Origin of the sequence: Moritella yayanosii, from assembly GCF_900465055.1 — a bacterium.
GTDB classification, from domain to species: Bacteria; Pseudomonadota; Gammaproteobacteria; order Enterobacterales; family Moritellaceae; genus Moritella; species Moritella yayanosii.
This window is the reverse complement of record NZ_LS483250.1, coordinates 2,249,188-2,710,560: the sequence shown is the minus strand read 5'-3', so window position 1 is coordinate 2,710,560 and position 461,373 is coordinate 2,249,188. Positions and strand designations below refer to the sequence as shown.

The following is a 461,373-nucleotide window of genomic DNA, read 5'->3' as shown; positions in this document are numbered from 1 at the left end:
CTTAAATATGCATCTGCAAATGAGATGGTACGTATTATTGATAGCCTGACCAAAGGCAATGGCAAGTCGAAGATACCGAGCATTTTACAGCCTAAAATTGTGGCAGATGACCGTACTAATGCGGTGGTGATCAGTGGCGACCCCAAAGCCCGTCAACGGGTTGCAAGCTTGATCCAAAAATTAGATAGTGAATTAGAAACTACTGGTAATACTCGGGTTATTTACTTGAAATATGCTAATGCCAAAGAAGTCGCTGATGTATTAAAAGGGGTGAGTAACGCGATCACATCGACCAAATCAGGCTCGTCTAAAAGTAAGTCTAAGTCCGCTCTGGGTATTGAGGCGCATGAAGATACCAATGCCTTGGTGATCACCGCGCAACCGGATGTTATGCGCACTCTGCAACAAGTGATTAATCAACTTGATATCCGCCGCGCGCAAGTCTTAGTTGAAGCCATTATTGTTGAGATATCGGAAGGTGACGGCATTAACTTTGGTATTCAGTGGATCTCTAAAGCGGGGGGTACCCAATACAATAATGGTACGCAAGTGCCGATGACCACGATTGGCGCGGGTATTTATGATGCGCAAGATAAGACAACGACCACAACAGGTGTAGATTCTAATGGAAAACCATATACTACGACGTCTAAAACCTCAGGTGATATTTCCACCTTAGCCGCAGCGTTAAGCGGGGTGAACGGTTTAGCGCTGGGGGTGATGAACAGTGCAAGCAGCTTCGGGGCCATTATTCAGGCCGCTGCAACGGATTCAAATTCTAATATTTTGGCGACGCCGAGTATTATGACGCTAGATAACCAAGAAGCGTCATTTATCGTCGGTGAAGAAGTGCCGGTTATTACCGGTTCTTCAGCCAGTTCCGGTAACGATAACCCGTTCCAGACGATAGAGCGTCGGGAAGTGGGCATTAAATTAAAAGTGACGCCGCAGATCAATGAAGGTGATGCGGTTCAGCTCACGATTGAACAAGAAGTTTCTCACGTATTAGGTTCTACTTCGGTAGATATTATCTTTGCCACACGCCAGGTAAAGACCACCATTTTAGCCGAAAGTGGCCAGATTGTGGTGATCGGTGGTTTACTGGACGAACAAGTGATAGAAAGTGTGTCTAAGGTGCCTTGGTTAGGGGATATCCCTTGGATTGGTAACTTGTTTAAATCGACCTCGTCATCGACCAAAAAACGGAATTTGATGATCTTCATCAAGGCCACTATTATTCGCGATAATGCGTCGATTCGTGGTTTGAGTAACCGTAAATATAGCTTAATGCGTGCACATCAATTGCTGCAACAAGAAGATGGAGTGGCGTTAATGCCGTATACCGATGTGCCCGTATTACCTAAGTTTAATCAAGAGCGGGTTATTTCGCCAGAACTGCGTAAGTACTTGGAACAGCAAGATAACAAGACGGTACAGTTTGATGCTAGACCCGAGTCAGAAGTGACAGATACCCAATCACAACAACATGAGGCTGAGTAGATGAGTACTCAGGACTATGCCGAGGTAAGTGAAAGCGAACGCTTACCTTTTTCGTTCGCCAAAAAATTTGGTGTAGTGCTAAGCGAAGTAGAGCAGGGCTGGGTGTTATATCATAAAGCCGATGTCGCCCCATCGACGGTACTTGAAGTACGCCGTAACCTTGGTCAAGTATTTCAATTGGTGTTGTTAGATGATGAGGCATTTGAATTAAAACTGACCGACGTGTTTCAACGTGACTCATCCGAAGCTCGGCAATTAATGCAGGATATTGGTAATGAAGTGGATTTCTTTACGTTAGCCGAGGAGTTGCCAACCGAAGAAGATTTGTTGGAGTCCGATGATGATGCGCCGATCATTAAACTGATCAATGCCATGCTTAGTGAGGCGATTAAAGAAGGTGCTTCAGATATTCATGTTGAAACATTCGAACGTTCACTGGTGATCCGCTTCCGCATCGACGGAGTATTAAGAGAGATTTTGAAACCGAATCGAAAATTAGCATCTTTGTTAATATCACGGATCAAAGTCATGTCAAAAATGGATATCGCGGAAAAGCGTGTTCCCCAAGATGGTCGTATTTCGCTACGCATTGGTGGACGCGGTGTTGACGTGCGTGTATCAACCCTTCCATCGAGTTTTGGTGAGCGCGTAGTAATGCGTTTACTCGATAAGAATAACGCTAAATTAGAATTAGAGCATTTGGGCATGACGTTAGATAACCGCAATAAGATGTCGGAACTGATTCATAAACCGCACGGTATTATTTTAGTAACTGGACCTACAGGTTCGGGTAAAAGTACCACCTTATATGCCGCGCTATCGGAAATTAACAGTAGAGACCGTAACATCTTAACAATAGAAGATCCGGTGGAATATCAACTTGATGGCATTGGTCAAACACAGGTTAACCCGAAAGTAGATATGACATTTTCACGAGGTTTACGGGCTATTTTACGTCAAGATCCCGATGTGGTGATGATTGGTGAGATCCGTGACTTAGAAACTGCGCAGATTGCGGTACAAGCCAGCTTAACCGGTCACCTAGTATTATCCACCTTACACACCAATACCGCTGTCGGTGCTGTCACGCGTTTACGTGATATGGGATTAGAGCCCTTCTTATTGTCGTCAAGTATATTGGGTGTACTAGCACAACGCTTAGTGCGCACGCTGTGTGCCGATTGTCGAGTGGGCGCGCCGCCAACAGAGCGCGAACTTGAGCAACTTGCTTCTAATCGTGTGGCTGACGCGACGATAATTTATCATCCTAAAGGTTGTGAAAACTGTAATCAAACAGGTTACCGCGGTCGAACGGGTATTCATGAATTATTAATTGTCGATGAAGATGTACGAGACATGATCCACAGTGGTGCCGGTGAACAGATTGTCGAGCGGCATATTCGCCCATTCACCCCCAGTATCCGTCAAGATGGCCTAGCTAAAGTACTCGAAGGTGTCACCACCTTAGAAGAAGTACTCCGCGTGACAAGAGAGGGATAAGTATGCCTGCATTTTCTTATTTAGCGATTGATCAAAAAGGTAAAAAGAAAAAAGGGGTAGTGGAAGCCGACGGGCCCAAGCAAGCGCGTAGTTTATTGCGCGAGAAAGGCTTAACTCCCCTAGAAGTGGAAATGTCTGCCGTGGCTGAAAATAAAAAAGCGGCAGGGTTGTTTTCATTTAAACGCGGTATTAGTACGGCTGATATGGCGCTATTAACCCGTCAGTTGTCCACCTTAATTGCTGCTTCGCTACCGTTAGAAGAATCATTAAAAGCGGTGGCAGAACAAAGTGAACTACCGCGTATTCAGAATATGATCTTAGCCGTGCGTAGCCGCGTTGTTGAAGGGCATACACTAGCGGAAAGTTTTGCTGAGTTTCCGCATGCCTTTGACGATCTGTATTGTTCGATGGTGGCCTCCGGCGAAAAGTCGGGTCATTTAGATAAAGTACTTAATCGCTTGGCTGATTATACCGAACAGCGCCAAAAAATGGCCAGTCAACTCACACAAGCGATGATTTATCCGGTGATGTTAACGCTGGTGGCTATTGGTGTGGTGTCATTACTGTTAACCAGTGTTGTGCCTAAAGTGGTTGGTCAATTCCAACATATGGGACAAGAGTTACCACAAATCACGCAAATACTGATCGCGTTATCTGATTTTGTCAGTGATTATGGCTTGGCTGTCGTCGTCATTATTGTACTGGCCATTATCGGTGTGAAGCGGCTGTTATTGAAACCGCAGTATCGTTTGGCATTTGATGAACGATTATTAAAAGTACCTGTCATTGGTAAGATAAGTCGTGGCGTTAATACGGCGCGTTTTGCGCGTACGTTAAGTATTTTGAATGCCAGTGCAGTACCCCTACTGGAAAGTATGTCGATTGCAGGGCAGGTATTAACTAATATGCATGCGCGTAAATTAGTGGAAGCCGCGACGAGTCGTGTGCGAGAAGGGACCAGTTTAAGAGCGGCATTAACGGAAACAAAATTATTTCCGCCAATGATGCTGCACATGATCGCCAGTGGTGAACAAAGTGGTGAATTAGGTCCGATGTTAGAGCGTGCTGCAGATAACCAAGATTCGCAGTTTGAAGCGCAAGTTGCGATGGCCTTAGGCATTTTTCAACCCTTGCTGGTGGTGAGTATGTCGTTTGTTGTATTATTTATCGTGATGGCAATTCTTCAACCAATTTTGTCTTTAAACCAGATGGTTGCAGGTTAGATTTTTATTTTAAATAGAGGATGTTATGAATAATAAAAAACGGAATATGTCAGGTTTTACCCTGTTAGAGATCATGGTCGTTATTGTGATCTTAGGGGTACTTGCATCAATGGTTATCCCTAATTTATTAGGTAATAAAGAAAAAGCGGATCGTCAAAAAGTAGTATCAGATATCGTCGCGTTAGAAAATGCGATGGATATGTATAAGTTAGACAACAGCCGTTATCCAACAACAGAACAAGGTTTGGATGCATTAGTTACAGAGCCTGATGTCGATCCTGAACCAAGAGATTACCGGACTGGTGGTTATATCAAACGTCTACCGCAAGACCCTTGGGGTAATGAGTATCTGTTAGTGAGCCCAGGTGAAAATGGTCAAGTTGATATATATTCTATTGGTTTAGACGGTGAAGAAGGTTCTGATGACGACATTGGTAACTGGAACATGCATGAGAAATAATTAATCGTTTTATTCAGGCATAGGCTATGTACTGTGCCTTTCTTTATCTATCTGAACACCGCCGATGTTAACGCCTATTTTATTGGTATGCATATCAACAACGAACGAAGGTATAAAATGCAAGATCGTACTCATCAAGAATCTGGTTTTACACTATTAGAGATAATGTTAGTGATATTCTTAATGGGTATGATGGTCACGGGTGTAGTCATGACGATGAACACTGCTGGTCCCGATCGACAGCTCAAGCAAGAAGCCGCTCGTTTTATTGGCGTATTAGAACTTGCCGAAGAAGAAGCGTTACTCAGTAGTATCGAGATGGGGATCGTTATTGAAGAGCAGCACTATCAATTTGTGTATTTGGATGACAATGATAAATGGTCAGCATTCGATGACTCTAAGTTTTTTGCTAGGAAAGAATTGAAAGAGGACATGCTGCTTTCTCTGGAACTTGCTGGATTAACCGCGCAAGGGAGCTTGTTCGGTGATCATAAGCTGTTTGCTGATGATAGTTTGTTTGAGGATAACGCTGGGTTATTTGAACGGGATGATAAACAAGCACGCATCGAACCCGATATTTTTATTTATTCAAGCGGTGAAATTACTGATTTTACGTTGACGTTTACCTATATGGATGCCGATCTTGGCGATAGTAGTATCAAAGTTCAGTTTGATGAATACGGTGACTTAATGATTAATTCGACGATGGATGGATTTTGATGAAATCACGTTCGGGCCACTCGATGCTTTTTAAACAAGCGGGTATGACGTTACTCGAAGTCATGGTTGCGATGGCGGTATTTGCCACTGCTGGTCTGGCCGTGATGAAAGTCGCGACCGAAAATCTCAGCAGCTTGGCCTATTTGGAAGAAAAAACATTTGCCAATTGGGTGGCTGCCAATACGTTAACAGAATTAAAACTAGCCAACACGATACCGGGAAAATCATGGCGACAAGGTGAATCTGAATTAGCCGGACGCATCTGGTATTGGCGTTATAAAGCAGAAGCGACAGACAGCAGTGACTTTGTTGAGGTCACTGTCGAAGTCGCGACAGATAAGAAATATGAATCAACCGTTAGTCACTTACTTACCTATGTGGTGCGTTAAGATGACTCGACAACCTACCATCAAGCAACGTGGCTTTACGCTGATCGAGATGATGATTGCCATCGCCATCTTTGCACTGCTCAGTCTTGGGGCTTACCAAGTATTGCAAGGTGTGTTGCGCAGCGATGAGATCTCGAGAGATCGCGGTGATGCACTAAAGCAACTGCAACGGGCTATGGTTATTGTAGAGCGTGATTTTCAACAAATGAATGCCCGTCATAATCGCAGTGATGACGAACTGACGGCAATGCCATTACAAGCTGGAAAATTTATGTTCGACAGTGATGACGACGGTATTGCTTTTACACGCAGTGGTTGGCGTAATCCCTTATCACAGCTACCACGCTCTTCATTACAACGGGTAATATACCGAGTTAAAGATGCGCACTTAGAGCGGTTAAGTTATGTCTATTTAGACCCCTCGATCGGTGAAGAGCCGAAGAGAAAGTTAATTTTAGCCAATGTCGAAGCCATGACATTTGAGTTTTACCACGAGAATAAATGGGCTGAGACCTGGACCAATAAAACGGCATTACCTGATGGCGTAAAAGTAACGTTCACATTAAAGCGGTTTGGTAAAATTGAACGTATATTTTTATTACCTAAAGCCACAGTGGATAGTGATAGTAGTAATGACGAGGACGAAAAATAATGAAGAATGCCTCTAAACAGCGCGGAATTGCACTGCTGACAGTGTTACTCATTCTTGCTGTTATGGTGATCATTGCCAGTAATATGTCGTCGCGATTACAGTTGGAATTACGTCGTACCAGTAACATTATTATGCATCAACAAGCCTTGTGGTATGCCTATGGTGCTGAAGCCTTGGTTGAGAAAGGCTTAAAGCAAGCATTAAAAGACGATGATACCATCAATTTAGATCAATATTGGGCCATCGAAGGTATGGTGTACCCGGTTGAGAATGGTCAGATTGGTGGTCAGGTCTTTGATATGCAAGCCTGCTTTAATGTCAATGCGGTAACTGGTGAAGACAAAGAAGGTCAGGCCCCATTAGCTGTACGTCAGTTTCGAAACCTGCTTGAACAGCTAGAGTTAGATGCCTATGAAGCAGAGCAATTGAGTGACGCATTACGCGATTGGATTGATGCGGATACTAACATCGTGTCGAGTTACGGTGTTGAAGATGCTTATTATGAGTCGCTTGATTATCCCTATCAAGCAGGTAACCAACGATTGTTAAACATCAGTGAATTACGGGCGATAAAAGGGTTCAACCAAGTTATTTACCGCAAGCTTCGGCCTTATCTTTGTGCGTTACCAACGGCGAGCTTAAAGATTAACGTGAATACCATTGCCGTAGATAAGCCGGAAGTATTAGCGGGATTATTTACCGGGAAACTCTCATTAGATGTCGCTAAAACAATATTGGCACAACGACCGAATAGTGGCTGGGAAACAACAGCAGATTTTTGGGCATTAGCCACATTGACAGGACTTGAAATGAGTGCGACAGAAAAAAGTGTCGTTGATGTAAAAAGTAGCTATTTTATTGCACTATTACAGGCCGAATTTGCTGGTGCCACCATTAAGGTTGAATCGGTATTTAAAGCGGAAAGCAAAGATGCAGTTTATGTCATTCGTCGGCAATTCGGAGGAGCTCAATGAGCGAGCAGTTAGTAGTTAGGCTTGGCAGTGAAAGTCGACAAGCAATACATTGGTTAGTATGGTCAACAGTCGAACGCGAGATTATTGCGTCCGGTATTTTGACCAGTGCAGAAGATCTTATTGAACTTAAATCACGAGCTGGTGGCCGGCCGATCATCGCATTAGTGCCTAGTTGTGATATCACGTTTAAAAAGGTGGAGCTACCAGGGCGTAGTAATAAACAGTTACTCAATGCACTGCCCTATATGTTAGAACCAGAATTGAGCAGTGATATTGATAAATTACATTTTGCTGTTTTAGAAAAAGTAGCTAATACAGTTTCGGTTGCCGTTATTGCACACGCCAAGATGCAACAGTGGCAAACTTGGTTAGCAGATGCTGAATTAGTCTGTGAGCAATACATTCCTGATGTTTTAACATTACCCTACAGTAAAGCACATTGGAGTGCGATCGAACTCGATGGACAATGGTTAATTAGGCAGACGCCAACGCAAGGGTTATGTATTGAAAGTGAGTTGTTAGCGTTCGTATTAGCTGCCACTGAGGATCCAGAGGATGAAGGTGTCAGTAACAAACCAACAGTGATGAGTTACTCCCCTCTTGATGCTCTTGATGCTCTTGCGTTAGATAACTGGCAGCAAGGTCAGATTGAACTGCCAATGAAGTTGTGTGCCGAGGGGGCGATTGCCTGTCGCTATAATTTATTACAAGGTCAGTATAAAGTTGTACATGAAGATAATGTGGCATTTAAATTATGGCGCGGTACGGCTATCGCTGCAAGCTTGGCAATGGTGATGATATTGGTGAATCAATTTGTCACCTTAAATAAATTAGAGCAACAACAATCGGCGTTAGATAACGAGATTAGGCAAGTGTATAAAACGGTGTTTAAGCCGAAAAAAATGCGCTTGAATACGCGTTTAGTTAAAAAACAAATGCAGAGTCGATTAAATGATTTACGGGGTGGTGGCGATAACGCGGGCTTCTTAGTGATGCTGAGTCAGTTAACTCCGGCCTTTAAACAGTTACCGGGTATTCAGCCTATTTCTGTTCGCTATGATACCAAGCAAGCGACATTACGATTACAAGCAAGTGCGGCAGATTTTCAAGTGTTTGATAAACTTAAATCATCATTATCAATACAATTTGATGTTGTCCAAGGGACGTTAAGTCAGCGAAATGGTCGAGTTCAGGGGACGCTTGATATTAAGGGTAAAAAATGAAGGCATATTGGCAACAATTAGAGCAAAAAGAAAAACAGCTCATCAGTATATTAATCGTCACTTTGGTGCTTGCCGCTGGTTATTGGTTACTTTGGCAACCGTTACAAAATGACATTATTAATACCCAGCGAAAAGTGAATGTACAAAAGCAAACGCTGGCTGATGTGAAGACTATTGGGCAAAAGATCATAGACCTACAGGGCAGCCAAGGTAAGCGTGTTGAAGCTGGTGATCTAAACCAATTAGTGAGTCGTAGCGCTGCACGTAATCAGATCGTGATCACGCGTATCCAAGCAAAAACAGATACCCTGCAGGTATGGATTGATGATGTTAACTTTAACCAATTCACCGCTTGGTTAGAACAATTAAACAAACAATATGGTATTGAGATCCAAAATATCGATTTGAGTGTTTCGGACGCTAAAGGTATGGTTAAAGTACGTAGATTACAGTTAGGAACGAGACCATGAGAAATAAACTAATAGGACTATGTTTTGTTATCGTTACTTATGGTTTTTTTCTTGTCGGCACATTACCGGCCACATTGGCATTATCCTATGTATCATTACCCGCTAATGTAATGATAACTCAAGTCGACGGTACAGTGTGGCAAGGCGAAGCTAAGCGGATATCATTCAATAATATTGACGTTGAAGATATCCGCTGGGACACATCTGTGCTCGCGTTGTTAACGGGGTCGGCACAAGTCTATGTGGAATTCGGACGTGGCAAAAATAGTTTACGTGGGCGTGGTGAATTAGGTTATTCAAGTGCTGGTGTTTATGTACAAGATTTTACCGCGACAGCAAGTTCTGAATGGCTCGTCAGGGCAAGTAATGTGCCATTACCGGTGACGACGATGGGAAACGTTAAGTTAACGATTGCAGAGATGCGGCAAGGACAACCTTGGTGTGCACAACTTGATGGTCAGTTAAATTGGTCTAATGCGGCTATTGAGTCATTATTGGGTAACGTTGAAATTGATTCTGCGGTAGCAATTTTAACCTGCGATAATGGTGCCATTGTTGCTAATATCAAACAGAGTTCTACTCAGCTTAAAATATCCGGTATCGCTAAGTTAGAAAATAACGGCAAATACAGTCTATCTGCAGTACTGGTACCAAGTAATGAATTACCGCAATCAATACGCAGCAATCTACGTTATGTGGGCAAAGAAAATGCCAAGGGCGAGTATAAGGTCCATTACGCTGGGCGAATATAATATTGCTATATAACGTATAAGCGTTACGACAAGGATGCAAACTAAAATGACACATCAAAAACCTGAAATATTACGCACTAGTATTGTTGCTGAAAGTCGATTATTTAAAATCGAGTCTGTCGCATTGCGTTTTTCGAATGGCGTTGAACGTACTTACGAAAGAATGAAGGGTGGTGGTTACGGCGCGGTGATGATGGTACCTATCGATGCTGACGATAATCTTATTTTGATCCGTGAATATGCAGTGGGTACTGAAAACTATGAACTGGGTTTCCCCAAAGGGGCGATCGATAAAGATGAAACGGCACTGACCGCCGCGAATCGAGAATTGATGGAAGAGGTTGGCGTTGGGGCCAAAAAATTAACCTTACTGAAAGAAGTTAATTTGGCGCCGAGCTATTTCTCTGCGCGAATGCAGATTTATCTCGCACAAGATCTGTATCCTGAATCATGTGAAGGTGATGAGCCTGAGCCGCTCGAAATTATAAAGTGGCCACTAGCGAGGGCAAATGAGCTTCTTGATAATGATGAGATCACAGAATCTCGTGCTATTTGTGCATTATTACTTGCTCTAAAACAATTAGATAAGTAATACTAAATCATTAACGATGGCGAGAATAAAGTAGGAAATGCGATATGCAAATAATGACCTTAATTCCAGAGTTAAAAAAAATTGCCCGCGCCACAGGTGCAGTTATTTATGATATTTATCAGTCGGGCGAGTTTGAACAAGAAATTAAACTCGATCATACCCCAGTCACCAGTGCTGATATAGCGGCTCATAAATACTTATTAAAACAACTCGCGCTGCTGACTCCGGATATTCCGATCTTGTCTGAAGAAGACTGTGATATAGCAACCGCTGAGCGTCAATCTTGGGATACTTATTGGTTATTAGACCCGCTAGATGGCACCCAAGAGTTTATCTCTCGAAGTGGTGATTTTGCAACGATTATAGCTTTAGTACATAAGAACAAACCTGTATTAGGGATGATTTATGCGCCTAAAGATGATTTTTTATATTGGGCTGTGGATGGTGAGGGCGCATACAAAGAAACATCAGAAGGTGAAGTTCAGATATTCAGTCATACCTGCCCACAACCTTTAACGAATTTAAATGTCGTTGTGAGCCGTGTTCAGAACCCTGCTAATATCCGTAAACTGGTCGCGGATGATATTGACTTAGCATTACAGTCTCTGGGTTCTGCGAGTTTAAAAGGCTGCTTGGTTGCAGAAGGTAAAGCGGATTGTTATATACGCTTCGGTATTACTGGTGAGTGGGATACTGCGGGTACACAATGTATCGTCGCAGAAGCCGGCGGTGCTATTCTTGATTTGAATTTAAACCCACTGTCTTATAATCAGCGTGATACTTTAAAGAATCCAGACTTTATTGTACTCGGAGACCGTAATTTGACATGGTCTGAGATCTTAACGGGCTAAATAAATTAATTTTATAGCAAATATAGAAAAGGTCAGCATATTGCTGACCCTTTTATTATTCATTGAACGGTTTGCTAATCTATTGGAATGATGTGAATACCAGGATGAGTACTAATACTGGGCAAACAAACTTCACGTACACAGGCCAGATCTTCCAGAAGAGAGAGTGCTCTGTGACACCTTCTTGCTCTCTGATTTCTGCCATTAGGCCTTTACGACTCCAAACCCAACCTGCGAAGACCGCTACACCTAAACTAATAAGTGGTTGTGCGTATTGTGTTGTTAGCGTAATAACAAAACCAAACAGTGTTGAGAAGTTAAAGACAATCACTAAGCTTAGGCTTGTGACGATAGTACCGACGATACAGGCTGCTTTCTTGCGCGTCATTGACGTACGCTCTGTAAGGTAGCTAGTGGGTGACTCCATCATACCAATTGCCGACGTTAATGCTGCCACAAATAACAACGCAAAGAATAGGACGGATACTGGGTATTGTGCTGCGCCCATCGTTGCAAATAATGCCGGTAATACCGTAAATACGAGGGTATCTGAACTCAGTAGGCTGCCGTCAGCTGCGAAGATCTCAACCCCATTATGCGCAGCGACATACATTGCCGGAAGGACCACCATACCGGCAACAAATGCGACAGCGGTATCCATCAAGGTTACTTGCGCGGCTAATTTAGCAATATTTTCTTTTTTGTTTAAGTAAGAGCCGTATACCATCATGCAACCACTGCCTAATGATAGTGAGAAAAATGTTTGACCGAGTGCCGCAATCAGTACGTCACGATCCATAATGCGGCTAAAATCTGGGATAAGTAATGCCCGTAGTCCTAATTCTGCGCCAGGTTGAGTGACAATATAAAGCATTGCTGCAATCAGCATTAAAAACAGAAGTGGCATTAAACGTTTCGACCATTTTTCGATACCGTCTTGCACACCTTGTTGGATCACTAAGATCGTGAGAATGGCGAATATCACAGTAAATACTACGTTACGTGATAGTGACATATCAACTAACCAGCTTGCTGTTGTTGTCGCCCCCATCATTTCAGCAATCGGTGCCAGTGTGTTACTGATAAACCAACCCGATAAAATACCATAGAAAGAGAAAATAAGTGCAGAGGTAACAATCGCTGCAAGACCAATTGTAATACCAATTAGCTTCACACTTTTGGTCTTGGCAAGTTTACTTAAGGCATTCGCTGGATTTGTTTGTCCGTGACGACCGATCATTAACTCTGCAATTAGCATTGGATAACCAAGCATAAAGATCAGTACAAGATACACCAGTAAAAAAGCACCGCCGCCGTTACTGGCTGCTTGAGTTGGGAATCCCCAAATATTACCTACACCAACAGCTGACCCAGCTGCTGCCATGATGAAACCAAATTTCGAACTAAACTGACCGCGCTTAGGTGACTCTATTGTTGTGCTGATGGTCGACATAACGCTCCGTGTAAACATTTGTTTACGATAAGTTAAATTTGTAACGAAATATTTACGGTTAATATGCTGTTTTAACGCGATCAAGTCAAATTGTACAGCTTACTATTTAGTTCTATGCGGGGTTTACGCTGTATAACTAGGTTTTTGTGCACTTATGATACTAAATATGGTGAGTGTAACCATTTATGTACACTTGTTTTTGTTGTGTTTGGTTATTGTTTATTTTTGATGTGTTAGGTGGGCGAAGTAATAAGTTAGTTACTGACACTGTCGAAAGTAGTATTATAATATCAGTGTTAACAACTTCTTAATAAATGACTTTTAAATTATGACCGGAATTAGAGCCCAGCAAAAAGAAAGAACCCGCCGTTCGCTGATCAATGCGTCATTTCGATTAGTGACAGCAGAACGCAGTTATTCAAATTTGAGCTTACGTGAAGTCGCACGTGAGGCCGGGATCGCGCCTACGTCTTTTTATCGTCATTTTTGCGATATGGAAGAATTAGGGTTAACCATGGTTGATGAAGGCGGTCTGACATTAAGACAGCTGATGCGTCAAGCGCGACAACGTATCGAAACCGGTGGCAGCGTGATCAAAACATCGGTAGAAACATTTATGGAGTTTGTTGAACAGAATCCAAATATTTTCCGAGTATTATTACGTGAACGTTCTGGTACTTCCGCTGCCTTTCGAGCCGCAGTATCGAGAGAATTACGTCATTTTAGTCACGAACTGACTGATTATGTTGAGCGCTCAACAAAATTAAGCCGAGATGAAGCGACGATCCAATCTGAGGCAATGGTCACAATTGTTTTTAATGCGGGTGCAGAAGCGCTCGATTTATCGAACGAAGAACGTCAGGCATTGTCCGAGCGTACTATAATGCAGTTGAGAATGATTGCAAAAGGCGCAGCGGTATTAAAAATGACAAGAGGTATTACGCTGTAAACTCTAACATCGAGGTAGCTAAATGACGACAAATAATCAAGCAGGTTATAAACCATTATATTTTTCTTTTTTAGCTGGTTTATGCGGTAACGCAACGTTTGCAACGTTGACGACAAGTGAGGTTGCCTTCAGTATTTTTCCTCTTATTGCATTAGTGCTGGTGGCTTATAATTGGTATCAAGTTTACATGACGAGCGCAATTGAGAGTCATATAAGTAAATCATCGTTAGGTTTGTTGGTGATAGGCGTGCTTACATATACCACGTTTGTACGTATGGAGTATCCAGAACTGGGCAGTAACTTTTTACCTTTAATGTTGGTACTTGGTTTGTCTGTTTGGGTTGCCAAGACGGTTGGTGTATTTGATCGTAAAGCACAAGCGTAATTTCAAAGTTATAAAAACCCCGTTATCAACACTGTTTATTCTTAGATAAAGCATCGTTGTTAACGGGGTTTTTCCTATTCGGACTAAATTAATACTTTTAGCTAACGTGCTTAAGTATCTACTTTTTTACTAAGTAAACACCTGATTCAACATGGTGGGTATACGGGAATTGATCAAACAATGCAAAACGTTCAATGTTATGCGTTTGGCTCAATGCCTCTAGATTGTCACTTAATGTCTCTGGGCTACAAGAGATATAAACGATATTGTCGTATCCCTGCACCATTTTAACTGTGTCAGCATCCAGACCTGCACGTGGTGGATCGACAAAGATAGTGTTGCAATTGAACGTTGTTAAATCAACGTTTGCAGCTTTAAGGCGATTGAACTCACGCTCACCATTAATTGCAATAGTAAACTCTTCAGCTGATAAGCGTAAAATAGTTAAATTATCTAAGCCATTTGCAGCAATATTGTATTGTGCTGATTGCACCGATGATTTAGATATTTCGGTGGCTAATACTTTATCGAAGTTTGGCGCAAGTGCGATTGAGAAGTTACCATTACCACAATACAGCTCCAGTAAATCACCGTTACAATTTTTAGTCACGTCTAACGACCACTCCAACATTTTTTGATTCACGATACCATTTGGTTGTGTGAAGCTATTTTCAACTTGTTTGTATTTTAACTTTTTACCCGCTACGTTAAGTTCTTCCACCACGAACTCACGATCCAGAACGACTTTTTGTTTTCTAGCTCGGCCAATAATGTCGATGTTGAAGTGTTCGCTTAGTTTTTCTTTTAATGCTTTTGCTTCAGTGATCCATTCATCACTTAATTGTCGATGGTAGAGTAAGCTGACTAACAGTTCACCGCTTAGTGTGGATAAAAAATCGACTTGGAAAAGTTTTAAACGCAATAACTTCGATTTCTTTAGCTCTACGAGCAGTACCGGCATTATCTCGTTAATCAATTTACTACCAGGCAAGAAATAGTCGATTTTAATTTTTTGCTTAGTTTCTTTATCAAACATAATGTAATAAAGATCGTCGCCATTATGCCAAACACGAAATTCCGCACGTAAACGATAGTTTTCAGCTGGGGAATCAAAAACTTCGAGTTCCGGTGGTGAGAATTTCTTAAATATTTCACGCTGACGAGCTGCTTTGTCGTCAAGCTGTGATTGATAGTTATCGGGATGCATTTCGATCATGTGGGCTCACCGTAGTTAGATACTAAACAAAAGAGTAGGGATTGTAAGACCCAAATATTGTTTGTCCAGTACATTTTACTGACTAATCCGGGTCGCCCTTTTAGAGCAAGTTGAAAGAAGGAATCTTCGACGTTATGAAACCTTGATTAAGAATAACAGCATTATCAATATACATTTATTTAGCATAACTCTATAATTCCGCTGCTTATCAAGTCTAGAGCTTTATCTCTTCGCTGGAAACATGATTTATTGGAGGAATTCAGTGAGAATCTGAACCTGTCGCGCAACGGTAATAGTGCTTAGCACTTAAGGCCGGTCTCCAATATAGAACCTGAGTAATTAATAAAATAATAAATACTCAATTTAGCTGAATGATTCAGCTTATTTTTCTACGCGTAAATAGGAAAAATTTACAATGTCTAAAAAACTCTTAGTAGCTGCGCTTATACCGTTCGCTGCTCTTGCCCAAGATCCATCTATTATAAATAATGAAAAAGTCACCGTTGTGACTGCAAACCGTGTTGAACAAGCCATTTCTGATGTGCTTGCACCTATTACTGTTATTACCCGTGATGATATTGAATTAAGTATGGCAAAGTCAGTTCCTGAGATCCTAAGAATGGTTCCAGGTATCGATATTGGCCAAAATGGTGGTCGCGGAAGTAAAGCCTCTGTTTTCATGCGCGGATCTGAGTCAGACCATGTTTTAGTATTGATTGATGGTGTTCGTTTACCGTCTAGTATCACCTCTGGCGTTGATTTCAGTAAAATTCCAGTTAGTCAGATTGAAACAATTGAAATTATTCGTGGACCTCGAGGCGCTATTTATGGTTCAGAGGCGATTGGTGGTGTAATTAATATTATCACTCGTGGTCAACAGGGTGCCAGTATTAAACAAATTTCCGCGGGAATCGGCTCTGATAAATACTATGAAGTCGATTTGTTCTTATCAACAGACTTGACTGACAAGCTACACGTGAATTTTGGGCTCGGTTATGATGATGCAGAGGGTTATAACTCTAAGCCTATTACTGGCCTAAATGATGGTGATAAGCATGGGTCTGAAAATAGAAATGTTTTATTAGGCGCTGACTATCAATTATCGTCACAACTAAATGCTTTTATTCATACTCGATATTCACAGAGCACTAGTGAATACGATTCGTCTTATACGACTAGGTTCCAAAAAGAGCAGTGGTTAGAAACAACATCTGTTATGACTGGTGTTAAGTATCGTCGTGATAACTATTTTGGTTCGTTAACTTATTCATTTGGTGAAAATAAATCATATCAATATGAAGCTGGTGATGATTATAAAGATGCCAATAGTACACTGTTCACTAAACAGCATAATGTAAGCTTTATCAATTCGTTTGCGCTATCGGATTCATTATTATTAAACGCAGGTTTAGATTGGCGTGATGATCAAGTTGAAGATGATGGCGCGAAAGTTGAGGGTGTAGCTTCTCGCTATAATACTGGCTTCTTTACAACGGCAGTATATGAACTATCGTCTGTCACTATGGATGGCTCGATTCGTTACGATGATAATGAAGCATTTGGTGGAAATACAACTTGGGGCTTAGCTACTGGTTGGGCGTTTGTTGAGAATTACAGCGTGATAGCTTCAGTTGGTACGTCATTTAAAGCACCTTCTATGTACGACTTATATGCAGAGAATGGCTCAACTGTCGGTAATTTAGACCTGAAACCTGAAACGGGTGAATCTGTAGAAATTGGGGTAAAAGGGTTCACTGCTGCGATTGATTGGAAGATAATCGCTTATCGCAATAAAGTCGAAAACCTAATCGATTCTATTTGTCTTGTACAAGGAACCCCTTATTGCCAAACATATCAATCGGTGAATACTGATGGTGAAAGCACCTTACAAGGTATTGAACTAGAAATGAATACCACAACAGGTATTGTTGAGCACCAAGCTGTGTTGGAATACTTAGATCCTAAAGATGCCAAAGGTGAGACTTTATTACGTCGTGCTAAATATAAGGTTAAATGGCAAGGTATTGTTCAACTAGGCGATGTTGATTTGTCTCTACGTTACTTATATCAAGGTGAAAGAGATGATTATGTAGATAATTTTGTAAAAACAGTGGCTGGTTACAGCCTTTGGGATATTTCAGCGGCCTACTTAGTTACTGAAGCATTTAAAGTAAGTGCTCGGATTGATAATTTATTCGATAAAGAATATGCGACTGCGCAGGGTTACCCAGCTCCAGAACGTGGTTACTACATTAACGCCACTTATGAGTTTTAAGTTGTAATTAAACGTTAAAGTGATAATCGAGAAGCCAGCTATATGCTGGCTTCTTTATATCTATCTATTCCAATTTATCCCGCGCTTGACTATCATATGGCTTTTATAATGATCCAATGGTTTGTACATGAGTAAGATATTGATTTTTGATTCTGGTGTAGGTGGCATATCTATATATAAAGCAATCAAAGAACAATTGCCAAACGCGGACTACCTTTATCTGTTTGATAACAAATATTTCCCTTACGGTGAACTTGAACCAGCATTTCTTATAGAACGTGTTTGTCAGCTAATCGGTTACATGTACGAAACTCATCGCCCTGATCTCGTGGTTATCGCCTGTAACTCTGCGAGTACATTAGTATTACCTGCATTACGTAAGCGTTTCTCTATTCCTTTTGTTGGGGTTGTTCCTGCAATTAAGCCCGCTGCATTACAAAGTAAAAAGAAAAAAATAGGGTTGCTTGCCACCCCTGGCACCGTATCACGCGAATATACCCAATGGCTGGTTAATGAGCATGCTCAAGATTGTGAGATAGACATGATCGGGACGACAAGCCTTGTGTTGCAAGCTGAGAATAAACTATATGGTTATCCGGTCGACTTAGACGCAATCAATAATGTGGTATCAAAATGGACTGACCCACAGACTAGTCCTGACGTGGTCGTACTCGGTTGTACACATTTTCCTTTGCTCGTTACCGAATTAGAAGCAAGCCTTGGTGAACACATTCAATTTATCGATTCTGGTATGGCGATAGCACTGCGTGTGAAGGATATATTAGGCGAGAAAAATACGATTCTGGATACATGTAATATAGGCCAATCTTTTTGTACCAAAATACAGGCACAAAAAAAACTGACTCTCCTATTTAATGGCATAGGGTTAAGTCAGCCTTTATATATAAACGTATAATCTAATGAAGTAAATTACTCTGTCGGATGAAGAGTGCGCTCATTTGCTTCACGTACTTTTAATGTCCGTTGTTGATATTCAACATCATTAAGCGATTGAATTGCTTCTTTCGCGTCAGCCTCTGGCATTTCGACAAAACCAAAACCACGACGTTTACCGGTATGCTTGTCTTTCATTAAGCGAACGGATAATACCTGGCCATGTTCTGCAAACAATGTACGTACTGATGTTTCATTTGCTCGGTAAGGTAAGTTCCCTACATATAATGTCGTTGTTTCTACAGCTGCGCTGCTTGAAGATGAAGGTGTTGTTAATTTAATTGTAATACCAGTAATAATTGCACCAATAGCAAACGCAATCGGTGCTGCTATTGCATTTCCTATAAAGGAAAGCGCTGCAAAACCAATTACAGCAATAGCTACTGAAATAACGGATGCTCGAGTAGCATTGGATAAAGTTGAAAAGCTCATCGTTTTAAAGAACCCCTGAAAACACGTAAGTGATTAATATGAAAGAATAAAGTATCAATTGTTACTCTTGTCCCTAATAGTAACTAATATATAGAAGAGCGACAATCAGTCTCAATGTATCAATAAAAAGCTACAAAAAATCATAGCTGTGTCTTATTTTGTCAAAAAATGTATGAAATACAAACAAAAATATTAACATCATTGAAATATAAATGCTTAGTCTGTGTATAACCTGGTGGTAAGTTGTGATTAATAATGTCTTTTGTTTTTTATATAAAAAAGACTTGTCATCATCAGTCATCTCTCTATAATGCGACCTCACTGACACGGCAACAGCCGCTAAGTAGGGTGTTCATTAGTATCGAAAGTTACTTTTTAACCTCCTAGAATAAAGTGCAAATATGTGCTTGACTTCGAAATTGGTTTGCGTATAATACGCAGCCTGACTGAGACGCAAAGCGTTGATGTCAATGCTCTTTAACAATTTATTCAAGCAATCTGTGTGAGCACTTGCAGAGATATAATGACCAAATATTATATCAATGTAATTGTGAACATAAACTTAAATCGAAAGATGGTAGTTTTATAAACAATAGAATTTCGGTTTTATTGTTGAAGTACAGAATTCATTGAGCCGACTTAATTGCTTAGGCAATTAGTCAAAAACTTTTAATTGAAGAGTTTGATCATGGCTCAGATTGAACGCTGGCGGTAGGCTTAACACATGCAAGTCGAGCGGAAACGAAGAATAGCTTGCTATTCTGGCGTCGAGCGGCGGACGGGTGAGTAATGCTTGGGAATCTGCCTAGTCGAGGGGGACAACAGTTGGAAACGACTGCTAATACCGCATACGACCTACGGGTGAAAGGGGGCCTCTTCTTGAAAGCTCTCGCGACTAGATGAGCCCAAGTGGGATTAGCTTGTTGGTGAGGTAAGAGCTCACCAAGGCGACGATCCCTAGCTGGTCTGAGAGGATGATCAGCCACACTGGAACTGAGACACGGTCCAGACTCCTACGGGAGGCAGCAGTGGGGAATATTGCACAATGGAGGAAACTCTGATGCAGCCATACCGCGTGTATGAAGAAGGCCTTAGGGTTGTAAAGTACTTTCAGCGAGGAGGAAAGGTGGTGACTTAATACGTTATCACTGTGACGTTACTCGCAGAAGAAGCACCGGCTAACTCCGTGCCAGCAGCCGCGGTAATACGGAGGGTGCGAGCGTTAATCGGAATTACTGGGCGTAAAGCGCATGCAGGCGGTTTGTTAAGCGAGATGTGAAAGCCCCGGGCTCAACCTGGGAACTGCATTTCGAACTGGCAAACTAGAGTTCTTGAGAGGGTGGTAGAATTTCAGGTGTAGCGGTGAAATGCGTAGAGATCTGAAGGAATACCAGTGGCGAAGGCGGCCACCTGGCAAGTAACTGACGCTCAGATGCGAAAGCGTGGGTAGCAAACGGGATTAGATACCCCGGTAGTCCACGCCGTAAACGATGTCTACTCGGAGTTTGGTTCCTTGAGAACTGGGCTCTTAAGCTAACGCATTAAGTAGACCGCCTGGGGAGTACGGCCGCAAGGTTAAAACTCAAATGAATTGACGGGGGCCCGCACAAGCGGTGGAGCATGTGGTTTAATTCGATGCAACGCGAAGAACCTTACCTACTCTTGACATCCATAGAACTTTCCAGAGATGGATTGGTGCCTTCGGGAACTATGAGACAGGTGCTGCATGGCTGTCGTCAGCTCGTGTTGTGAAATGTTGGGTTAAGTCCCGCAACGAGCGCAACCCTTATCCTTATTTGCCAGCACGTAATGGTGGGAACTCTAAGGAGACTGCCGGTGATAAACCGGAGGAAGGTGGGGACGACGTCAAGTCATCATGGCCCTTACGAGTAGGGCTACACACGTGCTACAATGGCGCATACAAAGGGCTGCAAACCAGCAATGGTAAGCGAATCCCACAAAGTGCGTCGTAGTCCGGATTGGGGTCTGCAACTCGACCCCATGAAGTCGGAATCGCTAGTAATCGTGAATCAGAATGTCACGGTGAATACGTTCCCGGGCCTTGTACACACCGCCCGTCACACCATGGGAGTGGGCTGCACCAGAAGTCATTAGCTTAACCTTCGGGAGGGCGATGACCACGGTGTGGTTCATGACTGGGGTGAAGTCGTAACAAGGTAGCCCTAGGGGAACCTGGGGCTGGATCACCTCCTTACGTAAAGTTGTTAATTTTTGTAAGTGCCCACACAAATTGCTTGAATAGAAAGTTGAAAAGCATGTAAGAAATGCGATAGGACTGTAGCTCAGTTGGTTAGAGCGCGCCCCTGATAAGGGTGAGGTCGGTAGTTCAAATCTACTCAGTCCTACCAATCTTCTTACGAACTCTATGATGTGGGGCTATAGCTCAGCTGGGAGAGCGCCTGCCTTGCACGCAGGAGGTCTGCGGTTCGATCCCGCATAGCTCCACCACATCATGTTCTCAGGAAGAGACCAAAGTTAAATCTGCTTATGAATAGCAAACGAATTAACTTTGGTTTTTTTAACTCTAAAATTCAGAGTTAGAGACGAAAACTTTGCTTTTTAGCAAATTGCTCTTTAAAAATTTGGAAAGCTGAATAAATAAAGAAGTTCTTAAAACACGTTATTGCTTTGGCAATAACAATAGAGTGTTCTTGAGTATTCTTGAGGCGAAAAAAACTAGATAATACCTAGTTATTTCAATTGTACGGTCGACTTTAGATTGTATGGTTAAGTGACTAAGCGTATACGGTGGATGCCTAGGCAGTCAGAGGCGATGAAGGACGTGTTAATCTGCGTTAAGCTGTGGGGAGTTGATAAAAAGCATTGATCCACAGATGTCCGAATGGGGGAACCCACCTTACTTTGTAAGGTATCGTAACGTGAATACATAGCGTTACGAAGCGAACCGGGAGAACTGAAACATCTAAGTACCCCGAGGAAAAGAAATCAATAGAGATACCCTTAGTAGCGGCGAGCGAACGGGGTCTAGCCCTTAAGCAGTTTGGAAGTTAATGGAAGGCTCTGGAAAGTGCCACGATACAGGGTGATAGTCCCGTACATGAAAACGACCTTATTGTGAAATCGAGTAGGACGGCACACGTGATATGCTGTTTGAATATGGGAGGACCATCTTCCAAGGCTAAATACTACTGACTGACCGATAGTGAACCAGTACCGTGAGGGAAAGGCGAAAAGAACCCCTGTGAGGGGAGTGAAATAGAACCTGAAACCGTATACGTACAAGCAGTGGGAGCCTACTTTGTTGGGTGACTGCGTACCTTTTGTATAATGGGTCAACGACTTAATTTCAGTAGCAAGGTTAAGCGAATAGCGGAGCCGTAGGGAAACCGAGTGTTAACTGCGCGAATAGTTGCTGGGATTAGACCCGAAACCCGGTGATCTAGCCATGGGCAGGTTGAAGGTTGAGTAACATCAACTGGAGGACCGAACCGACTAATGTTGAAAAATTAGCGGATGACTTGTGGCTGGGGGTGAAAGGCCAATCAAACCGGGAGATAGCTGGTTCTCCTCGAAAGCTATTTAGGTAGCGCCTCGCGTCTAACTATTGGGGGTAGAGCACTGTTAAGGCTAGGGGGTCATCCCGACTTACCAACCCTTTGCAAACTCCGAATACCAATAAGTTCAATCGCGGGAGACACACGGCGGGTGCTAACGTCCGTCGTGGAAAGGGAAACAACCCAGACCGTCAGCTAAGGTCCCAAAGTGTATGTTAAGTGGGAAACGATGTGGAAAGGCTCAGACAGCCAGGAAGTTGGCTTAGAAGCAGCCATCTTTTAAAGAAAGCGTAATAGCTCACTGGTCGAGTCGGTCTGCGCGGAAGATTTAACGGGGCTAAACATACCACCGAAGCTACGGATGCAAAGACGTGTTCTTTGCATGGTAGAGGAGCGTTCTGTAAGCCGTCGAAGGTGAGTTGAGAAGCTTGCTGGAGGTATCAGAAGTGCGAATGTTGACATGAGTAACGATAATGGGGGTGAAAAACCTCCACGCCGAAAGACCAAGGGTTCCTGTCCAACGTTAATCGGGGCAGGGTGAGTCGACTCCTAAGGCGAGGCCGAAAGGCGTAGTCGATGGAAAACAGGTTAATATTCCTGTACTCACTTATATTGCGATGGGGTGACGGAGAAGGTTAGACTAGCATGGCGATGGTTGTCCATGTTTAAGGTTGTAGGCTGTGTGCTTAGGTAAATCCGGGCGCACTTAAGGCTGAGGACTGATGACGAGTCTCTACGGAGATGAAGTAGTTGATACCCGGCTTCCAGGAAAAACCTCTAAGCTTCAGATATAAGAGAATCGTACCCCAAACCGACACAGGTGGTTAGGTAGAGAATACTAAGGCGCTTGAGAGAACTCGGGTGAAGGAACTAGGCAAAATGGTACCGTAACTTCGGGAGAAGGTACGCCAATGATGGTGAAGGACTTGCTCCGTAAGCTATTGTTGGTCGCAGAGAAATGGTGGCTGCAACTGTTTATTAAAAACACAGCACTGTGCAAAATCGCAAGATGACGTATACGGTGTGACGCCTGCCCGGTGCCGGAAGGTTAATTGATTGGGTTAGACTTAGGTCGAAGCTCATGATCGAAGCCCCGGTAAACGGCGGCCGTAACTATAACGGTCCTAAGGTAGCGAAATTCCTTGTCGGGTAAGTTCCGACCTGCACGAATGGCGTAATGATGGCCACGCTGTCTCCACCCGAGACTCAGTGAAATTGAAATCGCTGTTAAGATGCAGTGTACCCGCGGCTAGACGGAAAGACCCCGTGAACCTTTACTATAGCTTGGCACTGAACATTGAACCTACATGTGTAGGATAGGTGGGAGACTATGAAGCATTGTCGCTAGATGATGTGGAGTCAACCTTGAAATACCACCCTTGTACGTTTGATGTTCTAACGTAGGCCCCTTATCGGGGTTGCGGACAGTGTCTGGTGGGTAGTTTGACTGGGGCGGTCTCCTCCCAAAGAGTAACGGAGGAGCACGAAGGTTGGCTAAACATGGTTGGACATCATGTGGTTAGTGCAAAGGCATAAGCCAGCTTAACTGCGAGACAGACACGTCGAGCAGGTACGAAAGTAGGTCTTAGTGATCCGGTGGTTCTGAATGGAAGGGCCATCGCTCAACGGATAAAAGGTACTCCGGGGATAACAGGCTGATACCGCCCAAGAGTTCATATCGACGGCGGTGTTTGGCACCTCGATGTCGGCTCATCACATCCTGGGGCTGAAGTTGGTCCCAAGGGTATGGCTGTTCGCCATTTAAAGTGGTACGCGAGCTGGGTTTAGAACGTCGTGAGACAGTTCGGTCCCTATCTGCCGTGGGCGTTTGAGAATTGAGAGGAGCTGCTCCTAGTACGAGAGGACCGGAGTGGACGAACCACTGGTGTTCGGGTTGTCATGCCAATGGCATTGCCCGGTAGCTAAGTTCGGAACTGATAACCGCTGAAAGCATCTAAGCGGGAAGCAGGCCTCGAGATGAGTTCTCACTGGAGCTTTAAGCTCCCTGAAGGGCCGTTGGAGACTACAACGTTGATAGGCAAGGTGTGTAAGTGCTGTGAGGCATTGAGCTAACTTGTACTAATTACCCGTGAGGCTTAACCATACAAATTAAAGTATGATTAATTGAAATTTTGACTTAAGAATAGATTGAACGCACTATTTATCGCAAGATAGGTTTTAAAGACTTCTTTATTTATAGCTTTTCAGATTAACAATAGAAATTAATTTTCTTATAGAAAGCAAACCAGATTTGCTTGGTGACCATAGTGTTGCGGCCCCACCTGATCCCATCCCGAACTCAGAAGTGAAACGTAATAACGCCGATGGTAGTGTGGGGTCTCCCCATGTGAGAGTAGGGCATTGCCAAGCGCCAAATTAGAGAAAGCCGACATCATTACTGATGTCGGCTTTTTTGTGTCTGTAATTTATGGCTACAGGATTATACCAATTCCTTTTTTCGTAACCAACACCATACTTGCTCAATTGGATTTAATTCTGGTGAGTACGGGGGAATATGGATAATAGTTAGATTTTCAAATTCATTATCTAAATGTTGTTGATGCCAACTTGTTTGATCCATTATGACCACTGCGTGTTTACCTGGCTGCGTTGATGGTGAAATTAATTTGAGATGCTCATGCATATATTCCATATTACTGAATGGGGTTATCATGGCTTCTATTTTTCCGTTATTCACGCAGACAGCACCAAAAAGGTAGGCATATCCAAAATTTTGGTGCTGGACAACACGAGGTCTTGCGCCTTTTTCAGCCAATATTCGAAAGGTTGTATTATACTGGCCAAATCGTGCTTCATCCTGAAACCAGATTTCAACGTTTTTTAAAGCCACATGCCCGGGGATCTTAAGGATCGTTTCCATTGGGGATTTTTTTAAAAGTATCTTGAGCTTCCAATGGCTGTCGGGGATGCTTTGAACGTGTCGTGATCCAACTTAAGTTCAGTTCATGCAGCAAGTGATAGGTATTGATTTTTTGGTAAAGCACATCAAATTCACTTATTGACACTGGTGCGACTGACTTTTAAGCAATTTTATATTTCAGTTCTGCTTTTACCATCAACAAAATGTGAGACCACAAGTAAGCGAATTCGCATTTTGGTATTCGATGTTGAAGCAATGATTTTAGAAAAATTATGTACCTTCTTTTGAGACGCATATTAGATCATAAAATTAAAGGGATGGGTATTATTGCTCGTGCTAAATTACAAGCACCGCTCTGGTGTGATGAAACCTGGCGATAGACAATAGAACCCCGCTGTAGGCTAATGCCGTTCACTTAAGGTGAACGGCATTTCTTTTTTTCACGGGATACCTATCCTTTGAGCATTTCAACAACCTTGGATATTTCCTCTCTCGCCGATTTGGTAAAATAAATTGCTTGGCAGCCTGAGTAATATTCATTGTGTACTTAGGTATATTCCCTGGAGTACAAAATGATAATTGAGTTAGCTCATGAATGATGTGCATCGAAGCACCATGAAAACTTAATTGATTTGGGTGGATGTCATCGAGTGATGTTGCCATTAGCACCATCTGATAGCGTATTAAATTATACGCAAGTAATATGCCCCATAACTCTTGCCTAATGAGTTCTGGCTGATTACTTCGTAAAGTAAATCGGTTGTCTAATAACGATTGTTTCATTTCTCTGAATCCAAGTTCAATTTCCCAACGATGTGCATATAAATCGATTATATCAGCTGGCGGAAAACGCATTGGGTCTGTCATCGATGTCAGGATCTGGACATCTTTCCCTTTGATTTTTCTTGTTAATAGACGAGCTTCCATTGTCTTTGGTAGTTCAGGGAACTTTTTGCGTGATTGAGGTGTAGTTGTTAGTTTGATGAGTTTATCTTGTCGTCCAAAACTTCTAATCACTTCATATTGAGTGTTCTTTTTAAGCGGAATTAACCAGTGACGCATCTCACCCGTTGTTTGCCAACGATGCAACAAACCTAATGAATAAAAGCCTCTGTCGAATAATGTCAGGCTGTGATCAGGGGTATTATCAATTAATCCTAAGGCAAGATTCATCTCGTTAACTTCAACGCTATCAAAAACACTGTTTGTTAATAAATGGCTCGTTAGTTCCATCTGACATACCATGCGAACTTGAGGGTAACTTGCTTTACCATGTTGAGAGCCCGTTCTAGCGAACCCTTTACTGTTTTCATCAGTATCTGGCGTTCGCCATACAACACCGTCGACACCTAATAAATTTAATCCACACCAGTTTCCGTGGTTAGCAGATTGATTCCATTGTTTTTGGGTTTGCTGAAAGACAGATTCAATGACTTTACTTCCTAGTTTTTTTCGTGCTTGCGTGACGGCACTAGAAGCTACATACGGCATACCACTAGGTAAAATAATATCTAATTGGTTAAGTAGCTGGCGCATAGGGAATTTTCGAAATAGCGCCATGCCAATAACTGCCCATACCATATTTTCCATTGGTAGTTTACGCTTTCGAATAGTAGCAACACCGTTTTCTTTTAGTCCAGCATCAATTATTTCGGGAGAGAGAATGTCGGTTAAATTCTGAAACTCAGTGACATTATTTGAGTTAACTAAAGAAAGAGCTGTGGAAAGTTGCATAAAAAATCCGGTGAGTTCTGATCACCGGATTTTGATCTCATTTACTAAAAAAGCAAGATATTTAAGCTTAACTGATCGGCATTACGCTGTAGGCAGTTTTTATGTATTTAAGGCCATATTTATTATTTCGTATTAGCTGCATCAATCATGAGAATGAATATTCATTATTTTTAGTCCAACATATACATTAACGATGGCATTTATTTCTAATTGGAATGACGAGTTTTTACAATTAACCGTCATTTTTATTTATTTTGCGTATTTGTGGCGTTATTGATAGGTCGCGACTAGACTAAATAACCTTGGTCGTTACTTTTGTTATTGAGGTCAGCACGCAGTGGTTGTGTCGGTGTATCGAATACGCTGGAATTATCATCGTTCGTATGAATCGTGATCATTAATGTGCGTGTTATTGCTGGTTTTTTCTGCGTTAAATATTAAATCAATATAAGTGCATAAAATGGATTGCCAATGTGATCTAAATCCCTATAATGCATCTCACTGACACGGCGAACGTCGTTCAGTAAGGTGTTAAAAAGCAACTTCGGTTACTTTTTAAACGTCCTGAATAAAGCATGAATATGTGCTTGACTTCGAATTTGGTTTGCGTATAATACGCAGCCTGACTACGACGCAAGGCGTCAAGGTCAACGCTCTTTAACAATTTATTCAAGCAATCTGTGTGAGCACTTGCAGAGATATAATGACCAAATATTATATCAATGTAATTGTGAACATAAACTTAAATCGAAAGATGGTAGTTTTATAAACAATAGAACTTCGGTTTTATTGTTGAAGTACAGAATTCATTGAGCCGACTTAATTGCTTAGGCAATTAGTCAAAAACTTTTAATTGAAGAGTTTGATCATGGCTCAGATTGAACGCTGGCGGTAGGCTTAACACATGCAAGTCGAGCGGAAACGAAGAATAGCTTGCTATTCTGGCGTCGAGCGGCGGACGGGTGAGTAATGCTTGGGAATCTGCCTAGTCGAGGGGGACAACAGTTGGAAACGACTGCTAATACCGCATACGACCTACGGGTGAAAGGGGGCCTCTTCTTGAAAGCTCTCGCGACTAGATGAGCCCAAGTGGGATTAGCTTGTTGGTGAGGTAAGAGCTCACCAAGGCGACGATCCCTAGCTGGTCTGAGAGGATGATCAGCCACACTGGAACTGAGACACGGTCCAGACTCCTACGGGAGGCAGCAGTGGGGAATATTGCACAATGGAGGAAACTCTGATGCAGCCATACCGCGTGTATGAAGAAGGCCTTAGGGTTGTAAAGTACTTTCAGCGAGGAGGAAAGGTGGTGACTTAATACGTTATCACTGTGACGTTACTCGCAGAAGAAGCACCGGCTAACTCCGTGCCAGCAGCCGCGGTAATACGGAGGGTGCGAGCGTTAATCGGAATTACTGGGCGTAAAGCGCATGCAGGCGGTTTGTTAAGCGAGATGTGAAAGCCCCGGGCTCAACCTGGGAACTGCATTTCGAACTGGCAAACTAGAGTTCTTGAGAGGGTGGTAGAATTTCAGGTGTAGCGGTGAAATGCGTAGAGATCTGAAGGAATACCAGTGGCGAAGGCGGCCACCTGGCAAGTAACTGACGCTCAGATGCGAAAGCGTGGGTAGCAAACGGGATTAGATACCCCGGTAGTCCACGCCGTAAACGATGTCTACTCGGAGTTTGGTTCCTTGAGAACTGGGCTCTTAAGCTAACGCATTAAGTAGACCGCCTGGGGAGTACGGCCGCAAGGTTAAAACTCAAATGAATTGACGGGGGCCCGCACAAGCGGTGGAGCATGTGGTTTAATTCGATGCAACGCGAAGAACCTTACCTACTCTTGACATCCATAGAACTTTCCAGAGATGGATTGGTGCCTTCGGGAACTATGAGACAGGTGCTGCATGGCTGTCGTCAGCTCGTGTTGTGAAATGTTGGGTTAAGTCCCGCAACGAGCGCAACCCTTATCCTTATTTGCCAGCACGTAATGGTGGGAACTCTAAGGAGACTGCCGGTGATAAACCGGAGGAAGGTGGGGACGACGTCAAGTCATCATGGCCCTTACGAGTAGGGCTACACACGTGCTACAATGGCGCATACAAAGGGCTGCAAACCAGCAATGGTAAGCGAATCCCACAAAGTGCGTCGTAGTCCGGATTGGGGTCTGCAACTCGACCCCATGAAGTCGGAATCGCTAGTAATCGTGAATCAGAATGTCACGGTGAATACGTTCCCGGGCCTTGTACACACCGCCCGTCACACCATGGGAGTGGGCTGCACCAGAAGTCATTAGCTTAACCTTCGGGAGGGCGATGACCACGGTGTGGTTCATGACTGGGGTGAAGTCGTAACAAGGTAGCCCTAGGGGAACCTGGGGCTGGATCACCTCCTTACGTAAAGTTGTTAATTTTTGTAAGTGCCCACACAAATTGCTTGAATAGAAAGTTGAAAAGTATGTCTTACTCATCGTAAGACGCGAGAAAGCAAAGATAAACAATACAATGTTTATCTTTGCTTTTTAGCAAATTGCTCTTTAAAAATTTGGAAAGCTGAATAAATAAAGAAGTTCTTAAAACACGTTATTGCTTTGGCAATAACAATAGAGTGTTCTTGAGTATTCTTGAGGCGAAAAAAACTAGATAATACCTAGTTATTTCAATTGTACGGTCGACTTTAGATTGTATGGTTAAGTGACTAAGCGTATACGGTGGATGCCTAGGCAGTCAGAGGCGATGAAGGACGTGTTAATCTGCGTTAAGCTGTGGGGAGTTGATAAAAAGCATTGATCCACAGATGTCCGAATGGGGGAACCCACCTTACTTTGTAAGGTATCGTAACGTGAATACATAGCGTTACGAAGCGAACCGGGAGAACTGAAACATCTAAGTACCCCGAGGAAAAGAAATCAATAGAGATACCCTTAGTAGCGGCGAGCGAACGGGGTCTAGCCCTTAAGCAGTTTGGAAGTTAATGGAAGGCTCTGGAAAGTGCCACGATACAGGGTGATAGTCCCGTACATGAAAACGACCTTATTGTGAAATCGAGTAGGACGGCACACGTGATATGCTGTTTGAATATGGGAGGACCATCTTCCAAGGCTAAATACTACTGACTGACCGATAGTGAACCAGTACCGTGAGGGAAAGGCGAAAAGAACCCCTGTGAGGGGAGTGAAATAGAACCTGAAACCGTATACGTACAAGCAGTGGGAGCCTACTTTGTTGGGTGACTGCGTACCTTTTGTATAATGGGTCAACGACTTAATTTCAGTAGCAAGGTTAAGCGAATAGCGGAGCCGTAGGGAAACCGAGTGTTAACTGCGCGAATAGTTGCTGGGATTAGACCCGAAACCCGGTGATCTAGCCATGGGCAGGTTGAAGGTTGAGTAACATCAACTGGAGGACCGAACCGACTAATGTTGAAAAATTAGCGGATGACTTGTGGCTGGGGGTGAAAGGCCAATCAAACCGGGAGATAGCTGGTTCTCCTCGAAAGCTATTTAGGTAGCGCCTCGCGTCTAACTATTGGGGGTAGAGCACTGTTAAGGCTAGGGGGTCATCCCGACTTACCAACCCTTTGCAAACTCCGAATACCAATAAGTTCAATCGCGGGAGACACACGGCGGGTGCTAACGTCCGTCGTGGAAAGGGAAACAACCCAGACCGTCAGCTAAGGTCCCAAAGTGTATGTTAAGTGGGAAACGATGTGGAAAGGCTCAGACAGCCAGGAAGTTGGCTTAGAAGCAGCCATCTTTTAAAGAAAGCGTAATAGCTCACTGGTCGAGTCGGTCTGCGCGGAAGATTTAACGGGGCTAAACATACCACCGAAGCTACGGATGCAAAGACGTGTTCTTTGCATGGTAGAGGAGCGTTCTGTAAGCCGTCGAAGGTGAGTTGAGAAGCTTGCTGGAGGTATCAGAAGTGCGAATGTTGACATGAGTAACGATAATGGGGGTGAAAAACCTCCACGCCGAAAGACCAAGGGTTCCTGTCCAACGTTAATCGGGGCAGGGTGAGTCGACTCCTAAGGCGAGGCCGAAAGGCGTAGTCGATGGAAAACAGGTTAATATTCCTGTACTCACTTATATTGCGATGGGGTGACGGAGAAGGTTAGGCTAGCATGGCGATGGTTGTCCATGTTTAAGGTTGTAGGCTGTGTGCTTAGGTAAATCCGGGCGCACTTAAGGCTGAGGACTGATGACGAGTCTCTACGGAGATGAAGTAGTTGATACCCGGCTTCCAGGAAAAACCTCTAAGCTTCAGATATAAGAGAATCGTACCCCAAACCGACACAGGTGGTTAGGTAGAGAATACTAAGGCGCTTGAGAGAACTCGGGTGAAGGAACTAGGCAAAATGGTACCGTAACTTCGGGAGAAGGTACGCCAATGATGGTGAAGGACTTGCTCCGTAAGCTATTGTTGGTCGCAGAGAAATGGTGGCTGCAACTGTTTATTAAAAACACAGCACTGTGCAAAATCGCAAGATGACGTATACGGTGTGACGCCTGCCCGGTGCCGGAAGGTTAATTGATTGGGTTAGACTTAGGTCGAAGCTCATGATCGAAGCCCCGGTAAACGGCGGCCGTAACTATAACGGTCCTAAGGTAGCGAAATTCCTTGTCGGGTAAGTTCCGACCTGCACGAATGGCGTAATGATGGCCACGCTGTCTCCACCCGAGACTCAGTGAAATTGAAATCGCTGTTAAGATGCAGTGTACCCGCGGCTAGACGGAAAGACCCCGTGAACCTTTACTATAGCTTGGCACTGAACATTGAACCTACATGTGTAGGATAGGTGGGAGACTTTGAAGCATTGTCGCTAGATGATGTGGAGTCAACCTTGAAATACCACCCTTGTACGTTTGATGTTCTAACGTAGGCCCCTTATCGGGGTTGCGGACAGTGTCTGGTGGGTAGTTTGACTGGGGCGGTCTCCTCCCAAAGAGTAACGGAGGAGCACGAAGGTTGGCTAAACATGGTTGGACATCATGTGGTTAGTGCAAAGGCATAAGCCAGCTTAACTGCGAGACAGACACGTCGAGCAGGTACGAAAGTAGGTCTTAGTGATCCGGTGGTTCTGAATGGAAGGGCCATCGCTCAACGGATAAAAGGTACTCCGGGGATAACAGGCTGATACCGCCCAAGAGTTCATATCGACGGCGGTGTTTGGCACCTCGATGTCGGCTCATCACATCCTGGGGCTGAAGTTGGTCCCAAGGGTATGGCTGTTCGCCATTTAAAGTGGTACGCGAGCTGGGTTTAGAACGTCGTGAGACAGTTCGGTCCCTATCTGCCGTGGGCGTTTGAGAATTGAGAGGAGCTGCTCCTAGTACGAGAGGACCGGAGTGGACGAACCACTGGTGTTCGGGTTGTCATGCCAATGGCATTGCCCGGTAGCTAAGTTCGGAACTGATAACCGCTGAAAGCATCTAAGCGGGAAGCAGGCCTCGAGATGAGTTCTCACTGGAGCTTTAAGCTCCCTGAAGGGCCGTTGGAGACTACAACGTTGATAGGCAAGGTGTGTAAGTGCTGTGAGGCATTGAGCTAACTTGTACTAATTACCCGTGAGGCTTAACCATACAAATTAAAGTATGATTAATTGAAATATGACTTAAGAATAGATTGAACACTTTATGTTTTAAAGACTTCTTTATTTATAGCTTTTCAGATTAACAATAGAAATTAATTTTCTTATAGAAAGCAAACCAGATTTGCTTGGTGACCATAGTGTTGCGGCCCCACCTGATCCCATCCCGAACTCAGAAGTGAAACGTAATAACGCCGATGGTAGTGTGGGGTCTCCCCATGTGAGAGTAGGGCATTGCCAAGCGCCATTTTTATTCAAGACGAAGTCTTGGGTAAACAAGAATAGACTGATGGAAACATTAGCACAGATTGTGCGGAGTGGTAGTTCAGTTGGTTAGAATACCGGCCTGTCACGCCGGGGGTCGCGGGTTCGAGTCCCGTCCACTCCGCCAACAACAACGAAAGCCTGAATCGAAAGATGCAGGTTTTTTTTGTGCCTGAAATTCAGTGGTAAAGTACCGAACAGATTGTGCGGAGCGGTAATTCAGTTGGTTCGACTTGTTATAAAAAGACAAGCGGCCTGTCACACCGGGTGTCGCGGGTTGTGGTTTATAGATAGCCGTCCGCTCTTTCTCTTTGCCAATAACAACGAAAGCCTGAATCGAAAGATGCAGGTTTTTTTTGTGCCTGAAATTCAATGTTAAAGTACCGAACAGATTGCGCGGAGCGGTAATTCAGTTGGTTCGACTTGTTATAAAAAGACAAGCGGCCTGTCACACCGGGTGTCGCGGGTTGTGGTTTATAGATAGCCGTCCGCTCTTTCTCTTTGCCAATAACAACGAAAGCCTGAATCGAAAGATGCAGGTTTTTTTTGTGCCTGAAATTCAGTGGTAAAGTACCGAACAGATTGCGCGGAGCGGTAATTCAGTTGGTTCGACTTGTTATAAAAAGACAAGCGGCCTGTCACTCCGGGTGTCGCGGGTTGTGGTTTATAGATAGCCGTCCGCTCTTTCTCTTTGCCAACAACAACGAAAGCCTGAATCGAAAGATGCAGGCTTTTTTATTGCTAGGAATTTAGTGCATTACAAATATATTTTAAAGTCATACATCTATCTGATTACCAGCGAACCTCAGCTAGCTTAAATAAGCGTTGAGGCATCGGTGCTGTTCGAATACTTGATACTATTAACTGCTCAAGCATATTTTTTAAATTCAACCGTCGATTAAACTTAAAACAGAACTCTGCCAGATATCGAGGTAAATGCTTTTGCTTTAACCGCCACAAGTACATTGCATAATATGCCTTTAAATATCTATTTTAATAAAAATTAAAAATTAAAAATTTATGATCCTGGTTTTGAATCAATTCAGCGTTATAACTCGTTCGATTTGGCACATTCATTATTACCTTGTTGTCTTATTTCATAAGTAAAATTGGTAGGGAATATTCGTGACATTTGGTCTTTATATTGTGCTATTTGAATATTACACCAAGCATTAGCGCTACTGACTGTTGTAAGTGAAACATTATAACTATCTTCCGCGGGGAATATTTTTGTTATCTTTATACCGTTTTCGCTGCTACCATCATGTGGGGAATACCAATTATAGCTAGTAATATTACTGCTAATACTGCTACTGGCATTAAAATTGGCTACTCGATTAGCTGTAGTATAGGTGAAATCAGCAACGGGTTCAGTCGGCTCCGCTGAAACTTCACTACCATCGACGGACTTTACTTTGAGTGATACTGAATATCGCCCTGATCGGTTAAACGTATGGGCTTGCACAGGTGTGGAATAACTCGTCCCCTCCATTATCCACTCGAATTCACTGATATTGCCTTCACTATAAGTTGAACTTTGTGCATCAAATTCAACATGCAAACCATTTATGCTCACGATATTTATGATTGCAGTCGGTTTTAATATTGTTGCTTTTATTCTATAAGTATTAGCTTCTAAAAATTGATATTGAAGGTCTTCTTCAGGGTGTAAGGTTGCTACTTGTCCTACACCATCTAAAGATATTGCCCAGTGCCATGCTATATCGTCTTGCGTATATACTTGACCATCTTCAGAACCGCAAGCTGTTAGCGTTGATAATAGTGTTACCACTAGTAATTTATTTTAACTAGATTATTAAGAAACCTAGTTATTAAGACTGATGGATACCCAGTAAGAATTAACAATTAAAATTAGTTAATGTCTTACGTAATTTTAAGATATAAGAAGTTATTAAAATTGGGATTACGATCTCAAATTAATAGTGAGTTAATATTTAATTAACAACTGCACTGAATTGGGGGGAATTATCGAATGGTCGCACTGTTTTGGTGCTTGTGGTGTCAGGATAAAGTAAGGTGTTTAGTTAAGTTATTGAATTTAGAGTGTTTAAATTGTTGGCACGGAGGTTGAATTAAGTTTAATTATATAGATATTCCATATACTCATGCAAGGAGCTCTTTATGAAGCTAATAAGCGCAATCATTAAACCATTTAAACTCGATGATGTTCGTGACGCGGTAGCAGATATCGGTGTTGAAGGACTAACTGTGACTGAAGTGAAAGGCTTTGGCCGTCAAAAAGGGCACACCGAATTATACCGTGGGGCTGAATATCAAGTTGATTTCTTACCAAAAGTTAAGTTAGAAATCGCCACTCAGAGTGAAAATGTTGATCGCCTAATTGATGCTATTAGCAATGCTGCTTACACAGGGAAGATCGGTGACGGCAAAATTTTTGTTTACGATTTAACACAAGTGGTGCGTATCCGTACGGGCGAAATGGACTCAGAAGCAATTTAAAGGAAATAAATTATGCAAGAGCTAACAACTACAGTTACTGAGCTGCGTTTTGCACTCGATACTTTCTACTTTTTAATGTCTGGCGTACTGGTGATGTGGATGGCGGCAGGTTTTGCCATGCTAGAAGCAGGCCTCGTTAGATCTAAGAATACCACTGAAATTTTGACAAAGAACATCGTGCTTTATTCTATCGCCTGTATCATGTTTTTATTAGTCGGTTATAACATCATGTATATTGGTAATGCTGAAGGCGGAATTATTCCATCATTTGGTTCTTTAATTGGTACACAATCTGAGGGTGCTGATCACTCGTTAGAATCAGACTTCTTCTTCCAAGTTGTATTCGTTGCAACAGCAATGTCGATTGTATCTGGTGCGGTTGCCGAACGTATGAAATTATGGGCCTTCCTTGCCTTTACTGTCGTTTTAACTGGCGTGATCTATCCAATTGAAGGTTATTGGACTTGGGGCGGTGGTTTCTTGTCTGAAGCTGGTTTCTCTGATTTCGCGGGTTCTGGTATCGTACATATGGCTGGTGCCGCTGCTGCATTCGCTGCTGTGTTATTACTTGGTGCCCGTAAAGGTAAGTATGGTAAAAATGGCGAAGTGCACCCAATCCCTGGTTCAAATATGCCATTAGCAACATTAGGTGCATTTATCTTGTGGATGGGTTGGTTTGGTTTTAACGGTGGTTCACAGCTAATGCTTTCAGATGTTGAAAACGCAACAGCCGTTGGTAAAATCTTCCTGAATACGAATGCGGCTGCGGCTGCGGGTGCTGTAGCTGCATTGCTGGTTACTAAAGCCTTGTGGGGCAAAGCAGACTTAACGATGATTCTTAATGGCGCATTAGCTGGTTTGGTCACGATTACTGCTGACCCACTCAGTCCAGCTCCAGCATTTGCGACATTATTAGGTGCATTAGGTGGTGTGTTAGTTGTATTTAGTATCGTTGCATTGGATAAAGTGAAGATTGATGATCCAGTTGGTGCTATCTCGGTACATGGTGTGTGTGGTCTATTTGGCTTAATGGTTGTACCATTTAGCAATACAGATGCAACATTTGGTGCTCAGCTATATGGCGCCGCTATTATCTTCGCTTGGGTATTCGGAGCAAGTATCTTAGTATGGGCTATTCTGAAAGCAACAATGGGCATTCGTGTTACTGAAGAAGAAGAGATCACGGGTATGGATATGGCTGACTGTGGTATCGATGCTTACCCAGAGTTTGTATCGGTTAAATAACTCGATTTAACATTCGGTAAAGATTATAAAGCTCAGCATTTGCTGAGCTTTTTCGTTTACTGCTTTAAACATTATGGATACTGAACTGGTATGCTTCTATTACTGAGAGTCATTATTAGAAACCAATTTCTAGCTATGATATTATTCATCCAGTTTCCTCACTAGAATTTTAATCTTCCATGTTACTTATTATCGATAATTACGATAGTTTTACGTTTAATTTATTCCAATATTTCTCTGAACTCGGACAAGATGTTGTCGTTAAACGTAATGATGAAATTTCACTGGCGCAAATAGCGTCGTTATCTCCTGATTATCTGGTTATTTCTCCTGGTCCATGTACACCAAATGATGCCGGTATTTCATTATCCGTGATTCAACAGTTTGCAGGTGAAATCCCCATTTTAGGCGTGTGTCTGGGTCATCAGTCAATCGCCCAAGTATTCGGTGCCAATGTCATTAAAGCCAAAAAAGTGATGCATGGTAAAACGTCGAAAATTCAGCATACAGGTAAAGGGGTTTTTACGGGATTAAAGAATCCGTTAACAGTCACCCGCTATCACTCTTTAATTGTTGAAACGTCGACACTTAATGATGAATTTGAGATCACGGCTTGGACTGAAGATAATGATGGCGAGTTTGATGAGATCATGGCGTTTAAACATAAAGAACTCGCGCTCGAAGGTGTACAATTTCACCCTGAAAGTATCCTGACTGAGCAAGGCAAAGAGCTATTAAATAATTTTCTTATCAATAATTCATAGATTTCGGTAATAGAACGCTATATTGAACTTGACCTGTGATTAAATATCTATAATTATTGAATATATATTCGCCGTTAGCTGGCGTTTGACTATTTAAACATTGATGTTTGCTGAGAGGGAAGGACTATGACCAATAACGTAATGGCTGTGACTCGGAAAGATTTTGATAACGTAATGGTGCCAAATTATGCGCCGGCAGCAATGATCCCTGTGCGAGGCCAAGGCTCACGTGTTTGGGATCAAGCTGATAATGAATACATTGATTTTACTGCTGGTATTGCCGTCAGTTGTTTAGGCCATTGTTACCCTCCTTTAGTTGCAACGTTGCAACAACAAAGCCAGAAATTATGGCACGTGAGTAATTTACTCACGAATGAACCGGCATTAAGGTTAGCCAGAAAACTGACTAAGGCGACGTTTGCAGATAAAGTTTTCTTTGCTAATTCTGGTGCCGAAGCCAACGAAGCGGCGTTAAAGTTAGCGCGTCGTTATGCACTCGATAAATTTGGTGACGGCAAAGATCAGATCATCGCATTTAATAAGGGTTTCCACGGCAGAACTTTCTTTACAGTGACCGTTGGTGGTCAATCGTCTTATTCTGATGGTTTTGGTCCTAAACCGGGTGCTATTGACCATGTAGACTTTAATGATTTGGCAGCCGTTGAAGCATTAATGAGTGATAAAACCTGTGCAGTCATGATGGAACCGTTGCAAGGTGAAGGTGGTATTAATGCGGCTAATCAGCAATTTCTGATAGGCGTTCGGGCGCTGTGTGATAAATACAATGCGCTGCTGATATTTGATGAAGTGCAAACGGGCGTTGGCCGTACGGGAACGTTTTATGCTTATCAACATACTGATATAAAACCTGATATTTTAACCTCGGCAAAAGGTCTTGGGGCTGGTTTTCCTATTGCTGCGATGTTAACGACAGGTAATATTGCCAAGAGTCTGAGTGTGGGAACCCATGGTAGTACTTATGGCGGTAATCCACTGGCTTGTAGTGTTGCGGAGGTTGTCGTTGATACGATCAATAATGATGATTTTTTAGCGCAAGTGAAGGTAAAATCAGCCATTTTTAAAGAAGCTTTAACGCAGATAAATAACCAATATGCCATTTTCTCTGACATTCGTGGTGACGGTTTATTATTAGGTGCTGAGTTAAACGAACAATATCAAGGTCAAGCCATCGCGATCATGAATCAAGCAGCTCAAGACGGGCTATTAATATTAGTGGCTGGCGCTAATGTATTACGTTTTACGCCGGCACTTAATATCCCAGAAGATGATATTCATGCAGGAATGAAAAAACTGAGCCAAGCTATCGAAAAGTGGTTAGCTGCGTAACCGTTAATTGAATAGAAAGTGACATGGCATAAAGATGATTAAAATTAAAATAGCATTTATTGGTTTAGCCGTCACTTGGGTCGAAAAATATAGTGGTGAACGTATCTATACGCCACATCTCGCTGCACTTAATGCGGATTTAGTGCTTATGTGTGGGTAATGATGATGACGTGCGTAGCGTTGTTTACGGCTGAAATGGCGTATTGTCGGCAATGAAAGCCAATGCAATATTGATCGTTCATACAACCACATCCGCATTATTAGCCGAAGAAAACGTATACGAGTGCGTTTTACCTGTGTTGGATATAATGGCGAAGAAAGTGACTTTAGTCGGCGAGTAGCGTAGTGATACGTCAGTGTTAATTAAACTATTGCATAAATCACAACATTAGCTAACGCATAAACAGCAGTTAATAAAAACGGCGTCTGACTTGTGAGTAACATGTCAGACGCCGTGTTATTAGCTTAATAAAATGATTGAATTAGCGTGTGCCAAATACAACAATCGTTTTACCATGAGCTGAGATCAGCTCTTGTTCTTCAAGCATCTTTAAGATACGACCAACAGTCTCACGTGAACAACCAACGATCTGGCCAATTTCTTGACGAGTAATTTTAATTTGCATGCCGTCTGGATGAGTCATTGCGTCAGGCTGTTTGGCTAAGCTTAATAGCGTTTGTGCAATACGGCCAGTTACGTCTAGGAATGCTAGATCACCAACTTTTTGACTGGTTATCTGTAGACGTTCAGCCATTTGACCTGATAAACGCATTAAAATTTCAGGGTTAACTTGGATTAATTGACGGAATTTCTTATATGAAATCTCTGCTACTTCACAGGGTGATTTAGCACGGATCCATGCGCTACGTATAGGCTCTTCAGTATCTTCAAATAGGCCTAGTTCACCCATGAAGTCACCTTGATTCAGATAAGAAAGGATCATTTCTTTGCCTTCTTCATCCTTAATTAGAACTGCCACAGAGCCTTTAACGATAAAATATAAAGTGTCCGCTTTTTCTCCTGCATGGATCAGCGTACTTTTTGAAGGGTACTTGTGAATATGACAGTGAGATAAAAACCATTCTAAAGTAGGGTCGGATTGTGGCTTGCCGATAACAACCATGGGTATTCCTCTGTAAGTTATTATAATCGCAAATTATGTCCGTATTGCGATATTTTAATTTTATTATTATTACTGACTTGATAGCATAAGAGACAATAACACTAATAAGCAAGAACTGAGTTGATTTCTGTTCAATATCAACGTGAATATATCATTTTTTGAATATTGACTTGCTATTTATTTGTAATTTTTAACTATATTTGGGATATGGGACGGTATTTTATTGCCTTTGTGATATTAAATATTGTTCAATACCTTGAATTAGACATTAACGAGGTATTTTATGAAAGCAAATGTGAAGTGGATCGACAAAATGCAACTGATGGGCACGTCAGAAACGGGTCACGGTATCCTTATGGATGGAGACCGTAATGGTATTGCGGCGAGTCCAATGGAAGTTGTGCTGATGGGGATGGGGGCATGTAGCACTATTGATGTTGTCGATATTTTAAAAACAGGCCGTCAAAATATCCTCGGTTGTGAGGTTGATTTAACGAGTGAACGAGCGCCTGAACCACCTCGTGTGTTCACTAAAATTAACGCACATTTTATCGTATCGGGCACTGACCTTAATGAGAAAAAAGTAAAACGTGCAGTTGAGCTATCAATGGAAAAATATTGCTCTGTGGCGAAAATGCTAGAAAAGGCAGCTGAAATCACGTCGAGCTATGAAATTGTAGTCAAATAAGCAGCTTTGCTAGTGAATGATTAACGGTAGGTTGTTGCTGTAGACTTATCGTTAATTGCCCTCCTCGAATGATGCCATTCTGGTGATCTAATCATGCTGCAAATATATACAATAGGGTTGTAGATAATATAATATGTGTTAAATTACCTGATGATACTATTTTTATCATTGTTTACAGTGGTTTATGTTTTCACTGTGTTAGCATGCGGATAGATTGTTTCGTTATGTTGTAGAGGCTGTAATGTGCCGTCGTTGTTCAATTATCTGTAAAATTATCTTGTGTGTTGTGTTAAGCCTTATCGCGTTGGTGTTTACCGCATTCGGTTATTTATCAATATTACGTGGAGAAATGCTAGCAGAAAGAAAGTCACGTTTAGTGAATATCATTGATAAAACAGAAGCTATTTTTCAGCGTTATGATCTGTATTACCAGTCCGGGGTTTTGTCACTTGAACAGGCACAAAAACAAGCCTTACAACGCCTCTCGCTATTAGATGGTAATTATATTTTTGTGTTTGATGATGATTACACCTTGCTGGCTTCTCTCGGCGGTGTTGATGACTCTAATCCTAATGTTAAAATGCTGCAAGACACTGACGGTGATTTTACTTATCAGACGATACATGAACAGGCAAAACAATTAACGGAAGGCACTTTCGTCAGCTATTGTTTCCCATTGTTTATTGGTGGTAAAACGGTTCGTAAGATCTCTTACAGTAAACGTTTTCCTACATGGGGCTGGACTTATGGTGCCGGGGTTTACATTGATGATATTGATGCATCGATCAGTCATACATTAATCTCGTTCGATGAACTTGTCGTATAGTCAAAACGATAGTTTAATATATCCATGAAACATTATTTGGATGTACTTGCCGGTTTGCACCTTGACTGCTTATCTTCTTCGTTATTTTAATGATTAAATCTACTTATCAAGACAAAGCCAAAATGGAAAAAGCATTAAATGTTGCGGTGTAAATGGACTAAATAATATCGATGGTTTTATCCATTAGCGTATCAATATCCAGTGTTTTGGTCACTATGTTGTGTTCAATACCGGTCACTGGATCGGTAAATTCAAGCTGTTGCGCTAATAACTGCAATGGCTGCTTAAAGTTATCATCACAGCGGTCTAATAATATTGGGTATAAGCGGTCGTTTACCAATGGCATGCCTAAACTATTCATGTGCAAGCGCAGTTGGTGTGTTTTCCCGGTAATGGGTGACAGTCTAAACAATCCGAATTCACCTTTAGCGGCAATCAATTCAATTTCAGAATGACTATTCGCCTCACCGTCTGCAATTTTCATCGTGAAACTGGGTTCGCCTTTGACAATGTTATTTTTTACAGTCCAATGTAATGGTAGCACAAGTTCAGCTTGTTGCTGTTGTTGGTATAACTCGGGTGTTAATCGGGCAATGGCTTGGTAATGTTTGGTGATATTGGCATACTTAAACAAATCATGGTAAAGGTGGCGCTGCTCTGGGTGCTTAGATAGCAGCATTAAGCCTGCTGTCGCACGGTCAAGGCGATGTGCTGTTACCAATGTATCGATACCGGTTTTTATTCTTAGGCGGTTAACTAAACACTCATTAATGAATTGACCGCTAGGACTCACGGCTAAAAAATGTGGCTTGTAGGCAATAATAATGTGGTCATCTTCGTACATGATTTTTTCAGGAAAAGGGATCTTTTTTTCTACCGCAACCTCACGGTAATAATAGACTCGCTCTCGTGGTATAAACGCACAATCTAGGGTAATTAAGCTACCATCACGCCAATGCACTTTGCCATCGATGATCCGTTGTTGCCATACTGTCGCATCAATCTGTTTGAAATGACCGATAAGAAAACTGCATACCGTGGGTTTATCGGTTACGTTTTCTGGCAGTACGATATGCGAAGCATAGGTGGCGCGAACAGTAGCCATAAGATTAGAAACTCGTTGAGGTAGTCATACATTGATACTGGGCAGTGTACCTGAATTGTGCACATTGCACAGCATCTATCAATCGAGACGATTCGCGAATCGTTATTGACTAAATAACGTGTCTAATTGTTGATTAGTCAATGTTTGAGAAATAACTTTTTCACCGTTAATGACTATGGTGGGGATTGTTCTGATACCCAACTTATTCGCTTGACGTATATCTTTTTCTACGGCTTGTTTCACTTTATCACTAAATAACGTATTGCTAAACTCGATTGGATCTAACCCTATTATTTTGGCTGTTGCTATGATCACCTCGGTATCAGCAATATTCATATTCAGCTTTAAATGTTGGCGCTGTATTTCATCGAAATAATCCCAATGTGTATTACTGTCACCCATTAGCTCGGCTGTTTTCGCCCCTAATGCTGCCAGATAACCGCTAGGATAAGAAAATGACGTAGCTCGCATACCTTCTATATTGATGCTACTGGGATCATCGGCTTGAGCTTTGCATGATTCCCAATGGGTTAAGATCTCGAATTTAGCAGATGTTAAAGACCCAAAGCGTTGCACCATTTCTTCATCGTTACGTTGCAATACAAAGCAACGTTGTTGAATTTCTATGTTTTTATTTTTTAGTAAGTTCCTAAGGCGCGGGCTTAATAGGTAACACCACCCACATACTGCGTCATGATAAAATTCGATTTTAATTTTAGGCATATTATTTCTCATCCGTATGGTTGAATAGTTTTTTAGTATAAATTTAACAACTGAATTTGAATATTGCATATAATCACTAATCATTAGTGATTATATTAACAACACCATTCATTTTGAGTTACTAAAATAGCGCGGTATTTTAAATTCATTATTAATTAATATTAATGCGATGAACGTAAACATGATGCCCAGGAATACAGATGGAGGCGCAGAATTACCATAGATGAAAATATCGATTAGCAATACCATACTTGGTATTAAGTAACTGTAAGACATGACAATAGTCGCGTCGAGTATCTGTGTACAATATTGTATTTGCCAAAAAGTAATAATAGTTGTAAAGATTGAAAGGTATAATAGAGTTAAGTAATCTTTATAGTTAAGTATACCCCATTGTAGTTCGCCTTTCTGTTCAATTAGCGCTATCGCTATCAATGCAATACTACCAATCAGCATTATCCAAAATGTGATCACAGCAGAAGATGCCGTTAACATGCCTTTTTTCTTGGCAAAATTAACAAAGGGTCCATAAAATGCGAAGGTGATACAACCAAATATAAAAGTCTGATCGCCAGAATTAAAAGAAAAGGCAGACAGTAACTTGATATCCCCTTTTAAAACGGCCCATATCGCACCAACAGCACCAAGAAGCAGAGCGGTTTTAATATGTTTGGATATTTTAACTTTAAAAATCTGATTGGATATTAACGCCGTAAATAATGGCACCGAGGTAAACAATATTCCGGTATGTAATGGTGTGGTTGTTTCTAATGCTTTAAATAGAGACCAAAAATAAAAAACTAAACAAGCTGATAATGTCGAGTAGCATATGAAATCTTTTATTTTTGGTAATTTAATTTTGAATTTAAAAAATATAGATATAAATATAAAAAACAAACAACTACTAATGATAAACCTTAAAGCGGTTATGCTTGTAGTATCAATTTTACCGACAATCAGCGACGCAGCAGGAAATGAACTTGCAATGAGTATTGACCATGTCACCATTAATAGGTGAGCTTTTTTGTTACTGTCAAAAGAGAACATGAGTTAGTTTTCCTCAAGGATATTTACAACATTATTAATGTTTGTTTTTTATAAAATTAATCTTTTTATGCACTTAACTTACATGCTAGCTTGGCGACATGCTGGCCTTGAAAGAAGGCTAATGCCATTTCTTTGTCGGACGGTTGTCTAGAACCATCAGGCCCAGCAATACATGCGGCGCCTAACGGCGATCCCCCTTTGACTTCAGATATATCACCTAAATCCGGTGCTGAATATGGCAGACCGACGACAACCATGCCGTGATGGAATAAAGTGGTATGAAAAGATTGAATAGTAGTTTCATTACCACCGCCAGTACCCGTGGAGGTAAATACACTGCCAATTTTCCCGATCAGTTTACCTTCGGACCATAGCCCGCCAGTTTGATCCAGGAAGTTTCTCATTTGAGCCGCCATATTGCCGAATCGTGTGGGTGTGCCAAAAATGATCGCATCATAGTTTGCCAAGTCTTCAGGTTTTGCATAAGGAGCCTGTTGCTCTAGTTTGATTCCGGCTTGTTTTGCTACATCATCAGGCATTAATTCGGCTACACGCTTTATGTCTACCTCCACCCCCGAAATAGAGATAGCTCCTTCCGCTATCGAATTTGCCATCAGCTCTATATGACCATAACTTGAGTAATAAATAACGAGTACTTTTGTCATAACATTCCCTTATGTTTTTTAGGTAATTAATTCAAAAAAATATGTGGTGAAATAAATATTAATGGGTTTATTGACATATATATATTGAAAAAAACAGGTAGTAACTAGTCATAACGTGAAAAGTCTAGGTCTGAACAGACCGGTAGGGAAATATTATCGCTGACCGTTTTGGATGAAATGTATTTTATATACAACATCTTAAATTTATAAGGATGAATTTATTTCTATTATTTAGTGAATTCTTTCAATATTAAATTGTAGCGTTTAAATTTAATGTTGATCAAACACTACCCACAAATTAATAGGAGATTGAGAGATGGAAAATACTACCGTAGTCGGAATACATAAATTAGAGTTATATATACCTGATTCGTACCTCACTTTAAATTCATTAGCTGAACATCATGATATAGCGCCGGAAAAATATATATTGGGTATTGGTCAGTCTAAAATGGCGGTTCCATCTCCAGATGAAGATGTGATTACATTAGCGGCTAATGCCGCACAATCAGTACTTGATTCGTTAACGAGCCAAGAAGCGCAATCTATATCAACATTGATTTTTGCTACCGAGTCTAGTGTTGACCAATCTAAATCTGGCGCCGCCTATTTAATGGGACTTATTGATATACAGTCTAACTGTCGAGCATTTGAAATAAAACAGGCCTGTTACGCAGGAACCGCAGGTTTGCAAATGGCTTGTGATCTTGCGAAGACGCGTCCAGAAGAGTCGATATTATTGGTTGCCAGTGATATCGCGCGTTATAAACAAAATTCGCCGGGTGAGTGTACTCAAGGGGCGGGCGCTATCGCGATGTTGATATCAGCAAACCCAGACATAGTGGAAATTGATCCTGAACGCGGCTTTTATAGTACTGACATTATGGATTTTTGGCGTCCAAATTATTTTAAGCATGCATTGGTTGATGGTGAATTATCAAAAGATGCCTACTTAAATATAATGAATAAAAGTTATCTTAATTACATCCACAAAGGCGGAAAAAGTTTAGCCGAATTTGATTGGTTATGCTTCCATCAGCCCTTTACAAAAATGGCGAATAAAGCTTATCGACATCTAAAAGAGAGCTTTGTCGATGAAATGAAAGATAAAACAGAAGCGTCATATGCAATTACACAAACTTACGGAAGAGAGATCGGCAATACCTATACAGCCAGCTTGTATATCGGATTATTATCTCTTTTAGACAATGCCGAACAAGATGTTTCAGGCCAAAAAATTGGATTTTTTAGTTATGGCTCTGGCGCTGTTGGTGAGTTTTTCTCAGGTACTATCAATCAGAATTATCGTCTCGGAATCAGTACTAAGCATAATAAGCTACGCCTCAGTGAACGTCATGAAATTAATTACGATACTTATATTGATTATATGTATCAAACCCGAGATGTCGGACAACTTGAACATATTAAAAGCCAGTCAAAATTTAGATTTATCGGGATAACGGATCATAAAAGGGTCTATCAAAGATGCCCAATGCTAAAACGCAAGGCAGCCTAATAAATAAATTTCAGTATATGTGAACAATAAAAATATGGACATAATTTCACTATTTGTTAACCGGTAAATAGTTATATTTTAAATTTAAAGGAATAGATCATGTGTGGTTTTTTAACAGTATATAGTTCAAATACAGCCGAGCAGGTGAGTGCCGAGCAAGTTAAACGCGGTATCAATGAGATAAAGCACCGTGGCCCTGATGAGAACTGCGTATGGGAATCTGAAGATAGTCGGATGATTATGGGGCATGCAAGGTTAAGTATTATTGGTTTAGATAATGGACTTCAGCCGATACACAACATCGATAATTCTATTCATATTGTCGTGAATGGCGAATTTTACGATTTTGAACGTATTCGTGACGAGCTTAAATTGCAAGGTTGTCAATTTAAAACCGCATCAGACAGTGAGATTGCGTTACATCTATATAGCTTATATGGCACCAAAGGACTGCACCAATTACGTGGTGAATTCTCATTAGTTATTTTTGATCAGTGTCAAAATACGGTAATTGCAATGCGTGATAGAGCGGGTGTTAAACCACTCTTTTTTAGTGAATATCAAGGTCGATATTATTTTGCTTCAGAAATAAAAGCCATCATAGGTGCTGGTGTTGAAGCCGTTTGGGATGAATCTTCTTATAACTCTCGTGCTTTTTATTTAAGTAATCATACATTGTTTAAAGATATCAAGTCAGTAGCCGCGGGTCATATGATGACTGTCACGCCATCAGGCGCGACAGACGCTTGTTATTGGGATATTGATTATAAAGATGCAGAGACTTTGAATGCGTCAAACGTGTCAGATGAAGATTACATAAAACAGGTGCATGACTCGATTGAAACCGCGGTAAAATTACGCCTTAGATCGGATGTTCCCGTTGGTATATACCTCAGTGGTGGTGTTGATTCGTCGGCGATATTAGGCATGGCAACACAGTTATCCGGACGGCCATTAGATGCGTTTAACTTATCGTTTGGAGAGATGGAAGATTACGATGAAAACCGCTTTGCTCGGTTAGCCGCAGAAACACATGGTGCAAAATTTCATACGATTAACGTGACCCAAAAGGATCTCGCAGATAATTTCGAAAAAGCCGTCTGGCATAACGAAACGCCTTTCTTTAACGCGCACGGTGTAGCTAAATATATTTTAAGTGGCATCGTTGAAAAGTCTGGACATAAAGTCGTGTTAACGGGCGAAGGTGCCGATGAAGTATTTGGTGGTTACCCTCATTTCAAACGTGATATGGCATTATTTAATTCACAAAATCAAGATCCTGAAGTCATTGAAAGCATGTTAGAGAAGATCAAAAAGAATAACACTGGCTATACGCATCAGGGTCTTCCTAAAGATATTGAGTGGCTGACGGAACAACTCGGTCACGGGGTATCTTGGCTTGATAATCAAGCGGGCTGGTTTAAAGAACTGCAAGGCGTTTATTCAGATTCACAAATTGAGAAATTTGGACAGGTTGAACCGTACCGATTATTCTTCAATCAATTGGACCATCGCAAACTAGAGTCTATTGATCCCGTTCATCGCTCAATGTATTTATGGGCCAAATCATTCCTGCCTAATTTTGTCTTAACGACTCTGGGAGACCGGATGGAAATGGCCCACAGCATTGAAGGCCGTATCCCCTTGTTGGACCATCATGTGATGGAGCTAGCTGCGCAGTTACCTGTGCACCTGAAAATCCGTGGTAATACTGAGAAATATGTTTTCCGAGAAGCCATGAAAAAATATTTACCGCATGAATTATACACGCGCAAAAAACATTATTTCCGAGCACCACCTTCAACATTGCTGCAAAAAGGCCCTCTTTTTGAGCTTGTTAACGATACATTGAATTCATCAGACCTTGATCGCATCCCGTTCTTTAATGCGGCTAAAGTCAGAGCCTTGCTTGCCGAATTACCGACTATGTCGCCGCAAAGGCAAGCATTGCTTGATCCTATGCTGATGGAGTTGACTAGTTTGTGTATGTTACAGCGCAAGTTCAATATGAAAACAGAATCGATAAAATACAAGGTAGCAGCATAAATGAAAATTGGCATTATAGGGGCGGGACTGAATGGGCTGGTCAGTGCGTTATTACTCAAAAAATTCGGTCATGATGTTGAAGTATTTGAGCGTTCTATTGAACCTCGAGATTCTGGTACCGGTATTTATGTTTGGCCCCAAGGTGTACAAATACTGAAGTTCATTATGAACAGCGGACATTTCATGACACAGGGACAGGCGATAAAGTATTTAGTAACCAATAATCAACGCGGCCAGGAAGTGCATCGGCAGTCGGTCAATATGCCCGGTCTAGACTTCCCCGCGCCTGCGATTATGTTCGAGCGTCAGCAGTTATTCCAATTATTAAGAGAGGCGTTGGGGGATGACGCGATCCATTACGGTGCGGCTTGCACCCATGTGATTAATCGCGATGATAAAGCGGTGATTGAAATCAATCACAGTGAATTAAAAGAATTTGATCTGGTCATTGGTGCCGATGGTATATCGTCGAAAGTAAGAGAGTTTGTGACCCATCAGCAACCCTATTATACCGGCGTCATGGCGTCACGTGGTGTACTGCAGTTTCACAGTGCCAATTTAGAAGCGGATGCCTGCCAAATTTATGCGCATAAGAATGCGAGATTGGTGACATACCCACTCAATAATGACACCAACTATCGCTATTGGTTTATTGCTTATAAGCATGACTTAAATGATAAGGCATTGAATAAAGAAGAGTTAGTGACGAGATTAGCCGGGTTGCCGACTGAATTGCTTGAGATGGTATCGCGTACCCAAGAAAAAGACATGCTGACTAACCCACTTAAAGCAATGAACCCAGAGAAACCCTGGTACAAAGGACGTTGCGTATTACTGGGGGACAGTATCCACGGTATGTTACCTACTTTAGGCTATGGCCTAACGCTGGGATTAGAAAACTGTTTTATGCTGGCGCAAGCGATCAATGGTAATTGTTTTGATGATATAGCACCGGCGTTAAAGCGTTATGAATCACGTGTTTCAGTGCGTTCTCAGAAGATGTTAAAGGTGATGGAAGAATTGACCGATCTATTTTATTTTCAAGATGATGCCGTGGAAAATGCTGACCAGTTAAAAAAGGTGATGGCAGAATTTTACAGTCTTGCTGAAACGGCCGCTTTTTAGGGGGAATGATGAAAAAATCGCTATTTGAGCATGCTTTGACGATGTTCGCTCGGGATCATATTGAGTTATTCATTGGACAATGGGAAGCGCAAAAATCTTATCCCCGTAGTCTACATCAACGTGCCGCACAGAACCGTATTTTAAACTTAGGGCACGATGATTTAGACACGATGTTTAACGATGTCGAACGTGCTGCGCTACTGGTGGCAACCGTGACCAAATACGGCAGTCAAGGGCTCGCAATGGGGTTAGGGTCGCATCTTGTTAGCCTGAGTGCATTACATCAACATAATAAGGGACGGTTTAATGAGGTGATCAAAGACGTGTTAGCGGGGGATAAATTTATTTCCCTGGCGATTACCGAACCTCAGGCTGGTTCTGACGTGGGAGCCATCGAGACAGTGGCACAATTACAGGGAGAGACGGAACAATTCTTGATTTCAGGTCATAAACGCTACATCTGTGGAGGCATGCGGGCAGATTACTTTATAACGTTAGCGAAATATAAAACGCACTCTGACCATGAATATTCATTCGGTCTGTTTCTGGTTGAGGCTGTGATTGGCCAGGTGGAACGGCAGATAATACCCTGTTTAGGCTGGCACTGTCTTGATGTCTCATCCGTTACCTTTAACCAGGTGCCGGCCACATTAATCGCAGATAAACATGCCAGCCTAGACACCCTGCGGGGGATGTTGAAACGCGAACGTATAAACCTTGCCGTAATGGCGAATGCGGAATCCGCAGAGCTTATTCAGCACAGCGTTAAATACAGCAAGTCCCGTCAAATTCATGGCCAGCCATTATATAAAAAGCAGTCCATTTTGCACCGTTTGGCAGAAATGAAAACCCGAGATACGGTATCACGATCTTATACCAAACAGTGCATCCAAGCGCTACGGCAAGAGACGTTAAGTGATGCTGAAACCTGCATCGCAAAAAATGTGGCGGTATCTTCGTTAGCATATATTTCAACTCAGGCGGTACAGATTTTGGGTGCCAGAGGGTGTGAAATAGGTTCCGTGGCAGAACGTTCATTTCGTGATAGCAAAATTCTGGCCCTCGGTGGCGGAACGACAGAAGTAATGAATAACATCATTGGCAAAGCAGTATTGCAGAATGACTAAAAGGATATTTTTAATATGGTTCAATTAGCAACAGATTTACCTGGCAGGCACTTATCGGACTATGCCTTGCAGCTCACCGATGAGTTGTTACAGCATGCATATCAACAATTTTGTGGTATTGAAATTATCGAACAAATACCTGGGTATTGTAAAACACGTCTAAAAGTAACTGATAATGTGGATAATCTTAGCAACACCTTACACGGTGGGGTGATTTATTCGATGCTAGATGTGACCAGTATGTTTGCCACTATCGCGGTGTTACAAGATGGCGAATATGCCATTACGAACAGCTTTTCATGCAATGTATTATCGGCGACCAATCGTGGCGCGTGGGTTGAGTTTGAAGCATCGATAATTCGGAATGGCCGCAATATGTTATTCAGTGACTGCAAAGCATTTAAAATCGGAAGTGATGGTGAAAAAAAATTAATTGCTACTGCACAGCTGAGTAAATTTAAAAGGCTACAGGATCTTAACGCGGTATAAAATTCAATACTAAATACCATTAACAAGGACGTGTTTTCAATGAGTGTTATTTATAAATTAGATGAAAAGCAGTGTGCGCACATTATCTTAGACAGGGTAGAAGTACACAATGCATTTGATAGTACTGTCATCAACCAGTTACTCCAAAGTATTCGTCGAGCCAGTGACGAACATGCCAAGGCCATTATTTTATCCAGTAAAGGCAAACATTTTTCAGCGGGGGCGGATTTAAACTGGATGAAGTCGATGGTAAACAATACTGTTGAAGAAAACATTCGCGATTCAGAAACACTCGCTGCGCTTATGTATAGTCTTAATTTTGCACCTATGCCGACTTTGATCGTATTGCAAGGTGCTTCATTTGGCGGCGCTTTAGGCCTAATTTGTTGTTGTGATATTGCGGTGGCCTCTGAGGATGCTAAGTTTTGCTTAAGTGAAGTAAAGCTAGGATTGATCCCATCCGTTATTAGCCCGTATGTGATTAATGCGATAGGTCAGAGGCAGGCTCGTCGCTATTTTATAACGGCCGAAACATTTGATGCTACGGAGGCTAAAGCGATCGGGCTTATTCATAGCATTGCCGACGATCCACTCGCCTTTGTCGATGGCTTGGTATTAAAATTACTTAACAATGGTCCAGAAGCGATTAAAGAGGCGAAACAATTGATATTTGACGTATCTGGCAAAGCGATAGAGCCTGAATTGCTCCGTGACACTGCAGAGCGAATTGCCTATAAACGTGTTTCCAAAGAAGGACAAGATGGGCTAAATGCTTTTTTATCAAAAAGTCCGCCCTCTTGGATCCATGAATAGCAGTCTCGACTGTCGCGGAGATATCGGCACTGAGTGCCATTATTATTTGAAATCGACATCCTTAAGCGCACTGAAGAGTTCAAATAAGGTATTTACTTCAGCGGAGCGGGCCAAGTCAGCATGGATGCCCATCTGTAATCTGACGATGCGGCTAGCGCCTTTCGTGAGGTCAACCGTCACTAGGGTACCTTGGTCTAGATGAGGTCGGGCTAAATGTTCGGGTAACCAACCAAAACCGAGGTTTTTTAAGATACAGTTTTCGGCCATAAGGGTACTGCTGGTGGTTAAACGGTTATGCGAACCTAGCCAACCACTGTCAAAATCTTGATTACCTGAATCACGAATTATTAAGTGTCGGTACGCTTTTAAATCATCCTGTTCGACGTCAGTCTGTGTCGCTAACGGTGATTCTGATGAGCATACGCATAGCATGTCTATTTCCATTAACGATTCTAAAATTATATTTTTGGGTAAATTACTCGCGATAGCTAAAGATACGGAGCCGGTTGAAAGTAGCGCGCTAGCACCGGACAATGACGTTTCATAGATCCGCAGGGATACATTGGGAAAGACTAAATTAAAACGGTCGATAACTTCACAAATAAAAGAGTGTGGCAGTAACACATCCACCGCAATATTTAATTCATTGATAAGATGCCCCTGATATTTGCTCGCGAGCATTTCTATTTGTAAGGCATTATTTTGCAGTCTTTGTGCTTTAGGTAATAAGCTACAACCAAGTTCCGTTAATACCGAACGTCGACCTTCAATCGTAAATAAAGCGTTACCTAAGATAGACTCCATTTTTTTGATACTATGACAAATGGCCGATTGACTTTTATTCAACGTTTGAGCAGCTTTGACACTACTACCTTTCTCTGCTACCGATATAAATGCACGCCACATTTCAAGCGTTATACGTGTAGACATCATCTTCTTTCCTTGAATATTATTTGGATAGATTACGTCACGCTGGCCGCTTTAAGCATTAATATCAATGCCTGTTCGTTTCGCTATTTCAGTTTCAAAACCATCAATACTTTGTTGATTTTTTTTAATCCAATATTTTTCAATACCGGCCTTGCCTTGACGTGTGGACCATTTGGCTAAATCATCACGATCATCATTGTAATTGAAGTTGCTTGCCAATGAACTCAATATGTTGCTCTGTTAACGCTGAAAACTGCTTTCCCATGAGACTCTCCATTGTGGTTAATATTTATAATTAATAATATTTATTGTGTATGCTTATGATTTAGCTTTATATAGTTGTAACATGCTAAACCGTAACAAATATCAATCGTAAATAGATTAATGACGATATAATCATAAATGTCGTATTAGCAGCGAGTTCAGCCATATAGTCTGAACATGAAAATAAAACAGCTGAAATACCAATGCGACCTCTGGCTACAAAGACACGGGTAAGCAATGACAAAATAGGGTGAGTGCATTGTCATTACCTTACCAATTGTTCACCGACAGCATTTATCTATAACATGGAAATAAAGCAAAAATTAATACCAACAATCTAAATCTGGATATATGAATAGGGATATTATGAAAAAATCAGTAATAACAGCTTTAATTGCTGTGCTTATGACAAGTAGCGCTTATGCACAATACGATACCGCGAAAGAAACAGCCTCTGGCACCGTTGGTAATATAAAGTTAAAGTCTAATTTAGACCGTCCTAGCGATGGTTTTTGCATTGATGTAATTGGCTTTAGTCCGTACGAAAGACTGGATTTACCGCTTATCGCTCATAATTGCAAGTCTGGATTATACAAAGATCAGGCTATGTCGGTTTTAAATAACGGACAAATATATTTACCTGCATATGATAAATGCGTTACAGCGATCGCACCTCATACACGTGCTTTGCCTGGTTCGTCTCTAATGGCAAGAGACTGCGGAGAGCATTCCAATTTTTTGCAAGCCGCGCCATTACAACTATTTAACTGGCTTAACGGCCGTATTACACTAAGAAATTCTGATCTATGCATTACCGCGGGTGAACGCTCTGATCAAACGTCATCATCGCTCCACCGATGGCGTGCGCTGACGTTACAAATATGTAATAACACCCCTTCAGAACGTATAGAGTGGCAATTTGTAGCTGGTATTATAGACAAGTAGCAATCTGTTTATCTTAATAAGAACAGCGGCAGAACCGCAATTAAAAATTTAGTTGCGGTGTACATCGTTTTTATGTTGAGAGTATGCTATCCCATTTAGGTGTTGGTGAGATTTTAAGAACTCTGAGAATCTAACTCATTAGATAGGTTTGCTAACTGCTCACTTTATTTCATATAATTAAAAGGATAAAAAATCCTGTCTAATAAAAAACACCTATGACACCAAAAGCCGCCGCTAGAATTCAAGGTCAAACAGCTAAACAGAATGGCGGAAAAGTATCGAGCGATTCATTTTCAGCTCGCGCTCAACGCGCTGCTGCCAATAATCAAAAACAAGGTAAATAAGAGCACCGTTTGAGCTCTTAATTTTAATGAGAGCGTGGTAGTTAGCATTTATAATGCAGCTATCACGCAGCGCCCATAGTCAGTGACTTCTAACGCACTTATTTACCGTGTATCCACCTAAAGCACCGAATACTAGAGCTATGCTTACCTTTGTGCTGTATATAATTTACCCCTTAACTAATTCAACCAGAAACCCTACCGGATCTTTAACCACGCCAGCAATAGGATTAATAATGCCCTTACCTGAGTTAATCAAGATGAAAGCAAACGAATGGCGTAAATCATGAATACGTAATCCATCTAAACCACCTGCCACCTTCTTAATACGGGCGAATGATTTCTTGGGGTGACTAATGGTTTTACCCTCTGCATCACCAGAAATATATAGGCATTACCCTTGATACGTTGGTGCTTCTGTTCATCCAATACAGACCAGGTTGATTTAGCTTCTTGTTCATCGTGAAATGGGGATTGTAAGTGTTGGAAGATCGTTCCAGTTTGTGATTTTAAGCATGATTAACTCCAAGATTAATATTATCAAAGAGTGAATATATGTTTGAAATGGTTTTCGTTACGATTTTCAACTGTAATTATGGGGTGGGTTTTTCGATAAACAACAATATGCTAAACGTAAGTGAGACCTACGCAAGCTTTTGATTAATATGTTAATTAATCCTTCATAATTACATCGCATAATCTAGTTTGAGGATAACGGATATGGTAGTCTTATTAGAACGATACTGTTTTAATAGGAGGTAAATCTTGAATGACTTAAATCTAACAAGTATGGCTGCTAGCCACTTATTAACTAATCTCAAAGACGGTGTGCTCATCATTACTATGAATCGCCCCGAAAAGTTAAACGGTTGGACTCTGGATATGATGGAAGCATTAAGTGAAGTGTTTTCAAAAGCGAATACTAACGATACGGTGAAAGCTGTTGTATTTACTGGAACTGGCAAATATTATTCCGCGGGAGTAAATTTGGGTGGTTCACTCAAATTAATGCCGCCTAAAAAGCTCCGTAAATTAATCGTTGAAAACAATCACACGCTATTCGATATGTTCTTAAACTGTACCCGCCCTCTATTAATAGCGGTAAATGGCCCGGCATTAGGAGCCAGCGTTACATCCGCCACATTAGCTAATAGTATAATAGCATCAGAAAACGCGACCTTCTCAACACCTTTTTCAGCCTTAGCCATCACACCAGAAGGATGCTCTAGCTTTCATTTTCCTCGCTTAATGGGTGAAAATAATGCTCAGCGTATGTTAGGAAGTGAAGGCTGGAAGCCGAATGCTAAAGAAGCGTTAGGTGTTGGGTTAATTCAAAGAGTGGTGCCACATGCCCAATTAATGGCAGAAGCAGAGCGTATTGCTCAAGATTGGGTTGTCAACGGGGAGCAACGTAAGTTTCTAGCTGGTAGCCAATTAGAAGATCTAAAAGCAGCGAATGTTAGAGAATCAGAACAACTCGCAGATTCATTTTTAGGTGCAGACTTTTTAAAAGAACAATCGTGGTTTTTATGGAGCAAAAAGAAATATGCACCTTCTGCCATGTTTTTTTCGCTGTGGGTTTTAAGGCCACTTTGGTCACGCTTAATTTAAGTAGTCCAGAAATGGATTTGTGTAATTATGGTTAAGTAATTCAGAAACACGATATGATGTGGAAAGTGCATTCATGGTACCTCAACAACCACCGAAGAAACCTAAATCCTAAGTCGCTGGGTCTGTCACATTAGTCAGGCCCTAAATTATCTCACCATACCTTACACTCACTGATCTCTAGAACTAATCATTTCACCCAATTCGTTGATGGTGTCGACGGTATGTAGTGCTGATAATTAGATGTGATTATCGCCGACGCCGTCACTAGATTGCCCCCTAAAACCCTGTAACGGCAGAACGAACGATGTGAGCATGAATTCCGTCTGTTAATTAATAGCGGGTTCTGGCTGGTTGAGTTAAGTCGTGATCAGATTAAGGTAGTGGAAACTTGATTAGGATTTTTAATTGAGTAGGTTACTGACCGGAAATAGACAGACATAACTTTCTTACAGGCATAAAAAAACACCCGATATTGCTATCGAGTGTTCTAAAATTTGGTGGGCCCTCCGTGACTTGAACACGGGACCTGCCGATTATGAGTCGGATGCTCTAACCAACTGAGCTAAGGGCCCTAATCTTTCAAACGTTCTTACGACGCTTTAAGATGCAGAAAGTATATAAGCATAGTTTCTGCGTGTCTAGGCCATATTCAATAACTTAGACAAGTAACCCGCTAACTGCTCAATTATTCATCTAAGAAGCTACGTAGCTGTTCGCTGCGGCTAGGATGACGTAATTTACGTAATGCCTTTGCTTCAATTTGACGGATACGCTCACGCGTTACATCGAACTGTTTACCCACTTCTTCAAGTGTGTGGTCAGTATTCATATCGATACCAAAACGCATACGCAGCACTTTCGCTTCACGGGCGGTTAGGCCAGCTAGTACGTCGTCTGTCGCGCCTTTAAGGCTATCTTTGGTAGCAGCGTCAACGGGTAAAGAAAGCGTGGTATCTTCAATGAAATCGCCTAAGTGAGAATCTTCATCATCACCGATTGGCGTTTCCATTGAGATTGGCTCTTTAGCAATCTTCAATACTTTACGAATACGATCTTCTGGCATCATCATGCGCTCAGCCAATTCTTCTGGCGTTGCTTCACGGCCCATCTCTTGCAGCATTTGACGCGAAATACGATTCAGTTTATTGATTGTTTCAATCATATGCACTGGAATACGGATTGTACGTGCTTGGTCAGCAATAGAACGGGTGATGGCCTGACGGATCCACCATGTAGCGTAAGTCGAAAATTTGTAACCACGACGGTATTCAAACTTATCGACGGCTTTCATCAGACCGATGTTACCTTCCTGGATTAAATCAAGGAACTGTAGACCACGGTTGGTGTATTTTTTGGCAATCGAAATGACCAGACGTAAATTCGCTTCAACCATTTCTTTTTTCGCACGGCGGGCTTTCGCTTCACCAATACTCATACGACGGTTGATGTTTTTGATCTGTGAGATAGTCAGACCAGTGGTATTTTCGACTAACTTTAATTTGTTGATACAACGGCGTACGTCAAAGTCGATACTTTGTAATGCTTGCGCATAAGGTACAGCTGATTGTTGCGCTTTTTCGAACCAAGTAAAGTCAGTTTCGTTGCCAGCAAATGCTTCGACGAAAGCGGCTTTTGGCATTTTGCATTGTTCAACACACATCTTGATTACAAGACGTTCTTGCACACGTACGTGATCCATCATGTCACGCATGCTCTTAACGATGCGATCAAACTGTTTTGGGACCAGACGGAAAGTACGGAATACTTCACTTAACATTTCAACGTGCAGGCGTGTTTTCGGGTGTTCTAAGCCGTGGTCTTTAATGCCTTTGAGTAATGCCGCGTGATGTTTGCGTAATTCGGCAAATTTTTCAGCGGCTTCTTCAGGATCAGGGCCTTTGTTGCCTTCTTCCTCTTCTTCGTCATCATCAGTATTATCAGATTCATTTTGTTTCTTGGTAACTTCTGAACCGACATGTGTTGCTGTTGGTGCTACATCGTCTGCATTTGGATCGATGAAACCCGTGATGATGTCACTTAAGCGTGATTCTTCAGCAAGGAACTTGTCATATTCAGCTAATAACGAGTTAATTGCTTCTGGGTATTCTGCAACGGCAGTTTGTACCGCATAGATACCTTCTTCAATACGTTTGGCAATTACGATCTCGCCTTCACGAGTCAATAGCTCAACGGTACCCATCTCACGCATGTACATGCGTACTGGGTCGGTAGTTCGGCCGATTTCAGATTCGACAGAAGCAAGCGCGGCGGCGGCAGCTTCCGCGGCATCATCATCAGGTGCTGATGTATTTTCTGCCATCAACAGGTCATCTGCATCAGGTGCTGTTTCTAGCACTTGAATACCCATGTCATTGATCATTTGAATAATATCTTCAACCTGATCTGAATCCACGATATCTTGTGGTAAATGATCATTTACTTCTGCATAAGTTAGGTAACCTTGTTCTTTACCTTTAGCGACAAGAAGTTTTAATTGTGATTGAGGGGATTCCATAGAATACTTCCACTCCGGTGACGTGGTTCAAAGATACAGACGCAAAAGCACTGCGCAAACAAAGCAGTATAGTGTTAAACGGTGCTTTTTTCTACTTATTGGTATAATTTTTATGGTTAAAATGCGCGTTAATACAACGGTGATCACGTTATATTAGGCGAAAGCTTTCAACTCAGTGTTCTGAGACGATTTAGTTCGGCTCTTTTTGTTAGTACTGTAAATGGGGTTTAATGGATCACATTTCAAGCCATTATGATGATTTTAATTCATCTAAAATATTTTTATACTCCAAAAGCTCAGGTTTAGTTAAACCACCTTGGGCTGATTTTAATTGTAGTTCACCGAAACGTTGTTCGATGACTTGGGTTGAAAGAACAAATAAAGTATCGAAAAACTCAGCTTCAACGGCGTCATCTGCGCCATGATCCCAAACAGCCAGCTTTATCAGTGCTTTCTGCTCTGGTGTATCGCGCCAATATTCTAATAATTGTGCGGTACTTATTTGATCGCTACTATTTGTTTGTGCTAACAATTTTAATAAGATATTAATGCCGGGCAATTTTAATTGCGGCAAATCATCGAATATAGGTAAGTTAAAACCTATGTGCGGATTTTGCAATAATAATCCAATAGCACGACGTATTGGTGTTATTTGGATCGCTTTTTTGGTTGGTTTCGCCGTTGCAATGCTGGTAAACAGTTTATTTAACTTAGCTTCATCCCAGCCTAAAAAACGTGCCAGCTTCTTTAATACGATACCACGATAAAAACCGTCCGGCATTTTTTCAATCAGTGGTTTGACTTGGCTGGCCAATTTACTGCGTCCAGCGTCGGTCAGGGTGTCGATATTTTGGCTTAAGCGACTAAATAAAAAGTCCGGTAAGGTCTGGGCCTCTTTAAACAGTTGCTCAAGTGCATCTTTACCTTGGTGGCGGACTAATGAATCTGGGTCTTCACCGTCAGGTAAAAATACAAAGTTGAGTTCTTTACCATCACGTAACTGCGGCAGGGCGTTTTCGAGTGCGCGCCAGGCGGCATCACGACCGGCTTTATCACCGTCGTAACAGCAGATCACTTGACTGGTATTGCGGAACAAGGTTTGCATCTGATCGCCAGATGTTGAAGTACCCAATGACGCCACAGCATAATCAATGCCAAACTGCGCTAAGGCCACCACGTCCATATACCCTTCGACCACCACAATTTGTGGGATCTCTTTATACGCTTGGCGTACTTCGTATAAACCATAAAGCTCTTTGCCTTTATGGAAGATCGGCGTTTCGGGAGAGTTCAGGTATTTGGGTTTTTCATCACCCAATACCCGACCACCATAACCAATTACGCGGCCACGTTTATCGCGGATCGGGAACATCACGCGTTCACGAAAACGATCGTAACGACGTGATTTACTTTCATTCTCAATTAATACGCCAGTGGTGAGCAATTGATCTTCGGTGTGTTTATCACGGCCAAAACGTTTTAATACGTTATCCCAACCGGGGGCAGCATAACCAATGGCGTATTTTTTAATGACTTCGGCAGACAATCCGCGCTGCTTTAAATAGTCATTCACGACGCGTTTATTTGGGTGTTCTTTTAGCTGGTACTGATAGAAGCGGGTGACACTTTCTAATAGCTGGTAATAATCTTTACGCTCGGGTGCAGTTGGCCCCTGTGTACCGCCTTCTTCTCTGGGTACTTCCATGCCGTAAAAACTGGCCAGATCTTCAATGGCTTCGACAAACTCAAGGTTGTCGTATTCCATTAAGAAACCGATGGCGTTACCGTGCGCACCACAGCCAAAGCAGTGGTAGAATTGTTTATCTTGACTGACCGTAAAAGAAGGGCTTTTCTCATTATGGAACGGGCAACAAGCCTGGTAGTTTTTCCCTGCTTTTTTCAGCTTGACGCGTTTTTCGACGATATCCACGATATCAGCTCGACCTATCAAGCCATCGATAAAGTCGCGAGGTATTCTACCGGCCATATGTACCTAACTAATGAGTGTGAAGATGATTGGGAATAGCAATTACAGTAACAATTATAATTACAGTAACAATTACAGTAAATAGATGACTTATTTTGAGCAAATCAGTTATGTACTGGCATCGTTATCAAACTAGGGTAATAAATTTTATGAGTCTTGAAAAGCAAACAAGCCGTGACTCTAGGAGTTCACGGCTTGTTAATAGGCGTTATCTTAAGCAGGTTAAGTCAAAGACTTGCTCTGTGGGATAAGCCTAAATGCATACAGTAGTTATACTAATAGAGATTAGTATAAACGTACGCGACGTGCATTTTCACGAGACAGTTTCTTAGCTAGACGCTTAGTTGCTGCTGCTTTAGCACGTTTACGAACTGTAGTAGGTTTTTCGTAATGCTCACGACGACGTACTTCAGACAAGATACCTGCTTTTTCGCAAGAGCGTTTGAAACGACGTAGTGCAACGTCAAACGGTTCGTTTTCACGTACTTTAATTACTGGCATGTTTGCTTCCAACTTATTAAGTTTGATGGTTCCAAGTTATCTGGAACCTAAAATATTTTTATAGAAATTCTACAAAAATGGTGCCGAATTGTACTCTAGAACACGATTAAATGTAAAGCGTAATAATTTGGCGCTGGAGAAATAAGTATAGCGCAGGTACTATTGGGCTGTCATACATAAGGTGAATGAATAAAATGCGCGTAATAGGAATAGAAACATCATGTGATGAGACCGGCATTGCAATTTATTGTGATGAACAAGGGCTAATGGCTCATCAACTTTATAGCCAAGTAAAACTGCATGCCGATTATGGCGGTGTGGTACCGGAATTAGCGTCACGTGACCATGTGCGTAAAATTATTCCACTGATTAAAGCGGCACTGGTAGAAGCGGGCTGTACGAAAGATGATATCGACGGCATTGCCTATACCACCGGACCAGGATTGGTTGGTGCACTCATGGTGGGTGCGACGGTTGGCCGTAGTCTCGCTTATGCGTGGGATATTCCGGCATTAGGTATTAACCATATGGAAGGTCATATGTTAGCGCCAATGCTGGAAGAACATACCCCTGATTTCCCTTTTTTAGCGATGCTAGTGTCGGGTGGTCATACGCAAATTGTCCGGGTTGGCGGTATTGGTCAGTATGAATTGCTGGGCGAGTCGGTCGATGATGCAGCGGGTGAAGCATTTGATAAGACCGCTAAATTACTGGGTTTAGATTATCCAGGTGGACCTCGCTTATCGGCATTGGCTGAGAAAGGGGTCGCAGGACGGTATCGGTTCCCGCGTCCAATGACTGACCGCCCCGGTTTAGATTTTAGTTTCTCAGGGCTAAAAACATTCGCGGCGAATACCATTGCCAAAGAAAAGAAACTAGCAGAAGAAGCGGGTGCCGATGGCGTTGATGAGCAAACGCGTGCAGATATTGCATTTGCATTCCAAGATGCTGTCGTTGATACCATTTCAATTAAGCTAAGACGGGCAATTAAAGCAACCGGCATTAAACGTCTGGTGGTTGCTGGTGGTGTCAGTGCCAATAAATACTTACGCATTAAATTAGCCGAGATGATGGATAAGCAAAACGGCGAAGTGTTCTATCCGCGTATTGAGTTCTGTACTGACAATGGCGCGATGATCGCGTATGCCGGTTTACAACGCCTACGTCATGGTGGTGATGACAGCTTAGAAATCATTGTACGTCCGCGTTGGCCATTAGATCAAATGGATGCGATATAAGTCATAACTCTTTGATGTTTTAGTTGTCATAGCGACTTAAATGGGTAAATGTGAACACCATAAACCAGATTATCGGTAGCGAGTCTGGTTTTTTTATAACGGCGAATGGATGGCGCGAGTTGATTTGGTTTTATACTATTTTAAATTATAATATCTAAACACTTTTTAGGGATCAGTTAATCATGAAAATAGCAGCGTTAAAAATGACCGTGGCCGCCGGATTAATGGCTTTATTATCAGCGTGTTCCAGTCAAACTAACATTGAAAGTGACCTCGGTATTAGTGGCGCACCAAATTGGGTTAATATCGGTACGCAAACGGTTGATGATGATTCTGGGCGTTTATTACACGGTGTTGGCATGTCAAATGGCATTGCTGACCAATCCTTACAAAAATCTGTTGCCGATAATCGTGCACGTGCCGAAATTGCGCGTATCCTCGCAATATCAGTTGATGCAATGCAGGCGGATTATACCGCAGCGGCAAATGGTGAGATCAGCGCCAATGTGGAACGTGAAATTAAAGCGAAAACGAAATTAGCACTCAATGGCGTAAAAATCATTGGTCGTTGGAAAAATCCAGAGAATGGCGATATTTATGCCTTTGCTGAATTAGACCTGTCTGATCTGGACGCGGCAATCAAGCGTGCTACCGCATTAATGCCGCAGCAGTAAGCGTATTTAGTTAAATTTAGAAAGGAAATTTTCAATGAATAAGTTGTTTAAATTAGTATTGGGTTCGATCTTAGTGTCGACGTTATTAACCGGTTGTAGTACCTCTGTGGAGCGTATTGACGCGGGCCAAACGGTCGATTTAAGTGGTGCGTGGAACGACACTGATTCACAAATGGTGGCGCAGGAAATGATCAGTGATGTGCTAGCACGTCCTTGGTATAACAATTTTACCGCCAAAACCGGTAAAGTACCGGCCGTTATTATCGGTACTGTACGTAACTTAAGTCATGAGCACATTAATACCAAAACCTTCGTTAACGAAATGGAACGCGAACTGATTAATAGCGGTCGTGTCGAGTTTGTGGCATCAAGAGATGAACGTAACGAGATCCGTGAAGAACGTATTGATCAAGACTTAAATTCAACGGAATCAACGCGTAATGCCGCTGGTCAAGAGCAAGGCGCGGACTTTATTTTGAAAGGTCAGATCAATACCATTATTGATACAGCGGGGAGCGAGCAAGTGCGTTATTACCAAGTTGATTTAAGCCTCATCAGCCTAGCGGATAACCGCAAGGTTTGGGTTGGCCAGAAGAAACTGAAGAAACTCGTGTCTAACGGTAAACTACGTTTTTAATAGGTTGTGATGAAAGCTGTATTAACATTGTTACGTTCGCGTCGTTATCTCGCTGTTATTGGGTTTAGTTTATTGCAAGGTTGTTCATTGCAGCAGCATCAGCTCAATGATTTGGCTCAAACATTAGATAATGGTAATGCCAGTCAAGTATTGACCGAAGTCGCGCAACGAGACTACCCAGAGCGCGATCTGGCACAATACAAACTGACACTCGGGCTATTACGTGCTGTGAATGGTGATTTTGCTGGTGGCATTAATGAATTGCAGGCGGCGAAAACGGAAATTAACCAACTGCAAGCGTTAAGTATTAGTGAAAATATTGGTGCGATAACGATCAATGAAACGTTACGCAGTTATACCAGCACGGCCAGTGAGCGGATGTTATTACAGCAATTATTGATCTTATCTTACTTGATGGAAGATGATCTTGATGGGGCGCGGGTTGAAGTATTGCAAATGCAAGAATTAGCCAAAAGCTTACCGGATAGCGGACTGTCAGGGTTAGTTGCAAGTAGTTATTATCTGGGAGGCTTGGTGTATGAATTCGGCGATGAAACAGATAATGCCATGATCAGTTATCGCCAAGCTTACCAAGTAATGCAAACCACTAAAGTGTCGATACCCCGGGTATTGCAAGACAGCTTATTGCTCGCGTCGAGACAGTTAGGGCTAAAATCTGAACACGATAAATACGTGAAAGAATTTGGTCATGACGTAACGGCGTTAGATCGCAATAAAAGCCAATTGGTTTTAGTCTATTGGGGCGGGGTGGTGTCAGCGAAGCAACAGCGTTACCTCAGTATTTATGAACCAAGTTTGGGTTATAACATTTCCTTAGCCTTACCCTATTATGCGAAAGACTATGTTAAACCAACGCCTTGGCGTTTTACCGTGTTAGGTAAAACCGCTGAAACTGAAATTTTTGACGATGTGAATGTATTGGCGCGTGCCGATCTCGATGCCGAATCAGCGGCGATTTATGCCGCTGCACTTGCACGCGTTATTATCAAGCAAACCGCATTGCACGAAGTGCAAAAAAAGGATGAGGGCGGATTAGCGACCTTGTTACTGAATATTACTACTATGATCAGCGAAATGGCGGACGTGCGCAGTTGGAATATGTTACCGGCTAGTATTCAAGTGCAACGTTTCACACTTGACGCGGGTACTTATTATTTACTGCAGCCGAGTCTGACCCGAGGTTTATCGGTGACGGATATCGCGCCTATAACGCCGGTATTAGCCGCACCAGAGTCAGTCTCACCAGCATTAGTGAATGCCACAGTAAGCATCACTGATGAGATCGCGGATAATGCGACGGAGTCTGATAACGGCTTGAGTTTACCGCTATCAAATGTCGCATTGGCGAATGAACAATTAGCCGCCGAGGCCGATACGCTGGGCACAGCGTCAGTCGCGATGACCAATATCGGTAATGTGCCCACGCCGGTCGCTGTGGATACTAAACCCTTGTTATTAAAACCCGGGAAAACCGTTTTACTGTTTTATTCCAGTGCGGCGGAAAAAGCCTACAGCCCCTTATCACCTTAGTTTTTCATGAGCGGCTGGCCCAATGATTTAATCTGGGCGAGTGCTTAAGTCACGGTTTTTTACAGGACACGACAACATGATCAAAAAATTATTTTCCACTAGTTTAATCTCTGTCGCTGTAATCTTGCTGAGCGCATGTAGCAGTACCGCTGAGCGGCCAACTTGGTTAGATGGCGCGGATGTACACTATCCTGAAAACGTTTATTTAACTGCGTCTGGTCAAGCGAAAGCCAGCAGTGTTGCCGATAATCGCGCATTGGCTAATTTAGCTAAAATTTTTGAAGTCTCGATTGCAGATGAGAGCATTGATTTTAGCGAAGCCAGTATCAGCCAAAGTAATGCCAGTGGCAGTACCATTCGTCAGGTTGAGAACAAACAAACGTTATCACGCTTTGTAAATACCCAAGCGCAGCAAGTACTGCAAGGCACCCGTATTGTCGAACGTTGGCAGGATCCGGTTTCTGGCCAGCAGTCGAGTCTGGCGGTGATGAAGAAAGCGCCAGCCGCGGCATTATTCATGCAATCAATACGCGCGGCAGATGAACAAACCAGCGCTGCAGTGAAGTATGCCGAGCAACAAGCGCCAAACCCACTGATTGCCCTTAGTGCATTAGAAAGTGCCCGTGAGCGTCAAATTACACGCTTAAATGATAATAATAACCTGCGTGTGGTGACGGGTAATGATATCAATGTGGAATATTCGGTAGAAACCTTAACCCAGATGATCAAAAGTCGCTTAGCGGCATTATCATTTGCCACGTCGGCAAGCGATGAACAAGCGTTATTAGCGTTGCAAAGCGGAGCCGCAGGAGTGGGTGTACAGCTTAAAAATGATAGCCAATACAAATTAGTATTAACCTTGGATAAAGGTGCTGTAGAGCAACGTCAGGCGTGGTATTGGTTACGTGGTAACGTTGTGTTAACTGTGATGGATGGTCACAGTAGTATTGCCAATAAACGCTGGCCATTTAAGATCTCGGCGCAAAGCGAGCAATTATTAGAGCAGCGACTTGCGGTTAAGCTGAGCGCGGCACTGCCGGACTATGTCTACCAAGTATTAACCCCAGAAATGTAATACAGTGCTTAGTGCTGAATCGTTTTTGCGGTAGATATCCAAGTTACTTCAAGATGCTGCATCTTGAAGTAACTTGGGTATAAAAAAGCCAGTCCTGAAAATTCGGGACTGGCTTTTTATTACATTAGGTTAAGGCAATTACGCTTAGTTCATGCCGTAACGCTTTAGTTTCTTCCGAAGAGTACCACGGTTGATGCCCATCATCACAGCTGCACGGGTTTGGTTACCGCGGGTATACTGCATAATGATATCTAGCATTGGCGCTTCAACTTCTGCTAATACCAAGTCATAAAGATTTTCTACATCTTGGCCATTTAATTGTGCAAGATAATTTCGTAGTGCTTGTTGGACAGAATCACGTAATGGTTTCTGTACAATTTGCTCAGTTTGTTGCACGGTTGCAGAAGTTGTTAAGGCACTAGGAGCCAGATTTTGTTCAAACATATATTGCTCTTCTCGTTAGCTTAAATCATCAAAATATTTCATTAATGCAAAGAGTTGTTCCGCAGAACTGTCCAATGCATTAAAGCTTTTACGAAACTCAACACCATTAGTCTGGTGTTGTATGTACCAACCGACGTGTTTGCGCGCAAATCGAACACCTTTAAACTCACCGTAAAACTGGTGTAGGTTTTCGACATGTTGCAAAATGACTCGGCGAACTTCATCAGCAGTTGGCACGGGTAATTTTTCACCTGTTTTAAGATAGTGATTTATTTCCCGAAAAATCCAAGGATTGCCTTGAGCTGGGCGTCCGATCATCAGACCGTCTACACCTGTGTACTCAAGTACCTGTTTAGCTTTTTCTGGGCTATCGATATCACCATTTGCGATCACAGGAATGCTAATGCTAGCTTTAATCGCTTTTATAGTGTCGTATTCTGCAGTGCCCTTGTACAGGCAAGCGCGAGTACGACCATGAACCGCGAGGGCTTGAATACCAGCTTGCTCGGCGATTTCAGCTATCTGTATACCGTTGCGATTGTCAAGATCCCAACCGGTACGTATCTTTAGTGTTACTGGTACATCGACAGCGCTTATCACCGCATCTAAGATCAGCTTCACTTGAGCCGGATGTTGCATCAATGCAGAACCCGCCATCTTTTTATTTACTTTTTTCGCCGGACAACCCATGTTGATATCAATGATCTGCGCACCATTTTTTACATTGTGTTGCGCGGCTGCTGCCATCAACGCTGGATCTGCGCCTGCTATCTGCACAGAACGGATCCCGGTTTCGCCAGCATGGTCCATGCGCTGTTGCGATTTTTCTGAAGACCAAACTCGAGGGTTACTCGATAACATCTCTGACACGGCCATACCCACACCCAAATCACGACAAAGTTGACGGAAAGGACGGTCGGTAACCCCAGCCATAGGAGCCAAGAATAATTGGTTATCCAGAAGATAAGGACCTATTTTCATCTGTGGTGGCTCATTTGCTCTAAGGCGGCGTATGTTACGCAGTTTTCACCCGAGTTAAAAGGTTAATAATTAGACTATTGAATATTTTTTTAGTTGAAATCATTAAATAGTAAAAAAAACACCTCTAAATCAAATTATAACAACAGATCATCCAGCTAAATTGCTTATTATTCAATTTTCACTCAGGTTGAATTAAAATTTAAGATAGCTTGCATTTTAGCCTGATTAATTACTGATCGCACGTTTTTTACGTAATTACTGGTTATTTTTTCTACACAAGCCTGATTTTACATTTGTTTATGTAGATTATCCAATATGGCAAAGATTATTTAATTTGGCCGTTTAAGCGTGCCCACTCGTCACTCAGTGTTGGTTCATCCATGATGCAGTGTTGACGATAGATGTCGTTCAATTCTGCTGCCTGGTGATCCAAAATACCGGATAATGCCAGTTTACCACCTGGTTTTAAGAAGCTGACGATAAGACCTGATAACTCACGTAGCGGAGCAGCAAGAATATTGGCAACCACGATATCGGCTTTGATACCGTCGGGTTGATCAGCGGGTAAATAAAGTTCGATCTGGTCAGCAACACCATTACGCTCGGCGTTATCACGACTGGCTAAGATAGCTTGTGGGTCGATATCCACACCGATCACCCGCTTTGCACCTAATTTAAGTGCTGCGATGGCGAGGATGCCAGAACCACAACCAAAATCGACTACTGTTTTGCCGGTTAGGTCTTGGCCATCTAACCATTCTAGGCATAACGCGGTCGTCGGGTGGGTTCCCGTACCAAATGCTAAACCGGGATCAAGCATCACGTTAATCGCATTTTCATCCGGTACTGGACGCCAGCTTGGGCAGATCCATAAACGTTTGCCAAATTGCATTGGGTGGAAGTTTTCCATCCATTCGCGTTCCCAGTCTTTATCTTCGAGTATTTCTAATTTGTAGCGAAAGTCTGAACCTAGTACCTTGGTTTTGGCTAAGAAAGCTAAGATCGGCTGCATGTCTTTATCTGCATCAAACAGACCGGTTACATCAGTATCACCCCATAGCAGCGTTTGACCAGGCAGTGGTTCAAAGATAGGCGAATCTTGTGAGTCCATGAATGTGACCGCACTTGCTCCTGCGCCAGATAGCATGTTACCTATCTTCTCAGCTGTTTCTTCGTTAGCATTAATTTTTAATTGGATCCAAGGCATCGATGTTCTCTCTGTTATTTCGTGGGCATAATTGTACGCAGCTAAGCCATAAGACACCATCGCTATATGGTAATTAAATGCAAATATCCGTGTTTAATTGTGCAGAGCAGGGCCGCGGCCCCGCATTATTCGGGGGGTTATTGCTTAAGCTGACTAAAATTAGGCCTATGCTGGCGTAGTACTCGACAAATTTATGCGTTAGTATGCTTTTTTGGTTAACATGGTTGTCTTTTGTACGTTATTTATAGAGTATATGCTCTATTTTTGACGGTTATAGTATCCACGTTGACAGTAATTAAAAATATGCCCTTCGGTGTTTGATTATTTGATAGTAATAGTTTAGTGACTGAATTGATGTTAATCGGTTATGCCACCACAGCGTGATTTTAGGAACAAATATGAAAACAGTCTTTTATGGCATTATTACCGCCATTACATTGAGTTGTAATGTGCAAGCTGCGGCTATCGGTTTTTCTGAAGCTTGGTATCAAGTGGCACAGAAAAATGATGCGCTACAGGCAAAGAAAGAACAAGTAAAATATGCACAAGCATTGCAGAATGCGGCGAAGTCGCTGTATTTACCCAATGTCGATATTACTGGGTCGTATACCCATTTTGATAAGCCTATAGAGATAGATACGTCTGCAATTAGTGCAGCATTACCTTTTCCAAACGGAATCCCGCTAACTAATCAAAACTTTGTCCATTCGTCATTAAATGTGCTACTACCGGTTTATACTGGCGGTCGTATTACTGCGGCGCAAGACATTCGCCAAGCACAAGTGGATGAAGCTCAAAGCAATTATAATTTAGCCATCAGGGCTACCTTTACCCGGCTGGTACAGTACTATTTTGGCGTGGTGCTATCTGAGCAAGTTTATCAAGTTCGCCTTGACGTTGTGGATGCATTAGCGGTGCATCTTAATCATGCCGTGAAGTTCGAGCAACAAGGCCAGATAGCTAAAGTCGAACGTTTAATGGCGCAAGTGTCGTTAGATAAAGCCCAAATTGAAGCGCAAAAAGCCCTACGCGATGATGAAATTGCCAAACTCGCGTTAACCAAGATGCTCAAACAGCAAGAATTTGTATTACCGACCACGCCCTTGTTTGTGAATAACAGTGCGATCTCTGTGACCCCTTATTTAACTAAAACTCTAACCGATCATCCCGGTATTGCGATCTTAAATGCTAAGCGTGAACAAGCCAAAGGTATGGTGAAAATGGCCGCAGCGAAGCATTTACCAGAAGTGATGGTGTACGGTAACTATAATTTATATGCCGATGATTCGGCCTCGGGGGAACTGTTACCAGAATGGATGGTTGGCGTCGGGTTCCGTATCCCTATTATGGATCGCTCGGGTACGTCGCAAGAAGTAGTTGCCGCCAAAAGCTCAGTACGTCAGGTGAATTTATTGCAAATGCAAATGCAGCAAGATTTATCTATTCTGGTCGAAAAAACCTATGCGGAAATGACTCAAGCATTAGAAGAATATAACTCTTTGGCATCGAGCCAGGCGTTATCAGAAGAAACTGTGGTACTGCGCCAAAAAGCATTTAGCCAAGGTTTATCAACATCACTGGAAGTGGCTGATGCATTATTATATGTAACCAGTATTCGTGTTCAGCGTCTGTCTGCGAGCTATAACTATGTTAAATCACTAGCAAAATTATTATCTGTGAGTGGCGATATCGAGCGCTTTATGGACTATCTACACATCAATGGTATCGAGGTTAAGTAAATGAGTAACGTTAAAAAAGGCATCATTGCAGTAGTCGTGCTAGTTGTTATCAGCTGGCTGGCAGTTGAATTCCATCGTGCTTATGAGCCGAAGAGTATATTGTTACAAGGTCAGATTGAAGCCGAGCAATACAATATATCGTCTAAGATCCCAGGACGTATTGCCTCGGTAGACGTGAAAAAAGGCGAACAGGTGAGTAAAGGTCAATTAATTTTTTCACTGGCTAGCCCTGAATTAGAAGCTAAATTAGCGCAAGCCAAGGCGGGTAGTGCAGTAGCTAGTGCGATGCGTAAACAAGCCGAAATCGGGGCGCGTAAACAGCAAATTATCGTGGCAAACGATCAGTGGAAAAAAGCCCAAGCCGCGGCATTGTTGATGGAAAAAACCTATCAGCGCGTTGATAATCTTTATCGGGATGGGGTATTGCCAGAGCAGAGACGCGATGAAGTGTATACCAAGTGGCAAGCCGCTAAATATACGCAGAATTCGGCATACCAAGTTTATCAAATGGCGAAAGAAGGGGCGCGTAAAGAAACTAAACAAGCCGCTATCGAGAAAGAACGTATGGCGGAAGGTGTGGTGGCTGAAATGGAATCTTACACCAAAGATACCAAGCAATATGCACTGCGTGATGGTGAAGTGGTACAGATCTTATTAAAAGAAGGTGAACTTGCACCGACTGGTTTTCCGGTGGTAAGTATCGTTGATATTAATGAGAGCTGGGCAGTATTTAATATTCGCGAAGACTTATTACCGCGTTTGAAAAAGGGCACGTTATTAACGGCGCGCATTCCGGCGTTAGGTGACGCGACATATCAATATCAAGTGTTCCATATTGCGGTGATGGGTGACTATGCGACTTGGCGTTCGACAGACAATGCTAAAGGTTTTGATTTACGTACCTTTGAGGTTGAAGCAAGACCAGTTAAGCCAATTGCCGATCTACGTGTGGGTATGAGTGTGTTGGTTGAGCTGGCGCCGTCAGCGACTGCGCAGTAAGTTGGCTTGATGATGCGTTTATTCATTACTCAGATCAAGGCGGTTTGGCAGCGGGAAAACCAGCTAATATTGGCATCGAAATGGCAATTGTCACTGGTGACTTGGTTGCCACTTGCTTGCATGTTGTTGGTGTACGCTATTTTTTCACAGGGTATCCCACGTGATCTTGCGGTCGCGGTTGTTGATCAAGACCACAGCCGATTGTCACGCAGTTTGGTGCGCTATATTGATGCCAATCCTGCGCTTGCGGTGACAGTTCAATTGACCAGCCTGGCCGAAGGTAAAGCGTTAATGCAACGTGGTGAAGTGTATGCGATCGTGCATATTCCACGAGCATTTGAAAAGCAGATCTACTTAGCAATGACGCCCGAAGTCACTACCTTTTACAATGCCCAGTATGTGTTGATTGGTAAACTGGTATCGTCGAACATGGTAAAAACTTTTGCCACGTTTACGGCGCAAATAGATGCGGTTAAAACCTTGGCCAGTGGGGGTAATTTGGCGCTTATTAAAGGTGCTGTTGCGCCAATTTCAACCCAGATTAACCCGTTATACAATGTTTCGACTAATTACATACCATTTTTAGTGACCGCCGCTGTCGCGGCGTTATGGCAAATTTTTATCCTCGTATCGGTGTTGTTAGCATTTGGGTCGGAATACAAAAATAATACCCAAAATAGCTGGTTTCAACGCGCAGATGGTGCTGTTGTCAGTGCTGTAATGGGTAAATTGCTGCCGTATACCTTGCTTTCTGTGGTGCATGGTTTGCTATTCTTGAGTTTCTTTTACGGTTACTTAAGTATGCCGATGCATGGTAACTGGGGTTATTTATTGTTAATTTTGGTGACGGCAGTATTAGCGGGGCAGGCCATCGCCTTGTTTATCTTTAGCTTGACGATGAATTTTACTCAGGCAATTAGCATGGGTGCGGCTTATTCAGCGCCGGCGTTTGCCTTTATCGGGGTGACATTTCCCGCCGAAAGTATGCCGCAATTAGCGCTAATATGGCGTTCGTTATTACCGATTACACATTATATGCAGTTGCAAATTGGCCAAGTTAATTATGGGCAAGATTTTATGACCTTGTTACCGCAATTAACGTCACTAGGGTTATTTACATTGATGTTTGTGGTGGCGATATATCGAATTAAAAGCCATCGCGATAACGCGCTTGTGACTGACAATAACACGATATCAACGGGGCATGACGATGAATAAATTCTTGGCGCTAGTCGTACTCGAAATTAAAAGTATTTTTGCTGACCGTAGTATTTTATTGACCATGTTTGGTGGCATTATTATGTACTCGATCTTGTATCCGCTGCCGTATTCTCAACAGGTAGCCAGAAACGTTGAAATTGTGGTGATCGATTATGATCGCAGTTCGATGAGCCGTGAGTTAATACGCATGGTCAATGCTACTCCTGATACCCATATTACTGGCCAAGTTAATTCGGTGAAGGAGGCTGAAGCGTTAATTGAGACGGGGGCGATTAAGGGTTTTTTGATTATTCCTGAACATTTCCGTCGTGATCTGTATATGGAGAAGGCGGTAACCTTATCGCTGGGCGGTGATGCCAGTTATTTTATGACTTATTCGACCATTGCATCGGGGATCCTTAAAGCGGGTGGCACTTTATCTGCGAAAATTAAAGTGGCAAGATTAACGGTTGATAAAGAGAATATGTTGTTAGCCAAGCAACAGTGGCAACCGGCATCGTTAAACCTACAACCTGTGTTTAATCAACTGAACGGTTATTTGGATTATGTGGTCCCCGCGGTGTTTATTTTGATCTTGCAGCAAACGTTATTAATTGTCAGCGGCATTTTATCTGGTGGCCAAAACGAACGTTCACGGGCGAAAGAGCAAGGTTATTGGTTAACAGCATCGCCGACATTGCTGCTACTGGCGCGTTGCGTTGTGTTCCTCAGTTTGTATCTGGTGTTTAGTTTGTATTACTTTGGCTTTGCATTGGATATGTACGGGGTTAATCGACTCGCGGCGGCGTGGGATATTCTCAAACTATTAGTGCCGTTCTTACTGGCGGTTGTCTGCCTTGGCGTGGCGTTGGGGCAATTGTATAACCAAGCTGAAACCGCAACTCAGGTGATTTTATTTAGCTCAATGCCGGTATTGTTTAGCAGTGGTTTTATTTGGCCGATAAGTGAGATACCCGCTTGGCTGGTGATGGTATCGCAATTATTCCCAAGCACGGCCGCGATCCAAGGCTTGTTGCAATTAAACCAGATGGGCGCGGACTTTGAGATGGTCAGACATTTTCAAACGCAGTTATTAATCCAATGTTTTGCTTATGCGCTATTGGCAATTATGTTGTTGGCTTACAAACAGCGTAAATATAGCCTCAACGCACGCTAGTTGCTGCCTAAATAATTACCGGATTAACTCGCATTGTGGCTATTTAGCTCCCATACTTTGCTTGTAGAGAACAGTATTTTATGGAGGCAGAAATGACTATGGCAACCAAAGTTGGCCAGTTCTTAGCTAGTCACAACATCGATTTTAGTTTGGTTAAACATCGCCACACGGCAAGTTCGTTTAATTCTGCATTATCTGCACACGTGCCCAGTTCACAAGTCGCCAAAGCGGTGATTTTACGTGACATTGGCGGCGATTATTTAATGGCGGTGGTGCCATCAAATAAGCATGTATTGATTGGTGAAATTAATCGGCAAACGGGTAAGCAATATTACTTACTGGCAGAGCACGAATTATCAACCTTGTTTCAGGATTGTGAACCTGGGGCGATACCATCATTAGGGCAGATTTATGGTATGGATATGCTGGTAGATGATCTGTTATTCGAGCAGGAACAATTGTATATTGAATCGGGTGATCACATGAATCTAATCAATTTAGATAAACGCCAGTTTGGTAAAGCGGTGGGTAGTTTACCGCACAGTCATATTAGCGGGTATAGTTTTAAAGAAGGGCCATTATTTGAACATCGTGATCTTTGAGTGCTGTTGGATGTAAAAAAGGGAGCTGTAACAAAGATGGGACGTAAAGTGAGACGGCAGCAAAGATGCACAGGAATAACAATGGGAGCCCGTCGGCCCCCATTTAGTGTTGAAATACCGTAACTTTATCTTGGCATACCGTATTATATTTGTCGGATGTTATTATCGCGGATTATATACCCGATTAATAAATGTGATTATGGATGATATCAACTTATAGTTGACGTATCGCCCGTGCTTCAATAATCACTGCATCATGACGCCAATATTCCAGATCACAATCCAATAACTGACCATGTTGATCATAGTTAACTCGCTCTATATACATAGCTGCGCAGCCTGAAGTCGCGCGTAAAGCGGCTGCAGTATCGGCAACTAATGACGAAGAGCGGATACGATAATGGGTCTGTTGATACAGGATGTCGTAATGTTGTTGATAGATATCGGTTAAGGATGCCGACAGATCATGACTGAGTAAATGAGGGAGTCGGTCAGGCAATACATAATGAGTCACGAGTACGACCGGGCGTTCATCTAAATAACGCACGCGATGAATACGGATCACTTCAGTCTGAGGTGCTATTTGTAATAGCTGGGCGATATGTTTATCGGCGGGCACCATACCGGCATTGATTAATTCTGTTTTTGGTATACGTTGCTGACTTAGCGCTAGGTTATGAAAGTTAGTGGTATTGGTCGGGTCATAACGTAATGGTGCTGGGGAAATAAACCAACCGCGACGATTTTCACGATACACTTTGCCTTCAGACTCCAGTAACGACAAGGCTTCACGCAGCGTCACGCGAGTGGTATTGAAACTTTCTGCCAGTTTACGTTCTGACATTAATTTCTGTCCTGACGTTAGCTTTTGTCCTGAGGTAAATAGTGAACCAGCTTCGATCTGCAGTAAAATTTCATCTTTAATTTTTAGGTATTGCACAAAAGCCTCTGATGCTAGGGGTTAACCTGCTACTGGGTGGTTCCTGTTCTACAGTAGCAGAGTTATGCTTAATTTGGTCTATTACGCGGCTATTTTTGACGCCAAGCTTGGGTTCTTTTATTGATAAATGAGGCGATAATTAAATGGATTATTTTAGCCAATGCTGCGGTTACTAAGATCATCACTGCCATCGCTGCCGCTGAACCTGTTTGCCCGGCATCATCCATAATCCAACGTTGTTTCATTCGTGTCACTCCAAAAATTATTAACGGTTGATTCTGGTCTGTACCAGATTTGTTGAGAACGATAATAGAGTGCTTTTATGACAAAAATATGACCAATTGATGTCAGTTAAGTTAATTAAACTATGTTAGTTATTTTTATGGTTTGGTGTTTTTATTGCGGTTGACGATGAATATGAAGCTTTTATGAATTCTGCTGTTGGGCTATTTACCAAGTCAACGATCCACTGCTAGAGTGCTAACCAAACTGGTATAGTCCAAATGGAAGCAGAGATGAAAAACGAATATTTATTACTTACACCGGGTCCACTTTCTACCACCGCGAGTGTACGAGAAGCCATGCTAAAAGATTGGTGTACTTGGGATGATGAATATAATAAAGACATTGTTGACGTTATCCGCGCTAAGTTAGTGCAACTAGCGACCCCGCAAACGGGTTATACCAGTGTATTGATGCAAGGCAGTGGTACAGCATCGGTAGAAGCAACAATTGGTAGTGTTATTCCTGCGGATGGCAAGCTACTGGTGATTGATAACGGTGCTTATGGTGCCCGTATTGCGCAAATTGCAGATTATTTAAATATTGCCTGCGAGGTGATAACAACGGGTGAAACAACACCACCAAGTTTGGCCGAAGTTGAAGCCAAATTAGCGGGCGATGACAGCATTACCCATGTCGCCATCGTGCATTGCGAAACAACCACCGGCATGTTGAATCCGATTGAAGGGGTGATTAAATTAGCCAAACAACACGGTAAGATCGTGATCTTAGATGCGATGTCGAGCTTTGGTGGCATTCCAATGGATGTGGCTGAATTAGGCGTTGATTTTCTGATCAGTTCTGCCAACAAATGTATTCAAGGCGTACCCGGTTTTGGCTTCGTGATCGCACGCCAAACTGAACTGGAAAAATGCCAAGGGCGAGCACGTTCGTTGTCATTAGATCTGTATGAGCAATGGCATTGTATGGAAACCAATGGTGGCAAGTGGCGCTTTACCTCACCAACCCACACCGTGCGCGCGTTTTACCAAGCGTTATTAGAGCTTGAAGAAGAAGGCGGTATTGCGGCACGTCATCAACGTTACCAACAAAACCAAACAACCTTAGTTGCAGGGATGGCGAAATTGGGTTTTGATACCTTGCTTGATGCGTCATTACATTCGCCAATTATTACCTCGTTTTATTCACCGGTGCACCGTGATTATCAATTCAAAGAATTTTATAACCGCCTTAAACAACAAGGTTTTGTTATCTACCCAGGTAAGGTATCCAACGCTGATTGTTTCCGTATTGGTAACATAGGTGATGTCCATCCCAGTGATATCCAGCGTTTATTAGTGGCGATGGAAACCGCCAAATATTGGGAATGAAGTACATGTTTGAAGTGATTACTAACTTAGTGGTTACTACGCAGTGAGTAGCCGTTAGTATCGCTATACTGTTGTGCTTACCTGCATTGTTGCAGTTAAATTGTCATCAAATAGATTTGAATTAAATCATCAACACGATTATTAACAAAAGCTTACTTTGGAAAATATTATTATGTCTCACATCGTACAAGATCAGTCAGTAAAACTTAATCATGTGCAAGCCGTTATCTTTGATTGGGCGGGCACTATCGTTGATTTCGGTTCATTTGCACCGACCACTATTTTTATTGCCGCATTTAAAGCGCAGTATGATTTTGCTATTAGTTTAGCGGAAGCACGTGTGCCTATGGGCCTAGGTAAATGGGATCACATTAAAGCGGTATCGGCATTACCAGAGGTTGCCGCACGTTGGCAAGCCCAATTCGGCACCGTTATTAGTAAGATGGATATTGATGCTATTTACCAAACATTTATGCCGTTACAGATCGCTAAAGTAGGCGAGTATGCAGATCCAATCCCACATGCACTCGATGTCGTTAATGGCTTAAAACAGCAAGGGATTAAAATTGGTTCATGCTCTGGTTATCCCCGTGTGGTCATGGATAAGCTCATTCCTATCGCAGCAGCAAAAGGCTATGTGCCAGATTGCGTTGTGGCAACCGATGACTTAGCGGCAGGCGGTCGTCCAGCACCTTACATGGTGCTTAAAAACGTGATTGATATGGCGGTGACCGATGTTGGCGCCTGCATTAAAGTGGATGATTCAGTACCGGGCATTGAAGAAGGCCACAATGCTGGCATGTGGACGGTGGGTTTATTGTTATCGGGTAACGAAGCGGGTCTGACACTCGAAGAATACCTTGCCGCAGACGCCGCCACATTACACCAGGCGCGTGAGCAAGCCCGTGATCGTTTCACGCCATTTAACGCCCATTACCTGATTGATACCATTGCTGACCTACCACCAGTGGTTGCCGATATTGACGCACGTTTAGCCGCTGGTGAACGTCCGTAATGACTAAACAGCCTGAGTTTCAACCTTTTTGGTTCCAACAAACGATGGATCTTGAAGAGGACTACCGTAATGGTGGTTGCATGTTAACGTGGTCGACGAAATATTTACCGCCACGAATAGCGCGCAAACCGGTGGGCTAGAGGCGACATTAGCGGCGTTATATAAACATCAATTAAACAGTTGGCAGGTGTGGGAAGCGAAGAAAGTACAACAGCATGCCGGCTCTGAATTACATCAAGCAGGACATTTCTCTCCGGTAGCCGCCAGTGTGCAACCCGGGAAATTAGCCCGTGGTTTAAAACGCGTGGCAGAGCAACTTGGGGTGCGTATTTATGAAAACACCCCGATGTTAGCCATTAATGATAATGCGGTTAAACCAACCAACAGTAATAAAGATGCTCAACATAAAGTGGTGATTAATACCCGCAAGGGACTGTTTATGCGGCGAAAGCGGTGATGGCATTGAATGCTTGGATGTTAGAACAATTCCCACAGTTTAAAAATAAAATTGTGGTGGTATCGTCAGATATGGCGATCACCAAACAGATACCCGAAAAGTTAAAAAAAATGGGGATAACGGACGGTAAAACCGTGCTCGATTCTCGTACCTTTGTACATTATTACCGGACAACACCTGATGGTCGGTTAATGTTAGGTAAGGGCGGTAATCACTTCTCTTATGGTAATGCGATCAGGCCCTTATTCGATCGCTCGGCGACTGACTTGCCGGCAAAATATTAGCCTCTATGCTGGTGCGTAATGCTATTCGCCGTAAAGAGCGTTGCGAAGATAATGACACCACGCCTTTCTGGTTCGATAAACAGTTGGCTAAGTTTGCTAATGCGGCCGGTAAAGCGGATAAGTGATCTCGCTAAATATATAATATAAATTGTAATTTAAGCCTTAACTAGTACTTATCTTTTTGTAGTATATCTTGAAAGATGTTTAAGTTGGTAATCACTTATACGGACGTTATAAATACAGCGTGTTGATTATTATTTATAGTCTTAGCATGATGAACTCAAATACTAATAAGGAAATAGGCTATGGATAAGCTAGTAGAGCTAAAGAGGGGAGATGATGATGCAAGTAAAACGTGGGGGGGCAATACAGAGAAAGACATTCTCGCTTATATAGTGAAAGACCTTCAGAAAGATCTGAAAAGTATAGGGACATTTACCGGAACAGAAAATGGAATATTTGGGCCAAAAACGGAGAAGGCTCTTAAGATATTCCAATGGACTTGTGCCAATATTGATAAATGTATAAAAAATAAAATGACGGTGACTAGAATAAAGAAAGCTACGATTATAGCAAGTGGTGTACTAAACAAAGCGACGAACGATGAATTAAAAATGTGGATTAAAAATAGCCAGGTTGTTACAGGTGATCTCATTCGAATCTCATTTTCTGATTTAACAAACATTGAAGCTGGGCCAAATTTCAAAAAACTCAGTGCTAAAAAAGTTTTTAAAGATGAAATCGTTATTTCTAAAGGAGCAAAAAAGCTTCTTGAAGACCTTAATGAGAAAGCAAAAAAAAAATCAGTCACAATTAAGCTTAATCAGGCTTTTCGAGAGCATGGCGTAAGAGTCAGCGGTGCTGTGGTTACGCCTGCAAATAAGTCTCAACACCTTATCGGCCATGCATTAGATTGTAATATTGTAGATGGTACGAGCTGGAATAACAGCTCGGACTTTAAAAACAAGAAACACACACAGAATGCTAAAGATATTGTAAAGGATCTTAAAATTGCTGGATATCGCTGGGGGGGAGATTTTATACCAGTTGATACACCTCATTTTGACTCTAAAATTGAGTCATTAACTTTTGCTTATGATGCTAAGTTCTTTCTCAATCAGAGAATGATTTCAGAAGGGCATAATATCCCCAAGGATAATTTATGAGATATTTAAAGCTATTTTCTATCTTTTATTTGTGCGTTTTTATGGGGCTTGTCGCTTGTACTCACGTTGATAATCAATCTCACCCGATTGCGCTTTCGGATGATTTTGAGAAGATCTATGATTCGGGCCAACCTTTAATTTTATACTCCTACCGGGATGAAGTCGTACTATCTGAAGCTTATGCTGATTGGGAAGCATATTTAAATGATTTTAAACAAGGGACTGGTCAAAATTACTTTTATTCAAAGGTCGAAAGTGATGAATTTAAATCAATAGTTTCTGGTTCTACGGAATTTACCCTGTTTTTGAAGAAAGGTTATCCTGTGTTTTTATATGATGGATTTATCGTCGAGCCTCAGGTTTATACTGCGATACGTAAGATGCTTTCTAAAGAGCCATTGACCAATGTTGACAGGGCTTTTATGCCTGAAAAAATACAGTAGTAAAAAATATAATTGCTTTATTACATTTGATTAAGCGAATACGTAAATGCGTGAAACGACAATATAGAGCATTGTTCTATAAATCTGGCAAGACTGTATGTTAGATGGGAAGAGCGTTTCTGTGGTCAATAAAAAACCCAAGACGAGTAAATCGCTTGGGTTTTTTTGATCTGCAATGAGCTTAACGCTTATTTAGAACTGATTTAGTTCTTATTTCGTGTCTAGCGCTTTTTGAGCTAATTTCTTCTCTAAATAATGGATATTAGTACCACCATTCTGGAAGTTTTCATCACTTAAAATATCTAAATGCAGTGGGATGTTGGTCTTAATACCATCAATTACCATTTCACTTAAGGCATTACGCATTTTGGCTATTGCCACGTCACGGTTTTCACCGTAAGTGATTAATTTGCCGATCATGGAATCATAATGCGGTGGTACTTTATAACCCGCATAAATATGTGATTCCCAACGTACACCATAACCGCCTGCTGCATGGAAGCGTTTGATCAGACCTGGACTTGGTGCAAATGTCACCGGATCTTCGGCATTGATACGACATTCAAGAGAATGACCGGTCAGACGCACTTCATCCTGAGATACCGACAGTGGCATGCCCGCGGCGATACGTAATTGCGCTTTGATCAGATCAATCCCAGTGACCATTTCGGTGACAGTATGTTCAACTTGAATTCGGGTATTCATTTCGATGAAATAGAACTCACCGTTTTCATACAAGAATTCAAAGGTACCAGCGCCACGGTAGTTGATATCAACACAGGCACGACTACAGCGTTCACCGATATGACGACGAATGTCAGCAGTGATACCGGGTGCTGGCGCTTCTTCAACTACTTTTTGATGACGACGTTGTAGTGAACAATCACGTTCACCAAGGTAGATAGCATTACCTTGGCCATCAGCCAGTATTTGGACCTCAATATGGCGAGGATTCTCTAAGAATTTCTCCATGTACACCATATCGTTACCAAAGAATGTACCGGCTTCGTTACGGGTTAATGCGATTGAGTCAAGTAATTTATCTTCTTCATATACTACCCGCATACCACGACCGCCACCGCCCCCGGCAGCTTTAATAATGATCGGGTAACCAATCCGTTTAGCAATATTTTTATTACGTTGCGCGTCTGTATCGAGCGGGCCATCAGAACCTGGTACGCAAGGTACACCGGCTTTTTTCATTGCCGCAATCGCAGATACTTTATCGCCCATGAGACGGATTGTTTCAGCTTTTGGACCAATAAAAATAAAACCTGACTGCTCTACCTGTTCAGCAAAGTCCGCGTTTTCAGCTAAAAAGCCATAACCCGGGTGAATAGCAACTGCGCCGGTGATCTCCGCTGCGCTTAAGATCGCAGGTACATTTAAGTAACTGTCTGCGGCGGCAGGTTTACCGATACAAACTGTTTCATCAGCCAGTAATACATGCTTTAGTTCACGATCGGCTGTTGAGTGTACGGCTACCGTTTTAATACCCATTTCTTTACAAGCGCGAAGAATACGTAGTGCAATTTCGCCGCGATTGGCGATAACAACTTTATCCAACATTGGAAACCTCGTAGTTATTCAATGATGAAAAGTGGTTCATCAAACTCAATAGCTTGACCGTCTGTCGCTAGGATAGCTTTAACTACGCCGGCTTTATCTGATTCGATTTGATTCATCATCTTCATCGCTTCTAAGATACATAGCGTATCGCCAACATTGACAGTTTGGCCAATCGTTACAAAAGGTGCTGCGCCGGGCGATGCGGCATTATAGAAAGTGCCAACCATAGGAGAGAGAACCTGATGGCCTGCTACTTCTGCTGGTACCGCTTCAACAGCTGCCGCTGGTGCGATAGGTGCCGCTGCTACTGGTGCCGCAATCGGTGCGGGTGCATATTGTACTTGTGGTGCGACGCTGCTAAAGCGATTGATGCGTACTGACTCTTCGCCTTCAGAAATTTCTAATTCTGCAATGCCAGACTCTTCAACAAGTTCAATCAGTTTTTTAATTTTACGGATATCCATCATAATCTCTTTATTATTTGTTGTTAGTTTGCTTTAGCTGTTTGGCAGCAGAAAGCAACGCAAATTCATAACCATCAGCACCTAATCCACAAATAACACCTTTGGCGATATCGGACAGATAAGAATGATGACGAAATTGTTCTCGTGCGTGGACATTAGAGAGGTGTACTTCGATAAATGGGATTGCAGCCCCTAATAATGCATCTCTAATGGCGACACTGGTATGCGTGTATGCCGCAGGGTTGATAATGATAAAATCAGTATTGCCCATCGCCGCATGAATATGATCGATAAGCTCGTGCTCTGCGTTAGATTGTTCGTGGCGCAGATCAATATCGTGCTCAGTTGCAACATCGGTCAAATGTTCTACAATGTCACTAAGTGTTTGATAGCCGTAAGTCTCAGGTTCTCTTTTACCTAAAAGATTTAGATTCGGTCCGTTGAGTAACAATATTCTGGGGTTGTTCGACATATTGCTTCCATTGTCTGGTAAAATGACGCTAACGTCGCTAAAAACGTTGGTTTTTATAGATGCGCTGAAAACTTCAATCATAAAGTAATATAAAGTACGATTGTCGCTAGTTCCCTACACATTATATGATTTTCGTAGAATATAACAGCATTTAACTGGTCTTATCTGATATTTTATTAAAGTTTACACTCTAAATTAAATCGCGCGAACAGCGCTTATTTAGGGGGTAGGGGCGATTATTGATATGATTGTCAATAAAAATAGATGTAACCAAGGTAATGGTTACACCGATAAGTGATTACGCCATTGCGCTAGCGTTTATAGTTGTTATGCGTTTTGTTTTTCGGCTATGAGAGTATCAACCACGCTAGGGTCTGCTAGCGTGGATGTATCCCCTAACGAATCCGTGTCATTGGTTGCTATTTTACGCAGGATACGACGCATGATCTTACCTGAGCGGGTTTTTGGTAGTGCCTGGGTCCAATGTAACGTATCCGGTGTGGCAATCGCTCCAATTTCATTGCGAACCCATTGCTTGACTTCGGCCTCTAATGCGTCATCGGCTTTTTCTCCGGCATTCAATGTCACGTACGCATAAATACCCTGACCTTTAATGTCGTGTGGTACACCGACGACAGCGGCTTCGGCAATTTTGCTGTGTGATACTAATGCACTTTCAATTTCTGCGGTACCCATACGGTGACCCGATACATTAAGCACATCATCGACACGCCCGGTGATCCAGTAATAACCATCAGCATCACGTTTAGCCCCATCGCCGGTGCAGTACATATTCGGGAATGTGGAGAAATAAGCTTCTTCAAAGCGGCTTTCATCGCCATAAATACCACGCATTTGTCCAGGCCAAGAATCTAAAATAACTAAGTTACCTTCATTCTCGCCTTCTAATAAGTTACCTTCATTATCGACCAAGGCAGGGCTAATACCAAAGAATGGACGGGTTGCAGAGCCCGGTTTCAGTGCCGTTGCGCCTGGCAGAGGGGTAATTAAAATACCCCCCGTTTCGGTTTGCCACCAAGTATCAACAATCGGTGTTGATGAATTGCCGATAGTGTTGTAATACCATCGCCATGCTTCAGGGTTGATTGGTTCGCCTACCGAGCCCATTAAGCGCAGTGAAGTACGTTTGGTGCCGGCGATAGCATCATCGCCTTTAGCCATTAATGCACGGATGGCAGTTGGTGCCGTATAAAGGGTGGTGACCTGGTGTTTATCAATCACTTGGCTCATACGAGCAGTATCAGGGTAGTTGGGCACCCCTTCAAATAATACCGTGGTGGCGGCGTTCGCCAATGGTCCGTAGACTAAATAGCTGTGGCCGGTGATCCAACCGACATCGGCAGTGCACCAGAATACGTCGCTGTCTTGATGATCAAAGACATATTTAAAGGTCATCGTGGCATACACGAGATAACCACCTGTGGTGTGTAATACGCCTTTGGGTTTACCGGTTGAGCCGGAAGTATAAAGAATGAATAATGGATCTTCGGCATTCATTGCTTCTGGTTCGCATTCACTTGGCTGGTCTTTGACGACATCATGCCACCACAGGTCACGGCCTTCATGCCATGCGATGTCGGCTTTAGTGCGGGCAAATACAATGACATTGTTAACACTGGTCACTTGGGGTTTAGCGAGTGCTTTATCAACACAATCCTTGAGGCGAATAATACGGCCAGCACGCACACCTTCATCGGCAGTAATGACTAATTTCGCGCCGCAGTTGTTAATACGTTCGGCCAGTGCTCCTGCGGAGAAACCAGCGAATACAATGGTATGCACGGCACCAATACGAGTACAAGCCAGCATCGCGATAGCGGCTTCTGGGATCATTGGCATATACAGACAAACGACGTCGCCTTTTTTAATGCCTTGGGCTTTTAACGCATTTGAAAATTGACAAACTTTTTCGTAAACGTCTTGATAAGTGAGTTTTTCAGAATCTGCTGGATTATCACCTTCCCAAATAATGGCGGTTTTATTGGCATTATCTTTTAAGTGACGATCAAGACAGTTGGCTGATACATTAAGTTTACCGTCTTGGAACCATTTAATGTCGATACTGCCAGGTTGGAAACTGGTGTTTTTAACTTGGCTATAAGGCTTGATCCAGTCAACTATTTGCCCTTGTTCACGCCAAAAGGCTTCCGGATCGTTAATTGAATGCTTGTACATGGCTTGATAAGCACTATCATTTAATAAACTGTTTTGCGCAAATTCTGCAGGTACCGGATATAGTTTAGTGTCGCTCATTGTGCTTCCTTAATAGTATTTAATTCCTTGTCCACATCTGGATGTAAGCATGTTTTATTGTGGTTTTGTTTACATCGGCTGTGAATGAAAATGCCATGGCCGCTAATATCTAGCAATACGACTTTAGTATTAATGATAGTTTTTTGTGATGACTTTGCTTTAATCATTAATTTATATAGATGAAATAGTGCCTAGATCACCATAATATTTTATGGGAAATAGCGCATCTCTATTACTAAGGGCGTAGAATGTCGAAAATTATTGGACTGATATGTCATTATTTAGGGATTCAACATGCGCTTTGCACTGCCATCATCAATATGGATGGGATTTTATTACGCTTTTTTCTTCGGTGTATTTGGCATTCTGCTGCCATTCTGGGCGTTATGGTTAAAAGGCGAAGGTATCTCCACGGAAATGATCGGTAGCATGCTGGCATTTGCACTGGTTGCCCGTTCTGCAGGGGCGTTATTATTGACCCGCAACTTGGTCACGACTACCTCACTATTGACCCGCGTTCAGCGATTGACGCTGACTGCAATGGTCGCGTTCTCTGGTTTTTATCTGATTGAAAATGTTTATGCGATCTTTTTATTAGTCATTTTAACTAACTTTATATTTTCGCCGTTGATGGCCTTGGGCGAGACGATAGGTGCGAAGTTAGTGCGTTACAATAATATGGATTATGGCCGAGTGCGGTTGTGGGGCTCGATTGGTTTTATGTTGTCGAGTGCGTTAACCGGTTTTTTGGTCGAAGAGTTTGATCATAGAATCATTTTATTGTCGATTATTATTGGACTCGGGATCTTATTTCTACTCACTATCACACCTGCGAAAAATATGCCGGAAGGTGGAACGGCAACCAGCAAACCGAGTTCGGGTATTTTGACGATATTAAAGCGTCCAGCATTTTGGCCATTTTTAGCCATCACCTCATTATTACAAGGTGCTCATGCGGCTTATTATGGTTTTGGCGCTGTGTACTGGCAAGATATTGGTATTAGTGAAATTTATATCGGTTATTTCTGGAGTGTGGGGGTTGCCGGTGAGATCTTATTTTTAGCGTTTGGTAAACGCATCTTTGGCAATGTCAGTATTGCCATGATGTTTGTCATTGCTGCGGCGGGTAGTGTGTTACGTTGGACCACATTAGGCTATGCCATGGATGTTACGCCAATCATGTTGTCACAGTTATTACATGGAGTGACGTTTGGTGTCGCGCACCTGGCATCAATGCGTTATATGGCAGAACGTGTCAGTGAAGAAGATGCGGTAGCGACACAAGCTATTTATGCCGCGCTGCCGTTTAGTTTAGCCATCGCGCTGCTGACGTTTGTATCTGGGCTATTTTATCCGCTCGTCAAAGCCGATATCTTTATTTATATGGCATTCGCTGTGTTGCCAGTATTTTTAATTGCCCGCAGCAAGCATATTGCTGTCATTAAATAAAATAGATAACGACGACGCCAGCAATAAAACCACCAGTGCGGTCTTGTGGTTGTTATTGTGGGTGATATTATTATTGGCTAATAAATGTTTTTGTCATGGGTGGATAACACAAGCCTGCCACTGCGCAACCTTGATAATGGATGGTGATCTCACTCGCTGCTGCTACATTTGCCACAGGGACTGACAGCATCAATTCGTACTGAAATATTTCGACATCGCCAAAATATTCATCATGATAGTCTTTACCTGTAGGCAAGCCGTCGATAGTGTAGTCATTACCATTAATGGTGACTCGCAGCTTATTTTTATATAAATAATAACCCTCGGTAATTTGCCAGAACACATTGAGATTGTCGCCTTGCTGCAGTTGCGAAAACACAAAGGCGTCTTCGACAGGCAAGAATGCTGGCGCGTTTTGTTGTTTATTTGCAAATAGGTTAAAATTAGTATTGGCTAATACGGGTATGCTACTCTGCAGAGCGAGGCTGCTGGCTAATAATAGGATCGATTTTAGGTTCATTTTTTCCAACTTTATGCTGTATTAGTTGTCTTAGTTAGGATGTCGGTCACTGAGTATTATGGACTATCTACTCGCTGATAACTTGAAAATGCGGCTAATGCCCTTATGTTACTTTATATCATAATCGTTTTGTGCGAATTTTTAGGTACTATTTTTAGGTACTATTTTTAGGTACTATTTTAACATATTTTTGCTAGATACTATGTTTAGATAAGCGAGAGATAAGGGTATTCCTTGTTAGGCTGTCTACTATAACTAAATTTTGAGAGGTTAATGTGTTAGGTCGTTTATTTTTTCTGTTTACTGCGATGACATTAATTGAAGTGTATGTACTAATGTCGATAGGTTCGTTATTAGGTGCTGAGCTGACTATTGGTATTATTATTTTAACTGCGTTTGCCGGTTCATACTTGGTTCGTAATCAAGGTGTACAAACGGTGAAAAAGTTACAAGCGCGTTTAGCGGCGGGTGAAGCGCCGGGACAAGAAATTGTTGAAGCTATTATGCTGCTGGTATGTGGTGTGTTACTGGTTACACCAGGTTTTGTGACTGATGCGTTAGGTTTGTTAGTATTAACCCCGCAAATTCGTGGCCGCTTAGCTAAAGCGATTATCGCCCAGTACAAAGATCGTATTATTCCACAAGCGATGTTTACTGGTAATGCACAGGGTTTCCAGTACTCGTCTACACAGTCATCAAGCCAGTCGTCACCATTTCAACAACAGCCAGGGTCAGATAACAAGGCTAAAAATGATGATGTTATCGAAGGCGATTTTGTCGAAGTAAACCGAGATGACAATAAGCTTAATTAATCATTGATGCTCAAATAAGTAGCCAAAGGTGTGGTCGAAAGATCGCGCCTTTTTTGATCGTGCTGCGCTTGGTATAACTTATACTACTCTGCTACTGGTAAGCCTAGTACAGCTTGGGTATATTAGGAAGATAAAGACATACAGTGATGATTAAGTTACTGTGAATCGTAGTGAGTCACGAGAACGCTAACGCAGTAGCTAAGGATATAGAATGACAGAACAAGGGTTACCAATAACAGAAGGTGAACAACATACTGTTCGCAATGCAGGGACGGTTATTTTGGTCGGTTCTGGCCCAGGTGATCCGGATCTATTAACGGTAAAAGCGTTACGTTTACTGCAACATGCTGAAGTGGTTGTGCATGACCGTTTAGTATCAGCAGAGATCATCGCTTTGATCAACCCACAAGCTGAATGCTTTTTTGTGGGCAAGCAAGCGGGATATCACTGTGTACCACAAAGCGGTATAAACCAACTGCTGGTGGAGCTGTCATTGCAAGGCAAGCAAGTGATCCGCCTTAAAGGTGGTGATCCGTTTATCTTTGGCCGTGGTGGTGAAGAACTCGAAGCCTTATTACCGTTTAACATACCGTTTGAAGTGGTACCGGGTATTACCGCAGCATCAGGCTGTGCGGCATACGCTGGGATCCCACTGACACACCGAGATTATACCCAAGGTGTGCAATTTATTACCGGACATTTAAAAAATGATGCGCATCAGCTAGATTGGCCGTTACTTGGTAAAGCCACGCATACCTTGGTGTTTTACATGGGTTTGACCCAGAGTAGTGGCATTGCGAGTAACCTTATCGAACACGGTATGGATGCCGCTATGCCGGTGGCGATTATAGAAAAAGGCACTAGCAAACAGCAGCGTACATTACAAGGATCGTTAAAAGATCTGGGTGCTCTGGCTGCGCAAGCTGAAAGTCCGTCACTGATTATTATTGGTAAAGTGACGCAGTTAGCCAGCAAACTGGATTGGTTTAGCGCGACGCTTGATACTGCCGAATAGCGAGGTTGCAAAGTAATAAACAGGGTTATGCTTATCGATATCTATCGGCAATATCAGTATAACCCTGATGGCTTAACTTAAACGCTGATATCCTCGTACAAATAGACGCACAGAACTTTGTAAGTAGTGCTTAATCTCCAGCTCTGATACCGACTCTTCAATATTAAATTCTAACCGGGTCCACTGCTCACCTTTAATGATCGCCAGTAATTGTATGGCCGCGTGGCGACAATCTTCAATATCGAGTTCGCCACGGCGATGATACTCAGCTAAACAATTGGTTAATTTGTCGATCACAAACAGCGGTCCAGCTTCAAAAAATAACCGTGATAAATGCGGATGGGCAAGGCTCTCTGCAGCACAAGTTCGGTGTACCGCCATGGAATCAGCTGAAGTGATCATGGCGAAAAAGTCTTGTGCAAATAACGTTAACGTCGGTTCAACCGGACCTAGATTCTCGGGTAATAATTCTCTTACGCCCAATAATTCGCATTTGTAGCTGATAGCAGTAATAAATAATTCGTCTTTGTTGCCAAAATGACTATACACAGTTTGTTTTGATACCCCGGCTAATTTAGCGATGAGAGCCATGCTGGTGGCTGCATAGCCATGCTGGGTAAATTGCACTGTTGCTGCATCAAGTATTTTATTTCGCTTTAATTCACTCTTTGTTCTAGGTTTATTCATCTATTCATACCGCTAATAATTTGAATGTGCATGCCATTATAAATGTTACAGATGTTGCAAATGCGTTAATAATTATAAAAATGGACTGTACGGTCTAGTTTGGTTTTGCTATCTTTGTGACTGGACTTGTCAGTCTAGTTTAGAAAAGACTGAAACAAAAGTGTGGCGTTGCATAGAGCGTAAAAAAAGGATATTGATTATGTTTAGAAAGAGTTATCTGTCTTTGCTGAATACAAAAACAGCACCATGGATAAGTATATTGCTAATACCGTTCACACTGCAAGCGTGTAGTGAGTTTGTTGCTGATGAAACGCAGGTTGTATCACAGTATTTACAAGCCAGTAGTGAGTATTTGACTCAGCAAGACAGTTACCAAGTCGACAATAAATTTGTCGGTAAGGTAATTGCTAAGCAAGATGCAAATTTAGGTTTTGAATTTGCAGGTATCATTAAAACTCTGCATGCGATTGAAGGGCAGCAAGTGGTGAAAGGTCAATTGCTGGCAGAGCTCAATACGCAACTGTTATTAATCGAACGTAACCAGCTAGAAGCACAACTGCAGCAAGCGGAAGCGGAATTTGATTTGATCGAAGCCAATCTATCGCGATTAAACTCGCTGAGTAAGCGAGGCTTTACCTCAGAACAGAATATTGATGAGCTGTCGTCGCAAAAACGTGTTATTACAGCCAATATCCGTAGTATCTTATCCGCACTCGAAGCAAGTCAGTATCGAATTGATAAGTCGAAATTATTAGCCCCTTTTGATGGCATTGTCAGTCGTCGACAGATAGCCCAAGGTGAAGTAATTGCTGCCGGCTCTACGGCATTTAGGTTGTTACAAACCGGTGCATCGGAAGTGATAATTGGTGTACCGGCGAGTTTCATCACCCAACTGCAAGGCAAGGATCATCAACTCGAGATCGCCGGTATTAACTACGCTGCAAGTCTATTAAGTGTCGGCAATGAAGTTGATACGGTAACCCGAACAATTAGTCTGCGTTTTGCATTAGCCGATAACAGTCCGGTTTATAATGGCCAATTGGCTTACCTTGCTTTGTCTCAAGTATATCAGCAACCGGGTTATTGGGTGCCATTAAGCGCCATTACGGATGGTGTGCGTGGTATGTGGAATATTTATACCTTAGAGCAGGATGTCAGGCTGCAAGATCGTGATGATCATTCTGCGGCGACACCGACACTATTTCAGTTGAAAAGCACCACAGTAACGGTATTACATGTCACTGAAACGGCAGCGTATGTGCAAGGTGATCTGAAAGATAACCAAGCTTATGTTAATGTCGGGATCCACCGTTTTGTACCAGGACAGCGGGTTACGGTTCGCCATCAGCAAGCTTTTGCGCAGCAAACGTTGGCTGAAAAAACCTCGGAGCACAAGATATGATCAAGGCGTTTACTGAAAATAATCGCCTGATGGCACTGCTGATTATTTTACTCATTGTGGCAGGGCTGGGTTCGTTATCAACGCTACCGCGCACCGAAGATCCTCGGATCACCAATCGAATTGCCAGTGTGCTGACTTTACTTCCGGGAGCCAGTGCTGAACGTGTCGAAGCCTTAGTGACAGAGAAAATAGAGCAAAAATTACGAAAACTGGCGGATATTAATCGTATTACCTCGACCTCTCGACCTGGCATATCCATTGTGCAGTTGAAATTACACGATACCATTACGGATCCTGTGCCGATTTGGTCGCGGGTGCGAGATCTGCTTAATGACGTTGCCAGTGAGTTACCGCCAGCGGCTGTCGCGCCACGATTAGAAGATGATCGTGGTTATGCCTACACGCAATTGATCGCCGTTAAATGGCAGGGTGACAGTGCGGTTGATTTAACTACATTAGGCCGTTACGGTAAAGAATTACAAAATCAGTTAAAGGTGGTTTCAGGTACTGACATCGTCAGTTTGTTTGGCCGCGGTAAAGAACAAATATTGGTGGAAATAGATAAACATTTAGCGGCGAATTTGTCGTTATCGACACAAGCTATTTCCAACATTATTTTAGCGGCTGATGCGAAAGTCTCTGCCGGTAATATCATTAATGATTATAACCAAATGCAGATTGAAGTCGCGGGATCGTTTGATTCTGTTGCACGGATCCGCCAGATCCCGTTACTTAATGACAGTAAAGGTGGTGTGGTTCGGTTAGGTGATATTGCTCAGATCAGTAAAAATTTACAATGGCCTGCACAAGAGATCGCGATTGTGGATGGTCAATATGCGGTGGTGGTATCAACCCGTATGTTGCCTAATTTACGTATTGATAAATGGAGTGCCGAGGTTGATGCCAAGGTTGCCGCGTTTAATTTGCAATTACCGTCCTCATTAACCACAGAAGTGTTGTTTGATCAATCCCAATACACCGAAGACAGGTTGCAAGGTTTGGTGGAAAACATCCTGATTGGTTTTTCGATAATCGCCCTGGTGCTGCTTGTGACGTTAGGCTGGCGCGCAGCATTAATCGTCACCTTATCCTTGCCGTTAACGGTATTGTTTACCTTGACTGTGATGAATTATTATGGCTTGCCTATCCATCAAATGTCGGTAACGGGTTTGGTTGTGGCGCTGGGTATTATGGTGGATAACGCGATTGTGATGGCAGATACCATTCAGAAACGTTTCCAACAGGGCTTCAACGCCAGTGCTGCCGTGCAAGGTGCGATTAAGCATTTATGGTTACCGTTATTAGGCTCAACGTTAACCACGATATTGGCGTTTATGCCGATTGTGATGATGCCTGGACCATCGGGTGAATTTGTCAGTGGCATTGCGTTAAGTGTTATCTTTGCTTTAATCGGGTCGTATTTAGTGTCACATACTATCGTTGCCGGTTTATCGGGGCGTTTTCTGGTTGGTCGTTCGTCAGACGGCTCGGCACGGACAACGACGTGGTATAATAACGGTATTGAATTAGTTAGCTTAGCGGCCGCTTTCCGTCAATCTCTGGTATGGGTATTAGCCAGACCTAAACTCAGCATAGGGTTAGTGTTTATCTTACCTTTGAGTGGCTTTATCTTGGCTAAACATCTGGATGAACAGTTCTTTCCGGCGTCGGATCGTGACATGTTTCATATCGAATTATTTATGCCAGTGCAAACCAGTATTATTGCCACTGAAGCCATGACCAAAACCATCAGTGACTTGTTAGCCCAGCAACAAGGGATCCGCAAGGTACGCTGGTTTATTGGTAATAATGCCCCGTCTTTCTATTATAATTTAATGCCTGATAAAGACGGTGCCCAGTATTATGCCCAAGCGATGGTCACCGGTGACAGCTTCCAGCGGGTGAATGAATTAGTACCGTCATTACAAATATTGCTGGATGATGCGATCCCTGCAGCGCAGATACTGGTGCGAAAGCTTGAGCAAGGTCCTCCGTTTCGAGCGCCAATCGAATTACGCCTGTTTGGGCCTAATTTAGATACTTTAAAAACCTTGGGAGATGAAGCCAGACGGATCTTAATCAGTACCAAGAACGTGATCCATACCCGCGCGACTATCCAACCTGGGTTACCGAAAATATGGTTGAAAATTAATGAAGATGTCAGTCAATTAGCTGGGTTAACCCTGACCGATGTAGCGACACAGTTACAATCAACATTACATGGTACCGTTAACGGCTCGATTATCGAAGCCACTGAATCTATACCAGTACGGGTACAGATTGCCAATGAGCAACGTCGTAGCTTATCTGACTTAGCCAATATGAGTCTGAGCTCGCCACTATCGCAACGCAGTATTCCGCTGATGGCATTAACGACATTAGCATTAACGCCGAGTCGTGGTGCGATCCCACATTGGAATGGTGTACGGGTTAATACTGTGGAAGGTTACTTAGTCGCTGGGGTATTACCCTCAACGGTGCTGAATGAGTTTTCGGCGCGATTAGCCAGTGACAACTTTGTATTGCCGCCGGGTTACCGGATGGAGTTTGGTGGCGAGTCAGCCAAACGTAATGATGCGGTCGGTAATTTGTTAGCCAGTGTTGGTGTGATCATGATGTTGCTGATTATTATTGTGGTGCTGTCATTTAACTCGTTCCGTTTAGGTGGGGTGATTGTATTATCCGCTATCCAATCGGTGGGGTTGGGGCTACTCAGTATTTACGTGTTTAATTACCCGTTTGGTTTTACTGTGATCATTGGTCTACTTGGCTTAATGGGGTTAGCAATTAATGCCGCGATTGTTATTTTGGCGGAATTAAAATCAGATCCGAAAGCCGTCGCCGGTGATAGCGAGGCGATTATTAGGGCCATCACCAGTTGTACCCGCCATATTACCTCTACGACGATCACCACCGTGGGTGGTTTCTTGCCGCTTATCTTAGCGGGTGGTGGTTTCTGGCCACCGTTTGCGATTGCGATCGCCGGTGGCACGGTATTAACCACCATGTTATCGTTTTACTTTGTACCCGCCATCTTCGTATTAATGAGTCGTAAAAGAGCCTTTGAAGTGACGGCTGTAGCAGTGTTGTGATAAACAGCAGTAGTACGTTGTTTAAGGCATAAAAAATCCCCGTTACTGTTACTGTCGTTGGCAGTAATAGTAACGGGGATTTTATAGTTAAACGGTTTATTTAGGTCGTTAACTTAGCTCACTTTAATTAAACCGCTTTAGCGAAACGTTGCGCGGTGTATTTTGGATTCATCAAGTTTTCGATAGAGAATATGTCATCTAATTCAGTTTCGGACAATAACCCACGCTCTAGTACTACTTCACGTACGCTCTTACCTGTTTTAGCACATATTTTACCGATAATATCGCCTTCATGATGACCAATAAGTGGGTTTAAGTAAGTGATGATACCGATTGAATTTAAGACGTAATCTTGGCATACCTTACGGTTAGCTGTAATGCCTTTAATGCACTTATTTTGCAGTGCGAAACAGGCATTTTCTAATAAGGTTAATGATTCAAACAGACACTGAGCAATCACCGGTTCCATGACGTTTAACTGTAATTGACCGGCTTCAGCCGCCATGGTGATGGTTAAGTCGTTACCGCATACTTTAAACGCCACTTGGTTAACTACTTCTGGAATGACCGGGTTTACTTTTGCTGGCATGATTGATGAACCGGCCTGCATTTCGGGTAGGTTTATTTCATTTAAACCGGTGCGGGGACCAGAAGACAGTAAACGTAGATCGTTACAGATCTTCGATAACTTCACCGCGAAACGTTTTAATGCACTTGATAGCATGACGTATGCGCCACAGTCAGATGTCGCTTCCACTAAGTCTTCTGCAGGTACAAAGGGATGACCAGTGATCTCAGCTAATTTTGCAATCGCCAGTTCTGAATAACCTACCGGGGTATTTAAACCAGTACCAATGGCAGTCGCGCCTAAGTTGATTTCAAGCAGTAATTCTTGGCAACGTTTGATGCTTTTTATTTCTTCTTTAAGGGTAATGCCAAAAGCACGAAATTCTTGACCTAATGTCATCGGTACCGCGTCTTGTAACTGGGTACGGCCCATTTTTAATACGTCATTAAATTCTTCGGCTTTGGTTAAGAAGGTTTGGCTTAATGCGGTTAGCGCCACTAATACTGCGTTAGAGCGTTCGAACAAAGCAACGCGGAAACCCGTCGGGTAGGCATCATTGGTGCTTTGACTTTTATTGACGTGATCATTGGGATTGATGTGGTTGTAAGCGCCCTTGGCATGGCCCATTTGCTCGAGTGCGATATTGGCTAATACTTCATTGGTATTCATGTTTACCGATGTACCCGCACCACCTTGAAACGCATCAACCGGGAATTGTGCGTAAAACTTATCAGTTGCCAATAAAATGTCACAGGCATTCACGATCGCGTCGCTAATTTGTGGTGAGATAGTGCCTAAAATACCATTGGCGAGTGCGGCCGCTTTCTTGGTTTTGACCATGCCGCGTACAAATTCAGGACAGTCACCGATCTTCTCACGACTGATATGAAAGTTTTCCATCGCTCTTAATGTGTGAATACCATAATAAGCGTGTGCTGGTATTTTTTTAACCCCTAACAAGTCAGTTTCTAGACGGGTTTCTTGAGTAAAATCGGTTGCTAATACAGTCATTAGTACACTCTGCTATGTGATCAAAACGTAGGAAGAAGAACGAAATTTATGTGCCGATAATACGTTGTATTTTTGTTAATAAAACGGGCTTAGATCACCTTTTGTAACAAAAGTTGAACAGTGCTAAATATATTTTTATTGAGCCTAAGAAACAGCAAATTTGATGGCGTATTAGTGCATATTCGAGCGGTAAATTTGTGTTTTACTCGTGGATCCATCAACACAGGGGAATGGATGTAAATGTATGCTGTTTAGCCGGATTTTCATTGCCTCATGCCAAGGTTCACTTTAGCTGTAATTCATTCTCTAATTGATCGCCTAATTTATTACGCAGCTCGTTCTGTAATTGCTGGGCGTAATAGAGGGCCAATAAACCGACTAAAACATTGGCACTGGCAATACCAAAGAAGATACCTTTTTCACCATAATAATAACCGCCAACACTAGATAGACTAATGATTAGCAGAGAGCGCAGTACGCTAAGGCTTAATGCTGACATTGGTCGATTAAAGCCATTTAAGCTAGACGCGACCGCCATCATAATGCCCTGCATAGCAAAAGAGGCAGGGATAATATAAAGGTATAAGGATAAGTGACCGATCACCACGGCATCATCACTGAACAAAGTGGCGATATAAGGCGCCGTGATGGCAATAACCAGATAAATAGCCAGCTGTGATATTAATGAATAACGGATCGCCAGTTTGATGGCGGTTAAACAACGCTGGGGATTATTGGCGGCTGAATTCTGGGCAATAAAAGGCGCTAGCATCGAGCTAACCGCGATCATACCGACCAATAAAATCGCTTCCAACCGTGTACCCGCACCATAAGCGGCAACCGCTGTGGTGCTAAACGCGGCCAGTTGCCACATCACAAACGCATTGTTGACGGGGCTAAGCATATTGGTTAAAGACGCGGGCAACCCGATCGCCGCAATCTTACGCCAATTTTTAAGCATATTAGCCAGGTTTGGTTTCGTTAATAACAATAACTGTTGACGATAACGTAATAAATATAGCGCCACTGCAAAGGTAATTAACCAGGATAACCCTGACGCAATCGCCGCGCCTTTGACCCCTAACTCAGGGAAAGGACCGATGCCAAAAATTAATAACGGGTCGAGTAGGCCATTCATAAAGCCGGCAATGATCATTACTCTGCTTGGGGTTTTGGTATCACCGGTGGCGCGGATAGCCGCGTTGCCGACCATAGGGATGACTAAAAAGGGGATCGCAATATACCAATAGAACATATAATCTTCGATGTAGACCATCAAGGTATCCGTCGCACCCAATAGTCTAAATAGTGGCTGTATGTTATTAATGCCGATAATCGCAACGACTAACACCGTAGTCAGTGCTAACAATAATCCGTCAGACGTTAACCGCGCCGCATCTTGATGCTGGCCTTGCCCCAATAAACGCGCTAAACAAGCTGATAAACCGGTACCTAAGCCCATGGCCAATGCCGTGACAAAAAAGGTCACCGGAAAAGTAAAACTGATCGCGGCTAGTGCCTGCGTACCCAGTAAGCTGACAAAGTAAGTATCGACTAAGCTAAAGCCGAGCACGGCTAATAAACCGTAGCCCATTGGCACTGCCATTGTTGTCATTACCTGAGAGACGGGAGCGGAGAGCAGGCCGTGTTTATCTTTCAATACGATTACCTAAAATTGCGTGTTGTGCTTTAAATTTTATTGGGCTATTTTACCCTTTTCTGCGTCAACCAACAGCCTTGAACTGTACTTTTACCCGACATTTACACTTCTATGTAATAGATACAAGTTGAATACTGGATCGAAACATCTGTAAAACTGCTCACTAGACGTAAATTTATTAACTATTTTTCACTTGCCCCTTGAGTTGGAATGAGTTGCCCCGATATATTACTTCGTAGTCATGGTATCGGTAAATAATCGACCCCTGATATTCACAACATGTATTCTTTAGGAGATTTTAAAATGACAATTCGTCCACTACACGATCGCGTGATCGTTCGTCGCCACGAGCAAGAAACTAAATCTGCAGGCGGTATCGTACTTACTGGTGCATCAGCTGAACTATCTACCCGCGGTGAAGTTATTGCTGTTGGTAACGGTCGTTTATTAGATAGCGGTGAAATACGCCCACTGGCTGTTAACGTTGGCGATACGGTTATTTTTAGTGAAGGTTATAGCGTTAAAACTGAAAAGCTAGAAGGCAAAGAAGTTTTAATCATGAGTGAAGCTGATATTTTAGCTATTGTTGAATAAATTCAACAGGTTATTATTTATATCGCTAAATCAACAAATCAACAAATTAACAGATTTTAAAAGGATTATTTAAGATGGCTAGAGATGTAAAATTCGGCTTAGACGCACGTGACAAGATGCTTAACGGCGTAAATATTCTTGCGAATGCAGTTAAAGTAACATTGGGCCCTAAAGGTCGTAACGTTGTTATCGACAAAAGCTTCGGCGCACCACTTATTACTAAAGATGGTGTAACGGTAGCAAAAGAAATCCAATTAGCAGACAAATTCGAAAACATGGGCGCGCAAATGCTCAAAGAAGTTGCTTCACAAGCAAATGATGCAGCTGGTGACGGTACTACTACGGCAACCGTACTTGCACAATCAATTGTGAACGAAGGTCTAAAAGCGGTTGCTGCGGGCATGAACCCAATGGATCTAAAACGCGGTATTGACCAAGCAGTGAAAGCAGCAGTTTTAGCACTAAAAGAATTATCTATACCTTGTTCAGATACTAAAGCGATTGAGCAAGTAGGTACTATTTCTGCAAATACTGATCCAAGCGTTGGTAAGATCATTGCAGAAGCAATGGAACGTGTTGGTAAAGAAGGTGTGATTACGGTTGAAGACGGCCAAGCACTAGACGACGAACTAGACGTTGTTGAAGGTATGCAGTTCGACCGTGGTTACCTATCTCCTTACTTCATCACCAACCAAGAAACGGGTAGTGTTGAATTAGAATCACCATATATCTTATTAGTAGATAAAAAAATATCTAACATCCGTGAACTACTGCCGGTACTTGAAGGTGTAGCAAAAGCATCTAAACCACTACTGATCATTGCTGAAGACCTTGAAGGCGAAGCACTGGCGACATTAGTAGTGAATAACATGCGTGGTATCGTTAAAGTTGCTGCTGTTAAGGCACCTGGTTTCGGTGACCGTCGTAAAGCGATGTTACAAGATATCGCAGTACTTACCGCTGGTACAGTTATCTCTGAAGAGATTGGTATGGAGCTAGAAAAAGCCACAGTTGCTGAACTAGGCCAAGCTAAACGTATCATCATCACCAAAGATGAAACAACGATTATTGACGGTATCGGTGACGAAATGACGATCAAAGGTCGTGTCACACAGATCCGTAAGCAAATCGAAGATACATCTTCTGATTACGATAAAGAAAAACTACAAGAACGTGTGGCTAAACTTTCTGGTGGTGTTGCGGTAATTAAAGTTGGCGCAGCAACTGAAATGGAAATGAAAGAGAAAAAAGCGCGCGTTGAAGATGCACTGCACGCTACACGTGCTGCTGTTGAAGAAGGCGTTGTTGCTGGTGGTGGTGTTGCACTTGTTCGTGCTGCTGCTGCAATTCAAGATCTTGAAGGCGCAAACCAAGATCAAACTGTGGGTATTAAAGTTGCGTTAAAAGCAATGGAAGCACCACTACGTCAAATCGTTGAAAACTCAGGTGACGAAGCATCTGTTGTTGCAAACAACGTGCGTGCCGGTGAAGGTAGCTACGGTTACAACGCAGCGACAGGCGAATATGGCGACATGATTGCGATGGGTATCCTAGATCCAACGAAAGTAACACGTTCAGCACTACAGTTTGCTGCATCTGTTGCGGGTCTTATGATCACCACTGAAGCGATGATCACTGATGCACCTACAGAAGGCGGCTCATCAGCTATGCCTGATATGGGCGGTATGGGTGGCATGGGCGGCATGATGTAATTCGCAAATTTGCGATTATATCTCTGTCTTTAGTGGTTAACCGCTAAGCCTCAGAAATGAAAAAGCCTTAATCTGATATGTATATCGTGATTAAGGCTTTTTTTATAAATGCAGATCATGCGGTGAACGGATTATTTGTTCATATTCACCAGTACACGACCGCGTACTTTTCCCGCCATCAGATCATGTGCAGCTGCTACGGCTTCATCTAAGCTGATCTCAGTGCCGATAGAGGTAAAGTCATCATCTGTTAGGATTTCAGCTAAACGTGCCCAGGCTTCTTCTCTGTCTGCCAGAGGACGCATTACACTGTCGATACCCGCTAAGGTAATGCCACGTAAAATAAATGGCGCTACGCTAGCTGGAAAATCCATGCCTTGTGCGAGGCCACAGGCAGTGACTACACCACCGTATTTTAGACCCGCGCATACATTGGTTAGTGTGTGACTACCAACAGAGTCTATCGCCGCTGCCCAACGCTCTTTCACCATTGGACGACCCGGTTCAGACAATGTATTACGATCGATGATCTCTGCTGCGCCTAATGCTGTTAAGTAATCCGCTTCTTCTGGACGACCTGTAGATGCAATCACGCGATAGCCTAGTTTGGCTAATAACGTAATGGCAAAACTACCCACACCACCGTTAGCTCCGGTTACCAGTACATCGCCTTTGTTTGGGGTGATACCATGACGCTCTAAGGCAATCACCGATAACATCGCCGTATAACCCGCAGTACCGATTGCCATTGCTTGTTTTGCTGACAAGCCAGCTGGCAGTTTGATTAACCAATCGCTATTGAGACGGGCTTTTTCGGCAAGGCCGCCCCAATGCTTTTCACCGACACCAAAACCATTTAATAATACTTGATCGCCAGCTTGAAATTTGTCGCTATCACTTTGAGTCACAGTACCCACTAAGTCGATACCCGGTACCATAGGGAAGCTGCGCACGACAGGGCCTTTACCTGTGATCGCTAAGCCGTCTTTAAAGTTTAGTGTGCTGTAAGCAACATCAATGCTTACATCACCTGCTGGTAGTTTTGATTCATCAATTGATTGTACTGACGCTGTGTATTGGTCGTCATTTTTTTCGATTAAAATGCCTTTAAACGTGGCTTGTGACATAGGTTATCTCCGAATATAGACTGGTCGTCTATTAAAGTGTAAAAAATTTTTAATAAGAAATAGGTAATAGCTATTTATAATGAATGTTAGTCATAACTGTTTGTTATAACCGTCCGTTATAAATAGCCTAATTATGACTAATATATGCCGTATTTAGCTGGTGGCGATACTGGCAATAAAGGTCGCGATATATAAATCTAACGGTTGCACTGACTGTACAAGTCGCGCCCGCATCACTGCGCCTTCCCAACCGATCCAAAAGTATTCTGCTTGCTGTGCACAGTTGATATTTTTCTTGATATCACCTTGTTGCTGGGCAGTCTCTAAACACGCTTGCATCTTGGTCTGCCACACTGCAAAGATGTTTTGCAGAATGAGGCGATAACTGTCGGGTAAAATAGCCACTTCTTGGCCTAAATTACCGACCAGACAGCCGCGTTTAAACTCAAATTTAACGATGCCTCGTTTGGCGCCATCGGCGAACTTAACAATACGTTGCAATGGCGCGATAGACTCATCAAGCAAGTATTTATCTAGCTTGGCAGCAAAGTAACTGGCGTAGTGAGCAATAACCGCCTGACCGAAATCTTCTTTACTTTTAAAGTAATGGTAAAAAGATCCTTTCGGTACCCCGACTTTTTTTAAGATGCCATCGATACCAGCAGCCGCAAAGCCACTTTCCGTTAATACTTCCACGCCACTGCGAATGAGCAGGGCACGGGTATCCGTGTTTTCACGGGCTACTTTTGGTGGCCGACCTCGGCGAGGTTTAGGCTGATTATTTGTCATATTTTCCATAATGCAGATTATAGACCGACCGTCTAATTAATTGCAATGGCTAGATGTGAGAAAGATCCTTAAACAGGATCTTTATTGATTTTGATCAGAAAACAAAAAAGACAGCCGAAGCTGTCTTTTAGTATGCAGAGATGAATTAAGCTTGGATTAGAAGCTGTAGTTCATTTGTGCTGAGTAGATGTACGCATCGCCACTTGAAGTTAATGTTGCTGATGCACCACCGGCAGCAGGTAGCGATTCTTCAAATGTAATTTCTTTACCAGCAACTAAAGCTGCTGCAAAATCAAATGATAGTGCTGGAGTTGCTTTATAAGTTAGACCTGCAGTATACCATTGACGATCGGTATCTGGGATACTCATTGTGGCTTTACCGCCTTGTTCATCAAATGCATAACCAGCACGTAGTGTGACAGCTTCAGAAAGGTAGTATTCACCACCAACAGAATAACGGCTTGAGTTACTGTAATCTTCTTTTTTCTCTAAACAAACACCAGGAATGCCCCCGATAGCTGTTGAATCACAGCTTGCACTTTCTGCAACGATATCACCAAAATCAGACCAGGTGGTGTACTGCCAGCTGTATGATACTGCAAATTTATCGGTAAGTTTATGGTAACCAGATACTTCTAGAATTGAAGGTAGATTTAAGTCCAAAGTACCATCCACCGTAGCACCAGGTGTAGTCGTTGTAGACCCCGTGAAATCACCTTCTAGCTCAGTTTTAACTTCTGATTTGTAGCTAATGCCGAAACGGTTATTTTTATTGATTTCATATAATGCGCCAACATTCCAACCGAAACCGTAACCGTCACCTTCCATTTTTGCAATCTGCATTGCTGGGGCACCTATACCGGCATTACGTTCTAATTCAGCTGTTGCATAGACAAAGCTAACACCCGCTCCTAGGCTCAGTTGTTCATTGATACGGTAAGAGACATTCGGGTTGAAATTGACACTCATGATATGTGTGGTACCAGCTGCAGAGCCACCTGCATAATCATCTTTATATTCAGTACCGGTACCGTAATTTGAATAGATAGCTAAACCAACCGCTACTGTCTTGTTAAGCGGTTGAATGTAGTACATAGCAGGAACTACTTGTGCTGGAGCCACGTCGTTAGCGTCTAAATCGGATGCCGAAATACCATAAGTAGGCACGCCGGTAACACCTTTAATACTAATATCTGGATCTACATAAGAACCCACAACAGAAAGTTGGGCTTTATCAAAAGTTGCCATTAACGCAGGGTTACGTGCCAGTGATGCTGCGTTGTCGCCGATTGCTGCTTCACCAGCGAATGCGCGGCCTAGACCTGACGCTGAATGTTCACTCACCTGGAAACCAGCGGCGTGAACTTGGCTTGCGGCAAGTAATGCTGTAACTGCTAGAGCAACTTTATTAATTCTCATGTAAACCACCATATAAAATTAGAAATTATGAATGTGATATGTCAGTTCAAATAAAATGAACTTTTTAAATACCTTTTAAACTCGCAGTGAAATCTAATTCTTTCGTGTTAAATCGTAAAGATATTTTTATATTATTTTTGACTTGTCACTGGTTTATCTAATACTTTAGGCTGTTAACATTGATGGCGTAATGCATATTGTTGATTTATGGTTAATTTGTAACACGTTGTTATATAACGTTAATTATTACGTTAACATATGCTTTTAAATCATTTGTTAAAACTCATCTTACCTGTTTGCAAATATGTAAAATTTTACTATGTAACGGTCGTGTTTATAGAGCTAAGACTCTATAAAATAGCGCTTTTTTACGTCGCTATAACCATTAGTTATACATTTAGGATTATCTATATGATTTATTATGATTTATTTAGGTTTTTTATTTTATTGGATGTATTTTTATTTGAAGGGGAAACTAGTTTTGTTTAGATAGGACAATAAATGAATATGCCATCCAATAAGATGAATGGCATTCGAATATAGTTTTAATCTGGAAGATTAGAAGCTGTAGTTTAACTGTGCTGAATATAACCAAGCGTCACCCTCAGAGGTGAAGGTTTTGTCTTTACCTGACTCAGGTGGAACTTCGTCGGTAAATGTCACTTCCTTGCCTGCAACGAAAGCAGCTGCTAAATTAAAAGAGAGAGATTTTGTTGCTTTATATGTCATACCTGCGGTATACCATTGGCGAGCAGAATCTGGAATACTTAATGTTGAGTCAGCAGCTTGCTCGTCATATGCGTAACCAGCGCGCAGTGTTAGGCTTTCAGTTGCATAATATTCAGTGCCGACTGAATAACGATTCGAATTATTGAAATTTTCATTTTTTCTTAGTACTTCCCTCCCTTCTGAATCGTGAGCAACGATATCGTCAAAGTCAGACCAAGTTGTATATTGCCAGCTATACGAGATTGCAAATTGATTGGTTAATTTGTGATAGCCTGAAAGCTCTAAAATTGCTGGTAGGGTATTATCCATGGTGCCATCAATATTATCAGTAACACTGGCTCCAGTTGTTGCATGCTTACCTGAGAAAGTACCTTCTAATTCCATCTTGGAGCTGTGTTTATAGCTAATACCAAAACGATGATTGTCGTTTACTTCATATAAAGCACCCACATTCCAGCTAAAGTTAATACCATCACCGTCCATATCCGTTACATTTATGTGGGGAGCATTTGGAGAATTTGGATCAGGCATGCTTCTTTTTAATTCTGCAGAGCTATAAATAGCACTAACACCTACACCGATACTAAATTGCTCATTGATACGATAAGAAAGATTCGGATTGAATGTTGCCGTGGCAATATTTGTGGTACCTGCCGCAGTATTGTTAATATAATCATCAGCGTATTCAGTACCAGTACCAAAGTTAGAGTACATAGCTAAACCAAACGCCCATTGGTTATTGATTGGTTGGATGTAATACATTGCAGGCACAACGGCTGCAGGTGCTACATTATGCGCGCTATTTTTAGCGGCTGTTGTACTGTAAACTCCAGGAGCAACATCATCATAGCCAGTAATATTCACATCCGGTGCGACATATGTACCAACAACGGACAATTGCGCACGATCGAAAGTCGCCATTAATGCAGGGTTACGTGCTAATGATGTGGCGTCATCACCAATTGCTGCTTCACCAGCAAATGCACGGCCTAATCCTGAGGCGGAATGCTCATTAACTTGAAAACCTGCAGCATTAACTTGGCTTACTGTAAGTAACGTTAGAACAACAAAAGCGACGTTATTTATTCTCATGGGTCCCACCTATTCAAAGAAAATTAAAATTCTGAATATAATTGTTAATTGACTACAACGACCTGTATGTAAGGTGTTGAAATTCTGAAGAATAATCTAACCATTTAGAGGTAGTTAGTAAATGTGTTTTTATAATGTTGATAATGTTAATTAATAGTTTTGTGTTTGAAATTATTAATTAAAGTAGTTAAAAGGCTTGTAATTGTCATGTTTAAATATGTAAGCCATTGTTATTAAGTCATTTTAATATGTTTTTTATGTTTTGGTTGTGTTTGTTAATATTGCGATAAGTTATGTTTATGTGTTTTTAATAAAATATAAAAACGGGGTTTTATTTAGAGTATTTACTCTAAATTTAGGTGTGAAAGGTAGTTGATTAGACTGTTTTTGTAAAATAAACAGTATATATGTCAAGCAGTATTATTTTGGGAGAAGGGTAAGTCTTATTTTACTGTAGTTTCTAAGGTAGAAAAAGCGACTAATGTCGCTTTTCATTTAATCGGTGTGATTAATAGTAACGAATGCTAAAAATAGGCATTTATTCACCAATATTACTCGGTGTATTCTTTTTTTCTTTTAATTGTTCAGAGAACTGACTAAGTACATTATGCATTTGTTGTAATTTACCTAGGAATGCAGCGATGGCTACGTCAAATCCTTCTTCATTTGTTTTTGGTAATGTTTGCTGATCATCAACTAATTCTTCCATATAAGGTAGGAACCGGTTTGAGTTTGCTTTAAAGCCACTGTCAGCTGCAAAGATCGCGCTAAACTTACCCAGTTTACGTTTGCTGATTAACGTTAAAAACTCATCCGCTTCGATAGCTGGATGGTAAAAGCCTTTAAGCTGTGCAGTTAGCTGTTCATGAAGTTGTTGATTTGTCATTGCGCCGGTATTCTTATCGATAAAAGGGTCGGTATTATACACCCAAGTCACTTCAAGATGCTATATCGGCGACTAGAAGAGCTATCAGCCCATGGCTAAATATGACGATAATGGTGATCACATTTTCAGCTATATTAAATGGCAATACATTCGATCATGGATATGCTGAATGTGATCTAGCTCAATTTTTCTAGATTTAGACCTGAAAATCATGCTTTAATACTTGGTCAACGGAATGATTTAGCAAGACTCACCTCTGCTTAGTTGTATCAGTTAAAAGCTGTCGTCACAGTTGTTAACTGATATATCTATGAGGACGTACTAAGATGAAAAAAATTCTTGTGATCGGAGGTGGTGCGGGTGGCCTTGAGCTTGCTACGCAACTGGGTCGTAAATTGGGTAAAAAAGGCACCGCGAGCATTACGCTGGTGGATCGTAATAAAACCCATTTATGGAAACCGTTATTACATGAAGTGGCGACTGGCTCACTTGATACCGGTATCGATGCGCTAAGTTATGCTGCCCATGCAAAGAATCACGGTTTTGATTTTCAGCTAGGTCGTTTTTCTGGTTTAGATCGAGATACTAAAACCGTCACCCTTGCCCCTTTATATAATGATTGTAATGAATTACTGATTGCCGAACGTACCTTACAATATGATTATTTGGTATTAGCGATAGGCAGTATGTGTAATGACTTTAATACCAAAGGCGTTAAAGAAAACTGTATTTTCTTAGACAGTCCAGATCAAGCACATCGTTTCCACAAAGAGCTATTAAATGCATTCTTGTTGCATGGTGCGAATAAAGATAAAAATGCCAAAGTAAATATTGCCATTGTTGGTGCCGGTGCGACGGGTGTTGAACTTTCTGCTGAATTACATAATACTGCAGCGCAATTATCGGCTTATGGTTTTACTAATGTAAACCAAGAATCATTAAACGTGACGTTAGTTGAAGCGGGTAAGAGTATTTTACCGGCATTACCGGCACGTATTTCTGCTGCTGCACACCGTGAGTTAACTAAAATTGGTGTTGATGTGCGTACCGAAACCATGGTCACGGAAGCGAATCGTGAAGGTCTGGTGACCAAAGATGGCGTCACGATTCCGGCGTCGTTAATGGTGTGGGCTGCGGGTATTAAAGCGCCTGATTTTATGAAAGATATTGCGGGTTTAGAAACTAACCGTATTAATCAGGTCGTGGTGAAAGCGAGCTTACAAGCCAGCCGTGATGACCGTATTTTTGTGATTGGTGATTTGGCATCTTGCACGCAAGCGGATGGTTCATTGGTTCCACCTCGCGCACAAGCAGCGCACCAAATGGCGACAGTCGCATTTAAAAATATCATGACGCTGATGCAGGGTGGCTCGACGCTAAAACCATTTGTGTATCATGATCACGGTTCACTGATATCATTAAGCAGCTTTAGTACTGTGGGTAGCCTGATGGGTAACCTGACTAAAGGCAGCATGATGGTTGAAGGCCGGATTGCCAGAATAGTATATATCTCGTTGTACCGTATGCATCAAATTGCACTGCACGGTTATGTAAAAACCGGACTGATGATGCTGGTTGGTAGTTTAAATCGGGTATTACGTCCAACGCTTAAACTGCATTAATCGCCACTAGACTAAGGTTTAGCGAGTTAAAGGAATGACCGGTGGTCATTCCTTTTTTATTGCCTGCTTTAATTAAATAGCAATTGGCGTTTTGCTTTTCTCGCCACCGATCTCACGGACTAACTTGGGTACTAAAAATCCCGGTAAACGTAATAACAGTTCATTCATTATTTTCACCGCTTTTGCTTCTGGCACATCAAAATGACTCGCGCCTTCGACCTTATCGAGCAGATGTAAATAGTAGGGCTGAATACGGTTATCAAACAGGCGCTCGTGTAATTCCACCAAATCATCAGCATTGTCATTAATGTCTGCTAATAATACCGCTTGGTTATATAAACTGATCCCCGCTGCGGTGAATTTCGCTAATGCTGTAGGTAATTCAGCGGCTAATTCATTGGGGTGGTTAATGTGTAATACCACACTGCAACGCAAGCTTGATTGTTTTAGCAGTGTTACTAATTCATCGGTAACGCGGCTTGGCATCACCACGGGTAACCGGGTATGTATGCGCAGACGTTTAAGATGTGGGATCTGTTCTAATTGTGCAACCAACCAGCCAAGTTGTTCATCATTGGCCATGAGTGGATCACCGCCACTAAAAATAACTTCGATGATCTCGGGTTTAGCGCGGATATAGTCTATCGCTTGTTGCCATTCGTGTTTGTTATTACTATTGTCTTGATAAGGAAAATGACGGCGGAAACAATAACGACAGTTGATCGCGCAACCGCCACGAACAATGAATAATACTCGATTGGTGTATTTATGCAGTAATCCTGGTACCACAGATTCATGCTCATCAAGCGGATCTTTAATGAAGCCGGCCTGTTGAATAAACTCCTGCTGTTTGGGCATTACTTGCAGAAATAGCGGGTCTTTCGGGTTGCCTTTTTCCATGCGGTCTACAAACGATTGCGGTACGCGCATCGGAAATAACTGCCTTGCCGCAAAGTCTGCTTGGAAAGCTGCCTCGGGAAGTTCTAGTATGAAAAGTAGCTTTCTAGGATCTGAAATGGCATTGGCTAAGTCTTTTTTCCAATTTCCCTGCATATTTGGCTCATTTCGGGTTATCATTTGCGGCATTATTGAACTCTATTTTTTCATGAGGATAACATGGCATCATACAAAACCAGTGACTTTAAAGGTGGTTTAAAATTCATGCTTGATGATGAGCCTTGCTCAATTATCGAAAATGAATACGTTAAACCAGGTAAAGGCCAAGCTTTTAACCGTGTAAAACTTCGTCGTTTACTTTCTGGTAAAGTAATCGAAAAAACATTTAAGTCTGGTGAATCAGTTGAAGCAGCAGATGTAATGGATTTTGAACTAGCTTATCTTTATAACGATGGCGAATTCTACCATTTTATGGATAATGAGACCTTTGAGCAAGTTGCTGCTGACAAAAAAGCGGTTGGCGACACCGCTAAATGGTTAGTTGAGCAAGATATCTGCACAATTACGACGTGGAACGACAACCCAATTTCGGTTGCTGCGCCTAATTTTGTTGAGATTGCAGTTACTGACACAGATCCTGGCCTAAAAGGTGATACACAGGGTACTGGTGGTAAACCTGCAACATTAACTACAGGTGCGGTTGTGCGTGTACCTCTATTCATCCAAATCGGTGAAGTAGTTAAAGTTGATACACGTACTGGCGAATACGTTAGCCGTGTAAAATAAGTTGATGTTACGCTAACTTAATTAGCGTTAATGAACGATAAAATGCCAGTCTTTGACTGGCATTTTAGTTTTTGGAAAACAGGTAAACGTTTTAGGTAATGATAACCGGAGTAGATATGAGTGAATTAAATTGGCAACCCAGTGCAGGTTTTACTGCCCTGCGCGCGCGAGCTAAGGTATTAAATGTCATCCGTGAGTTTTTTGCGACACGTGAGGTATTAGAAGTTGATACCCCTGCGATGAGCCAAGCGGCCGTTACTGATGTGCATTTACATGTCTTTAGCACGGTATTTGTTGGTCCAGGTTATAGCCAAGGTCAGGCCTTATATCTGCAAACGTCACCCGAATTTCACATGAAACGATTGTTAGCCGCAGGTAGTGGCTGCATTTATCAAATGAGTAAATCGTTCCGTAATGAAGAAGCAGGGCGTCATCATAATCCCGAATTCACTATGCTGGAATGGTATCGACTTGGTTTTGATCATTTTCAATTGATGGATGAAATGTCTGAATTACTGACGTTGGTATTAGGGTCGGGTAAAGAGCAGCGTTTTACCTATCAACATGCGTTTAAACAATGCCTGCAACTTGACCCTTTAACCGCGTCGCTGGATGAATTACGCAACGCTGGCAAAGCGTATAATGTCTATGATGTTATCGAGCATGAACCCGACCGCGATACCATCTTGCAGTTATTATTTTATGTGGGTGTCGAGAGCCAAATCGGCCAAGATGTGCCGTGTTTTATTTATGATTTCCCGGCATCTCAGGCTGCATTAGCCCGCATTAGTCCGCAAGACTCCCGTGTCGCAGAGCGCTTTGAAGTGTATTTTAAAGGCATTGAGCTAGCGAATGGTTTCCATGAATTAGCGGATGCGAAAGAGCAATTAAGGCGCTTTAAAGCCGATAATAGCAAACGTAAGACGATGGCTTTACCAGAGCAGCCTATTGACCATCATTTTATTGATGCACTAACTGCTGGCTTTCCTGATTGTGCTGGCGTCGCGTTAGGTATTGATAGATTGGTGATGTTAGCAACAGATGCCAATAGCCTTGATGAGGTGATTGCCTTTCCAACCCCTCGGGCATAACCGCTGGCAGCTTATCTTAAGCTGCCTTTTTTCATACTCATGATATGACTGCTATCACTGACTTTAAAACCATCTTTTACACGTAGATCGAGTTGTGGTAATGCAATGCGAATATGGTGTTCTCTAAAGACATGGGTGATGCGGGTATTGAGTGCGTGAGTCATGGTTAAGCGATGGCCCATTTCCGCGACATAACAACGTACTTCAAAGCGTAATGCATGCTGGCCAAACTCAATAAAGAATACTTCTGGCCCCGGGTTTTCCAGGCTTAAGTTATTCTCTTCGGCACTTTCTAATAGCAGTTTTGTCACTAGCTCGATATCAGAATCAAATTCAACACCAATATTGATGATCACCCGGGTAATGGAGTCGGACAGTGACCAGTTAATAAATTGTTCCGTGATAAAGGCTTTATTCGGCACTATAATTTCTTTTCTATCCCAATCTACAATCGTGGTGGCACGGGTTTGAATTTTACTGATAGTGCCGGTTAAATCACGGATGGTAACGGTATCACCAATCCGGATCGGTTTTTCAAACAAGATAATTAAACCGGATACGAAGTTAGCAAAAATCTCTTGTAAACCAAACCCTAACCCAACGGTTAATGCGGCCACTAGCCATTGGGTTTTCGCCCAGTCGACGCCTAAGAAGTTAAAACCAACGACAAAACCAATCGAAATAGTCATGTATTTGGCCAATGTGGTGATCGCAAAACCCGTACCCGGAGAAAGGTCAAGATGCTGCAAGATCAAGAGTTCGAGAGCACCCGATAAATTCCGTACTAATACCAAGGTCAGTACAAAAATAATGATGGCTAACAAACAGCTTTTTAAGGTAATAGGATCGGTATATTCAACCCCATTTAAGATATTGGAAGCATCCCATAAGGTGATAGTATCTAAGAAGATAAAGGCATTTTGAATTTCGGACCAGAAGAGTGCGTTTAATGCCACAAATAATAGCGTTAACAAGGTGCGTAGCAGCCCAAGCGATTGCGCACTGATTTGATCTAAATCGATTTCCGGTTCTTCGATATCAAAATGACTTTCTTGGCTGCTATGTTGCTCGCCTTTTTCAACTTCTTTCGCCCGCTGAGCAATAATATCGATACGTTTGGCTTTGGCTCGTTCAAAGGCGAGACGGCGTTTTTGCAGATGCATGCCGCGCCGGATCAAATAATAACTTAATAAAAATAACAGCCCCATTAACAGCGATGACTCCATCTGTTTTAATAAGACTTGGGCGGTAGAAAGGTAACCCATGATCGCCATGATCGCAGACACTATCGGCGCGATAATAAACGCTGTCCAGATAGTATGGTGGACAATATGTGGTTTATCATTATTTTTTTTCTGGTAGGTTAGGGGCAGTTTTTCACGATACAAACGGTAATAGAATTGCACCAATGCACCACAAGTGATGATAAAGGCAAGGCGACCGAGTGAACCGTCATACGCTTGTTCTGGATATTGGTCACACAGCACTTGGATGATATAAGCAGGCCAAGAGATAAAAAACAGGACTTGGTAGTAGCCCCAAATCTTGGCGATGCGCTCTTTACTTATTTTTAAGTGGATCTGTAATAGGCCCTTATGACGAGTCAGATTACGTATGAACAGATAGATGACTAATAAAAATAGTGAGTCTTGTAAAGCATGGCCAGTATTAACGGCAAACGGATATTGCCATGCATTTATCAGTAATTCGGTAATGATCAATAGCGAGATAGGTAAGAGCAGCGCATCTGCCAATGAATAAGCCAGGTTTCGTAGGGTATAAGCGAACTTATCTTGTGTCACTTTACCAACTTTTGGTGATGTAGCTGCAATATGTTTGGTAAAAAAATTATTCAGTGGTGTGCGTAAATAAGTAAAACCTAAAATAAGCAATGCGGCCAAGCTTAGTGTGCCTAATGGCGACGAAAATATGGCTTGTGGGATAGTAATGCTGTTCTCGATTGACGTGAGCCAAAGCATGCTGGTAAAGAGCTCGGTAATACTTTGCGTACCCAGTAATGGAATGCTTGGTACCCAGAATAAGTGTTCATCCGCTTGCTGTTTAATTTGCACGAGTGTGCTATTCATTTTACTATAGCTGACTTTTAACTTAGCTTGCTCGTAGATGTGGTTATCTAAACTGCGAATTAGCTGATCGAGTAATAATCTACGTAACTCTATAAAACGTAACAAGCTCGCATGTTCTTCAGTCGTTAGCGTCTTGGTGGTTAATGGCAAATTGTCTAATTGCGTGCGCATTTTTTGGTAGCGAAAACGGGCTAAACGGCTATCGACAATCTCATCTTCTAATTTGTCTAGCGGTGGTTCAGTCGGTAAGCTACTAACCTGCGCGCGTAAATTTTCGCCAAACGCGGAACTTATTTTTAACCATTCGACTTGTTCATTAAAATTAATGAGTATGGTGGTGAGCGCATCAACTTGTTGGGTGACGGCTTGCTGCTTATCTGGAATGGTTTCGTTTCTTGCCGATACAATTTCCAGTGCACTAGACAGTTCTTGGTTGATTTCTAATTGCAGCTGTAAAAAGGGTGAACTAATCAGTGATGAATCATTGATCTGTTTACTCCGCGCAATCGCGTCGGCGGTTTCTTTACGTAATATGTTGTTGCGTAACTCAGTCAATGTCGCTAAGTAGTTACTGACGTCTTTTTGTTCTAACAAGTTTAAACGACGATTGAGTTGGGCTAATTCACTGCGGTTACTGGCGCTGAGTTGTTCAAGCTCCAGCATCTGGATCTGGGTTGATAGTGATGATTGTTCGATTTGCAGGGCAATGCGTAAGGCTTCTTGCTCCTCGTTTAAGCTAATGTCACCGTGACCAACTAATTTATCATGGTCTTTTTGAGTTGTGGTTAATTTACCGCGTAAACGTTCGATATCCGTTTGAAATGAACTGATCCGAATGCCAATGGTGGTGAGTTCGCTGTTGCGCGCTTGCTGTTGTTTTTTTAACGCGGTCTGACTCGAATTTTGTCTGGCTATCTCTTGCTCAATTTTATTGACTGGCCAGTGACTGGCATCGGCAAAATTGGCCGATTTGTAGTTGCTGATCTGGGCTTTTAATGTTGGCGATGTGACTGGATAGTCATCAATGATCTTTTGATAATTTGAGGCTGTTTGACGCGCATGACTGTCTTCGCCTAAAGCTTTTAATGCCTGTTGGTAATACTTGAGTTGTAGCTTAATTGAAGGCGTTGGTGCGTGTTCTTTCAGCTGAGATATGGTGTCGTTAAGCTGGATCTCACTATAACTAAGCTGGGCCTGAACGGGCGTAATAAATAATGAAAATAGAATAAGTAAAATTACATAATTTTTAGTCATCATAATATTTCATAAGGTCGAGTTATCATGCCAGTGACGTTCGGGTTATCCGTTTTCAAACTGCGTTAATCGACCTGTTTTTTTCCTGCATTCCATGTTTCAAAGAGGGCGGCTGAGACCACGAATACGCCACCGTGATGGTTGCAGCATTGGGGATCTCACCTAAAAAATGGATCGCTAGCAAACTACCATAAAGCGGTTGTAAACAGGTGGTAAGACCCACTGTTTTGGCTTTTAGGTAACGTAATGCTGTGACTAGCAGTGTGTGCGGCATTGCGGTAAAGCAGATCCCTAACACTACTAATAACGTCCAATTGTCATTATTTATTTCCGCTAAGTCTACACTCAAAAATGGCGAAAGCATACACGCGGTTAATAATGTTTGATAAAACATGGTATGGGGTCCGCTGTAATGCGAGAGCTTACGTTTGTAGAGAATGTTTCTTAAAGTAAACAGAAATGCAGAGTTAATACCGCTGATAATACCGAGGCGATATCTTGACCTTGGATTTTGTCTCGATTAAATAAAGGTTCTAAAAACACCGCACCCAGTGTGCGCCCACTAGCGCGGCTAATATTATCCTAGCGGTTATGCTGAGATAATTTTATTTGTTTTTAATACGGGCAAATGCTTCACCCATGACTGTTGCTGCTGCTGGTTGTAATTCGTCAACAAATTCAATGGCATCCTTGGCAAACACCGCAACAATCGTTGAGCCAAGTTTAAAGCGACCCATTTCTGCGCCTTTTTCGATCACGATTGGCGCTTGGTTTTCATACGTCCAACGTACGATCTCTTTATTCTTTGATGGTGCAACAGTGCCGTGCCAAATTGTTTCAATTGAGGCAACGATCGTTGCGCCAACTAATACCAGGGCAAACGGACCAACTTCGGTATCAAAGATCGCGATAGCACGCTCGTTACGGGCAAATAGATTGGGTACATTTTGCGCCGTCAGTGGATTTACTGAAAACAGATCACCCGGTGCAAAAATCATTTCTTTTAAGGTACCGGTAATGGGCATATGAATACGGTGGTAATCACGTGGCGACAAGTAAACCGTTGCAAAGTCACCATCTTCAAATTTGTTCGCTAATTGACGATCACCGCCAAGTAATTCACACACACTGTAGTCATGACCTTTAGCTTGTACGATGCGACCTTGAGAAATTGGACCTGCTTGGCTTACTGCGCCATCTACTGGTTGGCATAACAAGTTGTCGTCAGCATTGATTGGGCGTACGTCTGCTTTTAATTCACGGGTAAAGAAGTCGTTAAATGTTTGAAAATGTGCAGGATCTGAAAATTTAGCTTCATCCATGTTTACATTGTAACGCTTGATAAACCACTTGATCACATAGGTTGTTACTTTACCGTGAGCACCATTGGCAAATAAACCAGTAAGACGAGATAAACCGTGTTGAGGAAAGCAGTATTGGGCAATAACTTTAAGCTTGTCTAGCACCTGAGAGCCTCTTAAATAGTTGAATAATTGATAGTTAAATAGAATTAACGCTATTGTGACAAGTTTGTATATTGTTTGTCAGAATTTGCGTGATGAGTTTGGCAAGACAACATTGATATCATTATTATCTTGCGGCATTGAATGTGCGTTATTTACGCACTGGGATATGACGATCAGGACGATTATCGAGCATGGTTTCTAAAATACGAACATAGTTATTAAAGCGCACTTTTTTGATTTTTCCTTTTGCGACTGCATCTTGTAGTGCACAACCGGGATCATTTTTGTGTTTACAATCGCGGAAGCGACATTCACCTAAAAAATCTCTAAATTCGATAAAACCATTGGCGATCTCTTCGGGCTTCATGTGCCATAACGAGAATTCACGTACACCTGGTGAGTCAATAAGATCACCACCTGATGGGAAATGATATAAACGCGCTGTGGTGGTGGTGTGGGTACCTAGCCCCGATTTTACCGATACATCACCCACCTGAATATGTAATTCGGGCATTAAGGCATTCACCAATGATGATTTACCTACGCCTGATTGACCAACAAAGATAGTGGTATTATCTTTCAATAGACTTTGTAATCCATCTAAACCTTTACCTTCAGTTGATGATACTTGCCATACTTCGTAGCCGATATCGCGGTAAGTTTGGAGCTGCTGGTTAATGGTGAATAATTCATTGGGGCTTAATAAATCGATCTTGTTTAATAAGATCACTGGGCGAATTTTTACATCTTCGGCAGCAACAATATAACGGTCGATAATATTGGTTGAGAATTCTGGCACCACGGAAGATACAATCACGATCTGATCGATATTCGCCGCAATCGGTTTAATACCATCGTAGAAATCGGGACGGGTCAATACGCTTCTGCGTTCGTGTACCGCTTCGATAATACCAGAAATGCCTTGCAGCTGTTCATTACCTAAGCGCCAAACCACACGATCACCAGTGACTAAGCTCGCAATAGAACGACGTAGATTACAGCGGTGAATGATACCATTCTCATCTTCTACATCAGCATGTTGACCAAAACGGCTAATGATCACACCTTCTTGCTTTTTGCCGAGAAGCGCATCATCCCATTCTCGTGTATCTGGCTTGGTTAGACGTTTAGTTTGGTTGCTACGTACGCGACGTATTTGACCTTGGGTTAGATGTTTCTTTTTAGCCACGGGTAAATTCATTCCTGAGTTGTAACAACGCGTATTATAGTACAGCGGTTGCTGAACATCGCATTTCGAGGTCGATTGGGTATAATAACCTTAAACATACGATTAAACGACAACTATTAGGATCTCCTCTATGCCACTTGCCGACAATGCAACGAAATTTAATGAAAATAATTTAGTTTGGATCGATTTAGAAATGACCGGTCTTGATCCCGAAAAATGTCTGATCATCGAAATTGCTACTATCGTCACGGATAGTGAATTGAACATTCTTGCAGAAGGACCTGTACTCGCTATTCATCAAGATAAAGCGGAACTTGATAAGATGGATGCGTGGTGCACAACGCATCATACTAATTCTGGTCTAGTTAAACGCGTATTGGCGAGTGATGTCACTGAAAAAGAGGCTGTTGAGCAAACATTAGCATTCTTACACCAGTGGGTTCCTGCGGGTAAATCACCATTATGTGGTAACAGTATTGGCCAAGATCGTCGTTTCTTAGTGAAATATATGACGGAATTAAATGATTACTTTCACTACCGTAATGTCGATGTGAGCACGATTAAAGAATTAGGTCGCCGTTGGTGCCCTGAGGTGGTATCGAGTTTTCACAAACAAGGTTTGCATTTAGCATTGGATGATATTCGTGAATCAATTGGTGAATTACAGCATTATCGCCAACATATGTTTAAAATTTAAGCATTGACACGACTGGTTAGATAATTTTACGACCTTATAGTAGAAACATTCGGCAATATTCGATTTTTTTATAATAAAGCGTCGGTCTAGGCTTGCAAAAACCAGTTGGTTCTATATAATTCGGCACCTAAGATGAGATGCGGTACTAGCTCAGTTGGTAGAGCGCAACCTTGCCAAGGTTGAGGTCAAGAGTTCGAGCCTCTTGTACCGCTCCAATCTTATCTTAGAATACCAAAGCGGTACTAGCTCAGTTGGTAGAGCGCAACCTTGCCAAGGTTGAGGTCAAGAGTTCGAGCCTCTTGTACCGCTCCAAATTCAGATTTTTTTGAATGTTCATTCACTCGAATAAATCGAATAGTTGCTGAAACTTTAAATCAGATGATGCGGTACTAGCTCAGTTGGTAGAGCGCAACCTTGCCAAGGTTGAGGTCAAGAGTTCGAGCCTCTTGTACCGCTCCAAATTCAGATTTTTTTGAATGTTCATTCACTCGAATAAATCGAATAGTTGCTGAAACTTTAAATCAGATGATGCGGTACTAGCTCAGTTGGTAGAGCGCAACCTTGCCAAGGTTGAGGTCAAGAGTTCGAGCCTCTTGTACCGCTCCAAATTCAGATTTTTTTGAATGTTCATTCACTCGAATAAATCGAATAGTTGCTGAAACTTTAAATCAGATGATGCGGTACTAGCTCAGTTGGTAGAGCGCAACCTTGCCAAGGTTGAGGTCAAGAGTTCGAGCCTCTTGTACCGCTCCAAATTCAGATTTTTTTGAATGTTCATTCACTCGAATAAATCGAATAGTTGCTGAAACTTTAAATCAGATGATGCGGTACTAGCTCAGTTGGTAGAGCGCAACCTTGCCAAGGTTGAGGTCAAGAGTTCGAGCCTCTTGTACCGCTCCAAATTTATTGGTATTTAAAAATAAAAAGCTTCCTTTATAATCCTCCGTTACTATTTCTCTTTATTTACTACTCCTATTATGTACAAATCTATCACTGCTAATTTTACTGCTAATTTCACGCTCATGTCATTTAGACCAATGATACTTATTTAATCAATGTTATAGTACTTAGTTGCTTACTACCTACATTAAGATAAGCTAAGTATTTGTTTTGGAAACTAATATAACTTCAAGGATTGATATGAAAGCCGAAAATAAACTCAGTAAAATCGTTAAGAAAGTAACACTACTTCCAAAAGGCTGGCATGCCTCTGCATTGTCGTTGGTATTTGGCAACGTTATTAAATTTGCTGGCACGTCAAAAATACGTGTCGAAAAATTAGATTTTGCTGGCTCTAAACTTAGTTTAAAAAACCATAAACGGGTGCAAAATCATATTGGTGGTATCCATGCCGCTGCAATGGCGTTACTTGGCGAGTCTGCGACGGGTTTTTTAATTGGTATGCATGTACCCGACAACCGTATTCCATTATTAAAAAATATGAATATTGATTATGTTCGCCGTGCTGCGGGTGATTTAACTGCGGTTGCCACATTAAGTGACGAGCAGATCAAGCATATTCGTGATACTGAAAAAGGGGATATATCGGTACCTGTCGTGATCACGGACAGTGAAGGCAATGAACCAATTAATGCTGAATTTATCTGGGCCTGGGTACCTAAAAAACGTGGTAGCTAGCGTTAACTATATAATTATAGGTACTAATTTAGACTTGAAATTTTATTCTTATTGGTTGCTCACCATATTGCTGAAAGAACTTGATTTTTAACCTTAACAAGAACATTGTGTAGCTCGTTAAAATAATCTTCAGTTAATCTAATCTAATCTACTTCAATTAGAGGTGTGGCATGTCGGTATACAGTACCTTATGTTTTCTCGCTGCAATTGCCATTTTTATTGCATTTATTAATAGCAAAATTGGTAAAATGCAAACTACAGTTGCGATAACAGCGGGATCAATAATACTGTCTTTAGGTATTGTGATCGCCGGTCAAAGTGGCTGGTTTCATTTAGAGACAATTGCTACAGAGCAATTAAATAATATCAATTTCGAAAGCTTTTTATTAAAAGGCATCCTTGGTTTTCTCTTGTTTGCCGGTGGCTTAGGCATTAAATTGGCCCACATGAAAGACCAAAAGTGGGAGATCACGGTCTTGGCGTTGGTTGCTACCTTATTCTCAACTGCCTTTATTGGTGGGGTGTTATGGGGTTTTTGTCAGCTAGTCGGTATTCCATTAGATTTCATTTACTGTCTACTCTTTGGTTCGCTTATTTCGCCCACCGATCCGATTGCTGTACTGGCGATTGTTAAGAACCTGGACGCCCCGCAGCGTATCGCTACACAAATCGAAGGTGAATCATTATTTAATGATGGTTTTGGTTTAGTGATCTTTATGACCCTATTTTCGGTGGCATTTGGTAGTGAAGCGCCAACCGTGAGCGGTGTGGCCCAGCTATTCGTGCATGAAGCGATTGGTGGCATCATCTATGGGCTTGTACTTGGTTTAGTATTCCATTATTTAATCAGTTCGACCAATGACCACTCCATGGAATTATTACTGACTATTGCTATCCCAACCGCGGGTTATGTATTTGCTGACGTGATCCATGTATCAGGCCCGTTAGCCATGGTGGTGGCCGGCATTATGATTGGTAACTGGACGCGTCAAAAAGGCTTCTCGCCAGAAAGTGAGTACCACTTGGATCACTTCTGGGAATTAGTCGATGAATTCTTAAATGGTATTTTATTCTTGCTGATTGGTATGGCTATGTTGTTGTTTAGCTTCCACAAAGAAGATTGGATCTTGATGGTATTTGCTATTCCATTAGTATTGGTGGCGCGTTATTTAAGTGTGAAATTCTGTTATTTATTTTTTAACCGTTTCCGCCGTTACAACCCGTTGTCTGTGACGATCCTGACTTGGGGTGGCTTACGTGGCGGTTTAGCGTTAGCGATGGCGCTGGCCATTCCGGCAGGGATATTTATTATTCCGGAAAAGAACATTGATGTGCGAGAAATTATTCTGGTGATGACTTACTCAGTGGTGGTGTTCTCGATTTTGGTACAAGGCTCAAGTATTACTGGCTTGATCCATAAAGCAAAAAAATGGGAAACTGAACAGCTGGAAAAGAAAACGGCTGCTGACGTTGTTACAGCCAAAACGGATCTCGATAAATAATTGTTAATTCATAGCTATGTTAACGCGCGCAGGGACTTGTCCTTTGCGCGCTTTTTGTTATTTACTACCGTCTATTAGAGATTAAATACAATTGGTATAACCGCGGGGTTAGGCATCACGTGGCAGTGCTTTTTCAATCATGCGGATTAACTTATCTTTGGTCTTATCGATTTGTAATACTGGGATGATGTTGTCTGCTTTTGCCTGTTGCTGTTGTAGCGCCCAGGTAATATGCTCTTGCACCATTTCAGTTGTTTCAACAAATTTAGTTTCTAACGCCTCGACAATTTCTGCTGAATAAGCGGCATTACCTAGTGCCACGGAAATATTCCGTAACCAACGTTCATGACCAATGCGACGGATCGGCGAGCCTTCTGTCTGTTTTAAGAAATAAGTTTCTTCCCATGCGTACAGTGCTAATAGATCGGGCGAATGCAAATTTGAGCGCGGGTGAAAGTCTTGTTCATCGGTAAGCGCTGCAAAACGGTTCCATGGGCAGATCAACTGGCAATCATCACAACCGTAGATGCGATTACCGATTAAAGGTCGAAACTCTTCTGGAATAGCGCCAAATAGCTCAATAGTCAGATAAGAAATACAGCGATTAGCATCCACGCTGTAAGGTGCGACAATGGCTTGTGTTGGACAAATCTGTAAACACGCTGTACATTTACCACATTGATTTTCAATAGGTTTATCCACGGGTAGTGGTAGGTTTATTAATATTTCACCAAGAAAAAACCATGAGCCCGCTTCTTTGTTTAAAATGAGTGAGTGTTTACCTATCCAGCCTAATCCGGCTTTTTCGGCTAACGGGCGCTCGAGTAAAGGGCCGGTATCCACAAACGGCCGGGCATCGAGCGTTTCACAATGCGCACTGATTTTTTCGCCTAAGTGTTTAAGGCGTTTGCGGATGATTTTATGGTAATCACGCCCTAGGGCATAACGGCTGATGTAACCTTTGTTTTTCTGTTTTAAGGTGGTCGCCATTAATGCATCGGGTGGTAGATAATCCATGCGTACTGAAATAACGCGGATCGTGCCTGGATAAAGTTCTTCTGGGTGAGTACGCATGGTGCCGTAACGCGACATATAATCCATGTCAGCATGATAACCATTATCTAGCCAGGTTTGGAAATGTGGTTCGTAGGTCGATAAATCAGTATCGGTAATACCGACTTGTTGGAAACCAAGTTCTGCGCCCCAGACTTTAATTTTCTGTGTAAGTTGTTGATAGTCTATTGGAGGCATGGTTTATTATCTGTCTATGAGTAAATTGAGGTAAAGTTTATCATATTGTGGTTTTCTTTGGGCTCGACAATTTGTAGAATCTACATACCTGTCCAATTTCATAAGTCGATGTCTCCACTCTGAGATATTTTCTGGTTCGGGGATGAGTCTGTGACGAGCACAACTCAATATAGCGTTTTATTTTAATGTTTAAGGTAGTTAAATTAGATGACAAATACAGTAAAAGTTTTCTTAGCAGATGAATCAGAAACCGTTGCTTTTGGTGCAAGCCTTTCGCGTTTATGCGATAGTGCGACGACCATTTTTTTATACGGTGATTTGGGCGCGGGTAAAACGACACTCACCCGTGGTTTTGTACAAGCACTGGGTCATCAAGGGAATGTGAAAAGCCCAACTTATACATTAGTTGAACCGTATGAATTAACCGATTGGAATGTCTATCATTTTGACCTTTACCGTTTGGCTGATCCAGAAGAATTAGAATTTATGGGTATTCGTGATTATTTTGCCGATAATTGCCTGTGTTTAGTTGAGTGGCCACAGCGTGGTGAAGGTTTTTTACCTGTTGAAGATTTACAAGTTACCCTTACTTATGTCGGTGAACAACGTGAAGTTGTGGTGAAAGGTATTAGTGAATTAGGGATAATAATGGTCAATAAATTAGCTCAGATAAATGTAGGATAAGAATGTTTAAACGGATTTTACTATTCAGCATAATGTACTTGTGCTTTATGCCATTAAGTTATGCTGCCAATACGGTGAATGCGATACGCATTGTTGAGCATGCGGATAAAACAAGGATTGTTTTTGATCTGGCGAAAAAACCGTTATTCAACCTTTACGACCGTAACAAAAAGACCCAGATCGTGGTGGATTTTGCAGGTACGCGTAATAAGGCTTATGTGAGTAAGCTAGCAAAGTTAAGCAGTAACATTACCCGTGTTGAACAAGCTAAATCCACTAAATCTAGCGATTTACGGATTATTTTTCATCTTGCTCAACCAATTAACTATCGATTTTTTGAATTAGCGGGTAGTAAAATCGCAAAATACAGGTTAGTCATTGATTTACCGGTCAAACCGATAAAGTCTTTAAAAACAGTTATAAAGAAAAAGAGGCCTGTAGCAGTTAAAAAAACCACGAAGAAGGCGCAGATTAAGCATCCTCAACGGGATGTTGTGATCGCCATTGATGCCGGGCATGGTGGTAAAGATCCGGGTTCTATCGGTTTTAAAAAGTTTATTGAAAAAGACATTAACTTAGCGATTGCTAAAAAAACGGTCGCTATTTTAAATCAGAAAAAAGGCATTAAAGCGGTCTTGATCCGTACAGATGACCGCTATATCTCGCTCAATGAACGCTCTGAGATCGCGCGTAAGTATAAAGCTGAATTGTTAGTATCTGTGCATGCCGACGGTTTTAGCTCATCACAACCATCGGGAGCCTCAACGTTGATCTTGTCACAAGGTCGGGCGAACTATGAATTTAACAAAAAGTTACGTGACGATAATGTGAATGGATTGCTCGGTGGTGTGGGTGATGCGATTAAAAACAGTGATGGTGCTGATGATTTACAATACATGTTCCTCGATCTTGGTCGGCAATATTCACAAGGCGCAGGTTATAACATCGCGTCATTGATCCATAATGAATTAGCCAAAGTCACACATATGCATAAATCTAAGCCATATGAGCAAAGCCTAGCGGTATTAAAGTCGCTTGATATTCCGTCACTATTGGTGGAAGCGGGCTTTGTGACCAATTATAGAGAAGGTAAAAAGTTAACCATGCGTAGTCACCAGCGTAAGATTGCTAACGCCATTGCCCAAGGTAGCTATTTGTATTTCCGTAACGCACCGCCAAAAGATACCTATTTGGCGTATATGCGTAATAGTATTCACGTGGTTAAAAAAGGTGACTCATTGTCTGTCATTGCTAACAGTTATGGTACCTCGGTTACACGTATCAAACAGTTAAATAATTTAACGAAGAATACCGTGTATATTGGCCAAAAATTGAAAATACCAACGAGTTAGGTGTGTCATGACAATTAAAATATTACCACCTCGATTAGCGAACCAAATTGCGGCTGGTGAGGTGGTAGAACGCCCTTCATCGGTAGTTAAAGAACTGATTGAAAACAGTATCGATGCGGGCGCAACGCGTATTGACATTGATATTGAGAAGGGTGGCGCCAAGCTGATCCGTATTCGTGATAACGGTAGCGGTGTGGAGAAAGACCAACTGGGTCTGGCATTAAGCCGTCATGCCACCAGTAAGCTTGCTACCTTGGATGATCTGGAAGCGATTGATAGCCTAGGTTTTCGTGGTGAAGCATTAGCGAGTATCAGTTCGGTGTCTCGGCTTACATTTACCTCTCGCACTAAAGCACAAACCGAAGCATGGCAAGCCTATGCCGAAGGGCGAGATATGCAGGTGAAGATAAAACCTGCTGCGCATCCGATTGGTACCACAGTTGAAGTCGTTGATTTATTTTTTAATACGCCCGCCCGACGTAAATTTTTACGTACCGATAAAACCGAATTTAATCATATTGATGAATTGGTGAAACGTATTGCGTTAAGTCGCTTTGATTTACAGGTCACGCTAAAGCATAACGGTAAAGTGATCCGCAGTTATCGACCCGCGAGCACAGTCGAGCAGCAAGAGCGCCGTGTCGCCAGTATTACCAGCACCAATTTTATGGCCAATTGCATGGCGTTGGACTGTGAACACAGTGATATTAAACTGTGGGGCTGGATTGGTTTACCGCATGACAATGCGCCGATGGATGTGCAATATAGCTACGTTAATGGCCGTATGATGCGCGATAAGCTGATCAATCATGCCTTACGTCAAGCTTATGAAGAAGCGACGGGTATCGCTGCCCAACCGGCTTATGTGCTATTTATTGAAGTGTCGGTACGAGAAGTTGATGTGAATGTACATCCGGCTAAACATGAAGTGCGTTTTCATCAAGCGCGTCTGGTGCATGACTTTATTTTTCAAGGTGTGTTTAAAGCTATTACTGAAGGCATTAGCCCATTAATGCCTGCTGCAGAGTTGCCTGTTCAGGAAGCGATTAATTATCCTGGGCAAACGCCTATCATCAGTAATGACAATGCCAGCGTCAACGAGCAGACTACTGAGCATGGTATGGCGCCTGCGGGGATTGCTGAAAGCACGGACTACAATATAAGTACAAGCATAAGTACAGCTGCATATGGTGATGTGATGCCGATGCAAAATAAGCATGGTTATGGCGTTACAGATAAGCGCCAGGGGAGTACAAGTGCCACGTCGTCTAGCTATACTCAACAGCGTCAATATATGCCTGATAAGCCTTCAGCAGGTGCTATCAAGCAATACAATCACTTGTTACAGCCCAGCAAGGCTGAAATAACTGAATTGCAGCAAGCAGCGCGGCACACGACGGCGACCAGTGTTAATCAAGGGCGTCAAGTGGGGTCGAATACTCAGTCGAACGAGCCACATACTGCGCGCGTTAAATTACTCAGTTTAGTCAGCGATAATTACTTATTAGTGCAAGATGATGATGCCCTGTTGCTCGCTGATGTACTAGCAATGTGGCAAGTAAACTGCAAAATGCAATTGCTGGCCACCTGGGAACAAGGGGTTATATCGCAGCCACTGTTATTGCCAATATCGATTAAATTAGACAAAAACTTTGTCGAAACAGCTAAAAAACAGCAAAATTTGCTTAATCGGTTGGGTTTAGAGTTGAATTATAGCAATGCCGCCACCATTATCGTTAGAAAGGTGCCAGCACAATTACGCCAAGCGAATTTATCTGTTGTGTTACCAGCGTTATTGCAACAGATAGTCCATCTATCCGAGCAGGCGACAGCCTCAGATGTTGCTCCCTTGTGTCATTGGCTGGCAATACAAGGTAGTCACGGATTGACCAAATTTACTTGGGAACAAGCGACTCAAATATACAGCCAATTTAGCGAACAGGATAGCTGTGTACAACAGCAATATCGTTCTAAACTATTTGAGAAACTTGACTATATGTCTGTAATAGAGAGATTTAACCGTGACTCAACAGCAAACTAAACCATTACCAAAAGCTATCTTTTTAATGGGGCCAACGGCGTCAGGTAAAACGGATCTTGCTATTGAGTTAACAAAAAAGCTGCCATGTGAAATTATCAGCGTGGATTCTGCGTTGATTTATAAAAGCATGGATATTGGCACTGCGAAGCCAACAGCGGCAGAACTTGCCCAAGCACCGCATCGCTTAATTGATATTATTGATCCGGCAATGACTTATTCAGCGGCTGATTTTCGTGAAGATGCATTAAAACATATGCAAGCGATCACAGATGCAGGAAAAATACCGCTACTTGTTGGTGGCACTATGCTTTATTTTAAAGTATTACTGGAAGGTTTATCGCCGGTGCCAACATCTGTGCCTGAAATTAGACAGGCTATTGAAGCGGAAGCTAAATTGCGTGGTTGGGAATCATTACATCACGAATTATCCTTGTATGATCCGGAATCAGCGGCGCGTTTACATAAAAATGATGCACAACGTGTTTGCCGTGCAGTTGAAGTTTATCGACTAACGGGTAAGTCATTGACTGAATTAACCCAACAAAAAGGCGAGTCACTGCCTTATGACGTCAGCCAGTTTGCTATTGCACCAACCGATAAAGCGGTGTTGCATGAGCGTATCGAACGGCGTTTTAAGTTGATGATAGAGGCGGGTTTTGAAACCGAAGTGCAAGCGTTACATCAACGTGACGATCTGCACCTTGATTTACCATCAATGCGTTGTGTGGGTTACCGCCAAATGTGGGAATACCTTGAAGGCAAGATGGATCATGATGAGATGGTGTTCCGCGGCGTGGTAGCAACAAGACAACTGGCAAAGCGTCAAATGACGTGGTTAAAAAATTGGAACGATCTAACTTGGTTAGACTCCAAAGCAGATGACAATTTAGAAAAAGTTTTATTATCAGTTGGCTAGAGTCTATTTTAAAGTTGTATACTGATAATTATTGGTTATTTTGTTCATAATAATAAAAATCTAATTTTTAAAAGGAAACTATTGATGGCTAAGGGACAATCACTGCAGGACCCGTTTTTGAATGCATTACGTCGCGAACGTATTCCTGTCGCAATTTATTTAGTTAATGGTATTAAGCTACAAGGCCAAATTGAGTCATTTGACCAATTTGTTATCTTGCTAAAAAATACCGTCAGCCAAATGGTATATAAACATGCCATTTCAACTGTGGTACCGGCACGTCCGTTACAACATGGCCTTCAACCTGACGGTGAAAGTGATAAATAATTTTTTGAAATTTAAACTAAAAAATCTTGTGAGTCATATACTCATAAGGAGTCGTGAAGTTGTTTGATCGCCATGAAGCAGGTGAACGTGCCATATTAGTGCACGTTAATTTTAGTGATGAAGGCAATCGAGAAGATCTGCATGAATTAGAAATGCTGGTTTCCTCTGCCGGTGTTAATGCGTTATCTGTGGTAACAGGCACGCGTTCAAGACCACATCCTAAATATTTTGTTGGTACAGGTAAAGCAGAAGAAATTGCTGAAGCAGTAAAGCTTTATCAAGCAGATATTGTTATCTTTAACCATGCCTTAGCGCCACGCCAAGAACGTAACTTAGAAGCGTTACTGGAATGTCGTGTTGTTGACCGGACAGGCCTAATTTTAGATATATTTTCGCAACGTGCTCGTACCCATGAAGGTAAGTTACAAGTTGAGTTAGCGCAGCTGCGCCACATGTCGACCCGATTAATTCGCGGTTGGACGCATTTGGAACGCCAAAAAGGCGGTATCGGTATGCGTGGTCCAGGTGAAACTCAGCTGGAAACAGATCGCCGTTTATTACGCGCGCGTATGGACAGTATTTTACGTCGTTTAGACAAAGTGGTGACCAAACGTGACCAAGGTCGTCGCTCACGTAAACGTCGTGAAATACCGACAATTTCGTTAGTCGGTTATACCAATGCGGGAAAATCAACCCTGTTTAATCGTCTCACTGGTGCTAAAGTGTATGCTGCGGATCAATTGTTTGCGACGTTAGATCCTACATTACGTCGTCTTGCGGTTGCCGATGTTGGTGAAGTGGTGTTAGCGGATACTGTTGGTTTTATTCGTCACTTACCGCATGATTTAGTTGCTGCTTTTAAAGCCACATTGACGGAAACGCGAGAAGCGGATCTACTTTTACATGTAATTGATTGTGCAGATGAAAACATGCGCGGTAATATCATCGAAGTAAATGCGGTATTAACAGAAATTGATGCCGGTGAAGTACCTGTTTTAATGGTATACAACAAAGTGGATAAGCTTGATAATGGCCGTTGTCGTATTGATTATGATGACGAAGGTAAGCCTGTTAATGTATGGCTATCGGCAATGTCAGGCGAAGGTACAGAGTTTTTATATCAAGCATTAACGGAGTTACTGGCAAGTACCATGCAAGTGGTCAAGTTACAACTACCGGCAATGCAGGGTCATGTGGTGAGTCATCTGTATAATCTCGATTGTATTGAGCATGAAGCATTTGCTGAAAATGGTGACTGGCTACTCGACATTAGAATGACTATGATTGACTGGCAACGTTTGAAAAAACACAAATGTAATAACATTGAAGATTTTATCCTTCAGCATTAGGCTGATATCATTAATATTTTCCCGAAACTATCTGGTAATGGAGATGCAAATGGCTTGGAATGAGCCCGGAAATGGCGGTAATAAAGATCGCGACCCTTGGGGACAAAAAGGTAAAGAGCAGGGACCCCCTGATCTTGACGAAATATTTAAGAAGCTAACCAGCAAGTTCGGTGGCGGTAAAGGCGGTAAGTTCACTGGTGGTGCTAACTTTAATAAAGTTGGTGTCTCTCTGGTGCTTGGTGTACTAGCCGTGATCTGGGTGGTCAGTGGTTTCTATACGATCAAAGAAGCTGAACGTGGCGTGGTATTACGTTTTGGTCAGTATTCACAAACAGTTGCACCGGGTTTATCTTGGTTGCCGACGTTTGTTGACCGTGTGATCTCTGTTGACGTTAGGAGCATTCGCTCTATGCCGGCTTCAGGTTCGATGTTAACTAAAGATGAAAACGTAGTTGACGTAAAAATGGATATTCAATATCGCGTTATTAATCCGCGTGAATATCTATTTAACGTAACGAATCCGGATGATAGCTTACATCAAGCGATTGACAGTGCATTACGTTTCGTTATCGGTCATACGACAATGGATGATGTGATCACAACCGGTCGTGAAGTTGTACGTCAAAATACCCGTGACAACATTGAATCTATCATTAATGAGTATCACATGGGTATTGAACTTGTTGATGTCAACTTCTTGTCTGCACGCCCACCGGAAGCAGTTAAAGATGCATTCGATGATGCGATTGCGGCACAAGAAGATGAACAACGTTATATCCGTGAAGCCGAAGCTTATGCACGTTCAATTGAACCGACAGCTCGTGGTAGAGTGAAGCGTATTGAACAAGAAGCACAAGCTTATCAACAGCAAATTGTGTTAAAAGCACAAGGTGAAGTAGCACGTTTTAATAGCTTACTGCCACAATACCAACTTGCACCGGAAGTAACGCGTCAACGTTTATACCTAGAAACAATGGAAACGGTTTATTCAAATACAACGAAAATTGTGGTTGATACTAAAGGTACTGGCAACATGCTATATCTACCATTAGATAAGATCATGAGCGCTAATGTGGAGAGTAAACCGACTCGTTCGGCAAACACAGTACCAGCACCGCAACAACCAGCGCAATCAAATAACCGTTATCAGTATCCAGATACGAATAGTAGTAATGTTCGTCCTGATCGTTTTAACACAGGGAGAAACTAAGCTATGAATCAATTAAAAGCAGTTATTTTAGTACTTGTGCTATTACTTGGTTTTTCGTCTTTCTTTGTGATAAACGAAGGTGAACGTGCGCTAGTAGTGCGGTTTGGTAAAGTACTTAAAACAGGTGAGGAAGCGAAAATTTATCTTCCGGGTCTGAACTTTAAAGTACCGTTTATCGATTCAATTCGCGTGTTAAGCTCGCGCTTACAAACGCTGGATGGTAACGCTGATCGTTTTGTTACTTCTGAAAAGAAAGATTTAATTATCGATTCTTACGTGAAATGGCGTATCGTAGACTTTGAGAAATTTTACCTTGCCACCAATGGCGGTAACTTCTTACAAGCACAGTCTTTATTACAACGTAAAATTACCAATGGACTACGTAATGAAATTGGTAACCGTACGATTAAAGATATCGTTTCTGGCCAACGTGGCGAAGTAATGGAAACGGCATTGAAACGTATGGCACGTTCATCTGAGCTAGGTATCCTGGTTGAAGACGTTCGAATTAAACAGATCAATCTACCGCAGGAAGTCAGTAACTCTATTTTCCAACGTATGAGTGCAGAGCGTCATGCTGTAGCGAAAGAACATCGTTCGCAAGGTTATGAACAAGCTGAGATCTTAAAAGCAGAAGTGGATGCGAAAGTAACCGTAATGCTTGCTGAAGCCAACCGTCAAGCACGTCAAAAACGTGGTGAAGGTGATGCAGACGCGGCGAAGATTTATGCTGATACGTATAATAAAGATGTCGAGTTTTATGGTTTCTTACGTAGTCTAGAAGCTTATTCTAAGAGCTTTAGTAATAAGTCTGATGTATTAGTTATCTCTCCAGATAGTGATTTCTTCAATTACATGAAGGGCCCAGCTATAAGATAACCATTGCTGGTCAATGAATAACAACAAGGCCGTTACTATCTTAGATAGCAGCGGCCTTTTTTTATGGTATTAACTTGTCGTCATTATACATAAGTCATTATGTATAATGTGCTGCAATTTCTTCGAGTACTTGTAAGGTCCAAGTGGCAATACGTTCATCAGTCTGATCGTATTGGCTGTCGTCATCGAGTGCGAGACCGAAAAACTGGTTTTCATCTGCAGTTAACGCTTTTGAAGCCACGAATTCATAACCTTGGTTTGGCCATTGGCCGATAAAGTGAATGCCTTTATCTTGTAACTCGTCAAATAGCATGCCCATCGCATCCAAGTACCATTCGCTGTAGTTAACTTGATCACCAAGACCAAATAGCGCGACGGTTTTCCCTGCCAGGTTAATGCCTGCAATATCAGACCACAGATCGCCCCAGTCTTCCTGAAGTTCGCCATAATCCCAAGTCGAAATACCGAATATAACGACGTCATAGGTTTCTATATCCGTAAAACCAGAGTCTTTTATGTCATGTAAGTCGACCAGTTCTGCGCCAATTTCAGCTTGGATCTTTTCTGCAGCTATGGTGGTATAAAAAGTAGTGGAGCCGTAATATAAACCGATTTTCATTATCTACATCCAAAGACAGTGTTGCTAATCATACTATGTGCTAATAAATACGATGTGTTAATCATGCTCTGAGCGATCAGTTGCTCATCGTTACGCATAGTAGCACGAGATAATTGTACTATAATTCATGTTTATTTATACAGTGTTGTTATACTGTTCGCATAGTAATGGAAATAAAAGCATAGGGCATTGGCTTGGAAAAAATTGAAATAATAGAACAGTTTTTAGATGTTATGTGGCACGAGCGCGGGTTGTCAGACAATACTCTGAGCTCTTATCGTAATGATTTAAACCAATATCATCACTGGTTAGTGCAACACAAGCAGCAATTATTAACCGTTGATCGGCTTGAAATCCAAGCATTTATGGCAAGCCGTTTTGATTTAGGCTACAAAGCCAGTAGTACCGCGCGTCAGCTGAGTGCGATCCGTCGCTTCTATCAATATCTCTATCGTGAGGAGATGCGCGATGATGATCCGACCGCCTTACTCATTAGCCCGAAACTACCGCAGCGTTTGCCTGACGATTTATCTGAAGCGGAAGTGAATGCATTATTAGCTGCACCAAAATTAGACGATCCGATCCAATTACGTGATAAGGCCATGATGGAGGTGTTATATGCCACAGGATTACGGGTATCAGAATTAGTTGGCTTGAGTATGGAATCTGTGAGCTTACGCCAAGGGTTAGTGCGTGTGACCGGCAAGGGCGGTAAGGAACGCTTAGTACCTATGGGAGAAGAAGCTGTGTATTGGACTGAGCGCTTTATTGCCGAAGGTCGCGCGACGTTATTAAAAGGGTTAACGTCTGATGTGGTGTTTCCTTCCCGACGTGGCAACTTTATGACTCGGCAAACTTTTTGGCATCGTCTTAAGCATTATTCACAAGTCGCAGGGATCACAACGCATTTGTCTCCACACACTTTGCGTCATGCGTTTGCCACCCATTTATTGAACTATGGCGCCGATCTTCGTGTCGTACAAATGTTACTTGGTCACAGTGATTTATCCACCACACAAATTTATACCCATGTGGCCACCGCACGATTAGAGCAGTTGCATAGTGAACACCATCCTCGTGCGTAATTGGGAATGTTGACACGGCATTCGCAAGGATTAGGGCTAGTGATAAATAATGAATTCTGTTAATTTATCGGGCATAGATATCCATTAAGGATAAGAGCGGAGAACATATGTTAAAGAAATTAATGATTACAGCAATCGCTGCAGGTTTGGTGGGGAGTTTTGTATTTGGGGTCAATAGTGCACCGCAACAAGCAACACCGGCTGTGCCGACTACAACACATACTATGCCTGCGACAGACGTTGCACTATCTGCCCAGCAGCTCGATATCTCACGCTTATTAGCTGAAAAACTTAATTTTAAAGTATCGAGTGTCAGTGACAGTGTTATCCCTGGTTTGTTTGAAGTTGCGACCGACCAAGGTATCTTTTATGTCAACGCGGATGTTTCTAATCTTATCCAAGGTTCACTTTATCAAGTTGATGATAATGGCGTCACAGATCTAACCGAACAAGCCATGGGTAAAGTACGCCAGCAAGCAATACAAGCATTCGCTAATGATACCATTAACTACCCAGCTGAACATGAACAGTACAGCATCACGGTATTTACCGATATTAACTGCGGTTACTGTCGTAAGTTACATAACGAAGTCGCGCAACTTAATCAGCTTGGTATTAGCGTAAAATATTTAGCCTTTCCACGCGGTGGTCTCAACTCTAAGACTTACCAAGATATGGCGTCAATTTGGTGTGCTGAAGACCGGGCTCAAGCGATGAATAATGCCAAACGTGGTGGCAAGGTCGTTCCTGAAAGTTGCACCAATACCGTGGCTCAACAATATGAACTTGGTCGTCGTTTAGGCGTGACTGGTACGCCTGCTATTGTGTTTGAAAATGGACAAATGCAACCGGGTTATGTGCCTGCTGCGCAGCTTCTTAGTATTCTAACCAGCGTGGATAAATCTTGAAAAAACAAATTAAACGTCGCGATAACGTCGATTGTGACGGTATATCAGCAGCTGTACCTGCATTATTACGTCAAATCTATGCCAATCGTGGTGTGACGTCGGATCAAGAATTAGAGAACGGGGTTAAACATTTATTACGTCCCAATCAGTTAAAAGGCATGACAGCCGCGTGTGAGTTATTAGTCAGCGCGTTAATGCAAAATCAGCGTATCATCATTATTGGTGATTTTGATGCAGATGGCGCCACGAGTACTGCATTGTCGATGCTGGCTTTGAAAATGCTTGGTTATCGTAATATTGATTTTTTAGTCCCTAATCGCTTTGAGTTTGGCTATGGTTTAAGCCCTGAAATTGTGGATCTGGCTGCCGAAAATGGCGCGCAACTGATCATGACGGTGGATAACGGTATTTCCAGTATTGCGGGTGTTGCTGCCGCGAAAGCGTTAGGCATTAAAGTGCTTGTGACCGATCACCATTTGCCGGGCAACGAAATACCGGATGCAGATGCGATTGTTAATCCCAACCAACACGGCTGTACATTTCCAAGTAAAAATCTTGCTGGCGTTGGTGTGGCCTTCTACGTCATGTTGGCATTGCGCAGCGCACTGCGTGAACAAGATTGGTTTGCCAAGCAAGGTTTAACCGAGCCAAACTTAGCTTGTCTACTGGATATTGTGGCACTGGGTACGGTTGCTGATGTGGTGCCGTTAGATGCGAATAACCGTATTTTAGTCCATCAAGGTCTACAGCGTATCCGCGCCGATAAATGTCGCCCCGGCATTAAAGCCTTGATCGAAATTGCCAATCGTAATCAAGCTCAGCTTTGCGCCAGCGATCTCGGTTTTGCATTAGGACCAAGATTGAACGCGGCAGGACGTCTCGATGACATGTCAGTTGGCGTTGCCACGCTGTTGTGTGAAGATCTCAATAACGCGCGTCGTTTTGCCGGTGAACTGGATAGCCTGAATGAAGAACGTAAAGAAATTGAAAGTTCGATGCAGCAAGAAGCTTTGGCTATTCTAAAAAGTGTCGATTTTGATGCCGGACAAGTACCTTACGGTATTTGTCTATTCCAAGATGATTGGCACCAAGGTGTGGTGGGATTAGTCGCATCACGCATTAAAGAGCGCTTCCACCGCCCTGTTATCGCTTTTGCTGATGCTGGCGAAGGGGAAATCAAAGGCTCAGCCCGTTCAATACCAGGCTTGCACTTACGTGATGTCTTGGAGTTACTCGATACCCGTAATCCGGGCATGATCTTGAAATTTGGAGGTCATGCGATGGCGGCTGGTTTGTCTTTACGGCTTGATTGTTATGATGAGTTTGCCAAACAGTTTAACGACTTAGTGCAGGAACTATTAACAGAAGAGCAGCTAACTGGCGTGGTATTAAGTGATGGCGAATTACCGAATGAGCAGCTGTCATTACCAACAGCGGAACTAATCAAAGAAGCTGCGCCCTGGGGACAGATGTTCCCTGAGCCGATCTTTGATGGCATCTTTAAATTACGTGAACAACGTCTTGTGGGTAAAAAACATTTAAAAATGATGTTAGAGCCAGAGCAGGGTGGACCGTTAGTGGATGCGATTGCCTTTAATGTTGATTTAGAAGTATGGCCTGATGCCTCCGTGCAGAAGATTGAGTTAGCCTACAAACTTGATGTGAACGAGTTCCGTGGTAAGCGCAGCTTGCAGTTTATGGTTGAGTATTTGCAGCCATTACGCTAATAACTATTTATTAGCTCAGGTTGATAGTTTTTGACGATTGAAGTATTAGTTTTAATCGTCTTTAGCTATCTGTTTTTTGCCGTTATAGTTATTACCTCTTCGACAGCAATCCTGCTTATGATAAGGATATAGACCATGACTATGCAACGCGTAATGAATAAAATGAAAATTAATGTTCCGAGTATTCCATGTGGTACGTCACTGGTCGCCGTGGTTGATTTGTTTGTTAAACACCAGATTAATGCGGTGCCGGTGGTGGATTTGACAAATGAAGTGATTGGCTTCGTCTCTGAATCAGATTGCCTACAAGCACTTATTAGTGGCAGTTATCACTGTGATAAACCCGCGATTGTGAACGATGTGATGAGTAAAAATGTTGTTAGCGTATCGCCACAAGACAGTATTATTGATATTGCTATTCGCATGACAAAAGACAATCTGAGTGTGTATCCCGTTGTAGAAGGTCGCCAGTTGGTTGGTATCATTCGTCGTGGTGATATACTGCAAGTATTGGCAGAAAATAATAATCAATGTAGTCAAGTCAGCTAACCTCGTTGGTTGCATTATTTTCAAGCCATGCTCCAGTAGCGTGGCTTTTTGCTATGTTACTGCGCTATATGTTCCTCTGTTTTTATGTATGCCTATTTATTTTCTTATATTATCGATTAATTTGCTGTTTTTTTAATCTTCCTCTGTATATCCGCGAGCGAATTCGGTAAAATTTGTTGTTGTATAAAATCCCATAGTTAGCACTATACACTTAGCTGAATGCTGATGAACATATCGATATTCGCATGCATAATGTTGAGTACCACTAAAGTAGAGCAGAATCATGTTTGAAGTAAATCCAGTACTGAATAAATTAAAGGAGCTAGGCGAACGCGCTGAGCTGCTTCGGGGGTACCTTTGACTACGATGCAAGTAAAGAGCGTCTAGAAGAGGTAACTGCGGAATTAGAGTCATCGGAAGTATGGAATAATCCTAAATACGCCCAAGAATTAGGTAAAGAACGCGCGTCGTTAGAATTGATCGTCAAAACGATTGATGATCTCGGCACGGGTTGTGATGACGTTGAAGGCTTGGTTGAACTGGCAGTTGAAGCTGAAGACGAAGAAACATTTGCTGAAGCACAACATGAAATTATCGATTTAGAAGCACAACTGGCTAAACTTGAGTTTCGTCGTATGTTTTCTGGTAAACATGATGCAAATGATTGCTATCTTGATATCCAATCTGGCTCTGGTGGTACCGAAGCACAAGATTGGGCAAACATGCTATTACGTATGTTCTTACGATGGGGTGAGGCACACAAATTTAAAGTTGAGCTGATCGAAGTATCATCTGGCGATGTAGCCGGGATCAAAGGCGCGACTATCCGTTTGGGTGGTGAATATGCTTATGGTTGGTTACGTACCGAAACCGGTGTGCACCGTTTAGTGCGTAAATCACCGTTTGATTCAAGTGGCCGTCGTCATACTTCGTTTGCATCGATATTTGTATATCCAGAAATTGATGACAGCATCGAGATTGATTTGAATCCATCTGATTTACGTATTGACGTTTACCGTGCTTCGGGCGCGGGTGGTCAGCACGTAAATACCACGGAATCTGCCGTACGTATTACTCACTTACCCACGAATCTTGTTGTACAATGCCAAAGTGATCGCTCGCAACATAAGAATAAAGATGCGGCGATGAAACAAATGCGGGCAAAATTGTTTGATCATGAAATGCAAAAGCAAAACGCGGAAAAACAAATCGCCGAAGATGCGAAATCAGATATCGGTTGGGGCAGTCAGATCCGTTCATACGTACTGGATGACTCACGCATAAAAGATTTACGTACTGGTGTTGAAACACGCAATACACAAGCCGTTTTAGACGGTGATTTAGACAAATTTATTGAAGCCAGCCTGAAATCAGGCCTGTAAAAAATAGGGTTAAACAATGACTGAACAGTTACAAGATGAAAACAAACTGATTGCAGAACGTCGCGCGAAATTAGATCATATCCGCACCAACTGTAAAGCAAATGGCCACCCTAATGACTTCCGCGTAAAACATAAGTCGGCAGATTTACAGGCTGAATTTGGCGATAAAAGCAAAGAAGAATTAGTTGAAATGCAACACATAGTAAGCATCGCGGGCCGTATCATGGCGAAACGTGGTCCTTTCCTTGCTATCCAAGATAGCGCAGGCCGTATTCAAGCCTATGCTGCTAAAGACGTGCAAAAAGCCCAAAAAGCAGAGCTTGGTGGGCTAGATATTGGTGATATAGTCGGTATTACTGGCGCACTAAACAAATCAGGTAAAGGCGATCTTTACGTTGAAATGACGGAATATAAGTTATTAACTAAAGCTTTGCGTCCATTACCAGAAAAATTCCACGGGTTAATTGACCAAGAAATGCGTTACCGTCAACGTTATGTTGATCTGATCGTAAATGAAAAATCGCGTAATGCCTTCATTATCCGTTCTAAGTTAGTAACAGCCATCCGTAACTTTATGGTATCGAAAGGTTTCATGGAAGTTGAAACACCAATGATGCACGTGATCCCGGGTGGTGCGACTGCGCGTCCATTTATCACCCATCATAACGCGCTTGATCAAGCTATGTATCTGCGTGTAGCACCTGAATTATACCTTAAGCGTTTAGTGGTTGGTGGTTTTGATCGGGTATTTGAAATTAATCGTAACTTCCGTAACGAAGGTCTATCACCGCGTCATAATCCCGAATTCACCATGATGGAATTCTATCAAGCTTATGCCGACTATAACGATCTGATGGATTTCACTGAAGAAATGTTAAGTACGGTAGCGGTTGAGGTATTAGGCGCGACAGCTATGCCTTACGGCGACCACATGGTTGAGTTCGGCGGCAAATATACGCGCATGAGCATGTTAGACGCAATCAAACATTACAACTCAGAGCACGCAGTGATCCAAGCACTGACTAATGAAGGTGTTCAAGATCGTGAGTTAATGGTTTCTATTGCTAAATCACTGAACATGAAGATAGAGAAATTCTGGACTTGTGGTCAATTACTGGAAGAGATCTTTGGTGAAACAGCTGAATCACAACTGATTCAGCCAACATTCATTACTGGCTACCCAGCAGACATCTCGCCACTCGCACGTCGTAGCGATGACAACCCATTCTTCACTGATCGTTTTGAGTTCTTTATCGGTGGCCGTGAAGTTGCGAATGGTTTCTCTGAGCTTAACGATGCTGAAGACCAAGATGCACGTTTCAAAGCACAAGTTAACGCTAAAGATGCGGGTGATGATGAAGCAATGTACTACGATGCTGATTACATCACTGCACTAGAGTACGGCTTACCACCTACAGCGGGTCAAGGTATTGGTATCGACCGTTTAGCTATGTTGTTTACGAATACACATACTATCCGTGACGTTATCTTATTCCCGGCAATGCGTCCACAAGCAAATAGCTAATTAGTGGCATCAATAATGATGCTTTAATTAATGAATATAAAAGCCCTGTGAGAGTAATCTCACAGGGCTTTTATATTAAGCGTATGTTTTTCGGCGGCTTTCTATTGGAAAGTTCGCATCATCCCCCGTTACTTATTTGATTTATTAAATGTTGTCACGGCATTTCGATAAGCCGTTATTGCATTCATACAGGCAGGCACTCCGGCATAAATGGCCATCTGTATGACTATTTCAAGTAACTCTTTCTCTGTCACCCCGACATTCAAAGACGCTCTCATATGCAATTCAAGCTGTGGCTGAGCATTACCCGAGGTGATTAAAGAGGCCACGGTGAGCATTTCTCGTGTTTTAATATCAAGCCCTGGTCTGCCCACGACATCTGCAAAAGCATAATTAACAATTAGCTTGGGAAGCTCATCATCTAATTCACCTAACTTTGAGATGACTTGATCCGCAAGGCCAGGCTGCAAGGTATTCATGATCTCTTTACCGTACTCTGATATATCGGTTGTGTGTGCACTCATCGGTTATCTCCCACTAGTTGTGAAGGGGCATCATTGATCTCACTTGGAATGATTGAAATCATAAAGAGGGATATTGCGATAGCAGTACCAGAGAAACTCATTAATACAGTGAAATCAAAGTTGGCCATTATCCATGCGCCAAATAGCGCGCCTGTACCTATCGCACTGTTGAATATGGCGACATATATGGCAGAGGCTGGAAATGCATCATCTTGGGCAATGCGTAACACCCAAGTTTGGAAGCCAACAAAAATGCCAGAAACGGATATGCCCCAAAATATAATTAACGCAAAAATAGCGGTTTGATTAAGTGAGCTAGAAAAAATACCGAGAATAAGCAAGCTTACGGCCACAATGGCAACGGATAATAAGATTAATGGTTTAAGATATCGGTCAATGAACATGCCAGTAATAAAGTTACCCATTAATCCCGCAAAACCGAATGTAAACAGTGCGATGGAAATGAAGTTATCGCTAATCGCCTTTGACGTATGTAAGTAGGGTTCAATAAAAGTGAACGCGCTAAAATGCGCTGTAATTGCCAATAATGTCGCAATATAAATCTTAGATAATATTGGGTTGCGAATAACATCTTTTAATACTGTAATGCCGATAGCATGCTGTGATTTAATGTTCGGTACTAACAATAATATCCCCAAAAGTGAGAACACACTTAAAGCAGATATTATCCAAAAAGCCATTTGCCAGCTTAAATTAGCGCCGATAACGTTAGCAATTGGGATACCGAAAACACTCGCTGCTGACACACCACCAAAAACAATAGATGTGGCGAGTCCAACATGACGGGCGGGCACCAGAGACATAGCAAGCGCGCCTATCATAGCCCAAAATGCACCATGAGCAAGAGCGCCAATGACTCTTGCTGCGACGAAAAAGTAATAGTCAGTCGTCATCGCACATAAGATATTTGAAATAAACAAAATAAACATCAGTGTGATAAGTAATGTTTTTTTCGGTAGGTTCCCCAAAAATGCAGAAGATAAAAGTGCGCTTATTGCCCCTATCCATGCATAAAATGTCACTGTGAGTCCAATCATTGATTCTGATTGTTGTAGTCCCTCTGCCATTGGTGTTAGCAGGCCAATGGGAGCGAGTTCTGCGGTAACAATAGTAAATGTTGCGATCGCTAATATGATGATTGATAGCCACATTTTTAAGTTCGATGTTTCAAAAGAACTGTTCGTTTCTGTGTTGTTCATTATATTCCCCTAATATCCATTTGAGATTTAATCTACCCGTACTATATGTCAACGTATAATACGTCAACATATAGTATGTCGACATATTATATGTTTGTGACTATTGCCATCGTGATTTGTAAAGTCTAGTGTTATGGCGTGGGTATCCCTATGTACGCGTAGATCTTAATATGTTGACTGATAGTGTGCTGGTTTGATGGATGGGTACCACGATTTTATCGTGGATAGACGGTCTTTCACGCCTAGCCCGTTTACATGTTATTACTTATCTTTGTTAGGATTGATTTGAATGCGGCTTTTTCATCTTCATCTAATGAGCTCGTCAATCCTGCTAACCAGTTAAGCTGAGATGTGACTGTTTGATCTAAAGTTGCTTTACCTTCTGCGGTTAACTTAACCGTCAGTGAACGTCGGTCTGTTCTTGATGCTTCTCGTACTGCGAAATCACGTTTTTCAAGAGAGTCAATCGTTGAGGTGATTGATGCTCTGGTTAAACCGGTTAAGGTTGAGATCTCGTGTGGTGCTGCAGACTCTTTATCATTAATCATCAGCATTGAAACAAAACGACCTTCAAGTAACTCAAATTGATTAAGATTATTAACGCACATATCTGTTAATGCGGCGCTAAGGGTAAAAAATTGACCCAGTAAAGCAATCGCTTCACTATCCATGCCTCTTTTTTTAGCTTCTTTACATAGCGTTACATACTTGGGGCTCATTAATCCGTTCTTGTTATCCATTATCATGTCCTAATATATGACGTCTTATATTGTATATGACCTTATTATATGTCAATTAACTATATAGATGGAGAATATAGTGGCCATGTTATCGTTAGTATATTTAATCATTATTCGTTGAGGGCATAGCTGCGCATGGCTTGTTCGGTATAGCGAGTCCCTTGCACTTTAAAATTAGCACTCAATGAGTTCAGTAGATCCATCTCGTCAGCGTTAAGCGTTACCTTCATCGCATTGATATTTTGCTGTAAATACTTTTGTTGTTTGGTTCCCGGTATGGGGATCACCGCAGGGGACTGATGCATTAACCAAGCGAGAGCGAGTTGTGCGAGAGTACAGGATTTGGTTTGTGCTAATTGAGTTAATGCGGTCGTTAATTTGTTATTATGACTCAGATTTTCATCACTAAATCGAGGCAGTGTACGGCGAAAATCATCCTGGTCTAATTTATCAAGGGTGCTTAATTCACCACTTAATAATCCGCGGCTGATCGGGCTATATGCAACAAATGTAATTCCTAACTCACTACATGCATCGAGGACCCCATCGCTTTCTACTCCACGGCTAAGTAATGAGTATTCTGATTGAACGGCACTGATCCCATGTTTACCTTGTGTTATATCCAATAAACATTGGTGGGCGTAGCGAATATACTCTGCGTTGGCTTCAGAGAGTCCAACGGCTTTAATCTTACCGGCTTTTAGTAATGATGCCATGGCCGACATTGCGACGAAAATCGCGTCTGGATTATCAATCACACGATGTAAATAATAGAGATCTATGGTGGTATTTAGACGTGCAATACTGGCCTCGCAGCATGCAAAAATATATTCACGACTATTATCTACACCGCGTTTTTGTACGTCGTGTTCGTCACGAATAATGCCGCACTTGGTGGCGACCACAATTTGTGTGCGGTCGGGGAGCGCTGCGATAAATTCCCCCAGTAATATTTCATTACGGCCATAACCGTAGATATCGGCAGTATCAAAGAAATTCACCCCAGAAGACACTGCACTCTGCAATAGTTGTTTATTGTGGTCATCATCGCTTTGACCGTAAAATTCTGACATCCCCATACAGCCTAAGCCTTGAGGAGTGACTATAAGATGACTATTACCAATTTTTAACATTTTCATACGGTATCCTTGTTAGTCATAATTATTATTCACCTATTTTACATTGCTAATGAAAGCGTTTGGTTAACGGTTAAATAGTACATGTCAATATAGTAAGTTACCTTACTATATTGACATGTACTATTTAACATTGTCAATAATTTTCAATATGAGTAACTCTTGGATAGTAATTAAATTACCTGGGCAGTGATTTTATCGACCCTATCCTGTGGAGCTAATTTAATGCGGGATCGTTGCTATTGATACTTATCGAATAATATTAGACAAATTAGTATTTATGAAAGTATAAGTAGTTTTGGTCTATAATTTTGGTGTATTTCTTCGATAAGTAATAAGGCCGATTATGGTTAGTTTAAGGGCATTACTATTCTGTGGGAACTTATGAAAGGAACGAGGTGAGCATTTTCACCTCGTTTTATAACGGGTATTAATCTGCTTCTACTAACGAATACGGTAATGGCATGAAGGCTAATGTGGATTCGTTATCGGTAATTTTAAACACGCTATCTGCTTCAAGGTTATTTGGCATAACACTCGAGATCAGCTGTACGCCATCGCTATAACGGTAGCTTAAGTTTACTTTACCGCTACTACGCCAGTTTTCACCCAGTTGCAATTCGATACTGTCACCACTGTTTACTTCAGTTGCAGTAGCTCCGGTTAAGATCGCCATTGCACGTTTATTAGTGCCACGGTATTTAGCACGAGCGACCGTTTCTTGTCCTGTGTAGCAACCTTTCTTAAAGCTAATACCATCATAGGCTTGTAGGTTGAATGCTTGTGGGATCTGCACGCTGCTCATTGCTGCGCTCACAATCGGTGCTGCTGCGAGGATATCCAGTGCATCCCAGAATGAACCGTCGTCGGTTGCGGCTTCGGCCAAATGTTGGCTGATCTGTTGTAATGACGCATCGCTTTTTTGTAACAATATTAAGAAGCGTGGGGTATCGCCAATAAGTCGCATCACAAAACCATTCGGTAAATGAGTGACCGCTTCTTCGCCAAGAGTAATCGCGAAGGTCTTATTCAACCACTGTTCAGCTTGTGCGCCTGCGATACCATAGAGGTTACAAAATGCAGAGGCGTCGGTCAGTTCTATTTTTGAGAATACCGCGTATTTTTTTAGTTCCGGCAGGGTGATCGCCAGTGCGTCTTTACGCATGATGAAATAAAACGAATCGCCTTTTTTAGCGACTTGGAAGGTTGACCACAGTTTGCCTTTTGGATTGCAATGACCACCCCAAGTTGTTTGTTGATCTTCTAAGCCTACCAGATCACAAGTCAATTGGCCTTGTAAATAACTTAAACGCTGCTCACCTGTTGCAGTCATTAATCCCCAGTGTGATAACTCGCTTACGATCACATTTGGTAATGCATCTGTTGATGCTAGGGTCAGTTTATTAAATTGGGTCATTGTTTACTCTTCTCTGGCTAGTTTTCTCTATGGTAGAGTGAACGCAAGCATTTGTCTTTAGAAGATCTTGTTTATTTTTGTGATAGAATAATCCTATGGACAGTTAGGATAAGGGAAAAAATGACTAAGTTAGATTCAAAGTCGCGTTTACGTTGGGCATGTCGCCGTGGCATGCTGGAATTAGATGTATTATTTCGTCCGTTTGTGGATGAAGCTTATGATGATTTATCAGATGAAGATAAATTTATTTTCCAACGCTTGTTAACAGGCGAAGATCCCGAGTTATTTGCTTGGGCAATGGGTCATAAAAAGTGTGGAGACCCAGAGTTAGCCTATATGATGGATAAAATTGTCTCAAGAGTTAAAGTGTAGCGTCACGTTACGCCCATCTAAATACTGGTTGTTGCTGTGTATTACAATACACAGCTTAGTGCTTGGTTTGTTATTAGATTGGCTGACCCTTGTCGCATTACAATTGGGTTATACCGTAGTCATTATTGCCTTGTGTAGTTATCACTGTTGGCAACATTGGCTACGCCGTCCCTGTTTTGTTTATTTCACCAATGGTTACATCCAGTTTGACGCGGGTGGTGAGTTATTTGCATTCAGCAAAGATTCTCGCAGTGCCGATCTTTTTATCCAGTTAAGTTATACCAGCCTAAATCAGGGACAAACTCAGTCGTTATACATAATGCGAGATGCCATCGACGATGCTGATTACCGTCGTCTCGTGCGCACCATTAAAATATTAAAGTAGCGGCATGATAAAAAAAAGCAGCTGAGTCGCTGCTTTTGGGTGTTTTATTTGCGATTTACGGCGAATGACGAACACACTATACCTTAGGCTGTAGGATAGTTGGCTGTGGTTCGTCAAACTGCTCTGGGTAGTCAAGCGTGTAGTGTAAACCGCGACTTTCTTTGCGTTCGAGTGCGCAACGGATAATTAAATCAGCCACCGTCACCAGGTTTCTTAATTCCAATAAGTTGTTACTGACGCGGAAGTTACTGTAGTACTCATCAATTTCTTGTTGCAACAGATTAACCCGGCGTTGGGCACGCTCTAGACGCTTGGTCGTTCTGACAATACCGACGTAATCCCACATGAATAACCGCAGTTCATGCCAGTTATGTTGAATTATCACTTCTTCATCTGAGTCTGTTACTTTGCTCTCGTCCCATGCTGGAATACGGTAATCTTTAGGTTTGTTGTGTAGTTTCGATAAGATGTTTTCTGCCGCAGCGTGGGCAAACACAATGCATTCTAATAATGAATTACTGGCTAAACGGTTAGCACCGTGTAAACCGGTATAAGCCACTTCACCAATCGCGTATAAGCCACGTATATCCGTTTGACCAGTTAAGTCAGTCATCACACCGCCACAAGTATAATGGGCCGCTGGTACCGCTGGGATTGGATCTGTGGTGATATCAATGCCTAACTTCAAGCAACGCTCATAAATAGTTGGAAAATGGCGAATAATAAATTCGGCCGGTTTGTGGCTGATATCTAAATACACACAGTCACTACCCAGACGTTTCATTTCAAAGTCGATAGCACGGGCAACAATATCACGCGGTGCTAATTCTGCTCGTTCATCGAAGCTAGGCATAAAGCGGGTGCCATCGGCATGACGCAAATACGCGCCTTCACCACGTAATGCTTCAGTTAATAAGAAGTTCTTCGCCTCCGGGTGGAATAAACAAGTCGGATGAAATTGATTGAATTCCATATTGGCTACACGGCAACCTGCGCGCCATGCCATGGCAATACCGTCACCACTCGAGACATCGGGGTTAGTGGTATATAGATACACTTTACTGGCACCGCCTGTTGCTAAGATAACAAAGCGGGCTTTAATCACTTCTACTTTTTCGGCGTCACGATTCCACACATAAGCGCCAACAATACGGTTGGTTGCTTGGTTAAGTTGCTTGGTGGAAATAAGATCCACCGCGTTAAAGCGTTCCATTAAGGTAATATTTGGATGTTGGCTGACATTATCGATTAACGTGGTTTGCACTGCTTTACCTGTGGCATCGGCGGCATGCAGAATGCGGCGGTGACTGTGACCCCCTTCTTTGGTAAGGTGATAGTGCTGTTCACCATTATCGTCAGCGACCTGATCAAACGGTGCGCCTTTGTCGATTAACCAGTTTAAGCTGGCGGCGGCACTGCTGGCCGTAAAGTTAACGGTATCTTCATCACATAAGCCAGCACCGGCGATAAGCGTATCGGCAACATGGCCTTCTATACTATCTGCTTCATCAAAAACGGCTGCGATACCGCCTTGTGCATAGAGGGTTGAACCTTCTGTTAAGCTGCTTTTACTGAGTACCATCACTTTAGCTTGGTCAGCGAGTTTTAGGGCCAATGAGAGTCCTGCGGCACCACTGCCGATAATCAGTACATCGCTTTGGTATTCCGCATTTGTGCTCATAGTTTCCACTCGATTTGTAGTATGCTGTTATGTCTATCCCCAAGTTACTGCAAGATATAACTTTAAGTTGGGTATTATAAGCTTTAAATCTCGGGCAATAAAAAGGTATTTTGATTTATTTGACCTTATTTTGATTTAATTGACCTAATGGCGCACTTTATTTGGCGTTAAAACGAACTTTATTTATATAACGTAGTCTGAAAAATACGCATTAGTAATACTAGTGTCATCAGAATAATAAGAGGGTATGAGTTACTAATGAGTGCAAAAGAGACGGACTTGCAATTAGTTGAGCGAGTTCAAGGCGGTGACAAGGCCGCATTTAATTTATTGGTGACTAAATACCAACAAAAAGTGGCGAACCTGATCTCACGTTACGTTTCCGCCAGTGGCGACGTTGCCGATGTGACTCAGGAAGTGTTTATTAAAGCGTATCGCGCGTTGCCGAATTTTAGAGGTGATAGTGCGTTTTATACTTGGCTATACCGTATTGCCAGTAATACCGCTAAGAACTATTTAATTGCGCAAAGTAGACGACCACCGGCTAACGATATTGATGCCGCAGATGCGGAGTTTTACGAAGGTAACGATGGCATGCGTGAGTCATCAACACCAGAACGGATAATTTTAGCAGAAGAAATGAAAGCGGTTATTTTTTCAGTTATTGACGCGTTACCTGATGAATTACGTACCGCGATAACACTACGTGAAATGGAAGGCATGAGCTACGACGATATTAGTATTGTCATGAGCTGCCCAGTGGGTACTGTTCGCTCACGTATTTTTAGAGCACGTGAAGCGATTGAAGTAAAATTGAAACCGTTACTTCAACAGTAAGTTAAACACGATTACGGATGAGTAAATTTAGGTATTAATTATGATAGAAAAAGAACGATTATCCTCCTTAGTAGATAATGAAAGTATTGATGCTGCACTACTTGATGAATTGGGTAAAGATGAAGCATTAGCTTCAAGTTGGCAGCATTACCACATGATTGGTGATGTGATGCGTGGTGAAACACCTGCAACGGTTAGTTTAGATCTAACCCGTGCTATCACCGCGGCTATTGCTGAAGAACCAGCACTGACAATGCCAAAAGAAAGTGCCAACGATAGCTCTTTCTATCAAAAAGTAATTCAGCCTTGGCTTAAAACCGGTGGCCAATTCGCCATCGCGGCGTCAGTGGCATTAATGGTGATTACAGGTGTGCAATACAGTAATACCGACGCGCCGATAACTGGACTTGGGCCAGCACTGAATGTGATGCCGTTTGCTGGTATTGCCTCGCCCGTCAGTTTGAGTATTGAGTCGCCTGATATGTATCAAGTACCGCCTGAATTTACCGATGAAGAAAAAGTCGAGCAAGTACGCCGCATTAATGCATTTGTGCTTGATCATCAATTACAAAAACGCATCCAGCAATAATAGTGAGCCAGTAATGTTCAAAAAAAGTGTTGGTTTGTGGATCTTATTGTCTGCACTCTTTACCCCTGTCGCGTGGAGTGAAGTTACGTTAGGCGATCACCGGGTGGTAAATAGTAATACTGAGAATACTGTAGCCGCGCCGCCGCAATTGTCTGCGAATGCCTTGTTAGATAACATGAAAACGGCGTTTAAACAGTTAAATTATGATTTGTCTTATGTCGAGATTGAACGCGGAAGAATTACCCCGATGCGTTACAGTCACGGGATGATTGATGATGTTTCTGTGGGCCATCTATTATCGTTAAATGGCAATCCTCGTGAATACTTACGTCGTGGTGACATCACTAGTTTTTTTGAAGCCGAACAGCCAGGTTATTCGTTATCATCAGCGGCAATTCCGGGACTGTTGTTCAATTTAATGGCGACTGAACTGACACTTGATGACAGCTTATATCAAGCGATTTATGTCGGTGGTAAATCGCGCGTCACAGGGCGTTTAAGCCAAGTTGTGCGGGTGGTTCCAAACGATAAATACCGCTTTGGGTATTTAATTTGGATTGATGTAACCACCAATCTGCCGCTGCGTATTGATATGATCAAAGACAGTGGTGAAGTGGTGTTCCAAGTGATGGCGATTTCGTTATATCAATTCCCTGATGTGACGCCTTGGTTAGAGCAACTTAACTCGGTAAAACTACCCCCAGTGTTATCCGCAGTACAAACACAAGCATTACTGCCGGAACCGACTAAATCGGAATGGAAAGCCGCTTGGATGCCTGATGGATTTAAACAGATTGTGAGTAATAAACACCAGATCGTTGGTATTGGTCAGACAATTGATTACATGCAATTTTCTGATGGACTTGTCGATATCTCAATCTACGTCAATACCGATGCGAAAGCCGGTAGTTTAAGCCAAGGATTAGGTGTATCGGGACAAATTAGTTTACAATCTAAGATCACAGATGATATTGAGATAGTCGTCGTCGGCGAAGTGCCGAGTATGACAGCTAAAAAAATTGCTGACGCCGTTGTTCGAAATCTTGATAACTAATTTATCCTCACGATCGAGGTAGGCTTAACGATATAACACAGGTATCGTGTTAGTCGGTCTCGATTGTTTTAAACAAGGTGTTACCCGCATGATTATTGAAACAGCTATCGTTAAAAGTGTAATGGGTGATCAGGTTTCGGTACAGTGCGAGAGTCAATCTGCTTGTAATCATTGTCATGCCAGCGATAACTGCGGCACTGGCATGGTCGCCAAAGCATTCCCCCATCGGACTCATCGTTTTACCGTCACTAAAACAGCAGATGTTGTTGCCGGTGATAAGATCGAAATTGGTTTACGTGAAAAGAATTTAGTCACCAGTGCAATGCTGGTTTACTTACTGCCATTAGCGACAATTTTACTGTCACTGGGTCTGGGGCAATATTTATCCCAAGTTTTCCAATTTGAAGGGGAAGGCTTGGTTATTCTCGCGGCTTTTGTTGGCGGTTATGTTGGTTTTAGTTGCACGCGCAGATTAAGCGTTATATTTGATCAACGCTTTGATTTTAAACCTAAAATGCTAGGTGTCGTGGCCCAATCGGAAGTGATAGGGCAATGGCGCGCTGATTAAAAGCAATTGAAAGATAGCAGTCATCCCTTAAATCCGTTAAAATCTGCCTCATTAAGTGTCATATCTACTAAGTATTGGATATTATCTAACTCATGAAATACATTCGTAATTTTTCAATTATTGCTCATATCGATCACGGTAAATCAACGTTATCAGATCGTTTGATCTCATTTTGTGGTGGTTTATCGGACCGTGAAATGGGTGCACAGGTTCTTGACTCAATGGATATTGAGCGCGAGCGTGGCATTACAATTAAAGCGCAAAGTGTGACCCTGAACTATAAAGCCAAAGATGGTGAAACTTACCAACTTAACTTTATTGATACACCAGGACACGTGGACTTCAGCTATGAGGTTTCTCGCTCATTAGCAGCTTGTGAGGGTGCTTTACTTGTTGTCGACGCTGGTCAGGGCGTAGAAGCACAAACACTCGCAAACTGTTATACCGCGATGGAAATGGACTTGGAAGTTGTGCCAATCATCAATAAAATCGATTTACCCGCTGCCGATCCTGATCGCGTAGCCGAAGAAATCGAAGACATCATCGGTATTGATGCAATGGAAGCAACGCGTTGCTCTGCAAAGACGGGTGTCGGTATCGAAGACGTACTTGAAACAATTGTCAGAGATATTCCGTGTCCATCAAAAGGTTCGGAAGACGCACCACTGCAAGCCCTGATCATCGATTCATGGTTTGATAACTACCAGGGTGTGGTATCGCTAGTACGTATTAGCAATGGTGTATTACGCAAAGGCGATAAGCTCACGGTGATGTCTACAGGTCAATCACACCTAGTTGACAAAGTCGGTATCTTTACACCAAAACAGACTGATACTAGCGTGCTTCACTGTGGTGAAGTAGGTTTTGTTATTTGTGGTATTAAAGATATTTTAGGGGCACCGGTTGGTGATACGCTAACATCGACCCGCAACCCTGCGGATGCGCCAGTACCGGGTTTTAGTAAAGTAAAACCTCAGGTTTATGCGGGCATGTTCCCAATTAGCTCTGACGATTATGAAGCGTTCCGTGATGCACTGGGTAAATTAAGTCTAAACGATGCGTCTTTATTCTACGAACCAGAGAGCTCAACCGCACTTGGTTTTGGTTTCCGTTGTGGTTTCTTAGGTTTATTACACATGGAAATTGTTCAAGAGCGTCTAGAGCGTGAATACGATCTTGAATTGATCACCACAGCACCAACGGTTGTTTACGAAGTTGAAACCAAAAAAGGTGAAGTTCTTTACGTCGATAGCCCAGCTAAATTACCGGCAATCAATGATATTGAAGAGATCCGCGAACCCATTGCAGAATGTAACATCCTCGTACCACAAGAATACCTCGGTAATGTAATTACCCTTTGTATTGCCAAGCGTGGTGTACAAACGAAGATGGATTATCACGGTAAGCAAGTGGCATTAACTTACGAGATCCCGATGGGTGAAGTAGTGATGGACTTCTTTGACCGTTTGAAATCGACAAGCCGTGGTTATGCGTCACTGGATTACTCGTTCATCCACTTTAGTCCTGCTGATATGGTACGTGTTGATGTATTGATTAACAACGATCGTGTTGATGCATTAGCGATGATCACGCATCGTGAAAACTCGATGAATCGTGGTCGTTTATTGGTTGAAAAGATGAAGGAACTTATTCCTCGTCAAATGTTTAACATTGCTATTCAGGCGGTTATTGGTTCACAAGTGATTGCCCGTAGTACCGTTAAACAAATGCGTAAAAATGTGATCGCCAAGTGTTATGGCGGTGATATTAGCCGTAAGAAAAAACTGCTCCAGAAGCAGAAAGACGGTAAGAAACGCATGAAGCAAATCGGTAATGTTGAAGTACCGCAAGAAGCCTTCTTAGCTGTGTTGCATATCGGAAAGGACTAGATAAATGGCAACCTATTTTTCATTGATATTGGTACTGGTTACTTTCGTTAGCGGTATTATTTGGGCGTTAGATAAACTGATTTGGGAAAAAGCCCGCGCTGAAAAAGTCGCGTTTGCTCAATCTCAAGCGGAATTACCAGCGGATGCTATTGCAAAATTAGGGCAAGAATCGTTTATTGTTGAAAATGCAAAATCGATCTTTCCAGTGATTGCCGCGGTAATGATTTTACGTTCATTTATATATGAACCATTTCAAATTCCATCCGGATCTATGATGCCAACACTACTGGTTGGCGACTTCATCTTGGTTGAAAAATTTAGTTATGGCGTTAAAGACCCAGTATTACGTTCTACACTTATCGAAACAGGTAAGCCTGAACGCGGTGATGTAGCGGTATTTAAATACCCGCCACAACCGACTGTCGATTATATCAAACGTGTTATCGGGTTACCAGGTGATCGTATTGCCTATCGTGGAAAGCAGGTTTTCATTCAACAAGCATGCAGCGGAACAAACTGCGCAGGGTTTAAAAAACTCGATCTTAGTTTAGTCGAAATTGGCAAATTTAAAGATCAAATGGTTGAATTACAGCAATATACAGAGCAACTAGGGGATGTTAAACACAACATTTTAATTAACCCTAGCCGTCCTGACTTAGCGCGTGATTTTTATCAGCAAGATAATCCGCCAACCCGTCAATACGAATGGGTGGTACCGGATGGTCATTACTTCATGATGGGTGATAACCGCGATAATAGTGCTGATAGCCGTTTTTGGGGTTTTGTTCCAGAAGCAAATTTAGTTGGTAAGGCTGTGTTCATTTGGACTAGTTTCGAATTTGAACGCGACCCAGATTCTTTATTACCTGGTTGGATCCCAACAGGTATACGCTTTAGTCGTATTGGCAAGTTAAAATAATTATGACAATTATATTAGAAAGATTACAAACAGTATTAGGTTATCAGTATCAAGACGCTGGCCTACTGCAACAAGCGCTGACGCATCGTAGTGCTTATTATAAACATAACGAACGTCTTGAATTTTTAGGCGATTCGGTACTTGGTTTTATCATCTCAGATGCATTATTCCGTCAGTTTCCTGAGGTGCCAGAAGGCGATTTAAGCCGGATGCGTGCAACCTTAGTGAAAGGGTTAACGCTCGCTGAGATCGCTCGTGAGTTTGAACTAAGTGAATGTTTGATCTTGGGACCTGGTGAATTAAAAAGCGGCGGCTTCCGTCGTGAATCTATTCTCGCTGATACAGTTGAAGCCCTGATTGGTGCTATGTATCTGGATAGTGATATGGAGAAAACGCGTGAACGTGTGCTGGCTTGGTATGCATCACGTTTAGCCACGATTGAACCTGGTATCGGTCAGAAAGACGCGAAAACACAATTACAAGAATGGCTGCAAGGACGTAAGCAACCACTTCCACTTTATCAAGTGGTGGAAGTTAGAGGTGAAGCTCATAATCAAGAGTTCACTATTCATTGCGTTATTGAAGGCCTAGATCACCCTGTTGAAGGTAAAGGTACTAGTCGTCGTAAAGCAGAACAAGAAGCAGCTCAAAAAGCATTGGAGCAAATACAATGAGTGATATGACTTATAGCGGTTTTATTGCTATCGTTGGTCGTCCTAACGTAGGTAAATCAACGTTACTAAACCGTATTTTGGGACAAAAGGTAAGTATTACCTCGCGTAAACCACAAACGACTCGTCACCGTATTCTCGGTATTGATACTGAAGGCAATCGTCAGACTGTGTATATTGATACACCGGGTCTACACATAGATGAAAAACGTGCAATCAACCGTTTAATGAACCGTGCTGCAAGCAGTTCATTAAAAGATATGAATGTTGATGCCGTAATCTTTGTTGTTGATGGAACCCGTTGGACCGACGATGATGAGATGGTACTCAATAAGCTACGTGATATAAACTGCCCAATTTACTTGGCCATTAATAAAACCGATGCGATCAAAGATAAAGCACGAGAACTAATGCCGCATCTGCAGGTATTGGCGGCGAAGTTTAACTTTACCGAAATTATCCCTATCTCTGCAACGAAAGGGACCAATGTAGACATGCTACGTGGTATTTGTTCGCAGCAGTTACAAGAAGGTGATTTTTACTTCCCTGAAGATTATATTACCGATCGTTCTTCACGTTTCATGGCATCTGAAATCATTCGTGAAAAACTGATGCGTTTCACCGGTCAAGAATTGCCTTACTCAACCACCGTTGAGATCGAGCAGTTTAAAGTCAGTGAAAATGGTACGTACCATATCAATGCGTTAATTTTAGTTGAGCGTGATACTCAAAAACGTATGGTTATTGGTAACAAAGGCTCGAAATTAAAAGTCATTGGTACAGAAGCACGACGTGATATGGAAACTTTGTTTGATAATAAAGTATTCTTAGAATGTTGGGTGAAAGTGAAATCTGGTTGGGCAGATGATGAACGTGCACTTCGTAGCTTAGGTTACGGAGATGAAGTGTAAATAGCGTTATTGCATGGACTTACAAAACGCTTTTGTACTGCATCGTCGACCTTTTAAGGAGTCGAGTTTACTCATCGACTTCTTTACCATTAACGATGGTAAAATTTCGTTAGTGGGACGAGCAGGGCGAGGGCGTAAAAACAGTCAAAGTGCAATTTTACAGCCGTTTACCTTACTCAATATCGCCTATGCCGGCAAAGGTGGATTAAAATCCATGCGTCAGGTTGAGGCGGTATCTAATTCATTACCGCTCTCCGGTCGGCATCTCTATGCTAGCTTTTATCTCAATGAATTACTCTATCGCTTACTCGCCAGTGAACAAGCGAATCCTGAACTATTCTCCCATTATCAAAATGCATTATTAGCGTTAGCCAAACAACAACCCCTTGAACCGTTATTGCGTGAATTTGAATTTAATTTAATGCAATGTTTAGGTTACATTGGTGCGTTAAGCTATTGTGCTGATACCATGGATGCTGTGTACCCTAACCGTATGTATAAATACGTACCACATGTTGGGATTGTGCCATCTATTTATAAAGTGGCAGTGGATAGCTCATTTTTAGGTAAAGACTTGCTCGCCTTTGAGCAACGACAATTTAACCAAGAGAATTTAGCCGCGGCCAAACGCTTTTGTCGGCAAATGTTGTTACCCTATTTGGGCAACAAGCCGCTGAAAAGCAGAGAACTGTTTATTAATAAGCCGCTGATTAAAAGAAGAGAACTATTCATTAATAAGCCATGAAAAGCGGATCACTATGTATTAAATAAACCATGAAAAGCAGATAGCCATTTATTAACAAGCCGCTGAAAAGCAGAGAACTATTTATCAATAAGGGAATGAAACGTGAATAAGATCTTTTTAGGTGTCAACATTGACCATATCGCAACCCTACGCCAAGCACGCGGCACGACTTACCCTGATCCTGTACATGCTGCAGCTGTCGCTGAATTAAATGGCGCAGACGGTATTACGGTGCATTTACGTGAAGATCGTCGTCATATTCAAGATCGTGATGTACGTGTATTGAAAGAAACTATTCAAACTCGCATGAACCTAGAAATGGCGGTGACGGCTGAAATGCTCGATATTGCCTGTGAGATCAAACCTGAGTTTGTTTGTTTAGTGCCTGAAAAACGTGAAGAGCTGACGACTGAAGGTGGTTTAGATGTACTTGGTCAACAAGATAAGATCACCCAAGCGGTTAAACGTTTAAGCGAAGCCGGTATTTTAGTCTCGCTATTTATTGATGCCGATAAAGAACAAATTGATGCTGCGGTTGCTAGTGGCGCACCATACATTGAAGTGCATACCGGTGCTTATGCCGATGCAGAGTCTGAAGGCGAACAACAAGCTGAATTGAAGAAGATCGCAGCTGGCGTGAGTTATGCGCATAACGCCGGATTGAAAGTAAACGCGGGTCATGGTTTGCATTACCATAACGTGCAACCGATTGCGGCTATTCCAGAAATTTATGAATTGAATATCGGCCATGCAATTATAGCCCGTGCGGCATTTGATGGTTTAGGTAAAGCGGTAAAAGACATGCAAGTTATCATGCAAGAAGCGCGTAATAATAGCTAAACCTATCACGCGCTAGGAATGTTGTACGGTATTCGTATGGCATGCCATCAGCATAAAAAAGGAGCCGATGGCTCCTTTTTCGTTTGTTTAGACTGACTCGTGAATCAATACACTAATTCGGCAAGTACGGCTGAGCTTCCTTAATCACGGTTTCAATGGCTTCTTGCAGTTCAAAGATCTCGGGTTCTACTTCTTCAATTTCTGCACCCTTGCGTAATCCGCGTTCAATCTGATCGGCTAAATTCTGAATTGGTAATACCCCACAGCATGCCGCACCCCCATGGAATTTATGGATTATCTGCTTAAATTCTGAGCGTGATAAACGACGTGCAAGTGCCAGTTCAAGGTGTTCGCTGATGTCAGGGAGACTATTGATAAACATTTCTAACATGTCTACTGCAAGGTCTTCTTTACCCATAGATCGTTGCAAGGTCAGTGGCCAATTTAAAATATGATTTTTCACAGCGGTGTTATCATGCGACAAGCTGCTCCATTGTTGTAAGATACGTTTTAGAATGGATTCATCAAGCGGTTTGGTTAAGTAATCATCCATGCCTTTACTGAGTAGACGATCTCGTTCACCACTCATTGCATGTGCTGTAACGGCAATAATTGGCGTCGATTGATTACGCGTGCCGGAACGAATGGCTTTGCAGGCACTGATACCATCCATTATTGGCATTTGGATATCCATAAAGATAATATCAAAATCCATTTCATTGGCTTTAGCCACGGCTTTCGCACCATTGCTACAAATTTCAATCTTAGTCACCGAATCGGCCAACATCGCGCTAATCAGTTTTAGGTTTGCAGGATTATCGTCAACCGCTAAAATAGACAGATCAACTTTGGCTTTCGGTTTCTCAATCTTCAGTTGTGGCATTGGTTGTTCATCAGGTTTTTCTAAATAAGCTAATGCATTCACTAATTTACGATGATTACACGGTTTAGTCAGGCAATGTCTTGCCCCCACGCGAATGATTTCTTCTTGTAAGCAAGGATCAGAGGAATTAATTAATACCACGACAGCGGCATTAATGTCATGACACTGACTCATTTTGTCATACATAGGGGTCAAGTTGCTTTCATCATTTTGCGCAATAACAACACAGTAGTAAGGTTGATTGATATAGTGCTGCCATTCAGCCTCATTAGCACAATGTAATACGTCCAGATCCCAGCTATTAAGCAGTGAAATTAACGAGCGTGCTGAGTAGCTATCGACTTCGTACAATAATACCTGTTTACCTTTAAAATTACTTATTGGCAGTGGTTCTGACAATGAGTTAGCGGTTATTTTGAATTTTAGAGAAAATTTGAAGTTAGACCCTTGGCCTAAGTCAGAATCGAGCGTGATCTCGCCGCCCATAAATTCAACCAAACGTTGGGTAATAACCAGACCTAAACCGGTACCGCCATAACGCCTTGAAATACTGGTGTCAGCTTGGTTAAAGGCCTGAAATAATTGTGCTTGTTGTTGTTCCGAAATACCAATGCCGGTATCACGGATATTGGTTTGGATGGTGACACTATTACCTGTCCATTCCAGTAATTCGATATGAATATCAATGTTACCGTGTTCAGTAAACTTGATCGCATTGCCCAGCAGGTTGGTGATCACTTGCTGGAAACGGAATGGGTCGCCAATAATGCCATCGGGTACATTCTTATCAACATGTAGTGATAATTCTAGGCCTTTATCATGCACGGTTGGGGCTAATAAGATTGCGGCTTCTTCAATGGTGTCGCGTAGGTTGAATGGAATTTGCTCTAACGTGAGTTTACCCGCTTCAAGTTTAGAGAAATCAAGAATATCATTAATGATACTCAGTAAATTATTGGCTGATTTCTCAATGGTCTGTAAGTAATCGGTTTGATTCGGGCTCAGCGATGTTTTTAATAACTGGCGTGAGAAACCGATCACCCCGTTAAGCGGGGTTCTTAACTCATGACTCATATTGGCCAAGAATTCAGATTTTACCCGTGCCGCTGCTTGCGCGCGTTTTTTTGCCATATCCAATTCAATATTTTGGATCTCAATCTGTTCTAAAGTTTCCCGTAAATCAGAGGTCGCTTGATCAATATTTTGTTGCATCTCTTCATGATAAGCGGAGAGCGATTTGGCCATCGAATTAATACCATTCTTGAGCAGTGCTAATTCACCTGTGTGATCCCCTGTGACTCGGGCATCGAGTCGACCTTCTCTGATCCGATCGACCACTGTCACCATGTCAGTAATGGGTTGGGTTACATTTTTAACCAGTTGCCAAGAGAAAATTAGCGCGGTGAAGAAGCCCAGTAACACAATAAATACCGCGACCGTGGTATCACGGTATTGCAGTAATATCGCTTTGTCACGTATCAGCTGGATAGATAAATAACCGAGGATCTGCTCCGGGTTTTCTAAGTTTAATGGGAAACTGTGATAGTCAATTTCGGAAATAATGGGGGAACGTAGGATGATGTAATCATCAAGTACTTCGACGTGGGTCGTTTCCGGTAACTTGCTGTTATCGGGATTCTTGAGCACGGAAAAATTACGGTGATAATTACTGGTTACAAACAGCTTATTATTGCTATCAAAAATGGCGATACTTTTAATCGTCGGCGCAAATTTTCGGTGGGTTAAACCGAGCAGTTTTTTCAGTGATTCTCGGCTGTTTTGTAACATGCCGTACTCACTCGCGATAGCCAGTGGTTCTATGATATTGATGCCCTGTTCAATAAGCACTGTTTCTAGTTGCTGATAGCGGTTAAAAGTGAAATAGCTGGCTAATAGTGTACCGATCAAAACTGTCGGTAAAATCGTCAGGGCCATTACTTTGGCACGAAGTCCGTATTTAGTCATAAAGTCATCTTATTGGTATCGGGTTTAATGCCATCTACGAAGTTATTTAAAGTATAAAGCGGGAAAGCAGGTTAGAATAATACCCTAATGATGACATAGGCAATAGTTGTATATCAATATGGCGCAAATTTATAAAGCAAAAAAAGTACAAAAAATTACGAATAAAGCGGTCGAGATCACTATTGAGAAGCTAGATCACCAAGGTCTAGGTTTGGGGCGTCTTGATGGCAAAGTGGTATTTGTTGCTGGTGCACTACCTGCTGAACGAGTATCAGTGAATATTATTGAGCAAAAAAAGCAATACGCAAAAGCGACGTTAAGAAAAATATTAACCCCATCAGCACGACGAATTGAACCAGCGTGTCCGCATTATGCAACGTGTGGCGGCTGTAGTTTGCAAATACTCGATAGCGAAGTTCAGGCTGATTATAAACAAACTGCGTTGTTTAGTCTATTGCAACACGTCAGTAAAAATGATGATATTAATATTGCCGAGCCGATTTTATCGCAACCTTGGCAATATCGTCGTACTGCACGTTTAAGTGTGATGTTTGACCGCAAGGCCAAGCAATTAGTCTTTGGTTTCCGTGAGCGACACAGTAAATCTCTGGTTGCGATTAACGAGTGCCTAGTATTAGAGCCAGCCTTGTCAGTATTGATCCAACCACTACGCCAATTACTTGCTAGGCTTACAGTACGTCGTGATTTAGGTCATATCGAGCTGTTGTCGGTAGATTCGGGCGTTATTTGCTTATTCCGTATCTTGAAACCGTTAAAAGATAAAGATCAATATTTACTGCAAGCCTTTGCCAGTGAACATCAGTTGAGTATTTATCTGCAACCTGAACCTGAACCTGAATCAGTGGTTAAATTAACCCCAGAGACCCCCGCAGCATGGTATAAATTGGCTGATGGTGAATTTAAGCTCAGTTTTACCGCGGGTAACTTCATTCAGGTTAACCCTATGGTGAATAACCAGATGGTAAAACAAGCGATAGATTGGTTGGAATTAACCCCGGAAGACAGCGTATTAGATCTGTTTTGCGGTGGTGGTAACTTCAGCTTACCGCTGGCACGTTTATGCCATTCGGTTGTTGGTGTTGAAGGTGTTGATGGGATGGTGCGTCAAGCGCAAGCGAATGCGATAGCCAATAATGTTGCTAATGCGCAATTCTATCAAGCCGACTTATCTGCAGATTTTTCTAAATTACCTTGGGCAAAAACCAGTTTCGATAAAGTATTATTAGATCCTGCTCGAGCAGGTGCTGCTGAAACAGTGCAATATTTACATAAACTTAAAGTGAAAAAAATTGTCTATGTATCTTGCAATCCTGCGACATTAGCGCGAGACTCGAAGTTGTTGATGGAAAAGCATTATAAATTAACACGTCTTGGTATGATTGATATGTTCCCACAGACAGGACACGTTGAATCAATGGCGTTATTTGAACGTGTTTAGCGCGTGTATTTTGGCTTTATTTTGTTAGGAATTAAGACATGGTTGCGGTACGTGATTCTCATTTGACCAACCCAGAAGACTTTGATGCGAAGACTTGGACGTCTTCGCTAGCACTCACCTCGACAGAGCAAGATGAATTATTTGAGTTATATTCTCAACTAGCATTAAAAGAAGCCGCCGAATCCTGCGAGGATGAAGCTGATTTCCGTTTCCCGTTGCTTGCTTACGGGGTGGAAATGATCGAAATATTAATGACCATGGATATGGACATGGAGACCTTAAAGGTGGCCCTGTTATATCCATTTTTTGATGCCAAATTATATGATAATGACGAAATTGAAGCGTTATTTGGTAGCAAGTTATTACCCCTATTAGTTGCGGTTGTCGAAATGGATGCGATCCGTACACTGCAAGAAAAATCAAAAAAACCATCTGAAGCACAAATCGATAATTTACGCCGCATGTTAATGGCGATTGTGGACGATGTGCGTGCGATTGTGATCAAATTAGCAGAGCGTATTTGTCATCTTCGTCAGGTAAAAAATGCATCTGAAGAAGAACGCGTACTGGCAGCAAAAGAAATCGCAGATATCTACTCGCCGTTGGCTAACCGTTTAGGTATCGGTCAGCTTAAGTGGGAACTGGAAGATCTGTCATTCCGTTATTCTCACCCTGATACCTACAAACAAATTGCCAAGCTGTTACTTGAGCGTCGTCTCGATCGTGAAGAATTTATCGACCGCTTTGTTGCGCAAGTTAAAACGGGTGTTGAAGCGGCTGGCGGTAAAGTCGAAGTTTACGGTCGTCCCAAGCATATCTACAGTATCTGGAAAAAGATGCAGAAGAAAAACTTGGATTTCGCCGATCTCTATGACGTGCGCGCAGTGCGTGTGATCGCGGATGAATTACAGGATTGTTATGCCGCGTTGGGTGTGATCCATAATTTATTCCGTCCTATTCCCAGTGAATTTGATGATTATGTAGCAAATCCAAAAGCCAATGGTTATCAGTCTATCCATACTGTTGTCGTAGTAGGCGATGAAAGTAAAGCGGTTGAAGTACAGATCCGTACCAAGCAAATGCACGACGATGCTGAATTAGGCGTCGCTGCACATTGGCGTTACAAAGAAGGCGCTGATACCACCAAAAAAGGCAGCTACGAAGAGAAAATTGCTTGGTTACGTAAATTATTAGCATGGCAAGATGATATGGCAGAAAGCGGTAGCTTAGTTGATGAGTTACGCAGTCAGGTATTCGATGATCGTGTCTATGTGTTCACCCCAAAAGGGGATGTGGTTGATATGCCACAGGGTTCAACGCCGCTTGATTTTGCTTATTATGTACATAGCATGGTGGGTCATCGCTGTATTGGTGCCAAGATCAGCGGTCGTATTGTGCCGTTCACGTATGAATTGCAAACGGGCGATCAGATTGAGATCATCACTCAGAAAAATCCCAGCCCAAGTCGTGATTGGTTATTACCAAACTTAGGTTATGTAAAATCTGCGCGTGCCCGCGCTAAGATCAATACTTACTTTAAGCGTCTTGACCGCGATAAGAATGTCGCGGCAGGTAAAGATATGTTGGAAGGTGAGTTACACAAACTGGGCTTACACTTGTCCGATGCGAGTTGTGCGTTCGAACGTTTTAATGCCAATACTATCGATGATTTATTAGCCCAAGTGGGCAGTGGTGACGCACGTCTTAACCAAGTTATTAACCATATTAAAGTGTTGTTATTACAACCCAGTGCCGAAGAGGAAGATAAGCTTGCACTCGAGCTTGTTGACCAACAAGTCCTAAAATCGCAAAATCAGCCGAAGAAAAAACACAGCAAAGACCATATCGTGGTGGAAGGCATGGGTAACTTGATGACCCATATTGCTAACTGTTGTCAGCCTATCCCAGGCGATGACATTGTCGGTTATATCACCCAAGGCCGTGGTATTTCGATCCATCGCAATGGCTGTTTACAGTATGCCGATTTAAGTAACCGCCAACCGGAACGTATTATCGATGCGGTTTGGGGTGGTGATTTTAGTGGTGGTTACGGTGTTACGTTGGTGGTGCATGCCAGTGATCGCAGTGGCCTGTTACGTGATTTAACGACTATTTTTGCCAATGATCGTATTCACGTTGTGGGTATGAACACCCGTACTGATGCTAAGCAACAGACGGCGACACTCGAAATCAATATCGAGTTATATAATATTGATACCTTAACCCATTTAATTAACCGTATGAGCCAAGTGAAAGGTGTTATTTACGCGAGGCGTTTAAAATAAAGACGCAAGCCTTAGAGCGAGCACTTTGAAGTAGTTTAGGTATATAAAAGAGAGTAAATGCCAATATTTACTCTCTTTCGATTTTATTGAAATGTTCAATCGCTTATAGCAAAAAACTATTCTAACTCGGCATTATAAATATCTATTCGTTTAGAACTGACGACCCAGTCAATTTTTATCAATGTGTCATTCGACACACCTTTGATTTTCTTTATTTTTATCATTATATTCAACAATATGTCTGTGTGTTTAATTTATTTAGACTAACCTATTAATTGATCTTTATACGTTAGCTCCGCATGAAGTAATTAAATTCAAGGACGAATATTAATGAAACGAAAGACATTTTCAATTCGCTTTACCGTTGGTACCATGTTTGTAATTGCGACCCTCATTACAGGCTTGATAGCCGTGTCTTTACAATACCATTTCAGTAAAAAAATGGCGGTGGAACACACCATGCAAAGTTTATCTAAGGCATCTTCCGATTTATCCGCATATATACAAACCTTAGAACGAGATGCTTCTAATACGGTGCGCTTATTGGTTTCTATTAGCCATATTTTTGATATTCAATCGAATGAGCAAGACCTGCGTACTATTTTTGCTACTATTATGACCGAAAATAAATTATTTTACAGTATCTATATTGGCTCAGAAAATGAGAATTTTTATCAATTGATCAACCTTGAATCATCGCCAATTGTACGGGAAAAGATTGCTGCGAATAACGATGATCGCTGGGTTGTTATCAAGATAACGGGTGATCGGCAGAATCGAATACGTGAAACTTATTATTACGATAGTGAATTTATATTACGAGAGATGAATACGACCCAAAGTAACTATTTCCCAACCGAAAGGCCTTGGTATGAGGCTGCGAATACCGACACGGTATTTAAAACTAAACCCTATTTATTTCAACATTTAAAAATAACGGGTCAAACTTATTCACTTAAATTTAAAGATAACCATAATCATCAGCACAACCCAGCTCATAACAGCATCCTAGGTATTGATATTGTGCTGTCTTCTATCAGCCAAAAATTGTCGAATAATTCATTCGATTTTGATGATGCGAGTGAAATTGAGTCTTATCTATATACAAGATCGGGTGAAGTGATATCGTCAAGTCGCCAAGCGGCGAAGCACACTGTTATCCCCGAATCGGCTATGTTGGCGTTAACAGCGCTGCAGCGTAGCACGATCAGCAACACCGCTAAAATAAAGATTTCCAATCAAAATGACAAGGCGCCGTTGGATTTTTCTTTATCCGGAAAACCGCAAGGGTATGCTGTCGATATACTGCTGTTGATTGAGGACATGACGGGCATTGATTTTGAGTTTATTAATGGTTTTTCTTGGTTCGAGTTAATCGATAAGTATAACAATGGTTCTCTCGATGGATTGCATTCGTTACAGAAAAATCAGAATAATAAATATTCAGGTGTATATAGTGATCCTATTTATGATTTTAATTTTGCCTTAGTGACGCGTGCGAGTAATGCGGATATTGATAATTATGCCGAATTGACTGGACAGAAAGTGGCTATCTTATCGGGCTGGTCTATTATAGAAAAATTACGTCAAGATTTCCCTGACATTGAGTTGATTGAATTTGCGGATCTAAATGCAGCATTTAAGTCTGTTTCGGAGGGGGACACAGACGCATTACTGGATGTTAAACCGGTACTCATGTCGGGATTATCGCAATACTTCTATAAAAACCTTAAATTGCATAATGATATTGCCGATCTGGCCGAACAATTTTCTTCCGCGTTTTACATCTTGTTGAAAGCAGAGCATCACGGCCTTATTCCCATCATTAATGCTGCAATTGAAAATATTAGTGATGCCCAACGCGCTGCACTGGCGAGTAAATGGCTTGGGGATAACGTTATACACGACAATATGATGGTGCCTTATCAAGACTTAGTATCGCTAACGGGATCACAAGGTAATCATGATCAAATTCTTGAGCGTGTTATCGATGGGCAGGAAAGTTTAGTTTATATCAGTGCTGTTAAGGTTGGCTCTCAATCGGAAGAGTTCTTCGCGGTTGTCATCCCCAAAAAAGTGATTTACAAGAAGGTCAATGAGCAGCTAACAATCGCTATTTTAGTGACCGTTATGTTCATTTTATTGATGTTGCCTTTAGCTTGGTGGTTTGGCGCGCCCATTGTAAGACCGATCCGACAATTACGCGTTGAAACGAGAAAAGTACAAGAACGGCAGTATGGTGAAGTGCAATTAGTGGATACGCCAATAAAAGAAATCTGGGAGTTATCTGAAGCGATGCTGGAGATGTCCAAAGACTTACAACAATATGAAACTGCACAGGATGAATTCTTAGAAGCGTTTATTAAGCTTATTGCGCAAGCGATTGATGATAAATCGAAGTACACGGCTGGTCATTGTAATCGTGTGCCAGAGCTTGGCATGATGTTGGCTGATGTGGTTGAACAATGTGATTCCGCGTTATTTAAAGATTTTAAATTTGCCAACGCGGATGAGAAACGTGAATTTAGAATTGCAGCTTGGCTGCATGATTGTGGCAAGATCACGACCCCTGAATATATTGTCGATAAGGGCACTAAGTTAGAGGCAAATTACAACCGTATTCACGAAGTTAGAACGCGGTTTGAAGTGTTGTGGCGTGATGCTGAAATCGCCGCGTTAAAAAAACAAATCGTCTTACCAGCGCATAAAAGTACGATCGATGCTGAGCTTAAGGCCAAGCAGCAAAAACTGATCGATGATTTTGCGTTTATTGCGGCATCGAATGTTGGCGGCGAGTTTATGAGTGAGGATAAAATTGCCCGGGTGAAGGTTTTATCAGAACAAACATGGTTACGTCATTTCGATGATAATTTAGGCCTTTCTTCGGTTGAAGAACGGGTGAAAAAAGAGTCGTTGAATGCCCCATTACCGGTGATTGAAAAATTACTGACAGACAAAGCTGAGCATATTATTAAGCGAGATCGCAAAGTGGAGTTTGATCCTAAATTTGGTATTAAAATGGACGTGCCAGAGCATCAATATAACCTAGGTGAAGTCTATAATTTAACCATTAGTCGCGGTACGTTAACGGCGGAAGACAGATATAAGATCAACGAACACATGATTAGTACGATTAAGATGTTAGAAAACCTGCCATTTCCGCCAGAACTAAGTCGTGTCCCACGGTATGCTTCAACCCACCATGAAACATTAAACGGTACGGGTTACCCGCGTAAACTGACTGGCGATGATCTTTCTATTCCTGAGCGTATCTTGGTGATTGCGGATATATTCGAAGCGCTGACGGCGTCGGACCGTCCTTATAAGAAAGCCAAACCGGTCAGCGTTGCCGTGGATATCATGTATAAGATGGCCTTGGATCAACATTTAGATATCGCGTTATTTAGGCTGTTTTTACAAAGCGGCACCCATATTAAATATGCCCAAAAATATCTGCCGCCTGAACAACTCGATGAGATTGATTTAAGTAAATACCTGCAACCACAATCGTTCGATGAGGTCGATTTAAGTAAAAAAATGACGGCTTAATTGTCTCCTAACGCGCTATAAGTTCTCTGCAGATGACTTATAGCGCGTCATTAATCCAACTCTGTTCATTTAGTCCTTCCCCTCCAAACGTAATGCATATCATTATATACTCACTGATAAATCATTTAGTCTCAGTTTATGGCTGCATTTTAGCTAATGGGTCAAGATCTCGGGATTTTATTGAACAATTGAATTAATAGGATTTATTTTGAAAGAAAAGTACACGATTAATGATTTACGCCATATGGTTGAACAATTACGTGATCCAGATACAGGATGTCCTTGGAACCTACAGCAAAACTTTGCCTCGATAGCTAAATTTACGTTAGAAGAAGCATATGAAGTGATTGATAGCATTGAAAGTAATGACATTAAAGGTCTGGAAGGTGAAATTGGCGATCTGCTTTATCACGTACTCTATTATACCCAATTAGGACAGGAGCAAGCATTATTCAGCTTTGATGACGTTATTCAACAGCTTGCAGCAAAAATAATCCGGCGTCACCCATCTATTTTTGGTGAAATAAAACTACAATCTAAATCTGAAATTATAGTTGCATGGGAAAAACAAAAATCTCAAGAGCGCTTAAAAAATCATAAAAGCGCAGTTCCACACAGTGTATTAGACAACATTCCTAATGTCTTTCCGGCTCTAGTTCGCGCCGCGAAAATACAGCAGCGTGCCGCCACGGTGAACTTTGATTTTAATGGTTACAAGCAAGCATTATCAAAGGTTTACGAAGAGATTGACGAGGTCGTATCGGAAGCCGATGCGGCGGTCATTGATGATGACAAACTTGAAGAAGAGTTAGGTGATCTATTGTTCTCGGTGGTGAATGTGACGCGCCATCTAAAACACGATCCTGAGCAAGCACTTCGTAAGGCAAATGAAAAGTTTGAAAAAAGATTTAGGCAGGTAGAAGTACTTGCATTACAGAATGGTAAGTCACTAAGTGATTGTTCTATAAGTGAAATGGAATCACTATGGCAGAAAGTGAAATAAAATTACAACATATGATCTACCGCACAGTTATACAAAAACGGCAATGCTATACTTGTCAACATTGTGGGATGAGGGGGATTTGTTTATAATGTCGACCCTTCTGGTATATATTCAATAATACACATTAATCCCTAACAACTTCAGGTTATGTATGACAACTAAGTACGTTTTTGTTACTGGTGGGGTAGTATCCTCATTAGGTAAAGGTATTGCGGCAGCATCATTAGCAGCTATTTTAGAAGCACGTGGCTTAAAAGTCACAATGATGAAACTAGACCCTTACATTAACATTGATCCGGGTACAATGAGCCCGATTCAACATGGTGAAGTATTCGTAACGGACGATGGTGCTGAGACCGATCTAGATCTAGGTCATTATGAGCGCTTTATTCGTACTCACATGACTAAACGTAATAACTTTACGACGGGTAAAGTATATTCATCTGTGCTGGCCAAAGAGCGCCGTGGTGATTACTTAGGTGCAACCATTCAGGTTATTCCACATATTACTAATGAGATCAAAGAACGCGTTATTGCGGGCTGTGAAGGCTTTGATATTGCAGTAGTAGAAGTGGGCGGTACGGTAGGTGATATTGAATCACAACCGTTCCTAGAAGCATTACGTCAAATGGGTGTGCAACTGGGTCGTGATCACACCATGTTTATGCATCTAACATTAGTACCTTATTTAGCGGCTGCTGGTGAAGTTAAAACAAAACCAACACAGCATTCAGTGAAAGAGTTACGTTCAATTGGTATTCAGCCTGACATCCTAATTTGTCGTTCTGATCGTAATGTACCAGCGAACGAACGCGCTAAAATCTCGTTATTCTGTAACGTAGAAGAAAAAGCCGTGATCTCACTGAAAGATGTGGACAGTATTTATAAAATTCCGGCGCTATTAAAAGCACAAGGTTTAGATGAACTTGTGGTTAACCGTTTTGGTATCACTGCACCTGAAGCGGATCTCGCTGAATGGGAACAGGTTATTTTTGAAGAAGCGAATCCAACTGATGAAATCGTGATTGGTATGGTCGGTAAATATATCGAACTACCCGATGCTTATAAATCAGTAAACGAAGCACTTAAGCACGGTGGTCTGAAAAACCGTCTAAGTGTGAAGATCAAATACATCGACTCGCAAGATCTTGAAGTTCGAGGCACCGATATACTGAAAACAGTAGACGGTATTTTAGTACCAGGCGGTTTTGGTGAACGTGGTATTGAAGGCAAGATCCTTGCTGCACAATATGCACGTGAGAATAACGTACCTTACTTCGGTATCTGTCTTGGTATGCAAGTAGCGTTAATCGAATTTGCACGTAATGTTGTAGGCCTAGAAGGCGCTCATTCAACAGAATTTAACCCTGAGACTAAATTCCCGGTAGTTGGCTTAATTACCGAGTGGACTGATGATACGGGTAAGGTTGAAGAACGTACTGGTAGCTCAGATATGGGTGGTACTATGCGTTTAGGAGCACAACTGTGTCATCTGAAAGCGGGGAGTAAAGTAAGAGAAATGTACGGTAGTGCGACGATTAAAGAACGTCATCGTCACCGTTATGAAGTTAACAACAACCTTCTCGCTAAAATCGAAAAAGCAGGCCTTGAAGTAACGGGTTTATCTGCTGACAAGAAATTAGTCGAAATTATTGAGAATCCGAATCATCCTTGGTTTATTGCTGCGCAATTTCACCCGGAATTCACCTCAACACCACGTGATGGTCATGCATTATTTGAAGGGTTCATTAAGGCAGCTGGTGAAAATAAAAAATCATCAACTAGCTAATCAGAGATTTTAATATTAGTGCCGTGGTAACGCGGCATACTTAAATTTTTAATAGTTAAGGAAATAAAAATGTCTAAGATCGTTAAAATTATTGGTCGCGAAATCATGGATTCACGTGGTAATCCTACTGTTGAAGCTGAAGTTCACCTAGACGGTGGTTTCATCGGTATGGCACCTGCTCCATCTGGCGCTTCTACGGGTTCACGCGAAGCACTTGAATTACGTGATGGCGACAAAACGCGCTTTTTAGGTAAAGGTGTGCTTAAAGCTGTCGCTGCAATCAATGGCCCTATCGCTGAAGCGCTAATGGGAAAAGATGCAACTGATCAAGCTGCAATCGACCAAATCATGATCGATCTAGACGGCACTGAAAACAAAGCTCAATTCGGTGCTAACGCTATCCTTGCTGTGTCTTTGGCTAACGCTAAAGCGGCTGCATCTGCAAAAGGTTTACCACTATACGCTCACATTGCTGAGTTAAACGGTACGCCTGGTCAATACTCTATGCCTTTACCTATGATGAACATCATCAACGGTGGCGAGCACGCTGATAACAACATCGACATTCAAGAGTTCATGATCCAACCGGTTGGCGCTAAAACTTTTAGAGAAGCAGTACGTATCGGTGCTGAAGTATTCCACAACCTAGCTAAAGTACTTAAGTCTAAAGGTCTAAGCACTGCCGTTGGTGACGAAGGTGGTTTCGCGCCTAACCTAGAATCAAATGCTGCTGCACTCGCTGCAATTGAAGAAGCGGTTAAAGCAGCGGGTTATGAAATGGGTAAAGACGTTACACTGGCTATGGATTGTGCTGCTTCTGAGTTTTATAACAAAGAAGAAGGTATCTACGATCTTAAAGGCGAAGGTAAGAAATTTACTGCTGAAGAGTTCAACCATTATCTTGCTGGTCTTGTTGACCAATACCCAATCGTATCGATTGAAGATGGTCTAGATGAATCTGATTGGGCTGGTTTCAAACACCAGACTGAACTATTGGGTGACAAGATCCAATTAGTGGGTGATGATTTATTCGTTACGAACACTAAGATTTTGGCACGTGGTATTAAAGAAGGTATCACTAACTCAATCTTAATCAAATTTAACCAAATTGGTACACTAACAGAAACGTTAGCGGCAATTAAGATGGCGAAAGACGCAGGATTTACAGCTATAATCTCTCACCGTTCTGGTGAAACTGAAGATGCAACGATTGCTGATCTTGCTGTTGGTACATGTGCTGGCCAAATCAAAACAGGTTCTATGAGCCGTTCTGATCGTGTTGCTAAGTACAATCAACTAATCCGTATCGAAGAAGCGCTAGGTGATGCTGCTCCTTTCCACGGTCTTAAAGAGGTTAAGGGTCAAGCTTAATTTGCTTAACTGTTAATTCTGAATAGCATAAAAACCCGCTTTTAAGCGGGTTTTTTTATTTATACGCTAACCAATTCCTGCATTATATGTGACAATAACTGATTCATTTACGGGATGATTGTCATGCGCCTGCTTTATTTTGTATTAATCTTAATTCTAAGCTTATTGAGCTATCATTTTATTGTCGGTAATAATGGCGTGATGGACTACAAGCGTATCGAACGTGAAGTCAATATCCAGTACAGCAATAATCAAGTGTTAATCGAACGTAATACTGCGCTAAAAAACGAGATCTTAGATCTGCGTAATGGCTACGACGCGATTGAAGAACGTACCCGTAATGAACTGGGTATGATTAAAGAAGGTGAAACTTTCTACCGTATAATTAATGTTGATCACTAGGCTACTGAGATGACTGAACAATTTATTGCGGTGGTCCCAGCCGCTGGTGTAGGCGCTCGCATGGGCGCGAGTATTCCCAAACAATACTTAATGCTACAAGACAAAACGGTTATTGAACATACGCTAACTGCACTATTAAGCCACCCTCGTATTGCCCAAGTTGTGGTGGCACTCGGACCCGAAGATGGTTGGTTTGCCGACCTGACGATTGCCAATGACCCGGCTATTATCCGCGTTGATGGTGGTAAAGAGCGTGCTGATTCGGTATTAGCAGGATTGCAGGCCTGTCAGTCATATAACTGGGTGTTGGTACATGATGCTGCCCGCCCATGTTTAACTCATGCTGATATCGACAGTCTCATTGCTGGTGCGCTGGCATCTAAACATGGTGCTATTCTTGGATGTCAGGTTCGCGATACAATGAAGCGTACAAATGCACAAGGTAATATTATTACCACTGTCGATCGTGAGCTATTGTGGCATGCGTTAACGCCACAGATGTTTCCAGTGACGTTACTGACCAATGCGTTAACGACAGGCTTAGCAGACAAAGCCAATATCACCGATGAAGCATCCGCGATTGAGTTATTAGGGTTTACACCTAAGATGGTGATTGGTCGCGCGGATAATATTAAAATAACGCGTCCAGAAGACATGCCGTTAGCAACCCTGTTTTTACAGCAATTAACGCAGCGTTACTAACGAAAAATAAGAACGAAGAGCAATAAGGATGAGAGATAATGTTTAGAATTGGCCATGGTTTTGACGTACATAAATTTGGTAATGCTGGTCCGGTGATGATTAATGGTGTCGCGATCCCTTATGAACAAGGTTTTTTGGCGCATTCTGATGGTGATGTCGCTTTACATGCGATCTGCGATGCATTGCTTGGTGCTTTAGCACTTGGCGATATCGGTCACCACTTCCCTGATACATCTGCAGAGTTTGAAAATATCGACAGCCGTATTTTATTGCGTGACGTATTTAGTAAAGTAAAAGAACTCGGTTATCGCATTGGTAACTTAGACGTCACCATTATTGCCCAAGCGCCTAAGATTGCGCCGCATATTCAAGCGATGCGCGCCGTATTAAGTGCCGATCTTGAAACCGAATTATCAGCCGTAAATGTGAAAGCAACCACCACCGAAAAACTCGGCTTTACTGGCCGTAAAGAAGGCGTGGCATGCGAAGCTGTCGTGCTGTTAATGAAAAATACATAATAAGTGAAAATCAATTAATGCAAACTAATCCTAATGCGGAGAGATCAATGCTTCCTGAATTTGAATATCTATATGGCAAACCTAGCGTAACAGGTTTTATCAAGCAGGAAGCTGCCGACTTTGTGGTGATTGAAAACTTGGGTTTTGAATTAACCGGTGAAGGTGAACACATTTTCATCTCTATCCGTAAGATCGGTGAGAATACCCAATATGTTGCTCGGGCATTAGCCAAAGCGGCAGGTGTCTCCGGCAAGGATGTGAGTTATGCAGGGCTTAAAGACCGTCATGCCATCACGGAACAATGGTTTGGTATTCACATGGCGGGTAAAGAAACCCCTGATTTTTCTGTGATTGAAACCGCGCAAATTAAAGTATTAAAAATTGTTCGTCATAACAAAAAATTACGTACTGGTGCATTAAAAGGTAACCAATTTACATTAAAATTAACGGATCTAAGCAGTACCGATGGATTGGCCGAGCGTTTAGAGAAAATTAAAACCATCGGCGTGCCGAACTATTTCGGTGAACAGCGATTTGGTCAACACGGTAATAACATTGTGCGCGCACAAGCGATGTTTGCGGGTGAAAAAGTAAAAGATCGTAATAAGCGTAGTTTTTATATTTCAGCTGCACGCAGTTTGATATTCAACCAAGTTGTCAGTGAACGTATTAAACAAGATAAATGGCAAACTGCAATGTCAGGTGATTGCTTCATTTTACAGGGGTCTAATTCGTTCTTTGCGGAAGAAACCTTAACTGACGACATTATTGAGCGTGTTGCCCAAGGCGCGCTACAACTATCGGCCCCGTTAGTTGGCAAAGGTAACAGCAGTGCGATGAACGACGCATTGGCATTTGAAAACAGCGTTATTACGCAATATCCAGAATTGCTCGACGGCCTCATTGCCGCAGGTCTACGTCAGGAGCGTAAAGCGATAATATTGCGGCCACAAAACTTCAGTTATGAATTAGCTGAAGATAGCTTAACGGTGAGCTTCTATCTGCCATCAGGGTGTTTTGCGACAAGTATTGTACGTGAATTGATTGAAGAAAAAGTAGTGATTCGTCATTTTGACCAAGAACTTAAATCAGGAACCGTATGATCAAACTTGGTAATACTGGGGTGGCAGGGCAGCGTATAAAAGCGTTGCTTGAACAACAAGGCATTAGTGTGCCAAGTGTATTGACGGCCATACAAGATACGCCACGTGACTATTTTGTTGAGGAAGCGTTTGCATTGCAGGCATGGGGCAACCAGGCCTTGCCAATTGGTGCTGGGCAGACCATCTCACAGCCTTACATCGTTGCCAGAATGACGGAACTGTTAATGCAGACTAATCCACAACGGGTGCTGGAAATTGGGACTGGTTCGGGTTATCAAACGGCTATTTTAGCGCAGGTTTTTCCGCGTGTTTATTCGGTGGAACGGATCCAAGCATTACGGTGGCAAGCGAAACGTAGGTTAAAGAATCTTGACCTGCACAATGTCATGATGAAATACGGTGATGGTTGGCAAGGCTGGCCAAGCAAGGGGCCATTTGATGCGATTATAGTAACCGCTGCAGCTGCTGCGGTGCCACAAGCATTATTAACGCAGTTGACGGATGGTGGGCAACTTATTCTGCCATTGGGTGTCGAATCTCAAGTATTACAAGTTATTACCCGTAATGGCGATAACTATACCAGTCAAAATGTTGAACATGTACGCTTTGTGCCGTTAGTTCAAGGCGAATTAGCGTGAGTCTATTACCGGTATTAAATGCGCAGGAGAGCGGATCAGGGAGTCAGGTGTAGAGATGGTCAGTAAGAGATTATTAAGTCATGTACGCGCGTGCAATCTTTGGTACCGCATCGGGTGTTATTTACTGTTGGTACAGTTAGTTGGTTGTACGATTGCCAATCATAACCCCGCGCCTGTCACGAGTGTTCAAGGTTATAAAATTGAACTACGATCGCATATTAATACGCCAAGTTATCGTGTTAAAAAAGGTGAAACTTTGTATGCAATTGCCTGGCGAAGTAATCAAGATTTCAAATTTTTAGCAGCCTTAAATCAGATCCCAGATCCTTATCAAATTTACCCTGGTCAAGTATTAAAACTGAAAGGGAAAATCCCCGCGTCAGTTTATAAAAAACCGACACCGGTGAAAATAGCTAAAACAACCAATAGTAATGCCAATAAAAGTACCGCTAAAACCAGCATTAAAGCACCATTAAAACCATTAGTTAAACCGGCAACCATCACAACGGTTACTGCGAAAACAAGCGATAGACCGCCAACGAAAAGTAAACCGCCGGTGAACGCTAAGCCTGTGGTGAAAGTAGTGAAACCCAACGCGATGGTGAGTAATAATAAACTGAAATGGAGTTGGCCAGCTTCAGGAAAATTAATTCGCACTTATTCTACCAGTAAATCAGGACAGCAAGGTGTCAATATTGCCGGTTCATTGGGGCGAAATATCATCGCGTCAGAAAATGGTCGTGTGGTTTATTCCGGTAATGGTTTACGTGGTTATGGTAACTTGATCATCATCAAACATAACGATGATTACTTAAGTGCGTATGCCTACAACCAAAAGCTATTAGTCAAAGAACAACAATGGGTTAAGGCTGGTCAGAAAATCGCAACCATGGGTAATTCTGGCCCGAACTCAGGTGCTGAATTGTATTTTGAGATCCGTTATCGCGGTAAACCAGTTAACCCCATGCGCTATTTGCCTAAGCGTTAAGCTCGACTGAAATTAGTTTATTAGGCTAATCTTAATAAGCTATTTACTTCGGTCAGGAGGCAATACGTAATGAGCAAGATAACTGACGAAAATAAGTTAAACGTTGCAGAGTATAAAGTATCTGACAACGATAGAAAAGCACAGTCAGGGATGGAAATATTTGAAGATGAACACCTCATTCCTAACGATGCAAAAAGCTTAGATGCAACGCAGCTTTATCTTGGGGAAATTGGTTTTTCACCATTGTTGACCGCAGAAGAAGAAGTTTTTTATGCACGTCGTGCATTACGCGGTGATGCCAGTTCAAGAAAACGTATGATCGAAAGTAATCTGCGTTTAGTGGTTAAAATCGCGAGACGTTATAATAACCGCGGGTTGGCCCTATTAGACTTGATTGAAGAGGGTAACCTTGGTCTGATCCGTGCAGTAGAGAAATTTGATCCCGAACGTGGTTTTCGCTTCTCAACCTATGCGACATGGTGGATAAGGCAAACCATTGAACGTGCCATTATGAACCAAACCCGAACCATTCGCTTGCCCATCCATGTGGTTAAAGAACTCAATGTTTATCTTCGTGCTGCGCGTGAACTCGCCCATGAACTAGATCATGAACCCACCGCTGAAGATATTGCGGATAAATTAAATAAACCGGTTGCTGATGTCAGTAAAATGCTACGCTTGAATGAGCGGATAAGTTCGGTTGATACGCCTATTGGTGGTGATTCCGAAAAAGTATTATTAGACATTATATCGGATGAAAAAGGCGATGGACCGGCAAGCCGTACCCAAAATGATGATATTAAATTCAGTATCGTCCGCTGGCTTGAAGAACTGAATCCCAAACAAAGAGAAGTGCTGGCTAGGCGCTTTGGGTTGTTAGGTTATGATGCTTCAACGCTTGAAGATGTCGGGCGTGAAATAGGCTTAACCCGTGAGCGTGTTCGGCAAATCCAAGTCGAGGCATTGCGACGACTACGGGAGGTGCTCGCCCAGCAGGGCTTATCTGTTGAAGCGTTATTTAGGCTATAATATGCTGGGGAGTATAGTTATTGAGTAGTTAGTCATTAAATTTAAGCTAGTCTTAATGCTTAGTACTTCATTCAGCCGTTATGCTGATTTATTAAAATCAGTCTTACTATTCATGCGTTTCTAGTATTTTAGTAACCCTCTGCCTGCCATTGCTGATGATGCTAAGTTTATTGTATTGCTAACCGATATACATGGCTTATCGGGTTCAAGGCTAGAAAAAGAAACTATTTTTTACGCATCATTTAACACTGCATGTGCTGAACAAGCGGTTTATTTATCGCAGCTAGCTACCCGATTAAAACAGCACGAATTTGCTGATGTCTCGTGGGGAATGAGTCATGTATGCACCGTATTGTAACTGAACATGATTGTTTTAGTTATACAGATGCGTATCAATTAGCGCTTAATCAGGGGGCGACGAGCAGTAAATTTATAACACTGGATAATGATGTGTACTATTTGAGCCAGTGGTTACAGCAAGCGTACCACTTGTCTGCGGTACCGGAATATATCGCGGTGGCGCATATTGATAGTATGGGCGTATCACAGGCTGGCAACTTATGTAACAGAAAGCCCAAACCAGCGAACCGCCATTTTGCATGACTTGGATAATTTGGGCTTTTTAATTTACCGAGCACTATTTAAACTAAACTAGCGATAACTCTAGTAGGGCAATTAAAGTTGTTCTTTTAAACGGTACAATACCTCGAGTGCTTCACGTGGCGTCATATTATCAATATTCAAGGCGCTCAAATCATCAATCACAGGATGGGAAACGGGCGTTACTTCCAATGGTGGACGTTTACCAGTCACCACCGGTTGGTGTGAGAGTCGTTCTAACTCATGCAACTTCACTTTAGCCGCATGAATAACCGGTTTGGGCACACCTGCTAATGCTGCAACTTGCAAACCATAACTGCGATCTGCAGCACCGTCTTGTACGCTATGCATGAAGACAATGGAGTCACCGTGTTCAACTGCATCGAGGTGAACATTGACCAGACTTGAGTGCTGCTCTGCTAACGTGGTTAGCTCAAAGTAGTGCGTTGCAAAGAGGGTATAAGCCTGGATCTTATTGGTCAGGTATTCAGCACATGCCCAGGCTAATGATAAACCGTCGTAGGTACTGGTACCGCGTCCAATTTCATCCATCAATACCAAGCTATTAGCGGTGGCATTATGTAAAATGTTCGCTGTCTCTGTCATTTCTACCATAAAGGTAGAGCGACCTGATGCTAAATCATCGGATGCGCCAATCCGGGTGAAAATACGGTCGATTAATGACGTCGTCATTTTCTCCGCTGGTACGAAACTACCGATATGAGCCATCAGGGTGATTAACGCTGTTTGACGCATATAAGTCGATTTACCGCCCATATTCGGACCGGTAATGATTAACATGCGCCGCTTAGGGTTAAGCTGTACTGGATTGGCAATAAACGGTTCTGTCATCACCTGCTCAACGACAGGATGACGACCATTGATAATGTCGATACCAGGTTTGATACTAATTGTCGGGCGGCAATAGTTTAAAGTTTCTGCGCGTTCTGCAAAGTTACACAGTACATCTAGTTCTGATAATGCGGCTGCGCTGTCTTGCAGTGCGGGAATATACGGTAACAACTTATCTAATAATTGTTCATAAAGTTGTTTCTCTAGTGCCAGTGACTTACTTTGGCTACTGAGTACTTTATCTTCATGTTCTTTCAACTCTGGAATGATGTAACGTTCGGTGTTTTTCAGCGTTTGACGTCGGATGTAGGTTGCTGGCACTTGATCTGATTGTAGGCGACTGACTTCGATGAAGTAACCGTGAACGCGGTTATAACCGACTTTTAAGGTAGGGATACCGGTTTGTTGTTTTTCGCGTTCTTCTAAGGCTTTGAGATAATCCGTCGCCCCTTTGTTTAGGGCGCGCCATTCATCTAACTCTTGGTTATAACCGGGCGCTATCACGCCGCCGTCACGGATTAATACTGGCGGGTTGTCGATAACGGCGAACGTCAGTAACTGTTCTAGCTCACTGAACTCACCCGCTAATTGCTGTAATGAGCTTAAGTGTTCGGCATCGTGTTCTGCCAGTAGTGTGCGTAATGCGGGTAATTGCTGGAAGGCATTACGTAACCGTACCAGATCGCGCGGACGCGCTGAGCGTAATGATAAACGGGCAATGATACGTTCGATATCGCCGATAGTGCGTAATATTGGTTGTAGATCGTTTAACGCACCGACGTCGAGTAATGATTGAATACTGGATTGGCGTTGCTGTAACACCAAGCTATCGCGGATTGGTTGATGCAACCAACGTTTTAATAGCCGGCTGCCCATCGGTGTTGAAGTATGATCAAGTACTTCTGCCAAGGTATTCTCAACACCACCGGATAAGTTTTGGGTGAGTTCTAGATTACGGCGGGTTGCCGCATCCATCACCACCATTTGTTCTGTTTGTTCAAGCTTGATCGAGCGGATATGCGGCAATGCAGTTCGCTGGGTTTCTTTCACGTATTGCATTAAGCAACCTGCAGCACATAGGGCCACTGGCGCATTTTCGACACCAAAAGCGATTAAATCTTTGGTTCCAAATTGCTGACATAAAACGTTGCGGCCAGTTTGTAAATCAAACTCCCACTCTGGGCGGCGACGTAGACCTCTAAGGTGATTAATATGTTGAACCGATTCCAATGATTCACAGTACAGCAGCTCTGCGGGATCGGTACGTTGCAGCTCTGCAAGTAAGGTGTCCTCTGAGCTAAATTGATTGATCAGAAAACGGCCGCTACCCATATCAAGGGTGGCATAACCAAAGGTGTTACCATCTTGGAATAATGCGGCTAATAAATTGTCATTATGTTCGGTAAGTAAAGCTTCGTCACTGACCGTGCCAGGGGTCACAATACGGACCACTTTACGTTCTACTGGACCTTTGGATGTCGCCGGATCGCCAATTTGTTCACAGATCGCTACCGATTCACCACAACGTACTAGCTTTGCTAAATAACCTTCTAATGAATGGTAAGGGATACCTGCCATTGGGATCGGGTTACCATTTGACTTACCACGCTTGGTCAGAGAGATGCCTAATAATTGCGACGCTTTTTTGGCATCATCATAAAATAACTCATAAAAATCGCCCATGCGATAAAAGAGTAAGATTTCTGGTTGCTCAGCTTTTAACTTAAAGAATTGTTGCATCATAGGGGTGTGATTGGTTAAGTCTTGTGGTGCAATAAAATTAGGTTGCATAGCGGCTCGGTTTGAAAATAATAGTTGCAGCTATAATAACAATGCTAAAGCAAGGTGGCGACTGTATTTTTTGTACGTAAATATGCACCACTCATAATAATTAAAAAAATATGCGTTTATTGCTTGATACTGTATGAACGAACAGTATACTTATGCCTTTAAATTAAATACTCGATTATGCCTCAGGGGAATAAAATGGACGCGAATAAAGAAAAAGCCTTAGCTGCAGCAATTGGACAAATTGAAAAGCAATTTGGTAAAGGTTCTATCATGAAGCTAGGTGATAACCGTACCATGGACGTAGAAACTGTTTCTACAGGTTCACTTTCTCTTGATATTGCGCTGGGTGTTGGTGGCTTACCGATGGGGCGTATCGTTGAAATTTATGGTCCGGAATCAAGTGGTAAAACGACATTAACGTTAGAAGTGATTGCGTCTGCACAACGTGAAGGTAAAGTTTGCGCGTTTATTGATGCTGAGCATGCACTGGATCCTCTCTATGCGGGTAAACTGGGTGTTGATGTGAATGAACTATTGATATCGCAACCAGATACCGGTGAACAAGCTCTCGAGATTACTGACATGTTAGCACGCTCAGGTGCAGTCGATATTATCGTGATTGACTCGGTTGCGGCATTGACACCAAAAGCTGAGATTGAAGGCAGCATGGGCGATAACCACATGGGTCTGCAAGCGCGAATGTTGTCGCAAGCGATGCGTAAATTAACGGGTAACTTAAAAACGAGCAACACTATGTGTATCTTCATTAACCAGATCCGTATGAAGATTGGTGTGATGTTTGGTTCACCAGAAACCACCACAGGTGGTAACGCCCTTAAATTTTACGCGTCAGTACGTTTAGATATCCGTCGTATTGGTTCGGTTAAAGATGGCGACGAGATCACGGGTAATGAAACACGTGTTAAAGTGGTTAAAAACAAGATTGCAGCACCGTTTAAACAAGCTGAATTTCAAATACTATACGGCAAAGGCTTCAACCGTAATGGTGAGCTAGTTGATTTAGGTGTTAAAGAAAAACTCATTGAAAAAGCTGGCGCTTGGTACTCATACAAGGGAGACAAGATTGGTCAAGGTAAAGCGAAAGCATCACAGTACCTTGCTGATAATCCGAAGATTGCTGCAGAAATTGACGGTATGATCCGTGCTAATCTACTGGGTGATAAAGACGAAGAAGTGGCTGAAGTTAAGACTCCTGAAATTAAGACTCCTGAAGTTGAAAAAGAATTTTAATGCTAATATTAACTAGCGTTTAGTCATTTTATTTACGCTATTTGAATGAATAGATATAGAAGGCAGGTATGACGACATACCTGCCTTTTTTATATGTATGTTTTACTCGTTATTTGGTCTTATTATACTTTTCTCGCTGATTTTTTGATCATCACGGCGCCTGTCCGCACCTTGCTGGCGTAGGGTTAAACGTGTCCAATTAAACATGAGTTTTATCTTGGTATCGGTAACGGCGATCCCGTCTTGGTAAGTTAATACTGCGATTAATAGCAATCGCTTGCCATTCAGGTTCGGGTAACAGTGGTAACGTTGCATGGCGTGGATAACTGGTTATGTGCAATTGCTCATAGGCATTTTTGTAACCGGGTTTAATTAAGAAAAATGCGCCGGTAAATGCCCATAGCGTCACAGGTAATATTAATAAATAGCCAAGGTAGCGATGCAGTTTGTAAGTATTCATTACTGTCTATAAAAAATATGGATGTCGTTATTTTACGGTTTAATAATAAAAAAGAACCTATTAAATATACTGCAATATAAAATTTAATTATATTCCCTGGCTGATTAGAACTTAGCGGATACTTGTAATACGAAACCATCAATACCATAGGCCATATTCGCTGTAATGAACCGTGAATGATGTATGCTGCTTGATGATGGATGAGTGAACTTAAGTTTGATGTTAAGTACTAGATTACAGGAATGAATTTGTGATCTTGATTTTTTCGTTTGAATTGACGTCGATTTAGTATGATTGGTTTGGTCTGTCTTGTATCTCACTAATATAACGAGTATAAATAGCGTTAGATAAATATCTTCATGACGTTGAGAATATTTAACTATTATAGAAAGAATGAAGACCATAAAGAAGAGGGTATTTTGTGCTTGAAGAAAACCACCAAAAGCAATTAATGAAATTATTACCTTGGCAGAAAGTGAGCTTTATTACGGCACTTGCTGAACGCAGCTTTCCTAATTACAAATTATTTTCTGAAGCTTGTGAAACAGGTAATGCAAAGCAGTTCCGTTTATCATTAGATCTGTTTTGGGAATCATTAACGGTTAAAAACAGCAAAATTAATTTTACAATTCAATTTGATCGTTTCGAACCGATTATTCCCAATGTAGACAAATTTGATGTTTATGGTGTTTACCCTGCACTGGATGCATGTGTGACTTTAAACAGTGCCTTTAATAGTGTAGTTGCCCCCGATCCGGATGTGAACGAGGCAATGAATGCATCGCGAGTTTCTATTGGTACTGTTGCAAGTTATTTAGAAGCGTTGGCGGGTGAAGAAATTGACGAGGATATCATTTTCGCTGATGAGCTGATGAAAACAGAAATTGAATTTCAGCAAGCCGTGCTGGATCTATTAACGGTACAGAAATCACCTGATAGTATTAAGGCGCTTCGCCAGTTTGCTAAAAATAGCGGTATTTCTAATATTGGTATTACCTTAGATTAATTGATTGCAAACTCATAAAACAGCCGCTGACACTGGTAGTTAGGGCTGTCTCGGTTAGGTGTCAGTGATTATTTTATGATGTTTTTTTGTACGTAGAGTGAGATTAGTGTGAGCGCCACCCCATTTGTTGACTATTCTCTCGGCAATTGACTGAATTAAGGCGATAAATCCTTTGCGGTCAACGGTGTTTTTGAATAGAGTGTTTAATAGTTTAATGTTATTGAATAGTAGAAAGGACATTCTTATGAATAAAACTCAATTAATCGATGCAGTTGCAGCGAAAGCAGATTTAACGAAAGTACAAGCTAAAGCAGCACTAGAAGAGATCCTAAGTGCAATCACTGAAAGCCTTAAAGAAAAAGAAGCTGTACAGCTAATTGGTTTCGGTACTTTTAAAGTAAGCGAACGTTCAGCACGTATTGGCCGTAACCCACAAACGGGTGAAGAAATTCAAATTTCGGCTGCGACAATTCCTGCATTCGTTGCTGGTAAGGCATTGAAAGACGCAGTTAAAAACGCAAACAAATAAATATTAATTTTTATTAATTTAAAAACTAATGAAAAAAGCACCTAAATTAGGTGCTTTTTTATTATCTACAATTTGTTTAAAGTAAGAATAAGGGCCTTGGTTAATGCGCTATTTGAGTTTTATTCTTTTCTACCGGTTGCACGCGAACTCGTCGGATCACATTGTTTTCAATTTCTAATACTTCTAACGGGTGCCCTTCAATGATCAAACTGATATTGGCCTCGGGGATCTCTTCCAAATATTCTAAAATCAAACCGTTGAGTGTTTTTGGACCTTTAGTTGGAAAGTGCCAGTTCATTTCTTTATTAATATCACGCACGTTTGCTGTGCCATCAATGATATAGCTACCGTCAGATTGCGGCTCAATCTCTTCACTCACCGTTGGTGCCATCGTGGTGGTAAAGTCACCCACAATCTCTTCTAAGATGTCTTCTAGCGTGACTAAGCCTTGAATGTCGCCATATTCATCGACAATTAAACCGATACGCTCTTTTTTACGTTGGAATTTTAATAGCTGCACATTAAGCGGTGTCGCCTCTGGAATGAAGTACAGCTCTTTTACCGCACGTAACAGTGTGGTTTTATCTAATTGTTCTTTGAGTAATAGACGTAGTGCATCACGGGTATGCACAAATCCAACTGCATCATCGATGGTGTCACGGTACAGCAATACCCTGGTATGTGAAATATTACGTAATTGGCGTAACAGGATCTCCCAATCATCGTTGATATCAATCGCAATGATCTCGTTACGAGGCACCATAATGTCATCAACGGTTACTTTCTCTAGGTCAAGAATACTGATCAGCATATCTTGGTGACGCTGCGGGATCATGGCCCCGGCTTCATGCACTATGGTACGCAACTCTTCGGAGTTCAGAGCTCCATTGTCATTATGATGGATATTCACGCGCAATAGTCGCAATAGGCCATTAGAGATGATGTTTACTAGCCATACCAATGGATAAAACAAGGTTAGCATTGGGCGTAATAACAATGAGCTTGGAAATGCGACTTTTTCTGGGTGCAGTGCGGCTAAGGTCTTAGGCGTTACTTCAGCAAAGATAAGGATAACGATTGTTAACAGACCTGTCGATACGGCTAAACCAAGCGCTTCATTTTCTGCAAATAAGCGCATACCGATAATTGTTGCGATGGAAGAAGCCAAGATGTTGACTAGATTGTTACCAATAAGAATAAGACCAATCAAACGATCCGGTCTGTTGAGGAGTTTTTCTACACGTTTCGCACCCGTATGGTTATTTTTAACCAGGTGCTTCAGCCTGTAACGATTGAGAGACATCATGCCTGTTTCAGAACTAGAGAAATAAGCTGACATGAGGATTAAAATAGTCAGGAGACCGAATAAGGTTCCTGTTGATATGTCGTCCAAGTGTTATCCTTTGATTACGCAAGTTTATGTATAGTAAGTAATATACGATGGTTATAAGTATGTTTAAGTATTAATGAAGTAGGATCTCTTTTACAAAACGAGAGCCGAAATAGGCTAATGATAGTAATACAGAACCAAACAATGTACCAAAAGCAATTTTATTGCTACGCCAGCCTTGTTTAAAGTGGCCCCAGAGTAACACAGAATAAAATAGCCAAGCTAAGATAGATAAAACGGTCTTATGTGCTTGAGAGCGGGTAAAAGTATCTTCAAAAAAGATAAAACTTGTCACTATTGCCACGGATAGCAGTACTAAACCGAGACTTAATAACCTGATAAGTTGTTTTTCTATGGTCATTAACGATGGCAGTGCAGGGTGCATTGCGATTGGGCGTTTGTGTTTGAGTTGATAATCTAAGTAAGCCATTTGCAGCGCAAGTAAGCTCGCCACAATGAAAGCCGCATAGGCAAATAGGATCACGACAATATGAACAACAAGTGGTGGATTATCACTTAAATTGGAAATGTAAATCGTCGGCAGAAAATAGCTTATCGTAATGACAATGATCGAAAAACCATACACGATAGGTAATAAAGGTAATATCTTAAATTTATTGATCGACAGGGTCATGATAATAGAGATCAGCAAACTGATGAGTGCGGCAACATTGACAATGCTTAGGTTAATCCCTGCTGTCGTCACAATATCAAAGCCCATCCAGAATAGATGGCAAAGTGTCGCGCCTGCGCCTAAGGTGAAAATAGTACGTATACTCGCCTGTTGTTTTACAGTTAAGGCTTTAATGCAATGATAAATTGCAGCTATATAGAAAATAATAGCGCCAAGAGCAAACAGTTCCATAGGGCTCACTTTAATGTTGATTTATATGTAATTATGCAGTCCAGTATACGCTTGCTCACCTTATAGAGCTATATTCAAATGCATTATTTGGAAAGGAAAATATTATTTTTTTATAAAACAATACCTAGCAACACATTGAGAGTGTGATTTTTGCCCTTAAATAGGGTTATAATCATCAGTAATTATTGAATTTAATTTAATTTATAACGGATAACGTCATGTTTGAGAATTTAACCGATCGCTTATCGGCTACGCTAAAAAACGTCAGCGGCCGTGGTCGTTTGACTGAAGATAATGTCAAAGACACACTACGTGAAGTACGCATGGCGTTACTCGAAGCGGATGTTGCTTTACCTGTCGTACGCGAATTTATTAAAAATGTGAAAGAAAATGCCCTAGGCCAAGATGTATCTAAGAGTCTGAATCCAGGCCAAGCCTTCATTAAGATTGTGCAAGCTGAGCTTGAGTCGGCAATGGGTAATGCTAACGAAACATTAAATCTTGCTGCGCAACCGCCAGCCGTATTAATGATGGCTGGTTTACAAGGTGCGGGTAAAACTACCACGGTAGCGAAATTATCACTGTTCTTAAAAGAACGTGAGAAAAAATCAGTATTGGTTGTGAGTACAGACGTTTACCGTCCTGCGGCAATCAAACAGCTAGAAACATTAGCTGCAGAAGTGGATGTTGAATTCTTTCCAAGTAATATCGGGCAAAAGCCAGTTGATATTGCCAACGCGGCAATCGCATACGCACGTAAGTCATTTATTGATGTGGTGATTGTCGATACTGCGGGTCGTTTACATGTTGATACTGACATGATGCAGGAAATTCAAGATCTACATGCGGCGATTAATCCTGTCGAAACACTGTTTGTTGTGGATGCCATGACAGGTCAAGATGCGGCAAACACAGCCGCAGCATTTAATGAGATGTTACCATTAACAGGTATCATCTTAACCAAAGCCGATGGCGATGCACGTGGTGGTGCTGCATTATCTATTCGCCATATCACCGGTAAGCCAATTAAGTTTATCGGTATGGGCGAAAAAATTGATGCGTTAGAACCTTTCCATCCTGAACGTATCGCATCGCGTATTTTGGGCATGGGTGATGTGCTATCACTTATCGAAGAAGTCGAACGTAACGTAGATAAAGACAAAGCCGCAAAACTGGCGAAAAAAGTTCAGAAAGGTCAAGGTTTTGATTTAGAAGATTTCCGTGACCAGCTTGTGCAAATGAAAAGCATGGGTGGCATGATGAGCATGATGGATAAGTTACCGGGCATGAGCCAGGTTCCTGATGCGGTTAAAGATCAAATGGATGATAAATTAACCAACCGTATGGAAGCGATCATTAATTCAATGACACCCGCAGAGCGTAAACGTCCAGATATCATCAAAGGCTCGCGTAAGCGCCGTATTGCGACGGGTTCTGGTACCCAGATCCAAGATGTGAATAAACTACTTAAACAGTTTACGCAGATGCAGAAAATGATGAAAAAAATGTCGGGTAAAGGCGGCATGAAGAAAATGATGGGTAAAATGAAAGGTATGATGCCACCAGGAATGGGCGGCGGCATGGGTGGTATGGGCGGTGGTAAAGGACCATTTGGTTAATTAACACCGTGGTTTAATCTCGTCCTTCGATATGTGTTTTATGCCAAGCCTTGCTAATACTAGCAGGGTTTTTTTGTTTCCGCTCATGCTTGCTAATCCGCTCCTAATCGGCGTAATAGCAATATAATGATTGGTTATAGTATAAATAGCGTTAACTAAAGTAGTCATGACACACAATAAGGTTGCATTTAATTAAAATAAGAGTAAAATTGCGCGACTTCGAATCGTCTCATTCGTGAGTGCTATTTGAACACTTTGGGGCCTTGTCAGTGCAAGGTCGGAATACACACTTAATTTATAAAGAGGACGATATGGTAACTATTCGTTTATCTCGTGGTGGTTCTAAGAAATCACCGTTCTACACAGTTGTTGTTACAGACAGCCGTAATGCTCGTGATGGTAAATTCATCGAGAAGCTAGGTTTCTTTAACCCAATGGCTACTGGTCAAGAAGAACGTGTTCGTCTTGACAACGTGAAAATTGAAGCTTGGGTTGCTAAAGGCGCTACAGTTTCTAACACAGTTGCTAAGTTAATCAAAGACGCTGCTAAAGCTGCTTAATTATCTTAAGGTAAGGAGATCTTGTGAGTTCAACTGACAAACCTATGGTAGTTGGTCGTCTTGGTGCTGTTTACGGCATTAAGGGCTGGATGAAAATCAACTCCTTTACCGATATTCCTGAAGGGATCTTCAACTATTCACCTTGGCTCATCGAGCAAAAGGGCGAGTGGGTTGAAGTGGCGCTTGAAGATTTCAAACGTCATGGCAAAGGTTTAATTGCTAAGTTAGCTGGTATTGATGTGCGTGAAGAAGCGCAGTCCCTTACGGGTGCTGAAATTGCTATTAACGCTGATCAACTTCCTGAATTAGAAGATGAATTTTACTGGCGTGATCTGATTGGCTGCTCTGTTGAGACAGACAAGGGTTATACGTTAGGCAAAGTCACTGATATGATGGAAACTGGTTCTAACGACGTATTAGTCATTAAAGCCAATGCAACAGATGCTTTCGGAAAAAAAGAGCGGTTAGTTCCGTATCTTGATGGGCAAGTAATTATCAGTGTTGATATTACCGCTCAAAAAATTATTGTTAATTGGGACCCGAGTTTTTAAGACTCGTTGTCAGTGGAGGCTAGTATGTGGTTAGGGGTTATAAGCCTTTTTCCAGAGATGTTTAATGCCATCACTGAACAAGGAGTTATCGGTCGAGCAATAAAACGCGATCTGCTTAAGTTTCAAACTTGGAACCCAAGAGATTTTGCCCACGATAAACATAAGACGGTCGATGATCGCCCTTATGGTGGAGGCCCTGGCATGTTGATGATGGTTCAACCATTACGAGATGCTATCCATGCAGCAAAACAGGCAGCAGGTGGTGAGGCGAAAGTTATTTATCTTTCACCGCAAGGACGTAAATTGGATCAAGCTGGCGTACTGGACTTGGCAACAAATGAGAAGATGATTTTTATTTGTGGTCGTTATGAAGGTATCGATGAGCGTATCATCCAATCGGAAGTTGATGAAGAGTGGTCTATCGGTGACTTCGTGTTAACCGGTGGCGAACTTGCCGCAATGACGATAATTGATGCAGTTTCACGCATGATACCGGGTGTTTTAGGCACTCAGGCATCCGCGGAGCAAGATTCGTTTGCAGATGGTCTGTTAGATTGTCCGCATTATACGCGTCCGGAAGTGTTAGATGGGTTGGCTGTTCCTAAGGTTCTCCTTAGCGGCAATCATAGTAAAATTAGCCAATATAGACAGAAACAGTCCTTAGCTCGAACGTTAGAACGACGACCTGATTTATTAAGTAACCTAGCTCTGACTGATCTGCAAGAGAAACTTCTTGTTGAGATCGTTCGCGAAAGTCGCGAGTTAAAGTAGAGTTTTTCAGTTTATTCTAGGGTATAGAAAATGAGCAACATAATTGCACAGATCGAACAAGAGCAAATGAAAACAGATCTACCAACTTTTGGCCCAGGTGCTACAGTTGTAGTACAAGTAAAAGTTGTTGAAGGTGACAAATCACGTCTACAGGCTTTTGAAGGCGTAGTTATCGCTATCCGTAACCGTGGTCTGCACTCTGCATTCACAGTACGTAAAATCACTTCAAACGGTGAAGGTGTGGAACGTGTATTCCAAACACATTCTCCAGTGGTAGCAAGCATCACTGTTAAGCGTCACGGCGATGTTCGTAAAGCTAAGCTATACTACCTACGTGGTCTTACTGGTAAAGCTGCACGTATTAAAGAAAAATTGGGTAAACGTAAAAGTAAATAACCCATTTTTCATGCAGTTTAAGGTCCGTCTTCTGACGGGCCTTTTTTTTGCTTGAGATTTACCATTTTGATTTCTTAGGTAGCTCAGATATTGAAGTGTTTTTTGAGTAATTGATGGGTAAATGCCTTTTTGAGATAAAATCCACGTGGTCGCACCTGAATGATCTCGCCTTCGCTACCGTAGGCTTTAGTACGGATCTTATTATTGGCAGCCTTAGGGCGAAGCTGTAAGTATTTACCGTGATGCGCGGTGATCTGTTCCACCTGTCCAAGCGCGATCATATCCATTAACTCTTCCCAATCTTCTTGCAGCTGCATATTTTCAATTTCATCGGGTTGCCAGAGCAGTGGTGAACCGACAATACGTTCTGCCACCGGAATATCACGCTCACCAAGCACCGGGATCCACAATACTTGTTTCAATTTATTGGCGACGCTGCAGGTTTGCCAAGTAACACCGTGGTTACCGGTTAAGGGCGCGACACAGACAAAGGTTGTTTCCAGTGGTTTACCTTGTGCATTAATCGGGATAGTTTTTAATTCTACCCCTAACGCTGGAAAGTCCTGAATCGGTTTACTGCCCGCCGTCGCGCCAAGATGCAGTTCTAGCAGTTGTCCAATCCAACCTTTTTGTTTACGTAGATCATCAGGCACGCTGAGTTGGTGCAATGCGGCTATTTGCTGTAGGTTAAACCCGGCAATCGCTTGGGCGCGGAACATCAGCTCATTGATATCTTGGGGTTCATTTATAATTGCAGGCATTTCAAATAATTCTTATATCTTAAGGTTTCACTTAGCAGAATAACATTTTTTAATCTAGCTGTTAACGGTCGTTTTCCACACATGTAATGTGCATAACTGTGCATATTGTGAATGAGGGGGGGATATTATTGGCATTAAAGGTAGCATTTTTCTTTTCATCCAATGTTTTATTTTAAGATATTGATCATATTTGATTCTCTGTAAATAAGGGGGAGGTGTTTCAACAACGCCGCTCAGAAGTTCTGAATTAGAGCAAAATCGGCGATATTTTGCCTTTGTAAATGGATCTTGAGTAAAACTGTGGGTGTAAATTTGCTGCTTATTGATTTATATGAAACAATCAAGTTAACTAAGTTCTACCCTTAAGGTGCTAATGTGATTGATAGCGATGGCTATCGTCTTAATGTAGGCATCCTAATTTGTAATCGTGATGGTCAAGTTTTATGGGCTAAACGTTGTGGGCAACATTCTTGGCAATTTCCGCAAGGTGGTGTAGATAATGGAGAGTCTGCAGAGCAAGCAATGTATCGAGAACTATATGAAGAAGTTGGGCTAAAAGCGAAACATGTTTCGATTCTGGCAACCTCTAAAACATGGTTGAAATATAAATTACCAAAACGATTAGTCAGATGGGATAGTAAACCGGTCTGCATTGGGCAAAAGCAAAAATGGTTTTTACTGCGTCTGGAAGCGGATGACAGTCAAATCGACTTTAAATGTACAGGGCATCCTGAATTTGATGATTGGCGTTGGGTCAGTTATTGGTATCCAGTTCGTCAGGTTGTATCGTTTAAAAAAGACGTTTATCGTCGTGTAATGAAAGAGTTTGCACCCGTGGCATTACCCTTTTTACGCAAAGACATCAAACGTAAACGACGTTAATGCTAAATAATGCCTGCGTATTGAATTGTCTGTACGATCCAATACAAAGGCATTACTTATTCATGTTTCCACGTGATTATTTTATTCCGTTATTTTAGATACTCATTCTCGATCTAATACTTTGGTTTTATTTACCTTATTTTACCGATGCGATTACGGCTGTTTCTTTGTTGTGACTAGTATTTGGTGTAAGGTGTGCTTTAATCTTTATTGCCTTAGCGTAGGCAAGTACTTTTTTTTACTCAGGAATTCAATGATGTCGCAGACATATCTACAATATCCAGAAATTGATCCTATTGCGATCAGCCTCGGTCCTATCAATGTTTATTGGTATGGACTGATGTATTTACTTGGTTTTTTATTTGCTAATTGGATGGGTAATCGTCAAGCAGCTAAACCGGGAAGTAATTGGAATAAAGAAGAAGTCGGTGATTTATTATTCTATGGTTTCCTTGGTGTGATCCTCGGCGGTCGTATCGGTTATGTATTGTTTTATAATTTTGGGTTATTTTTGGATGATCCAATGTATTTATTCCGCATCACTGACGGTGGCATGTCATTCCATGGTGGTCTGATTGGTGTTCTGTTGGCGTTTGCTTATTTTGGTCGTAAGACCCAGCGTTCATTTTTTGTTATCGCCGACTTTGTTGCGCCTATGGTGCCGTTTGGTTTAGCGGCAGGACGTATCGGTAACTTTATCAATGGCGAGTTATGGGGGCGTGTGACGGATGTGCCTTGGGCGATGATTTTCCCCACTGGTGGTGATTTACCGCGTCATCCTAGTCAGCTATATCAGTTTGCCATGGAAGGCGTATTACTGTTTATCATCTTACAAATATTTGCACGTAAACCGCGTCCTGTTGGGGCCATCTCTGGTCTGTTCTTATTCGGTTACGGTATTTTCCGCTTTGTGGCAGAGTATTTCCGCCAACCAGATTCACAGCTAGGACTGTATTTTGATTTGATTAGTATGGGACAAATTTTATCGACACCGATGATCTTCCTTGGTGCGTTAATTATGTTGATGGCTTATAAAAAACCGACACTGTTTGCAGGTAAACAGAAAAAATAATTATTTATGCAGATAAACAATAAAAAGGGTGTTAACGAAATTAGTTAACACCCTTTTTATTTTAATATGTACGGATATACTTACACCGAAAATGGATATTTTATCGCATCATGATGTTGATAATCGGTTACTTGAAAATCATCCATTGTTACCCAAGTTTCTAAATCTTCAAGAGTTTTAATTTTCGGGTTAATGTGTAATTTTGGTTGCGGTAATGGTTCGCGCTTTAATTGCACGTCACGCATCAGTGCTAGCTGATCTTCATAGATGTGGGCGTTAACAATTTTGTGATAGGCCTGACCAGCTTTGTGACCGGTGATTTGCGCTACCAACGCTAGCAATACATGTACTTGCACCATGTTAAAGTTTAGCCCAAGCGGCACGTCACACGAACGCTGGGTGCTGTTGAGGTATAAAGTATCACCGAGCAGTGAAAAGTGATGGCTATACATGCAAGGACGTAAACAGCCCAGTTCAAACGCCCCTGGGTTGAAGAAGGTTAAGATCTCGCCACGGTTATCAATACCGTTGGATAGGTCATCAATGATTTGACGTAAGAGGTCGACGGTACCTCCGTGTGGTTTTGCCCAGTTACGCGCACATGCACCATACACATAACCCATGTCATCTTTACCTTTACGGTGTGGGTTTGCTAACCAAGCTGGGTTGTCATTGGCATTGGCATCCCAAGTTTTGGTACCTAATGCCCGAAAATCTGCGGCGTTATCATAACCACGGATGTAACCAATGATCTCGGCAATCGCTGATTTCCAAAAACTTTTACGTGTGGTGACTAATGGAAATTCATTATTCGCCACATCATAAGTGAGATCAGCATTGATTACGGTTAAACAGCGTTTTCCGGTACGTTCATTCTCTACCCAAACACCTTCGTTCACTATTCTGTTACATAAATCAAGATACTGTTTCACTGTGTTAATCCTTCGATGCATAAACTAAAATCGGAGGATCTTGACATAAATTGGGAATTTAATCAAAATAAGAAACTATTCCTGACCTGATATCCACGATAGTAAAGGGTGATAATTTATAATTAGACGTGTTCGCGTTGCAGTGCTGGTGCGTTAAAACGTTTTTTATTCTTATCTGTAAACTGGGTAAGGTCTAATACGATCAAACCATCGATACAATGATTAAAATTCGGGTCAATATTAAAATCAAATATCTGTACCCCGCCTGGTTTACATAACTTGGTGTATTGTTTAAACAAGGTTGGCACACTGAAGCCCATATGATTAAGCTGCGCCTTTAAAATCGCCATCCCTTCCTCTGCATCAGAGTCAGCAAATAAATCGATTAAACGTAAGCGTGCTTCTTCTGACAAACGAAATGGCATACTGGCACTGGCAATATTGTTCGAATTACCGTAGAAGTGCTGATAATAATAGACCAAAAACTCTTTTGCTGGCTGAGAATAGCTGTTGCTGATACTGACTGTCCCAAATAAATAACGACAATCACAGTGCTGAATAATGTATTCCATGATCCCTAGCCACAAGTATTCTAGACTGCGCGTTCCCCAATATTTTGGTTGAATAAAGCTACGACCGAGTTCAATACCCGCGGCTAGATAAGGCGTCATTGCTGCGTGATAGTTAAACAGGGTAGCGCTGTAAAGTTGCTGCTGTACATTAACGAAATCAACTTTATTGGTTTCTAGCAAACGATAGGCACCGATTAACTCAAGTTCTTTATCATCCCACAGTAGGATATGCACATAAGAGTTGTCGTAGATATCTACATCTCGGCGTTCGCCAGTACCTTCGCCAACCAATCGGAATGACTCTTCGCGTAAACGACCTATTTCGCGCATGATAGTGGAGGTTGCTCGATGGCGGTAGCAGTATATTTGTTTACCATCACGAGTTTCACTGATTTTCTGGCAAGCGTGTATTTCACTGCGTAATAATGCTTTATTTTCAGGGTGAGCAATGGCCGACTGGGTACTGAAAATGGACGGTTTGTCTTTGGTTAAGCGGTATAAATGTTTGCGAAATAATGCTGTTTTGGTATTAATAGGTAAATCTAATGATTGATAGGTTTGATAATTAATCTGCTCGCCAATACGGATTGAGACGCAGTTGTGTGCGTGTTTAAACATCTCCCGGATCAACCATAAGGTCGAAATTGGTTTCGATACCATAGATAAGGTATAAAAAAACAATGAATTTTTAGCATTGATATAAATGGGAATAATCGGGGCTTGGGCGCTACTGGCAATGCGTAAAAAACCATTACGCCATTTACCGTCTTTAACTCCTTGTGGGCTGATGCGTGAGACTTCGCCCGCAGGAAACATAATAATCACCCCTTCATCTTTGAGATGGTCTTTTATGGCTTGTAAGCGTCCGCTGGCCGTACCGCCATTCATATTATCAACCGGTAATAAATAATCTCTCACGGGCTTGATGATCATGAGCATGTCATTGGCCACGACCTTTACGTCTGGACGGATTGTACTGACCATTTTCAGTAGCGCCATGCCATCAAGCGTACCTATGGGGTGATTGGCGATGATCACTGCTTTACCGGTTGCCGGAATACGTTCTATCTCATTGGGACGTACTGAATAGCTAAAGCTAAAATGTTCGAATACTTGTTCGATAAACTCGATACCCGTGAGATGAGCATAGGTTTCACCAAATTGACGTAATTCGCGTTCATGGAACAGCAGTCTGAGTGTTGCCAGTATAGGTTTGGCAATGAGACGGGTACTTTTTTTTTGCAAAAAATCCGGATAACGTTGGTTTATTTCCGCTTCTATGTTGAGCATAATCTTCATCCTTTAGATTATTGTTGGTTGTTATCATAGAAGCTTGAGGTGACGTTTTTAGTGGTTTTATATGGCGATTGAGTGACGGTTTGGGATTCGATGTGTGAGCCAGTGCCATATTTTATCGCAGATCCACTGGCTGTCATCTAAGGGTAAATCGTGGCCTGCGGTTGGGTGATAATGGATTGGACAATGCCATTGCGTGGCGATGGCAGTGCTGCAACGCACATCAACGAGTTGATCATGGGTGCTTGCCAGTAATAAAATATGTTCAATGGGTGCAGTCGAAGGTGGGCTATAACGACTTGCAGCATACAGTTGGCGCAAGGCGTTTTGACGACTTACCGGTTGTTGCTCTGCGTAATCACACCAACGTTGAATTAATGCTTGGTTATGGTGTTGGGTGTGACTGGTCATGTTTAAAATGAGTTGTTCTTGCTGTAACGAATGGCTGCAGAGTATGCGTATCAGCGTCGTGATGTTATTGGGCTTTAAGCGCTGATAGAGCGGGCTGAATTGTTTAAAACTAGTATTAATAAACACCATGCCATCAATTTCATGGGGAAAAAGGGCAGCCCATTCGGTTGCTATCATGCCACCCATTGAAATGCCGAGTAGGTGAATCGGGTAGTTGATATCTGGGTTCTGCAGTCTAAATGTTTGCCTGAGTTGCAGGGTTATATCGGTGATCGAGGTTGGCGTAAATTGTGCCCATGTAGTGCCTGTACCCGCAATGTCGCCACAAAAAACTTGGCAATTAAGTCGTTGTGCGAGTTTAACGGGAAAGTCTTCCCAGTGCAGCTGTTGACGGCATAACCCCCGTATTAATAACCAAGTCGGTGTTGTTTTGTTATCCGTTGATGACGTTATCAAACTATTCGGTATACCAGAGCGATGTTGCATCGGCATGGTTACTTTCCTTGTTTAGTTGTGGGAGCCAGTGCGTATAAGAGCCAGTTACCTTGATTAAAAACTCCATCAGTACATGGTGCTGTCGTAATACCCGCTTAATACGGTGCGGTTGAATGGGGTGGAAAATACCCGTGGATTGAAATATTTGCAGTGGGTTTTTTTTGATCCACGTCCATGATCCCATTTCTAATGTGAGTGGTAAAAAGGTGGTGTTGAGTGTCAGCGATTGGTCGTATAAGTAGTCCCACAGATCGCCATGGGTCATGTAATTACGTGCTTGCGGCTCAAATACATAATCTTGGTGTGGGTAGGTTTCAATCAGCATTTTTCGCAGTTTAAATATTTCTGCAAGGTGCGGAATCGGCTGTTTTGATTTGGCGTAAGGGAACCAGATCTGGTTATTAAAACCAAAACCGGAATGAAAATCTAACGCAATGCTAAAGGGGGCCGTTAATAATTGTTGCCTGATATGTTCCACCAATACCCGCGATTCGGGTTGCATGGCTTGGCCTTTTTTACCGCGATACCAAGGCAGCATATTACTAATGCGTTGACCGCCAACCAGCCAAGGTACACTCCCCACAGCATCTATCGGTGCGTTACGCATTAAATCGACGCCATTCCCATTGGCGCGACTATTATTAAGCATCCCAATCGGGTTCATCAGTGGCAAGAATAGCAGCTTTACGTGACGGAGTTCTTGGTGCAGTGATTGGTCCCACTTCAATCGCCTAATGAGGCTCTCAAACAACGCTAAGATTACTTGTGTTCCAATACGTTCAACACCATGGATACCACCAATAAAGGCGATCACCGGTGCATTGGGCGCTTGTGAGCCCATACTCACGGAATACACAGGGTAGCTGGCGTTGTTAGTTGATACATGGGTTAACACTTGACTATGCAGGTGTTTCCCCCCTAGTGCTATCAGCGTTTCTAACTGGTCGAGTTCGGGTAACGATGGCTGTTGTTGGATTGTTAAGGGCATTAATAATTACCTAAATAGGATTGGAAAAATAATGAATGCATACCAATATAGCGAAATTGAAAAATTTAAAGGTTAAATCTTTGTGAATTTTCTATACTAGATCTATGTGATTGATGCTTTTGATTATTTTTTCAATGTAAACGCCCAATAACAAGCAAGGAGGCGATTTGTATAAATCTTTAACGCAATTCTTACACACTGAGATCCAAATACGAGTGGCCGATATTGATATCAATAAATCATTCAGTCATTGGATTAATGATGGTCTGATGGCGGTATGCTCGTCCCCGCACTGGTGTGGTGATTGGTTTTGCTATTCCTCTGTATCGTTAACTAATATTCAATTCTCGGATATGGCTTCGGTACTGCCTATAGGTGTGGCGCTGGGACTCTTCATTGGTAAACCTTTGGGTATTTTTAGTATCAGTTGGTTCGCGGTGAGGTTTAAAATTTCGACGTTACCGGAGGGCGTTAATCTGAAACAGGTTTTCGCAGTATCCGTGTTGTGCGGTATTGGTTTTACGATGTCGATGTTCATTACATCATTAGCGTTTACTGACCCTGTGATGGCGGATCTGGCGCGTTTAGGGATATTGCTGGGTTCGACGTTGGCAGCGGTATTTGGTTATTATTTACTTGCTTGCGCGACCACCACTGAAAAAAAGATAGACATTGAAGAGGAATCGCCTGGATAGGAAAAAATATATCAGGTTAATACGACATGTTATTTTTTAGATATAAAAAAACCAGCCGAAGCTGGTTTTTCATTATCGTATTAAAGCAATAATTAAAGTGCTTTGATCTTAGCAGAAAGACGGCTCTTAATACGAGCAGCTTTGTTTGCGTGGATCAGGCCTTTACAAGCCATACGATCAAGAATCGGTTGTGCAGTAATAAATGCAGCAGTCGCTTCTTCTTTGTTACCAGCAGCGATAGCTACGATAATTTTCTTAGTTAGTGTACGCATCATAGAACGACGTGAAGTGTTGTGCTTACGACGTTTTTCAGATTGGATTGCGCGTTTTTTAGCAGACTTGATATTAGCCAAGGTCCTACTCCTAAATGTCTAAAGACGTTAATTTTATAAAGGCGAGGAATATGCCTTGCCTAACGAAATTTGTCAATATTTTTGTGTAAATAACAGGCAAAATATTGGCAACTAACTGCAATGACAGTTAAGATGTGGGACGTATTTTAGCAGTAAATGTGCCCCACGAACAGGGCTTGATTGACATAAAAGGTATTTCTTGAGTAATAAATTAATAAAATCTGGCCTTATCGTCAGTTCAATGACCATGATCTCACGTATTTTAGGGTTAGTTCGAGATGTTATTGTTGCAAATTTAATGGGCGCAGGTGCCGCTGCCGATGTTTTCTTCTTCGCCAATAAGATCCCTAATTTTTTACGTCGGCTTTTCGCTGAAGGTGCATTTGCACAGGCTTTCGTGCCCGTTCTGACCGAATATCAACAGACTGGTGATAAACAAAAGGTGCGGGACCTTATTGCGTCCGTGTCGGGTACCTTGGGTGTTTTAGTGACCATTGTTACTTTTTTTGGGGTAATAGGTTCGCCATTAATTACCATTCTCTTTGGTGCTGGTTGGTTTGTTGATTGGCTTAATGATGGACCCGATGCTCACAAGTTTGAACTTGCCTCATTTATGCTGAAAATCACTTTTCCTTATTTGTGGTTTATTACTTTTACCGCATTATCTGGTGCAATTTTAAACACTTTGGGTAAATTTGCTGTTGCTGCCTTTACCCCTGTGTTTTTAAATATTGCCATTATTGGTGCGGCATTGTTCATCGCACCTAAGCTAGAACAGCCTGAAATAGGGCTCGCTATCGGGGTATTCATCGGTGGTGCAATGCAGTTTTTATTTCAAATCCCGTTTTTAGCAAAACAGAAGATGTTAGTGAAGCCACGTTGGGGCTGGCGTGATCCTGGCGTGACTAAAATCCGTAAACTCATGATACCGGCGATGTTTGGGGTATCAGTAAGCCAAATCAATTTATTGTTTGATACCTTTATTGCCTCATTTTTAATGACGGGTTCGATTAGTTGGCTATATTACTCGGATCGGTTACTGGAATTTCCGCTTGGTTTGTTCGGTATTGCCATCGCGACCGTTATTTTACCCGCACTGTCTCGAACGCATTCTGAACATTCTGATCACCAGTTTAAGCAAACCATGGATTGGGGCGTAAGAGTGGTTCTATTGTTAGGTACTCCGGCGATGATGGGCATGATAGTACTGGCTAGTCCCATGCTTAAAGTGTTGTTTATGCGTGGTGAGTTTAGTGCTAATGATGTATCCATGGCCTCGATGAGTTTGATGGCTTATGGCTCGGGTTTACTCAGTTTTATGTTGATTAAGGTACTTGCCCCGGGTTATTACGCGCGCCAAGATACCCGCACACCGGTTAAGTTTGGCATTATTGCGATGATCAGTAATATGGGCTTTAATATCATCTTAGCGATCCCATTTGGTTATGTTGGTTTAGCACTGGCGACGGCGGGCTCTGCGACTTTAAATGCGGGGTTGTTATATTGGGGGTTACACAAACAAGGTGTGTACCAGGTCAATACCGCTACCGGCAAGGTGATCGCCAAGTTGTTCTTGTCTGCGGGCTTAATGGCTGGCTTAGTGCAGTATATTAAACCCGACATGCAGCAATGGTATGACTGGGGTCTGTTAGACAGTAGTTTATGCCTGCTAGGGCTCATTGGATTGGCTGTAATAAGCTATTTTATGGCTTTATTGGTACTTGGTTTACGCCCGCGACATTTTAAAATTACTGACTGAGTACAAATTGTTGCTGACCCTGTGCGTTGACTAAGTTATAATTTATCATTTTAGTGGAATAGTTGGCAAAGACATGGAGCTGATTCGAGGCATTCACAATTTGAAGCCACATCATCAAGGGTGTGTTTTAACTATCGGTAACTTTGATGGCGTTCATCTCGGGCACCAATCAGTATTACGACAGTTAATCGAAAAAGCGCAGCAATTGAATTTGCCAGCAACGGTGATGACATTTGAACCGCAGCCACTAGAGATGATCATTGGCGATAAAGCACCTGCGCGATTAACACGCTTACGTGATAAATATGCCGCATTAAAAGATCAACATATTGATCAGCTATTGTGTGTTAATTTTAATCGTAAATTTGCGGCATTGTCTGCGGATGAATTTATTACCCAGTTGTTAGTGAATAAATTAGGCATTAAGTATTTAGTCGTGGGTGATGATTTCCGTTTTGGCCATAAGCGTACGGGTGACTTTGCTATGTTGCAAGCTGCTGGTGCCAAGTATGGTTTTGACGTGGTGAGCATGGATACCTTTAGCATTGCTCAAACGCGTGTGAGCAGTACCATGATCCGCGACGCATTAGCACACGACAACCTTGATTTAGCCGCCGAACTATTGGGCCGACCATTCAGTATTTTTGGTAAGGTAGCTCACGGTACTAAATTAGGGCGTACTATCGGTTTTCCGACCGCTAATATCCCATTAAAACGCTGCGTAGACCCTATTAATGGCGTCTATGTAGTTGAAGTGTTAGGTATCAATGATGATGCCATACAGGGCGTTGCCAACATTGGCAAACGTCCTACAGTTGGCGGCGTACGTACCCAATTGGAAGTTAATTTATTTAATTTTGATGGCGACCTTTACGGCAAACAGCTCGAGGTTGTCCTGAAGAAAAGATTACGCGGCGAACAGAAATTTGCATCGTTTGATGTACTTCGCCAGCAAATAGAACGAGATGTCATTGCAGCCAAAACCTTTTTTGGCTTGTCAGTTTAATTTTTAATAATACCAATAACGGAATTAGGATACATGAGCGAATATAAAAAAACGCTGAACCTGCCAAAAACTGGCTTCGCAATGCGCGCTAACTTAGCAAACCGCGAACCAAATATGTTGAAGCAGTGGACTACTGATGATTTATACGGAAAAATCCGTGCTGCTAAGAAAGGTAAAAAAACCTTTATTTTGCACGATGGACCTCCTTATGCGAATGGCAGCATTCACATTGGTCACTCAGTCAATAAGATCCTGAAAGACGTTATTATTAAAGCCAAAGGCTTGTCTGGATTTGATGCACCTTATATCCCTGGTTGGGATTGTCACGGCCTGCCTATCGAATTAATGGTAGAAAAGAAAGTGGGCAAACCTGGTCGTAAAGTAACGGCTGCACAGTTCCGCGAAGAATGTCGTAAATATGCGACTAAACAAGTTAACGGTCAACGTCAAGACTTTATCCGTCTTGGTGTATTAGCCGATTGGCAGAATCCGTACCTCACAATGGATTTCAACACTGAAGCAAACATCATTCGTGCTTTAAGTAAAGTCGTTGCCAATGGTCACTTACAAAAAGGTTCTAAACCTGTTCATTGGTGTACAGACTGTGGTTCTGCATTGGCAGAAGCTGAAGTTGAATACGAAGATAAAAAATCACCGGCTATCTATGTTCGTTTCACCGCGCAAGATCAAGCAGCAGTGAAAGCGGTATTTGGTAGTAATGTTGAAGGCTTAGTATCAACTGTTATCTGGACCACAACACCTTGGACATTACCTGCTAACCGCGCGGTTGCATTAGCAGAAAAAGTTGAATACTCGTTAGTTAACATGGTCACTGAATCGGGTTCACAACAGTTAATTCTAGCAACGGACTTAGTTGAGTCTTGCATGGCGGTGTTCGCACCTGAAAGCTTCACTACGCTGGGTACTTGTACTGGTGCGGCGCTAGAAAACTTACGCTTTAACCACCCGTTCTATGATTTCGACGTACCGGCTATTTTAGCAGACCACGTAACGACTGACGCGGGTACTGGTGTTGTTCATACTGCACCTGGCCACGGTCAAGAAGATTACGTGGCTGGTCTACGTTACAATCTCGAAATTGCCAACCCTGTTGGTAACAACGGTGTTTACCTTGAAGATACGCCGTTATTTGCGGGTCAACACGTATTTAAAGCCAATGATAATGTGATTGAAGTACTTACCGAAAAAGGTGCGTTACTAAACCACCAAATAATTAAACACAGCTATCCACATTGCTGGCGCCATAAAACGCCAATCATTTTCCGTGCTACACCACAATGGTTCATCAGCATGGAACAAAATGGTCTGCGTAAGGCGGCCATGGGCGAAATTAAAAATGTGAAATGGGTACCTTCTTGGGGTAAAGAACGTATCGAAAGCATGGTAACTAACCGCCCTGACTGGTGTATTTCTCGTCAGCGTACGTGGGGTGTACCAATTTCTTTATTCGTGCATAACGAAACACAAGAACCGCATCCACGTTCAGCTGAGCTAATGGAAGATATTGCTAAGTTAGTTGAGCAGAAAGGCATTCAAGCGTGGTGGGACCTTGATCCGGCCGATCTCCTCGGTGATGACGCTGTTAACTATACCAAAGCACCTGATACCGTCGATGTATGGTTCGATTCGGGCTCAACGCACTTCTCTGTGGTTGATGCACGTAAAGAATACGCGGGCGCAGAGATCGACCTTTATCTTGAAGGGTCTGATCAACATCGTGGTTGGTTCCAATCATCATTGATGATCTCGACGGCTATTCACGGTAAAGCACCTTACAAAGAGGTATTAACACACGGTTTCGTGGTCGATGCGAAAGGCCGTAAGATGTCTAAATCTATTGGTAACGTAATGGCGCCGCAAGACGTAATGAACCGCCTTGGTGGTGACGTGCTACGTTGGTGGGTTGCAAGTACCGATTACACAGGTGAAATGACAGTCTCTGATGAGATCTTAGATCGCAGTGCCGATGCTTACCGTCGAATTCGTAATACGGCACGTTTCTTACTGTCGAATCTAGACGGTTTTAACCCAGAAACTGATCTTGTCGCAACAGCAGATATGGTGGCACTGGATCGTTGGGCTGTGGGTCGTGCACACGCACTACAAACTGAAATCCTAGCAGACTATGAAAGCTATCAAATGCAGAATGTGACGCAAAAGCTAATGACATTCTGTTCAATTGACTTAGGTAGTTTCTACTTAGATATTATTAAAGATCGCCAGTACACTGCAAAATCAGATGGTGTTGCACGTCGTAGTTGTCAAACTGCGATGTTCCATATCTTGGAAGCTATGGTTCGTTGGACTGCGCCAATTCTAAGTTTCACATCGTTTGAAATTTGGAATGCAATGCCAGGTGAACGTGCTGAGTATGTATTTACTGAAGAATGGTACACCGGTCTAGCACCACTTGCAGACGATGCTGAACTGAACAACGCTTACTGGACCAAGCTACAAGCGGTTCGTAGTGAAGTGAATAAGACTGTTGAACTAGCACGTAGCAATGCGGTTGTCGGTGGTTCACTGCAGGCTGACGTAACGCTGTATGCGAATGCAGAATTAGCGGCTGATCTTGATAAATTAGGTGATGAACTTCGTTTCGTACTGCTGACGTCAAACACGACCGTTGTTGCGGTAACAGAAGCGCCTGCAGGCGTTGAAGCAAGCGCTATTGACGGTTTATGGATTAGCATTGCTAAGAGTGACGCTGAGAAGTGTGAGCGTTGCTGGCACCATAACGAAACAGTAGGTCAGTCAGAAGCGCATCCTACTATTTGTGCGCGTTGTGAAGACAACATCGAAGGTGAAGGCGAGAAACGTCAATTTGCTTAATCGCTAGTGTGTTCATTACGCTTATGCTAATTGCAGAGTGTAAGTACAGCGCGAGTAAAGAAGGGTAATAACCATTAAGTTGTTATTATCGTTCACATAGAATGCCTACTGTGTACTGGTTAGCTTAATCAGTGTAAACACAGTAGGCATTTTTTTATGGATAAAAGCTTAACCCATGTCATGAAAATGATATGATTGTTAACAATCTATTTAAAGATGCTGGACTGATAGTGATAACAATGCTGTCGTGGCATGACATTTATCGTCATTACGTTGACGTATCAAAGGATAATAATGACCGTAGGCACATACAAGAGAACGGGATTAATTTGGCTGTGGCTAGCCGTTATTGCATTTTTTATTGATTTGGGTACCAAGTCTTTTGTAGTCAGTCATTTTCAATTAGGTGAATCGGTAAATATATTACCTATATTCAATTTCACCTATGCACGTAACTATGGTGCCGCCTTTAGCATGCTTGCTGACGCAGGTGGTTGGCAACGTTGGTTCTTTGGCGTGATCGCGGTATCGGTTTCTGGCTTGTTGATTTATTGGTTAAAGCAACAATCAGCCAAGCAATATTGGAGCAACATTGCTTATGCGCTCATTTTAGGGGGTGCATTAGGCAATTTATATGACCGTATTATTCACGGATATGTAATCGATTTTTTACATGTGTATTGGGATACCAGCCATTTCCCAATCTTTAATTTAGCAGACACCTGGATCTGTATTGGTGCCGCGATGTTGATCTTGGAAGCCATTATGGAAAGCAAAAATGACAAGGAATCATCAAATGACAGTTAACGTAGCAACAATTGGCGATGATAGCCAAGTACTCATGCATTTCACTATTACTTTAGCAGACGGTTCTGTTGCAGATAGTACCAAACTACAAGGTAAACCAGCTAAGTTAGTGATTGGTGATGGCAGTTTAACCCCTAATTTTGAGCGTTGTTTACTCGGTTTAACTGTTGGCGATAAGAACAAGTTTGAACTGCAACCAGAAGATGCGTTCGGACAGCCGAATCCAGATAATATTTACTACTTAGACCGGGCTAAGTTTACGGAAGTGAAAGCGGAAGTAGGCTTAATTGTTGGTTTTACTCAGCCAGATGGCGCTGAGTTACCCGGTATGATCCGTGACGTGATTGGTGACTCGGTCACTGTCGACTTTAATCATCCGTTGGCTGGACAAATCGTGACGTTTGAAGTTGAAATTTTAAAAATTAATGCAGAATAAATAAGGTTGATGATGGAAATTTTACTCGCTAATCCTCGTGGGTTCTGTGCTGGTGTGGACCGTGCTATTAGCATTGTGGAACGTGCACTTGAGTTATTTGAAACCCCTGTTTATGTACGTCATGAAGTTGTACATAACCGTTATGTGGTTGATGGCCTAAAAGAGAACGGTGCTGTTTTTGTCGAAGATCTTGATGAAGTGCCAGATGGTCGTGTGGTTATTTTTAGTGCACACGGGGTATCAAAAGCAGTGCAAGCTGAAGCTAAACGTCGTGACTTAAAGGTATTTGATGCTACTTGCCCATTAGTAACAAAAGTCCACATGGAAGTAACACGTGCCAGTCGCCGTGGTATTGAATGTGTATTGATCGGTCATAAAGGGCACCCCGAAGTCGAAGGCACTATGGGTCAGTATGATAATGCTGATGGTGGTATGTATCTGGTTGAGTCGATCGCTGATGTGGCAGCATTAGACGTTAAAGATATGGCAAACCTAACTTACAGTTCGCAGACGACGTTATCGGTAGATGATTGCTCTGGCATCATTGACGCACTGCGTGAGCGTTTTCCTGCGATCAAGGGGCCACGTAAAGATGATATTTGTTATGCAACACAGAATCGTCAGGATGCGGTGTCTAAATTAGCGGGCATGGTTGACATTATGTTTGTGGTTGGCTCGAAAAATTCATCGAACTCGAACCGTTTACGTGAGAAGTCTGAAAACCTTGGTGTACCGTCTTACTTGATTGATAATGCTGATGATATTGATCCGGTATTATTGGAAGGTAAGCTCAAAGTCGGTGTTACTGCGGGTGCATCTGCACCGAAGATCTTAATCGATCAAGTGGTTGAAAAATTGAAAAGTTGTGGTGGCAAGTTGGTGACTGAAGTGGAAGGTCGTGCCGAAAATACGATATTTGAAGTGCCTGCTGAATTACGTATCAAACAAGTAAATTAATCATCATGACGAAGCAGCTCGTTTAGTTATCGGCTGAACGAGCTTTGTTTTATCCCCTCCCTTTTTCTCTCTTAATACCTCTGACTCACACTAGCTATGTTATTCGTATTGCCTTTCTTGGCTCTATTCCATTGAACCATTGACCTAATTCAATGTTATGTCTCACAGAATGAAAGTGCATTGTGTTTACATGAATTGAACATTTGTGTAACATGATAAAGTAAAAATTATTAAAGTGAGTTAAGTATGCGATCTAGAACGGAATCTGGATTCAGTCTCATTGAAGTGATGATCACATCATTCATCCTTGCCGTTGGCCTGTTGGGCATAGTGGCATTGCAAGGGATTGCGAAGAAATCATTAGCAGATACAGACAAGCAAATTCAAGCCTCTTTTCTTGCGCGTACCGCGTTGGAAGAATTACGCGCGGATACCCGTTGGCTTACAGCCTATTCCAGCGCTGCCCAAAACACCATCATCACCGACATTCTCACGAATGCAGCCAGTTCTGCGTCACTCAATAATATGGCGTTATGCCGTAATATTACAGGTTTAGGTTCAGGCTCTGGAACCGTCACCTTCGCGGTGAGTTGGCAGATTCAAAACGCAGCAAGTTCATCAGGAGCTGTTAATGGCGCTGCATGCGGTCAGGCAATCAGTAATCGCCGACAAGTGGTATTAACCAGTTTGATCTCGGAGGCTATATGACAGTGAAGCAAGCGGGTTTTAACTTAGTTGAACTGATTATTTCGATGGTAATTGGTTTAGTGCTTATGATGTCTATCACAACTATGTTTGTGGATACGAAGGTATCGGCTAACCGCTCTTCGACCGTATCTAGCTTACAGCAGCAGGCACAGCTAGCGCTGCAGGTCTTAGTCGAAGATGTGCGCAGTATTGGCAGTTGGGCTGAGTTTTCGGGGGAAGGATTGACGGGTGTACCGTCTGCGGTTGCTACCGCTATTGCTGATGGAGGCTGTAATATGCTACCCGCAAGTGTTGCAAGTAGTACTAGTGGGATCACGGCAGGTGCGAATGTAAGCACCGCAGGTTGCCTTGCTACTGGCTTTACTATTACGGATGATAGTGATGTTTTATTTATCGCACGTGTCCGAGGTACCATAATCGCTTCTGGTGCGGTAAGTTCTAATGGCAACTATGTAGCTATTTCATCTTATCAAGCGACATCATTTAAAGGTAGTACCCTCCCTAATATTGAAAACGCCCTTATATACCCTTATATACACCATACCTATTTTACACAAAATCACGCCTCAGAAGGTTCGAGATTAAGTCGTTTCAGTTTTATTGATAATGCATTTGTTAATGATTTCGTGGTGAATAACATTGAACGTATTCGCATTAATTTTGGCGTTGATAGCAATGGCGATGGTCGCGCGAATAGCTATATCGAGAGCAGTGGCATTACCAGGTTAATGTGGAATAGTAATCAAATTGTCGCCGCGCGCATTTATGTACTCGCTCGCGCTAAAAATAAAGATCTGACCTTAAATAACAATGATGCTTTTAATGACAGATTTACGCCTTTTGATCCACCGAATGATGATAACTATCGCCGTTTTTTATTAAGTACAACGGTCGTTATCATCAATAACATGATGGCGGTGACACAATGAAAAATCAGCAAGGCATTACCTTATTTATCGTGATCATTATATTGGTTGTTTTGACGTCATTAGCTGCTGCGGTGATCACTGAAACGCGATTGGGGCAAAACGCCATTGGCTTAACCCAAGAAAAGTTAGCCAATGAGCAAGAGTTATTAGGCGGCTTTAGCGAAGTGATGAGTAATCCTAATTTAATCAATGACATTATGGAGTTAACTGCAACCGCTAGCTCAGCACTTCGTGTTATTCAATCTCCAGGTATTATCGTGGGACTCACTCAGCGTGGAGAAGGATACTGCAAGCGCAGTGCAAATGCGTCGAGCATTAATCTAATTAACTGTCGGTTTGTGAAAATGGATTTTTCACAAAATAATACTCGTCGAGTTCAGGGCCTAGCTATGACGGCGGGTGTAGAGCAACCATTTTTGGCTGCACAAAATAAATAGAGGTTAGGTAATGAAAAGGATTTTCAAACCAGTAAGTGTCATCTTGTTCGCTATATCAAGCCTCAGCGTTATTGCTGATGAAAGTGAGATTTATCAAGCTGAATTAAAAAACAGAGAACCACAAGTTCTTATTATTCTAGATACATCTTCTCACATGAAAGATAAAGTTGATTATCCTTACCCTAATCGATATGACCCGCATATTGCTTATCCCCCAGTATCTGACACCTTGGGTGAAAAGTTGGCAGATAACTTATTTGGAGATGAATTTTATTATTACTCTAAAGCAGCAGCCGCTACTAATTTAGAGCATGATTCTTTAGTTACCATTGCAAAAGAAGGATTAGCAAATCCAGAAACTGCTTTAAACCCGACATATACTAGTTTTGTTAATACGATCCCTCGTCTTGGTTCTAATGATAAATTTGAATCTGTAGAGATGAATTGTTATTCGGCTTTGGAGGATTTGGATGGGGCTTTGGGGGCGTTTGGAAATAGCTATAAAAGATGGCTTCATTATTCATCAAGCTTATTCACCGGTATACGTTATAAATGGTTAGAGCTTGCTGAAGAAAGTGATATTTTTTACAATTATGTTGAATGTGCTAAAGATATAGATAATAGCGTAATAAAAAATCCTGGTTATGAACATAACCAAATAATTTCCCGTCCTGAAGGCGATTACCAAGGTACAGATGTAAATGGGGATGATATATATTCTGGAGATGGAGTGAATGATAATTATGCAGAAGACTCAAATAGACAAGGCTATCCAGTAGCCGATGCAGAAAGAATTTTAGATTTAACTAATCTTGGTAATGGAACTTTGGATTCTATTTGGAATGCTGGATATGGTAGTACGCCTTATCCAATAACAGGGTCAGAATATAAAGCTTACGTCTATTCTGAAAATTTAGTTAAGTGGGCCGAGCTAGCTAAAAATGGCAGTGTTGTTGATGGTAACTTCATGCTGTCCAATTTACAAATAGCAAAGAAAGTTATCCTAGATTTGATGTTGGATACAACGGATATAAAAACAGGCCTAGAAGTTTTTAATTCAAATGAAGGTTATAAAACTTGGTCTAAGATTGCAAATAATCATGGCGGCCGAATTTTATCTGGTATTCAAACTTATGATACTAATTCAGCTCGTGTACTTAAAGATAAAGTCGGTGATATTCTGACGACCAGAATGAATCGTTCTGCACTTTGTGAGAGTTTATACGAAGGGTATTTATATCTTTATGGTAAACAGATTAAATATGGGGATAAATTTTCTCTGTTATCTAGACCTAATCGAGATCGTAGCGTTGAAGAAGGTGATCGCAATAACCGTAAATATATAAACCCATTAATGGAATGGAGTCAAACTTGTCAAACCGAGGCATATATTATTATTGTGTCTCCTGGTTATCATGATGTCACGGACTCACCCTTTAACTTTTTTGACTGTGTTGGTCCTATTGATGCGCATGATCACGATGATGATGCAAATTCAGATATTATGAGTTTACCGAATGCCGACGTAAGCAAAGCTGTTGAGATGGCCGACATTGATTGTAAGAAAAACTATATGCCTGTTCTGTCGCACTGGCTCGCAACCAATGATATGAACCCTAGTACGCCCGATGTAACTGAACGTATTATTACTTATACTGTGGGTATTGGCACTGTCGATGAGAGTGGTAATACAAGGATTCCGGCAGCGAATGAAAACTTACTCGATAAGACTGCTAAAGGCGGAGGGGGTAAATATTATCGTGCATCTGATGCTAACGCGTTGAAAACTCAGTTGCTAAATGCTTTCGCTGATATAAGAGCAAGGCAGAATAGCACTGCAAGTAACGTCGGTACTTCTATCGATTCAAGTTATGCGACTCAAAATAGCGATAATGTTTATTATTCTATGTTTGAAGCCAATGTCACCAGTCGTTGGATGGGCAATCTGAAGAAATTTAAGGTTACGGATGCTGGCGTTTTGAGTGCTTGGAGTGAACCTGCAACATCTACTGCGGCTCCAGTTTTCAAGGCTGCATTAGCCTCTACGGCTTCAGGTGCGAGTTCGACTACGTATTTTAAGAATTCTGTTTACAGCGGCTGGAGTACAAGCAATAAAACTAACTCGATTAAGTCAGGGGGCGTGGTTGAAGCTTATTCATTACGTTCACCAGTGTCAGGCGCGAGTGCAACATTCAATCCTCGTAAAATATACTTTAACAATGATGATTTGACCGAGCCTTTAGTTGATTTGAATATTGCTAATTTGAAAGAAGCTTATGGACTATCAGCTGATGAGGATAGGGAGCTTGCGATTAAATTGGGTATTGAAGTTGATGTTAATGATTCTGATGATGAAATCCGCCAGCATGTTGCCGAAAATATTAATTGGCTATTAGGGATTGATGCAACAGGGCAAGAATATCGAAAAGATATTTTTGGTGATCCAATGCATTCATCTCCACTTGTCATCCAGTTCGGAACTTCAACCAATCCGGCTTATCCACAAATATTTATTGGTACTAATGCTGGTTTCTTCCATGCATTCGAAGACAAAGGACGAACTGTAGAAGAGAAGTGGGCTTTTATACCGATTAATAAATTGAAGTATGCACTTTCATTACGAGCTAGTGGTGTATTGGCCGCTGGTGTTCAACGTGAATATGGAGTCGATGGTTCTGCTGTTGATATTGAATATTTTGACTCTACACAAGCAAAGCACCTTGTTACATTTGGGATGCGCAGAGGCGGTAGTGCTTATTACACGCTTGATCTTGGTAAAGGCACCGAGCCGCCATCATTGAAATGGAGTGTGGATAGTACAACTCCGGGCTTTACTGAGTTAGGGCAAACGTGGTCTAAACCGGTCGTGACTAAAGTATTCCAAAGTAGTAATGAAAGTGACAATAGTAAGCCGGTATTGATATTTTCTGGTGGGTATGATCCTAGGAAAGATACATGTACTACAGATGATTGCTCTGGTAAAGATACAAAAGGACGGGCTATTTATGTGGTCGATGCGTTAACTGGTGATATCGTTGAATCTTTTACAAGCGCAGATTCTAATCCAAGTAATCATAGTTTTAAAGATAGTATTGCCAGTCAAGTCGCGGTGCTTGATAGTGATGGTGATGGTTATACGGACCGTATTTATGTTGGTGATACCGGTGGTAACATTTATCGAATCGATATGCCCGCAATATTGAATACGTTAGGAACTTCAGTTGATAAAACGAAGTGGAGAGTTCGAAAGCTAGCGAATTTAGGTGGCGATGGCAAAGATGATCGTCGATTTTTTAATGCCCCATCAATTGTTAGAGCAAGAGATGGCCTTAATTTATATGATGGTATCTTATTAGGCAGTGGCGATATTACACGGCCTAATTCGGATAAATCGGTTCAAAATTATTTTTATAATATTAAAGATAGTGATATTTATCCTATAGTTTGGGGGGATAAGGTAGGTGAAAAGCCACTAATTTCTCCGATAGGTGGTGATGACTTAGCGAAAATTTCATATTCAACACCAGTACTTGATCCAAATAATGAAGACATAACACCTTTATCTATACCAATTGATAGTGAAAATAATATTAACGGTTGGCAATTTAAATTGAATGAAGATGATGCCGCTGATGGTATATTAGGCGGTGAGAAGTCGCTAGGTAATGCTGTTGTTATCAATGGCGTGGTTCATTTTAATACCTATACCCCTTTTACTAGTGATTATATTGTTACAGCTGAACAGTGTGTTTTTAATCAATCAGGGAATAGTCATTATTATCAGGTTAATATGAATACTGGTAAAATCAAATTTTATCGCCGTTTATCGAATGTAATAGCAAAAGACCTTACTGTTCATGCTCGAATTTATGATGGTAAATCAGTATTACGTATTTTAGGTGCAGGTAAGGGAGATACTACTGATATCGGAGGAGTGCCAACCCCCACCGGTACTATCGATACTGAGGTAACGTTAAGTCCACGCCCTATCTACCGTTACTTCAATGAGGCTGCCCTATAATGGCAAATAAACAAACCGGTTTTACCCTAGTTGAACTGATGATCGTGGTGGCGATTGTTGGCATCTTAGCGGGTATTGGTTATCCCTCTTACAGTGCTTATATTATGAGTAACAATCGTAATGATGCAAAAACGGCATTGTATAAAGCGCAGTTATTGCAAGAGCAGTTTTATTTAGATCATGGTCAGTATGCAACGTCATTAGCCAGTGGCGCGACGCATACCTTATCTGGATCTGGCTGGCATGATGACAGTGACTATTACAGTTTTGCACTTGGCGCGAGTAGTACTAAAAACAACTATACGATAATCGCGACTGTCGAAGCTGCAAGTACGCAGGAAAATGATACCGATTGTACCTCTTTCACGATTGATCATTTTGGTGTGACGACCTCGTTGAATAGCGAAAATACAGTAACAGCGGATTGCTGGTGATTAGCGTTAAATCATAAGTTTAACAATTTCATCGATTTAATTGCTTGTCTGATTGGCAATTTGAATTTGCTTAGGTATGCTAAGAGTTATATTTAGGGGCAAACAGGGACTGACAATGAAAAAAATTGAAGCGATTATTAAACCGTTTAAACTGGATGATGTACGCGAAGCGCTTGCCGAGATTGGTATCACAGGGATGACTGTATCTGAAGTCAAAGGTTTTGGCCGTCAAAAAGGCCACACCGAACTTTACCGCGGTGCAGAGTACATGGTTGATTTCTTACCTAAAGTAAAACTTGATCTTATAGTGCAAGACGATGACGTTGATGCTTGTATCGACTCTATCGTTGAAACCGCTCACACGGGTAAAATTGGTGATGGTAAGATTTTTGTTACCGCTGTAGAACGTGTGATCCGTATTCGTACAGGTGAAGAAAACGAAGAAGCGATCTGATTATTATCAGTGAGATGGCTTGCTGAAATAGATATAATTTTTGAAAAGCACCGCGCATTTATGTTCGGTGCTTTTTTTTCGGCTGATATAGCATCTTGAAGTAACTTGGGTATATCTTTACTGATTGGATTAATAACACAGGTAAAATACAGCCTCAAGGGTGTCTCTGAGTTAGCATTTTGACGCGGTTTGGGTATAATCACTTCATTAACAGATCCGTTTATATTATTACATCTAAACAATCGCTCATATTTTAAGCACCCAGGACAATTACATGACTATGTCTACAGCTGAGATCCGCAATGCGTTTCTTGATTATTTTGCCAGTAAAGGGCACAACAAAGGAACAAGTAGCTCACTTGTTCCTGCTAATGATCCAACTTTGTTATTTACAAATGCGGGCATGAACCAATTTAAAGACGTATTCCTCGGTGCAGAACAACGTTCATATACACGTGCCACAACGTCGCAACGCTGTGTACGTGCTGGTGGTAAACACAATGACTTAGATAACGTAGGTTACACTGCGCGTCACCATACATTCTTTGAAATGTTAGGTAACTTCAGCTTTGGTGATTACTTTAAAGAAGATGCGATCTTATTTGCATGGGAATTCTTAACCGTTGTTCTGAAAATACCAAAAGACAAGTTACTTGTTACTGTGTATGAAAGTGATAATGAAGCATTTTCATTCTGGGCGAATAAAGTCGGCGTGCCAGAAGATAAAATTATTCGTATTGGCGATAAATCAGTAGAGAAAAAGTTTGAATCAGATAACTTCTGGTCAATGGGTGATACTGGCCCATGTGGTCCATGTTCTGAAATATTCTACGATCACGGCGAAGACATTCCAGGTGGCGTTCCTGGCTCTCCAGAAGAAGACGGTGACCGTTTTATTGAGATCTGGAACTTAGTGTTCATGCAGTTTAACCGTCAAGCTGACGGCACTATGGAAGAATTACCAAAACCATCGGTGGATACCGGTATGGGTCTTGAGCGTATTGCTGCAATTATGCAAAACGTACATTCAAACTACGAAATCGATATCTTCCAAAGCTTAATCAAGCATGTTGCAAAGATTATCGGTACTACAGATTTAGAAAATAAATCATTACGCGTCATTGCCGATCACATCCGTGCATGTAGCTTCCTGATCTCTGACGGTGTTATGCCATCAAACGAAGGTCGTGGTTATGTGCTGCGTCGTATTATCCGTCGTGCAGTCCGTCACGGTAATAAGCTTGGCGCTAAAGGTCCATTCTTCCACAAACTGGTTGCGAAAATGGTCGAACTCATGGGTGACATTTCAGACGATTTGGTAAATCAACAAGCAACTGTTGAAAAAATCTTACTTATCGAAGAAGAGCAGTTTGGTAAAACACTAGAGCGTGGTCTGAACATTTTAGACAACGAACTGTCACAACTAGACGGCAAAGTGGTTCCGGGTGATGTGGTATTCAAACTTTACGATACCTATGGTTTCCCATCGGATTTAACCGCTGATATTGCCCGTGAACGTGAGCTAACGATTGACGAAGACGGCTTTAAAGCCGCAATGGAAGCGCAACGTAATCGCGCACGTCAAGGTTCTAACTTTGGCACTGATTACAACGAGATGCTAAAAATTGATGCGAAAACTGAATTTTTGGGTTACCAAACGCTGACATCTGATGCACAAATCGTGGCATTAATTAAAGATAACGCTGAAGTTGAGCTGTTAAATGACGGTCAAGAAGGTGCGATTGTATTAAACAAAACACCATTCTACGCAGAAGCGGGTGGCCAATCTGGTGACCAAGGTGTGATCAAAATTGGTGATGTAGTATTTACGGTAACAGATACCAAGAAAGCGGGTAATGCAACTGTTCACTTCGGGTCAGTTTCGGGTGTGATCGAAGTAAATAGCCAAGTTATCGCCGATGTTGATGTAAGTCGTCGTAAAGCGATTGGCCTTAATCACTCTGTTACTCATTTAGCACACGCCGCATTACGTAAAGTTGTTGGTGATAATGTACAACAGAAAGGTTCATTAGTATTACCGGAACGTTTACGTTTTGACTTCTCACATTTTGAAGGGGTAACGCCTGCGCAACTGATTGAAGTTGAACGCCTTGTTAACGCTCAAATTCGTGCTAACCACGAAGTTGTAACGGAAGTCATGGACATTGATGCGGCGCGTGAAGCCGGTGCAATGGCGTTATTCGGTGAGAAATACGATGATGAAGTGCGTGTCGTACGCATGGGTGACTTCTCAATCGAACTATGTGGTGGTACGCATGTTAAACGTACTGGTGACATTGGTTTCTTCAAGATCTTATCTGAGAGCGGTATTGCCGCCGGTGTACGTCGTGTTGAAGCGGTAACTGGTGATTCTGCACTGGCTTATGTGCACGATCTGGTTGCTAAAATGCAAGACACTGCAAGCTTAGTGAAAGCGGACCAAAACACAGTTGTGGCAAAAGTGAGTCAAGTACTCGACCGTAACCGCAGCCTAGAAAAAGAAGTTGAGAAGTTAAACATACAAGTCGCCAGTGCAGCGAATGCTAACTTGATCGACCAGGTACAAGTGATTAACGGTGTTAAAATACTTGTTGCTAACCTAAAAGGTGCTGATCCTAAGTCGCTACGTAGCTCGATGGATGAACTGAAGAACAAACTGCAAAGCGGTATTATTGTGCTTGGTATTCCAGGCGAAGGTAAAGTTAACCTGATCACCGGTGTAACTAAAGACTTAATCGGTAAAGTGAAAGCGGGTGAGCTAGTCAGCTTCCTTGCTGTTCAAGTTGGTGGTAAAGGTGGCGGTCGTCCAGATATGGCGCAAGCGGGTGGTTCAAACCCGGAAGCATTACCAGCAGCACTTGAATCAGTGATGCCTTGGTTAACTGAAAAACTGTAATTAATTACTTTAATTACAAATAGTTAGTTAGCAATGATTAACGAGTCGTTAATGGTGGTTAACGAAGTTTAAATAAACAGTGTAATGACAAGAAGTAGACGGTACTACTTCTTGTTCTGAGCACAGGCGGTGATAAATTTAAAGGTTATTAAAGGAAGTTGTTGTGGCGTTGTATGTACAAAAATATGGGGGTACTTCAGTTGGTTCAATTGAGCGAATTGAAGCTGTTGCCCAGCGAGTGAAAAAATCTTGTGAACAGGGTAATCAAATAGTTGTGGTCGTGTCGGCAATGTCTGGTGAAACTAACCGTTTACTGGGTATGGCAAAAGCACTTGATGAGCACGCAGCTCGCAGAGAATTGGATGTATTAGTTTCAACTGGTGAACAGGTCACTATCGCGTTGTTAACCATCGCCCTGCAAAAAGCAGGGGTTGATGCGATATCAATGACGGGTGATCAGGTTCAAATGAAAACCGATAACAGCCATGGTAAGGCGCGCATCAAAACTGTTGAAACAGAAAACTTACAACGTCATCTAGATGCAGGTAAAGTGGTCGTAGTGGCAGGTTTCCAAGGTCGTGATGAAGATAATAATATCACGACGTTAGGGCGCGGCGGCTCGGACACTACCGCAGTTGCAATTGCAGCTGTGCTGAAAGCTGATGAATGTCAGATTTATACTGACGTTAATGGTGTCTATACCACCGACCCTCGGGTTGAACCGCGCGCACGGAAATTAGATCGCATCACGTTCGAAGAGATGCTTGAAATGGCGAGCTTAGGTGCCAAAGTATTACAAATTCGTGCGGTCGAATTTGCAGGGAAATACAATGTACCTTTACGTGTACTATCTTCATTTGAAGAGGGTGAAGGAACATTGATTACTTACGAGGACGTAAAAAAAATGGAATCAGCAATCATATCTGGCATTGCGTTTAACCGCGATGAAGCAAGTTTAACCATATCAGGTATTCCTGATGAACCTTTAGTCGCAGCCAATATCTTAACGCCAATTGGTGATGCTGGTATTGATGTCGACGTTATCGTTCAAAATGCACATAGTAAAGATGGCCTTGTTGATTTCACTTTTACTGTTCATCGTGACGATTACCAAGCCGCGAGAGTACTCTTGGAAAAGACTTGTGCAGAATTATCTGGAAAAGATGTGCAAGGTAACGATCGTATTGCTAAAATTTCAATAGTCGGTGTCGGTATGTGGAATCATCCAGGGGTCGCTAAAACAATGTTTGAAGTTTTAGGTAATGAAGGGATCAACATGCAGTTGATTTCGACCTCTGAAATTAAAATTTCAGTGATCGTTGACGAGCAACATTTAGAACTCGGTGTACGTGCATTGCACGCTGCATTCAACTTAGATGTGGCTTGAACTGAGTGAATTAACAACAAATTAAGTCTTATTATTCTTTTCTTGTTTTATATTGAAGCTTTTAATAGAATAATAAGCGGCTTAACAAAAATATAATGAATTAGTTGAGGAATAAATTAATGCTAATATTGACGCGCCGTGTTGGCGAAACGCTTATGATTGGTGATGAAGTTACTGTTACTGTTTTAGGTGTGAAAGGAAATCAAGTTCGTATCGGTGTTAATGCGCCTAAAGAAATATCTGTTCATCGTGAAGAGATCTACATGCGAATTCAAGCAGAAAAAGGCGAAAGCCCTGAAGGCAACTTCTAAAGTAGAATAATAAAATTATTACAGACTGGGTTTAGCGCTGCTAAGCCCTTTTTTTATCTGTTTTGACTATTTTGGGATTTTGCATTCTATTTTTGCTGTAATAGTAGTTCTGTTGTTTGAAACTTAAACAGTTACTCAAGTGCAGTTAATTAATATTTGACTTATTTTCCAGTGTCCGTATCATGAGCGCCAACAACACGGAGAGGTGGCCGAGTGGCCGAAGGCGCTCCCCTGCTAAGGGAGTATGGGCTTTAAATCCCATCGAGGGTTCGAATCCCTCCCTCTCCGCCATTGTTGTCCAGCGTCTATCACATGTTGAAAAATGTGTTATAGTGTTTTGGTCAGCTTTTTGGTCGTTGGAAGAAATAATTGTATGCGGATGTAGCTCAGCTGGATAGAGTACCTGGCTACGAACCAGGCGGTCGGAGGTTCGACTCCTCCCATCCGCACCATTTGTTCAAATCACAATTTAATTTTTATTGTTTAATTCGTTAAACGGTAAAATAAAACAAGTTATTAAAATAGAATATGTGCGGATGTAGCTCAGCTGGATAGAGTACCTGGCTACGAACCAGGCGGTCGGAGGTTCGACTCCTCCCATCCGCACCATTGGTTTTAACACAACGTTTGCTCGGCAAACAACAGAATAAATCATGTGCGGATGTAGCTCAGCTGGATAGAGTACCTGGCTACGAACCAGGCGGTCGGAGGTTCGACTCCTCCCATCCGCACCATTTGTTCAAATCACAATTTAATTTTTATTGTTTAATTCGTTAAACGGTAAAATAAAACAAGTTATTAAAATAGAATATGTGCGGATGTAGCTCAGCTGGATAGAGTACCTGGCTACGAACCAGGCGGTCGGAGGTTCGACTCCTCCCATCCGCACCATCTATTTTAAATATAATTTTTTGTGCGGATGTAGCTCAGCTGGATAGAGTACCTGGCTACGAACCAGGCGGTCGGAGGTTCGACTCCTCCCATCCGCACCATTTATTATATTATTATGAATTGTTCCGGTGTAAGTCTTTACATTGTCGATGTTTTTCATAATAATAGGGTTTGTGTGGAGAGGTGGCCGAGTGGCCGAAGGCGCTCCCCTGCTAAGGGAGTATGGGCTTTAAATCCCATCGAGAGTTCGAATCTCTCCCTCTCCGCCATTAACATAAAAAAACCGCGTAATAGCGGTTTTTTTATACCTGAAATTTACCTCATCAATTATTTTCACTTGCTATTATTGAGCTAGACTTAGAAAACACCCTGTTTTATTGGTCGGTCTATCATGCTTCAATTCACACTCACCATTCAAAAGTTCGCAGCGCCGCTTGGTCGCTTTCTAATGGGTATCTTATTCGTGCAAGCTGGATTAGGAAAGATATTTTCTTATGCGGGCACGGCTGACTATATGGTCGCCATGGGCGTTCCGGCTATATTGCTACCTTTGGTTATCATTACCGAGTTTGGTGGTGGTTTGGCGGTTATCCTAGGTTATCATACCCGGATAGCGGCTTTTGCCTTAGCGGGTTTTTGTGTATTGACTGCGGTGATATTCCATGTCGATTTTAGTGATACCATGCAGATGATCATGTTTTCCAAAAATATTGCGCTGGGTGGTGGTTTTTTAATCTTGGTTGCGCACGGGGCGGGGGCTTTTGCTTTGGATAATCGTAAAAAAGACAGTGCGGGTACGTAATGCCCCACTTAAGCGCGGGTTGCTAACTTGAGATGAAAGGCGCGAAACTATGGATTGTAAAGATTAATTCCGCGTTGGTGCTAAAATGGCCGTTAAATTTGCTCGTGCTGATGACTCTTTAACCAGTCTATTGTCAGCTGATTAAATGCCTCCGGTTGCTCTGTCATTACCCAGTGACGGGTATCAAACGCGACTACTTTATTGCCTGGAATTGCCGCTATTTTTTGTTCCCAATGTTGAGAATGGAACATACCCGGTTTATTTTTACCGTAAACAAACAGCAGCGGACAAGTGATGTCGATGGGCAGATTTCCTAACGGACGTCCTGTGAGTGTATGACTCCATTTCCAGTAGTAGGAATAGGTCATCGCTGAGGTGATGCTCGCAGGATCGCCAGGTGCATTTAATGCCTTCGCCATCTTACGAGTCATCTTATCACCGATGGACCCTCCTATTTTCCAAGCTGCTGCCAGCCACATTTGATAGGCAAACATAAAGGCTTTAGCTTTGTTGGAGAGCACATGGTCGGGAGAACCTGCATCGCCGATATCAATACTGATAATTTTACTTACTTTAGATTTATTACGCATATAATATTGGAAACCGAAAAAACTGCCCCAGTCATGTATCAACAAGGTCACTGGTTTTCCCGCTCCCACTTGACTGACAACAGCATCAATAGTCTTAATTATATCTTCAAGATCATAATACTTACGTGGTTTATCGGTAGCGTAACCAGGCAGGGTAAAGCGCACACAACGGTAAGTGTCTTTTAATGCGGCAACCTGAGCATCCCATATTCGATAAGTATCTGGCCAACCATGGATCATCACAATCGTTTCTTTTCCTGTGCCTTCTATCAGCACATCAACATCACCAATACTGAGTTTTTCAGTCATAGTTATTCCTTATTATTGCAATGTTATCAGTTGCAATATTTAGTTGGGTAAATAAGATAGAGTAATTACTCTATTCTTATTTTGACCTCAGATCTATGCTTCTTCACTTAGATTGCGAACTGGTTCCAATTTTATTATGTTTAAATGTAAGATCATGCTTGTATGATTAAATAAGCATTTTATAGCGGACTATCGACTTTGTGCATCTAATTGAGGTGGAATTAGGTAGCAGTTAAGAGTTGGGCTGCTTTGAATACGGTAGTTATTGAGTTAAAAATATCATCAAGCTGAAAAATGCGATCAGGGTTGTCGTGCCGCCAATAATATAGAGAAAGCCCTTTTTACCTTGTTGGATGGTCCTGTCATTGTATTGCAGGAAAGCAAACCATAAGATGCTTAGCAGTAAAGGCAATAGAAAAAATTTAAACATAAGTTCCTCAATGTCGTGATTTATTACTGTTTATTGAATTATATAGAGGCTAAACTGTCCTACCTCTTTTAATGAAACGGTTAATATTGGCATTTTTGTTAGATATTAAATGTGTCGTTAAGGCCATTAAGCCATGATATTAACATGCCTAACTTTGATTATACGTCGAACTTAAATATATAGTGTGACTTAATGCTCTTGCTGGACATGCTGTGAGTGAGTGAATGAATTTAGAGGATTAAATGGGTCTTTGGTTATTATTTTTTAGTAGTTTTACGTCAGCGACCATTTTACCTGGAAGTTCGGAAATATTATTAACCGCGATGCTGGTTGAAGGTTCATGGTCATATTGGCAACTTTTTGTGATGGCCACCAGTGGCAATGTTTTAGGATCTATCCTCACTTTTTATATGGGGTATTTCATTCATGCAAAAAAACCAATCGATTTTTCAGTCAATAAGCACTACCAGCGTGTGCATGATGTGATCCAGCGTTGGGGTTGGAGTAGTTTATTATTTAGTTGGTTGCCTATTATTGGTGATATCTTTTGTTTATTAGCGGGTTGGCTACGTGTAAATCCGCTGCTTGCTTTTATCGCTATCACGTTTGGTAAATCAATTCGTTATGCCATTTTGATCTGGTTTATGAGTGCAGTTAGCTAATGACTTTAATATATATATTTAATTTTAAACGGACGGGGAATGTTTGATGCGTGTTAATGCTTTTTATAGTGCGGTAGTGCTGAGCTCTGCAATAATGCTGCTGAGTGGGTGTTCATTATTAGATAAAGATACTGATGTCGCGGCATTACCAGCAGGCATCACCCTTGTTGATAAGCAAGATAAAACACCGGGTAGCTTGTTAATTCCTTATGAAAAATATCTGTTAAGCAATGGTCTTACGGTTATTTTACATGAAGATAATTCCGATCCTTTGACTTATATTGATATGACCTACCATGTTGGCTCGGCACGTGAAGAACTGGGAAAATCAGGATTTGCACATTTTTTCGAGCATATGATGTTCCAAGGCAGCAAAAATGTTGGCGATCAGCAACATTTTAAAATCGTCAATGAAGCTGGCGGGTCGATGAATGGCAGTACCAATCAAGACCGGACTAATTATTATCAAACCGTGCCGGCGAATCAATTAGAAAAGATGCTCTGGCTAGAAGCCGATCGCATGGGGTTTTTATTAGATGCGGTTGACCAGCGTAAGTTTGAAATTCAACGTGCAACCGTTAAGAACGAGCGCTCACAACGTGTTGATAATCGCCCTTATGGTTTACTTGGCGAACGCGTTGGTGAAGCTTTATACCCACGAGATCACCCTTACTCTTGGCAACCGATTGGTTATGTTGAAGATTTGGACCGTGTTGATGTAAATGATTTAAAACAGTTTTTCTTACGTTGGTATGGCCCAAACAACGCCACATTAACGGTCGCGGGTAAATTTGATAAAACAGATACCTTAGCCTGGGTGAATAAATATTTTGCCAGTATACCTAAAGGTCCGGAGGTGAAAGACGTCGTTCCTGTGCCAGTGAGTCTGGATCGCGATCGTTATATCACCTTAGAAGATAACGTACCTCAGCCAATGCTGTATATTAGCTACCCAACGGTATATATGGGGCATGAAGATGAAGCACCACTGGATTTATTTGCCTACGCGCTGGGCGGTGGTAAAAACTCGGTGTTATATAAAGCTCTGGTCGAAACGGGCTATGCCACCAGTGTAGCGGCCTATCACAGTTGCAGTGAACTGAGCTGTACCTTTGATATCTATACTCAGCCTAATCCGGCCAAAGGCATGGCACTTGCTCCCCTGCTAGATAAGATCAATGCATCGATTAAGATGTTAGCAGAACAAGGTATTGCTGACTCTGAAGTGACCCGCTTGCGTTCGATTATTGAAAGCTCAACGATATTTGGTATGCAGAGCGTAGCAGGTAAAGCCAAGGAACTGGCGTTAGGGGAAACCTTAATGAATGATCCTAATTATTTAACCAAAGGGTTGTCGGTTTTTAAGCATATGCGTGCTGAAGAAGGGGTGGCTGGGTACCAGAAATACCTCGAAAACAAGCCGAAAGTAATTATGAGTGTGGTACCAAAAGGGCAATTACAATATATCGCTCACGAACCGACATTCACTCCTGCGCCGCGAAATATAGATAAGCTCACGCTGCCGTCAGCTGAAATACTTGCTGAGCGTATTACCCAAGATAACTTTGATCGCTCGGTTATGCCAAAGGTGGGGAGCAACCCACAGCAAACATTACCGACGTTATGGCGTCAATCACTTGCGAATGACATTCAAGTACTTGGTACGGTATACGATGAAACCCCAACCGTGAGTATACAGATCAACTTGAAAGGCGGGCGCCGTGTTGAAAGCTTAGATAAGCTAGGTATTGCTAAGTTAACGGCGGCGATGATGAATCAATCTACCGCGTTACATAGTTCGGCAGAACTCAATGATCAGCTGCAATCATTAGGCAGTAGTATTAACTTCTCAGCAGGCTTGTATGGTACGACTATCAGTGTAAATAGTTTATCTAAAAACTTGCCCGCAACACTGGCTATATTAGAAGAAAAATTATTTAACCCCGGTTTTATTGATGCTGATTTCACCCGTATTAAAGCACAATCAAGACAGGCATCATTACAAAATCAACAACGTGTGGGTTGGTTAGGGCAGTTAGCGACGCAGCGTATCTTGTACGGTGAAGAACGTGTTACTGGTAACCCATCTTCGGGTACGTTAAAAAACCAAGCAACGTTGACCCCCGATGATGTACTTGCTTATTATCAGCAGTATTATAATTTGGCAGCAGCGAAAATCGTAGTGGTTGGTGATGTCAGTGAAGTGGCGATAACGAAGTTGTTAGGTTTCTTACAACAAGGCGCGCGATTACCTGCCGTGACTTATCCTGCCCTGGCAAAAGCACCGCTATGGCAACCAAATACCTTGTATATTGTGGATAAGCCCGATGCAGTACAATCGGTAATTAAAGTCGTATCACCAGCAATCTCTTATGATGTAACTGGGGATTTCTTTAAAGCCAACCTGATGAACTTTAATCTAGGCGGTAATTTTAATAGCCGCTTAAATCAGAACTTGCGTGAAGATAAAGGGTATACATACGGCGCCAGTACCGGATTTTATGCTGATCGTGAATTCGGCTATTTCTCTGCTTCGGCAGATGTTCGGGCAGAAGTGACTGGTGATGCCATTAAAGAAACACTAATAGAATTAAAAAATTATACCGAACATGGTATTACAGATTCTGAGTTAGCTTATATGAAGAGTGCAATATCACAACAAGAAGCACTGTCTTATGAAACGCCTGCACAGAAGTCTAACTTCTTAATGCAGCTGTTGTTATTGGACTTATCTCCGGATTTTGTTGAGCAGCAAGCTGCTATTATTCAAGCCATGGATAAGTCTGAAATTCAGGCATTGGCAAAGACTTACTTATCTAGCGATAAATTTTCTGTTATTGTGGTCGGTGATCGTCAGTTGATTGAAAAACAGGTTCAAGACTTTGGTTTAAATATTCAAATTTTTGATCTGTTAGATAAATAATAGACTTGAAATTAACCTTAAAAATTGCCTCACAGATCGCGCAATTTTTAAGGTGCTACTTTTATATAGTTCATTGGTGGATTTAATTTGAACGTTACATTTGAATCTCTGATTTCAAAATTATCAGAGCCAAGCAATATACAGTCCTTAAACGGTATTACTCGTGGCATAGAACGAGAGTGTTTACGCGTCAATGAAGCAGGGGATTTATCTCAGAATGACCACCCTGCAGCGTTTGGTTCGGCATTAAGTCATCAGCACATTACCACAGACTATTCTGAAAGCTTACTCGAATTTATTACCCCGGTTAGCGATAGCGCCGCGACAGCCCAGCAGCAGTTGAGTGATATTCATCGTCACGTAGTAAAAAACCTTGATGGAGAGCTATTCTGGCCGTCAAGCATGCCGTGTCAGGTTAATGATGTAGATGCAATCCCATTAGCTAAATACGGTACCTCAAATACCGGGAAAATGAAGCACACTTACCGCATCGGTTTAAAGCACCGTTATGGCAGTAGTATGCAAATCATTTCTGGTCTGCATTATAATGTGTCATTGCCTGTTCCATTTTGGCAAACGCTTTATGATCTAAAAGGTGAAACCGGCGAACTGCAAGATTTCATTTCTCATAGTTATATGGGATTGATCCGTAATTTTTACCGCTTTGGTTGGTTAGTACCTTATTTATTTGGTGCGTCGCCAGCATTAAACCGTTCATTCTTGCCGGTAGAAAAGCAAACGCCATTTTCATCTCTGGGTGAAGATACGTTATATATGCCGTATGCCACATCATTGCGCATGAGTGATTTAGGTTATACCAATAATGCCCAAGACGAACTGGTTATTTGCCATAATACCTTAGATAACTATACCGACAGTTTGCAAAAAGCGATTAAAACCAAGGCGCCAGAGTTTGCCAATATTGGTATTAAAGTTGATGGGGAATATCGTCAGCTTAATGACAATGTTCTGCAGATTGAAAACGAACTGTACGCACCGATCCGACCTAAGCGTGTGGCTAAACTCAATGAAAAACCTTCGGAAGCATTAGCGGCTCGGGGTATTGAGTATATTGAGATCCGTTCTTTGGATATTAACCCATTTACCGCAACGGGTATTACGACAGCACAAATGTCGGTATTAGACAGTCTGATCGTTTGGATGGCACTACAACCTTCAGCGCCGATGACGGCTGATGAAATGGCGGTATGTCGTGATAACAGTACCAAAGTGGTGATGAAAGGGCGTAAACCAGGCTTAACATTAGAATTAAAAGGTAAACAGCAGGTACTTACCGATATTGCTAGCGATGTATTAGCGCAAGTGCAACAAGTTGCCCAGTTATTAGATGGTGCGCAACTTGCCACCGATACTGCAGCGAGTAATTTTGCTGACGCGGTGAGTGAACAGCAAGCGCTGATCTGTGATCCGCAAGCGCTGCTGTCCGGCCAAGTTCTGACTATAATGAAAGAACAGGGTTTAGAGCATAATGATTTTATTTTAAACTTGGCCAATAAGTATAAAGCAGAATTATTAGCAACGGATTATGGACATTGGGATGATGTTTACTTTGCGCAGATGCAGCAGCAGTCGGTTGCCCAACAACAGCAGATTGAAGCTGCTGATACGCTTGATTTTGATGCGTTTTTAAATGCATACTTTTCAGAGGCTAAAAAATAGCTAAAAAAAAGAGCCTTAATAAGGCTCCAAAAAATGAAAAAACAACTCTTGCAATGAATCAGACTACAGGATGAAGCTATGGTTCATAAATAATTGTAAAAGTTGTGCAATAGATAAAAAAAAGGAACCTTAATAAGGCTCCCAAAAAATGAAAAAACAACTCTTGCACTTAATCTGACGTCAGCATTAAGCAATGGTTCATAAAATTATTATTTGTTTATTAAATTATTTCAACGGAGTGTTAATAATGCCATTACTGGATAGTTTTACGGTTGACCATACCATCATGAATGCACCTGCAGTACGTATCGCTAAGACCATGGCGACGCCAAGCAAAGATACCATCACTGTCTTTGACCTGCGTTTTTGTGTACCAAATAAAGATATTTTAAGTGAAAAGGGTATTCATACCTTAGAACATCTTTATGCTGGATTTATGCGTGACCACCTTAATTCTGCAACGGTAGAAATTATTGATCTTTCACCAATGGGCTGTCGTACTGGTTTTTACATGAGTTTGATTGGCGCCCCGACTGAGCTACAAGTTGCTGATGCTTGGTTAGCGGCGATGCAAGATGTGTTGACGGTTAAAGATCAAAAATCGATCCCTGAGTTAAACGAATATCAATGTGGTACTTACCACATGCATTCGTTAGATGAAGCAAAACAAATTGCACAGGCTATTATTACTGCTGGTATTGGCGTGAATAAAAATGATGATTTACTGCTGGCGGATGAAATTTTAAATAAATTATAATATTGACCAGCGCATCTAAATAAGCAATAACAGTAGAGGCGACGGTTGAGTCGTCTTGTTTATCATCGTTATCTGTTAATGAACCATATTACACGCGTTAATCATAGAGAGTATTGGGTCTCGAGGAGGGTTTATGAAAGCAAGACAGTTGGTTAATAAAAAAGCTTATTTGGTGGTGTTGTTTAGCTTAGTCTTAACAGCATGCTCCACGGTTAAAGTCAGTACGGATTACGATCAAAGTGCTGATTTCACCGCGCTAAAAGGCTTTAATTGGTTACCTGAGTCGGCACAAGTTGAGAAAGAAAATTCTTATCTGAATAATCGTATTATGGATGTGCGTATAACTAAGACTATTGATAAACAATTGGTCGCTCAAGGTTTTAAATTTTCGACTGCCGCTGATTTTTATGTCAATTACAGTATTACCTCGGAAAAGAAAACCGATATTCGCCGCTACGATAATTATTCCGGTTACGGACCAAGTTGGGGGTGGGGGGTTGGTTATGGGCACCGAGGCATGTCACTGAGCGCGCACACCGAAACCCGTATTGATGAATACCAGCAAGGTAGTCTCGTTATCGATGTGATTGACCCAACAAGCTTAGAGCTAATTTGGCGAGGCATAGGGAGTAAACGTCTACCTGAGTCGACAGACGCGGCTGAAATGGATAAGTTAGTTGCGGATGTGGTGAAAAGTATCTTAAGTAAATTCCCACCTAAAGCGTCAAAATAGCCACACTAGGGGCTATCGCAATACGTTACTGGGTATGGTTGAAATAAATTGGTATTACACAAATAAAAATGAGCAACCGATGGCTGCTCATTTTTTATAACATCAAAATAGTGTCTGACTATTGGTGCTTATTTTTGGTTTTCACGCGCGATGGCACGGTAACCAATATCGGTACGGTAGAAAGCCCCTTCCCAACTGATTTGTGCCGCCAGTTTATAGGCATTTTCTTGCGCTTCAGTCACTGTGTTACCCAGTGCAGTTACACAAAGAACACGACCACCGTTAGTGACAATGTTGTCACCTTGCAGTGCCGTACCAGCGTGGAATACTTTGCTTTCTGTGGAGTCAGCTGTCGGTAGACCGGTAATAATGTCGCCTTTTGCGTAATCAGCAGGGTAACCGCCAGCCGCAATGACCACACCAACTGCAGCTCGTTCGTCATAATCTGCAGTCACAGTATCAAGTTTACCTGCAACCGCAGCAAGACAAAGCTCAACAAGATCAGATTTTAAACGCATCATGATAGGTTGTGTTTCTGGATCACCAAAGCGACAGTTATATTCTAATACTTTCGCGGTACCATCTGGTGCAATCATCAGACCTGCATAAAGGAAACCAGTGTAAGTATTGCCTTCCGCTTTCATGCCATCAACCGTCGGGCGAATAACTTCATTCATTGCAAAGTCATGCACCGCTTGTGTTACCACTGGTGCTGGTGAGTAAGCACCCATACCACCCGTGTTTGGACCTTTATCGCCATTGTCACGCGCTTTATGATCTTGGCTGGTTGCTAGTGCCAGAATATTCTCGCCATCAACCATCACAATGAAGCTTGCTTCTTCACCGATTAAAAATTCTTCGATAACAACACGGGCACCGGCCTCGCCAAATTTGTTACCTTCAAGCATGTCATCAATTGCTGAAAATGCTTGTGCTTCAGTTTCAGCGATGATCACGCCTTTACCTGCGGCTAGGCCGTCAGCTTTAATTACAATTGGGCAACCCATTTCACTTACATACGCTTTTGCAGGTGCGATTTCAGTGAAGTTTTGGTATGCCGCGGTTGGAATGTTATGACGTGCAAAGAAATCTTTCGAAAATGCTTTTGAACCTTCTAGCTGCGCAGCACCTTGGGTAGGGCCAAAGATAGCTAAACCTTCGGCTTGGAACGCATCAACAACGCCAAGTACTAATGGTACTTCAGGGCCAACAATGGTTAGTTCAATGCTGTGTTCTTGTGCGAATGCAACCAATGCTGGAATATCTTCAACTTGGATTGGTACATTTTTACATTTGTTTTCTAGCGAAGAACCAATATTACCAGGTGCGATAAATACCGTTTCAACATGTTTAGACTGAGCCGCTTTCCAACCTAGGGCGTGTTCACGACCACCGCCACCAATAATTAATACGTTCATAATGCTGTTATTCCTTTTACTTTATGCGCTAATCTTGGCGGTACTCGACGATACTTAGCAAGATTTATAATTGAATGAGAGCAGTACAATAAGAGCGGGGTGTGTCACCACTCTTATTGTATGTTTAGCTTATGTGCTTAGTGACGGAAGTGACGCATGCCGGTGAAGACCATGGTCATTCCGTGTTCGTTAGCCGCATCGATAATTTCATTATCACGGATTGAACCACCGGGTTGGATCACACATTTAATACCCGCCGCTGCTGCAGCATCAATGCCGTCACGGAATGGGAAGAATGCATCTGATGCCATGACTGAACCTTCAACGACTAGACCTTCGTCAGCCGCTTTAATACTAGCTACTTTGGCACTGTAAACGCGGCTCATTTGGCCTGCGCCAACACCGACCGTAACGCCATCTTTTGCGTAAACAATCGCGTTTGATTTAACGAACTTAGCTACTTTCCAACAGAAGAGTAGGTCAGTGAGTTCTTGTTCCGTCGGTTGACGTTCAGATACAACCGTTAGGTCGTCTAGGCCGACCATGCCACGGTCACGATCTTGGACTAAGATACCGCCGTTAACACGTTTAATATCGAACTCGCCGTTTTTAGCTGTCCATTTACCACATTCAAGTAAACGTACATTTTTCTTGCTTGCCACGATCACGCTTGCTTCGGCGCTAACTGATGGCGCAATGATCACTTCGGTGAATTGACGGTCAACGATTGCTTGTGCAGTGACTGCGTCAAGTTCACGGTTGAAAGCAATGATGCCACCGAATGCAGACGTTGGGTCGGTTTTAAATGCACGGTCGTAAGCACTTAGGATATTTTCACCAATCGCAACACCACATGGGTTCGCGTGTTTTACAATCACACAGGCTGGTGCATCGAATTCTTTAACACATTCGAGTGCCGCGTCTGTATCGGCGATGTTGTTATAAGATAATGCTTTACCTTGTAGCTGTGTTGCTGTTGCAACAGATGCTTCAATGGTATGTTTTTCAACATAGAATGCAGCTTTTTGGTGGCTGTTTTCACCATAACGCATATCTTGTTTTTTGATGAACTGAGCGTTGAATGTGCGTGGGAATTTAGATTCTTCATCACCTTCAGTGTTGTCGCCATAACTCGGAACCATAGTACCGAAGTAGTTTGCGATCATGCCATCATAAGCAGCGGTGTGCTCAAATGCTGTAATAGCAAGGTCGAAACGGGTTTTATGAGTCAGTGAGGTATTGTTTGCAGACATTTCACTTAATACGCGGTCATAATCGCTCGCGTTAACGATGATAGTCACGTCTTTGTGGTTTTTAGCTGCAGAGCGAACCATTGTTGGACCACCGATGTCGATATTCTCAACGGCGTCAGCAAGGCTGCAATCTGGATTGGCAACAGTGTGGGCAAATGGGTAAAGGTTAACAACTACAATATCAATCGGGTTGATACCGTGCTCTGACATTACTTCAACATCAAGATCACGACGGCCAAGAATGCCACCATGTATTTTAGGATGCAGTGTTTTAACACGACCATCCATCATTTCTGGATACCCTGTATAGTCAGAAACTTCTATTACTGGGATGTCATTTTCAGCTAATAATTTAGCTGTCCCGCCAGTAGATAATAATTCGACGCCTTGTTCTACTAGGCCGCGAGAAAATTCTACAATACCTGTTTTATCAGACACACTGATAAGTGCACGGCGAATAGGTCGAGCGTTGTCCATTTTACGATTACCTCAAAGTACATTTATAGAAGGATGTTTTCGGAAAAGGTCGGCTGGGCCTTTTACGGAAACATCCTGCACTATATCCCTTCTATACCGACTAACTTGACGAAGCAATGTGCTTGTTAAAGTGTTTTCGATATATAACGTACCGCTGATGGGGGGCATTCTAACTGAAAATTAATTAATTGTGTCGAATTTTTCATAAAAAATTTACGAACAGTATTTTTATACTTTGAATTTAACTTCGTTAGTACAATCAATCTATAAACGCAGTGAAACCAAGCAATACAGTCAGTGCAATCGAGCTATATTTATGGATTGTAATTTGATGATAATGCGTTATAGACCTTCGCTATTACATTGTTATGTTAACGCTTTTTATTTTTACGCCAAATTTTACTTTCTTCGCCGCGCAGCAAACGCATGATATTGTCGTAGTGACGTAAAATAATAAGGCAAGATAACATGGCGACAGGTAGGGTATATTGGGCTTTGAATATTAAGGTATAAATAGGGGCGAAGAGGGCGGTAAAAATAGCCGCAGCGGAAGAATATCCTGTGACTGCTAAGGATAATAACCAGCTAGCGACAATCGATGCGCCCAAATCAAATCCAATCGTCAGCAGTGCGCCAAATGCGGTTGCCACCCCTTTACCACCTTGAAAATGGAAAAAAATGGGATAAATATGACCAAGACAGGCTGCTATGGCAATCAGCCCGAGATAAAAGGGGGTCATATTAAAATACCAAGCTACCCAAACCGGTAATGCGCCTTTGAGCATATCAAAAAATAACACTAAACCAGCGGCCACTTTATTTCCTGACCGTAATACGTTAGTCGCGCCGGGATTCAATGAGCCGTATTTCCGAGGATCAGGTAAGCGAAAAAGGCGGCAAATCAGAATTGCTGAAGAAATAGAACCTAGCAGATAGGCGGAAATGATAAAGATTAAGCTCAATAGGGTCATTACTGATTAATTCTTCTCTAGGTTTGCTGTATTATTGCATTATTATATCGATTAATAAATTGCGTACTGCCATACCGCTTACAATTATGCAGTTTATTTTGGATATAAATAAAAATTGAGAAACCTATCATACGCGTTTTTTATTCGCTAGGGTATCCGACCTCTATCAAGTTTATTACGGACGAGTTCATGGACATTGTATTTATTGAAAAATTGGAAGTTTTTACTACGATCGGTGTATATGATTGGGAAAAAGAGATCATTCAACGATTAGTCTTTGATTTAAAAATGGGCCACGATAATCGCCCTTCAGCACTGACTGATGATATTACTAAGGCGCTGGATTATTCAGCTGTGGCTAAATTAGTCACAGATTTTGCACAAAACAATATTTTTGAGTTAGTCGAAACAATGGCTGAGCAAGTGGCTGAGCTATTAATGACGACATTTGGTATCCCTTGGATCAGCTTAAAACTCAGTAAACCGGGTGCGGTGGCGAATGCTGCGACTGTCGGTGTGTATATTGAACGCGGTCAGCGTGATGGAACGTTAGCGTAATGGCCTTAGTGTATATCGGCATCGGTAGTAACATTGATAAAGAATATCATGTTGCGAATGCGCTGCAAGATCTGGATAAACGGTTTGATGATTGTCGTGTTTCACCAATTTTTGAAAGTGCTGCGGTTAATTGCACCGGTGATAATTATTACAATTTAGTGATGGAATTGACCACATCGTTATCTATTCACGAATTAATGCAGTGTTTAAAAGATCTTGAGATCATACATGGACGTAAAGCCACTGATCGTCGTTATGCACCGAGAACGTTAGATCTGGATCTCTTGTTATTCGATAATATCATCCAATCTGCCCCCCCAGTTTTACCGCGCCCTGAAATTCTTTATCACGCTTTTGTGCTATGGCCTCTCTCCGAGCTCGCCCCCGATTTACGCCATCCGGTGTCTGGATTATCCATGGCTGAATTATGGCGTGATTTTGACAAGTCAACACAGGTATTAAGATTAGCCGAGTGGCAATGGCCGAAAATAACTGAGCTAGCTTAATTATGTTCATTGTTAATCGCTTATCAGTAAGGTTAATATGACTGATAAGCATTAACCTTGCTTAAACTAATTTATTTTAATTATCACAATAAAGGAAATATGAATGAGTACGTTGGAAGTGATCGTTTTGGCATTAATTCAGGGGTTAACTGAATTTTTACCGGTATCAAGTTCTGCTCACCTTATCTTACCGTCGCAATTATTAGGCTGGGAAGATCAAGGTCTTGCTTTTGATGTAGCTGTACACATAGGTACATTATTAGCGGTACTTATTTATTTCCGTGACGAAGTCGGCACGATGGCCGTTGCTTGGGTACACTCAGTATGTAAACAACAACACAGTAAAGACAGTCAGTTGGCATGGTGTATTTTATTAGCAACCATTCCTGCGGCCTTCTTTGGCTTCTTTGGTAAAGATTTTATTGAGTTATATCTACGCAGTATCACTGTGATAGCCACGACAACGATCATCTTTGGCTTGTTACTATGGTGGGCGGATGCCAATGCGACGCAGATAAAAGACGAGTACAAAACCGGTTGGAAAGGTGCATTAATCATAGGTTTTGCGCAAATGTTAGCACTGATCCCAGGGACATCTCGTTCGGGCGTGACCATTACGGCGGGTTTGATGTTAGGACTGAGCCGTAGTGCCGCGGCGCGTTTTTCATTCTTAATGTCGATTCCGATTATCGCCATGGCGGGTGGTTATTTAACACTGAAATTAGTACTGTATGGTGATGTGGTAGAAACCTTGCAAGCGGGGGAGATCATTACCACTATTCGCGCTGTTGATTGGTTTGCGATGGGCTTAGGTATTGTTATTTCTTTCTTTAGTGCGGTTGCTTGTATTCATGTATTTTTGAAAACCCTTGAAAAAGTGGGTATGTTACCGTTTGTTATCTACCGTCTACTATTAGGCGCTGGTCTGTTCTATTTAATCTATACCCAAGCGCTGTAGCTCGCTAATGAATTAAATTAGTCGGCAATGCATAAGAAAAAGGCTGTTACCTGATGGAGGACAGCCTTTTTTGATCCGGCGTTTTGAGTGTGGCTGTTTAGCTAGATTGTAATGCGGTTAATGTGCTAATACGTTGCGCGGTTAACTGCTGCTTGATCTCTGCTCCACGGAAGCCGGCGGCAATGATAGGTTGTACAGCGACATCACAAGCCGCATTCAGCATTTTCATCAGGTATTGGGTCGGTTTATATTCATCGACTAATTTACTGACTTGGCTGCTTGAACAGGTCAACAATATTTGCTGAAAACGTTCGGGTTTACGCCATGCATCGGTCTTGTCGAATAGTCTGATAATATCGACGGGTGTTAAAGACCGCGCGTTATGAATATTTTCTTGTTGTGCACTGACTTGCAGTGCTAAATCCCGATGTTCATTCGGTACTTTACAGCGTTTGGCGAGTGCTTTAATACTGATTTGGTTGTTATCTAGCTGCTGCATTAAAGCCGCAAAACGGACTGCTAAATCAGTCGATAGTGATGCTGATTGTTTTAGCTGGGTTAAGGCTTGCTGGCCGATACTGGTGCTGTCATCCTCGTTAGTATCGTTATTCTCTACAGCTAAGTTAAAGAGCGCATCGAGCTCTGGTAGAATAACGGCCAATGCGCCTATCTCTCTGAGTACTTGAAAAAATACGTCTGGATTATCAGCGGATAAGGTTTTTTCTACTTCTTGCCATACGCGCTCTGGGGTTAATTCGGCAAGATCACCCGCTTGTGTCATCGCTTGCATCAATGTCAGTGTTTCTTTGGCAATGGTAAAACCAAGCTGATGAAAACGCGCGGCAAAACGGGCAACCCGCAAAACGCGTAATGGATCCTCACTGAAGCTTTCAGAGATATGACGCAGTAATCGATTATCTAAATCAGCGCGCGCATTGAGCGGATCGATAACTTGGCCGTTCATATCTTCGACCATGGCATTAATGGTCAAATCTCGACGTACTAGGTCTTGTTCTAGGGTGACATCTGGCGCAGCATAACAAGTGAAACCGGTATAACCTGAACCGCTTTTGCGTTCGGTACGTGCCAGTGCATATTCTTGTTTACTGCTGGGGTGTAAAAATACCGGAAAATCTTTACCGACTTGCTGGTAACCTTGCGCAAGCATTTCTGCAGGCGTTGCACCCACCACAACAAAATCTTTATCTTTTACTGGTAGAGATAATAACTTGTCACGAACCGCGCCGCCGACTAAATATATTTGCACTAAACAACCCCTGTTACTTTACTTTAATAATGGCTTGAAGATAAATACATGGTATTTGTTCATTATACCTTAACGGCTTAGAAACTCGATCTTTGCTGTTGATTGTAGTAATTAACTTGCCGCTATTAAGTTTAAGTTGGTGATTAATGGTTTTCTGACGACTTATTCATGAATAAAATTGTATTTTCATCGCCTATTTTTGACATTTGCTTGTCTAGCGATTAACGTGAAGCATCAATTACAGGATGATAATCATAGATGTATACTGAGTTTTTTCATTTAAAAGAAATGCCTTTCTCTATTGCGCCCGATCCCCGTTTTTTTTATATGAGTGACCGGCATAAAGAAGCACTAACGCACCTGACCTATGGGTTACAAGGTGCGGGTGGTTTTATCATGTTGACTGGTGAAGTCGGAACGGGGAAAACAACGGTATCGCGCGCCTTGATACAAGAACTCACCAATACGACTGTTGTAGGTTATATCCATAATCCAGCAGTCAGTGAATTAGAATTATTAGCGATCTTGTGTGATGAATTTAAACTTGATTATGACCAGCATAATTTGAGTTTAAAAGTGCTGTTCGATTTATTGCATCATTTTCTGTTAGCTAATTGTCAGCAAGATAAAGCCTGTGTGGTTATCATTGATGAAGCACAGTTATTATCAACAGCGGCATTAGAGCAATTACGGTTATTAACCAATCTCGATGTTGAACACAAAAAACTGCTACATATCGTCCTCATTGGTCAGCCAGAATTACAGCAAAAACTAAAGCTACCAGAGTTACGCCAACTCGCGCAACGTATTACTGCGCGTTATCATTTATTGCCTTTAACAGAATTAGAACTGGTCAGTTATGTCGCTTATCGGTTAAGTATTGCATCGGGTAATCCGGGGTTATTTAGTCGCAAAATATTAAAACTCATTCACCGACATACCGCTGGGGTTCCCCGTTTGGTGAACCTTGTTTGTGATAAAGCACTTTATTATGCGTTCAAAACGAGAAACGATAAAATCACCTCTCAGCATATTCAAGCCGCGGTTACAGCTGTCGCTATCACCACGCCGGTTAAGACCCACAAAAACGCGCAGCGTTTAGCGGCACTTGCCGTAACAGTATGTCTTGGGTTGGTGATCACTGGCTTTCAGTTTGGGCTGTTTAATTTTGTTGAGGATGACGCTGCTGTCACACAAGCTGGCAAGGTAACCCCTATCATCGTCACGACTAACACAGATACTCAGTTAGCGCGTGCTCGTAATGAGGTGATGTCTGACAAAGCCTTATTCACTGATATTAAATCGGCGCGACAACGCAGCACCGCAACACAGTTTTTATATAAAGAGTGGGGTTACGACATTGCCTTGAACAATGCCACTTGCCGTAATGCCAAATATGCCAGCTTGCGTTGTTTGCAGCGCCAAGGTAATTATGCTGAGTTAGTGCAATATAATTTACCTGCGGTGGTACGCCTGTTCGATAATTTAGGTGACGGCTATTACGCGACCTTACTGAGTATTACGCCATTGGGGGTGGAACTACAATTAAGCAGCAGTCATATACTGGTGAGCCAAGCCTGGTTTGAACAATACTGGAGTGGTGATTTTACCTTATTTTGGACCGCGCCAAGTCGTTTTAAAAATAGCTTAAAGGAAAATGATAAAGGTGAATTAATTCGTTGGTTAGATCGAAACATCAGTGCTGCACTCGGTGAGCAAGCTGCGTCAGGGGCGAGATTTGATTGGCCATTAATGAAAAAAGTGATGCGCTTTCAGCAGCAGTCGGGCTTAAGTGCCGATGGTATTGTGGGGCCTCAAACTATGATGACCGTGGTCCATTATGCTGATAGTACTGTGCCTAAATTGAATGTGGCAACACATCTTCCGGAGGAAAAATGAATTTTGTAGTGGGTAAAACGTTAATTATATTCAGTATAAGTGTTAGCTTTGCTAGTGTCTTATGGAGTCCAGTCTTACTTGCAATGGGTAATGTAAATAACAGTATCGATGTGGTGAGGGCTGTTTCAGTCGGCGTTGAACAAACCGATCCGCTGATTATTTTAAAGTTACCAGATATTGAATTTGCGTATCCGCTCTCGGTGATCCGCATTCCAGTCACGTCGGTATCAGCGTCGTATTCAGAAAATAACTTACCCGTTTTGATTGTATCGGGTAGCAAGCCTGCAGTGCCAGCGGGTCAGCCCTCTGAGTTATTAACCATGAATGCGGAATTAGCCAATGAGCAGGTGTCTCCAGAACTACTGGCTAAGTTTAATCGTGCGCTAACAGCAACAAGTGATAACGATAATATCTCTGTAAACGCGGTTGCAGAAAGTTATAATGCCGTCCCTCTCGCTGAGTTACCACAGTACTTACGCGCACAAATACCGGACATTAATTATAGCTCACATATATATTCGTCGAACGCTAAAAGTCGCAGTGTGCGTCTTAATAATCGAGACTTACGAGAAGGTAGTTGGTTAAGTGATGATGTGGAGATCTTAGAGATATTACAAAATGAGGTGATTATGCGTGTTGGTGTGCAAAGTTTTAGTTTACAAGCGTTATCTGACTGGTCTGCATAATCTAATTGACCGACTAATCTAATTGGGTATAGATATAAGGGAGTCGTGATACATCCTTCTATCTTATTCGTTATCCCTGTTAATCTCTGAGCTAGGGTGTTGAATCGTCGATATTACTTCTATTTTCTCTGTTCAGGCACCAAAATAAGAGAGTTGCTTGATCTTGTCGAACTGCACAAATACCCCTGCAACGAGTTTCCAAAATGGTAGATCAACCTCACTGGCAATTGCGGAGTACCAGTGAGGTTACGGATCTTTCTAATTGCAGTGCGGGTTTCTTCCTGGCTCAATGGCCCAGTTGCTAAAATACCTAAACCACCGGCATTGGAAACTGCGGCCACAAGTTCTGATTTTGACAGAATTATTTATCGTAAAATTTTAATAATCACAACTTTAGTTTGGGTATGTCCTGTGTATTGTTAATCAACAATATTATCTGCTGAGTTGGCAGATCCTCAAGTGTAAGACATCGACTATTTATAGTGGGGGATATAGACGTCTTATGACGGTGTTTATCTCGATTTCATGTCTGGTCTTACACTCGTAAATAGCTACTATTACCATTAATATCATGATGTTATGTTTTTGTGGTTTTTGTTTCTTGTAAATAAATTTAATTTAATCGTTTTTTATCACTTGTTGTGCTGCGTTAATGGCGTATATTTATAAGCACAAGGACGTGACACAGGACAGCTTCAGGAAGAAGACCAAAGGATTAAGTTACAGGATGTAACACAGGACAGCTTCAGGAAGAAGACCAAAGGATTAAGTTGCAGGATGCGACACAGGACAGCTTCAGGAAGAAGACCAAAGGATTAAGTTACAGGATGTAACACAGGACAGCTTCAGGAAGAAGACCAAAGGATTAAGTTGCAGGATGCGACACAGGACAGCTTCAGGAAGAAGACCAAAGGATTAAGTTGCAGGATGCGACACAGGACAGCTTCAGGAAGAAGACCAAAGGATTAAGTTACAGGATGTAACACAGGACAGCTTCAGGAAGAAGACCAAAGGATTAAGTTGCAGGATGCGACACAGGACAGCTTCAGGAAGAAGACCAAAGGATTAAGTTACAGGATGTAACACAGGACAGCTTCAGGAAGAAGACCAAAGGATTAAGTTACAGGATGTAACATAGAAATAAATCAGGATCGATTTATTGTGCCAGGAAGGTAAAAGGACACTCCGATGGATTGGGAAGTGGAAATTTAACGGAATAAATAGAGTCAGGATTTAGCAGGGTTGCTACGCGTTTCATGGATTGAGAGATAGAGACTTTAGGGCGGCACACTGTGCCGCCTTTTCTATATCTGGGATTTATGCAGATACAAAAAAGGCGCTAAATAAATTTAACGCCTTTTCGGTTCTTACTAATTTAAGTAATTGTTGGTTTGAACGATTACTTGCTTTTAGATTTATTTTTCTTGGTACGTTTTTTGGCTTTAAGCTTGGCTTTCGCTGATGCTTTATTTTTACCAGTCGTCGTTACTTTCGCTTTTTTCTTCGTTTTCGATGCTGTAATTTTATTCTTTGGTTTCAAATCTTGAATTACACGACGCTTAATTGTTTCTTCGGTATAACGTTCAATTTTACCAAAGATACGTAGATCATGCGCTTCAACCAATGAGATCGCTGTTCCTTTCTTACCGGCACGTGCTGTACGACCAATACGGTGAACATAAATTTCAGCACTACGTGGTAAGTCAAAGTTAAATACATGGCTTACATCTTGTACGTCAATACCGCGAGCTGCAACGTCGGTAGCAACCAGCACTTTTACTTTATCATTTTTGAACTGGTTCAAAGAACGCGTACGTTTCGCTTGATCCATTTCACCACGTAAATATGCACACGCGATGTCTTGTGATTGCAGGTAGCTAACAAGCTCGGCAAGGCGTTCACGGGTTTTTACAAACACGATAGAACGTGTGGTGCTTTCATCACGTAACCAATGCACTAACAAGGCTTGCTTGTGTGCGTGATTATCAACATGGTGCATGAACTGATGAATTTTAGCTTTTTCTCTACGAGAAGGATTCGCTCTAAATTCAACAGGTTCTTTCAATAGTTCTTCAGCAAAACGATCAATACCGCGACCTTCTAGGGTTGCAGAAAATAGCATTGTTTGTTGACGACGGGTCATTTCATCAGTGATTCTTTTCACGTCATCATAGAAGCCCATATCTAACATGCGGTCAGCTTCATCTAAGATCAGTATTTCAATGGCTGCACATTCAAATGCATCACGGCGGATGTATTCTAATAAACGACCCGGCGTGGCAATGACAATATCAAGGTTATTTTTTAATACTTCAGCGTGTAGAGCATAATCAACACCACCCGTGACCATCGATACTTTATGGTCAGTATAAGCCGCTAGCATTTTAGCTTGTTGGAATACCTGACTCGCGAGTTCTCGCGTTGGCGTCAAGATAAGTACGCGTCCAGGACCTAATTCGCGACGTGGAAAGTCAAGCAGATGTTGAATAGCTGGTAATAAAAATGCCAGCGTTTTACCTGTACCAGTCGGTGCAGATGCAAGGATATCTCTACCTTCCATGGCGGTTGGCAGTACTTGCTGTTGAATCAATGTCGGTTGAACAAGATTATTATCAGTAAGTGCTGCAATTAATTCAGGGTCTAGATCGAGACTTTCGAAGTCCATAAAACTACCGTATAACAAGAGGTTAAAAAGGAAGATGAGGTTATCATTTGCTGTAATTAAACAATGACACGTCAAATTTTGGAACGTTAATCAGCCATTATGGCAGATATGAGGCCTGGAGGGTATTGGTTTTCTACTCAAGTGACGAAATAATCACTATTATAAAAATTATGATTTATCGGTGTTAGCAGCGCGGTTGAAGTGTCAGTTTGGATCTAGAAATACGCTATAAACATGTTTGGTGGTCGGTTATATTCATTAGCTTGAATGCTGTATTTTTGTTATCTTAGCCGAGTTATTTTATTATTAAGGTGTGTTTTCGATGAACCCTCGTGGTCTATTGTCTGCTGTATTATTGTCTTCTATGGCATTGTTACTGTCTTTATCCCCTTCGATTCATGCTGCTGAAGATAAGTATTATTCTGAGAATGATGGGGCTATCTCTAATAAAGGTTATTGGGGTAAGCAGCGTGGTCACCTTGGTGGTAAAGAGCAACGTAAACCAACGCTTGTAGTCGAAGTGCCTGGAGAACCTGCATTTGAACCTTTCGAATTTTCAAAACCACGTTATTCTAAGCTCAGTTTTGGTTTACAGCTGCACAGTAACTATGATGATTATGACCGACACGGTACTTCGTTAGCCAACAATCCTGGTTTGGATTATGTCGTCGATAACTTTTTTTCCGAAGATCTGGTTTGGCAAGCGAATATTGATTACAAAAATGAGGATATCTTAGTCTCTAACGGTATCGGTATTTTACCTGAAGACAGTCTAATTGGCGTTGGCGTGAATGCTTTTTGGGATGTTGAAATGAACTCGGGCAATCATCGTCTATCTATCGGTAGTAAATACGATGATCCAAATTATATCTTCAATCTATCATCGAATATTTATTTTCCACTATCAGGTAAAGGTGAAGAAGACGATCTGGTTAACAGCATCGATATTCGTGCGGAAGGGGCTATCACTCCGACCTTGCAATTCCATAGTTCTTTGGAATACTTCTTTGGTGATGACATTACAGTGAGTCATGATTACGAGTCAACGGATAATAGTCATAAATTAACTGCGGGGCTGGATTACACACCCATCCCATTATTGCAATTAGGTGTGGAAGCCACCAAAGTGCAAGATCATGATGTCGGCTACGGGGTTTATCTCTACTTTAATTATGATCCATGGCGACCATTAAATGAACAGCTTGAACTTATTTTAGATAATGGTTTTTCGATGCATCAAATGATCCCATTCTCGCGTTCTAAAGTGCTCGCGCGCACTGCAAACTAGGCTTATGGATACCATCATTTAAGAGCCAGTTCATCGTATCTATTAGAATGTTGTGGTTAAAGCGGAGTATAGTATGAAAGTGGCTATTGCAATAAAGAATATGCCGGTAGCAAGCTCTAACTTATCAATATGATTGTTTAATACTTTCGCTGATAAGTTACCTAATCGAGCATAGAGTAAGTGAACCAGAAACGTACAGCAAAGTAATATGGCGGTTAAGTAAAAACTTTGAGATACCGTATTGTCAGAAACTTTAATAAAAGTTGGCATTAATGATGTAAAAAAAAGAATCGTTTTCGGATTGAAAATAGATATGATCACACCGGAATAGACGCCAAATTCTTTAACGTTGCTTTGCTGTAATTTTGCGGTTTTAAAGTTTAAAATACACATTATGCCTAAGTAAAAGATATACCCGCCACCAATAGCTTGTATCGCATGAAAGACTGTTGTGGAGTTCAGCATTATTATGGATAAACCATATATGGAAAATAAGGCAACTATAGCGAGGCCTATAATAATGCCCACCATTAATGGTAAGGTTCTTTTAAATCCTGATTTAATGGACATAGTGATAACTGCCAGTGTACCTGGCCCTGGCGTGCCAGCCGCTAAAATACACGTCATAACATAAGTTACATGATCAATGCTCATCATTAACTATCCTTCTTTGCAACCGGTATTGTTACATAAGCTTTTAGCATAGTCGCGGCTTAGAAAGCTAACTTCATGGCCAGTTGTACAGGCATGAGCTACATATGAATCAAAAAATTTAGCAACAGAATTATGTGTGAATATGTCAAATATGTAGCAGGTGGCGTCAGGCACTGCTGATTGTGCCAGCGTACGTAGAATTTTTTCTTTATCTTTGACGCATAAATATTTATGCATCACCAATAGGTCTTGATCCCAGACGTTTGGAAAACGATTAATTGCATTTTGGTATGATTTTGAACGCGATGTATTAAATTCAACTTCCATCTTAAATCTCTTACAGTGGGTTATTTAGAGTGGCTACTATGCCTATGATTATTTGATTCTTATAGGATGATATTTACATTATTCGTGCTGTAAATATCATCCATACAATGTTTATCTTGATTGTTAAGTTATGTTTTTTCTATTTAAAACAATGGAGTATGTTGATATGAAACGGGTTTGTAAGTAGTATGAAATTTACATATTGTATTTAAAATGTGAATTATTAAATGTATTACTCGGATAGGATAGGATAGGGAAGTCTAGATGAATAATGATACTGCAGGCTCTGAATTTTCTCTTTTAGACTGTTTTGGTGGCATTGAATACGTGAAAGCAAGCTTTAAGGATCAGCATTTTTCAAAACATGTCCATGAAGGATATGCAATCGGTGTGATTGATCGTAGCTTGGTTGAGCATTTACGGATGATTTTTGACTATTCGGATAATCACGGTTCTAAACTTTTATTAGAAACGCTGATATTTGCGTTTTTCACCAAACTGTTGCTTAAAAGCAGTAATCGAAACATAAATTTAGATGATAAGGTTGCAGGTAATAAAATTTGCTTGGCTCGGGAATATTTAGATGAGTTTTTTGATACTAATATTAGTCTCGATGAGTTAGCTATTATTGGAAATACTAACAAATATACCTTAATTCGGCAGTTTAAGGATCGGTGGGGGATGGCCCCACATCAATACCAAGTTCAATTGAGAATACATCGAGCAAAGGGGCTATTGCGTACGGGAATTAAACCTGTTGATGTAGCTGCTATATGCGGGTTCTATGATCAAAGCCACCTCGCATCACATTTCAAAAAGGCTTTAGGTACAACACCGAATAGTTATAGGCGCTTCATGTATGAACGACCGTCTTAATTCATATTTTACTTCAGTTACAATCAATGGTGAGCATTTAATGAGCAGCTTAAGCTTATTTTAGAGATGGTTTTTTATGCGTATGAAATGAAACCATGCTCAGCTTCTAAAGTACTTTCACGCACTGCAAACTCGTGTAGAGTACCCGCCATCGTGCTAACGTGCAGACAACCGTGTGGGAAATATAGTGGCAAATAAAATTGACGGGTTTAGCTTTAAACAGTTTCATGTTTCACATGCCGATTGTGCGATGAAAGTGGGAACCGACGGAATTTTGCTCGGTGGTTGGGCTGATGTAACAACAGCGTTCACAGCACCATTAAAAGTACTGGATATTGGCACCGGTTCCGGGCTTATTAGCTTAATGCTAGCGCAACGTTGTCAGGGAAATATGCAGGCCATTGCGATTGATATTGACGAGTTTGCATGCCAGCAAGCAAAAACCAATATAGATAATTCACCATGGTCATCTTCGATAGCAGTTAAACATGTTGCTTTACAAGCGTTCACGCAAGCCTGCAAAGATGAATATGCTAAGTTTGACCTTATCGTCTCTAACCCACCTTATTTTGTTCATGGCCAAAATTTAGCTGATGACGCCCGTCAAATTGCAAGACACACGGGCAGTTTAACCCATCAAGAACTGGTTGATTGTGCGCTGCAACTGTTAACACCTAATGGCCGCATTGCCCTCGTACTGCCTTATACGTCGGGATGTGAACTTGTTACTTATTGCCAACAATTAGGTGATTTGAAAATAACTTGCTTAAACATAAAAACCACCCCTAAAAAACCTTACAAACGTATGTTGATGAATATCCAACGCGGTGATAATGACTTGGTAAAACAATCGCTTACTATTCATGACCCCGATGGTCGTTACTCTGATAACTATAAGCGGATCACCAAAGATTTTTATCTAAAAATGTAATTTCACTAAGCTGATATTAGATTTACGCTTGCACTTAATGACCAGATTGTTAGTATCGATTATTAATGGGTGAGTGGCTAATACAAAATTCTTTACAAGAATATAATTATAATACTTTGTGCTACACCGGTTGGGGGGACTATTTCTCCTTGCTTGCTTCATGGAAGAAGTGAATGAATGAACACACAACAATATCTAAGCAGAGAGTATATTAATGACTACTAAGTTAAAAACAGCTGATGTTTTAGCCATCGGTTTTATGACGTTTGCCTTCTTTTTAGGCGCAGGTAATATCATCTTTCCACCGTTAGCAGGTAACCTTGCTGGGCAATCATATATGCTGGCAATGTTAGGCTTCCTTGCTACCGCTGTCGGTTTACCCCTGATTACAATTATCGCGGTCGCAAAAGCCGGCGGTGGTTTAATTGCCATGACCCGTTTTTTACCTGCCATGGCGGCAACGGCGATTGCAGTGGCTATTTATGTCATTATAGGTCCTGCGTTTGCGGCACCAAGAACAAGTTTAGTTGCTTATGAGATGGGGATTAAGCCTTTCTTAGGTGACGCTGCTAACGATACGACACTGGCTTTGTATTCTGTTGTTTTCTTTATTATCACTGCCTATTTCGCTTTAAGCCAAGGTAAACTGATTGATCACATTGGTAAGATCTTAACGCCGGCATTAATTATATTATTAGCGGTATTAGCGATTGCGGTATTTATTATGCCACAAGGTGAAATTGGTTTAGCACGTGAAGCGTATATTGATAGCCCATTTACTACCGGCTTCCTCGAAGGTTATAACACCATGGATACGTTTGCGTCGTTAATGTTTGGTATGTTGATCATTAATGTACTTAAAAGCAAAGGCGTAACAGATAAAGCAGGTCAATTTAAATATCTAGTCATGGCGGGTTCTATCGCTGCTGTGGGTCTTACATTTGTTTATGTTTCACTATTCTACCTAGGTGCAACGAGCCAATCGCTGATTGCCGTGGGTGCTGATGTAAATGGTGCGATGATCTTAGCAATTTATGTGCAAGCCTTATTCGGGTTGCCTGGTCAATACATCTTAGCGGCGGTTGTAACATTAGCATGTTTAACCACGGCTATTGGCTTAGCAAGTGCAGTGGCAGAATTCTTCCATGAATTAAAACCACAATGGTCATACAAAATGCTGGTTATCATTAACTGCATCGTATGTGCTATTGTTGCTAACGTTGGTTTATCTCAATTAATCAGTATTTCTGTACCGGTATTATTTGCGGTATACCCACTGGCTATTGCGATTGTTGCGCTGATCTTATTGCAAGAACGTTTCCCTAATCCACAGTTTGCATTCCGTTTCGTTATGGTTGTTGCATTCATGTTTGGTGTCTTAGACGGCATGAAAGTGGCGGGTCTGGCAATGAGTGGTTTTGACTTCTTACCGCTATTTGATCAAGGTTTAGCTTGGGTATTACCGACTGCACTTGCTATCATAGTATCGATTGTTGCAATGCGCCCGCAAGCAAATGTGAGTGTCGCTACCGCAAAATAGTCGATCATATGCTCTCAATGAGATTTGATTAAACTAATTTACAATCCGTTCCTGAATGAACGGATTTTTTATGCTATTTTTTTGGTGCTTACGGTTTGTCGCACTATAATGAGGTGGTTTGATGGGTAATGAATTGTGGTTGGCGTTAGCTATTGTATTTATCATTGAAGGTATTATGCCGCTGTTGCTGCCTAAGCAATGGCAACAAATGCTCTCGTTGATTACTCTGCAGCCCGCTGACAAGGTGCGTAAATATGCTGGTTGCTTGGTGGTGACTGGTGTCGTTTTATTGTTTATGTTGTAATTTTTTTGTACAGCAGAACAACAAGTAAACTTGTATTTTCTGATTTTAATGAGATAGAAATCAAATTTTTTAAACATTTTGATTTAATTTTTGCTAGAATCCTCTTTTAACCAACAACCGCGACGGTATCATGGGAAAGAATGTAGTTATTCTCGGCACTCAATGGGGTGACGAAGGTAAAGGTAAGGTAGTTGATCTACTAACTGACAGAGCTAAATATGTTGTGCGCTACCAAGGTGGTCACAATGCTGGTCACACATTAGTAATCAATGGTGAAAAAACAGTTCTTCACTTAATTCCATCTGGTATTTTACGTTCAAACGTAAAATGTATCATTGGTAATGGTGTCGTTCTAGCACCTGATGCATTAATGGCTGAAGTTAAAATGCTTGAAGAACGAGGTATCCCAGCTCGTGAGCGTATGCTTATCAGTGAAGCGTGTCCATTAATCCTGCCATACCATGTATCGCTAGATGCTGCCCGTGAAAAAGCACTGGGCAAAAAAGCAATCGGTACAACTGGTCGTGGTATCGGTCCCGCTTACGAAGATAAAGTAGCGCGTCGTGGTTTACGTGTTGGCGATCTATTCAACATGGAACAGTTTGCTGTTAAATTGAAAGAAGTAATGGAATACCATAACTTCCAACTACAGCATTACTATAATGAACCAGAAGTAAGCTACGAAGATGTGTTAGCTCAGATGCACGAAGTTGCCCCTATTCTACTAGACATGGTCGTAGACGTAACATCACTGCTTGATGATGCACGTCGCCGCGGTGATGACATCATGTTTGAAGGTGCTCAAGGTACGTTACTCGATATCGACCACGGTACTTACCCGTATGTAACATCATCAAACACAACTGCAGGTGGCGTCGCTACTGGTAGTGGTTTTGGTCCATGTCATATTGATTATGTTCTTGGTATTACTAAAGCTTACACTACACGTGTGGGTTCTGGTCCATTCCCAACGGAACTTAATGATGAAATTGGTAATCACCTAGGCACTAAAGGCCATGAATTTGGTGCAACTACTGGACGTGAACGTCGTTGTGGTTGGTTTGACGCAGTGGCAATAAAACGTGCAGTTCAGTTAAACAGCATCACCGGTTTCTGCCTCACTAAACTAGACGTTTTAGACGGTTTAGAAACATTGAAAATCTGTACTGGCTACATGCAACAAGACGGTTCAATTCTTGACGTGCCACCGATGGCTGCTGACGGTTATGAACTTGTTGAACCTGTATACGAAGAAATGCCAGGTTGGAGCGAAGTAACATACGGAGCTACTACACTAGAGCAACTTCCAGACGCTGCAATTGCTTACATCAAGCGTATTGAAGAAATTACGGGCGTGCCAATTCATATCATATCAACTGGCCCAGATCGTAACGAAACAATAGTATTAGTTAACCCATACGACGTATAAGTCTATTTGGTTATAACTGATACAAAAAAGGTCGCTGATGCGGCCTTTTTTGTATCTTGAATTTCAGGTACAAAAATGCCGCCTGATTATTCGCTATCGAGTAATCAGGCGGCTTTTAATATCGCCAATCGGTTACTGCTTAATTGCTGCGGTTAGCTGCAATATAAGCCAGTGAAATAAGCGCTTGTTTATATTCTGACTCAGGTAGTACCGCAATTGCTTTAACGGCTAACTCGGCTTCTTGCTGGGCTTTATCAACACAATAGTTCAGTGAACCGTTACGTTCAAGTATGGCTAAGATAGCATCAAGATTATCCATGCCATTCATTTTCTCGATAGCTTCACGCACCATTAATACTTCTTGTTCGGTGCCGTGAGCCATGGTATGAATTAACGGCAGGGTTGGTTTACCTTCGGCAAGGTCGTCGCCAACGTTTTTACCCATTTCTTGTGCGTCAGCAGTATAGTCCATTACATCATCGATAAGCTGGAATGCGGCGCCTAAATGCACGCCATAATCAATCATCGCTTGTTCAATTTCTGGTGGTTGCTCAGAAATAACTGCAGCCAGTTGTGTTGCTGCTTCAAATAGCTTGGCTGTTTTGTAGTAAATCACATCCATATAACGTTTTTCGTCAGTGTCTGCATCATTACAATTCATTAGCTGTAATACTTCACCTTCGGCAATCACATTGGTCGCATCAGATAGAATATCGATAATTTTACTGTTTTTGAGCTTTGCCATCATCTGGAAAGAACGTGAGTATAGGAAGTCACCCACTAATACGCTTGCAGCATTGCCAAACGCCGCATTCGCGGTTGCGCGACCACGACGCATGTCAGATTCATCAACCACATCATCATGTAATAAGGTTGAGGTGTGAATAAATTCGATGATAGCAGCCACATCTATGTGTTGTTGTCCCTGGTAACCCAGTGCGCGTGCACTTAATGTTGCTATTAGTGGACGAATGCGTTTACCGCCACCATTTACAATGTAATAACCCACTTGATTAACGAGGGCAACATCGGATTGCAGTCGAGCTAAAATGAGTTCATTGACAGCGTCCATATCTTGTTTCGATAACGCTTGAATGGCTTTAATGTCCATGTGTATAAGTTCCGTGCTACTTTTATAGGTGTATGTCGATTTTTTAAATCTATTATTTTAGAGTATTTATGGCTACATTCATCGCTAGTCCTAGCTTGAAAGTAGGCTATAATATACAATTTCTGTCAAATTTATGTTGTAATTGTACACTAAATTGTAATTGCCGAAAGGATTAAGCGATCGCGATTTACTACTTTCCTGCTTATTTATATTTATTTTAAAAATCAGCTTGCCTAACCGGGAAGTTTTGAGTAGAATTCGCGCCATTGTTATAAATTATCATGACGTGTCGCTACCTAAGGTATGCTGGATACGGATCGGAGTCAGAAAACATGTATGCTGTTTTCCTAAGCGGTGGCAAACAACACCGCGTTGCTGAAGGTCAAACTCTTCGTCTAGAACTTCTAGACGTTGAAGCTGGATCAAGCATCGAATTTAACGAAGTATTAATGGTTGCAAACGGCGATAATATCGAAGTTGGCGCACCTTACCTTGAAGGTAAAAAAATCACTGCTGAAGTGGTATCTCACGGACGTGCGGACAAGGTTAAAATCCTTAAATTCCGTCGTCGTAAGCACTCTCGTAAACAGATGGGTCACCGTCAATGGTTTACAGAAGTTAAGATCACTAAAATCGCTTAATTAGGAGTACTAAAAGATGGCACATAAAAAAGCTGGTGGTAGTACCAACAACGGTCGTGATTCAGAAAGCAAACGCTTAGGTGTTAAACGCTTTGGTGGCGAATCAGTTCTTGCGGGTAACATTCTAGTTCGTCAACGTGGTACTAAATTCCACGCTGGTACAAACGTAGGTTGTGGTCGTGACCACACTCTATTCGCTAAAGCTAGCGGTAAAGTGCAGTTCGAAATTAAAGGACCACAAAACCGTAAGTTCATTAGCATTGTAGCTGAATAATTTCAGTACAAACTAAGAATTTTAAAACCCCGCCTATATGGCGGGGTTTTTTTATTGCTAAAATTAATATGAGCAATAAAAATATTAAAAGAGTAAACATTGAGAGAGAATATTGACCCATACTTGCTAGTTAAGCTTGGTTAGTCATGACACTCCATAATAAGTTGATAGTTGCACGGATTGATTAATTTACTCACCGAGTGAACATGAGGTCAGTACGTGATTAATTAATCCGTGCAACTAACTGCATTCCTAATTTGTAGGAGCAATAGCGAAATGAAATTTGTAGATGAAACCCGAATCAAAGTTGAAGCCGGTGATGGCGGCAGTGGCTGTGTAAGCTTCCGCCGTGAAAAATATGTTGCTCGTGGTGGCCCTGATGGTGGTGATGGCGGTGATGGTGGTCATGTATATATGATTGCTGATGAAAACTTAAATACGCTTGTCGATTTTCGTTTTGTTCGCTTCCATAAAGCCGAACGTGGTGAGAATGGTCGCGCTAAAGATCAAACAGGCGCTCGTGGCGAAGATATTACTTTACGTGTACCGGTTGGTACGCGTGTCGCAGATGATGATACTGGGGAAATTATTGCCGATCTTGTTATGCACGGGCAACGTCAAATGGTCGCGAAAGCTGGTTTCCATGGTCTTGGTAACACCCGTTTTAAAAGCAGTGTAAACCGTGCACCACGTCAAAAAACGTTAGGTACACCAGGTGAAGTGCGTAACTTACGCCTAGAACTGATGTTACTTGCTGACGTAGGTCTATTAGGTCTACCAAACGCAGGTAAATCTACTTTTATTCGCGCAATCTCTGCAGCGAAACCAAAAGTAGCGAACTACCCGTTTACCACATTAGTACCTAATCTAGGTGTAGTCAGTGCAAGCCCTGAACGTAGCTTCGTGGTTGCCGATATTCCTGGTCTTATTGAAGGCGCTTCTGATGGTGCTGGTCTAGGTATCCGTTTCTTACGTCACTTAGAACGTTGTCGTTTAATGGTTCACATTGTTGATCTATTACCTGAGGACATGAGCGATCCAGCAGAAAACGCAAAAGTTATTGTGAGTGAGCTGAAGAAATACAGTGAAAAACTAGCAGCAAAAACATGTTGGTTAGTATTTAACAAAACCGATCTGGTATTAGCAGACGAAGCTGAAGAAACAATTAAACGCGTTGTAGAAGCGATTAATTGGGAAGGTGAAGTACATACTATGTCTGCTTCAAGTGGTGTTGGTACTAAAGATCTTGTTCGCGCGATGATGGAGCAAATTGAATCACTGCCGCGTCCGAAGATTGAAATGCCAGTTGAAGATGACGGTGATGTCGGTTTCTTATGGGATGAATACCATAAAGATCAAATCGCTAATCACGCCGTTATCGAAGAAGGCGATGATGATTGGGATGACTGGGAATCCGAAGATGACGGTCACGTTATCTATGCTCGTGACTAATCCTCATTAAGCATTGAATTTATATATGTTTATAGTGAAAATACCAGCCTAGTGCTGGTATTTCTTTAACTAAAACTATACTTTTAGGCATTTGATTTGTAATTCGCACTTAAATCATTTTTTACGTAATAAAGATATGCTTTTTTGACAAAAAACTTCCAATTACAGTCAAATTAACAGATAATCCCGCCGTTCACCAAGTGAATATAGCAGGTAATAATTACCTATATTTAAATCCGGTTATTTAATAATTGTCAGCTTAGAACTTTCCACTTTTCTGCTAAGTGACAGCCATTTGTTAAATAACCAGTCATCTTGGTTTGTATCTATCAGTTGCATTAAAGAGCAACAAGTACAGACAACCGCTGTTATACAGTGAGTAAGATGAACGAATTAAAAAGTGAGTACCTTAATGAATACCGCAAGTCAGTCTACCTCTGAATCAACAAACACGTCAGCTTTTGCAACTTTTCTGGAAAAGTTGTTCAAGCTAAAAGCACATAACACCACGATTAAAACAGAAGTAATGGCAGGTTTAACGACTTTCGTTACCATGGCTTATATTCTATTTGTTAATCCTGATATCATGTCTATTGCAGGCATGGACTACCAAGCGGTATTCGTTGCAACAGCATTAAGTGCAGCAGTTGGCTGTATCTTCATGGGTCTTTATGCGAACTGGCCTGTGGGTCTAGCACCGGGCATGGGACTTAATGCATTTTTTACTTTCGCTGTAGTAAAGGGCATGAATTATACGTGGGAAATTGCATTAGGTGCGGTATTCATTTCAAGCCTCGTATTTGTATTGATGAGTGTGACGAGACTACGTAGCTGGATCATCGATAGCATTCCAAGCAGCTTGCGCTACGCAATGACCGCGGGTGTTGGTCTGTTTTTAGGTATCATTGGTTTAAAAGCGGCTGGTATTATCACTGCAAGCCCTGCAACGCTAGTGACACTGGGTGACTTTCATGATCCGAAAGTAATCTTAGGCGCTGTCAGTTTCCTTATTATTGCTATTTTAGCCACACGTAAAGTATTCGGTGCGGTATTAATTGGTATTATTACGGTTACTGTGATGGGTGGGGTTCTGGGATTAGTCTCCTTACCTGACCAGCTTGTATCACTACCAACTGGTTTATCAAAAACATTCATGAAAATGGATGTAATGGGTGCGTTAGACGTATCGATGGTCAGTGTTATTCTCGCCTTCCTATTTGTGAACATGTTTGATACTGCCGGCACTATGATTGGGGTGGCCGAAAAATCAAATATGTATAACGAAGATGGCAAAATTGAAAATTTAAACAAAGCCTTAACCGCTGACAGTGTGGCAAGTGTGGTTGGTGCGGTAATTGGTTGTCCACCGGTAACAACGTATATTGAAAGTAATGCCGGTATTGCCGAAGGTGGCCGTACTGGTTTAACTGCGGTTGTTGTTGGTCTGTTATTCTTAGCATCGATGTTCTTTGCGCCGATTGCCCAGATTGTACCTGGTTATGCGACTGCGGGTGCATTGATCTACGTTGCGTTCTTAATGGTTGGCAGTTTACATAAAATTAACTGGGATGAATTTACCGATTATGTACCAGCGGCAATCACCGCAATAATGATGCCGTTAACGTATTCAATCGCTGACGGTATTATCTTAGGCTTCTTATCATTCACTATTATTAAGCATGGTACAGGTCGTTCTGCCGATGTGTCTTTAGGGATGAATGTATTGGCTGTGGTATTCATTGCGAAACTCGCGTTTATCTAATGCGTTAGATAGCCAATATTGACGGTATCTGTGTGTCGCTAATGTGATAAAAAGTGCCAGCTGAGTATGCGCTATTCATGTATATTAGGCTGGCATTTTTGATCTGAAAACCCAGTAGGTGTTGCCCCTATGACCTTAAGTGTTACACTTTCCTTTCATCCATTTTTATCTTAGCGGGGCAGAATGCCAAAATTAGAATCTCAATGTTGCCCAGAACCACAATGTAGTGCTGAATTACCGGCATTAGATGATCAGCATATTGCTTCTCTTGCGCATCTTTTTCATTTGTTAGGCGATGAAGGCCGTATCCGCTTAGTGCTTGCCTGTATGGCTGGACCTGTTCCTGTCTCTGAGTTATCAGCGGTTACCGGTATGTCACAATCACTGACCAGCCATCATTTACGTCATTTACGTGAAGCGCGTATTTTACGTTCTGAACGTCAAGGTAAACAAATCCTCTATCGACTGGATGATCACCATATTCGTCATGTGGTACATGATCTGGCTTGTCACGTGACCGAGCATGAATAATTGTTATTAAAGATCCTAGCTTAAAGCGTTATTTTAACGAGAGTGTCATGCGCAATCTGTTGATTGAATTTTTAACCCAACAGGGCGGTGCTGATCGCGCCCATGATATCGATCATATTGAACGGGTGGTGGCGACCGCGAGGCAATTGGGCGAGCGTGAAGGCGCAGAGCTGGCGATCTTAGAGCCTGCAGCCTGGTTGCATGACTGTGTTTCAGTTGCTAAAGATCACCCGCAGCGCCAGCAAGCCTCGTTGTTAGCTGCCGATCGTGCTGTGGCGTACTTACAAGAGATTAACTACCCTCAGCAATACCACAGGGCTATTCATCATGCCATCGTCGCACATAGCTTTAGTGCTGATATTACGCCAGAAACGTTGGAGGCGAAAATATTACAAGATGCTGATCGTATGGATGCACTCGGTGCTATTGGTATCGCCCGTTGCATTTTAGTCGGGGGCAAGCTAAACCGTCAGTTGTATAGCAGTATTGATCCACTTTGTACAGAACGTGAACCGGATGACAGTGTGTATACTCTCGATCATTTTTTTACCAAGCTACTAACGCTGGGTGATAGCATGCACACACAGGCGGCAAAGGCTGAAGCACAACGACGCAGTGTGTATATGCGTGACTTCTTAGTCCAACTGCAGTCGGAATTGTGATCGTCGAATTAAGCCGATAGTGCAGCATTAAGCTGATAGCCTCAATAAATAGTGATGACCAAAACGAAAAGCGAGCATTTGTGTTCGCTTTTTTTTGTTATTACACTTGAATGAAAATTGATATGAATATATATTAATATGTAAGTTAATTTGCTTGAACGCTTAACTGGTATTTATATCAATAACATCAATTCTATTTACGAGGATAAACCTATGTCATGTAACGGTAACGCTGCAGCAGCGACTACAGTAAAAGCAACGCCAGGATGTTGTGCTAACGATCACAGCAACACGCACGTACACGAACACCAGCACAGTGATGAACACCATTCAACATCGGCAAGCCGTCGTCGTGATTCTTGCTGCGCACACTCAGAATCAAATGAAATTATTGCAGATGATGAGGAACCCGAGTCCCGTAGTTTAACCGCCCGTTTATCTTGGTTAGTGACTGGCATGGATTGCCCAAGTTGTGCCCGTAAAGTAGAAAAAGCCGTTCAAGCCTTACCCCAAGTTAAGCAATGCCGTGTTGCATTCGCGACCGAAAAATTACTTGTTGATATCGCTCACGACAATAGCAGTACTGCTGTTGATAGTATAAAAATGCAAGTCAATGACGCCGTCGTTAATGTCGGTTTCAAGTTACAACAAGTGGGTAAAAAGCCCACCAACACTGACGATGCTTCATTACAGCAAAACCTGCGCGAGCATTGGCATGCTATTACCTTGGTCAGTGCAATTGTTATTGCCGCTATTCTGACGCAATTTAATGGCGATGCTAGTCAGTGGTTATTTACCTTTGCGAGTGTGTTTGGTGTTATTCCTGTTATTAACCGCTCGATTAAATTAGCCCGTTCGGGTACCCCATTTGCCATCGAAACATTGATGTCAGTGGCGACTGTTGGTGCCCTTATCTTAGGGGAAACCGCGGAATCTGCGATGGTATTAGTACTGTTCATGGTGGGTGAAAAACTGGAATCGTTTGCCGCAGGTAAAGCACGTAAAGGTATTAAGTCATTAATGTCGCTGGTGCCTGAAGAAGCCACCACAATTGTGGATGATAAGCGTATAGTCGTCGCCGCAAGTGATTTACAACCAGGCGATATTATCGAAATTAAACCCGGTGATAGGCTACCTGCTGACGGTGCGTTATTAGCATCTGGTATTAGTTTTGACGAAAGTGCGTTAACGGGGGAATCAGTCCCTGTTGAACACCAAGCTGACGATATTGTGATGGCGGGTAGTCTGGCGGTGAACCGTCTCGCGCGATTACGTGTGGTATCAGAGTCGGGTCACAATGCGATTGATCGTATTTTACATCTCATTGAAGAAGCTGAAGAAAACAAAGCGCCAATCGAACGTTTCCTGGATAGATTCAGTCGTTGGTATACACCGGCAATGATGTTCCTCGCGTTATTGGTCGTCGTCGTGCCACCCCTATTATTTGGTGGTGATTGGACTGAGTGGGTATATAAAGGCTTAACATTGCTACTGATTGCGTGTCCTTGTGCCTTGGTTATTTCAACACCCGCAGCGGTAACATCGGCATTATCATCCGCCAGTAAACGTGGCGTATTAGTGAAAGGTGGCGCGGCGCTCGAACAGATTGGTCGTATCCAACAAATCGCCTTTGATAAAACCGGTACCTTGACCCAAGGCGTACCAGCAGTAACCAGCGTGGTGAGCTTTATTGATGATGAAGCCAAAGTATTACAACTTGCTGCCAGTATTGAGCAAACCTCAAATCACCCACTGGCAACTGCGATCCTCGCTCATGCAGAACTCAAATCAGTGGCTTTATTGGCCGTTAGCAATGACCAAACGTTAGCGGGTTTAGGTGTGCAAGGTGAAGTACAACTGGGTGGTTCGGCACAGTTAATTAAACTGCTTGCGCCGCATCACATGACCGCGCAGCTTGCCGAATTAGCACATGTACGCACGGTTATCGAAGATCTTGAAAATGGGGGTAATACTACGGTTGTTGTACTGCAAGATGAGCAAGTTATTGGTTTAGTCGCGCTGGCTGATAGTATTCGTGACGATGCCCGTCAAGCGGTGGAACAACTGCAAAAACTCGGTATTAATACGGTGATGCTAACCGGTGATAACCGCCGCACCGCGAAAGTGATTGCTGATTCGTTAGGCATGGAATTCCGCGCCGAGCTATTGCCAGAAGACAAATCTCGCATTGTCGGGGAACTGAGCCAAGACAAAGATACCGCGATGGTTGGGGATGGTATTAACGATGCACCAGCCATGAAAAGTGCCAGCTTAGGTATTGCGATGGGCGGTGGGACCGATGTCGCGTTAGAAGCGGCTGATGTAGCACTCATGCATAATCGGTTAATTGAATTACCACAAATGGTGGAACTGGGTCAGGCGACCCTTACCAATATTAAACAAAATATTAGTTTAGCCGTTGGGCTTAAAGCGATATTCTTGGTGACAACCCTGTTAGGGGTTACTGGATTGTGGGTGGCTATCTTAGCAGATTCTGGTGCGACTGCATTGGTAACAGCAAATGCACTAAGACTATTACGTAAATAACAGATACGCAAATAACAAGCAGTGCTACGTCAAGCTGTTCTATACTCAATGAAGCTCATCAATTTAATTTGCTGAGCTTTTGTTATTTGGAGTTGAATTTATTGTTATAAAGGTCTTCATCGGCGAGTTTAAACAAACTTTCAATGGTTTCACCTGCACGCCAAGTTGCTGAGCCTATTGCCGACGTGATATTAAATTCGCTAAGCAAAACATCATTTTTAATTTCACTATCAATACGCTCGATGACTAAGCGTGTTGACTGGACTGAGGCTGGTTGTAGGATGATCGCAAACTCATCACCACCCAATCGAAATGCCACATCACTATTACGAATACTACGCTGTAATACGTGCGCATAATGTTTCAGGATCTTATCCCCAAAGGGATGACCATAAGTGTCATTTACCCGTTTGAAATCATTTAAGTCAGTCACTAATAACGCCATGTTTGATTTATGACGTTGGCAGAGACTGTAAGAACGTTTAATGTTTTCATCAAAACTGGCGCGATTATCTAAACCGGTTAGATGATCTTTCATGATCCTGACCTGCATTTCTTGCAACATCAAGGCATGCATCAGGTTGGTCTCTAATAGCTGATGTAGTTCTTTTAATATGCTCAGTTCACTAATCTTCAATGGTTTTACTGAGCCATACAGCAAGGAGCCAAGATCTTTACCTGCTACCGCCAAATGGTAGTTTTGTTGAAACGTCGCAGAGCAGTCTGTTTTTAAATGGATGTGGTTCATTTCATCGGTAAAGCTCAGTGCGGTAAAACGGACATGCTGTGCCGCTATAGCGGCAAAATTATGTAACAAAGAATCGACATCTAAGCTGGTCTGTAATTTTTTTAAAGTAGCAATGGTTTGCGAAGACGTCAATTTATGCTGCCGTTTTGGTGCAGTAAACCCATAATATGTATGTGTTTTAGGGGTATTGATGATGCTTAAGTTATCCATTTTTACCTCTGTCAAAAAAATTACAATAATGAGTGTCACGATAAAATATGCATATTACGTACCATTATTTTAAAAATCCTATAGTTAAATTAATGGTGATCTTTTTATTGATCCTTGCACTAACTTGTTAAATCGGGCGCTAGTACATATTCTTTAATGGCATTGTATTTATTATTGTTGGTTGCATATCGATAACGTCTGCTTAACTGTTTCGGAGGTAATAATTTGTTTATTGATATCATTCTATTACTTTCTCTCGCGGTTGCGCTTGTCGCGTTATTTCAGCGTATTCACCTACCGCCGGTTCTGGCTTATCTGGCGACCGGTGTGATTGCCGGGCCTTTTGGTTTTCAATTGATTGTTGAACAAGAGGATATTGAATTGTTTGCCGAGTTGGGCGTCGTTTTTCTGATGTTCTCATTGGGTCTAGAGTTTTCTCTGCCTCGGTTATTATCGATGCGGCATCTGGTATTAGGGCTTGGTGGTGGTCAGGTGATGAGTGTCGGTGTGCTTTTTACTGTGCTGGGTGTATTTGCTTCATTGTATTGGTCACAAGCATTTGTGGTGGCTTCGGCGTTGTTAATGTCATCGACCGCGATCGTGATCAAGCAGTTGGCAGAATCGAAGCTACTCAATACCCGCATGTCGAAATTGTCGATCAGTGTACTGTTATTTCAAGACATCGCTGTTGTCCCTTTTCTTATTATGATCCCTTTGTTGGCGCAGCAAAGTGGCAATGTTACCTTGATTGCCGAGCAGATGGGTTGGGCATTGGTTAAAGGCTTGTTTGCGGTATCTCTGATCCTATCAGTAGGGCGTTGGATCTTACCGGCGGTGTTTAAAGAAATTGCCTTAACCCGTTCTGATGAATTATTTGTGATGTCGACCTTATTAGTGGCGTTAATTGCAGGGCTGGTCACCCATTGGTTAGGGTTGTCGATGGCATTAGGGGCTTTTTTAGCGGGCATGATGCTAGGCGAGGGACCTTATCGACACCAGCTCGAAGCTGATATTCGCCCTTTTCGTGATGTATTAATGGGGCTGTTCTTTATTACTATTGGTATGTTACTCAACTTACCGAGTTTGCTGGCCGATTGGCCGCGCTTGATCATGGTACTGGTGGTGATGATGTTAACTAAGATCATCTTGGTATTCATCCTTGCCAAGCTGCTCGGTGAAAGTAGCAGTAATGCCCTTAGTACTGGACTGGTGTTAGCGCAAATGGGCGAGTTTGGTTTTGTACTACTGGCATTAGCAGGCAAGTTAGCATTATTACCCTTACCGTTAATTTCGACGCTGGTGGGCGTTGGGATCATCAGTATGGCGATGACACCTTGGTTAATTAATTGCCACCAAGAGGTCGTTAGGCGGTTGTTATTTCAGTCTAAGCCGAGATCTAAAAGTGGATTGTCACCACCACTTCCAGGGCAATATATGGATCATGTGATTGTTTGTGGTTATGGTCGCGGCGGCCAAACTATCGCCCGTTTCTTAAAAATTGAGGGCATTCCTTATACGGTGATCGATCGTGATCCAGTGCGGGTACAGGAAGCTTTAAATGGGGGTGAAAAAATTGAGTTTGGTGATGCCAGTCGCCGCGAAATTCAAATGATGCTGGGGGTCGAAAAAGCCAAGTCGATCATTATTACCTTCAAAGACACCGAAAAAGCCATCGAGTTATTAAAGATCGTCAAACCTTTAACCGAAGCCAAGGTATTAGTGCGAACCACCGATGATTCCAATATTCAAAAATTACATGATGCGGGGGCGACAGATGTGGTGCCTGAATCGTTAGAAGGTAGTTTGATGATGGTATCGCATGTACTGGCTATTTCAGGGGTGCCGATCAAACGTATTTTGAAGCGATTACAGTACGAACGGCAAGGCCATTATAACCATTTACACGGTTTTTATTTTGGTGGCGAAAGTACGATGTCTTTTGAAGAAAGTGAAGTACTAGAACAATTACACGCTATTCGCCTTGAGTTTGGTGCTTATGCGATTGGTAAAACCGTTGCCGAAGTAAAATTAAAAGAAGTCAGTTATCGAGCCATTCGTCGACAAGGGGTTGAGCTTACTCAGGTTCATCAGGACTTCATCTTCGAAGTGGGTGATGTGGTCCTGCTTTGTGGGCCTTCACGTTATGTCAAACGGGCGGAACATTGTTTGTTAGGCGGTTGGGCAGATTAGGTTATATATTTAAAAATGCTCTTAATTCCAGTTCTTGTTTTAGCACATCTTGATAGCCTAAACTAATTAACTCCCGCGTATAATTTTGTTCAAACATCAAGTAAGAGGTAATGGAAGAATTGCTACCTTGGTTAACGCCGATGGTACGTAGCAGGGTACGGATGGTGATCGGCAGATCGTGAAAGTATTTATCGGCAATAGCATTAATATCATGCTCATTGGCGATTCGAAACAAACCGATGGGTTTCATGCTTAACGACGATTGCTGTGACGAGGGTGTTAACGAGAGCGTATCATTAATACGGCTCAACCGCTCGATGTCCGAGTTTAAGGTATCGGTAAAGATAGTATCAAGCAGATGCCCCGCGATATCGGCCCCGGATGGGGTTTGCCGTACTTCTCCTTGTTTGAATGTCTGCGGTGGCTGCTCTGCACCTATTACCAGTATCTTCTCTGCACCAAGGTGGATGGCAGGACTGAGTGGTGATAGCTGATGCACCGAACCGTCACCATAAAAATCACGGCCTATCTGGGTACAAGGAAAGACCAAGGGGATCGCGGACGAGGCTAGCAGATGGTGGGGATGTAAGCGCGTACGTAAACCACTGCGACGCGCCCGCTGCCATTCTTGTAACTGTTGATTACCTTGAAAGAAACTAATGGAATCACCGTTGTTATAGTCAGACGCGGTAATCGAAATAGCATCCAGGTGCTGGCGTTGAATGTTGATATCGATGCGGCGCATATCTAAATACCGATCCAGCAGTTGATGTAAGGGTTTATTGTTAAGCAGGGATACCGGTTGGCGCGCCACATGCGGCGATTGGAATTTGGATAAGAAGGTCAGCAGCAAGTGCCGTGATATTTCATCAAAACGGCATTGAAATACTTGGTTGGCGTGGAAGTTATTCCAGATGTATTCAAGCTTTTTCACCCCCAAGCGGAAGCAACTGGCATAACAAGCGATGGCACAACTGTTGATTGCCCCTGCCGATGTACCTGTGATGATTTTAAAAGGTGTACCGTGATTACGCGGATAGAATTCGGCAATGGCTTTGAGCGCACCGACTTGATACGCCGCCCTCGCGCCACCGCCAGTCAGTAACAATCCTTGTTTCGTGTCTGTCATAATCCCCCAAATATATCGATAAAGCGCTGTTTAATCAAAACTGTAGTGTGCTTTATTAATTATTGTTAAAGATTAACGCCTTCGCCAAATTAATACTGTGGTGTAAGGGGAAGTTTAAGGTATTTGGAGAGGCAGCATCGAAATAGGTGTCGTCTAGCAACACCTATTTTTTATTAGGGTCTACATTATGACTTATTTTGTTCTTTTAAAAATGAATTCAGAGCATCAACCATTGATTTTGCATCTTTTAATTTTCTAGTGCGAAGCATATGCTTAATTTCCTGCCCACCGTCATCATACAAGGTGACGACATACCACTGCTTGAACTTCCTCGTCCAATCTAAAAGTTTCACTTCAGCTATTTCATCATAATAGACTCGTTCACCTACTTCTCGAGTGGTCGAATTTGTTTTTCCAATAACGACACCGCTATATGCACCACCAATAATATGACCACTTGAATATGAACCGTAATCCCATCCAAAGTAGTGTTCGGTCATGATGAAATAATCAGGTTTCCATTTTCTGTGTTGAGTCATCACCATACGATCAATCATAATCGGGGACTTTGTAAGACTCATTTCTTTAGATTGATACGATATCGGTGTTGTACTACAACCAACCAGAATACTAAGTAAAAATAAAATAGAGATATAACGCATTGTATCAGCCCAAGTATATAAAGTTTCCTATATGCTTGATTATATAGATATGAATTATAGTCACAAGGTCAGTCTAGGTTCTTAATTGAAACTATAATAAGTAATATTGTGAAACATGATTGCATAAGGAATCGGGAAATTATATAAAATCACTTTTGGCCTGAATTTCTTAGGATTAAAGGTTATATATAGTTAATGAATCTGAAATACTAGAAAGCCAAGCAGATGCTTGGCTTTGATTGTTCATTTACCTGACTTCACGAACCGAAGTCAGTTAATCGCGTATTAGCTTATGCTAGTAGGCTTTTAATGTGCGCGACGATATCAGCAACAGCAACTTCAGTCTTATCACCTGTTAGACGTAGTTTATGTTCAACTAGGCCATTTTTCAGGCTACGATCACCAATGATGATGTTGTGTGGGATACCAATAAGTTCAGAATCTGCGAACATAACACCTGGACGCTCTTTACGATCATCGAATAGCACTTCGATACCAGCCGCTTGCAGGTCAGCGTAGATTTTCTCTGCGGCTTCTTTCACGTCTGCTGATTTGTGCATGTTCATTGGGATGATAGATACTTTAAATGGTGCGATTGACTCGTTCCAGATAATACCGTGTTCATCGTTGTTCTGTTCGATTGCTGCTGCAACGATACGAGAAACACCAATACCATAACAACCCATTGTCATGATCTGTTGTTTGCCTTGCATGTTCAATACGCCAGCATTCATTGCTTCTGCGTATTTAGTACCAAGTTGGAAGATGTGACCCACTTCGATACCACGTTTAATTGACAGTGTACCTTTACCACATGGGCTAGGCTCACCTTCAACCACGTTACGAATATCTGCCACTGTGTAATCGCTAATATCACGATCCCAGTTAGCGCCAGTCATGTGTTGACCATTAACGTTGGCACCACAAACAAAGTCTGCTAGGTGGGCAGCTGAACGATCCACAATAACAGGGCAGTTCAGACCTTGAGGACCGATAGAACCTGCATCGCAGTTAGCTGCTGCTTGGACTTGCTCTTCGTTAGCAAATGTTAACGGAGACGCAACGCCAGCAATTTTCTCTGCTTTCACTTCGTTTAGTGTGTGATCGCCACGTACTACCAGTGCAACAACGCCTTGTGCTTCGCCTTTTTCTGCTTCAGCAGCTACCAGCAGTGTTTTCACTGTTTGTGTTGCGTCAACGCTTAATAATTTGCAAACGTCTTCGATGCTGTGTGCATCTGGCGTATCAACAACCGCTAGCGCTTGCGTTGCCGCAGGTCGTTCGCCAGCAGGTGCGAGTGCTTCTGCTTTTTCGATGTTTGCTGCGTAATCGCTGCCGTCAGAGAAGACGATATCGTCTTCGCCGCTTTCTGCAAGTACGTGGAATTCGTGAGATACAGCACCACCAATTGAACCGGTATCAGCAAGTACAGGACGGTACTCTAGGCCAATACGATCGAAGATGTTGCAATATGCTTGATGCATTTTGTTGTACGTTTCGTTTAGACATTCATCTGAGATATGGAACGAATACGCATCTTTCATGATGAATTCACGTGCACGCATCACACCGAAACGAGGACGAACTTCATCACGGAATTTAGTTTGGATCTGGTAAAGGGTCAACGGCAGTTGTTTGTAGCTGTTGATCTCTTTACGTGCAATGTCGGTGATCACTTCTTCGTGTGTCGGACCTAAAACAAAAGAACGGTTGTGACGATCTTTGATGCGTAGCAATTCTGGACCAAACTGGTCAATACGACCCGTTTCTTGCCATAAGTCTGCGGGCTGTACGACAGGCATTAAGGTTTCAACAGCACCTGCTTTGTTCATCTCTTCACGTACGATGTTTTCTACTTTGCGTAAAACTCGTAAGCCTGTCGGTAACCAAGTGTATAAGCCTGATGCCAGACGGCGAACCATACCTGCACGAAGCATTAGCTGGTGGCTAACTACTTCAGCGTCATTTGGAGTTTCTTTCAAAGTTGAAAGCAAGTAATTGCTGCTACGCATAACGTTCCTTTATTTACTTAATAAAATCGATATAAGAGCGCGATTTTAACAGGGCGACGCCTGAGTAAACAGTAAAAGTTCATGATTAGTTTTATTTATTTTTGACCGCTGTCCTTTTATTCGTTTCTCGGAGGTCATATACTGGCAGCCAAGATTGGATTGGTGCTACTTAAAATGAAAAAAACACTGAGATTAGCTGCACTTATAATGGTCAGCAGCGTATTGTTTGGTTGTGCTTCGCAACCTCGTAATCCGGAAAATATTTGCGATATTTTTATTGAAAAATACGATTGGTACGAAGCGGCCATCGACAGTAAAGACAAATGGGGCGTGCCTGTGCATGTGCCGATGGCGATGATGTATCAAGAGAGCTCATTTAAGCATAATGCCCAGCCACCGATGCAATATTGGTGGATCATTCCGACGGGCCGCGCCAGCTCTGCTTATGGTTTTGCGCAAGCGAAAACCATAACTTGGGGCGATTATGTGAAGGAGACCGGCAATAGTTGGTCAAGTCGTGCTGATTTCCATGATGCCATGGATTTTATGGGCTGGTTTATTAACAAATCTCAAAAAATCAACGGTGTATCTAAGTGGGATGCAGAAAAACAATACCTCAATTACCACGAAGGATGGGGCGGTTATAAGCGTAAAAGCTATAATCAGAAACCTTGGTTGAAGAAAGTCGCCAAGAAAGTGAATAAGCGTTCATTGAAATATGCAGGTCAATATCGCACCTGTAAAGAGGACCTCGATTCTAACTGGTTGTGGCGTCTATTCTTCTTATAGCATCTTGAAGTAACTTGGGTATAGCAGTTCATTATTTAGGCGACTGCGGTTGTTAAACCAGCGTTAGTCGGCCTGAATGTGTTTGACCAGACTGTCTTTTTTATCTCGCCCAGCCTAATGCTTTCGGTTTGAGCTTGGAATATAAGTCCGGCATCCACGTCAAGCGGCGTTTATGCTGAGCAATATAATCAATCATTGCTGCTTTCCGATTCAGTGACTGCTTTAGCTACTGTTTTCATAATAGAAAATACCGTGGTGATATTATTTTCCACTGCCCAACGCACATTAAAGTCATACAGTTTAACGCCGTATTCTTGGCGGGCTGTTTTATTCTTTTTATAGGCCGGCCGCGGATCTTGCGCCAATACTTGCGCAATAAAGATCTGCAATTCAGGATGTTTTTTTCGTTGCGCCGATAGTTGTGTTAAGGCTTCATCGGTAAACTCGACAGGCATATCAGCAATGGGTGCATCTGTCGCGTAACCCGCTTGCGCATCAGGTAAACTGTCGGCATAAGGCACATAAGGTTTGATATCTAAAATCGGTGTACCATCGACCAGGTCAATGCCGGATAAATTCAAAATGCACTGATTATTTTTAATCGTAATACTATCTAACTTCGCTACCGATAAACCTAATGGGTTCGGACGGAAAGTCGAACGTGTGGCAAAGACGCCTAAACGTTCATTACCACCTAAACGTGGCGGACGTACGGTCGGGTTCCAACCTTTATCCATGGTTTTATGAAAAGTAAAAATCAGCCACACATGACTAAATTGTTCAATGCCGCGCAGCGCATCGGCTTCATCATAGGGTGGACTTAAAATGAGTTTTGCTTTAGCTGCAGAAACCAAACCAGGTTGACGCGGTATGGCAAATTTTTCTTTATATGGGGTATGGATGATCCCAACTGTATCGAGTTCTAGTTTCATTATTCGCTATCGTTATTACTGCGGGTTAAAGGGGTTACCTTGATCGCATCGCCATAACACACATAACTGCTGAGACAGGCTTTTGATGCGGGTGGGGCGATACATGAACGGATAATAATACCATTGGCATTCAGTGCAGCGGCCTTGCGCTTGGTGGCTATTTTGGCTTGTTGTTGTTCTGCTGGTGGCAAATTTTCGGCAGATTGACAGCTTTCGCCTTCGACTAAACCAAGCTGTTCAACGTGATGATTTTGTAGTGTGCTAGCGGTGTAATACTCGACGCCAGAAATTGAGAAGTATTCGGTAAAATTATTTTTATCTAAGTTGGTTTGTAGCGGATAGTTGCTGCAACCACTCAAGAGTATCGTCAATAATAGTAAATATTTCATGGCATATTCATCAAATGATATTTGCTTTAATTATAATTCTATCACTGACTTAAAGACATTTATTTTTAGCCTTATTTATCTGTTAGGCGGTTTTGTTGCGCTGTTTATCGGTATTACAAATGGATAATTGTGGCTATTTACTAGATAGCTGGTGATTTATAGTCTTAACTTATATTGGATAAACGCAATATGAGGTAAGTACCAGTATGACAAAAACGAGCTGTATTATCGCGCTATTATGTTTACTAAGTTTAGCCAGTATTAGTCTATCTGCCCATGCCCAGATTGATAAAATACGCCTTACAGCTGAAGAGCGTAACTACCTTTCTGATCGAGCCCCGATAAAACTCTGTATTGATCCTAACTGGATGCCGTATGAAGCGTGGGATCCTAAACTTGGTTATATTGGTATTGCTGCTGATTATATTGCGGTGTTTTCGGCGATGCTCGATGTCGAATTTAAAGTGAGAGAAACCAAAACTTGGCAACAAAGTTTAGATGTCACTCGTAATGGTGGTTGTGATCTACTGTCATTTCTTAACCAAACCCCAAGACGTTCGCAATGGTTGATCTTTACTGCGCCTTATGTCGAAGCTGAGGCTGCACTAGCAACCTTGAAAAATGTGCATGGGATCCGTAATTTAAAGTCTCTTCGTGGTAAAACAGTCGCTGTCGTTGAAGGTTATGTGTATGAAGAATATCTCCGTAACAACTATCCCAGAGTGATTGTTAGCCGAGTCGATAACACGGATGAAGCACTGCAGAAAACGGCTAACGGTGAGATCGTCGCGACCATAGAATCCTTATTCGTACTGCGTTATAAAATCGCTAAACTGGGGCTAAAGAATTTAACCGTTTCAGGACGTACCAAATACGTGAACCGTTATCGTTTTGGGGTACGTAAAGACCAAGCCATGTTACGTAAAATTCTAGACAAGGCGATCATGCAAATTGAGCCTAAAGTGGAAAACAAAATTTTACGTAAATGGAGTCTAGAGCATAACTATTAATTAATAGTTATGCCTTGAACGATTTTTAATGGTTTATATCGGGCTGTTCAACGACTTTAATTTGGGTTTAAACTAAACGTTTCTGCCAATAACCGACATCGACCCATTGGTTAAATTTATAGCCCACCTCACTAAAATGTGCACTTTTTTGCATGCCAAGTTTTTCATGCAAAGCGATACTTGCGGGATTAGGTAGAGCAATGCCGCCAATGACGGTTCGTACTTCGGTGGCTTTTAATTGTATAAATAAGGCTTGGTAAAGTTGGCTTCCCCAGCCTTTTCGTGAAGCATCAGGAGCAAGATAAACCGATGTTTCGACACTAAATTGATAGGCACTGCGACTTTTCCAAGGGCTTGCATAAGCATAACCAAGCACTTTTTTATTGTCTTCTGCCACGAGCCAAGGTAGACCTGCAGCCTGTGTTGCTTTGATTCGGCTGGCAATATCATCACTTGTGACCAATTCTTCTTCGAAAGTGATCACGGTATTAGCGATGTAATGATTATAGATAAGGCTGATGGCTTCGGCATCTTGTACGGTGGCTGTTCTTATCATTTGTACTCACTCCCTTGAGTTATTACGCCAATCTTATTTTTAACTGAAATTTGTCTGTAAGACAAGGTAAACTAACCAATTAACCCAATGCTGGGTATTCACCTTGATATTTAACGAAGAGAATTTAGCATGATAGAACGTATGGGAACGAAACCAAGAATGAGTCGCATTGTAAAGCATAACGGCACTATCTACTTATGTGGCCAAGTATGCGCAGATGCAACGTATGGTATCAAAGAGCAAACAGAAACTATGTTAGCAAAAGTGACTGAGCTATTAGCCCAAGCTGGCAGTGATAAAAATCACATGTTATCGGCAACGATTTATATTAAAGACATGGCAGATTTTGCTGAAATGAATGCGGTTTGGGATGCTTGGGTTCCTGCAGGTCACGCACCTGCACGTGCATGTGTACAAGCGAGTATGGCGCGTGAAGCGTTATTGGTTGAAATATCAGTGGTTGCGGCTGAGATAGTATAAAGACGATTAATTGCGTATTAATGGTATATTGTTGAGAGCAGGAAATATTGAGTTCACTCAGTGTTAACTGCTCTATATAACATCTGGTTTACTTTATAAACGGTTTTAACCATCACTTACTCCAAATCCGGAACATCTTTAGATTCAGATCAAATTTAGCTGCTTTTAGTTACGCTATAATAGCTCTAAATGGGTAACTTAAGGTGTGTGACTATGTTAGCATTCAGGTTTAAAGCAGTACTACAAACGATAAATTTATCGTATTTACTGCTAACTATGGTATGTATATTTTTAGGGTTTAGTGCTGTGATCGCAAATCATGGTGATGTAAATGGTTATTTATTAATTGCAGCGTGCATCGCTGCATTTGTTGGTCACGTCAGTCTTTGTACATTCCACGAATATTCAGATTTAAAACATACCTGGGCGTTTAAAGTAAATCGCGATAAACATGTTGGGCATCCTCGTGCGCGTGATCAAGTTAACTCCGCATTCCTTGCCGGACTCGTTGCACTTATCGTGAGCTTGTTATGTGGCTTATTTTTGGTGGTTAAGTTTGGCTTAGGTATTTTACCGGTAGGTGTGATTGGGTTAATGATATTGTTGAGTTACAGCAGTGTTATCAAAAAACATCCGATCTATTCATTATTGGCTCCGGGCTTTGGTTTTGCATTATTAATCGCATTAGGCACCGAGTATGTCTTAGTGGGACAATATACACAGTTGGTTTGGGTTATCGCTATCATCCCATTCTTCTTGGTGAATAACCTGTGGTTACTGAATAACTATGGCAATATCAAAGTATCGGCTGAAGATAATGGCAGTGAAGGTTTTCCGATGGCTTACGGCATCAAAGTGAGTAATTATGTTTATGCTGTGTTTGCCACGTTAGCAACATTAATCATTATTGCTTATGTCGTGATTGGGTATCTGCCAGTACTTAGTTTGATCGCACTAATACCAATGCCGTTAGCATTTTATGCACTTTACGGTGGCATTAAGTTTGGTCAGAATATTACGCAGCAGCCTAAATTTTTACGTTCAAATTTAATCGCGACAGTCGCAACACCTGCGTTATTGGGGTTAACATTGATTTTAGATTAGATTAGATTAGATTAGATTCGTATTTGTTGTATAAGTCGATAATGACCACCCTCAGTGGTTCTGCTGTGGGTGGTCTTCGTTATCTGAGTTACTAAGCTCGTTATTAGTAATTAACTATGCAGCTTGTGCGAATGCTAAATATTTTGGATCGTCGTCACCGAAGATCTCAGCACCTTCCGCTTCAAACGCTTTTGCTAACTGTTCTTTAGCTGGTTCCATGTTGCCTAGTTCAAAGTGTGCTTGACCTAAACGCAGGTGTAAATAAGGGTTTATTGCACCTTCAGGGCATAACATAGCAAAGCCTGTTGCTTCTTCTAATGAAGCCCAGTCGCCTAGCATGAAATGAGCATCACCTAGCGCAGTTAAGATCCAAGTAGAAACGTTCCAATGGATTTTTGGTTCAGGAACAAGATCATAAGCTTGCATGAAAGTCTCGATCGCAATCTTGTATTCTTCAGCTTCGAGCTGCTCTTCACCTTTCTCACAAATGATTTCGATTTTTTTAAATAGTTTAGGATCAAGTGCTGTCTTGGTTGCTGTCATCTTATTTCCGTAATAAAAGCCTGATAGGGTCATCAGAGATATGTATTTTGTAAGTATATCGTATTGCAGCACAGAAATTGTAAAAAAATGGCTAAAAATGAAATCAACGAGATCAACGACTAGACTTTAAGAGCTAGCCGAACTAAATGAGGTGTTTCTATGGAAAGTACCAACAATAAAGTTTTCATTCTCGATACCAATGTGTTGTTGCACGCCCCCTTGTCGATCTTCACTTTTCAAGAACACGATGTCATGATCCCCATGACTGTTTTAGAAGAGCTCGATAATATTAAAGATCGAGGAAGAGATGTCAGTCGCGATGCGCGTGTGGCTATTCGTGCACTGGAAGATATTTTTTCAAATGCAACCTCCGAAGAAATCAGCCAAGGGGTGCCACTGCAAAAAGTCGAAAGTAAAAATAAGCTGGGTAAGATCTCAATTTTTGCCGATAATAGTGTCATGCAGCCAGATGCTTTTTTTACTGATAACGAACCTGATAATCGCATTATCAACGCGGCGTTGTTTTTACAAGGCCAGTCAGAACGTGAAATTGTGTTAGTGACCAAAGACATCAACATGCGCTTAAAAGCTAAAGGCGCGGGGCTGAGACATGTTGAAGATTATCGCTCTGATCAGTTGATTGATGATATTAAGTTTTTAGCCACTGGATTTCATAAGTTTACCGGAGACTTTTGGCAAGAGATAAATGAATGTCACAGTGAAAGTATGAAAAGTGAAACCATGGGTTCGAAGACCATTCATACGGTCGAAACGGAATTGCTGAAAGACACTTTTATTAACCAATACCTGATTGACGAAACCGATCACTTTGCCGCACGTGTTGTCAGTAAAAACAAAGGTGAAATTAGTTTTGTTGATTTAGGCCGTGAACGCCTGATGTCAAAGAAAGCTTGGGGCATACATCCTAAAAATATTTACCAAGGCATGGCGCTGGAGGCCTTACTGAATCCACACATTGATTTGGTGATCTTAACGGGTCCTGCGGGCAGTGGTAAAACGCTTTTGGCCATGGCCGCAGCACTCGAGCAAGTTGTTGAGCGCAAAATGTATGACAAGGTGATAGTGACCCGTAATACCCCTGAAATTGCCGAAAGTATTGGTTTCTTACCCGGTACCGAAGAAGAAAAAATGCTGCCTTGGCTGGCGGCGATCACTGATACCTTAGAAGTCTTGCATAAATACGATGAGTGTAAAGATGGCTCAGTGGAGTACATTAAACAGAAAGCCAATTTACAGTTTAAATCAGTAAACTTCATGCGTGGGCGTTCGATTCAAAATGCGTTTGTATTATTGGATGAGTGTCAAAACCTGACGGCGGCACAATTGAAAACTATCATTACCCGTTGTGGCGAGGGCACTAAGATTGTCTGCTCAGGTAATCTATCGCAAATTGACAGCAGTTATTTAACTGCCGTAACCTCGGGTCTCACCTATATAGTGGAACGTTTTAAAGACTTTGATGGCAGTGCCAATGTGTTCTTAAAAGGTGTGCAGCGTAGCCGTTTGGCGTCTTATGCTGAACATAATTTGTAATACATTGTTTGACGTATTATCTCCATAGTACAGCATTTTAATTCATGATGAGCAAGCACAGCAGGTGTCTAAGTCTGGTGTGCTTTTTTCTTAACAAATTGATTCTCTATATTATTTTTTATTTATACTATTATAATATTAATGCGCGTTACTCATGGACGTTATTATGCGAATTAAAATACTCACACCTTTACTCACATTTTCACTCTTAGTTAGCATTACGGCATGTAGTGGCACACCACCTGAAACTGTCGGTGGCGATCGTGATGCTCATGGTTGTTTACCTGCCGCGGGATATTTGTGGTGCGAACGTAGCCAAATTTGCGAACGTTCATGGGAGCTTGCCGATGCAGCTAGAATTGAGCATACCGAAGCTGAAGTGAAAACCTATTGCGAGATCATTGACAGTGATTTGATTACGGATGAGGAGTGGTAAGCCGCTAAGTGGCAATATTGCATTTTGAGTTAACGTAAATAATGTAAATTAAATGCCAATGAAAACTATTATCAATTAAATTGTCTGTACTTTAATCCCATAAACCAAGCCGTGTTATTACGATCATGTCCTCTATCAGTCAGTCTTTTTCCCAGACACCTATAAGATCGAAACATCAAAAGACAACCTCAAAAAATAAAACATTTTTGAAAAACAAGCAAGTGCAAGTATGGGCACGTCGTCTGCATATCTATATTTCAATGGCGTTATTGCTGTCGATAAAGCCGGTATTATTAATTACCTTACCGAACACGCCCAACTTTCTGGTCGACCTTCAGCTTTAGATGTTTTTACCGAAGTTGAAGACGGTGAATTAATCGAAGGTGAGATAGCCATGGACTACAAAGGTCCGGGGTATAACGTGACGTTCACGCCAAATGTTGCGGGTCGTTACTTAATGAAAGCCAATTACAAAGGTGAATTGAAAAATGATCAGTCAATCAGTCCAGACCGACGATGGTGGTCGTGAAGGTAAGTGGGTGGCGTTATTAATCATCTTAATTTTAGCGATAGCGCCATTTATCAGTGATAAAAGCTGGGAACGTAAAGGTAAACATGACTGGCGTAAAGTCGCACCGGCACCGATGACAGCAAGCGCGCTTAATACAGACGATCTTATTAATGCGGGTTGGACACAAGTGGTGTTTGCTGACGATAGCGATCCAGACAATACAGCACATACAGATAAAGACGTTCCCTTGTTACCTGCTGTTGGACAATCAGTTGGTGAGGGTGCGGTAAACCATTACAACGCTGGCAGTTAGCACTTTAAGTCTGCTCAGGTTTCTCGCGCTAGTATTATAAATAACACGCCCCAGGTAATAGTGATTGCTCGGGGCGTTGCTGTTACTACTTGGCCGTGGTTGTCATTGAGTTATGGTTGCCTGCAATAATCGGGTCTGTGTGTACTTAACTTATGCCTAGGAACAGGTATAATAACCACAGTTGAAATAAGGATTATAAAATGAAATATCACCGCTTAAATGAGATTATTGAGTTATTACAACCAGAATGGCAGAAAGTACCTGATATGAACCTGTTGCAGTTGCTCGCAACGTTGGCTGCAGAGATGAAGTTTACAGGTGAGTTAGCAGCGTTGAGTGATGATGCGCTTATCTATCACTTAAAAATGCGCAACAGCGCGAAAGATGACATGATCCCCGGGTTAGCGAAAGATCAAGAAGATGACTTTAAAACCGCGCTGCTCAAAGCACGCGGTTTTATTTAGACTCTTACTTATTCAGCGTCCCCAAATAACGTTTCAACATATCCGGTGCATCTTGATCAGCCAAAATAGCGGCTGGTGCATGCAGTGCGATCTTACCGTTTTCTATAAAGGCAATATTGTCGGCTATCTGCAGGGCATCATTGGGGTTATGGGTGACCATTAATACGGTAATGCCATGTTCTTTATTCAGCTTGGCGATCAAACGTAACATCTCTTGACGTAATGCGGGATCGAGCGAACTAAAGGGTTCATCTAATAGTAATAGTGGTTGTTTACGTGCGAGACAACGGGCAATACCAACGCGCTGACGTTGACCACCACTCAAGTCAGCGGGTAAGCGATGCAGTAAATCAGTCATCTCCACTTGTTGTGCTGCGGTTTCTAACGCCGTTTGTTGCTCGGCATTTAACTTCATGCTGGGTGCTAAGCCAATGGCAATATTTTGTTTAACGGTTAAGTGATTAAACAAATTATGCTCCTGAAATAACGTGGTGATCGGTCGCTGCGCAGGTGCTTTAGTTAATATCGAGTCTTGTTGAAAACGGATATCCCCCGATAACGGCTGATTAAAACCCGCAATCAGATTCAGTAGCGTTGATTTACCCGAACCACTGGCCCCCAGGATCGCTAAGGTTTCGCCGCGATTAACGACTAAATCAAAGTGCATCTGCATTTGTTCATAAGCAAAGGTAATATTATTTACCTGTAATAATGCCCTGCTGCTGTCGGCATTGCTTAGGGGAATAGCATTGTTTAGGAGCGTTGCATTAGGCATTTTTGCCTCCAATAATACGTTCGAACAAATAGAAAATAATACCGCAAAGGGTTAATAAGAAAATCGCAGTCACTGCGGCGGCATCAAGTTGATAGCTGCCTAACTGGCGGTAGAGCACCAAAGGTAAGGTTTGCATATTTTGGCTACCAAATAACGCGATCACACTTAAATCACCCAGAGATAGCACACAAGCTAGCCCTAATCCCATCGCCACCGGTTTACGTAATAATGGCCATTCAATAATGCGCAGACGCTGCAGGCGTGATAAGCCTAAACTGATAGCGAGTTTGTCATATGACGCAAAGCTATCTTGGATCGGTTGGTTCAATACTCGCAGTAAATAAGGTAATGCCATCAGTGCATTGACGAGGATCACCAGCCAAGCGGCAATGCTAAATACATCAACATAGGGGCGTAATAATAAGAACAAGCCCGTACCGAGTACCAGTGCTGGTACCACTAAAATAATAGCGCCAATATTTTCGATGCCATACGCTAATGCCATGAGCTTAAAGCGTACTTTTAATATGCGTGTCGAGAATAAAATTGAGCAGGCCAGTAACAAACTTAATAAACCCGAGCTCAGGGCTATTTGTAGTGAGATACCTGTGGCTTGCCATAACATAGGATCGCTAAGAACGGCGAGAGTCTTGTTGTTGATGCCACTGATAAAAATAGCCAGTATCGGTGGTGCTAATAAACAGCTGGCTAAAATAAAGCTGATCGCATCACCAATTTTACTGCTTAGCGTGTGGCAGTCGGGGCGACGAAAATAATTACCGGATGGTGCTGACATAGGTTGTGACTTTAAAAATACCGCACTAAAAAGCATTAACGCCACGGTGATCGCGACTTGGATGATCGCCAAGGCCACGGCTTGCTCGATATCAAATTCAAATTTAAGTGCTTGGTAGATGGCGACTTCAAGTGTGGCGTAATTAGGCCCACCGCCGAGCGACATGACAATCGCGAAACTGGTAAAGCACAGCATAAAAATAAGACTGATTAACGAGGGTAATTGTTGTTTTATCTTTGGCCATTCTAAGGTGATAAAGATGTGCCGAGATTGTAAGTTAAGTTGACTGGCTAAACGCCAAGATTCACTGGGAATGGAATCTAATGTTTGTAATAAAATACGGGTGGCTAACGGCACATTAAAAAATAAATGGGCAAGCAGAATACCGGTTAAGCCATAAATATAATGGCCGGTTTCTATGTTAAAAAATCCGAGTAGTTGATTAACCCACCCACTTTTACCGTGCACAGTAATAATACCAAAGATGGCAATGATAATGGGCAGTACCAGTGATAAGTTAAACAGTTTGATGATCATTTGTTTACCCGCGAACTCTCGACGCGAGAACGCGCGTGCTAACGGGATCGCTAAACCAATACTCAAGCCCGTTGATAAGGCCGCTTGGTAAAAACTAAAGCGAATGACATGTTGGGTGTACGAGTCCGCCAGCACACTGCTGAAGTCTAACTCGGTTTGTGAAAAATTAAGTAGGGCAGTAAAACTACCACCCACTAGAATTAAAATGATGCTGATGGCGAGCACTGCGCTACACCACCAGTATTTATGCGAATTCGCGATCATAATTTTTGATTAATTATTTACTCATTATGGACTAATTATTGGGTAACAGCGTTACGCCATTCCTTCACCCAAGATTTACGTGATTGAGCCACTTCTTCTGGTGTGAACTCGAGGGTTTTTGCGGGGCTAATTAATTGTTCGAACTCGCTTGGCAGTGCCGCCGCTTGTTTTGCTGGTAGCATCCAGTTACCTGTTGCTATCACGTCTTGGAATGCAGGGGTAAGTACGAACGCCATGAATTGATCGGCTAATTCTGGATTGGCGGCATCTTTCAAACGGGCAACCACCTCTGTTTGTTGATAATGACCTTCACTGAATTCTGCGGCTTTATACTTAAATTCTTGCTCGGCAACCATGTGATAAGCCGGTGACGTAGTATAGCTTAATACCATGTCCGCTTCGCCTTTCAAGAACATGCCGTAAGCTTGGCTCCAGCCTTTGGTGATGGTGACTGTTTTAGCTGCGATCTGTTGCCATGCTTGCGGTGCTTCGTCACCATAAACGGCTTTTACCCATAACATGAAACCAAGGCCTGGGGTGCTGGTGCGTGGATCTTGATAGATAATGCTCAGATCTTTACGTTCAACTAATTCAGCTAAACTCGCTGGTGGATTGGCCAGCTTTTCACTGTCGTAGATAAATGCAAAGTGACCGTAATCGAATGGAACAAAGTACTTATTCGTCCATTCGTTTGGCAGTGATAAATTACTGGTATCTTGCTGATGAGGTGCAAGCAGGTTGGTTTTTACTGCTTCAGCCATCAGGTTGTTGTCTAAGCCTAATAATACATCAGCCTTGGTGTATTTACCTTCCAGTTTGACACGATTCAGAATACTGACCCCATCTTCGAGTGCGACTAAATTAAGTTCGCAATTACACTCGGCTTCAAACGCAGTTTTTATTTTTGGACCTGGGCCCCAATCGGATGCAAATGAATCGTAGGTATAAATATTTAATACTGGTTTGTCAGCGGCGTGAGCGACTTGTAATGACAGCGAAGGTAAAAGTAGGGCAGTGCAAAGTGCTAGTTTTTTGATCGTGTGCTTCACGGATACTCCTAGAATGTGAAGCATAGAACTTATGACTCAGTTGGTCGAATCTCATTCCTATGCCAGCATTATCTGGTTCAAGTTATTACGGGTGTTATCTCAGCCAGTGTGACTTTTTAACAAAAAGTCGAGCAGCACCCCGATGAGTGAACCTCCATTGTATTTTTATTTGTTCTAAAGTGCTAGTGAATTTTGTATCGTGAAAAAAGCAATCTGGATCGCATAATTTTACTTGGCGTGAACCGAGTGAATAAATGATGACTATACTCAAAAAATAAACGGATCATTTAGATATTTGAATGATTTATATTTTTCTCAGAATTGATAAATTAACTAATCAACATTTATAAATTAGAGTCATAAGAGGGATATTGATGTGCTAAAAGCTAATTTGGAACGACGTAGTTATCACCGAATGTTAATCGATTCACCGGTGCAGGTGACGGATGAAGAGCGTAATATTACTGCTATCTGTCGTGATTTAAGCGCGAGTGGCATGTCGTTAGATATATCTGAAAATTATTTTTCTTTAAACGATAGCGTGAGTATTTTTCTACCGACTGGCGATACCCGCGTCCCGCCGTTACAAGCCGAAGCAAAGGTAACTCGTATCGATAATTGTGGTGATAATTATCAAATAGGGGTCGAATTTACCAGTTTGACTTAGCCTGAGGGACTTATATTCGCGCCAGTAATTCAACGAGATGTAATTACGCTCCTACAACAAGGCCGATAGTGTATTTTCACTATCGGCCTTGTTGTTATAACCGGTTACTTTAATCGCAGATATGTATAGATAAGTTAACTAGATGGTTAATGTGGTGCTAATTAAGCGCCAATTTTAGCGGCAATTAAATCACCCATTTGTACTGTGTTTTGCACTGGTTTCGCATTCGCAGCACTGTGTAGATCGCCGGTCGCATAACCTTCTTCTAATACAAATGAAACTGCTTGTTCAATCGCTTGTGCCGCTTCTTCTTGTTTTAGTGAATAACGTAACATCATTGCAGCAGATAAGATTTGAGCAATTGGATTGGCAATACCTTTACCGGCGATATCGGGTGCGGAACCACCTGCTGGTTCGTATAAACCAAAGTCAGAATCGTTCATACTTGCTGATGGCAACATGCCCATAGAGCCAGTGATCATTGCACATTCATCAGAAATGATATCACCGAATAAGTTGCCACAAAGCAGCACATCAAATTGCGATGGGTCTTTGATTAACTGCATTGCTGCGTTGTCGACATAGATATGTTCTAGTTCAACTTCTGGGTATTCTTGGGCAATTTCAATGACCACTTTACGCCATAATACAGAGGTCGCGAGTACGTTAGCTTTATCAACCGACGTTACTTTTTTACCGCGTAGTTTTGCCGCTTCAAAGGCAATACGAGCAATACGTTCAACTTCAGCACGGCTATAAAGCATGGTATCAAAACCAGTTTCGTCAGCGCCTTCGCCTTTATTACCTTTTGGTAAGCCGAAGTAGATACCGCCAGTTAATTCACGCACGACAACTACGTCAAAACCATTGCTTGAGATGTCTTCACGCAGTGGTGAAAATTTTTCTAAACCAGCATAAATTTTAGCTGGACGTAGATTACAAAATAGTTTGAAATGCCCTCGCAATGGTAATAATGCGCCTCGTTCAGGCTGTTCTTGTGGTGGTAGTCCTTCCCATTTTGGGCCACCGACAGAGCCGAATAAGATCGCATCTGAATTTTCACACGCCGTTAGTGTGCTTGTTGGTAATGGTGTACCGTGGTTATCGATCGCAATACCACCAACATCATTAAAATCATAGGTAAATTCTAAATTAAACTTACTTTGTACAGCAGCAAGTACTTTAATTGCTTCCGCCATTACTTCTGGACCGATACCATCACCTGGTAATACCGCAATATTGTGTTTTGTTACAGTCATGCTTAGCCGCCTTTCCTATATTATTGATGTTGTTTTTTAAGTTTCTGTTGTTCTACCGCATTGGCGCGATGGATATTATTCATTACGTGGACATAAGCCAGCGCCGACGATTCGATGATATCGGTGGCTAAGCCGATACCGTGGAACTTACGGCCTTCATACGTTGCGACAATATCGACTTGACCCAGTGCGTCTTTACCTTCGCCTTTGGCTGTGATGTGATAATCGGCAATATCGATATCGAAGCCAGAAATACGACTTAAACATTTATAAACTGCATCAACTGGACCATTACCTATCGCCGCTTCAGTGTCTGTACGAGATTCATCCGTTGTTTCTAATTGTGAAATTAAGCTAATTGTTGCGGTTGCTTTCACGCCGGAACCAGACTGAACACTGAGATAATCTAATTTAAAATGTGCTTCATCTTCGTGCAAATTATTAAAGAAGATTAATGCTTCAAGGTCATAATCGAATATTTGGCCCTTTTTATCCGCCAGTTGTAAGAAGCTTTCATACAGCTCTTCAAGATCATAATCATTAGCAGTATAGCCCAGCTCTGCCATACGATGTTTGATCACATGACGACCAGAACGTGAGGTTAGATTTAACTTGTTTTGGGTTAGACCAATACTTTCTGGGGTGATAATTTCGTAAGTATTTTTTGCTTTCAGCACGCCATCCTGATGAATACCTGAAGAATGTGAAAATGCATTAGCACCCACAATGGCTTTATTAGCCTGTACTGGCATGTTGCAGAGTTGGCTGACTAGCTGGCTGGTTCGGTAAATTTCTTGTGCGTTAATATTGGTGGTTTTACCTAATAAATCTTGGCGTGTGTGCAAGATCATGGCTATTTCTTCTAATGAACAGTTACCTGCGCGTTCACCAATACCATTGATGGTACATTCGATTTGACGAGCACCTTGCTCTATGGCCGCAATGGAGTTCGCTACCGATAAGCCAAGGTCATCATGACAATGTACCGAGATCACGGCTTTATCAATATTTGGCACGCGATTGAATAAGTCGGTGATGATGCCGCCGAATTGCGATGGCACGGTATAACCAACGGTATCTGGAATGTTAATCGTGGTGGCACCGGCTTTAATGGCTTCTTCAACCATACGACATAGATTATCGATTGGGGTACGGCCGGCATCTTCACAAGAAAACTCAACGTCATCAGTATAACGACGGGCATGTTTAATCGCGTGGCAACCCATCTGGAGCACATCGTTAAAGCTACGTTTTAATTTACTTTTAACATGAATATCTGATGTCGAAATAAAGGTATGAATACGGAAGTATTTCGCAACTGACAGTGCTTGGGCTGCAGCGTCAATATCTTTTTCAAGCGCGCGAGAAAGGGCGCAAACACGACTATTTTTAATATTACGTGCAATCGTCTGCACGGATTCAAAATCACCAGGTGATGAAATTGGAAAACCAACTTCCATTACATCAACACCTAGGCGCTCAAGTGCAAAGGCGATTTGTAATTTTTCTTTTACGGTTAAGCTTGCAGATAATGCTTGCTCTCCATCCCTTAAGGTCGTATCAAAAATAATAACCTGGTCTGACATTATGAATCCTTCAATTTGCCGTTATATAGACTCGCTTTAGCCATCTATATGTATAAATTAATTTTATGCATTAATCATTACAGGCTTGGCTGTTTTTTGTCAATTGATTTGTCCCCAGCTACTGGCAGATACACAATATAGCCAAGCCGTAAGACCAGCGTGGCAATATTACTTTTATCACATAGCTAAATTAGACCTTTCTTTGATCTATGCCACACTTAAATTAGGTTTTTTATCGTGGAGTGAGATATGTTATTTAAAAATGAACAAGGCGAGATGGTTGAGCTTGCAGATGACCTAACACTGAAAGAATTAACCGATATGGGGATTGATATATCTTTAGTTGAAAGAGACTGTGATGAACCATTAGACAGTTGGTCGCATTTAGCCAGTCACTAGCGACACTTAACTTATTATTTTCGAGCGTAATGACTAAATAAGTTGTAACTTGTGGTTAAACCCCCAGTTTATAACTAAAATGACGCTATTATTGGATGGTTAAGTGTTAAATAGGTTATAAAATATTCATTTATTTTACAAATGAAATTTTACAGGCTACCCTCTCTGGCTTACAAGTGTAAGCCGAGTTTCGTTTGCGCCCGAATTAACATGAGAAATAGACATGAGTCAGCATTTTGTAAATCAGATCCTTGCGAGGATTGAGCAATATCAAGATAAAACAGCCCTGAAGAGTAAAACCAAAACTGGTTGGGATCGCGTTAGCTGGAAGCAGATGGGTGAACGTATCGAAGGTTTGGCAAATAACTTACTTGATCGTGGACTTAAAGTTCAGGAAAACGTGGGTATTTGGTCAAATAATTTACCAGAATGGACGATTGCCGATCTCGCTCTGCAGCAGTGTCGTGCCGTTTCGGTACCACTTTATCCAAGCAGTACTTCATCACAAGCTGAATATATAATTAATGATGCCAATATTACCTGCATGTTTATTGGTGATAAAGCGGAATTAAAACTCGCCTTACCATTACTTGATAAATGTGAATCGCTGCAGTCCCTTATTGTTTTTTCTTCGGGCGTTAATTTACCTGATGATCCTCGTGTTGTTGCTTATGCCGATATGCTAGCGTTCACACCTAATAGCCCATCATCGATAGCGCTCTCACAGCGTATTGAACAAGCCAGGTCAGATGATCTTGTTACCTTAATTTATACCTCTGGCACCACTGGTGAACCGAAAGGCGTGATGCTTGATTATGCTAACATTCAAGCTGCATTAGCAGCGAATGAGTCCGAAACGCGTTTAGAAGAAAATGATGTTTCATTAGCATTCTTACCGTTAAGCCATGTTTTTGAACGTATTTGGACGTTTAATGCATTGTTATGGGGGGCCGAAAATACTTACCTGAAAGATCCTGCGCGCATTCAAAAAGCCTTAACAGATACTAAGCCTACTGTGATGTGTGCGGTACCACGTCTGTATGAAAAAATTCATACCACCATTATGAATAAAGTTGAGAATGCCCCAGCAGCACGTAAAAAATTATTTCATTGGGCTGTTCGCGTCGGTAAGCAACGCTTTGAAGCACAACAAGCGGGTACGTCTGTGTCGCCATTATTGCAACTGCAACATGCGATCGCGGATAAATTGGTATTTACTAAATTGCGCGCTGTATTTGGTGGCAAGGTACGCTTCTTCCCTTGTTCGGGTGCGAAACTCGACGATGAAGTTAACTTATTTTTCCAAGCAATCGGTATCCATATTAAATATGGCTACGGCATGACAGAAACTGTGGCGACAGTGAGCTGTTATTCGAAAGACTTTAAACTCGGATCGATTGGTTCGGTGTTACCGGGTATTGAAGTGAAACTGGGCGCTGAAAACGAGATCTTGATTAAAAGCCCGACTGTCATGCGCGGTTACTTCAACAAGCCAGAAGAAACGGCAAAAACCTTTGACGGTGAATGGTTGAAAACGGGTGATGCAGGGGCGATTGATGAAAATGGCTACTTGTATATTACCGACCGTTTGAAAGATTTAATGAAAACTGAGTGTGGTAAATATATTGCCCCACAATTAATCGAAGGTACGTTAGGTCGTGATCGTTTCATTGAACAAGTGGCCGTATTTGCGGATGCCAGAAAATATGCCTCGGCCTTGATTGTGCCTGCACAAGAAGCAATTGAAGAATATGCTAAAACACTGAATCTAAAATACGAATCGTATGTTGAATTACTTAAGCATACTAAGATAGTTGAATTGCTTGATGAACGTGTTAAAGAAATGCAGAAAGAGCTGGCTAAATTTGAGCAAGTGAAGAAATTTAAGCTCATGGCATCACCGTTTACCAATGAAAAAGGTGAGCTAACACCGACGCTTAAGTTAAAACGTAAAGTGATTCAACAGCGCTACAGTAGCTTGATCGAAAGTATGTATAGCACTGTTAAAAAAGGAAAAAATATAAAACATTAAGTTTTTTTACTAGCATAATAATCCCGTTATGCACTTTTAAGGTGACTTACAACGGGATTATTATGTCTAGATTACATTGATCACTGAGTGAACCTTTACTGCCCTAGCACTTTTTTCTATTTATGACTGAGCCGAGTAAAATATTCACCCCATTGTTATTGATCTGCACTAATCTTAATTGAATATGAATTAAGTAGATTGGTCACAATGGATAGTGCTAATTATGGACAAGTTCAATACCGGGAATATTTCACATCAATGGCGTAAAATTGTTCTTACCTTCATTGCGGTTGGTAGCTCGCTAGCACTGTTTTTTTGTATCTATCTTTTCGCGTTTTCGAGTGATGCAATCTGGTTCTTGTTATTAGCATTACGCCATACGATCATCTTAACGCCTACTTCCGTCATCATTACTATTTTTGTCAGCGTCATTAGTGTTATTTGTATCTATAAAACAAATAACTACAGGAAGAGTCTGCGAAAAGCTAATTTGGAGTTATCCCGCTTACAAGGGCGACTTGTAGCGCTGGATTTATCGGTATATTTAGATAATTGCACTGGATTAGCCAATCGATTTAAATTTCTAGAAATGCTCGATAGCAGAATGGCAGAAGGGCAAGGTAATACTGCGTTATGTATTTTGGATCTCGACGATCTTAAAGATATCAATGATACTTTAGGTCATAATGTCGGCGATCAAGTCATCGCTATTATCGCGCAACGCATTAAATTATCGTTAGGTTACCCGCTGCAACCTAACATGTATAAAACCGATATCTTTCGTATTGGTGGCGACGAATTTGCCATATTAATAATGGGTTTTTCAGATGCTGAAAATATCGCGCCTATCTTGAACCAATTGCTGAAAAATATTCGTCGTAAAATTGAATTGTCTGATAAGAGTATCGTTATCGGTGTCAGCATCGGTGTCAGTATCAGTCCTGAGCATGGTACGTGCAGTGACTCATTATTGAAAAAAGCGGATATGGCGATGTATAAAGTCAAAGAGTCAGGCAAGCATGGTGTGGCTTTTTTTAAACCTGAGTACATGCGAGAATTGGAATACCGAGTCCATCTTGAGCAAGAACTTAATCAGGCGATTATCAATGGTGAATTTGAAATTTATTATCAACCTATCATTGATATATCAACAGAAACAGAGTTAGGCTTTGAAGCGTTAATTCGTTGGAATCATCCTGTTCGTGGTTTAGTCCCCCCCGATGACTTTATTCCTGTGACTGAACAAACGGGTCTTATCGTGCCTATAGGTCAATGGATCATTAAACAAGCTTGCAGTGATTTAGCGTTATTACAGATCCACAATCCTGAGTATTTCATTGCGATCAATATCGCCCCACAACAACTTGCGGATAATGCCTTTGTACATAATGTCAGAAGTATTTTAGCGAGTTACTCTTTATCCCCAGCCCAGATCCATTTTGAGATAACTGAAACCACATTAATGAATGCAGATAGTGATAACTTGCGCGTATTACGCGAATTAAATAATTTAGGTATCAAGTTATGGATTGATGATTTTGGCACGGGTTATTCTTCATTTAGCTATCTGCATAAATTTAAGTTCTATGGTATTAAGTTGGACCGTAGCTTTATTGAAGGTGTCGTTGACTCGGAGCGTAGTCAAAAAATAGTGAAAGGTATTTGTGCTATGGGTGAGGCTTTAAACTTAGAGTTGCTGGGTGAGGGCATTGAGCATCCAGGGCAAGCAGAATTCTTACTTAAACAAGGTTGTTTTAAGGTACAGGGATACTGGTACGCAAAACCTATGTCGTTATCAACGTTACATATGTGGTTGGCGAATCGAAATGAAAATCCTGCGACTAAAATGATTGACCAGCCATCAGCATAGTTAATTATATCGTTATTCGAGAAATTGTTTGTTTTAAAATAGCGGAGTGTTATCACATGGGTAACTTACCGTGGGCGATATTTTTTATTCTAAATCAATGTGTTGCTGGTGTGCGCCTCTTTGTTGTCTCCTCATTTCCAGCCGAAATATATCGTTCTAAGTAATGATGATGAATTTTTTTAATATTTAATTTCTTATATTGCTTTTAAAGATGATTTTATTTTGTTAATTTTAATGAATAAACCAATAAAAATAAAGTTAAATCTAATTCAATGGGAAGTTTAAACTTGTAACTAATTGGTTATAATGTCGACAGTTGTCAAACTAGAATTAGGAAATGGGCCGGGAGGGCCTGCTTATGGAAATGTTGTCTGGTGCCGAAATGGTAATCCGCTCACTGGAAGATGAGGGTATTGAGCATATCTTCGGTTATCCTGGTGGCTCTGTTCTTGATATTTATGATGCGTTATTCGAATCAAGTAAAATTGAACATTTTTTAGTCCGGCATGAGCAAGCTGCAGTGCATGCTGCAGATGGTTATGCACGTTCAACAGGGAAAGTTGGTACCGTCCTAGTTACATCAGGACCGGGGGCGACAAACTGTATTACTGGTATTGCTACTGCGTATATGGATTCGATTCCGCTGGTTGTCTTATCGGGTCAGGTTCCTACGTCAATGATCGGTAACGATGCATTCCAGGAAACGGACATGATGGGGGTATCTCGCCCTGTTGTAAAACACAGTTTTTTATGTAAAACAGCTTCTGAGATCCCAGAAGCGATCAAAAAAGCGTATTATATCGCGTCAACAGGTCGTCCTGGACCTGTGGTAATCGATTTACCAAAAGATACGCAAAACCCGTTAGCTAAATTTCCGTACAAATATCCTGAAAGCGTGTCTATGCGATCATATAACCCGGTTACATCGGGTCATAAAGGACAAGTACGTAAAGCCGTTAAAGCGATTGCAACGGCTAAAAAACCAGTACTTTATGTTGGTGGCGGCGCGGTAATTGCGAATGCTGAAACACAAGTACTTAAATTTGCAGAACAGTTAAACCTACCGGTAACGAATACTTTGATGGGTCTGGGTATCTTTCCTGGTACGCATTCACAGAATGTCGGTATGTTAGGTATGCATGGTACATTTGAAGCGAACAAAACCATGCATAACTCAGATCTTATTATTTGTTTAGGCGCACGTTTTGATGATCGTGTCACCAATGCCATTGATAAATTTTGTCCTGAAGCAAAAATAATTCATGTTGATATCGACCCAACATCAATCTCTAAAACAGTACACGCTGATATTCCCATTGTTGGTTCTATCGAAGTGGTTGTTGAGCAGATGCTTGAGGTTATTGAAGAGTTGGATGTTACCGCGAACGAAGAAGAACGTGCTGCTTGGTGGAAACAAATTGATAGCTGGCGTACTAAAAAATGCCTTAGCTATGAAACAGGGTTGTCAATTAAACCGCAAGCGGTTATCGAAGGCTTATATAAACATACAGAGGGTAAAGCGATTATTACCTCGGATGTAGGCCAACATCAAATGTTTGGTGCCTTGTATTACCCGTACGATAAACCACGCCAATGGATCAACTCCGGCGGTCTTGGGACTATGGGCTTTGGTTTTCCTGCAGCTATGGGCGCTAAAATTGCCAACCCAGAAAAGATAGTATGTTGTATTACTGGTGATGGTTCTATTCAAATGAACATTCAAGAATTATCTACCTGTCTGCAATACGGTATTGCCGTGAAGATTATCACCTTGAATAATGGTGCGCTAGGCATGGTTAAACAGTGGCAGAAAATGTTCTATGATGGCCGTCATTCTCACTCTTATATGGAGTCTATGCCTGATTTTGTTAAGTTAGCAGAAGCTTATCATCACGTTGGTATTCAGGTGAGTAAACCTGAAAATTTGGATAAAGCTTTTGCTGAGTGCTTCTCGGAAGAAAATAAAAATCGTGTTGTATTCATGGATATTATTATTGATCCAGAAGAGCATGTATATCCGATGCAAATTAAATATGGCGCAATGGACGATATGTATTTAAGTAAGACGGAGAAAACCACTTCATGAGACGTATAATTTCAGTATTAACAGAAAATGAATCAGGTGCTTTGTCACGAATCGTTGGTTTGTTTTCACAACGTGGTTACAATATTGAGTCTTTGACTGTATCAACGACTGATGATGACACGCTTTCGCGTTTAACCTTGGTTACAAATGGTGATCGGGCTGTTGTCGAGCAGATCATGAAGCAATTGAATAAGCTGATTGATGTGCTAAAAGTAAGTGATCTTACCGAAGGTGCACATATTGAACGTGAGCTGTTATTAATTAAAGTAAAAGCATCCGGTTTTGTCCGTGCTGAAGTGAAGCGTACATCGGATATTTTCCGTGGTCAAATTGTCGATATCACTGATTCTTTATATACCGTACAACTGACGGGTGATAGCGATAAGCTTGATAGTTTTATCAAAACATTAGCGTCACAGACTGAGATCGTCGAAGTAGTTCGAAGTGGTGTTTGTGGTATCGCTCGTGGTGAGCGTTGTCTAAAAGCATAATCTCGCTTTTATGTGCATAAAAAAGCCAGCCCATGTTATGTGGGCTGGCTTTTTCTTTTACTTAATTTTATTTAAAGTCACTTACACTAATTTAGATATTTCACTATCAAATAAATTTTTCATTAAGCCAACGAATTCTTCGATAAACGTCATTTGTTCATTCGTTGGTGGTACGTCCCAAGCACTGGATAATACCTCTTCTAAATCCCCTACAATGGCATCTATTTCACGGATAATAACAAAGCGATGTTTTTCAGTCAGCTGTTGATGTTGATTACACATCGCCATGGTATTCGTCGCGATATGTTCGGAAAAAATATCGCCAATGGTATCTGTAGTCGAGGAGCCTTGCTGGTTATGGTGTTCAAAAATGGCTAAGTTATCAGCTAAAAAGTGAATTAGCTGAATATAACCATCACTGTTTGTTATCATAATTATTTACCGCTTCAAATATAAATAGTACATGCTATTGCACAGTTTCGCACTCGTAGGCCTTCGCCGCATTATGACACTACGTGCGTATAAACATGTATAAGGCTTGGATTATGCGCTGACCGCTTTGATAGGTAAAGTAGAACAGAAAACTAAGCGCTATATTTTGTTCTACTTTGCGTAATATCAATAATGTAGTCAGAGAGTGGTCAGCCGATTCATATTAAATAGGCATGTGGAATGCGATTAACTAAATCGTGAGAAATCAGGTTTCCGCTTTTGCATAAAAGCGTTTACTGCTTCTTTTGATTCTTCACTTTCAAGTGCCGCTGAGAAGTACTCAAGCTCAACGTCGATCACTTTTTCTATTTGGTTAATCAACTCAGCTTTCATCAATTTTTTGGTATTACGTAACGATGCCGGCGCTTTCGCCGCTAGCTTTAAGGCACTTTTTTCAGCCATTGCAAATAATTCATCAACGGGAAGTACTTTATTAGCGAGGCCGATTTCCAATGCGGTTTGAGCATCAAATTTATCTGCAAGCAGCATCAGTTCGGCGGCGCGTTGATGACCGGCAAGACGCGGTAATATCAGACTGGCAGCATATTCTGGTACGGCGGCAAGGTCAGTAAATGGCAGGCGCAGTACGGCGTTATCGGCAAGGTATACGAGGTCACAATGCATGAGCATCGTGGTACCAATACCGATAGCTGGCCCAGCTACTGCGGCAATTACTGGTTTTGAGAAGTGTAATAATGCCCACATATACTGCATCAGTGGCTGATCTTTAGAGAAGCCCATACCATTCATGAAATCAGCCATGTCATTACCAGCACTGAAACAACTTTCTGACCCGCGCAGTATCACCACACGTACAGCTGGGTTGTGATCAGCCTGACGAAAAGCCTCTGCTAGCTCGGTATAAAACGCGCTGTTAAATGCATTGAGCTTATCTAATCGATTGAGGGTTAACGTTAATACACCTTGTTCATTTAACTGTGTCAGTAAATAAGTTGCCATTTTATGTTCCTGTTAATGGTTTTTTGGAATAACTATGTTGCCATGTAAGTATGTTGGATTGCACTATAAATGTTAAAGTTAGGTGTTAACCTTGTTGGGAAAGTTTATTTTATTTGTTATGTAGACACAGAGTCGCAAGTTTTAATATAACAAAAAGGAATAAAAAATCATTATTTATTCTTTGTGGTTATCGTTAACAGTCGTTAATCTTTATCTAATTCAGCACAGTGGAAGCCGTAATATGCTATTAAAGGAACTATCATCATTGACGAGTCCGTTGAGTGAGCCGCAGTTATCACAATTGCAATTAGCACTTAATGATTTGTCACCAACGCAAACCGCGTGGGTAAGTGGATATTTGGCCGGGATAAGTCAAGCATCTGGCGCTCAAGTACAGGCACAGGGAGCTGTTTCTCAGTCGGCTCAACGAGTCACTATTTTATTTGGTTCACAAACCGGTAATGCCAAAGGCGTAGCGGAAGAACTTTATCAGCAAGCGCAAACGCAAGGTATCTCAGCCCGACTTGTGAATATGGCAGATTATAAAGCCAAAGAATTGAAAACAGAATCGCATTTGCTGATTGTCGCGAGTACCAATGGTGAGGGCGAAGCGCCAGATGATGCTGTTGCTTTCCATGAGTTCTTAGCCTCTAAAAAAGCCCCTAAAGTACCAGATCTTAAATACAGTGTCTGTGCATTAGGCGATTCAAGTTATGAGTTCTATTGTCAAACCGGTTTGGAGTTTGATGAGCGCTTAGCTGCACTGGGTGCTGAAGCGGTTGTCGCACGTGCTGACTGTGATGTTGATTATGATGATATGGTTGCTGCGTGGAGCGAACAGGCTCTTGCTGCAGTTAAAGCAACGCTAAAAGAAGTAACAACGACGGCAGCGCCGATTGCTGCTGTGGCGTCAAATCATGTTGCTAATACGTATACAAAAAAGAAGCCATTTAAAACCGAACTATTAGTGAATCAAAAGATCACTGGGCGTTTCTCTGCTAAAGATATTCGTCATGTTGAAATTGCATTAGATGATAGCGGCATTCGTTATCAAGCTGGCGATGCGTTAGGGATCTGGTTTAAGAATGATCCTGTGCTTGTCGATGCGATTTTAGACCAACTGGAATTAGATGGTACCGAAACGGTTACCGTCGCAAATGAAACTGACACTTTACGCGATGCACTGATTAATCGTTTCGAATTAACCCAGAGTTATCCAAGTTTCATTCAGGCTTATGCGGAACTATCTGGTTCAAAGAAATTAGCTAAATTACTCGATGATAAAGCAGCCTTACGTCACTATTGTTATGGTCGTCAAATCTTAGATGTGATTGATGAAAAGAAAGCAAAATTAACCGCAGAACAACTTATTAGTGGTTTACGCAAACTAACGCCACGTCTTTACTCCATTGCTTCGAGTCCTAATGAAGCTGAAGGTGAAGTGCATTTGACTGTTGCAGTGGTTGATTATCAGCAAAACGGTGAACAGCGTATTGGTGGAGCTTCTGGTTTCCTGCAACGTCTCGAAGAAGGTGCTGAGGTTGAGGTTTTTGTTGAACACAACGATAACTTCCGTCTACCAAATAACGATGACACAGCTGTGATTATGATTGGTCCTGGTACCGGGATCGCACCATTCCGTGCTTTTTTACAAGAACGTGACGTACGTGAAGCAGCCGGGAATAATTGGTTATTCTTTGGTAACCAACACTTTACTGATGATTTCTTGTATCAAACCGAATGGCAGGGCTACTTGAAATCGGGTCTATTGACTAAAATGGATGTGGCTTTCTCACGCGATCAAGCAGAGAAAGTTTATGTGCAAGACCGTTTACGTGAAAATGCGGCAGAGCTGTATGCCTGGTTAGAGCAAGGCGCCCATGTTTATGTTTGCGGTGATGGCGATAGAATGGCGAAAGATGTCAATGAAGCATTGATCGAAATTGTAGCAGAACAAGGTAAATTAGCGCGTAGCGAAGCAGAAGAGTATGTTGCTGAACTACGTCGAAATAAACGTTATCAGAGGGATGTGTACTGATGAACGACAAAAAATTAGCGGTTAATGAACGCATTAAAACAGAAAGTAATTTTTTACGCGGCACCATTGCTGAAGGCTTAGCAGATCAAATCACAGGCGGACTGTCAGATGATGATATGCAATTAACGAAGTTTCATGGTTTTTATCAGCAAGATGATCGTGATATTCGTGCCGAGCGTCAGAAACAAAAATTAGAACCTCGTCATAGCTTTATGCTACGAGCGCGTGTTCCCGGTGGTATTTGTACTCCTGAGCAATGGTTAGAGATAGATCGTATTGCCAGTGACTTAACTATCTATGGCAGTATCCGTCTGACGACACGTCAAACATTTCAGTACCATGGTATTTTAAAGCCACAAGTGAAACCATTGATCCAAGCATTAGGTTCGGTTAACTTGGATTCGATTGCCGCCTGTGGTGATGTTAACCGTAATGTAATGTGTACACCGAACCCGGTTGAATCAGCATTACACCAAGAAGCTTATGCGTGGGCTACTCGTTTAAGTGATGACTTGTTACCAAATACCAATGCCTATGCAGAATTATGGCTAGACGGTGAAAAAGTGCATAGTAATGAAGTTGAACCTATGTATGGGTCTACTTACTTGCCACGTAAATTTAAGATTGCCGTTGCTATTCCGCCACACAACGACGTGGATATTCATGCCAATGATTTAAACTTTGTGGCGATTGGCGATAACGGTAAGCTCGCTGGTTTTAATGTATTAGTGGGTGGCGGTATGGGTACAACCCATGGTGATGTGAATACTTTCCCACGTTTAGCTGATGATTTTGGTTTTGTAAAACCAGAAGATGCAGTTAAAATCGCGAAAGCGGTATTAACAGTACAACGTGATTGGGGTTGCCGTACTGATCGTAAACGTGCACGTTTGAAATACACCCTGGAAGACCATGGTGTGGATAAATTCCGTGCAGAAGTCGAATTACGTTCAGGTATTAAATTTGAAACACCAAAAGCCATTGAGTTTACCACTCGTGGTGATCGCTTTGGTTGGATCAAAGGTATTGATAATAAATGGCATTTAACCCTGTTTATTGAAAATGGTCGTATCGTTGATACCGAAACCCATCCGATTAAAACCGGATTAGTTGAAATTGCTAAGATCCACAACGGTGATTTTAGAATGACCGCCAACCAAAACTTAATCATTGCAGGTGTGGCTGAACAGGATAAAGAACAAATAGAACGTCTGGCACGTTTATATGGTCTGTATTCAGATAAATTAAGTCAGCAACGCTTAAACTCAATGGCGTGTGTTGCACTGCCAACATGTGCGTTAGCGATGGCTGAAGCAGAGCGTTATTTACCGTCGTTGGTGACTAAAGTTGAAGATTTACTCACTAAACACGGCATTCCTGACGAACACTTTGTGATGCGCATGACGGGCTGTCCCAATGGCTGTGCTCGTCCATTCTTAGCAGAAGTTGGCTTTGTTGGTAAAGGGCCAGGCAAATACAATATGTATTTGGGCGCAAAGAATAACGGCATGCGTTTAAACAAGATGTACCGAGAAAATATTGGTGAAGCAGAGATCTTAGCGATCCTTGATACATTAATTGCGGCATGGGCAAGTAACGCCTTACCAGATGAACGTTTTGGTGATTTTGTGGTGCGCAGTGGCGTGATTAAACCTGTGATTATTGCGTCGAGAGATTTCCATGGCTAAATTGAACTTAGATGAATTATTAAGGTTAGACAAGGCAGGCCAGAAAGCAGCTTTAACCGTGGTTAATGCTCTGCTAGAAGCGATGACAGCGCAGCAACGTGTTGGTTGGGCTGTTACTGAGTTGGGTGACAAATTAGTATTGTCATCGAGCTTTGGTATTCAAGCCGCCGTGTGTTTGCATTTGTTAACGCAGTTTAAAGCTGATATTCCGGTGATTTTAACCGATACCGGGTACTTATTCCCGGAGACATATCAGTTTATTGATGAGTTAACTCAACAACTCAGCCTTAATTTACAGATATATAGCGCGCCGCAGTCTGCTGCTTGGCAGGAATCGCGTTATGGTAAATTGTGGGAACAAGGTGTTGAGGGCATTACCCAATACAATGTGCTTAATAAAGTTGAACCAATGAAACGTGCGCTGAAAGAATTGGGGGCACAAGTATGGTTTTCTGGTTTACGTCGTAGTCAGTCATCGAGTCGCGAAGCATTACCGGTCTTGTCTATTCAAAATGGCTGTTTTAAATTTTTGCCTATTATTGATTGGAGCAATAAAGATATTCATTATTATCTGCAAGATAACGGGCTGAGTTATCATCCGTTGTGGGAGCAGAATTATGTTTCGGTCGGTGATGTGCATACGTCACAACCGCTGCAACCAGGCATGACGGAAGAAGAGACACGCTTCTTTGGTCTCAAACGTGAATGTGGTTTACATGAAGAGAGTGATGAAGTGGGTGGTAGTGGTATTTAATCGTTATGCCATCATCACCTTATCTTGATTAATAAAGCTTAGTGCTAACGTATTAGCACTAAGCTTTTTTCCATTCTGGAATAACGTTATCAATCGGTGCTGCTTTTGGTGTCGATTGTGTCTCTTCTTTTTTATCTTTTTCTGATAATGATTTATGAGCTTCATCTAATTCTTTTTTTAACTCTTCTATTTTTTGTTTGGTTTTATCCCAACTCGATTCTGCGCCTTTTTTAAAGGATTCAAACCATTCGTCACTATTATCTGTACTTTTTTCTAATAGCTCATCGGTTTTACCTTTTGCGGCTTCCATGGCTTTATTTGTTGCTTCTTTGGTTTTATCCCATGCTTCCCCCATCGCTTCTTTAGAGGCATTCCATGCGTCGTCTGCGCTACTGGCTTGCGTCGAAAATGTCGAAAAGCTACTGGCTAGGCTGATTATTAAAATGGCCATTTTTTTCATCATCACTCGCTTATCTTTCATCGGATTGTTTATATAACTAAATTGTAGCAAATATTGCTGGGCAGCGTCATCCCTCAATGGATATATACCCAAGCTACTTCAAGATGCACAATCAGCAAACCGAAAGGAAAGGAGATTCAAGGCATGAAGTCGAAGATTTAATTATTCTAAATTAAGACTTCATAACGCCGAAGATTCATTCTTTCGGCTTGCCCTACGGGAGGCGAGCAGAAATAGCAGCACAGCGTTACAACATTTGAAAATGGAATAACCATTCTCTACATATTGCGCCTTGTACTGTTATCCCTGCTCGTCTCTGATATAGCATCTTGAAGTAACTTGGGTATACACCTGTTGTTACTGCGATGGGATTAATGCAATCGATACGTTATATTAGTATGTTAGCTACAAAAAAGCCAAGTTAGAGACTTGGCTTTGTGATAACTGTTCGCTGACGCAATGCAAATGAGTCAATCGATATAGCCTGGTTTAGCTTACTTTGTTGGGATTGCTTTTAGGATCGCCTGTAAGTATTTCCAGAACATATCAACAGTGGTGATATTTACTTTCTCATCAGGTGAGTGTGGGAAGCAAATGGTTGGACCGAATGATGCCATATCCATGTTTGGATATGATGTTTTGAATAAACCACATTCAAGACCAGCATGGATCACCATAATTTTTGGTACAGAACCAAACTCTTTTTCATATACGTCACGCATTATTTGCATAATTGGTGATGTTGTATCTGGTTTCCAACCTGGGTAAGCGCCGTCAAGCACAACCTTACCGCCAGCTAATTCAAATACCGAGGCAATCATTTCTTGTGCATCAATGCGGCAAGAGTCAGATAATGAGCGGATTAAACATTTGATAAAGACGTTATCAGTTTGTGTTTCTACGACACCTAGATTGGATGATGTTTCAACCACACCTTCAACTTCGTCACTCATGCGTACAACGCCGTTAAATACCCCATTTAATGCCGCGATAAGACGAGTTTGGCAATCGACGGTTAATACTTGTGGTTGCTCAACAATTGGCGTTAAGGTTACTTCGATAAACGGTTCTGTTGCGCTGAGTTCTTTTTTTATTGCTTGGGTGAAAAATTCCAAGCAGGCTTTAAATTCTTCACGTTGTGCTGGTGCTACGGTAACAATCGCGAAGGCTTCTCGTGGGATAGCGTTACGTAACGTACCGCCATTGATGGTTGCTAGACGAACCGCGATGTCACGACCTGCTTCTTTTAGGAAACGGGCTAATAGTTTGTTGGCATTACCACGGCCTAGGTGGATATCAACACCAGAGTGACCGCCTTTTAAACCTTTAATAACAATTTCAAATGTTTGATGATCGCTTGGCGCGGCTTCATGTTGCAGTGGGAACTGAATGTTAGCGTCAATGCCGCCCGCACAACCCATGTATACTTCGCCTTCGTCTTCTGAATCTGTATTTAGTAGGATGTCACCTTCTAACCAACCGGCTTCAAGACCAAACGCGCCAGTCATACCGGCTTCTTCATCGATAGTGACAAGTACTTCGAGTGGACCATGTTCAATATTGTCTGAAAAGATAACGGCAAGACTGGCTGCTAGACCAATACCATTATCAGCGCCTAATGTTGTACCACGGGCTGTTACCCATTCACCATCAACATAGGCATCAATAGGATCAGTAACAAAGTTATGTTCGATGTCAGAATTTTTTTGCGGAACCATGTCCATGTGCGCTTGTAATACCACACCTTTACGATCTTCCATACCAGCGGTCGCAGATTTACGTAGGATAAGGTTGCCCACTTTGTCTTCTTTGCATTCAATATTATGATCTTTCGCTAATTTTTGGATCCACGCAGAGACTTTTTCTTCATGCTTTGAAGGACGTGGGTGGGCACACATTTGCTCAAAAATATGCCAGACAACTTGCGGTTCTAAATTACTTAAATTTGCCACTACAGTAGCTCCTTAGTTGGAATTAATCATTATACTTAGCATGAGACAAAGGATGTTCCAGTTTATTGAGATAGTAAAGCGTAATATTCCAAATCCACTGTGTTAATCTATAGTTATGCGATACCGTAAACAAGTTGTCGCCTTATAATACTCCATAGGAGGTAATTGCTAGCTAATAACTTGTCCTGATGGTCAAGTGCTGGTATCTTTACGGGTTGCAAATTGTGTGTACAAAGTCGGATTTTTGTACGTAAACCCTTCGTTGATGATTTTATATAGCTATACCTTAGTTCGTTCGCTAAGTGTATATAGAGGTTGGTTAAATGAGTGATAAATTTATAGTATCTTGGGATGATTTACAGCGTGATACGCGTAAACTTGCTCGTAAGCTTCTGCCTGCAACACAGTGGAAAGGTATCATTGCGGTTAGTCGTGGTGGTTTAGTACCTGCAGCCATTCTTGCTCGTGAATTAGACTTACGTCATGTTGATACTGTATGTATCTCAAGCTACGACCACGATCATCAGCGTGATATAACAGTATTAAAATCAGCACCAGGTGATGGTGAAGGTTTTATTATTATTGATGATTTAGTTGATAGTGGTGAAACAGCGAAGAAAATTCGCCAAATGTACCCTAAAGGCAAATTTGTTACTGTCTATGCAAAGCCCCTTGGTGAGCATTTAGTGGATGATTTTGTTACTGCTATTAGCCAGGATACTTGGATTGAGTTACCTTGGGATATGGTGATTGAATTTGTAGAACCAATCTGCAAACAAGATTAATTAAACCACCGAGAATATACGTCAGACTGTATTCTCGTTATTAAATAGTGTCGTAAATTTCGGTTCTGTATTAAACCGATATTATATACTGTGAAAACCTTGTTTTTTAGTCGTATAATTTGACCTTATTTTATTGTCAACTATACTTAACAGTTATCCCCCAACATTTATAGTGAATCATTTATAGCGCATAACTCATCACGAACAGTACTTAAGAGATAATCATTATGGTAATACCGACTGATCCCAATTTGATTTATTTTCGTAAACGTATTCGTATTTTAAATGCTCTAGGCCCTTATTTAAGAGAACATAATTGCCAACCTACTTCTTTTTACTTCGATTGTTTTAGTGTCTGTATTGATGCCAATATTGAATCTCAAGAACGTGAGTTTTACGGTTGGTGGTTAGAGATGAATTTAGTCGATGATACGTTTGAATATCAATATCAGTTTGGCACGTATAATAAAGCCGGTAAGTGGCTTGTAACGCCAATTCCTAAAACGTTGCAACGAGATGTCACAAAATCACTTAATGTATTCTATGAGAAATTATCTGTTTGTTTGACAGAGCAGTTGAACTTTAATCTAAAACCGTCCTCTATATTGGCGAAGACCTTGATCTTGTCTGCGGCATAGCATCTTGATTATGTCGTTATTTTCATAAATTCTATCCAGTTCTTCGGTTTGATGATCAATGCAGCGGTCGATTTGATAAAAGTACAGTGTTTCGCTGTACTTCCCCGTCTATCAAGCTTTACCCTATTGTATAAAAGTGCTTCTCAGGTCAAAATAGTCATTAAGTTAGTAACGAGAATGAGTTAAATGGCTAAGAAAACCATAGTGGTGAAGTTAGGAACCAGTGTATTAACCAGTGGCACGGAAAAAATAGATCGTGCCCACATGGTTGAGTTGGTTCGTCAATGTGCGCAATTGTACAAGCAAGGGCATGATATTATAGTGGTAACGTCTGGTGCGATTGCTGCCGGACGTGAACATTTAGGTGCTCCTGAATTGGCCCCCACCATGGCAAATAAGCAGATGTTGGCCGCGGTTGGTCAAAGTCAGCTTATTTTTATTTGGCAAAGCCTGTTTAACATCTACGGTCTCAATGTCGGCCAGATGTTATTAACACGTGCTGATCTTGATGATCGTGAACGATTTTTAAATGCGCGCGATACCATGCGGGCATTATTAGACAACCGTATTGTGCCGATTATTAATGAAAATGATGCGGTCGCTACAGCTGAAATTAAAGTGGGTGATAATGATAATTTATCGGCTCTTGCGGCTATTTTAGCGAACGCAGATACGTTAATGCTGTTAACCGATCAAGAAGGCTTGTTTACCGCTGATCCACGTAATAATCCGGATGCGAAGTTGATTGAAGTTGTTGATGTGATTGATGATGAGATACGTCAATTAGCGGGCGGCACTGTCGGCTGTCTTGGTACTGGTGGTATGGCGACTAAGTTGCAAGCAGCTGAAATTGCTTGTCGATCAGGTATTGATGTGGTGATCGCGGCAGGTTTTGCCAAAGATGTGGTACTACGTATTGCTGCTGGCAAGCGTGTTGGTACCTTATTCCCTTCGCATATCAGTCCACTAGAAAGTCGTAAACAATGGATCTTAGCAGGACCGACACCATCGGGTATTGTTATTATTGATGATGGCGCTGTGAATGCGATAACGCAAAATGGCAGTAGTTTATTACCGAAAGGTATTACCGCAGTATCGGCAAATTTTAAACGTGGCGATGTGATCCAATTACAATCCCTGCAAGGTAAATTACTTGGGCGTGGCATCTGCCGTTATACCAGTGATGAGCTTGCAACAATTGCAGGTTGCCATTCGTGTGATATCGAAAGCAAGTTAGGTTACGGCTACGGTGCTGTTGCCATCCATCGTGATGATTTAGTTTTATTTTAAGGAAGATAACGTGTTACAAGAATTAGGAAAAAAAGCCAAGCTTGCGAGTTATGAATTAGCCACATTAACCACTGCACAGAAGAATTACGCTCTCGAATGTATTGCGTGTGAACTAGAAAATAGCCAAGTAGAGATCTTAGTCGCGAATGCGAAAGATATTGCTGCCGGTAAAGCCAATGGTTTAACCGATGCGTTACTAGACCGTCTATTATTAACAGAAGTAAGACTGACGGCGATCATTGCTGATGTACGTGGTGTGATTGCATTACCCGATCCAGTGGGAGCAGAATCTGAAGGTAAGGTATTAGAAAACGGCTTACGTTTATCGAAACGTCGTATTCCATTAGGCGTGATTGGCGTAATTTATGAAGCGCGTCCCAATGTGACGATTGATATTGCGGCGTTAAGCTTAAAAACAGGTAATGCGGCTATTTTACGTGGCGGTAAAGAAACCGTTCATTCAAATCTAGCGTTGGTGAGTGTGATCCAAGCCGCGTTAGCAAAAGCGCAGTTACCAACGGACTCGATCCAAGTAATTGCCGATCCAAACCGTGAGCTGGTTACTGCGTTATTGAAAATGGATAAATATGTCGACATGATCATCCCTCGTGGTGGCCCAGGTTTACATCGTTTATGCCAAGAGCAGAGTACCATCCCGGTGATCACCGGAGGTATGGGTATTTGTCATGCGTTTGTTGATGCATCTGCTAAGGTTGAAGATGCACTAGCGATCATTGAAAATGCCAAGGTCCAACGTCCTTCGGCTTGTAATGCATTAGATACGGTATTAGTGCATAAAGACATTGCTGAAAGCTTCTTGCCATTACTCGCTGAACGTTTAGCCGCAAACGCAGTGGAATTACGTGCTGAACCAAAAGCGCATATTATATTATCCAACGTGAATGCAAAGAATTTACATGTGGCAACCGCGGATTGTTTTGATCAAGAATGGCTCGCGCTGGTGTTAGGCGTTAAAGTGGTCGCTGATGTTGAAGAAGCGATTATTCATATTCGTGAGCATTCAACAGAGCACTCAGATGCGATTTTAACGGATAACTTAACCAATGCGACGCGTTTCTTAAACGCGGTTAACTCAGCAGCTGTTTACGTGAATGCAAGTACGCGTTTCACTGATGGCAGCCAGTTTGGTTTAGGCGCTGAAGTTGCGGTATCAACACAAAAATTACATGCGCGTGGTCCGATGGGCTTAGAAGAATTAACAACGTATAAATGGATTGCAATTGGTGATGGTTTAATTCGTCCGTAAGCATCTTACTGTGTTGCTAATTTGATAAAGTGCTCAGGCAGTCCGTGATATGTGACTGCCTTTTTTATATCTCGGGTGATGACACATGGAGGAGCCTATGGCTCAACAAGCGGTAAACAAACTAGCGTCACGGTTTAATGCATCAGCAGTATTAGCGGCCGCTTTGATTGCAGCCAGTTTAAGCTATTTCTCCTATGCGGTACTGAAATTGACCAAAGAAGTGGCTGAAGTTCGACAGGCATTACCGGATATATTGCAGAAGTTTGATGATATTTCGGTACAAATACCGGCGATAGTGGCACAAGTCGAGATGATAAATGCGCAAAGCATCCCGAATATCTTAATCGAAGTTGCAGCGGTGCGTTTAGCGGTGCCCGCTATTCTCGCTGAAGTGGCGGCAGTGCGTGCTGAGTTACCTGCGTTATTAAAGCAAGTTAATGCGGTTAATAAGCAGATCCCTGCGATGCTGAAACGTGTGGATGCGGTGAACAAGCGCGTGGATGGTATTAACCAATTGATCCCACTAATTTTAACTCAGATTGAAAAAGTACGGGTGGATATACCATCAACGCTCACACGTGTTGAGGCCTTGGTTGAAGCCAGTGATAAGATTGGTGAAAATGCCTCGAAAGGGGCGGCAAAAGGCGCAATTAAAGGTATTTTAGAAATGCCTATCGATGCGACGAAACGGTTACTTAGCGTACCGGGTGCTTATTTTGACTCGGATTAAAAAAGTCGGCTAAATAGTGTTAGGCGCTGGATAGTTAAATCGTGATGTGAAGTTTACTGATTTGCTATGGATAGGGGTAAATCAACGCTAACAGCGAACATATATTATCGTGTTAGCGTTGATAAAACACAGGTTAAGGTTAACTAACCTCTTTGCCTTGTGCTTGTAAGTCTGCATGGTATGAAGAACGCACGAATGGACCGCAAGCAGCATGCTCAAAGCCAACTTCTTTTGCAAGTGCACCAAGTGCATCAAAGTCGTCTGGGTGAACGTAGCGTTTCACTGGCAAGTGATGACGGCTAGGTTGTAAATATTGACCTAGTGTCAACATCGTTACGCCATTCTCAGCAAGATCTTTAATTACTTCTGCAATCTCTTCGTTGGTTTCACCCAAGCCCATCATTAGACCTGACTTAGTTGGAACGTTTGGATGCATTTCTTTAAAGCGTTTAAGTAAACGTAAAGACCACTGATAATCAGAACCAGGACGCGCCATTTTGTAATGTTGTGGTGCAGTTTCTAGGTTGTGGTTAAATACATCGGGTGGAGTATCTTTAAAGATTTCTAATGCTTTATCCATACGGCCTTTGAAATCTGGAACTAAAATTTCGATTTTTATTTCAGGGTTAAGTAAGCGGATCTCACGGATACAATCGACAAAATGTTGTGCGCCACCATCACGTAAATCATCACGATCTACAGAGGTAATAACCACGTATTTTAGCTTCATTTTGGCAATCGTTTGTGCTAATTTCAGCGGTTCTTCGGCAACAAGTGGTAATGGTTTACCATGAGCAACATCGCAGAATGGGCAGCGACGAGTACAGATTGCGCCCATGATCATAAAGGTCGCAGTACCGTGGTTAAAGCACTCAGTAAGGTTTGGACAAGATGCTTCTTCACAAACTGAATGCAGGTTGTTTTCACGCATCACAGCTTTAATTTCTTGGATACGAGCAGAGCTTTTCGGTAGGCGGATCTTCAGCCACGATGGCTTACGCAGGATCTCATCATTCTCAGTAGCAATAATTTTGACTGGAATTTTAGCCATTTTATCGGCGTCGCGAAGTTTAACGCCTGGCTCTAATCGAACGGTTTTACTCATGGCTCTGTTAATCCATCTTTGAAAGTTAATTGGGTGTATTCTAGCAGGGAACATAGGTGTTCGACTAGCTTAGGTTGTATCTCTTCTAAGCTGGTAGCACCACCCAGATCACTTGTTTGGGTCATTTCCATACCCGCATAACCACAAGGGTTAATACGCAAAAAAGGGGATAAGTCCATGTTTACATTAAGCGCTAAACCATGGAACGAACGGCCTTTTCTGATCCTTAAACCTAATGAAGCAACTTTTTTGTCAGCAACATAAACACCGGGTGCATCTGCACGAGGGTAGGCTTCAATATCTGTTTCTGCCAGTGTGGCAATAATACCATTCTCGATGTGGCTGACAAGGTCTCGTACGCCAAGTTTACGGCGTTTGATATCGAGTAAGAAGTACACTACTTGCTGACCAGGGCCATGATAAGTCACTTGGCCACCACGATCGGCTTGAACGACGGGGATGTCGCCTGTGGCGTGTATATGTTCAGCTTTACCAGCTTGACCTTGGGTAAATACCGGGTCGTGCTCAACAAACCAAAGTTCATCTTCTGTGTTGTCGTCTCGGTTATCAGTAAACGACTTCATCGCGTCAAATACAGTGCTGTAAGGTTGGCGATTAAGTTGACGAATTATAATGCTATGTTCTGACAAAATATGCTCTTCTATATGATTAACAACAACGCAAAAAATCTAATTAGTCACACTAATTAGATTGTTGATATTGGTATTAGTTATTATAAAACGTGGACCACACCTGGGATCGCACCGAACGCTATGTATAAGCCTTCTATTTGATCTTTGTCTTGGACTTTAATTTTGATAGATACAGAGTTGTAAGTGCCTTTGCTGCTCTTTCTAGAGCTAGGGGCATAGTTACCTGGAACATGCTTCTGTGCCACTGCAACAATGTTATCTTCGAGTTTAGGATCGGTATTGCCGATAACTTTAAAGTTAAGTAGACAAGGAAAATCAAGCAATTCGTCGAATTTGGTATTTAAAGACATTAGTTTTTCTCGTACCTTAGAAATAATGGCAAAGGAGACAACTGCCCCCTTTGTATTCGTCATTATAATCGGGTAACGGTATCAGGGAAAGGATTAACCAAACCAACCGACAAATAATAATTTGAAATAATCAATTAATCTGCTAAACCAACTGCCTAATTCAACGTCTTCAAGTGCGATCAAATCAGCTTGAGCAATCTCTTCATCGTTAAGTTTATAGAATACTTTACCGACGATATCACCTTTAGCGATAGGTGCGCTTAGCTCTTTTTGGATCTCAAAATAAGCGGTTAAGTTTTTTGCTTGACCACGTGGTACTGTCAACGTTAATTTATTCGCTAAACCCAGTTCAATCTGCTCTTGCTCACCCATCCATACACGTTCTGCCACTATGCTTGAATTGGCTTCATGCAGGGTGACTGTTTCATAGAATCGGAAACCGAAGTTAAGCAGTTTTTTACTTTCTGCTTTACGCGCATCCGTACTTTTAGTACCCAGTACCACCGCAACTAAACGCATGTTATCTTTTGTTGCTGAAGAAACGAGGTTGTAACCTGCGCCTGAAGTATGACCGGTTTTAATGCCGTCAACGTTCATGCTTTTATCCCACAATAAGCCATTACGGTTGTATTGGGTGATGCCGTTATAGCTAAATTTCTTTTGCGAGTAAATGCGGTACTCTTCAGGTACATCACGGATAAGTGCTTGTCCTAATATCGCCATATCACGCGCGGTGGTGTATTGATCTTTGGTATCTAAACCGTGGCTATTAACAAAGTGCGTGGCATCCATACCGAGCTGTTTGCTCCATGAGTTCATCAACTGCGCAAAGGCACCTTCTGTGCCCGCAATATACTCAGCCATCGCCACGCAAGCATCATTACCAGATTGAACGATGATGCCTTGATTGAGTTTTTCTACGGTGACGGTTTTGCCAACTTCGATAAACATCTTTGATGAATCTGGGAAGTTTTTAGCCCATGCATTTTTACTGATAGTTACTTGATCGTCAAGGTTGATATTACCAGATTTTATTTCTTGGCCAATAACATAACTGGTCATCATTTTAGTTAGGCTGGCAGGTTTTAATAAATCGTCTGCATTTTTTTCTGCGATCACTTTGCCTGAATCAAAATCAATTAATATGAATGCTTTAGCTGCCACAACGGGTGTATCTGGAATCACACTTGGTGCTGCACTTAAGGAGAAACTCGCCACTGCGAGGCTCGTTAGGATAAGTTTTTTAAATTGATTGGCCACGTTTCACTTCGCTATAATTAAGTTGGAATTAAGTCATTGATAAATTAAGTAAATAAACTTGATTAAACGGTTTTTAATCAAGTTTATTCGAACCATTCAGCTAGTCTATCAAACTAGCTGAATGGTTGTCTTACTATTTAAAGTTTATTTATTAGATACAGTTTTACTGGAAAGTTCCTTCAAAATATAAGCATTTGTATATTGTTGTTGAACTTTAGTTAATAATTCTTGTGCTTGCTCAGTATTTGAAATCGGCCCTAGCTGTACTCGATGAAACTTACCACTGATGACTAAGCGGTTTTCGGTGCTGTATTGCGCCCTTAAACTATCGGCAATCTGTTGCGCTTTCGCTTCACTACTAGATGCTAATACTTGAATAAACCACTGTGGTTTCGGGGTAAATAAACTGCTGTTATCGGCAGTTGGAATGATTAATTCGACATGTACATTGGCCGTGCCAGATTGCAACATATCTAATTTATACGCAGCAGCATAAGACAAATCAATAATTCGTTCGGAATGGAACGGTCCACGATCATTAACCCGCACTATCACGGTTTTATCATTACCTAGGTTGGTTACTTTTACAAAACTCGGTAGTGGTAAGTTTTTGTGTGCTGCAGACATCGAAAACATGTCATAAATTTCACCGTTTGAAGTCTTGTGACCATGAAATTTATTACCATACCAAGATGCTTTACCTTCTTGCGTTAAGATTTTGATATCTCGCCATACTTCATAATTAATGCCTCGTACCTGATAGTCCCGGTTGGCATAACGACTATAGGTTTGCGGCGTTGGTACCGCATCGGCAATATCATCAAGTTGGGGTATGTTCTCTGGTGCGTGATCATCACTGTACTGATAACGGGATGAAGAACATGCGGCCAACAAGCCGCTGATACACAGTAGAGTTAAACGCTGTTTATTGCGCATGTTTAGCTTGTTTAATCTTTTCACTTAACTGGAATACAGCCATTGCGTATAATGGGCTGTGGTTGTAACGGGTAATAGTGTAGAAGTTATCGAGGTAAACCCAATATTCATCACTATCAAGTTGTTGTAGTTTGAGTAGTTTCGCAGGGCTTGAGTCTTCAATCGTTATGGCTGGTACACGTTCATCAGACTCTTTTAATACCACTCCTGCAGCGGTTAAGTCTGCCCATGTATGTGTAATTTTTAATGATGAACTCAGTAATTCCGCTATTTTTTCACTGTCGGCTTTGACTGGATAAGCAACGGATGCACCGGTAGTCCATTTATGCTTGCTAAAGTAATTGGCAATACTGCCGATCGCATCAACAGGATCGTTGATCATGTCAACTTTACCATCACCCGAAAAATCAACGCCGTAATAGCTGTAACTTGATGAGATAAATTGACCTAAGCCCATCGCGCCCGCATATGAGCCTTGTGTTTCAGTCAGTTTCCAGCCTTGTTGTTCACTTAATTTAATGTATTGCGCGAACTCTTGACGAAAGAATTTACCACGGGATGGATAATTAAAACCCAGTGTATAAAGAGAGTCTAATACCGAAATATTACCTTTGTATTTACCATAGAAGGTTTCCACGCCCATAATGGCGACGATAACTTGGGCAGGGACGCCATATTCTGCTTCGGCTTTAGCAAAGGTAGCTTCGTATTGCTGCCAGTACTCGACACCTTTGTTAATACGACTTTCGGTAATAAAGATTGGCGCGTATTTATACCAAGGTTTTTTTTCCCAGGGTGTCTGGATCTTGGTTAAGACGTTTTCATCGAACTTTGCTTGGCCGATGGCATCGGTCAGTACTTGTTCTGAGATGTCATATTTGGTACTTAACTCTTCAACCCAAGTCTTATGCTCATTGCTTAACTCAGCACTATTAGCTTGAAACACTGCTAAACCTAGCAGCAATAATACTCTTTTACCTAGCATCTGAATTCCTCAACTTAAGCGACGGTGTGTTCTTACAGACATTAGAATGCCAAATCCAGCCATCAATGTCACCATCGAAGTGCCTCCATAGCTAATTAAAGGCAGTGGTACGCCCACTACCGGTAATAATCCGCTGACCATGCCGATATTTACGAACAAATAAATGAAGAATGTCATGGTGATACTACCCGCAATGAGGCGTTCAAATACTCGTTGGCCTTGCATCGCAATCATTAAACCGCGGCAGATCACAAATAAATAAAGTGACAGTAGTAAGATCACACCGAATAAACCGAATTCTTCACTAAATACTGCAAAAATAAAATCTGTGTGACGCTCAGGCAAAAAATCCAGTTGTGACTGGGTGCCTGATAACCAGCCTTTGCCCCAAAAACCTCCGGAACCAATGGCAATCTTAGATTGAATAATATGGTAACCAGAACCCAATGGATCGGTTTCTGGGTTGAGGAAGGTTAATACCCGTTGTTTTTGATAAGGGTGCATTAAGAAGAACCACAGAACAGGCGCAAAACCTGCCAGCATCCCAAAAGCAATCATCACTAATCGCCATGACATACCGGCTAAGAAAATAACAAAAATACCTGAAATCGCAACGAGTAATGAAGTGCCCAGATCAGGCTGTTTGGCGATCAGTAATGTCGGGATCAAGACCATGATTAACGCGGTTATGATGGTTCTGAAATTCGGAGGTATAGTTTGGTCACTCATGTAATGCGCCACGGCTAATGGCATGACTACTTTCATTATTTCAGATGGTTGGAACTTGGTAAAACCAAGATCAATCCAGCGCTGCGCACCTTTGCCAACATGGCCAAATAGCAATACCGCGATTAATAAAATGGTCCCCATAACAAAGATGGGAAATGCCCAGCGTCGGTAAGTGGAAGGTGGTATTTGTGCTAGCGCAAGCATTACCGCTAACGCAAGAAACATACGCACGACGTGTCTTTCCATTAGTGCGATGTCCGATCCACCTGCGCTATAAAGCACGACAAGGCTCACCCCCATCAGACTTAGCAGGCCAAATAATAATGGGAAATCGATATGTAATTTATACCAAACACTCTGATTATGACGACGATTTGGCATTAATTTTCCTTTTTATTTTCAAAGTAGACATCAAATAAACGGCGTGCTGATGGGGCCGCTTGTGAGCTACCACCACCAGCATTTTCTAGAATGATAGTCGCTGATATTTCCGGTTCTTCAAACGGTGCATAAGCCACAAACATGGCGTTATCACGTAATCGCTCGCGGATCTTACTGGCATCGTATTTTTCTTCACCGAGCTGGTAAAGCTGTGCAGTACCTGATTTACCTGCGACGGTGTAGGTGGTGTTAGCAAACGCGCGATGTGCAGTACCTGTTTTGGTTACAACACCGAGCATACCGTCTTTAGCTACTTGCCAGTTCGCGGGATCTTTGAGTTTCAGCGGTGGTAATGCCACGACGGGTGAAAATTGATCACCATTGGTATATTTTATATCCCGAACAAGCTGTGGCACAGGGCGTAGCCCTCGGCTTGCCACAATACCTGTCGCTTTCGCAAGTTGGATTGGTGTCGCAGACCAGTAGCCCTGACCAATACCCACTGAAATAGTATCACCCTGATACCAAGGTTGGTTGTAACGTGCACGTTTCCATTCTCGAGATGGCAAGATAGCATTGGTTTCTTCTTTAACATCAATACCGGTATATTCACCAAAGCCAAACTTGGTCATAAAATTGTGAATCTTATCAATGCCGACATTATAAGCGAGATTATAAAAGAAGGTATCTGACGATCGTGCGATGGCGGTATACACATTAATCTTACCACGCCCCCAACGATTCCAGTCTCGGAAGCGCCGTTTAGTATTTGGGATCTGGAACCAACCAGGATCATTGATAAGGGTATTTGGTGTGATTGCACCGTCTTCTAAGGCCAAGATAGCTAATTGTGGTTTTATTGTTGATGCGGGCGGATAGCGTCCTTGTGTTGCTCGGTTGATCAAAGGGTGATCTTTTGACTGTAATAGGCGATTATAATCTTTACTGCTAATACCGTGTACAAATAAGTTAGGATCATAACTCGGGCTAGAGACCATTGCTAATACTTCACCTGTTTTGGGGGCGAGTAAGACTATCGCCCCACGGCGACCGGCTAGCTCTTGTTGTGCCTTAAGTTGCAAACGAATATCGATATTTAAATACAGATCATTACCTGGTACGGGCTGTGTTATTTTCAGTGTGCGGATGATCTTACCGCGATTATTGACTTCTACTTCTTTAAATCCAGGCTCGCCATGTAACGTATTTTCATAATAGCGTTCGATGCCCTGTTTACCGATATCATGGGTCGCCGCATACGTTGCACGTAAACCTTTTTTGGCTAAGCGGTTAAGATCATTTCGGTTAATTCTGGCTACATAGCCGAGTGCATGCGTAAGCGCATCACCAAACGGATAATAACGTTTTAATCGAGCATTGACGGAAATACCGGGATAGTTATGCCGTTGAACTGAAAAGAGAGCCACTTGAGATTCGGATAAATTAGTTAATATGGAGACTCGCTTAAAGCGACGTTGGCGTTTTAAGCGAGTCTGAAAATCGTCAATGTTATCTTCAGTTAGGCTTAATAAGCTGGTTAATTTGACGATGGTGGCGTCAATATCGGTAATTTTTTCCGGTACCATATCTAAGCTGAAAACGGGCTTATTTTCCGCTAAAAGTATACCGTTGCGATCATAGATAAGCCCACGATTGGGTGCGATAGGCACTAACTTGATACGGTTTTCGTTAGAACGGGTTTTGTAAGCTTGGTATGAATCGACTTGTAAGTAATAAAGATTACTCAATAACAAGCCAAGTACACAGAGGACAAAAATAAATGAGACCATGATGCGACGACTAAATAATGCTGCTTCCGCAGAATGGTCTCGTAAGGCTATACGCTTCCTTGCCACCAATATTACTCTCTATGATAAGGATGGTTTGTTGTTACACTCCAAGCGCGATATAACGCTTCGGCTACCACTACACGTACCATCGGATGTGGTAAGGTCAGTGGTGACAACGACCAGCGTTGTTCTGATGCCGCGATGCATTCTGGTGCAAGTCCTTCTGGGCCGCCAATCAATAGGCTAACGTCACGACCATCATGCTTCCACTTATCGAGTTCAACGGCTAGTTGTGCAGTAGTCCAAGGTTTTCCGGTCACTTCCAGAGTAACGATACGATTGCCTTTCGGGATCGCTTGCATCGTTTTTACACCTTCTAGCTCTAAGATCCGTTTGATGTCCGCGTTTTTACCACGCTTACCCGCATTGATCTCAAGTAATTCAAAAGGCATATCTTTAGGGAAGCGACGTGCATATTCTTTATACCCGGTTTCTACCCATGTTGGCATCTTAGTGCCAACGGCAACTAGCTGAATTTTCATTTGACTATGTCCCTACAGACTGCCAAAGCTGTTCTAGTTGGTAAAGATCACGCGTTTGTTGTTGCATGATGTGAACGACTATGTCACCCATATCAACTAAAACCCATTCACTATCTTCTTTACCTTCAATACCCATAACGAATACTTCGTTACGTTTAGCTTCAAGGTAAAGGTGGTTAGAAATCGATTTAACGTGAGTTTTTGATGTGCCAGTACATACGATCATTATATCTGTTACTGGTGATTTACCTTTAACATCAATAACTTGAACGTCGCGGGCTTTCATGTCTTCAATTTTATCTAGTACAAATGCTTGCAGGTCAGAAATTTGCAAGGGTCCTCCAGAGGAACTTTATCGAGTTAACCGCGAATTATAACAGTGAATAATGCCTAAATATATACCTAGCTTGTATCTGAGCGAGTATCTCTTGCAGTTTATTTATATAAATTATTTTTATGTATATAAGACAGAACATTATCAGGCAGTAGATATTGAGGGCTTTGCTGATGTTTAATCAACTGACGGATCCGTGTCGCCGATATTTCTAATTGCGTGCTTGGCCAAAGTAAAATCCGGCCTTGTTTTTGTTGCTGTAAGACTTCGACATCCATTGTTTGTACTTGTTCAAATAATTTTTGCATTTCTGGCGCTAATGTTAACTCGTAATTAGGGCGATAACTGACGACAAGGTGACAATAATCGAGCAGTTCTTGCCAACGATGCCAGGTATGTAGGCTGTTGAGTGAATCAAGACCAATCAAGAAACACACTGGCGTGGTTGGATTCTCTGCTGCAAGTTCAATTAACGTATCGATGGTATAAGACGGTGTTGTACGGTTTAACTCTCGGGTATCTACACTTAGCTCATCACAATGTTCTACCGCTAATGTCGCCATCGCTAAGCGGTGCGCTGAATTTGATCCCGGTGCGGCACGATGTGGCGGAATGTGGTTGGGCATCAGCCTTACTTCAGCTAAATTAAGCTGCTGTAATAAATCTAAGCAAGGACGAAGATGGCCATAATGGATCGGATCAAATGTACCGCCTAAAATACCGATAGCGCGAGTCGGGATGAAATCAGTCATAAGTAGCCGTTCGTTATTATTCCTGACACAAAATTAATTAATGTCGGAATGGTGAAAGTTGGGTAATAAAGTAGAGTCAGCAAAGCTGATGCTCAACATTTGTAACGATAACCAAGGATCAACACTGGTACTGGTTTTAATTGCACTATCAACACTTGAACACAGGATTAACATTTGCTCTATTTTACTTAATGATAAACGACTTAAACAGGCATTAATCATTTGTTGTCGACCCGCCCATAAACGTTGTTTTTTCATTTCGTCAATCACCGAAAGTCCTTGCTGCTGCATCAAACTGTAATAATAAAGCTGATTGATTTCTTTATTTAGTGCCCAGTTAATGACGATAGGGTCGATACCTTCTGCCTGTAGCTGTTGCAGGATCCGCTGGCCTCGGTTGACCTTACCCGCGAGCAGGGCATCAACCAGCTGAAAGCTAGTGAAGTGTGAATGCTGGGTTATTGATTGCTGTAATTGTGCCAAGCTTAATGTCTGACCAGGGTAGAGCAGAGATAATTTATCTATTTCTTGTTGGGCCGCGAGTAAATTACCTTCAAAACTCCGGCACAGTAGGGTGATCACATCCGCTTGCGGTTCTAAATTGGCACGTTTAAGGCGATTGCGCATCCAGTTGGCAAAAAAGCGCCCTTCGGGATGTCCGACGGGTATGTAAAGTGCGTTTTTGAAGTACTGGGTAAACCATTTCGCATTTTGTTGTGCTTTGGTCAAATATGGACCACTGAGTATTAAAATAAGATCAGGGTTGAGCAGCTTAAATACATCATTAAGTTGGCTGATATCTTCTTTCGCTGGTCGTTTTTCGAAGATCAGCTCGACCGTTTGACGACTAGAGAACAGTGACATTGATTGACAGGTATGAAAAACGGCAGGCCAATCCATGAGCGGTTCGGCATGAAACTTGTGGTGTTCATCAAAGCCGACTTTTTTAGCGGCGGTTTTGATCTGGTCAATCGCTTCCATTTTTAATAATGGCTCTTCACCGAATATTAAATAACAGGGTTTGAGTTCAGTTTTTAAGTACTGCTCGAGTTGCTCTGGATAAACGCGCATTAGTTAGTTTCAAACTCTGTATTTAGCTCTATTTCATTATCACTATCACCGATTTTTTTTGGTTCGATAATAACTTGGCTTAGGGTACGAACAATTTGTTGTGCCGCTGCTTCGCGCAGTTCTCGTATTAATAATTCAGATTCGCGTGAACGAGCAAGTGCTTCTTGTGAGTTATTTAGCTGATCACGTTGCAGGGCAATGGTGAAGTATTGTGGTTCTTGCTTGGGCAAGCGTACTTCGATTTTGATAACGTAGCTAAGTTCATACTCGGCTGCCGTTGCATCAGAGTAGAGTGACACAGTACGTGATCCGGTACTTTCTGACATAATTCTGAGTATGGGTGTTTGCGAGTTTAATAACGCGGGGTCCATCGCCGTGGTTCTCGTGTGGGTTGAATCTTCACCCATCACATCAGAAGTATCATCGTTTTCTGTTGTCAGCGATACCATACTCGTTATTTTCGGTTCTACGAGATTGATTTGGTTGTAGCGTAATTCTCGTTTGATGAGGCGGGTTAGATCGGAATACTTACTCGATACTAAGGTTAAATTGCGTAATTCATTTGGAATGCCACTGCCATTTTTTAAATGGAAACCGCAGCCGCTGAGCACTGCTGTAACAAGAAAGATGCAAGTTAGTCGAATAAAACCTGGTTTTAGTGCCGATGCGATCATAATGCCTACAAAATAAATAAGTTAATTGACGCTAATTTTACACGTAATCTAAAAACAAAAAAGCCCTAGACTCTACTATAAAAATAAAAGCAGAATGAAGGGCCTATTATTTGTGTACTATTTACATCTAACGGGGCTATTAATCGACAAAATACAGCGTTAATTGATTAGCTTTTAACGCTGGTGTTTATCACGGTAAATAGTTTTAGTTCGCGACTTAGTTTGCAACAATGTTTAATAGTTTACCTGGTACGAAAATTATTTTACGTACTGTTTTACCATCGGTAAATTTAGTCACGTTTACATCTGCATTGGCTAATGCTTCAACAAATTCTTGTGTTGCGTCTGCTGGTACTGTTAATTTAGCACGCAGCTTACCGTTTACTTGAACGATGATCAGTTTTTCTGACTCAACCATAGCCGCTTTGTCCGCTACAGGCCATCGTGCTTCGTCGATGGTACCTTCTTGACCGAGTTTGCCCCACAGTTCAAAACTGATGTGTGGCGTGATAGGTGCAAGTAGACGAACAACCGCTACTAATGCTTCTTGCAGTAGCGCCCGATCTTGTTCTGACGCTTGCGGTGCTTTAGTTAGCTTGTTCATTAATTCCATCACCGAGGCAATCGCAGTGTTGAACGTTTGACGACGATCGATATCGTCAGATACCTTAGCGATTGTTTTATGGACTTCACGACGTAGTTCTTTTTGTTTGCCGTTAAGTGCTGCAACGTCTAGTTCGGCAACGTCACCTTTGCTGATGTGATTGTAAGCAAGTGTCCAGATACGACGTAGGAAACGGTGTGCGCCTTCTACTGCCGAGTCTTGCCATTCTAGTGTTTGGTCAGCGGGTGCTGCAAACATCATGAATAGACGTACGGTATCAGCGCCAAAACGATCGATCATGGTTTGCGGGTCGATACCGTTGTTTTTAGACTTAGACATTTTAGTCATGCCAGTATGAACCAGTTCGTTACCTTCATTATCGATGTATTTCGTTGCTTGACCTTTTTCGTCACGCTCTGCGGTAACGTCTAATGGCGAAACCCAAACACGACCGCCACTTTCGTTAGTATAGTAGTATGCATCAGCAAGTACCATACCTTGACAAAGCAGACGTTTGAACGGTTCGTTGCTATCAACCATTTGTTCATCACGTAATAGCTTGTGGAAGAAACGTGCATATAATAAATGCATACATGCGTGTTCAATACCACCCACATACTGATCAACTGGTAACCAATGATTTGCATCTTCACGGTTTAGCATTTCAGTTTCTGATGTGGCGCTACAGTAGCGTGCGTAGTACCAAGATGATTCCATGAAGGTATCAAATGTGTCTGTTTCACGTAGTGCAGGTTGACCCTTGTATGTTGTTTTAGCCCATTCTAAATCTGCTTTAATTGGACTTTGAATGCCGTCCATCTGCACATCTTCAGGTAGGATCACTGGCAGTTGGTCTGCTGGTGTGGGCACCACAGTCCCATCTTCAAGTGTTAACATTGGGATTGGCGCGCCCCAGTAACGTTGACGAGAAACACCCCAGTCACGGAGACGGAAGTTAACTTTCTTGGTGCCTTGACCGCTGGCTTCTAATTTAGCGGCGATGGCATCAACTGCTGCGTTAAATTCTAAACCGTCGAATTCACCCGAGTTAAACAGTACACCCTTTTCAGTGTAAGCTTTTTCTGAGACATCGAGTTCGCTACCGTCAACAGGTTTGATTACGGGCACAATATCGATGCCGTATTTGGTGGCGAATTCATAGTCACGTTGGTCATGCGCTGGAACCGCCATCACAGCACCTGTGCCGTAACCCATTAATACGAAGTTTGCTACGTATACCGGTACTTTACGACCATTTAATGGATGAATAGCATATAGGCCTGTAGCCATGCCTTTCTTTTCCATTTTTTCTAGATCAGCTTCAGCCACTTTCATGTTTTTACATTCAGTGTTGAATGCCGCTAATTCTGGGTTGTTTAATGCGGCTTTCGTTGCTAACGGGTGACCTGCTGCAATACCAATATACGTTACGCCCATTACTGTGTCTGGACGCGTTGTGTATACAGATAATTTGCTTAGGGCTGCATCGTCTTCGCTTTCAACTATGAAGTCTAATTCAATACCTTCACTGCGACCGATCCAGTTACGTTGCATGGTTTTAACTTGCTCAGGCCAGCCGTCAAGATCATCAATTGACGTAAGTAGTTCGTCTGCGTACTCAGTGATTTTAATGAACCACTGTGGAATTTCTTTTTGCTCTACGGGGGTATCACAACGCCAGCAGCAGCCGTCATTTACTTGTTCGTTAGCCAGTACAGTTTCATCGTTTGGACACCAGTTCACAGATGACGTTTTCTTATAAACTAAACCTTTTTTGAACAGTTTAGTGAAGAACTCTTGTTCCCAACGGTAGTATTCAGGTGTACATGTTGCGATTTCACGTTTCCAGTCATAACCAAAGCCTAACGACGTTAGCTGACCTTTCATGTAATCAATGTTTTCATACGTCCAAGACGCTGGGGCTGTGTTGTTTTTGATTGCTGCATTTTCAGCGGGCAGACCAAATGCATCCCAACCGATAGGTTGTAATACATTTTTGCCTTGCATACGTTGGAAACGTGCGATCACGTCACCAATTGTGTAGTTACGTACGTGGCCCATGTGCAGTCGACCACTTGGGTATGGGAACATAGACAAGCAGTAGAATTTCTCTTTAGTTTCGTCGTTTTGTACTTCGAATGTTTTATTTTCTTGCCAGTGTTTTTGAACCTTAGGTTCGATACTGCTTGGAGTATATTGTTCTTGCATGGGTAATATCCAGTCTGTTCTTGGTAGGATTTATAAACAAAATTTTGCCATAGAATACCTTAGCAAACTAAGGGCAACAAGTTTCATTTGCAGATAGCGATAAGTTATTCTTGAACAGGTACTCATATTTAGTTATTTTACCGTTAACTTGTGAGGTAGCCAGCTTGTTGACTATGTTTTTTGGCATATACTTAATATATACCCAAACTACTTCAAGGCGCTATAAGCGACTAGCTGGGATATAGTAATGATAAAATTTGATTGATTAATACAGCTTGATTGTATAATTAACTTAAATTAATGCGGAGGTTTATATGGCTAAATCTAACACTCAGTATCAAAATTCAGTGAGTAAATTATCTGTGCACCCTTTGGGTTATAAGGGACTGTATCCGCTTATTGAGAATAGTTTCATTCGCCGATTTGTGGTTAAAACAGAGGCGTATTTAGGTGCTGCGGGAGACTTGACGAAAAAAGAGTTAGCCGAAGCTTCCGCTTATATTCGTCATGATATGGATGAGTTGAGCAAAGATTACCAGTCGAGTATCGATAGTTTTAAACTATCGGCTTGGTATCAGGCTTGGGACAAAATAACCTGGGGTACGTTAGCATCAATCACCGATAAGACCCAAGTGGAATGGACCGAGGTAGGGGATGATTTGCAGCATCAAGGACGTTACTGCGTTGGTGATGAAGTTGGATTCGGGTTATTGACCTGTGTTCGTTGTGGTTATAGTAAAGAATTATTTCATCCGACCACGGTACTTTCTTGTGCTAATTGCGACGGTAGTGAGTTTATGCGTGAAAGTTTTGAACCTTAAATTACACCCGTCAGGTATTTCTGGCCGTGTGATTATTCAACGATATAGTCAGCTCGCAATGGCGCTGGCTATATCGGTTGACGTAACGACAGATAAGTAAGATGAACTAAAATGGCTCATCTATTCTAACACTGGGAAATCCGACTTGCTGAGCTGTTGCTGTGGCGATATCTAAATTACGGTAACACTTTTCGTGACCACTAAAATCGGTTAGTGGAATAATCTCACCATCTTCTGTTTTAAATTCGACAATCCAACCATTAGCAATTAATGATGGTTCGACAATTGCCTCGACTAATTCATGTCTGTGATACATGCTTTTGATATCTGAAAGTTGCATCGCAACACCTCCCTCGGCAGAATATTAGGATCCATATTGTCAGTTTAGTCGATAACAAAGTAACTTCAAGCAAGCTTATTTGTTGCATGGTTGGTTAAGCCGTAGCAGAGCGTTAATCTGTCGCTAGCTGTTTTGCTATTTTAATATTGATGTGTGATGAACTACGATTATTACTCTTTATTATAGATGGTGTTGCGATACTTCTGGCGACTGCATCGAAATTTATTCGTTAACTTCCATTCTCTTTATCATACTGAGTTGTATCATCATATTGTTTGGAACTCGGATGTTGATTCGCACTTATTCATTACTCGTCTCGTTATTTGCCTCAAGCACACAGCAACTGTTAGCCGCTGATATAATATCACTGTCATCAAGCCATTCATCAACAGCAAATACAGTGACACATTCCCGTTGTCCAAGTGTACTTAATCAGCATCGTATTCGTTATTTAGAAACGCAAATAATTAAACATCGGCATATTTATTACGCTGGTCAAACGCCGTTATTACATGATGGTGAATTTGATTTATTAGTGGATGAATTAACTGTGTTATCGCATTGTTTATCCCCAGTATTAACTCAGATCGGAGGCGAAAACCAGCAACATAATGATACTCGGCAACGTGTTCGACAGCCGCATCGACAACAAATGTTAAGTTTAAATTCAGTGCGAGAAAGAACCGCTGTGGATAAATTTTACCAGCTGCATCAAGATCAGCAATTACTGATCCAACCTAAAATTGATGGTATGGCTGTTGAGTTAGTGTACGAAAAAGGCATGCTAGTGGGCGCATCAAGCAGAGGTAACGGTAAACAGGGTAAGGATTTGTTGGCGTTGATGTTACGCAGTAATGCAGTAAATAGCATTATTGCTTATCCGCATACATTAGTTATCCATGGTGAGCTATATGTTGGACAACAAGATTGGCAGTTGCGCGGTAAGTATGTGTCTTCGCGGCATATGACTGCCGGTATTGCCAGCCAATTGTCGCCAGCCCAAGCTGATGTCATGAGCTTGCGCTTTATGCCTTGGCGTTGGATTGATTCTCCTTATAACAATGAACTTATGGGGTTGGCACAATTAGCCATGCTTGGCTTTGCTGACATGTCGAAAATGAGTCATGTCATCGAGCAGCCTCAAGATATAGATTATTGGCTCGCGCACTATCAAAATACAGAGGCGTTCTTACTGGATGGTATTGTGCTTAAATTAGCGAACAATACACTGCAACGTCAATATGGCCACACTCAGCATGCGCCACGTTGGGCGCTAGCATTAAAATTTACCGGTCCGAAAGGGTTCAGTAATGTCATTGATATTACTTATCAGGTGGGTAAAAGTGGTCGTATTACCCCGATTATTCACGTGCAACCATTAGCGCTGTCTGGGCGTCAAGTAACCCGTGTTTCGGGACGCTCTCAGCCTTGGTTATTACAGTCTAAGATTGAAGTCGGTAGTCGGGTCGAAATTGAACTGGTAGGGAATGCGACACCGCAATTAACCCGGTTAGTGAGCAGCCGTTAGCATCTTGCATATTTAGGCATTTTGAGTATACTGCTGCCCAGTAACTGCAACGGGCTCATCTATATACTCTTCATTTGGTTTGCTGATTGTGCATCTTGAAGTAGTTTGGGTATAGGTGGACCCGTTTTTATTTTGATTGAAATGATCGAATATATCAGCGAAACACCCGGCTCGATGAAATGCTGGGCCACCTGTTTGTTTGAACTATGATGTAGGCAAAACCATGAAATTTATTGTAAAAATATTTCCAGAAGTAATGATGAAAAGTAAATCTGTGCGCAAGCGTTTTAGTAAAATGCTGCAATCGAGTTTACGTAATATGCTACGCCGTGAAGATGAACATGCACGTGTGATCCTTGAATGGGATAAAATTATTGTCCGCACCACAGATGACAGTGAGAAAAACCACAATTTTTATTGTGAAGTATTAAGAAATACCCCAGGGATTGCCCATTCACTCGAAGTCCTAGAGTCAACTTTCACCGATCTTGATGATATTTTCCAGCAAGCATTACCTGTTTATAAAGATATTTTAGTTGGAAAAACCTTTTGTGTACGTGCCAAACGTAACGGTAAGCATGACTTTACCTCGATTGATTTAGAGCGTTATGTTGGTGGTGGCTTAAATCAGCATACAGAAGCAGCGCGTGTACAATTAAAAAAACCACAAGAAACGATTAAAATTGAAGTTGAAAATGATAAACTTTATCTGGTGACTGAACGTCATGAAGGTTTAGGTGGTTTCCCTATGGCAGGACAAGAAGATGTACTGTCATTAATGTCAGGTGGTTTTGATTCCGCGGTATCAAGTTACTTAACCATTAAACGTGGTAGCCGAACGCATTTCTGTTTCTTCAACTTAGGCGGTGATGCGCATGAGATTGGTGTAAAACAAATTTCATATTTCCTATGGAACAAATATAGCTCATCACATAAAGTTAAATTTGTCAGCGTACCGTTCGATCCAGTAGTTGCAGAAATTTTAGAAAAAGTAGATAACTCACAAATGGGTGTGGTACTTAAACGTATGATGATGCGTGCCGCGTCTAAAATAGCAGAACGTCTAGGTATTGAAGCTTTGGTAACCGGTGAAGCGGTTGGTCAAGTATCAAGTCAAACTATCCGTAACTTATCGTTAATCGATTCTGTTACCGATACGCTGATCTTACGTCCATTGATCGTTGCTGATAAACAAGACATTATCGATATAGCGCGTAAAATTGGTACTGCTGAATTCTCTGAAACAATTCCTGAATACTGTGGTGTTATTTCAAAAAAACCAACCGTAAAAGCAGTGAAAGAGAAGATTGAAGCAGAAGAAGCTAAATTTGACATGAGCTTGATTGATCAAGTGGTGATGGATGCTAAAGTGATCGATATTCGTCAAATCGCAACAGAAGCACAAGAGCAAGTAAGCGATGTTGAAGCCGTCACTGAAATTTCCGCAAATGAAGTGATTTTAGATATTCGTAGTATTGACGAAATTGAAGATTCACCACTTGACGTTGATGGGCTTGAAGTTCAGCACATGCCTTTCTTTAAGTTAGGTAATCAGTTCAGCGAATTAGATCAAGAGAAAACGTACTTATTGTACTGTGATCGTGGTGTGATGAGTAAACTACAAGCGCTTTACTTGATTGAAAAAGGTTATGGTAACGTTAAAGTTTACCGTCCTTAATGATCATGGAAGGTAAGGTTAGTATTTAGCTTTACCTTCAATGATTGATGAAAGCCAGCAAGAGATTGCTGGCTTTTTGATCATGATGTTCAATATACTTTATTGTTACGAGACTAGTTTAGTTTCTTGCTGTTTGATTTGTGCATACAGGGCTTGGTTCGCTGGCACTGGGATACTGTAGGCATTCGCCACTTTCAATACATAGCCGGTAATATAATCAATTTCGGACTTACGGTTAAAGTGCTGATCTTGATGCATCGAAGAATAGTTTTCAGCAGTGCGGGTTATCACATTATCCACGTGTGCTTGCAGCTCTGCATAAGACCAAGGTAAGCGGGCTTTTTCACAAACAAGCGCTAACTCTTGCACCAGCTTAACCACATGCGGGTATAACGCAGGACAGGCCAATTCGCCATTCTTACATTGATGAATGGCGGTTAATGGGTTGATCGCACAGTTAATCACGAGTTTAAGCCATAACTTCTCTCGAATGTCCTCGCACCATGTTAATTCTTCAAGTGCGAATAATTGGTTGGCAATATCCTTATAACGTTTAGCTTGATTATTAAATGGCCCTAACCAAGTCACGCCTGCGCCCGTGTGGCGAATATGCTCGGAGACCTTTAATACCCCATTGGATGTGGTGCCAACCATGATAGCGTGGCGTGGGAATAGTTTCTCGGTTTGTTCGGCGGTGCCCATACCATTATGCAACAGCACGATACAACAATGTTTATCAATTTGTGATTGTAATAAGGTCAGCGCCGGCAGTACATCTTGCGCTTTGAGGGTGACCAGTAAAAAGTCACATTTAGGCGTGAGTTTGCCTTGTGCCATGACGGTATTAGTGGTGTTCTCACCCGCTAAGTTTTCAAAGTTGAAACTGCGAATATGCGCGTCACTCTCGGGACGTAATACAAAGGCGGCATGTTGACCTGATTTTAGTAATTTTTCTGCAAAGAAATGCCCGATAGCACCGGCACCAAGAATGTTCCAATTAGCCATGTATTTTTGCCCGTAATGGTTGAAGAATTAAGTAGCTGGTAATACCGATTAAATCGGCGACAATATCCCAATGGCTTGTGGTGCGACCAGGTATCATACCTTGAATGAATTCAATAAAAATACCGAATCCAAGTAATGTCATAAACAGCGTTATGGTTCTGTTTGGGAAACTATAATCAAACAGCAATGCTAATGTTACAAAAGCCATTAAGTGATTCAACTTATCGTAACCGAATTGTGGGATATTACTCGAAGGTTTACTAAAAGCAAGCAGACAGATTACGAGTATAACAATGACAAATAGCAGGCGAAACCAGAGTTTATATTTGTACAGTGGCATACTTATCTCAATAAAATATGAACGTAATAGCCATTATAGTCAGTTAATCGTTAGTTAATGCAACCTAGTCGCTTACTTCTGTAGTTAATGGTTGAATTACAGCTAGTATCTATTAGATAATCAACCCATTATAAATGATAGGATATGAAGATGCCTCAATTTGATATTATTTCTGAAGTTGACATGGTTGAAGTGAAGAACGCAACCGACAATGCAAACCGTGAACTAAGCACTCGTTTTGATTTCCGTGGTGTTGACGCCAGCTTCGAGCTAATTAAAGAAAAAATAAAAATGCGTACAGATGAAGATATGCAACTTCGTCAAATGGCTGATATTTTACGTACTGCTTTAGTGAAGCGTAATGTCGACAGCTCTGCGATGAGCGTCGGTAAAACTGAATTCTCGGGTAAAACTTGCAGTGCCGATGTTGAATTTTTGCAAGGCGTTGAAGGCAGTGTTGCTAAGAAAGTTGTAAAAGCAATTAAAGATAGCAAGATCAAAGTACAAGTGTCTATTCAAGGTGACAAAGTGCGCGTTGTTGGTAAGAAGCGTGATGACTTGCAGGCGGTAATGCAATTAATTCGTACGTCAGATCTAGGTCAACCGTTCCAATTTGATAACCAAAGAGATTAGGCGCTGAGCGTTTAATGTTGAAGTGACTGAGTTCTAAATAGTAAAAAAAAGCCTAACGTGTGGATATACGCTAGGTTTTTTTTATGGCTATGATTTAATCCATTTAAAGCGTTTGGTCGTCTGCAAGTACATGAGTACGAGAATAAAGACCACAGGGATTATCCCTAATACCGCAGTACCAATGAAAAAGGCGGAATAATCCCACGAATCAACAATCACGCCAGAAAAACCAGCAATAAATTTCGGTAGTAAAACCATGATGGATGAGAATAGCGCGTATTGAGTTGCGGTAAACTGGGTATTGGTTAAGCGTGATAAAAACACCACAAATGCGCAAGTAGCAATACCCGCACTTAAGTTGTCAGCACTGATTACCAAGGTTAATAACAGCTGGGCAGGGTCTTGTGTTTGCAACCAAGTCTCTGGCAGCATCAACGCCAGTACCGTCATTAATTGACTGGTTGCCATACTGCCTGCCATCCAATGAAACAGCACATTGGTTAATGCAGAAAGTACACCGCCGAGTAATAAGATCGACAATAGCCCGAAACCACTGACTAATAGACCGCCTAATCCAGCGCCTATTAATGTCATTATCACACCAAATACTTTGGATATTGCTGCAACTTCAGCTTTTGAGTAACCCATATCGACATAAAACGGATTGGCCATGATCCCCATGACAATGTCACTGATACGATAAGTGATAACAATGCCAAGTAGCAGTAGACAGGTTTTACCGTAACGTTGGAATAGGTCGGTAAGCGGGTTCACTATGCCAGTGATGAGGAACTCACGGACATTGTGAACAGCTTGGATCTGATGCTTGGCGATAGGCTCTTTAGACAGTAAAGTTGCCAATACCCCAAATAACATGAACAATGCCATACAAGCATAAGCGAACTGCCAGGCCGCAGCATTGTAGACTGCGCTATTATCATAAAATGCGGCAATGGCTAATGAACCCGCACCGGCCACTATCATGGCAAGTCGATAACCTGTCATGTAAGTAGCAGCCATTGCCCCTTGTAAGTGCGTATCGGCACTTTCAATGCGAAAGGCATCGATAACAACATCTTGGGTTGCGGAAAAAATCGCTAAGCCAAGTGAGGCGATAATGAATAAGATCACACTTTGTTGTGGATCTTGGGTAGCCATTATCATTAACATGGCCATGATCATGATTTGCGTGAACAGCAGCCAACTTCGACGTCGTCCGAGTTTGTTATGCAACCAGGGCAATTGAAACTGGTCGATCAACGGTGACCAAGCCCATTTAAAGCTATAAGTAAGGGCTATCCAACTAAAGAAACCAATGCTGGCACGTTCAACACCTGCTTCACGTAACCAAAATGACAGTGTGGAGAATACCAGCAGGAGTGGTAAGCCAGAAGAAAAACCAAATAATCCCATAAACAGTACACGGGGATTAAGGTAAATAGATAAGGTTTGAAGAATAGTCGGCAATGTCAGCAGTCCATCTAACGTAAGTATTTGCTGATACTACCGTATTTTAAGGTATTTAATAAGCCTGACAGCAGACTGGGCTGGGTTTATTCTATGTATTTAATCATTAACTATTAGTAATAGCGAAATTAGTCCAAGTATTCCGTGACAGGTCTAATACCAATGCAGTTGTAAGGTTTAACGCCTTGACCTTGTAAAAATAAAGCACCGGTATGCAAAATATTGGTTTTAGTCGGCGATCAACTTAAAAAATTAACAACATTTCGTTTTTATGGCATAAACTCGGTTAACAATTTTTAAGTTATTGATTGTGTACTTTGAGGTGGCTTGGATATATATATCAAACATCTGATATAGTGCGAGTAATACGCTTATTTTTATCACGGAATGGAAGTTACATCATGCGATCAAATCATTTGTTCACCCAATTACTGTTAATTTTGTGTTCAACATTTATGGTTAATACTGCATTTGCAGCGGAGACTAAAGCCCTAATCAAAACCAATCTAGGTGATATTATGGTTGAGCTATACCCAGAACAAGCGCCTTTATCTGTTGCTAATTTTATCAACTATGTTGAAAGGGATTTTTATAGTGGCATTATTTTTCACCGTGTGATCCCTGGATTTATGGCACAGACGGGTGGGTTTAATGAAAACCTAGAAAAGCAGATATCAGGAAAGCCAGTCATTAATGAAGCAAATAATGGCTTAAGTAATGAGCGTGGTACTCTGGCGTTAGCACGTACTAACAATCCCAACTCGGCGACATCACAGTTTTTTATTAATCTCAAAAATAATAACTTTTTAAATCGTTCGGGTTCAAGCCCATTACAAGCGGGTTATGCTGTATTTGGTCGTGTGGTAGCTGGAATGGATGTGGTGGATAAAATAGCAAAACAACCAACAGGTAAAAAGAAGTATTACAGTGATGTACCATTAACAAACATTGTGATTGAAAGCATTACGATGTTGAAGTAGTCCCTCGCAGGATGTCTTGCTATAAGACATCCATTGCGAGGCTTTTTGGCATCAGTAACATTAACGCGTTAAGTAATCACTAATTTGTTGATCATTAAATACATCGTTGAGTAATGATGATAATTGCAGAGAAAACTTAGCTTCCAATTCATTAATTGATGGGCTAAACGCGCCTGTTAAAATTGATGCACTACGAAATTGTTTTGTCAGTGTTTGACCCTTATTCTCAATTGAGATAATCAAAACTAACGTTGAATCCGCTTGATGCTCGAAGCTATCTTGTTGCACATCGATTCGCGCTGTTTGTAACTCAAGGTTAATGGCGATATCTGCAGCCGCAGTAAATACTAACCCTTGTTGTTCCCAGCCTTGTTGTAGCTTAGCCGTAGTCAGGTTAATCAGTGAGCTTTGGTTATTCAGCAGCTGCGCTGGTTCACCGACTTTGTGGATCGCAATTAAGTAATTGGCATCACGAATATCTTTGCTCGTTAGGTTTACTTGAGTCTCGCTATATTGCGTTGTCAGAGGTGCTAGCTCAGCCGTAATATTAACTTGCTTAGGCGCACTGGCGCAGCTTGCTAATAATACTAAACCTGCACTTAATAATAGTTTTTTTAGCATATTATTTTTGCGCCTTAATGATCACAAACTTGGCATTTGATGCGATAATCTCATGATTATCGAATAAACGATCAAGTTTGATGTGGTAGTCAAGATGACGGTTACCAACAATGTAAAGTGCGCCGCCCCAAGCTAATGCACGGTGAGCATCTTTAAACATTTGCCATGCAATGTGATCTGTAATGGCTTTTTCTTGGTGGAATGGAGGGTTACATAACACCAAGTCCACACTGTGTGGTTCGTAATCGTAAAGACAGTTATTTACTAAGAATTCAACATCCGGTTCGTGGCTGGCAATATTGGTCGCTGCATTTTCTTTCGCTGATGCAATTGCCATAAATGATTCATCAACAAAAGTGATTTTAGCTTGTGGGTTTAAGCGGGCTGCGGTAATACCGATAACACCATTACCACAACCTAGGTCGATAATATGCTGGTATTCACCTTTAGGTAAATTCTGCATAAAAAAGTTACCGCCAATATCTAAATTGTTACGTGAAAATACATTGGCATGATTAGATAATGAGATATTTGTTTTTGGTACATCCCAAGTCATTGGTGCTGGGATCTCTAATGCTTTCGTTTCTGTGATTGTTGTGAAAATTAAGCGCGATTTTTTCTTTGCTAATGATGTTTTCGTCTCGCCAAGGTATTTCTCAAATAACGCTAAGGTAGAATTATGAATATCTTTGGCTTTTGCACCCGCAATAATCGTCGTATTTGGTGTGACAACATGGCTAAGCATGGCAAGTTGGTGTTCTAATAGAGACAAAGTGCGTGGGATCTTGATTAATACTAAATCAACATTTTCCGGTAATTCAGCAAGACAGTCTTGGACTTTTACTTGTTCTGTGCTTAACTCATTTTCATCTAGATTTTGCGCGATTGCCGCGTGGCTGATCCATGAGTCACTCACTGTGGTGACGTTATACTGATTATAAGCACACGTTAGTGCACCAAAACTATCATTAAAGATAAGTACTGAAAATTGTTTAGCAAGCGTTAAATCTGCAACGGTATTAATCATATATTCATCGGCAGAGTCCCATGCTTGCAGTTGCTCAACGCTACGTTTAGGGTAGCGGTACAAAGATAATTCGGTACTTTCAAGAGATAGTTCAGTGTTCATAGTATGTTCCAGTTAAGGTTGATCGTGCATTTTACACTGTTATTTTACTAAATATATAAAGAAGAGGTTTTAAATGTCATTAGGTAACGATATTAAACAGCAATTATTGGCGAGCTTTGATATTCAACATTTAGACGTGATTTGTGACAGCCATAAACACAATGTACCACCGGGTACGGAAATTCATTTTTCAGTGGTGATCGTGACTGCTGAGTTTGAAGGGAAAATGTTAATTGCGCGTCACCGTATGGTTAACACTGCGCTGGTGGCTCAATTTGAAGCGGGTATCCATGCACTATCAATTCATGCCTATACACCGGAACAATGGGCTAAAAAAAATGATCAAGATCAAAAAGTGCCTACATCTCCAGATTGTCTAGGTTAATGAGACATTAACTCAATTAAGTATTTAAATTAGTGTTATTGGTTGTGAGTACATGTTAATTTTTAAAAGTCCATTTTTTTTAAATGGATATACCCAGAAATATGACTAAAATAAGCTCAATAAAATAGTTTTTTATCATTTAATTATCAGATTTATATTTTTGTTATTTTTTTAAGAATATGTTTTTAAGGCATTTTTTATGTGTTGAATTATAGTGTGAAAACTTTGCTTTATAACTGCCCGTTACTTGATGAAGTTCAAGCAATAATCTTAAATTAGTGCTAGAATTACCCCAAATTTTTTGTTAATAAAAACACACTACCTTGTGAATACTTATTTGTGGGTATCTTTGTGTGTGATTTTTGTTAGCAGAAGTGTTCTTTCTCTTCCTAAAAAAAGTAGTGCATGTGAGTATGATTACGATAAAAAAAGGACTGGATCTACCTATCGCAGGTAAACCTGAGCAAGTGATTCATGATGGCCCAGCTATCAAACGAGTTGCTGTTCTAGGTGAAGAGTATATTGGAATGCGCCCAACGATGAAAATTAAAGTTGGTGATCGTGTTAAGAAAGGTCAGGTTCTTTTTGAAGACAAAAAGACACCGGGCGTTAAATATACAGCCTTCGCTGCAGGAACAATTGCTGAAGTTAACCGTGGCGCTAAGCGGGTCTTACAATCGGTAGTGATTGACGTAGACGGTAACGAGAGTGAGAAATTCGCTCAGTTTAACTCAACTGAAATTGCTAATCTTGACCGCGATGTAGTGGTTAACAATCTTGTAGATTCTGGTTTATGGACCGCATTACGCACTCGTCCATTTAGCCGTGTTCCTGCAATTGACAGTAATGCATCAGCTATCTTCGTTACAGCAATAGATACCAATCCATTAGCTGCAGATGCCGCATTAATTATCAATCAAAACAGTGAAGCATTTGTTGATGGTTTAAATGTTATTTCTCACTTAACAAGCGGTAAAGTTTACGTTTGTAAAGCGGAAGGTACATTACCTAAATCAACAGCATCAAATGTTGAAGAGCACGCATTTGCTGGCCCTCATCCTGCTGGTCTTGCTGGTACACATATTCATTTATTAGAGTCAGCTGGTACAAACCGTACTGTTTGGTCTATTGGCTATCAAGATGTCATCGCTTTTGGTAAGTTATTCACTACTGGTGAACTACATACTGACCGTGTTATTTCACTCGCAGGCCCTGCGGTGAAAAATCCACGTTTAATTAGCACTCGTCTAGGCGCATCAATTACAGAATTAACTGCAAGTGAACTTAATGCTGGTGAAAATCGCATTATTTCAGGTTCTGTATTAAACGGTGTTAAATCTGACGGTGCACATGCTTATCTTGGTCGTTACCACAACCAAATCAGTGTATTATCTGAAGGTCGTGAGAAAGAGTTCCTTGGTTACATGAAACCAGGTAGTGATAAATTCTCAGTAGCTAACGTATTTACTTCTGCATTCAACCGCGCACGTCAATTTAGCTTTACTACAACCACTGGTGGTAGTGATCGTGCAATGATGCCAATTGGTAATTATGAGCGCGTTATGCCATTAGATATCTTACCAACTATGTTATTACGTTCGTTAGTAACGGGCGATACAGATGAAGCAATTACGTTAGGTTGTCTTGAATTAGACGAAGAAGATTTAGCGTTATGTACTTTTTCTTGCCCTGGTAAGTACGACTTTGGTCCAATTCTACGTGATTGCCTAACGACAATAGAGAAGGAAGGTTAAGCATGGGTCTTAAGAATTATATCGAAGGGATGGAACATCACTTCGAACCAGGCGGTAAACACGAAAAATGGTTTGCCCTGTATGAAGCTGTTGCAACGGGCTTATTTACGCCTGGTTATGTAACAAAAGGCAAAACACACGTTCGTGACAATATCGATTTAAAACGTATCATGATCTTAGTGTGGATGTGTGCCTTACCTATGGTTTTCTGGGGTATGTACAACATTGGTGCTCAAGCTAATACGGCGATTGCATCAGGTGCTGGTACTCCATTCGACGATTGGCATGTTGCTTTACTTAGTGCGTTTGGCGTGACGATGGGTGAGGGCGCAGGAGTCATAGCAAGTATGCTATATGGCGCTGTCTACTTCCTCCCTATTTACGCGACCGTGTTTATCGTGGGTGGTTTCTGGGAAGTGTTATTTGCCGCCGTGCGTAAGCATGAAGTGAATGAAGGTTTCTTCGTAACCTCTATCCTATTTGCACTTATCCTGCCTGCGAACATTCCATTATGGCAAGCCGCTGTCGGTATTACTTTCGGTGTTGTCATCGCTAAAGAAGTATTCGGTGGTACAGGTAAGAACTTCTTAAACCCTGCATTAGCAGGTCGTGCGTTCTTATTCTTCGCCTACCCATCTGATATTTCAGGTGATGCTGTTTGGACTGCGGTTGACGGTTTTTCTGGTGCTACAGCACTAAGTTCAGCTGCTGCCGGCGGTCTTGAAGGTCTAACCAGTTCACTAACTTGGGCTGACGCATTCATTGGTAACATGCAAGGTTCTACGGGTGAAGTATCTACAGTACTTATCCTATTAGGCGGTGCTGTTCTACTGCTTGCGGGTATCGCATCATGGCGAATCGTTGCTGGTGTGTTGATTGGTATGGTAGCAACAAGCTTACTATTCAACATGATTGGTTCTGATACTAATCCAATGTTCGAAGTACCATTTTACTGGCATTTAGTTATCGGTGGTTTCGCGTTTGGTATGATGTTCATGGCGACAGACCCTGTGTCTGCATCATTTACTGAAAATGGTAAATGGGCTTACGGTATCCTTATCGGCTTAATGGTTGTACTCATTCGTGTAGTTAACCCTGCATTCCCTGAAGGTATGATGTTAGCAATCTTGTTTGCTAACTTATTCGCACCTTTATTTGATCACTTTGTTGTTCAAGCTAACATTAAACGGAGACTTGCACGCAATGGCTAGTAAAGAAACTCCAATGAGAACTATCGCAGTCGTTACGGCGCTGTGTTTAGTCTGTTCAATTATTGTATCTGGTGCCGCTATCGGCTTACGTGATGCTCAAAATGCGAACAAAGCATTAGATAAGCAAACGAACCTGCTTTCTGTTGCTGGCAAATTAGAAGCGAATGCGAACGTTGGTGAAATTTATGCCAAGTTTGTTGAAGCTAAGTTTGTTGACTTAAGTACCGGTGAGTATGTTGATCTAAATTCAGATGAATATGCAGATTTAAATGCAGCGACATTTGATCAACTTAAAAACGTAAAAGATCTGACTAAAAGTATGGACTTGACTGGTAAAGACATTGCCGGTATCAAACGCCGTTCCAATGTTGCTGATGTTTATCTTGTAAAAGATGCACAAGGTAATGTTGAGTCTTACGTGTTACCTGTATACGGTCGTGGCCTATGGTCAACCATGTATGCATTCATTGCAATCGACAAAGATGGCAAAACAGTGATACGCATTCAGTACTATGACCAAGGTGAAACGCCGGGTCTAGGTGGTGAAATATTAAACCCGCGGTGGACAGTTAAATGGGAAGGCAAGCAACTATTCGATGCGAATGGTGATGTTGCAATCCGTATCGTGAAAGGTGGCGGTCAAGCTAAGACGCCTTCAGGTATCGATGCTCTATCTGGTGCGACGCTAACTAGCCAAGGTGTTGAAAATACATTCCAGTTCTGGATTGGTGACAACGGTTTTGGTCCTTTCTTGAAGAAATTGCAAAACGGAGGCTTAAACAATGGCTAAGTCTGAGTTAAGAGAGGTTATTACCTCACCTATAGTTACTAACAACCCGATTGCACTACAAATCTTAGGTGTTTGTTCTGCATTGGCGGTGACAACTAAGATGGAAACTGCATTAGTGATGACGCTAGCGGTAATGTTGGTAACAGCCTTTTCAAGTTTCTTTATCTCGTTAGTACGTAACTATATTCCGAATAGTGTGCGTATTATTGTGCAAATGGCAATTATTGCATCATTGGTGATTGTTGTTGACCAAGTACTTAAAGCAGTAGCGTTCCAGTTATCAAAAGAGCTTTCGGTATTCGTTGGTCTGATCATTACAAACTGTATCGTAATGGGTCGTGCGGAAGCATACGCAATGAAGAATAAACCTCTACCAAGTTTCTTAGATGGTATCGGTAACGGTTTAGGTTACGGTGTTATCTTATTAGCTGTGGCGACTGTGCGTGAAATCTTTGGTTCAGGTACTTGGTTTGGTATTGAAATCTTACCACTAATCCAAAACGGTGGTTGGTACCAGTCAAATGGCCTATTACTACTTCCGCCAAGTGCATTCTTCATCATTGGTTTATTGATTTGGGCTCTACGTACGTGGAAACCAGAACAAGTTGAGCCAAAGGGGTAAACGATGGAACATTATATTAGTTTGTTCGTACGTGCTATTTTCATTGAAAACTTAGCATTATCATTCTTCTTAGGTATGTGTACATTCCTTGCGGTATCGAAGAAAGTGACAACAGCGATTGGTCTTGGTATAGCAGTAACAGCTGTACTGACCATTTCAATCCCTGTTAACCAAGTTATCTATAGTGGCGTACTTGCTCCAGGTGCACTTGCATGGGCTGGTTTCCCAGAAGCAGATTTAAGCTTCCTAGGTTTCATCACGTTCATCGGTGTCATTGCTGCACTCGTACAAATCTTAGAGATGGTTTTAGATAAGTACATGCCAGCGCTATATAACGCATTGGGTATTTTCCTACCGTTGATCACAGTAAACTGTGCAATCTTCGGTGGTGTATCTTTCATGGTACAGCGTGACTACAACTTCACAGAATCAGTCGTTTATGGTTTTGGTAGTGGCCTAGGTTGGATGTTAGCTATCGTTGCGATGGCTGGTCTTCGTGAAAAAATGAAATATTCAGATGTACCAGATGGTCTACGTGGTCTAGGTATTACCTTTATTACAGCGGGTCTTATGGCGCTAGGTTTCATGTCATTTTCTGGTATTCAGTTATAACAAACAGTTGGCTTCGGTCAGCATGTTTCAAGAGCAAAGGATAAGTCGATGGAAATCATTCTCGGCGTAGTCATGTTCACGGTTATCGTTTTGGCACTAGTAACAGTCATTCTGTTTGCTAAGTCTAAACTGGTAAGTGAAGGTGATATTACAATTAGTATTAACGGTGACCCAGAGAAATCAGTGGTTACTGGTGCAGGTGGTAAACTTCTAGCTTCACTATCTGCGAGCGGTATTTTCGTTTCTTCCGCTTGTGGTGGCGGTGGCACATGTGGCCAGTGTCGCGTTAAAGTTAAATCGGGTGGTGGTGATATTCTACCAACTGAGCTTGATCACATCTCTAAAGGTGAAGCACGTGAAGGCGAGCGTTTAGCATGTCAAGTTAGCGTGAAAGTTGACATGGACATCGAGCTACCAGAAGAAATTTTTGGTGTGAAGAAATGGGAATGTGAAGTTATCTCTAACGATAACAAAGCAACGTTCATTAAAGAGCTTAAAATGGCTATTCCAAACGGCGAAGTGGTTCCTTTTCGCGCCGGTGGTTATATCCAAATTGAAGCGCCTGCTCACCATGTTAAATATTCAGATTTTGATATTCCTGAAGAATATCGTGGTGACTGGAAACACTTTGGTTTCTTTGATATTGAATCTAAAGTTGATGAAGAAACGACGCGTGCTTACTCTATGGCTAACGCGCCAGAAGAAGCGGGTATTATCATGCTTAACGTGCGTATCGCTACGCCACCGCCACGTGATCTGTCTTTACCTGCGGGTAAGATGTCTTCGTACATCTTTAGCTTAAAGGCTGGCGATAAAGTAATGATTTCAGGTCCATTTGGTGAGTTCTTCGCGAGAGAAACTGACAATGAAATGATATTTGTTGGTGGTGGTGCTGGTATGGCGCCAATGCGTTCACATATCTTTGATCAGCTAAACCGTCTGAATACAAACCGTAAGATCTCATTCTGGTATGGTGCACGTTCTAAGCGTGAAATGTTCTATGTCGAAGATTTCGATATGCTTGCTAAAGAAAACGAAAACTTTGAATGGCATGTTGCATTAAGTGATCCACAACCAGAAGATAACTGGGAAGGTTACACTGGCTTCATCCATAACGTGATCCTTGAAAATTACCTTGCAGATCATGAAGCACCAGAAGATTGTGAGTACTACATGTGTGGTCCACCGATGATGAATGCTGCTGTTATCGGTATGCTGAAAGATCTTGGTGTTGAAGATGAAAACATCTTACTCGATGACTTTGGTTAATCGCTTTTGATTCAATTTAAATCGATGTTTCGATGGCTAGCTCTGATAGGGCTAGCCATTTTTATTCTTGGTTGTAGTGAGCAAAAAAGCACAGAAGAAGTGCTTTTCTCTGGTCCTACTATGGGTACGACTTATCACATGAAAGTAGTGGGTTTCCCACTGTCTGTACAAGATAAGCAAGATATCCAAATTGAGATTGATAGACGTTTAGAATTAGTCAACGATCAGATGTCGACTTATCGTCCTAATTCAGAGTTATCGCGCTTTAACCAAAGCGTGGCGGTTACTGGTTTTGAAGTATCTCGTGATACCGCAAAAGTCGTGCTAGAAGCGCTTCGCTTGAATAAACTGACTAACGGTGCACTGGATGTTACTGTTGGCCCGTTAGTTAATCTGTGGGGATTTGGCCCAGATAATAGACCGGAAAGCATACCATCAGAGCAACAGTTAAATGCAATCAAACAACGTATTGGTATTGAGCATTTAGCGGCGACAGAAACAACGTTAAGCAAAGACATTGATGGTTTATACGTGGATTTGTCTTCAATTGCTAAAGGTTATGGCGTTGATGTTATCGCTGAGTACTTTGCTTCTTTAGGTATTGAAAACTACCTGGTTGAAGTCGGCGGTGAACTGCGTATTAATGGTGTGAATGCTCGTGGTATCGATTGGCAAGTTGCGATTGAGAAACCGACAGCCGTTGATCAAAGTGTGCAAGAAGTGATTGCTGTTGGTAACAATGCAATTGCAACATCAGGTGATTACCGTAATTATTACGAGCTTGATGGTGAGCGTTTTGCGCATACGATTGATCCGGTAAGCGGTAAACCAATTAAACATAAGCTGGTTTCTGTGACTGTTATCCATGCATCATCAATGACTGCTGATGGATTAGCTACTGCGTTAATGGTGATGGGTGAGAAAGACGGTCTTGAGTTTGCCAAGCAGCAAGAATTAGCTGTGTTGATGATCTCGAAGTCAGATTCAGGGTATAATGAAGTGTATACCAAACAGTTCGAACCTTATTTACAATAGAGGCTAATATGGCTTATTTTGCTGCAACATTTGTTATTTTTGCGCTCGTTATTGCGGGTATGTCAATTGGCTATATCGTGCAAAAAAAATCTATCACAGGTAGCTGTGGTGGCATTAGTAACTTAGGTATGGACAAGGCGTGTGATTGCCCCGATCCATGTGATAAGCGTAAAGCTAAAATGGCAAAAGAAGAAGCTAAACAAAAGATGTTAAGTGAAAACCGTATCATCTAGTTTATGCCAAGCATCTAGCTATAAAGTGCAGTAGGCACTTTATAGCTTTTCTTCTTTAACTTTCATCATCATCATCATCATCCTCCCTCGAAGACAGCTAATTTATTTCTCTGTTCTTATGTCTTAGTACATTTTTTAAGTATGATTGTGACGTTTTATTTAACGATAGTGATGATATCGTGGCAATTTAGCAATACCCAACCGGACTGGAAGAACCGCCGAATTATTCTATACTTTACTCTCATATGTCTTAACTGGTTCGGTAGGGAGTGGTTGTGAATTTACATCTGTTGTTTAGTTTTGTGGTGATTGTTTTTAGTTTATCGAGTGGTTCTGCTCTGGCTGCAAACAGCAAATCATTAACTAGATCATTAAATAAGTCACCTCAGGTGCTGCAGAAAATTAATGACAGCGCGACTCTTCATGAAGCATTAAATCTTTCACTACAGGAAACATTAATCAAGTCCAAGCAGCGTGTTGATGCACGAGGATTCAGCCATACTCGCTATCGTCAAGCGTATCGTGGCATTCCGATATGGGGTGAAGAGATTATTATTAATCGGGACCAATCAGGCCGCGCTATATATGTCAACGGTCGCCTTATCCAAAACCTTGCAGCCTCACTGCTGGATATCATGCCGCATATCAGCGCCAATAGCGCCCTCAATACCATGCAAGCTCGAGTTAAAAATAGACCAAGCAATAATAGCCCGCTGATATTCCGTAATGAATCGTCGGAATTGGTGATATTCCTCGCAGCGGGGAAGCCTAAGTTAAGTTATGCCGTGAGTTTTTTTGCTGATAGTCGTGACGGAGGTCAGCCGACACGCCCGACTTTTCTGGTCGATGCGCATGACGGTTCGGTATTATTCGAATATGAAGGCTTAACCCATGTTCAAACGGCAACTGGCCCAGGTGGTAATGCTAAAACTGGCCTCTACAGCTTCGGGGACGAATTCGAGATGCTCGACGTAGATGTCGATATGGCTGCGAGTCGCTGTACGATGAACACGCCAAATGTGAAAACTGTTGATCTTAATCATAGCGAGTCCGGTTCAACTGCTTTTTCGTTTACCTGTAATGAGAATAGCGTTTATATAAATGAGCATAAATTTATTAATGGTGCTTTTAGCCCGCTCAATGATGCTCATTATTTTGGTGGCGTAGTGTTTGCTATGTATAACGAGTGGCTAAATGAATCTCCGTTAACGATACCGCTGATACTGCGTGTTCATTACAGTACCAACTATGAAAATGCTTTCTGGAACGGGTCTTCGATGACATTTGGTGACGGATTCACAACCTTCTACCCATTGGTCAGTTTAGATGTTATGGCGCATGAGGTCAGTCATGGTTTTACCGAACAGCATTCAGGTCTGATTTATTCCGGGCAGTCTGGTGGCATTAATGAGTCATTTTCTGACATTGCTGGTGAAGCTGCCGAATTTTATATGAAGGGTTCTGCGGATTTTACAGTCGGCGCTGATATTATTAAAGCCGAAAATGGCGCATTACGCTATATGCAATATCCAACATTGGACGGTTCATCAATCGGCCACGCCGCTGATTATTACAATGGTATGAATGTGCATTATTCCAGTGGCGTATATAACCGCGCATTTTATCTGTTGGTACATACTGAAGGTTGGGATGTAAAGAAAGCATTTATTCTGTTTGCAACAGCGAACCGAAATCATTGGACCGCAAGTGACAGTTTTGATATTGCTTATGAAGGCCTGTTGGATGCCGCCAGTGCTCTGGGCTACGAACAAGCTGATATCACTGCAGCATTCCAACAAGTAGGCATACCAAAACCCCCACCTAGCCCTGTGTGTAATAGCAGTAATACTTCGACATCACCTTTAGTTAATGGCTCCTCGACGGACAATATCAGTGGCGTTGCTGGTGAATGGCATTGTTGGGTTCTTGAGGTAGGCGCTGAAGCGACAGACCTAGAAGTAGTGCTGCGCAATACTGCAAAAGGTAAAAAAACCAATTCTGGTGATGCTGATCTGTATATTAATTTTGGCAGTTCTCCATTGGTTGATCCATCAATCCCTGATGGGATATTTGATTGTGGCTCGTATACACCAAATAGTGATGAAAAATGTTTAATGACGGGTTCAAACATCCCGACAATAGATAGCTCACTATATATTGCTGTTTATGCTTACAATAGCTTCCCCTCTGTCAAGCTAACGGCGACTTATTCCCCGGATACAAATGGTCCGACGCCTCCATTACCAACCGGCGATATAACCTTGACCGCAACTGAAAAGGGTGGCCGTAATAAAAAATTCGTATCGCTAAACTGGGCAGGTGCAACGACATCTATGGTAGAAATAACCCGTAATGGAATGCCTTTACCTATTACTGAAAACGATGGTGCGTATAAGGATAATTTTGGACGTAGTGGAGACTCTTACCTGCTTTGTAATGTTGGAGAAACGAATCCAACCTGTTCTGATCTGATCTCGGTGAATTAGTATCTATCTAATACCCTATGGAAAATAAACTCGAAAAAGATGTTAAACGAAAACCGCATCATCTCGGTTTAATTTTAGGCATGTGCAAAGATATTGGTATCGCCAAATTTATTGATGACGATGCACTCGGTCGCTGTCTTGACCAACTCTATGAAACTGGCGTTTCCGAGTTATTTCAAGGACTGTCCGCCCGTACAATTTCACATTTAAAGCTCCCGTGTGAAGGGCTTAGCCTGGACTCCACAAGCATTAATGTGGATGGTGAATATAAAGACGAAGACGGTAATGCAGCATTATATGTCGCCGAAACGATCCAATCTCTCGATGAGCAAGGCCAATTATTCATATCGAGAGCGCCGCAAAAGTTAAAATTAGTCAAAGACGCCATATCAGAACAAGACAATTACCATTTCACTGAGTTAGGAAATGGCTACAGCGCAACCTGGATAGATTCAAACTACGGTGATGTTAAGCAGCGTTGGTTGTTAGTGTTCAGTGAACAACGTTTTTCTTGTCATGCTGACGCAATGAAAATGCTGGGTATCTGGATGAAATCTCCAGCCAGTATGTCAATTAGTGACATACTGGCTTGAGCATCCAATTTTCACGAACGTAAATTATCCGAAAAAGGGTTTAGATTCTTAAAAAGTCCTGATTTTTTAACATCGTCATTATATTTAAAAAAGGCAGAGCGGATTGAGGCATTGCTGATGATCATGACGTGTTGCTTGATGGTATACGCGGCACTTGAGTATAAGATCCGAGAGGCGTTGAGAACTAAAGACGTATATTTCCCCAATTTAAAATATAAGCCCTGTCAAAATTCTACTGCCCGTTGGGTTTTATTTTGCTTTCAAGGTATCGACATTTTACCTATCTCAGAAAAGCCGCAATTTAGTGCTGAATGTCGGGTTAATAGTATTAAGTATTCGAACAGCACCGATGCCTCAACGCTTACTTAAGCTGCCTGAGGTTCGGTGGTAATCAGATTTATTTTTGTATATCTTCGGGCGTATTATTTTCTAATTGTAAACCGCGTTGCAACCCTCGGTAAAGGCTATAAAAAACTTGACTAATCGCGAATAACCAAAGCATCGGGGTAAGTATATTTAGAATTAGGGAGAACGATAACATAAAGATGAATACGCCCTCATTAAAGAATATAATTTTCTTTTGCTCACCGATAAACCAGCGTAAATTGTGAATAACACTAAATTCAATGCCTGCAACATCGTCTTTACGCGGTGTATTTGTGACGATTTCTTCTAAATAGTTATTATTTAGCGTCATGTTAGTGTAAATATATATGTATTTAGCGTAACCACGCAATGAGTAAAACGCGATCCCTATTAATGATAATAAGATTGGAAGTACGCTTCCGGATTGAGCATATGCCGCGTATCCGACCGCGCCAAACCAAAGTGTTACTTGAATTTGATCGGTCAATTTATCGTAATAGGAACCCGACGCCGAGGTCGTCTTTCTATAACGCGCCATTTGTCCATCCATGCAATCAAAAATATGACTTAAATTAATTAAAATGGCTGCAATAATAAAATTATTCAGACCACCTATAACGATCAGTATAGACGCTATGATTGCCGTTATAAATGAGATTAATGTTATCTTATTTGGCGTCAGCCATTTTATATCTACCACAAAGTAATTCAGTAAAATAGCCAATGGCGATGTCACAAAAGATGACCACCATTCATCGTCTTTGGTTTTTGTGGCCCATAATTTTTTTAATTTAACATTCATAATGATACTGTCACCATATCATCTTCTATTCTAAATTCGTCATTTATGTATATTTCTTTTACAGCAGACAAATTATTATTTCGAATATGTACAAAATCATTTAATATTTCTTTTAACGAAGTTAAAAAATAGTCAATTTCATAAAGAGATAATTCACCAATATTACCTACCTGAAAGACTTTACCTTTAAAACAGCCTTTGCCTTCATAAATAATAATAGATCTATCACGTAATTCTTTTCGTAAGACACTTACATTTATATTTAAAGGAACACAAACTGTGGTTAATATTGAACACATGTTTTTTTGTTCAATCAAAAATTTAAGTCCTAAATCAAGTATACCTTGTCGTAAAATATTCGCTTTATTCTTTAGATCAGCATAATAATTATCTACTCCTTTGTTCAGAATGTTAGATAATGCTTGCTCTAAAGCATAAAAAAGATGCACGGCTGGGGTATTGGGTGTTTGTGAATATTTACAAATAAAGCTATAAAATGTATACAGATTAAGATACATCGTTTTAGCGGGAAGATCCTTTAGCTTTTCAAACGCTGCCGTTTTACCGATCACGAAAGATAAACCAGGATAAGATCCGATGGCTTTCGAACTTGAACTGGAAATAAACGCAATATTGCATTTTTCCATATCAATAATTTCTGCACCCGCACTGCTAACACAATCCACTACAAAAGTAGCACCGTATTTTTTGGTAAGTGCACCCATATCTTCCAGTGAATTCAACATACCTGAACAGGTTTCATGGTGAACCATCGCCACGACATCGATGCGATGCTGAGTTAAATAAGCCTCTATTTTTTTAAAATCAAAACTTTCACCCCAAGGAAATGATAAATGATGAGTATTTTTATTATGAATGTTAGAAATATTATTCAGTCTTTCACCAAACTCACCATTAGATAAAACGAGAATATGTTGATCTCCCACTACTGATGATAATATGGATTCATTGGCCGCAGTGCCGGAACCGGTAATAACCACTGCACGATAATTATCTGAATTAATATTGAAAACTTGCAATAACTTAGTTTCAATACTACTTAGTAAATGATCAAACTCTACTTCACGGTGACAGATATCTTTTTTACCGATAGCAGTTCTTACATTTGCAGCTAAATTTACAGGGCCTGGTGTAAATAATAAATCTTTTTTCATTTTATAATCACGCCTATTAATGTTTAATATTCTATTTCTTAAAGTTTACAAATCAGAGTCACGTTATTTATTACTGATAAAATAAGAAAAGAATATAACTATATTTAATATAAAGTACTCACTATTTAATAACGTATTGTGTAGGATCTATTATGCTCAATAAAAGATTATCAACTGGAAATCTTAAACATTTATTGATGATGATCAAATTCATGTATCAAGGGGGATTAGCACTAGATCAGTCGTTTATTTAGAATAAAAACTACGTTTTAGCATACTAGATGCTATGAAATTTATTGAGGATGTAATTCAGAGTGGATGCTACTCCCGATAAGGTTTGCTATCAAGATATATTTTCATTTAATTTAAAAAATAAAGATGCCTTAAAAATGTAACAATTACGTTTATACATGAGGACTATAAAATAGTTAAAAAATCATTTAATAACAACCAGATAGTTATTTTGTAAACAAGCTCTAGATTACAAATGTAAATAAAATAAAGAAATAAGAGACGTGTGATTTAGTCATCAAGATCGAAAAAAACAAAAAATAGACAGATAGATTGGAATTATTTTGAAGCATTCATCAATTTAGTTAAAGAAAGGTACCATAATAATGGGAATGATGAAGAGTACTTTCAATGATAACAACACTTAAATCTGTATCTTGAGTAGACTTAAAGATGCCCATTTAATGCCTGTATTGCTTTATCTACCGATGAATTGATGCATTGAATATTTAGATTTTTCTCTTTATGTCACGAGATTACTAATATGAGCAGGGTTATAATGTTATAACCTTGGCACTTCGGTTGGAATTACATTGACTCGACTGATCGTATTGAAACTGATATTTTATCAGGACGATATACATTGTTATAAATAGTTAGGGTGATCAGGTCAACGCTTGAATATTTGAGATATGATAGAGATATATAAAACAAAAAAGAGTGGCATTTAGTAATATGAGACAGCAAAAGATCATTCATGTTGATATGGATGCATTTTACGCAAATGTCGAAATACGTGATAATCCGGCTTATAAAGATATCCCTATTGCCATTGGCGGGATGAGTGATCGCCGTGGGGTGATCGCAACGTGTAATTATATTGCTCGCCAGTATGGGGTGCGTTCTGCCATGTCTTCTTACAAAGCAATGCAACTCTGCCCTGATTTAACATTAGTGCCGTCACGTATGCAGGTATATAAAGACGTCTCAGCCCAGATCCATGAAATATTTTCTCGTTATACCGATTTGATCGAACCGCTATCGTTAGATGAAGCTTATTTAGATGTCACTGATTGTGAATTATTTTCTGGCAGCGCAACGTTAATTGCCGAAGATATTCGTAAATGCATTGAATCTGAGTTAGCACTCACTGCGTCTGCGGGTGTTTCGCCGGTTAAATTTTTAGCTAAGGTAGCATCAGATATTAACAAGCCTAATGGTTTGTTTGTGATCACGCCATCGCAAGTAAAAGCCTTTGTTGCTGAGTTACCACTTAATAAGATCCCAGGGGTGGGGAAAGTCACTTGGCAAAAGCTAAATCGTGTCGGTTTGTATACTTGTGCTGATGTGCTTAAATTCCCTGCGGAAGATATTATTGAGAGTTTTGGTAAGCTAGGGCATAGTTTATTGGAGCGCTGTCAGGGTATTGATAATCGTCCAGTTTGTAATGAACGTCACCGTAAATCCGTGGGCGTTGAAATAACCTTACCTGAAGACATTATTACGTTAGAACAATGCATGGCGTTATTTCCTAATTTATACCAAACCTTGCTGCAACGTCTGCAAAAAGCGTCTCCTGATATGCGGATCACCAAGCAAGGTGTAAAGCTCAAATTTAATGATTTTACCCTTACCAGTGCAGAGCAAAGTATTACCACTCTCGACGAGCACCTATTTACTGACTTATATGTACAAGCGATGACAAAGCAAGAACAACGTGGTATTCGTTTAATGGGTTTATATGTCGGCCTTGCTGGTGATAATGACAGTGAACAATATAACCTATTGTTTTAGCTTTACATTTATGCCATTCAATAATTATCTTTAGCTTTCTATAATCGTGCTGTTATTTCTCTATATTCCTAAAAGTTATTAAGAATCAGTTTATGTTCTTTGGCGGTTATAAGTAAAGAGGCTATATTGATCCATACAATATGAAATTATCCAATTTGGTCTGATGGAGTAGAAGATGAATCAACAGAGGTTGACCCACCTTAAACAGCTGGAAGCTGAAAGTATCCACATAATCAGGGAAGTTGCGGCAGAGTTTGATAATCCGGTAATGATGTATTCAATCGGTAAAGACTCGTCAGTGATGCTACACCTGGCTCGTAAGGCTTTTTACCCAGGTAAGATCCCGTTTCCATTATTGCATGTTGATACTAACTGGAAGTTTCGCGAAATGATTGAGTTTCGTGACAAGACGGTTGCGAAATACGGTTTTGATCTGTTAATACACCAAAATCCTGAAGGGATCGCGATGGGCTGTAGTCCATTTGATCACGGCGGCTCGAAGCATACCGATATTATGAAAACCCAAGGGCTTAAACAGGCGCTGGATAAATACGGTTTTGATGCGGCATTTGGTGGCGCACGACGTGATGAAGAAAAATCGCGTGCCAAAGAGCGTGTGTATTCATTCCGTGATAAACATCATCGTTGGGATCCAAAAAACCAACGACCTGAATTATGGCGTACTTATAACGGCCAGGTGAATAAAGGTGAAAGCATTCGTGTGTTCCCATTATCAAACTGGACCGAACTGGATATTTGGCAATATATCTACCAAGAACAAATTGAAATAGTGTCTCTTTACCTTGCAGCCAAACGTCCTGTTGTAGAGCGTGATGGTGCACTGATCATGGTTGATGATGATCGTATGAAGTTAAAAGAAGGCGAGAAGATAGAAGAAAAAATGGTGCGTTTTAGAACCCTAGGCTGTTACCCATTAACGGGTGCTGTGGAGTCTGAAGCGACAACATTGCCTGAAATTATTGAAGAGATGTTACTGGCGACAAGCAGTGAACGACAAGGACGTATGATTGACCATGATTCTTCTTCTTCAATGGAGCAGAAGAAACGTCAAGGTTATTTCTAGGTAGGAGCAGGGTAAATGAACACTCAAATAGCAAATGAATTAGCACAAACAGATATTGAAACCTACTTACAACAACAGCAGTATAAGAGCTTATTGCGATTTTTAACCTGTGGTAGTGTTGATGATGGTAAAAGTAGCCTGATCGGTCGTTTATTACATGACTCTCACCAGATATATGAAGATCAACTCGCAGCATTGCGTGTGGATAGCCAAAAGTCAGGTACTACAGGTGAAGCGATCGATTTAGCCTTATTAGTGGATGGTCTTGCTGCAGAGCGTGAGCAGGGCATTACCATTGACGTGGCGTATCGTTATTTCTCGACCTCCACACGTAAGTTTATTATTGCTGATACACCTGGACATGAAGAATATACCCGTAATATGGCAACCGGTGCTTCAACGTGTGATCTTGCGGTGATCTTAATTGATGCACGTAAAGGGGTATTAACGCAAACTAAGCGCCATTCTTACATTGCGTCATTACTGGGGATTAAACATTTTGTTGTGGCCGTGAATAAAATGGACCTAGTTGATTTCTCTGAGCAGCGTTTTGAAGAGATCAAAGAGGAATACTTAAGATTTAGCGAAAAATTAAATGACATCACCATCGAATTTACCCCGTTATCGGCATTATTAGGTGATAACGTTGTTGATCGTTCTACGCATACACCTTGGTTTAAAGGCCGTACATTATTAGAATGTTTAGAAGCGGCTGATACATCCGATGAAACACTTGATAAGCCATTCCGCTTTCCTGTGCAATACGTGAATCGCCCGAATCTCGACTTCCGTGGTTTTGCAGGTACGATCTCTGCTGGCCAAATCAGTGTGGGAGATGAAGTGGTTGCTTTGCCATCGGGTAAATCAAGTACGGTCAAATCGATAGTTACCTTTGATGGTGATCTCGCCTCTGCACATCAAGATCAAGCGATTACCTTAACACTGACTGACGAAATTGATGTGAGTCGTGGTGATATTCTGGTTGCTGTTACTGATCAGCCTAAATTATCAGATTTGTTATTGGCGAATGTGGTATGGATGTCAGATCAAGCATTACAAACCGGCCGTCAATATGACATTAAACTGGCGAGTAAAAAAACCACGGGTCAGTTCAATTTGATCCGTCATAAGATCGATGTGAATACCATGGCTGAATCTGCGGCAAGCACATTAGCACTGAATGAAATCGGATTATGTGAGTTAACGCTGACTGAATTGGTACCTGCCGATAACTATAAAGATGTTTCTGACACTGGTAGCTTTATTGTTATTGACCGTTTAACCAATGTAACTGTTGGTGCCGGTATGATTGAGCAAGTACTCGATGCAACAGTCAGCACTAATCCGCATGAGTTTAGTGACTTTGAAGTTGAGTTGAATGCATTAGTGCGTAAACACTTCCCGCAATGGCAAGCTATCGATATTAGCAAGTTGTAGGACTGCAGTTATGAATGTGATACAGGGAAGCATTTTAATCTCACTAGTGATCTTTATTGGTTTGCTGATCTCAGGTAAGTTTAGACCGTCGAGTTTATTTGGTGGGATGGTAATTTTAGCTTATCTGTCTGGCGTTATTGAAATGCCGCAAGTCATGGCTGGATTTACCAATCCTTCTCTTATCACATTAATTTTATTATTACTTATTTCGATTACCATTGAAAAAACGCGATTAATCAGCTGGGTCGGTCGGCAGCTTTCTCACGGCCGGTTTACTGTGGTGATTGCTAAACTAGGCGTATCGACAGCCTTACTGTCTTCTTTTACCAATAATACCGCGGTCGTTGCCTCATTGATTGGTGCTGTCAAACGCAATAATACCCATGCGCCGACTAAGCTCCTTATTCCGCTTTCCTATGCGGCTATTTTTGGCGGCACTCTGACCTTGATTGGCACTTCGACTAATCTGATTGTGAATGGTTTTGTGGTTGATGCCGGTCTGCCTCCATTAGGATTTTTTCAATTCTCTATTATTGGTTTAGCGGGTTTTTGTGCAGGTATGGTTGTGCTTATTACCATGAGCCATCGATTACCCGATCACACCCAAGATGACACCGAAGAATTAGTCTACTTTTTAGAAGCGCATGTAAAACCCAATTCAGAACTGGTTGGAAAAACCATTACTGAAAATAATTTACGTGCATTGAAGCAGCTGTATTTAGCGGAAATATTACGTGATGGTGAGGTTATTTGTCCTGTCTGTCCAGAAGAAGTATTGCAAGCTAACGATCAGCTGCTGTTTTGTGGTGACGTTGATTCAGTCGGTGTACTGCAAGATATTAAAGGATTGAAATTATTTGGCCAAGGAGAGCTTAATGGACAGCACCTTGTGGAGGTGATCGTCAGCCATTCCTCCAAATTAAACGGCTTAACCTTAAAGGAAAGTAAATTTAGAGAGCTCTTCGATTCAGTGGTTGTGGCTATTCGTCGCGGGCATACTCCCTTACGTGGCGGTTTAGGCAATGTGCGTTTACGGGCCGGTGATACTTTATTATTAGCGCCTGGTGCTGAGTTTAAAAACAGCAAAGATCTGAGTCGTGATTTTGTTGTTGTCAGTGGTTTAGATGCGGCAACACGGCTAAGTGGTCATCGTAGTCTTGGTGTGTTAGCAGGTTTTGTAGGGACGATTGCTTTAGCACTAACGGGCACATTACCGTTATTAAAAGGCTTAGTAATATTCGTATTGCTGTTGTGCATGAGTGGTACTTTATCCTTGCAAGAGATCCGTAGACGTTTGCCGATTGATCTTTGGATTGTGGTTGGCAGTGCATTGGCATTATCGAGTATGCTACAAACCAGTGGTGTTTCAGACTTATTAGCAGACTCTTTAATACAGGCTTTGAATGGTTGGGGGGTATTAGCCGCATTTATTGCGACTTATTTTGCAACATTATTATTAAGTGAATTAATCACCAATAATGCCGCTGCGGCCTTGGCATTCCCCATTGCATTTAGTTTGGCACAAAGTTACGGGGTGAGTGAATTACCTTTCATTATGGCGGTTATCTTTGGCGCCAGTGCCAGCTTTATTTCGCCTTACGGTTATCAAACCAATTTAATGGTTTATAGTGCCGGTAATTATGCGCTATCAGACTATCTTAAACTCGGTGTTCCGACATCGATTGCGTATTCCTCTGCGGTATTAGTAATGATCCCATATGTATTCCCATTTTATCTGTGAGCGTGTAATGACAACAATTACCAATGAAAATGATGCTGATACAACAGCAACTGAAAATATCGTGTGGCATCAACATACTGTAAATAAAGCCGCAAGAGCAGCGAACAAACAACAGCAACCTTGCGTATTATGGTTTACGGGGTTAAGTGGCTCTGGTAAGTCGACAGTGGCGGGTGCATTAGAAAATGAATTACACCAAGCGGGTTATCATACCTATTTGTTAGACGGCGATAATGTCCGTTTTGGCTTATGTGGTGATCTGGGTTTCAGCGATGATGATCGTAAAGAAAATATTCGCAGAGTGGGAGAAGTAGCAAAGTTAATGGTTGATGCCGGTGTTATTGTATTAACTGCCTTTATTTCTCCACACCGTCAAGAGCGTGAACTCGTTCGTGCATTATTGGGTGACAGTGAGTTTATCGAAATACATGTTGATGCGGATCTGGCGATTTGTGAACAGCGTGATCCTAAAGGGCTTTATAAGAAAGCACGAGCAGGTGAAATCAAGAACTTTACCGGTATTGATGCTGTTTATGAAGCGCCAACTAAACCTGAATTGTATCTAGATAATGGCAATAACCCAGTTTCAACCTCAGTTCAACTGATCATGACTTATCTTTCACAGCAAGGTCATATTAAGTAACTGTTTTGTAAGCGTGATATTAAGAACTTTGTCATAAAAATAGTTTGTAAGTAAGGGAGTCGTAGCGAATAAATGGAGAGTTCAATAGAGAGTTCAATAGAGAGTTCAATCGATCATTTAGTCAGTCAGGTTAATGATATCGCTGTTGCAGCAGGACAAGAGATATTAACGATTTATCAGCGCGATTTTAAGGTTGATACCAAAAATGATAACTCACCAGTGACAGAAGCTGATATTGCAGCTAATGACATCATTGTTGCCAGGTTACGTACTATTACCCCGGATATTCCCATTTTGTCGGAAGAAGGTGCAAGCATCCCTTGGGATGAAAGAAAGCAATGGCAAACATTTTGGCTTGTTGACCCCTTAGATGGTACTAAAGAGTTTATTAAACGTAACGGTGAATTTACCGTTAATATCGCCTTGATCCATAACCAACAGCCAATATTAGGTGTCGTCTATGCACCGGTATTAGATAAGCTTTATTATACTAATACTGACGGTGCTTTTTTATTGCATGGCGGTGAAACCGTTAAGTTGGCTGCATTAGCTATTCCTGCTGATGACGTCGTTAAAGTGGTCGGTTCGCGTTCTCATGCCAGTCCTGAAATGGCATTGTATTTAGCACGTTATAAAGAAACAGATATTATTCCGGTTGGTAGTTCATTGAAGTTTTGTTTGATTGCCGAAGGGAGTGCACATTGTTATCCACGCTTAGGCCCAACTTGTTGGTGGGATACCGGCGCTGGACATGCGGTTGCCTGTGCTGCTGGAGCCAAAGTAGTACAGCTTGATGGTTCACCTTTATTGTATAATCACCAAGAGTCAGTGCTAAATCCGTTCTTTGTGGTAGCGAAATGATATACCCAAGCTACTTCGAAATGCACAATCAGCAAACCGAAAGAAGAGGATATTCAAGGCATTAAGTTGAGGATTTAGTTATTCTAAATCAAGACTTCATAACGCCGAAGATACCTTCATTCGTTTTGCCCTGCGGGAGGCAAGCAGGAATTACAGCACAGCGTTACAATATTTGAAAATGGAATAGCCATTATCTACATATTGTGCCTTGTTCTGTTATCCCTGCTAGTCTCTGATACAGCATTTTGAAGTAACTTGGGTATAAGCTTAAAAATTAAATGCATTATGTAAATGGCTAGTTAGCTCAGCAAAATATTCCGGGTTATTCTCATGCGGAATGAGTTTAGCCAGTTCATCACCAATATTGGTAAAGCGATAATATTTCATGCGTGATGAACGGTTTTTTACTTTGACTGTTAACTTTTCTTCCCCGTAGCTTATCGGTAAGTCTTTATCGAGAGGAAGATTCACCATTTCTAATTCATTATGATGAATTAATCCCAATTCCGACAAGGTTAAAAAGCTATTGTAAGGTAGTTTGTGCCGGCCTAAATTAATCGATTTAAATTGCGGTTTATTAAACAATAAGAAACTTTTATTGTTATTTTGGCAATTAAGCACAATCTTACGGTTAGTGTCGAGACCGATTTGTACACTTAAGTTACAGGCAACCTGAAACATTTGCGCTTCACGTTGGGTCATTTGATTGAGTGTGCGCAATGATTTTACTGAGAAACTACCGGCATGGCTTAATTCTAATGCAAATATTTTCCCCCATAATGTTTGCATATGTGGCCCCGAGATGTCTTTTGCCATCGACATGAAAGCGCTGAGCCAATCGGGGTCAATATTTTCACTGGTGACGTCATCACAAAAATTATTGGCTCGCACAACAATACTTTCTAAGTTTTTCTGCTGTTTGATCTGCTCTTGATTAACACGCTGAATTGCCCTGTGTTCAAATGTCGTATGCTTATTTACCGTTAACATGCCATCGATGCCTCTATCTTTGGCAACTTGACGTAGTTGTTGAATACTGTTTAAAATATTCGATTCAATTTTATTTATATTGGTATCAGTAACGGACATAGTAAACCTAACGGCGTATTAAGAGGGCGTGAATATAAGCTTTATTTATACCTGATATGACAATAAAAGTATTGTTTTGGTGTTTAAAATTGATAGATAGTGAGGAATATTTTTATGATGGTTTATACAAATAAATTATTTGGACGAGCGTTGTAAGCATAATTAGCGTCGACTCGTCCATCGCTCCATGGTGACGTTTATATATTCGCATTGATAATGCCGATAACGGTATCGATTTCTGTAGGGTTCATTTCACCATCTTTGACATATAAGATCTTACCGGCCTGGTCTAATAAAATGATCGCCGAGCTTTTTTCGGTTAATGCCCAGGTTTTACGCATATCACCGTCACTATCGAGTACAAAAATAGCATCAGGAAACTCTTCCTTGTTATTTTTTACCTGACTAGCCACTATCGCGCCTGTCCCCCAGATAGATTCGTCTAAATTTACTAATGTCGCAGTATTATATTTTTCAAACGGAAAATCGGCGGCAATAATAGCGTCAATCATAGGTTCATTGAGTTCTTTTGCAGACGATCTCCCTGCAATGTGTTGAATTAAAATAATTTTATTTTGTAATTCAGCTGAAGTCCACTGGCGGTATTCGAAATCACCGTCCACTAAATCGACAAAACCTTTGTCTGTAATTGTTACTTGGGGTAAATTTTCACCCACTGTTAGGCTATGACTTAAAGCGACCAAAGAAGTGAGTGAGAGGGCGATAGCCGTCAGTATTTTTTTCATTATAAGTATCCTTTTAAATATGAAAATGGGTATTAAACCGTTTCAATTCGAGAGTTGTGCTGGATTTAAGTCATGATTTGTATCGAATTGTATGATGTTTATATCTTATTCTATTGATCAGGACAATGTCTGTCTCTTAGTCACAAATATTGAACCTTTTTGGAAAACCATGATCTGATCTGTTAACGTCAATAACAGGTATCAGCGGTAAATCTATCGCCAGATCATGCCTTGGAAATTATAGATTGATACGTAATGAAAATGTTTCTCCAGAGATGATTAGAGTCGCAGGATTCGAACATACGGCTTCTTTAGTTAAGGATATCCCTGAAATTCTGGCTCTCGAAGATACAACATCGTTAAGCTATAAGCATCAGGTGGCAGAAGACCTAGGTAAATTGGGTAAAACAACCGATAAATCTCGTGGTTGGAGGGTACACTCCGTGATGTTACTTGACAGCCATAGCACAAGAACATTAGGTCTTATCCATCAAGATTGGTGGTGTCGGCCAGATAATATTAATGACGCTGACGAAAAAGAGAGCGGTAAATGGCCCGACGCTTCATATTTTTGTCGTCAACGGTTAGGTGAAACGATGGCTAATATGATATCTGTCTGTGATCGTGAAGCCGATATCCTGAGTTATCTTCAAGATAAACAGCTGCATAATGAACGCTTTGTTCGAATACCTTATGCCAATATTCCACAAAAAGGCATCAAAAACAGTAAAGGTAAACGAGTTAATCGAATAGCAAGAACCGCTCGGTTAACGGTTAAAGTGGCAAAAATCACCCTCAAAGCGAAAACGGCAGCAGGTTCAATCCATGTCGTTTACGCCGAAGAAACCAATGCCACTGGAAAGAGTGACGCATTACGCTGGGTATTATTGACCAGCGAACCCATAGACACATTGGAACAAGCACTACATATCATTGATATTTATGCTGCGAGATGGCGAATAGAAGATTTCCATAAAGCGTGGAAAACCGGGGCAGGAGCAGAGCGTCAGCGCATGACAGAGCCAAAAAACTTAGAGCGGGCAGTATCAATTTTAGCTTTCATTGGTATTAGATTGCTTCAACTTAGAGAAGTAATGACCTTACCGCTCTACCTACGAAAAAAAGGGCTTATCGATGAAGCGGTAGGCATAGAAAATCAACGTTGTGATACGGTATTTGAGCAAGATGAATGGAAGATATTACAGCAACATTATAAAGTCAGAGGTCATGACGGAAAAACCGCGCCCGATATGAAATGGGCTTATAAATCCTTGCTAAATTAGGTGGTTTTACGGATAGCAAAAGAACCGGTATGGCAAGTTGGTCGACGATTTGGGAAGGCAGGGATACATTACAAGCTTAAGTGTCAGGCTATCGGTTAGCGAAAGAAATGTTAGCCGCCGGTAAGGTGTTGTGAGATCTGATCAAGAGACAGGGACAATGTGGTAGTAAACGTAAATATGTGGTCAATATAATGATTCGCTAATAAATGTTGTGTTTGAAGAAAGCATTTTATCTAACTTTACTTTTGAGCCAGATATTACTGTATATTGATTTTGATTGATCATTATCGTTTGGCCTTCTACGCCACTTTTACTATCGATGGTTAACCATACTGGAGATACACTGCCGATACTAGTTGATGGATACAGCATGAATAGCTCATACTCAGGTGCGAGCTGACTAATTAATGTCGCTAATAGCAACGCTTTTTCATCACTGTCTGCTTTATTAGTTTTTAACACGCTAATCGGCGAGAAGAAACTGTTGTTATGTTCTTCTCTATCTGGGATAGCGTAGACCCAATGTCGTGCATTATTTACTGCCGTACTGAGTGATTGCTGTTTAGCTAACTGTGTCGCGATATCTTTTAGATATGCTCTATATTCATAAAATAGTTGAGAGTAATTAGGCCTCACACAAGGTAGCTCTTTATTCTTTGGATGTACACAAGGGGTTATTTTGAGATGATAAAATGCATCATTTTGATATTGGTTATACGCCTGCCAAAACAACTGTGATGCATTACTCTCGTCTTTATTTGTAAATGCGTATCTTATGTCTGTTATTTTATCTTGATCATCTGGAGTGTAAAAATTAATACGTTCAATCGCAAATTCAAGTCGGGGAGTTAAATAGGTATGAATTGCTTTCATTGGATGGCTTAATGAAAACGAAAGCTTATAGCTGTCTCGTAACGAGGTTTCGACGACATCAGTATCAAAGAATGATTTTACATTTAAGTTTTTACCTTCGTGATCGGTCCATTGCCAATTAATTGAAAATGAGTTCACTTCACTATTAGGTAAGCTTATTTGCTTGGCAGAGGAAAGTTTGTTGCGTTCATCGGTGTCACCAGACCGAGAGGCCATTACAGGTACAGACAGAAAAAGCATTATGCTTGTGGTTAAAGAAGGCCACAAAGATGCTTTGTTCAAAAAAGAGTGGGCCATTTAATGAATCTCTGATGATAGCGATTCATTAAGCTTGGTAGAAAATGTGATTGATATCAAAAAAAATACAAAATAATTTTTGTTAGCAACCACACCTTATCATTATTATTTTAACTATTATTCGAACTCATATGCGAGTAAGTAACTGATTACCAGCCTTTTACAATGGCATTGTTGAACAGTTTATTTGCTTCGTCATAGACTTCTTGAGTTTGGAATGCAGCGATGAACTGTTTTACTTGTTCAGAATCTTTGTTGTCATTACGTGCAACAATCAAGTTTACGTATGGAGATTCTTTGTCTTCAACGAATATACCGTCTTTAGTTGGTGATAAACCAATCTTTGTTGCGAATGTGGTGTTGATTATAGCAAGTGTTACGTCTTGTAAGTTACGTGCTAATAAAGCCGCTTCTAATTTTATAATCTCAACACCAAATGGATTTGCAGTAATATCTAATTCTGTCGCTTTAATACCAACACCCGCTTTAAGTGCAATGATACCTTGCTGTTCAAGTAGTAATAATGAACGGCCTAAGTTGGTTGGATCATTTGGTATTGCAATTTTATCACCTTCTTTTAGTTCGTCAACGTGTTTGATTGATGTTGAGTATGCTGCAATTGGATAAACAAATGTATTTGCTACGGCTGTAATATCATAACCACGTTGTTCGATTTGCGCATCTAGATAAGGTTTATGCTGGAAAGCATTTACATCAATACTGCCTTCTTCTAGTGCACGGTTTGGTGTTACGTAATCTGTAAATGTAACAATCTCAATATCTAGGTCGTATTTCTCTTTAGCAATTCTTTTTGCAATTTCAATTACTTCTGCTTCTGGGCCTGCCATTGCACCCACTTTTAATACTGTTGAGTCTTGGTCGCCACTACATGCACTTAATAGCACACTTGATGCAATTGCTGTAACTGATACTAATTTCTTTAGTGAAAATTCCATGATTATTATTTCCTTGAGTTGTTATAGTTTATTATCTGTGGTCGACTTTACTGATTAAGCGTTCACCGACGGATTGAATAATCTGTACGATGATCACCAGTAAGATAACGGTAATTAGAATAATTGTCGGGTTAAAGCCAATGTAACCATGTTGAATACCAACATCGCCGAGACCGCCGCCCCCAACTGTCCCTGCCATTGCTGAGTAGTTTACCAGTGTTACTAACGTGATGGTGATGCTATTGATGATCCCTGGCATGGCCTCTGGGATTAACACTTTCATTATAATCTGTAGTGGTGTAGCGCCCATTGTCTGTGCCGCTTCGATCAGACCTGCTGGTACATCCAATAATGCGCCTTCGATTAATCGTGCAATGAAAGGGATTGATGCGACGGTTAATGGCACTATCATTGCGCCTGTGCCAATTGACGAACCGACAATCAAGCGTGTAAATGGAATAATGGCCACAAGTAGAATAATGAAAGGTACTGAACGACCGACATTAACAATGACACTTAATGCATTATTTAAATTTTTATTTGCTAAAATACCGTTCGTTTTTGTTACATGTAGCAAGATCCCGGTTGGCATACCAAGTAAACATGCAATTGCCGCTGCAATACCAACCATGGCTAATGTTTCGAGGGTGGCGTTAAAAAATAAATTAATCATTTGCTCAGTCGACATAACCTATAACCTCTACATTAATTGCGTGTTGTTGGAAAAAAGCCTTTGCTGCGATAGTATTTTCTTTATCGCCTATCAGTTCAGCTAACATATAGCCAAATTTGATACCGCCAGCGAATTCAATGTCAGCACTTAAAATATTTACATCGACGTTTAATGTTCTACTTACTTCTGAAATTACCGCAGTATCAACGCTGTTACCTGTAAAGCCTAAACGTACTAATGGCATTGAGTTTGCTTTTCTATTTAATGACAAGCGTTGTTTATACTCATCCGGAATTTCTAGGTTTATCGTTGCTTCAATAAATAGCTGTGCCAATTCCGTTTGTGGATTGGCGAAGAACTTCGCGACGGTGTTTTGTTCAATTAATTCGCCTTTATCAATAATCGCAACTTTATGGCAGATATTTTTAACCACTTCCATTTCGTGAGTGATAAGCAGAATAGTGAGGCCTAGTCGTGCATTAATATCTTTTAATAGCGCTAGAATTGATTTGGTTGTGGTTGGATCAAGCGCTGATGTGGCTTCATCACACAGTAGAACTTTAGGTTCAGATGCTAACGCGCGTGCAATCGCTACACGCTGTTTTTGACCGCCACTTAATTCAGCAGGGTAGGCGTTATGTTTTGTTTCTAAACCAACGAGTTCGAGTAGCGGTATGATCTTGTTTTGTATTTTCGCTTTATCCATTCCGGCTAATTCAAGTGGTAGTGCCACGTTATCAAATACGGTACGTGATGATAATAAATTGAAGTGTTGAAATATCATGCCGATCTGACGTCGGGCAGCACATAGCTCTGTTTTGTTTAACTGTGTTAGTTCAACGCCATCCAGTTGAATTGAACCTGAAGTTGGTGTTTCAAGCAAATTAACACAACGTATTAAAGTACTTTTACCTGCACCGGATGAACCAATCACACCGAATATTTCGCCTTTTTCGACGTTTAAACTCACGTCTTTTAAGGCATAAACAGGCTTGTCTGTAGTTTCAAATATTTTATTGACATTTGTTAATTTGATCATTTCAACGCCTAAAACGAAAAATAAGAATCGATATATAAGATTAGATATTAATTCTTATTTTATGAGTAACAACTGGATACATATGCTAGTTATTAAGTTGCCCAAAGTCAATGGCCTTTTTTACATCTAGATGGCTATAATGTATTTTATTTCTATTGAAGTAGTTTAAATAGTTGAGGTTTGTATGTAAAAGGTATGGATTGCGTAATTTTTATGACGTGAAATAATGTGCAATTAGAATGATCGATAATAAGGTAATAAATAGTGGCAACTGCAGCTGTATTCTTAGACCGTGATGGTGTAATTAATAAAGATAAAGGTTATGTTTCACAAATTGATGATTTTGAATTTATTGATGGCAGCATTGAAGCAATGCAACTATTGAAGGCGCATGGTTATCTATTAGTTGTAATAACAAATCAATCTGGTATCGCACGGGGTTATTATACTGAAGAGGAATTCATGACATTAACAGAGTGGATGGATTGGTCACTTGCCGATCGGGGTGTCGATCTGGATGGTATTTATTATTGTCCTCATCATCCGGGAAAAGGCATTGGTGATTATAAGCAAGATTGTTTATGCCGTAAGCCAAATACAGGGATGTTAGATAGTGCAGGTAAAGAGCTTGATATTGACTTTGCTAACTCGTATTTAGTCGGTGACAAATTATCTGACATTCAGGCAGGGCAGAAATTACAGCTTAAAGCTAATTACTTAGTGTCGACAGGCAAGGTTCTGTGTGAAAAAGGTGCTGAAGCAGCAGATGGCGTATTTACAGACCTATTATCTGTGGCTAAAGCGATAGTTAACGGCTAAATCAGCACAGGTTGACTACTATTTGAGCGATTGAATTTTATTTAATAAAAGAACTTGCCAATGAACCCCCGTTCCCTATAATGCATCCCACTGACACGGCAACAGCCGCTCAGTATGCTCTTTAATAATTTATTCAAGCAATCTGTGTGAGCACTTGCAGAGATATAATGACCAAATATTATATCAATGTAATTGTGAACATTAAACTTAAATCGAAAGATGATAGTTTTATAAACAATAGAACTTTGGTTTTATTGTTGAAGTACAGAATTCATTGAGCCGACTTGATAATCACTATCAGTAATGATTTTGGTGATCAGTCAAAAACTTTTAATTGAAGAGTTTGATCATGGCTCAGATTGAACGCTGGCGGTAGGCTTAACACATGCAAGTCGAGCGGAAACGAAGAATAGCTTGCTATTCTGGCGTCGAGCGGCGGACGGGTGAGTAATGCTTGGGAATCTGCCTAGTCGAGGGGGACAACAGTTGGAAACGACTGCTAATACCGCATACGACCTACGGGTGAAAGGGGGCCTCTTCTTGAAAGCTCTCGCGACTAGATGAGCCCAAGTGGGATTAGCTTGTTGGTGAGGTAAGAGCTCACCAAGGCGACGATCCCTAGCTGGTCTGAGAGGATGATCAGCCACACTGGAACTGAGACACGGTCCAGACTCCTACGGGAGGCAGCAGTGGGGAATATTGCACAATGGAGGAAACTCTGATGCAGCCATACCGCGTGTATGAAGAAGGCCTTAGGGTTGTAAAGTACTTTCAGCGAGGAGGAAAGGTGGTGACTTAATACGTTATCACTGTGACGTTACTCGCAGAAGAAGCACCGGCTAACTCCGTGCCAGCAGCCGCGGTAATACGGAGGGTGCGAGCGTTAATCGGAATTACTGGGCGTAAAGCGCATGCAGGCGGTTTGTTAAGCGAGATGTGAAAGCCCCGGGCTCAACCTGGGAACTGCATTTCGAACTGGCAAACTAGAGTTCTTGAGAGGGTGGTAGAATTTCAGGTGTAGCGGTGAAATGCGTAGAGATCTGAAGGAATACCAGTGGCGAAGGCGGCCACCTGGCAAGTAACTGACGCTCAGATGCGAAAGCGTGGGTAGCAAACGGGATTAGATACCCCGGTAGTCCACGCCGTAAACGATGTCTACTCGGAGTTTGGTTCCTTGAGAACTGGGCTCTTAAGCTAACGCATTAAGTAGACCGCCTGGGGAGTACGGCCGCAAGGTTAAAACTCAAATGAATTGACGGGGGCCCGCACAAGCGGTGGAGCATGTGGTTTAATTCGATGCAACGCGAAGAACCTTACCTACTCTTGACATCCATAGAACTTTCCAGAGATGGATTGGTGCCTTCGGGAACTATGAGACAGGTGCTGCATGGCTGTCGTCAGCTCGTGTTGTGAAATGTTGGGTTAAGTCCCGCAACGAGCGCAACCCTTATCCTTATTTGCCAGCACGTAATGGTGGGAACTCTAAGGAGACTGCCGGTGATAAACCGGAGGAAGGTGGGGACGACGTCAAGTCATCATGGCCCTTACGAGTAGGGCTACACACGTGCTACAATGGCGCATACAAAGGGCTGCAAACCAGCAATGGTAAGCGAATCCCACAAAGTGCGTCGTAGTCCGGATTGGGGTCTGCAACTCGACCCCATGAAGTCGGAATCGCTAGTAATCGTGAATCAGAATGTCACGGTGAATACGTTCCCGGGCCTTGTACACACCGCCCGTCACACCATGGGAGTGGGCTGCACCAGAAGTCATTAGCTTAACCTTCGGGAGGGCGATGACCACGGTGTGGTTCATGACTGGGGTGAAGTCGTAACAAGGTAGCCCTAGGGGAACCTGGGGCTGGATCACCTCCTTACGTAAAGTTGTTAATTTTTGTAAGTGCCCACACAAATTGCTTGAATAGAAAGTTGAAAAGCATGTAAGAAATGCGATAGGACTGTAGCTCAGTTGGTTAGAGCGCGCCCCTGATAAGGGTGAGGTCGGTAGTTCAAATCTACTCAGTCCTACCAATCTTCTTACGAACTCTATGATGTGGGGCTATAGCTCAGCTGGGAGAGCGCCTGCCTTGCACGCAGGAGGTCTGCGGTTCGATCCCGCATAGCTCCACCACATCACAGTCGTTAAAAATCAAAGCTAAGCAATCGCTTGTTTATCTTTGCTTTTTAGCAAATTGCTCTTTAAAAATTTGGAAAGCTGAATAAATAAAGAAGTTCTTAAAACACGTTATTGCTTTGGCAATAACAATAGAGTGTTCTTGAGTATTCTTGAGGCGAAAAAAACTAGATAATACCTAGTTATTTCAATTGTACGGTCGACTTTAGATTGTATGGTTAAGTGACTAAGCGTATACGGTGGATGCCTAGGCAGTCAGAGGCGATGAAGGACGTGTTAATCTGCGTTAAGCTGTGGGGAGTTGATAAAAAGCATTGATCCACAGATGTCCGAATGGGGGAACCCACCTTACTTTGTAAGGTATCGTAACGTGAATACATAGCGTTACGAAGCGAACCGGGAGAACTGAAACATCTAAGTACCCCGAGGAAAAGAAATCAATAGAGATACCCTTAGTAGCGGCGAGCGAACGGGGTCTAGCCCTTAAGCAGTTTGGAAGTTAATGGAAGGCTCTGGAAAGTGCCACGATACAGGGTGATAGTCCCGTACATGAAAACGACCTTATTGTGAAATCGAGTAGGACGGCACACGTGATATGCTGTTTGAATATGGGAGGACCATCTTCCAAGGCTAAATACTACTGACTGACCGATAGTGAACCAGTACCGTGAGGGAAAGGCGAAAAGAACCCCTGTGAGGGGAGTGAAATAGAACCTGAAACCGTATACGTACAAGCAGTGGGAGCCTACTTTGTTGGGTGACTGCGTACCTTTTGTATAATGGGTCAACGACTTAATTTCAGTAGCAAGGTTAAGCGAATAGCGGAGCCGTAGGGAAACCGAGTGTTAACTGCGCGAATAGTTGCTGGGATTAGACCCGAAACCCGGTGATCTAGCCATGGGCAGGTTGAAGGTTGAGTAACATCAACTGGAGGACCGAACCGACTAATGTTGAAAAATTAGCGGATGACTTGTGGCTGGGGGTGAAAGGCCAATCAAACCGGGAGATAGCTGGTTCTCCTCGAAAGCTATTTAGGTAGCGCCTCGCGTCTAACTATTGGGGGTAGAGCACTGTTAAGGCTAGGGGGTCATCCCGACTTACCAACCCTTTGCAAACTCCGAATACCAATAAGTTCAATCGCGGGAGACACACGGCGGGTGCTAACGTCCGTCGTGGAAAGGGAAACAACCCAGACCGTCAGCTAAGGTCCCAAAGTGTATGTTAAGTGGGAAACGATGTGGAAAGGCTCAGACAGCCAGGAAGTTGGCTTAGAAGCAGCCATCTTTTAAAGAAAGCGTAATAGCTCACTGGTCGAGTCGGTCTGCGCGGAAGATTTAACGGGGCTAAACATACCACCGAAGCTACGGATGCAAAGACGTGTTCTTTGCATGGTAGAGGAGCGTTCTGTAAGCCGTCGAAGGTGAGTTGAGAAGCTTGCTGGAGGTATCAGAAGTGCGAATGTTGACATGAGTAACGATAATGGGGGTGAAAAACCTCCACGCCGAAAGACCAAGGGTTCCTGTCCAACGTTAATCGGGGCAGGGTGAGTCGACTCCTAAGGCGAGGCCGAAAGGCGTAGTCGATGGAAAACAGGTTAATATTCCTGTACTCACTTATATTGCGATGGGGTGACGGAGAAGGTTAGGCTAGCATGGCGATGGTTGTCCATGTTTAAGGTTGTAGGCTGTGTGCTTAGGTAAATCCGGGCGCACTTAAGGCTGAGGACTGATGACGAGTCTCTACGGAGATGAAGTAGTTGATACCCGGCTTCCAGGAAAAACCTCTAAGCTTCAGATATAAGAGAATCGTACCCCAAACCGACACAGGTGGTTAGGTAGAGAATACTAAGGCGCTTGAGAGAACTCGGGTGAAGGAACTAGGCAAAATGGTACCGTAACTTCGGGAGAAGGTACGCCAATGATGGTGAAGGACTTGCTCCGTAAGCTATTGTTGGTCGCAGAGAAATGGTGGCTGCAACTGTTTATTAAAAACACAGCACTGTGCAAAATCGCAAGATGACGTATACGGTGTGACGCCTGCCCGGTGCCGGAAGGTTAATTGATTGGGTTAGACTTAGGTCGAAGCTCATGATCGAAGCCCCGGTAAACGGCGGCCGTAACTATAACGGTCCTAAGGTAGCGAAATTCCTTGTCGGGTAAGTTCCGACCTGCACGAATGGCGTAATGATGGCCACGCTGTCTCCACCCGAGACTCAGTGAAATTGAAATCGCTGTTAAGATGCAGTGTACCCGCGGCTAGACGGAAAGACCCCGTGAACCTTTACTATAGCTTGGCACTGAACATTGAACCTACATGTGTAGGATAGGTGGGAGACTTTGAAGCATTGTCGCTAGATGATGTGGAGTCAACCTTGAAATACCACCCTTGTACGTTTGATGTTCTAACGTAGGCCCCTTATCGGGGTTGCGGACAGTGTCTGGTGGGTAGTTTGACTGGGGCGGTCTCCTCCCAAAGAGTAACGGAGGAGCACGAAGGTTGGCTAAACATGGTTGGACATCATGTGGTTAGTGCAAAGGCATAAGCCAGCTTAACTGCGAGACAGACACGTCGAGCAGGTACGAAAGTAGGTCTTAGTGATCCGGTGGTTCTGAATGGAAGGGCCATCGCTCAACGGATAAAAGGTACTCCGGGGATAACAGGCTGATACCGCCCAAGAGTTCATATCGACGGCGGTGTTTGGCACCTCGATGTCGGCTCATCACATCCTGGGGCTGAAGTTGGTCCCAAGGGTATGGCTGTTCGCCATTTAAAGTGGTACGCGAGCTGGGTTTAGAACGTCGTGAGACAGTTCGGTCCCTATCTGCCGTGGGCGTTTGAGAATTGAGAGGAGCTGCTCCTAGTACGAGAGGACCGGAGTGGACGAACCACTGGTGTTCGGGTTGTCATGCCAATGGCATTGCCCGGTAGCTAAGTTCGGAACTGATAACCGCTGAAAGCATCTAAGCGGGAAGCAGGCCTCGAGATGAGTTCTCACTGGAGCTTTAAGCTCCCTGAAGGGCCGTTGGAGACTACAACGTTGATAGGCAAGGTGTGTAAGTGCTGTGAGGCATTGAGCTAACTTGTACTAATTACCCGTGAGGCTTAACCATACAAATTAAAGTATGATTAATTGAAATTTTGACTTAAGAATAGATTGAACGCACTATTTATCGCAAGATAGGTTTTAAAGACTTCTTTATTTATAGCTTTTCAGATTAACAATAGAAATTAATTTTCTTATAGAAAGCAAACCAGATTTGCTTGGTGACCATAGTGTTGCGGCCCCACCTGATCCCATCCCGAACTCAGAAGTGAAACGTAATAACGCCGATGGTAGTGTGGGGTCTCCCCATGTGAGAGTAGGGCATTGCCAAGCGCCATTTTTATTCAAGACGAAGTCTTGGGTAAACAAGAATAGACTGATGGAAACATTAGCACAGATTGTGCGGAGTGGTAGTTCAGTTGGTTAGAATACCGGCCTGTCACGCCGGGGGTCGCGGGTTCGAGTCCCGTCCACTCCGCCAACAACAACGAAAGCCTGAATCGAAAGATGCAGGTTTTTTTTGTGCCTGAAATTCAGTGGTAAAGTACCGAACAGATTGTGCGGAGCGGTAATTCAGTTGGTTCGACTTGTTATAAAAAGACAAGCGGCCTGTCACACCGGGTGTCGCGGGTTGTGGTTTATAGATAGCCGTCCACTTTTTCTCTTTGCCAACAACAACGAAAGCCTGAATCGAAAGATGCAGGCTTTTTTTGTGCCTGAAATTCAGTGGTAAAGTACCGAACAGATTGTGCGGAGCGGTAATTCAGTTGATTCGACTTTTTATAAAAAGACAAGCGGCCTGTCACATCGGGGGTCGCGGGTTCGAGTCCCGTCCACTCCGCCAACAACAACGAAAGCCTGAATCGAAAGATGCAGGTTTTTTTTGTGCCTGAAATTCAGTGGTAAAGTACCGAACAGATTGTGCGGAGCGGTAATTCAGTTGGTTCGACTTGTTATAAAAAGACAAGCGGCCTGTCACACCGGGTGTCGCGGGTTGTGGTTTATAGATAGCCGTCCACTTTTTCTCTTTGCCAACAACAACGAAAGCCTGAATCGAAAGATGCAGGCTTTTTTTGTGCCTGAAATTCAGTGGTAAAGTACCGAACAGATTGTGCGGAGCGGTAATTCAGTTGATTCGACTTTTTATAAAAAGACAAGCGGCCTATATTTTTCGATGATATTTTATGTTTATAAAAATAGTATGTCATCAAAAGATAACACCTTAATAATCGCTTTTTTTAGTTAATAATATTTTAAGGTTTCAGTTTGTTTTTAATTGAGACTGTCCGTAATTAGTGTAATTTTTATATTCAATGGCTCTATAAATTTTAACAATAACTATAAAACCCTGTTATTACAGATAAAAACATTGCACTAAACTATATGATATTGACAATCATTCTCATTAAGATTATAGTTTTTGTTTTTTAAATATATTAAAAATCTATCGTTACAGGAAGTGACTTTCATGCTTGAAGCAAAGCGGTTGAGTTTTAGCGTTGGCGAACGCAACCTTTTATCCGATTTAACAATGGAGTTCGAACAAGGTAAAGTTTATGCCTTGGTTGGGCATAATGGCTCTGGAAAATCAACGTTACTTAAACTTCTCGCAAATCAACAAAGCGCAACAGATGGTCTTGTTACATTAGATCAAAAACCATTAGTGAAATGGTCTAATAAAGAGTTAGCTCGTCAAATTGCTTATTTACCACAACACCTCCCTGCTACCGATATGCTTAGTGGTCATGATCTTGTTAGTTTTGGTCGTTACCCTTGGCATGGTTTATTAGGCCGTTTATCCGATACAGATAAAGATTGCATTGAGAACGCAATGGAACTGACAGATACGCTGATCTATCGAGACCGCTTGGTAGATACGTTATCTGGTGGTGAGCGTCAACGCGTTTGGCTTGCTATGTTATTGGCTCAAAACACCCGTTACCTTTTACTGGATGAACCTTTATCGGCACTCGATATCGCACATCAAATTGAAGTATTGACCTTGATTCGTAAACTGAGCCAAGAGCTGAATCTAGGTGTCATTATTGTTCTACATGATATCAATATGGCAGCTCGTTTCTGTGATCATATTATTGCCCTGCATTCAGGGAAGCTGCTTAAACATGGCACTGTTGATGAGTTATTAGACGCTGAAACATTAGAGCAAATATATGGCATCCCAATGGCTGTTATGCAGCATTCTGTAGGTTATCCAGTTGCAATGCCTTGCGCTAAGGTTTGTAATTAATGAAATCAATTTTTTTAATATTAGCGTTAATTACTAGCTTTACTTGTTATGCAGATGAAGAGTCTCGAAGCCTAAAAGTATCTGCTAATCGCATTGTTGCTATTGATTGGACTCACGTCGAAACCTTACTTGCTTTAGGTGTTACTCCTTTAGGTATTGCTCAGAAACAAGATTATAACGCTTGGGTTAAAGAACCTAAAATACCAAATGGTGTATTAGATCTAGGGCTTCGCACCCAACCTAATTTAGAACTGCTCGCAGAATTGGCTCCGACTCAAATATTAATTTCTCCAATGTTCAGCGTATTGACCCCGCAATTACAAAAAATAGCAAAAGTGACTGAAATTGGTTTATACAAAAAAGGCAATGTGAATTGGCAGGCAATGGAGAGTATGACGAGAGAGCTTGCGATGAATATTGGCGTTGAAAAAGAGGCTGAACGTTTTATTCTTCAAAAGCGTGATGAGATATTAGCATTAAAGCAGCAAGTTCCGAGTGATTCCCCCCTGTACTGATGGTGCAATTTATGGATGCGAATCACCTACGCGTATTTGGTGATAATAGTTTATATAAAACAGCGGTAAATGAATTAGGGATTGAGAGTGCTTGGCAAGGAACAACTAATCAATGGGGGTTTTCTTTGGTTGGCATTAATGAACTTGTTGGTATTGACGCTCAAATTGTTGTGATTGAACCTCTTCCAATTGGCACTGAGTCTGCTCTTGAGCATAATGAGTTGTGGCAATTTATGAGTAAAGAATCAAGCTATCCCGTGTTAAGAATGCCCGCGGTATGGAGTTTTGGTGCATTATCATCGGCTACGCGTTTTGCGGACTTATTTGTGCGTGCACGGTCTTCTCATTTAGTTGCTAAAAATAGTGGAGAATAAGATGACTGTAACGCCTATTAGATTAACAACTGGCTTACTCGGTTTTGTTATATTCCTATCGGCTTGGCAGTTAATGAATATTGGCCCTTGGCGTGAGAGCATTGAAAGCCTGTGGCACTTCAATCCTAATTCGGTGCAAAGTGTACTGCTGCATTTTAGTTGGTGGCCACGTCTTGTTACGACATTATTAGCGGGAGCAGGTTTAGCCGTTGCTGGTGTTCTCATGCAGCAGGTTTTACGTAATCCTTTAGCTTCTCCTGCAACATTAGGAGTGGCAAGTGGTGCGAATTTGGCTTTATTACTCGCCACATTATTTGCACCGCAATTATTATTGTGGTCACCGTCCGCTGTTGCTACGTTGGGCGGGCTATTTACTATGCTTGTGGTATTTGCGCTGGCTTGGCGTAGGGCATTATCGCCATCAATCGTGATCGTTTCTGGTTTAGTCGTTAATCTATATTGTGGCTCTTTCGCTACCGTATTGTTATTAATGAATCAAGAAGAGCTTAAAGGTTTGATGATCTGGGGGGCCGGTTCACTTGTTCAAAGTAGTTGGGATGATGCGATTTTTTTAGCTCCCCGATTATTCGCGGCCACTATTATTGCATTTTGTTTTGTGCGACCACTCAGTTTACTTGAGCTATCAGATGAAAGTGCACGTAGTTTGGGGATGTCATTAGCTAGATTAAGAATAATCACTTTAACGCTCGCCGTTTTATTAACAGCTTGGGTTGTGAGTACCGTTGGTGTTATCGGTTTTATTGGTCTTGCGGCCCCTGCATTCGTGCGTTTGTTAGGGGTGAGAAGCTTCGCTCATCGTATTATATGGTCTGCAATACTGGGGGCATTATTATTAAGCGTCACGGATCTGCTATTGCAACAATTACCTGGGATTCTGCCTATGCTGATCCCTACGGGTGCCGCAACAGCTATCTTAGGTGCCCCCTTATTATTATGGCTTTTACCTCGATTACAATTCAAATCTCAATCGCAAACACAAACGTTATTATCAAAAAATGGTACCAGCGTAAGTTATTTGTCAGCGAAGCATATGTTGGGATTACTTTTCTTATCATTGGTTTTGTTGCTTGTTTTTAGTTTATTTGGACAGCAAATTGACGGCTGGACCTGGTTAACGGATACGCATAATTGGGACTTATTAGAATGGAGAATACCAAGACTGATTGGTGCCGCTACCGGTGGACTCATGCTTGCAGTAGCTGGGACTGTAATTCAGCGTTTAAGTGGTAACCCGATGGCAAGTCCTGAAATTATGGGTATTAGTTCTGGTGCTGCTCTCGGCCTTATTATTGCTATTTTTTCTGGATTTGGCGCAACTAAACTGGGACTTTATTTTGGCGGTCTGGTTGGTGCTATGTTGACCTTAGGATTGCTCGTTTTACTTAACCGTCGTAGTGGCTTTCAGCCTGAACGTTTATTACTTACAGGTGTGGCGATAACTGCATTAATGGATGGCGTTCAAAGTTTTATTTTGGCTGGAGGTGACCCTCGTAGTTATCAGGTACTTGCTTGGCTATCTGGATCAACATATTACGTCGATGCGGATTCGTTAGTCATGATTGTTGTTTGTGCTGTCGTACTGACTATTGCTGCGCTGAGTTGTAGTCGATGGCTCGATGTTTTACCACTTGGTGCTGAGCAGTCTGCAGCTTTAGGTATCAATGTTAATCGTGCTCGACTGATATTATTAACGCTGGTTGCAGTGCTGACTGTGATTGCCACCTTGGTTGTTGGTCCATTAAGTTTTGTCGGTTTAATGGCGCCACATATTGCTCGCTTGTTTGGTTTTAACAATGCCCGCGCGCATATTCTGAGTGCTGGTATGTTTGGTATGATCTTAATGTTGTTAGCGGACTGGCTTGGCCGCCAATTACTCTATCCACAAGAGATACCTGCAGGTCTAATGGCTTCTATCATAGGCGGGTTATACCTTATGTGGGGACTGCGACGTTTATAAAAACGTGCATTTAGTACTTTAATTATGCTTCATCTTGAATAGAAATAAAGGTGATTATCATTTAGTTATGGCGGATCAAGACCCTCGTTTTAGACATTTCTTCTATCAAACTATCTTACCGTTATTAAAACAGCGCGGTAAGACAATTATTGCAATTACACATGATGATCGTTATTTCAATATTGCAGACCGAGTAATCAAAATGGATAACGGTCAATTAATTGAATTAGATGATCGAGAGTTGGACCGTGCTCAGCAAATTGTTGAACAGCTAATAAATTAGAGATATTTCGTTTTTGTTAATTATTATAACCATATGTATTGGAGTATTTATGTTGTTGAAAAACCAGAGAAAGGATTCATTTGTTAGCCAGAGATTTATTAAGAAGTCTTTGGCAGCAGCGGTAATGATGGGATTAATGGTCAATTCTGTATCAGCAAGTACGAATGAAAATTCGGAACAAGAAATAGTTATTACTGCAGAATTTAGTAATCCAATTGGCCCCGATTTTGGTTATGTTGGTGAAAATAGCATGACAGCAACCAAAACGGATATGCCAATAAGTAAAACGCCAAGAGCCGTATCGGTTGTGACAAGGGAGCAGATGGATGATAGGGCTTCAGTGAGTGTAGCTGATGCGTTGCAATATACTCCGAGTATTCAGGCCAATTTTTATGGTGAAGATAACAAGCAAGATTGGTTTGTTATTCGCGGTTTTAATCAGGCCAATAATGGCTTGTATCAAGATGGTACGAGACTCGACTCGGCTGGTTTTTACACTTATCAGGCTGACACATTCGGCTTAGAGCGTGTCGAAATATTACGTGGGCCGGCATCGGTACTATACGGACAAAATCCTCCTGGCGGTGTGATTAATGTGATCAGTAAACGACCTCAACATGGTGGTAGTTTTGGCTTCGTATCGGTGGACTATGGCACTAATGATCGCCAGCAATTAAGTCTGGATCTGGGTGGTGAGATTACTGACGATATCGCTTGGCGTTTAGTGGCTTTAGGGCGTGAAAATGGCACTGATGTTGATAATATTGAAGCCGAGCGTATCTATATTGCACCATCAGTGAGTATCAACTTTAGTGACAATACTAATCTAACCGTACTTGCGAGTTATCAAAAAGACGATTCAGACCCTTACTTGCAGTTTTTACCGATGGAAGGGTCATTAACTGAAAACGAGAATGGCTTTATTAGTGATGATGTTGCTATTGGTAACCCGGGTTATGAAAAGTTTGAGCGTACTCAAGTTGCATTGGGCTATGAATTTAGCCATAAGTTTAATGAATCAGTTCAGTTTGCTCAGTCTGTACGTTATAGCCAATTAGACATTGATTTAAAACAGATGTATTCGCTTGGTTATGCACATGACTTAGGTTTACCTGACCCCACCGAAGCTAATATAGTGCGAGGTTTATCAAGTGAAGAAGGTAAATCTAAAAGTTTTTCTGCAGATAATCGCTTAATTTACAAATTTAATACAGGTAAATTAGAACACACATTATTATCTGGTATTGATTATCGCTGGCTTGATATAAAAGGACAAAGCTTTGGTGGTAATGTTCTCATCGCTGATGGGAATACGCCTATTCAGATTCCTACTCCATTTCCTAATATATATATTGACACTTATAATCCACTATTCAATCCGTACAATCCGAGCTATACAGACAATGTTGTTTTATTAGACGAGGCGACTTTTCAACCAGTAACAGATGCAGATCGTGACACGACAACAAGCGAAAGGCATCAACTGGGTGGATATTTACAAGATCAAATGATTTTTAATGACGCCTTAGCTGTCACGCTTGGGGTTCGTTTTGATGATACCAAATCGACAATCAACAACGAAACAAAAAATACTAAACAAGAGGTTAGTAACCAAGAGTGGACGAGCAGTGCGGGTGTCGCTTATATATTTGATAATGGTTTAACACCTTACTTCAGTTATGCACAATATTTCCAACCGATTCTTCAGTTGGATAAAAACGATAAGGCGGCAAAGCCTGAACGTGGGGAGCAGTTCGAAGTCGGTCTGAAATATTTACCAGCATCATTCGATGGCTCATTTAATGCGGCGGTATTCCAAATTACCAAAGAGAATATGGCAGCTAGAAATGCGGCGAAAGAATTGTTCCAGATTGGTGAAGTTGAAAATACAGGTATAGAATTTGAAGCGGTTGCAAACATCACCTCAAGTCTGAGTTTAGTTGCCAACGCCACCTTCATGGATACTGAAATAATCAAAGATATCAATCTTGCTAACGTCGGCAATCGACCTGCTCAAGTTGCAAATACACTCGGTTCAGTCTGGGCTAATTATCGTTTCTTTGGTAACAGTCTAGAAGGTTTAGCTATTGGTGTTGGTGGTCGTTATGTTGGCGAGACTTATGCTGATAATATTGAAGCGACAAAAGTACCTGATTTTGCATTAATGGATGCCACGGTGAGTTACACCATTGACAATATGAAAATCCAAGTTGCAGCTAAAAACCTCATGGATAAAGAGTATGTGTCAACTTGTGGTTCTGGTAATTGTTACTATGGTAATCGCAGAAATGTGATTGCGAGCCTTAGCTATGCTTGGTAATTAAATTTCTGAGTTTCCGCAGCTCTAATAGGTTGCGGGTAATGTTTACTACCTTTAAATAAACCTTTGGCGCTTACTAATTATCAGATTTTAGCGAGTGCAACCGGGTAGTTTCTATCATTTGCAATCTCACAAGCGAGTCTATCAATATCACTTTCAGATAACGCGGTAAAGCTGGCATTGACATTCCAGCACTCAGTGAGTTGCTCATGTGAGTAATCAAATAGTTTATGAATAATTTGATCTGCTACGGTAAGTGCTGACGATGCTTTAACGATTTCTGCTCGTGCATATTGTTGTCCCTCAAATGAGACGTCATACGCGCGCAGAGATACATCATTACCTGGGATTTGCTGCGCACCAAATAATGGTCTTCCTGCAATAGTTGCGTTGTTAAAGCTCGGAATAAAATGGCTTATATGCTGAATCGCTTTTTGCGTTCGACTATCAGACTCTTCTGTATCCCAACCTCGCACAAGTTTGTTGATAAAACTGTTATCTAATTTAGGTTGCGCGCTGTCATCGGTACTCTTAGCTAACCCATTTTTAAATAATGTGATCTCTTCTGTCATTCCGTGTAATTGAAAATAACCATTAGGGTAAGGTGTTAATTGTGCCATACCTTCAGGTGTCCCGCGCTCACCGTGAAAGACAACTTCTGGCCAACGCTCACTTTGTTGCCAATGGGTAATATAAGCGGCCTTAAATTCAACCATACGTTCTTTTGGTGTATCCGCCATATCATCAATAATGCCCGTTCTATAACCACAGGCATTAATTAAATAATCAACTTCGGTTGTTGTTTGGCTACCGTTTTCTGTATGTGTGATTAACCAAGTCTTATCCGCGGTGTAAGCGACATTAGTCACTTTATTGTTAACCAGCAAGTTGCAAGATGTTGAGGCGCTCAGGCTAAGCTCTGTGCTTGCGGCGATACGGAATAAACTTAAGCCGTATTCTTGAACCATCAATAATGGGAATTTAACAGTGTCGAAATCAAGTGTCTTAGCAAGCGGGATCATCCAATCAGAGAATTGCGTTATCTCAGACGGCTGTGAAGTATTTTTTAATCGATCGAGCTCATTGCGGGTAAACATCTGATAATAATCATCAGGCTCACCGAGTACTTTATTATTGGCATCAGCTTGAATTAACGCTTTGTAACGTTGAGTGAGTAATTCAAGTCGTGGTAATAATTTTTCTATGTTACTCGCATCGCGTTGAGGGATCGCTATCACGGTCGGGCGCTTATTAATGCAATGCGGGTAGACCCTCATTGTGGCGATTGATTGTTCTAATAGCGTAAGACATTGTTCATCAGAAATGTCTGGGTAAAGATTACCGCCAGCATGTAAATGACAAACTGGCGGACCATTAACTAAGCTAACACCTTCTTCAAATAAGGTGACATTAATGTCTAACCCAGCTAAACGCAGCGCGATCGTGCTACCTGCTATACCACCGCCGATAATAGCAATGCGTTTGAATTTTAGAGTGGAAGCTAGGTTATTGGTCATTTTCTTCGCAACGTATAAATAATGAGATGATTTATTATGCCAATTATTTATACCTGAATGAAACTTATTTTTAGTTAAAGTGCATTTATATTGGTAAATGGTGCTAAGTTTTACGTATTAGCACGAACTTCATCCCGTTGCTAACCAGATCCCGACAAAGAACATCAGTGAGCCGGCAATTTTATTCAATAACCGCACATTATTACTTTTTTGTAAAAATAGACGTAATGTTTGTCCACCACTGGCATACATTAATAAACAGCTGAATTCGGTAATAAGAATAATAGCCACGAGCACTGATAACTGTGGTGTTAATGCTTGTGTGGGATTAATAAAAGGCGGTAATAGCGAGATCATAAATACCCAACCTTTTGGATTCGCAATGGCTGTCACAAAACCTTGGCTAGCTAATTGAATTGGCTTCATCGTACTTTCTGAACTTGGGCTATTAGAGATGATCAGTTTACCTTTTGAACGCCACATCTGGATACCAAGATAGATAAGATAGCTGCCACCGAGGTATTTAAGGGCTGAAAATACGCTTGGATATTTCAACATGATCGTTGCCACGCCAATGACGGCAAAAATTGCAACCAAGCCCACACCTAATAATTCACCCCACATCATGTGAAGACTGCGCTTTACGCCAATCGTCATGCCTAATGTCATCGACAATGTCATACACATGCCTGGTGTAATCGAAACGAAAAAAAAGGTAGGGATAAAAAGCGCTAAAAGTTGTAAATCAATGGCTGACATTAGGTAAATTTAGTTATTGGGATAGCGCTGGATAATACCATTATTCAAGCAGTTTTCTGTATTGAATTGTGGAATGAATATAAATTAGCCATTTTTAACTTTGTGAACTTAATCAAACTATTCATTTTTAAATTTAACTAAGTATAGGTTTAAAAAATTATCCTTAAGCCTATACTTATTAATTCTGCAATTGTATTTAGTATTTAGACTGGAATGACGCTTTAATGATAAAATTTATTACTTCTCCGCAAGACATGCGACTCTCTGATGTTGAAACTGCACAGTATGATCAAATCGTAGATTATGTTACTGAAATCAGCTTGAACTTAATGGCTGTTAAAGTGACGAACCGACCTGAAGATTTTCTTGGTTGGTGTAATGAATTATACAATTATGTACGTTACGGTATAAATATGGATTTGCTTGATGCAAAGCATGAAAAACCGTTACAAAAGTTATTGCAATTATTAGAAAAATCGATCACTTGTCGGCAAGTTAAAACGTCTCGTATTACACCTTGGCCATTTCTGAAGAACTTTTTCCTTGAGCAAGCTGATCGCCAAGCATTAGCTGAGCGTCTTCGTCTGCTCAATTACATCAGTTCTATACGTATCAGCATGTTAGCTGATATGTCTGATCTTGAACGTCTGGCTTTTGCAGGTAAACACTTATCAGCGCATGAACCTGCAAAGTTTGATTTTGATGTTGAACTATTCGGTAGTACCCGAGGTGCTAAAGCGTTGCATGAGTTATTACAACATACCCCGTCTTTACTTGATGATGCGCTATCTGCGATCCCTCTAGAGGGTGAGGTAAGTGAAGCTGACTATAAAAAGTTTGTAACACGTTATACTGCCGCTTTCGCGACATTAGATAAAGCGAAGGCAGGCTTGTTTGCTGCCACACGTTTATTAGCAATGCGTCGACCGGATGTATTCATGGTACTGACTGCATCTAAAGTTGACGCTCTGTGCCAAGGCTTAGGTTTAGTGAAATTAAAGCCGACCGACTTTTCTCGTTATTGGGTTGATATTATTGAAGCGCTGCATCGTCAGCCTTGGTTTAAATCGGCACAACCGGAAGATGTTACTGAACTTGAGCTATGGAATAACCGTGTTGTGTTATTCGATTTGTTCTTTTTTGTAGATAAAGACTTCGCGGAGAAATCAAATTATTTAAAATTGAAGAATATACCTGTGGTTGTTCGTAATTTAACGGGCGGTCGTACCCGTACAACAGGTGTAGTACGTAAAAAGCGAACTAAAGAAAGTGCAATTGAAGTGGTAGACCGTCTATTGGCGGAACCTGACTTACCTGCTTATTTACAAAGTAAACGTGCTTCAATGATAGCCGAAGTTGAAAAAGGTAAAAGTGCAACAGAAGTGGTGCAGTTACTGAGAGCTATCTTTGGTTAGATTGATGGGTATAATCCAAGATATAAAAAAGGCTTCGTGAAGAAGCCTTTTTTAGTATTAGTTTTTGTTAATTAAAGACTAATTAGACCTACTGCTTGCAAAAATACGATTGCAATTGCTACTGGTGATATGTAGCGTAGACAGAACATAACCGCTTTATAAGCACCTTCTGATAAACCAAACTCTTCACGAGTGATTTTCTCATTAACAACCCAACCTACGAGTAGTGCAGTAAATAGACCTGCAAGTGGTAGCATGATGTTTGCTGTTAGTTTATCTAATGCATCAAAGAAGTTCAGACCCATAACAACATCTTGAGCCCAAGGTGCACCACTGAGAGAGAATACTGTTAGCAGTGATAGAGCCCAAATAGTGCAGCCCGCTGCGATTGTAGCTTTAGTACGGCTTAAGCCAAGACGTTCGTTCAAATAGGCTACTGGTGATTCAAGAAGTGCGATCACTGATGTGAATGCAGCAAATGTCACCATGATGAAGAATAGTGTACCAAACAAACTACCTAATGGCATTTGACCAAACGCGATAGGTAATGACACGAATAGTAGACCTGGGCCAGCAGATGGCTCCATACCGTTAGCAAACACGATAGGGAAGATAGCCATACCTGCGATAAGTGCTACCGCTGTATCCATTACTGCGATCCAGATAGACGTTTTCGCGATTGACGTACCTTCAGGCATATATGCACCGTAAACCATCATGATGCCTGATGATAAACTTAGCGTGAAGAATGCATGACCTAGGGCTATTAATACACCATCAATAGATAGTTTAGAGAAATCGGGATAGAACATGAATTGTGCTGCTTCACCAAAGTTACCTGTTGTAGCGGCGTAAACCATGATAATCAGCAATAAGACCAGCAATGATGGCATTAGGTAAGTAACAGCTTTTTCGAGACCAGCATTAACACCACGAATTAATACTAACATGGCGGCTACGATAGTGATTGAAGACCATAGAATCAACTGTGTTGTGTCTGTGATTAAACCAGTGAAAAGTGCACCAATTTCATCTTTATGAGATACTTCAGAACCTGCTGTTGCGAGGAAATCGCCATTGATACCAAAGAAGATATAAGCGGCTGCCCAACCTGCAATAACAATATAAAAGCTGAGGATAAGTGAACCTGCGATAACACCAGAGGCACCAAGTAGAGACCAAATGCTTGAACCGCCTGATTCCTTGGCGATGGTTGCTGACGCATTTGCTGGTGACGTACGAGCTCGTTTACCAATCATGACCTCTGCCATCATCACAGGGATACCAATTAATAGAATACAAAATAGGTAGACAAGTACGAATGCACCACCACCATTTTCGCCCATAATATAAGGGAACTTCCAAAGGTTACCTAAACCTACCGCGGCGCCCGCTGCTGCAAGTACATATTTAAATTCGCTAGACCAGCGATTGTCAATTGTTGTGCTTGTTGTCATTTTCCCATCCAGGGTTGTGTATATCGTTATATACATACTAATAACATACTAATAACACCGATATAAGGACTTTAATTAGAGGATAACTCTAAATCAGTCGTTATTTATTTAGTTAATACTTATGTTTTTATAATTTATAGTCAAACATGTTATTTATATGCTTGTTAATGGTATTAAACGCTAATATTTTTAGATTGTGCTGTATATTGCAGTTTTATGTTGTATTTGCTTGGATGGGCTGTTAATTGTTTGTTTTTCATTCTGTAGCGAGAAATAATTTGAAAAGAAGTGTAATTCTGATTGAACTCAATAATAGTTTGATTTTTCGACGGCAATGTCGACAATAATAGGACATTAATTACGGTAAAATAATGAACCTGAGTTAGTGTCCCTATTCAGGTTCATTGTTATTGTGTTGTCATATCGTCGCTCGACTTAAGCTGTCGCTGCTACTTTCGATAATGTCTTAGCAAGATTTTTGATATAAGTATTTGTTAACGTTTCAAATTCAACTTTAACAACAGGTTTTAAACCGATACCAGCCAGACTTGGTAGTGGAATTGTAATCACAGCATCGGTTAATAAATTAATATCACAACCAGTACTGGTTTCAGTCAGGATCCATTTTCCTGATACTTTTGCACTATTATCTGCCGTGTCACGCGGTTCCCAAATAATCGATTTATTTGCAGCATCACAGGTATATTCGCAGGCATAAATGGTTTGAAGTTGAATCGGACCTAGGCCAATTTTTTTCATTTCCCAGCGGTAAGTATTCGCTGATTCTTTGATCAAGTTGATTAGATCTGGAAAATGACGAGTAGAAGCTGGAACATCAGCTAAAAGATTATAAACAGTATTGATATCTGCAGGTACAGTAAATTTTTTATTTTGTTGTATTTTTACGTCGAAAGCCATTTCAAATTTTCCTTCTATTCATAATAGTGACTACTTCTAAGCTCTATCCTAGAAGTAGTATTTTTATACCGCTACATTGCCCCAGATAATGATTGTTGTCAAGAATGATAAGTTGAAAATTAGGCGCGAAATATTACATTTTATTCTTATAATACAATAAGCTGAGAGTTTTATGTTGTAGCAGTACCGATAATGTTACTATTGTTATAGCTGGTCATTGTATGTCATGTGATTAGGCTTGTTTCATATAGCATAATGATTCAAATTCATGCTGTTCATCAAGTAAATCAGCAAGACTGTATTGGTCGAGTGTTATAAGAAAAGCTTCGATACCAGTCTGTAATACATTTTTTAACTGGTAAGTTGGTACTAACTCGCTGTCTTGAGTATTATTATCAAAGCCTTTTAAATTGTTCTCTAGGGCTCGCACTAGCTGTCCAATGTTAATTTCTGACGCAGATTTTGCTAACCAGATCCCGCCATTTTTTCCTCGAGATGATTCGATATAATTTAATGAGGAAAGATGAGCTATGACTTTTGCAATATGGTTACGTGATGCTTGGTACACCTCTGCAACTTCAGCTGAGCTTGAGCGTTGTCCTTTTGGAAGAGTGGATAAATACATTAATGTGCGTATGCCAAAATCAGTATAAGTTGTTATCTTCACTTTTATCACCCTTGTGTACGTTATCGTAAATTAATTATGCGCAGATTGCTCTAGACATTACTTTTATTACTCGAGTTCAGGATACCAACTCTTTTTCAATTTTATTATGGAGTACTGCGTCGCCGTATTTTTGTACAAACACCTTAAAGCCTTCGAGTAATTCTCTAGGGTGACTGAATTGACAGTAGGTAACCGGGTAGTCTTGATCGAGTTCTTTTAGCAATGGACTTTTGATTGGGGCGCCACGCCATACGGCAAAAAAAACCGGTTTAGGGTGTATTGAACTTAAATTGTAAGACAGTTCATAAGCATCGCTATCATTGGATGATGTATGAATATACAGCAGCGCATCAACAACCGATAACAAGCGTAAGCGATAATGCCGATAATTAGCCGGTGTAAAAATAATGCCAGTTTGGCGCTGAAAAGCGTGCTGGTAATCATCTTGTTCTTCATTAAGCTTAAAAGGAAGGAATTCGAGGCCATCTATATTGTATTGTAAGAAAGTAATTACATTATCTAAAATTTTCAAGTGGTCTTTATGAATATCCCCCACATTTTGTTTGACTAGTAGCTTCATCTTGATTCCCTTTCCTGACGATCGTTAAAATCGGTTGTTAGGGTTACAGTTATACGCGGAATTATTAGAAATATTAACCAAGAGGTTGAGTTATGTTAGCTTAGATTTGAGATTGGTAAAAAAGTATTAAAAACAAAAATATAAGCTCAGTCAGATGGCTTATTTATTTTATCGAATAAAGTTTTTTAACGATACCTTTGGCAATTTTTTGTAATAGATAAGTTTCTCGCTCAATTGACAGGCCTGCTCTTGGATGACTAGCGATAACTTCGAGGTTATGGGCAATTGCTTCGTGGATATTGATCCATAGCGCGCTGACGCCATTTTTGATTTCATTTTCTTCTAATCTTGGTGTACCTAATTGCTTGTTAGCATCGCAAGTAAAGCAGTAAGAAACCATTTTTATACTGTCAAAGCCACCTTTATACCAAGGACGAAGTTCTTCGTAGCAGCCATAAGGTACAATGTTATTAATATTTTCAGCGCCGGTCTCTTCTTCTACTTCACGAATTAAACCAGTGATGATGTCTTCATCTTCATGTAAGCCACCACCAGGTAAACTGTAATCATGATAGCGTGCAGTAAAGATCAATAAGATCTCTTCGCCTTGCGTAATAATACCGCGTGTTGAGATCCGCTGGTCAGTATTTTGAGGTGCTGTTACATCGGGGTGGATAGTAGAACGCAGGATAGGCATTTGGTTGATCATTGTAAAGTGGCTCTTGTCTTAATAGTTGAATGAGATTTCAAACAGGGCGTATAGTAACACATTCATATTTGGTCACTAAAATACGCTAACTCAGCCAAAAAAACACCCACTTTATGAGTGAATATGTCGTTTAGGAAAAGTTTATCTAAACGATATATTACGCCCTGTCACAACATCTTAACATCGCCGCATACCCAATAATAACAACAGGATTTTTGTAATGAAACGCAACTCTAAAGTGACTTTCACTCTTAGTTCAGCTATCGCGCTGGCATTAGCCACAGCTTCTGCATCAGTATTTTCAGCTGGCGTCCAGATTGGTGAAGATTCAGCATTAGGCCGTGCAAATGCAGATGAAGGCGCTATCACTGATACTGCTGCTTTAGTATTGACTAAAAAACCTGCAGCGATGACGATGTTTGATAAAACGAAGGTATCAAGTCAACTTGCTTTCATTACACCTGACGTAAACTTACCGTCTAAATCTCATAACCTTCTTTCTTAAACATTGATTGTCCTTGGTACTAAAGCGTTAGTGGTTATATGGTTGAATATATAATTCGACGCTAATTACCGAGATGGCACAATTAACTTGATAGGCTAGCGTGTAATGCTGTACTATTACACCATTACAGTCTAAGTGCAGGGTTTGTTGGTTATGTTTAATGAATTACTTCGAAATATCACGAGTAAAGATGATATATCTCTAATCCTTCCCATGTTACTTTCATCAGAAGAATTAAACGCTATTAACGCGCGCACTTTGGTTTATAAAGAACTATTACTTGCAGAGCGGTCACAGCGTGAAATAGCAAGAATACACAATATCAGTATTGCCACGATCACTCGCGGTTCGAATAATTTGAAAGCCATGAGTGATAAAGAAAAACAATTATTACAAACATTATTAATTAGGGAGTAGGACTATGTCTGAAGTCATGACCGCCAATCAAGAAGTTCAACCATCCTCTCTCAGTGGTATATTCATCATTACGGGGACCAGTATTGGTGCCGGTATGTTTTCTTTACCGATATTAACATCAAATATGTGGTTTGGTTGGGCGGTATTGTTTTTGTGTGTGTCTTGGTATTGCATGTACAGTTCGGCGCTTTACTTACTTGAGGCGAATCAAAAATTTAAACGTGGGGTTAATTTTGATTCGATGACGAAAGCTTTATTACCCACATCATTACGTATACTTAACGGCTTATCGGTGCTGTTCGTCAGTTACATCTTAGTTTATGCCTACATTTCGGGCGGAGGCTCAATGCTGGGACACAGTTTGCAGTCAGGTCTGGGTATTGATATTGACCAGTCCGTTGCCAGTTTTTTGTTTGCGGTATTACTGGGTTTGATCGTGAGCTTTAGTACTAAAGCCGTGGGTCGTTTTACCTCGGCGATGTTGGGTGGCATGGTAATTACCTTTAGTATTGCCATTTATAGCTTATTGAGTGGCGCAAACCTTTCTTTATTACAGCCGTTTGCTGAGATGACAGAAAGATTACCGTATAGCTGGGCAGCAATTCCCTCGTTAATGGTGTGTTTTGGCTTTCATTCTAATATCCCCAGTTTGGTTAAATATTATAACAAAGACAGTTCGAAAGTTGTTAATTCAATCCGTTACGGTAGTTTGTTAGCACTTGCTATCTACTTGATCTGGTTGTTAGCGAGCTTTACTGTTATTGGCCGTGATGGTTTTTCCAGTGTTATTGCACAAGGCGGTAACATGGGTGCATTAGTTGCGGCGTTAGAGTCTACGGGTTCAGGCGCAACACTTGCGGTGACCTTACAATTATTTGCTAACTTTGCTGTTGCGACATCATTCTTGGGTGTGGCACTTGGTTTGTTTGATTTCTTAACAGACCTACTGAAACTGGATGATACCTTATCGGGTCGTAGTAAAACGGCGTTAGTGACGTTTGTACCGCCAATGATTGGTGGGGTATTATGGCCAAATGGTTTTATCTACGCGATTGGTTACGCTGGATTTGCGGCGGCGGTATTTGCCTTGTTTACCCCAGTTGCGCTAGCCTTTCAGGCACGTAAACATTTACCAGCGACTGATTTCCTGGTGTCGGGTGGTCATGCTCGTATGGCTGTAGTATTAGTGTTTGCGGTTTGCGTTGTTAGTTTCCAAGTATTATCTATGATGGGGTTGCTAGCATAACTGAGCCTAGTCATCAGTGTATTGCTGTTAGTGAGTGTTCATTAACGGCGAACTCGCTAATTAATATGCCTTAATTTAGATAAAAATGTTTATTTGATCGAATAGTTTTGAGTTAATCATATTTTATTAAGTATAATAAGGCATATTTTGATTACGTGATTTTAATATGAATTATTCCTGTTCTCGCATTGCTATTATTAGTACGTTTATTTTCTCCTTGTCGGGCTGTTTTGATATTGCCGACATCCCCAAATTAAATTCTTCATGGAAAGTTGCAGGCGCAACATCCGTAAATAGCGAACAAGGTGGTTTTGTCACGGATACTGTCGCGACATGTCCGGTATTTGTAAAAAATATAGCCGTCACAAGTAATGAACTGCCTACAGAGTTTAGTATTGCAGATTGGAATATTTATAAGCAAGAAGACGATAACTGGCGTCGTGAGCTAACGACGATAATTGAACAAAATGATTTGATTGTATTACAAGAAGCGAAATTAAGTTTTTTACTACATCAACTTATGCAGCAACATGAATTAAGCTGGACACAAGTCGAGGCTTTTAGTGTTTACAATCAATCAATGGGTGTATTAACGGCAAGCCGCGTTGCGCCGATATCTGTTTGTAAGCAAACAATAGTTGAGCCTTGGTTACGTTTTCCTAAATCGTCACTGGTGAGTTATTACCCGTGGGCAGGCAGTGATGAACCTTTGCTTGTCGCAAACATGCACATGATTAATTTTACCTTGGGTGTCGATGAGTTTAATCAACAGCTAGAAGGTGTTATTGCAGTGATCCGTCAACATGATGGCCCTGTGATCATGGCGGGCGATTTTAATACCTGGACAAATAAACGTTTAAACCAATTACATTTGATGACGGCGAGTGTTGAATTGCAACAATTGGTTTATCAAAAAGATGTGCGTAAAACGGCATTTGGTTATCCCCTTGATGCTCTTTATTTTAGAGGCATGCAACAACTCAGTGCATCGTCTTATGAAACGGATGCATCTGACCATAACCCAATCGTGGCACGATTTGGTCCGCTGCTTTAATGATAGTTAAGGAAAAATCGATGGAAAAATTTAAACAGCAGTACCCAGTTATTGTCGATGACATTGTGCGCTGGGGTGACATGGATGCATTTGGTCACGTTAATAATACCGTGTATTTTCGCTACTTTGAACAAGCTAGGATTGGCTATTTTGAACAAGTACAAGCAATGGAATACATGCAAGCACATGGTATAGGCCCTATTTTAGCCGCGACGAGTTGTCGTTTTAAAGCGCCATTAAAGTCACCGGACACGATCCAAATTGGGGCTACAATATCTGAATTTTATGAGCACAAACTGATTATGAAATATGCGGTTTGGAGCAATAACTTACAACGTGTGGTTGCAGAAGGTGAAGGGGTGATTGTATTCGTTGATTACCATAAGCATAAGAAAATGCCGGTACCTGCAAATATTGTTGATAAGATTAAATTGTTACAACCGACGTTATTCACTGCCTAGCTATATTTTAAAGTAAAAAAAAGCAGACTAATATAAGTTAGTCGGCTTATTACACTACAACATGTCTTTATAATTCAATCGCGTTTTTTGCTGCTTTTTCATTTAAGAATAGGCAACCAAGTGTGAATGCATTTTGTTGGAATTTTTTCAGACCGGTTTCTGCAAATTCAACAAAGATCGGGTGATCGAGTAGTAGTTGTTTGTAGTACGTTTGTGAAACCATGCTCACTTCAACGCTATCTACCAGTTGGATCGCCGCTTCTGCTTTGAAACTGGTTGAACTACCACTAAATTTACCTTTAGTTAGACGTTCTTTGATCACTACGTGTTCAATTTTATAATCTTGCATTAGTTGGGCAAATTCTTTATGAAACTGACGCATTTGATACGCTTCAGTTGAACTTGCTAAGGTGATTTTTCTTTTACGGCATTCAATAAGTTCAAAAATCCCGTCTTTTAAAGATAGGAAACATAGATTTACTTCATTGCCTGCTAGTTCAACACTACAAATTTTCATTAAATAACTCACCATAAATAAAGATAACTTCGCTATTATAACCACTTTATTGTCAGTTAACATGGTTATCGTTGTTTCGTTGTGAATTTATACGATGGTATCCTTATACCTAAGCTACTTCAAAATGCTGTATTTCGAAGTAGCTTGGGTATATAAACAACTTAATTGTAAGGAAACAGAATGACATATTTACCTTGTGTTGAAATTGAACCTAAGCAAGCTGCAAACGCCAGTGTTATCTGGTTACATGGACTGGGCGCTAACGGCCATGACTTTGCCCCCGTAGTCCCGATGATCTCGCTTCCTGTTGAGCACCAAGTTCGCTATGTCTTTCCGCATGCACCAGAAATTAAGGTCACCATTAATAATGGCTATAAAATGCCAGCTTGGTATGACATTTTAGAGATGACGTTAGAGCGAAAAATTGATATGTCTGGTTTGATGACCAGTGTTGAGCAAGTTCAACAATTGATCCAACGCGAGATCGACCGTGGCATTGAGAGTGAGCGGATCATTGTTGCTGGTTTTTCTCAAGGTGGTGCGGTTGCGTATCAAAGTGCATTAACCTTTGCTAAACCATTAGCTGGATTGATGGTTATGTCGAGCTATTTTGCGACAGCTAAAACCATTGAGCCGCATCAAAATAATCTCACGTTACCGGTGCATATTTATCATGGCAGTGCTGATCCGGTTGTCGCTGAGTCCCTTGGACTCGATGCGGTAAAATATTTAGAAGCACTGGGTTATAAACCCAATTATAGTCGTTATCCGGCAGAGCATACGGTTACACCACAACAATTAAATGACATATCTCAACATATAAAGCAGTTTTTAACGACGAACATGGATGGTTAACTCGAAGTTTACGCGATTTAAGATGCGGTTATTTTATCGATATAAGTATTTTATTTCGTGATGATTTTGTTATTAGGATCACAGTGATACAAGTTATGCTCTCATTTATGGCTATTACATCTATGCTTAATAGTTCCTAGTATCGTTGATAAGATTTAACAATGCGCCAGAATGAAAACTGCAATTCAAATAATAATGATGTTGTTAATAATAATGTGATAATAGATAATTTCATTGCCATTAACAATCCAGATATTGAATCACTCGACGGCATTGAGAGTGCTGCCGTTGAGGTGACGTTAGCGGCCAAAATGAACTTTGTACGCCAGGTTTGGTTAGCTGGGCTCGGTGCATATAGTAATAGTATTGAGGGACTAAATATTGCGGGTGAAAAATCGTCAATGTTTTTTGAAGAGCTGTTACGTCAAGGCGAAAAGGTGGATAACGAGTTTAAGTTGCATACGACGGCTGAACATATATCTTTGCACGGATTAGAAACGTTGATCCAACGGACTTTTACTAAATTAACCGGCATTGAAAGTGATAAAATAAATCAATTAAATGATAAGCTAGATGCGTTACTGGCTGAGTTAGTTGATATAAAAGAAGCCACTTAAGTGGCTTCTTTTATATCGTGATCACGACATTGTAATCAGATTAATCTTCGGCGAGTAATTTATTAAGGTATTCACTAACGTTGGCTCTGATTGGCATAAAGTAGACATTATCATCTTTGGCTTGCACCTTTTTGATCATGGCTCGGCCAAACTTAATATTCCACTCTTTTGTCGGTTCGAAATCACTTGGAAAAACCACATCGTTTTTATTTTCCCAGTACGATTTACTGGTTTCGCTGTGGATCGGACTCAGGCCCCAAAATACTTCCGTATCTTGCAGCATATCCATGTATACATCGAGTAATTTTAAATCAAAAAATGGTTGCGTGAAAAAGCCATCAACACCCGCATCAAGTTTGTCGTGAATATAATCGAGCTCTTTACGCATGCTGGTTCGATATTGATCGATCGCGGCGTACACTTTCATATAGGGCAGTTCTTTTTTGATAATACGAATAAGTTCACATGATGTATTGCGATAGGTTCGGTGTGAAATATCTTGCGGTGGATCGCCTTCGACCACGAGTACTGAATTGATTTTACTATGACGGAAAAAATCGGTTAATGGAAAGCCGTTTCTTAGATCAAAATCGATAGCGCGAAGGTGAGGGATCACCTCATCGAATTTATCTTGTAGGCGATCGCAAGCATCCCAGCTACGAACATCAAAACGCAGTAAGTCGGGAATATTTAGCGTATTAATTTGACTGAATTGGCTTACTTCTTCGGCTTCAGTATTTAAAGTTTCCCATGAACGGGGTACAAGCTCTATCGAGTATTTCAAATTACATCCCTTTTATTATCAACAGTCCTCGTCGATAATCCTTTTAATACCCAAACTCGGCTCCGCGTGTTTGGGCTTTTTCAATTATTGATATAGTTTGTATTACTATACTCAAGCATCTTGAAGTAACTTGGGTATATTACTTATTTAGCGGCTAACTGCTGTAACCAGGCAATTTCATCAGCCCAAATAGTATCGTCAATCGTTTCCAACACCATAGATATACCATTAAAGCGTTCATCCTGCATGATAAATTTAAAGGCATTTTCGCCAATAAACCTGCCCTAAGCTGCGATGGCGATCAACTTTTGTGCATTGACCAGCGGTGTTTTCAATGACAGCTTTGACTGAAGTTGATTTTTGCAGTGCAAGGTTAATTGATTCTGCTACCAGCTTTAGACTGTCTGAGTCTGATATTTTTTTAAAGTGACTGCCTGGGTGGACGTTAAGTAAGGTTGAACTTAATTGCTCGCAACGGTGCATTTCATCATTTTTAGTTAATTTAACGACAAAATGGTTTTAAAGGGATATTTTTACGATAAAATCAGGTTCTTGGCAATGCTAATCTTAAGGGTTTATAAATGAAAACTTGGTCAGAATTTTTGTTGCACGAGCAGCAACAACCGTATTATTTAGAATTACAAAACTTTATCACTGCTGAAAGAGCGGCCGGAAAAGTCATTTTTCCTAAAGAGGCTGATGTATTTCAAGCATTTGCATTAACCCCGTTAAAAGATGTCAAAGTGGTGATCTTAGGGCAAGATCCGTACCACGGACCAGAGCAAGCGCATGGTTTATGTTTCTCAGTATTGCCGGGTATTAAGATCCCACCTTCATTACGTAATATGTATAAAGAACTGAGTACTGATATTGATGGCTTTGCAGCGCCTGACCACGGTTATTTAATCGAATGGGCACAACAGGGCGTTTTAATGTTAAATACCGTATTAACGGTAGAGCAAGCGAAAGCCCATTCCCATGCCAAATCGGGTTGGGAGACGTTCACTGATCATGTCGTTGAACTGCTAAACCAGCAAGATGAAGAGATTATTTTTGTATTATGGGGGAATCACGCCAAGAAGAAAGGTTGCCATATCGATCGCAGCCAGCATCACGTTCTAGAGGGGGTGCACCCATCCCCCTTGTCTGCAAGTCGTGGTTTCTTTGGTAGCCAACATTTTTCTGCTATTAATAGCCGTTTACAACTACGCCAGCAGACAGCCATCAATTGGCAAGTGAGTACTGTTGAGCGGCTCATATAATATCGGCCGAACCGACGATAATGACACCTTTTGCAATTATACTTTATATAGATGAAAATTGAACTCGATCAAAGTAACTAACACTATATGGGTATAAGGTGGTGAGAGATAATTTCAAATTGGAGTTTATATGTTATCTCTCATAACAAAAGATCATGAACAAGTAGAGTTACTATTAAATGTACTAATTGAGCAGCTAGCTGAACTCGAATCTGAACAGCAGGGTGTTAATTTTAAATTAATGGATGATATTGTAAATTATTTACGTAACTACATTGACCGTTACCATCATCCGAAAGAAGATTTGATCTATTCGTATTATCTTGAACATTATGTTGAAGATGCTGATATGCCGAACCGTCTTGCCAGTGAGCACCAAAGCTTAAACTTCCTTAGCCGTGAACTTTCGCATTCATTAAATATGATCCAACTGGATTCTGTGATGTCATTTGATACACTTGCAGTACAGTTGCGCGGGTTTGTAGACAAACAGCGTGCCCATATTCAATATGAAACCAATGTGGTCATGCCACTAATGGCTGAGAAATTCACTCCAGATGATTGGTGTCATATTGAGCATTTGTGGAAAAATGGCGATTTGCAAGATGCACAAACCATTGCTGTGTTTAATGATGCCTATAAGCAATTAACACAGCGTATCGTTACCGCTGGATTTATTGGTGAGGAAAAAGAGGATATCTGCTTAGTATGAAGGGTAACACCTAGCTGTGATATAGGTATCACTCGCATTAAAAAAGCCGCATTCAATGCGGCTTTTTATTAAGCAATCAGATCAGAGTAATAACTTAAAGGATCATTATAACCGTCCATTTCCTTTTCTAAGATTAGCTTATCCTTAATCGCTTCAATTTCACGCCATTTTCGTTTTGACATTGACATTGACTTTGCTTCTTTTTTTGTATTTTCTATCGACACTTGATTTATTCCTTCCATGGGATCACCTTTGTAATGATAGTTACTCTGTCTCTATAGCATTATTTTCATGATCTTGGTCATATTTAGTCGTGTATTTGAGTGGTAGATCACGTAAAAAGATCAAAAATGGAATCGGTATAAAATAGTTTACGAAAAATACACGGTGATTATTTTTAAAATATGTATCTAATTAGGGGGGGGCATTGTTAGTTCGATAATTTTAACGCCTGTTGATTAACAATTTACTGGTTTTATATGTTATATTTCGCGCCTTGTTCAGATGGTGGTATTATTTTCACTGCTATCTGTGGATTTTAATAAGAGTATGGAAAGACAATATGACGGAAGTTATCGACTTTATAAACGGGCTGCTGTGGGGCTCTGTACTGATTTATTTACTTATAGGTACAGGTCTGTATTTTACCTTTAAATTAGGTTTTATTCAGTTCCGCCATTTTACTCACATGTTCTCTGTTCTTGCTGGTAGCCGTAAAAGCAGCTCTGAAGGTGTATCATCATTTCAAGCGCTATGTACAAGTCTAGCTGCGCGTGTTGGTACTGGTAACCTTGCTGGTGTTGCTGTGGCAATTACTGCGGGTGGCCCTGGTGCTGTATTCTGGATGTGGTTAATTGCTGTTATTGGTATGGCGACTAGTTTTGCAGAAAGTTTATTAGCGCAATTATTTAAAACCAAAGATGCTGATGGCAACTTCCGTGGTGGTCCCGCTTACTACATGGAAAAAGGTTTAGGTCGTCGCTGGATGGGCGTTGTATTCTCTATCTGCCTAATTGTTGCATTTGGCTTGGTATTTAACGCGGTGCAATCTGATGCGATTGCCAACTCAATGCATAATGCGTTTGGGTTTGATAAAACGATTGTTGGTCTCGTATTAGTGGTATTTACAAGTTTCATCATTTTTGGTGGTTTGCGTGTGATCGGCGCATTTGCTGAAATCGTGGTGCCATTCATGGCGCTGGCTTATATCCTGATTGCGTTTGTTGTTGTTGCAATGAACATATCAGAACTGCCTGCCGTTTTCGAACTTATCATTAAATCTGCATTCGGCTTAGAAGAAGCAGCTGGTGGCGCATTAGGTGTTGCTATGATGCAAGGTATCAAACGTGGTTTATTCTCGAATGAAGCAGGTATGGGCAGTGCACCGAATGCTGCGGCAAGTGCGGCACCATTCCCGAATCACCCCGCATCACAAGGTTATGTGCAGATGCTAGGTGTATTCATCGATACTATCGTCATCTGTACTGCGACAGCGTCTATTATTCTACTTTCTGATCTGGGTGATACATCGGGTATTGGTGGTATCGAATTAACGCAGCATGCATTGTCATCACATGTAGGCGATTGGGGGAGTACCTTTGTTGCTATTGCGATCCTATTCTTCGCATTTACGTCAATTGTGGCGAACTATTCATACGCTGAAACCAGTATTTTATTCTTGAACCGTGATTCGAAAGTAATGATCTGGATCTTCCGTGCTGCTGTTTTAGGTATGGTTATGTTTGGTGCTGTAGCGAAATCAGATCTGATTTGGAACATGGCAGATGCGTCAATGGGCTTAATGGCACTGGTCAATATCATTGCTATCTTGATGTTATCTAAGTATGTCATCATCGTCGCGAAAGATTACAACAAGCAACTCGCTGAAGGTAAAACGCCTACATTTGATAGCGCTGAATATCCTGAAATCGATAAAAAGATCAACAGTGAAATTTGGAACTCTAAATTTAAAAAGTAGTATTTTAATTACGTTAGATTAGCATTGCAAAATTAGAAAAAGCCACCCATTACAACAATGAGTGGCTTTTTTATTAGGTATTAATTGAGTCGTAAGAAAATGGTATTAAATTTACTTAACTCAAATAGTTAGAGTTTTAGCTCTAGTGGCTTTATGGTTAAATTGACGTTTAATACCGACTCACATAGGATCAAGTCATGAATAAATTAGCAACTCTAGCTTCTGCAATACTATTTAGTTTTTCTGTTAATGCGGCACAGGAAGTGTCTGGCGTTTCAGTGCCAGATAGTGTATCTGTTGAAGGTACATTACTTAATTATCAAGGGGCAGGTGTTCGTAGTAAATTCTTTATTGATCTGTATGTTGGTTCACTATTTACACAAACAGCGAGTAAAGATGTCGTAAAAAGCCAAGATGTAAGTGCGATTCGTCTTAATATCATTTCAGGTCTCATTACCTCTGAAAAGATGGTTTCGGCGATCAACGACGGTCTTGACAGCGCGACTGCGGGTAATACCGCCCCGATCTCTGCTGAAATAGCCGAGTTTATTGGTGTGTTTAGTGCAGAGATAGCTAAAGGCGATCAATTTACTTTGGTGAGTACACCAGGTAAAGGTTTGGTAACGTATAAAAATAATGAAAAATTATCGACTATTAATAACGACGTTTTCCGTCAAGCGGTATTGTCTATTTGGTTAGGTGATGAGCCTGCTGATGATGACCTGAAAGAAGATATGCTGGGTTTGTAATTTGCCTTGTAATTGAACATTACAAGGCAATAATAAAAATGGCTTACTGTTAAGAATAAAATCTTAACAGTAAGCCATTTTTTATGCCTGGGCTATTTATCAACCACAGCTAGGCTTTGCGGTGCTAACTCGTTCTTGCGAACGTAGTTAACTAAGTATTCACCTTTGTTACGTCAATATAAAGTCGTAGTGCTTGTCCTGGTTGGATATATTTCTGCTTAGCTAGGCCATTCCATCTCACCAGGTCTTTAATTCTTACATTAAACTTATTGGCAATACGTGCAAGTGAATCACCTTGACGGACCTTGTAGGTAATATTACGCATAATGCCTTTGCCATTCGCACTGCCTTGTTTCTTACCTTGCCACACCACCAGTTTTTGATTGACCTTTAAGGTGTCTTTAGGCGCGATATTGTTCCATTTCGCGAGGCTCTTGTAGTTAACTTTATAGGCACGTGAAATATCCCACAAATTATCACCTGGCTGTACTTTATGCACTATTTTAAAGCGCCCCGCGGGTTTTTCTTGGCGACGAGTGAGTCGTGATGATTGGCTAAATTTATAATAATCGAGATCTTTCACAGCCATTGGAATTAACAATGCTTGACCGATCTTGATCATGCTGCTGTCTAGATTGTTAACCGAGGCGATGATCTTGCTGGACGTATTATAATTTTGGGCAATTTCACTTAGGCTATCGCCTGATTTAACTTTATAGCGTACCCAATTTAAACGGCCTTTAGCATCCGTTTTTGCTAATGCAGTTTTAAACTGTGCTACATTTTCATTCGGAATTAATAATGTATGTGGACCATCAGGCGCTGTAGCCCATTGGTTAAACCCTGGATTAAGACGCTGTAGTTGAGCGACATCTATCCCTGCTAAGTCGGCGGCAAGTGCTAAATCGATTTGGCTGTTGATGTCAACTTGTTGAATAGCTGGCTCGTTAGCAATCACAGGTAGCGTCAGGTTATATTTTTCAGCGTTTTGTAAGATATCAGCAAGCGCTAATAATTTAGGGACGTATGCCTCTGTTTCTTTTGGTAGCGACAAGGACCAGAAGTCCGTTGCTAAGCCGGCTTTTTGGTTACGTTTAATAGCACGACCGACGCGACCTTGACCTGAATTATATGAAGCCAAAGCATGTAACCAGTCACCGTCGAAGCGACGACTTAAGTATTCCATATAGGTTAGAGCCGCACTTGTCGATGCCAATACGTCACGGCGACCATCGTACCACCAGTTTTGCTCTAGACCGTATTGCGTTGCAGTGCCTGGTACAAATTGCCACATACCCGATGCGCTACCATGCGAGTAGGCAAATGGGTCAAAAGCACTTTCTACCACAGGAAGCAGCGCCAGTTCTAAGGGTAAACCACGACGCTCGAGCTCTTCAACAATGAGATATAGAAATGGTTCTGCACGTTGTGATACCGTTTTTAAATGTTGAGGGTGGTCTAAAAACCACTTACGGTGTTTGGCAATACGGGCATTATTGGGGATCGGAATAGTCATTTGCTCAGCGATACGAATCCAGACATTATCAATTGGCTCGACGGTAACGTCTTCGGCGATAATGAGTCTAGCAATATTTTCTGCTGTTGCATTATCTAAACCGCTGTCTGCATTACTGACTTTTACAGATGGGGCAACGACAGGCGTTAGAGTAGTTTGCACATCGTTACTACGATCTTCAGATGTCATTTGACACCCAGTCAGTAATATCAATACCGGAATAGATAATTTAAATTTCATATACGTCTTATATAAGTGAACAACGTTGACATGCTAATAGCCAACAGAAAACAAAGCAAGTATACCATTGAGGGTATTGATGCTTAATATTGGGTTAAAAATGGTCTTTCCATACTCTCAATGCTGTGAACACGGCTTGCTCGCTGGTGAGGATATCAAGCAGTTTATGTTCCATCGCCATACTGACCGTTGCTTCGTTGGTGCGTAAGAAAACATTGATTTCCTTTTCGTTTTTCAGGCTATTTGGTACGGTTGGTAGTCCTTGTTGACGTAATTTCGCCGTATATTCGATGTGTTTTTTTAGTGCGCTATTTTGTGGTTCGACGGCATAGCAAAACATTAAATTCGCTTGAGTATATTCGTGAGCTGGATACACCAACATATTTTCATCTAAGGCTTTAATGCGTTGTAGAGATGAAAACAATTCTGCCGCGCTACCATCAAGCAGTCGACCGCAGCCACCCGAGAATAGAGTATCACCCGAGAACAGCATCGTCTGGTTATAGTAAACTACATGTTCACGTTTATGCCCCGGTGTCGTCATTACGGTCAATGCTAAACTATTATTAAGGAGATTTAACTGGCTATTTTCAGTGACTAAGGTGACTGGAGCATCAACCTCTATCGCAATCGACGAATAGACCTGCACAGGATCGATCGATGCGTTAAGAATGTCACTAATACCATCGATATGATCATAGTGGTGATGGGTAATTAAAATCGCCTCGAGAATTAAATTTTGCTGATTAATGACTTGTAATACCGCGTCTGCTTGACCGGGATCAACGATACAACAGTGATTATTTTCAGTATTTTTGATTAACCAAACATAATTGTCGTTAAATGTTGGTATAGAAATGACTTCAAGCATTGCATCGCTCTCTTTATGGGATTATCTTTAATTACATATAAAACAAAATTTTAGCGGATATTGTCGTGTTAATAAAACCTGCACATCATAAATATGAGATAACAATTCCCCATTCTTGGAATGATCTTCCTATGGGAGAGTGGCTTGCTAGCCAAATTCAGGCGCGCCTTGATGCTTGGTGTCCAATAATATTTGGCTATCATCTACTAAAATTGGGTTCGTTAAGTGGTGAGCTTAATTGTTTTGGCAGCAGTATACAACACCAAGTAACAGCGACGTCAGAGTTAGGTATGGGTGGTATATTTATTGATCCTGCTCATTTACCCTTTCAGGAAAATTGCATTGATGCGTGTATCTTGACGCAATCATTGGATTTTTCGGCGGATCCTCATCAAGTATTGCGTGAGGTTGAACGGGTATTAACGGGTGACGGTTATCTTATCTTAAGTGGTTATAATCCGTTGTCATTGTGTGGTTTAGTTAAACTATGTGGGATTAAACGTAATCATCCGCCTTGGTCAGGAAGAATGTTTACTCCTGCACGTATTAAAGATTGGCTAGAGTTACTTGGTTTTGAAATTATTCAAGATGACCGTTTTGGCTTCACCTCTTTTTTAGGTAAGAAACCACTAACCTGGTGGTCTGAGAGTATCGGTCAAATGCATTTCCCTTCTTTTTCATCGGTCTATTTTATTGTTGCGCGTAAACGTCGTATGCCAATCTCACCGGTCAAAAATTGGTGGCAAGTCAGTCATGCCAAACGTCGTTTTATACCGACTGGGGCAACGCAAAAATTACCGCATAAGCCGTATTAGACTGCATTGTGCCTTTTTTATTTGCCAAGTTTACTTCTTCATTTGATTTAGGCGTGTTATCAGGTGAATCGAAGGCTAATTCATATTAGAATAGCGATTGTTTAATTTAGGTGGTGATATTTATGTCGTTGGATAATGCAGAGTTAATACAGGGCGCTGGTCGTATAATCGTTTTTGATACTGAAACAACCGGTATGAATACTGGCGCAGGAGGTGTACACATTGGCCACCGTGTGATTGAAATTGGTTGTATTGAGTTGATCAATCGTCGACCGACGGGACGTACATATCATGTTTATATCAAGCCAGACCGTTTGGTTGATCCTGAGGCGATCGCCGTACACGGTATTACCGATGAATTTTTGCAAGACAAACCCAGTTTCGCAACGATCGCAGATGAATTTATCGCCTTTATTAATGGTGCTGAGTTAGTTGCACACAACGCTTCGTTTGATATTAACTTCCTAGACCATGAATTTAGATTACTGAATAAAGGTCTGCCTGAAACTAAAGAAATTTGTAAGATTACCGATACATTAGCGATTGCTAAGAAACTTTTCCCAGGTAAACGAAATAACTTAGACGTGCTATGTACTCGTTATGGTATTGATAATTCACACCGTACCCTGCATGGCGCATTACTCGATGCGGAGATCTTAGCTGACGTTTATCTGTTTATGACAGGTGGCCAAACTAAGTTGAATTTATCGCAAGATAGCGCTAATTCGCAAGGGGGGGGGATTCGCCGTGTTGCAGCAAGCCGAGCGCCATTGACAGTGGTGAAAGCAACAGTTGATGAACTGAAAGCGCATGATGAACGACTTGGTATCGTTGGTGATGCGTTGTGGCAAGTACACTAAGATAAGGACAAACATGCGTAATATTTGGTTGTTACTGGTATTAATTAGTGCTGTTGCTATCAGCACTGTTACATCCGCTAAAAGTGTCTATCAGGCTAATGTTTATCAGACACATGATATTAAGTTGTTAGATAATCGTTTTCGGGTTGATTATGGCATTGAGCAAATCACCTTTATTATTGCGCGTGAACGTTTTTCTAAAGCGGTGATCTTAGTGCGTCCTGACGGCAGTAAAGTTTATATTTGGGATACGTCTGATCGCGTTCATTGGATTGAAGGCGAAGAGCATGACATTATCACGATTGATAATCCGATGCCTGGACCCTGGCAAGCATTAGGTAAGATCCAAGGAGATAACCGAATTCAATTATTGTCAGACGTACAACTGCAAGTCAACCGTTTGCCTATTCAATTATATAGTGGCGAACGTTTAAAAATCACGGGTGAATTATTACATTTGCAAAAGCGCCTTAACGCCACGTATTTACGCGATACCGAACTGATTGTTACTGCTTATGGTTATAATCGCACAGAAGATGAGAATTTTAGCTTTACCTCTCAAGAGTTGGCGAAGTTTAATGATAAAGGTGTATTTTTTGATGAAGTGCCTGAAGACGGGCTTTTTACGGCCTATTTGCAACTTGATTTAGCGACGGGTAAGTATAAATTTGAGGTGGCAGTAACAAACAATGCTTTTAGTCGTCATTTTAATCAAGACATTGTTCTGTTCCCAAAACCAATAAAGACGCAGATGTTACCCTTACTGATGGATGGCGACCCGCAGTTAAAACTGACTTATGATATTGACGAATTAAAGCCCGAGAGTATTGTTATTAAAGGTCGTCTCGAGTCTGTTCATCATGGTAAGAGTAATGACTTTATCATTTATGGTAAAGCAGGGATGACAGAACAAATTTATTCTTTTGAACGACCGGCTGAGTTTGGTCGTTATAGTATTGAATTAGAGTTGTTTGCGACCACAACAGCAGGACGTGAGATTACCATTCACATGCCTTCAGAAGCATTTGTGATACCAAGACCGATTGTTATTGAGAGTGCTCTGATTCCTGCTGCCATAGCCTCTCAGGCAGACACGACAGAGATCGCAATGGATATGTTCGAGGATTCAGAGAGCGACAGGGATTTATTATTGTGGGCCATTGGCGGTTTGATCTTGTTGGTCTGTTTAGCGGTGGCAGTATTATTTAGTATTAAGTTTTGGCAAAAACGTAAATTTGAAAAAGCGATATCAACCCCAATAGGTGATGATATCGCATCACCATTGCCAGCTGAATCGACAGATAAACAGAGCATGATAACTGATTTGGATCTTAATTCACTGGATAAATAGTCTGATATTTAAACAATTAGGCAATGTAACTGATTTGTGCAGGTTAAGGTTCGCATTACACGTTATTAAAGAGTCGTTTCGCGATTAACACTTGTTTAAAAATTGTAATGCAATTAAAGTCGATGTTAAATAGTCAACTTCTCAAATTAAGGTTAAAAATTATGGCGATTCAACGCACATTTTCTATTGTTAAGCCTGATGCAGTAAGAAAAAATTTAATTGGTGCTATTTACTCTCGTATTGAAGCAAGTGGTTTAAATGTTGTTGCAGCAAAAATGCTTCACCTTACCCGTGAACAAGCGGAAGGTTTTTATGCAGAACATGAAGGCAAAGTATTCTTCGAACCATTGATGGAATTTATGACGTCAGGTCCGATCATGGTGCAAGTATTAGAAGGTGATAATGCGATCACTTTCTACCGTGAGTTAATGGGGGCGACTAACCCTGAAAATGCAGCCGCGGGCACGTTACGTTGTGACTATGCTGAGAGCATGCGTTTGAATGCGGTACATGGTTCTGATAGTGAGGAATCAGCTGCACGTGAAATTGCTTATTTCTTTACTGAAAACGAAGTATGCCCACGTTAATGAGTTAGTGTAACGGGTTGTAAGTCGTTGCGTAGTGATGCGTGATTAATTTACTGCCCGGTTTTATGATTTTATTTTCCATCGCCACATTCTATGCTGTTCCTCTTTAAACCCTGATATTCAGCCTTAATTATTTGTTATCTCACTCGATTCGTTGTTATTGAAAATAACGGTTAATAAATTATTTTGTTTAATTCGACTAATGCGCTAGCGTCTAGGCGTTAAACTTTGTACAATCTCGCGCCCTGAAACCTCAATTTTAGTATCGTCTTTTTTATCCAACCATGCTTAAAGTATGGTTTAAAATTGAGTCTTAAATTGTTTCAAACCGAATAAAATAAATGACAGAGGCTCACTTCATGAGTAATAAAAAAATTAATCTATTAGACTTAGATCGCAAAGCGATGCGCCAATTTTTCGCTGACATTGGTGAAAAACCATTCCGTGCCGATCAAGTGATGAAATGGATCTATCATGAAGGCTGTGATGACATTAATGAAATGACCAACTTGAATAAAAAATTACGTGAGAAATTATTACGTGAAACTATTATTTCAGCGCCTGAAATCAGTAAAGAACAGCGCAGTGCTGATGGTACAATTAAATGGGCTCTAAAAGTCGATGGTCAAGAATATGAAACGGTTTATATTCCCGATGGCGACCGTGCAACACTTTGTGTATCGTCACAAGTTGGTTGTGCACTAGAATGTACATTCTGCTCGACGGCCCAACAAGGTTTTAACCGAAACCTGCGTGTATCAGAAATCATTGGTCAAGTATGGCGTGCAACACAAGTTATTGGTTTTAATAATAAAAAACGTGCAATCACCAATGTGGTGATGATGGGCATGGGTGAACCACTGCTTAACATGACAAACTTGGTCCCGGCATTGAACATAATGTTAGATGATTATGGTTTTGGTTTATCAAAACGTCGAGTTACTGTATCTACTTCTGGTGTGGTTCCTGCGTTAGATAAATTAGCCGATTCAATTGATGTAGCATTGGCTATTTCATTGCATGCATCGAATGATACATTACGTGACGAGCTTGTCCCGATCAATAAAAAGTATAATATTGAAATGTTATTAGCATCCGTTAAAAACTATATTAGTAAATCAAATGCCAATCGTAAAAAAGTAACGATTGAGTATGTATTACTTGATCACGTGAATGATTCAACTGATCAAGCCCATGAATTAGCGCATTTATTAAAAGATACACCGTGTAAAATCAACTTGATCCCATTTAATCCGTTCCCAGGCAGTGACTATGCTAAACCTAGTAATAGTCGTATCGATCGCTTTAATAAAGTGCTGATGGAATACGAAAATACGGTGACAATTCGTAAAACCCGTGGTGATGATATTGATGCTGCTTGCGGTCAATTAGTGGGTGATGTAATCGACAGAACGAAAAGAACATTAAAAAAACGGATGCAAGGTGAAGCGATTTCAGTCAAGATGGCTGATTAATACTTTGACTAGATGGATTTAGGCATGAAACGTTTCGCTGTAGTAGGATTAATAATAACGGCACTAGTTGGCTGTAGCACACAAAGTTACATTGAAACCAGTGCTGGCTTGACTGATAACTCTGTTGATAAAATTGCAGCGTCCAGAAGTCGACTCACCTTAGCGCTTAAGTATATTGAAATTGAAAATTATCAAAAGGCGAAAATAAATCTGGATAAAGCCAGTCGTTATACGCCTGACGATGCGAATATTTATTTAGCTTTTGCATATTACTATCAGAAAGTAAAAGAGCATCAGCAAGCTGAAAAAGCCTATTTATATGCGCTCGATCTGGCGCCAGATGATGGTAATATTCATAATAACTTTGGTGTGTTTCTATGTGGACTTGCGCGATTTGATGAAGCTGAAACTGAGTTTTTAACCGCAATCGCGTCGCCGAGTTATAACCAAATTGCGAATAGTTATGAAAATGCGGGGCGCTGTGCGCATGAGCAAGGTAATAATACCCGTGCATTAAAGTATTTACAGTCATCTCTCGCATATGAACCGAAAAATTTAGACGTACGGTTATCTATTGCAGAATTACACTATAAACTGGCTGATTATGCGGTGGCTAAACAACAATTAACTAAATATGAATCCATCAGTAAAGCAACCGCACGTAGTATTTGGTTGGGTTTTAATATTGCAGAAAAACTGAATAATTCGGCCGTCGCTGAAGTATATAGTCGGCAATTATTAGCTCAATTTCCATTAGCGTTCCAAACACAAAAATATATTACAAATGACTATTGATTTAGAAACCTTAAAAGATCCTAATAAAACTGCTGAATTGCAGGACAATATCGCGGTGGTGACTGCAGGCCAAATGTTGCAGGATGCAAGAGTTGCATCCGGTATCAGTGTGCAAGAGGTCTGTAATCATATTCACCTTAAATCGTCTGTTATCAACAATATTGAACAAAGTGTTGCTGATAAAAAAATATCATCTACATTCATGCGTGGCTACATTCGTTGTTATGCTCGTTATCTTAAAATATCTGAAGATGAAATCATTGCTGCTTATGATAGCCAAAATGTAGCATGTGAACAACAAGCTGAATTGCAGAGTTTTTCCCGCAGAACTAAATTGGAAGCACACGATAACCGTTTAATGCTGGTGAGTTACGGTATTATTGGCTTTATGCTAGCGGTATTTTTAATTTGGGGATTACGTGGTGATGACGTTGACGTTGTTGTGCCCGAGCCCACCACCACACAACCGATAGAGTCAGTTGGTGCCGTGGCGGTTATTGAAGAGCAAGCCCCTTCCGTTGTTGCTGAAAGTGCTGAGTTTGATAGCACTGAGCTTGATAGTACCGCTGCGCAGACTCCAGCATTAGATGTTCTCGCACCGCCATTATTAGAGGTCGTTCCAGCAGAAGTATTGGCACCATCTGTCGTCACAAATACTCCGGATAATAAACCGGCTATTATTGCTCAGTCATTGGTGCTGACCTTCGCCGGGGATTGTTGGGTACAAGTTAAAGATAAAAACGGCAAAACACTGTCGACGGGTGTGAGAAAAGCCGGTCAGTCAATTTCATTACAAGGTTTAGCACCATTATCAATTAAACTTGGCGCACCAGAGTATGTAATAATGAGTTATGCAGGTAAGCCAGTCGATTTATCAACCTTTAAACAAGGTAAACTTGCTAAATTTAAAGTACCTTTTGAAGCTTAATTAACGAGTTATAAATATGCATCAGGAAAGTCCAATTATTCGCCGCCATTCAAAACAGATCATGGTTGGTAAGGTACCCGTGGGTGGCAATGCACCGATTGCAGTACAGTCAATGACAAATACGTTGACGACGGATGTTGCTGCAACCGTTGCTCAGATTAAAGCATTAGAAGCCGTTGGTGCTGATATTGTGCGAGTTTCCGTGCCGACCATGGATGCCGCAGAAGCATTCAAACTAATTAAACAACAAGTTGATGTGCCACTGGTGGCTGATATTCACTTTGACTACCGTATTGCACTTAAAGTCGCTGAATACGGCGTTGATTGCTTGCGTATCAATCCCGGAAATATCGGTAATGAAAGTCGTATCCGCTCTGTGGTTGATTGTGCCAAAGACATGAATATTCCAATTCGTATTGGTGTTAACGGTGGTTCATTAGAGCGTGAGATCCAAGAGAAATATGGTGAGCCGACAGCTGCTGCGTTGGTTGAATCAGCAATGCGTCACGTTGATATTCTGGACCGCTTGAACTTTGATCAATTTAAAGTCAGTGTAAAAGCATCGGACGTGTTCCTTGCGGTGGAATCTTACCGCCAATTAGCAAAATTGATCGAACAACCATTGCATTTAGGTATAACTGAAGCGGGTGGTTTCAGAAGTGGTGCGGTTAAGTCAGCCGTTGGCCTTGGCATGTTATTAGCCGAAGGCATCGGTGATACAATTCGTATATCATTAGCAGCAGATCCTGTTGAAGAAGTACGTGTTGGTTTTGATATTTTAAAATCATTACGTATCCGTAGTCGTGGTATTAACTTTATTGCTTGCCCGACCTGTTCTCGTCAAGAGTTTGATGTGATCAGTACCGTGAATGCACTTGAAGAGCGTTTAGAGGATATTATTATCCCAATGGACGTGTCTATTATAGGTTGCGTGGTAAACGGCCCTGGTGAAGCGGAAGCTGTACATATCGGTGTCACCGGAGGCAGTAATAAGAGCGGTTATTACCTCGATGGCAAACGTCAGAAAGAACGTTTTGATAATAACGATATAATCGATCAGCTTGAGGCTAAAATTCGAGCAAAAGCCGCGATGATGGCACCTGAAAATATCATAGTAACGGACGCAGGATCGTAATTTTTCCAGTAAAGGTGTTGAAATTAGGATAAATATCCTACTAACACCTTTGAATATTTTACCTCGACGTAGAAACGCCTTATAATCTGGGGTCATATGTCTTTTTTAATTTTCGAGAGTGACCGTGGCTAAACCAATCCAAGCAATTCGTGGCATGAATGATTGCTTACCAGAACAAACGCCGGTATGGCAAAAAGTAGAATCAATATTACGTGATACTGTTGCAGCCTATGGCTACTCTGAAATTCGTATGCCTATCGTTGAATCTACGAATTTATTCAAGCGCGCGATCGGCGAAGTAACAGACGTTGTCGAAAAAGAAATGTACACGTTTGATGATCGTAACGGTGACAGCCTAACATTACGCCCTGAAGGCACAGCTTCAACAGTGCGTGCTGGTATTCAAAATGGTTTGTTATATAACCAAGAGCGTCGTATGTGGTACATCGGTCCGATGTTCCGTTATGAACGTCCACAAAAAGGGCGCTATCGTCAATTCCACCAATTTGGTGTCGAAATTTTTGGTCTTAAAGGCGCAGATACTGATGCGGAAATTATTTTATTAACAGTACGCCTGTGGAAACTACTGGGTATTGAGCAACACCTGACACTGCAGCTGAACTCTCTGGGTTCAGCTGCAGAGCGTAGTGCACATAAAGAAGCATTAATTAGCTTCTTAGAAGGTTTTAAAGACCAGCTTGATGAAGAAAGCCAACGACGTATGTACACCAATCCATTGCGGGTACTCGATAGTAAGAATCCAAATGTGCAAGCATTGCTTAACGATGCACCAAGCTTAGCGGATTACTACGGCGAAGAAACTAAAGCGCATTTCGATGGTCTATGTAAGATGTTAGATAGCGCAGGCGTTAACTATCAAATCAATCATCGTTTAGTACGTGGCCTTGATTATTATAACTACACTGTATTTGAGTGGGTAACAGAAAGCTTAGGTGCGCAAGGCACTGTGTGTGGCGGCGGTCGTTATGATGGCTTAGTTGAACAGTTGGGTGGTAAAGCAACACCTGCAGTTGGTTTTGCACTGGGTATTGAACGTTTAGTCTTATTATTAGAAACCTTAGAGTTAACGTCTGATATTGCTGGCGCTGTTGATGTTTATATTGCGGCATTAGGCGAAGGCGCTGATATACACGGTATGTTATTAGCAGAGCAGTTACGCGATCAAATGCCGAAGGTGAAATTTATGATGCATAACGGCGGCGGTAACTTTAAGAAACAACTTAAACGAGCTGATCAAAATGGCGCTAAAGTAGCACTTATTCTGGGCAGCGACGAAATCGAAAACCAACAAGTGACGGTGAAAGATCTGACTGGTAAGACACAGCAGCAAACTATCGCAGTTACTGAGTTAGTAAATAAATTAACAACGCTATTAAGCAAGTAAAGCCACAATTAAGCAATACTGATTAATGGTGTTTAAAAATTAAGGGTGAGACGTGGAAGGTTACGCTACTGAAGAACAACAAGTTGAAGCGCTGAAATCATGGTGGAAGTCCCATGGTAATGCGGTTATTTTTGGCACAGTACTAGGCCTAGCGGGCTTAGTGGGTTTTCGTTATTACAACGATAGCCAGTTAGCAGCACAAGAAGAACTATCAGCAGCTTATGATACTGTGGTGACTGAATTATCTGAAAATGGACTAGCAGCAAAGGCGACCACTCAGACGTTTATCGATGCCAATAGTGGTAATGCTTACGCAACACTAATAGCATTACAACTTGCCGCTGAAGCGGTGAAAAAACAAGATTTTGCTGAAGCTGAAACGCAACTTAGCTGGATAGCGACAAACAGTAATCAAGCTAGTATTTTGCCGATTGCTAAGATTCGTCTAGCACGAGTTCAAGCGCAGTTAGAGAATTTTGATGCAGCACAGGCGACACTGGATAACATAACTCTAGATACCTTTGCTAGTAAAAAAGCAGAAATAAAAGGTGATATCTATGTACTACAGGGTGATTTAAATGCAGCGCGTAGTGCTTATGAAACAGCATTAATGGGAGTTGGTGCCAATACACAGCTGTTACAATTAAAACTTGATGACCTTGCTATTGCCAACGTGGCAGATGATCTGGATGCTGCAATCGCGGGAGAGTTGAATGACCAATAAGCTGAGAACACTAACAACAGCTGCGGTTCTTTTAGTTTTTTTACAAGGGTGTTCTTTATTCAGCGATGATGAGGATGTGTATTCACCACTGCCGGTGATCCAAGCTGAATTCACGCCAGAAATTGAATGGCGTAAGAGCATTGGTTCAGGTGTTGGCGAGTATTACTCACAGACGCGAACCTTACTTGTAAATGATCAACTTTTTGCCGCAAGTCGTTCTGGTGTAGTGAAAGCGCTAGATCCTATTTCAGGTAATGAAATTTGGTCTCAAGATTTGTCTGAGCAAGATGTTTTTAACCGTTTTGATGACAGCGATAATGCACTGCTTTCTGGCGGTATTGCTGCAGGTTATGGCATGATCTTTGTCGGTAGTGAAAATGCGATATTGTTTGCATTAAACGAGAATACGGGCGAAGTACTCTGGCAAGTTGAAACTGACGGTGAAGTGATCGCAAGTCCAGTGGTTGATGAAGGTCTGGTTATCATCCAGACTGGCAATGGTAGCTTGATTGCCTTTGACGTTCAGACCGGTGAGCAGCGTTGGATCCAAAGTTCAGAATTACCGGCGTTGACGTTACGTGGTAATAATTCGCCAATCACCACCAACGGAGCAGCGATTTATGGTCGCAGTGATGGTAAACTAGCCGCCGTCTATCTCGCTAATGGTCGATTGATCTGGGAAGTGAATGTTGCTAAGCCAAAAGGCGCCAATGACATTGACCGTTTAGTTGATGTTAATGGCCAAGCGGTTGCTCGTGGTACTGAGGTTTATACCTCCGCGTTTAACGGTGAGTTAATGGCGATTGAACTGCGTACTGGTAAGGTACTTTGGAAGCGTGCATATGCATCGGTAAAAGATCTTACCGTTGCCGGCTTTGAACTGTTTTTAACCGATACTGAAGGTCGTATTCATGCCATCGATCGTCGTAATGGCTTGACCTTATGGTCACAGAATCGTTTAGCGTTACGTGGTGTCACCGCACCAATTGTCTCGGGCAATAATATTGTTGTCGGCGACAAAGAAGGTTATCTGCACTGGCTAGACCGAAAAACCGGCAAGTTAGTTGCACAAAAATTAATTGATAGTGATGGATTATTTTCTAAAGCCTTGAACTCAGATGAATATCTCTATGTTCAAAGCCGTAGTGGTGACTTGGTTGCGGTAAAAAAACCAATTTAACCGATGAGATAGAATACCATCAACCTAATTTATTGCGCCGAGAGGCGCATTTTGTCCTTTTAAATAAGTGACTTTATTTTACTATAGCCGTATTGAGGCTGAGGTTAACTATGACCCCTGTAATTGCATTGGTTGGACGCCCTAATGTTGGTAAATCAACATTGTTCAACCGCTTAACTCGTACCCGGGACGCACTTGTTGCCGATTTCCCAGGGTTAACTCGTGACCGTAAATATGGACAAGCTAACTTAGCTGGTCGTGAGTTTATCGTAGTTGATACCGGTGGTATTAATGGTGATGAAGAAGGGATTGATGCAAAAATGGCTGATCAGTCGTTACTTGCGATTGAAGAAGCGGATGCCGTATTATTTATGGTAGATGCTCGAGCAGGCCTAATGGTAGCTGATCAAGCAATTGCCGAACATTTACGTAAACAACAGAAGAAAGTATTTCTTGTTGCCAACAAAGTAGATGGCCTCGATGGCGATGTTGCTGTTGCTGAATTCTATGCGCTTGCACTTGGTGATATTTACCAAATTGCTGCATCGCAGGGACGCGGCATTAACATTCTTATTGAAGAAGCATTAGCACACGTTGAAGTGGCTGGTGCTGAAGATGAAGAAGAATTCTCAGACGCTGACCCTTTTGTAAATGGTGAGTTATTACCTGAAGAAGAGGAAAATGAGCAAACTGCGGAAGATTACGCGCGTTTACCCATCAAACTAGCAATGATTGGTTGCCCTAACGTAGGTAAATCAACATTGGTTAACCGTATTTTAGGTGAAGAACGTGTTGTTGTTTATGATATGCCGGGAACTACCCGTGACAGCATCTACATTCCGATGGAGCGTAATGGTCGTAACTACATGCTTATCGATACTGCTGGTGTACGTCGTCGTAAAAATATCAATGAAGTCGTTGAGAAGTTCTCGATTGTTAAAGCATTACAAGCCATTGATGATGCTAACGTGGTATTGATGATATTTGATGCGCGTGTTGGTGTTACCTCACAAGATCTCACGTTATTAGGTTTTGCGATTAACTCAGGCCGTTCGATTGTGATTGCCATCAATAAATGGGATGGTTTAGATGCTGGCGTGAAAGATCGCATTAAATCTGAATTAGATCGTCGCTTAGGTTTCATTGACTTTGCACGTATCCATTTCATCTCAGCATTGCACGGTACGGGTGTTGGTAACTTATTTGAATCGATTACAGAAGCATTCGATTCATCAACTAAGCGTGTATCAACGTCTATGCTAACGCGTATCGTACGTATGGCCGTTGATGATCATCAGCCGCCAATGTATGCAGGACGTCGTGTTAAGCTGCGTTATGCGCATGCGGGTGGTTACAATCCGCCACTGATCGTTGTGCATGGTAACCAAGTAACCAAACTATCGGATTCATACCGTCGTTACTTGATTAACTACTTCCGTCGTTCATTAAAAATCATGGGCACGCCGATTAAAGTTGAATTCCGTGACAGTGATAATCCGTTTGCAGATAAGAAAAATAAGTTATCATTATCGCAACAGAAAAAACGCCGTCGTATGATGTCGCATTACAAGAGTAAAAAATAATAACCTCGGTTATTATTGATGAAAGGTCTGTTTTTACAGGCCTTTTTTTATGCTTGTAAATCAGTGAAAGGTAAGCTTTAGTTATATTCTCGTTGTTAAAGTATATACCTTAACGTAAAGACTGTTACTATTTGTATATCCAAGTTACTTCAAAGTGTTATGTACACGGCTAGCTGGGTATCGAATAGGGATATGGGTAATCAATATGGATAGCATGAGAGGTTTGATTTGACCATAGTTGCAGTGGTGTATTTTTCGGAGTCTGGTTCAACTCAATCGCTTGCTCGTGAAGTGATAATGGGTATCAACACCGTTGAAGACGTAAAGGCCATTGAATGTCAGGTGCAGGCCTGGGATTTATTTGAAGGTCGTTTTGATAACGATGAGCTGATGTGCTTATTGGATAACGCCGATGCTATTATATTTGGTTCGCCAACCTATATGGGGGGGGGGATCTGCTCAGTTTAAAGCGTTTGCCGATGCGACAAGTGAGCGTTGGGATAGCCAACAATGGCGTAATAAATTTGCCGGTGGTTTTACCGTTGGTAGTTGTCTTAACGGTGATCAGGCCAATACGGTGCAATATATGGCGACATTGGCAAGTCAGCATGGCATGTTATGGATTGGGCTCGATATTGCTGGTGGTTATAACAGCGTGGGGCTAAATCGTCTCGGATGTCAGTTAGGTGTCGTTGGGCATAATCCGGAAGGTGAAGTGCACCGCAGTGATCTGGATACTGCGAAGTACTTAGGGCGTCGTATTGCAATGATCACCAAAACCTGTGCTTCTCAGCTACAGGCCTTATCATGATGTTTTATTTACTGCGCAGTAAATAAAGTTATCAGGCGGTTAAACGCTTCACAAGTTGGCTAACCAGTAATTCTGCGCCGACTACGTCATCATTATCAAATCGGCCAATACTTGGACTATCGATATCCAGTACGCCGATTAATTTATCATTAATCACAATCGGTACCACAACCTCCGAGTTGCTGGCGGCATCACAGGCAATATGGCCTGGGAAGTCATGTACATCTGTCACTAATTGAGTTTGTAATGTACTTGCTGCGGTGCCACACACACCACGCCCTACTGGAATGCGGATACATGCAGGTTGGCCTTGGAATGGACCTAATGCGTATTAACATGAAGGAGATCGCTCAATAACATTCATGGAGATCACTTTTTTCTCCGTCTGTAGAGCTAGGTTTAATTTATACTGAGTGATCTCCATCAGTCAAGTTATTGGTCATTTTTCGCATTGATTCGCCCTCTAATTCTATCTTTATCGAGCCATGTACCAGTCGGTCCAGAATTGCATCAGCATGCGTCGATTCTCCGATCATTTTGTACCAATGTTCTTGCGGTAATTGACTGGCAATTAAAGTCGATTTACTGTCATATCGGGCATCAATCAGTTCAAGTAAATCGCTTCGTTGCTGTGCATTTAATGGCTCCAGTCCCCAATCATCCAAGATCAGTAAATCTGCATTGGTTAACTTTCCTATCAGTTTTCGATAGGTTCCGTCAGCCTGTGCAAAAAACATTTTTTCGAGTAGTTCTTTCAGCCTAAAATAAAATACGCTTTGCCCTTGTTGGCAATGCTGATGCCCGAAGGCACAGGCAAGGTATGTTTTGCCACACCCTGTTGCCCCGGTGATCAATATATTTTGATGTAATCGCAACCACTCGCCCTGCGCCAAGGTTCGGATCTGTGACTTATTCAGGTTGCGCTTGGCACGATAATCTAACTGCTCTATGCCAGCATGAACTCTGAATTTAGCTTGCCGTGTTAAGCGCGCTATTTTACGTTGTGAACGTGCGTTAAGCTCATTATCAAGCAGTAAGCTTAGCCTTTCTTCGAACGCGAGTTCTCGGTAATGCGTCGGCTGTTCCGTCTGTAATGTGAGGGCGTCTTTGATGCCGGACAAACCAAGCGTAGTCAGTTGATTATAAATTGTTTTCATTCCATTTCCCTTAATGATAATACGTATTGCCACGCACATTGTTGTGCTCTATTTCTGCTAATAGATCTAACTGTTGTTCAGGTAGTGGTTGGTTATCTAGGCCTTTTTTAAGAATAGATTTGATACCCGCTAATCTTCTTATTCCTGTATGTAAAGCGCGTCCACATGCAGCCTCTAAGCGCGGTGTTGTGTATTGTTTACCTAGCGCAAGCAATCCTAAGCAAACGCGGTAAGCTTGCTCAGGATGTGGCCTTTCTTGCATTAACAGAGTGACGAGCTCTTCTGTTTTTGGGCCAATATCTTGCGCCCATTTCTCAAATCGTTGCGGTGACCATTCCCCTTGTTTTCGATGTGAAACAGGCATATGAGCATCAAGCGTGCTGTGTCCACCAATCTTGTGAGAACGAGGATGCACCGCTACACACTCTCCCTGATGGTATACTGTGACGAGTTCACCGGTAATATGCGCTTCGAGTTTTTTCTTTATCAGTGAATGCGGTACAGAGTAATAATGCTTTTCTATATCAATGTGATAGTCGATATGTACAGTCACCATTTTCACTTGGGTATAGATATACGGTTCAAGGGGTAAGGGTTTCAATTCTGGCTTATCAATGGCAATAAATTGTGAATGACGCGTACCAGGATGCACTTTCATGGCCCGTTGATTGAGTTCAAGTAGCAATTCTTCGATCCGGATATTTAATTGTCGCAAAGAAAAAAAGTCTTCATGCCTCAATGCGGCCATGATCCAGCGCTCTACGATCTGTACAGCCACTTCAGCTTTGGCTTTATCCTTGGGTTTATAAGGGCGAGCCGGCACGATGACCGTATTATAATGCGCAGCCATCTGTGAATACGTCGGGTTAATATCGGGATCATAGCGACACGATCTGGTTGTACCGCTTTTTAAGTTGTCTGGGATCAAGAGCTCAGGAACACCGCCTAAAAAGGTGAAACAGCGAGCGTGGCTCATCACCCAATTTTCTAGACCTTGGGTCCACGTGGCTTCTGCATAGGTGTAATTAGAGGCACCCATCACGGCAACAAAAATTTGTGCCGTTTTAATTTCACCGGTTGTAGGATCAATAATGTTCATCGTCGGCCCACAGTAATCAATAAATAGTTTTTCACCCGCCTTATGCTGTTGTCGCATCGATGGTTTTTGACAACCAAGCCATTTCTTATATAGCCGGCAGAAGTGATTGTAACTATAGAATTTATTGTTATTTCGTTCTCTGTATTCTTCCCATAGTAATTGCAGAGTCATTGTTTTTGGCTTGAGTTCTTGATGGATCACCGACCAATCTGGGGTGGTGATTTGGGGATTGGTTTTGACGGTAGTGTGCAGAAATTTTTGATGAAGAGTCACATCATCCCATTCCTCAGATAACGGCCATGAGGTGATCCCCATTTGGGCTGCTCGATTGGCATAACGAGATACCACTGAGGGGGAGATAGATAAACTTTTAGCGACTTGACGATGGCTCAGTGAACAACCGTATTTGAGTCTAAGGATCTCTTTTAATTTACGCATAGATATAGGTGCCGTTGGCATAGTCATTCCCTTCATCAAAATGAACAGAATAACGGTTAAATACACCTACAGGGCAGTGAAAAAAGCAAGTTTGTCCAATAACATTCATGGAGATCACTCAATAACATTTCAGGGTAAAAGTGATCTTCATGAATGTTATTAGCTGATCTTGATTGAGGTTATTGGGTGATCTCCATCGATGTTATTAGGTGATCTCCATGGTGGTTAATATGCACTAATACTAACTCGTTATTCTCGTAAAGATAAAATCCTACCCAATTAATATCTTCTAGTTCCATAAATAATAACGCACTTAGGTTAGCTAAATTGGCAATTAAATGGGTTTCTTCAGCCATTAAAGCGTCAGCTTGTTGGGCAAGACGCTGATAAAGTTGGATCTTAGACATGTATTCCCTTGATGAATAGATAAGATTAAAGTGTAAGACGCATCTTATCGATGATAGTAATGTGTATCTTATCTGAAGGTTATATGGTCATAAAGGTTATATTGGTTTGAGCAGGTTCGTTAGGACGAAAAAACAGTGATAAGATATAGTGTAATTTACTGATGATGTGTTTACTCAATGTGAACATAGTAGATCCTCGTCATACTTACAGCTTAGTTAAGACTTAGTGTAGGCGATGAAGATAGCGGTTACTTTACCTCTTACTTAATATTTATCCTGTTTTATCGACTGAAGTTAGAAATTCATGCACATATACTTAGTTACCCACGAGAGAGAGTTCTCGCGCCGCAGTAATACTGGCAAATTAGTTCAACAGTTTCTCCCCGATGAAACAAGTGTTGTGCCTTGGCGTCGTAAAGAACCCGATAGTCAATTGTTAACGGCGATCAAATCCGGTCGGGTGGCCATTCTTGCGCCAGATGCAGAATATGAACATAACATAGATGATTTTGACGGCCTGGTATTACTTGATAGTACCTGGCAAGAAGCGCGTAAGATGTATCGTCAAAGCGAGTATTTGCAAGATTTACCTAAGATTACCTTGAATGCGAAGCAAGCGTCAGAATTTATTTTACGTGCCAACCAACTCGAAGGTGGACTCAGTACCGTTGAGTGTGTGATCGAGCTATTACGTCTGCAACAACGCGATGCGGAAGCCGAGCAGCTGGTATTAGAGTTTAAGGCATTTATTCGCGCTTGTTTATAAATGTATGTCGGTAATTCTTTGGGGTGCTTTCCGTCCAACGTCGAAAGGCTTTATAAAATGCCGCCGGAGTGGAAAAACCCAATAAATACGATATTTCACTGAAGGTAAGCAGGGTATCGCGGACATAACTCAATGCCAGACCTTTTCTGGTGGTATCCATGATACTTTGATAGTTAGTATTTTCTTTGTATAAGCGGCGTCTTAATGTCCAGGCTGATGTCCCCAGTAGTTCAGCTACTTGATTAATATCAGGCATGTTACCGACCAAATTATGACTGACTTTTTCAATAACCTTAGTTTGCCAATCCTGATTTTGTTGCAGCAGTTGTAGTTCATTTTGACATAACTGTTGTGCTTGCAGATAACTGCTCATGCAGGCATCGGGTAATGGCGTCTGGATATGCTGGCTATTTAATACTAGACCATTAAATGTGGAATTAAACATAACCGGGCATTGGAAAAATGCATGATAGCGCTCGCTGTTCTTTGGCTCTGGGTATTCAATATGCACCGCTTTAACAATACTGACCGGCTGGGTTAAGTACATGGCTCGAGAGGTCAATAAGGTGAACCAACTGGCTAACACAGAATCAACCACAAAATAATTATACGGATTATACGGGGCTATTGAATAAAAGGTCAGGGTCGGCTCTGGCGTTGTGATAAACGTGGAATGACCCCGTACATTTTGACTTAACAAACTTTCATATTGGGCGAGTACTTGTGCCATGGTGCTAATATTAATGGCCGACATACAGGCAAATCCCAGCATACCATAATGTTGAAAGCAGACATTTTCGCCCATCAGTAAGCCTAAATCTTCGCGCCCCGTTTGTTGAATTAACTCAAAACCTATGCGCATATATTTGGGAATAGATAAGCGCCCATGATGGGCACTAAGCTGCGCGATGGAGACATTGTATTTGGCTAAAATAGGGTTGATATCGCAATCGAGCTTATTACTGGTTAAACTCATTTGCTGCAAAAAGTTAACCGAAATATCCCCTAAACTTACTTTTGAATCTACGGTGCCTGTCATTGAATCCCTATCTGTCATCACACATGCTAGCCAAGAATTCATCTTTGCTAACTAAAGATAGTTAATTGTATATCATGAGCATTGTATCCGTCGTGCTTTAACGCTACTTTTAACAAAATAACAATCAATAAATTTTTAACAAAAATAAGAACTAATAAATCTTTTAATAATATAAAAATAATAAACTCTGAACCAAATAGCCAAAGCAATGGGGTGAACCATGTCAGCACAAAATAATTATCCAAATTTATTAACACCACTCGATCTGGGTTTTACCCAGTTAAAAAACCGGGTATTAATGGGATCCATGCATACTGGACTTGAAGAAGTCAGCAATGGTTTTACTCGTATGGCGGCTTACTTCGCCGAACGTGCAGCGGGTGGTGTTGGCCTGATTGTGACTGGCGGTATCGGACCTAATCCTGAAGGTGCGGTGTTTCAAGGTGGTTCAAAAATGGATACCGTTGAAGAAGCTGAAGCGCATAAAGAGGTCACTGCCGCCGTGCATGCTGCGGGTGGTAAAATTTGTATGCAGATTTTACACGCGGGTCGTTATGCGTATAGCAAACAACCTGTCGCGCCATCAGCAATCCAAGCCCCGATTAACCCTGCACGTCCACGAGCGCTAACCACGGAAGAGGTCTATCAACAGGTCGCAGCGTTTGTTAACTGTGCCAGACTTGCACAATCAGCGAATTATGATGGTGTTGAGATCATGGGGTCGGAAGGTTATTTGATTAACCAGTTTATTGTTGAGCACACCAATCAGCGAGATGATGAATGGGGTGGCAGTTTTGAAAACCGTATCCGGTTTCCGGTTGAGATTGTCAGACAGGTACGCGAAAAGGTCGGCACTAATTTTATTATTATTTATCGTTTGTCGATGTTAGATCTGATTGAGAAAGGCAGTACTTGGCAAGAAGTCGTGGCGTTGGCAAAAGCCATTGAGAAAGCGGGTGCAACCATCATTAATACCGGTATCGGCTGGCACGAAGCGCGGATACCAACGATTGTCACGAAAGTGCCAAGAGCAGCATTTACCAAAGTGACCGCAAAATTGAAAGGCGAAGTATCGATCCCGTTGATCACCACAAACCGCATTAACACCCCCGAGATCGCAGAGTCAGTACTCGCGCAAGGGCATGCTGACATGGTATCGATGGCGCGTCCATTCTTAGCCGATCCTGAATTTGTGAATAAAGCTGCTGCAGGCAAGAGTGACGAGATCAATACGTGTATTGGTTGTAACCAAGCATGCCTAGATCATACCTTTAGTATGAAACTCACCTCTTGTTTGGTTAACCCGCGTGCGTGCCGTGAAACGGAACTGATTTATCTGAAATCACCGGTGAGCAAACGTATTGCAGTGGTTGGTGCTGGTCCTGCGGGATTAGCGTTTGCAACCGTCGCTGCGCAGCGCGGACATAAGGTCACTATTTTTGATGATAAGTCTGAATTGGGTGGGCAGTTTAATGTTGCCAAACAAGTACCGGGTAAAGAAGAGTTTTTTGAGACGTTACGTTACTTCACTACGATGATGACGAAGCTTGGCGTAGAAATTATGTTGAATAAGCGCGTGTCTGCCGATGAGCTTATCGCTAACGGTTTTGATGATGTGGTATTAGCGACCGGTATTGCCCCGCGTACACCTGCTATTGAGGGTATTGGTCATCGCAAAGTATTGTCTTATCTTGATGTGTTACGAGATAAAAAACCGGTCGGTAGTAAAGTGGCCATTATTGGTGCTGGTGGCATTGGTTTTGATGTCGCGGAATACCTTGCTCATGATCATCAGTCAACAGCGCCAACCGCCAGTCTGGATATTGATACCTTCATGCGAGAATGGGGGGTTGATTTAACCATGCAAAATCGCGGTGGTTTAATGCCAGCTGAAAAACCGGCTGCCGCACGTGAGATTTATTTATTACAACGCAAAGCCAGTAAGGTTGGTGCTGGGTTAGGTAAAACCTCTGGCTGGGTGCATAGAGCGGGTCTGGCGAGTAAAAAAGTAGCAATGATAAACAGTGTTGAGTACGTTAAAGTTGATGATCAGGGATTGCATATTCTGGTCGCTGGGGAGCCTCAGGTATTGAATGTTGATAATATCATTATCTGTGCTGGTCAAGACCCATTGCGCGAGCTACAAGCGCAATTGGTGGCTGCTGAGCAACAAGTGCACCTGATTGGAGGGGCTGATGTTGCAGCTGAATTGGATGCCAAACGTGCGATCAAACAAGGTTCTGAGTTAGCCGCGGCGATTTAGCCCATATATGAAAGAAAGGCATGTTACCCAAGCCACCGCGAGAGACTATTTTGACGATAGTTTCTGAGCTTATTGCCGATAGCATGTTTTAAGTTACTTTATTAGCATAGTCAGCTCAGGCTTGTGATCTTAATGTGTATATTATATCCGCATTTTGGCGTGGCTAAAAATTAAATTATTTCACTTAATATCAGTGCGGTCGTGCAAATTTACTCTAGTCTTGAAGTCTAAATTTAACTTTTATGATGAGTGTAAGAATGCCCAGAAAATTATGTTATTTATTGGAACTACCTGATTCTAAAGTGACATTTAGTGTATTACTCATAGCAGATAAAGCCTGCTTGTCTGTGCCTGGTATTGATGAGTGTTATGCCATCGATCGCCTTATGATCGTTGAAAATCCTAGTGCGCAATTACAAGGTTATTATATTTGTGATTATGCAACACCCGTCTGGTCACTTGAAGACTTGTCACTACAAGATATCGGCTTACTCTCGGCACATTTTGGCTTGCTGATTGAGCATGAGTATAATGACATTTATGCGATGGAAGCACATCCACTTATTGATGTTGGAAAATATCAGTCAATTAAAACCTGATTTATAATTTAAATGTCACATTCATTCTGTCTTAATCGTGCTATAACAGTGTGTACTCAGCGAGATTAATGGTCTGTGATGTGAAGAGGAAATGATGGCTAAACTGAAAAATGAAAAGAAATTATTTAAAGCTGCGATCGCATTAGGTACTCAGTACTTACAGCAACGTGGTAGTACATTTACAACGACTGATCCAGAAGACGTTAAAGCGCAATATATTTATAAAGCGTTAGTGTTTGATAAGCTGATGCAGCCGCTGGCTAAAGATCAAGAAAGCACCCTCAATATTAAACATAAATTAGCTATTTGGATCTCTCGAAAATTACCGGCTGACCACCCTTTACTTACCGGCGAATAATAGTTCGATGTTGGGTTGAATACGTTATAGAACGTGTTCAGCCCATTTTCATGGACGCTTAATGACGCTGTAAGAATAACGTCGCGGCCTTAATACCTGCATTATAATCGCCTTCGAGCGTGTTAACTTGACGCGTTAAGGTGGGTGTTTGTAGTTCTTCATCCGGTGCTATTTCGATAATATGGATACCTGCTGGTGGATTTCGCATAAACTCGCAAGTGCTGTTGTATTCTTTGCTGTAATTATCAAGCAGCTTGGTGAGTACGGTATCGTGCCTAACCCAGTAGGTAAGTAAGCAATGGAATGGACACCGCCTCACCCTTTCGCGCTGTTGATTATGGTGTAGGCTGTAAGCAGGTGAATTTTATTTATCATAGGTGACATATTATGAAAAATATAATTAGAGTTGGTGTTGATTTGGCAAAAAACGTGTTTCATATTCATGCTATTGATGAGAATGAAACAATAGTTTGGCAAGGAAAATACAATCGCACCACTTGGTTGAAGGCGATTGTGAAACGAGTACCAACAACCGCGGTAATCGGCATGGAAGCTTGTGGTTCAGCTAATTATTGGGCAAGAGAGCTCACAGCACTTGGTTACAGTGTTAAATTAATAGCCGCTCAATTTGTTAAACCTTATGTTAAAACAAACAAAAATGACAAAGTTGACGCTGAAGCCATTTGTGAAGCAATCAGCCGACCTAATATGCGCTTTGTTAATATAAAAACAGTTGAGCAACAAGATATTCAATCTAAGCATCGTGTTCGTGAAGAATTAATTTGCCACAGAACTGCAAAATCAAACCAAATCAGAGGGCTCGTCAGTGAATACGGCATTGTAGCGCCTATTGGTATCGCTTATTTACGAAAAGCGATACCAATGTGGTTAGAAGAATCCGACAACGGTTTAACATTTGATTTTAGGGCTTTGTTGCTCACGCTCCAGGAAGATTTAATTCTTGTAGATGAAAGAATTGATTTACTGACAGCACAAATTAAAAATAATGTTGCAACTAATCCCATAGGAAAAAAGTTGATGAAAATTATCGGGATTGGTCCTTTGGTCTGTAGTGCATTGTTAATGGCACTTGGTGATGGTAAGCACTTTAAGAAAGGCAGAGATTTTGCAGCATCTTTAGGCTTGGTTCCTAGGCAATACAGCACAGGTGGGCGTGCTAATTTACTCGGCATTAGTAAGCGAGGTGATGGTTATTTAAGAAAATTATTAGTTCATGGCGCTAGAGCAGCTTTTCGTCATGTCAAAGATAAGACAGACCCTTTAAGTTTATGGATAAAACACTTGAGTGAAAAAAAACACCCTAATGTTGTTATCGTTGCACTTGCTAACAAATTAGCACGAATTTCATGGGCGTTAGTTGCTAACGACACCGAATACACAGAAACATTGGCCGCTGGTTGATTGTATTAAAATAATTTTCATATTCGAAGTTGTAGGTAATACTTAGGTTACAAATAGTAAGCACATTATTTAAAAATTGCAAAAGTAAAAGAGAGATGGAAAATAGGTTAAACCATCACTAGAAAAACCCTAACTGAGCGAAGAGTTAATAACTCGTGTAAGCGATTGGGATCTAGTGTGCGAATGAAGCCATTGAGGTTCGATGCTAAATAAAAGCATTATTTAAGAAACCGAATACACGTGAGCAGTCATACCTTCATTTTCATTGAAATTTTACTTGCAATAGAGGTTGTGTCCATACACGTTCTAAAAGGGATAGTTTTTCTACCCACTGTCGGGTTCTGGTCCTGATCACAATAATATTATTCGCCCCTAAATCGACCGCCTTCTTTACCGGTATCGGATCGACGAGCCCACCATCGATATGAATATCATTACCAAGCTTAACCCCTGGACGAAACACGATGGGTAAGGCACACGAGGCTATTATCTGCCGAAACCAACGGCTCGGTTCTGCATTTTGATAACTTGCTTGGCCTTTTAATTTGTCACAACTGGTGATCACAAAAGGGCGGGAGTTTAAACGTCGTGTTGCTTGAATTAGATCGATAGGATCATGTAGCGCTAATATATCATGTAATTCAGCCAATTCCATGGCATTACCACCTTTGATAAAGCGTGTCCAATCAACAAAGGTAGTTGATTTAGCAAGGTGATTAATAAGTCGTAGCGAATATTTCTTTTGCCCTGCAATAAATGCAGATAAGTTTAAGGTGCCAGCAGAGCTGCCAATAAACAGATCGAAAGGATCATAACCATGGTCTAAAAAGGTATCTAATACTCCAGCAGTAAATACGCTGCGCATACCACCACCTTCAACAACAAGTGCTGTTTTAATCATAGCAACCTCGATATATTTGCTTGTTCTAACCACCATGTCTGCAATGGGTATAACAAACGTAGGATAACTACCAAAATTTGGTAGTTATGTGTATCTGTGTTACTTGATAAGTATCGAATAAGACTGTGACAGCTAAGTGAAGCAAGGATGACGTTATGGTGACAAAAACGAGAAGGTGTTGACTAACCGTCGAGGATACTGGTGATACCACCTTTATCACCAGTTTTTAAAGCGAGGGTTTATTTCAAATCAATAAAAGTAAGCGCGTCTTGCAAGGTTTTCTCTGGTATTTCTTCCATTGGTACATGACCCGCATCAGGGTAGGTGATCAAGGTTGACCCCGAGATATTAGCGAGCCATTGCTCACTCAGTGTGGCAGGAACCCAAATATCTTTTTCACCCCACATCAGTAACGTCGGTGCTGTGATGCTACTGAAGTTTAGCGGTGCGTGCCGATCGTTTTTTTCAGCTAACATGGCAATGGTGTAGGCATAAGCTTGTTTAGCGCCTGGACGCAACGACAGATGAATGTAACGGTCCATGTTGGCTTTAGTGCTCCGTGCTGGCTCGCCATAGGCATTTTTTACCCCCATCGCGACAATGAACGGTGGGAATACATTTTGTTAAAAATAAAAAAGCCCCGAATTTGCATTAAATTTCGGGGCTTTTTAAATTTTAATTTTTTTGTACTAAATAATCTAACGTATTCACGCGAATATTATTTAGCTAGAGATTCAGTTAGGTTAGGACGGATCTTAGCAAGCATATCTTTAAGTACACGTGGTGCTGCTGCAACTGAGTTACCAGATTTGAAGAAATCATGGCCGCCTGCGAAATCAGTGACGATTGCGCCTGATTCAGTCGCAATTAAGTTACCTGCTGCAGTTTCCCAAGGTTTTTGACCCATGCTCCATAAACTGTCGATACGACCAGCTGCTAGGTAAGCAAGGTTAAGTGCAGGACAACCTGCGGCACGGATATCAGCACATTCAGAGAATAATGCGCCGAAGATGTTCATGTAAGTATCTTGCTGATGCTTCATGCTGTGTGGGAAGCCTGTCGCTAAAACAGTACCAGATAAATCTTTAGCAGAACCAGCACGTAAACGGTAACCGTTTAATTGTGCGCCTTTACCACGACATGCTGAGAATATTTCATCACCGATAGCATCAAAGATAACAGCAACTTCAGCTTTACCTTTAACGTGTAAAGCGATTGATACAGCGAAATGTGGAATACCTTTGATAAAGTTAATATGACCGTTTAGTGGGTCAATGATCCACTGGTAGTCTGTATCTGCACCAGTTGTAGCACCGCTGTCTTTTGCGATGATCGTATGCTCTGGGTAAGCTTTTTTAATTGTAGCGATAATAGCTGCTTCAGCTTCTTTTTCTACGTTAGTCACAAAATCATTTGTGCCTTTTTGCTCAACCTTAGTTTTGCTCGGATCACCATAAGCTTTTACGATTACATTGCCTGCGTCACGCGCAGCACGGATCGCGATTGTTAGCATCGGATGCATACTATTACCACCAAATTTTTGAAAGAACGGGAATTAGGGCGCGGAGTATACCCAACTTAACGTAAAGATCCAAAGTAATTATTATAATTTTTTACACCTTATATTTATTCTTAGTATATTTTTACATTTTCACCGCGGCTTATTACATCAGCTACGGGTTAATTGTGATAGAATTCGCGACCATAAATTAACAACTCCAATAATAGTCTAACTCTTGCTTTCAACCTGTGGTTTAAATGGCTTGTTTGACTATTATGCATCTTTTTAGGTATTAATTATGTTAGCAAACGTAAAAGTTGTATTAGTCGGTACATCTCATCCTGGTAATATTGGTTCGGCTGCTCGCGCAATGAAAACCATGGGTTTCACGCAATTAGTGCTAGTGGCTCCGTTATGTGAGATTGATGAGAAATCAGTAGCATTAGCTGCCGGTGCTGCAGATGTATTAGAGAATGCAACGATCGTCGATACCTTAGAAGAAGCAGTAGCAGACTGTGGCCTTGTGATTGGTACCAGTGCGCGTTCACGCACGCTGCAATGGCCAATGCTGGATTCACGTGAAGCTGGGTTAAAATTAATTGAAGAAGTACCGAATTATCCAGTGGCACTGGTATTTGGTCGTGAGCGTATTGGTTTGACCAATGATGAGCTACAAAAATGTACTTATCATGTATGTGTTGCTGCAAACCCTGAATACAGTTCATTGAATTTAGCCATGGCAGTACAGATCTTAACGTACGAAACACGTATGGCATATCTTGCTACCAACACTTATCCTGAACAAGAGAACCCATATCCAAAGCAAGCGGAGCTTGAAATGTTCCATACGCATCTTGAACAGACATTGTGGGATTCTGGTTTTATTAACAAAGCCCACCCCGGTGTGGTGATGAATCGTTTACGTCGACTCTTCACCCGTGCTCGTCCTGAAACTATTGAATTAAATATTTTACGCGGTGCATTAGTGTCTATCCAGCGTAATTTTAAAAAATAGTCGCGTTGAAGTAGCGTATTGATGACGCTAAAATAATACCCGACTAAATTAGTCAGGTATATACTTGACCATTTCAGTCAGGTATGTAACCATAGCTTTAAATAACAGTTTAGAGGTTGCTATGCGATTGACATCGAAGGGACGTTACGCAGTTACAGCTATGATTGATCTTGCATTGCACGCAGAAATGAAGCCTGTACCACTGGCTGAAATATCCGAGCGGCAAAGTATTTCTCTGTCGTATTTGGAGCAGTTATTCTCTCGATTACGTCGAAAGAATCTGGTAGCAAGTGCACGAGGACCCGGTGGAGGCTATAAATTAGGCATGTTACCTGGGGATATTTCTGTTGGTATGATCATCGATGCAGTTGATGAGAATGTAAAAGCGACTAAGTGTGATTCTTCGGGTGGTTGTAATGATGGAAAACGTTGCTTAACGCATTCACTTTGGGATGATTTAAGTAAGCGGATTAGTGATTTTCTTGATAACATATCGCTTGCGGATTTGATGACAAATAATGAGATAAAGCAGATCGTTAATGATCAAGATCATGACCGTCAAATGTTAAACAAAATTGATGTAAATATTATTTGATAATTGTTTAATTAAAACATAATAGAATTATAATTATAAGTATGAACACGGTTAGCGGTTTAACTGTGTTGTATGGAGCAATGACTAGATGAAAAAACCTATTTATTTGGATTATTCTGCCACTACGCCTGTAGATCCTCGTGTAGCAGAAAAAATGATGCAATGCTTAACGATGGATGGCATTTTTGGTAACCCTGCGTCTCGTTCACACCGTTTCGGCTGGCAAGCAGAAGAAGCAGTAGACATTGCTCGTAATCAAATTGCAGATTTAGTAAATGCAGACCCACGTGAAGTTGTAATCACTTCGGGTGCAACTGAATCAAACAACCTTGCTATTAAAGGTGCCGCGCATTTTTATAAGAAGAAAGGCAAGCACATCATCACAAGTAAAATTGAGCACAAATCTGTGCTGGATACTTGTCGCCAACTTGAGCGTGAAGGATACGAAGTAACTTATTTAGACCCTACACCTGAAGGTTTAATTACGGTTGAAATCCTTGAAGCTGCAATCCGTGAAGATACAATCATTGTTAGTATCATGCACGTGAATAACGAAATTGGTGCGATTAATGATATCGCTGCATTGGGTGAACTTTGTCGCGCTAAGAAAGTCTTATTCCATGTAGATGCTGCGCAAAGTGCGGGCAAATTACCAATCGATTTCTCAGAACTGAAAGTAGATATGTTATCAGTATCGGCGCATAAAATTTATGGCCCTAAAGGTATAGGTGCACTATACGTACAACGTAAACCGCGTGTCCGTCTTGAAGCGCAAATGCACGGTGGTGGTCATGAACGTGGTATGCGTAGTGGTACATTAGCAACTCACCAAATCGTGGGTATGGGTGAAGCTTTCCGCATTGCTAAAGAAGAAATGCAACAAGATACAGACCATGCGGAAGCATTACGTAAACGTTTCTGGGCTGGCATTGCCGATATCGAAGAAGTATATCTAAATGGCCACGCGGAACAACGTATCGTAAGTAACCTAAACGTAAGCTTTAACTTTGTTGAAGGTGAGTCATTAATGATGGCACTGAAAGACCTTGCGGTTTCTTCTGGCTCAGCTTGTACATCAGCAAGTTTAGAACCATCTTATGTACTACGTGCATTAGGTCTAAACGATGAAATGGCGCATAGTTCAATTCGTTTCTCATTCGGTCGCTTTACGACAGAAGAAGAAGTTGATTATGCAACCAGCATCATTAAAGACAACATCAGTAAACTACGTGACATGTCACCTCTATGGGAGATGTTTAAAGATGGTGTCGATTTAAGTACTATCGAGTGGGATCACCACTAATCGTTCACCTTTTTTCACGAAAATTTATATTTAGTTTGAAGGAGTTATATCATGGCTTATAGCGAAAAAGTAATCGACCATTATGAAAACCCACGTAACGTAGGTTCATTTGATAAAAATGATCCATCTATCGCAACTGGTATGGTCGGCGCACCTGCTTGTGGTGACGTAATGAAGTTACAACTTAAAATTAATGATGACGGCATTATTGAAGATGCTAAATTCAAAACTTATGGTTGTGGTTCTGCGATAGCATCAAGTTCTTTAGTTACCGAATGGGTAAAAGGTAAGAGCATTGAGCAAGCGGGTAAGATCACCAATATGACTATTGCTGAAGAGCTAGAATTACCACCAGTGAAAATTCACTGTTCAATTCTTGCTGAAGATGCAATTAAAGCCGCAATTGATGATTACAAAAAGAAAAGAGTGTCTTAGGAGTTAATATGGCAGTTACTTTATCGGACTCTGCTGCTGCTCGCGTTGCTAGTTACCTTGAAAAACGTGGTAAAGGTGCCGGCTTACGCCTAGGTGTGAAAACATCGGGTTGTTCTGGCCTTGCTTATATCCTTGAGTTTGTTGACGCTATTGATGAAAACGATGAAGTTTTTGTTGAAAAAGGTGTTACCGTTATCGTGGATAAAAAAAGCCTCGTTTATCTTGACGGGATCGAGTTAGATTTCGTCAAAGAAGGCCTAAATGAAGGGTTTGAATTTAATAATCCTAACATGAAGGGTGAATGCGGCTGTGGTGAAAGCTTCAACGTGTAATACTGATAAACCCAAATAACTTGGTTATTTGGGTTTTGTTTATTTAATCTATTTATTAAAGGTCGTCAGATGAACCATTTTGAGCTGTTTGGTTTACCCGTTAATTTTGAATTAGATAGTGCCGGTTTAGCAACAACATATCGAGAATTACAACGCACACTACACCCGGATAATTTTGCTAACAATAGTGAGCGAGAGCGCTTATTATCAGTGCAAAAATCATCGCAAGTTAATGATGCTTATTCAATTCTTAAGTCGCCAATTCAACGTGCAGAATACATCCTTGCCGTTTGCCATGAAGATATTCGTGGTGAGCAAAAGACATTACAAGATCCAATGTTTCTTATGCAGCAGATGGAACTACACGAGCGTCTTGAAGATATCCCACATGCCGCTGATCCTGAACAAGAAATTTCAGAACTTGATGATGAGTTAACCTTATCAATCAAACAATATTTGCAAGAATTTAATGAATTGGTCAGTACCGAACATTATAATGACGCGGCGAATGTGGTGCGTAAATTAAAGTTTGTTTATAAACTGCAAACACAATTAAGTACACTTGAAGATAGTTTACTTGATTATTAATCAAATAATTTAAATTTAAGAACCTAAAACATGGCATTACTTCAAATTGCTGAGCCGGGACAAGCGGCAGCACCTCATGAACATAAACTTGCAGTGGGTATCGATCTAGGCACGACTAATTCATTAGTGGCAAGTGTCTGTAGTGGCAGTGCTAAAACCTTAGTTGATAATACTGGCCGAGATATGTTGCCTTCAGTGGTACGCTATACGGCGGATTCAGTTGTGGTTGGCGAAGACGCGGCACAACAAGCGATAAGCGATCCAGAAAATACCATTTCTTCGGTCAAGCGTTTGATGGGCAAAGCATTCTCAGATATTGATCCAGCACGTATTCCGAACATACTGGTTGAATCGGCATCCGGACAACCGTTAATTAAGACGGTGGCAGGTGAGCTTAATCCGGTACAAGTATCAGCAGAAATTCTAAAAGCATTAGCAGCTCGTGCAACAGAGACACTTGCTGGTGAACTTAATGGTGTCGTTATCACTGTACCTGCTTATTTTGATGATGCACAACGTCAAGGTACGAAAGACGCTGCCAATATTGCAGGGTTAAATGTTTTACGATTATTAAACGAGCCAACGGCAGCCGCGATCGCGTATGGTTTAGATGCTGGTCAAGAAGGTATTATTGCTGTTTATGACCTTGGTGGTGGAACGTTTGATATATCAATTTTACGTCTGCATAAAGGTGTTTTCGAAGTGCTCGCAACCGGTGGTGACTCCGCGCTAGGTGGGGATGACTTTGATCATTTAGTTGTGGACTGGATCTATGCTGAATCTGGGCTTGTGGGTAAGCAGTCTCTAGCGATGCAACGTCTGCTGCTAACGGAAGCCAGACATGCGAAACAAGCACTCACAGATAGCGACAGTGTTGCGATTAATATCGCAATAGAAACGGTTAATTGGCAAGGAACATTAAACCGTTCAACATTTGAAGGTCTTATCCAGCCATTGGTTAAACGTACTTTATTAGCGTGTCGTCGTTCGTTAAAAGACGCTGATATCAGTAAAGACGATATACTTGAAATCGTGATGGTTGGCGGTTCAACACGGGTGCCGTTAGTCCGAGCCAAAGTCGGTGAGTTTTTTGCTCAAGAGCCACTCACCAGTATCAACCCAGATAAAGTTGTTGCGATTGGCGCTGCTATTCAGGCTGACGTATTAGTCGGTAATAAACCTGATTCAGATTTATTACTATTGGATGTTACGCCTTTATCACTTGGTTTAGAAACCATGGGTAACTTGGTTGAAAAAGTTATTCCACGTAACACCACGATCCCTGTCGCACGTGCGCAAGAGTTTACCACGTTTAAAGATGGTCAAACGGCGATGACGATTCATGTGTTGCAAGGTGAGCGTGAGCTGGTTGATGATTGTCGTTCATTAGCGCGTTTTTCACTGACGGGTATTCCACCAATGGCAGCGGGTGCTGCGCATATTCGTGTGACGTTCCAAGTGGATGCTGATGGTCTATTAAGTGTATCTGCCATGGAGAAATCATCGGGTGTATCCGCCTCTATTCAAGTTAAACCGTCGTACGGGTTAAGCGATGATGAAGTGGCTAACATGCTTAAAGATTCAATGACGTATGCACAAGAAGATGTAACAGCGCGGATGTTAGCTGAGCAACAGTTAGAAGCAGCCCGAGTAATGGAAAGTCTGATTGTTGCCTTGCAGCAAGATGGTAAAGCTTTATTGTCAGATACAGAACAAACTGCGATTGAAGCAGCGATGCAAACGCTTGATCAGATCCGTCAAAGTGATGATAGAGATGCTATTGAAAAAGAAATTGAAACAGTCGATAAATTAACACAAGATTTTGCTGCTCGTCGTATGGATGCATCAATCCGTAAGGCGTTGCAGGGTCAGTCGGTAGATAAGGTCTAAGAAATGCCAAAAGTTATATTTTTACCTCATGCAGAGTTATGTCCAGAAGGTTTATCTGTTGAGGTTGAGAAAGGTGAAACTATTCTTGATGTTGCATTAAAAAACAACATTATCATTGAACATGCCTGTGAAAAGTCATGTGCTTGTACAACGTGTCATGTCATCGTGCGTGAAGGTTTTGATTCACTAGTAGAAAGTGATGAACTTGAAGATGATATGCTAGATAAAGCTTGGGGTTTAGAACCTGATTCGCGTTTAGGTTGTCAAGCAACCGTTGCAGATGAAGACCTAGTTGTAGAGATCCCTAAATACACGATCAATATGGTGTCAGAAAGCAATTAATTGCTCGCCAAGCTAGATGCCTCCGTGATGCGCATAAATAGCCTAAGCGAACTAAACTGAAAGTAACTGTGCAGTCAATTTATCGCTGCACAATATTTATTTCAGGGAGGTTTTATGGAATTAGCGTGGTCTGATAGTACCGACATTGCAATTACACTAGCTGAAAACTATCCAGAGCAAGACCCACATCTAGTCAGATTTACAGATTTACGTAGGATGATTTTAGGATTAGCAGAGTTTACCGATGATCCTAATCATTGTGGTGAACGTGTTCTTGAAGCTGTGATGCTTGCTTGGATTGATGAATATTAACTCTTTAATTGTTAATAGGTAATCGTTAATAGAGAATAAGCCCATAGTTAGCGTTATGCTGACTATGGGCTTTTTTTTCTTTAACTTGTTAATATTAAAGATTAAATTAGGTAAGCGGTTAGTGCTGAATATTAAAGAGCGACATCGAATAATTATTGATTGTATGGGGCCGACATATCAGCAGGTTTATTCATAAAACGGGGTGCGGAATGTTGTGTATAGCATTAATGCTATACACAAATAAAGCTACCTAACCATATTCAATTTAGTCTCTTTAATAGCTGCAATGATCTCGTTATGGGAATGCTGCTTTAACAGCAGAACAGCAGCTCGTACAAGCTTGGTATCATTGATGTCATTCTCACTACCGAGCACATCAATAACCTCCATCAAGCTTTGCGATTTAATATCATTAGCTAATGTTTTCAGTCCTACTCGCTCATGTTCAAGAAAACGAATTGGCAATGGTGATATCTTTGTCGTAGGCTTGACCGCAAACACATTCGCAGTTTTCACTGGTTCACTTACCGTTTCAGCTTTGCTTTTTTTCGTTAGAATTTTAAGTTGTACTCTTTCTTTTGGTGACAGCTTACTTTTCGATTTCAATTCTGCTAATTGTTGCTGTTCTTGCTCAGTCATTATTTATGATCTCTTTTGCTAAATCTTTGTAGTAACGTGCAGCGACATGCGCTTTATTGGTGACCGATGCAGGGTTATGCTCAAACTCAGCTTCAACAAATAAACTACGTTCCCATATTACTGTTTTAGTTGTTTGCTTAGGCCAACGCTCTTTTAAATATTCGGTCCCATAAGTCAATGCACGTTTTGCTGATTTTTGAATTCGGGCAGGTAACACTTTAAATGTTATTTCGTCTTCTTCTACAAATTTTACATCTTGAATATGCTCTAACAGTGTTTCAACACCGTCCAAGCTATGCTCTTTAAATTCAGTTGGGAATACATATTCTGTCGCAGCCATTATTGCATTTAATCCTAATACCGATGTACCCGGGTTCGTATCGATAATGATAAAGTCATAGTTATCTTTGACCTTATCTAAATGGATTTTTAATCGCTCTTCTCGTCTTGGCAATAACATCATATCCATATCGAGTTTCGTCATAACATCGCCCTTTCTTCCCGCTATAACATGAAGAAATTCGGACTCAACCCCATCGACTACCGCTGGGTAAATAGATTTTGTAATGTCGAATTTACGATCGAGTAATGCATCACCAATATAAAATTCAGCATCTTCTCGCCCGAAAAATTTGGTTGTATCGCCCTGCCCGTCAAAATCGAGTGTCAGAACTCGCTTACCTAAACAGCTTAATTCATAGGATAAGTTCACAGTCGTAGTGGTCTTGGTAACGCCACCTTTACGACAACCGATCATAATAATTCGAGCAGACATAACATACCTCATTTATGTATAGCATCATTGCTACACACAGGGTAATACATAAATGAAACTGTGTATATCATCAATGCTATACACTTTAATGTTACGTAAATACAGCGTCTTAGATGATACAATGAGATCATCAAAAATAAGGTGCGGGTATGAAACGCTTAAAACGCTATAAATTTTCAGCTTGGCCAAACAAAGATATACTCATGGTTGCCGCAGGCGTTTACGCGCTAGAAGATGATGCAAGACAAGGGCGTGTTTTTGGCGTTAAGCCTTACTTAAACCCACTATATGATTAGTGTATAGCATTAATCATTCCGATCTAAATCCAATATCTGGGCGTAACTTATCGAGTTTTAAATTTTCAGGGAATACGATCACATCACCTTTTACTAATGTCTCAACCCATTCACCTAATTTACGATCTTTCCATTTTTTCTTACCCATTGGCTTTTTAGTTAATAGAAAATAGACAGTGTCGCCATGATGTACTCACTGGTTTTTTCTTGTTGATTATTTTACTTTCTAGAATGGAAATATACTTTAAAACCCAGCGATTTATGGTTGCATGATCAACTGATATTCTACGTTCTAAAAGTATCTCTTCAATATCACGATAACTGAGTTTATAAGCAATGTAATAACGCATGGCGTTTAAGATGATATCTCTAGGAAAATGTGCACCTTTGATCATATTGATCACTCGCTTAACAAATTAGAGCTGAACTGAATTGTACTATATGTTTAGGTATTTGTGACAGAACCCTTTACAGGGCGATCCCCTGGCAGGTGATTACTCTGTTATGTGTATAACCTGCGTGTGTTCAAAAAATTAAATATATTCTTGAAAAACATATTGACCTTCCTCCTTAGGGGAACATTATTCTTGGCGATAACTGAACTTTGACTCGTTAAACTAAAAATAAAATGGGGTGTAGTAAAAATGGGAGAATTCATTCGATACCAAGGTGAAGAGGCGCTAGGTCTTATTGAAACATTGGGTATGGTACCTGCTATTTACGGGGCCGACACAATGCTCAAAACGGCCAACGTAAAGCTTGTAGCATATGAAAATATAGGATCCACACTGGTCACTATCATGGTTAAAGGTGACATTGCGGCAATCGAAGCATCAGTGAGTGCAGGTGCTGCGGCGGCAAAAAGTATTGGTAATTTAACGGCATCTAACACAATGCCGCGTCCCATTAAACCGATTGGCGACATTGTTTCAGTTCACGGTTTACCTGTAGATGGGCCACAAAGCGAATCAGGTGCACGCCCGAAGGCAATGTGTTTTATCGAAACATTTGGCTTTGTGTTGGTTTTAGAAGCTGCTGACGCAATGATTAAGGCTGCAGATGTAGAGCTTGTTGGATATGAAAACGTTGCGTCGGGATATATTTCTGTGCTTATGCAGGGTGATGTTTCCGCTTGTATAGCGGCTGTTGAAGCGGGTGTTAAGGCTGTTGAAAATATGGGGGCAGAAGTTTATAGCTCAGTCGTTATTCCTTCTCCACACCCAGATCTAATTAAAATTACGCAGTTGTACAATTTCGATAATTTATTGCCTTAGATTATCCATTTCAATCGTTCTTTGAGTACCATCCAGAAAGTAATTCAGGACGCTCTTAGAATGATACACGAGAGCCTCATTACGCTGATCCGTACCTCGAGCATTCTTGGTAACGGTCAGGTGCAATTTAACTATCTCGATAATGAGGTGTTACTAGCAGTGCAAAAGAACCCTGAAAACCATCGTAATTTAGTGGTTCGAGTTGCGGGATACAGTGCTTTCTTTGTGGCGCTGTGTAAAAACTTACAAGGTATAGATTTATTACCTTATCACAAGATGGGTGTACATAAATATGAACAACTTGGTTGGAAGTACGCTTTCGATGACGATTTGAGATTTACACAAGACGAATTATTAAAAATAGAGCGTTATTTGCAAGGGATGGTATTCCAGTGGCGATTATCGCGCACTAACCATGATGTGAGTATTGAAGGAAAGTATAATGATTGAAGGTATTATTAATATTATCAAAAATGCTGGCATTGTTGGTGGTGGTGGTGCTGGATTACCAACCCATATTAAGGCAGATACTACCGTAGATACGGTATTGGTAAACGGTGCATCTTGTGAACCACTTCTTATGAGTGACCCTTACCTTATTGAAAATTCGGGAAAAAAAATGCTACAAGGCGTTGTAGCTATGATGGATGCCACTCAGGCTAATCGTGGTATTGTATGCTTGAAAGCGAAACATAAGGCTGCATTAAAATCCTTACGAACAGTCGTTGAGGAGTTTGGTGATCCACGCATTGAAATATTTGAGCTAGAAAACTTCTATCCAGTCGGGGATGAACATGTATTGGTGCATGAAGTTCTTGATAGAACGATTCCTCAAGGCCGATTACCACTTCATGTAGGCGCTGTAGTTAGTAATGTGGAAACGTTTTACAACATAGGATTGGCTCTTGATAATATACCTGTAACCGATCGTTATCTTACTGTTTTCGGAGCCGTTAAAACACCTATGGTCATACGTGTATCGGTGGGAACAACGGCATCAGAAGTGATTGAATATGCGGGCGGTGCGACTATCGATAACTACGTCGTAGTAGATGGCGGCCCAATGATGGGGCGTGTTTTATCAGATATAAACGAACCGATAACTAAAAAGACTAGTGGTATTCTAGTCCTTCCTCCAGAGCATACTGTCGTGGCTGGAAAAATCATGGCCCCTCAGCAAGTCCGCAAATTTACAACCTCTATTTGTTGTCAATGTACCCTCTGTACTGAACTTTGCCCACGTTACTTATTAGGACATGATATACAGCCACACAAACTCACCAGAATTAGGGCTGAGGATATACTGAACAGTAAAGAAGCTCATAAAGCATTGCTTTGTTCAGAGTGTGGTGTGTGTGAAAAATTCGCTTGTCCAATGGGGCTTTCTCCGCGTGAATTAAATGCACAAATTAAAAAGACCTTGAGAGAAGGTGGTATTCGTTTAGAAACGACTGGAGAGTCGCAAGAAGCTCATCCATTTAGAGTAAATCGCCGAATTCCAACTCAGCGTCTTATTCAACGTCTTGATTTAGAAAAGTATGACATTAACATCATTTACGGAGGGGAGTTAGTTCCTGACCAGGTATCCATTCCGCTATCTCAACACATCGGTGCTCCGGCAATTTGCCTTGTAAAGGTTGGCGATAGTGTAGAAAAGGGACAATGTATTGGTGAGATCCCAGAAGGTAGCATGGGCTCTAGAATACATTCGAGCATCTCCGGCGTGGTCTCTTCCATAACAAATAACGTAATAACCATAAAAAAATAATAGGTGAATGCTATGCAATTGCAAACAATAGGTTGTGTTGAACTAAACAGTGTTGCGGTGGGCATTCAAGTAGCAGATGCTATGTTAAAAGCCGCTAGTGTGGATTTAATCATGGCTAAGACAACTTGTCCTGGCCGTTATCTCATCGTTATCTCTGGGGATACTTCGGCAGTGACCAGTAGCGTTGAATCAGGTTGTGCTATCGGATCGATGATGGTCATAGATTATTTTATTATCCCTCGTGTACATGGTTCAGTAGCGGCTGCTCTTCAAGGGGTTCCCGATGCTCATGATATAGCTGCCCTTGGTGTTATTGAAGTATATACCTGTGCAGGATGTATCGTCGCAGCCGACGCAGCAGCAAAAGCTGCAGATGTTGAGGTTTTAGATATTCGTTTTGCCGCTGGATTAGCAGGTAAGGCTTTCGTCATATTGTCTGGTGATGTAGCGTCAGTACAGGCGGCTGTAGAAGCGGGTGTAGCCGGTGTTGGTGATTCAGGGCCAGTATTGAATCATGTAGTCATCCCTGCTCCTAGCAAAGATTTATATAAATATATTATTTAATAACCTCTGAGTTCTAAAAAGGAACATCCTCATGCATGAAGAAATAAAACAACGCATAATTCAGGAACATGTGCCAGGTAAACAAATTACCTTAGCTCATGTTATTTCTAACCCCCAGCCTGAACTTTTTGCTGTGTTAGATCTCAACGAAGAGCATGGTGACGCGATAGGAATTCTGAATATTACGCCATGTGAAGGCGTAATTATTGCCGCTGATGTGGCTACTAAAGCTGTGGAAGTAAATATTGGGTTTTTAGACCGCTCATATGGTTCTCTCATTATAACAGGTGATGTATCCAGTGTAGAGACCGCCATCCAAGAGATTGTTAATTATTTTACGGTAAAGTTAAATTATGATTGCGTAACCATGACGCAATTGTAAATCAATTAAAATTTCATACCTTCTTCATTCAAAATAATAAATTAAGCCTACTTCACTTCACACTTTTACCTCTTTAGGGGTGGGTCTTGTTGACCTTGCCCTCTAGGGAAAAGATAAGCTTGTCTTTAAAATATTTGGGCAATAAGCAACTAGGCAGGGCTGATTATGATAATGGATAAGGATTTAGTTTCCATACAAGAATCAAGGGTTCTTATGGAAAATGCAGCTAAAGCACAACAAGAGTTAGCGACATTTTCTCAAGAAAAACTTGATACCATTGTCGAGGTCATGGCTGTTAGTGTCTCAAAACAAGTTGAAAGTTTAGCAAAAATTTCTTTTGAAGAAACGGGTTATGGCTGCTGGAAAGATAAAGTGAAAAAAAACCAGTTCGTTACTCAGCAGGTACCAACATATTTGCGCTCACTAAAATGCGTTGGTGTCATATCTAAAGATGACGAACAACGCACAATAGATATAGGTGTACCTTTTGGCGTTTTAGCTGGATTATGCCCAGTGACCAGCCCGGTATCAACGACCATTTATAAGGCACTTATTGCAATAAAATCGGGTAATAGTATTGTTTTTTCTCCTCATCCGCACGCAACCAAATGTATAAAAGCAGCCCTAGACTGCATGATAGAGGCAGCAGAGGAGAGTGGTTTGCCTAAAGGCTCGCTTGCCTACATGGATACAGTGACGAAAGATGGGACAAAAGAGTTATTAAACCATCCTTCTACTTCTTTGATTTTGCTTTCAGGTGTTCCTGGTATGGTGGAATTAGGGCGCTGTTCAGGGAAGCCTGTCATATATAGTGGTACCGGAAACGGTCCCGTTTTTATCGAACGCAGCGCAGATGTTCGTCAAGCCGTTCAAGATATTGTATCGAGTAAAGTATTCGATAATGGCATATCCCCTTCAGCAGAACACTCAATTATAGTCGATTCATGTATCGAACCTCAAGTACGTACATTAATGCAAGAGCAAGGTGCGTATTTCATGACCGAAGAAGAGTCATGCACACTTGCGAATCTTTTATTTTCTGAGACGGGTAAACATAGACCAGGAATGGTCGGCGTTTCAGCTAAACAATTGGCAACCAGAGCAAATATTTCTGTCCCAGATAACGTGAGTCTTTTAGTTGCAGAACGTAAATACGTTGCCAAGAGCGATCCTTATTCTAGGGAGCTTTTAGCGCCTGTGCTTGCTTACTATGTTGAAGATGATTGGATGAATGCTTGTGAAAAGTGTATCGAGCTACTGCTTAACGTACGCAATGCACATACGCTTACGATCCACTCCAATAATGAAGAGGTTATTTTACTCTTTGCATTGAAAAAATCGGTAGGTAGATTACTGGTTAATACACCAGCTTCTTTTGGAGGAATCGGTTTAACCACAAATTTAACCCCTTCAGTATCACTTGCAAATAGAGCTTATGGGCAAGGAATGACGGCAGATAATGTATCTCCAAGTAATTTAATCTATATACGAAAAGTTGCTTATGGGGTGCGACAGGTAGAAAAAGCATCACTTAAGCAAGAATCAACAATTCAAGATCATGATGGTTCTATAAACGCTGTCCAGAAAGTAATTCTGGACGCTATTTGAATGATACAAAACAGCTAAAAATTAAATATTAACGTTAAACAATAACCTAGCGTAAGGGCGACAGAACATGGATCTTCAGAATTTTTCTAATAAGCTTGAAGAAGCAACTAAAAATTTAACGGACGCGGAGCGCAGTTCATTAAAGAAAATTTTTGAAAATGTATCGAAAGAAGCATTTTCTCAGCCAGTAGTCGAGCCAATTGTAGCGCCAATTAGCACCGAAATACCTGATGGCCCTACAGAAAGACATGTGAAACTTAAAGAAAACTTTATGACACATATGCCATCTATTAATATTAACCGCGCCCGTATTATTACCAACGTTTATAAAGAAAATGTTGGCATGCCACCGATCCTTTTACGCAGTAAAAGCTTCCTTCGTAACTGTCAAGAAGCGGTTCTATTGATTCAAGATAACGAATTGCTTGTTGGCGCACCTTGCGGTAAGCCTCGTGCAGGCTGTTTTTCTCCTGATCTTTCTTGGCGTTGGTTGCGTGATGAGCTCGATACGATTGGCACACGTGCACAAGACCCATACTACTTAGCAGAAGAAGATAAGAAAGAACTGCGGGAAGACATTTTCCCTTACTGGGAAGGGCGCTCTGTCGATGAGCATTGCGAAGGGTTATATCGCGAAGCGGGATTGTGGGAGCTATCGGGTGAGTCCTATGTTTCTGACTGCTCTTACCATGCGATAAGCGGTGGCGGTGATTCGAACCCAGGTTATGATGTTATTGTCATGAAAAAAGGCATGTTGGATATCCAACGTGAAGCGCAAGAGAAGTTGGATGCGCTAGACTACCATAACCCAGATGATGTAGAAAAAATCTACTTCTATAAGTCAGTCATTGAGACGGCAGAAGGTGTGATGGTTTATGCTAAGCGCCTATCTGAACACGCTACTCAGCTCGCAGAAAAAGAAACTGACCCTCGCCGCAAACAAGAGTTGCACAAAATTGCAGAAGTGAATGCACGAGTACCTGCTCACCGACCAGAAACTTTCTGGGAAGCGATGCAAGCGGTATGTACCATCCAGTCACTACTCCTTATTGAAGAAAACCAAACGGGTATGTCTATTGGTCGTGTCGACCAATATATGTATGACCTGTACATGGCAGATCTGAAAGCTGGCCGTATGAACGAGTACGAAGCGTTTGATATAGCGGGTTGTATGCTAGTTAAAATGTCAGAATTGATGTGGCTAAACAATGAAGCTGGGTCAAAATTCTTCGCTGGTTACCAACCATTCGTCAATATGTGTGTGGGCGGTGTGACGCGTGAAGGCCGTGACGCAACCAACGAATTAACCTATCTACTGATGGATGCGGTGCGCCATGTTCGCATTTATCAACCGACACTAGCAACCCGTGTTCACAATAAATCACCACAAAAATACCTGCGTAAGATCATTGATGTTATCCGTGCCGGTATGGGCTTCCCAGCCGTACACTTTGATGATGCACATATTAAAATGATGCTCGCGAAAGGCGTCTCGATGGAAGATGCGCGCGACTACTGCTTAATGGGGTGTGTTGAACCACAAAAATCAGGTCGCCTTTATCAATGGACTGCAACGGGTTGGACTCAATGGCCAATTTGTATTGAATTAGTACTTAACGCGGGTGTACCGCTTTGGTATGGACAGCAAGTTTGTCCTGATTCAGGTCCACTTAGCCAATACGACACTTATGAGAAATTTGAACACACCGTTAAAGAACAGATTAAATACATTACTAAATGGACCTGTGTTGCGACCGTAATCTCTCAAAAAGTTCACAGAGATTACGTTCCTAAGCCATTGATGTCAATGCTATTTGAAGGCTGCATGGAGGCGGGTGAAGATGTATCCGCTGGCGGCGCAATGTATAACTTTGGCCCTGGGGTGGTCTGGAGTGGGCTTGCGACTTATGTTGACTCAATGGCAGCAATTAAGAAGCTCGTGTTTGATGAGAAGAAGTACACATTAGAGCAAATGAATGCAGCATTAAAAGCAGACTTTGTTGGTTATGATCAAATAAAAGCCGATTGCTTGGCGGCGCCGAAGTACGGTAACGATGATGACTATGCTGATGATATTGCAACTGATCTTGTGTACTTCACCGAGACAGAGCACCGTAAGTTTAAGACGCTTTACTCGGTATTGAGTCATGGCACGCTATCTATGTCAAACAATACGCCCTTTGGTCAACTGCTTGGCGCTTCAGCGAACGGTCGTGAAGCTTGGTCACCATTATCAGATGGTATCAGCCCGACTCAAGGTGCGGATTATAAGGGGCCAACGGCCATCATTAATTCCGTCTCTAAGATGGGCAATGATTATATGAATATTGGCATGGTGCATAACTTCAAGCTGATGTCAGGACTGCTTGATACGCGAGAAGGTGAAGATGGCATTATTACGTTGATCCGTACCGCGAGCATTCTTGGTAACGGTGAGATGCAATTTAACTATCTCGATAATGAAGTGTTACTCGCAGCGCAAAAGAACCCTGAAAAATATCGTGATTTAGTCGTTCGAGTGGCGGGTTACAGTGCTTTCTTTGGTGAGCTGTGTAAAGACGTACAAGATGAAATCATCAGTCGTACAGTACTAAATGACTTTTAATCCATCGTTACTCCTGCCGATGAGGCAGGAGTAAGCTTTAGGAATGACTTATACCATGATAGAAAGAAAAGCACGTATCTCTAATATTCAAAAATACAATATGTATGATGGCCCAGGTATACGTACGCTTGTATTTTTTAAAGGTTGCCCTTTACGCTGCGTGTGGTGCTCGAATCCGGAAGGTCAAAAGTATCATCACCAAATCCTATTTAAAGAGAATTTATGCACGCAATGCCGAATGTGTGTAGACGTGTGTCCAACAGATACCCATTACTTAGATCCAGTTACCTTTGAACATAAGGTGAAGGATACCGATTGTACGGGGTGTGGAAAGTGTGTCGACGTTTGTCCAACGAATGCATTAGCAGTGACAGGCGAAGATAAAAGCATAACAGAATTACTTGAAATTATTGAAGAAGATAGACACTTCTATCACACAGGTGGCGGTGTAACGCTTGGCGGTGGCGAGGTGCTCATGCAACCTGAAGCGGCGATTAACTTACTCGCGATGTGCAAATACTCTGGCATCAATACAGCGATAGAGACATGTGGTTATGCGAAACGAGAAGTGATCGTTGGAGTAGCAGAGCATACAGATCTATTTTTGTATGACGTCAAGCACATGATCCCAGAAGAACACCACCGTGTAACAGGTGTTCGTAATGAGTTGATATTGGATAACTTGAAATGGCTTTTAGATAACAAGCACAACGTTAAGATCCGAATCCCACTGATTAAAGGCGTCAATGACAGTGAAGAAAATCTGCGTTTGTTATTAGAATTTTTATCACCTTATAAAGATTTTAAAAACTTAAAAGGTATTGATTTATTGCCTTATCACAAGATGGGGGTACATAAATATAATCAACTTGGTTGGAAGTATCCTTTTGATGATGCTCAGAAATTCACACAAGAAGAATTAGTAAAAGTAGAGAGTTATTTACAAGGTCACGGCATAGATGTTGCAGTTATCGCGCACTAACCATGATGTCAGTATTGAGGAAAGTATGATGAATGCTATCGGAATGATTGAAACAAAAGGGCTATTGGCGGCTATTGAAGGTGCTGATGTTATGCTCAAAGCAGCTGATGTAACCTTGCTAGATAAAAGCTCTGCTACTGGCGGTTTAATCACGATTACGGTGACTGGTGAAGTATCTGCTGTTCAAGCCGCTATTGAGGCTGCGACAGTTGCTATTAATCGTCTTAACTCAAACTTATTGATTTCAAAGCACGTTATTGCGAGACCAAGCTCATCTTTAGAAAAGGTAATGTCGATAATGTCCTCGACACCACAAAATGAAAGCGCAAAAGATGTTGAAAAAGAACATTTACCTGCAGAGGAAACTCCTGTTTCTGCAAAGGAAACCCCTATCACTATAGAGGAATCTACTATCGTTATAAAAGATGCTCCCGTTGTTGTAGCGGAAGCCCCTGTCGTTGCAGAGTTACCTATTGTAGTGGGGTCACCTGTTGCGGAGGCCGCATCTGTAATTGAGGATGTTCCTGTACCGAAATCTGTCGAAGATACGGTGTCTCATTACCGCGCATCTAAATTGCAAAAGATGAATCTAAATAATTTGCGTGAAATAGCCAGCGAGCTACCAGAACTAAATACAAACATAGATATTAAAAAAGCGACTAAAAAAACTTTAATTAAGGTTATACGTGATAGTCAAATAAATAAAGGGCGTAAATAATGGTAGATAAAGATCTATTATCAATTCAAGAAGCGAGAGCTTTAGTCAGCTCAGCTCGCACGGCTCAAAGCAAATTTTCTCAGCTAGGTCAAGAGCGTGTAGATACTATTGTTAAAGCCATTGCTGACGCTGTTGCAAAACAGGCTGCTGAGCTTGCTCGCTTAGCAGTAGAAGAAACGGGTTTTGGTAAGGTAGAAGATAAAACCACTAAAAACATATTGGCGAGTGAAAAACTGTACGCTGCCATCAAAGATATGAAAACCATCGGCATTCTTAATAACGATGTCTCTAAAAAAATAATAGAAGTCGCTGTCCCTATCGGCGTTATAGCGGGAATTGTGCCTTCTACAAACCCGACGTCTACAATTATTTATAAGTCTCTAATTTCCTTGAAATCGGGTAATGCTATCGTCTTTACCCCACATCCAAGTGCGAGTAAATGTATCGGGCAAACAGTCTCACTTATCCGTGAAACACTTCAAGCATGTGGTGAAAGTCCAGACATGGTGAGTGTCATGAGCATTCCAACAATTGAAGGAAGCGGCGAGCTGATGCGCAAAGTGGACCTTATTCTGGCAACAGGTGGTCCCGGTATGGTTAAAGCTGCATACAGTTCGGGTACGCCTGCTCTGGGTGTTGGCGCAGGTAATGTGCCTGTCTATATCGAGCGCACAGCGGATATCGAAGATGCTGTCGCGAAGATACTAGCGAGTAAGACGTTTGACAATGGTACGATTTGTGCCTCTGAGCAAGCTATTATTACCGATAATATTATCGATGCGCAGGTGAGAGCGACCCTTAAAGCACAGGGCGGATATTTCCTTCAAGGTGAATGCCTTGAAAAAGTTAAGAAAATCATGGAACGCCCTAACGGCGCGATGAACCCAGCTATTGTAGGAAAAGATGCCCTGTACATTGCCGATTTAGCCGGCATTACGGTGCCAGCAGGCACTCGACTTCTTATCGGAGAAGAGTCTGGTGTAGGTCCTTCATACCCATTCTCGAAAGAAAAACTAACATCGCTAATCGGATACTACACAGTAGAAGATTGGAATGAAGCGTGTGAGTTGTCGATTAAGCTACTGCACAATGGTGGTGTAGGTCACTCTTTAGCCATCCATTCTAAAGATGAAGCTATTATCTGTGCGTTTGGTTTGAAAAAGCCAGTTTCACGTATGCTAGTTAATACGCCTTCTACTCACGGGGCAGTTGGTCTGTCGACTAATTTATTCCCGTCCTTTACCTTGGGCTGTGGTGCAGTTGGCGGCAGTTCGACTTCTGATAATGTAACACCAAAGCACCTTTTCGATATTCGTCGTATTGCTTATGATACTGGTGAGTTGTCTTATCAAGCGTCTTATCAAACAACTCAGGTTCAGCCGTCGACGGTTACTTCTCCGTTAACTAATAATGCACCTGAAATGGCGATCAACAGTACAGATACTATTCCAGTCGAACTTTCAGCAAAACATGTTCATTTAAGCGAGCAAGATGCACTCGTACTCTTCGGTGGTCCACTGACAAAAGTACGTGAACTGTCTCAACCAGGGCAATTCTTATGTAAAGAACGTATCCGTTTAATTGGCCCTAAAGGTGTCATTGACAATGTTGCAGTTCTTGGTCCAAATCGCGCTAGTTCGCAAGTGGAAATTTCTAAGGCAGATGCTCGTATTTTAGGTATCAAAGCCCCTCTTCGTCAGTCTGGTGACATCGCTGGTACTCCGGGTATTATTCTTTCTTCACAGAACAACGTTGTCGGCATTGAAGAAGGCGTGATTATTGCGGCAAGACACATTCATATGAATAGCAAAGACGCTGCACGTTTTGGTCTTGTTGATAAAGATGTTGTCAGTGTTCATCTCGAAGGAGAACGAGCATTAGTACTTGAAGAAGTTTCAGTACGTGTGAATGATAATTTTGCGCTAGCCATGCATATTGATATTGATGAAGGCAATAGTGCGTGCTGGAACAAAGAGACTAAAGGCCGAATTATAGCAAAAAGAAAGGCTACTAACTGCTCAATATAGTTACGTCATAAGGCAATATTATGGATTCAGATATTTTAATAAAAACCATCGTTGAACGTGTGCTTAGCGAACTACAAAAAGATTCTTCTGGTAGTAACAAAACGCACGTGATGGTTCTTAGCGCTTACTCCAAACTGGTGGAAGAGCAGACTCTAAAATGCCTTAACGCAAACGATGTTGAACTTCATTTTCTGGGTGATAGTCACCCAGTAAATGAAATGGCGCGCTATGTCATTCCTCAATTATCTTGCGGTGATATGGCTGAGCTTGCATCGGGTCAAGCTAAAGGTCCGATGACCGAAGCGGTGTTACAACTGTTACTTGAGGGAACGGCTGTTGAAGTTCTTGATTATGAATACAAAGCCTATGAAAACACGGCTGCACCAGGCTTATACAAGCTCTATATGCAGCATGAAAGTACATTAAGTTCGTTTGGTCTAACATCTTTTAAACCTGAGTCTAAGCCTATTGCTCGATGCTGGCAGAAACTCATTGCTGAGAAAGATGTAGAGCAAGCAGCACATGCTGGTGTGAAAGAAATGCATGTAATAAAAGAGAGTGTGATAACACCTCTTGCGATGGAACAAGCTAAATTGTCCCAGATTAATATTTATAAAAATCTATAAGTGAATTTATTATGATCATAGGTAAAGTGATTGGAAATGTTTGGGCTACTCGTAAAGAGGACACTCTTAATGGTCTTAAGTTTATGGTCGTCCAATATCAGGATCCAATTTTACCAGAGAAAAAGAATAGCTTTGTGGCCGTAGATTGCGTTGGTGCTGGTAGTGGTGAGCAAGTGTTAGTCGTTACAGGCAGCTCTGCACGTATGGCGATAAAAAACGCAGACGCTCCAGTCGACGCCGCTATTGTCGGTATTATTGATGAAATCCAGGTTAAATAGGAGTGATAGATGGATACACTCGGAGTCGTTGAAACAAAAACTATTGCCTCAGGTGTAAAGCTTGCTGATGAAATGCTCAAGATAGCTGACGTAACACTAGTCAGAGCTTCAACTATTTGTTCAGGAAGATACCTTATTTTTGTATCTGGCAAGCAAGCTGATGTTGAAATGGCGGTTAGTCATGCCCGTTTAACGAACAGACTAACTGGGAATTTTGTGATTTCCGGTGTTTCACCTGAACTTGTCACGGTACTGAAAAAAAGGTTACCGATAAAAACAGAGCAAGCTATCGGCCTAGTCGAATCGAGTACTGTTTCTGCAGGAATAGCTGCCGCTGACATTGCCGTAAAGAGTGCTGATATCAGCCTGCACCGCCTTGTTACTGGGTTGGGGATCTGTGGAAAATCTTATTTTATTTTTAGCGGAGAACTAGCAGCTGTTGAAGAGGCGAATAATATGGCCAAAGAGTTTTTAGGTACAAACTATATTGAATCGATAGTACTTGCCCGCCCAGAACATGACGTGGTCAAAGCGATAATAGGTGTGAGGTAAACATGAAAAAAACACTAGTAGAAGTAAAAACTCTAGATGAGCACATTTGTACTAAGAACAATACTATTTATCTAGATGGAAGTATTATCTTAACGCCAAGTGCGAAAGATGAGTTGAATAAACGAGGCATTGCAATTGTGCATGGCTCGCTAACAGAACCGGATGCAGGTCAATGTTCTATAGACTGTGTCTGTGAAGGCTGTATTACGCTGGCAGAAACTGGCAGTACAGAAAAAACATTTTACTCTATAGCCGCCATATTGAAACAAGATTTTGGCGTGACAGATGTAAAACAGCTACAAGAAATGAGCTGTCGCATAGTAAAAACTATTAATAAACAATGAGGTAGAGTATGAGTGCTTTAGGTATGGTTGAAACCAAAGGTTTAGTCAGCGCAATTGAAGCCGCTGATGCGATGGTAAAATCTGCAAATGTTGAGCTTGTTGGTCGTGAACAAGTCGGTAGTGGGTTAGTGACTGTTATGGTACGTGGAGATGTCGGTGCGGTAAAAGCAGCGACAGATGCAGGTGCAGCTGCAGCTAGCAAAGTTGGTGAGTTAGTTAGCGTACACGTTATTCCTCGTCCACATAATGAAATAGAAAGTATTTTGCCGCAGTCGGCAAATAATATTTAGGAGATAAAAATATGAATGCACTAGGTATGGTTGAAACGAAAGGTTTAGTTGCCGCAATTGAAGCAGCTGACGCAATGGTAAAAGCTGCAAATGTTGAACTTGTTGGTCGTGAACAAGTCGGTAGTGGATTAGTGACTGTTATGGTACGTGGTGATGTAGGTGCGGTAAAAGCAGCGACAGATGCGGGTGCAGTAGCAGCGAGTAATGTTGGTGAACTTGTAAGTGTACACGTTATCCCACGCCCTCATAATGAAGTAGAAAACGTACTGCCTAAACCTAACAAATAATTTTTGTAATTACTTGAGTAGATAAAAATATAAGCTTTAACGGTCTATATTTGTTTTTAAACTGTATTTCTATCCTGGGTAGAAATACAGTTTAAATTTTCTCAAAATATCAAACAGAGTAGTTATGAATTTTATTATCAGAGTTCAAATTTTGGTTGGAATATTTAGAGAGTAATCTATGACACAATTTTATGCAAAAACAAAGGTTTGCTATGGAAAAGGCTCTTTGGATAACCTTCAAAAGTTACCAGGGAAACATGTTTTTATCGTAACAGACTCTTTTATCGCTAAAACAGGCTTCGTAGAAGAGGTGAAAAGTCATCTGTCAATGGGCGTTTTATGTACCATTTTTGACAAAGTTGAGCCAGATCCGTCCTTAGATACAATAACTATTGCTACACACCTCTTTATGAAAAGCGAAGCAGATATAATTATTGCCATAGGTGGAGGGTCAGCAATTGATGCTGCTAAAGCCATCGCTTATTTTTCAAATCATGCGGATTTGTTGCGTCAGCCTCCTTATCTTGTTGCGATCCCTACAACCAGTGGTACCGGATCTGAAGTTACCTCGATTTCAGTAGTCACCGATAAAAAAAATAATCTAAAAATTCCTCTTCAGGATGACATGCTCATCCCTGATCTTGCGATATTGGATGCGCGGTTTACACGTACAATGCCACCATCTATTACTGCAGCGACAGGTATGGACGTATTAACCCATGCGATTGAAGCATACGTATCAAGTCAAGCCAATATCTTCACATCGACTTATGCTGAAAATGCCATCAAGATTGTGTTCAAATATTTGCCTCGTGCCTATGCAAATGGCGAAGATATGGAAGCGCGAGAGCAGCTTCTCCTTGCGTCCTGTATGGCAGGTATGGCCTTTAATAACAGCGGGCTAGGGATAACTCATAGTGTTGCTCATAGCCTTGGCGGTCTTTTTCATATACCTCATGGCGTGGCAAATGCAGTATTATTGCCTTCTTCGATTGAATTCAATAGCTTTGATGCTGGTATGCAGTATAAAAATATCGCTCACTTTTTGGGGTTACCTGCTTCATCTATGGATGAAGGAACGAGTCATCTATTAGAGGCGGTTCGTCAACTGAACGCTTCTTTAGATATACCTTGTAAAATCAGTGAATTAGATATTGATGAAGATAAGTACATAAATTATATGCCCACGATGGCAAATAATATTCTTCAAGATATATGTACTACCAGTAATCCCAAAAAACCATCCTATGAGGATGTGATTCGCTTATTACAAAAGGCTTGGTGATTTATAAGTTAGAAGTGTTCAATAAATCCACATACTTCAAATATGTTCGGATTTAATTTAACCGAACACTTGTAAGCGTACGGGCAACGACACCTCGCCCAATATAATCATGTACAACAAGATTATTGGTTCTGTCGCAAATATTTAAAATTCGGATAGTGGCATAAACACATTTAGCTCCTGCCATATTGTGTATGTATTTCAGATAGACTCGTGGTTCATTAAAGCATTCCTGCTAGTGCTGAACTCCGGGCTGAAGTGGTTAACTCGATATTGGTATGTCGAATGATTTATACGAACGTTGAGTATTTAATGCGGGCGCTACCTTCTTCATATCGGATATTACTGCAATTTAGGATTGCCTCGAATATTTTGATATTAGAGGTAAAAACAATATAACATGTCGAATTACTGTCTAAATGTCTCATTTTTGTTTAAAAAAACATGAATATACAGACGAATATCACAAAGGTAGCCATTGTCAATTGAACTTTTATAAAATAAGCATAATCTTAAAAAGTTAAAATACTACTCCCTTGGTAGTAGATCTCATTTGATTTTTTTATTAAGCCTGATCAGGTTACTGCACTATGAAAGTAGCTCTTTCGTTAAAAGAAAAAGACAGATTATGACACTATTTTTAATAATCAATACTGTGTTCGTATCAGAGCAAATTTTGCCTCTATTTGTCTATGAAGGCGGGAGAAATAAGACGGTTTTATCTGAGTTTTATACCCATGAAACAACTGTGTTACGTCATATTAACGATTAGGTTTTTATAAATTATAAGTTTGTTGGCATCCGGAATTATGGACGGTTTTCAGCAATCTACATGTACACCTACATATAAAACATAGAATAAAAACTAAAATAACCAAAAGGACATCTAATTATAATGGAACAATCAAAATCGTTAACTGATGATCTCGGTATTCTTACAGCTGAGAGCGCTGAAAAAAAGCTACGGAATGACTTTCGTGTTAAAGGAATGTCTACCGCTCTATTTTCAGGACTCTCATACGGATTTTATACCGCCTTTATGACACTATCGATGTCTGTGGGCATCTGGACTGTTTGGTATGGAGAAGGCTCTGGTCTCTCTGCATTCGCAACAACATTCCTTCTTGCCGCCATTGCTGCCGCTCTTACAGATTCATGTAGTGCTGTGTGGGCACTGGGCATCGCAGCTGCACGCGGTCGCTTAGGTGATGTTTTTCGCTCAATAAGAACCAAACCCGGTGCCATCATTGTGGGAGCAGCTATTATTGGTGGTCCCTTGGCGAGTACCGCGTATGTAGTAGGGTTGCAGATGGCGGGTTCAATTGTTGTGCCTATTAGTGCCTTATGTCCTGCCATTGGCGCCATTTTAGCTCGTGTTCTTTTCAAACAAGAACTATCACCTCGCATGATGTTAGGCATTGCAATCTGCTTTTCTGCTAGTGTTCTTATTGGTGGCTCTGCTGGACTTGCTGATGGTGATACTTCAACTGTGATGTTAGGTATCGGCTTTGGCTTCATTGCTGCTCTATTTTGGGGTGTCGAAGGCTGTATAGCGGGTTTCGGCACGTCTATGATTGATCCAGAGATCGGCATCACTATCCGTCAAGTTACTTCTGGATTAACTAATTTACTTATTTTAATTCCTTTATTCGCCTATATTGGTGGCGAAGATGGTTACGCTATGGTGTTCGAAGCGGTAGCTGATTCTGAATCAATGATATTCTTCATTGTTGCGGGTTTAGCTGCATATGGTGCCTTTATGTTCTGGTATAAAGGCAATGCTATGTGTGGTGCAGCACTAGGTATGGCTTGTAATGGTACATTCTCTTTCTGGGGACCTTTGTGTTGTTGGTTAGTCTTAGGTATCGGTTTTGGCATTGCCGGTTGGACGATGGCTCCGGTTGCATGGCTTGCTGCGATAATCATGGTTTTTGGTATTTTTGTCATCGCTATGAATCCAATGGATCTATTCAAGAAGGGTAATAACCAATGAAACCATTAAATTATGCAATATTGAAATTTTTTACTGCAATTGAAAAGGCCAGTACCATTGAAGTAATGGACGCACTTCGTCCAGAGTATGGTGATTTTAAAGCTTTTACTAAAGGGGCTATTTTAGATGCCTTGCTAACGGCTGAAACCAACGGTTTGCTCGAAGGTGTTGGAGGCGTAATATCAGAAGATAATGAGCTAATTTTGTACTTTAGGGCTCATGAAGAAGGCGCTAAAACCATAAATCGTTATATTGCTGATTGATAAAAGTTGGTTGGGAGCGTTCTGTAATGCTCCCATTATATTACTAATCACAACTAGTTGAGAGGAGTATAAATTGAAAAATCGTTCCAAATATTCAATTGGTGATGCCAGTAAATTATGTAACATCTCAACAAAAGCACTTCGTTATTATGATAAAATTGGGCTAGTTACACCACAACGATCTAACTGCAACAATTATCGTTACTATAACGATGACAGTTTACACCTTATACCTGTTATAAAATATTACAAACAGATGGGGTTCAAACTCGATGAAATGACTCAGCTAATTAACGATAATAGTGCTAATACTTACAGTGTTATGCAAGCTGTATTTGAAAGTAAAATGGCTGAGATTGATGAAGAGCGGCAAGGATTAAGAGTTAGAGATAGTTCGATTCATGATTGGTATAATCTTGTACAAGAGGCAATAAATGTACAAGAAAATCAGATAACTGATGTTTCTGTGCAATTTTTTACAGGTGCCGACTACCTATTTTGGGAACAAGATTTTGATGGCAATATTCGTGACGCTATTATTAATATAGAGTTTACGGATTATGTCGAAAAAATAAAAAATAACATAACTGGACCGGTTATAATAAGGTTCAATTCCCATCAACAGCGTGTTGTGGGCTCAGGAAATTGTTGTATTTTGCAAAAAACAATCCTCCCTTGCCCACCAGAAAAAACCGTTTTTGTTGGCGCTCAGTCTATGGCTAGGTGTTATCACATAGGTAGCCATTCTACTATTAAGAAAACCTATGAAAAAATAACAGCATGGGCGGAATTAAATAACTATTTACTCGCAGACGAATGCTATGAGCGATATGTTATAGATTATTGGACAACTCAAGATAGCGACAAATATGTAACGGAAGTTATGATACCCGCTACATCACGACTCTGATCACTAGATTTGATAAAAGTTTAATTTATAATGATCTTGCTGTGGGTATGCGCATCATTATTGAGATAACATTATTGACCTTCCCCTTAAGAGGTAGGCTAACCTAATCCAGAAATAAATTCTGGAGCAATAGAATTAGTATGTGGCTTAAACGAAATACTAATTTTAACGCATAATAATTATGGGGCTTAAATAATGGTAGATAAAGATCTATTATCAATTCAAGAAGCGAGAGCTTTAGTTAGCTCAGCTCGCACTGCTCAAAGCAAATTTTCTCAGCTAGGTCAAGAACGTGTAGATACTATTGTTAAAGCCATTGCTGACGCTGTTGCAAAACAGGCTGCTGAGCTTGCTCGCTTAGCAGTAGAAGAAACGGGTTTTGGTAAGGTAGAAGATAAAACCACTAAAAACATATTGGCGAGTGAAAAACTGTACGCTGCCATCAAAGATATGAAAACCATCGGCATTCTTAATAACGATGTCTCTAAAAAAATAATAGAAGTCGCTGTCCCTATCGGCGTTATAGCGGGAATTGTGCCTTCTACAAACCCGACGTCTACAATTATTTATAAGTCTCTAATTTCCTTGAAATCGGGTAATGCTATCGTCTTTACCCCACATCCAAGTGCGAGTAAATGTATCGGGCAAACAGTCTCACTTATCCGTGAAACACTTCAAGCATGTGGTGAAAGTCCAGACATGGTGAGTGTCATGAGCATTCCAACAATTGAAGGAAGCGGCGAGCTGATGCGCAAAGTGGACCTTATTCTGGCAACAGGTGGTCCCGGTATGGTTAAAGCTGCATACAGTTCGGGTACGCCTGCTCTGGGTGTTGGCGCAGGTAATGTGCCTGTCTATATCGAGCGCACAGCGGATATCGAAGATGCTGTCGCGAAGATACTAGCGAGTAAGACGTTTGACAATGGTACGATTTGTGCCTCTGAGCAAGCTATTATTACCGATAATATTATCGATGCGCAGGTGAGAGCGACCCTTAAAGCACAGGGCGGATATTTCCTTCAAGGTGAATGCCTTGAAAAAGTTAAGAAAATCATGGAACGCCCTAACGGCGCGATGAACCCAGCTATTGTAGGAAAAGATGCCCTGTACATTGCCGATTTAGCCGGCATTACGGTGCCAGCAGGCACTCGACTTCTTATCGGAGAAGAGTCTGGTGTAGGTCCTTCATACCCATTCTCGAAAGAAAAACTAACATCGCTAATCGGATACTACACAGTAGAAGATTGGAATGAAGCGTGTGAGTTGTCGATTAAGCTACTGCACAATGGTGGTGTAGGTCACTCTTTAGCCATCCATTCTAAAGATGAAGCTATTATCTGTGCGTTTGGTTTGAAAAAGCCAGTTTCACGTATGCTAGTTAATACGCCTTCTACTCACGGGGCAGTTGGTCTGTCGACTAATTTATTCCCGTCCTTTACTTTGGGCTGTGGTGCTGTTGGCGGCAGTTCGACTTCTGACAATGTAACACCAAAGCACCTTTTCGATATTCGTCGTATTGCTTATGATACTGGGGAACTGTCCTATGGTCACAATACTCCTACCCATAGCGCTGACGTAATATCTAAAAAAGAATCAGTAAATGTAGAAACGATCACTCAAATGATCGTTAACGAACTAAAAAAAATGTCTTAATATAGATTAATTAAACAAATAAGTGAGCATAAAATGTCTTTAAATGGTTCTGTCGCAAATATTAAAAATTAGTGACGGAACTATTTTTCAGATACCGTTAGCCTGCGACAGGCTTAAGCAACAATAAGTATTACTAGGTAATATTTATTGTTGTGACAACGGAATATCTCATTGAGATGTTTGATGGCAGTTAGCTACGTGCCTGGAATAATTCTTGGTGGGAGTTAGTTCGCTAGATTTCACGTAGCGAATCATTACTAGACGCTGATCTTACATTACATGCGTTATGCGAAGTGGCTTTCCAGTTACTATTCATTTTTGTGTATTCTCTTCCGCTTACCACAAATACGGCATTGGTATACGCTATTATACCGGATCCTTTCAAGCAAAGTGCGATGGACTCTACGCATCTCATGATGTTTACAACATACCATATTAACTCCTTAATTTATGAATGCTTTGGGGATCATGGTATGCCTTACTTTTAGAATGTAGAACCAAATTTACGCGCCACTTTATGAGAATTTAATTTAGGCGATCAAAATTCACGGTCTTCCCCTGAGTGGTTCAGAGAACTTAATTACCTAATCTGGAGATAAAATAGTCGATATGCGGGCTATTGAACATAAAAGTGATAACGCGTTTAACAACGCATGTAGTACGCATGTAGTACGTATGTAAGTACGACCTAAAGTCTCTCAACCCTCTTAGAGGACCACTTAAACGTCAATTCAACCGTTCTATCACGCAGGACAAATGATCGAGTGTAGGCGTTGCTAGATAATACTAATTCTGTTGTGACAACAGGAAATATCATTGGGATGTTTGATGGCCGTCAGCTACGCGCCTAGAATAATGCTTGGTGGACGTTAGTTCGCTATATTTCACGTAGCGAACCATTACAACTTTCTCTTAAGATCAAAAAAGCTTCCAACGAGGAAGCTTAATTTATAGATCCACTGCTATTAAAGCGGTGTTTTACTCGTATTCAGAAGCGTAAGTTTCTTCATAAGTGTGTGAGTAAAGCTCAAACAAATTGCCAAACGGGTCTTCTAAGTACACCATTTTTGCTTGTTTTCTGTCGTCTTCTGGGTGGTAGCGATGGACGTCCATACGCACTTTTCCGCCATATTCTTCAGTACGCGCAATAGCACCTTCAAAGTCATCTGTTTGAAGACAGAAGTGGAAAATACCAATGCGTGAAAAATCAACTTCGTGACGCTCTTGACGTTCTTTCATTTCAAACATTTCAACACCAATGCCGTCAGTCGTTACTAGGTGTGCAATGTTAAAGCCTTTAAAGCCTTCACCAAAAACAGCAACACACATTTTGCCAATGGCTGTTTCACGCTCTTCTTTTACCTTAGTATTACCCATGACTACTTTAAGACCAAGCGCGTTAGTGTAAAACTCAACCGCTTTATCCATATCGCCTACCATAATGCCAACATGATTCATTTTCATAATTTTCTCCAAACTCAGGTAATTAACTCGTAACTTGTTTTGATGGAATAAGTATATGGGGGGCTGTTTATTATTTGAAATTATCATTTATAATTGAAATAATAATTTTTTGTTATGGAACGCCACAATCATGTTAAACCCACTTTGGCTTAATACTTTTGTAACCCTTATCGATACAGGGCATTTTACTAAGACGGCTGAAAAATTATTTATGACCCAGCCAGGTGTCAGCCAGCATATTCGTAAACTTGAACAAGCTTGTGACCATGCGCTTATTCGCCGAGAAAATAAGCGTTTTGAAATCACTGAGCAAGGTCGCCTGGTTTATCAATACGCTGGTCAACTGGCAAAAAATGAACATGAATTGTTAGAAAATCTCACTTTTGATGATCCTTTCACGGGGAATTGTACTATCGCTTGCTCTGGCTCTCTTGCCTTGATTCTTTATCCACAGCTATTGGAATTACAAAACCAGCACCGCAAGCTGATTATTCAGCTAACAGCGGCGCCTAATCACCAGATATTAAATGAAATACAACAAGGTATTATTGATTTAGGGATTGTCACTCATGTTTCAAATCACAATTTATTTGACGTGCAAGCGCTCGGAAGAGAGCAGCTCTGTTTGGTGCTTCCTGCCAATATTGAAACCTATAATTACAGCGCAAAATTGCTAATCGAACTCGGTTTGATTAGCCACCCAGATGCTGAACATTACTTATCACTTTACTTTGCTAAAAATCAGAGAACTGATTTTAACGACTTGAATATTAGCGAGATCCCCGTGTCAGGGTATGTCAATCAAATCAGCCAGATATTGCAACCAGTAGCCAAAGGATTGGGTTTTACTGTTTTGCCAAAAAGTGCTGTTGATAGCTTTCACGAACCTCAAAACTTACAAATATTTAACCCCAAAAAGCCAGTGATGGAGTCTCTCTATGTAGTGAAAAAGAGAAATAGGGCACTCCCTGCTCGTTTAGATACTGTCAATTCTATATTACAGGAGCATTTTGATATGGAACTTTGACGCTATTTTATACAATATAAGCCCTTATTGGAGGCTTTTTAGATCTAGGGATAAAATCGTCCCTGTACGGTCTATTGAACCGACATTCCGCACCCTGTTATAGGTATTAATTATCGTTTTTTAGCGACACGTTCAATGCAAACGCACTGGGCGCTACAAAAGCCTTGCCTGTTCGGTCTACAATATCAAGTTGATTGACGATGTCTGGCATCGATTTATCATTATAGAGAGCCATCCCGACAAGCAACCAAACCATCGATTCAAGGGTTAATTTACGTTTACGTAAGGTGACAGTATCAGTTAGTGAATAGGCTTCATTAATGAGTTCAATAGGCAATAAAGCTGATAGCGTTTCGACCTGGTTAGGCTTCCATTGACTGATGACATCAAGGGTTTGATAGCACTAATCCAAGTATCGAGTTGTGCCATGTTGATTACTATGAGCGAAAAAGAACTGCATTGTTTAGGTGTTATTAAAGATATTTGTCATAAACGAATCACTCAAGTAGCAGCTGCTACACTGTTAAATTTAACCCGTAGACATATTCAGCGATTTGTTAATGTATACCGTCTTCATGGTGACCTTGGGCTCGTATCTAAGCGCCGAAACACGCTTAATTTTCAAGAATCTCATGTTCGGAACTCGTGACACTTTTTCCGATTTTTTTTGCAAAAAAACCAGTTCGCTAAGGGGGCTAAAAAAATTGTAGTTTGTAATTATTCAGCTGGTCATGAAATGTTCGAAAAAAACGTTCGTTTAAGTCGAACGAATTATTCACGGATAAATTAAATATTCAACTCGATTTTCAATGAGTGGAATAATAAAAATTTATGATACATAACCAAACAAACCATTAAAGTATTGTTATAGTGAGCGTATTAACAGGTCTAAATTAAGGATATTCAATGAAGGATTTCATGAGCGTTGAGCTAACGGTCGCTCCGGCTGATAGTTTTTGGGGCAAGGATGTATTAGTGAGTTTTAATGCTGGAGTAGCATCTATTCACCTGGGTGATAATAGTGCCAATCTTGGTGCAGAGAGTGCATTACAAGTACAACGTGCGGCACGTAAATTATCCAATCAAGGCATAGCTAAAGTAACCTTAAAAGGCGAGTTATGGAATACTGAATTACGCATTGCGTTTGATCAAGGTTATTATACCGCGAAAGAAGATCAACAAGCTTGTTTTGGTTTAGATCAAGTGAGCAGTATTGAAAAAAAGGCGTTCATTGATTTTCAACAAGCCAGCCATTGGGTGCGTAAAACCATTAATACCGATGCCGAAGAAATGTATCCGCTAAAATTAGCGCAAAGTGCCGCAGACTTATTATTACAATTGGCACCAGAATCGATTACTTACAAAATTATTGCTGGCGATGATTTGTTAACCCATGGTTTTACTGGGATCCATACTGTTGGTCGTGGCAGTCAACACCCACCGGCAATGCTGCAATTGGATTTCAATCCAACGGGTGACGCTGATGCACCTGTAGCGACGGCATTAGTGGGAAAGGGCATTACCTTTGACTCGGGCGGTTACAGTATCAAGCCATCAGAGCCGATGACAGCCATGAAGAGTGATATGGGCGGCGCGGCGACATTGACTGGCGCATTAGCATTAGCAATCCGCCAAGGTTTAAATCAACGCGTGCAGTTATTCTTATGCTGTGCAGAAAACATGATCAGCAGTAATGCATTTAAACTTGGAGATATCATCAAGTACAAAAACGATATTACAGTAGAAGTACTTAATACCGATGCTGAAGGTCGGTTAGTATTAGCTGACGGTTTACTTGCAGCAGAAGAAAACTCGCCACAACGTTTGATTGATGCTGCGACATTGACTGGTGCTGCTAAGGTGGCGTTAGGTCGTGATTATAATGCGGTATTTGGTTTTGATCAGGACTTTGTTAATTCTCTCTTGGCGCATGCGAAAGCAGAAAATGAGTTTGCTTGGCAGCTACCTCTCGAAAAATGGCATCAACAACAGTTACCGTCAAGCTTTGCTGATATGGCTAACATCCATGCCGGTGAAGGACGTGCGGGAGCATCTACTGCTGCTGCATTCTTATCGCGTTTTGTGCGTGAAGATGGGCAAGGTTGGTTACATTTAGATTTAGCCGGTTCGTATCAAAAAGTGGCCAATGATTTATGGGCGACAGGCGCGAAAGGGCACGGTATTCGAACCTTAGCTAAAACATTATTAGACGCTTAGGTTATTGGCTTTAATTTCTGTTGTTATAAATAAAAATCCCCACTGCCATCAATGATGACCAGTGGGGTTTTTTATGTTGCGATTAACCGTTATTGATTAATGACGACTTGTTTCGTAACGACCTAAGCAACCGCTTCAGTTTTTACTTTTTTCTTTTTTACTGGTTTCGCGGTGCCATTTGCACGTGCACGCCAATCACCGTTTAGTTGGTTAACTAACGACTTATCTGCAGCAAGTACTTCCGGATCAAAGTCATCAACGTTAATTGTACGTAAACGACCTTCTTCAGCCACTTTCAATAGTTCCGCTTCATCAGCTGTGATCTGCTTGTTAGCCAGAGCTTCGTCAGCAAATTTGTCTAGGTAGATAAATGGTAATCTAACACCATTCTCTTTACAAACACGGATGAAGATAGGTTCAGCAACAATAATGTCTCTCAAGGCTTTCTCTTGTAGACCAACAGGGTTACCTTCTTCTTCAGTTAGGTACATGTCTGTTGCTAGACGGCTACGCGCTGCAGAAGGAACTTGTAGTAAACCTGCAACAACATGGTCTAGCTTATCCGTCGGACGTGATAGACGCGTACCTACTGGCAATACCATTGCACGGAGTGCAATACCTACAGCACGAACAGGGAAGTTACGTAATAACTCATCAATTGCTTGCTCAGCTTTAAATAATGAATCTTGTAATGCCCAATGAACGAATGGTAAATCATCTTTTTGACGACCTTCATCTTCAAAACGTTTTAGCGTTGCAGATGATAGGTACAGTTGACTTAAGATATCACCTAAACGTGCAGAAACACGTTCTTTACGTTTAAGCTCACCACCAAGTACACCCATCGATACATCAGATAGGAAGGCTAAGTTGGCACTTAAACGGTTCATCTGTTGGTAGTATTGTGTAGTTTCATCTTTAAATGGTGCTGCAGAACCTTTACCGTTAGTAATACCCATTACAAATGAACGGAAGAAGTTAGACATTGCAAAACCAACGTGACCGAATAATGCGGCATCAAAGTCTTGTAGGCCTTTGTTTTGATCTTCAAGTGCTGCTGCATTTAATTCAGCTAATACGAACGGATGACAGCGGATTGCACCTTGACCATAAATGATCAGGTTACGGGTAAGAATGTTTGCACCTTCTACCGTAATTGCAATTGGCGCCGCTTGGTAACTACGACCTGCCATGTTATTTGGACCAAGGCAGATACCTTTACCACCAGAGATATCCATTGCATCGATTGCACATTTCTGTGCGCGGTCGGTTAAATGCATTTTCACAATCGCAGTGATCACAGATGGTTTTTCACCTAAATCAATCGCACTTGTTGTTAACGTAGATGCCGCACCCATGAGGTAAGCATTACCACCAATACGTGCTAGTGGCTCTTCGATACCTTCCATTTTACCAATCGAAATTTTAAATTGACGACGAATAGCAGTATAAGAACCTAGGCCTATTGCGGCCATCTTAACGGCACCTGCAGAGCAAGACGGTAGCGTAATACCGCGGCCCACAGATAGACATTCAACCAGCATACGCCAGCCTTGACCAGCCATTTCTGGACCACCGATGATGTAATCTAATGGTACGAATACTTCGTTACCTTTAGTTGGACCATTTTGGAATGGTAAATTAAGTGGGAAATGACGACGACCGGTTTCAACACCTGGGATATCAGTAGGGATAAGCGCACAAGTAATACCGATATCTTCTTTATCACCAAGTAAACCATCTGGGTCGCGCAGTTTAATCGCCAAACCAAGTACAGTCGCAATTGGTGCGAGTGTAATGTAGCGTTTGTTCCAAGTCAGTTTCATACCGAGAATTTCTTTACCTTCGAATTCGCCTTTACATATGATACCGAAATCAGGAATAGCACCAGCATCAGAACCAGCTTCAGGGCTGGTTAGTGCGAAACATGGAATTTCTTCACCAGTAGCAAGACGAGGCAGGTAGTAATCTTGTTGCGCTTTAGTACCGTAGTGTTGTAGTAGTTCACCAGGTCCTAATGAGTTAGGTACACCAACTGTGCTCGCCATTACTGCGCTTGAGCCAGTTAATTTTTGTAGTACCATTGATTGTGCTAATGCTGAAAATTCGAGACCACCGTATTTTTTCTTGATGATCATGGCGAAGAAACCTTTAGTTTTAAGGAATGCCCACAGCTCTGGAGGTAAATCAGCACGATTATGAGTGATATCAAACTCATCAGCCATACGACATGCTTCTTCAACTGGACCGTCAAGAAAAGCACGTTCTTCAGCGGTTAATGTCGGTACTGGAACATTATGAAGTTTTTCCCAATCTGGTTTGCCGCTGAATAAATCTGCGTCCCACCAAGTGGTACCAGCTTCTAATGCTTCAGTTTCTGTTTGAGACATTTCCGGCATTATTTTACGGAAGCCTTTTAAAATAGGCGTTGTTAAATAGCGTTGACGAATACTGGTAATATTTAATGGTATCGAAATTACAGCTGTTATTATCCAGATAGCTAATGGCACATCACCGAAATATGAAACGGCTGAAAGTGCAATAAAAAACGCACCGGTAAAAGCAGCTAATGATGCTCTTTGGTAAGATAATGTACCAAATATTGCCACTAAGGCTAATAGTGAAATTGTGGTTGCCATGATATTCTCCTTTCATTAAGCAACTAAATAGCAAAGTCAGAGGTCAGACCAGAAGACTGGTTTGAGTATTAGTTCTAGTTGATAATTATTAAATTAGCAAGTTTTTCACATGCAATTTACATACTATTTATAGAACCTGTAACTAAACGCTTGTTTTTGACTCATTGGGGTTACAAGTGTGCACTGATAGTAGCGTTATTGAATTGATAATTTAATTGCCTATTTACTTTTATTTTAAGTCAGTTTGGTCAAGAAATTGGACCTTTTATTACTCACAAGTAGGTATTAAGTGGGTGTTAACTAAGCACTTTTTATGCCTGTCGCTTATTTTTGGTGATGGTGAACCTTTTATTTATGTGGGTGATACAGGTACATTATTTTGTGAAACAATAGTATTATCATAGAAATATATTTTAGGCATAGAGGCGAGATTAAATGACAAATTATCAAGGCTTAATTCAGCAAGAATTAGTCGAGGCAGCAAAAGTTTTAAATGATTTTTTAGCCGACCCGAAACAGGCAGAAAATATCGAAGCCGCAGCAGCATTATTAGCCTATTCATTTAAAGCCGGTGGTAAAGTATTATCTTGTGGTAATGGAGGTTCACATTGTGATGCGATGCATTTTGCTGAGGAGTTATCAGGCCGTTATCGTGAAAATCGTCCAGCAATGCCAGGTATTGCCATTTCTGATGTGAGCCATATGTCTTGTGTTAGCAACGATTTTGGCTATGAATATGTATTTTCACGTTATGTTGAAGGCATTGGCCAGAAAGGTGATGTGCTATTAGGCATAAGCACCAGTGGTAATTCGCAAAATGTATTAAATGCATTTGCAGCTGCGAAAGCAAAAGGCATGAAAACAATTGCCTTAACCGGTAAAGACGGCGGTAAAATGGCGGGTATCGCTGATATCGAAATTCGCGTGCCACACTTTGGTTATGCTGACCGTATTCAAGAAATCCACATTAAAGTGATCCACTTATTGATCCAGTTAGTTGAAAAAATGATGGGTTATGCCGATTAAGCTAACGTATTTGGTTATATGACTTTCGTTATATGACAGTAGCCAATAATACGGTTTATTGTGGTATTTGCCATAGACAGCGGCTTGGCATTAAGTAGAATGAAAGAGTGTGAAATTAATTTAACCCGGAGTGGTTAATGTCGTCAGCCATAAAAGTGAAGTTATCAGTATATGTGTGAATTATTAGGTATGAGCGCAAATGTACCTACCGACATTTGTTTTAGTTTTTCTGGGCTGATGCAGCGCGGTGGTAAGACTGGACCGCATTCTGATGGTTGGGGAATTACGTTTTATGAAGGCAAAGGTTGCCGTACTTTTCGTGATCCCAAGCCAAGCTTTGAATCGAAAGTCGCGCAATTAGTCAAAAATTACCCGATTAAAAGCCAAGCGGTTATTTCACATATTCGCCAAGCTAATCGTGGTGGTGTGGCATTAGAAAATACCCATCCTTTTACCCGTGAGTTTTGGGGTAAAAACTGGACCTATGCGCATAATGGCCAACTAACCGATTATCAAGGTTTAGCGACGGGTTTTTATACGCCAATTGGTGAGACTGACAGTGAGCTTGCATTCTGTTGGATCTTACAAGAAGTAAGTAAACAGTTTCCAGTTAAGCCTAATGATATGAAACCTGTGTTTCGCTTTATTGCTAGCTTATGTGATCAGTTAAGGGCATTAGGTGTATTTAATTTGTTATTAACCGATGGCGACTTTGTATTTGCTTACTGTACTAATAATTTACATCATATTATACGCGAAGCACCGTTTGGTCATGCCCAGTTAATTGATGAAAATATTGAAATTAATTTTGCGAATGAAACGTCAGACTCTGATGTTGTCGCTATAATCGCGACACAGCCGCTGACGGATAATGAAGTGTGGCACAAAATGCAGCCGGGTGAGTATTGTGTGTTCTGTCGCGGCACGATCATGCTAACGAATAAGTAGCGCTTAATGTTATTAGCGCGATAAAAATTACAGTCACAAAAAAGCCTTTATGCAGTAATGCGATAAAGGCTTTATCATCTAGGCTTAACGAATTAGCTTAGTCAGCAGCGTAACCGCTTTGTGCTAATGCTTTACCATCAAGTACGGCTTTACCGTCGGTCATCGCTAACCGTTCAGCACAGAACCATTGCACAACCATAGGATAGATCATATGTTCTTGAGTTTGCACCCGTGAACTTAAATCATCTACAGTATCGTCAGCAAATACAGGTACTTTTGCTTGCAAGATAACAGGACCTGAGTCTAATTGTGGCGTAACAAAGTGCACCGAAGCACCGTGTTCTTCATCGCCATTATCAATTGCACGTTGATGGGTATCTAAACCTGGATATTTAGGTAATAGAGAAGGATGTATATTAAGCATCTTGCCAGCATAATGCTGTACAAAGTTATCACTCAGAATACGCATATAGCCTGCTAACACAATCAGATCGGGTTGATACTGATCTATTTGTGTCATGAGCTCTGCATCAAATGCAGCACGGTCAGCGAAATCACCTTGCGCCAGTGATATTGCGTCCACACCTGCTTGTTGTGCGCGCTCTAAGCCATATGCAGTACTTTTGTTACTAAAAACAGCAGTTACTTTACCGTAAATAGAACCTTGTTCGCACTGGTCTAGAATGGTTTGTAAATTACTCCCATTACCAGACACTAATACTACGATAGATGCTTGTTTAGACATTATTTTATCTCTACTTGTTCTTCATTTTCTGCAGCGTCTGCAATTTCACCGATTAGCCACGCATTTTCGCCGTGTGCAGTGAAGATTTCCAGTGCTTTTTCAACTTGTGATTCAGGTAGCGCAATAACCATACCTACACCACAGTTAAACGTACGATACATCTCGGTACGTTCAACGTTACCTTTTTCTTGTAACCAGTTGAAAATTTCAGGCCACTGCCAGCTATTTTCATCAATGACCGCTTTTGTTAGTGCTGGTAGTACACGTGGGATATTTTCCCAGAAGCCACCACCAGTAATGTGTGATAAAGCGTGAACTTCACACTCTTTCAACACAGCTAGCACAGACTTAACATAGATTTTAGTTGGCGTTAGCAGCGTATCACCTAGCGTTGAATCACCAAATGCTTGACTTGGATCTGCTTTTGAAACTTCAAGGATCTTACGCACTAAAGAATAGCCGTTTGAGTGAGGGCCACTCGATCCTAAAGCGATAAGTTTATCACCCGCAGCAACTTTAGTGCCGTCAATGATATTTGCTTTCTCAACAATACCCACACAGAAACCAGCAATGTCAAAATCTTTACCGTGGTACATACCTGGCATTTCAGCTGTTTCACCACCGGTTAATGCACAGCCAGATAATAGACAACCTTCACCGATACCGGTAATCACTGCGGTCGCTACATCGACATCCAGTTTCCCTGTTGCGTAGTAATCTAAGAAGAAGAGTGGTTCAGCACCTTGTACAATAAGGTCATTTACACACATTGCGACTAGATCGATACCCACTGTATCGTATTTAGCTAAATCGATAGCGAGGCGTAGTTTTGTTCCTACACCGTCTGTTCCTGCAACCAACACTGGTTCTTTATAACCAGTAGGCAATTGGCAAAGTGCGCCGAAGCCACCTAGACCACCCATAACTTCAGGTCGTTTAGTCTTTTTTGCTACACCTTTAATGCGTTCTACTAATGCATTACCTGCGTCTATATCAACGCCTGCATCTTTATAACTTAGAGAAGTATTTTGGTTGCTCACTGGATCCCTCACAAACTAATCGTATCAATTGGATTAAAAAATCGCCGCTATGTTAACAATTTTAACCACAGAATAGAAACAAAATTATACATTGTTTGACCTACCAATTGATTTTATTCTTAACTCTGGCATTTCCTTGGAATAAGCTATCATTGTAGAGGCATTATTGGTAATATTACGCGTTTTTATATCGTACTTACTTTGATTTTATTAGGAGATGCCATGAAAGTTGTTGAGGTTAAACACCCGTTAGTACGTCATAAATTGGGCTTAATGCGTGCGGGTGATATCAGCACGAAACGTTTTCGTGAATTAGCAACAGAAGTGGCTAGTCTACTTACTTATGAAGCAACGGCTGATTTAGAGCTAGAGCAGAAGACCATTGAAGGTTGGAATGGCGATGTTACTGTTGATCAAATCAAAGGGAAAAAGGTAACCGTAGTACCAATTTTACGTGCTGGTTTAGGCATGATGGACGGCGTACTAGAGCATATGCCAAGTGCACGTGTGAGTGTTGTTGGCATATATCGTGATGAAGAAACATTAAAAGCTGTTACTTACTTTGAAAAAATCGTACACAGTATTGATGAGCGTTTAGCGATTGTTGTTGACCCTATGTTAGCAACTGGTGGGTCGATGATCGCAACATTAGATCTGCTAAAAGCAAAAGGTTGTAAGCGTATCAAAGTACTTATTCTTGTTGCTGCGCCAGAAGGTCTGAAAGCATTAGAAGAGGCTCATCCTGATATCGAACTTTACACTGCATCTATTGATGAGCGTTTAGACGAAAAAGGTTACATCATTCCAGGTCTTGGGGATGCTGGTGATAAGATTTTTGGTACCAAATAGTATTCTAGAACTACAGACATCAGCTGCGACTATTGATGTCTGTTTCTTTGTTCTTTCTTTCATTCTTTTACTCAAGTTGATTTCCGATTAAATATCCGCCCCACAGCAACAACATATTTAACACATATATCTCTTCAATATCGATATCAAAATATCGGTCATTTTCAGTTTGTTTATTATCCATCGTTATTATTCCTTCATTTTAATCTAACTACTTGATACTTTAGTATGGTCACTCTTTCTCTATCTCGCTAATTAGTGAATGCGATGGAATATGTTTGGACATAGCGAATGGTTTGGTTATTATTATCTCATCATCAATTTGAGTCATCACGTTACTCTTAAAAGGATCGTATGAAGCGTTTATTTCCTATTTTATTATCATTGTTATCTCTTCTCCCTCTAGTCTCGCGTGCAGTTGAGGTTGAGCAGCTGTATTCTGCATCTGTTATGGCAGTGAATAATCAGTCTAACCGCACGTTACAAAAAGTCGCCTTTGCGGAAGTGCTGGTTAAAGTTTCGGGCAATGCCTCCATAACTGCAGATCCGGTAATCAAAAAAGCGTTAATCAATGCACGTCAATATTTAGTGAAACAAGCTGAAGAACGTGTTGATGGCGAACGTTATTTACAAACCACTTTTAATGATCAAAAAATAAACCGCTTATTACGCAGCAGTAAATTGGGTGTGTGGAGCTCGAATCGTCCACAGTTAATTGTGTGGTTAGTCGTTGATGAAGATTTTAGCCGCAGTGTCAGAGGTGAAAGTGACAGTGACTATGCAGAGTTCATTGAGGCGATTAAAGCGCAAGCAAATAAACGTGCGATCCCAGTATTATTTCCAGTCATGGATCTCGATGATCAATTGCAAGTAAATAGCCGCGATTTATGGGGTAAATTTACCGATCCGGTAGAACTTGCTTCAATCCGTTATGCCGCTGATAATTATATTATTGCTAAAATAATTAAACAAAATGATGATTATAAACTAGATTGGACTATGTACGGTCGCAGCAATCGCAAGCAAGCGTATGAAGTTTGGTTGCATGGCCAAGATCAAGGTGCGCTTACTGTAATAGGTACTGAACTAACCAATAATCTTGCTAACTATCTTGCTAAACGTTATAGCGTAAAAGCATCCGGAAACAATGAAGTGGTATTTTTTAATATTGATACAGTATCTGGCATTACTGATTATGCTAAGTTACTTGAGATGTTTTCTGAGTTATCAGCCATTGCTCAAGTTGATCTTGAAGCTGTGTCAGGATCAAGTATTCAATTAAAATTGGTGTTACTCGGTACCCAGCAAGATCTATTAATGGAACTGTCGTTAGATCAACGGATCAAAAGTAGTGAAAATGCCTTTGGTGACATGAATTTCCAGTGGAACGCGATAAATTAAGCAATTTTATAATGAGTTTTTTTACTAGTCGTTTTCTATCGGCCATTGAGATGCTACAATGGTCACACTAATTTTATGATTGTATGAAAGGGTGATATTGAACACTCCAGCACAACTTTCTTTATCAGTACAATTACCCGATGGTGAAACTTTCGCGAGTTTTTACCCCGGTGCTAATGTCCAGCTACTGACAGCGCTAAAAAATGCCGCTGTTGGCGGCGGTGATCCATTTATTTATCTATTTGGTAACCGGAGTTCCGGTACTTCTCATTTACTTCATGCTACGTGTACAGAATGTTCCGATGCTGATCGCTCAGCGGCTTATTTACCGATGGAAATGTCTTCTATGATGACACCATCCGTACTTGATGGCATGGAACATCTTGATCTTGTATGTATCGATAATATTGAATTGATCGCGGGGAACCGTGAGTGGGAAGTGGCCTTATTCAACTTTTATAACCGTTGGCTCGATAGCCATGATCAACATACCCCAGGTTCACTGATCGTCACCGGTAATAGCGCGGCGCGACATTTAGGTATTCAGTTACCGGATCTGTTATCGCGATTAGATTGGGGGGTGAGTTACCAATTGCAGTTATTGGATGATGATGGCAAGTTAGCTGCACTGCAACTACGTGCTGAGTTTAGAGGATTGAAATTGCCAATGGATGTAGCTCGCTTTCTATTAAACCGTTCATCACGTGATATGAAAACGCTTATTGCCACATTAGACCGATTAGACCAAGCGTCAATTAGTGCGCAACGTCGACTGACTATCCCCTTTGTAAAAGAAACCCTTTCTTTATAATTAACAAAGCCAAAACGATTTATAACATCTTGAAAAAGTAAAAAGGAAATAGGTTCGATGACACTATTTCCTTTTTTTTATTTCAGTGTGGTGGTTAGTACTAACCTTTAAACATACCCAACATTAATCTTTGTATTGCGCTTTGTATGCTTCTTCTCGTTCTTTTTCTTCAGCCATTACTACTTTTAGCTTATCAAGACCAAGGCCTAATTCTTTGCCCTGCATCCGGGCATAAAGGCCATTACCAAACAACATACAGTTGGCTAAGGCAAACTCTAAAATCGCAAGATAACGTTCATCTGGATCGGTATACATGATGGTTAATGAATGCATGTAATAGATCATCACCACAAAGTTACTCCAAGCTGCCGTGTAAGGCTTGCCTTTGATCAATCCGTAGAAGGGGAATAATAATGGCAAGATCCAAATAAAGGCTTTGGCCAATGGATTTGACTCGTGTGATGCTTGGCGCTCTAACCATTTTTGTTTTTCCGCTTCAACTTGCAGCAATAATTCTGGATTCACTTCTGCCATTGCGGTTAATTCAGCTAATGCTTGTGATTGGGTATGGTCTTGTAGTTTTTCTGGTGTTAACCATAACTGCCATACGAACATGAGTATGATTAGGCCAAAGAAGCCAAACAGTCCCAGAAATCGGTACTGCGTAATACGTTTTTGTCTTTCTTGTGTTGTTTGCATTATTTGCTCGTTGTTAGAGAATGGCTAAAACATTTTCGGGTGGACGGCCAATCGTAGCTTTACCGTTTGCTAGCACAATTGGACGTTCGATTAATTTCGGTGTTGCGATCATGGCGGCAATGAGTTCGTCATTAGACAAACTTTCATCATCTAAACCAAGTGCTTTATATTCAGCTTCTTTAATACGCATTAATTGACGAGGAGCTAATGCGAGTAAGGTTAGAATTTCTTGCAGTTGTGCTGCGGATGGTGGCGTTTCGAGGTATTTTATGATGCTCGGCTGCACGCCTTGTGCTTCTAATAATGCAAGAGTTTGGCGGCTTTTAGAGCAACGCGGATTGTGATAAATAGTGACACTAGTCATGGCTTAGTTGATTCCTTAAAACAATCTTAAAATAAATTGGGATCCTTAAAATCTCCATTTTGCCTTGTTTCCTGTCCCTTGGCTAGTTTTGCAATGCCTGCATTTCTTGCTTTTCTAACTCAATTTGCTCCATATGCGCATCAATGCGTGCTATATCAGCCGAGTTTGTCGCGAGTGTGCGGGCAGATTGCAGCTCGTTTAGGGCTTTGGGATAGTTAGCACTGAGTTGCGCCATATTGGCACGTTGCGTATACATTATTACTTTATCATCGGTTTGATTAAGTAAGTCAATATAAATACTCAACGCTATCATATCGGTTTCATTACTGCGTAAATAATCCCGAATGAGTTTTTTCGCTTGGTTATATTTTTTTGCTTGCTGCAGCGCCACGGCTAAATTGATGGTGGTAACTGGGTTGTTGGTATATCTGTTATTGGCTTTCTGTAATCGTGCGATGGCTTCGTCATTATGTTTGAGGGCTAAATCGATATCGGTAAGGGTATCAAGATAAAATAGGTTGTTTGGCTGCGTGTTCGCCAATTCGACCACAATCTTCTTCGCTTGTTTATTTTTGTCTAATTGCAGTAACGCCAATGCTTGACCGTAGAGTGCCGCATCTTTTAGCTTGAACGTTGTGGTTTTAAGCTGATGCTGAAAAAAATGCAGTGCTTCTTCTGGTTTTAATACGCCATAACGGACTTGAATACGGGCCTTGGCTAATTGATAGTTGAGACTTGGCGGGTAGTATCGATTTGGGTACAGCGCAGCCCTATCTCGTGCTTCGGTGATCCGCGTTGTTGGTAATGGGTGAGTAATCAACATTTGTGGCGGTGTTGAACTAAAACGATATTGCTCGGATAACTTACCAAAGAATGTCGACATTGCAGTTGGATCGTAACCCGCCTTCACCATGACCTGAATACCAATACGGTCGGCTTCAAATTCATTGGCGCGAGTATAGTTAATCGCAGACTGAGCATTAATGGCGACAGTGGTTTGTAACATGGCAATACCTGCTACCGGATTGGCAATACCTAATAATACCGCCCCGACTAAACCTGCCACTGTAAGTTGGCTATTGCCTGCTTGTGCTTCTAAGCTACGGGCAAGGTGGCGTTGGGTAATGTGTGAGATCTCATGGGCAATAACCGATGCAAATTCAGCTTCGCTTTCGGCATATAAGAATAAGCCAGTATGCACTTTTACATAACCACCAAGAAAAGCCGCGGCATTGATTTCATCATTTTTAATAAGGAAAAAATGAAATGGGAAGCGTACTGAATCGGCTTGGTTAATGAGTTTAGCGCCCAATTCAGCAATGTATTCTTGTAACACCGGGTCGCTGACCATCGGGAAAGAGCCTCGCGCAACTTTAATAAAAGCCGCGCCGTATTGGCGTTCTTGGTCGATCGATAAGGCCGTAATACCAGCGGTACCGATTTCGGGTAGTTTATTGTTAGCCTGTACTGAGCTAACGAGACCTAACGCGCCGACAAATAATGCTGTACTGGTCAAACGTAATATTTTTTTGAGATACATTTTTTTAAAATACAAGTGGCGACCTATGCGATGAAAACTAAGTAAATACTAGTTACCATAGTAGAACATATTATTAACTGATAACAATGACAAATAGTCAGATTGCCTATATTGGTTATAGTTCCGAGGGATGTTTAGTCAATTTTTGTTGACGAAAGATAAGATATTTATGCTTTTATGGAAAAAAAGCTGTTAATCCTGCTAAAATCGGTAAATATTTATTTCAAATTTAAAATGAGAGTGAATTAAGATGGGCAGAGCGTTCCAAAACCGTAAATTATCGATGGCTAAAACAGCTGGCATGAAAACTAAGATCTACTCTAAATATGGTAAAGAGATCTATGTCTGTGCAAAAACGGGTGGAGGCGACCCTGACCATAACTTAAGTCTTCGCCGTATCATTGAAAAAGCGAAAAAAGATCAAGTGCCTAGTCACGTTATCGAGCGTGCAATTGAAAAAGCATCAGGCGCTGGTGGTGAAGATTATGAACGCGCAAGTTATGAAGGTTTTGGTCCTGGTAACTGCATGGTTATCGTGGAATGTCTAACGGACAACTGTAAACGTACTTTCACTGAAGTTCGTCAAGCATTCGTTAAGAATGGCGCGAAGCTTGGTGCTCAAGGTTCGGTATCACACATGTTTGATCATCAAGCGGTATTTGAATTTAAATTTGATGACGAAGATGCGGTATTAGAAACATTAATGGAAGCAGAAGTTGATGTTGCTGATGTTGAGAACGAAGACGGTACTATTACTGTTTATGTTCCACACACTGAATTCTACAAAACTAAAGTCGCATTATCAGACGCATTTGCTGGTATCGAATTTGATGCAGAAGACATCACATTCTTAGCTCAAGTTGAAACGGAAGTTACCGGTGATGACGTTGAAATGTTAGAACGTTTCCTTGACGCACTCAATGATTGTGATGATGTACAAGATGTATATCACAATGCGATTATTGACTAATTACAGTCAAATATAAAAGGCCGATTACCTCTTCTTTATCAGATGGGGTAATCGGCCTTCTTTGATCTGGTTAACTGTCACCGTATTATAAGACGAGACAAGCTAAGCAAACTACATTTTTTTGCAGTATGCAGAAATGATCACCATTGCAGTACCGTTGGCTCGGCCTTGAATGTGCAATGGATTATCGGTTAAACCGATATTACGCACTGCGGTACCGCGTTTAATCACTAAGCTTGATCCTTTAACTGGTAAGTCTTTGATGATGTTTACGTTGTCGCCAGCTTTTAAAATTGTACCGTTCACGTCACGTGCCGGTGTGTCAGTCATCGCCGCAATTAATACGCCTTTTTCAGCCCATGCTTTAACATCTTCTTCCATATACATCATATCAAGTAGGTCACGTGACCAATCTGCATTTAGGCAGTGTAACATGCGATAAGCAAGTACTTGTACGGCTGGTACTTGGCTCCACATGCTGTCATTTAGGCAGCGCCAGTGGTTTTCATCAAGAGTATCTGAGTCGTTGATTTGATCAAGGCAAGTACCACAAACCATTACTGCACAGTCAGAGCTTTTTTCTGGTGATTCCGGTAGCTCATAAGCGGTTAGGTTAGATTCTGCTGTGCACATTTCACATTTAGAACCACTGCGTTGTAATAGCGTTGTTTCGATAGTCATTGAATTAATCCTCTAAATTTTGTGGGGCTATTATGCCACAGCGGAAGTATTTTGGGTATCTCACAATAGCTTCTAACGGTCGATGTCGCTACACTGGTTTTTTATCAAGTCGGAGTTCACATGGAAGCAAGCGTATTATTTGATGAGTTAGCCACGAATGATGGCCATGTCATTGGTATTATCACCCTTAATAAAGCACGACAGTTGCATGCTCTGAGCGCCGATATGTTCCCCTTGTTACATCGGCAGTTACTGGCTTGGCAGGATGATAAGCGAATTGTCAGTGTGTTGCTGACCAGTACTGGCGAGAAAGCCTTTTGTGCCGGTGGCGATGTGAAATCATTACAACAAGTGTTAGTGGCCACTAAGGGGCATGAGGCTAAGCAGCAGGTCGTGAGTGAATATTTTGTTGCTGAGTATCAAGTTGACTATCTACTGCACAACTTTGGTAAACCACTGATTGTTTGGGGTGATGGCATTATCATGGGTGGCGGGTTAGGGCTGTTCATGGGGGCAAGTCATCGCGTTGTTACTGAAACCGCAAGAATAGCGATGCCGGAGATCACCATAGGTTTATTCCCTGACGTTGGCGCTACATGGTTTTTAAATCGTTTACCACAGCCGGGTGTTGGACTGTTTCTGGGTCTCACTGGAGCAAGTATTAATGCCAACGATGCTAAATACCTTGGTTTAAGCGAGTATTTAATTCCCGCCGTTCAGCAAGAACGAGTACTTACTGATTTACGTGAACTTAATTGGCATTCAGACTCTGCGGAGCATTCGGCTCAAGTTGATTCGGTGCTAAATGCGCTTTATGATGACAGTTTGTTTTTAGCGGATAATCTCTCTATACACCAAGATTTATTTACCGCGTTAAGTTTAAAAACTAGCTTAACGGATGTGATCAGTTGTATAGAAACGCATAACTGTGATAATACTTGGCTACAGAAAAGTATTAATAAGTTACTGCTAGGTAGTCCGATATCTGCGCATATTTTATACCGACAGGTAAACCAATACACTCAATTGTCGTTAGCCGCCTGTTTTCAGTTGGAATTAGATTTAGCTGTTAATGTGTGTTTAAACGCGGATCTTATTGAAGGTGTAAGAGCCTTGCTAGTCGATAAAGACAATCAACCGAATTGGTTACATAAACGAATCGCCGATGTGCCCGTTGATTTTGTTGATGGCTTATTTGTCTCTCCTTGGGAAATAGAGTCGCACCCACTGCGTGCGCTTTAGTTGTTATTTTAATCTGTCGTATTATCTACCCTGCAATACTGAGAGTCTTAATTGGCACTCCACACTTGCTGATCGGTGCGGCTAAAGTTATAACCACCCAATTGCTCGCCTTTGGCTTGGATCTGCCTAGCTTTTGCGTTATCTTCTCCACGACCAGTTGTAGCAGTGGATCATCAGAACCTGCGATGAGTAAGCGGTCATTCAGTACGCCGTTATGACAAAATTCTAGTAGCCGCTTATGCATTGTTACCGGTGAGTGTTGATGATTGTTCCTGTTCTTGTGCTAGCGCTAGTGCTTCTGCGTCAGGACCTTTGACATCTAAAATCAGGTTCGCCATACCGTTATATACTTGAAAGCGATTGCCTTTGGCGCGAGCAATCATGGTAATACCCAGTTGCTTCGCTAAGTCGTAGCCCATTTGCGTGGCTCCCGAGCGAGATAGCAATACCGGAATACCCATTTGCGCTACTTTGATCACCATCTCAGACGTGAGGCGACCCGTGGTATAAAAGATCTTATCTTCACCTGTTTGACCTTTTAACCACATTTCTCCAGCCAAGGTATCAACTGCATTGTGACGGCCAACATCTTCGACAAACGATAAAATCGTGGTGTCTTTACACACTGCACAGCCATGCACTGCACCGGCCGCTTTATAAGTGGCGTTGTGATGAGTTAATGCTTCTAACAAAGCATACAGCTTTGACTGGCGCAGTTTAGGTTGTGGCAGTGTGATACCTTCTAATTTTTTCATTACGTTGCCAAACATGGTGCCTTGACCACAGCCTGAGGTAACGGTTTTTTTCGATAACTTATCTGCTAAACCATCGGTACTTTCACGGGTGATCACGGCGGCAGAATTGGTATCCCAATCAATAATCACAGATTCAATCGCGGCAATGTCTTCAATGAAACCTTGGTTTTTTAAATATCCAAGCACGAGGTCGGCAGGGCGGACACCGAGCGTCATCACGGTGACAATTTCTACCCAGTTTAAATAAATCGTTAACGGATGTTCACACGCGATTTCTTTGGTCATGGTATCACCATATTCATCCATGATGTTGACGGTCATGGTGTGCTCAACTGAAGAATTAGTTCTAATTATTTTTGGTAATTGCGGCATCCGAAAGTCCTGCTGGTTTATATATTTATCAAAAGATAAGCAAATTTCATTCCAACTTAGGTATAACACTTTTATTTGTCACTTATTTTGAACTTGGTCTAAATTTTGCTGAGTAGGGGGAGTTATAGAAGAAATTATACAAATACTAAATAATTATAAAAATAGAATAAAGGAGCATGTGTGCAACAAATTGATGAACATAAGCGTTTAGAAAAAGACGAGTCAAGTTGGCCAATCAGGTTCCGTCTTCGCTCTGAAGAAAAGCACTGTTCTGGTTACTGATATGTTGTGGTGTGTTCATTATCTTTAGTGGGTATCGAGGCATCGCTAGAAGGTATGCTGACGGGGGATGTGGATGAAACATGGGCAAAAAAAACACTAAAACTGAGCATTAAGTCTAGCGCTTAATGAGGTATTATCCTGCTAAACCAGCCTGCTGATTTAGGAGGAGAATACGTTAAGCGGTTCTTGGTTCAGATCACATATTTATTTCTGGTTTTAGAACTGAGTTTAATAAGGTTTTTGTGTATGGGTGACTCGGATTAGTAAATACGGACTTGGTTGGTCCGACTTCACAAATTCGACCGTTGTTCAGTATGGCAATTTGATCTGCAATCGACTCGACAATCGCCAAATCATGCGCGATAAAAATATAACTGGTATTGAATTTTAGTTGCAGCTCTTTGAGTAATGTCAATACGGTATCTTGCACGGTTACATCTAACGCTGAGGTTATCTCATCACAAAGCAATAACTCGGGCTCGGACGCAAAGGCTCTTGCTATTGCCACCCGTTGTTTTTCACCACCAGACAGCATGGTTGGGTAGCGATACAGATAGTCTGGATTGAGGTGAACTTGTATCAATAATTCTTTTGCTCTGGTATGGCACTGAGCACTATTCATATTAAAATAGAGTTGTAATGGTTTAGATAAAATCTGCAAAATCGTTTGCTTGGGGTTTAACGAAGCATCGGGATTTTGAAATATCATTTGGATCTGTTTTTTCTGTTCTTTGGTTCGTTTTTCCAGGATCTCTAATGGTTTGCCATTAAAGATTATTTCACCGCTGTTGGCTTTGTGTAATCCTGCAATGGTTTTAAGAATGGTGGATTTACCACTACCCGACTCACCAATTAAGGCCAGTGTTTCACCTTTCTTTAACGTTAAATTGATATTGTCGACGGT

At 41.5% G+C, this 461,373-nt stretch carries 425 protein-coding genes, 20 tRNA genes, 9 rRNA genes and 9 pseudogenes (2 of these 463 cut by a window edge); 308 read left to right on the top strand and 155 right to left on the bottom strand.

The window, feature by feature from the left end:
* The 13 genes from gspD to cysQ (MORIYA_RS12540) form a co-directional block, all read left to right on the top strand.
* Positions 1-1,500, top strand: the 3' portion of a protein-coding gene (gene gspD, locus MORIYA_RS12600; RefSeq protein ID WP_112715672.1) for a type II secretion system secretin GspD. 594 nt of this gene lie to the left of the window's left edge; 1,500 of the gene's 2,094 nt are visible here — the last part of the coding sequence; its start codon lies off the left edge, out of view; the stop codon is at positions 1,498-1,500.
* Positions 1,501-3,000: a type II secretion system ATPase GspE gene (gene gspE, locus MORIYA_RS12595; protein ID WP_112715670.1), complete on the top strand. Its 1,500-nt coding sequence runs from the start codon at positions 1,501-1,503 to the stop codon at positions 2,998-3,000.
* A gap of 2 nt (positions 3,001-3,002) precedes the next feature.
* Complete coding sequence (gspF, locus tag MORIYA_RS12590) at positions 3,003-4,223, top strand: type II secretion system inner membrane protein GspF (RefSeq protein WP_112715668.1); 1,221 nt, start codon at positions 3,003-3,005, stop codon at positions 4,221-4,223.
* Positions 4,224-4,248: 25 nt separating this feature from the next.
* Positions 4,249-4,683 carry a type II secretion system major pseudopilin GspG gene (gene gspG, locus MORIYA_RS12585; RefSeq protein ID WP_112715666.1) on the top strand — a complete coding sequence of 145 codons (435 nt, stop codon included), beginning with the start codon at positions 4,249-4,251 and terminating at the stop codon, positions 4,681-4,683.
* 117 nt (positions 4,684-4,800) lie between these two features.
* Positions 4,801-5,403, top strand: coding sequence for a type II secretion system minor pseudopilin GspH (gspH, locus tag MORIYA_RS12580; protein ID WP_112715664.1), 603 nt, complete (start codon positions 4,801-4,803; stop codon positions 5,401-5,403).
* Positions 5,403-5,792: a type II secretion system minor pseudopilin GspI gene (gspI, locus tag MORIYA_RS12575; protein ID WP_112715662.1), complete on the top strand. Its 390-nt coding sequence runs from the start codon at positions 5,403-5,405 to the stop codon at positions 5,790-5,792. Before gspH ends, gspI begins: the two co-directional genes overlap by 1 nt.
* 1 nt (position 5,793) lies before the next feature.
* Positions 5,794-6,444 carry a type II secretion system minor pseudopilin GspJ gene (gspJ, locus tag MORIYA_RS12570; protein WP_112715660.1) on the top strand — a complete coding sequence of 217 codons (651 nt, stop codon included), beginning with the start codon at positions 5,794-5,796 and terminating at the stop codon, positions 6,442-6,444.
* Positions 6,444-7,418, top strand: coding sequence for a type II secretion system minor pseudopilin GspK (gspK, locus tag MORIYA_RS12565; RefSeq protein ID WP_112715658.1), 975 nt, complete (start codon positions 6,444-6,446; stop codon positions 7,416-7,418). Before gspJ ends, gspK begins: the two co-directional genes overlap by 1 nt.
* Positions 7,415-8,641, top strand: a complete 1,227-nt coding sequence (gene gspL, locus MORIYA_RS12560; protein WP_112715656.1) for a type II secretion system protein GspL — start codon at positions 7,415-7,417, stop codon at positions 8,639-8,641. The genes gspK and gspL overlap by 4 nt, the downstream gene beginning before the upstream one ends.
* Positions 8,638-9,111: a type II secretion system protein GspM gene (gspM, locus tag MORIYA_RS12555; RefSeq protein ID WP_112715654.1), complete on the top strand. Its 474-nt coding sequence runs from the start codon at positions 8,638-8,640 to the stop codon at positions 9,109-9,111. The genes gspL and gspM overlap by 4 nt, the downstream gene beginning before the upstream one ends.
* A complete protein-coding gene (locus MORIYA_RS12550; protein WP_112715652.1) occupies positions 9,108-9,863 on the top strand; it encodes a type II secretion system protein N in 756 nt (251 codons plus the stop codon). Before gspM ends, MORIYA_RS12550 begins: the two co-directional genes overlap by 4 nt.
* A gap of 46 nt (positions 9,864-9,909) precedes the next feature.
* Positions 9,910-10,455 carry an ADP compounds hydrolase NudE gene (gene nudE, locus MORIYA_RS12545; RefSeq protein WP_112715650.1) on the top strand — a complete coding sequence of 182 codons (546 nt, stop codon included), beginning with the start codon at positions 9,910-9,912 and terminating at the stop codon, positions 10,453-10,455.
* Positions 10,456-10,499: 44 nt separating this feature from the next.
* On the top strand, positions 10,500-11,306 hold the full coding sequence (gene cysQ / locus MORIYA_RS12540; RefSeq protein ID WP_112715648.1) for a 3'(2'),5'-bisphosphate nucleotidase CysQ: 807 nt from the start codon (positions 10,500-10,502) through the stop codon (positions 11,304-11,306).
* Positions 11,307-11,385: 79 nt separating this feature from the next.
* Here the strand turns inward: cysQ (MORIYA_RS12540) and MORIYA_RS12535 are convergent, their stop codons facing one another.
* A complete protein-coding gene (locus tag MORIYA_RS12535; protein ID WP_112715646.1) occupies positions 11,386-12,759 on the bottom strand; it encodes a sodium-dependent transporter in 1,374 nt (457 codons plus the stop codon).
* 328 nt (positions 12,760-13,087) lie between these two features.
* Between MORIYA_RS12535 and fabR the strand changes: the two genes are divergently transcribed.
* Positions 13,088-13,708 (top strand): HTH-type transcriptional repressor FabR, encoded by a 621-nt coding sequence (gene fabR / locus MORIYA_RS12530; RefSeq protein ID WP_112715644.1) that lies wholly within the window; start codon positions 13,088-13,090, stop codon positions 13,706-13,708.
* Positions 13,709-13,730: 22 nt separating this feature from the next.
* A complete protein-coding gene (locus tag MORIYA_RS12525) occupies positions 13,731-14,093 on the top strand; it encodes a DUF1422 family protein (RefSeq protein ID WP_112715642.1) in 363 nt (120 codons plus the stop codon).
* A gap of 118 nt (positions 14,094-14,211) precedes the next feature.
* On the opposite strand, the gene trmA is transcribed toward MORIYA_RS12525, so the two are convergent.
* Positions 14,212-15,309 carry a tRNA (uridine(54)-C5)-methyltransferase TrmA gene (gene trmA, locus MORIYA_RS12520; protein WP_112715640.1) on the bottom strand — a complete coding sequence of 366 codons (1,098 nt, stop codon included), beginning with the start codon at positions 15,307-15,309 and terminating at the stop codon, positions 14,212-14,214.
* Between the two features lie 415 nt (positions 15,310-15,724).
* Between trmA and MORIYA_RS12515 the strand changes: the two genes are divergently transcribed.
* Together MORIYA_RS12515 and murI are read left to right on the top strand one after the other, a co-directional pair.
* A complete protein-coding gene (locus MORIYA_RS12515) occupies positions 15,725-17,584 on the top strand; it encodes a TonB-dependent receptor domain-containing protein (RefSeq protein WP_112715638.1) in 1,860 nt (619 codons plus the stop codon).
* A 127-nt stretch (positions 17,585-17,711) separates the two neighbouring features.
* On the top strand, positions 17,712-18,500 hold the full coding sequence (gene murI / locus MORIYA_RS12510) for a glutamate racemase (RefSeq protein WP_112715636.1): 789 nt from the start codon (positions 17,712-17,714) through the stop codon (positions 18,498-18,500).
* Between the two features lie 14 nt (positions 18,501-18,514).
* Here the strand turns inward: murI and MORIYA_RS12505 are convergent, their stop codons facing one another.
* The gene (locus tag MORIYA_RS12505; protein ID WP_112715634.1) at positions 18,515-18,970 is read right to left on the bottom strand and encodes an RNA recognition motif domain-containing protein; all 456 of its coding nucleotides are present in this window, start codon (positions 18,968-18,970) and stop codon (positions 18,515-18,517) included.
* A gap of 670 nt (positions 18,971-19,640) precedes the next feature.
* On the opposite strand from MORIYA_RS12505, the gene MORIYA_RS12500 reads away from it, so the two are divergent.
* The 5 genes from MORIYA_RS12500 (at position 19,641) to rrf (MORIYA_RS12480) (ending at position 24,876) form a co-directional block, all read left to right on the top strand.
* Positions 19,641-21,185, top strand: a 16S ribosomal RNA gene (locus tag MORIYA_RS12500).
* Positions 21,186-21,262: 77 nt separating this feature from the next.
* Positions 21,263-21,339 (top strand) — tRNA-Ile (locus MORIYA_RS12495).
* A 24-nt stretch (positions 21,340-21,363) separates the two neighbouring features.
* Positions 21,364-21,439: transfer RNA gene (locus MORIYA_RS12490), tRNA-Ala, on the top strand.
* Between the two features lie 277 nt (positions 21,440-21,716).
* A 23S ribosomal RNA gene (locus MORIYA_RS12485) occupies positions 21,717-24,610 on the top strand.
* 150 nt (positions 24,611-24,760) lie between these two features.
* A 5S ribosomal RNA gene (gene rrf / locus MORIYA_RS12480) occupies positions 24,761-24,876 on the top strand.
* Together the 16S, 23S and 5S rRNA genes with 2 tRNA genes alongside form the textbook arrangement of a ribosomal RNA operon.
* Before the next feature lie 76 nt (positions 24,877-24,952).
* Here the strand turns inward: rrf (MORIYA_RS12480) and MORIYA_RS12475 are convergent.
* A pseudogene (locus MORIYA_RS12475) lies at positions 24,953-25,523 on the bottom strand (IS630 family transposase); the annotation flags it as partial.
* Positions 25,524-25,798: 275 nt separating this feature from the next.
* Positions 25,799-27,121: an IS4 family transposase gene (locus MORIYA_RS12465; RefSeq protein ID WP_112714029.1), complete on the bottom strand. Its 1,323-nt coding sequence runs from the start codon at positions 27,119-27,121 to the stop codon at positions 25,799-25,801.
* Positions 27,122-27,971: 850 nt separating this feature from the next.
* On the opposite strand from MORIYA_RS12465, the gene MORIYA_RS12460 reads away from it, so the two are divergent.
* The 4 genes from MORIYA_RS12460 (at position 27,972) to MORIYA_RS12445 (ending at position 33,100) form a co-directional block, all read left to right on the top strand.
* A 16S ribosomal RNA gene (locus MORIYA_RS12460) occupies positions 27,972-29,516 on the top strand.
* Positions 29,517-29,807: 291 nt separating this feature from the next.
* Positions 29,808-32,701: ribosomal RNA gene (locus MORIYA_RS12455) — 23S ribosomal RNA — on the top strand.
* Between the two features lie 135 nt (positions 32,702-32,836).
* Positions 32,837-32,952 (top strand): 5S ribosomal RNA (rrf, locus tag MORIYA_RS12450).
* 71 nt (positions 32,953-33,023) lie between these two features.
* A tRNA-Asp gene (locus MORIYA_RS12445) sits at positions 33,024-33,100 on the top strand.
* 665 nt (positions 33,101-33,765) lie between these two features.
* On the opposite strand, the pseudogene MORIYA_RS12440 reads toward MORIYA_RS12445, so the two are convergent.
* Positions 33,766-33,924 (bottom strand): annotated as a pseudogene (locus tag MORIYA_RS12440) (IS1595 family transposase); the annotation flags it as partial.
* A gap of 97 nt (positions 33,925-34,021) precedes the next feature.
* On the bottom strand, positions 34,022-34,765 hold the full coding sequence (locus tag MORIYA_RS12435) for a PKD domain-containing protein (protein WP_112715627.1): 744 nt from the start codon (positions 34,763-34,765) through the stop codon (positions 34,022-34,024).
* Between the two features lie 350 nt (positions 34,766-35,115).
* Here MORIYA_RS12435 and glnK point away from each other — a divergent pair, with 350 nt between their 5' ends.
* From glnK to MORIYA_RS21805, 6 genes are all read left to right on the top strand, one after another.
* Positions 35,116-35,454 carry a P-II family nitrogen regulator gene (gene glnK, locus MORIYA_RS12430; RefSeq protein ID WP_112715625.1) on the top strand — a complete coding sequence of 113 codons (339 nt, stop codon included), beginning with the start codon at positions 35,116-35,118 and terminating at the stop codon, positions 35,452-35,454.
* A 12-nt stretch (positions 35,455-35,466) separates the two neighbouring features.
* Positions 35,467-36,699, top strand: coding sequence for an ammonium transporter (locus tag MORIYA_RS12425; RefSeq protein ID WP_112715623.1), 1,233 nt, complete (start codon positions 35,467-35,469; stop codon positions 36,697-36,699).
* A gap of 179 nt (positions 36,700-36,878) precedes the next feature.
* Positions 36,879-37,463, top strand: a complete 585-nt coding sequence (locus tag MORIYA_RS12420) for an anthranilate synthase component II (protein ID WP_112715621.1) — start codon at positions 36,879-36,881, stop codon at positions 37,461-37,463.
* Between the two features lie 141 nt (positions 37,464-37,604).
* Entirely contained in the window at positions 37,605-38,810 is a 1,206-nt protein-coding gene (locus MORIYA_RS12415) for an aspartate aminotransferase family protein (protein ID WP_174216974.1), read from the top strand.
* A 34-nt stretch (positions 38,811-38,844) separates the two neighbouring features.
* The gene (locus tag MORIYA_RS21810; protein WP_408632085.1) at positions 38,845-38,970 is read left to right on the top strand and encodes a hypothetical protein; all 126 of its coding nucleotides are present in this window, start codon (positions 38,845-38,847) and stop codon (positions 38,968-38,970) included.
* Positions 38,971-39,022: 52 nt separating this feature from the next.
* Complete coding sequence (locus MORIYA_RS21805) at positions 39,023-39,151, top strand: hypothetical protein (RefSeq protein ID WP_408632084.1); 129 nt, start codon at positions 39,023-39,025, stop codon at positions 39,149-39,151.
* Positions 39,152-39,292: 141 nt separating this feature from the next.
* On the opposite strand, the gene crp is transcribed toward MORIYA_RS21805, so the two are convergent.
* The gene (gene crp, locus MORIYA_RS12405) at positions 39,293-39,934 is read right to left on the bottom strand and encodes a cAMP-activated global transcriptional regulator CRP (protein ID WP_112715617.1); all 642 of its coding nucleotides are present in this window, start codon (positions 39,932-39,934) and stop codon (positions 39,293-39,295) included.
* Positions 39,935-40,217: 283 nt separating this feature from the next.
* On the opposite strand from crp, the gene MORIYA_RS12400 reads away from it, so the two are divergent.
* Both MORIYA_RS12400 and MORIYA_RS12395 read left to right on the top strand, forming a co-directional pair.
* On the top strand, positions 40,218-40,622 hold the full coding sequence (locus MORIYA_RS12400; protein ID WP_112715615.1) for an OsmC family protein: 405 nt from the start codon (positions 40,218-40,220) through the stop codon (positions 40,620-40,622).
* Between the two features lie 241 nt (positions 40,623-40,863).
* Positions 40,864-41,448: a cache domain-containing protein gene (locus MORIYA_RS12395; RefSeq protein ID WP_112715613.1), complete on the top strand. Its 585-nt coding sequence runs from the start codon at positions 40,864-40,866 to the stop codon at positions 41,446-41,448.
* A 157-nt stretch (positions 41,449-41,605) separates the two neighbouring features.
* Here MORIYA_RS12395 and MORIYA_RS12390 read toward each other — a convergent pair whose 3' ends face one another.
* The 4 genes from MORIYA_RS12390 to wrbA all read right to left on the bottom strand — a co-directional run bounded on the left by MORIYA_RS12390 (position 41,606) and on the right by wrbA (position 44,988).
* The gene (locus tag MORIYA_RS12390) at positions 41,606-42,553 is read right to left on the bottom strand and encodes a pseudouridine synthase (RefSeq protein ID WP_112715611.1); all 948 of its coding nucleotides are present in this window, start codon (positions 42,551-42,553) and stop codon (positions 41,606-41,608) included.
* 102 nt (positions 42,554-42,655) lie between these two features.
* The gene (locus MORIYA_RS12385) at positions 42,656-43,276 is read right to left on the bottom strand and encodes a DsbA family oxidoreductase (RefSeq protein ID WP_112715609.1); all 621 of its coding nucleotides are present in this window, start codon (positions 43,274-43,276) and stop codon (positions 42,656-42,658) included.
* 108 nt (positions 43,277-43,384) lie between these two features.
* Complete coding sequence (locus MORIYA_RS12380; RefSeq protein ID WP_112715607.1) at positions 43,385-44,323, bottom strand: DMT family transporter; 939 nt, start codon at positions 44,321-44,323, stop codon at positions 43,385-43,387.
* Positions 44,324-44,388: 65 nt separating this feature from the next.
* A complete protein-coding gene (gene wrbA, locus MORIYA_RS12375; RefSeq protein ID WP_112715605.1) occupies positions 44,389-44,988 on the bottom strand; it encodes an NAD(P)H:quinone oxidoreductase in 600 nt (199 codons plus the stop codon).
* Between the two features lie 316 nt (positions 44,989-45,304).
* Between wrbA and MORIYA_RS12370 the strand changes: the two genes are divergently transcribed.
* The 6 genes from MORIYA_RS12370 (at position 45,305) to MORIYA_RS12345 (ending at position 52,104) form a co-directional block, all read left to right on the top strand.
* Positions 45,305-46,504: a hydroxymethylglutaryl-CoA synthase gene (locus MORIYA_RS12370; protein ID WP_112715603.1), complete on the top strand. Its 1,200-nt coding sequence runs from the start codon at positions 45,305-45,307 to the stop codon at positions 46,502-46,504.
* A gap of 99 nt (positions 46,505-46,603) precedes the next feature.
* Positions 46,604-48,550, top strand: coding sequence for an asparagine synthase (glutamine-hydrolyzing) (asnB, locus tag MORIYA_RS12365; protein WP_112715601.1), 1,947 nt, complete (start codon positions 46,604-46,606; stop codon positions 48,548-48,550).
* Entirely contained in the window at positions 48,551-49,675 is a 1,125-nt protein-coding gene (locus MORIYA_RS12360; RefSeq protein ID WP_112715599.1) for an FAD-dependent monooxygenase, read from the top strand.
* An 8-nt stretch (positions 49,676-49,683) separates the two neighbouring features.
* On the top strand, positions 49,684-50,802 hold the full coding sequence (locus MORIYA_RS12355) for an acyl-CoA dehydrogenase family protein (protein ID WP_232011623.1): 1,119 nt from the start codon (positions 49,684-49,686) through the stop codon (positions 50,800-50,802).
* 15 nt (positions 50,803-50,817) lie between these two features.
* Complete coding sequence (locus MORIYA_RS12350) at positions 50,818-51,291, top strand: PaaI family thioesterase (protein ID WP_112715595.1); 474 nt, start codon at positions 50,818-50,820, stop codon at positions 51,289-51,291.
* A gap of 39 nt (positions 51,292-51,330) precedes the next feature.
* Positions 51,331-52,104: an enoyl-CoA hydratase-related protein gene (locus MORIYA_RS12345; protein ID WP_112715593.1), complete on the top strand. Its 774-nt coding sequence runs from the start codon at positions 51,331-51,333 to the stop codon at positions 52,102-52,104.
* Positions 52,105-52,146: 42 nt separating this feature from the next.
* Here the strand turns inward: MORIYA_RS12345 and MORIYA_RS12340 are convergent, their stop codons facing one another.
* Complete coding sequence (locus tag MORIYA_RS12340) at positions 52,147-53,037, bottom strand: LysR family transcriptional regulator (RefSeq protein WP_232011622.1); 891 nt, start codon at positions 53,035-53,037, stop codon at positions 52,147-52,149.
* A gap of 48 nt (positions 53,038-53,085) precedes the next feature.
* Positions 53,086-53,262, bottom strand: coding sequence for a hypothetical protein (locus MORIYA_RS12335; protein ID WP_197713383.1), 177 nt, complete (start codon positions 53,260-53,262; stop codon positions 53,086-53,088).
* A 402-nt stretch (positions 53,263-53,664) separates the two neighbouring features.
* Here MORIYA_RS12335 and MORIYA_RS12330 point away from each other — a divergent pair, with 402 nt between their 5' ends.
* Both MORIYA_RS12330 and MORIYA_RS21620 read left to right on the top strand, forming a co-directional pair.
* A complete protein-coding gene (locus MORIYA_RS12330) occupies positions 53,665-54,243 on the top strand; it encodes an RICIN domain-containing protein (protein WP_112715591.1) in 579 nt (192 codons plus the stop codon).
* Between the two features lie 215 nt (positions 54,244-54,458).
* Positions 54,459-54,587: a hypothetical protein gene (locus MORIYA_RS21620; protein WP_269461245.1), complete on the top strand. Its 129-nt coding sequence runs from the start codon at positions 54,459-54,461 to the stop codon at positions 54,585-54,587.
* A gap of 166 nt (positions 54,588-54,753) precedes the next feature.
* Here MORIYA_RS21620 and MORIYA_RS20850 read toward each other — a convergent pair whose 3' ends face one another.
* Complete coding sequence (locus tag MORIYA_RS20850) at positions 54,754-54,903, bottom strand: hypothetical protein (RefSeq protein ID WP_162629273.1); 150 nt, start codon at positions 54,901-54,903, stop codon at positions 54,754-54,756.
* Positions 54,904-55,349: 446 nt separating this feature from the next.
* Here MORIYA_RS20850 and MORIYA_RS12325 point away from each other — a divergent pair, with 446 nt between their 5' ends.
* Entirely contained in the window at positions 55,350-56,195 is an 846-nt protein-coding gene (locus MORIYA_RS12325; protein ID WP_112715589.1) for an enoyl-CoA hydratase/isomerase family protein, read from the top strand.
* 495 nt (positions 56,196-56,690) lie between these two features.
* Here MORIYA_RS12325 and MORIYA_RS12320 read toward each other — a convergent pair.
* The 4 genes from MORIYA_RS12320 to rpsU all read right to left on the bottom strand — a co-directional run bounded on the left by MORIYA_RS12320 (position 56,691) and on the right by rpsU (position 61,198).
* A tRNA-Ile gene (locus MORIYA_RS12320) sits at positions 56,691-56,767 on the bottom strand.
* Positions 56,768-56,880: 113 nt separating this feature from the next.
* The gene (gene rpoD, locus MORIYA_RS12315; RefSeq protein WP_112715587.1) at positions 56,881-58,710 is read right to left on the bottom strand and encodes an RNA polymerase sigma factor RpoD; all 1,830 of its coding nucleotides are present in this window, start codon (positions 58,708-58,710) and stop codon (positions 56,881-56,883) included.
* 250 nt (positions 58,711-58,960) lie between these two features.
* On the bottom strand, positions 58,961-60,697 hold the full coding sequence (gene dnaG, locus MORIYA_RS12310) for a DNA primase (RefSeq protein ID WP_112715585.1): 1,737 nt from the start codon (positions 60,695-60,697) through the stop codon (positions 58,961-58,963).
* Positions 60,698-60,982: 285 nt separating this feature from the next.
* Complete coding sequence (gene rpsU, locus MORIYA_RS12305) at positions 60,983-61,198, bottom strand: 30S ribosomal protein S21 (protein ID WP_112715583.1); 216 nt, start codon at positions 61,196-61,198, stop codon at positions 60,983-60,985.
* 194 nt (positions 61,199-61,392) lie between these two features.
* Here rpsU and tsaD point away from each other — a divergent pair, with 194 nt between their 5' ends.
* From tsaD to MORIYA_RS12280, 5 genes are all read left to right on the top strand, one after another.
* Positions 61,393-62,436 (top strand): tRNA (adenosine(37)-N6)-threonylcarbamoyltransferase complex transferase subunit TsaD, encoded by a 1,044-nt coding sequence (gene tsaD, locus MORIYA_RS12300; RefSeq protein ID WP_112715581.1) that lies wholly within the window; start codon positions 61,393-61,395, stop codon positions 62,434-62,436.
* Between the two features lie 182 nt (positions 62,437-62,618).
* The gene (locus MORIYA_RS12295; RefSeq protein WP_112715579.1) at positions 62,619-63,110 is read left to right on the top strand and encodes an LPP20 family lipoprotein; all 492 of its coding nucleotides are present in this window, start codon (positions 62,619-62,621) and stop codon (positions 63,108-63,110) included.
* 34 nt (positions 63,111-63,144) lie between these two features.
* Entirely contained in the window at positions 63,145-63,747 is a 603-nt protein-coding gene (locus MORIYA_RS12290) for a penicillin-binding protein activator LpoB (protein WP_112715577.1), read from the top strand.
* A gap of 9 nt (positions 63,748-63,756) precedes the next feature.
* On the top strand, positions 63,757-65,298 hold the full coding sequence (locus MORIYA_RS12285) for a hypothetical protein (protein ID WP_112715575.1): 1,542 nt from the start codon (positions 63,757-63,759) through the stop codon (positions 65,296-65,298).
* Positions 65,299-65,374: 76 nt separating this feature from the next.
* Positions 65,375-66,373 carry an LPP20 family lipoprotein gene (locus MORIYA_RS12280; RefSeq protein ID WP_112715573.1) on the top strand — a complete coding sequence of 333 codons (999 nt, stop codon included), beginning with the start codon at positions 65,375-65,377 and terminating at the stop codon, positions 66,371-66,373.
* Positions 66,374-66,517: 144 nt separating this feature from the next.
* Here the strand turns inward: MORIYA_RS12280 and fis are convergent, their stop codons facing one another.
* The 3 genes from fis to prmA all read right to left on the bottom strand — a co-directional run bounded on the left by fis (position 66,518) and on the right by prmA (position 69,005).
* Positions 66,518-66,817, bottom strand: coding sequence for a DNA-binding transcriptional regulator Fis (gene fis / locus MORIYA_RS12275; protein WP_112715571.1), 300 nt, complete (start codon positions 66,815-66,817; stop codon positions 66,518-66,520).
* Positions 66,818-66,832: 15 nt separating this feature from the next.
* Entirely contained in the window at positions 66,833-67,798 is a 966-nt protein-coding gene (dusB, locus tag MORIYA_RS12270) for a tRNA dihydrouridine synthase DusB (RefSeq protein ID WP_162629272.1), read from the bottom strand.
* A 325-nt stretch (positions 67,799-68,123) separates the two neighbouring features.
* Positions 68,124-69,005, bottom strand: a complete 882-nt coding sequence (gene prmA / locus MORIYA_RS12265; protein WP_112715567.1) for a 50S ribosomal protein L11 methyltransferase — start codon at positions 69,003-69,005, stop codon at positions 68,124-68,126.
* A 398-nt stretch (positions 69,006-69,403) separates the two neighbouring features.
* Between prmA and MORIYA_RS12260 the strand changes: the two genes are divergently transcribed.
* The 5 genes from MORIYA_RS12260 to MORIYA_RS12240 all read left to right on the top strand — a co-directional run bounded on the left by MORIYA_RS12260 (position 69,404) and on the right by MORIYA_RS12240 (position 74,722).
* Positions 69,404-70,744 (top strand): TolC family protein, encoded by a 1,341-nt coding sequence (locus tag MORIYA_RS12260; RefSeq protein WP_112715565.1) that lies wholly within the window; start codon positions 69,404-69,406, stop codon positions 70,742-70,744.
* Positions 70,745-71,743 (top strand): HlyD family secretion protein, encoded by a 999-nt coding sequence (locus MORIYA_RS12255; protein ID WP_112715563.1) that lies wholly within the window; start codon positions 70,745-70,747, stop codon positions 71,741-71,743.
* 9 nt (positions 71,744-71,752) lie between these two features.
* On the top strand, positions 71,753-72,961 hold the full coding sequence (locus MORIYA_RS12250) for an ABC transporter permease (RefSeq protein WP_232011621.1): 1,209 nt from the start codon (positions 71,753-71,755) through the stop codon (positions 72,959-72,961).
* Entirely contained in the window at positions 72,954-74,120 is a 1,167-nt protein-coding gene (locus MORIYA_RS12245) for an ABC transporter permease (RefSeq protein ID WP_112715559.1), read from the top strand. The genes MORIYA_RS12250 and MORIYA_RS12245 overlap by 8 nt, the downstream gene beginning before the upstream one ends.
* A gap of 92 nt (positions 74,121-74,212) precedes the next feature.
* Positions 74,213-74,722, top strand: coding sequence for an aminoacyl-tRNA deacylase (locus tag MORIYA_RS12240; RefSeq protein ID WP_112715557.1), 510 nt, complete (start codon positions 74,213-74,215; stop codon positions 74,720-74,722).
* Between the two features lie 214 nt (positions 74,723-74,936).
* On the opposite strand, the gene phnR is transcribed toward MORIYA_RS12240, so the two are convergent.
* Positions 74,937-75,662: a phosphonate utilization transcriptional regulator PhnR gene (gene phnR, locus MORIYA_RS12235; protein WP_112715555.1), complete on the bottom strand. Its 726-nt coding sequence runs from the start codon at positions 75,660-75,662 to the stop codon at positions 74,937-74,939.
* An 89-nt stretch (positions 75,663-75,751) separates the two neighbouring features.
* Complete coding sequence (locus MORIYA_RS20845; RefSeq protein ID WP_162629205.1) at positions 75,752-75,907, bottom strand: hypothetical protein; 156 nt, start codon at positions 75,905-75,907, stop codon at positions 75,752-75,754.
* A gap of 270 nt (positions 75,908-76,177) precedes the next feature.
* On the opposite strand from MORIYA_RS20845, the gene phnW reads away from it, so the two are divergent.
* The 6 genes from phnW to MORIYA_RS12210 all read left to right on the top strand — a co-directional run bounded on the left by phnW (position 76,178) and on the right by MORIYA_RS12210 (position 80,640).
* Positions 76,178-77,275, top strand: a complete 1,098-nt coding sequence (gene phnW, locus MORIYA_RS12230; protein WP_112715553.1) for a 2-aminoethylphosphonate--pyruvate transaminase — start codon at positions 76,178-76,180, stop codon at positions 77,273-77,275.
* A 172-nt stretch (positions 77,276-77,447) separates the two neighbouring features.
* Positions 77,448-78,290 (top strand): phosphonoacetaldehyde hydrolase, encoded by an 843-nt coding sequence (phnX, locus tag MORIYA_RS12225; RefSeq protein ID WP_112715551.1) that lies wholly within the window; start codon positions 77,448-77,450, stop codon positions 78,288-78,290.
* A gap of 88 nt (positions 78,291-78,378) precedes the next feature.
* Complete coding sequence (locus MORIYA_RS21390) at positions 78,379-78,747, top strand: FAD-dependent oxidoreductase (RefSeq protein WP_232011620.1); 369 nt, start codon at positions 78,379-78,381, stop codon at positions 78,745-78,747.
* Complete coding sequence (locus tag MORIYA_RS21385) at positions 78,744-79,031, top strand: hypothetical protein (protein WP_232011619.1); 288 nt, start codon at positions 78,744-78,746, stop codon at positions 79,029-79,031. Before MORIYA_RS21390 ends, MORIYA_RS21385 begins: the two co-directional genes overlap by 4 nt.
* Before the next feature lie 305 nt (positions 79,032-79,336).
* Positions 79,337-80,197, top strand: coding sequence for a M15 family metallopeptidase (locus MORIYA_RS12215; protein WP_112715549.1), 861 nt, complete (start codon positions 79,337-79,339; stop codon positions 80,195-80,197).
* A complete protein-coding gene (locus tag MORIYA_RS12210) occupies positions 80,194-80,640 on the top strand; it encodes a hypothetical protein (protein ID WP_112715547.1) in 447 nt (148 codons plus the stop codon). Before MORIYA_RS12215 ends, MORIYA_RS12210 begins: the two co-directional genes overlap by 4 nt.
* Positions 80,641-80,850: 210 nt before the next feature.
* Here MORIYA_RS12210 and accC read toward each other — a convergent pair whose 3' ends face one another.
* The 4 genes from accC to acs all read right to left on the bottom strand — a co-directional run bounded on the left by accC (position 80,851) and on the right by acs (position 85,419).
* A complete protein-coding gene (gene accC, locus MORIYA_RS12205; protein WP_112715545.1) occupies positions 80,851-82,209 on the bottom strand; it encodes an acetyl-CoA carboxylase biotin carboxylase subunit in 1,359 nt (452 codons plus the stop codon).
* Positions 82,210-82,223: 14 nt separating this feature from the next.
* Entirely contained in the window at positions 82,224-82,673 is a 450-nt protein-coding gene (accB, locus tag MORIYA_RS12200; protein WP_112715543.1) for an acetyl-CoA carboxylase biotin carboxyl carrier protein, read from the bottom strand.
* Positions 82,674-82,686: 13 nt separating this feature from the next.
* Complete coding sequence (gene aroQ / locus MORIYA_RS12195; protein ID WP_112715541.1) at positions 82,687-83,145, bottom strand: type II 3-dehydroquinate dehydratase; 459 nt, start codon at positions 83,143-83,145, stop codon at positions 82,687-82,689.
* Between the two features lie 327 nt (positions 83,146-83,472).
* Positions 83,473-85,419, bottom strand: coding sequence for an acetate--CoA ligase (acs, locus tag MORIYA_RS12190; protein ID WP_112715539.1), 1,947 nt, complete (start codon positions 85,417-85,419; stop codon positions 83,473-83,475).
* A 294-nt stretch (positions 85,420-85,713) separates the two neighbouring features.
* Between acs and MORIYA_RS12185 the strand changes: the two genes are divergently transcribed.
* Positions 85,714-86,868 carry a 3-phenylpropionate MFS transporter gene (locus MORIYA_RS12185; protein WP_112715537.1) on the top strand — a complete coding sequence of 385 codons (1,155 nt, stop codon included), beginning with the start codon at positions 85,714-85,716 and terminating at the stop codon, positions 86,866-86,868.
* A gap of 70 nt (positions 86,869-86,938) precedes the next feature.
* Here MORIYA_RS12185 and MORIYA_RS12180 read toward each other — a convergent pair whose 3' ends face one another.
* Positions 86,939-87,388 carry a protein-disulfide reductase DsbD domain-containing protein gene (locus MORIYA_RS12180; RefSeq protein WP_112715535.1) on the bottom strand — a complete coding sequence of 150 codons (450 nt, stop codon included), beginning with the start codon at positions 87,386-87,388 and terminating at the stop codon, positions 86,939-86,941.
* A 275-nt stretch (positions 87,389-87,663) separates the two neighbouring features.
* Between MORIYA_RS12180 and MORIYA_RS12175 the strand changes: the two genes are divergently transcribed.
* Together MORIYA_RS12175 and cobA are read left to right on the top strand one after the other, a co-directional pair.
* Complete coding sequence (locus tag MORIYA_RS12175) at positions 87,664-88,200, top strand: FxsA family protein (protein WP_112715533.1); 537 nt, start codon at positions 87,664-87,666, stop codon at positions 88,198-88,200.
* 211 nt (positions 88,201-88,411) lie between these two features.
* On the top strand, positions 88,412-89,215 hold the full coding sequence (gene cobA / locus MORIYA_RS12170) for a uroporphyrinogen-III C-methyltransferase (RefSeq protein ID WP_112715531.1): 804 nt from the start codon (positions 88,412-88,414) through the stop codon (positions 89,213-89,215).
* A 72-nt stretch (positions 89,216-89,287) separates the two neighbouring features.
* Here the strand turns inward: cobA and MORIYA_RS12165 are convergent, their stop codons facing one another.
* Positions 89,288-89,902 carry a TetR/AcrR family transcriptional regulator gene (locus MORIYA_RS12165; protein ID WP_112715529.1) on the bottom strand — a complete coding sequence of 205 codons (615 nt, stop codon included), beginning with the start codon at positions 89,900-89,902 and terminating at the stop codon, positions 89,288-89,290.
* 199 nt (positions 89,903-90,101) lie between these two features.
* Here MORIYA_RS12165 and MORIYA_RS12160 point away from each other — a divergent pair, with 199 nt between their 5' ends.
* Complete coding sequence (locus tag MORIYA_RS12160) at positions 90,102-91,304, top strand: efflux RND transporter periplasmic adaptor subunit (RefSeq protein WP_112715527.1); 1,203 nt, start codon at positions 90,102-90,104, stop codon at positions 91,302-91,304.
* Positions 91,301-94,396, top strand: a complete 3,096-nt coding sequence (locus tag MORIYA_RS12155; RefSeq protein ID WP_112715525.1) for an efflux RND transporter permease subunit — start codon at positions 91,301-91,303, stop codon at positions 94,394-94,396. Before MORIYA_RS12160 ends, MORIYA_RS12155 begins: the two co-directional genes overlap by 4 nt.
* 127 nt (positions 94,397-94,523) lie before the next feature.
* Here the strand turns inward: MORIYA_RS12155 and aspA are convergent, their stop codons facing one another.
* Together aspA and MORIYA_RS12145 are read right to left on the bottom strand one after the other, a co-directional pair.
* Entirely contained in the window at positions 94,524-95,975 is a 1,452-nt protein-coding gene (gene aspA, locus MORIYA_RS12150; protein WP_112715523.1) for an aspartate ammonia-lyase, read from the bottom strand.
* A gap of 283 nt (positions 95,976-96,258) precedes the next feature.
* On the bottom strand, positions 96,259-97,635 hold the full coding sequence (locus MORIYA_RS12145; protein ID WP_232011618.1) for an MATE family efflux transporter: 1,377 nt from the start codon (positions 97,633-97,635) through the stop codon (positions 96,259-96,261).
* A 303-nt stretch (positions 97,636-97,938) separates the two neighbouring features.
* Here MORIYA_RS12145 and MORIYA_RS12140 point away from each other — a divergent pair, with 303 nt between their 5' ends.
* The gene (locus MORIYA_RS12140; protein WP_112715519.1) at positions 97,939-98,229 is read left to right on the top strand and encodes a co-chaperone GroES; all 291 of its coding nucleotides are present in this window, start codon (positions 97,939-97,941) and stop codon (positions 98,227-98,229) included.
* A gap of 74 nt (positions 98,230-98,303) precedes the next feature.
* On the top strand, positions 98,304-99,941 hold the full coding sequence (gene groL / locus MORIYA_RS12135; RefSeq protein WP_112715517.1) for a chaperonin GroEL: 1,638 nt from the start codon (positions 98,304-98,306) through the stop codon (positions 99,939-99,941).
* A 131-nt stretch (positions 99,942-100,072) separates the two neighbouring features.
* Here the strand turns inward: groL and acuI are convergent, their stop codons facing one another.
* From acuI to MORIYA_RS12110, 5 genes are all read right to left on the bottom strand, one after another.
* Positions 100,073-101,068: an acrylyl-CoA reductase (NADPH) gene (acuI, locus tag MORIYA_RS12130; RefSeq protein ID WP_112715515.1), complete on the bottom strand. Its 996-nt coding sequence runs from the start codon at positions 101,066-101,068 to the stop codon at positions 100,073-100,075.
* A 153-nt stretch (positions 101,069-101,221) separates the two neighbouring features.
* A complete protein-coding gene (gene acuR / locus MORIYA_RS12125) occupies positions 101,222-101,857 on the bottom strand; it encodes an acrylate utilization transcriptional regulator AcuR (protein ID WP_112715513.1) in 636 nt (211 codons plus the stop codon).
* A 156-nt stretch (positions 101,858-102,013) separates the two neighbouring features.
* Complete coding sequence (locus MORIYA_RS12120; protein ID WP_112715511.1) at positions 102,014-103,276, bottom strand: outer membrane protein transport protein; 1,263 nt, start codon at positions 103,274-103,276, stop codon at positions 102,014-102,016.
* A gap of 558 nt (positions 103,277-103,834) precedes the next feature.
* A complete protein-coding gene (locus tag MORIYA_RS12115; protein ID WP_112715509.1) occupies positions 103,835-105,097 on the bottom strand; it encodes an OmpP1/FadL family transporter in 1,263 nt (420 codons plus the stop codon).
* A 538-nt stretch (positions 105,098-105,635) separates the two neighbouring features.
* Complete coding sequence (locus MORIYA_RS12110) at positions 105,636-106,025, bottom strand: hypothetical protein (protein WP_232011617.1); 390 nt, start codon at positions 106,023-106,025, stop codon at positions 105,636-105,638.
* Positions 106,026-106,309: 284 nt separating this feature from the next.
* Between MORIYA_RS12110 and MORIYA_RS12105 the strand changes: the two genes are divergently transcribed.
* Complete coding sequence (locus tag MORIYA_RS12105) at positions 106,310-107,605, top strand: NAD(P)/FAD-dependent oxidoreductase (RefSeq protein ID WP_112715507.1); 1,296 nt, start codon at positions 106,310-106,312, stop codon at positions 107,603-107,605.
* Positions 107,606-107,677: 72 nt separating this feature from the next.
* Here the strand turns inward: MORIYA_RS12105 and epmB are convergent, their stop codons facing one another.
* Entirely contained in the window at positions 107,678-108,691 is a 1,014-nt protein-coding gene (gene epmB, locus MORIYA_RS12100) for an EF-P beta-lysylation protein EpmB (RefSeq protein WP_174216928.1), read from the bottom strand.
* A gap of 30 nt (positions 108,692-108,721) precedes the next feature.
* Here epmB and efp point away from each other — a divergent pair, with 30 nt between their 5' ends.
* Together efp and epmA are read left to right on the top strand one after the other, a co-directional pair.
* Complete coding sequence (gene efp / locus MORIYA_RS12095; protein ID WP_112715505.1) at positions 108,722-109,288, top strand: elongation factor P; 567 nt, start codon at positions 108,722-108,724, stop codon at positions 109,286-109,288.
* A 116-nt stretch (positions 109,289-109,404) separates the two neighbouring features.
* A complete protein-coding gene (epmA, locus tag MORIYA_RS12090; protein WP_112715503.1) occupies positions 109,405-110,379 on the top strand; it encodes an elongation factor P--(R)-beta-lysine ligase in 975 nt (324 codons plus the stop codon).
* Positions 110,380-110,390: 11 nt separating this feature from the next.
* Here epmA and mscM read toward each other — a convergent pair whose 3' ends face one another.
* The 4 genes from mscM to rsgA form a co-directional block, all read right to left on the bottom strand.
* The gene (gene mscM, locus MORIYA_RS12085; protein ID WP_112715501.1) at positions 110,391-113,723 is read right to left on the bottom strand and encodes a miniconductance mechanosensitive channel MscM; all 3,333 of its coding nucleotides are present in this window, start codon (positions 113,721-113,723) and stop codon (positions 110,391-110,393) included.
* A gap of 52 nt (positions 113,724-113,775) precedes the next feature.
* Positions 113,776-114,159, bottom strand: coding sequence for a DMT family transporter (locus tag MORIYA_RS12080; protein ID WP_232011734.1), 384 nt, complete (start codon positions 114,157-114,159; stop codon positions 113,776-113,778).
* A gap of 166 nt (positions 114,160-114,325) precedes the next feature.
* Positions 114,326-115,186, bottom strand: coding sequence for an archaetidylserine decarboxylase (asd, locus tag MORIYA_RS12075; protein ID WP_112715499.1), 861 nt, complete (start codon positions 115,184-115,186; stop codon positions 114,326-114,328).
* A 148-nt stretch (positions 115,187-115,334) separates the two neighbouring features.
* Positions 115,335-116,375 (bottom strand): small ribosomal subunit biogenesis GTPase RsgA, encoded by a 1,041-nt coding sequence (gene rsgA / locus MORIYA_RS12070; protein WP_112715497.1) that lies wholly within the window; start codon positions 116,373-116,375, stop codon positions 115,335-115,337.
* Between the two features lie 130 nt (positions 116,376-116,505).
* Here rsgA and orn point away from each other — a divergent pair, with 130 nt between their 5' ends.
* The 9 genes from orn (at position 116,506) to MORIYA_RS12025 (ending at position 120,212) form a co-directional block, all read left to right on the top strand.
* Complete coding sequence (gene orn / locus MORIYA_RS12065) at positions 116,506-117,072, top strand: oligoribonuclease (protein WP_112715495.1); 567 nt, start codon at positions 116,506-116,508, stop codon at positions 117,070-117,072.
* A 139-nt stretch (positions 117,073-117,211) separates the two neighbouring features.
* A tRNA-Gly gene (locus MORIYA_RS12060) sits at positions 117,212-117,287 on the top strand.
* A 21-nt stretch (positions 117,288-117,308) separates the two neighbouring features.
* Positions 117,309-117,384, top strand: a tRNA-Gly gene (locus tag MORIYA_RS12055).
* Between the two features lie 71 nt (positions 117,385-117,455).
* Positions 117,456-117,531, top strand: a tRNA-Gly gene (locus MORIYA_RS12050).
* Positions 117,532-117,602: 71 nt separating this feature from the next.
* A tRNA-Gly gene (locus MORIYA_RS12045) sits at positions 117,603-117,678 on the top strand.
* A 71-nt stretch (positions 117,679-117,749) separates the two neighbouring features.
* Positions 117,750-117,825: transfer RNA gene (locus tag MORIYA_RS12040), tRNA-Gly, on the top strand.
* Positions 117,826-117,896: 71 nt separating this feature from the next.
* Positions 117,897-117,972 (top strand) — tRNA-Gly (locus MORIYA_RS12035).
* 240 nt (positions 117,973-118,212) lie between these two features.
* Positions 118,213-118,710: a DUF4442 domain-containing protein gene (locus MORIYA_RS12030; RefSeq protein ID WP_112715493.1), complete on the top strand. Its 498-nt coding sequence runs from the start codon at positions 118,213-118,215 to the stop codon at positions 118,708-118,710.
* A 170-nt stretch (positions 118,711-118,880) separates the two neighbouring features.
* Positions 118,881-120,212 (top strand): cation:proton antiporter, encoded by a 1,332-nt coding sequence (locus tag MORIYA_RS12025; RefSeq protein WP_112715491.1) that lies wholly within the window; start codon positions 118,881-118,883, stop codon positions 120,210-120,212.
* 108 nt (positions 120,213-120,320) lie between these two features.
* Here the strand turns inward: MORIYA_RS12025 and queG are convergent, their stop codons facing one another.
* Positions 120,321-121,463 carry a tRNA epoxyqueuosine(34) reductase QueG gene (queG, locus tag MORIYA_RS12020; RefSeq protein WP_112715489.1) on the bottom strand — a complete coding sequence of 381 codons (1,143 nt, stop codon included), beginning with the start codon at positions 121,461-121,463 and terminating at the stop codon, positions 120,321-120,323.
* Positions 121,464-121,670: 207 nt separating this feature from the next.
* Between queG and tsaE the strand changes: the two genes are divergently transcribed.
* The 8 genes from tsaE to hflC all read left to right on the top strand — a co-directional run bounded on the left by tsaE (position 121,671) and on the right by hflC (position 130,221).
* Positions 121,671-122,147 carry a tRNA (adenosine(37)-N6)-threonylcarbamoyltransferase complex ATPase subunit type 1 TsaE gene (gene tsaE / locus MORIYA_RS12015; protein ID WP_112715487.1) on the top strand — a complete coding sequence of 159 codons (477 nt, stop codon included), beginning with the start codon at positions 121,671-121,673 and terminating at the stop codon, positions 122,145-122,147.
* 2 nt (positions 122,148-122,149) lie between these two features.
* Positions 122,150-123,499, top strand: coding sequence for an N-acetylmuramoyl-L-alanine amidase (locus MORIYA_RS12010; RefSeq protein WP_112715485.1), 1,350 nt, complete (start codon positions 122,150-122,152; stop codon positions 123,497-123,499).
* A 7-nt stretch (positions 123,500-123,506) separates the two neighbouring features.
* A complete protein-coding gene (gene mutL / locus MORIYA_RS12005; protein WP_112715483.1) occupies positions 123,507-125,540 on the top strand; it encodes a DNA mismatch repair endonuclease MutL in 2,034 nt (677 codons plus the stop codon).
* 25 nt (positions 125,541-125,565) lie between these two features.
* On the top strand, positions 125,566-126,456 hold the full coding sequence (miaA, locus tag MORIYA_RS12000; protein ID WP_232011733.1) for a tRNA (adenosine(37)-N6)-dimethylallyltransferase MiaA: 891 nt from the start codon (positions 125,566-125,568) through the stop codon (positions 126,454-126,456).
* Positions 126,457-126,540: 84 nt separating this feature from the next.
* The gene (hfq, locus tag MORIYA_RS11995; protein WP_006032513.1) at positions 126,541-126,783 is read left to right on the top strand and encodes an RNA chaperone Hfq; all 243 of its coding nucleotides are present in this window, start codon (positions 126,541-126,543) and stop codon (positions 126,781-126,783) included.
* Between the two features lie 59 nt (positions 126,784-126,842).
* Positions 126,843-128,132 carry a ribosome rescue GTPase HflX gene (gene hflX, locus MORIYA_RS11990; protein ID WP_112715479.1) on the top strand — a complete coding sequence of 430 codons (1,290 nt, stop codon included), beginning with the start codon at positions 126,843-126,845 and terminating at the stop codon, positions 128,130-128,132.
* A 49-nt stretch (positions 128,133-128,181) separates the two neighbouring features.
* The gene (hflK, locus tag MORIYA_RS11985; RefSeq protein WP_112715477.1) at positions 128,182-129,342 is read left to right on the top strand and encodes an FtsH protease activity modulator HflK; all 1,161 of its coding nucleotides are present in this window, start codon (positions 128,182-128,184) and stop codon (positions 129,340-129,342) included.
* Between the two features lie 3 nt (positions 129,343-129,345).
* On the top strand, positions 129,346-130,221 hold the full coding sequence (hflC, locus tag MORIYA_RS11980; RefSeq protein ID WP_112715475.1) for a protease modulator HflC: 876 nt from the start codon (positions 129,346-129,348) through the stop codon (positions 130,219-130,221).
* 97 nt (positions 130,222-130,318) lie between these two features.
* Here hflC and fldB read toward each other — a convergent pair whose 3' ends face one another.
* Complete coding sequence (gene fldB, locus MORIYA_RS11975) at positions 130,319-130,840, bottom strand: flavodoxin FldB (RefSeq protein ID WP_112715473.1); 522 nt, start codon at positions 130,838-130,840, stop codon at positions 130,319-130,321.
* Positions 130,841-131,034: 194 nt separating this feature from the next.
* Between fldB and xerD the strand changes: the two genes are divergently transcribed.
* The 6 genes from xerD (at position 131,035) to lysS (ending at position 138,016) form a co-directional block, all read left to right on the top strand.
* Positions 131,035-131,925: a site-specific tyrosine recombinase XerD gene (gene xerD / locus MORIYA_RS11970; RefSeq protein WP_112715471.1), complete on the top strand. Its 891-nt coding sequence runs from the start codon at positions 131,035-131,037 to the stop codon at positions 131,923-131,925.
* A gap of 107 nt (positions 131,926-132,032) precedes the next feature.
* Positions 132,033-132,833: a bifunctional protein-disulfide isomerase/oxidoreductase DsbC gene (gene dsbC / locus MORIYA_RS11965; RefSeq protein ID WP_112715469.1), complete on the top strand. Its 801-nt coding sequence runs from the start codon at positions 132,033-132,035 to the stop codon at positions 132,831-132,833.
* Entirely contained in the window at positions 132,830-134,560 is a 1,731-nt protein-coding gene (recJ, locus tag MORIYA_RS11960) for a single-stranded-DNA-specific exonuclease RecJ (RefSeq protein WP_112715467.1), read from the top strand. Before dsbC ends, recJ begins: the two co-directional genes overlap by 4 nt.
* Positions 134,561-134,695: 135 nt before the next feature.
* Positions 134,696-135,109 carry a CBS domain-containing protein gene (locus MORIYA_RS11955; protein WP_112715465.1) on the top strand — a complete coding sequence of 138 codons (414 nt, stop codon included), beginning with the start codon at positions 134,696-134,698 and terminating at the stop codon, positions 135,107-135,109.
* Positions 135,110-135,392: 283 nt separating this feature from the next.
* Positions 135,393-136,491, top strand: a protein-coding gene (gene prfB, locus MORIYA_RS11950) for a peptide chain release factor 2 (protein WP_162629270.1) whose coding sequence is annotated in 2 segments (ribosomal slippage) — positions 135,393-135,467 and positions 135,469-136,491 — 1,098 coding nt in all. Because the reading frame shifts where the segments join, the coding sequence is not laid out codon by codon here.
* A 16-nt stretch (positions 136,492-136,507) separates the two neighbouring features.
* Positions 136,508-138,016, top strand: coding sequence for a lysine--tRNA ligase (lysS, locus tag MORIYA_RS11945; protein ID WP_112715461.1), 1,509 nt, complete (start codon positions 136,508-136,510; stop codon positions 138,014-138,016).
* Between the two features lie 128 nt (positions 138,017-138,144).
* Here lysS and MORIYA_RS11940 read toward each other — a convergent pair whose 3' ends face one another.
* The 5 genes from MORIYA_RS11940 to ygfZ form a co-directional block, all read right to left on the bottom strand.
* Entirely contained in the window at positions 138,145-138,540 is a 396-nt protein-coding gene (locus MORIYA_RS11940; RefSeq protein WP_112715459.1) for a carboxymuconolactone decarboxylase family protein, read from the bottom strand.
* Entirely contained in the window at positions 138,537-139,760 is a 1,224-nt protein-coding gene (locus MORIYA_RS11935; protein ID WP_112715457.1) for an MFS transporter, read from the bottom strand. Before MORIYA_RS11935 ends, MORIYA_RS11940 begins: the two co-directional genes overlap by 4 nt.
* A gap of 251 nt (positions 139,761-140,011) precedes the next feature.
* Positions 140,012-140,500 (bottom strand): MarR family winged helix-turn-helix transcriptional regulator, encoded by a 489-nt coding sequence (locus tag MORIYA_RS11930; protein ID WP_162629269.1) that lies wholly within the window; start codon positions 140,498-140,500, stop codon positions 140,012-140,014.
* Between the two features lie 110 nt (positions 140,501-140,610).
* A complete protein-coding gene (locus MORIYA_RS11925; RefSeq protein ID WP_112715453.1) occupies positions 140,611-141,639 on the bottom strand; it encodes an aldo/keto reductase in 1,029 nt (342 codons plus the stop codon).
* 427 nt (positions 141,640-142,066) lie between these two features.
* Complete coding sequence (gene ygfZ, locus MORIYA_RS11920; RefSeq protein WP_112715451.1) at positions 142,067-143,053, bottom strand: tRNA-modifying protein YgfZ; 987 nt, start codon at positions 143,051-143,053, stop codon at positions 142,067-142,069.
* Positions 143,054-143,173: 120 nt separating this feature from the next.
* Between ygfZ and MORIYA_RS11915 the strand changes: the two genes are divergently transcribed.
* Complete coding sequence (locus MORIYA_RS11915) at positions 143,174-143,425, top strand: FAD assembly factor SdhE (protein WP_112715449.1); 252 nt, start codon at positions 143,174-143,176, stop codon at positions 143,423-143,425.
* Positions 143,403-143,810, top strand: coding sequence for a protein YgfX (locus MORIYA_RS11910; protein WP_232011616.1), 408 nt, complete (start codon positions 143,403-143,405; stop codon positions 143,808-143,810). Before MORIYA_RS11915 ends, MORIYA_RS11910 begins: the two co-directional genes overlap by 23 nt.
* A 76-nt stretch (positions 143,811-143,886) precedes the next feature.
* Here the strand turns inward: MORIYA_RS11910 and nadB are convergent, their stop codons facing one another.
* Positions 143,887-145,491, bottom strand: coding sequence for an L-aspartate oxidase (gene nadB / locus MORIYA_RS11905; RefSeq protein WP_112715447.1), 1,605 nt, complete (start codon positions 145,489-145,491; stop codon positions 143,887-143,889).
* Between the two features lie 258 nt (positions 145,492-145,749).
* Here nadB and rpoE point away from each other — a divergent pair, with 258 nt between their 5' ends.
* From rpoE to pdxJ, 10 genes are all read left to right on the top strand, one after another.
* Positions 145,750-146,328 (top strand): RNA polymerase sigma factor RpoE, encoded by a 579-nt coding sequence (gene rpoE / locus MORIYA_RS11900; RefSeq protein ID WP_112715445.1) that lies wholly within the window; start codon positions 145,750-145,752, stop codon positions 146,326-146,328.
* A 40-nt stretch (positions 146,329-146,368) separates the two neighbouring features.
* Positions 146,369-146,917 carry a sigma-E factor negative regulatory protein gene (locus MORIYA_RS11895; protein ID WP_112715443.1) on the top strand — a complete coding sequence of 183 codons (549 nt, stop codon included), beginning with the start codon at positions 146,369-146,371 and terminating at the stop codon, positions 146,915-146,917.
* Between the two features lie 13 nt (positions 146,918-146,930).
* Positions 146,931-147,971, top strand: coding sequence for a MucB/RseB C-terminal domain-containing protein (locus MORIYA_RS11890; protein ID WP_112715441.1), 1,041 nt, complete (start codon positions 146,931-146,933; stop codon positions 147,969-147,971).
* A gap of 88 nt (positions 147,972-148,059) precedes the next feature.
* A complete protein-coding gene (locus MORIYA_RS11885) occupies positions 148,060-148,539 on the top strand; it encodes a SoxR reducing system RseC family protein (RefSeq protein ID WP_112715439.1) in 480 nt (159 codons plus the stop codon).
* Positions 148,540-148,631: 92 nt separating this feature from the next.
* Positions 148,632-150,428, top strand: a complete 1,797-nt coding sequence (gene lepA, locus MORIYA_RS11880) for a translation elongation factor 4 (RefSeq protein WP_112715437.1) — start codon at positions 148,632-148,634, stop codon at positions 150,426-150,428.
* A gap of 4 nt (positions 150,429-150,432) precedes the next feature.
* Entirely contained in the window at positions 150,433-151,347 is a 915-nt protein-coding gene (gene lepB / locus MORIYA_RS11875; RefSeq protein WP_112715435.1) for a signal peptidase I, read from the top strand.
* A 2-nt stretch (positions 151,348-151,349) separates the two neighbouring features.
* A complete protein-coding gene (gene rnc / locus MORIYA_RS11870) occupies positions 151,350-152,021 on the top strand; it encodes a ribonuclease III (RefSeq protein WP_112715433.1) in 672 nt (223 codons plus the stop codon).
* Entirely contained in the window at positions 152,018-152,929 is a 912-nt protein-coding gene (gene era / locus MORIYA_RS11865) for a GTPase Era (RefSeq protein WP_112715431.1), read from the top strand. The genes rnc and era overlap by 4 nt, the downstream gene beginning before the upstream one ends.
* A gap of 13 nt (positions 152,930-152,942) precedes the next feature.
* Complete coding sequence (gene recO / locus MORIYA_RS11860) at positions 152,943-153,674, top strand: DNA repair protein RecO (protein ID WP_112715429.1); 732 nt, start codon at positions 152,943-152,945, stop codon at positions 153,672-153,674.
* A gap of 102 nt (positions 153,675-153,776) precedes the next feature.
* Positions 153,777-154,514, top strand: a complete 738-nt coding sequence (gene pdxJ / locus MORIYA_RS11855; protein ID WP_006032489.1) for a pyridoxine 5'-phosphate synthase — start codon at positions 153,777-153,779, stop codon at positions 154,512-154,514.
* A gap of 112 nt (positions 154,515-154,626) precedes the next feature.
* Here the strand turns inward: pdxJ and barA are convergent, their stop codons facing one another.
* Positions 154,627-157,362, bottom strand: a complete 2,736-nt coding sequence (gene barA / locus MORIYA_RS11850; protein WP_112715427.1) for a two-component sensor histidine kinase BarA — start codon at positions 157,360-157,362, stop codon at positions 154,627-154,629.
* Between the two features lie 118 nt (positions 157,363-157,480).
* Here barA and rlmD point away from each other — a divergent pair, with 118 nt between their 5' ends.
* From rlmD to MORIYA_RS11780, 14 genes are all read left to right on the top strand, one after another.
* Complete coding sequence (rlmD, locus tag MORIYA_RS11845; RefSeq protein ID WP_112715425.1) at positions 157,481-158,821, top strand: 23S rRNA (uracil(1939)-C(5))-methyltransferase RlmD; 1,341 nt, start codon at positions 157,481-157,483, stop codon at positions 158,819-158,821.
* A gap of 38 nt (positions 158,822-158,859) precedes the next feature.
* Positions 158,860-161,106 carry a GTP diphosphokinase gene (relA, locus tag MORIYA_RS11840; protein WP_112715423.1) on the top strand — a complete coding sequence of 749 codons (2,247 nt, stop codon included), beginning with the start codon at positions 158,860-158,862 and terminating at the stop codon, positions 161,104-161,106.
* A gap of 330 nt (positions 161,107-161,436) precedes the next feature.
* Entirely contained in the window at positions 161,437-164,655 is a 3,219-nt protein-coding gene (locus MORIYA_RS11835; protein ID WP_112715421.1) for an HD domain-containing phosphohydrolase, read from the top strand.
* Positions 164,656-164,863: 208 nt separating this feature from the next.
* A complete protein-coding gene (gene mazG / locus MORIYA_RS11830) occupies positions 164,864-165,658 on the top strand; it encodes a nucleoside triphosphate pyrophosphohydrolase (RefSeq protein ID WP_112715419.1) in 795 nt (264 codons plus the stop codon).
* Between the two features lie 151 nt (positions 165,659-165,809).
* Positions 165,810-167,447, top strand: a complete 1,638-nt coding sequence (locus tag MORIYA_RS11825; RefSeq protein WP_112715417.1) for a CTP synthase — start codon at positions 165,810-165,812, stop codon at positions 167,445-167,447.
* A gap of 69 nt (positions 167,448-167,516) precedes the next feature.
* Positions 167,517-168,818, top strand: a complete 1,302-nt coding sequence (gene eno, locus MORIYA_RS11820; RefSeq protein ID WP_112715415.1) for a phosphopyruvate hydratase — start codon at positions 167,517-167,519, stop codon at positions 168,816-168,818.
* A gap of 123 nt (positions 168,819-168,941) precedes the next feature.
* Positions 168,942-169,220 carry a cell division protein FtsB gene (gene ftsB, locus MORIYA_RS11815; RefSeq protein WP_112715413.1) on the top strand — a complete coding sequence of 93 codons (279 nt, stop codon included), beginning with the start codon at positions 168,942-168,944 and terminating at the stop codon, positions 169,218-169,220.
* Positions 169,221-169,229: 9 nt separating this feature from the next.
* On the top strand, positions 169,230-169,922 hold the full coding sequence (gene ispD / locus MORIYA_RS11810) for a 2-C-methyl-D-erythritol 4-phosphate cytidylyltransferase (RefSeq protein WP_112715411.1): 693 nt from the start codon (positions 169,230-169,232) through the stop codon (positions 169,920-169,922).
* A 38-nt stretch (positions 169,923-169,960) separates the two neighbouring features.
* A complete protein-coding gene (gene ispF, locus MORIYA_RS11805; RefSeq protein ID WP_006033766.1) occupies positions 169,961-170,440 on the top strand; it encodes a 2-C-methyl-D-erythritol 2,4-cyclodiphosphate synthase in 480 nt (159 codons plus the stop codon).
* A gap of 47 nt (positions 170,441-170,487) precedes the next feature.
* Complete coding sequence (gene truD, locus MORIYA_RS11800) at positions 170,488-171,543, top strand: tRNA pseudouridine(13) synthase TruD (RefSeq protein ID WP_112718593.1); 1,056 nt, start codon at positions 170,488-170,490, stop codon at positions 171,541-171,543.
* Positions 171,540-172,181 carry a protein-L-isoaspartate(D-aspartate) O-methyltransferase gene (locus tag MORIYA_RS11795; RefSeq protein WP_112715409.1) on the top strand — a complete coding sequence of 214 codons (642 nt, stop codon included), beginning with the start codon at positions 171,540-171,542 and terminating at the stop codon, positions 172,179-172,181. Before truD ends, MORIYA_RS11795 begins: the two co-directional genes overlap by 4 nt.
* A 55-nt stretch (positions 172,182-172,236) precedes the next feature.
* Positions 172,237-173,169, top strand: coding sequence for a peptidoglycan DD-metalloendopeptidase family protein (locus MORIYA_RS11790; protein WP_112715408.1), 933 nt, complete (start codon positions 172,237-172,239; stop codon positions 173,167-173,169).
* A gap of 69 nt (positions 173,170-173,238) precedes the next feature.
* Positions 173,239-174,198: an RNA polymerase sigma factor RpoS gene (gene rpoS / locus MORIYA_RS11785; RefSeq protein WP_112715406.1), complete on the top strand. Its 960-nt coding sequence runs from the start codon at positions 173,239-173,241 to the stop codon at positions 174,196-174,198.
* Between the two features lie 342 nt (positions 174,199-174,540).
* Entirely contained in the window at positions 174,541-174,801 is a 261-nt protein-coding gene (locus MORIYA_RS11780) for a hypothetical protein (RefSeq protein WP_112715404.1), read from the top strand.
* Positions 174,802-174,873: 72 nt separating this feature from the next.
* Here MORIYA_RS11780 and mutS read toward each other — a convergent pair whose 3' ends face one another.
* Entirely contained in the window at positions 174,874-177,441 is a 2,568-nt protein-coding gene (gene mutS, locus MORIYA_RS11775) for a DNA mismatch repair protein MutS (protein ID WP_112715402.1), read from the bottom strand.
* Positions 177,442-177,618: 177 nt separating this feature from the next.
* On the opposite strand from mutS, the gene recA reads away from it, so the two are divergent.
* The gene (gene recA, locus MORIYA_RS11770; protein WP_197713382.1) at positions 177,619-178,692 is read left to right on the top strand and encodes a recombinase RecA; all 1,074 of its coding nucleotides are present in this window, start codon (positions 177,619-177,621) and stop codon (positions 178,690-178,692) included.
* 199 nt (positions 178,693-178,891) lie between these two features.
* Here recA and MORIYA_RS11765 read toward each other — a convergent pair whose 3' ends face one another.
* Entirely contained in the window at positions 178,892-179,152 is a 261-nt protein-coding gene (locus MORIYA_RS11765; protein ID WP_232011615.1) for a hypothetical protein, read from the bottom strand.
* A gap of 421 nt (positions 179,153-179,573) precedes the next feature.
* Between MORIYA_RS11765 and MORIYA_RS11760 the strand changes: the two genes are divergently transcribed.
* Both MORIYA_RS11760 and MORIYA_RS11755 read left to right on the top strand, forming a co-directional pair.
* Positions 179,574-180,158, top strand: coding sequence for a YjaG family protein (locus MORIYA_RS11760; RefSeq protein WP_112715398.1), 585 nt, complete (start codon positions 179,574-179,576; stop codon positions 180,156-180,158).
* Between the two features lie 244 nt (positions 180,159-180,402).
* Entirely contained in the window at positions 180,403-180,687 is a 285-nt protein-coding gene (locus tag MORIYA_RS11755) for an HU family DNA-binding protein (RefSeq protein WP_006033752.1), read from the top strand.
* 100 nt (positions 180,688-180,787) lie between these two features.
* Here the strand turns inward: MORIYA_RS11755 and MORIYA_RS11750 are convergent, their stop codons facing one another.
* Positions 180,788-182,080, bottom strand: a complete 1,293-nt coding sequence (locus tag MORIYA_RS11750; RefSeq protein WP_112715396.1) for an HlyC/CorC family transporter — start codon at positions 182,078-182,080, stop codon at positions 180,788-180,790.
* A gap of 70 nt (positions 182,081-182,150) precedes the next feature.
* Positions 182,151-182,942, bottom strand: coding sequence for a cytochrome C assembly family protein (locus MORIYA_RS11745; RefSeq protein ID WP_112715394.1), 792 nt, complete (start codon positions 182,940-182,942; stop codon positions 182,151-182,153).
* A gap of 218 nt (positions 182,943-183,160) precedes the next feature.
* Here MORIYA_RS11745 and ffh point away from each other — a divergent pair, with 218 nt between their 5' ends.
* The 5 genes from ffh to rplS all read left to right on the top strand — a co-directional run bounded on the left by ffh (position 183,161) and on the right by rplS (position 186,839).
* On the top strand, positions 183,161-184,561 hold the full coding sequence (ffh, locus tag MORIYA_RS11740; RefSeq protein ID WP_112715392.1) for a signal recognition particle protein: 1,401 nt from the start codon (positions 183,161-183,163) through the stop codon (positions 184,559-184,561).
* 311 nt (positions 184,562-184,872) lie between these two features.
* Complete coding sequence (gene rpsP / locus MORIYA_RS11735; protein WP_112715390.1) at positions 184,873-185,121, top strand: 30S ribosomal protein S16; 249 nt, start codon at positions 184,873-184,875, stop codon at positions 185,119-185,121.
* 23 nt (positions 185,122-185,144) lie between these two features.
* Complete coding sequence (gene rimM / locus MORIYA_RS11730; protein WP_112715388.1) at positions 185,145-185,672, top strand: ribosome maturation factor RimM; 528 nt, start codon at positions 185,145-185,147, stop codon at positions 185,670-185,672.
* 24 nt (positions 185,673-185,696) lie between these two features.
* Positions 185,697-186,443: a tRNA (guanosine(37)-N1)-methyltransferase TrmD gene (trmD, locus tag MORIYA_RS11725; protein ID WP_112715386.1), complete on the top strand. Its 747-nt coding sequence runs from the start codon at positions 185,697-185,699 to the stop codon at positions 186,441-186,443.
* 30 nt (positions 186,444-186,473) lie between these two features.
* Entirely contained in the window at positions 186,474-186,839 is a 366-nt protein-coding gene (gene rplS / locus MORIYA_RS11720) for a 50S ribosomal protein L19 (RefSeq protein WP_112715384.1), read from the top strand.
* An 83-nt stretch (positions 186,840-186,922) separates the two neighbouring features.
* On the opposite strand, the gene mutH is transcribed toward rplS, so the two are convergent.
* Positions 186,923-187,600, bottom strand: a complete 678-nt coding sequence (gene mutH / locus MORIYA_RS11715) for a DNA mismatch repair endonuclease MutH (RefSeq protein WP_112715382.1) — start codon at positions 187,598-187,600, stop codon at positions 186,923-186,925.
* Positions 187,601-187,975: 375 nt separating this feature from the next.
* Between mutH and rppH the strand changes: the two genes are divergently transcribed.
* Positions 187,976-188,482: an RNA pyrophosphohydrolase gene (gene rppH, locus MORIYA_RS11710; protein ID WP_006033742.1), complete on the top strand. Its 507-nt coding sequence runs from the start codon at positions 187,976-187,978 to the stop codon at positions 188,480-188,482.
* 256 nt (positions 188,483-188,738) lie between these two features.
* The gene (lgt, locus tag MORIYA_RS11705; RefSeq protein WP_112715380.1) at positions 188,739-189,554 is read left to right on the top strand and encodes a prolipoprotein diacylglyceryl transferase; all 816 of its coding nucleotides are present in this window, start codon (positions 188,739-188,741) and stop codon (positions 189,552-189,554) included.
* A gap of 80 nt (positions 189,555-189,634) precedes the next feature.
* On the opposite strand, the gene MORIYA_RS11700 is transcribed toward lgt, so the two are convergent.
* The 4 genes from MORIYA_RS11700 to MORIYA_RS11685 form a co-directional block, all read right to left on the bottom strand.
* Entirely contained in the window at positions 189,635-190,486 is an 852-nt protein-coding gene (locus tag MORIYA_RS11700) for a thymidylate synthase (RefSeq protein WP_112715378.1), read from the bottom strand.
* Between the two features lie 122 nt (positions 190,487-190,608).
* Positions 190,609-192,348, bottom strand: a complete 1,740-nt coding sequence (locus MORIYA_RS11695; protein ID WP_112715376.1) for a GNAT family N-acyltransferase — start codon at positions 192,346-192,348, stop codon at positions 190,609-190,611.
* Positions 192,349-192,414: 66 nt separating this feature from the next.
* Positions 192,415-193,257: an alpha/beta fold hydrolase gene (locus tag MORIYA_RS11690; RefSeq protein WP_112715374.1), complete on the bottom strand. Its 843-nt coding sequence runs from the start codon at positions 193,255-193,257 to the stop codon at positions 192,415-192,417.
* Entirely contained in the window at positions 193,223-194,248 is a 1,026-nt protein-coding gene (locus MORIYA_RS11685; RefSeq protein ID WP_112715372.1) for a M14 family zinc carboxypeptidase, read from the bottom strand. The genes MORIYA_RS11690 and MORIYA_RS11685 overlap by 35 nt, the downstream gene beginning before the upstream one ends.
* Positions 194,249-194,415: 167 nt before the next feature.
* On the opposite strand from MORIYA_RS11685, the gene MORIYA_RS11680 reads away from it, so the two are divergent.
* The gene (locus tag MORIYA_RS11680) at positions 194,416-194,943 is read left to right on the top strand and encodes a Na+/H+ antiporter NhaA (protein WP_232011614.1); all 528 of its coding nucleotides are present in this window, start codon (positions 194,416-194,418) and stop codon (positions 194,941-194,943) included.
* A gap of 92 nt (positions 194,944-195,035) precedes the next feature.
* Here the strand turns inward: MORIYA_RS11680 and rpsT are convergent, their stop codons facing one another.
* On the bottom strand, positions 195,036-195,296 hold the full coding sequence (rpsT, locus tag MORIYA_RS11675; protein WP_112715370.1) for a 30S ribosomal protein S20: 261 nt from the start codon (positions 195,294-195,296) through the stop codon (positions 195,036-195,038).
* Between the two features lie 199 nt (positions 195,297-195,495).
* Between rpsT and murJ the strand changes: the two genes are divergently transcribed.
* The 23 genes from murJ to MORIYA_RS11560 all read left to right on the top strand — a co-directional run bounded on the left by murJ (position 195,496) and on the right by MORIYA_RS11560 (position 216,384).
* On the top strand, positions 195,496-197,055 hold the full coding sequence (gene murJ / locus MORIYA_RS11670) for a murein biosynthesis integral membrane protein MurJ (RefSeq protein ID WP_112715368.1): 1,560 nt from the start codon (positions 195,496-195,498) through the stop codon (positions 197,053-197,055).
* Between the two features lie 73 nt (positions 197,056-197,128).
* A complete protein-coding gene (gene ribF / locus MORIYA_RS21070) occupies positions 197,129-198,061 on the top strand; it encodes a bifunctional riboflavin kinase/FAD synthetase (RefSeq protein ID WP_112715366.1) in 933 nt (310 codons plus the stop codon).
* A gap of 33 nt (positions 198,062-198,094) precedes the next feature.
* Positions 198,095-200,914 (top strand): isoleucine--tRNA ligase, encoded by a 2,820-nt coding sequence (gene ileS / locus MORIYA_RS11660; protein ID WP_112715364.1) that lies wholly within the window; start codon positions 198,095-198,097, stop codon positions 200,912-200,914.
* A 294-nt stretch (positions 200,915-201,208) separates the two neighbouring features.
* Entirely contained in the window at positions 201,209-201,721 is a 513-nt protein-coding gene (lspA, locus tag MORIYA_RS11655) for a signal peptidase II (RefSeq protein WP_112715362.1), read from the top strand.
* The gene (gene fkpB / locus MORIYA_RS11650; RefSeq protein ID WP_112715360.1) at positions 201,711-202,157 is read left to right on the top strand and encodes an FKBP-type peptidyl-prolyl cis-trans isomerase; all 447 of its coding nucleotides are present in this window, start codon (positions 201,711-201,713) and stop codon (positions 202,155-202,157) included. The genes lspA and fkpB overlap by 11 nt, the downstream gene beginning before the upstream one ends.
* 12 nt (positions 202,158-202,169) lie before the next feature.
* Positions 202,170-203,114, top strand: a complete 945-nt coding sequence (gene ispH, locus MORIYA_RS11645; RefSeq protein WP_112715358.1) for a 4-hydroxy-3-methylbut-2-enyl diphosphate reductase — start codon at positions 202,170-202,172, stop codon at positions 203,112-203,114.
* Between the two features lie 246 nt (positions 203,115-203,360).
* Positions 203,361-203,822, top strand: coding sequence for a type IV pilus modification PilV family protein (locus tag MORIYA_RS11640; protein ID WP_112715356.1), 462 nt, complete (start codon positions 203,361-203,363; stop codon positions 203,820-203,822).
* Complete coding sequence (locus MORIYA_RS11635) at positions 203,819-204,751, top strand: PilW family protein (protein WP_112715354.1); 933 nt, start codon at positions 203,819-203,821, stop codon at positions 204,749-204,751. The genes MORIYA_RS11640 and MORIYA_RS11635 overlap by 4 nt, the downstream gene beginning before the upstream one ends.
* Entirely contained in the window at positions 204,748-205,188 is a 441-nt protein-coding gene (locus MORIYA_RS11630; RefSeq protein ID WP_112715352.1) for a hypothetical protein, read from the top strand. The genes MORIYA_RS11635 and MORIYA_RS11630 overlap by 4 nt, the downstream gene beginning before the upstream one ends.
* 10 nt (positions 205,189-205,198) lie before the next feature.
* Positions 205,199-209,209 carry a pilus assembly protein gene (locus tag MORIYA_RS11625; protein ID WP_112715350.1) on the top strand — a complete coding sequence of 1,337 codons (4,011 nt, stop codon included), beginning with the start codon at positions 205,199-205,201 and terminating at the stop codon, positions 209,207-209,209.
* A complete protein-coding gene (locus MORIYA_RS11620; RefSeq protein ID WP_112715348.1) occupies positions 209,209-209,643 on the top strand; it encodes a type IV pilin protein in 435 nt (144 codons plus the stop codon). Before MORIYA_RS11625 ends, MORIYA_RS11620 begins: the two co-directional genes overlap by 1 nt.
* Positions 209,644-209,758: 115 nt before the next feature.
* Entirely contained in the window at positions 209,759-210,097 is a 339-nt protein-coding gene (gene glnB / locus MORIYA_RS11615) for a nitrogen regulatory protein P-II (RefSeq protein ID WP_006033375.1), read from the top strand.
* Positions 210,098-210,371: 274 nt separating this feature from the next.
* Entirely contained in the window at positions 210,372-212,993 is a 2,622-nt protein-coding gene (gene alaS / locus MORIYA_RS11610; protein ID WP_112715346.1) for an alanine--tRNA ligase, read from the top strand.
* Between the two features lie 163 nt (positions 212,994-213,156).
* The gene (locus MORIYA_RS11605) at positions 213,157-214,380 is read left to right on the top strand and encodes an aspartate kinase (protein ID WP_112715344.1); all 1,224 of its coding nucleotides are present in this window, start codon (positions 213,157-213,159) and stop codon (positions 214,378-214,380) included.
* 119 nt (positions 214,381-214,499) lie between these two features.
* Complete coding sequence (csrA, locus tag MORIYA_RS11600) at positions 214,500-214,691, top strand: carbon storage regulator CsrA (RefSeq protein WP_112715342.1); 192 nt, start codon at positions 214,500-214,502, stop codon at positions 214,689-214,691.
* Between the two features lie 199 nt (positions 214,692-214,890).
* Positions 214,891-214,982, top strand: a tRNA-Ser gene (locus MORIYA_RS11595).
* An 84-nt stretch (positions 214,983-215,066) separates the two neighbouring features.
* A tRNA-Arg gene (locus MORIYA_RS11590) sits at positions 215,067-215,143 on the top strand.
* An 80-nt stretch (positions 215,144-215,223) separates the two neighbouring features.
* A tRNA-Arg gene (locus MORIYA_RS11585) sits at positions 215,224-215,300 on the top strand.
* 48 nt (positions 215,301-215,348) lie between these two features.
* Positions 215,349-215,425, top strand: a tRNA-Arg gene (locus MORIYA_RS11580).
* 80 nt (positions 215,426-215,505) lie between these two features.
* Positions 215,506-215,582 (top strand) — tRNA-Arg (locus MORIYA_RS11575).
* Positions 215,583-215,606: 24 nt separating this feature from the next.
* Positions 215,607-215,683, top strand: a tRNA-Arg gene (locus MORIYA_RS11570).
* 76 nt (positions 215,684-215,759) lie between these two features.
* A tRNA-Ser gene (locus MORIYA_RS11565) sits at positions 215,760-215,851 on the top strand.
* Between the two features lie 122 nt (positions 215,852-215,973).
* The gene (locus tag MORIYA_RS11560) at positions 215,974-216,384 is read left to right on the top strand and encodes a DoxX family protein (RefSeq protein ID WP_112715340.1); all 411 of its coding nucleotides are present in this window, start codon (positions 215,974-215,976) and stop codon (positions 216,382-216,384) included.
* Between the two features lie 92 nt (positions 216,385-216,476).
* On the opposite strand, the gene MORIYA_RS11555 is transcribed toward MORIYA_RS11560, so the two are convergent.
* Together MORIYA_RS11555 and MORIYA_RS20940 are read right to left on the bottom strand one after the other, a co-directional pair.
* Positions 216,477-217,283 (bottom strand): alpha/beta fold hydrolase, encoded by an 807-nt coding sequence (locus tag MORIYA_RS11555; RefSeq protein WP_112715338.1) that lies wholly within the window; start codon positions 217,281-217,283, stop codon positions 216,477-216,479.
* A gap of 262 nt (positions 217,284-217,545) precedes the next feature.
* Positions 217,546-217,713, bottom strand: coding sequence for a hypothetical protein (locus tag MORIYA_RS20940; protein ID WP_174216927.1), 168 nt, complete (start codon positions 217,711-217,713; stop codon positions 217,546-217,548).
* A 242-nt stretch (positions 217,714-217,955) separates the two neighbouring features.
* Between MORIYA_RS20940 and MORIYA_RS11550 the strand changes: the two genes are divergently transcribed.
* The 5 genes from MORIYA_RS11550 to MORIYA_RS11530 all read left to right on the top strand — a co-directional run bounded on the left by MORIYA_RS11550 (position 217,956) and on the right by MORIYA_RS11530 (position 224,468).
* On the top strand, positions 217,956-218,375 hold the full coding sequence (locus MORIYA_RS11550) for a YqaA family protein (protein WP_112715336.1): 420 nt from the start codon (positions 217,956-217,958) through the stop codon (positions 218,373-218,375).
* Positions 218,376-218,421: 46 nt separating this feature from the next.
* Positions 218,422-221,298 carry a M16 family metallopeptidase gene (locus tag MORIYA_RS11545; RefSeq protein ID WP_112715334.1) on the top strand — a complete coding sequence of 959 codons (2,877 nt, stop codon included), beginning with the start codon at positions 218,422-218,424 and terminating at the stop codon, positions 221,296-221,298.
* A gap of 87 nt (positions 221,299-221,385) precedes the next feature.
* Positions 221,386-222,978: a glutamate--cysteine ligase gene (gene gshA, locus MORIYA_RS11540; protein WP_112715332.1), complete on the top strand. Its 1,593-nt coding sequence runs from the start codon at positions 221,386-221,388 to the stop codon at positions 222,976-222,978.
* A 247-nt stretch (positions 222,979-223,225) separates the two neighbouring features.
* The gene (gene luxS, locus MORIYA_RS11535; RefSeq protein ID WP_112715330.1) at positions 223,226-223,735 is read left to right on the top strand and encodes an S-ribosylhomocysteine lyase; all 510 of its coding nucleotides are present in this window, start codon (positions 223,226-223,228) and stop codon (positions 223,733-223,735) included.
* Positions 223,736-223,868: 133 nt separating this feature from the next.
* Positions 223,869-224,468, top strand: coding sequence for a DUF4136 domain-containing protein (locus tag MORIYA_RS11530; protein WP_112715328.1), 600 nt, complete (start codon positions 223,869-223,871; stop codon positions 224,466-224,468).
* Positions 224,469-224,596: 128 nt separating this feature from the next.
* On the opposite strand, the gene purD is transcribed toward MORIYA_RS11530, so the two are convergent.
* The 3 genes from purD to plsY all read right to left on the bottom strand — a co-directional run bounded on the left by purD (position 224,597) and on the right by plsY (position 228,587).
* Positions 224,597-225,886 carry a phosphoribosylamine--glycine ligase gene (gene purD, locus MORIYA_RS11525; protein ID WP_112715326.1) on the bottom strand — a complete coding sequence of 430 codons (1,290 nt, stop codon included), beginning with the start codon at positions 225,884-225,886 and terminating at the stop codon, positions 224,597-224,599.
* A gap of 137 nt (positions 225,887-226,023) precedes the next feature.
* Positions 226,024-227,616: a bifunctional phosphoribosylaminoimidazolecarboxamide formyltransferase/IMP cyclohydrolase gene (purH, locus tag MORIYA_RS11520; RefSeq protein WP_112715324.1), complete on the bottom strand. Its 1,593-nt coding sequence runs from the start codon at positions 227,614-227,616 to the stop codon at positions 226,024-226,026.
* A gap of 371 nt (positions 227,617-227,987) precedes the next feature.
* A complete protein-coding gene (gene plsY, locus MORIYA_RS11515; RefSeq protein ID WP_112715322.1) occupies positions 227,988-228,587 on the bottom strand; it encodes a glycerol-3-phosphate 1-O-acyltransferase PlsY in 600 nt (199 codons plus the stop codon).
* A gap of 189 nt (positions 228,588-228,776) precedes the next feature.
* Between plsY and folB the strand changes: the two genes are divergently transcribed.
* The 3 genes from folB to MORIYA_RS11500 all read left to right on the top strand — a co-directional run bounded on the left by folB (position 228,777) and on the right by MORIYA_RS11500 (position 230,609).
* Positions 228,777-229,145 (top strand): dihydroneopterin aldolase, encoded by a 369-nt coding sequence (gene folB, locus MORIYA_RS11510; RefSeq protein ID WP_006033361.1) that lies wholly within the window; start codon positions 228,777-228,779, stop codon positions 229,143-229,145.
* Positions 229,145-229,651, top strand: a complete 507-nt coding sequence (folK, locus tag MORIYA_RS11505; RefSeq protein WP_112715320.1) for a 2-amino-4-hydroxy-6-hydroxymethyldihydropteridine diphosphokinase — start codon at positions 229,145-229,147, stop codon at positions 229,649-229,651. Before folB ends, folK begins: the two co-directional genes overlap by 1 nt.
* Before the next feature lie 103 nt (positions 229,652-229,754).
* Positions 229,755-230,609 (top strand): undecaprenyl-diphosphate phosphatase, encoded by an 855-nt coding sequence (locus MORIYA_RS11500; RefSeq protein ID WP_112715318.1) that lies wholly within the window; start codon positions 229,755-229,757, stop codon positions 230,607-230,609.
* A 97-nt stretch (positions 230,610-230,706) separates the two neighbouring features.
* Here the strand turns inward: MORIYA_RS11500 and MORIYA_RS11495 are convergent, their stop codons facing one another.
* The gene (locus tag MORIYA_RS11495; RefSeq protein ID WP_112715316.1) at positions 230,707-231,876 is read right to left on the bottom strand and encodes a multifunctional CCA addition/repair protein; all 1,170 of its coding nucleotides are present in this window, start codon (positions 231,874-231,876) and stop codon (positions 230,707-230,709) included.
* 258 nt (positions 231,877-232,134) lie between these two features.
* On the opposite strand from MORIYA_RS11495, the gene MORIYA_RS11490 reads away from it, so the two are divergent.
* Both MORIYA_RS11490 and MORIYA_RS11485 read left to right on the top strand, forming a co-directional pair.
* Positions 232,135-233,775 (top strand): ExeA family protein, encoded by a 1,641-nt coding sequence (locus tag MORIYA_RS11490; RefSeq protein ID WP_112715314.1) that lies wholly within the window; start codon positions 232,135-232,137, stop codon positions 233,773-233,775.
* Positions 233,772-234,461, top strand: a complete 690-nt coding sequence (locus MORIYA_RS11485) for a general secretion pathway protein GspB (RefSeq protein ID WP_112715312.1) — start codon at positions 233,772-233,774, stop codon at positions 234,459-234,461. Before MORIYA_RS11490 ends, MORIYA_RS11485 begins: the two co-directional genes overlap by 4 nt.
* A 230-nt stretch (positions 234,462-234,691) precedes the next feature.
* On the opposite strand, the pseudogene MORIYA_RS11480 reads toward MORIYA_RS11485, so the two are convergent.
* Positions 234,692-234,820, bottom strand: a pseudogene (locus MORIYA_RS11480) (nitronate monooxygenase); the annotation flags it as partial.
* Between the two features lie 1,040 nt (positions 234,821-235,860).
* The gene (srmB, locus tag MORIYA_RS11475; protein ID WP_112715310.1) at positions 235,861-237,126 is read right to left on the bottom strand and encodes an ATP-dependent RNA helicase SrmB; all 1,266 of its coding nucleotides are present in this window, start codon (positions 237,124-237,126) and stop codon (positions 235,861-235,863) included.
* A 322-nt stretch (positions 237,127-237,448) separates the two neighbouring features.
* Between srmB and MORIYA_RS11470 the strand changes: the two genes are divergently transcribed.
* Positions 237,449-238,414 (top strand): inverse autotransporter beta domain-containing protein, encoded by a 966-nt coding sequence (locus tag MORIYA_RS11470; protein WP_112715308.1) that lies wholly within the window; start codon positions 237,449-237,451, stop codon positions 238,412-238,414.
* Positions 238,415-238,456: 42 nt separating this feature from the next.
* Here MORIYA_RS11470 and MORIYA_RS11465 read toward each other — a convergent pair whose 3' ends face one another.
* Together MORIYA_RS11465 and MORIYA_RS11460 are read right to left on the bottom strand one after the other, a co-directional pair.
* Positions 238,457-239,071, bottom strand: a complete 615-nt coding sequence (locus tag MORIYA_RS11465; protein WP_112715306.1) for a LysE family translocator — start codon at positions 239,069-239,071, stop codon at positions 238,457-238,459.
* A gap of 3 nt (positions 239,072-239,074) precedes the next feature.
* Positions 239,075-239,395 (bottom strand): hypothetical protein, encoded by a 321-nt coding sequence (locus MORIYA_RS11460; protein ID WP_112715304.1) that lies wholly within the window; start codon positions 239,393-239,395, stop codon positions 239,075-239,077.
* 264 nt (positions 239,396-239,659) lie between these two features.
* On the opposite strand from MORIYA_RS11460, the gene MORIYA_RS11455 reads away from it, so the two are divergent.
* The 5 genes from MORIYA_RS11455 to MORIYA_RS11435 all read left to right on the top strand — a co-directional run bounded on the left by MORIYA_RS11455 (position 239,660) and on the right by MORIYA_RS11435 (position 244,475).
* On the top strand, positions 239,660-240,271 hold the full coding sequence (locus MORIYA_RS11455; protein ID WP_112715302.1) for a helix-turn-helix domain-containing protein: 612 nt from the start codon (positions 239,660-239,662) through the stop codon (positions 240,269-240,271).
* A gap of 187 nt (positions 240,272-240,458) precedes the next feature.
* Positions 240,459-241,202 carry a tRNA1(Val) (adenine(37)-N6)-methyltransferase gene (locus tag MORIYA_RS11450; RefSeq protein ID WP_174216926.1) on the top strand — a complete coding sequence of 248 codons (744 nt, stop codon included), beginning with the start codon at positions 240,459-240,461 and terminating at the stop codon, positions 241,200-241,202.
* A 214-nt stretch (positions 241,203-241,416) separates the two neighbouring features.
* Positions 241,417-242,742, top strand: a complete 1,326-nt coding sequence (gene brnQ / locus MORIYA_RS11445) for a branched-chain amino acid transport system II carrier protein (protein ID WP_112715300.1) — start codon at positions 241,417-241,419, stop codon at positions 242,740-242,742.
* A gap of 121 nt (positions 242,743-242,863) precedes the next feature.
* A complete protein-coding gene (locus MORIYA_RS11440; protein WP_006034492.1) occupies positions 242,864-243,046 on the top strand; it encodes a DUF2065 domain-containing protein in 183 nt (60 codons plus the stop codon).
* Positions 243,047-243,176: 130 nt separating this feature from the next.
* Positions 243,177-244,475 (top strand): adenylosuccinate synthase, encoded by a 1,299-nt coding sequence (locus MORIYA_RS11435; protein WP_112715298.1) that lies wholly within the window; start codon positions 243,177-243,179, stop codon positions 244,473-244,475.
* A gap of 139 nt (positions 244,476-244,614) precedes the next feature.
* Here the strand turns inward: MORIYA_RS11435 and ispB are convergent, their stop codons facing one another.
* Positions 244,615-245,586 carry an octaprenyl diphosphate synthase gene (gene ispB / locus MORIYA_RS11430; RefSeq protein WP_112715296.1) on the bottom strand — a complete coding sequence of 324 codons (972 nt, stop codon included), beginning with the start codon at positions 245,584-245,586 and terminating at the stop codon, positions 244,615-244,617.
* A gap of 332 nt (positions 245,587-245,918) precedes the next feature.
* On the opposite strand from ispB, the gene rplU reads away from it, so the two are divergent.
* The 7 genes from rplU to MORIYA_RS11390 all read left to right on the top strand — a co-directional run bounded on the left by rplU (position 245,919) and on the right by MORIYA_RS11390 (position 253,455).
* Entirely contained in the window at positions 245,919-246,227 is a 309-nt protein-coding gene (gene rplU / locus MORIYA_RS11420; protein ID WP_112715294.1) for a 50S ribosomal protein L21, read from the top strand.
* A gap of 16 nt (positions 246,228-246,243) precedes the next feature.
* A complete protein-coding gene (gene rpmA, locus MORIYA_RS11415; protein ID WP_006034530.1) occupies positions 246,244-246,501 on the top strand; it encodes a 50S ribosomal protein L27 in 258 nt (85 codons plus the stop codon).
* Between the two features lie 276 nt (positions 246,502-246,777).
* Positions 246,778-247,953, top strand: a complete 1,176-nt coding sequence (gene cgtA, locus MORIYA_RS11410; RefSeq protein ID WP_112715292.1) for an Obg family GTPase CgtA — start codon at positions 246,778-246,780, stop codon at positions 247,951-247,953.
* 412 nt (positions 247,954-248,365) lie between these two features.
* The gene (locus MORIYA_RS11405; protein ID WP_112715290.1) at positions 248,366-249,715 is read left to right on the top strand and encodes an NCS2 family permease; all 1,350 of its coding nucleotides are present in this window, start codon (positions 248,366-248,368) and stop codon (positions 249,713-249,715) included.
* A gap of 183 nt (positions 249,716-249,898) precedes the next feature.
* Positions 249,899-250,246, top strand: a complete 348-nt coding sequence (locus MORIYA_RS11400) for an ArsR/SmtB family transcription factor (protein ID WP_067050986.1) — start codon at positions 249,899-249,901, stop codon at positions 250,244-250,246.
* 47 nt (positions 250,247-250,293) lie between these two features.
* Positions 250,294-250,908, top strand: coding sequence for an HD domain-containing protein (locus tag MORIYA_RS11395; RefSeq protein ID WP_112715288.1), 615 nt, complete (start codon positions 250,294-250,296; stop codon positions 250,906-250,908).
* Between the two features lie 213 nt (positions 250,909-251,121).
* Complete coding sequence (locus MORIYA_RS11390; protein ID WP_112715286.1) at positions 251,122-253,455, top strand: zinc/cadmium/mercury/lead-transporting ATPase; 2,334 nt, start codon at positions 251,122-251,124, stop codon at positions 253,453-253,455.
* Positions 253,456-253,537: 82 nt separating this feature from the next.
* Here MORIYA_RS11390 and MORIYA_RS11385 read toward each other — a convergent pair whose 3' ends face one another.
* Positions 253,538-254,413, bottom strand: a complete 876-nt coding sequence (locus MORIYA_RS11385) for a GGDEF domain-containing protein (RefSeq protein WP_112715284.1) — start codon at positions 254,411-254,413, stop codon at positions 253,538-253,540.
* A 225-nt stretch (positions 254,414-254,638) separates the two neighbouring features.
* Here MORIYA_RS11385 and MORIYA_RS11380 point away from each other — a divergent pair, with 225 nt between their 5' ends.
* Positions 254,639-256,603 (top strand): cation:proton antiporter domain-containing protein, encoded by a 1,965-nt coding sequence (locus MORIYA_RS11380; RefSeq protein WP_112715282.1) that lies wholly within the window; start codon positions 254,639-254,641, stop codon positions 256,601-256,603.
* Position 256,604: 1 nt separating this feature from the next.
* Here MORIYA_RS11380 and MORIYA_RS11375 read toward each other — a convergent pair whose 3' ends face one another.
* The 3 genes from MORIYA_RS11375 to MORIYA_RS11365 form a co-directional block, all read right to left on the bottom strand.
* On the bottom strand, positions 256,605-257,732 hold the full coding sequence (locus MORIYA_RS11375) for a patatin-like phospholipase family protein (protein ID WP_112715280.1): 1,128 nt from the start codon (positions 257,730-257,732) through the stop codon (positions 256,605-256,607).
* 185 nt (positions 257,733-257,917) lie between these two features.
* Complete coding sequence (locus MORIYA_RS11370; RefSeq protein WP_197713381.1) at positions 257,918-258,289, bottom strand: hypothetical protein; 372 nt, start codon at positions 258,287-258,289, stop codon at positions 257,918-257,920.
* Between the two features lie 395 nt (positions 258,290-258,684).
* Positions 258,685-260,406 (bottom strand): proline--tRNA ligase, encoded by a 1,722-nt coding sequence (locus tag MORIYA_RS11365; protein WP_112715276.1) that lies wholly within the window; start codon positions 260,404-260,406, stop codon positions 258,685-258,687.
* A gap of 174 nt (positions 260,407-260,580) precedes the next feature.
* On the opposite strand from MORIYA_RS11365, the gene MORIYA_RS11360 reads away from it, so the two are divergent.
* Positions 260,581-261,195, top strand: coding sequence for a transglycosylase SLT domain-containing protein (locus MORIYA_RS11360; protein ID WP_112715274.1), 615 nt, complete (start codon positions 260,581-260,583; stop codon positions 261,193-261,195).
* Between the two features lie 188 nt (positions 261,196-261,383).
* Here the strand turns inward: MORIYA_RS11360 and tsaA are convergent, their stop codons facing one another.
* A complete protein-coding gene (tsaA, locus tag MORIYA_RS11350) occupies positions 261,384-262,127 on the bottom strand; it encodes a tRNA (N6-threonylcarbamoyladenosine(37)-N6)-methyltransferase TrmO (RefSeq protein ID WP_112715272.1) in 744 nt (247 codons plus the stop codon).
* A complete protein-coding gene (gene rcsF, locus MORIYA_RS11345) occupies positions 262,127-262,516 on the bottom strand; it encodes an Rcs stress response system protein RcsF (RefSeq protein WP_112715270.1) in 390 nt (129 codons plus the stop codon). The genes tsaA and rcsF overlap by 1 nt, the downstream gene beginning before the upstream one ends.
* A 206-nt stretch (positions 262,517-262,722) precedes the next feature.
* On the opposite strand from rcsF, the gene MORIYA_RS11340 reads away from it, so the two are divergent.
* Entirely contained in the window at positions 262,723-263,526 is an 804-nt protein-coding gene (locus tag MORIYA_RS11340) for a transporter substrate-binding domain-containing protein (protein WP_112715268.1), read from the top strand.
* A gap of 67 nt (positions 263,527-263,593) precedes the next feature.
* Here MORIYA_RS11340 and MORIYA_RS11335 read toward each other — a convergent pair whose 3' ends face one another.
* The gene (locus MORIYA_RS11335; protein ID WP_112715266.1) at positions 263,594-264,082 is read right to left on the bottom strand and encodes an arsinothricin resistance N-acetyltransferase ArsN1 family B; all 489 of its coding nucleotides are present in this window, start codon (positions 264,080-264,082) and stop codon (positions 263,594-263,596) included.
* A gap of 129 nt (positions 264,083-264,211) precedes the next feature.
* Here MORIYA_RS11335 and MORIYA_RS11330 point away from each other — a divergent pair, with 129 nt between their 5' ends.
* On the top strand, positions 264,212-264,562 hold the full coding sequence (locus MORIYA_RS11330) for a RidA family protein (protein ID WP_043994430.1): 351 nt from the start codon (positions 264,212-264,214) through the stop codon (positions 264,560-264,562).
* A 213-nt stretch (positions 264,563-264,775) separates the two neighbouring features.
* The gene (locus MORIYA_RS11325; RefSeq protein WP_112715264.1) at positions 264,776-265,666 is read left to right on the top strand and encodes a prenyltransferase; all 891 of its coding nucleotides are present in this window, start codon (positions 264,776-264,778) and stop codon (positions 265,664-265,666) included.
* 114 nt (positions 265,667-265,780) lie between these two features.
* Here the strand turns inward: MORIYA_RS11325 and MORIYA_RS11320 are convergent, their stop codons facing one another.
* On the bottom strand, positions 265,781-266,209 hold the full coding sequence (locus MORIYA_RS11320; protein WP_112715262.1) for a tetratricopeptide repeat protein: 429 nt from the start codon (positions 266,207-266,209) through the stop codon (positions 265,781-265,783).
* 159 nt (positions 266,210-266,368) lie between these two features.
* On the opposite strand from MORIYA_RS11320, the gene MORIYA_RS11315 reads away from it, so the two are divergent.
* The 5 genes from MORIYA_RS11315 (at position 266,369) to MORIYA_RS11295 (ending at position 269,487) form a co-directional block, all read left to right on the top strand.
* Positions 266,369-267,763 (top strand): PhoH family protein, encoded by a 1,395-nt coding sequence (locus tag MORIYA_RS11315; RefSeq protein ID WP_112715260.1) that lies wholly within the window; start codon positions 266,369-266,371, stop codon positions 267,761-267,763.
* 166 nt (positions 267,764-267,929) lie between these two features.
* Positions 267,930-268,199 (top strand): hypothetical protein, encoded by a 270-nt coding sequence (locus tag MORIYA_RS11310; protein ID WP_112715258.1) that lies wholly within the window; start codon positions 267,930-267,932, stop codon positions 268,197-268,199.
* Between the two features lie 229 nt (positions 268,200-268,428).
* On the top strand, positions 268,429-268,728 hold the full coding sequence (locus MORIYA_RS11305) for a hypothetical protein (protein ID WP_232011613.1): 300 nt from the start codon (positions 268,429-268,431) through the stop codon (positions 268,726-268,728).
* Positions 268,688-269,023, top strand: a complete 336-nt coding sequence (locus MORIYA_RS11300; protein WP_232011612.1) for a hypothetical protein — start codon at positions 268,688-268,690, stop codon at positions 269,021-269,023. Before MORIYA_RS11305 ends, MORIYA_RS11300 begins: the two co-directional genes overlap by 41 nt.
* Before the next feature lie 200 nt (positions 269,024-269,223).
* Complete coding sequence (locus MORIYA_RS11295; RefSeq protein WP_112715256.1) at positions 269,224-269,487, top strand: YihD family protein; 264 nt, start codon at positions 269,224-269,226, stop codon at positions 269,485-269,487.
* A 4-nt stretch (positions 269,488-269,491) separates the two neighbouring features.
* Here the strand turns inward: MORIYA_RS11295 and thiQ are convergent, their stop codons facing one another.
* The 3 genes from thiQ to thiB are packed head-to-tail and all read right to left on the bottom strand — an operon-like array spanning position 269,492 to position 272,908.
* Entirely contained in the window at positions 269,492-270,262 is a 771-nt protein-coding gene (gene thiQ, locus MORIYA_RS11290) for a thiamine ABC transporter ATP-binding protein (RefSeq protein ID WP_112715254.1), read from the bottom strand.
* Positions 270,255-271,859, bottom strand: a complete 1,605-nt coding sequence (gene thiP, locus MORIYA_RS11285; RefSeq protein WP_112715252.1) for a thiamine/thiamine pyrophosphate ABC transporter permease — start codon at positions 271,857-271,859, stop codon at positions 270,255-270,257. The genes thiQ and thiP overlap by 8 nt, the downstream gene beginning before the upstream one ends.
* A 35-nt stretch (positions 271,860-271,894) precedes the next feature.
* Positions 271,895-272,908 carry a thiamine ABC transporter substrate binding subunit gene (gene thiB / locus MORIYA_RS11280; protein WP_112715250.1) on the bottom strand — a complete coding sequence of 338 codons (1,014 nt, stop codon included), beginning with the start codon at positions 272,906-272,908 and terminating at the stop codon, positions 271,895-271,897.
* A gap of 376 nt (positions 272,909-273,284) precedes the next feature.
* Here thiB and MORIYA_RS11275 point away from each other — a divergent pair, with 376 nt between their 5' ends.
* Positions 273,285-273,575 (top strand): PilZ domain-containing protein, encoded by a 291-nt coding sequence (locus MORIYA_RS11275; protein ID WP_112715248.1) that lies wholly within the window; start codon positions 273,285-273,287, stop codon positions 273,573-273,575.
* A gap of 161 nt (positions 273,576-273,736) precedes the next feature.
* Here the strand turns inward: MORIYA_RS11275 and leuB are convergent, their stop codons facing one another.
* Both leuB and leuA read right to left on the bottom strand, forming a co-directional pair.
* The gene (gene leuB, locus MORIYA_RS11270; protein ID WP_112715246.1) at positions 273,737-274,834 is read right to left on the bottom strand and encodes a 3-isopropylmalate dehydrogenase; all 1,098 of its coding nucleotides are present in this window, start codon (positions 274,832-274,834) and stop codon (positions 273,737-273,739) included.
* Positions 274,835-274,854: 20 nt separating this feature from the next.
* Positions 274,855-276,420, bottom strand: a complete 1,566-nt coding sequence (leuA, locus tag MORIYA_RS11265) for a 2-isopropylmalate synthase (protein WP_112715244.1) — start codon at positions 276,418-276,420, stop codon at positions 274,855-274,857.
* Positions 276,421-276,669: 249 nt separating this feature from the next.
* Between leuA and MORIYA_RS11260 the strand changes: the two genes are divergently transcribed.
* From MORIYA_RS11260 to ilvN, 5 genes are all read left to right on the top strand, one after another.
* A complete protein-coding gene (locus tag MORIYA_RS11260; RefSeq protein ID WP_112715242.1) occupies positions 276,670-276,819 on the top strand; it encodes a 2-isopropylmalate synthase in 150 nt (49 codons plus the stop codon).
* 223 nt (positions 276,820-277,042) lie between these two features.
* Positions 277,043-278,851: an AMP-dependent synthetase/ligase gene (locus tag MORIYA_RS11255; protein ID WP_112715240.1), complete on the top strand. Its 1,809-nt coding sequence runs from the start codon at positions 277,043-277,045 to the stop codon at positions 278,849-278,851.
* A 223-nt stretch (positions 278,852-279,074) separates the two neighbouring features.
* Complete coding sequence (locus MORIYA_RS11250; protein WP_174216925.1) at positions 279,075-280,721, top strand: putative bifunctional diguanylate cyclase/phosphodiesterase; 1,647 nt, start codon at positions 279,075-279,077, stop codon at positions 280,719-280,721.
* 358 nt (positions 280,722-281,079) lie between these two features.
* A complete protein-coding gene (locus MORIYA_RS11245) occupies positions 281,080-282,807 on the top strand; it encodes an acetolactate synthase 3 large subunit (protein ID WP_112715238.1) in 1,728 nt (575 codons plus the stop codon).
* A complete protein-coding gene (gene ilvN / locus MORIYA_RS11240) occupies positions 282,804-283,298 on the top strand; it encodes an acetolactate synthase small subunit (RefSeq protein ID WP_112715236.1) in 495 nt (164 codons plus the stop codon). Before MORIYA_RS11245 ends, ilvN begins: the two co-directional genes overlap by 4 nt.
* An 81-nt stretch (positions 283,299-283,379) precedes the next feature.
* On the opposite strand, the gene MORIYA_RS11235 is transcribed toward ilvN, so the two are convergent.
* Positions 283,380-283,730: a DUF3802 family protein gene (locus MORIYA_RS11235; protein ID WP_112715234.1), complete on the bottom strand. Its 351-nt coding sequence runs from the start codon at positions 283,728-283,730 to the stop codon at positions 283,380-283,382.
* 246 nt (positions 283,731-283,976) lie between these two features.
* Complete coding sequence (locus MORIYA_RS11230; protein ID WP_112715232.1) at positions 283,977-284,750, bottom strand: enoyl-CoA hydratase; 774 nt, start codon at positions 284,748-284,750, stop codon at positions 283,977-283,979.
* Between the two features lie 241 nt (positions 284,751-284,991).
* Here MORIYA_RS11230 and MORIYA_RS11225 point away from each other — a divergent pair, with 241 nt between their 5' ends.
* Genes MORIYA_RS11225 through MORIYA_RS11215 form a run of 3 tightly spaced genes read left to right on the top strand, consistent with a single transcriptional unit; the run spans position 284,992 to position 289,230 of the window.
* On the top strand, positions 284,992-286,788 hold the full coding sequence (locus MORIYA_RS11225) for an assimilatory sulfite reductase (NADPH) flavoprotein subunit (RefSeq protein ID WP_112715230.1): 1,797 nt from the start codon (positions 284,992-284,994) through the stop codon (positions 286,786-286,788).
* Positions 286,788-288,476: an assimilatory sulfite reductase (NADPH) hemoprotein subunit gene (cysI, locus tag MORIYA_RS11220; protein WP_112715228.1), complete on the top strand. Its 1,689-nt coding sequence runs from the start codon at positions 286,788-286,790 to the stop codon at positions 288,474-288,476. Before MORIYA_RS11225 ends, cysI begins: the two co-directional genes overlap by 1 nt.
* The gene (locus tag MORIYA_RS11215) at positions 288,469-289,230 is read left to right on the top strand and encodes a phosphoadenylyl-sulfate reductase (RefSeq protein ID WP_112715226.1); all 762 of its coding nucleotides are present in this window, start codon (positions 288,469-288,471) and stop codon (positions 289,228-289,230) included. Before cysI ends, MORIYA_RS11215 begins: the two co-directional genes overlap by 8 nt.
* 58 nt (positions 289,231-289,288) lie before the next feature.
* Here the strand turns inward: MORIYA_RS11215 and MORIYA_RS11210 are convergent, their stop codons facing one another.
* Positions 289,289-289,711, bottom strand: coding sequence for a hypothetical protein (locus tag MORIYA_RS11210; RefSeq protein ID WP_232011611.1), 423 nt, complete (start codon positions 289,709-289,711; stop codon positions 289,289-289,291).
* Between the two features lie 473 nt (positions 289,712-290,184).
* Positions 290,185-291,642 carry an aminoacyl-histidine dipeptidase gene (locus MORIYA_RS11205; protein WP_112715224.1) on the bottom strand — a complete coding sequence of 486 codons (1,458 nt, stop codon included), beginning with the start codon at positions 291,640-291,642 and terminating at the stop codon, positions 290,185-290,187.
* Between the two features lie 323 nt (positions 291,643-291,965).
* Between MORIYA_RS11205 and gpt the strand changes: the two genes are divergently transcribed.
* The 5 genes from gpt (at position 291,966) to MORIYA_RS11180 (ending at position 296,352) form a co-directional block, all read left to right on the top strand.
* Positions 291,966-292,427 carry a xanthine phosphoribosyltransferase gene (gpt, locus tag MORIYA_RS11200; RefSeq protein ID WP_112715222.1) on the top strand — a complete coding sequence of 154 codons (462 nt, stop codon included), beginning with the start codon at positions 291,966-291,968 and terminating at the stop codon, positions 292,425-292,427.
* A gap of 227 nt (positions 292,428-292,654) precedes the next feature.
* Positions 292,655-293,065: a sigma factor-binding protein Crl gene (crl, locus tag MORIYA_RS11195; RefSeq protein ID WP_112715220.1), complete on the top strand. Its 411-nt coding sequence runs from the start codon at positions 292,655-292,657 to the stop codon at positions 293,063-293,065.
* Positions 293,066-293,251: 186 nt separating this feature from the next.
* A complete protein-coding gene (gene proB / locus MORIYA_RS11190) occupies positions 293,252-294,355 on the top strand; it encodes a glutamate 5-kinase (RefSeq protein WP_112715218.1) in 1,104 nt (367 codons plus the stop codon).
* A gap of 10 nt (positions 294,356-294,365) precedes the next feature.
* Positions 294,366-295,622 carry a glutamate-5-semialdehyde dehydrogenase gene (locus tag MORIYA_RS11185; protein ID WP_112715216.1) on the top strand — a complete coding sequence of 419 codons (1,257 nt, stop codon included), beginning with the start codon at positions 294,366-294,368 and terminating at the stop codon, positions 295,620-295,622.
* Between the two features lie 97 nt (positions 295,623-295,719).
* Positions 295,720-296,352, top strand: a complete 633-nt coding sequence (locus MORIYA_RS11180) for a hypothetical protein (protein WP_112715214.1) — start codon at positions 295,720-295,722, stop codon at positions 296,350-296,352.
* A 139-nt stretch (positions 296,353-296,491) separates the two neighbouring features.
* On the opposite strand, the gene lipA is transcribed toward MORIYA_RS11180, so the two are convergent.
* The 14 genes from lipA to leuS form a co-directional block, all read right to left on the bottom strand.
* The gene (gene lipA, locus MORIYA_RS11175; RefSeq protein WP_112715212.1) at positions 296,492-297,457 is read right to left on the bottom strand and encodes a lipoyl synthase; all 966 of its coding nucleotides are present in this window, start codon (positions 297,455-297,457) and stop codon (positions 296,492-296,494) included.
* Positions 297,454-298,107, bottom strand: coding sequence for a lipoyl(octanoyl) transferase LipB (gene lipB / locus MORIYA_RS11170; RefSeq protein ID WP_174216924.1), 654 nt, complete (start codon positions 298,105-298,107; stop codon positions 297,454-297,456). Before lipB ends, lipA begins: the two co-directional genes overlap by 4 nt.
* Before the next feature lie 83 nt (positions 298,108-298,190).
* Complete coding sequence (ybeD, locus tag MORIYA_RS11165) at positions 298,191-298,460, bottom strand: DUF493 family protein YbeD (RefSeq protein WP_112718583.1); 270 nt, start codon at positions 298,458-298,460, stop codon at positions 298,191-298,193.
* A gap of 93 nt (positions 298,461-298,553) precedes the next feature.
* A complete protein-coding gene (locus tag MORIYA_RS11160; RefSeq protein WP_112715208.1) occupies positions 298,554-299,720 on the bottom strand; it encodes a D-alanyl-D-alanine carboxypeptidase family protein in 1,167 nt (388 codons plus the stop codon).
* Between the two features lie 144 nt (positions 299,721-299,864).
* On the bottom strand, positions 299,865-300,656 hold the full coding sequence (locus MORIYA_RS11155; RefSeq protein WP_112715206.1) for a septal ring lytic transglycosylase RlpA family protein: 792 nt from the start codon (positions 300,654-300,656) through the stop codon (positions 299,865-299,867).
* Positions 300,646-301,641, bottom strand: coding sequence for a lytic murein transglycosylase B (mltB, locus tag MORIYA_RS11150; RefSeq protein ID WP_112715204.1), 996 nt, complete (start codon positions 301,639-301,641; stop codon positions 300,646-300,648). Before mltB ends, MORIYA_RS11155 begins: the two co-directional genes overlap by 11 nt.
* 9 nt (positions 301,642-301,650) lie before the next feature.
* The gene (rodA, locus tag MORIYA_RS11145) at positions 301,651-302,751 is read right to left on the bottom strand and encodes a rod shape-determining protein RodA (RefSeq protein WP_112715202.1); all 1,101 of its coding nucleotides are present in this window, start codon (positions 302,749-302,751) and stop codon (positions 301,651-301,653) included.
* Positions 302,751-304,607, bottom strand: a complete 1,857-nt coding sequence (gene mrdA / locus MORIYA_RS11140) for a penicillin-binding protein 2 (RefSeq protein WP_112718581.1) — start codon at positions 304,605-304,607, stop codon at positions 302,751-302,753. Before mrdA ends, rodA begins: the two co-directional genes overlap by 1 nt.
* A gap of 5 nt (positions 304,608-304,612) precedes the next feature.
* Positions 304,613-305,083, bottom strand: a complete 471-nt coding sequence (gene rlmH, locus MORIYA_RS11135) for a 23S rRNA (pseudouridine(1915)-N(3))-methyltransferase RlmH (RefSeq protein WP_112715200.1) — start codon at positions 305,081-305,083, stop codon at positions 304,613-304,615.
* A gap of 4 nt (positions 305,084-305,087) precedes the next feature.
* Entirely contained in the window at positions 305,088-305,417 is a 330-nt protein-coding gene (gene rsfS, locus MORIYA_RS11130) for a ribosome silencing factor (protein ID WP_112715198.1), read from the bottom strand.
* A gap of 101 nt (positions 305,418-305,518) precedes the next feature.
* Positions 305,519-306,169: a nicotinate-nucleotide adenylyltransferase gene (gene nadD / locus MORIYA_RS11125; RefSeq protein WP_112715196.1), complete on the bottom strand. Its 651-nt coding sequence runs from the start codon at positions 306,167-306,169 to the stop codon at positions 305,519-305,521.
* A 33-nt stretch (positions 306,170-306,202) separates the two neighbouring features.
* A complete protein-coding gene (gene holA / locus MORIYA_RS11120) occupies positions 306,203-307,240 on the bottom strand; it encodes a DNA polymerase III subunit delta (RefSeq protein ID WP_112715194.1) in 1,038 nt (345 codons plus the stop codon).
* Positions 307,240-307,914, bottom strand: coding sequence for an LPS-assembly lipoprotein LptE (locus MORIYA_RS11115; RefSeq protein WP_112715192.1), 675 nt, complete (start codon positions 307,912-307,914; stop codon positions 307,240-307,242). Before MORIYA_RS11115 ends, holA begins: the two co-directional genes overlap by 1 nt.
* Positions 307,915-308,131: 217 nt before the next feature.
* On the bottom strand, positions 308,132-310,726 hold the full coding sequence (gene leuS / locus MORIYA_RS11110; RefSeq protein ID WP_112715190.1) for a leucine--tRNA ligase: 2,595 nt from the start codon (positions 310,724-310,726) through the stop codon (positions 308,132-308,134).
* A 314-nt stretch (positions 310,727-311,040) separates the two neighbouring features.
* Here leuS and MORIYA_RS11105 point away from each other — a divergent pair, with 314 nt between their 5' ends.
* Positions 311,041-311,547 (top strand): zinc ribbon-containing protein, encoded by a 507-nt coding sequence (locus MORIYA_RS11105; protein WP_174216923.1) that lies wholly within the window; start codon positions 311,041-311,043, stop codon positions 311,545-311,547.
* Between the two features lie 106 nt (positions 311,548-311,653).
* Here the strand turns inward: MORIYA_RS11105 and MORIYA_RS11100 are convergent, their stop codons facing one another.
* On the bottom strand, positions 311,654-311,887 hold the full coding sequence (locus tag MORIYA_RS11100; protein WP_112715188.1) for a thymidylate kinase: 234 nt from the start codon (positions 311,885-311,887) through the stop codon (positions 311,654-311,656).
* Positions 311,888-312,173: 286 nt separating this feature from the next.
* Between MORIYA_RS11100 and MORIYA_RS11095 the strand changes: the two genes are divergently transcribed.
* Positions 312,174-313,415, top strand: coding sequence for a DNA ligase (locus MORIYA_RS11095; protein WP_112715186.1), 1,242 nt, complete (start codon positions 312,174-312,176; stop codon positions 313,413-313,415).
* Between the two features lie 223 nt (positions 313,416-313,638).
* Positions 313,639-315,093 (top strand): tRNA uracil 4-sulfurtransferase ThiI, encoded by a 1,455-nt coding sequence (gene thiI / locus MORIYA_RS11090; RefSeq protein ID WP_112715184.1) that lies wholly within the window; start codon positions 313,639-313,641, stop codon positions 315,091-315,093.
* Between the two features lie 105 nt (positions 315,094-315,198).
* Here the strand turns inward: thiI and MORIYA_RS11085 are convergent, their stop codons facing one another.
* Positions 315,199-316,098, bottom strand: coding sequence for a ketopantoate reductase family protein (locus MORIYA_RS11085; RefSeq protein ID WP_112715182.1), 900 nt, complete (start codon positions 316,096-316,098; stop codon positions 315,199-315,201).
* Positions 316,091-316,438 carry a VanZ family protein gene (locus MORIYA_RS21615; protein ID WP_112715180.1) on the bottom strand — a complete coding sequence of 116 codons (348 nt, stop codon included), beginning with the start codon at positions 316,436-316,438 and terminating at the stop codon, positions 316,091-316,093. Before MORIYA_RS21615 ends, MORIYA_RS11085 begins: the two co-directional genes overlap by 8 nt.
* 150 nt (positions 316,439-316,588) lie before the next feature.
* Between MORIYA_RS21615 and MORIYA_RS11075 the strand changes: the two genes are divergently transcribed.
* The gene (locus MORIYA_RS11075) at positions 316,589-317,071 is read left to right on the top strand and encodes a YajQ family cyclic di-GMP-binding protein (RefSeq protein ID WP_112715178.1); all 483 of its coding nucleotides are present in this window, start codon (positions 316,589-316,591) and stop codon (positions 317,069-317,071) included.
* 87 nt (positions 317,072-317,158) lie between these two features.
* Here MORIYA_RS11075 and MORIYA_RS11070 read toward each other — a convergent pair whose 3' ends face one another.
* Complete coding sequence (locus MORIYA_RS11070) at positions 317,159-318,538, bottom strand: AmpG family muropeptide MFS transporter (RefSeq protein ID WP_408632083.1); 1,380 nt, start codon at positions 318,536-318,538, stop codon at positions 317,159-317,161.
* Between the two features lie 455 nt (positions 318,539-318,993).
* Between MORIYA_RS11070 and MORIYA_RS11065 the strand changes: the two genes are divergently transcribed.
* On the top strand, positions 318,994-319,518 hold the full coding sequence (locus tag MORIYA_RS11065; protein ID WP_112718575.1) for a peptidylprolyl isomerase: 525 nt from the start codon (positions 318,994-318,996) through the stop codon (positions 319,516-319,518).
* 60 nt (positions 319,519-319,578) lie between these two features.
* Here MORIYA_RS11065 and MORIYA_RS11060 read toward each other — a convergent pair whose 3' ends face one another.
* A complete protein-coding gene (locus MORIYA_RS11060; protein WP_112715176.1) occupies positions 319,579-320,139 on the bottom strand; it encodes a YajG family lipoprotein in 561 nt (186 codons plus the stop codon).
* Position 320,140: 1 nt separating this feature from the next.
* On the bottom strand, positions 320,141-321,268 hold the full coding sequence (locus tag MORIYA_RS11055; protein WP_112715174.1) for a methyltransferase: 1,128 nt from the start codon (positions 321,266-321,268) through the stop codon (positions 320,141-320,143).
* A gap of 73 nt (positions 321,269-321,341) precedes the next feature.
* Here MORIYA_RS11055 and MORIYA_RS11050 point away from each other — a divergent pair, with 73 nt between their 5' ends.
* The 12 genes and pseudogenes from MORIYA_RS11050 to MORIYA_RS10995 form a co-directional block, all read left to right on the top strand.
* Complete coding sequence (locus MORIYA_RS11050; RefSeq protein ID WP_112715172.1) at positions 321,342-321,653, top strand: BolA family protein; 312 nt, start codon at positions 321,342-321,344, stop codon at positions 321,651-321,653.
* A 413-nt stretch (positions 321,654-322,066) separates the two neighbouring features.
* Complete coding sequence (locus tag MORIYA_RS11045) at positions 322,067-323,407, top strand: Na(+)-translocating NADH-quinone reductase subunit A (protein WP_112718573.1); 1,341 nt, start codon at positions 322,067-322,069, stop codon at positions 323,405-323,407.
* A 2-nt stretch (positions 323,408-323,409) separates the two neighbouring features.
* Complete coding sequence (locus MORIYA_RS11040) at positions 323,410-324,618, top strand: NADH:ubiquinone reductase (Na(+)-transporting) subunit B (protein WP_112715170.1); 1,209 nt, start codon at positions 323,410-323,412, stop codon at positions 324,616-324,618.
* Positions 324,611-325,408 carry a Na(+)-translocating NADH-quinone reductase subunit C gene (locus tag MORIYA_RS11035; RefSeq protein WP_112715168.1) on the top strand — a complete coding sequence of 266 codons (798 nt, stop codon included), beginning with the start codon at positions 324,611-324,613 and terminating at the stop codon, positions 325,406-325,408. The genes MORIYA_RS11040 and MORIYA_RS11035 overlap by 8 nt, the downstream gene beginning before the upstream one ends.
* Positions 325,401-326,030 carry an NADH:ubiquinone reductase (Na(+)-transporting) subunit D gene (locus tag MORIYA_RS11030; protein ID WP_112715166.1) on the top strand — a complete coding sequence of 210 codons (630 nt, stop codon included), beginning with the start codon at positions 325,401-325,403 and terminating at the stop codon, positions 326,028-326,030. Before MORIYA_RS11035 ends, MORIYA_RS11030 begins: the two co-directional genes overlap by 8 nt.
* A gap of 3 nt (positions 326,031-326,033) precedes the next feature.
* Positions 326,034-326,642 (top strand): NADH:ubiquinone reductase (Na(+)-transporting) subunit E, encoded by a 609-nt coding sequence (gene nqrE, locus MORIYA_RS11025; protein ID WP_112715164.1) that lies wholly within the window; start codon positions 326,034-326,036, stop codon positions 326,640-326,642.
* A 48-nt stretch (positions 326,643-326,690) separates the two neighbouring features.
* Positions 326,691-327,911 carry an NADH:ubiquinone reductase (Na(+)-transporting) subunit F gene (gene nqrF, locus MORIYA_RS11020; RefSeq protein WP_112715162.1) on the top strand — a complete coding sequence of 407 codons (1,221 nt, stop codon included), beginning with the start codon at positions 326,691-326,693 and terminating at the stop codon, positions 327,909-327,911.
* Between the two features lie 24 nt (positions 327,912-327,935).
* Positions 327,936-328,946 carry an FAD:protein FMN transferase gene (locus MORIYA_RS11015; RefSeq protein WP_112718571.1) on the top strand — a complete coding sequence of 337 codons (1,011 nt, stop codon included), beginning with the start codon at positions 327,936-327,938 and terminating at the stop codon, positions 328,944-328,946.
* An 8-nt stretch (positions 328,947-328,954) separates the two neighbouring features.
* The gene (gene nqrM / locus MORIYA_RS11010) at positions 328,955-329,179 is read left to right on the top strand and encodes a (Na+)-NQR maturation NqrM (protein ID WP_112715160.1); all 225 of its coding nucleotides are present in this window, start codon (positions 328,955-328,957) and stop codon (positions 329,177-329,179) included.
* A 275-nt stretch (positions 329,180-329,454) separates the two neighbouring features.
* Complete coding sequence (locus tag MORIYA_RS11005; protein WP_232011609.1) at positions 329,455-331,665, top strand: M4 family metallopeptidase; 2,211 nt, start codon at positions 329,455-329,457, stop codon at positions 331,663-331,665.
* A gap of 17 nt (positions 331,666-331,682) precedes the next feature.
* On the top strand, positions 331,683-332,258 hold the full coding sequence (locus tag MORIYA_RS11000) for a hypothetical protein (RefSeq protein WP_408632095.1): 576 nt from the start codon (positions 331,683-331,685) through the stop codon (positions 332,256-332,258).
* A 30-nt stretch (positions 332,259-332,288) separates the two neighbouring features.
* A pseudogene (locus MORIYA_RS10995) lies at positions 332,289-332,546 on the top strand (IS1634-like element ISVa17 family transposase); the annotation flags it as partial.
* A 109-nt stretch (positions 332,547-332,655) separates the two neighbouring features.
* On the opposite strand, the gene MORIYA_RS10990 reads toward MORIYA_RS10995, so the two are convergent.
* Positions 332,656-333,426 carry a CDP-alcohol phosphatidyltransferase family protein gene (locus MORIYA_RS10990; RefSeq protein ID WP_112715156.1) on the bottom strand — a complete coding sequence of 257 codons (771 nt, stop codon included), beginning with the start codon at positions 333,424-333,426 and terminating at the stop codon, positions 332,656-332,658.
* Positions 333,423-334,601, bottom strand: a complete 1,179-nt coding sequence (locus MORIYA_RS10985; protein WP_112715154.1) for a pyridoxal-phosphate-dependent aminotransferase family protein — start codon at positions 334,599-334,601, stop codon at positions 333,423-333,425. The genes MORIYA_RS10990 and MORIYA_RS10985 overlap by 4 nt, the downstream gene beginning before the upstream one ends.
* Before the next feature lie 966 nt (positions 334,602-335,567).
* Between MORIYA_RS10985 and dinB the strand changes: the two genes are divergently transcribed.
* From dinB to cysQ (MORIYA_RS10955), 6 genes are all read left to right on the top strand, one after another.
* Positions 335,568-336,626, top strand: a complete 1,059-nt coding sequence (dinB, locus tag MORIYA_RS10980) for a DNA polymerase IV (RefSeq protein WP_112715152.1) — start codon at positions 335,568-335,570, stop codon at positions 336,624-336,626.
* A gap of 175 nt (positions 336,627-336,801) precedes the next feature.
* Positions 336,802-337,710 carry a sulfate adenylyltransferase subunit CysD gene (gene cysD / locus MORIYA_RS10975; protein ID WP_112715150.1) on the top strand — a complete coding sequence of 303 codons (909 nt, stop codon included), beginning with the start codon at positions 336,802-336,804 and terminating at the stop codon, positions 337,708-337,710.
* Between the two features lie 15 nt (positions 337,711-337,725).
* Complete coding sequence (gene cysN / locus MORIYA_RS10970) at positions 337,726-339,147, top strand: sulfate adenylyltransferase subunit CysN (protein ID WP_112715148.1); 1,422 nt, start codon at positions 337,726-337,728, stop codon at positions 339,145-339,147.
* Between the two features lie 10 nt (positions 339,148-339,157).
* Entirely contained in the window at positions 339,158-340,888 is a 1,731-nt protein-coding gene (locus MORIYA_RS10965) for an SLC13 family permease (RefSeq protein ID WP_112715146.1), read from the top strand.
* 7 nt (positions 340,889-340,895) lie between these two features.
* Positions 340,896-341,531: an adenylyl-sulfate kinase gene (gene cysC, locus MORIYA_RS10960; protein WP_112718569.1), complete on the top strand. Its 636-nt coding sequence runs from the start codon at positions 340,896-340,898 to the stop codon at positions 341,529-341,531.
* Positions 341,532-341,603: 72 nt separating this feature from the next.
* Entirely contained in the window at positions 341,604-342,392 is a 789-nt protein-coding gene (cysQ, locus tag MORIYA_RS10955) for a 3'(2'),5'-bisphosphate nucleotidase CysQ (RefSeq protein WP_112715144.1), read from the top strand.
* Between the two features lie 267 nt (positions 342,393-342,659).
* Here cysQ (MORIYA_RS10955) and MORIYA_RS10950 read toward each other — a convergent pair whose 3' ends face one another.
* Positions 342,660-343,481, bottom strand: coding sequence for a TIGR03899 family protein (locus MORIYA_RS10950; RefSeq protein ID WP_112715143.1), 822 nt, complete (start codon positions 343,479-343,481; stop codon positions 342,660-342,662).
* A gap of 197 nt (positions 343,482-343,678) precedes the next feature.
* Positions 343,679-344,227, bottom strand: coding sequence for a YtfJ family protein (locus MORIYA_RS10945; RefSeq protein WP_112715141.1), 549 nt, complete (start codon positions 344,225-344,227; stop codon positions 343,679-343,681).
* Between the two features lie 245 nt (positions 344,228-344,472).
* Here MORIYA_RS10945 and MORIYA_RS10940 point away from each other — a divergent pair, with 245 nt between their 5' ends.
* The gene (locus MORIYA_RS10940; protein WP_112715139.1) at positions 344,473-345,510 is read left to right on the top strand and encodes a transposase; all 1,038 of its coding nucleotides are present in this window, start codon (positions 344,473-344,475) and stop codon (positions 345,508-345,510) included.
* A 183-nt stretch (positions 345,511-345,693) separates the two neighbouring features.
* Here the strand turns inward: MORIYA_RS10940 and MORIYA_RS10930 are convergent, their stop codons facing one another.
* The 4 genes from MORIYA_RS10930 to metN all read right to left on the bottom strand — a co-directional run bounded on the left by MORIYA_RS10930 (position 345,694) and on the right by metN (position 349,348).
* Positions 345,694-346,680 (bottom strand): hypothetical protein, encoded by a 987-nt coding sequence (locus tag MORIYA_RS10930; RefSeq protein WP_112715137.1) that lies wholly within the window; start codon positions 346,678-346,680, stop codon positions 345,694-345,696.
* Positions 346,681-346,829: 149 nt separating this feature from the next.
* On the bottom strand, positions 346,830-347,636 hold the full coding sequence (metQ, locus tag MORIYA_RS10925) for a methionine ABC transporter substrate-binding lipoprotein MetQ (RefSeq protein ID WP_112715135.1): 807 nt from the start codon (positions 347,634-347,636) through the stop codon (positions 346,830-346,832).
* 31 nt (positions 347,637-347,667) lie between these two features.
* On the bottom strand, positions 347,668-348,324 hold the full coding sequence (locus MORIYA_RS10920) for a methionine ABC transporter permease (protein WP_112715133.1): 657 nt from the start codon (positions 348,322-348,324) through the stop codon (positions 347,668-347,670).
* Entirely contained in the window at positions 348,314-349,348 is a 1,035-nt protein-coding gene (gene metN / locus MORIYA_RS10915) for a methionine ABC transporter ATP-binding protein MetN (RefSeq protein WP_112715131.1), read from the bottom strand. Before metN ends, MORIYA_RS10920 begins: the two co-directional genes overlap by 11 nt.
* Positions 349,349-349,612: 264 nt before the next feature.
* Between metN and gmhB the strand changes: the two genes are divergently transcribed.
* From gmhB to MORIYA_RS10850, 13 genes are all read left to right on the top strand, one after another.
* A complete protein-coding gene (gene gmhB / locus MORIYA_RS10910; RefSeq protein ID WP_112715129.1) occupies positions 349,613-350,167 on the top strand; it encodes a D-glycero-beta-D-manno-heptose 1,7-bisphosphate 7-phosphatase in 555 nt (184 codons plus the stop codon).
* A 331-nt stretch (positions 350,168-350,498) separates the two neighbouring features.
* Positions 350,499-352,043: ribosomal RNA gene (locus MORIYA_RS10905) — 16S ribosomal RNA — on the top strand.
* A 77-nt stretch (positions 352,044-352,120) separates the two neighbouring features.
* Positions 352,121-352,197 (top strand) — tRNA-Ile (locus MORIYA_RS10900).
* 24 nt (positions 352,198-352,221) lie between these two features.
* Positions 352,222-352,297 (top strand) — tRNA-Ala (locus MORIYA_RS10895).
* Positions 352,298-352,516: 219 nt separating this feature from the next.
* Positions 352,517-355,410, top strand: a 23S ribosomal RNA gene (locus MORIYA_RS10890).
* A gap of 150 nt (positions 355,411-355,560) precedes the next feature.
* Positions 355,561-355,676 (top strand): 5S ribosomal RNA (gene rrf / locus MORIYA_RS10885).
* 71 nt (positions 355,677-355,747) lie between these two features.
* Positions 355,748-355,824 (top strand) — tRNA-Asp (locus MORIYA_RS10880).
* A 987-nt stretch (positions 355,825-356,811) separates the two neighbouring features.
* Complete coding sequence (locus MORIYA_RS10870; RefSeq protein ID WP_112715127.1) at positions 356,812-357,591, top strand: ABC transporter ATP-binding protein; 780 nt, start codon at positions 356,812-356,814, stop codon at positions 357,589-357,591.
* Positions 357,591-358,106 carry an ABC transporter substrate-binding protein gene (locus MORIYA_RS21065; RefSeq protein ID WP_197713380.1) on the top strand — a complete coding sequence of 172 codons (516 nt, stop codon included), beginning with the start codon at positions 357,591-357,593 and terminating at the stop codon, positions 358,104-358,106. The genes MORIYA_RS10870 and MORIYA_RS21065 overlap by 1 nt, the downstream gene beginning before the upstream one ends.
* 11 nt (positions 358,107-358,117) lie before the next feature.
* Positions 358,118-358,480, top strand: coding sequence for a TroA family protein (locus MORIYA_RS21060; RefSeq protein ID WP_197713379.1), 363 nt, complete (start codon positions 358,118-358,120; stop codon positions 358,478-358,480).
* Between the two features lies 1 nt (position 358,481).
* On the top strand, positions 358,482-360,458 hold the full coding sequence (gene fhuB / locus MORIYA_RS10860; RefSeq protein ID WP_112715125.1) for a Fe(3+)-hydroxamate ABC transporter permease FhuB: 1,977 nt from the start codon (positions 358,482-358,484) through the stop codon (positions 360,456-360,458).
* 34 nt (positions 360,459-360,492) lie between these two features.
* Positions 360,493-360,741, top strand: a complete 249-nt coding sequence (locus MORIYA_RS10855) for a hypothetical protein (protein ID WP_197713378.1) — start codon at positions 360,493-360,495, stop codon at positions 360,739-360,741.
* A gap of 109 nt (positions 360,742-360,850) precedes the next feature.
* On the top strand, positions 360,851-363,061 hold the full coding sequence (locus MORIYA_RS10850; RefSeq protein WP_232011608.1) for a TonB-dependent siderophore receptor: 2,211 nt from the start codon (positions 360,851-360,853) through the stop codon (positions 363,059-363,061).
* An 83-nt stretch (positions 363,062-363,144) separates the two neighbouring features.
* Here MORIYA_RS10850 and MORIYA_RS10845 read toward each other — a convergent pair whose 3' ends face one another.
* Together MORIYA_RS10845 and MORIYA_RS10840 are read right to left on the bottom strand one after the other, a co-directional pair.
* Positions 363,145-364,578, bottom strand: coding sequence for an FAD-dependent oxidoreductase (locus tag MORIYA_RS10845; RefSeq protein ID WP_112715121.1), 1,434 nt, complete (start codon positions 364,576-364,578; stop codon positions 363,145-363,147).
* A gap of 129 nt (positions 364,579-364,707) precedes the next feature.
* The gene (locus MORIYA_RS10840) at positions 364,708-365,337 is read right to left on the bottom strand and encodes a LysE family translocator (protein ID WP_112715119.1); all 630 of its coding nucleotides are present in this window, start codon (positions 365,335-365,337) and stop codon (positions 364,708-364,710) included.
* 224 nt (positions 365,338-365,561) lie between these two features.
* On the opposite strand from MORIYA_RS10840, the gene MORIYA_RS10835 reads away from it, so the two are divergent.
* A complete protein-coding gene (locus tag MORIYA_RS10835) occupies positions 365,562-366,752 on the top strand; it encodes a hypothetical protein (RefSeq protein ID WP_112715117.1) in 1,191 nt (396 codons plus the stop codon).
* A 71-nt stretch (positions 366,753-366,823) separates the two neighbouring features.
* On the opposite strand, the gene MORIYA_RS10830 is transcribed toward MORIYA_RS10835, so the two are convergent.
* The 5 genes from MORIYA_RS10830 to MORIYA_RS10810 all read right to left on the bottom strand — a co-directional run bounded on the left by MORIYA_RS10830 (position 366,824) and on the right by MORIYA_RS10810 (position 371,083).
* Positions 366,824-368,209, bottom strand: coding sequence for a sodium-dependent transporter (locus tag MORIYA_RS10830; RefSeq protein ID WP_112715115.1), 1,386 nt, complete (start codon positions 368,207-368,209; stop codon positions 366,824-366,826).
* Positions 368,210-368,644: 435 nt separating this feature from the next.
* Positions 368,645-369,127 (bottom strand): SRPBCC family protein, encoded by a 483-nt coding sequence (locus MORIYA_RS10825; RefSeq protein WP_112715113.1) that lies wholly within the window; start codon positions 369,125-369,127, stop codon positions 368,645-368,647.
* 232 nt (positions 369,128-369,359) lie between these two features.
* Positions 369,360-369,794, bottom strand: coding sequence for an Rrf2 family transcriptional regulator (locus MORIYA_RS10820; RefSeq protein ID WP_112715111.1), 435 nt, complete (start codon positions 369,792-369,794; stop codon positions 369,360-369,362).
* A gap of 76 nt (positions 369,795-369,870) precedes the next feature.
* The gene (locus MORIYA_RS10815; protein ID WP_112715109.1) at positions 369,871-370,374 is read right to left on the bottom strand and encodes a hypothetical protein; all 504 of its coding nucleotides are present in this window, start codon (positions 370,372-370,374) and stop codon (positions 369,871-369,873) included.
* 163 nt (positions 370,375-370,537) lie between these two features.
* Positions 370,538-371,083, bottom strand: coding sequence for an NUDIX hydrolase (locus MORIYA_RS10810; RefSeq protein WP_112715107.1), 546 nt, complete (start codon positions 371,081-371,083; stop codon positions 370,538-370,540).
* Positions 371,084-371,303: 220 nt separating this feature from the next.
* Here MORIYA_RS10810 and MORIYA_RS10805 point away from each other — a divergent pair, with 220 nt between their 5' ends.
* The 5 genes from MORIYA_RS10805 (at position 371,304) to MORIYA_RS10785 (ending at position 374,766) form a co-directional block, all read left to right on the top strand.
* Positions 371,304-371,588 (top strand): outer membrane protein transport protein, encoded by a 285-nt coding sequence (locus MORIYA_RS10805; protein WP_232011606.1) that lies wholly within the window; start codon positions 371,304-371,306, stop codon positions 371,586-371,588.
* Between the two features lie 153 nt (positions 371,589-371,741).
* A complete protein-coding gene (trpR, locus tag MORIYA_RS10800) occupies positions 371,742-372,005 on the top strand; it encodes a trp operon repressor (protein ID WP_112715105.1) in 264 nt (87 codons plus the stop codon).
* A 4-nt stretch (positions 372,006-372,009) separates the two neighbouring features.
* Positions 372,010-373,251 (top strand): aromatic amino acid transporter, encoded by a 1,242-nt coding sequence (locus tag MORIYA_RS10795; protein WP_112715103.1) that lies wholly within the window; start codon positions 372,010-372,012, stop codon positions 373,249-373,251.
* A gap of 166 nt (positions 373,252-373,417) precedes the next feature.
* Entirely contained in the window at positions 373,418-374,305 is an 888-nt protein-coding gene (locus MORIYA_RS10790; RefSeq protein WP_112715101.1) for an endonuclease/exonuclease/phosphatase family protein, read from the top strand.
* Between the two features lie 20 nt (positions 374,306-374,325).
* Positions 374,326-374,766: an acyl-CoA thioesterase gene (locus MORIYA_RS10785; RefSeq protein WP_112715099.1), complete on the top strand. Its 441-nt coding sequence runs from the start codon at positions 374,326-374,328 to the stop codon at positions 374,764-374,766.
* 67 nt (positions 374,767-374,833) lie between these two features.
* On the opposite strand, the gene MORIYA_RS10780 is transcribed toward MORIYA_RS10785, so the two are convergent.
* Positions 374,834-375,283: a DUF3010 family protein gene (locus MORIYA_RS10780; protein WP_232011605.1), complete on the bottom strand. Its 450-nt coding sequence runs from the start codon at positions 375,281-375,283 to the stop codon at positions 374,834-374,836.
* A gap of 180 nt (positions 375,284-375,463) precedes the next feature.
* On the opposite strand from MORIYA_RS10780, the gene MORIYA_RS10775 reads away from it, so the two are divergent.
* On the top strand, positions 375,464-376,138 hold the full coding sequence (locus MORIYA_RS10775) for an alpha/beta hydrolase (protein WP_112715095.1): 675 nt from the start codon (positions 375,464-375,466) through the stop codon (positions 376,136-376,138).
* 161 nt (positions 376,139-376,299) lie between these two features.
* Positions 376,300-376,755 (top strand): phasin family protein, encoded by a 456-nt coding sequence (locus MORIYA_RS10770; protein ID WP_112715093.1) that lies wholly within the window; start codon positions 376,300-376,302, stop codon positions 376,753-376,755.
* A 40-nt stretch (positions 376,756-376,795) separates the two neighbouring features.
* Here MORIYA_RS10770 and MORIYA_RS10765 read toward each other — a convergent pair whose 3' ends face one another.
* Positions 376,796-377,539 (bottom strand): methylenetetrahydrofolate reductase, encoded by a 744-nt coding sequence (locus tag MORIYA_RS10765; protein ID WP_112715091.1) that lies wholly within the window; start codon positions 377,537-377,539, stop codon positions 376,796-376,798.
* Positions 377,540-377,794: 255 nt separating this feature from the next.
* A complete protein-coding gene (locus MORIYA_RS21375) occupies positions 377,795-378,022 on the bottom strand; it encodes an apurinic/apyrimidinic endonuclease family protein (protein WP_232011604.1) in 228 nt (75 codons plus the stop codon).
* Between the two features lie 98 nt (positions 378,023-378,120).
* Between MORIYA_RS21375 and ung the strand changes: the two genes are divergently transcribed.
* Both ung and MORIYA_RS10750 read left to right on the top strand, forming a co-directional pair.
* Entirely contained in the window at positions 378,121-378,801 is a 681-nt protein-coding gene (gene ung / locus MORIYA_RS10755) for a uracil-DNA glycosylase (RefSeq protein WP_112715089.1), read from the top strand.
* 130 nt (positions 378,802-378,931) lie between these two features.
* Complete coding sequence (locus MORIYA_RS10750) at positions 378,932-379,513, top strand: hemerythrin domain-containing protein (RefSeq protein ID WP_112715088.1); 582 nt, start codon at positions 378,932-378,934, stop codon at positions 379,511-379,513.
* A gap of 68 nt (positions 379,514-379,581) precedes the next feature.
* On the opposite strand, the gene MORIYA_RS10745 is transcribed toward MORIYA_RS10750, so the two are convergent.
* Complete coding sequence (locus MORIYA_RS10745; protein WP_112715087.1) at positions 379,582-379,755, bottom strand: DUF3545 family protein; 174 nt, start codon at positions 379,753-379,755, stop codon at positions 379,582-379,584.
* Positions 379,756-380,075: 320 nt separating this feature from the next.
* On the opposite strand from MORIYA_RS10745, the gene MORIYA_RS10740 reads away from it, so the two are divergent.
* On the top strand, positions 380,076-381,491 hold the full coding sequence (locus MORIYA_RS10740; RefSeq protein ID WP_112715086.1) for an alanine/glycine:cation symporter family protein: 1,416 nt from the start codon (positions 380,076-380,078) through the stop codon (positions 381,489-381,491).
* 197 nt (positions 381,492-381,688) lie between these two features.
* Positions 381,689-382,240, top strand: coding sequence for a chalcone isomerase family protein (locus MORIYA_RS10735; protein ID WP_112715085.1), 552 nt, complete (start codon positions 381,689-381,691; stop codon positions 382,238-382,240).
* Between the two features lie 151 nt (positions 382,241-382,391).
* On the opposite strand, the gene MORIYA_RS10730 is transcribed toward MORIYA_RS10735, so the two are convergent.
* Both MORIYA_RS10730 and gloB read right to left on the bottom strand, forming a co-directional pair.
* A complete protein-coding gene (locus tag MORIYA_RS10730) occupies positions 382,392-383,996 on the bottom strand; it encodes a LysM peptidoglycan-binding domain-containing protein (RefSeq protein ID WP_112715084.1) in 1,605 nt (534 codons plus the stop codon).
* A 94-nt stretch (positions 383,997-384,090) separates the two neighbouring features.
* Positions 384,091-384,867: a hydroxyacylglutathione hydrolase gene (gene gloB / locus MORIYA_RS10725; protein WP_112715083.1), complete on the bottom strand. Its 777-nt coding sequence runs from the start codon at positions 384,865-384,867 to the stop codon at positions 384,091-384,093.
* A 65-nt stretch (positions 384,868-384,932) separates the two neighbouring features.
* Between gloB and MORIYA_RS10720 the strand changes: the two genes are divergently transcribed.
* The 14 genes from MORIYA_RS10720 to MORIYA_RS10660 all read left to right on the top strand — a co-directional run bounded on the left by MORIYA_RS10720 (position 384,933) and on the right by MORIYA_RS10660 (position 398,516).
* Positions 384,933-385,682 carry a class I SAM-dependent methyltransferase gene (locus tag MORIYA_RS10720; RefSeq protein ID WP_232011603.1) on the top strand — a complete coding sequence of 250 codons (750 nt, stop codon included), beginning with the start codon at positions 384,933-384,935 and terminating at the stop codon, positions 385,680-385,682.
* Between the two features lie 122 nt (positions 385,683-385,804).
* Positions 385,805-386,542 (top strand): DNA polymerase III subunit epsilon, encoded by a 738-nt coding sequence (gene dnaQ, locus MORIYA_RS10715; protein ID WP_112715081.1) that lies wholly within the window; start codon positions 385,805-385,807, stop codon positions 386,540-386,542.
* Between the two features lie 13 nt (positions 386,543-386,555).
* Positions 386,556-387,893, top strand: coding sequence for a TIGR03503 family protein (locus tag MORIYA_RS10710; protein WP_112715079.1), 1,338 nt, complete (start codon positions 386,556-386,558; stop codon positions 387,891-387,893).
* Between the two features lie 161 nt (positions 387,894-388,054).
* Complete coding sequence (gene ndk, locus MORIYA_RS10705) at positions 388,055-388,480, top strand: nucleoside-diphosphate kinase (protein WP_112715077.1); 426 nt, start codon at positions 388,055-388,057, stop codon at positions 388,478-388,480.
* A 359-nt stretch (positions 388,481-388,839) separates the two neighbouring features.
* Positions 388,840-389,955 carry a bifunctional tRNA (adenosine(37)-C2)-methyltransferase TrmG/ribosomal RNA large subunit methyltransferase RlmN gene (locus tag MORIYA_RS10700; RefSeq protein ID WP_112715075.1) on the top strand — a complete coding sequence of 372 codons (1,116 nt, stop codon included), beginning with the start codon at positions 388,840-388,842 and terminating at the stop codon, positions 389,953-389,955.
* Positions 389,956-389,979: 24 nt separating this feature from the next.
* Complete coding sequence (pilW, locus tag MORIYA_RS10695) at positions 389,980-390,750, top strand: type IV pilus biogenesis/stability protein PilW (RefSeq protein WP_112715073.1); 771 nt, start codon at positions 389,980-389,982, stop codon at positions 390,748-390,750.
* A complete protein-coding gene (locus tag MORIYA_RS10690; protein WP_112715072.1) occupies positions 390,740-391,678 on the top strand; it encodes a RodZ domain-containing protein in 939 nt (312 codons plus the stop codon). Before pilW ends, MORIYA_RS10690 begins: the two co-directional genes overlap by 11 nt.
* Positions 391,679-391,694: 16 nt before the next feature.
* A complete protein-coding gene (gene ispG / locus MORIYA_RS10685) occupies positions 391,695-392,813 on the top strand; it encodes a flavodoxin-dependent (E)-4-hydroxy-3-methylbut-2-enyl-diphosphate synthase (RefSeq protein ID WP_112715070.1) in 1,119 nt (372 codons plus the stop codon).
* A gap of 124 nt (positions 392,814-392,937) precedes the next feature.
* Positions 392,938-394,218 carry a histidine--tRNA ligase gene (gene hisS / locus MORIYA_RS10680; RefSeq protein ID WP_112715068.1) on the top strand — a complete coding sequence of 427 codons (1,281 nt, stop codon included), beginning with the start codon at positions 392,938-392,940 and terminating at the stop codon, positions 394,216-394,218.
* 52 nt (positions 394,219-394,270) lie between these two features.
* Complete coding sequence (locus MORIYA_RS10675) at positions 394,271-394,942, top strand: YfgM family protein (RefSeq protein ID WP_112715066.1); 672 nt, start codon at positions 394,271-394,273, stop codon at positions 394,940-394,942.
* Positions 394,932-396,122: an outer membrane protein assembly factor BamB gene (gene bamB, locus MORIYA_RS10670; RefSeq protein ID WP_112715064.1), complete on the top strand. Its 1,191-nt coding sequence runs from the start codon at positions 394,932-394,934 to the stop codon at positions 396,120-396,122. The genes MORIYA_RS10675 and bamB overlap by 11 nt, the downstream gene beginning before the upstream one ends.
* A 110-nt stretch (positions 396,123-396,232) precedes the next feature.
* Positions 396,233-397,705, top strand: a complete 1,473-nt coding sequence (gene der, locus MORIYA_RS10665; RefSeq protein ID WP_112715062.1) for a ribosome biogenesis GTPase Der — start codon at positions 396,233-396,235, stop codon at positions 397,703-397,705.
* Positions 397,706-397,933: 228 nt separating this feature from the next.
* Positions 397,934-398,173: a hypothetical protein gene (locus MORIYA_RS21370; RefSeq protein WP_232011602.1), complete on the top strand. Its 240-nt coding sequence runs from the start codon at positions 397,934-397,936 to the stop codon at positions 398,171-398,173.
* On the top strand, positions 398,118-398,516 hold the full coding sequence (locus MORIYA_RS10660) for a flavodoxin family protein (RefSeq protein WP_232011601.1): 399 nt from the start codon (positions 398,118-398,120) through the stop codon (positions 398,514-398,516). Before MORIYA_RS21370 ends, MORIYA_RS10660 begins: the two co-directional genes overlap by 56 nt.
* Positions 398,517-398,547: 31 nt before the next feature.
* On the opposite strand, the pseudogene MORIYA_RS10655 reads toward MORIYA_RS10660, so the two are convergent.
* The 4 genes and pseudogenes from MORIYA_RS10655 to MORIYA_RS10640 form a co-directional block, all read right to left on the bottom strand.
* Positions 398,548-398,841, bottom strand: a pseudogene (locus MORIYA_RS10655) (GAF domain-containing protein); the annotation flags it as partial.
* 79 nt (positions 398,842-398,920) lie between these two features.
* The gene (gene istB, locus MORIYA_RS10650) at positions 398,921-399,673 is read right to left on the bottom strand and encodes an IS21-like element helper ATPase IstB (protein ID WP_112712100.1); all 753 of its coding nucleotides are present in this window, start codon (positions 399,671-399,673) and stop codon (positions 398,921-398,923) included.
* 10 nt (positions 399,674-399,683) lie between these two features.
* The gene (gene istA / locus MORIYA_RS10645) at positions 399,684-401,231 is read right to left on the bottom strand and encodes an IS21 family transposase (RefSeq protein ID WP_112712098.1); all 1,548 of its coding nucleotides are present in this window, start codon (positions 401,229-401,231) and stop codon (positions 399,684-399,686) included.
* A 215-nt stretch (positions 401,232-401,446) separates the two neighbouring features.
* A pseudogene (locus MORIYA_RS10640) lies at positions 401,447-401,617 on the bottom strand (GAF domain-containing protein); the annotation flags it as partial.
* Positions 401,618-401,921: 304 nt separating this feature from the next.
* On the opposite strand from MORIYA_RS10640, the gene MORIYA_RS10635 reads away from it, so the two are divergent.
* The gene (locus MORIYA_RS10635; RefSeq protein ID WP_112715060.1) at positions 401,922-402,383 is read left to right on the top strand and encodes a tRNA-uridine aminocarboxypropyltransferase; all 462 of its coding nucleotides are present in this window, start codon (positions 401,922-401,924) and stop codon (positions 402,381-402,383) included.
* On the opposite strand, the gene MORIYA_RS10630 is transcribed toward MORIYA_RS10635, so the two are convergent.
* On the bottom strand, positions 402,364-403,422 hold the full coding sequence (locus MORIYA_RS10630; RefSeq protein ID WP_112715058.1) for an AraC family transcriptional regulator: 1,059 nt from the start codon (positions 403,420-403,422) through the stop codon (positions 402,364-402,366). The two genes, MORIYA_RS10635 and MORIYA_RS10630, sit on opposite strands and share 20 nt — an antisense overlap.
* Before the next feature lie 220 nt (positions 403,423-403,642).
* Here MORIYA_RS10630 and MORIYA_RS10620 point away from each other — a divergent pair, with 220 nt between their 5' ends.
* From MORIYA_RS10620 to MORIYA_RS10610, 3 genes are all read left to right on the top strand, one after another.
* The gene (locus tag MORIYA_RS10620; protein WP_112715054.1) at positions 403,643-405,685 is read left to right on the top strand and encodes an NADPH-dependent 2,4-dienoyl-CoA reductase; all 2,043 of its coding nucleotides are present in this window, start codon (positions 403,643-403,645) and stop codon (positions 405,683-405,685) included.
* A gap of 257 nt (positions 405,686-405,942) precedes the next feature.
* Positions 405,943-406,284 (top strand): hypothetical protein, encoded by a 342-nt coding sequence (locus MORIYA_RS10615; protein WP_112715052.1) that lies wholly within the window; start codon positions 405,943-405,945, stop codon positions 406,282-406,284.
* A 91-nt stretch (positions 406,285-406,375) separates the two neighbouring features.
* Positions 406,376-406,642 (top strand): DUF5062 family protein, encoded by a 267-nt coding sequence (locus MORIYA_RS10610; protein ID WP_006031210.1) that lies wholly within the window; start codon positions 406,376-406,378, stop codon positions 406,640-406,642.
* A 58-nt stretch (positions 406,643-406,700) separates the two neighbouring features.
* Here the strand turns inward: MORIYA_RS10610 and MORIYA_RS21610 are convergent, their stop codons facing one another.
* Positions 406,701-406,961 (bottom strand): DUF6363 domain-containing protein, encoded by a 261-nt coding sequence (locus tag MORIYA_RS21610; protein WP_269461244.1) that lies wholly within the window; start codon positions 406,959-406,961, stop codon positions 406,701-406,703.
* A gap of 68 nt (positions 406,962-407,029) precedes the next feature.
* Here MORIYA_RS21610 and MORIYA_RS10600 point away from each other — a divergent pair, with 68 nt between their 5' ends.
* Positions 407,030-408,064, top strand: a complete 1,035-nt coding sequence (locus tag MORIYA_RS10600) for an IS110 family RNA-guided transposase (RefSeq protein ID WP_112712331.1) — start codon at positions 407,030-407,032, stop codon at positions 408,062-408,064.
* Positions 408,065-408,326: 262 nt separating this feature from the next.
* Here the strand turns inward: MORIYA_RS10600 and MORIYA_RS10595 are convergent, their stop codons facing one another.
* The 3 genes from MORIYA_RS10595 to suhB form a co-directional block, all read right to left on the bottom strand.
* Positions 408,327-408,965, bottom strand: coding sequence for a patatin family protein (locus MORIYA_RS10595; RefSeq protein WP_232011599.1), 639 nt, complete (start codon positions 408,963-408,965; stop codon positions 408,327-408,329).
* A 239-nt stretch (positions 408,966-409,204) separates the two neighbouring features.
* Complete coding sequence (locus MORIYA_RS10590; RefSeq protein WP_232011598.1) at positions 409,205-409,507, bottom strand: alpha/beta fold hydrolase; 303 nt, start codon at positions 409,505-409,507, stop codon at positions 409,205-409,207.
* Between the two features lie 176 nt (positions 409,508-409,683).
* A complete protein-coding gene (gene suhB / locus MORIYA_RS10585; RefSeq protein ID WP_112715050.1) occupies positions 409,684-410,487 on the bottom strand; it encodes an inositol-1-monophosphatase in 804 nt (267 codons plus the stop codon).
* A gap of 277 nt (positions 410,488-410,764) precedes the next feature.
* On the opposite strand from suhB, the gene trmJ reads away from it, so the two are divergent.
* The 9 genes from trmJ (at position 410,765) to iscX (ending at position 417,278) form a co-directional block, all read left to right on the top strand.
* Positions 410,765-411,481, top strand: coding sequence for a tRNA (cytosine(32)/uridine(32)-2'-O)-methyltransferase TrmJ (trmJ, locus tag MORIYA_RS10580; protein ID WP_112715048.1), 717 nt, complete (start codon positions 410,765-410,767; stop codon positions 411,479-411,481).
* A 121-nt stretch (positions 411,482-411,602) separates the two neighbouring features.
* Positions 411,603-412,076 (top strand): Fe-S cluster assembly transcriptional regulator IscR, encoded by a 474-nt coding sequence (gene iscR, locus MORIYA_RS10575; RefSeq protein ID WP_112715046.1) that lies wholly within the window; start codon positions 411,603-411,605, stop codon positions 412,074-412,076.
* Between the two features lie 88 nt (positions 412,077-412,164).
* Entirely contained in the window at positions 412,165-413,379 is a 1,215-nt protein-coding gene (locus MORIYA_RS10570; protein ID WP_112715044.1) for an IscS subfamily cysteine desulfurase, read from the top strand.
* Positions 413,380-413,430: 51 nt separating this feature from the next.
* The gene (gene iscU, locus MORIYA_RS10565) at positions 413,431-413,814 is read left to right on the top strand and encodes a Fe-S cluster assembly scaffold IscU (RefSeq protein ID WP_112715042.1); all 384 of its coding nucleotides are present in this window, start codon (positions 413,431-413,433) and stop codon (positions 413,812-413,814) included.
* 8 nt (positions 413,815-413,822) lie between these two features.
* The gene (iscA, locus tag MORIYA_RS10560; RefSeq protein ID WP_112715040.1) at positions 413,823-414,146 is read left to right on the top strand and encodes an iron-sulfur cluster assembly protein IscA; all 324 of its coding nucleotides are present in this window, start codon (positions 413,823-413,825) and stop codon (positions 414,144-414,146) included.
* A 69-nt stretch (positions 414,147-414,215) separates the two neighbouring features.
* Positions 414,216-414,734, top strand: a complete 519-nt coding sequence (hscB, locus tag MORIYA_RS10555) for a co-chaperone HscB (protein ID WP_112715038.1) — start codon at positions 414,216-414,218, stop codon at positions 414,732-414,734.
* Between the two features lie 30 nt (positions 414,735-414,764).
* Positions 414,765-416,624: a Fe-S protein assembly chaperone HscA gene (hscA, locus tag MORIYA_RS10550; protein WP_112715036.1), complete on the top strand. Its 1,860-nt coding sequence runs from the start codon at positions 414,765-414,767 to the stop codon at positions 416,622-416,624.
* Positions 416,625-416,627: 3 nt separating this feature from the next.
* Positions 416,628-416,966, top strand: a complete 339-nt coding sequence (gene fdx, locus MORIYA_RS10545; protein WP_112715034.1) for an ISC system 2Fe-2S type ferredoxin — start codon at positions 416,628-416,630, stop codon at positions 416,964-416,966.
* Positions 416,967-417,080: 114 nt separating this feature from the next.
* A complete protein-coding gene (iscX, locus tag MORIYA_RS10540; protein WP_112715032.1) occupies positions 417,081-417,278 on the top strand; it encodes a Fe-S cluster assembly protein IscX in 198 nt (65 codons plus the stop codon).
* 246 nt (positions 417,279-417,524) lie between these two features.
* Here iscX and MORIYA_RS10535 read toward each other — a convergent pair whose 3' ends face one another.
* Positions 417,525-417,917: a hypothetical protein gene (locus tag MORIYA_RS10535; RefSeq protein WP_112715030.1), complete on the bottom strand. Its 393-nt coding sequence runs from the start codon at positions 417,915-417,917 to the stop codon at positions 417,525-417,527.
* On the bottom strand, positions 417,910-418,692 hold the full coding sequence (locus tag MORIYA_RS10530; RefSeq protein WP_232011597.1) for a ParA family protein: 783 nt from the start codon (positions 418,690-418,692) through the stop codon (positions 417,910-417,912). The genes MORIYA_RS10535 and MORIYA_RS10530 overlap by 8 nt, the downstream gene beginning before the upstream one ends.
* A 149-nt stretch (positions 418,693-418,841) precedes the next feature.
* Here MORIYA_RS10530 and MORIYA_RS20840 point away from each other — a divergent pair, with 149 nt between their 5' ends.
* On the top strand, positions 418,842-418,988 hold the full coding sequence (locus tag MORIYA_RS20840; RefSeq protein WP_162629268.1) for a hypothetical protein: 147 nt from the start codon (positions 418,842-418,844) through the stop codon (positions 418,986-418,988).
* Between the two features lie 13 nt (positions 418,989-419,001).
* On the opposite strand, the gene MORIYA_RS21605 is transcribed toward MORIYA_RS20840, so the two are convergent.
* Together MORIYA_RS21605 and MORIYA_RS21360 are read right to left on the bottom strand one after the other, a co-directional pair.
* Entirely contained in the window at positions 419,002-419,136 is a 135-nt protein-coding gene (locus MORIYA_RS21605) for a hypothetical protein (protein ID WP_269461243.1), read from the bottom strand.
* Positions 419,137-419,167: 31 nt separating this feature from the next.
* Positions 419,168-419,383, bottom strand: a pseudogene (locus tag MORIYA_RS21360) (IS6 family transposase); the annotation flags it as partial.
* 249 nt (positions 419,384-419,632) lie between these two features.
* Between MORIYA_RS21360 and MORIYA_RS21800 the strand changes: the two are divergent.
* The 21 genes from MORIYA_RS21800 to MORIYA_RS10420 all read left to right on the top strand — a co-directional run bounded on the left by MORIYA_RS21800 (position 419,633) and on the right by MORIYA_RS10420 (position 439,397).
* Complete coding sequence (locus MORIYA_RS21800) at positions 419,633-420,262, top strand: BMC domain-containing protein (protein ID WP_112715026.1); 630 nt, start codon at positions 419,633-419,635, stop codon at positions 420,260-420,262.
* Between the two features lie 21 nt (positions 420,263-420,283).
* Complete coding sequence (locus MORIYA_RS10515; RefSeq protein ID WP_331838545.1) at positions 420,284-420,712, top strand: glycine radical domain-containing protein; 429 nt, start codon at positions 420,284-420,286, stop codon at positions 420,710-420,712.
* On the top strand, positions 420,705-422,030 hold the full coding sequence (locus tag MORIYA_RS10510; RefSeq protein WP_112715022.1) for a 4Fe-4S dicluster domain-containing protein: 1,326 nt from the start codon (positions 420,705-420,707) through the stop codon (positions 422,028-422,030). The genes MORIYA_RS10515 and MORIYA_RS10510 overlap by 8 nt, the downstream gene beginning before the upstream one ends.
* A 12-nt stretch (positions 422,031-422,042) precedes the next feature.
* Positions 422,043-422,594: a BMC domain-containing protein gene (locus MORIYA_RS10505; RefSeq protein ID WP_112715020.1), complete on the top strand. Its 552-nt coding sequence runs from the start codon at positions 422,043-422,045 to the stop codon at positions 422,592-422,594.
* Between the two features lie 31 nt (positions 422,595-422,625).
* A complete protein-coding gene (locus tag MORIYA_RS10500) occupies positions 422,626-422,976 on the top strand; it encodes a BMC domain-containing protein (protein ID WP_112715018.1) in 351 nt (116 codons plus the stop codon).
* A 165-nt stretch (positions 422,977-423,141) separates the two neighbouring features.
* Positions 423,142-424,584 carry an aldehyde dehydrogenase family protein gene (locus tag MORIYA_RS10495; RefSeq protein ID WP_174216922.1) on the top strand — a complete coding sequence of 481 codons (1,443 nt, stop codon included), beginning with the start codon at positions 423,142-423,144 and terminating at the stop codon, positions 424,582-424,584.
* 67 nt (positions 424,585-424,651) lie between these two features.
* Positions 424,652-427,189, top strand: coding sequence for a choline trimethylamine-lyase (gene cutC, locus MORIYA_RS10490; RefSeq protein WP_112715014.1), 2,538 nt, complete (start codon positions 424,652-424,654; stop codon positions 427,187-427,189).
* A 55-nt stretch (positions 427,190-427,244) separates the two neighbouring features.
* Complete coding sequence (gene cutD / locus MORIYA_RS10485) at positions 427,245-428,171, top strand: choline TMA-lyase-activating enzyme (RefSeq protein ID WP_112718565.1); 927 nt, start codon at positions 427,245-427,247, stop codon at positions 428,169-428,171.
* Positions 428,172-428,196: 25 nt separating this feature from the next.
* Positions 428,197-428,889 (top strand): BMC domain-containing protein, encoded by a 693-nt coding sequence (locus MORIYA_RS21355; protein WP_162629267.1) that lies wholly within the window; start codon positions 428,197-428,199, stop codon positions 428,887-428,889.
* Positions 428,889-430,916 carry an acetaldehyde dehydrogenase (acetylating) gene (locus tag MORIYA_RS10475; RefSeq protein ID WP_112715010.1) on the top strand — a complete coding sequence of 676 codons (2,028 nt, stop codon included), beginning with the start codon at positions 428,889-428,891 and terminating at the stop codon, positions 430,914-430,916. The genes MORIYA_RS21355 and MORIYA_RS10475 overlap by 1 nt, the downstream gene beginning before the upstream one ends.
* A gap of 20 nt (positions 430,917-430,936) precedes the next feature.
* Positions 430,937-431,542 (top strand): hypothetical protein, encoded by a 606-nt coding sequence (locus MORIYA_RS10470; protein WP_112715008.1) that lies wholly within the window; start codon positions 430,937-430,939, stop codon positions 431,540-431,542.
* 11 nt (positions 431,543-431,553) lie between these two features.
* Positions 431,554-431,820 carry a EutN/CcmL family microcompartment protein gene (locus tag MORIYA_RS10465; RefSeq protein WP_112715006.1) on the top strand — a complete coding sequence of 89 codons (267 nt, stop codon included), beginning with the start codon at positions 431,554-431,556 and terminating at the stop codon, positions 431,818-431,820.
* Positions 431,821-431,829: 9 nt separating this feature from the next.
* Positions 431,830-432,372 (top strand): BMC domain-containing protein, encoded by a 543-nt coding sequence (locus tag MORIYA_RS10460; protein WP_112715004.1) that lies wholly within the window; start codon positions 431,830-431,832, stop codon positions 432,370-432,372.
* A gap of 2 nt (positions 432,373-432,374) precedes the next feature.
* A complete protein-coding gene (locus tag MORIYA_RS10455) occupies positions 432,375-432,716 on the top strand; it encodes a hypothetical protein (protein WP_112715002.1) in 342 nt (113 codons plus the stop codon).
* 8 nt (positions 432,717-432,724) lie between these two features.
* Positions 432,725-433,006: an ethanolamine utilization microcompartment protein EutM gene (gene eutM, locus MORIYA_RS10450; RefSeq protein WP_112715000.1), complete on the top strand. Its 282-nt coding sequence runs from the start codon at positions 432,725-432,727 to the stop codon at positions 433,004-433,006.
* An 11-nt stretch (positions 433,007-433,017) separates the two neighbouring features.
* The gene (gene eutM / locus MORIYA_RS10445; protein WP_112714998.1) at positions 433,018-433,293 is read left to right on the top strand and encodes an ethanolamine utilization microcompartment protein EutM; all 276 of its coding nucleotides are present in this window, start codon (positions 433,018-433,020) and stop codon (positions 433,291-433,293) included.
* Between the two features lie 178 nt (positions 433,294-433,471).
* Positions 433,472-434,578 carry a 1-propanol dehydrogenase PduQ gene (locus tag MORIYA_RS10440; protein ID WP_112714996.1) on the top strand — a complete coding sequence of 369 codons (1,107 nt, stop codon included), beginning with the start codon at positions 433,472-433,474 and terminating at the stop codon, positions 434,576-434,578.
* Between the two features lie 895 nt (positions 434,579-435,473).
* Positions 435,474-436,571, top strand: coding sequence for a hypothetical protein (locus MORIYA_RS10435; protein WP_112714994.1), 1,098 nt, complete (start codon positions 435,474-435,476; stop codon positions 436,569-436,571).
* Positions 436,568-436,834: a hypothetical protein gene (locus tag MORIYA_RS10430; protein ID WP_112714992.1), complete on the top strand. Its 267-nt coding sequence runs from the start codon at positions 436,568-436,570 to the stop codon at positions 436,832-436,834. The genes MORIYA_RS10435 and MORIYA_RS10430 overlap by 4 nt, the downstream gene beginning before the upstream one ends.
* A 73-nt stretch (positions 436,835-436,907) precedes the next feature.
* A complete protein-coding gene (locus MORIYA_RS10425; RefSeq protein WP_112714990.1) occupies positions 436,908-437,744 on the top strand; it encodes a MerR family transcriptional regulator in 837 nt (278 codons plus the stop codon).
* A 195-nt stretch (positions 437,745-437,939) separates the two neighbouring features.
* Positions 437,940-439,397, top strand: a complete 1,458-nt coding sequence (locus MORIYA_RS10420; protein WP_112714988.1) for an acetaldehyde dehydrogenase (acetylating) — start codon at positions 437,940-437,942, stop codon at positions 439,395-439,397.
* Between the two features lie 978 nt (positions 439,398-440,375).
* Here the strand turns inward: MORIYA_RS10420 and MORIYA_RS10415 are convergent.
* The gene (locus tag MORIYA_RS10415; protein ID WP_112714986.1) at positions 440,376-440,861 is read right to left on the bottom strand and encodes a VOC family protein; all 486 of its coding nucleotides are present in this window, start codon (positions 440,859-440,861) and stop codon (positions 440,376-440,378) included.
* Between the two features lie 130 nt (positions 440,862-440,991).
* Between MORIYA_RS10415 and MORIYA_RS10410 the strand changes: the two genes are divergently transcribed.
* Positions 440,992-441,888: a LysR family transcriptional regulator gene (locus tag MORIYA_RS10410; RefSeq protein WP_112714984.1), complete on the top strand. Its 897-nt coding sequence runs from the start codon at positions 440,992-440,994 to the stop codon at positions 441,886-441,888.
* A 142-nt stretch (positions 441,889-442,030) separates the two neighbouring features.
* On the opposite strand, the pseudogene MORIYA_RS10405 reads toward MORIYA_RS10410, so the two are convergent.
* Positions 442,031-442,270 (bottom strand): annotated as a pseudogene (locus MORIYA_RS10405) (transposase domain-containing protein); the annotation flags it as partial.
* Positions 442,271-442,315: 45 nt separating this feature from the next.
* Here MORIYA_RS10405 and MORIYA_RS21900 point away from each other — a divergent pair.
* Positions 442,316-442,498 (top strand): annotated as a pseudogene (locus MORIYA_RS21900) (ISNCY family transposase); the annotation flags it as partial.
* A gap of 296 nt (positions 442,499-442,794) precedes the next feature.
* Positions 442,795-444,105, top strand: coding sequence for an aminopeptidase PepB (gene pepB, locus MORIYA_RS10395; RefSeq protein ID WP_112714982.1), 1,311 nt, complete (start codon positions 442,795-442,797; stop codon positions 444,103-444,105).
* Between the two features lie 122 nt (positions 444,106-444,227).
* Here pepB and fadE read toward each other — a convergent pair whose 3' ends face one another.
* Entirely contained in the window at positions 444,228-446,744 is a 2,517-nt protein-coding gene (fadE, locus tag MORIYA_RS10390; protein WP_112714980.1) for an acyl-CoA dehydrogenase FadE, read from the bottom strand.
* 435 nt (positions 446,745-447,179) lie between these two features.
* Between fadE and lpcA the strand changes: the two genes are divergently transcribed.
* Both lpcA and MORIYA_RS10380 read left to right on the top strand, forming a co-directional pair.
* Complete coding sequence (lpcA, locus tag MORIYA_RS10385) at positions 447,180-447,770, top strand: D-sedoheptulose 7-phosphate isomerase (protein WP_112714978.1); 591 nt, start codon at positions 447,180-447,182, stop codon at positions 447,768-447,770.
* A gap of 171 nt (positions 447,771-447,941) precedes the next feature.
* A complete protein-coding gene (locus tag MORIYA_RS10380) occupies positions 447,942-448,718 on the top strand; it encodes a class II glutamine amidotransferase (protein WP_112714976.1) in 777 nt (258 codons plus the stop codon).
* A gap of 97 nt (positions 448,719-448,815) precedes the next feature.
* Here MORIYA_RS10380 and purN read toward each other — a convergent pair whose 3' ends face one another.
* Together purN and purM are read right to left on the bottom strand one after the other, a co-directional pair.
* Positions 448,816-449,463 (bottom strand): phosphoribosylglycinamide formyltransferase, encoded by a 648-nt coding sequence (gene purN / locus MORIYA_RS10375; RefSeq protein ID WP_112714974.1) that lies wholly within the window; start codon positions 449,461-449,463, stop codon positions 448,816-448,818.
* Positions 449,463-450,503: a phosphoribosylformylglycinamidine cyclo-ligase gene (gene purM, locus MORIYA_RS10370; RefSeq protein WP_112714972.1), complete on the bottom strand. Its 1,041-nt coding sequence runs from the start codon at positions 450,501-450,503 to the stop codon at positions 449,463-449,465. The genes purN and purM overlap by 1 nt, the downstream gene beginning before the upstream one ends.
* Before the next feature lie 222 nt (positions 450,504-450,725).
* Here purM and upp point away from each other — a divergent pair, with 222 nt between their 5' ends.
* Positions 450,726-451,352, top strand: coding sequence for a uracil phosphoribosyltransferase (upp, locus tag MORIYA_RS10365; RefSeq protein WP_112714970.1), 627 nt, complete (start codon positions 450,726-450,728; stop codon positions 451,350-451,352).
* A gap of 67 nt (positions 451,353-451,419) precedes the next feature.
* Here the strand turns inward: upp and MORIYA_RS10360 are convergent, their stop codons facing one another.
* Entirely contained in the window at positions 451,420-451,536 is a 117-nt protein-coding gene (locus MORIYA_RS10360; RefSeq protein ID WP_112714968.1) for a uracil phosphoribosyltransferase, read from the bottom strand.
* 170 nt (positions 451,537-451,706) lie between these two features.
* On the opposite strand from MORIYA_RS10360, the gene MORIYA_RS10355 reads away from it, so the two are divergent.
* Together MORIYA_RS10355 and hda are read left to right on the top strand one after the other, a co-directional pair.
* Entirely contained in the window at positions 451,707-452,753 is a 1,047-nt protein-coding gene (locus MORIYA_RS10355) for a DUF2066 domain-containing protein (protein ID WP_112714966.1), read from the top strand.
* Positions 452,754-452,850: 97 nt separating this feature from the next.
* Positions 452,851-453,564 carry a DnaA inactivator Hda gene (gene hda, locus MORIYA_RS10350; RefSeq protein ID WP_112714964.1) on the top strand — a complete coding sequence of 238 codons (714 nt, stop codon included), beginning with the start codon at positions 452,851-452,853 and terminating at the stop codon, positions 453,562-453,564.
* Positions 453,565-453,687: 123 nt separating this feature from the next.
* Here hda and MORIYA_RS10345 read toward each other — a convergent pair whose 3' ends face one another.
* The 3 genes from MORIYA_RS10345 to bepA form a co-directional block, all read right to left on the bottom strand.
* Positions 453,688-454,263 carry a DUF2069 domain-containing protein gene (locus MORIYA_RS10345; RefSeq protein WP_112714962.1) on the bottom strand — a complete coding sequence of 192 codons (576 nt, stop codon included), beginning with the start codon at positions 454,261-454,263 and terminating at the stop codon, positions 453,688-453,690.
* A gap of 13 nt (positions 454,264-454,276) precedes the next feature.
* Positions 454,277-454,627, bottom strand: a complete 351-nt coding sequence (gene arsC, locus MORIYA_RS10340) for an arsenate reductase (glutaredoxin) (RefSeq protein WP_112714960.1) — start codon at positions 454,625-454,627, stop codon at positions 454,277-454,279.
* Between the two features lie 82 nt (positions 454,628-454,709).
* Complete coding sequence (bepA, locus tag MORIYA_RS10335; RefSeq protein WP_232011596.1) at positions 454,710-456,182, bottom strand: beta-barrel assembly-enhancing protease; 1,473 nt, start codon at positions 456,180-456,182, stop codon at positions 454,710-454,712.
* 235 nt (positions 456,183-456,417) lie between these two features.
* Between bepA and MORIYA_RS10330 the strand changes: the two genes are divergently transcribed.
* The gene (locus MORIYA_RS10330) at positions 456,418-457,137 is read left to right on the top strand and encodes a YebC/PmpR family DNA-binding transcriptional regulator (protein ID WP_112714956.1); all 720 of its coding nucleotides are present in this window, start codon (positions 456,418-456,420) and stop codon (positions 457,135-457,137) included.
* A 111-nt stretch (positions 457,138-457,248) separates the two neighbouring features.
* Here the strand turns inward: MORIYA_RS10330 and MORIYA_RS10325 are convergent, their stop codons facing one another.
* The gene (locus MORIYA_RS10325; RefSeq protein WP_112714954.1) at positions 457,249-457,818 is read right to left on the bottom strand and encodes a PhnA domain-containing protein; all 570 of its coding nucleotides are present in this window, start codon (positions 457,816-457,818) and stop codon (positions 457,249-457,251) included.
* Between the two features lie 120 nt (positions 457,819-457,938).
* Here MORIYA_RS10325 and MORIYA_RS10320 point away from each other — a divergent pair, with 120 nt between their 5' ends.
* Complete coding sequence (locus MORIYA_RS10320; RefSeq protein WP_112714952.1) at positions 457,939-459,060, top strand: enoyl-CoA hydratase/isomerase family protein; 1,122 nt, start codon at positions 457,939-457,941, stop codon at positions 459,058-459,060.
* A 236-nt stretch (positions 459,061-459,296) separates the two neighbouring features.
* Here MORIYA_RS10320 and MORIYA_RS10310 read toward each other — a convergent pair whose 3' ends face one another.
* Positions 459,297-460,187, bottom strand: coding sequence for a formate dehydrogenase accessory sulfurtransferase FdhD (locus MORIYA_RS10310; protein ID WP_112714950.1), 891 nt, complete (start codon positions 460,185-460,187; stop codon positions 459,297-459,299).
* Between the two features lie 478 nt (positions 460,188-460,665).
* Positions 460,666-461,373 carry the final stretch of an ABC transporter ATP-binding protein gene (locus MORIYA_RS10300; RefSeq protein ID WP_112714948.1) on the bottom strand. It continues 930 nt past the right edge of the window, so only the last 708 of its 1,638 coding nucleotides appear in the window; its start codon lies beyond the right edge, outside the window; its stop codon occupies positions 460,666-460,668.

Excerpts from the sequence above, each read along its gene's own strand:
- gspE (WP_112715670.1), top strand. The coding sequence starts at position 1,501 with ATGAGTACTCAGGACTATGCCGAGGTAAGTGAAAGCGAACGCTTACCT.
- gspF (WP_112715668.1), top strand. The coding sequence starts at position 3,003 with ATGCCTGCATTTTCTTATTTAGCGATTGATCAAAAAGGTAAAAAGAAA.
- gspG (WP_112715666.1), top strand. The coding sequence starts at position 4,249 with ATGAATAATAAAAAACGGAATATGTCAGGTTTTACCCTGTTAGAGATC.
- gspH (WP_112715664.1), top strand. The coding sequence starts at position 4,801 with ATGCAAGATCGTACTCATCAAGAATCTGGTTTTACACTATTAGAGATA.
- gspI (WP_112715662.1), top strand. The coding sequence starts at position 5,403 with ATGAAATCACGTTCGGGCCACTCGATGCTTTTTAAACAAGCGGGTATG.
- gspJ (WP_112715660.1), top strand. The coding sequence starts at position 5,794 with ATGACTCGACAACCTACCATCAAGCAACGTGGCTTTACGCTGATCGAG.
- gspK (WP_112715658.1), top strand. The coding sequence starts at position 6,444 with ATGAAGAATGCCTCTAAACAGCGCGGAATTGCACTGCTGACAGTGTTA.
- gspL (WP_112715656.1), top strand. The coding sequence starts at position 7,415 with ATGAGCGAGCAGTTAGTAGTTAGGCTTGGCAGTGAAAGTCGACAAGCA.
- gspM (WP_112715654.1), top strand. The coding sequence starts at position 8,638 with ATGAAGGCATATTGGCAACAATTAGAGCAAAAAGAAAAACAGCTCATC.
- MORIYA_RS12550 (WP_112715652.1), top strand. The coding sequence starts at position 9,108 with ATGAGAAATAAACTAATAGGACTATGTTTTGTTATCGTTACTTATGGT.
- nudE (WP_112715650.1), top strand. The coding sequence starts at position 9,910 with ATGACACATCAAAAACCTGAAATATTACGCACTAGTATTGTTGCTGAA.
- cysQ (WP_112715648.1), top strand. The coding sequence starts at position 10,500 with ATGCAAATAATGACCTTAATTCCAGAGTTAAAAAAAATTGCCCGCGCC.
- MORIYA_RS12535 (WP_112715646.1), bottom strand. The coding sequence starts at position 12,759 with ATGTCGACCATCAGCACAACAATAGAGTCACCTAAGCGCGGTCAGTTT.
- fabR (WP_112715644.1), top strand. The coding sequence starts at position 13,088 with ATGACCGGAATTAGAGCCCAGCAAAAAGAAAGAACCCGCCGTTCGCTG.
- MORIYA_RS12525 (WP_112715642.1), top strand. The coding sequence starts at position 13,731 with ATGACGACAAATAATCAAGCAGGTTATAAACCATTATATTTTTCTTTT.
- trmA (WP_112715640.1), bottom strand. The coding sequence starts at position 15,309 with ATGATCGAAATGCATCCCGATAACTATCAATCACAGCTTGACGACAAA.
- MORIYA_RS12515 (WP_112715638.1), top strand. The coding sequence starts at position 15,725 with ATGTCTAAAAAACTCTTAGTAGCTGCGCTTATACCGTTCGCTGCTCTT.
- murI (WP_112715636.1), top strand. The coding sequence starts at position 17,712 with ATGAGTAAGATATTGATTTTTGATTCTGGTGTAGGTGGCATATCTATA.
- MORIYA_RS12505 (WP_112715634.1), bottom strand. The coding sequence starts at position 18,970 with ATGAGCTTTTCAACTTTATCCAATGCTACTCGAGCATCCGTTATTTCA.
- MORIYA_RS12465 (WP_112714029.1), bottom strand. The coding sequence starts at position 27,121 with ATGCAACTTTCCACAGCTCTTTCTTTAGTTAACTCAAATAATGTCACT.
- glnK (WP_112715625.1), top strand. The coding sequence starts at position 35,116 with ATGAAGCTAATAAGCGCAATCATTAAACCATTTAAACTCGATGATGTT.
- MORIYA_RS12425 (WP_112715623.1), top strand. The coding sequence starts at position 35,467 with ATGCAAGAGCTAACAACTACAGTTACTGAGCTGCGTTTTGCACTCGAT.
- MORIYA_RS12420 (WP_112715621.1), top strand. The coding sequence starts at position 36,879 with ATGTTACTTATTATCGATAATTACGATAGTTTTACGTTTAATTTATTC.
- MORIYA_RS12415 (WP_174216974.1), top strand. The coding sequence starts at position 37,605 with ATGGCTGTGACTCGGAAAGATTTTGATAACGTAATGGTGCCAAATTAT.
- MORIYA_RS21810 (WP_408632085.1), top strand. The coding sequence starts at position 38,845 with ATGATTAAAATTAAAATAGCATTTATTGGTTTAGCCGTCACTTGGGTC.
- MORIYA_RS21805 (WP_408632084.1), top strand. The coding sequence starts at position 39,023 with ATGAAAGCCAATGCAATATTGATCGTTCATACAACCACATCCGCATTA.
- crp (WP_112715617.1), bottom strand. The coding sequence starts at position 39,934 with ATGGTTGTTATCGGCAAGCCACAATCCGACCCTACTTTAGAATGGTTT.
- MORIYA_RS12400 (WP_112715615.1), top strand. The coding sequence starts at position 40,218 with ATGAAAGCAAATGTGAAGTGGATCGACAAAATGCAACTGATGGGCACG.
- MORIYA_RS12395 (WP_112715613.1), top strand. The coding sequence starts at position 40,864 with ATGTGCCGTCGTTGTTCAATTATCTGTAAAATTATCTTGTGTGTTGTG.
- MORIYA_RS12390 (WP_112715611.1), bottom strand. The coding sequence starts at position 42,553 with ATGGCTACTGTTCGCGCCACCTATGCTTCGCATATCGTACTGCCAGAA.
- MORIYA_RS12385 (WP_112715609.1), bottom strand. The coding sequence starts at position 43,276 with ATGCCTAAAATTAAAATCGAATTTTATCATGACGCAGTATGTGGGTGG.
- MORIYA_RS12380 (WP_112715607.1), bottom strand. The coding sequence starts at position 44,323 with ATGTTCTCTTTTGACAGTAACAAAAAAGCTCACCTATTAATGGTGACA.
- wrbA (WP_112715605.1), bottom strand. The coding sequence starts at position 44,988 with ATGACAAAAGTACTCGTTATTTATTACTCAAGTTATGGTCATATAGAG.
- MORIYA_RS12370 (WP_112715603.1), top strand. The coding sequence starts at position 45,305 with ATGGAAAATACTACCGTAGTCGGAATACATAAATTAGAGTTATATATA.
- asnB (WP_112715601.1), top strand. The coding sequence starts at position 46,604 with ATGTGTGGTTTTTTAACAGTATATAGTTCAAATACAGCCGAGCAGGTG.
- MORIYA_RS12360 (WP_112715599.1), top strand. The coding sequence starts at position 48,551 with ATGAAAATTGGCATTATAGGGGCGGGACTGAATGGGCTGGTCAGTGCG.
- MORIYA_RS12355 (WP_232011623.1), top strand. The coding sequence starts at position 49,684 with ATGAAAAAATCGCTATTTGAGCATGCTTTGACGATGTTCGCTCGGGAT.
- MORIYA_RS12350 (WP_112715595.1), top strand. The coding sequence starts at position 50,818 with ATGGTTCAATTAGCAACAGATTTACCTGGCAGGCACTTATCGGACTAT.
- MORIYA_RS12345 (WP_112715593.1), top strand. The coding sequence starts at position 51,331 with ATGAGTGTTATTTATAAATTAGATGAAAAGCAGTGTGCGCACATTATC.
- MORIYA_RS12340 (WP_232011622.1), bottom strand. The coding sequence starts at position 53,037 with ATGATGTCTACACGTATAACGCTTGAAATGTGGCGTGCATTTATATCG.
- MORIYA_RS12330 (WP_112715591.1), top strand. The coding sequence starts at position 53,665 with ATGAAAAAATCAGTAATAACAGCTTTAATTGCTGTGCTTATGACAAGT.
- MORIYA_RS21620 (WP_269461245.1), top strand. The coding sequence starts at position 54,459 with ATGACACCAAAAGCCGCCGCTAGAATTCAAGGTCAAACAGCTAAACAG.
- rpoD (WP_112715587.1), bottom strand. The coding sequence starts at position 58,710 with ATGGAATCCCCTCAATCACAATTAAAACTTCTTGTCGCTAAAGGTAAA.
- dnaG (WP_112715585.1), bottom strand. The coding sequence starts at position 60,697 with ATGGCCGGTAGAATACCTCGCGACTTTATCGATGGCTTGATAGGTCGA.
- rpsU (WP_112715583.1), bottom strand. The coding sequence starts at position 61,198 with ATGCCAGTAATTAAAGTACGTGAAAACGAACCGTTTGACGTTGCACTA.
- tsaD (WP_112715581.1), top strand. The coding sequence starts at position 61,393 with ATGCGCGTAATAGGAATAGAAACATCATGTGATGAGACCGGCATTGCA.
- MORIYA_RS12295 (WP_112715579.1), top strand. The coding sequence starts at position 62,619 with ATGAAAATAGCAGCGTTAAAAATGACCGTGGCCGCCGGATTAATGGCT.
- MORIYA_RS12290 (WP_112715577.1), top strand. The coding sequence starts at position 63,145 with ATGAATAAGTTGTTTAAATTAGTATTGGGTTCGATCTTAGTGTCGACG.
- MORIYA_RS12285 (WP_112715575.1), top strand. The coding sequence starts at position 63,757 with ATGAAAGCTGTATTAACATTGTTACGTTCGCGTCGTTATCTCGCTGTT.
- MORIYA_RS12280 (WP_112715573.1), top strand. The coding sequence starts at position 65,375 with ATGATCAAAAAATTATTTTCCACTAGTTTAATCTCTGTCGCTGTAATC.
- fis (WP_112715571.1), bottom strand. The coding sequence starts at position 66,817 with ATGTTTGAACAAAATCTGGCTCCTAGTGCCTTAACAACTTCTGCAACC.
- dusB (WP_162629272.1), bottom strand. The coding sequence starts at position 67,798 with ATGAAAATAGGTCCTTATCTTCTGGATAACCAATTATTCTTGGCTCCT.
- prmA (WP_112715567.1), bottom strand. The coding sequence starts at position 69,005 with ATGCCTTGGATCCAATTAAAAATTAATGCTAACGAAGAAACAGCTGAG.
- MORIYA_RS12260 (WP_112715565.1), top strand. The coding sequence starts at position 69,404 with ATGAAAACAGTCTTTTATGGCATTATTACCGCCATTACATTGAGTTGT.
- MORIYA_RS12255 (WP_112715563.1), top strand. The coding sequence starts at position 70,745 with ATGAGTAACGTTAAAAAAGGCATCATTGCAGTAGTCGTGCTAGTTGTT.
- MORIYA_RS12250 (WP_232011621.1), top strand. The coding sequence starts at position 71,753 with ATGATGCGTTTATTCATTACTCAGATCAAGGCGGTTTGGCAGCGGGAA.
- MORIYA_RS12245 (WP_112715559.1), top strand. The coding sequence starts at position 72,954 with ATGAATAAATTCTTGGCGCTAGTCGTACTCGAAATTAAAAGTATTTTT.
- MORIYA_RS12240 (WP_112715557.1), top strand. The coding sequence starts at position 74,213 with ATGACTATGGCAACCAAAGTTGGCCAGTTCTTAGCTAGTCACAACATC.
- MORIYA_RS20845 (WP_162629205.1), bottom strand. The coding sequence starts at position 75,907 with ATGAAACAACGTTGGATTATGGATGATGCCGGGCAAACAGGTTCAGCG.
- phnW (WP_112715553.1), top strand. The coding sequence starts at position 76,178 with ATGAAAAACGAATATTTATTACTTACACCGGGTCCACTTTCTACCACC.
- phnX (WP_112715551.1), top strand. The coding sequence starts at position 77,448 with ATGTCTCACATCGTACAAGATCAGTCAGTAAAACTTAATCATGTGCAA.
- MORIYA_RS12215 (WP_112715549.1), top strand. The coding sequence starts at position 79,337 with ATGGATAAGCTAGTAGAGCTAAAGAGGGGAGATGATGATGCAAGTAAA.
- MORIYA_RS12210 (WP_112715547.1), top strand. The coding sequence starts at position 80,194 with ATGAGATATTTAAAGCTATTTTCTATCTTTTATTTGTGCGTTTTTATG.
- accC (WP_112715545.1), bottom strand. The coding sequence starts at position 82,209 with ATGTTGGATAAAGTTGTTATCGCCAATCGCGGCGAAATTGCACTACGT.
- accB (WP_112715543.1), bottom strand. The coding sequence starts at position 82,673 with ATGGATATCCGTAAAATTAAAAAACTGATTGAACTTGTTGAAGAGTCT.
- aroQ (WP_112715541.1), bottom strand. The coding sequence starts at position 83,145 with ATGTCGAACAACCCCAGAATATTGTTACTCAACGGACCGAATCTAAAT.
- acs (WP_112715539.1), bottom strand. The coding sequence starts at position 85,419 with ATGAGCGACACTAAACTATATCCGGTACCTGCAGAATTTGCGCAAAAC.
- MORIYA_RS12185 (WP_112715537.1), top strand. The coding sequence starts at position 85,714 with ATGCGCTTTGCACTGCCATCATCAATATGGATGGGATTTTATTACGCT.
- MORIYA_RS12180 (WP_112715535.1), bottom strand. The coding sequence starts at position 87,388 with ATGAACCTAAAATCGATCCTATTATTAGCCAGCAGCCTCGCTCTGCAG.
- cobA (WP_112715531.1), top strand. The coding sequence starts at position 88,412 with ATGACAGAACAAGGGTTACCAATAACAGAAGGTGAACAACATACTGTT.
- MORIYA_RS12165 (WP_112715529.1), bottom strand. The coding sequence starts at position 89,902 with ATGAATAAACCTAGAACAAAGAGTGAATTAAAGCGAAATAAAATACTT.
- MORIYA_RS12160 (WP_112715527.1), top strand. The coding sequence starts at position 90,102 with ATGTTTAGAAAGAGTTATCTGTCTTTGCTGAATACAAAAACAGCACCA.
- MORIYA_RS12155 (WP_112715525.1), top strand. The coding sequence starts at position 91,301 with ATGATCAAGGCGTTTACTGAAAATAATCGCCTGATGGCACTGCTGATT.
- aspA (WP_112715523.1), bottom strand. The coding sequence starts at position 95,975 with ATGACTGTATTAGCAACCGATTTTACTCAAGAAACCCGTCTAGAAACT.
- MORIYA_RS12140 (WP_112715519.1), top strand. The coding sequence starts at position 97,939 with ATGACAATTCGTCCACTACACGATCGCGTGATCGTTCGTCGCCACGAG.
- groL (WP_112715517.1), top strand. The coding sequence starts at position 98,304 with ATGGCTAGAGATGTAAAATTCGGCTTAGACGCACGTGACAAGATGCTT.
- acuI (WP_112715515.1), bottom strand. The coding sequence starts at position 101,068 with ATGTCACAAGCCACGTTTAAAGGCATTTTAATCGAAAAAAATGACGAC.
- acuR (WP_112715513.1), bottom strand. The coding sequence starts at position 101,857 with ATGACAAATAATCAGCCTAAACCTCGCCGAGGTCGGCCACCAAAAGTA.
- MORIYA_RS12120 (WP_112715511.1), bottom strand. The coding sequence starts at position 103,276 with ATGAGAATTAATAAAGTTGCTCTAGCAGTTACAGCATTACTTGCCGCA.
- MORIYA_RS12115 (WP_112715509.1), bottom strand. The coding sequence starts at position 105,097 with ATGAGAATAAATAACGTCGCTTTTGTTGTTCTAACGTTACTTACAGTA.
- MORIYA_RS12105 (WP_112715507.1), top strand. The coding sequence starts at position 106,310 with ATGAAAAAAATTCTTGTGATCGGAGGTGGTGCGGGTGGCCTTGAGCTT.
- epmB (WP_174216928.1), bottom strand. The coding sequence starts at position 108,691 with ATGCCGCAAATGATAACCCGAAATGAGCCAAATATGCAGGGAAATTGG.
- efp (WP_112715505.1), top strand. The coding sequence starts at position 108,722 with ATGGCATCATACAAAACCAGTGACTTTAAAGGTGGTTTAAAATTCATG.
- epmA (WP_112715503.1), top strand. The coding sequence starts at position 109,405 with ATGAGTGAATTAAATTGGCAACCCAGTGCAGGTTTTACTGCCCTGCGC.
- mscM (WP_112715501.1), bottom strand. The coding sequence starts at position 113,723 with ATGATGACTAAAAATTATGTAATTTTACTTATTCTATTTTCATTATTT.
- orn (WP_112715495.1), top strand. The coding sequence starts at position 116,506 with ATGCCACTTGCCGACAATGCAACGAAATTTAATGAAAATAATTTAGTT.
- MORIYA_RS12030 (WP_112715493.1), top strand. The coding sequence starts at position 118,213 with ATGAAAGCCGAAAATAAACTCAGTAAAATCGTTAAGAAAGTAACACTA.
- MORIYA_RS12025 (WP_112715491.1), top strand. The coding sequence starts at position 118,881 with ATGTCGGTATACAGTACCTTATGTTTTCTCGCTGCAATTGCCATTTTT.
- queG (WP_112715489.1), bottom strand. The coding sequence starts at position 121,463 with ATGCCTCCAATAGACTATCAACAACTTACACAGAAAATTAAAGTCTGG.
- tsaE (WP_112715487.1), top strand. The coding sequence starts at position 121,671 with ATGACAAATACAGTAAAAGTTTTCTTAGCAGATGAATCAGAAACCGTT.
- MORIYA_RS12010 (WP_112715485.1), top strand. The coding sequence starts at position 122,150 with ATGTTTAAACGGATTTTACTATTCAGCATAATGTACTTGTGCTTTATG.
- mutL (WP_112715483.1), top strand. The coding sequence starts at position 123,507 with ATGACAATTAAAATATTACCACCTCGATTAGCGAACCAAATTGCGGCT.
- miaA (WP_232011733.1), top strand. The coding sequence starts at position 125,566 with ATGGGGCCAACGGCGTCAGGTAAAACGGATCTTGCTATTGAGTTAACA.
- hfq (WP_006032513.1), top strand. The coding sequence starts at position 126,541 with ATGGCTAAGGGACAATCACTGCAGGACCCGTTTTTGAATGCATTACGT.
- hflK (WP_112715477.1), top strand. The coding sequence starts at position 128,182 with ATGGCTTGGAATGAGCCCGGAAATGGCGGTAATAAAGATCGCGACCCT.
- hflC (WP_112715475.1), top strand. The coding sequence starts at position 129,346 with ATGAATCAATTAAAAGCAGTTATTTTAGTACTTGTGCTATTACTTGGT.
- fldB (WP_112715473.1), bottom strand. The coding sequence starts at position 130,840 with ATGAAAATCGGTTTATATTACGGCTCCACTACTTTTTATACCACCATA.
- dsbC (WP_112715469.1), top strand. The coding sequence starts at position 132,033 with ATGTTAAAGAAATTAATGATTACAGCAATCGCTGCAGGTTTGGTGGGG.
- MORIYA_RS11955 (WP_112715465.1), top strand. The coding sequence starts at position 134,696 with ATGACTATGCAACGCGTAATGAATAAAATGAAAATTAATGTTCCGAGT.
- lysS (WP_112715461.1), top strand. The coding sequence starts at position 136,508 with ATGACTGAACAGTTACAAGATGAAAACAAACTGATTGCAGAACGTCGC.
- MORIYA_RS11940 (WP_112715459.1), bottom strand. The coding sequence starts at position 138,540 with ATGAGTGCACACACAACCGATATATCAGAGTACGGTAAAGAGATCATG.
- MORIYA_RS11935 (WP_112715457.1), bottom strand. The coding sequence starts at position 139,760 with ATGAACAACACAGAAACGAACAGTTCTTTTGAAACATCGAACTTAAAA.
- MORIYA_RS11930 (WP_162629269.1), bottom strand. The coding sequence starts at position 140,500 with ATGGATAACAAGAACGGATTAATGAGCCCCAAGTATGTAACGCTATGT.
- MORIYA_RS11925 (WP_112715453.1), bottom strand. The coding sequence starts at position 141,639 with ATGAAAATGTTAAAAATTGGTAATAGTCATCTTATAGTCACTCCTCAA.
- ygfZ (WP_112715451.1), bottom strand. The coding sequence starts at position 143,053 with ATGACCCAATTTAATAAACTGACCCTAGCATCAACAGATGCATTACCA.
- MORIYA_RS11915 (WP_112715449.1), top strand. The coding sequence starts at position 143,174 with ATGACTAAGTTAGATTCAAAGTCGCGTTTACGTTGGGCATGTCGCCGT.
- nadB (WP_112715447.1), bottom strand. The coding sequence starts at position 145,491 with ATGAGCACAAATGCGGAATACCAAAGCGATGTACTGATTATCGGCAGT.
- rpoE (WP_112715445.1), top strand. The coding sequence starts at position 145,750 with ATGAGTGCAAAAGAGACGGACTTGCAATTAGTTGAGCGAGTTCAAGGC.
- MORIYA_RS11895 (WP_112715443.1), top strand. The coding sequence starts at position 146,369 with ATGATAGAAAAAGAACGATTATCCTCCTTAGTAGATAATGAAAGTATT.
- MORIYA_RS11890 (WP_112715441.1), top strand. The coding sequence starts at position 146,931 with ATGTTCAAAAAAAGTGTTGGTTTGTGGATCTTATTGTCTGCACTCTTT.
- MORIYA_RS11885 (WP_112715439.1), top strand. The coding sequence starts at position 148,060 with ATGATTATTGAAACAGCTATCGTTAAAAGTGTAATGGGTGATCAGGTT.
- lepA (WP_112715437.1), top strand. The coding sequence starts at position 148,632 with ATGAAATACATTCGTAATTTTTCAATTATTGCTCATATCGATCACGGT.
- lepB (WP_112715435.1), top strand. The coding sequence starts at position 150,433 with ATGGCAACCTATTTTTCATTGATATTGGTACTGGTTACTTTCGTTAGC.
- rnc (WP_112715433.1), top strand. The coding sequence starts at position 151,350 with ATGACAATTATATTAGAAAGATTACAAACAGTATTAGGTTATCAGTAT.
- era (WP_112715431.1), top strand. The coding sequence starts at position 152,018 with ATGAGTGATATGACTTATAGCGGTTTTATTGCTATCGTTGGTCGTCCT.
- recO (WP_112715429.1), top strand. The coding sequence starts at position 152,943 with ATGGACTTACAAAACGCTTTTGTACTGCATCGTCGACCTTTTAAGGAG.
- barA (WP_112715427.1), bottom strand. The coding sequence starts at position 157,362 with ATGACTAAATACGGACTTCGTGCCAAAGTAATGGCCCTGACGATTTTA.
- rlmD (WP_112715425.1), top strand. The coding sequence starts at position 157,481 with ATGGCGCAAATTTATAAAGCAAAAAAAGTACAAAAAATTACGAATAAA.
- relA (WP_112715423.1), top strand. The coding sequence starts at position 158,860 with ATGGTTGCGGTACGTGATTCTCATTTGACCAACCCAGAAGACTTTGAT.
- MORIYA_RS11835 (WP_112715421.1), top strand. The coding sequence starts at position 161,437 with ATGAAACGAAAGACATTTTCAATTCGCTTTACCGTTGGTACCATGTTT.
- MORIYA_RS11825 (WP_112715417.1), top strand. The coding sequence starts at position 165,810 with ATGACAACTAAGTACGTTTTTGTTACTGGTGGGGTAGTATCCTCATTA.
- eno (WP_112715415.1), top strand. The coding sequence starts at position 167,517 with ATGTCTAAGATCGTTAAAATTATTGGTCGCGAAATCATGGATTCACGT.
- ftsB (WP_112715413.1), top strand. The coding sequence starts at position 168,942 with ATGCGCCTGCTTTATTTTGTATTAATCTTAATTCTAAGCTTATTGAGC.
- ispD (WP_112715411.1), top strand. The coding sequence starts at position 169,230 with ATGACTGAACAATTTATTGCGGTGGTCCCAGCCGCTGGTGTAGGCGCT.
- ispF (WP_006033766.1), top strand. The coding sequence starts at position 169,961 with ATGTTTAGAATTGGCCATGGTTTTGACGTACATAAATTTGGTAATGCT.
- truD (WP_112718593.1), top strand. The coding sequence starts at position 170,488 with ATGCTTCCTGAATTTGAATATCTATATGGCAAACCTAGCGTAACAGGT.
- MORIYA_RS11795 (WP_112715409.1), top strand. The coding sequence starts at position 171,540 with ATGATCAAACTTGGTAATACTGGGGTGGCAGGGCAGCGTATAAAAGCG.
- MORIYA_RS11790 (WP_112715408.1), top strand. The coding sequence starts at position 172,237 with ATGGTCAGTAAGAGATTATTAAGTCATGTACGCGCGTGCAATCTTTGG.
- rpoS (WP_112715406.1), top strand. The coding sequence starts at position 173,239 with ATGAGCAAGATAACTGACGAAAATAAGTTAAACGTTGCAGAGTATAAA.
- MORIYA_RS11780 (WP_112715404.1), top strand. The coding sequence starts at position 174,541 with ATGCACCGTATTGTAACTGAACATGATTGTTTTAGTTATACAGATGCG.
- mutS (WP_112715402.1), bottom strand. The coding sequence starts at position 177,441 with ATGCAACCTAATTTTATTGCACCACAAGACTTAACCAATCACACCCCT.
- recA (WP_197713382.1), top strand. The coding sequence starts at position 177,619 with ATGCCTCAGGGGAATAAAATGGACGCGAATAAAGAAAAAGCCTTAGCT.
- MORIYA_RS11765 (WP_232011615.1), bottom strand. The coding sequence starts at position 179,152 with ATGAATACTTACAAACTGCATCGCTACCTTGGCTATTTATTAATATTA.
- MORIYA_RS11755 (WP_006033752.1), top strand. The coding sequence starts at position 180,403 with ATGAATAAAACTCAATTAATCGATGCAGTTGCAGCGAAAGCAGATTTA.
- MORIYA_RS11745 (WP_112715394.1), bottom strand. The coding sequence starts at position 182,942 with ATGGAACTGTTTGCTCTTGGCGCTATTATTTTCTATATAGCTGCAATT.
- ffh (WP_112715392.1), top strand. The coding sequence starts at position 183,161 with ATGTTTGAGAATTTAACCGATCGCTTATCGGCTACGCTAAAAAACGTC.
- rpsP (WP_112715390.1), top strand. The coding sequence starts at position 184,873 with ATGGTAACTATTCGTTTATCTCGTGGTGGTTCTAAGAAATCACCGTTC.
- trmD (WP_112715386.1), top strand. The coding sequence starts at position 185,697 with ATGTGGTTAGGGGTTATAAGCCTTTTTCCAGAGATGTTTAATGCCATC.
- rplS (WP_112715384.1), top strand. The coding sequence starts at position 186,474 with ATGAGCAACATAATTGCACAGATCGAACAAGAGCAAATGAAAACAGAT.
- mutH (WP_112715382.1), bottom strand. The coding sequence starts at position 187,600 with ATGCCTGCAATTATAAATGAACCCCAAGATATCAATGAGCTGATGTTC.
- lgt (WP_112715380.1), top strand. The coding sequence starts at position 188,739 with ATGTCGCAGACATATCTACAATATCCAGAAATTGATCCTATTGCGATC.
- MORIYA_RS11695 (WP_112715376.1), bottom strand. The coding sequence starts at position 192,348 with ATGCTCAACATAGAAGCGGAAATAAACCAACGTTATCCGGATTTTTTG.
- MORIYA_RS11690 (WP_112715374.1), bottom strand. The coding sequence starts at position 193,257 with ATGCCGATGCAACATCGCTCTGGTATACCGAATAGTTTGATAACGTCA.
- MORIYA_RS11685 (WP_112715372.1), bottom strand. The coding sequence starts at position 194,248 with ATGCCCTTAACAATCCAACAACAGCCATCGTTACCCGAACTCGACCAG.
- ribF (WP_112715366.1), top strand. The coding sequence starts at position 197,129 with ATGGAGCTGATTCGAGGCATTCACAATTTGAAGCCACATCATCAAGGG.
- ileS (WP_112715364.1), top strand. The coding sequence starts at position 198,095 with ATGAGCGAATATAAAAAAACGCTGAACCTGCCAAAAACTGGCTTCGCA.
- lspA (WP_112715362.1), top strand. The coding sequence starts at position 201,209 with ATGACCGTAGGCACATACAAGAGAACGGGATTAATTTGGCTGTGGCTA.
- fkpB (WP_112715360.1), top strand. The coding sequence starts at position 201,711 with ATGACAGTTAACGTAGCAACAATTGGCGATGATAGCCAAGTACTCATG.
- ispH (WP_112715358.1), top strand. The coding sequence starts at position 202,170 with ATGGAAATTTTACTCGCTAATCCTCGTGGGTTCTGTGCTGGTGTGGAC.
- MORIYA_RS11640 (WP_112715356.1), top strand. The coding sequence starts at position 203,361 with ATGCGATCTAGAACGGAATCTGGATTCAGTCTCATTGAAGTGATGATC.
- MORIYA_RS11635 (WP_112715354.1), top strand. The coding sequence starts at position 203,819 with ATGACAGTGAAGCAAGCGGGTTTTAACTTAGTTGAACTGATTATTTCG.
- MORIYA_RS11630 (WP_112715352.1), top strand. The coding sequence starts at position 204,748 with ATGAAAAATCAGCAAGGCATTACCTTATTTATCGTGATCATTATATTG.
- MORIYA_RS11625 (WP_112715350.1), top strand. The coding sequence starts at position 205,199 with ATGAAAAGGATTTTCAAACCAGTAAGTGTCATCTTGTTCGCTATATCA.
- MORIYA_RS11620 (WP_112715348.1), top strand. The coding sequence starts at position 209,209 with ATGGCAAATAAACAAACCGGTTTTACCCTAGTTGAACTGATGATCGTG.
- glnB (WP_006033375.1), top strand. The coding sequence starts at position 209,759 with ATGAAAAAAATTGAAGCGATTATTAAACCGTTTAAACTGGATGATGTA.
- alaS (WP_112715346.1), top strand. The coding sequence starts at position 210,372 with ATGACTATGTCTACAGCTGAGATCCGCAATGCGTTTCTTGATTATTTT.
- csrA (WP_112715342.1), top strand. The coding sequence starts at position 214,500 with ATGCTAATATTGACGCGCCGTGTTGGCGAAACGCTTATGATTGGTGAT.
- MORIYA_RS11560 (WP_112715340.1), top strand. The coding sequence starts at position 215,974 with ATGCTTCAATTCACACTCACCATTCAAAAGTTCGCAGCGCCGCTTGGT.
- MORIYA_RS11555 (WP_112715338.1), bottom strand. The coding sequence starts at position 217,283 with ATGACTGAAAAACTCAGTATTGGTGATGTTGATGTGCTGATAGAAGGC.
- MORIYA_RS20940 (WP_174216927.1), bottom strand. The coding sequence starts at position 217,713 with ATGTTTAAATTTTTTCTATTGCCTTTACTGCTAAGCATCTTATGGTTT.
- MORIYA_RS11550 (WP_112715336.1), top strand. The coding sequence starts at position 217,956 with ATGGGTCTTTGGTTATTATTTTTTAGTAGTTTTACGTCAGCGACCATT.
- MORIYA_RS11545 (WP_112715334.1), top strand. The coding sequence starts at position 218,422 with ATGCGTGTTAATGCTTTTTATAGTGCGGTAGTGCTGAGCTCTGCAATA.
- luxS (WP_112715330.1), top strand. The coding sequence starts at position 223,226 with ATGCCATTACTGGATAGTTTTACGGTTGACCATACCATCATGAATGCA.
- MORIYA_RS11530 (WP_112715328.1), top strand. The coding sequence starts at position 223,869 with ATGAAAGCAAGACAGTTGGTTAATAAAAAAGCTTATTTGGTGGTGTTG.
- purD (WP_112715326.1), bottom strand. The coding sequence starts at position 225,886 with ATGAACGTATTAATTATTGGTGGCGGTGGTCGTGAACACGCCCTAGGT.
- purH (WP_112715324.1), bottom strand. The coding sequence starts at position 227,616 with ATGGACAACGCTCGACCTATTCGCCGTGCACTTATCAGTGTGTCTGAT.
- plsY (WP_112715322.1), bottom strand. The coding sequence starts at position 228,587 with ATGACCCTATTGAGCTTAATCTTTATCATTTCCGCCTATCTGCTAGGT.
- folB (WP_006033361.1), top strand. The coding sequence starts at position 228,777 with ATGGACATTGTATTTATTGAAAAATTGGAAGTTTTTACTACGATCGGT.
- folK (WP_112715320.1), top strand. The coding sequence starts at position 229,145 with ATGGCCTTAGTGTATATCGGCATCGGTAGTAACATTGATAAAGAATAT.
- MORIYA_RS11500 (WP_112715318.1), top strand. The coding sequence starts at position 229,755 with ATGAGTACGTTGGAAGTGATCGTTTTGGCATTAATTCAGGGGTTAACT.
- MORIYA_RS11490 (WP_112715314.1), top strand. The coding sequence starts at position 232,135 with ATGTATACTGAGTTTTTTCATTTAAAAGAAATGCCTTTCTCTATTGCG.
- MORIYA_RS11485 (WP_112715312.1), top strand. The coding sequence starts at position 233,772 with ATGAATTTTGTAGTGGGTAAAACGTTAATTATATTCAGTATAAGTGTT.
- srmB (WP_112715310.1), bottom strand. The coding sequence starts at position 237,126 with ATGGACTTCGAAAGTCTCGATCTAGACCCTGAATTAATTGCAGCACTT.
- MORIYA_RS11470 (WP_112715308.1), top strand. The coding sequence starts at position 237,449 with ATGAACCCTCGTGGTCTATTGTCTGCTGTATTATTGTCTTCTATGGCA.
- MORIYA_RS11465 (WP_112715306.1), bottom strand. The coding sequence starts at position 239,071 with ATGATGAGCATTGATCATGTAACTTATGTTATGACGTGTATTTTAGCG.
- MORIYA_RS11460 (WP_112715304.1), bottom strand. The coding sequence starts at position 239,395 with ATGGAAGTTGAATTTAATACATCGCGTTCAAAATCATACCAAAATGCA.
- MORIYA_RS11455 (WP_112715302.1), top strand. The coding sequence starts at position 239,660 with ATGAATAATGATACTGCAGGCTCTGAATTTTCTCTTTTAGACTGTTTT.
- brnQ (WP_112715300.1), top strand. The coding sequence starts at position 241,417 with ATGACTACTAAGTTAAAAACAGCTGATGTTTTAGCCATCGGTTTTATG.
- MORIYA_RS11440 (WP_006034492.1), top strand. The coding sequence starts at position 242,864 with ATGGGTAATGAATTGTGGTTGGCGTTAGCTATTGTATTTATCATTGAA.
- MORIYA_RS11435 (WP_112715298.1), top strand. The coding sequence starts at position 243,177 with ATGGGAAAGAATGTAGTTATTCTCGGCACTCAATGGGGTGACGAAGGT.
- ispB (WP_112715296.1), bottom strand. The coding sequence starts at position 245,586 with ATGGACATTAAAGCCATTCAAGCGTTATCGAAACAAGATATGGACGCT.
- rplU (WP_112715294.1), top strand. The coding sequence starts at position 245,919 with ATGTATGCTGTTTTCCTAAGCGGTGGCAAACAACACCGCGTTGCTGAA.
- rpmA (WP_006034530.1), top strand. The coding sequence starts at position 246,244 with ATGGCACATAAAAAAGCTGGTGGTAGTACCAACAACGGTCGTGATTCA.
- cgtA (WP_112715292.1), top strand. The coding sequence starts at position 246,778 with ATGAAATTTGTAGATGAAACCCGAATCAAAGTTGAAGCCGGTGATGGC.
- MORIYA_RS11405 (WP_112715290.1), top strand. The coding sequence starts at position 248,366 with ATGAATACCGCAAGTCAGTCTACCTCTGAATCAACAAACACGTCAGCT.
- MORIYA_RS11400 (WP_067050986.1), top strand. The coding sequence starts at position 249,899 with ATGCCAAAATTAGAATCTCAATGTTGCCCAGAACCACAATGTAGTGCT.
- MORIYA_RS11395 (WP_112715288.1), top strand. The coding sequence starts at position 250,294 with ATGCGCAATCTGTTGATTGAATTTTTAACCCAACAGGGCGGTGCTGAT.
- MORIYA_RS11390 (WP_112715286.1), top strand. The coding sequence starts at position 251,122 with ATGTCATGTAACGGTAACGCTGCAGCAGCGACTACAGTAAAAGCAACG.
- MORIYA_RS11385 (WP_112715284.1), bottom strand. The coding sequence starts at position 254,413 with ATGGATAACTTAAGCATCATCAATACCCCTAAAACACATACATATTAT.
- MORIYA_RS11375 (WP_112715280.1), bottom strand. The coding sequence starts at position 257,732 with ATGACAGACACGAAACAAGGATTGTTACTGACTGGCGGTGGCGCGAGG.
- MORIYA_RS11370 (WP_197713381.1), bottom strand. The coding sequence starts at position 258,289 with ATGATTGATCGTATGGTGATGACTCAACACAGAAAATGGAAACCTGAT.
- MORIYA_RS11365 (WP_112715276.1), bottom strand. The coding sequence starts at position 260,406 with ATGCGTAGCAGCAATTACTTGCTTTCAACTTTGAAAGAAACTCCAAAT.
- MORIYA_RS11360 (WP_112715274.1), top strand. The coding sequence starts at position 260,581 with ATGAAAAAAACACTGAGATTAGCTGCACTTATAATGGTCAGCAGCGTA.
- tsaA (WP_112715272.1), bottom strand. The coding sequence starts at position 262,127 with ATGAAACTAGAACTCGATACAGTTGGGATCATCCATACCCCATATAAA.
- rcsF (WP_112715270.1), bottom strand. The coding sequence starts at position 262,516 with ATGAAATATTTACTATTATTGACGATACTCTTGAGTGGTTGCAGCAAC.
- MORIYA_RS11340 (WP_112715268.1), top strand. The coding sequence starts at position 262,723 with ATGACAAAAACGAGCTGTATTATCGCGCTATTATGTTTACTAAGTTTA.
- MORIYA_RS11335 (WP_112715266.1), bottom strand. The coding sequence starts at position 264,082 with ATGATAAGAACAGCCACCGTACAAGATGCCGAAGCCATCAGCCTTATC.
- MORIYA_RS11330 (WP_043994430.1), top strand. The coding sequence starts at position 264,212 with ATGATAGAACGTATGGGAACGAAACCAAGAATGAGTCGCATTGTAAAG.
- MORIYA_RS11325 (WP_112715264.1), top strand. The coding sequence starts at position 264,776 with ATGTTAGCATTCAGGTTTAAAGCAGTACTACAAACGATAAATTTATCG.
- MORIYA_RS11320 (WP_112715262.1), bottom strand. The coding sequence starts at position 266,209 with ATGACAGCAACCAAGACAGCACTTGATCCTAAACTATTTAAAAAAATC.
- MORIYA_RS11315 (WP_112715260.1), top strand. The coding sequence starts at position 266,369 with ATGGAAAGTACCAACAATAAAGTTTTCATTCTCGATACCAATGTGTTG.
- MORIYA_RS11310 (WP_112715258.1), top strand. The coding sequence starts at position 267,930 with ATGCGAATTAAAATACTCACACCTTTACTCACATTTTCACTCTTAGTT.
- MORIYA_RS11305 (WP_232011613.1), top strand. The coding sequence starts at position 268,429 with ATGGGCACGTCGTCTGCATATCTATATTTCAATGGCGTTATTGCTGTC.
- MORIYA_RS11300 (WP_232011612.1), top strand. The coding sequence starts at position 268,688 with ATGATCAGTCAATCAGTCCAGACCGACGATGGTGGTCGTGAAGGTAAG.
- MORIYA_RS11295 (WP_112715256.1), top strand. The coding sequence starts at position 269,224 with ATGAAATATCACCGCTTAAATGAGATTATTGAGTTATTACAACCAGAA.
- thiQ (WP_112715254.1), bottom strand. The coding sequence starts at position 270,262 with ATGCCTAATGCAACGCTCCTAAACAATGCTATTCCCCTAAGCAATGCC.
- thiP (WP_112715252.1), bottom strand. The coding sequence starts at position 271,859 with ATGATCGCGAATTCGCATAAATACTGGTGGTGTAGCGCAGTGCTCGCC.
- leuB (WP_112715246.1), bottom strand. The coding sequence starts at position 274,834 with ATGACTGTAACAAAACACAATATTGCGGTATTACCAGGTGATGGTATC.
- leuA (WP_112715244.1), bottom strand. The coding sequence starts at position 276,420 with ATGTCAGACCAGGTTATTATTTTTGATACGACCTTAAGGGATGGAGAG.
- MORIYA_RS11260 (WP_112715242.1), top strand. The coding sequence starts at position 276,670 with ATGTTATTTAAAAATGAACAAGGCGAGATGGTTGAGCTTGCAGATGAC.
- MORIYA_RS11255 (WP_112715240.1), top strand. The coding sequence starts at position 277,043 with ATGAGTCAGCATTTTGTAAATCAGATCCTTGCGAGGATTGAGCAATAT.
- MORIYA_RS11250 (WP_174216925.1), top strand. The coding sequence starts at position 279,075 with ATGGACAAGTTCAATACCGGGAATATTTCACATCAATGGCGTAAAATT.
- MORIYA_RS11245 (WP_112715238.1), top strand. The coding sequence starts at position 281,080 with ATGGAAATGTTGTCTGGTGCCGAAATGGTAATCCGCTCACTGGAAGAT.
- ilvN (WP_112715236.1), top strand. The coding sequence starts at position 282,804 with ATGAGACGTATAATTTCAGTATTAACAGAAAATGAATCAGGTGCTTTG.
- MORIYA_RS11235 (WP_112715234.1), bottom strand. The coding sequence starts at position 283,730 with ATGATAACAAACAGTGATGGTTATATTCAGCTAATTCACTTTTTAGCT.
- MORIYA_RS11230 (WP_112715232.1), bottom strand. The coding sequence starts at position 284,750 with ATGGCAACTTATTTACTGACACAGTTAAATGAACAAGGTGTATTAACG.
- MORIYA_RS11225 (WP_112715230.1), top strand. The coding sequence starts at position 284,992 with ATGCTATTAAAGGAACTATCATCATTGACGAGTCCGTTGAGTGAGCCG.
- cysI (WP_112715228.1), top strand. The coding sequence starts at position 286,788 with ATGAACGACAAAAAATTAGCGGTTAATGAACGCATTAAAACAGAAAGT.
- MORIYA_RS11215 (WP_112715226.1), top strand. The coding sequence starts at position 288,469 with ATGGCTAAATTGAACTTAGATGAATTATTAAGGTTAGACAAGGCAGGC.
- MORIYA_RS11210 (WP_232011611.1), bottom strand. The coding sequence starts at position 289,711 with ATGAAAGATAAGCGAGTGATGATGAAAAAAATGGCCATTTTAATAATC.
- gpt (WP_112715222.1), top strand. The coding sequence starts at position 291,966 with ATGAGTGATAAATTTATAGTATCTTGGGATGATTTACAGCGTGATACG.
- crl (WP_112715220.1), top strand. The coding sequence starts at position 292,655 with ATGGTAATACCGACTGATCCCAATTTGATTTATTTTCGTAAACGTATT.
- proB (WP_112715218.1), top strand. The coding sequence starts at position 293,252 with ATGGCTAAGAAAACCATAGTGGTGAAGTTAGGAACCAGTGTATTAACC.
- MORIYA_RS11180 (WP_112715214.1), top strand. The coding sequence starts at position 295,720 with ATGGCTCAACAAGCGGTAAACAAACTAGCGTCACGGTTTAATGCATCA.
- lipA (WP_112715212.1), bottom strand. The coding sequence starts at position 297,457 with ATGAGTAAAACCGTTCGATTAGAGCCAGGCGTTAAACTTCGCGACGCC.
- ybeD (WP_112718583.1), bottom strand. The coding sequence starts at position 298,460 with ATGTCTTTAAATACCAAATTCGACGAATTGCTTGATTTTCCTTGTCTA.
- MORIYA_RS11155 (WP_112715206.1), bottom strand. The coding sequence starts at position 300,656 with ATGCGCAATAAACAGCGTTTAACTCTACTGTGTATCAGCGGCTTGTTG.
- mltB (WP_112715204.1), bottom strand. The coding sequence starts at position 301,641 with ATGCTAGGTAAAAGAGTATTATTGCTGCTAGGTTTAGCAGTGTTTCAA.
- rodA (WP_112715202.1), bottom strand. The coding sequence starts at position 302,751 with ATGCCAAATCGTCGTCATAATCAGAGTGTTTGGTATAAATTACATATC.
- rlmH (WP_112715200.1), bottom strand. The coding sequence starts at position 305,083 with ATGAAAATTCAGCTAGTTGCCGTTGGCACTAAGATGCCAACATGGGTA.
- nadD (WP_112715196.1), bottom strand. The coding sequence starts at position 306,169 with ATGACTGATTTCATCCCGACTCGCGCTATCGGTATTTTAGGCGGTACA.
- holA (WP_112715194.1), bottom strand. The coding sequence starts at position 307,240 with ATGCGCGTTTATCCAGAGCAACTCGAGCAGTACTTAAAAACTGAACTC.
- MORIYA_RS11115 (WP_112715192.1), bottom strand. The coding sequence starts at position 307,914 with ATGATCGCATCGGCACTAAAACCAGGTTTTATTCGACTAACTTGCATC.
- leuS (WP_112715190.1), bottom strand. The coding sequence starts at position 310,726 with ATGCAAGAACAATATACTCCAAGCAGTATCGAACCTAAGGTTCAAAAA.
- MORIYA_RS11105 (WP_174216923.1), top strand. The coding sequence starts at position 311,041 with ATGGCTAAATCTAACACTCAGTATCAAAATTCAGTGAGTAAATTATCT.
- MORIYA_RS11100 (WP_112715188.1), bottom strand. The coding sequence starts at position 311,887 with ATGCAACTTTCAGATATCAAAAGCATGTATCACAGACATGAATTAGTC.
- MORIYA_RS11095 (WP_112715186.1), top strand. The coding sequence starts at position 312,174 with ATGTTGATTCGCACTTATTCATTACTCGTCTCGTTATTTGCCTCAAGC.
- thiI (WP_112715184.1), top strand. The coding sequence starts at position 313,639 with ATGAAATTTATTGTAAAAATATTTCCAGAAGTAATGATGAAAAGTAAA.
- MORIYA_RS11085 (WP_112715182.1), bottom strand. The coding sequence starts at position 316,098 with ATGGCTAATTGGAACATTCTTGGTGCCGGTGCTATCGGGCATTTCTTT.
- MORIYA_RS21615 (WP_112715180.1), bottom strand. The coding sequence starts at position 316,438 with ATGCCACTGTACAAATATAAACTCTGGTTTCGCCTGCTATTTGTCATT.
- MORIYA_RS11075 (WP_112715178.1), top strand. The coding sequence starts at position 316,589 with ATGCCTCAATTTGATATTATTTCTGAAGTTGACATGGTTGAAGTGAAG.
- MORIYA_RS11065 (WP_112718575.1), top strand. The coding sequence starts at position 318,994 with ATGGTTAATACTGCATTTGCAGCGGAGACTAAAGCCCTAATCAAAACC.
- MORIYA_RS11060 (WP_112715176.1), bottom strand. The coding sequence starts at position 320,139 with ATGCTAAAAAAACTATTATTAAGTGCAGGTTTAGTATTATTAGCAAGC.
- MORIYA_RS11055 (WP_112715174.1), bottom strand. The coding sequence starts at position 321,268 with ATGAACACTGAACTATCTCTTGAAAGTACCGAATTATCTTTGTACCGC.
- MORIYA_RS11050 (WP_112715172.1), top strand. The coding sequence starts at position 321,342 with ATGTCATTAGGTAACGATATTAAACAGCAATTATTGGCGAGCTTTGAT.
- MORIYA_RS11045 (WP_112718573.1), top strand. The coding sequence starts at position 322,067 with ATGATTACGATAAAAAAAGGACTGGATCTACCTATCGCAGGTAAACCT.
- MORIYA_RS11040 (WP_112715170.1), top strand. The coding sequence starts at position 323,410 with ATGGGTCTTAAGAATTATATCGAAGGGATGGAACATCACTTCGAACCA.
- MORIYA_RS11035 (WP_112715168.1), top strand. The coding sequence starts at position 324,611 with ATGGCTAGTAAAGAAACTCCAATGAGAACTATCGCAGTCGTTACGGCG.
- MORIYA_RS11030 (WP_112715166.1), top strand. The coding sequence starts at position 325,401 with ATGGCTAAGTCTGAGTTAAGAGAGGTTATTACCTCACCTATAGTTACT.
- nqrE (WP_112715164.1), top strand. The coding sequence starts at position 326,034 with ATGGAACATTATATTAGTTTGTTCGTACGTGCTATTTTCATTGAAAAC.
- nqrF (WP_112715162.1), top strand. The coding sequence starts at position 326,691 with ATGGAAATCATTCTCGGCGTAGTCATGTTCACGGTTATCGTTTTGGCA.
- MORIYA_RS11015 (WP_112718571.1), top strand. The coding sequence starts at position 327,936 with ATGTTTCGATGGCTAGCTCTGATAGGGCTAGCCATTTTTATTCTTGGT.
- nqrM (WP_112715160.1), top strand. The coding sequence starts at position 328,955 with ATGGCTTATTTTGCTGCAACATTTGTTATTTTTGCGCTCGTTATTGCG.
- MORIYA_RS11000 (WP_408632095.1), top strand. The coding sequence starts at position 331,683 with ATGGAAAATAAACTCGAAAAAGATGTTAAACGAAAACCGCATCATCTC.
- MORIYA_RS10990 (WP_112715156.1), bottom strand. The coding sequence starts at position 333,426 with ATGAATGTTAAATTAAAAAAATTATGGGCCACAAAAACCAAAGACGAT.
- MORIYA_RS10985 (WP_112715154.1), bottom strand. The coding sequence starts at position 334,601 with ATGAAAAAAGATTTATTATTTACACCAGGCCCTGTAAATTTAGCTGCA.
- dinB (WP_112715152.1), top strand. The coding sequence starts at position 335,568 with ATGAGACAGCAAAAGATCATTCATGTTGATATGGATGCATTTTACGCA.
- cysD (WP_112715150.1), top strand. The coding sequence starts at position 336,802 with ATGAATCAACAGAGGTTGACCCACCTTAAACAGCTGGAAGCTGAAAGT.
- cysN (WP_112715148.1), top strand. The coding sequence starts at position 337,726 with ATGAACACTCAAATAGCAAATGAATTAGCACAAACAGATATTGAAACC.
- MORIYA_RS10965 (WP_112715146.1), top strand. The coding sequence starts at position 339,158 with ATGAATGTGATACAGGGAAGCATTTTAATCTCACTAGTGATCTTTATT.
- cysC (WP_112718569.1), top strand. The coding sequence starts at position 340,896 with ATGACAACAATTACCAATGAAAATGATGCTGATACAACAGCAACTGAA.
- cysQ (WP_112715144.1), top strand. The coding sequence starts at position 341,604 with ATGGAGAGTTCAATAGAGAGTTCAATAGAGAGTTCAATCGATCATTTA.
- MORIYA_RS10950 (WP_112715143.1), bottom strand. The coding sequence starts at position 343,481 with ATGTCCGTTACTGATACCAATATAAATAAAATTGAATCGAATATTTTA.
- MORIYA_RS10945 (WP_112715141.1), bottom strand. The coding sequence starts at position 344,227 with ATGAAAAAAATACTGACGGCTATCGCCCTCTCACTCACTTCTTTGGTC.
- MORIYA_RS10930 (WP_112715137.1), bottom strand. The coding sequence starts at position 346,680 with ATGGCCCACTCTTTTTTGAACAAAGCATCTTTGTGGCCTTCTTTAACC.
- metQ (WP_112715135.1), bottom strand. The coding sequence starts at position 347,636 with ATGGAATTTTCACTAAAGAAATTAGTATCAGTTACAGCAATTGCATCA.
- MORIYA_RS10920 (WP_112715133.1), bottom strand. The coding sequence starts at position 348,324 with ATGTCGACTGAGCAAATGATTAATTTATTTTTTAACGCCACCCTCGAA.
- metN (WP_112715131.1), bottom strand. The coding sequence starts at position 349,348 with ATGATCAAATTAACAAATGTCAATAAAATATTTGAAACTACAGACAAG.
- MORIYA_RS10870 (WP_112715127.1), top strand. The coding sequence starts at position 356,812 with ATGCTTGAAGCAAAGCGGTTGAGTTTTAGCGTTGGCGAACGCAACCTT.
- MORIYA_RS21065 (WP_197713380.1), top strand. The coding sequence starts at position 357,591 with ATGAAATCAATTTTTTTAATATTAGCGTTAATTACTAGCTTTACTTGT.
- MORIYA_RS21060 (WP_197713379.1), top strand. The coding sequence starts at position 358,118 with ATGGATGCGAATCACCTACGCGTATTTGGTGATAATAGTTTATATAAA.
- fhuB (WP_112715125.1), top strand. The coding sequence starts at position 358,482 with ATGACTGTAACGCCTATTAGATTAACAACTGGCTTACTCGGTTTTGTT.
- MORIYA_RS10845 (WP_112715121.1), bottom strand. The coding sequence starts at position 364,578 with ATGACCAATAACCTAGCTTCCACTCTAAAATTCAAACGCATTGCTATT.
- MORIYA_RS10840 (WP_112715119.1), bottom strand. The coding sequence starts at position 365,337 with ATGTCAGCCATTGATTTACAACTTTTAGCGCTTTTTATCCCTACCTTT.
- MORIYA_RS10835 (WP_112715117.1), top strand. The coding sequence starts at position 365,562 with ATGATAAAATTTATTACTTCTCCGCAAGACATGCGACTCTCTGATGTT.
- MORIYA_RS10830 (WP_112715115.1), bottom strand. The coding sequence starts at position 368,209 with ATGACAACAAGCACAACAATTGACAATCGCTGGTCTAGCGAATTTAAA.
- MORIYA_RS10825 (WP_112715113.1), bottom strand. The coding sequence starts at position 369,127 with ATGGCTTTCGACGTAAAAATACAACAAAATAAAAAATTTACTGTACCT.
- MORIYA_RS10815 (WP_112715109.1), bottom strand. The coding sequence starts at position 370,374 with ATGAAGCTACTAGTCAAACAAAATGTGGGGGATATTCATAAAGACCAC.
- MORIYA_RS10810 (WP_112715107.1), bottom strand. The coding sequence starts at position 371,083 with ATGATCAACCAAATGCCTATCCTGCGTTCTACTATCCACCCCGATGTA.
- MORIYA_RS10805 (WP_232011606.1), top strand. The coding sequence starts at position 371,304 with ATGAAACGCAACTCTAAAGTGACTTTCACTCTTAGTTCAGCTATCGCG.
- trpR (WP_112715105.1), top strand. The coding sequence starts at position 371,742 with ATGTTTAATGAATTACTTCGAAATATCACGAGTAAAGATGATATATCT.
- MORIYA_RS10795 (WP_112715103.1), top strand. The coding sequence starts at position 372,010 with ATGTCTGAAGTCATGACCGCCAATCAAGAAGTTCAACCATCCTCTCTC.
- MORIYA_RS10790 (WP_112715101.1), top strand. The coding sequence starts at position 373,418 with ATGAATTATTCCTGTTCTCGCATTGCTATTATTAGTACGTTTATTTTC.
- MORIYA_RS10785 (WP_112715099.1), top strand. The coding sequence starts at position 374,326 with ATGGAAAAATTTAAACAGCAGTACCCAGTTATTGTCGATGACATTGTG.
- MORIYA_RS10780 (WP_232011605.1), bottom strand. The coding sequence starts at position 375,283 with ATGAAAATTTGTAGTGTTGAACTAGCAGGCAATGAAGTAAATCTATGT.
- MORIYA_RS10775 (WP_112715095.1), top strand. The coding sequence starts at position 375,464 with ATGACATATTTACCTTGTGTTGAAATTGAACCTAAGCAAGCTGCAAAC.
- MORIYA_RS10770 (WP_112715093.1), top strand. The coding sequence starts at position 376,300 with ATGCGCCAGAATGAAAACTGCAATTCAAATAATAATGATGTTGTTAAT.
- MORIYA_RS21375 (WP_232011604.1), bottom strand. The coding sequence starts at position 378,022 with ATGCACCGTTGCGAGCAATTAAGTTCAACCTTACTTAACGTCCACCCA.
- ung (WP_112715089.1), top strand. The coding sequence starts at position 378,121 with ATGAAAACTTGGTCAGAATTTTTGTTGCACGAGCAGCAACAACCGTAT.
- MORIYA_RS10750 (WP_112715088.1), top strand. The coding sequence starts at position 378,932 with ATGTTATCTCTCATAACAAAAGATCATGAACAAGTAGAGTTACTATTA.
- MORIYA_RS10745 (WP_112715087.1), bottom strand. The coding sequence starts at position 379,755 with ATGGAAGGAATAAATCAAGTGTCGATAGAAAATACAAAAAAAGAAGCA.
- MORIYA_RS10740 (WP_112715086.1), top strand. The coding sequence starts at position 380,076 with ATGACGGAAGTTATCGACTTTATAAACGGGCTGCTGTGGGGCTCTGTA.
- MORIYA_RS10735 (WP_112715085.1), top strand. The coding sequence starts at position 381,689 with ATGAATAAATTAGCAACTCTAGCTTCTGCAATACTATTTAGTTTTTCT.
- MORIYA_RS10730 (WP_112715084.1), bottom strand. The coding sequence starts at position 383,996 with ATGAAATTTAAATTATCTATTCCGGTATTGATATTACTGACTGGGTGT.
- gloB (WP_112715083.1), bottom strand. The coding sequence starts at position 384,867 with ATGCTTGAAGTCATTTCTATACCAACATTTAACGACAATTATGTTTGG.
- dnaQ (WP_112715081.1), top strand. The coding sequence starts at position 385,805 with ATGTCGTTGGATAATGCAGAGTTAATACAGGGCGCTGGTCGTATAATC.
- MORIYA_RS10710 (WP_112715079.1), top strand. The coding sequence starts at position 386,556 with ATGCGTAATATTTGGTTGTTACTGGTATTAATTAGTGCTGTTGCTATC.
- ndk (WP_112715077.1), top strand. The coding sequence starts at position 388,055 with ATGGCGATTCAACGCACATTTTCTATTGTTAAGCCTGATGCAGTAAGA.
- MORIYA_RS10700 (WP_112715075.1), top strand. The coding sequence starts at position 388,840 with ATGAGTAATAAAAAAATTAATCTATTAGACTTAGATCGCAAAGCGATG.
- pilW (WP_112715073.1), top strand. The coding sequence starts at position 389,980 with ATGAAACGTTTCGCTGTAGTAGGATTAATAATAACGGCACTAGTTGGC.
- MORIYA_RS10690 (WP_112715072.1), top strand. The coding sequence starts at position 390,740 with ATGACTATTGATTTAGAAACCTTAAAAGATCCTAATAAAACTGCTGAA.
- ispG (WP_112715070.1), top strand. The coding sequence starts at position 391,695 with ATGCATCAGGAAAGTCCAATTATTCGCCGCCATTCAAAACAGATCATG.
- bamB (WP_112715064.1), top strand. The coding sequence starts at position 394,932 with ATGACCAATAAGCTGAGAACACTAACAACAGCTGCGGTTCTTTTAGTT.
- der (WP_112715062.1), top strand. The coding sequence starts at position 396,233 with ATGACCCCTGTAATTGCATTGGTTGGACGCCCTAATGTTGGTAAATCA.
- MORIYA_RS10660 (WP_232011601.1), top strand. The coding sequence starts at position 398,118 with ATGCTATTATATTTGGTTCGCCAACCTATATGGGGGGGGGGATCTGCT.
- istB (WP_112712100.1), bottom strand. The coding sequence starts at position 399,673 with ATGAAAACAATTTATAATCAACTGACTACGCTTGGTTTGTCCGGCATC.
- istA (WP_112712098.1), bottom strand. The coding sequence starts at position 401,231 with ATGCCAACGGCACCTATATCTATGCGTAAATTAAAAGAGATCCTTAGA.
- MORIYA_RS10635 (WP_112715060.1), top strand. The coding sequence starts at position 401,922 with ATGCACATATACTTAGTTACCCACGAGAGAGAGTTCTCGCGCCGCAGT.
- MORIYA_RS10630 (WP_112715058.1), bottom strand. The coding sequence starts at position 403,422 with ATGACAGGCACCGTAGATTCAAAAGTAAGTTTAGGGGATATTTCGGTT.
- MORIYA_RS10620 (WP_112715054.1), top strand. The coding sequence starts at position 403,643 with ATGTCAGCACAAAATAATTATCCAAATTTATTAACACCACTCGATCTG.
- MORIYA_RS10615 (WP_112715052.1), top strand. The coding sequence starts at position 405,943 with ATGCCCAGAAAATTATGTTATTTATTGGAACTACCTGATTCTAAAGTG.
- MORIYA_RS10610 (WP_006031210.1), top strand. The coding sequence starts at position 406,376 with ATGATGGCTAAACTGAAAAATGAAAAGAAATTATTTAAAGCTGCGATC.
- MORIYA_RS10600 (WP_112712331.1), top strand. The coding sequence starts at position 407,030 with ATGAAAAATATAATTAGAGTTGGTGTTGATTTGGCAAAAAACGTGTTT.
- MORIYA_RS10595 (WP_232011599.1), bottom strand. The coding sequence starts at position 408,965 with ATGATTAAAACAGCACTTGTTGTTGAAGGTGGTGGTATGCGCAGCGTA.
- MORIYA_RS10590 (WP_232011598.1), bottom strand. The coding sequence starts at position 409,507 with ATGGACCGTTACATTCATCTGTCGTTGCGTCCAGGCGCTAAACAAGCT.
- suhB (WP_112715050.1), bottom strand. The coding sequence starts at position 410,487 with ATGCATCCGATGCTAACAATCGCGATCCGTGCTGCGCGTGACGCAGGC.
- trmJ (WP_112715048.1), top strand. The coding sequence starts at position 410,765 with ATGTTAGCAAACGTAAAAGTTGTATTAGTCGGTACATCTCATCCTGGT.
- iscR (WP_112715046.1), top strand. The coding sequence starts at position 411,603 with ATGCGATTGACATCGAAGGGACGTTACGCAGTTACAGCTATGATTGAT.
- MORIYA_RS10570 (WP_112715044.1), top strand. The coding sequence starts at position 412,165 with ATGAAAAAACCTATTTATTTGGATTATTCTGCCACTACGCCTGTAGAT.
- iscU (WP_112715042.1), top strand. The coding sequence starts at position 413,431 with ATGGCTTATAGCGAAAAAGTAATCGACCATTATGAAAACCCACGTAAC.
- iscA (WP_112715040.1), top strand. The coding sequence starts at position 413,823 with ATGGCAGTTACTTTATCGGACTCTGCTGCTGCTCGCGTTGCTAGTTAC.
- hscB (WP_112715038.1), top strand. The coding sequence starts at position 414,216 with ATGAACCATTTTGAGCTGTTTGGTTTACCCGTTAATTTTGAATTAGAT.
- hscA (WP_112715036.1), top strand. The coding sequence starts at position 414,765 with ATGGCATTACTTCAAATTGCTGAGCCGGGACAAGCGGCAGCACCTCAT.
- fdx (WP_112715034.1), top strand. The coding sequence starts at position 416,628 with ATGCCAAAAGTTATATTTTTACCTCATGCAGAGTTATGTCCAGAAGGT.
- iscX (WP_112715032.1), top strand. The coding sequence starts at position 417,081 with ATGGAATTAGCGTGGTCTGATAGTACCGACATTGCAATTACACTAGCT.
- MORIYA_RS10535 (WP_112715030.1), bottom strand. The coding sequence starts at position 417,917 with ATGACTGAGCAAGAACAGCAACAATTAGCAGAATTGAAATCGAAAAGT.
- MORIYA_RS10530 (WP_232011597.1), bottom strand. The coding sequence starts at position 418,692 with ATGTCTGCTCGAATTATTATGATCGGTTGTCGTAAAGGTGGCGTTACC.
- MORIYA_RS20840 (WP_162629268.1), top strand. The coding sequence starts at position 418,842 with ATGAAACGCTTAAAACGCTATAAATTTTCAGCTTGGCCAAACAAAGAT.
- MORIYA_RS21605 (WP_269461243.1), bottom strand. The coding sequence starts at position 419,136 with ATGGGTAAGAAAAAATGGAAAGATCGTAAATTAGGTGAATGGGTTGAG.
- MORIYA_RS21800 (WP_112715026.1), top strand. The coding sequence starts at position 419,633 with ATGGGAGAATTCATTCGATACCAAGGTGAAGAGGCGCTAGGTCTTATT.
- MORIYA_RS10510 (WP_112715022.1), top strand. The coding sequence starts at position 420,705 with ATGATTGAAGGTATTATTAATATTATCAAAAATGCTGGCATTGTTGGT.
- MORIYA_RS10505 (WP_112715020.1), top strand. The coding sequence starts at position 422,043 with ATGCAATTGCAAACAATAGGTTGTGTTGAACTAAACAGTGTTGCGGTG.
- MORIYA_RS10500 (WP_112715018.1), top strand. The coding sequence starts at position 422,626 with ATGCATGAAGAAATAAAACAACGCATAATTCAGGAACATGTGCCAGGT.
- MORIYA_RS10495 (WP_174216922.1), top strand. The coding sequence starts at position 423,142 with ATGATAATGGATAAGGATTTAGTTTCCATACAAGAATCAAGGGTTCTT.
- cutC (WP_112715014.1), top strand. The coding sequence starts at position 424,652 with ATGGATCTTCAGAATTTTTCTAATAAGCTTGAAGAAGCAACTAAAAAT.
- cutD (WP_112718565.1), top strand. The coding sequence starts at position 427,245 with ATGATAGAAAGAAAAGCACGTATCTCTAATATTCAAAAATACAATATG.
- MORIYA_RS21355 (WP_162629267.1), top strand. The coding sequence starts at position 428,197 with ATGATGAATGCTATCGGAATGATTGAAACAAAAGGGCTATTGGCGGCT.
- MORIYA_RS10475 (WP_112715010.1), top strand. The coding sequence starts at position 428,889 with ATGGTAGATAAAGATCTATTATCAATTCAAGAAGCGAGAGCTTTAGTC.
- MORIYA_RS10470 (WP_112715008.1), top strand. The coding sequence starts at position 430,937 with ATGGATTCAGATATTTTAATAAAAACCATCGTTGAACGTGTGCTTAGC.
- MORIYA_RS10465 (WP_112715006.1), top strand. The coding sequence starts at position 431,554 with ATGATCATAGGTAAAGTGATTGGAAATGTTTGGGCTACTCGTAAAGAG.
- MORIYA_RS10460 (WP_112715004.1), top strand. The coding sequence starts at position 431,830 with ATGGATACACTCGGAGTCGTTGAAACAAAAACTATTGCCTCAGGTGTA.
- MORIYA_RS10455 (WP_112715002.1), top strand. The coding sequence starts at position 432,375 with ATGAAAAAAACACTAGTAGAAGTAAAAACTCTAGATGAGCACATTTGT.
- eutM (WP_112715000.1), top strand. The coding sequence starts at position 432,725 with ATGAGTGCTTTAGGTATGGTTGAAACCAAAGGTTTAGTCAGCGCAATT.
- eutM (WP_112714998.1), top strand. The coding sequence starts at position 433,018 with ATGAATGCACTAGGTATGGTTGAAACGAAAGGTTTAGTTGCCGCAATT.
- MORIYA_RS10440 (WP_112714996.1), top strand. The coding sequence starts at position 433,472 with ATGACACAATTTTATGCAAAAACAAAGGTTTGCTATGGAAAAGGCTCT.
- MORIYA_RS10435 (WP_112714994.1), top strand. The coding sequence starts at position 435,474 with ATGGAACAATCAAAATCGTTAACTGATGATCTCGGTATTCTTACAGCT.
- MORIYA_RS10430 (WP_112714992.1), top strand. The coding sequence starts at position 436,568 with ATGAAACCATTAAATTATGCAATATTGAAATTTTTTACTGCAATTGAA.
- MORIYA_RS10420 (WP_112714988.1), top strand. The coding sequence starts at position 437,940 with ATGGTAGATAAAGATCTATTATCAATTCAAGAAGCGAGAGCTTTAGTT.
- MORIYA_RS10415 (WP_112714986.1), bottom strand. The coding sequence starts at position 440,861 with ATGAAAATGAATCATGTTGGCATTATGGTAGGCGATATGGATAAAGCG.
- MORIYA_RS10410 (WP_112714984.1), top strand. The coding sequence starts at position 440,992 with ATGTTAAACCCACTTTGGCTTAATACTTTTGTAACCCTTATCGATACA.
- pepB (WP_112714982.1), top strand. The coding sequence starts at position 442,795 with ATGAAGGATTTCATGAGCGTTGAGCTAACGGTCGCTCCGGCTGATAGT.
- fadE (WP_112714980.1), bottom strand. The coding sequence starts at position 446,744 with ATGGCAACCACAATTTCACTATTAGCCTTAGTGGCAATATTTGGTACA.
- lpcA (WP_112714978.1), top strand. The coding sequence starts at position 447,180 with ATGACAAATTATCAAGGCTTAATTCAGCAAGAATTAGTCGAGGCAGCA.
- MORIYA_RS10380 (WP_112714976.1), top strand. The coding sequence starts at position 447,942 with ATGTGTGAATTATTAGGTATGAGCGCAAATGTACCTACCGACATTTGT.
- purN (WP_112714974.1), bottom strand. The coding sequence starts at position 449,463 with ATGTCTAAACAAGCATCTATCGTAGTATTAGTGTCTGGTAATGGGAGT.
- upp (WP_112714970.1), top strand. The coding sequence starts at position 450,726 with ATGAAAGTTGTTGAGGTTAAACACCCGTTAGTACGTCATAAATTGGGC.
- MORIYA_RS10360 (WP_112714968.1), bottom strand. The coding sequence starts at position 451,536 with ATGGATAATAAACAAACTGAAAATGACCGATATTTTGATATCGATATT.
- MORIYA_RS10355 (WP_112714966.1), top strand. The coding sequence starts at position 451,707 with ATGAAGCGTTTATTTCCTATTTTATTATCATTGTTATCTCTTCTCCCT.
- MORIYA_RS10345 (WP_112714962.1), bottom strand. The coding sequence starts at position 454,263 with ATGCAAACAACACAAGAAAGACAAAAACGTATTACGCAGTACCGATTT.
- arsC (WP_112714960.1), bottom strand. The coding sequence starts at position 454,627 with ATGACTAGTGTCACTATTTATCACAATCCGCGTTGCTCTAAAAGCCGC.
- MORIYA_RS10330 (WP_112714956.1), top strand. The coding sequence starts at position 456,418 with ATGGGCAGAGCGTTCCAAAACCGTAAATTATCGATGGCTAAAACAGCT.
- MORIYA_RS10325 (WP_112714954.1), bottom strand. The coding sequence starts at position 457,818 with ATGACTATCGAAACAACGCTATTACAACGCAGTGGTTCTAAATGTGAA.
- MORIYA_RS10320 (WP_112714952.1), top strand. The coding sequence starts at position 457,939 with ATGGAAGCAAGCGTATTATTTGATGAGTTAGCCACGAATGATGGCCAT.
- MORIYA_RS10310 (WP_112714950.1), bottom strand. The coding sequence starts at position 460,187 with ATGCCGCAATTACCAAAAATAATTAGAACTAATTCTTCAGTTGAGCAC.